The organism is Taylorella asinigenitalis MCE3, from assembly GCF_000226625.1.
Taxonomy (GTDB): Bacteria; Pseudomonadota; Gammaproteobacteria; order Burkholderiales; family Burkholderiaceae_B; genus Taylorella; species Taylorella asinigenitalis.
Window position 1 is genome coordinate 346,029 of sequence record NC_016043.1, and the last position, 461,373, is coordinate 807,401.

The following is a 461,373-nucleotide window of genomic DNA, read 5'->3' on the forward strand; positions in this document are numbered from 1 at the left end:
GGCTGGGCGACTTCCAACGCAAACTCATCTGATGGAGGAGCTTAAAAAAATTAAGCGCGTTATTGGGAAGGCCGATCCAACGGCTCCGCATGAAGTGCTGCTAGTTGTTGACGGAAACACTGGGCAGAATGCACTATCTCAGATTAAGGCTTTTGATGCGGCGATCGGGCTTACTGGTCTGCTTATTACTAAGCTTGATGGAACAGCTAAAGGCGGCGTTCTTGTGGCATTGGCTTCGGGAGTGCAAGGGGTGAGGCCGATTCCAGTGTATTGGATTGGAGTGGGTGAAGCTCTTGAGGATTTGCAGCCATTTGTGGCTGAGGAATTTGCTCAGGCTCTGGTTGGATAGTGAGCTTTTGGGGGCTGTTGGTCTATCGTTTTATTGACCGCGAACACGGGGCCTGTGCGAATCACGCAAACCTCGCACAAGTCCACACACACGCAACCCACGCAAGCCCACCCCCAATATTTATCGCACAAATTTTATGCGCTTAGGAAGCCTGCGATGAGCCTCATCAGCCTCGCAACGTAAAATTTCAGTATGTGCAGCCAGCCAACCCACAGCAAACCATGCTTGCTTATGAGTTCGCACTAAATTTGAAAAATATTCATGTGCCGTAGCGTAATCGTTAAGCTGACCGAACACCTCCTGAGCATCGATTAATCGACGACTCACGCGTCCCAAACGACTAGCTCCTTCCATATTTTCATACACATTTAGTGCATATCGAATTTTCTTAATTTTCTTGCGCAGGTCGTGGTAGTTTTCAATTTCCGCTTTGCTTCTTGATTTCCAATGATTAACAATTGACTTATACCATTTGGCAATGCGTTTTTCGATCTTATAAATCAGTAATGAATCGCCCGCAACTCCTGGAGAGAGTGGAATAATATCTAAAAGCTCATTACGTATTAAATCCTGAGCCTCTTCGAACGATGTCTCTGGCTGTGAATCTCCTGCACGTGCAGCACCCGAAGCAGCCGCAACAGCCTGAGAGAGTAATCGTCTCGTCGATGCTTGCTTAGGTGCATCCTCGTCCCTTGCCTCATCTTTTACCTCTTCCACCGCATCAGCCTCAACTTCCGCCGCTTCAGAAGAAGACTCTTGCACAACATCGTCCGTATCCTTGATTTCGAACGCTTCTTCCTTTTCTGGTGGCAATGGATCCGTATTCGGCACCGTAGCCATCCACTGCATCAATCTAATCAATAGTATCTGAAACTCTCGTTCTTTTGCGATTTCCGTAGCAGGCTTCCCATCGTAGTGATTGACTTTAATCTCAGGCATACCTGCCTCTTCTAAAACAGGCATTATGGTTTCAAGCATAACGTCTTTATCACGAGTTTCACCGAACCGTTTGAAATACCCTTTTAATTCTTGTTGTAGGGCCTCTTCAGGCATATGAGCAATACCATCAAACAATCGCCAATTTGAAACTAGTCTTCTAATTCCTACGCGTAATTGATGAACATGTTCGCTTTTAGCTGTTTTTGCGACCCCAGCTGTATCCACTTCAGCCAATAATGCTGCATTTGAAGATATCTGGTCTATACACTCTTCTGTTAATTTGCTTAATGCTTTTGTAGCGGTTAAATATTTTTGAATATATGTTGTTTGAGCTTTTTTCTCGGCCCAAAATTTTTGCGTTTCAGCTAGTTCGATTGCTGCTTGATGTTGAGGGTCGGCGGTTGTGATTTTATTATTTATATTTGCTAATGCATCCCCGCGATGGGCTTTTGTGCGGTTATCCAGAATAAGACCATGTTCCTTAGTCCATCTTGCTGCCATATCAAAAATTGCACATACCTGCCCTGAAACTAGCTCAAACTCAATTTCATTAATAGGAAGTTCAAGCACTCCAGCCCTTACAAATCCCGTATCATAAGCAATCTCTACCGTCCCTCGTTTAACGCGCTGTTTTTTAACAAGCCTCTCAACATGTGTCTCAAATCGACATTCCAATTCTTCCGTTAATTTTGAGATTACAATTTCCGCTGCCGTTCCTGCATAAAGGCTTAAATCCAGAATAGGGGAGTGTCTAGAGTGATTTAATTCAAACCGATTGAATTGATTTTCTCCTGCCATCTTTAAGGTTTGAACCCACGTATCTCCCTCAAGCCTTAATCGAATCGATGTTTTAGATTTAGCAAGCTGACGGCTTGGAGTATCAAAATACATCGCTCGCAAATTTACTTTAGTCGCATTATTAAGAGAATTTCTTACAGATTCACGGGTGGCAATGGGTACGTGTAGTTTAATTTCTTGTTCAGACATGGCAGGAAGGAAATTGTTAAGATTTTATTTCAATCCAATAAAATACCATAAAAATTAATGATTTAGAAAAATTTTGTTGCTAAAAGCCCTAAATTAAATCGAATTTGGATCAATAATTTGTTTTAGTTCGCTTAGTGCTTTGAGTATCTTTTTAGAATCAGTCTCTTTTAAGTCACCCATTAATTCATATAGAGCATCATTTAACCCCTCATTCGCTTTTTTGAGGATTTTCTTACCCTTCGCGGTAAGATTAAGTGTTACTGTACGACCATCATCGATACTCTCTTTTTTGCGAATATATCCTTCTTCTTCAAGCACCTTCACAACATTAGTAATATTGCCGTCGGACACCATAAGTCGTTCAGAGATTTCGCCCATCTTCAATCCATATCGCGAGCTATTTATATGAGCAAGTATTTCAAAACGTGTAGGTGTAAGATTGTGTGCAATTCGCAAATACTCGCGCACATGGCTTTGAATAATATGATTGCATGCGTTTAGACGTAGCCAAATCTTTGCGTATGACGTATCGCTTGATGAGAGGCGGCTTTCAATGTCCATGTTCTCTTTTTTTGGTGGCAATGTTTACTTAGTATATCAAACGCTAAGTGTTAAAATCTTTGATTAACTCAAAAGTTGGTATCAGTATGAATGCTTCTACAAAAACTCAGAATCAGGTTAATACCGAATTAGATATTCGGGAAGAGGATTTTGGTATATCCCCAATTACTGAGATTATTGAAGATTTAAGATTAGGGAAGATGGTCATTATCGTTGATGAAGAAAATCGCGAAAACGAAGGCGATTTGATGATGGCTGCTGAATTCGTAACCCCAGAGGCTATTAATTTCATGATTACTCATGCTAGAGGTCTAGTCTGTTTAACCCTGACTCACGATCGTTGTGAGGAGCTTAATTTACCAATGATGACTAGTACAAACCGTTCTGGATTTGGAACTAATTTCACTACTTCAATTGAAGCGGCTGAAGGAGTAACTACTGGTATTTCGGCTGCAGATCGTGCTCATACTATTAAGGTAGCTATCTCTAAAAATTCAAAACCTACTGATATCGTGCAGCCAGGGCATATATTTCCAGTAAGGTCCGTTCCAGGGGGCGTATTAGTTAGAGCGGGACACACAGAGGCTGGGTGTGATTTAACTAAATTAGCTGGACTAACACCTGCATCAGTTATTTGTGAAATTATGAATGCAGACGGAACTATGTCTCGCCTTCCAAATCTTATTGAATTTGCAAAAGGCCATGGAATTAAGATAGGCACAATTGTAGATTTAATTCAATATCGCAGTGAACATGAATCTATGATTGAGTGCATTGGTTCCCGAGAAATTAAAACGTCATGGGGTACATTTAAGGCTTTTGCATATCGCGATAAATCTGCTGGAGCTCCACATATAGCTTTAGTAAAAGGCGAGATTAAAGAAGATTTAGATACCTTAGTAAGAGTTCACGAACCGACAACAGCACTTGATTTGCTCGATTTGGAAGGGCAGTCGCATAGCTGGTCATTGCCACAAGCATTAGAAAAAATTGCAAACTCTGAGCGCGGTGTTGTAGTTCTATTAAATGCACATGGCTACGAGGGTCGGATTTTTGATGCTATTTTAAATTGGGGGCAGGAAGCTAGGGAACCTAAACCACAAAAAAATGAGCGCTACGATTTGCGTACCTATGGTATCGGGGCTCAGATTCTTCGTGACTTAGGGGTGGGACGTATGAGACTTTTAAGTAATCCTCTTCGTATGCCCTCTATGGAAGGCTTCTCTCTTATAGTTACTGGAAACGAGCTACCCTAGAGGATTTTGAGGGGGTGGATGAATATGTCCGCCCTTCATCTCGGTGTCAAATCCAAATCTATATAATTCCTTTATAATCTTTACACCACTACTTAAATAGGAGCCTCTATGAAACCTTATACTATGGAACCAGATCGCAACGGTGAAGACCTTTATGTTGGAATTGTACTTAGCCGTTTTAATGAAGAAATTGCTTACGCAGAACTTGAAGCTTGCTTAGATGAGCTTGAAAGCCTTGGTGTTGATGAAAGCCAAGTTATGGTCGTTACTGTGCCAGGCTCGCTTGAACTAGGAATCGCATTGCAACAAATGGCTATGAGCTATGAGTTCGATGCTTTGATTGCTTTAGGTGCCGTTGTTCGCGGTGATACATATCATTTTGAAGTTGTCTCAAATGAAAGTGCCGCAGCTATTTCCAAAGTTGCCCTTGAGATGAATATCCCTATCGCAAATGGTGTGCTCACTGTAGAATCTGCTGATCAAGCACATGCACGTGCTGAAGAGAAGGGTCGTGATTGTGCTCTTGTAGCAGTGGAACTTGCTAATCTTATGGAAGCATTAGTACCTGAAACAGATGAAGATGAAGATCTCGACGATTTAGAATATTTCCTTGATGACGAAGATATGGATTACGACGATGAGGAAGAGTTCGAATTAGACGAGGACGAAGACGAAGACTTCGATGAAGATTCTGAGGATGAAGAATATTCAGAGGATGATGAGGATGAAGATGAGTACTTTGATGATGAAGATGATGAAGAGTACGAAGATGAAGACGATGAGGATAATCGTCGTTAATAACTAACTTAACATTAGGAGACTTATTTTAATGGGGCAAAAAGTCGGCATTAGTGCTAGACACTTAGCTAGGGAGTTTGTAGTAAAGGGCCTTTATTCGTGGCTTATATCAAACGAAACCCAAGATAGTGCGGATATAGATGCACATATGCGTGAACAAGAAAATTTCGATTTTGCGGATCTCGATTTATACAAAAATTCTCTATACGGTATCATCCGGGATGCCAGTATGCTCAGGGAACATTTTGCCCCATTTATAAGTCGCTCATATTCAGAGCTTTCACCAATAGAACACTCCATCATGCTTTTAGGGACCTATGAATTAATTAATTCATTAGATGTGCCTAAAAGAGTTGTTTTAAATGAAGCCATTGAACTTGCAAAAGACTTTGGTGGAACTGATGGGTTTAAATTTATCAATGGTGCCCTTGATAAATTAGCTGAGAAAATTAGAATCCATGAATAAAGAATTCGACATTATTGAAAACTATTTCAGTTTTTCAAAAGCAACGCGAGAAGTTCCTATAACGGTGGGAGATGATTGTGCAATTTTTACGCCACCGTTTGGCCATACGCATATTGCAACAAGTGCTGATCTATTGATTGAGGGTCAGCATTTTTTTTCTGATGTTAATCCTAAAAATTTGGGGCATAAGGCACTGGCTGTAAATCTATCGGATTTAGCGGCTATGGGAGCAGAACCAATTGGATGCCTGTTGTCGTTGGCATTGCCATCTATAGATCAGTCATGGATTGCTCAATTTACTGAAGGGTTTAGAAATTTATCAGAAAAATATATGTGCCCTTTGATTGGCGGAGATCTCTCCAAAAGCAAAATGGGCATCATTATAAATGTCACAGTTTTTGGCGGCCTAAATGTAAATTTTAGAAGAAGTGCTACTTCGGCGTTTATGACTCGTGCGGGGGCACGTGCAGGTGATGATATTTGGGTTTCAGGCAATCTTGGAAAAGCTCATCTCGCATATACCACTAAACGCGACAATCCAAATGATTTAGCTAAATATGCGATGATTTTTGAAGCTCTGGAATTACCGGAACCTCGTATAGATCTAGGCAAATCTCTAATTAGACGCGCTACTTCATGCATAGATATATCCGATGGGCTTGTTCAAGACCTAGGTCATATCATGAAAAGCAGCAAAAAAACCGCAGAAATTCATTTAGAAAAAATTCCATACGATAAGAATTTAGAAAAGCAATTTAGCAAAGAACAGATTCGTGAGGCTATTTTATCTGGGGGCGATTGCTATGAATTATGTTTCACTGCACCCCCAGAGAATCGTGCCATAATAGAGAGGCTTTCTGATTCTTTGCAACTAAAATTAACGAGAATAGGTGAAGTGAGCTGGCGTTTTAATATTGACAGAGAGAGAAGGGAACGAGTAAAGCGTAGACAGGAATTGAGAAATAAATTTGAAAAGAATAATTATTATGTTGATACTACGCCTTTCACACCTATTCCACACGCTCAAGGTAAACCACGCCCACCAGTGGAAGTTTATGAAAACGGGGAGTTAATTGAAGTTCCAAATGGTGGGTTTCAGCATTTTTGATTTATATTGATTGAGATGGAATCGGGAAACATTGCCACAAAAATATCTTTTGCATGGATGCTTCGAAAGCCTTTTAGAATCTTAGCCTTAGGTTTTGGGGCAGGACTCATAAAACCAGGGCCGGGGACTTGGGGCTCATTTGTGGGCCTATTAATATGGTGGCTTTTCGATTTGCTATCACTCTCTTTAATATGGCGATTTGTAATCATATGCGTGATGTTTATTGCGGGTTTGTGGATTTGTGGACAAACTTCAAAAGACATAGGTGAACATGATAGTGGCTCAATTGTGTGGGACGAAATAGTGGCCGTGCTGTTTTTGATTCTTTGTATCGCTCCTCAAGAATACGCATTTTATTTTATTGCAGTGATTATTTTTCGCATCTTTGATATATGGAAGCCATTTCCCATCGCATATTTCGATCGAAAATTGAGGTCTTCATTTGGAATAATGTTCGATGATTTATTAGCTGCTGTATATTCTTTTTTAACGTTCAAAATTTTGATTCTTATTTTAATATTATGGATTTACAAGTAGAAAAGGTAGCAAAGATTCTTGTAGATCGCTCGGCTCGAATTTGTTTAGTAGAGTCATGCACTGGTGGGCTTATTTCTAAAATGTTAACCGACATACCAGGGTCTAGTAAGTGGTTTGAGTGTGGCCTAGTTACTTATTCGAATGAATCTAAAATCGCTCTAGTAGGCGTTCCTAGCGAAGTTATTGCACAGTATGGTGCTGTAAGTGCAGAGACTGCAAAAGAGATGGCCATGGGCGCTTTGAAGCGATTTGATAGGTGCGATTACTCAATTTCTGTAACGGGCATTGCAGGTCCAGGTGGTGGTTCAGAGGCTAAGCCAGTGGGTACGGTGTTTTTTGGTTTAGGCGTGCGAGATGAACATGGGTCGATAAGTTCAAGCGTGCACGGGAAACATATAAAAGGGGAGAGTCGAGATCAGATTCGAAATGAAAGTGCTAAGTGTGCACTTTCCCTATTTTTAGAATTGTTTGATTGATTTTGTCCCGAGTTTTGCGAGCCACGTCTGATGCAGCTTGCAAGCAATCTTCAGCACCGCTAGCGTATAAAATCGCACGAGATGAGTTGATTAAGAGAGCATTGCCACCGAAAGAGAGGGCGGCAGTCACAGTAGCCTCCAAATCCCCGCCCTGAGCCCCTATGCCAGGAATCAGAAGCGGCATATCAGGCCCAACAATTTCTCGAACGCGTGCAATCTCATTCGGATAAGTCGCACCCACGACAAGCCCAAGCTGCCCGCTAGCGTTCCACTTTTTGCACGCAAGGGTGGCTATATGCTCGTAAAGTCTCATCCTGCCATATTCTCCCTCGACCTCAAGAAATTGAAGATCCGAACCACCCGCATTCGATGTACGACACAAAACGATAACACCGCGATCCTTCCACTCCAAATACGGCTCTATCGAATCAAAGCCCATATACGGATTCACGGTCACAGCATCCGCACCATAGCGCTCAAAAGCCTCAATCGCATACTGCTTCGCTGTCGTGCCAATGTCTCCGCGCTTTGCATCAAGAATAACCACAAGCGACGGATGCTCCCGACGTATATGCTCGCACAACCTCTCCAGCTCCCGCTCTGCACCTAATGCCGCAAAATACGCAATCTGCGGCTTAAATCCGCACACATAAGGAGCACAAGCATCCACCATATCGCGACAAAAATCGTACACCCCTTCCGTAGTGCATGCATAATGAGTGGGAATGCGGCTGATATCAGGATCAAGCCCAAGCATCAGTGCCGAATTTTGCTTATCCCACACCGCACGAAGTTTAGTGATGAAATCCATAACTACGACCAATCAGCGAAATAGCGAATTACAAAATAAAGCCATGTGAAAAATGAGAAGACAAGACATAGGAAAATAGCGGCACTTCCAAGATCCTTCGCTCTTTTGATCATCTCGTCGTAGTCATTTATTATGCGATCGCCCAAGGTCTCGAGTGCGGAATTAAGCAACTCTACGATAAGCACAAGAAATAAGGTGAATAAAAGCACAATCACTTCGATTGGCGTGCGTCCAAGAACAAATGCTAATGGGCACATAAAGCATGCGATTAAAAATTCCTGGCAGAAGGAGGCTTCAAATTTGAAGGCAGACCTGAACCCTTGGAATGAATATTTTGTGGCATTCCAGATACGGTTATATGTGAGCTTGCTTTTGTATGGACTTTCGTAGTCTTCTGACATTTTAGGTGGCAATGTTTTCGAATCCGAAAATTATAACTGATACCCGCAAAAATAAAGGCATAAACCCCGTGTGAAGTTTACGCCTTTCATTGTGTATGGTTATCTTAAAAATTAGAAGCCCATGCCACCCATACCGCCCATGCCGCCCATGTCAGGCATTGCAGGAGCAGGTTTGTCTTCAACAACTTCAGTTACTGCAGCTTCTGTAGTTAGAAGTAAGCTTGCAACTGATGCCGCATTTTGCAGTGCGTTACGAGTCACTTTAGTTGGATCAAGAACGCCTTGTTCCATCATATCGCCGTACTCACCTGTAGCTGCGTTGTATCCGTAGTTACCTTTACCGTTAAGAACGTTATTTAAAACTACGCTTGGCTCCTCACCAGCATTTGATACGATAGTGCGAAGTGGAGCTTCGATAGCACGTAAAACAAGTTTGATACCAGCATCTTGATCTGCATTTTCGCCTTTAACCGCAGAAATTGCTTCTTTAGTGCGAAGTAAAGCGACACCACCTCCAGGAACAATACCTTCTTCGACTGCAGCACGAGTTGCGTGTAGAGCATCTTCTACGCGAGCTTTTTTCTCTTTCATCTCAACTTCAGTCGCAGCACCAACACGAATAACAGCAACGCCACCAGCTAATTTAGCTACGCGCTCTTGAAGTTTTTCGCGATCGTAATCAGAAGTAGCTTCTTCGATTTGACGACGAATTAAATTAACGCGAGATTCAATTTTTTCTACAGCACCTGCACCGTCGATAATAGTTGTGCTTTCTTTAGCAACTTCTACACGTTTAGCTTGACCAAGATTCTCTAAAGTAGCTGTTTCTAAAGACATACCAGTTTCTTCAGAAATAACAACACCATTAGTTAGGATTGCGATATCTTCAAGCATAGCTTTACGACGATCACCAAAACCTGGAGCTTTAACTGCAACAGTTTTAAGAATGCCACGGATATTGTTTACTACTAATGTAGCTAGAGCTTCACCTTCCACGTCTTCAGCGATAATTAGTAGAGGGCGGCTAGTTTTAGCAACTTGCTCTAACACTGGCAATAAATCGCGGATATTTGAGATTTTTTTGTCGTAGATAAGTATAAATGGCTCATCTAGAGCAGCAATTTGTTTTTCGCCGTTATTAATGAAATATGGAGATAGGTAGCCACGGTCAAATTGCATACCTTCAACTACATCTAACTCATTTTCAAGTGATTTACCGTCTTCAACAGTAATAACACCTTCTTTACCTACTTTGTCCATAGCATTAGCGATAATTTCACCTACTGAAGTATCGCTATTTGCTGAGATAGAAGCAACTTGAGCGATTTCTTTTGAAGTCGAGCTTGGACGTGAAAGTTTTTGAAGCTCTTCTACAGAAGCCGCAACCGCTTTATCGATACCGCGTTTAAGATCCATTGGATTAATACCAGCCGCTACATATTTAAGTCCTTCTTCTACGATTGATTGAGCAAGGACTGTAGCTGTAGTGGTGCCGTCACCCGCATTATCCGCAGTTTTAGAGGCAACTTCACGAACTAGCTGTGCACCGATATTTTCGAATTTATCTTTAAGTTCAATTTCTTTGGCAACGCTTACGCCGTCCTTCGTTACTAATGGTGCACCAAATGAGCGCTCTAATACAACATTACGTCCTTTAGGGCCAAGTGTAGTTTTAACTGCGTTAGCTAGTACGTTTACGCCACGAACAATACGTGAGCGTGCGTCATCACCGAAAAATACTTGTTTTGCTGTCATTTTATAAATTCCTAAAATTTTTTAACTATATAAATGTGGGGTCAATATGCGATTATTCAACTACAGCAAGGATTTCTTCGTCACGAATAACTAAGAATTCTTCACCGTCCATTTTTACTGCTTGTCCAGCATATTTACCGAAAAGTACACGATCGCCTACTTTTAAATCTACAGAAATTAACTGACCGCTTTCTGATTTACGACCTGGGCCAACTGCTACAACTTCACCGATATCTTGTTTTTCTTCAGCACTTCCGGCAAGGATAATGCCAGACTCAGTAGTTTTTTTGTTATCTACTCGTTTGATAACCACTAAATTTTGTAATGGACGTAATGCCATGGATAAACTCCTAATACGTAATCAAAATAAAAAAATTAGCACTCAATGCTCATGAGTGCTAATTATATGGGCTAAATTGTAAATTTCAAGAGTGGATTGAAATCCTTCCCATTTTAGCGAACAGGTAAACCGTAGTGAAGTCCGCCTTCAGTGTATAGTTTATTGATTCCACGCGGAATTTTAAGAACACTGTCTTTTCCTACATTTCTCTCAAAGCTCTCACCATAGTTTCCAACTTGTTTGATAACTTGGTAAGCCCAGTCCTCACTAAGTCCTAAGTTTTTACCGCTTCCTTCAGTTACCCCAAGAAGTCTTTGTACGTTAGGGTTAGTAGATTTTTTCTGTTCATCTACGTTTTTACTAGTGATTCCAAGTTCTTCTGCATTCCATTGAGCATGCATAACCCATTTAACTATATTGAACCATTTATCATCGCTTTGACGTACAAAAGGTCCTAGAGGTTCTTTAGAAATAATTTCTGGCAATACCATATACTCATCTGGATTAGAAAGTTTTGAAATTCTGATTGATGCCAAGCCAGATGCATCAGTCGAGAATACATCGCATCGACCAGAAGCAAATGCATTAACTACTTCATTAAACTGATCAAATACTACTGGTTTATAAGTGATTTTGTTTGCACGAGCCCAGTCAGCCATAGTGTTTTCGTTAGAAGTACCAGTTTGCATACATACAGTAGCACCATCTAATTCTTTTGCACTTTTAACTCCAAGAGATTTTTTGATTAGAAATCCTTGACCATCGTAGAAATTAACGCCTGGAGACATAAGCCCGATAGCAGTATCTCTTTGCTGAGTTACTGTAGTGTTACGAGTAAGAATATCGATTTCCCCTGATTGAAGGGCAGTAAATCTTTGTTGAGAGTTCAAAGGTACAGTTTTAAATTTAGTAGCATCACCAAATACTGCCGCAGCAACAGATTTACATAGGTCCACATCAAGACCTTCCCATTCACCTTTATCGTTAGGAGCTGAGAAGCCAGCAAATCCAGTAGTGGTACCACATACTACGTGACCTCGACTTTTAACTGTGTCTAGAGTGTCCGCTTGAGCTTGAGCTGAAGCTAGTACAAGCCCAGCAAATAATAAAGATAATTTTTTCATGTAATCCCCTAAGAGAGTAATAGTTTGTTTAGAAAATATATCAAATTTAGGGTCAAAATGTGACAATGTAGCAAAAGGTAAAAAATCTTTTTCTTTATTTCAAAATGTATACACAAGGTATATACATGGTTAGAATAATTTCACTTTCTAATCCAAATGGAGATTTATTATGAAATCAACACTATTCTTAACAATGGGTTTGGCATTCAGTTCTGTAGCATTTGCTCAATCTGCTTCTACTATGGTTGATTCAGCTAAGGATGAGATGAAATCGGCTGTGGTTGAAAATACTGATGCAGATAGAAAACCTCTTCTTATCAAACCTAAAAATCAAGCTCAACCTAAATCAGTAACTAAAACTAATACTGATGAATCTATGGACGGCATGAAAGATGACCATGACCATGAGAAACATGATCATGACCATGACCATGACAAACATGACCATAAAAAACATGACCATGACCACAAGAAACATGATCATGACCATGACCATGACCATGACAAACATGACCATGACAAACATGATCATGATAAAGAGCACAAAAATGATGTTCTAAAAAAAAAGCACCAGTAAGTAATGTAAGCGAAAACGACATTGATGTGACTCAATGTTGGATTAGGCTTTTCCCTTCTGATAGGTTCTCTGCTTTATATTTTGATATAAAAAATAATAGTGAATCAGAAACTGCTTATGTAGTGGGTGTCAGTTCCGAAAAATTTGGGGTTGCTGACCTTCACGAAACATATACATCAGAAGATACATTAGTTGGTATGAGATCTGTTGATTGGGTTGAAGTTCCACCTCAATCAACAGTGAACTTCAAAAGTGGCGGATATCATGTAATGTTATCTAAACACGAAGTAAAAGTGGGTGATGAGATTGAGTTTAATGTCAAACTAAGTAACGACAAATCTAAATCGTTCTCTTGTAAGGCTAATGATGTAAAAGCCACAACTTACTAAGATGCGTAAAACTTAAAGGGCTAATTAACTTAGCCCTTTTTTTGTTTTTACTACACGATTTTGCTAGGATTTTTAACATTTAAATTTTGATTTCGCCTAAACCTTCTGCATTGATTCTATATGCTCGATAATAAGTTCATTAAATTTGTGTGGGACTGCTAAATTCATACCATGAGAAGAGGGCCCTATTATATGTAATTTAGAAGACGGCCACATATCATGTAAATCTCTAACAATTGTTGGGAAGGGTTTAGGACTATGCTCACCTCCTATAATCGTAATAGGAACTTCTTTATCTATATTTTCAAGATTTTCTTTCTCTATCAAAAATGGAGGTTCACTTTTTTGAACGTTTAGTGTGTGTATATTATCTAGAACCATTTCTTTAAACCATGGAACCATTTTCTTATAAGTCCCAGCCCCACTAACTAAGTCCACAAATTTTTCTGCACCTTTTTCAATTTCACCATCAAGAATAAATTGCAGGGCTTCACGTCGACCAGCTAGACCCTCCGTAAGTTGGGATTTGGTCCTAATCCCAGGGTCGGCAAGGATAATGGATTTAACTCTATCTTTGAAATCCAAGTACATTCGCATAGCTACCGCACCACCTCTAGAATGTCCAAGCACATGGAATTTATCAATTCCAAGATGATCCATAAGCAATATTAAATCTTTCGCATGCGCTTCATAATTAAAGTGCTCTGGGTGTGATTTGTGTGGCCAGTAGTGGGTCAAACTTGGAAGTATAAGACGCATATGTGAAGATAGGGGTTTCTCTTGTGCCTTCCAATATCTATAGTCGCACAAAGAGCCATGTATCATTAAAAGAGGAACCCCTTCACCTATATCCAAATAAGCAAAGGGGATATTATTTAAAACTAAATCGGAAACCATATTAATTCATATTTAGACGCTCTTTAGCTGTATCAGCCGCAGGTGTTCCAGGATACTCCTTAATAATACGATTTAAGGTGTTCTTATACTCATCTAAATTCTTAAGTTCATAATGATTACCTGCAATCACTAGCAAGGCATCACCAGCTTGAGGATTATTTGGATAAGTATTAACCATCTTAGTTAGTGTGTTTATAGAGCCTTTAAAGTCTTTAGTCGCATATCTGCTTCCCCCTTCATAAAAAAGGGCACTTGGGACTAGTACACTATTCGGATATGTAGCAGAGAAATTAGCTAACGCAGTAGCTGAAGCGTCATAATTTCCCTGTCTAAATAAATCTAAAGCTGTATCGTAAGCATTTTGTTCTACAGGGTCTCCTACCTGAGTAGGTGCGGTCACATCATTTGGCCCGCCTGAAGATATATTTTGTTTACGGACAGAATTTGATAGAACTTCAACTTGACCGCGTAACTTACGAATATCCTCTTGAAGTCTAACGATTTGATTAGATAACTCATTACGCATAGCTTCTGAATGCTTAAGCTGTGCACGCAATTCAAGAATGGCTCTGCGAGCCTGTTCATCCTCTGCAAAAGCTGGAGATGAAATAGCTACGAGAGCCACAGCCGATATTATAAATTTAGATATCGTAGATTTATTCATCTAACTCAAATCCTATTATTTCATGTACTGAATATCAGCCCTACGGTTTTGAGCGTGAGCTTCTTCAGAATTACCCATAGCTTGAGGTCTTTCTTTACCGAAACTTACAGCTTCAATTTGAGCAGAATTAACGCCATATTGATTTAACATACGTGCAACAGCAACAGAACGTCTTTGACCTAATGCAAGGTTATACTCCGAGCTTCCTCTTAAGTCAGTGTTACCTTCAATGCGAACAGAACGTTGAGCATTTGAAGTTAAGTATTTAGCATGAAGTTGTAACATTTCGTTATATTGAGGTTCAACATCATACCTGTCAAATGCAAAGTAAACAGATTTGTTTTGATAAAGAGGGCTTGCGGGGTTAAACGGATCCAAAATCACTTGAACAGGAGTACCATTTTGGTTAACTGTCGTAGTAGTTGCCCCTTCATTAGTCGTAGAAGTTTCAGTAGTAGAACAAGCAGCTAAGGCTAAAACTATAGAAGCAAGTGAAATTGATTTAATTATTCTTAGTGACATAATTTACTCCTTATTTAATAAACGGACCCCATGCAACAGCCGATACTGCACCCTTGCTTGGAATTACGGTAGAAAAGTTACTAACAATGTTAGATATCTTTATTTTACCCGATGAAACATGCATAACTTGCATTCCATTAGGCGAAAAGCTAGGAGAGAGGTCATCTGGGCCATTAGAAATAACTCTTTCCTCTCCTGTGGCTAGTTTCATTGTAACAATTACATAGTTACCATTTCTTAAACTAGTGTAAGCTAAATTTTCTGAGTCAGGTGAAATTCTAGGTGAAAGATTTTGAGATCCCTCAAAAGTAATCCTAGAAGAGGCACCATTACTTAAACCGGTACGATATACTTGAGGGCTACCACCTCTATCAGATACAAAGACAATACCTGAACCATTAGGAAAAAAGAAAGGCTCAGTCTCAATTTCAGGAGAAGAGGCTAGTAAACGTGGAGCTCTAGTTGACCCATCTCCCGAAACCATATAAATATCAGATAGGCCATCCATACTTAAAGCCACTGCCATTGAACGTCCATCAGGCGAGAAAGCTGGTGCACTATTATTTCCTTTAAAATTAGCCACTGGCACACGAACACCCGAAGATAGCTGTTGCACATAAACGGTTGGTTTTCCTGACTCAAAACTCACGTAGGCAATGCGACTGCCATCAGGAGACCATGTTGGTGAAATAATAGTAGCCCCAGAAACTAAAACCTTAGCATTAAACCCATCATAATCAGAGATATATAAAGTCTGTCCAGACACATATGCAATCTTCGTTGAAAATGCCCCTTTTAGCCCTATACTTTGCTCATAAGCCTTATCCGAAATATTATGAGCAATTGCCCTTTGAGATGGCTTGGAAATACGAGCTTCTTCACGTATGGTTTGCTGAATAGGGTCTACGTATCGATAATGTACATGATCCCCATTATCGAATCCAGAGATAATATTTGCCCCTTGCGTAATTTGAATTAACTTATCCCAGTTTAGTTTTTCCTTAGAATCCTTTGCAATGCTGGCAATGCGTGTGACATTAAATTGCCCCGAATTATTCAAATCTCTAGCGACAATATCCGCGATTTCCTTTCCTCGAGGTCCCTTGAAATCAGCTACAAAAATAGGTAGGCGATTATCAACAGTATTCACTCCAGACAAGGGCACCTCAATCTGTGCAAATGACTTCGCAGTAAAAATAAAGCCTAAAGAAGTAATTGCTAGAAACGCAACAATCTTAAGGAAACGTGTCAAGACCATACTTACTCCAAATAAATATCTATAAATAGTTTATCAACTCAAATTTCATAATTAAGGCCAATGCTCAATTCCATGTTACATTCATTTACAAACTATCGTGGAGAATAGTTGTAGGGACCCTGAACAACATTGCCCTTAGGCGGTTTCGGGAAAGGTTTACATTGATATATTGCCCTCAACACCGCCGTATCAAATGCCTTATTCCCCGAAGTTACAGCAATTGTAGCCGACTGAACCTTGTTATTAGACCCCAAAATAATTTTGTATCTAAGAGTCAATTTTTTCGGCCCATTGAATTTAAGATGCGGTTGCACACATGCTTGAACTTTACGGATATATTCAGAGTTTCCGCCTCCGCCACCTTGTTGATTCACACTATTTTGGCCGCCCTTAATACCAGCTCTGCTTAAGATATCACCCCTGATAGCATCGCGTTTTGCCTTCTCTTTGGCAATGCGCTCGGCTTCCGCCTTTTTCCGTGCTTCTTCAGCCTTGCGTTTTTCTTCTTCGGCTTTTTTCTTAGCCTCCTCAGCTTTACGTTTTTCTTCTTCTAGCTTGCGAGCTTCTTCAGCCTTACGTTTCTCTTCTTCAGCTTTTTTCTTAGCCTCCTCGGCTTTACGCTTTTCCTCTTCTAGTTTGCGTGCTTCTTCAGCCTTGCGTTTTTCTTCTTCGGCTTTTTTCCTAGCTTCCTCAGCGTTACGCTTTTCCTCTTCTAGTTTGCGTGCTTCTTCAGTCTTGCGTTTCTCTTCCTCGGCCTTTTTCTTAGCCTCCTCAGCTTTGCGTTTTTCTTCTTCGGCTTTTTTCCTAGCTTCCTCAGCTTTACGCTTTTCCTCTTCTTTTTTACGTTGTTCCGCTAAAGCAATCTCAGGGTCTGGTTGAGGTTCTGGTTCAATAACAGGTTCTGGTTTTGGTAATGGTGGAATAACTAAAGGCTTAGGAACAGGAACGGGTTCTGGTTCCACAACAGGCTCAGGCTCGACCACAGGTTCTGGCTCCACAACGGGCTCAGTTTCCTCAACGGGCTCAGGTTCCACAACAGGTTCAGTCTCAACAACAGGCTCAGGCTCGACCACAGGTTCTGGCTCCACAACGGGCTCAGTTTCCTCAACGGGCTCAGTTTCCACAACAGGCTCAGGCTCAACCGCATCAACCGCCTTTGGTGGCAATGGTGCCTTAATCTCTCCCTCAGCCCATAACTCTAGTTGAACAGGCCCACTCGCAGACTCCATTTTTTGTAGAAAATTTAGTCCTAAAACTACAAACAAAACTACATGCAGCACAATCGAAAACAAATAAAATTTGCCTTCGCCCTCATTCTTACTGAATTTTTCGTAGTTTCGTCTGGTCATCAGTTGCCTATCTAGCTTTAGAACCAGAGGCCCCTTCGCCTTTCTCCTGATTTACCATTAGACCAAGCCGACCTATACCACTTGCTCTAAGTCTATCCATAAGTCGCACAACCTCCTCATATGCAACTTGACCATCCGCAGAAATAACAACAGGAGTATTCTCGGTGTTCATCATAGTTTTAATTTTGCTAGCTAACACGGCCTCTGGAGTAACTTCAAACTCAGCTCCAGGCTGACGGAATCGCACACTTATAGTTCCATTTTGCTCTAATTGGACTTCGATAGGGGTAACAGGCACTTTGGATGCTTTACCGACGGTAGGTAAATTAATAAGCCCAGGTGTTATTAACGGTGCAGTGACCATAAAAATAACGAGCAAAACAAGCATAACGTCGATATATGGAACGACATTCATCTCATTTTTGAAACGTCTAGATTTAGACCTTCTGGAGGTTCGGCGAGACATGGTGCCTCCTATTAGGACTGTCTTTGAAGGATATTTAGAAATTCATCCATAAAACCTTCAGCGTTGGTAGAAACTTTATCTATAGATCGTGAAAATGAATTGTATGCAATAGATGCTGGAATAGCTGCAAACAAACCAATTGCGGTGGCAATGAGTGCCTCTGCGATCCCTGGTGCAACTGCCGCAAGTGTTGCTGTACTATCCGTGGTTAGCCCAAGAAATGAGTGCATAATTCCCCAAACTGTTCCAAGAAGACCAATATAAGGGCTTACAGACCCAACGGTAGCAAGAAAACTTAGTTTGCTATCTAGCCCATCCATCTCTCTAAAATAAGTGGCTTGCATAGCTCTATCAGCTGCTTGGGTTTGCAATTGAGGAGATAAATTTCTAGATCTTGCTTTTAAGAATTCACTCATACCAGCCTCAAAAACCCTTGCGGTGATACCGTATTTTCTCGGAGATTTTTGAACCTTAGCGTGAAGATCAGTTAAATCACCGCCCCTCCAAAATTCATTTAAAAAATTCTTATTATTTGATTTCGCACTAGATAGGAGAGTGTATTTAGAGAAAATAATCGCCCAAGAAGCTATAGATAAAATAAGCAAAATCAGCATAATTATCTGAACGGGCAAGCTCGCATCAGTAATTAAAGTCAGAATCGACATCTTATCGGGAGTATTTAAAACAACTTCATTCATTAGAAATCCTCGGGCTCATAACAGATTCAAAAGATAACCGAACACTCTCAGGAATAGCACTTGGTTTAAAGCCATCTCTTTTAATGCAGCAAACTGTTATTTTGCTTTTTACTAAAAGCTCATTTTCCCTATATATATCTTGAGAAAAAACTATAGAAGCTTTTCCCATAGATTCAACTTCCGTATGAATACTAAGGATATCATCAAGCTTTGCAGGCTTTTTATAAGTTAGGCTTGTTTCTGAAACAACAAAAATCAATCCTAACTCCGAGTCAAGTTTACTTTGATCAAAACCAAGTTTACGAAGCCACTCAGTTCTGGCTCTTTCGCAAAATTTCAGATAGTTTGCGTAAAAGACTACACCTCCCGCATCCGTATCTTCGTAGTAAACACGGATAGGGAATACGAATTTCAAATTATCTTTTCTTAAGTTCATTAAGTTAACTATACACGAATAGACAAATCTTCATAAACAGATTTAACGTAATTAGATACTTCAGTTAGTGACAGTTTTTTCGCTTCACTTTCTGTTCTTTTTTGAACTTCAATCACGCCTTCCTTAAGACCACGTTCACCGACAGTAACACGAATCGGAATACCGATAAGTTCCCATTCAGTGAACATAACACCTGGTCTCATGTCACGATCATCCAAAATTACGTCATATCCAGCGGCCTTAAATTGTTCATAAAGTTCAAGACATTTCGCTTTAACTTCCTCGCTCTTAGACCATCCGATAGGGCATATAACAATTTCATATGGTGCCATTGGCAATGGCCATATAATTCCGTTCTCATCATGATTTTGCTCGATAGCAGCTGCAACAATCCGGCTTACACCAATGCCATAACACCCCATTTGAATAACAGCTTCCTTACCGTTTTCATCTAAATAAACAGCACGAAGCTTAGATGAATACTTATCGCCTAAAAAGAATACATGGCCCACTTCAATGCCTCGGTCGATGGCAAGGGTGCCATTGCCATCGGCGGAAGGGTCACCTTCTACAACATTACGTATATCTTCAACTTGAGGTTCGGGCAAATCGCGGCCCCAGTTTACGCCAACGTAGTGCGTGCCATCCTTATTTCCGCCACAAATAAAATCAGACATATTTGCTACTGTTCTGTCGGCAATGACCACGACTTCCTTCAGTGGTTTTACTGGCCCCAAATAACCAGGGGTTGAGCCGAAGAACTCCATAATTTGGGCTTCTGTAGCCATGTCATAAGATTTAGCTTCTTTAAAAAATGGAAGTTTTGAGACTTTCACATCATTTAATTCATGGTCTGCACGAATCAAAAGCATGCATAAAACTTTTTCACCTGAATCTTTTTCAACACTAAATACTACGGATTTAACATTCGTTTCAAGAGGCACATTTAGATATTCAGCAACAAGCTCGCATTTTGTGCAGTTAGGAGTTTCAACCAACTCAAGATCACGAGTAGCAGGAGCTCGTTTATCAATAAGCGAAACGGCTTCCGCTAATTCAATATTAGCTGCATAGTCAGAATTAGGATTGTATACAATTAAATCCTCTCCAGTTTGGGCAATAACTTGGAATTCATGGCTTCGAGAGCCGCCAATAGAGCCCGTGTCCGCATTTACCGCACGGAACTTTAAGCCTAATCTAGTGAAGATACGAGTGTAAGCGTCATACATTTTTTGATAGCTTTTATTTGCCTCTTCTTCGTTTCTATCAAATGAGTATGCATCTTTCATAAGGAATTCTCGACCACGCATCAGGCCGAAACGAGGACGACGCTCATCTCGAAATTTTGTTTGAATGTGATAGAAATTAAGTGGCAGTTGACGCCAGCTATGCACTTCATTGGCAACGATATCGGTAATAACTTCTTCAGATGTCGGTTGAATAATGAAATCTCGCGAGTGTCTGTCCTTAAAACGTAAAAGTTCGGGGCCATATGCATTCCATCGCTCTGTCTTCATCCAAAGTTCTGCAGGTTGGACAACTGGCATAAGTAATTCAATTGCACCAGCATTATTCATTTCTTCGCGAACTATAGCTTCAACTTTTTTTAGGACCTTAAACCCCAAGGGCATATATGTATAAATACCAGCACCTAATTTTCTAATCATGCCAGCACGTAGCATGTATTTATGACTTATGACCTCAGCCTCAGCTGGAGCTTCTTTTGATGTATTGATGTGGTATTTGGAAGCCAGCAAGTTTTGTCTCCTTATGTAATTATTTCCTAATATAATTAGAGCAATTGTATTTTAAATTTAAGAGGTAGTGAATGCTTGACCGCGATGGCTACCGTCCTAATGTAGGTATTATTTTAGTTAATTCTAAAAATGAGGTTTTTTGGGGTAAGCGTATACGCGAAAGATCATGGCAGTTTCCTCAGGGTGGCATTAAGTACGGCGAAAAGCCGCTTCAAGCCATGTACAGAGAGCTATATGAAGAACTTGGACTTAGACCTAAACACGTACAAATATTAGGGCGCACTGGAGACTGGTTGCGCTATAACGTTCCTGAGAACTATATTCGCAGAGATTCTAGGGGACTTTATAAAGGGCAAAAACAAATTTGGTTTATGCTTAGACTTTTAGGCCGCGATAAAGACATAAATTTACGCAGTACGAATCATCCTGAATTTGATGCTTGGAGATGGAGTAATTATTTTGTTCCCCTACATCAGGTTATTGAATTTAAACGCGAAGTTTATGAAATAGCATTAACGGAGCTAGGCGGGCACATTGCCATCGAATATAAGTCTCAGATAATTAGTACAGACATAAAAATAACAAACTCAAACGAGCAATCTATTCAAACTTGATTATGCAATCAGATATTATTGCGGCAGTAGCCACGGCACCTGGTCGTGGAGGCATTGGTGTTGTGCGTGTATCGGGGCCGAAGTTGGGGGCATTTGCACAGGCCATAAGCAAAGGGCTCGAAATCAAACCGCGAACCGCTCAGTATACGGATTTTTACGATGCAGAAGGCCATGCCATAGATAATGGTCTATTGCTTTATTTTCCTGCACCTCATAGCTTTACTGGGGAAGATGTTATTGAATTACAAGGGCATGGTGGCCCAGTAATTTTAAATATGGTTTTAGGACGGTGTTTGGAATTGGGAGCTAGGCTTGCCGAGCCTGGGGAATTTTCAAAAAGAGCATTTCTAAACAATAAAATTGACTTGACACAAGCCGAGAGCATTGCCGATTTGATAGATGCTTCAAGCGAAAAGGCTGCGAGAATGGCTTTGCGAAGCCTCAAAGGCGCGTTTTCTGATTTGGTTTCAGATTTGGTAGCGAAGGTCATAAATCTGAGGATGTTGGTTGAGGCGACATTGGATTTTCCTGAGGAGGAGATCGATTTCTTAGAGGCGGCCGATGCTATGGGGCAGCTGCGGGTGATACAAGAGCAACTCGATCGTGTGATATCGCAGGCAAATCAGGGGACTATTATGCGGGAGGGTCTGCATGTGGCTCTTGTGGGTATGCCGAATGTGGGGAAATCATCGCTTTTGAATGCATTGTCAGGGGAGGAGATTGCGATCGTGACGGATATTGCGGGGACCACGCGCGATGTCGTTCGCAATTTTATTCATATCGACGGTGTGCCTGTGCATTTTATGGATACGGCGGGTCTGCGAGAAACCGAAGATATTGTGGAGCGCATTGGCATAGAGAGAAGCGAAAAATCATTGCAGGATGCGGATGTGGCTTTGATTTTGATGGACCCACGAGAGGAGAAAAATAGCAAGTTCATTGCCACCTTGCAAGAGATTCCTAAGGGCGTAAAACGACTTTATGTGCACAATAAAATCGATCTTTATGGTCAAAAGCCAATGCGTGATGGGGATGACATTTGTTTGTCTGCGAAAACGGGTGATGGGCTTGAATTACTAAAGACGGCATTGCTTGAGATTGCGGGATGGCAGGGCGAATCGGAGGGGTTATTTCTGGCACGCACGCGCCATATGAATGCTTTACGTGAGGCTAAGGGGCAACTTGAGCATGCTAGAGAGATTGCGTACGAGGGACTAGATTTATTTGCTGAACATTTGCGTCTTGCTCAAGAGCAACTCAATACAATTACGGGTGAATTTACTGCTGATGACTTACTGGGAGAAATCTTCAGTCGCTTTTGTATTGGTAAATAATTGGGCTTTATAAGATTATTTATTATAAACTTAAGTGTTATTTTAATTTCTTATAGTAAATTCTAAGATATCATGCTTTCAAATCTTGATCAGTTAATCGAAAAGGCTCACAAAGTTTCTCAGATAAATCGTTCATTATTTAATGAGAGAAACCGATTGCGTGAGCAAGTATCTACTTATGAGTCGCAACTTGAAGCGTCGCAGAAAAAATTAGATTCTAACGAGAAGAAAATTGAGGAATTAAATAAGAAAGTATCGGAACTTCAGGGTTTTTTAGAATCAACGCAATCTATCATGACTCAAGAGGTCAAAAACCTAAAAGATCAAAATAAAGTTCTGCAGACTGCTCACGATAAAGATAAGGCTATATTAAATACTTGGAAGGAAGATTTAACCTCCATTCGCTCACGTGTCGCACATGTTTTAGAAAACATTTCAAACGATGTTCAAGAAGAGTAATTTATGGAAAAAGTTGATATAAATATCCTTGACCGTGCAATTAGTTTGACTACGGATCCAAAAGATAAGGAAGCACTTATACTTTCTGCAAAAAGAGTGGATGATTTGTTGCGTTCAATTAAGCAATCTTCCCCAAATCTAGCAGTTGAAAGGGTAGCTATTTTAGGCTGTCTTAAATTGGCATTAGATCATCTTAAGATGCAATCTAATGAAGGTCCATTTAGTGGGGTGCCAGTTTATGAAGTCGATAAGCGAATTTCCGAATTAAATAGTCTTCTTGATCAGGCACTTACTTCTAATGATTAAACTACTTACATGGTCGTTTATTTATAGGAGAACATTATGACTAAATCTTTTTTCAAAATCCCACTTATTGCCATCGCATTGAGTACTGCTTTCATTGCACCGATACAAGCTCAAACTCAAGAACCTTCTGATACAGAGGCTAAAGAAGAAAAAACTCGCTTTAAACCAATTGATTCACCAAAATTTAATGTTTCAGCTAGTGTTCGTAAAAAAGTGACAGCAGACTATGTTGAACTTATCCTTCGTAAAGAGCTAAGCGGAAAAGACTTAGACTCTATGACTAAGGAAATAAATAAAGCTATGGACGAGGTTATCCAAAAAGCTAAAGAATTCCCCGACCTTGAAATCTCCACTAATAATTACAATTTTTGGAAGGAATATTCAGGAAGATATTCTTCAAGTGAATCATTTAAGCCAGAGAATATAATTTGGAATGTGCAAGGATCTGTAATTGTGGCTTCTAGTGATCATAAAAAAGTTGAGGAATTTATAAAATCTATTGGGACTACGATGATCCCAGATAATATCAATTTCTCATTAACCCCAGAAGCACGCAAAAAAGCTGAGTCAGAAATTCTTCAACAAGCAGCCGATGAATTTAAAGCTAAAGCTGATACAGTTACCAAGGCTTTTGGGTTTACTTCTTACACCATCGGTAAAGTGACTATGAATAAAAGCGAGCCAGGCTATTATAACTATGGCTACAGGGGTATGGCCGATAGTTCAAAAGCGATGGTTACATCAAATGGTGTTCCGTTAGCTCCTAACTCAATTGACGTACATGTGAGATTTTCGGGCGAGATATATCCTAAATAATTCCTAAGTTTTAGGTAAATTAATATTCGAATTGTCTTGGGTTCTTCTCTTCATAGGCATTACGAAGATTACGAAACCCAAGACTATCATAGGTACTGATAGCCACTGCCCCATGCTTAAGCCTAATGCGAGATAACCTAGTTGGCTATCAGGTTCTCTTGCGAACTCCGCTAAAAATCTGAATATTCCATAACCCAGAACAAACAACCCTGTGACTTTACCTAGTCGCCTAGGCTTGCTTGAATAAATCCATACAATTAAAAATAGAAGAAATCCTTCTCCCATCATTTGATAGAGTTGTGATGGGTGTCGTGGCTGATCATCGCTTCCTGGGAAAATCATGGCCCAAGGTACATCAGTAACTCGGCCCCACAATTCACCATTTATGAAATTACCTATTCTCCCAAAAGCAAGACCAAGCGGCACTAATGGAGATACAAAATCAGTTACTTCGAAGAAATGCTTTTTTTCCCTATACGCAAAGTAAAGCATGGCAGTGGTCACGCCTATTAGCCCTCCATGAAATGCCATTCCTCCATCCCAAAAGGCAAAAATCTTAAGCGGATTCCATAAGTAGTAACTTAAATTATAGAAAACCACATAACCAAGTCTTCCCCCTAAAACCACACCTAATATGCACCAAAATAACAAATCCTCAAATCGGTTTAGGGAAACATTAAAATATCCTTTTCTGATACGATATCTTCCCAAATACCAAGCGAAGAAAAATCCCACAAGGTACATAATTCCGTACCAGTGGATTTTTATAAAACCTAGGTCAATAGCTACGGGGTCAATTTGCGGAAATGTAAGCATACATGCGAATCAAGGCTATAAAAGTGTGAGTATATTAACACATGAAATAAGGGAATTATCTTATATATTTTTTATTTGATAATCATTAGAATTTTTAATGGAATTTCGATTTATTGAAGGAGTTTATCTTGAGTTCCACATCACCTGAAGTAAAGTCAGAAACTGCGACTAAACCATTTGAACAGTTTACAAATTCTGTTCTAGATCAATCAGATTTAAGAGCAGCGATTACATCTGCTTATAGAAGACCAGAAACCGAATGTTTACCCCCATTAATTGAATTAGCTGAACCAGGAGAGTTAAGGTCAGCTATTGCAGATACAGCAAGAATGCTTGTAACTAAATTAAGAGAGAAGCGAACGGGTGGTGGAGTAGATGGATTAATTCATGAATATTCATTATCAAGCGAAGAGGGTATTGCCTTAATGTGCTTAGCTGAAGCACTTCTTCGTATTCCAGATAACGCAACTAGAGACGCTTTAATTAGAGACAAAATTAGTAAAGGCGACTGGAGATCACACCTTGGCACAAACTCTATGTTCGTAAATGCAGTAACTTGGGGTTTGATGATTACAGGTAAATTAGTTAAACCACAAACTGAATCATCACTAGGTGCATCGCTTACAAAATTAATTGCACGTGGTGGTGAGCCACTTATCCGTAAAGGTGTAGACCAAGCTATGCATATAATGGGTGAGCATTTTGTTCGCGGTGAAACTATAGAAAAAGCCCTTTCAAATGGTCAATCCATGATTGAGAAGGGCTTTAATTATTCTTTTGATATGCTTGGTGAAGCTGCGATGAATGATGCGGATGCACTTCGATATTACAAATCATATGAAGAGTCAATTCATGCTATCGGTAAAGCGGCAACTGGTCGCGATATCTATGAGAAGTCAGGGATTTCTATCAAATTATCCGCACTGCATGCACGATACTCAAGAGCTCAATATGATCGCGTAATGGAAGAACTTTATCCTCGTTTACGCGATCTTACTTTATTGGCTCATAAATACGATATCGGAATTAATATCGATGCAGAAGAAGCCGACCGTTTAGAGATATCCCTAGATTTACTTGAAAAATTATGTCATGAGCCGCAACTAGCGGGATGGAAGGGAATAGGATTTGTAGTTCAAGCTTATTCAAAACGCACCCCATTTGTGATTGATTGGCTTATTGATTTAGCACGTCGCACTAATCGTAGACTTATGATTAGGTTAGTAAAAGGGGCTTATTGGGATACTGAAATAAAACGTGCCCAAGTCGACGGATTAGAAGGCTACCCTTTATACACTAGAAAATTCCACACTGACGTATCCTACCTCGCATGTGCAAGAAAACTACTTGCAGCCAAAGACGAAATCTTCCCACAATTTGCATCACATAATGCACAGACATTGGCATCAATCTACCATATGGCTGGACCTGATTTTTATCACGGTAAATTTGAATTCCAGTGCTTACACGGTATGGGTGAACCTCTATATGAAGAGGTTGTGGGCGACGAGAAGGACGGAAAATTAGGACGCCCTTGCCGTATATATGCACCAGTTGGAACACATGAAACATTGCTTGCATATCTAGTGCGTCGCTTACTTGAAAATGGTGCTAATTCATCATTTGTAAATCGCATTACAGACGAAAATGTCTCTGTAGATGATTTAATTGAAAATCCTGTTGATTTAGCGTTGCAGGTGAATCCAATCGGAAAACCGCATGACATGATTCCATTGCCACGCGAGTTATATAAAGCACAAGGACAAGATAGGCTAAATTCACGAGGTGTGGATTTATCTAATGAACTAACATTGAGTGAATTGGCTAAAGGCTTAAAAGGAGCGACTAGCAAAGAGTGGGTGTCTTCACCTACAGGAGTGGCTTCTGATGCGGCTCGCAGCACGGATGCGAAAAATCCATCTGATCATAGAGACATAATCGGTAAAGTAACTTTTGCTACTGAAACTGAAGCGAAAGATATGGTCGCTAAAGCAGAGGCAGCGTTTGCGGGATGGAGTGCATTGCCAGCGGGACAGAGGGCAGATATGCTTCGCAAAGCCGCTGATATTATTGAATCGCGTCAAGAGTTTTTCATCGCATTAGCTGTTCGTGAAGCAGGAAAAAGTTTCGCTAATGCAGTAGCAGAAATTCGTGAGGCCGTGGATTTCTTGCGTTATTACTCATATCGTGTGGATAAGAAATTATCTAGCCACGATAATAAACCGCTTGGCCCTATCGTTTGCATAAGCCCATGGAACTTCCCGATGGCCATATTTTTGGGGCAAATTTCTGCCGCTCTTTCAGTGGGAAATGTTGTTCTGGCTAAGCCTGCTGAACAAACACCAATCATCGCTTATTATGCGGTAGAGGCATTGCATGAAGCGGGTGTGCCTAAAGACGTGATTCAGCTTGTACCTGGTGCTGGTGATATTGGTGCGGCATTGGTAGCGGATGAACGCGTTAAGGGCGTGATGTTTACTGGGTCGACGGCGGTAGCACAGAGCATTGCCAAATCAATTTCTGGACGTGTTGGAGCGGACGGTCAGCCGATTCCATTAATCGCTGAGACAGGTGGTCTGAATGCGATGATAGTGGACTCTTCTGCTTTAGCTGAACAAGTCGTAGTCGATGTTGTGTCTTCAGCTTTTGACTCAGCTGGTCAAAGATGTTCTGCATTGCGTATTCTTTGCATTCAAAATGATGTGGCAGATTTTCTTCTTAATATGCTTAAGGGAAATATGGATGAGTTGCGTGTCGGAAATCCTGATCGTCTAACGACTGATGTTGGGCCAGTTATCGACGCAGAGGCTCAGAAAAATATCCTCGATCACATTGAAGATATGCGTGCAAAAGGATTCAAAATTCATCAAACTCCTATGGATGAACAAGTGCAAAATGGCACATTTGTCGCACCAACATTAATCGAGGTTAATGATATTACAGATGTTCAAAAAGAGGTGTTCGGCCCTGTGCTTCATGTAGTTCGTTTTGATCGCAAAAATCTTGATGATTTGATTCAGAAGATTAATTCAAGCGGTTATGGACTTACATTTGGTATGCATTCGCGCATTAATGAGTCAGTAGAAGATATCGCATCTCGAATTAGAGCAGGTAATCTCTATATCAATAGGAACATTATTGGTGCGGTCGTTGGCGTGCAGCCTTTTGGTGGTATGGGATTGTCAGGAACAGGTCCAAAAGCGGGCGGCCCGTTATATCAATATCGTTTGTTAGCTGAAGGTTCACACGCTGGTGTTGGTGATATTTTCTCTGATAATCCCTTGGCTGTGAAACATAAAATGCCTACCCCTACGGGCGAAGAGAATTTTTATTTCGTACGCCCCCGTGGCAATGTTCTCTGCATTGCTCAATCTGCCGCTGGCGCTCGTGCACAGTTAGAGGCATGCTCCATCACAGGTAATAATGCGATTTTCGCTGGATGGCCTGATTTGCAAAACGTTGTACCTGAAGTGGCTTCTGTTGTTGGGCAAACTAAGGCAGAGAACGGTCGCAGCATAAGAATTTATAAAAATACCAATCCGAATGTAGCCGTGAGCATTGCCACCTTGCTATCAAATCAGAGAATTGATGCGGTGCTTGTGGAAGGCGATACGGATATGTTGAAACAGATCGCTAAAGACTTCGCAGAAAATAGCTATATCGTTATTCAGCCTCAGGCATTAACGACAGCAGCTATTGAAGGCGGAGCAAAATATGATCTTGAGCGACTTTTAGTAGAGCAGTCATTAAGCGTAAATACCGCCGCTGCTGGGGGTAATGCAACGCTTATGGCAGTAGTTTAACCTTTAGGAGATTCTTATGAATTCTATCGTAAGCACCCCAGTAATAGTGACTTTTGCAGCTTATATTGTCCTGATGATTTATATCGGGTATCGGGGCTATAAATCGACTCAAAATCTCTCAGACTATATTCTGGGTGGTCGGCAGTTAACCGCATTTGTAGCGGCTCTTGCAGCAGGTGCCTCTGATATGAGTGGCTGGCTTTTGCTTGGCCTTCCTGGCGAGGTATATAGTACAGGTATCTCAGCTTCTTGGATTGCAATAGGCCTAATTATTGGAACCTATGTGAACTGGAAGTTTGTTGCAGCTCCATTGCGTACATATACAGAACATGCGAACAATGCGTTGACATTGCCAGATTTCTTTGCGAATCGGTTCAAAGATAGAACCAATATTCTTCGCATTGTGTCTGCGATTGTAATTCTTATTTTCTTCACATTATATTGTGCTTCTGGCGTGGTGGCGGGAGCTCGCCTTTTCGAGAGTATGTTTTCAATGAGCTATATGACAGCTCTTTGGATCGCCGCATTATGTACTATTGCGTATGTATTTATTGGGGGATTCTTGGCAGTGAGCTGGACTGATGCTGTGCAAGCATCGCTTATGTTTACGGCCTTAATTATCGTGCCTATCGCTGCGGTGTTTAGTGTTGGTGGCTTGGATAATGCCGTGCAAGTAGCTGAGAGCGTTAATCCTAATAGTGCCCATATGTTTGAAGGCGTGACTGTGATGGGCATTATTTCTTCCCTTGCGTGGGGGCTTGGATATGTGGGTCAACCGCATATTTTGGTGCGTTTTATGGCCATCGATTCAATTAAGTCAATCCCAAGTGCACGTCGCATTGGTATGATTTGGGTGATTCTATGTCTTGCAGGTGCTGTTGCAGTGGGCTTCTTCGGATTGGCTTACTTTAATACGCATACCGAATATTTAAATCGCGTTGCATCAAATCCAGAGCGTGTATTTATCGAGCTTTCAATCTTGATATTTAACCCATGGATTGCAGGTATTTTCTTGGCTGCAATTTTAGCTGCTGTGATGAGTACACTATCGGCTCAATTGCTTGTGTGCTCAAGTTCATTGACACAAGATATTTATAAGACTTTCTTGCATCGTGAAGCGAGCGAAAAGCAACTTGTGACTTTCGGTCGTATTATGGTTGTAGCTGTCGCTATTGTGGCAATATTCCTGGCTTGGGATCCAAATAGTGGTGTACTCGCAATGGTGAGTTATGCATGGGCGGGATTTGGTGCGGCATTTGGCCCTGTGGTGGTGTTCGCATTAACATGGAGACGCATGAATAAAATGGGAGCTCTCGCGGGTATGGTTGTTGGTGCAGCTACAGTGCTCGTGTGGAAGCAATTCGGGTGGTTCGGTTTGTACGAGATCGTGCCTGGCTTCATATTCGCAAGTATCGCGATTTACGTGGTGAGTCTTGCTACTGGTGAGCCTGAGAAAGAGGTGACTGATATTTACGACGCTGTTTATCACACTCACAAATCGAATGCTTAGTTGAGAAGGGTGGAGGGGTGCGGAGGCATTGCCACCCAAAATGAGCTCTTGCGGTCGAGAGGCTGCAGGAGCTTATTTTATTTTGAGGGACAGTGTGCGAAGCTAAAGTACACAATGCGGTTGTACACGATGTGTGTTAATGACTCTCATTTGCATTATACCAGATGTTGGGGTAATGCATTGAGGCGCTTCGGGTGCGTGATGCGGGGCGTTGAAATATGCATAAACGCAACATGATTTGGAGCTTAAATTAGGGTTAACGCTAAAAAGATTTGACAAAGACTTTAAGTTTTATGTATATTAATAATCTTTCACTTTTCCCACATTTTACGAATTTATTACATATGAATTTTGTGTGTGGGTGGTAGTGAAAAAAATGTTCTTTAAAAATTAATACAGCCGATAAGTGTGGGTACTTGATTTTGTTAAATGTTAGGTTTTAATACATCAAGTCTTACGCTTATAAATGTGAAGAGAAAAAGAGAGTAGATAAGAGCAAGAGAGATTTTTACTTATGACCAATAATAAAAAGAGAGTGGTTTATAGTTGAAGTCTTAATTGAGAAGTTAATTCTTTTTTTTGAAGTTTTAAGCAATAAAAGTAAGCGATAAATATAGATATAGCAGGAATTGAACTGAAGAGTTTGATCCTGGCTCAGATTGAACGCTAGCGGAATGCCTTACACATGCAAGTCGAACGGCAGCATAGGGAAGCTTGCTTTCCTGATGGCGAGTGGCGAACGGGTGAGTAAAGTATCGGAACGTGCCCAGTAGCGGGGGATAACTACGCGAAAGCGTAGCTAATACCGCATACGCCCTGAGGGGGAAAGAGGGGGATCAGCGATGACCTTTTACTATTGGAGCGGCCGATATCGGATTAGTTAGTTGGTGGGGTAAAGGCCTACCAAGGCATCGATCCGTAGCTGGTTTGAGAGGACGACCAGCCACACTGGGACTGAGACACGGCCCAGACTCCTACGGGAGGCAGCAGTGGGGAATTTTGGACAATGGGGGCAACCCTGATCCAGCCATTCCGCGTGTGCGATTGAAGGCCTTCGGGTTGTAAAGCACTTTTGTCAGGGAAGAAAAGTTTTAGGATAATACCCTAGGATGCTGACGGTACCTGAAGAATAAGCACCGGCAAACTACGTGCCAGCAGCCGCGGTAATACGTAGGGTGCGAGCGTTAATCGGAATTACTGGGCGTAAAGCGTGCGCAGGCGGTTCGGAAAGAGAGATGTGAAATCCCAGGGCTCAACCTTGGAACTGCATTTTTAACTGCCGAGCTAGAGTATGTTAGAGGGGGGTAGAATTCCACGTGTAGCAGTGAAATGCGTAGAGATGTGGAGGAATACCGATGGCGAAGGCAGCCCCCTGGGATAATACTGACGCTCATGCACGAAAGCGTGGGGAGCAAACAGGATTAGATACCCTGGTAGTCCACGCCCTAAACGATGTCAACTAGCTGTTGGGACCTTAAATGGTTTTGGTAGCGAAGCCAACGCGTGAAGTTGACCGCCTGGGGAGTACGGTCGCAAGATTAAAACTCAAAGGAATTGACGGGGACCCGCACAAGCGGTGGATGATGTGGATTAATTCGATGCAACGCGAAAAACCTTACCTACCCTTGACATGTTTGGAATCCTGAAGAGATTTAGGAGTGCTCGCAAGAGAACCGAAACACAGGTGCTGCATGGCTGTCGTCAGCTCGTGTCGTGAGATGTTGGGTTAAGTCCCGCAACGAGCGCAACCCTTGTCATTAGTTGCTACGTAAAAGGGCACTCTAATGAGACTGCCGGTGATAAACCGGAGGAAGGTGGGGATGACGTCAAGTCCTCATGGCCCTTATGGGTAGGGCTTCACACGTCATACAATGGTCAGGACAGAGGGATGCGAAGCCGCGAGGTGGAGCTAATCTCACAAACCTGGTCGTAGTCCGGATTGCAGGCTGCAACTCGCCTGCATGAAGTCGGAATCGCTAGTAATCGCGGATCAGCATGTCGCGGTGAATACGTTCCCGGGTCTTGTACACACCGCCCGTCACACCATGGGAGTGGGTTTTACCAGAAGTAGTTAGTCTAACCGCAAGGGGGGCGATTACCACGGTAGGATTCATGACTGGGGTGAAGTCGTAACAAGGTAGCCGTAGCGGAAGCTGTGGCTGGATCACCTCCTTTAAGAGAAAAAGAGAACCAAAAATTTGGCATATTTTTAAGTATCCACGCTTATCGGTTTTGTATGAAAATTTGAGAGATTAAACAGCTAAAAAGAGGTATTGGCTTTATAAAGAGAAAAGGGCCAACAAAAGAGATTAAAGGCTAATAATAAGAAGGAAAGAAGGGTCAGTAGCTCAGTCGGTTAGAGCACCGTCTTGATAAGGCGGGGGTCGCTGGTTCGATTCCAGCTTGACCCACCATAGAGATGCTCTATAAAGAAAGAGAGAGTATGAAAAAAAGAATGTGGGGGATTAGCTCAGTTGGGAGAGCGCCTGCTTTGCACGCAGGAGGTCGTCGGTTCGATCCCGTCATCCTCCACCACCCTAGATATTCTCTAAGCCGCTTTTGTGTATGTGTATGGATATTAGGGTATTTTATTAATAGCTCTTTTTTAAAAAGAAAGAAAGAGTGAATTAATAAAGTATCTTTTTTTAAAAAAGCAATAATTAACAAGAAAGAGAGATTACTTTAGGCTGTTCTTTAACAATTTGGAAGAAGCACAACAAGTAAAACAACAAAAGAATGGTTGTGTGAGTACGTATAAGCTTATAGAGAGTGATTTTAAGGAGTCACAGATATAAGGTGGTGCTTACATAGCTGTCTAAATTTTTTATGGGTTGTGATTGCAAAATTAAAAAAACACACAAAAAGAAATTTGAATGCGAAAGCTGTAAGTTTTTTTATAAGTTCTCAAAATAGAAATCAAGAATATTCTAAGATGAGCGGCTAGAAAAGAAAATTAACGCGATACTCAAAAAAAATGAAAAAAAGTTTTAAAAGGGCTTTTTTTTCAATAAGTGATATGGTTATAAGAGACTTATGACTGAAGTGTTAGTGTTAGTTATCATATAGAGATATATGATGAGAGATAGACACTGATGAAGTTATAGGATCAAGTGACTAAGTGCACATGGTGGATGCCTTGGCGATCACAGGCGAAGAAGGACGTAATAGCTTGCGAAAAGCTGCGGGGAGTTGGCAAATGAGCATTGATCCGCAGATATCCGAATGGGGAAACCCACCTCTTTTTAGGAGGTATCCTTATCTGAATACATAGGGTGAGGAGGCGAACCGAGTGAACTGAAACATCTAAGTAACTCGAGGAGAAGAAATCAACCGAGATTCTGAAAGTAGTGGCGAACGAAATTGGATGAGCCGCAACGAGATAGTAATTGTAGTAGTCGAACTTACTGGGAAGTGAGACCGTAGAGGGTGATAGTCCTGTAGACGAAACTATAGTTATGGTACTAGGCGTTGCAACAAGTAGGGCGGGACACGTGTAATCCTGTTCGAAGATGGGGGGACCATCCTCCAAGGCTAAATACTCGTGATCGACCGATAGTGAACCAGTACCGTGAGGGAAAGGCGAAAAGAACCCCGGGAGGGGAGTGAAATAGAACCTGAAACCGTGTGCATACAAACAGTCGGAGCCCTAGGGTGACGGCGTACCTTTTGTATAATGGGTCAGCGACTTACATTCAGTGGCAAGCTTAACCGGATAGGGTAGGCGTAGCGAAAGCGAGTCCGAATAGGGCGTTTATAGTCGCTGGGTGTAGACCCGAAACCAGATGATCTATCCATGGCCAGGTTGAAGGTGCCGTAACAGGTACTGGAGGACCCAACCCACTAATGTTGAAAAATTAGGGGATGAGCTGTGGATAGGGGTGAAAGGCTAAACAAATCTGGAAATAGCTGGTTCTCTCCGAAAACTATTTAGGTAGTGCCTCATGAATAACTGTTGGGGGTAGAGCACTGTTATGGCTAGGGGGTCATGGCGACTTACCAAACCATGGCAAACTCCGAATACTGACAAGTTCGATCATGGGAGACAGAGCACTGGGTGCTAACGTCCAGACTCAAGAGGGAAACAACCCAGACCGCCAGCTAAGGTCCCTAAAATTGGCTAAGTGGGAAACGAAGTGGGAAGGCATAGACAGTCAGGAGGTTGGCTTAGAAGCAGCCACCCTTTAAAGAAAGCGTAATAGCTCACTGATCGAGTCGTCCTGCGCGGAAGATGTAACGGGGCTAAGCCAGTTACCGAAGCTGCGGATGCATCCGCTCTTTTAATGTGTTTAATCGAGATACTTCATTGTGAGAGTTTTGAATGCAAATTCAAAACTCTCACTAACGTACTCCAAAAGGCTTGGACAGGAAAGAGTCCAAAAGGCTTGGACAGGAAAGAGTCCAAAAGGCTTGGACAGATTTGTGTCCAAAAGGCTTGGATAGATTTGTGTCCAAAAGGCTTGGACAGAGAGGGTCCAAAAGGCTTGGACAGGAAAGAGTCCAAAAGGCTTGGACAGGAAAGAGTCCAAAAGGCTTGGACAGAGAGGGTCCAAAGTACTTAAGGAGGTTTGAATCTTAAACTGTAAGTTTAAGATTTATGGATAATCGAACGAAGTGAGATTAGACATATTAAGAGAGCGGATGCGTGGTAGGAGAGCGTTCTGTAAGCCAGAGAAGGTGAATCGAGAGGTTTGCTGGAGGTATCAGAAGTGCGAATGCTGACATGAGTAGCGATAAAGGGAGTGAAAAGCTCCCTCGCCGTAAGTCCAAGGATTCCTGCGCAACGTTCATCGGCGCAGGGTTAGTCGGCCCCTAAGGTGAGGCAGAGATGCGTAGCTGATGGGAAGTGGGTTAATATTCCTACACCGGCTTGTGATGTGAAGGGGGGACGGATTGCGGAATGTGTACGGGCTGTTGGATATGCTCGGTATTGTAGCCAAGAAGTTGATTAGGCAAATCCGGTCAAAGGATTCAAGGCTATGATTCGCAGAAGACTTAAGGTCTTTGAAGTCACAGGAAGTGGTTCCAGGAAAAGCCTCTAAGCGTTAAATTACAAGTTGACCGTACCGCAAACCGACACAGGTGGACGGGATGAATATTCCAAGGCGCTTGAGAGAACTCAGGAGAAGGAACTCGGCAAATTGATACCGTAACTTCGGGAGAAGGTATGCCTTTGTATGGTGAGTAGCCAGAAGAGGCCGCAGAGAATAGGTGGCTGCGACTGTTTATTAAAAACATAGCACTCTGCAAACACGAAAGTGGAAGTATAGGGTGTGACGCCTGCCCGGTGCTGGAAGGTTAATTGATGTGGTGAGAGCTATTGATCGAAGCCCCAGTAAACGGCGGCCGTAACTATAACGGTCCTAAGGTAGCGAAATTCCTTGTCGGGTAAGTTCCGACCTGCACGAATGGCGTAACGATGGCCACACTGTCTCCTCCTGAGACTCAGCGAAGTTGAAGTGTTTGTGATGATGCAATCTCCCCGCGGCTAGACGGAAAGACCCCATGAACCTTTACTGTAGCTTTACATTGGATCGTGAACCGGCCTGTGTAGGATAGGTGGGAGGCGAAGAAGGAGGTACGCTAGTACTTTTGGAGCCGTCCTTGAAATACCACCCTGGTTTGTTTGTGGTTCTAACCTTGGCCCATGATCTGGGTTGGGGACAGTGTATGGTGGGCAGTTTGACTGGGGCGGTCTCCTCCCAAAGTGTAACGGAGGAGTTCGAAGGTACGCTAGGTACGGTCGGAAATCGTGCTGATAGTGCATTGGCAAAAGCGTGCTTGACTGTGAGACAGACAAGTCGAACAGGTGCGAAAGCAGGACAAAGTGATCCGGTGGTTCTGAATGGAAGGGCCATCGCTCAACGGATAAAAGGTACTCTGGGGATAACAGGCTGATACCGCCCAAGAGTTCATATCGACGGCGGTGTTTGGCACCTCGATGTCGGCTCATCTCATCCTGGGGCTGTAGCCGGTCCCAAGGGTATGGCTGTTCGCCATTTAAAGAGGTACGTGAGCTGGGTTTAAAACGTCGTGAGACAGTTTGGTCCCTATCTGCCGTGGGCGTTGGATACTTGACGGAGGCTGCTCCTAGTACGAGAGGACCGGAGTGGACGTACCGCTGGTGTATCGGTTGTCATGCCAATGGCATTGCCGAGTAGCTACGTACGGAAGAGATAACCGCTGAAGGCATCTAAGCGGGAAACTCGTCTGAAGATAAGGTATCCCTGAGCGTAAAGCTCCTTTTAAGGGTCGTTCGAGACTAGAACGTTGATAGGCTGGGTGTGAAAGTGCAGTAATGCATGTAGCTAACCAGTACTAATTGCCCGAGAGGCTTGATCCTATAACTTTATCAGTGTTATGGGTCGCTTTAATTAGAATATATATAGAGAAAAACAAAAGAGCAATCTAAGACTCTCAACCCCACCTTGTAGTGCTTCTTCCAAATGGCTAAAGATAAAAAAAGCCATAACCAGTTTGTAGCTTGACGACAATAGCAAGGTGGCCCCACTCCTTCCCATCCCGAACAGGACAGTGAAACACCTTAGCGCCGATGATAGTGGGTGGACACCTGTGAAAGTAGGTCATTGTCAGGCTCTTTTATTCATATACCCCTTATAAAAATAATAACAACCCTCCATATACTCAAAGCCCTCTAAGGTATCACCTCAGAGGGCTTTTTTGTTGCTTAAAGTTGCCTAAATGTAACAAAAAAAATAACAAATTGTATATATATTTCATTGAAATTTTTCCAAAGTATTGGATAGTTACAATAAAAATTTTTTGTAAGGGGGACACAAAATGTCGACAATTAATTTTAATAAATTCATCACCTGTAGCTGTTTATGCTTATCAGCTATCAGTTTTCAATCCGCTATAGCTGCACCCGATGCTGATGGGAATGAAGCTATAGGCTCTAATGCTATCGCAAAAGGTAAAAATAACAAAGCTGATGGTGTGAATTCCACTGCAATGGGTAACAATAATAACGCAAAAGGCCCTAACACCACTGCAATGGGTATAGGAAATAAAGCTGAAGGTCCGTATTCTACAGCTATTGGTTTGTCAAATAAAGCTAATAAAATGTCAGCGGCTGCCGTCGGATATCAAAATCTTGCTGATGGGCATTCATCAAATGCAATTGGTATCCAAAATGAAGCAAAACAAATATATTCTTCGGCAATTGGTCACACTAATAAAGCATTAGAAATGATGTCATCTGCTATTGGATATGGAAATACTGCTTCTGGAAAAAAATCGACTGCAGTAGGTGTAAATTCTACTGCTTCAGGCAAAAATTCAATGGCTGTAGGCTCTTCTGCCAAATCTATCGCTGATGATTCTTTGGCTTTAGGTTCAAACACAAAATCAACCTCAGCAGGAGGAATAGCTTTAGGTGCAGATTCCACTGCAGATCGCGAAGCAGCTCAAGCCAATGCCGTTTACCTAAGCGATAACGCAGACGTCAAAAATACAGTGAAAGGTGAGTTTGGTGCTCTTTCAGTTGGCAATGCCACCGCAACTCGTCAAATCATTAATGTTGCCGCAGGTACTGAAAACACAGACGCTGTAAACGTGGCTCAACTTAAGGCTCTTCAAGCTCAAACTGACTCAAAATTCAACAACCAATTAAATGGCTTAGACAATAAATTCTCACAACGCATCGAAAATTTAGACAATAAAGTAAACAAAGTAGATAAACGCACTAATGCTGTGGCTGCTCAAGCACTTGCTGCTGCATCACTAGTTCCAACTCAAACTCCAGGTAAAGGACAAGTATCTGTTGGTGTTGGTACTCACTATGGACAAACAGGATATGCATTAGGTGTTTCCTATAGAAATACTCGTGGTGATTGGACACTAAATGTTATCGGTGCAGGCAACTCACAAGGACGTTTTGGGGCTGCTGCTTCAGCAAATTTCCAATGGTAAACGGGGGCATTGCCAACTAAAGGGTGGTCACGTTGACCACTTTTTTTGCAAATTTTCCACAAATAATTGATCTATAAGTAAAAACCCTAGTAATTTGCTGAAACACAATTGATATCATAAACATTCGTTTTAATTTTTTTAATAAGAATATTTATGCATAAGAAACACAGTATATTTAGCACAAGATGGGGCTTTATCTTAGCCTGCGTAGGTTCCGCTGTTGGCATGGCCAATGTGTGGGGCTTTCCATATAAATTAGGTTCAAATGGCGGCGGTGCCTTCCTTCTAATCTATTTACTCTTTGTGGCTATCTTTTCTTATGCAGGATTATCGGCAGAGTATGCGATTGGACGTAGAGCACGCACGGGCACGCTAGGATCGTACGAATATGCGTGGAAATCTCGTAACCTTGCTCCAGTGGGAAGAGTGCTTGGATGGCTGCCGCTGGCGGGAAGCATGTGCATTGCCATAGGATATGCAGTCATTATCTCATACGTACTTAAGGCTCTATTTCAATCGATAGACGGCTCGCTAATGACCATCGATACGAATACTTGGTTTGAGTCATTTGCACTTACAGAGTACTCAGTCGTTCCATTTCACGCCATTATCGTTTTAGGCACAACAATCACGCTTTTATTAGGTGCTCATAGTATCGAGAAAACGAACAAAATTATGATGCCACTCTTCTTTATTTTGTTCGCCATTCTTGCGGTGCGCGTGATGTTTTTGGATGGGGCGATGCAAGGTTATAAATTTATGCTCACACCTGAGTGGGAATTCTTGAAGAATCCGATGGTTTGGGTCTCTGCGATGGGGCAGGCATTTTTCTCGCTATCCATCACAGGGTCTGGCATGCTCGTGTACGGCTCCTACCTTCCGAAGGATCAAGATATCGTTGATAGTGCAAAGAAAACTGCGATTTTCGATACTATTGCAGCGGTTGTAGCGGCATTGGTTATGATTCCTGCGGTGTTTGCGTTTGGTATGGATCAGGCAGGAGGGCCAGGGCTGCTTTTCGTGACATTGCCAAAGATACTTCAAGATATGGTTGGTGGTCAAATATTTGCGATAATCCTGTTTACGGCGGTTGTGTTCGGGGGCATTTCCTCCCTACAAAACATGCTTGAAGTGGTAGCTGAATCTATCTTATACAAATTCCCTTCATTGAAGCGCTCAGTCGTACTGATTGCGTTGTGCGTAATTTGCTTCGGATTTGGGGTCATTATGGAGCCTATCAGTTCATGGGGTCCATGGATGGATACCGTTTCGATTTACATTATCCCTATTGGTGCGGTGATTGGGGCCGTCTCATGGTTTTGGATTTTACGCAAGGATGAGCTTTTAGATGAAGTTAATACGGGGGCAATGCGCCCGCAAGGCTCCTTCTGGTATTCTATCGGCAGATTCGTGTATGTTCCGATGGCACTTATTCTTTGCATCATTGCATTGAGTATGAACATTGCGTTTTAGAGATAGGGACTAAGGTATATTGGGTCTATGGGGCGAAATGCTCCATAGGCCAAAATTTTGTTAAGTAAATATATAAATTGATTAATAGCTATAATGAAGTAATAATTTCAAGTGTTATAGCTTAGTTTGATAAACTGTGTATAGAATTATTACTAAAAGAATATTAGATATCATTGGAGCTTTAGTTCTTTTAATATTCACTTCACCCGTTATTCTATTTATAACCATATTATTATTTTTTGCCAATAATGGGAAACCATTTTTCATTCAGTCAAGACCCGGAAAAAATAAAAAAATTTTCAAAATTCTAAAATTCAAAACTATGAGAGATGATTTTGATGAGCGAGGCAACTTATTACCAGATCAGAAAAGACTAACTGTTATAGGAAAATTCGTTAGAAAAACATCTCTTGATGAATTGCCTCAGTTAATTAACGTATTAATCGGGGACATGAGCTTTGTAGGCCCCCGACCATTATTAATTGAATATATTCCTTTATATTCTGAATTTCAATCTAGAAGACATGAAGTTAGACCAGGGATAACTGGTTGGGCTCAAGTTAATGGTCGAAATGCAATATCTTGGGAAGAAAAATTTAAATTTGATGTTTGGTATGTCGATAACTATTCACTAAGTTTAGATATAAAAATTTTATATTTAACATTTTTGAAAGTATTAAAATCTGAAGGAATAAGTTCTCAAGGTCATGTCACAACTGAAAAGTTCCGAGGAACACCTGATGAATAGTATTGATAGCATTATTGGTATATATGGGGCTTCAGGTTTCGGAAGGGATATTCTCCCATTAGTTAAAAAACAATATTCTAATTCTCATATCTGTTTTATTGATGATCAAATTAACGGAGTTGTTGTGAATGGATTGAATTCTCTTAATTTTGATCACTTTATATCTCTAAATTATCCAGATAAAACCGCAGTTGTTGCGATAGCAAATAGTAAGATCAGAGAATCCATAACATCAAAATTGCTTTCTAATAACATTGATTTGATTTCTGTTAGGGGTGAATTTTCCCATATATCTGATGATGTTGAACTAGGATTATCTTATATACTGTGCCCTTTTACTTTTATAGGCCCTAACGTAAAGATTGGAAAGAGTTTTCATGCAAACATTTATAGCTATGTTGAACATGATTCAGTAATAGAAGATTTTGTAACTTTCGCTCCAGGTGCAAAGTGTAACGGTAATGTACACATAAAAAAACATGCATATATAGGTAGTGGAGCTGTAATTAAGCAAGGAAATTCTACAAAGCGTTTAACTATAGGTGAAGGTGCCATAGTAGGCATGGGAGCAATTGTTACTAAAGATGTACCAGATGGTGTAACTGTCGTAGGAAATCCAGCAAGAATATTGGAGAAATAAAGTGGTTGAATATAATTTTCCTCCTTGGCCTAATTTCACTGAAGAAGAGGGTGAGGCTGTTAAGAGAGTTCTTTTGTCCAATAAGGTAAATTATTGGACGGGTCAGGAGTGTAGAGAATTTGAAAAAGAATTTGCTGAATTTGTAGGCACTAAATACTCTGTTGCTGTAGCTAATGGCACGGTTGCACTTGATCTTGCGATGTTAGCTGTTGGTATAGGAAAAGGTGATGAAGTCATTGTTACATCAAGAACATTCATAGCAAGCGTCTCATCTATTATAAATTCTGGTGCCACCCCGATATTTGCCGATGTAGATTTAGATAGTCAGAATATTACTCCCGAAACTATTAAACCTTTAATAAATACTAAAACTAAAGCTATCGTGTGTGTACATTTGGCAGGCTGGCCCTGTGAAATGGACGGCATTATGGCACTTGCAAAAGATCATAATTTATTTGTTATAGAAGATTGTGCTCAAGCGCATGGTGCTAAATATAAGGGTAAGTCAGTTGGATCTATAGGTCATATTGGTGCTTGGTCATTCTGTCAGGATAAAATAATGTCAACAGGTGGTGAGGGAGGAATGGTAACCACCAATGATGTAGACCTTTGGAAGAAGATATGGTCATATAAAGACCACGGCAAGTCGTATGATGCAGTGTATAACAAAAAACATCCTCCGGGTTTTAGATGGCTACATGAAAGTTTTGGAACCAATTGGCGTATGACTGAGATTCAAGCTGTTCTCGGAAGAATTCAACTCAAACGTTTGCCTGACTGGCATAAACAAAGATTAGAAAATGCGATGTATATTTGGAATGAAGCAAAAAAAGTAAATTGGCTAAGAGTCCCTGATATACCAAATCATATTGAGCATGCAGCCTATAAAGCTTACGTTTTTATTAAAGATGAATCGAAAATAACTAGAGATTCAGTTTTGAATAGTTTTAATGACAATGGGATTCCTTGTTTTACTGGTTCATGTTCGGAAGTTTATTTAGAAAAAGCCTTCCAATTAACTAACTTTATACCTGCTACTAGATTAAAAAATGCTTTCAAACTGGGAGAATCAAGTTTAATGTTTTTGGTACATCCTGGGATTGGATACAAAGAATTAATTAAATTTTCCGATATTTTAAGAAGTATCACTTAACTAAATGGTTAAAAAAATTTCTCTGTAAATCCCATTTTTTGTTCAATCTTTTTTTTCTTATTATTCAACCAATATTTATATAATATTTTTTATATATAAAAATTTACTTGCACGTTTATGAATATGGTTTCTTAATTTATCATTATTAAACTAGAGATATTTGATTGCTCAATTTAAGAAAAATTTCAATAAAAATTAATTATTACTACTAACTTTATAGAATCTTATCAAGACATGTCAAAAAAAACACTTTGGATAATTAATCAGTATTCTTCTACACCAGAATTCGGTTATGGAGGTCGTAGTTATTATTTAGGTAAAGAATTGGTTAAATTAGGTTATACCGTTTATATCTTTGCGTCTAACAATCACCATTTACTAAAAAGAAAGCCAAATTTTCATGGAGACTATTACGTACAAAACGTAGAGGGTCTAAATTTTGTTTGGTTTAACATGCCTAAGTACAAAGATGCTAGATCTAAGAAGAGGGTCTACTTATGGTTTAAATTTGCTTATAAGATATCTAAATTAAATAAATATAAATTTCAAAAACCCGATATTATTTTACAAACTTCTCCATCTCCTATACCTTTTCTCGGTGCTTATTCATTATCAAAAAAATTAAATTCTAAATTAATATTTGAAGTTAGAGATATATGGCCATTAACTTTAATTGAGATTGGTGGAATTAGCAAAAATCACCCTTTTATCAAATTATTACAATGGGTTGAAGATTTTGCTTATAAGAAATCTGATTTGGTTTTCTCTAATCTAAAATTTTCTTGGAAACATATGGTTTCAAGGGGGATGGATAAATCTAAATTTAGATGGATACCAAATGGATTTGATAAAGAAGAATTTGATAATCCAGAACCATTAGATTCAAATTTCCTAAACAATATTCCAAAAAATAAATTTATAGTTGGTTATGCAGGTACCATCGGCATTTCTAATAATGTTGAATCAATTGTAGAAGTTGCTGACATGCTTAAAAATATAGAAGATATTCATTTTTTAGTTGTTGGGAGCGGACCAAGTAAGATAAATATAGAAGAAGATGCTAGAAAAAGAAAGCTAGAAAATATTACATTTTTGGATCCAGTTGAAAAATCTAAAGTACCGAGTTTGTATAAAACGTTTGATGTTTGTTTTCTTTGTATGTCAGATGTGCAATTAAATAAATTTGGTACATCTTTACAAAAGTACTTCGAATATTTGGCTTCTGGAAAACCTATGTTGTATGCAGTTAATTCTCCAGAATTTGATTACGTTGAGAAGTATGCTGCAGGTTATGAGGTTCCAAGTGTCAATAATCTTGATATATCAAATGCCATTTTTAAGTTATACAACCTTCCAGATAAGGATATCAAACAGATGGGAATCAACGCTAGAAAATTAGCTGAAAATGAATTTGAATATTCAATGTTAGCAAAGAAAATGGATCAGTATTTGAAAGATTTATAGTCTTTTTTATTATGTAAATGTGCTAATTATTTACTGTAAATCCTAAAATTTTTATTCAAAAATTTAAACCTAACTCAAATTAGATGTCTTTAAAGAAAAACATTTCCATACTTTTTTTTGGCAATGTAATATCACAATTATTACCACTATTTGCTACACCAGTTGTTGCTAGACTGTATACCCCTTCAGATTTTGGGCAATTTTCTGTTATTTTTACTTTGATATTAATCGGGACATCCGTTGCATCAAATAAATTCGAACAGGCAATACCTCTACCAAAGAATAATAAGAAGGCCTATTTGCTTTTTAGGTTATCAATAGTAGTATTGCTACTATCGTGTTTTACTCTTATTTCAGTAGGATATGCTCTACTATTGATTAGCCCTAATTTAATTAGTTCTGAACTTTATAGTATTAAAACTTTAACATTTATTCTTATAGGTATATTGTTTTTGTCTCTTAACCAAATTTATGCCTTTTGGTTAAACAGACATGAAAAATTTTGGGTATTATCTACAAATAAAATTTTAACTAATACAGTAAATGTTATAAGTATGGTGGGATTTGGCTTTCTAAATACAGGAAAAATTGGCTTAATATTCTCAGATTGTTTATCTAGATTCTCATCATATATTCATAGTTATATTTTTTGTAAATCAAGAATGGATTCGGGTAATAATTGGTTTTTATTATTACCCACTACCATTAAAGTTAAGTTACTTGTTAAAACTTTTCGTGAATATAAACTCTACCCACTATATGTTGTGCCAGCAAATTTTATAAATGTTATTGCTAACAATTTATACATATTTGCTTTTGCAATTATTTATGAATCTTATAATTTAGGTTTGGTGACAATGGCCACAAAACTAATTTTAGTTCCAATGGATGTATTGGTAACTTCTGTAAACAAATCATTAATGCAACCAATGGCCAATAAGTATAGAGAGTTTGGTGAATGTAGATCTATTTTTATAAATACATTTAAATTTTTGATACTTATTCCTCTGCCATTTATATTAATTGAAATCTTATTTTTAGATGAACTTACATTATTAGTACTCGGTGAAGAGTGGGCTGAATTATCTACAGTAATTTATATTATGACGCCTATGTTCTATAGTTATTTTGTAAGCGGTGTTCTTTCGGTTACTTTGATTTCCTTGGGAAAGCAAAAATTGAATTTTTTGTTACAATTCTTTTTGTTTTTTTTGTTAGTTATAGTTTTTTGTTTATCATACGTCTTTAATCTAAAATTCTTTGATGCACTTATTTTGTATTCCTTAACGGTAACTATATATAATGTTCTCAGTCTTTATAGCTTCTACAAAATAGCCAGTGGATTTAAATTTTTTTCTAATTAGTTAATTACTTTATGTGTGGCATATTCGGAATAATCTCGAGCAATTCAGTTAATACTAAATCTTTAAAAACACTTATTCAGCACTCTCGACAAAGAGGCAGGGATTCTAGTGGCTTAGTATACTTAGATTCAGCAAATAATTATATTATAGAGAGGGCCGATTTCGATATAGTTAAATTATTGAGAAAGTCTAATCTTACTAATTCAGAAATAGTTTTCGGTCATAGTAGATTAATAACCAATGGCTTAAATGATAATCAACCAATTATTAGAGACGATTTAATATTAATTCACAATGGCATTATAGTGAACCATGAAGAGATTTGGAATAACCTAGGTTTAACTAGACTATATAGAATTGACTCTGAAATCATATTGGCACTCTTCAATAAGTTTCTGGAAGAGAAAATTTCTTTAGAGAAAATACCCAAAAAAATATTCCAAATTTGTGATGGCACAATGTCCTGTGCTGTGGCAATCCCAAAACTAGGCAAGATGATAGTGTTCTCTAATTGTGGGAGCTTATACCACGGTATTAAAGATCAGTCTATTTATTTTGCTTCAGAACGGTATGCTTTAGATTTATTGCATGTAGATGATATAGAACAAATCAACGGTGTATGTAAGGTTTTTGACATTCCTGTCAGTGATCAAGAATTGATAATTCGTGATTATAATTTTCGCAAAGAAAATCTTATACCTGAATTTCGGCATGATTCACATGAAGAAGCACTTCTTGAATACGAAGAGCCTTACTTGAAGCGATGTACTCGATGCATTCTTCCGCATACAATGCCCTTCATCAAATTTGATGAAAATGGGGTTTGTAATTATTGTCATAGTTATAAACTCAGAAATGTTCCTAAACCCACATCTGAATTATTCGAACTTGTAGAACCTTATAGAAGACCTGGTAATGAGCTTGACTGTATTGTTCCTTTTTCAGGTGGGAGAGATAGTTGTTATGCACTGCATTTAATAGTTAAAGAATTAAAAATGAAGCCAGTCACATATACTTATGATTGGGGAATGGTAACTGATCTCGGTAGAAGGAATATTAGTAGGGTTTGTTCTAGATTGGGTGTGGAGAATATAATTGTAGCTGCGGATATATCTAAGAAAAGACAACATATTCGAACTAATCTGAAAGTTTGGTTGAAATCACCTCATTTGGGTTTGATCGCTTTGTTAACAGCTGGAGATAAACACTTCTTCAGGTACGTGGAAGTCATCAAAAAGCAAACTGGTATTAATTTAAATCTGTGGGGGTTTAATCCTCTTGAAGTAACACATTTCAAAACTGGATTCCTAGGAATTCCACCCGATTTTGAAGAAAAAAGGGTTTATAGTCATGGAATCCGAAAACAAATAAGATATCATAAGAAAAGATTTCTTGTAATGTCAAGAAATTTAGGTTATTTTAATTCTTCTTTATGGGATACATTATCTGGAGAATACTACAGAAGTTTTACAGAAAAAAAAGATTACTTTCATATATTTGATTATTGGAGATGGGAAGAAGAAAAAGTTAACGATACATTAATAAATGAATATGATTGGGAATTATCTGTAGATACTCCAACTACTTGGAGAATAGGGGATGGAACAGCAGCTTTCTATAACTATATTTATTTTACAGTTGCTGGATTTACTGAGCATGATACTTTTAGAAGCAATCAAATAAGAGAAGGTCAACTTTCAAGAGATGTTGCTCTAAAACTCGTCAAAGAAGAAAATAAACCTAGATATAAGAATATTCGCTGGTATCTCGATGCTCTAAATTTAGATTTTAAAGAAGTTATTAATGTAATTAACTCAATTCCAAAATTATATTAATTATGTAATTTTAAAGGCATTTTAAAAATTAATTTAAAATATATTGCTTGAGTTTTTCTATTTTCACGCGTTAATTATGACTGTTCCACTTTGTAATCTAATAGGCTTAATATGAATATATAGTATTTTGCAATTTGTGCTATGGTTCATTAAGTACACCAATTAAAAATTTTGCACCTGTACTGTAAATCTTAGTTTTTAATAGCTTATTACTTATCCTTTGTGATTAAAAGATTGGGGACATATATACATTTATTTATACCTTTAAACTATTAAATTAAATTGCTTAATTTAAGTTTAGGAATTTACCTTAACTTGATTACTAGCAGTATTAATCTACTAATTATGTACAAATATTTTACAAATAACAAATTATTATACATATCCTCTATTTGCGCCTCAATTAGCTACATTTTTGTGTTAAATCCCGTAAGCTTTTATTTTTCTGATTCATTTAGAATGGCTTTTACGGGTTTTCTTGGTTCAATAAGTCTGATAATTACTTCTTTCTTAATATTAAAAACTAAGGATAAGTTGTGGAGATTTTATGCATTATCGAATTATGGAAAGATATATTTATACATTTTTTCTCTATTTGTAATTTGGATGTTACTTAACGGTATTATCGATTTAAGAGAAAATTCCAATTTTTTTTATTCAGCATTTGGACTTGTTTTATGTTTTGTTTCTATTGTTTTGTCATTAAATGCTTTAAAAAAAATACAAGTTTTAATTCAAACTATCTATTTGTTTAGTTTACTAATATTAATATTACAACTAATTTATTTTTTCATAGATGGTAATACAAAACTATATATATTTGTATTTTTGAATTGCCTTGCTTTTTCGATAATATTTAACACTAATCACATTAAGAAATTTATTGTTTTACTACTTACATATTTTTTATTCATTTACCTAATTAAGGATAATTATTTTTTTGGAAAATTCTTAATCCATAACCCTAGCTTCGGTTTTCGATTTAATGAAGAAAATCAAATATACCTGCAAGTAAGTGCCTTTATAAGTTATTTAGTAATTTATTACTTTTCTAATATAGTATCGAACAATTCTAAAAACAAAATATTAAACAGTTTTATGTTTTTCCTCTCATTTGCAGTATTGTTGGATTCTCAGGGAAGAGCAAGTGTTTTATCTATATTAGTAATAGTTATAATCAACATATTTAAGCTAAGGGATTTCAAATCTATTATTAAGATAACTCTATCAATTTTGTCATTTATTCTTATAGAAGCTATTTTGTTTAGTCCAGTATCGATAGATAGGTATTCAAATATTAGAAAAGACCAAATTAGTCCTAAAATAACCCTTAGTAAAAATCAATCAAATCCAATAATTACTAGTAGAAATGATCAGATAACCCGCTTATATTCAGATAAAATTAATACTTTTGAAGATTTTATAGATACGTATCCGGTCAAGTTAACACCAGAAAATATAAATTTACTTAAACCTCTAGTTGATGTAAATAAATTGTATGAAGATTTTATTCAATTTGGGTCTCTAGAGTATCCTACCAAACTAGGTAGGTTCATATTACAAGATTCTTCTTATAGAGGCATTCTGTTTGTCTCATCAATTATGATTCCTCTAAAATCTTATCAACATTTTATATATGGAATAGGGTTAGGAAATTTTCCATTAGCCTTAGGTTATACAGACCCTCCAGAGAGTAAATTCCCTCCTCATAATTTAGTATTAGAATCTTTTGTCGAGGGAGGATTAGTCGGTGCAATACTCTATATTAGTTTGCTACTATTAGTTTTCCTAAGATATTTAAAAGTTAAACATAGCAACTTTGAAATGAATTTTTTAGGTACATTATCTATATTTTTAATTTCAAACCAGATGTTCTTGGGAGGTTTAGTTACTCTTTTTATGGGAATGTTTTTTATTTCATCCTTTGTATTTTGCAGAAACCTTCAAACTTGATCTTTTTGTATTAATAAGTATTTTGTCCCTATTTATAACTTTTTATTTAGATGTACTGTTTTGTCAACGACAATTCAAAATTATCCCAAATAATTAGTTAGACAATCGATTTTAGAGTTCTCTATTCAGGTTAGATTAAGAAAAGTTTTTATCATTAAAAACTTCTTTAATACATTCATTTAATTAAAAAGCCCACATTAGAGCTTGATTTATCTAGAATTACCTTACGTAAACACCTTAGGGGAGAAATGGTGTCCCCTAGCTAATGTACTAAAGTGAAGCTAGAGCTGTTAAATTTGATTCCTGTATCTCTTATATAAATGAGTATGTCTTGGGTCCACCTTGAATGGATGCCAGTAACTGTGTAATTTTAAGAATTAGCTGAGCTGGGATAGAGGATAAGTTTCGAAACATATTTTTAAAATTCATAAAATCAATTCATTAAACTTAAAATTATTATTATGAATCAAAATACCTACCAACCCTCCCACAATTTTAGAATTTGTAATTACGGTCTCTATTTCACTCCCTCCGCTCTCTTTGTGTAAATTCAAATCCATCACATGTAGCGGCCTAAGCCTCAAATTCAAAATCGCTCCACGCTCAAGCCCGAGTCCACGCCCACGATCATGCCCATGCCCTCGAACCGCATCATAAGCTGGATATTCAAAAGCAGTCCCGCATTTAAAACCCACGTGTCGTAAATAACCTAAAGAGGAATCATAATCCAATCCCGCTGACTCAATCTCACGTAAAGTTTCTGGTTGCTTCCATCGTAAATAGTGAGTACGCTCGCCCCAAATCTCCTGCGTAATGCCAAGTTCATCGCACACTGTACGAAGCTTCTGAAATTCGCACCCAATAGCACCATCAATATCTGTCGCTTTATAACTTGCGTGTAAGCCAATTTCATGGCCGCGATTATGAATATGTTTTAATAAAGTCTTTATTTTTGGATCATCAATTTTATATGTAGCATCATATAGGCTATGTCCACCACATATAAAATAAAAGGCACTTTTTGTACCAAGCTCCTCAGAACGGTCCATCAGATTATCAAAAGTATTAAATGGATCGCCCGCAGTTAATTTACAGCTTGAGCGAGGATTACGACGCAAAAATTCCCGAAATCTAAAGCCCCCATTCGCAGCTGCAATCGCATAAGATTTTGCAAAATTCCTCCAATTTATAAAATCATACTTACTTGGAAGATCTATATCATGCGAAATACAATATGAACTCTCGTGCCGCTTAAATTCAAGACCTGGCCACATTCGCAGCATGATTTGTCTTAATATATCAAGCCATTCATCTACTATAGGTCGCAGATAATAGTTATATCGTACTGCGTGACAATTCTCATCTTTAAATCGACCGTGCCTATCGCGTGGCACATCACCGAATTCCTCCAGCCTATTCATCATCCAATACGCAAGTCCCAGAATATCGAAGCTTACGTAAGCAATATTCCCTTCAATGCATACTAAAGGTCCCTTAAATCCCATTGAGGTTGGCAATGCTAACGCATCCTCCACCGCTCCCTCAAATCCCTCGCTGGAAGCGGACCACCAATCAAGTCCGATAGAATCATTTATGCCAAATTTTTTGAATGCAGGGTCTAGATGGGTAAAGATAATTTTCTTATCACTAGAGGGCAGACTTAATTCCAAAGAGTCCTTAACTTCATCGAGAATTACATCGAATCCATATCTCTCCTTAAGAATAAGCTCAAGCCATTTTGTCACTTTTTATCTCTAAAAATTTCTAGAATTTTATTCTCGATTACTTTCCCATATAAAGAGCTACCAAACTCATTGAGATGTTCGCCATCAAAGATAATAAGTTTATTTCCATAATGAGGAGCGTCTTTAAACATCTCATCATCGCTAAAATCAAGAACGTAAATGTTTTGTAAATTAGAATCTACTAAAGCTTTTAGCTTAGTATTAGCTACTTTGTGACTATTGTGAAAATCAGTTTTAGGATCGAGTTTAAGAGCAAAAAACCTATCGATTCTTTCTGTGTTTGAAGGGAAAAGAGGAGTCTGAGCGAGCAAAATCACCTTCTTTCCTGAATTATTAACTCTTTGCAAAAAATCTTTAAAGGTTTTTATAAAATCTTCGTCTAGCTGATAACTCCAAAAACCTGCTATTATAATTTGGTCAAATTGAGAGTTTATTTCTTCTTTAACAATATCAATTCTCTTGGAACACTCATCCTGGGAGTATTCAGGAATTTTTTCTATATCAAAACCCTCAATAGGTATACAGTTACTAGCTGTTAGTACTTTAAATGCTACTCCCTTACGCAAGCCTATCTCATCAAAAGCTTTATTTAGTTGAGCTGCGTGCGAATCACCTATAACTAATATTCGGTGAGATGAGTTTTGGTCACCTCTAATACAATCTCCAACAATAGCATCATGACATATCGTATCAGGATCCGCATAACGCCTTAATTCTATAGGAAGTGGTTTAACTAGAGTGTTATTAAAATTTTTACCGATTATGCTAAGAAGTGTAATCAAGATACCAAGCATTACAATCAAGTATGCAAGCAAAATCTTATTCGTTTTAAATTTTCTAAAAGGTTGCTCGATTATGTGATATGAAAGAATACTAAGCCCAACAGACAGACCAAAATACAACTGCACCAATCCGCTTGTTAGTTCATAATTTGAAGAAATATATCGTATAAATGCAAGCACCGCCCAGTGCCACAAATATAATGAGTAGGAAATATCACCCACATAACTCAGAGCCCTGACCAAAAGCCCACGACTTAAACCAATATCAGCCCATATAACAAGTGCCGTGGCCGCACATGGCAGCAGCATCCAAATCCCAGGAATTGAACTCTCTTTAATAAAAAAGAAAGACCAGAACACAATAACAATTCCTGCCAAAGCAAGCATCCATCGCAGCCCTCGATTCCATCTACAAGTGCCCACTATGGCAATGCCCACGCCTATCAAAAACTCTGGTATTCTCGAATATAAGTAATAGTATTTAGTATCCTCTTGATAAGAAATTAGAGCCATGAGTCCAACAAACACTAAACCTAAAACAAACGGACTCCATTTGCGTCCTGCTATCATAAAAACTAGTGGCAAAAGCAAATAGAATTTCATCTCTACAGCAAGAGACCAAGTATGCAGTAGTGGGAGTTCAGTTGATTGAGGTGCAAAATAATCACCAAAATTTTGAAAAAAGACATTGCTATTAAAATACAAAGCATCACGTAAGCTTCTGCGATAAAAGCCAAAGTCAGTTTCCGTAAATACGATTATTGCTGTGACCGTAACAACAAGCAATACAAAGTAGTAAGCGGGCAATATCCTCTTAGCCCTACTCACCATAAATCCCCAAAAAATTCGTAATTTGTCCTTCCAAGTAAATTGGGGATTTTCAGCCATTCCTTTCTTAATTCTATGTAACAGACTTTGCGTAACTACAAATCCTGAAATCGTAAAGAATATATCGACACCTAAGTAGCCAGCGGGCAGGAATTCGCGGTCCATATGAAAGAGCATAACGGCTACTACAGCCACAGCTCTTAGTAATTGAATGTCATAACGAATAGCTTTGCTCATGCGGATAGTAAACTATAAAACGTTTAATTATAAAATTAACTTTAGTAAAATCGTAATATTTTCTTACGTATCGGCTTAGATTCTCATGATTCTTAATTTAAAAACAAGGTCTATCGTAATCACAGCATTTGATTTATCAGCTGTTGTAGTAGCATGGATTCTGGCATATTCACTGAGATTTAATTTCGATTTAGAAATGATTCGTTTATATGAACCCATTTCTTATCCGCTTTTTATTCTCCTCTTTGTCCAACTGCTAGCCTGTAGGCTGCTTCGCTTGCATCGAGGAATATGGGTATTTGCAAGTCTAAATGATATTTATCGTACCATTCAAGTCGCTGCAATTTCTCTTATATCTCTTCTAACAATAAAAGCGTTTATTTTCCACAATTCAGCCGAGATTCCACGTAGCATCTTTGTACTATATCCACTATTGCTAGTTATTATTATGGGTGGAGCTCGTTTCGCTTGGCGAGCTATTAATGATAGACGTAAACATACCGTACACTCAAAAGCTAAGCCCGTAATCATTGTTGGAGCTGGAGAGGCAGGTATCATGCTTATGCGAGAACTCGATCGCTCAAGCGTTTGGCGTGTCGTGGCCTTGCTTGATGATGATGAACGCAAACTGGGACTAGAGTTGCTTGGCAGACGAGTCGTTGGAAGCACTAAGGATCTTGCCCAATCTCTGAAAGAGTATGGGGCGAAACACGTAATCATTGCCATCCCATCGGCGGCTCATGAGGTTATGCAAAATGTCACGAATATCGCTTTAAATGCGGGTGCTGCTGTGTTTACGGTCCCAAATCTTGAGGATTTGATGAGTGGGCGCGTTGCAATTAATGCGATGAGGCCCGTGAATATTGAGGACCTACTTGGCCGCGATGCTGTTGAGCTTGATACAGCGAATATTTCGGAGCTTATTTCTAATAAGTGTGTGCTCGTGTCGGGTGCGGGTGGGTCCATTGGCAGCGAGCTATGCCGTCAGATTGCTAAGTATAAGCCTCAAAAGCTAGTTCTAGTCGAGCTCTCGGAGTTTGCCCTTTACACGATTGAGCAGTGGTTTAGCGATAACTGCTGCGAGACGCAGATTATTCCTTTGACAGCGGATGTAAAAAATTATGCACGCATGAAGGCCATTTTTGAGCAGCATCGCCCAAGCCTTGTGTTCCATGCTGCAGCATATAAGCATGTGCCTCTTATGGAAGTTTCAAATGCTTTTGAAGCCATTCGCAATAACAGTTTCGGCACTTATAATTTAGCGAAGGTGTCGGTTGAGACGGGGGTTCGTCGGTTTGTGCTCATTTCCACCGATAAGGCCGTCAATCCTACTAATGTGATGGGTGCTACGAAACGCCTTGCTGAAAAGCTACTTGAACGCATGCAGACATTTCATGGCCAAACAACTACATTTAATATGGTCCGCTTTGGCAATGTTCTCGGGTCTACCGGTAGTGTTATTCCTAAGTTTCAAAAGCAAATCCAAAAAGGTGGGCCTATAACCGTCACGCATCCGGATATTAATCGGTACTTTATGTCTATTCCAGAAGCTGCACAACTAGTAATACAGGCGGCGACTATGGGGCAGGGCGGTGAAGTATTTGTGCTTGATATGGGTAAGCCTGTGCGGATTGTTGATTTAGCAAAAAATATGATTCGGCTATCTGGATTTACTGAGGATCAAATTGCTATTGAGTACACGGGCTTAAGGCCAGGCGAGAAACTTTACGAAGAGCTTATGGCAGATGAGGAAACTACATCAGCAACATCCCATGGGAAACTGCGCATTGCCAAAACAGTACCTACAGCAGAGGGATTGATTAAGCGGTTTGAGGAATGGATTTCTGAAAGTGATGCACGTACGGATGAGGAGGTGCGCAAGCAATTAAAAGAGTGGATTCCTGAATATAATCCGTCTACGAATTAAGGGCCGCACAAAGCACACTGCACAACGCAAACTGCACATCGCACACCGCACGGCCCCAAAACGCAAACTAAATTGCGTCGATAATTTGATTTAATGTCTCTGAAGGTCTCATCGCACGAGTAGTTTTTTCAGGATCAGGTTTATAGTAACCGCCGATGTCCTGAGCAGACCCTTGTGCACCGATTAATTCCTTATTTATCTGCTCTTCAGCAGAAGCCAATTTCGCAGCAATCTCAGAAAATTTAGAAGCTATTTCCGCATCTTCAGTTTGATCTGCCAAAGCTTGAGCCCAATACATCGCAAGATAATAATGCGAACCACGGTTATCTATAGTGCCTAATTTGCGTCCTGGGGAACGGTTGTTATCTAAAAACTGTGCATTAGCCTCGTCTAAAGCATCTGCCAAAATCTGAGCTTTTTTATTATCGCTTGTGTTCGCGATATGCTCTAACGATGCTTGCAAAGCAAGAAATTCCCCAAGCGAATCCCAACGCAAATAGCCTTCCTCAATAAATTGCTCGATATGTTTAGGAGCAGAGCCACCAGCACCAGTTTCAAAAAGTCCGCCACCGTTCATAAGCGGCACAATTGAAAGCATCTTAGCGGATGTACCAAGCTCAAGGATTGGGAATAAATCAGTTAGGTAGTCACGGAGAACATTGCCAGTGGCGGAGATGGTGTCCTCGCCCTTACGAATTCGCTCAAGAGAGAATTCCATAGCATTCACAGGACTCATAACCTCAATCTGCAAACCAGTCGTATCATGATCAGCCAAATATTTACGCACTTTCGCAATAATTTCACGATCGTGAGCTCGTGCATCATCTAACCAGAACACCACAGGTGTCTCAGAAAGTCGAGCACGATTTACCGCCAATTTTACCCAGTCCTTAATTGGTGCATCCTTAGTCTGACACATGCGATAAATATCGCCAGCGCGCACCTCTTGCTCGAGCAAAACACGACCGCTTGAGTCCACAGCCTGAATCACGCCATCAGCCGTAGCTTGGAATGTCTTATCGTGAGAGCCGTATTCTTCGGCCTTCTTCGCCATAAGTCCTACATTTGGAACAGAGCCCATCGTGGTTGGATCGAAGGCACCGTTGCGTTTGCAATCCTCAATTACGACGTTATATAACTCCGCATAACTTCTATCTGGTAGTAACGCAAAGGTATCTTGCAATTTTCCATCTTTGTTCCACATCTGGCCCGAGCTACGAATCATTGCAGGCATGGAAGCATCCACAATTACATCTGAGGGCACGTGTAAATTTGTAATTCCTTTATCTGAATTTACCATGGCAATGTCTGGGCCTTCGTCGATCGCCGCCTCGATAGCCGCTTTAATGACTGCCTCTTTTGCATGGCCTTCGATTTTCGCAAATAGTTCGCCTAAGCCGTTATTTGGATTTACTCCTAGCTCATCAAAAACATCCGCAAATTTTTCGAATACGTCCGCAAAATAAACTTCAACTATTGCACCGAAAATAATGGGATCTGAAACTTTCATCATGGTTGCTTTTAAGTGAGCAGAGAAAAGCACGTCTTCACGGGCCGCTTCTTCTTTAGCCTCACGCACAAATGCTTTCAGAGCTTCCATGCTCATAACTGAAGAATCCAAAACCTCCCCAGCTTCAAGCTTCGCACTAGGGCGTAGCTCAGTTTTTGTTCCATCGTGTGCAACGTGAACAATCGCAAAATCGCTTGGTTCCTCGAGGGTCAAAGATTTTTCGCTCGCGTAGAAGTCTCCCTCATTCATATGAAGAACTTTTGTCTTAGAATCCGCATTCCAAATACCCATAGAGTGAGGGTTTTTGCGTGCATAATTTTTTACCGCTTTAGGAGCACGACGATCAGAGTTGCCCTCACGAAGAACTGGATTCACGGCTGATCCCAATACCTTAGCATAAAGAGATTTAATTTTTTTCTCTTCATCATTTTTAGGCTCAGCTGGATAATCTGGCAATGCAAACCCTTGCTTTTGAAGTTCTGCTATTGCTTCATTTAATTGTGGAATGGAAGCCGAGATATTTGGAAGTTTAATAATATTTGCCTCAGGCTTGCCTGCAAGTTCGCCTAGTTCAGCTAATGCATCGGCCGTCTTTTGGTCGTCTTTTAAATAATCGCCCATAACCGCAAGAATACGGCCTGCCAATGAAATATCTTTTGTCTCAACTTTAATATCTGCAACTGATGTAAATGCTTTAACGATTGGAAGAAAAGAATGAGTGGCCAGCATCGGAGCTTCATCTGTGAATGTATATGAGATGGTAGTTGTCATTTTGGAAAGTATATTTGTGGAAATGAATACGCCTATTTTACACTCTCTCATAATCGGCGCATTTTGAGTAGGCATAAAAAAATCTCGAATCCAGAAGCAACCCAGATCCGAGATTCAGTAAGATAAATTTGTAATTATTTCAAGTGAGCGCTGATTAGCTTAGTCATCTCGAACATGTTTACTTGATCTTTACCGAAGATTGGGCGAAGTTTGTCGTCTGCATTGATATTGCGACGGTTCGCAGAATCTTGAAGATCTTTAGATTTGATGTATTCCCAAACTTTTTTAGTAACTTCTGTACGTGGAAGTGGTTTATCTCCAACTACTGCTGCAAGCTCTTTGCTAGGAGTAAGTGGTTTCATAAATGCAGAATTTACTTTTTTTGCTGAAGATTTTTCAGCAGTTTTCGCTTTGGTTTTAGTGCTCATAAAATTTTCCCTACTTAAAATAGTAATTAGATTTAACATTAATTCTATTTGAGTTTAATTTAAAAATGCAAGAAATAACTAAATCAATGAAAATTATTCGACCCGATGATTGGCATTTACACCTACGTGACGGGGCTATGCTTAGTGCGGTTTTGCCGCACACGGCCCGTCAATTTACTAGGGCAATAGTTATGCCAAATTTGCAACCACCAGTTACTACAGTTGATTTGGCACTTGCCTATAAAACTCGCATTCTAAAAGCGGCTGAAGAGTCTGGTCTTGAAGGCAGGTTCCAACCGCTAATGACACTATATCTTACAGACAACACTTCAGTTTCAGAAGTTATAAAAGCTAAAGAATCTGGTAAAGTATATGCATTTAAGCTCTATCCAGCTGGTGCGACTACTAATTCCGATGCGGGTGTGACAGATTTGCTAGCAAATTGCACGGAGGTACTTGAGAAAATGCAGCAGTTGGGCATGCCACTGCTTGTTCATGGAGAAGTGACCGACCCTGAAATCGATATTTTCGATCGCGAGGCTGTTTTTATTGACCGAGTACTGATACCGTTACGGAAAGCATTGCCAGCATTGAAGATTGTGATGGAACATATAACGACAAGTGAAGGAGCTCAATACGTGCGGGATTCAGAGGAGGGGATTGCTGCGACTATTACACCGCAACACCTTCTTTACAATCGAAATTCTATTTTTGTGGGAGGAGTGCGGCCGCATTATTATTGCCTTCCAATACTGAAGAGAGAGAAGCATCGCAAAGCCTTAATTGATGCCGCTATTAGTGGCAATGCTCGCTTTTTCCTCGGTACAGACAGTGCTCCACATGCGAAGGATCGCAAGGAATCTGCCTGTGGCTGTGCGGGCTGTTACTCTGCATACCATGCGATGGCTCTTTACGCTAAAGCATTTGAGGAGAATAATGCTCTAGATAAACTAGAGGGTTTTGCAAGCTTGCATGGGCCTGCTTTTTATGGGCTCTCACCAAATAATGATTATATTGTGCTCGAGAAGCTTACACAGAGCGACTCTGCAAACATTCCACAAGAACTAGACATTGATGGACAGAAACTTGTGCCATTAGGTGCGGGAGAGCAGCTATTGTGGAGGGTTGCCGACCATGCGTAGTCGTGTGCTTGAATCAGAGCTACCCGATCAAGTCGATAACCTAATTTTTGAGAAGCTTCATCAAAATGCTCAAGATAAGGTGATGGAAAAAGTGCTGGAGTTTCACAGAACATTGCCAATTCCTGCGATAAATGTCCCTCCAAATCACGGTAAATTTTTAAATTTTTTGGTGCGTATGTCGGGGGCTCGGAGAGTGTTGGAAATAGGGACTTTGGCGGGATACAGTACCGTATGGATGGCCATGGCATTGCCACCTCAAGGGCAGATTGTAACTCTTGACTTCGACCCTAAATTTATTGAAATTGCAAATAAGACTTTCGCCCTTGCTCAAGTGCAAGATAAGGTGCGGCTTGTAGAAGGGCGTGCACTTGAGACTCTTGATATTCTTTGTTCTGAAGGCGGAGAGCCCTTTGATCTTATATTTATCGATGCAGATAAGGAACATAATGCCGACTATCTTATGAAATGCATGCCCATGTGTCGCGAAGGCACAATAATCGTAGCAGATAATATGGTTCGCGATGGGAAGGTGGTCACGGAAACTGATCGCCCACCCAATATTCGAGGCATTAGGCGATATTTGCAGTTGCTGCACGATGACTCGAGATTTGACTCAACCCTTCTACAAACGATAGGGCATAAGGGCTGGGACGGCTTTGCGATTACAGTCGTGAAATCGCTATAATTAGGGCTTATTCAGGAGTTATTCATGTCCACAATTATTAAAGAAGCTGATTTAGTGCAGTCCATAGCGGATGCGATTCAGTTTATTAGTTATTATCATCCACAAGATTATCTTCAACATCTCGCACGTGCATACGAACGCGAGGAGAGCCCTGCAGCAAAGGATGCTATTGCTCAAATTCTCACAAATTCGCGTATGTGTGCGGAGGGCCACAGACCTATATGTCAGGACACAGGCATTGTAAATGTTTTTATGAAAGTCGGCATGGATGTGCGTTTTGAGCTCAAAGGCACATTGCAGGAGGCTTGCGATGAGGGAGTGCGTCGCGGTTATTTGAATCCAGAAAATAAACTGCGTATGTCAGTTCTAGACGATCCAATTTTTGAGCGTAAAAACACAAAAGATAATACGCCCTGTATTTTGCATGTGGAGCTAATTCCTGGATCGATTGTTGAAGTTGAGGTCGCAGCTAAAGGCGGCGGCTCTGAAAATAAATCCAAGTTTGCGATGTTAAATCCAAGTGATGATATCGTTGATTGGGTTTTGCGAACTGTTCCAACAATGGGTGCTGGCTGGTGTCCGCCTGGCATATTGGGTATTGGTGTTGGAGGTACGGCCGAAAAAGCTATGCTTATGGCCAAGCAATCTCTTATGGAAGATATTAACATGTACGAGTTGCTTTCTCGTGGCCCTAAGAACAAACTAGAGGAGCTTCGTATCGAGCTTTACGAGAAAGTGAATGCGCTTGGAATTGGAGCTCAGGGATTGGGCGGTCTGACTACTGTCCTAGATATTAAAATTCGCACATTCCCTACTCATGCCGCTTCCAAACCTGTGGCAATGATTCCGAACTGCGCCGCTACTCGTCACGCCCATTTTGTTTTAGATGGTTCAGGTGTTGCTGATTTACCAGCTCCCTCTATAGATTTATGGCCAGATGTAGAGTGGGCTCCAGACTATAACAAATCTAAACAAGTCAATCTTGATGAGTTAACTCGTGAGGAAGTTGCTAGCTGGAAGCCTGGTCAAACACTGCTTTTGTCGGGCAAAATGCTTACTGGACGCGATGCCGCACATAAGCGCATTCAAGAGATGCTTGCAAAAGGGGAAACATTGCCAGTAGATTTTACTAATCGCATAATTTATTATGTAGGCCCCGTTGACCCTGTAGGTGATGAGGCTGTAGGTCCTGCAGGTCCAACTACTTCGACTCGCATGGATAAATTTACTGACACTATGCTTAGCAAAACTGGTTTAATCGCAATGATTGGTAAGGCGGAGAGAGGCCCTGTTGCAATTGAGAGTATTAAAAATCATAAGTCTGCGTACTTGATTGCTGTGGGTGGAGCTGCGTATTTAGTATCTAAAGCCATTAGTAAAGCTAAGGTTGTGGGTTTTGAAGATTTAGGTATGGAAGCTATATATGAGTTTGAGGTCAAAGATATGCCTGTAACTGTAGCAGTGGATTCAAACGGTGAGTCTGTCCATACAACTGGTCCGAAAATGTGGTCTTTAAAGATAGAGGATCTTAAGAAATCATAAAGCTTAATAAACCTCTTAAGGGTTTTTCATAGTTGCACCACACCTCTCTTTCTATAAAATTAAATCACTAAGTTTATTAAATTTAGTGATTTTTTTTGTTTAACTTTTTTTAAAGAGAGGATTATTAATTGTATAAATTAAGTCAATTGTTTGTTTCTACTGTTATTGCATTGTGCAGTATTAATGCTCATGCAGCAGGAAAAACTTTGATTTATTGTTCCGAGGGTAGTCCTGCTGGTTTTGATGGGGCTCAGTACACAGCTGGTACTGATTTTGATGCATCTTCGCATAGTGTGATGAATGGCTTACTTATGTTTCCTCGCGGTGAAACAAAGGCTGTACCTGCATTGGCTGAAAGTTATGAAGTATCTGAAGATGGTCTAGTTATTACTTTTAAATTACGCAAAGGCGTTAAGTGGCACTCAAATAATTATTTCAAACCTACACGTGAGTTTAATGCAGATGATGTAGTGTTCACTTTTGAGAGATTAAGCAATAAAAACCATCCATTTAATAAAGCTTATCCAGCAGACTTCCCATACTACACGGATATGGCCTTAGATAAGATTATTAAATCGGTAGAAAAAGTAGACGACTATGCCGTAAAACTTACCGTTAATAAACCTGATGCTACACTGATTCAAACTCTTGCGATGCCTATTGCAAGTATTTACTCAAAAGAGTATGCAGATAAATTGTTAGCTGACGGTAAGGCTGAGATGATTAATCAAGCTCCAATTGGGACTGGTCCATTTATCTTCCAAAGATACGAAAAAGATTCTCAAATTCGTTATAAAGCTAATAAAGAGTATTGGAATAAGGATGATATGCCTTTAGTGGATAATTTGATTTTCTCCATTACCAAGGATCCATCTGTACGTGCACAGAAGTTGTTTGCAGGAGAGTGTCATATTATGGCACAACCATTGCCAGCTGATGTAAGCAAAATGAAGTCAAACGCCAATATAACTGTTTTATCACAACCTGGTTTTAATGTTGGATACCTCGCTTACAACGCAGAGAAAAAGCCACTTAATGATGTTCGTGTTCGTAAAGCCCTTGATATGGCTATTAATAAAGAAGAAATTCTTAAATCTGTATTCCAAGGACAAGGTGAGCTAGTTGCTAACTTGATGCCTGTTTCTCAGTGGAGCTATAACGATAAGATAAAAAATCGTCCATATGATGTGGAAGGAGCTAAAAAACTTCTTATGGAAGCTGGATATCCAAATGGATTTGATATTGAACTTTGGACATTGCCAGTATCAAGACCTTATAACCCTAATGGACGTCTTATGGGCGAACTTATTCAAGCAGATTGGTCTAAAATTGGCGTTAAAGTATCACTTAAAACTTACGAATGGGGCGAATACTTAAAACGAGCTCAAAAGGGTGATCACCAAATCGTGATGTCTGGATGGACAGGGGATAACGGTGACCCTGATAACTGGTTGGGCAATCTTTCTTCATGCTCAGCTATTGGTGGTAGTAATTATTCTCGACTTTGCGTCAAAGAATATCAAGACCTACTAGATCAAGCTCGTTCGGAAATCGATGTAGCTAAACGCACGGAGCTATATCAAAAAGCTCAGGAAATTTTCTTCGAAAATGTGATTACCACAAACATTGCCACCTCAATTATTAACGCACCTATGCGTAAAAATGTTGAGGGATTTAAAATAAGTCCATTCGGAGCTACTCAATTCACTGGCGTAAGCCTTAAATAATTTTTTTTTAACGGAGGATACATATGAAAAAAATATCTCAAAAAGCCCTTTTAACTTCTATCCTTATGGGATTTACGGGCATTGCCAGTGCAGCTGGTGGTACTTTAGTTTACTGTTCTGAGGGTAGCCCAGCTGGCTTTGATACACCTCAATACACTGCTGGTACAGATAACGATGCGAGTGGCCGTAACGTATTCGATAACCTTCTTTCTTTCCCACGTGGAGAATCTAAATCAGGTCCTGGTTTGGCTGAAAGCTATGAAGTTTCCGAAGATGGTCTTGTTTACACTTTCAAACTACGTAAAGGTGTGAAGTGGCATTCAAACAATTTCTTTAAACCAACTCGTGAATTTAACGCAGATGACGTAGTATTCACTTTTGATCGTCTAGCTAATAAAGACAATTTCTTTAATAAAGCATATCCAGCTACATTCCCTTATTACACAGATATGTCTTTAGATAAGATTATCAAAACTGTAGAAAAAGTTGATGACTACACAGTTAAGATGACTCTAACTAAACCTGATGCAACTCTTACTCAAACATTAGCCATGGCTTTTGCTGTAATCAATTCAAAAGAGTATGCAGAGCAATTAGTTAAACAAGGTAAACCTGAACTAATTAACCAAAACCCTATCGGTACTGGTCCGTTTGTTTTTGTTCGCTATCAAAAAGATGCACAAATTCGCTACAAAGCTAATAAAGACTATTGGGACAAAAATGATATGCCTCAAGTGGATAATCTTATCTTTGCTATCACAAAAGACCCATCAGTTCGTGCTCAAAAACTAAAAGCTGGTGAATGTCATATTATGTCTCAACCTCTACCAACAGATGTGGCTGAGTTTCAAAAGAATGATAAGCTTAAAGTTATGCAAAGCCCTGGATTTAACGTAGGTTATATTGCATACAACACTGAGAAAAAACCATTCACAGATCCAAAAGTTCGTATCGCATTGGATATGGCTTTAAACAAAAAATCTATCCTCGATGCAGTATATGCGGATCAAGGTCAGCCAGTTCCTAATCTTATGCCAGAGACTCAATGGTCATTTAATAAAGATGTTAAGGTTCGTGACTACGATGTAGAAGGGGCTAAAAAACTATTGGCAGAAGCTGGTTATCCTGATGGATTTGAAGTAGAACTTTGGACATTGCCAGTATCACGTCCTTATAACCCAAATGGTCGCTTAATGGGTGAATTAGTTCAATCCGACTGGGCTAAGATTGGAGTTAAAGTTAAACTTAAAACCTATGAATGGGGTGAGTATCTAAAACGAGCTAAAAACGGTGAACACCAAATCGTGATGGCTGGTTGGACAGGGGATAATGGTGACCCTGATAACTGGTTGGGTAACTTAGCATCATGCGATGCAGTAGGCGGCTCTAACTATGCACGTTTCTGCTTTGCTGATTTTGATAAGTTAATCAAAGAAGCTCGTTCTATTACAGATACAGCTAAACGTACTGAGTTGTACGAAAAAGCTCAAGTGATTTTCCATGAACAAACTCCAAGCTCAACAATTGCAACTTCAATCGTAAGTGTGCCTATGAGCAAAAATGTTGAAGGCTTTAAAATCAGCCCATTTGGTGCATTTGAGTTTAACGGTGTAAGTATTAAGAAATAAGAAATTATAGATTCTTTACTTATTTTTACACTTTTTTTATATAGGTAATTACACCTAATACGCCTCAAGGTAGTCTATATTTCTACTTTGAGGCGGTATACTTATCGGCGTTAGTTTTTTGGATTTACCTGATGTTTGCATTTCTAATCAGGAGGATTATTCTACTAATCCCCACATTTTTTGCTATTACACTTCTCACTTTTTTATTAATTCACGCAATTCCTGGAGACCCAGTACAAATCGCCTTAGGTGAACGTTCTGCGGATCCCGAAGTCTATCAAAGTATGATAGAGCGCCTAGGATTAGACAAACCCCTTTATGTTCAATATTTCAATTATCTAGGTGACTTATTTACAGGAAATTTCGGTAAGTCCTTTGTGACTAGTACTAGTGTATGGCAGGAATTTACTGCATTATTTCCAGCCACATTAGAACTTGGTTTTATGGCTCTTCTTTTTGGAACTTTTTTCGGTATTCTTTTAGGGGTGTTGGCTGCAGTAAAACGTGGATCAATCTTTGACCACGGTGTTATGGGATTATCTCTTACTGGTTATTCAATGCCTATTTTCTGGTGGGGCCTAATGCTTATTATGTTCTTCTCAAGTTATTTGGGATGGACACCTGTTTCTGGACGTATAGATTTGATATATGATGTGCCACCAGTGACTGGATTTATGTTAATCGACGCATTCTTGGCTGAGAGAGCAGATGAATTTAATGATGGTGCTTTTTGGGATGCCGTGCATCATTTAATTCTTCCCACAATTGTTTTAGGAACAATACCTCTTGCCGTAATTTCTCGTATGACACGATCATCTATGTTAGAAGTGATGGGCGAAGATTATGTACGCACAGCTAGAGCAAAAGGACTTTCACCACGTCGAGTAATTTTTGTTCATACGCTTAGAAATGCCCTAATTGCTGTGGTTACAGTTATTGGTCTTCAAATTGGTACCCTACTTGGTGGAGCTGTTCTAACAGAAACAATTTTCTCATGGCCAGGTATAGGTAAATGGCTTGTAGACTCAATATTCCGGAGGGACTATCCAGTAGTCCAAAATGGATTATTGATTGTAGCCATATTAATTATTATCGTAAATTTATTAATCGATGTGGTTTATAGAATAGTGAACCCACGCATGAGACACGCGAAGTAGGAGTTATAAGAATGTCAAATAATACTACGAGTGCAGAAGTAGCTGATATTAGAGCTGCAGTACAGGCGGATATCGATGAGAATCGTTCAAAGTTTGATTACCCTTCGCCATTGAAAGATTTTTTGCATCACTTTTTTAAAAATAAGGGTGCTGTTATTGGTCTTATATTTTTGTTACTTATGATTTTGTTGGCTATATTTGCTCCTTACGTAGCTCCCTATAGCCCAGTTGAACAATTTAGAGACCATATGCTTCAACCACCATTCTTCCAAGAAGGTGGGTCTATGAAGTTTATTCTTGGTACCGATGAAGCAGGTAGAGATATTCTCTCAAGAATTATTCATGGTGGGCGACTTTCATTATTTATTGGTATCAGTGCGGTAATCCTTACATTGATACCAGGTGTGATTTTAGGACTTCTTGCGGGATTTTATCCTAAATATCTCGGCAAACTAATTATGCGTTTTGCTGATATTATGATGGCTCTTCCATCTGTCCTTCTTGCAATTGCAATTATGGCCATTATGGGACCTGGTATCGTTAATGCCATGATAGCAATCGCTGTGGTGGGTCTGCCTGGATATATCAGACTTGTGAGAGGCTCAGTGATTAGTGAATTAAATAAAGACTACGTAACTGCAGCTAAACTTTCAGGTGCAAGCATCTTTAGATTAATGTTTGTAGCTGTCTTTCCAAACTGTATGGCACCAATTATTGTCCAAGCAACTCTAGGATTTTCCTCTGCGATACTTGATGTTGCGGCTCTTGGATTCTTAGGATTAGGTGTTCAACCACCGTCTCCAGAATGGGGGACTATGTTGGCTACAGCACGAGATTATATTTCTCGAGCTTGGTGGGTAGTCACATTTCCAGGTTTAACAATTTTATTAACTGTAATTGCCATAAATCTTATGGGTGATGGTTTGCGTGATGCACTTGATCCTAAATTAAAAGAAGCAGCATAAATTAGGAATTAGAGATGTCAGAAGAAAATTCAGTTTCAGACTTATCATCAGAATTATTGTTAGATATAGAAAATCTTTCTGTTCGCTTTGGTACCGAACAAAAGCCTTTTTTTGCTGTTGACGGACTAAGCATAAACATGAATCGGGGAGAGATTCTTGGGATTGTAGGTGAATCAGGTTCAGGTAAATCTGTCACTATGATGGCATTTATGGGTTTGCTTGGAAATCAGGGTCATATTACGGCCGATCGAATTAGGTTTGACGGTCACGATATGTTAAATATCAGTAATAAGGATCGCAGAAAAATTATCGGTAAAGATGTAGCCATGATTTTCCAAGATCCAATGACGGCCCTTAATCCATCATATACAGTAGGTTTTCAAATTAAAGAAGTACTCAAGCTGCATATGGGTCTCAAAGGCAAAGCTCTACATAATCGAGCGGTCGAACTTATGAAGATTGTAGAAATTCCAGAGCCTGAATCTCGTCTAGAAGCATATCCACATCAGCTCTCAGGTGGGATGTCTCAACGCGTGGCTATTGCCATGGCCATTGCTTGCGAACCTAAATTGCTTATTGCCGATGAGCCGACCACTGCCTTAGATGTAACGATTCAAGCTCAGATTATGGAGTTGCTCATTAATCTTCAAAAGAAAAATCATATGGGCCTAATTCTAATTACTCACGACCTTGCCGTAATCACTGAAATTGCTCATAGAGTCTGTGTTATGTATGCAGGGCAAGAGGTGGAATTAGGAGACGTTCCTGAGACCTTTTATCATCCAGCTCATCCTTACACGGAGGCACTTCTAGCTTCTATCCCAGAGGCGAGTCAGGGTGCTGCAAGGCTTAAAACATTGCCAGGTATTGTGCCTGGTCAATATGACCGCCCTAAGGGCTGCTTGCTCTCGCCGCGATGTCCGTATGTGGAAGAAAATTGCCTCCACCATAAAGTGCCGCTGACATACGGAGTTAATCGCGTTGTGCGATGTATCAAGCCTCTCATAGATGTGAGGAAAAATGAGTCAAGCGATACGCATTCAATTGATGCTATTTATAATGGGGTGAATCATGCAAAATAATAATACACAAGATACTCAAACCCCAGTTGTCCTTAAGGTTGAAAACCTAGCTAAATTTTATGAAGTTGGGCTTGGTCTTTTCCGTGGCAATGCTACCGTGAAAGCTCTAAATGGTGTTAGCTTCGAACTTAGAGCAGGAAAAACTCTTGCTGTAGTGGGTGAGTCAGGTTCGGGTAAATCGACTCTTGCACGTCAATTGACTATGATTGAACATCCTACAACTGGTGACATGTGGGTAGATAATGAAAAAATAGATTTTCAGAATGCATCCCAAATTAAGCGTATGCGTAAGAAAGTTCAAATGGTTTTTCAGAATCCATACGGTTCGTTAAATCCACGTCGCAAGATTGGAGAACAGCTTACTGAGCCGTTACTTATCAATACGGACATGAATTCAAAAGAAAGACGCGAGCGTGTAAATGAAATCATGAAGGTCGTAGGTCTTAGACCTGAGCACTACTATCGTTACCCACATATGTTCTCTGGTGGGCAGAGACAGCGCATTGCCATCGCTAGGGCAATGATATTAAATCCGAAAATTGTAATCGCAGACGAACCTACATCAGCTTTAGACGTATCGATTCAAGCTCAAGTTTTGAATCTATTTATGGATCTTCAGGAGCAATTGCATACAGCCTATATTTTTATTTCCCATAATCTTTCTGTTGTAGAACATATGGCTGATGATGTTCTTGTTATGTATTTGGGTAAGGCAGTAGAGATAGCTCCTAAAGAGAAAATATACTCAATTCCAAAACATCCATACACTAAGGCACTACTTTCTGCAACGCCTTCGGTGAATCCTGAAAAAAGATATGAGCAGATTAAGATTGTTGGTGAGCTTCCAAGCCCGATAAATCCACCTTCTGGCTGCTCGTTTCATAAGCGTTGTCCGCATGCACAGCCGATTTGCTCAAAAGAGGAGCCACAGTTGCGTGATGTAGAAGGTAGTATGGTTGCCTGTCACTTTGCTGGAGAAGTTTGATGAAAAAAGAGATGAGGGTTGTTGAAATAACTGAGCCTGGTGGTTCAGACGTACTAAGGATAGGGACGAGAGCATTGCCAACCTTGGATACGGGCGAGGTCCTCATCGAAGTGAAGGCAGCTGGCGTTAATAGGCCCGATATATTTCAAAGAAAAGGTATTTATCCGCCTCCTGAGGGTGCATCAGATTTGCTTGGCCTTGAGGTCGCAGGAGTTATTGTAGATGGAGATGTGTCAGGGACCGATTTTAAGATTGGCGACCATGTGTGTGCATTAACTCCAGGCGGTGGGTATGCGGAATATTGCAAGGTTGCTGCTTCGAATTGCTTGCCGCTTCCTGATGGTCTTGATTTTGTGCAGGCGGCTAGTTTGCCAGAAACTTATTTTACTGTGTGGTCCAATGTTTTTGATATCGGTAGGCTTAAAGAATCTGAGACTTTATTAGTGCATGGTGGTGCGTCTGGTATTGGAACTTCAGCTATTCAAATAGCGACTGCCTTAGGACATGATGTTTATGCCACCGTAGGCTCGGATGATAGAGTTAAAGCCGTTGAGGATATGGGTGCTGCCAAAGGGATCAACTATAAATGCGAAGATTTCGTCGAAGAAATTATGCAATTAACTGACGGCCGTGGTGTTGACGTAATTCTAGATATGGTTAGCGGCGAATATATTAATCGCGATATCAAATGTGCTGCTATGGATGGGCGAATAGTAATAATCGCACAGCTTGGCGGAAGTAGGGCGGAAATTAGCAGCGGCTCACTAATGCGCAAGCGCATCACTCTTACGGGCTCAACACTAAGGCCTCGAACCATAGAATATAAGGCGAAAATTGCTTCTGAGCTTCGGGAGCGTGTGTGGCCTTTGTTTGCGGACGGTAGCGTAAAATCTGTAGTGGATAAGGTTTTCCCCTTTGAAGAGGCTGCACAAGCTCATGCCTATATGGAATCAGGGGCACATATCGGTAAAATCGTTTTATTCTTCTGATGCTGCTTCGTAATGCTTCTCTAAAAGATATCGACGATATACTGGCTCTACAGCATATCGCTTATCCTGATTATTTGCACGAGAGTGCAGCGACTTTCGCATCCCGCATTGAGCATAGCCCAGATCATTGTTGGGTTATAGAGGATGATGCTTGCATAGTCGCTTACTTACTGGCGATTGTAGACTCAATTCCTAATCTTCCTAGTTTGGGAGAGCTTGTTACAAAGCCTCAGTCTTCAAATGGCCCAATGGTCTTGTTTTTGCATGATATGGTTGTGTCGCCTGATTACCGTGGTCGCGGAATTTCAACGCAACTATTGGATAATGAGGTAAGCATTGCCACCCAAATGGGGATACTTGATGCTTATCTTGTGGCTGTACATGGAGCTGACAAACTGTGGGAGCGCTATGGCTTCCGCCCTCTAGTTGGCAATGCCCCCGCTTTCAATCTCTCTTCCTACGGTCCAACAGCTGTTCTTATGCATATGCAAATTACCCCACAAATTTTATAAGTAATAAGGGCAAAATCTAGCTTTTTTTATACAAAGCTTTTAAAATAATAGATTAATTTTAAAAAACTTATTATGGAATCGGGTACTAAACTTACAATACCTCTTATAGTAGGAAACTGGAAGATGAATGGCAGCATTCAAGCTAACCATTCACTTATGCTTTCTATTTTAGATGGGATATCATTGTGGTCTTTACCTATAAAACAAGAGGTCGTAGTTTGCCCGCCGTTTCCATATCTTCAGCAAATTCGCGATATTTTAGCTTTAGAAGCGGAAGAGGCTTTTGATCCGATTTCTCTTGGTGCACAGGATTTAAGTGTTTACGAAAACGGTGCTCATACAGGTGATGTCTCAGCTCAGATGCTTACAGATTTAGGATGTAAGTGGGTTATAGTTGGTCATTCCGAGCGAAAAGCAACGCATTTTGAAACTGCTGCTTCAGTAGCCGATAAAGCCCGTATAGCTGTTGCTGCGGGACTAACTCCTATAGTATGTTTAGGTGAAAGTAAGGAAATGCGTGAAGCTGGTCAAGCATTACATAATATTGACATTCAGCTTCAGCCGATTCTTGAAGTAGGGCCTGATTTGATTAGGTCATGCGTTTTTGCTTATGAACCTATTTGGGCGATTGGATCGGGAAGCATTGCCACAAGCGAGCAGATTTTTGAGATGCACTCGCACATTAGACGTCAGATTCAATCTGTGACTGGGCAAGAGGGTTCACCCGTTCGCATTATTTATGGTGGTAGTGTAAAGGCGGATCAGGCTCGAGAGTTATTTAGTCTTGATTGTGTAGACGGAGCTTTAGTTGGTGGTGCTTCACTAGATGCTGAAGAATTTTTGAGCATTATAGATGCCGCATCTTAAAAGAGATTTTATATGTCAGATTATTTGTTTCCTATTCTAGTTGTTATTCAGGTCATAAGCTCAATTGCAATTATCGGATTAGTGCTTTTACAACAAGGTAAAGGTGCTGATATGGGTTCTTCTTTTGGTGGTGGCTCAGCTGGCAGTTTGTTTGGGGCAGCTGGATCTGCTAATTTCTTTTCTCGTATGACAAAATGGGCGGCTATTGTCTTCTTCACTTCAACTTTAGGTTTGGCTTGGGTTAGCTCAGGTGGTGGTGTCAGAGCACCAAAACCAACTGATAGCGGTAGTTTAATGGAAGGGTATTCAGCTACTCCTGTAATTCCTGGAGCTGCTACTGTGTCAGGTGATGGATCAGCAACTCCTAGTGTTCCTACTGTTCCGCAGGTTAAAACTGAGGATAGTGTGAAATCTAATGAAGATTCAAATTCTTCAAAAGATTCTAAGCCTGTTAGTGAATCTAAACCTGTTGAGGAAAATAAACCAACTCCTGCTCCAGCTGTCGAGAAACCAGTTATTGAAATTTCACCATCGGTTGAGCCTAAACCAGAACCTGCTTCTAAGCCTGAAGTAGCACCTCAACCACAAAATGGATCTCAAGAGAGTCCATCTTCAAATACCCAACAAGAATCAAACTCGGAAAATCCCCCAGCTTCTGTACAATAGTTTTATGCACCCGTGGTGGAATTGGTAGACACGCTATCTTGAGGGGGTAGTGACCACAGGTCGTGCGAGTTCAAGTCTCGCCGGGTGCATTCCCAAACTTTCTAGATTTTTCAATATAATCAAAAATTCTTAAAATTCAAGGCGTTATTTAATAGTCGATTTACGAATTTTTTCATATAAGTAAAAATATTTAAAATAATTTGCACACAAATCGCACACAAAACTGCACACAAAACTTATAATAATTTTTTAAAGTGGAGCAAAGCTGTGGCGAGCATATTCAAATATAGAGACGGTTATAGAATACAAGCCTTTATAGATGGGAAGCGTATATCTAAAACATTTCCTACTAAAAAAGAATGTAATGAGTGGTACTTAGAGGCTACCTTAAACCCTAAAAGAACTAAAAAGGTAACGCTTAATGAGGCTCTTGAGAGATACAAAAAGAGTATAGAAAATCTTAAAGCCTATAAGTCTAATAGCCTTAGAATAAATAGATTTATAAATCGTTTCCCTAATCTATCTAATAAGTATCTCTATGAGTTAACCGCAGAGGATTTTGCTAACTGGAGAGATATAAGATTAACTGAGGTTAAACCTGCATCTGTTAGGAGAGAGTGGGCAATATTATCGGGCATGTTTAAATTGGCTATAAATGAGTGGTTATTGATTTCTGATAATCCTATGTCCACAGTCAAACGTCCCCCTGAGACACCGCCTAGGGAGAGGATAGTTACTCAAAAAGAAATAGAGGCTATAAAATACGCACTTAACCAAGACAAGGATACCGATACAGTTAGTAATCGAATATCCTATATGGTGGATTTTGCTGTTGAAACTGGTATGCGTTGCGGCGAGATGTGCAATCTTTTATGGACCGATATTAAATATCCAACACTATCGATAAGAGAGGCTAAGACACGCTCAGGAGTAAGAAAAGTCCCTCTATCTAAAAGAGCTATAGATATATTAGATAGACTAAGAGAGCTACATAATTCAGATAAGGTTTTTGATGTTGCCCCTAATACAGTAGGAACGTTATTTAGGAGAGCTAGAATAGAGGCAGGATTAAGTGGATTTACCTTTCACGATTTACGTGCTACTGCATGTACAAGACTAGCTAAGAAAGTAAACGTTACGGATTTAGCTAGAATACTAGGGCATTCTGATTTATCTAAACTTATGATTTATTATAGAGAGAGTGCAGAGGATATAGCTAAGAAATTAGATTAAATTTACGTGCAGGTTATGAGTAAATTTTGCAGTAAGTATTTGAATTTTATTGATTAATTATGTGCATAAAGGAAAACCCGCACTATTTCTAGCACGGGTTTAAGGAACAAAACTGATAGAACATATCAGACACCTTTATTATATACTAATCTTTAGATAAATCAAAATCTTTTATCTTTTTACGAATGTCAAAGTAGTAATTTCCTATTATTGATTCAAATTCCCACTGATAATATTCAGGCACTAAACCTTTTCTAAATAGATTATCTTTAAGGTCGTTATGTTTTTTGAGATTATCTATTAACTGATTGCCATCGCTGTCATATATATCAATTAGGTTATTATAAAATTCTCTTAGAGTACTACAAAGCTCCCTTCCACGATACGATGCCTTATAGATATCTCTTATTGCAATACATTTGTCCTCGTTATCTTTTAGAAATTCTCTTAATGTTGGATTAGTCATTTTAAATACCTATCACGGTTTTACCTATTCTATATTTTATATTCACTTTATGCCTTTTCTTAGTTCTATTGACAGTTTAAAATTTTTAGAAACTATAGCTGTTAATTTTCTTTTTACCTCTATCATTGTTTCCTCATTGAGATTCTCACCCAGTATTCCTAATAGAGAGTCATATAAATTAATAGTCTCTTTATCTATTGCGTTAATCTCCTCTATAGTCATAGACGCTCCTTAGTAATTAGTGATAATTAATTCCCTGCTTTTCTTGTGTTCTTTCAAGGCTATGCTGTATTTGATTTCTACCTCTCTAAAATTTAGACCATCAAAAATTTCTCTAATTTTAGGTGTGTCATTAATAGTTATCATAATTTTTCCTTTCATAGTCTTAGCTAAAGTAGACATAAGCTCATACTGGTCTACACCGAATCCTACACCGTATCCAGTCAAATCAAGGTAGGGTGGGTCGCAAAAGAAAAAGGTTTTTTCTGTGTCATAAATTTCTATGCATTTTTCCCACGATTTATTCTCTATTACTGCTGTTCTTAATTTTTTTGTTGCCTGATTAATCTTTTCCTCAAACGTTTCAATAGGTCTAACAGCTCGTTCGCATTTGCTTGTGTTAAATGTTTGTGCGGGGATTCTTGCTCTATAACTCATATGCTGGACTAACATAAATATAGCGGCTCTTTGTATATCTGTTAAATGGCTTTTGTCCATACTAATAAATTCTTTAAACCTCTGGCGTGAGTACAGCTCAAAATCAAACTGTTTTAAAAGTTCATCTTTATGGTGTTTGACAATCTTATACAGATTTATAAGCTCACCATTTAGGTCATTAATTACGTTTACATTAGCCAATGGCTTTAGAAAGAATATACTTCCCCCCCCACAAAACACTCGACGTAACAATTGTGCTCAGGTATAAGTGGTAGGATATTATTTGCTAATTTAGTCTTACCGCCTGGGTAAGGAAAAATAGGCTTTGCTTTAAAGTCCTCACCCTGTTGTATAAGCTCAATCTGTGACATTATTTCCCTCAATATATTTAAGTAATTCTGCACCTGAGATGTAGCCATCTACAGTTTTAATCTTTCCTGCTTTTATACGTTTCATTAGAGTAGGTGTGCTGATATTTAGTAGCTCACATGCTTGTGATTTAGTAAATAGCTTTAAATTCTCTACTGCTTTTTTACCGCCCTCAAGTGCTGCTTCGCTAAGCAAAACTCTTAGCTCATCTTTATTCATAAATATCAAAACGGTATATCCTCAATATCAGGTTTAGAGACGTTATTGTTGCCAGCAGGCTCTTGCGGTTCCGCAGATTTGCTAGAAATAAATTGCATTTTGTCTGCGATAATATCTGTAGTTGGTATTTTTATACCCTCTTTATTTGTGTAACTAGAGTATTTAATCCTACCCTCTATGTAGACCATCGAGCCTTTCTTTAGATACTGCTTAGCTAGCTCTGCTTGTTTAGAAAATAAAACCACTCTGTGCCAGTCTGTATCCTCTTTATTCTGAGAATAATTAGTGGTAGCTAAGTTAAGATTAGCCACCGCCACATTATTATTAGAGACTCTGCACTCAGGGTCCTGTCCTAATCTGCCTATAAGAATAACTTTGTTAATCATTTAAGCCTCCACAAATCCCTCGTGCCTAAAGACCGACACTTTTTCAACAGTGCCATCCTCTTTTGTGATTTCTTTACTCTCTCTTTTTGAGAATGCAAAAAGCGGCTGGGCACCAATGCGTTTTAATTCGTCAACGAGTGGTGACATTAAGAATGGTGCACCGCCAATCATTGCAGCTTTAGCATCGTTTTCAAGACACAAATCGCATGCTAAAAAGACGGCTTTCTCGATATCACCTGCAATAGGCAATTCGTTAAACGTGATAGCTTTGCTCCAAGTTTCACGGTCTCTTTCATTCAAATCAACAACACCAGCTTTAATTTGTTCAGGTGTTGCTTTGTGTTGTGTCAAATTTAAAATTTTCATTTTTTTCTCCTTTAATAATTTAACTTTTGTTCTCAAAAAAATTGTTATTAAGAGTCTCAATTGTTTCATCGGTTATCGCCTGTAAATTCACAATTCTTGATGACACACTAGGACTCATCTTGAGACGTTGAATACTCTTTAAAGCCTTATTCATATAATTAAGATAATCAGCGATAAGTTCTATGTCCTCCTTATGAATCATCCTTAAAAATTCACTATCTACACTTTCTTTGATTCTTTCAAAATCAAAATAAAACGCATCGTACTCAGTCATCTAAATCCATCTCATCCTGCTCGTCATCCTCCTCTCTAGGACAACAAGCGTTTACAATATCAACCAGCTCGCTAAAGAATCTTTGCTGCTGGAAATTTAACTGCCAAAACTCATTAGCCTCAGGAAATACGCTCTTATATACTTCATATAGAGACGTATCTATGTATCGTCTGTCTAGTGGAATCATTTGATTATCACGCTTTGAGTTCTAATTAATCTTGCACCATCAACAGTTTTTCCTGATTGAAGTGCCTCTTTAATTGCTGTCTTACTTACTTCTTTTTTAATTTTGAAATAATCATCTGCTAATTTAGATTCATCTAAAACCTCAACACTCTCAGCGTTGTTTCTTACTGAGATTGTGAATAGCGGGTCCATAACTTTTTTCATATCGATTGCATTCATAGCCTCAAGCATTCTCTCTTTCATACTTGAGATATGATTTTCAAATGCTCTTTTACGTTTAGCCAAACGTTCCTGCTCTTGCTTAATGCTTTCAACGTCTGCGTTAATTGCTCTAATTACGTGCCCATAATTAATTAGCTTCTCATTAATCCCAGTCTCACCGTCTATAGTGTCATATACAGCTTGCTCGTCTATATCTAACTCTGTAAGATAGTCATAGATTTTTTTAGCCTCTTGTGTCATCTGAAAAAGATTCATACCATTGCTCCTAGTTTTTCCTCATAGTTTTTGTAAGCCGTTTCAATTAACGGCACGTCTTTAGGGTCGCATTTTTTCAATGCTCTCCTATATATTGCTTCTAGTCTTTCTGCGTTTTCTGCAGTTTCAAGACAATTCATAATCACATCGATACTTGCGTATTCGATGTTAGGTTTCTCCTCGCTCTCTTTTACTGGTTCGCTTCCAGCATTAAGCCAGTTAATAAGTCTCTTACCTGTTTCCTCTGTTATAGTTTCGAGGACACCGTTAAAGATTCCTGTCCTATCTTTGCTAGCCATAGCTAAACGTGTTGCATGGTCTATCTCAAGTACAGTGGTAAATTCAAATTCAAAACCGTCTCTCTGTTCGGTTTTAGTTCCTACTTTCTGTCCTCGTGCTTTGCCGCCGTCTTGTACAATTGCCACCTCAGATTTACTTCTTGCTGTAGCAATTATGTGCAAAGGGCTCTGAACCATCGCATCTAAGAATGCTCTATGACGCGGTGTAAGCTCGCCCCATGCAGCAAGGCTATTACCTCTATACTTAGCTTTTGCTATATCCTCTACTAGCTCTAATACGCCTCCTGCACCATTCCACTCGTGTGTGACAGAGTCAATAATTAACACGTCATAACCTGCTTTCTCTGCAGTCTTAATCGCCTCAATGTATCTCTCAGGAGAATAGGGAGGTGTTAATTCAAGCACATCAAAATCAAGTAAATGCGAGTAAAGAGATGCAGAGCCATTTTCTGTATCGATTACTGCGACTTTACCGCCAAGTCCTTTAGCTATAAGCAGTGCAGAGTAAGTTTTACCTGCACCGCTTGCACCGATAAGTGCAAGTCTTAACTTAGCTTTTTTTCTGGTCGCCTTATTAAATTGCATAAATATCTCCTAAGTCCACACTTTGCATAAACTGCTCATGTGTTTGTTTTGCTTTTTTAATCATCTCGTGCAGTTTTTCTGCATTTTCTCTTGTTAATGCACCCTCAAATTCTTTACTTTTGTTGAATTCTAAGAATGCATCAAACTCATATAAATTCTTGTAAGTCTCGTCTGAAAGTTTGTAAAACAGTTCCATTTTTTGCTCCTATAAAAAATCTTTAATATATTTCTCTATCTTTTCTTTTGTTTCTACTGGAACTTCTTTCATTAGTTCTTGTAGAAAATTCCTTGATTCCTTTTTTAGAATCTCCTCTCTCATTAGAAAAGAAACACCATATAAGTTAGAATCCAAAACATCCCTCCCATAATGATTGCTAGAATTAAATCTAAGAATCTCATAAATCACCTCCATCAAGGTATTCCACATATTTATTTGCACTAGCAGGACACTCGTTTGCCCTGCTGGCTAAAAAGTCCATCCAGTCTTTTTTGTATGTGCTTTTATTAATCACATCTAAGAATGCTTTTTCTGTGTATCTCTTACTAAATAGATACGCCTCATCCTCAGGTCTAACAAAGTTAAGAAACTCTGTATAGAAATCGTCTCTGGACATTTCTAAAAAATAGTTTCTTATCTTGTATTGCTTTCTTTTGTTTATGAATAAAAGAAAATCTGAGTAGATATCTTGTTCATTTACCCAGTACTCAGAGTCAGGGCAAATGCTCTGTATGGATTCTCTCCATTTAAAAGTATTGCGTAAATTCACTTTGCTTATCCTGTTAAGTTTATTTATGAATATAGTAAACGAAAAGTAAAGTGAAGTAAAGTTGTTTTTTAAAATTTTTTATTTATTTTCAATAAAGCGACGTTTTATAAATACAACACACAAAAAAACCCAGTCCTAATGACTGGGTTGATAGAGGTATTGGGATTTGAATTTTATGTTATTGGTCTACAATTCGGCATCTTTAGAAAAATTAATATTTTCCTGTGCTAGTCTATCAGAGACATCCTCATAGTATTTCATAATGGTATCGTATACGCTTTCACGTATCCCCGTGTATGCGTGAATATATAAGCAAGCTAAAATAGCTAGATTTCTTACACCTTGTTCTTTAGCAAAAAGCAGCGCTTCTACAGACGAAGCACTTTTTACATTTGCTATCTCAGTAAGCCCTAAAACTATTGTGTTATCAATGTTTTTTCCATTTTTATAATAGATATCCAGCACAAAATTTACTGCCGTTTTTTGTGCTTCATTATTAAGATAAAATAGAAAGACTCTAATTATATAAAGCAGAAACAAGACAACTAAAAAGAGTAATATAAAATTAATCTCCCCTCTTGCAATAAGCAAAATTAAACTAGATATTATGCTTGCAAGTATAAATAGCCGTAACATTTAAGCGCTCCTAAATTGGTTCTGTAAAAGTCATAATCTTTCTGACACGACCGCATATAGTAAGGCTTTCAATATTATTTTTATTAAATCGAGCCGTTTCATATTTAGCGTTTGTGTTATCTGAAACCACTAAATAATCGCCTGTTGTTATATCTCTAACTAAACGTTTAGTTAATAAGTCTCCGCCAATATCAATAACGTAAATTCCGTCGCCATCAAAAAAATTCTTTTTAATATCAACAAACAACAAGTCCCCATCTCTAATTGTTGGGTGCATAGATACGCCCTTGTTGTATATAACCTTAATACGATTGCGTGCATCATTTCCTAAATTCTCATTAGCCCATTCACGCAATACTTCTAACTGTTTAATCTCAGGTAAATGTTCGTTTTTAGCACCATAACCTGCAGAGGAATGAATATCGTAATGCTCTAGTGATATATAGTCAGAGTTTTCGTTGTTTTCATAATCAATATCAAGCCAGCCTTTATTAAGCCCTAAAGCGACTTCTATTTTACGAGCCGCCTCTTTTCCTATATTTCTATAAGAATTAGAGCTTTCATCATTTTTTTTATTAACTAATTGATTTATATACGCTTTAGAAACGCCTATAGAATCAGCTAAGGCTTTTTGTGAGCCTGCCTTTTTAATTAGCGATATTAAATTTTCACGCCTAATGTCATTAATGTCTTTCATATGCTCCATTTTAATTTATGCTCCTTTTAAAAGAATCTTAATTAACGCTTGACAATGTTAATAGTTACGCTTATCATTGTTAAGCAAATAAATATAGGATATATACATGAAATTACGTGATTATCTCAATAACAAAAAAGGCAGAAGCAAAAGATTAATAGAAGGTTTAGGTATTTCTAGAGTGTCATTGTGGCAATGGAAAAATGAGCATGTAAAGATTTCTATTGAAAGGTGTCTAGAAATAGAAAAATTTACTGCTGGTAAAGTAACGTGCGAGGAACTTAGACCTGAGCTGGACTGGGTTCTCATAAAAAACGATTATGCAACAGATATTTAACCTCTTAAATTCCGACATTAAACGCAATGCTTGCAATGCAATCATGCAAGCACCTGCGAGTTATCGGTGCGAGATAAAAGAGAGGACTAGAACTCTAGACCAAAATGCAAAGCTTTGGGCAATGCTCACTGAAGTCTCTAAACAATTACAGTGGCAAGTTAACGGTGAGCTTACATATCTAACACCGAGCGAATGGAAAGATATTTTTACCGCCTCTCTTAATCAAGAGACAAATAGAATCGCTAAGGGATTAAGAGGCGGATACGTAATGCTAGGATTGTCTACTTCTAAGATGACTAAGTCTCAAATGATTGAGCTTATAGAGTTTATCTCTGCTTTCTGTGCAGAGCAGGGAGTGAAAATTGATGTACAGGAATAAGAAACTTCTTAACGGTGCTAGAGATTGTCCTTATTGCATGCTCTGCAGTCGTCCAAACGATGGGACTATTGTTGCAGCACATTCTAATCAATTAAGAGACGGCAAAGGGAAATCCATAAAAGCACATGATTATCTATGTTATCAGTGCCACTACGAGATAGACCAAGGGGCAAACAGTAAAGAGCAAAAACTAAACGACTGGGAAACTGCACACAGAAAAACAGTCGGTTACATGATAGAAACGGGACTTTTAAAATGAGAGAATTTTTAACGCACGAATTATGTGAGATATTCCCAGTAATCGAGGGGGAGGAATTCTATAAATTAGTAGATGATATAAAGGTTAACGGTCTACTACAGCCAATTACGCTATATCACAACAAAATCTTAGACGGGCGTAATAGATATAGGGCTTGCGTTAAAGCAGGTGTTGAACCTAAATACATAACTTATGACGGCAATAATCCAGTAGCATTCGTGCTAAGTGCTAATCTGCATAGGAGGCACCTTAAGCCATCACAGACTGCTGTAATCGTATCTAAAGCTCAGGATTGGGCAACAGCACACAGTCATGGGGGTGATAGAAAAAGTATAGGGGCAAAAAAATCAAATACTATAAATAGTACTTGGTCGGAAAATGACAATGAAAAATCAAGTACTATAAATAGTACTTGGTCCGATGAAATAAAAACTGAAAGTATTAAAGACAGAGCCAATGCAGCAGGTGTTAGTAAATCAACACAACAAAAAGCCGATGCTGTTGTTAAAGCTAGTCCTGAGTTAGCAAATAAAGTTATTAGCGGTGAGATATCTCTAAATGAGGCAACGGAGCAGGTTGCACCACAATTAATTAACAAAAAGAGTCAGGAATACGAGGTTATCTCAAAAGATGAGCTAGAAAATCTAAAAGATACACTCTCAGAAACAATAAGCGTTAATGAACAGATTCTAAAAAAGAATACACAGCTAGAGTCAATTATTAACTCAGACGATAAATTAGCAGAGGCTAATAAAGAAATAGAAAAACTAACTACTGCTAATGAGAGTTATAAGCGATTAATAGCACAGCAGGATGTAAGAATTGCAGAGCTTACTATACACGCTAAAAATGTAACTGCAGTCCTCAAAAAGAAAGATGAGGAGATTAAAAAATTAAAAGCTCTGCTGGAGAGTTACAGTGTCTAATTTTCCAACGCCTCGCCCATTTCAAGAAAAAGCCCACAATCTGCTTAGGCGTGGATTTTCCGAGGGTCATATGAATCAGATTGTGATGGCTCCGACGGGTGCAGGTAAAACTTATCTCGGGTTAAGGGTGATATCTGAAGCACTTGCAAGAGGTAAACGTGCAATGTTCGTCTGTGATAGAACAACATTAATTGAGCAGACTTCAAGTACCGCAGAGAGTTACGGTCTAAGAGAACACGGAATAATACAAGCAAATCACTGGAGGTGGCAGCCGCATCAAAGGTTTCAAATTGCGAGTGCTCAGACTCTAGCTAGACGGGGATTCCCACCTGATGTTGATGTTGTAGTAGTAGATGAAGCACACACTCAGTTAAAAGCATGGGTTGATTACGCAAAGACAAAACAGTCTGCATTAATCGGGCTATCTGCGACTCCTTTTTCAAAAGGATTGGGAAGAATATTCTCTAATTTAATTAACGCAACAACGATGCAGGAGCTAACCCAATCGGGCGTTCTTGTTCCAATGAGAGCATATACGTGTACACGTGCAAATATGGACGGTGCAGAGACTAAGGGTGGTGAGTGGACGGAAAAAGCTGCAGAGGAAAGGGGCATGGAAATTATCGGCAACGTTGTTAAAGAATGGATAACGTATGCAGAGGGTCGCAAAACTATAGTGTTCGGCTCATCAATTGCTCACTGCAACGAGTTATGTAGACAATTTAACGAGGTAAATATCCCTGCCGCAGTATTTACATCTAAAACAACGGCTAAAGAAAGGCAGGAACTTCTTAATGAATATAGAAAAGAGGACTCTTTTATTCGGGTGCTTATCTCTGTAGAAGCACTAGCAAAAGGGTTCGACGTTAAGGATGTAGGTTGTGTTGTTGATTGTAGACCTATGCGTAAATCTATATCTACTGTAATTCAAATGTGGGGTAGAGGCTTAAGAGCAAGTAAAGAGACAGGCAAAGAGGACTGCATATTACTAGACCACTCGGGAAATATTACTAGATTTCTTAATGAGTATGAGGATATATATTTCAATGGACTTAATGCATTGGACTCAGGCGAGAAGCTAGACCAAAAGATAAGAAAAAAAGAGGATGAAAGAGAGCCTGCTAGCTGTCCTAAATGCGGACATAGTCCATTTTTTTCACGATGTATGTCTTGCGGACACGAGAAAATAAAAGAGAGCCTAGTAGTACATGAGCAAGGACAAATGCAGGCTGTAGTACTGGGAAAAAAACAATTAGCAGATAGTAAGTACCATCTCTGGTCTCAGTTATGTACATATGCAAGAGAGCATAGCAAACCTGAAAGCCAAGCTGGTCGTGCTTATCATTTATACCGAGCAATCACTAAAGAGAATCCACCTTGGAATTTTTACTCAACACAGCCTGCTAGCCTGACTCTTAATACATATAACAAGATAAGGCAGATGAATATTGCGTATTCAAAGGGTAGGAAGTATGCATAGTTTCTTAGAGTTCGCAAAAAGTCATGGGGTGTTAATAGACAAACTTAACGTTTCGGGAAATATAGCTAGATGCGGTACCGTAAAGAATCCCAATTCTAAAAACGGTGCTTATGTATATAGTGGAAACGGCGGCTGGGTGCAGGCTTGGGATGGCGATGGGAATGTACACGTATATAAGAGAGATAGACAGATATCTCAGTCTGAAAAATCGGCTCTTAAAAAAGAGCAGACAAAGAGAATACAAGAGCAAGAAAGAAAACACAAGGAAGCTAGAGAAAAAGCAAAAGAAATAATTAACTCTGCAAAATATGAAAGGCATGCGTATCTTGCTCAGAAAGGGTTTCCTGATGAGGTAGGGCTTGTGATAGATGAAATTCTTTACATTCCTATGCGAGACATTATTACATATGACTTAGTAGGATACCAGTCGATTAAATGGACGGGCGAGGGCTTTGAGAAAAAAATGCTATACGGTATGCGAGCTAAGGGAGCAGGACTTGTGTTAGGGGATAGAAAAGCCCGTAAAACGATTCTCTGCGAGGGCTATGCAACAGGATTAAGTATACATAGAGCTATAAAAAATGGGCGTTTAAATGCGTCTGTAACGGTCTGTTTTTCGGCTAATAACTTAGAGTACATAGCCAGTAAGTTAAGGGGAGTTTATATATTTGCTGATAACGATAAATCAGGAGTCGGAGAGGGTGTTGCAAAATCTACTGGATACCATTATGTGTTGAGCGATATCGAGGGCGAGGATGCAAATGACTTAATGGTGCGTGCAGGAATATTTGCAGTACAGAAAAAAGTATTAGAGTTATTAAGTAAGTAAGCATTTACTTAATAATTTTAAGCGATTTTAAAGCGTTAAATCATAAGGTGAGTGAACACCTATATCAAACTCAAACGATTAAATTTAAGGCTTTAGAAAGCGGTCAGTGAAGACTATAAAACACAAGTCAGTCTTAAGACTATAAAACGATTAAAAAGCAGTGCGTGTTGTCGGGGAAGCGATAACTAAGCGGTAACGGCGGGGCATGCATGAAGTATATCTACCGTGGGATAAGCAGCTGAGATAGATTAAGGGTGGCGAGGTTAGTGCCCGAGCTGTGAACGACTGACGAGTCACGTAGGCTCCGCAGAGGGTGACCCTAGTGTAAAGGACTCAGGATAGGGCTGAGTCCGTTCACCACAGAGGGTTTTATGTTTTTATCTTTAGATTAAATATATATAAATGGGATATTTGCGTTTTTTATCAATTCAATAGTTTTTATTTATTAAGGTTATAGAAATGGGATATAGGAAGTATAGGAATCAAAAGTGCGAGTGCGACGGATTCACGTTTGACTCTAAGCGTGAAATGTACCGATATCAAGAGTTAAAACTCTTAGAGAAAGCAGGTGAGATAGATGATGTACGACTGCAGGTATCTTTTGAGCTTATCCCCGCAAATGACGACTACAGAGCCATCAAATACGTAGCAGACTTCACGTATTGTGAAAACGGAAAGCGTATTGTTGAGGACGTTAAGGGTTTTAAAACTAAAGAGTACCAGTTAAAGAAAAAATTGATGCGGCACGTATACGGAATAAAGATAAGGGAAATACAATGAGCATGAGAAATAGACGTAATAGAGTAGTCCCTGAGAGCCGTAGAAGTGCCTTAAACGATTGGGAAACTGTAGAGATAGATGATGACCTTAAGAGCTTACTAATTCGATGGTATAGATGGGGGTGTAGAATACCTGCAATTGGGGCAATTGGACTAATGCCTGATGCTAGATTTGTGCGGTCCCGTGGACATCTTGAGATTGATGATGACGACTTAGAGAATGAGCTTATGACTATTGTAGATTTCGAAGTTTCAGAGCTTAGTCGTGATTTACAGACTGGGCTTAGTGCTTATGCGTGCTGCCTCGCCAAAGAGGAACCGCTATCTCATCCGCAATTCGCAAAGCAGCAGTTATATGGTATGTTCATAAAGGGTAGAGATAGCTTACGTTCTAAGTTAGAGATGAGGGGATTGTTGTCTACTCTAGATTAAGTTTTGAAAGTATATAAGCACTTACCGATTTCTTGGCTTCTTTTGCTTGTGCTTGAATAGCTTCTTTTTCATTTTTAGTAACTTTAACGTGAATATGTTCGGTTTTTTTAACCTCTTTGTATCCGTATTTATTCCCAAGCATATCTAGTCTAGGATTTGCTTTTTTGAATGCTTTCTCGGCGGACTCTTGCTGCTTATAGATTTCTTTTTGAGAAACAGGCGGATGAGTAATCACGCTTGATTTATATCCGCCTCTTTCTCTTTTAAAGAACACAAGCCATCCTTTTTTACTGGCTGTTTGATTCTGATTATCAATTTCCCACATATTAATTCCTAGTTTGATTTTTAAGCTCACTCATATATGCGTCACCTGCGGATTTAACAATCTGTAGAACATTGTCAATATCCGCATCATCAGGTATGACCGTAGAGTTACAGTCAATAGAGCCCTCATCGAGGTGTGTAGACTTCAAACTCCCAGCCATTTCCTTTGACTGTATTATTTAATAAGTCCACTTCCCACTTCATTTTTTCTCCTTAAAGCCGTCGGATTCATCTTTGAATGCATAACGATTCCCTTAAATTTTATCTGTATTCATCTCTTCCCATTCGTCATCGGTAATTTCAAAGACTCCAACAGGGAAATCCCATTTATTGTAGTAGTCGGCGATTTGTTCGCCTGTATTAAAATCTTTGATGGGCAAAGATTTTCTTACCGCCTCTCTTAGAATAAACTTATGTATCTCTGACTTATAGCATACGAATTCTGCATTATCGTAATACACATATTTCAAGTCAACGCGCTCACCGTTGCGAATATGCTCGAACCTTGGGGGTGTAAATGGGTCCCAGACTAATTTTACAAGCCATATCTCGCCAGTCATAGCTTCTATTAATCTGTATTTATCGTTTGTGCAGTCGTTTGTTACTTCTGCAAGAGTTTTAAAACTTTTGATGTTACTAATTCTCATTTTGTTCTCCAAGGCGGGCGGACCCGCCGTTAAAATCAAAGTACTTCTTTCGCAATTATTTTAGAGATTTTAAAATATATTCCTTGTAAGGTTTTCTCAATTTCGTGGCTTATTTCAATCTCTATATCAGCATCTATTTTTGCAAGGTCCCATGGTGGGATAGTGCTATCGAACCCCTCGACCCAAGAGAACTCGTCCCTAAATTTTCCGAAGTTTGTAAAGGCTTCTAAATCGATTCTTTTTGAGCCTTGCGGGTGTCTAGCTTCCCAAGTTTTGCTGTGCACCCATTCGATTATTTGCGGAATATCTAATTCGGCTTTTTCTATAGCCCAATATTCTTTAATGTTCAAGTTAAGGTTATCGCTGATAATTTTCTCTAATTTTTTATGTTCTGATTTGTAGTTCATTTTTTGCTCCTTAAGTATGGGGGGATTCCCCCCGTTGTTAATTCCTAATTTCTTTTGCTTTTTCTGCTGCTAACCTTAACAGCCTTAGCAAGACTTTAATTATTCTTCTTCGCACCACTAGATAAGCATCTTGTTCCTTAAAATGGAATGTTAAGTTGTCTTTTAGGTGATATGGTAGCGATTCTAAATCGACGTCGGGTTGGTGTATAGAATCATCAAATTTATAAAGTTCAGGCTGCCACGCTGGGACCCCATTGTTATAAGGGTCCTTAATTATTTCGTGTAGTTCTTTAGCGGTTTTGCTTTCTAGAAAATCCGCATAACGGCGCGCTAAATCGTTAAGAAATATATAACTTGATTCGGCAATTAATACGGTTCTCAAAAAGACCCTATCCTCAAATTTCATGTTTTCGCTCATGTGAGCGAAAAGTTTATTTTTGAAATCTATATTCATGCTTGTTCCTTTCGGGCTTTTAGTAATATATACAATTATAAGCCCATAACTAATTGTATATCTAGATTATAATTAATTAATAATGAATTGTCAACACTTTTTTAGTAAAAGTTTGTAAAAGTTTGCAACAAAATGTAACAAGCAAATAAAGTGATAAAAAACTACAACAAGAAAAAAATATAAAAAAATACTTGAACCGTAATCTGAAAAAAGCTATAATTAAAAACATAGGGAAGCTGTATTTAAAAAACGGCTTCGATTCAGACTAAGTCTATGTGTTTAAACAATTTGTAATTTACTTTAAAGCAGGGCGTCAATTTTGATGCCCTTTTTTGTTGCGTAAAAAGAGGAAAGGTTATGTACAGAAAAACTGGGGGATGTGGTGGTTGTAGTGGTATGCCAGTTCGCCGCCCGCAAAACAAAACGAATAAAAAGTTCCAAGAACAAAAGTATAAAGAAACGCTAAATACAAATGGACTGCTTAAAAAAAATAATAAATAAGATTAACCCATGCAAGTATTACCGACTTAATAGATTTTTTGAATGGTTTACTTTGGGTACGGACTGCAGGTGCTGCATAGGTGTAAGAATAGTTACGGCATTTGTAATTGGTATAGGAATTGGTAGATGGTTAAGTTAGCAGATACAGCTTATGCAGATAAGAATCTAAGACCATTACTAACTAATAAGCCTATTAATAAAACTAATAACAATAATAAAAATAAACTAACTGAAAAACAAGAAAAATTCTGCAGGTTGTATGTAGAAACAGGAAATGCAAGTGAGGCTTACAGGCAGGCTTATGAAACAAAAACAAAAAGTGCAAATGCACAATATGTAGAAGCCAATAAATTAATCTCAAACCCTAAAATTGCCCTAAGGGTAAATCAGCTAAAAGAAACACATCAGAAAAAACACAACATAACAGTAGATAGCTTACTTTATGAACTCGAGGAAGCTAGGCAAATGGCACTAGAAACAAACCAAGCGGGTGCTAGCATTTCTGCGACTTTAGGAAAAGCAAAATTACTTGGACTAGATAAGCAAGTAATAGAACATGCAGGTGTTATTGCTGGTGTAAATATAAGCGAACATATAACAGATAAACAAATAGCAAATATTGCTAAATCAATCTTAAGACGTAAAGAAAATGAATGAAAAGGAAGCGTTATTAAAATTCGCAAAAGATGACTTAATAACATATTCTTGCTTAGTCGATTCAACATATACACCGAATCGATTTCACGAATTTTTAGCCAGTCGCTTACAGGCTGCAATTGAACGTGGCAAAGGTCGCATTATGATTTTTGCACCGCCGCAACACGGAAAGTCTTACCTAGTTTCAAAATTATTTATTGCATGGGCTTTGGGCAAAATCCCTGACCTTAAAGTTATATCTGCTAGTTACGGGGATGATTTAGTACAGCAAAACGGTCAAGCGGTAAGAAATTTTGTTTCAGGTCCAATCCATCAGTCTATATTCGGTAATAGAATCGAACAGTCAACAAGGGCTAAGGATTACTTTTTAACGAATACGGGCGGGCAATATTTAGGCGTAACTATAAGGGGTGGTGGTACTGGTTTTCCATCACGACTATTTGTAATTGATGACCCGTTTAAATCAAGGGCTGAAGCGGAAAGTGAGGCGTTTAGAAATCACGTAAAAGACTGGTATAGGTCAGTATGTTACACCCGATTAGCTGAGGATTCTATATTGGTTATTATGCATACTAGGTGGCATGCTGATGATTTAGCTGGCTGGTTATTAAGTGAACATAAGCATGAGAACTGGGAACTTATAAGTCTACCTGCTATAGCCGAATCGGACGATATTATGAGTAGGCTTGAGGGTGAGGCTTTAGTACCTGAAAGGTTTTCTGTGGAATCCTTAAATCAAAAAAGATTAACAGTAGGTAGTCGGGATTGGGTAAGTCTATATCAACAACGACCTATAGAAGCAGGCGGGAATATATTTAAACAAGAATGGCTAAGGTTCTACGATGAGGCTTATATGCGTAAATCAGCCATGGCTATGAATCGATACATTATAGTGGACCCTGCTAGAACTCAGAAAAAAGAAAGCGACTATACAGCAATGGTGGTTATAGGACTTAATTTAGACGGAAACTACTATTTATTAGATGCCGTATACGACCGCCTAACCCTAAAACAACGAGCGGAAACATTAATAGACTTACATAGAAAATGGATGCCATTACAGGTAGGGTACAAAAAGACTGGGCATGAACAGGACATAGAATATATAAGCGAGGCTCAAAATAGACAGAACTATAGATTCGCAGTTATACCGTTATCGGAACATGGAGCTAAGAATGCCCGTATAGAACGACTAGCACCTGATTTTGAGAATTCTAAATGGTGGTTGCCTAGTACTATGTGGAAAACCAATTCTGAGGGTATAGCTAAGGACCTAATTGAACAGTTAATAAATGAGGAATATAAGGCTTTTCCAGCTGGTCGCCACGATGACTTTTTAGACTGTATAAGTGGAATAAAGGATATGAATACAAGATTCCCAATGCTTAATACTATAACTAGACCTAAGTCTAAATTCTTTTACGCATAGCTATGACCGAAAAAGAAACTATAAACGATTTAAAAATTAAAGCTGAGGAGGCACACTATGAATCTGTTAGGGAATCCTTGGATACAGATTATTATACTGAACTTGCTCAATATGTACGTGAGCGGTGGGTAGAAAATAGGGACTATAAATCAGACATAAGTACAATCATAAAAGAGTGTGATAATCAACGAAGTAGTAAATACGATGATGGCGATGTAGTTGATTGTGAGACTGATGTATTTTTAGGTATTACTGACCTTAAGTGTTCAGCTTGTGAAGATTGGCTAAAGGATGTGCTTGTAAATGCGGCAGATAAACCTTGGACCATAGAACCTACGCCTATACCTGATTTGAGTGATGTTCATAAAGAAAATATACGACATATTTTAAAGCGTGAAATATTAGCACGTGGGTATCCTCCTGATGTAGTAGCGGATAAAGCAAGGCTAGAGGAACTTAAGACTACAGTAGGGAAACTAGAACTAGAAAAAGCAAAAGAGTCCTGCGATGAAATGTCTAATCTTATAAGCGACCAGTTAACTGAAAGTTCATGGCGTAAAGTATTTGAACAATGGCAATCGGATATAGTCACTTATCCAGCTGGTATTTTAAAAGGACCAGTAGTTAAGAATGTTAAGACCCTAAAATGGAATGGGGCTGATTTAATAACAACGGTTGAACCATCGCTTACCGTTGAGAGGATAGCACCGCAGGATTTCTATCCTAGCCCTGAAGCAACAAATCCCCAAGACGCAAATAACATAATTGAAGTTATGCGTATGACAAAGAGTAAGTTATATGAGTGTATAGGGTTACCTAATTTTAACGATGAAGCTATACGTTTAGTTTTATTCGAATTTGGGCAGTCATTCTATGAATGGACTTCATTTGATAAACCACGTGATGAAGTATTACCGAATAGGTGGGGTGAGGCTCAGACTATAGATGTACTTGACTTTTGGGGACGTGTAACAGGACGTCTACTAGAGGAGTGGGGTATAGAGGTAGAGGATAGGGACGCTGAGTATGAATGTAACGTATGGCTAGTGGATAAATACGTAATACGTGCATTATTAAATCCTGAGCCTTTGGGTAGGCGACCTTACCATGTGGCACATTTTAGAAAAGAACCTGGGAAGTTTTGGGGGAAAGGTATCCCTCAGATATTAAGGGATTGTCAGAGGATAGCCAATGCATCTGCACGCTCACTAGTTAAGAATATGAGTATAAGTGCAGGACCTATAGTAGAACTAGACGTTAATAAGTTAGATAGAACCGAGGAGTCCCCTGAGCGTATAGAACCGTGGCGTGTATACCATGTGGATAGTGAGCTTAATCCCAATTCTGTTGGACCAGCTATAAGGTATAACTTAGCACCGTCTGTGGCTAATGAATTATTAGGGGTTATGAATAGATTCCTTTCTATGGCCGATGAGTTATCAGGAGTACCTGCATATACGTATGGGCAGATGGGCGGTATGGCTCATACATTAGGTGGTTTCTCACTTCAATACTCTAATGCACTCAAAGGAATAAAGGGTGTGCTAGCTAATATGGATAGGGACGGTATAGAGCCTTTGATAACTCAGTTTTGGACCTATAACATGTTATTTTCTGAGGATGATGGAATTAAGGCAGATGCTAAGGTGGTAGCTAAAGGCTCTCAAGGTATCCTACAAAGAGAGCAGGCTCAAGCAAGAAGCATTGAGACGCTACAGGTAATAAGTCCATTCTTACAAAGTGGACTAGTACCGCCTCAGGCAGCAAGAGACTTACTTGTTAAGTGGTCAGGGGAGAATGGATACGATATAAGTAAGTATTTCCCTGATATTCAAAGTGAAAATGAAATAGCCAGTGTGTACGGTGGAGTAACGCAGCCCACTATAGATGAGACTCAAGGCAGTCTAAATTATGGTGAGCCTAAGTTAGATAATCGCTCAGCACCTGCACTAGAGGTATTGCAGAATAGCCAATTAGGGGTATAGATATGAAGTTACAAGGGTTTGATGTAAACGAGGGTAATTCTGTATACGACTTAGTATTCGGATATGGACTAGTAAGAAATGTAACTGATGATGGGTTTGAGGTAAGGTTTAATGACACCCGCTCAATTACATATAACTCAGAGGGTTTAGGTCAATTTAAAAATCCTACACTCTTTTGGCACAATCCAATAGTATTAATCCCTGCTAAAGAGGATAAGACTTGGAGCTTACAGTCAGCAGTAGCTAAGGGCGTATCAGAGTTAATCGCAAAAGCTGGGGGTAAAGATGTACGTTAATACTTCCTTATCAACAGGCGAGACTACTCAATCTTATGACTGGCAGGAGTTATTTGGTGTAGATAGCACCTCTAACATATCCCCTGTAATAGCAGTAGATAATATGCCTATACAGATTAGAGCTTATGGTTTAAATGAAAACGACTTAATCTTAGTAGAGATGATACATAAGGGGTGGTATTCGCCTTATTGCCCTTTCAATGGACAGAGTTACTTAGATAAAAATAAGAACATATTATTAATCGGATTAAGTGGTAGGTATAGATTTATCTTAACTACTAAGGATGGGAGTAAGCCATCAGTAGGTCAAGTATTAGTTACACATAATAATGTAGAGATGAGCCAGCAGGTGTTTATGGCTTATATGTCTTGTTGTGGAGGAGAGAATGGCAATTAATGCTGGCAATTTTAGGGCATTGGCTACTGGGTACTTAAACTCAGATGGAGATAACGTATTATTTAGTGCGGAGAGTACCAGTAAGATATCGGCGGTATTTTACGTAGATGAAAGTCCTAGGATAATAAGGGGACATAATCTAGCAGAGGGCGAGGAGGCTATAGTCGAGCTAGTAGACGGAAATAAAGGGGGTGAGATTTTCACTCCCTTTTTACGTAATGGCAAACCAGTAAAGCTAAATAGCAAATGTAATGTAATTGTCCTATCAATCCCAGGGCGTTATAGAGTTGTATTAAACGGAGAGTTAGGAGCTAGTCATATAGTGACTTTCCTAAGCTCATCTACTCATGAGTATTTATTAGAGGCAGGGTATTGTTGTACCGATTGTGAACCACCTGCACCAAGCGTATGGGTAGATACAGGGATTAGGAGAGAAAAGGACGGTCGTATAGAGGCTCTAGAGGAGGACCAGTATGGAAATAAACGCTGGGTTGACTTAGAGGAAGTCAAATGGGTTGATACTGGTAAGAGGGATTATAGTGACGATAAGTCAATGATAATTAAAGAACAGAAAAACCAAGTAGGTCGTACCCGTTGGGTTGATGATGAGCCGAGGGCTTGGACTGATACAGGCAAACGTCGCTCAAAGGGTGATGCAATTGAAAAAGAGCAAATAGACCAATTAGGGGCTACTCATTGGGTAACAGATGAGGCTGTAGTATGGACTGATACAGGAGATACCCGTTGCAATAATCACAAAATAGAAAAAGAGCAGGCAGACCAGTTAGGTGCTTTGCGTTGGTATGTTACAGAGGAGACTTGTGGATACGATGCAAGTTATCCATTACCTGATGGCGGATATGGATATGTAGAGGGTGATGAGATAGACCCTGAGGCCTCTGTAGAGATGAACGATTGTGATGGTGTGTTCTTATTTAGGCTTTATCCGACACCAAGAAAAGGGGCTACTGTAAAAGTACTCGCTTGTGATGGTGAGGTATTAGGCTATGCAAGAAATAGAAGCGATACAGCACCAATTGTTAATAATACATTTAAGTGTCCTGATGTAATTATCAATCAAGGCTCTTGTGAGTGTAATTTAGTAGATACGTTTAATAGAAAGATAAGGTAGGCGATATGGGATTAGTAACTTGTGAAAATGCCGCTAAAGCGTTTGTAAATTCAATTGATAATGACGAGGACTCAAAGCAAAAACTTTGCGAAATCGTACACGAATGTCTAGAGGCTGATTTAGAGACTCTTAAAGAGAATCTAGAGAGTGCTATAGATGAATTGAACGCTAAACTTAAAGATTTAAAAGATACAGAGGTAGCGTTAAATGCTGCCAATATTGCAGGAAATCGCAAATTAATCGATGAGTTAAAAGATAGACTAGCTCAATTAGATAACGACTCTAAGGCAAGTCTTAAAAATCTAGCAGACAAGATTAACGACCTATTAGATAGTCAGTTAACAGAGGCTGATGTAAATAGGATGATTTCCGAGGCTATAGATAAATTAGGAACAGTAGTTAGTTCTGTAGAACTAAAAAACGGAAAGCTAATAGTTAAGACTTCTGACGGTAAGTCAAAAGAGTATGATTTATCAATTTTAAATGTTGGGGCAGGATTAACTGGTAATGGCGTTGACAAAACTCTAAATATTAAGCTATCTAAAGCTAGTGACAATATATTAGAGATAAGAGAGGACGGCTTATATGCAGGGATTACAGGAAATAGTTTGACTCTTTTTGTAGACTCAGCTAATGGAAGTGATAATAACACAGGTACTAAAGAGCACCCTCTAGCAACATTAGATAAGGCTTTTGATTTGGTAAATATGACTAGCAAAAATGGTTACTATGTAATCTATTTAAAAGCTGGTTTAATGTACCATTTCTCAAAAGATGTAATTCTATTAAATGCTACAGTTGTCTTATCAGCTTATGGGGATGAGAAATATAAAATTCCTAATGTTGATTCATATGAACCTGTAAAAAGCGAAAGATATCACCCTGTAGCGTTTAAAGATTATAACCGTCCAACAATTAAGTTTTTAAGAAGTGGATTTGATTCACATTTAGGACACGATGCTTTAGCGTATCTACATTGTAAAAAATTAAGTGTATTAGGTATTAAATTAACTAATGAGGGCAATAACCCTAATGCTAGACACGTACGTTCTCAGAGATACTTTGTAGCAGATTATGCTTATTTTGACGGTGTTTTATATCAGCCTGTAGTTGAGAAAGATATATTCTTTTTGGGTGATTTTGGAACATTTAGTTTCTCAGCGTTTAAGGTTGATTTCTCTAGATACTCTTACTCAAGCCCTTATTATAAAAAGGTACTAACTATAGCAGATAAACTTTACACTTCATCTGGATATAGACCTCAGTTTGATGTTGGTGGTGGTGGGCACTCTGATTATCCTGCAACACCCCAAGGGACATTAGAGACAAGTTTCTTTACCGATTTACGCATAGAGGATTGGGTATATTATTCCCAAGTTGATAGAGCAAATAAACAAGTTTGGGGCTGGACTGCTAACTGGAATCCGTTTAATTACGCACCTAATAACTCTTAAAATTGGAGCAATAAATGGCAAAAAAAGTAATCACTTTAGATAACTTGGGTGACGGTTTTAATATAGATACCTTAGGTAAAAAGATACACACATCAGGTGGCGATATATGCAGTGCCATAAATCAAATGTCTAAGAATCACGAGGACACTGACCATTACGTTGTATGTTTGGACAAAGACGGAAACTGTTTCTTAAAGCCTGAGTCAAGTAAATATTCAAGTTACATTGAGATTGAGTCATTAACCGACACTGAGCACGTTAAGTATGGTGATACTGTAACCATAACCCTTAGAATCAGAAACACTGGACTTAGTACTGTCTATGGTGCAATGCTAACGTTTGATGTTGAGGGCTTATACATTCTAGATGTATGGTCTGAGTACTTTGAGCATACGGGGAACGATGTCATTATGGCAGAGATAGAGCCTGATGTACCCTATGAAGTGGAAATTACTGTTGAGGTTACGAGCCAAAACCCAGTAGGAAAAGCTATATATACTCAAGCCTATGGTGTTCAACACACCGTAGTCCACGAATTCTTAAGAGGCACGTATGAAGAAGAACCGCCAAAACCTATGTTACTACATTTTCAGAATATGGATAGCCCCCGTAGTAAAGACATTACCTACATAGCTGAAAATCACCCTGACCCAGGGTTTATGGTATTTGGGGAGTCACCTTTAATAAAATTAAGTGAGCCATTGATTGTAGAAGTGCAATATAAAGCAGACGTACACATAAGCGACCCACACTACGTGTTAAACGTTTACTGTGTAACAAAAGCTCAAAACCAAGTGCCAAGCTCAATGATATACACACTCGAAACATCAGACCCTAACATATTTACATTTAAATTTAATGAAATCAATGAGACTGGTTTTAGGCTTACATTCTATAACGAGCAAGTTAGAAACGATATTGATTCTATTAGAGTGTACCAAGTAGTAGACGAAACCGCTAAAAGTACACATTTTGAGGGTGTTCGCATAGACCGTACATCTCGTGGATTTCTAGAACTCCTCCCTGACCCTAGCCCAGAGCCAGAGCCTGATGAGCACATAGAGATATGGAAACCACCAGTTTAATAATGCTGATTTATACACCATAGGAGATAAAAAATGGTTAAAAAAGTAGTAACCCCAAGTAATTTAAACCCTGAACACTTTAAGATTGACCGTGAAGCTAAGCTAATCGATGTCATTTTCCCAGCAGACGCTGGTATACGTGATATCGGCTTAGAGGGTACAAATCTTAATATCACCCAAGCAAACGGTGAGACTAAGCAAGTAGATTTATCACCTGCGATTATAGCTAAAGACTCTGCTGTACAAAGCGGTTCTTTAGAGGGTACAAATCTTAACTTAGTAGTTAACGACCCTAACGCAGACGGTGGCACTCGCACAGTAACAATCAATGTAGCTAATCTTATCAATGGACTATTAAAAAATGGTCAAGCTAAGATTACACTAAATGAGCAGTTAACAGACGCATTTGATGAGCCTTTAGGATTCATCTCTACTACAGCAGACGTAACAGTAGTAGCAAATGCTTAAGTTAACAGAGGAGTTAGAAAAGAGACTAAGAGGATATCTACTATCAAGTAGAGAGGGCTTAGAGTCTTTTTTAGAGTATTTAGAGGATAATTTAGAATCCCGATTAGTTTTTCTTAGTCGCTCACGAGACCCTATTGATATCCATATGGCTCAAGGGGAAGTGAAAATACTAAGGGAGCTAATAGGATTATTAAAACGAATGACTGGTTAAATAGCCAGTCATTTTTTTTGACTACTACATGGATTATTCCCTAGTAGATAAACATTTGATTTCCGTAATAAACGGCTCAAAGGAGATAAATAAATGGCAATACCTGACGAACTTCAAGAAAGATTAGATAATTATGCACAAGAGAATCAAGAGACTAAAACGGCTGCGGAGGATAGCATTTCCGTTGAAAGTCAAGATGATTACGTTGAGCATAAAGATACAGTTGATACTGTGGAGACTAATGAAGTAGATGAAAAGAAAAAGGCAGACGATAACTTCAAACGCATGGAGGGACGATATAAGGCTAGGATTAGACAGCTAGAGGAGGAGCGTGAAAATGCTCTAGCACTAGCAAACGCTAATACTTTACTTGCCCAAGAAGTTCCTACATTACGTGAGAGGATTAAAGAGCTTGAGTCTAACTCAACATTAGAGTCTGATGATACATTATTTACAGATGATGTATTAGAGACTTATGGGGATTTAGCTAATACAGTTCAGAGTGCCTTATCAAAACAGGAAGCCAAGCATAAAAAAGAGCTAGAGGTACTGCAGCAACAACAAAGGCAATTAAATGAGCAGATTCTCAAAAGAGATGAGGCTAATTTTAATGCTCAGCTTAGGGCTGCGATACCGCAAATAGATACCTTAACTAAAGATAACTTAGAGTGGCAAGATTATATCAATAGCACAATACCGTATACCTCTATATCGATTTATGAGGCGTTAAGTCACGCCCATCATAATCGAGATATAAAGACTATTCGAGAGATTGTAGGAGGGTTTAATCAAGTCAATAAGTCGTCTGAGAAAGGGGATTTATCAGCTCTTGTAACGCCTAATAAGGTGTCAGCTAATGCACCTAGTGGCAAAAGATATTTATTTAAAGAAAGCGATTACGAGACTAAGAAAAATCAGCTATTTAATAGAGAGATAAGCTCTCAAGAGTTTATGGCTTTTTCTAAAGAGTATGAGCAAGCCTTAAAAAATGGGCAAGTTGCACCTTAGAGATTTTCTAATCGAGTAGTCGTAAATTTTTTTTGACAATTTATTTACGGAGAAAGATTATGTCATTACCATCAGCAGCGGGTTATACCCAATATGATAGCTTGCTTCATCCGCATTATTCAGACATGATGTTGATGAGAGCATATTGTTCGTTTGTAACAGGTGATATCACTACAGTTAAATACACTGGTAAATTAAAAAACTGTGGAGACCAGATTAAGTTCCCAGTACAGCCACGTGTACAAATTAATGATTATCACAAAAACGCCACCCTAGTTCCACAAGAGCCTGAGATTACGCATAAAACTTTAGTAGTAGACCAAGGTAAATACTTTAATATCAAGATTGATGATGTAGATGCTAAACAAATTTGCGAATTTGAAGCGTTTAAGAATTCACTTCTTGAGTCAGCGGTGCTTTCTATGAAACAAGCACTAGATGAGGAAGTATTGATGAAAATGGCTATGGAGGCTCACCCACGCAATAAGGGTATGAATGCTGGTATTAAATCAGGTATCACAAACTTAGGCGAGGCAGGCAATCCAGTGCAGATTACTGCGGCTAATATCATCGATGTTATAGGTCGTTTACGTATCGTGTTACGTGAGTCATGCCGTTGGCAAGACGGTAAGATGTTCATTGTAATCCCTGATATCTTTGCAGGTGCATTATATGGCTCAGACCTTAAAGCCGCTTATCTAACAGGTGCTGCAAAATCACCTATTTTAAACGGTAAGATTGAAAGTCAAATTTTAGGGTTTGATGTGTACTTCTCTAATGAAGTTCCAACAGTTCACGATGAGGCAGCAAATAAAACTGCTTACTGGATTATTGCGGGCAACAGAGATGCTACAGGTTTTGCTCAACAAATCGATAAACAAGATATCGTACCAGTGCCTAATAGCTTTGGTAAGTTTTATCGTGGTTTATGGGTTTACGGTCACAAGCCATTAATCGATGATGGTATTGCGGCTTTATATGCAACAGTTTCAGTTTAAGGAGAGATAAATGACTTATCACTATTTACATCACGGCGGTAAACCGACTAACAACGATGGGAATATTTATCCGCAGGCTAAGATTAGTCGTAATGACAATTTAATGCAGGCGGCTCATAAATCACCAGTAGCTTTTGCTAATAGCCGTATGCTTGATTTTTCGCCTAATGGTACTCAAGAGGCACTTTTACAGTATGTAAAAGAGACTAAGATTGAAGTGGACGATAAAATCACGCTTTCAGCTATTCCTGCTAAATGTCTACTTATAGGCTTTGCATGGGAGGTTTTAGAGGCAGAGGATGGAATCCAATTTGACTTAGCAACAGAGTACTCTGGTCTATCTTTAGGCTCACTAGATGTGTCTACTGTAGGCTCAGGCTTTGTTGAAGTAGAGGATACTTGGATTAAAGAGGGGGATTATGTAACTGCTACAGTTAAGGCGTTCCCGTCTACAGTTCCTAGTAAAGCTAAATTTAGCGTATCGCCTATATTTTTTGTACCGTTTATTGGTAATTAATTATGGCTAACTATAGAGAGGGGGGATTAAGTTTCCCCCTCTTTTTTTAGAGGGATTATTATGGCTAAACAATTTGGCTATTTAGATGCACACGGACATTTTTATCCTGACCACCCAGCCCTAAGGTTTACAGCAGGACTGACACCAGGGCACTGGGATAAGGAGCAAAGAATATTTACTCCAACAGGAAATCCATTAATTAAAACAGGTAATGTGATTTTTGATACCAATGGAGAGGCTATCTCAGGTCTAGCTGAGGATAAGGGGGCAAATATGAAACCTTTCGAGGGTGTATATATAGCACCTAAAGAGCCTATCGAATCTACTGATGAAGTAGAGATGGTAGAGGAGATAGAGAAAACAGAGGTTAAATCTAAACGCTCAAGACGTAAAAATGATTAATCAAATATCACGCCTATTAAATGACTTTGAGAGTGGCTTTGAGAATATACGCTGGTCTAAAGAGGAGATAGCAGAGTATATCGATGAGGCTAAGTATGTGATTTTAGGAAGTCGCCCTGATGATTTTGTAGGTATACACGAGATTACTCTTAAAGCAGGTAGTGTTCAAGAGTTACCTAAGGGCTTAGAGCGATTAGTAGAGTTTAGAGGAATAAAAACTAAAGATGGGCTTATTAGGGTTTCAGAGGAGAAATCCAAAGAGTTAATAAGAGTAGCTAAGAGCTGGTTTCAAGATAACTGTAAAACCTCTAATCCTAATGAGTATAAGGTAGAGAGTGTAGAGTTTGATAAAAGCAATAAACGTATATTTTATGTATATCCCCCAGTGCCTGAGGGCAAAGAGGTTATAGCTGTAGTTAAGGCACTGTCAATAGGCGATGATATTGAGTTTGATACACGCTTTAAGCCTGCGATTATAGAGTGGGCTTTATATAGGGGATATGGAAAAGATAGTGAGAGCGGACACGCTCAAGGACTAAGTCAAGCTCACCTAACTCACTTTTATGCAATTCTTAAAAACATAGATATGGCAGATGAGGGTTTAGAGGAGAGAGTAGATGTCAAGAGTAAGCCTAGATGAGTTTTTGCCTTTTGTTATGGCTAATTGCCCTGACTTACCTATAGAGTTGGCAAGAGCTTATATACGCAGGAGCATTATAGAGTTTGCTAAAAAGAGTGGAATATTAAAAAGGGTATCCACTCAGCCTATACAGGCAGATGTAAGGGATTATTTTATTATCACAAATGATGATGAAAATGTAGTCTTTGTAAATGCAGTTTATGTTAATGGCTCTTTAGATAAGAGATTTTATAACCACTGTATATATGAAAAATGCGGAGGCTTAAGTGTAGGAGATGCACTAATACACTTAAGTGTTAATCCTGAGAGGACAAATAGTGATGGGTTACAGATTCACTATACAGCTTGTCCAACAAACAGTGCATGTGAGGTAGATAGTATATTTTTTGATGACTGGCGAGAAGCTATAGAGAATGGAGCTTTAGCTAGATTGTTTTTGCTACCTAACTATTCATTTACAGATTTTAGATTAGCCACTTATAAAGATAGAGCATTTTACGATGCAATTAAGTCTGCAAGAGTAATTACCTATAAGAACTATGGGAAAGGATTTACATTTGTTAAGACTAAGAGGTGGCTATGAGAATCCCTCAGATAGTAAAACTTAACCCTGATGTAGGAGCGGTTAAGTTTCTTTTCCCATCTAATGTAGAGATTAACTCAGTAAAAATAGGAAAGAAAAAATATCCCACTTATGGATTAGACGATGAGGGATATTATGAGTTTCAATTCAATTGTCTAGATATCGGTACACATGAGGCAATCTTTTTAAACTCTTGTAAAAGAGAAGTTGCCCGTGCATGGCTTTATGTATCAGATGATAAAGCTGACTTAAAGGACTACTACACATTACCACAGCAATGTATAGATGATTGCGATTGTATCCATGAAGATTGTCAAGAGCAAGAAGTCTATATCCCCCGTTATGAAATTAAATTAGGATGTTAAATATGTACACTTCTTTAGTAGGTTTTAATGTAGTACTAGATAGAGCGATAAAACAAGATGATACTTATTTACCAATTCATAAAAGAGATAAATATCGCTTAGAGCAATTATTAGGAGATAACTATACTTATCTAACATTTAGAAACAATATAAGTCATGAGATTGTAAAGGCTAAGGCTACAAGTGATGGCGAGATAATGATTGAAAGAGGGGTAGAGGGCACAACACCTATTAATGCTCCTTTTGGTACTTGTGTAACATTTACATGGGTTAAAAGTTCAATAGAGGATATTGTAGAGGAAAAATTAAGCTCTCTAAATAAATTAGTCTCAAGCATAAAGGGCGGGGATTGTTTTGAAGTCTTAAATAATGACGGTGAGTTTACGATAAACAAAAAGCCAAGCGATGAGCTTTCATTTATTGTAGGTGATAAAAAATATACTCAAAATAAATGCGGGTCCTTAACTCAAAGTGATGCAGAGAATGCACGCCCTCTAGAGGACGGTAAATATGAGAATGCAACAATAGTAGTAAGGGACGGTCGCATCTACTCAATAGAGGCAGGAAGTAATATTATTCACTCTCTATCAGGTGGTAGATGTTTATAAAGCTAGAGAGGTTTGGGGGGCTTGTACCTAGATATATCCCCTCTCTTATAAATGATACTCAAGCCTCTTTGGCTTATAACGTTAATCTAAAGGGTTCTATATTAGAGCCTTTTAGAGAGCCTAAAGAGGTAGAGGTTACAGATATTGACTGTATTAGGACTTTACATAGGCTTCCTAATTGTTGCTTTCTCTCATTTAAAGAGGATTGTGTATCTATAGCCCGTTGGCTTCCTACTTGTGAGAGAGTATATATTACTGGGCTAAAAGAGTATCCAGTTGTAGCCTCTGTAGGTGATAGTTGTAATCTTGAGTATAAAAGAGTAGGGCTTCCTAAACCTGAGCCTCTTAAGGTTACATATTCAGAAAACACACCTAAAGAGCAAACTTCAGTATTAAGAAGTTATGTGTATACCTATGTTGATAGCTTTGGGGGGGAGGGACAACCCTCAGAGGCAACAGAGGTAACACTAGTAGACCCTAAAACTATAGGTCATATAGACTTTCCAACACCGCCTAGTGGCTGGGATATAGACGGTATCAATCTTTATAGATTAACCCAAGAGTTTAACGATGGCTCTCAGGAGGGGTATTCAGAGTATCACCTTGTAGCTAGATTAAATTTAGTCTTTGATTTTGATGATGATGTAAGTGAGGATGAGTTAACAGAAACACTATCCTCTACTCAATACGCACCGCCACCTGATGGACTTGAGAATATAACCGCTTTGCCTAATGGGGTTTTATTTGGAAGTGTAGGAAATGAAATATGGTTTACTGCACCATATGAGCCTCAGGCGTGGTTAAAAAAATATACCCTTGTTTTAGATGATGAAGTTAGGGGGCTTAAATATTCAAATGGGAATATATACGCTCTTACAGACGGACACCCATATGTCATAGGTTTAGAGGTAGATAAGAACAATCAGAGAAGCGTATTAAGGATACCTTATCCTGCACCGATTATTAGCATAAAAAGTCTAGTTGAAGTGCCTAATGGGGTTATATATGCGACTACAAGTGGGCTTGTAAATGTAAGTCAAAGTAGAGTTAGCGTATTAACTAGTCCATGGTTTAGTAAAGATGATTGGGCTTCAATACATCCTAATACTTTAGCAGGGGCTATTGTAGAGGGTAAATATTTAGGTAGTACTGATAGGCTTTCATTTTTATTTGACCTAAGGCTTAATGCGGAAAATGACGGTATAGATAATAACGATTTTATGCCTATAACCCTCTCTTTTAATGCCCTCTATGCCTCTGATAGCGGAGAGCTTTATGTTGCCATGGGCAATGTTATAGGGCAGTGGGATGCAGGGGTTAACTACCTTAAGTATATGTGGAAAAGTAAAGACTTAGAGTTAGGCTCAGATGTGTGTCTATCAGGGGCTAAGGTTAATTTAGTTGATTACTCTTATCCTCTAAAAGCCTCTGATAGTCTAGAGGTTTCTCTAGAGGGTGATGATAGAGTGATTTTTCAAAGAGATATTAATAACTCTAAAGCCTTTAGATTGCCCTCTAATAGGCGATATCAAAAGATAAACATAAAGATAAGTGGAAAATTAAGGGTTAAAAGTTTAGAGATTGGAGCTTCATTTAAGGAGTTGAGATGAATATATTGGTAAACAAAGACATATCGTATAAACAAATGGAGCAAGCTCTAGGATTAATGCCTAATGCTATAGGAGAGGCTTTTGGTATGGATATAAGTTTTAATCCTCTAAAGACAGTCCATTTAGTAACAGGAGTTATAAGCGGACAATATCCTGCTAACTTTTTTGCTGTAGCTGTAGAAAACGATGAGGTTATTGGGTTTATGGGTGGGTATTTAGAGAGTTATGCATTTGCAGATTACTCTTTTGCCCAAGACATAATAGCTTATGTAGTACCTAATAAAAGGGATTCCCAAGCGTATTTAGAGTTAAGTAAAGCCTTTGAAGTATGGGCTAAGGGTATGGGAGCTAAGGCTATTAGAGGGCTTTTGACTAACTCTGATAACGCACAAAAAACTGCAGATGCGGCTATAAGGTATGGCTATAAAAAGGTAGGGATAATTATTACTAAAGACTTTGGAGAGCAGCTATGAGTGGTGGAGGGGGCGGAGGTAAGCCTGTAAGCGTTACTAATTTTGGTGCTGACACTTATAGAGAAGCTCACTATAAGGCAATAAATGAGCTATATAAAAACAATATGGCAAACGCTGATAAGTGGATGCAACACTTAGGTAAAGCTAATGAGTCCTATGAGAAAAACGAAGCAGAGTATATAAAACTTCAAGAGAAATATTTAGATTATTGGAAAATAGCCCAAGCAGCGTATGGTGCCGCCGCAACGCTTTTGGCTAAAAACATATACGAAGCATCTAAGCACGCAACAGACAAACAGTTTGATATAGCAGATAGACAAGAGCAAAGGGCTAAAGAGGCGTTTGATAGATATAACAGGATATATGCACCTTGCGAGGATAAGACTGTACAAAAAGAATGCTCACGCCCTGAGTACAAAGAGGATATAGATGAGCAAGTAAAAAGAGCAGGTATATCAATTTATAAGATAAAAGCTAAAAGTCTAGATAATCTAAAAGCAATAAGAAGTAGATATTGTGCAGGAGCTTTTTGCGATACCACTAAAGAGCTTGAGTTAGAAACACTAAAAGAGCTTGCTAAAAATCAAAATGCGATTAGGCGATTCTTGGAGGAGAGAGAGTTTAATCGAGACACCCATTACTTTAATAGGAAACTTCAGTTATTTAATGTTGGCAATAAGATTGAAGCAAATGCTCTTAATATTGAGTCTCAAAGTTTGGCAGTAAGAGCAAATGCAGAACAAATAAGAGACCAAGCTAGACAACAATTCTATGGCTCTATTCTCTCTAGTTTAGGGGGGGTATTAGGAGCTTTTGGTCCGACTGTTCCAACGCATGGAAGTATGGGGTATACGGGCGGTTTTGGAATATCTAATCAAGGGTTTGTAGGGGTATCGGCAACGCCTGGGATAAGTTCTCATGGTCCAAGACATGCGAGATAAGGGGAGAAATATGGCAAGTTTATTTGATTATGCACAAAGTTTAAATGCGGCTAGAGATGGCTCTTTGCTTTCAGGTTTCGAGGCAAACAAAAGGTGGAAAGACGATTATCTCTCAAGTTATAGAATGCCTGAGTACTTAAGACAAAGTGACTATAACTCAAAGATTTATGACTTAAATAATGCCTATTTAAACCTTGCTGGCGAGGATATAGTAGCTAGTAATTTATATGGAATAAAAAATCAAAGGCTACTTAATAATCTAGATAATGATTATCTAAAAGGAAACTATGACCGCCTGCTTAATACAAAAAGTAATAGGACTAAGGTAGCAAATGAGATTAGTCTAAAAGAGGTAGAAAAAGTTGATGCTGAAAATGTAATCAATAGATTAGAAAGAGATGCCATTAATAGGGGTATGAAATCTGAGGTAGAGATTTACGAGGATATGGTAAATCACTTAAAGGGAAGTGGGCACTTACAAAATCCTACCCTAGTAAGAACTCTAAATAATAGGGGCAGAGCTATCTATGGGAATCAGTTTCAGTTAGGAGTGGCTTTAGGCGGTACCGCAGGGCAAAATATCTCAAGCGAAGCAGCAGGCAATTCAGGGCTAAGTTTTGCTTATGACCAGCATGGGCAAGCGTATATGTTTGATAAAGAGGGCAATCCAACAAGTAGGATACCAGCAGATGAGTTGCCTTATTTAGTAAATGCTGCAAATGGAGACCCATCAGGTCTAATAAATTATAGAAATGCAAAAAATAAATTAATGTATGAAACCCAAGCTCAGCAACAGGCAGCACTAAATAAAAGTGCTTTAGATGCCATAAATAATACTAATCGCTTTATGCAGGGAGAAGTAGCAAGACAGAATGACTATCAAAACAAAAAGGATTTAATGTATTTGCAACAAGCCTATGAGCTTAAAAAAGAGGCAAATAAAAACTCTGCAGGAAACGGTGTACCAAGTCCTGTAACAGCAACAAGGAATACGCCTAGCTTTTTCTCAAATACACCTTTAAATCCAATTAATACAAACGCTATTAATACGCCTAATACAGTCACTCAATCTGCACCTCAGACCGTAGACAATACTACTTTAATTGAGAGTATTAATCAAAAAGAGAGAGAAAATAGCGAGCTTCAAAAAAGATATCAGCAGTTATTTAATATACCCAATCCAACAAAAGAACAGGATAGAGAAAGGGCCTTATTAGCTAAAGAGATTATTAAAAACAAAGAATTAATTAGGCAGTTAAAAAATGCTTTAAACAATCAAGCACCTAGTTATTTGGATAGAGGATATGGCACTTACTAAAGAGGAATTTGAAAGGCTAAGACAAAATGAGAATATGAGACAGTTTCTCGATTTTGTCTCTGCCTCAGAGTCTACTGAAAAATATGGCTATCAACACGGGTTTAATAATAATTTTATAAGTGACCTTAAGACACACCCTAGAGTGCTATATAGTTTTCCTCAAACAGATGGCACAAAGAATAAGACAGGAGCCGCAGGTAGATATCAAATAACCATAGGCACTTATGATGATATAAGAAAAAGATATGGTTTACCTGATGACTTCTCACCTCAAAATCAAGACTATATAGCAATAGCTAAGATAAACGATAAGGGTGCAATAGATGATGTGCTAAATCAGGACTGGGAGAGTGCAATAAAGAAAACAGGCTCTGTTTGGGCAAGTTTTCCAACAAGTCCTTATAAACAAAAACATAGAGATTGGGACTTTGTAAATAACTTTTTTAGCAAAAACTATAAGCCTGCTCAATACTTACAAAGAGAGTCAATAAAGCCACCGCCTGAGCCAAGTTATTTAGAGAGACAAAAATTTGCAGACGACTTTCTAAACAATGAAATAAAGAGAATCGATGAGCTTAAAAAGCAATACATTACACAAAAAAATCCCATGCAATTAAGCAATATGGGACTTAGTAATTTTGGGCTTAATAACCTTAAATTAGATATGCGTTTTGACTGGGTAGACGATTATTTAGATGAGTTAATGAAATGAAAAACGATTACACACTTCCTTATTTAGATTATAAAAATCCATATTTAACTAATCCGCAGGAGGAAGCGTTTGAGCTAAAAAAACAGCAATTATCACAATATAAGCCTGACGTATGGTTAAAAAATAATGGTTTTGATAATTTATCCACTAAGGGCAGGAGAGACCTATATGAGACTTATAAAAGCGAGGTAGTACAAAAAGTCCTAAGTCCTCAATTAGGTATCCCTTATGAAGCACTTCTTAATGATTTAGAGACAAATATTAACCCTGCTCTAGCAGAGGCTATGAAGCCAATAAAACGTACATGGGGACAGGCGGACTCAGACATTAACACCCAAATAAAGATGGGTATAGTAACAGCTGCAGATACATTGACTACAGGTGCAGAGAATGTTATAGAGGAGGCTTATAACGCTGATAGAAAGGAATTAATTTATAAGCTAAGCCCTATTGGTACAATAGATTCCTTATTTGGTGGTTCTTTATATGAAAGAATAAAACGCAATTCATCTGAACCTGAAAATAAAAAGAAAGCACCTAAAAAGATTTTATTTAATAAGGGTGCGAATTTTCCTGAGACTATGCAGGAATTACAGAATCAATTAAGTGCAAAAACTAAGGATATTCAAAAAACCCAACAAGAGAATATTCAAAAATACGGTGATACTTTTAGTACAACAGTTAAAAACTTTACATTAGCACCTATATCTACTATGTCAAATGCAGCAGGTCAGTTAGCTCCAGCAGCTATGGCAGCATTTGTTACTGGTCCTGCTGCACCCGCCGTACTTGGAGGATTCGGATATTTAACAAACTCAGGCGAGGCTATACAAGCAGTCCACGATGAAATAATGAACATGCCAGAGGAGCAATTAAGAAAGAGTCCACAATGGCAACAATTAGAATCTAAGGGTTTTACGCCACAAGAAATAAGATACTACTTAGCTAATACTACAGAGGGTAGAGAGGGATTATATGCACTAGCAGGTGCAACAGGTGTAGTAGGAGGTTTGTTTGGTGCAGAAAGTCTAGTAGGTAAACCGTTTATAAGACCTTTAGCTAAAAGTCTATTCACTGTAGGAGAGGAGGTTGCTGATAGTGCAATAGAGGTTAGTGGTAACACATTAGCTAAGAATATTCCATTACAAGATTTTGACCCTAATAGAAGTAACTGGGAGGGTTTTGGTTCTAATTTTGCAGGAGAGTTAATTCAAGGCGTGCCATTTGCTGCACCATCTGTTATTGGCTCAGCCCTTTATAGTCGCTCTAGCCCTCAAAAACCTAAAACGCCTAGAGACTTAACTAAAGAGGATGGTAGAAAGATAACTCGTCCTGTGCCTCATGTACCTGAGGAGGATAACTCAAGTCCATATTATGATGATATAAATGTAGACGAAGTTGAAGTGCCTATACAAGATTTAGAGGGTTTAGGGGAGGCTATATTAGCTCAGGCTCAACAGGATGGAAATAATGTATCAGAGGCAGAGGTTAGTCAAATTCAAGAGCCTGCGGTACCACCAGCAGTAGAGAGCGTGCCTGTAGAGAGTGTACCAGCGGAGTCTACTCAAGATACGCCTAATTACTTACAAAGAAACCCTGTAGATGAGAGTATACCGTCCCCAGTAGCTATACGACCTAAGAGACAAGTGTTATTTAGGGATAATGATGAAGCACTAATTAGTGCTATATCAGAGTATGTAGATGCCTCTGATGATAATGCTAACCAATGGTACAAGATATACGATACTATCAAAGAGTCTAGAAGTTTAGATAAAGTAGCTAAGGGCGATGATGTATTAAGTGCTGTAGTTAAGAAATATAAGCTAAATAAACGTTTTGTAGCACCTAAAGGGCATAAACCTAAAGATAATGAAGTATTAGAAACTATAGAGCCTATAGCACCTATTGAGCCTAAAGAGCCTATAGAGGGCAACAAAATAAATGAAAGCATTAAAGATAATCAAAGAGTAAGAATACAAAATAGGGATAGAACTACTAAACAATCTCAAGCTCAGGTAATAAATATATCTAAAAACTTAGACCCTGATAGAGTGGGTATATCTAAAACGTTTGCAGATGGCTCGCCTATTGTAGAGGAAAATCCTGCGATAAATATTAAAGAGGCAGCACTAGGAAATAGGGATATAGCTGTAGACGGGAATGGTGGGAAAATAGGCGTTCAGTATGCTGTAGTAGAAGCTAATGATTTACTACCAAGTCACGATTTTACAGGTGGTACTAATAAGGATTATGAGCTAGGAAACGATACTCAATTTAGGGTATTAGCAGGTAATGGTAGAGCGGCTGGTATACAGTTAGCCTATAAGAATAAACAAACTCAAAACTATAGTACTGGTATACAAAATCAATTATCAAGTGTAGGTATTGACCCTAAAGCGTGGAGTGAGTTTAAAAATCCTGTACTAGTTAGGATAACCTCTAAAGAAAATGTAACGGCTGATTTTGGAGATAGAAGTAATGTATCAAGTGCAGCTGCACTATCCTCTTATGAGCAGGCGGTTAATGACTCGCATAGAAGTGATTTAGATTATGTAGATTTTGATGCCAATGGAGAGCCCACTGCAGAGTCGGTTAATAAGTTTGTTCAAACAATGCCTGTATCTGAAAGAGTAGGTTTATATGACTCTAATAGTAAACTATCAAGACAATCTTATGATAGGTTGAAAAACGCCCTATTTTATAAAGCGTTTAAAGATGAGGATTTACTAAATATATTCTCTACTCAAGCGGACCCTGAGATTACCAATATCTTTAAGGCAATGAGTATGGCTTCTAAAGAGATACAGGCTCTAGAGGGTGCAGGAGACTTAGACTTTAGAGGTTATCTAACCAATGCAATGAGAGTGCTTGTAAACTCTAAGCGTGAAAACATTCCTCTTAAAGATGCCCATAAGCAATCTGAATTAGATGATAGTCAAAAAGATGACTCAGAGCTTGAGAGTCGCTTTGTATCTATGCTCGGAGTAGATGGCAGGGCTTATAAAAAATTAGGCAATAAGATAAAGGCACTTGCACAAAAAGCCATAGATGAGAATGATAGACCTAGTGAGGATATGTTTGGTGAGACCCCACCTAAGAAAACATTACACGAATTACTAGATGAAGTTGAAAACGATGAGTTACTTCAATCAAAAGGAATTGGCAAGGATGTAGAAAAGGGTAAATTAAAAGAGCTATTAAAAAACTATGAACCTAAATATAGAAATGCTGTTGTAACTCCTGTAAGAAGCTCAGGTAAGAACTTTGCAGAATTAAAGCAAATAGCTAAGGATAATTTTGTTGGCAAAGACTTGGTTAATAATAACGATTCACGAATAGCAGTAGTTAGTAACACAAATATTGACAAAATGGTTAGTGGTAAGGCTGTAAATAAGTCTTCTTCACCTAATGAGCATATGTTATCTGTTTCTAATCTTGATGCGTTATACGAAAATAGCTTAAGAGGCTGGTCTAAACTTGACAGAAGCAATGATGTTAATATTAAAAATATACATAGATATTTTACTATATTGCCATATGAAGACAAGTTAAGATTAGTTAAGTTAACTCTAAAAGAAATTAAAGAGGGAAATCGCCCCGATAGTTTATATACGGTTGAAGCAGTGGATACTAATGAAAAGTCCTCTGCGGTATCTTGGGTAACGACAGAGATTGAAAAAGAATTTCAAGGTCTGGAGCGCCCACCCCACACAGAGGACGTAAATATATTAGCAAAAATTGTAGATGATTTCAATAGCGATAAAGAAAAATACAACACTCAATATAAACTTATAAGAGACGCAGTAGATAGAGCAACAGGAAAACATAAAGATAAGGTTAACTTAATTAGTAGAGCGGATTTTGCTAGAGTATTGGCTAATCGTGGTAAGTCTGCAGATTATATAGAGACTAACTATGATACTGTTAACGCTTATTTTGATACAGCTTCTAAAGAGATAAATGTAGTTTATAACAAATCAAATATGACCCCTGAGCTTGCTGCATTTGCTGCATGGCACGAGCTAGGACATTATGGATTTAGATTACCACGCTCTCAAGAGTATAAGGTAGTACTAGATACAGCCAGTAAGCACCCTCTAATTAAAGAGCTATCTAAAAAGATGAGGGATAATTACGCAAATGATAACGTAATACTTAGCGATGAAAAGGCTATAGAGGAGGCAATAGTAGAGATTTTTGCTGCCTCTCAAACAGGGGATTTTGACCACTTAGCTAACCAATGGAACTTAAATATAAGCCCTGAGTTAAGAGGAAATAAAGATACTGTATTTAATAGAATAATCAATAAGATTAAAGAAATATTAAATGCAGTACTTGGTACGAAGTTAACTGACAAAGGGTTATTAGAAATTTTATCTAGCTTAAGACAAGACCTTGATAGCATAGATGTTAACGATTCAGATATCGTAGTTGATGATACTAGATATAGCAAAAAATCTAACAAATCCTCTTCTGATAAGACAGCCAATGACGACCTTTTTGATTTTGGTTTTCAAGATTCAAGAAAGGTTTTAGACTTTAAAAAACTAAAGAAAAACCTAAGTAAGGAGTCTATAGAGCAGTTAGATAAGATAGATAAATTAAGGAATGATAACGAATATGAAATAAGTGGCAATAAAGAAGTCTTGGATTATATAAAGCAAACAGATTTAACTAAAGAGATAATTGATATCCTTGTGAAATTTGGGGATGAAAATGTTAGGCTTAAGATGATTGACCAAAAAAATATATCAGATAAGTCTTTAGAAAAACTAGCTAATGACATGGATTTTAAAGTAAGAGAAAATGTGGCTGCACATGATAATACTAGTATTGAAACATTAAAGAAACTGGCTACTGATAAGAACTCGTATGTAAGAGAAAATGTATTAAATAATCCTAACATAAATTCAAAAATCCTTAATATATTGGCATCTGACCCTGAGAAAATCATAAGAAAAAAAGTCCTCAATAATTTATTAACATCAAAAGATATTTTAGATAAATTAGCAGATGATGAATATGATGAGATTAGGATTAAAGTTGCAGGAGGTTTTCTTACAAGCAAAAATACTTTAGATAAATTAGCCGATGATGAAAACTTAGATGTTATTAAAAACGTATCATTAAATGCTAATACTCCATCTACAGCTTTAGAAAAAATATCTAACCATAATGATGTAGTTATAAGAAAAAGAGTTGCACGTCACCATAATACCTCAGAGACGACTTTAGATAAGTTAGCAGAGAACAAAAATTCAGATGTTAGATTTGAAGTCGCTAAAAACTTTAATACTAATACTGAAACTTTAGATAAATTAGCTAAAGATGATAATGTTGATATAAGAGTGCAAGTAGCTAAACACAAAAAAACAAGCCCTAATACACTTGCTATATTAGCAGATGATGAGGGGGATGTTAGAATCGAAGTTGCTAGAAACTCTAATGCTAACAATGATACATTAAAAAAATTAGCTAAAGATATAAACGGAATTATAAGGGAAGCCCTTGCAGAATCACAACAAAAACTAGATGGGGATATTCTTAGAATATTATCAAAAGACAAAAGCGACTTTGTCCGACAGCGAGTTGCACAGCACAGCTCAACCCCTGTTGATGTTTTAGAAGAATTGTCTCATGATATCGATGCATATGTCAGAGAAAATGTTGCTAGAAATATAAACACCTCTCTTTCGGTATTAAAAGAACTTTCAAATGATAAGCATGCTATGGTTAGGAAAGAAGTTTCTAAAAACTCAAACATTCCAGCCGATATTTTAGAGCAACTATCTAAAGATAAAAACAAACCCGTCAGAGAAAATGTTGCGAGAAATATAAATACACCTGCTACTGCATTAAAAGAGCTATCAAATGATAAACATGTTAATGTTAGGGAAGCTGTTGCTCAAAACTCAACAACGCCTATAGATATTCTAAAAAAACTATCTAAAGATAGTGAACACAGCGTGCAATTTAAAGTGGCTGTAAATCCTAATACTCCAGTTGAGACTTTAAGGGAACTCTCAAATAGAAAAAATTTAGGCATTAAATTAAGAGTAGCAAGAAATAAAAACACTCCTTTGGACGTTTTAGAGAAATTTTTCAACTCTGACAATATTAATTTAAATGAAGTCGCTTCTTTTAACATAACTCTACCTAATAAATACTTTAGAGATGATATTAAATTTTCTTTAGACGCCATAAATAATGGTAGAGAAGATAAAGAACTAGCAGAGCATATATTAAAAGAACTGCAAAAAAACGAAAATTACGATTATGAAGCACTCAACATTTTAATTCGGTCAGGGTTAATAGATATAAACTCAATTAGAGATGTTGGCATTAAGACTGTAATGCGTAAACGCAAAGAGCTTAAAGATGCAACAAAAGCCGTAGAGGCAGGAGTGTTTAAATTCGAGGACGTATTTAAGGCTAGTAATATTCCTAATAAAGATAGATTTATTGGAGACCTTTCTCAAACATTCGGAAAAGAAGTCGTAAATAACTGGAGGGCTAAAAATCTAATAGAGCCTGAGGTATGGTTAAGCGTTATGGACTCTAGTCCTTATATGATGACTAGACCTCTAAAACGAGAAAGCATTATGCAGACTATAGGCGGATATGATTATGCCATTAACTTTTTCCATGAAAGAGGGGAGGATATTCCTAAAATTAGAGATTTCTATATGAAAATAGCACAAACTCCACATCCAAGCGGATTTGGGTTTGTGTTATTTAGGGATTTTGATAATAATGGGGAGAAAAGCGCAGTAATTACTGAAGTCCAATCAGACCTTATGAGCGTGCTTTATAGTAACGATAAAACAGAAATAGCTCATCATGTGTTTGGTGATGATTTAGAGGCGGTTAAACAATACTTAAAACCTGAGCAAAAAACATATCCTAGAGTGTTAGCTAGAAATACAATTAGGCAATTATTTAATAGTGGGTATAAAAAGATATATGCACTAACTCCTGATGGTATTAAGAAATTAGGAGCTAGCCCACCTGAATCAGTAGTTAAGGAGTGGCACGATGACTTTGATTTAGAAAACGAGACTATAGTAAAAATAGATGGTAAGAAAATCTTTGTATCAGCACCTATCGATGTGGATAGTGATTTTGCTCAAGGAGTTTTATTTAGTAAGTCTCCTAACAAAGACAGGAATTATCAAAGAGTAATTAGAAATACGTCTGATTCTACTAATGCAAATGACGATGCTCAATTTTCAAAAGATTCTGTTAACGACATAAGAGAAAGACCTAAGGCTAAATATAAACCTAATCTAATTCAAAAAGCTAAAGAGATTGACTATAAAACTGCTAAGGATACTATTAAATATGTATTTGCAGGAGGGGATACTGTTCAGCCTGAGTGGTCTGAGAAAATAACTACGCTTTTCTTTGACTCAAAAGCACCGTTTAGTAATCTACTTAAATCTTTAAAAGGAGAGGATACTAAAAATCTTGAGAGGATATTTAGGACTTATGAAGCAGCAGCTTCTCAAGAGTCAAGCGATATGATTAAGAATTTTTATGAGCCTCTGCAAGATAAGTTACAAGGCTTATGGAAAGAGAAGTATAAAGAGATATATTCTGATAATGGAGGCTGGAGACAATTCCTAGAGGACTTCTCAACAGTAGGTAACCTTATCTTACATGGTAAAGAGCGTAATAAAGAAATCTTAAGAAAAACAAAAGGTAAAGATAAGGCAGGCTCAGGTGCTACAGATGAGGAGATAAACGCATGGGCAACCGAGATAAATAGAATCGCACCTGACTTAATTGATGATTATAAAGATATATACTCTAGTATTATTAAGCCTATGCTTGAGTATAAAGATAATCTGTTACTTGAAGCAGGGTTATTGACCCAAGAGATGATAGATGCTAGACCTAAGTATGAATATTATGTGCCTCTTTATGGCGACCCTGCAGAGGAGGCGATATTTAATGTAGGGGATTTAGAGGGTTCTGAAAAGGTTAAGCTAAGAGATATTACCGATTTAAATGCTAAGGGCAGGAGCGGCACCTTAGCAGATAACGTAATACAGAATATTCTTACCACTACACAAAATGCAATAAATAGAAGTGGGCAACAAGTATTTAAGCGTGAACTCTTTAAGGTAGTAGAAAACAATAAGGGTTTAAAAGAGCTTATGGGTGCTAAATTAAATACCGTTGATTTCCAAGATGCATATAAAAAGAAATTAGGTAAAGACGGATACGTTTACTATCTACCTGATAATTCAGTATTTACCGATAAGAAAGTTAACTCTAAGGACAGAATGTTTGCGGATAAAAACGCAATAGTCCTAAGAGATGGGCGTGACGTTAAGATACTTCGTATAGGGGATGCTAAAGTAGCAGAGAGTATACAGCAGGTTAACCTTAAGGATACGGGACTTTTAGATACAGTTTTTGGGCGATTAACTAAAAGAGTAGGTAGTTTATTTACGATTTATAACCCAGTATTTGGACCTTTAAATAAGATAAGGGATATGCAATCTCAGTTTAGTTTGGTGTTAGCTAATGGGGATATCCCTTTAAATAAAGCAGTTCAAATAATAAGAAAAGCGTTTATAAACAATGTCGCCTTTATGGCTGATAGAAACACTGACCCTAATAGCAAATATCAACAGCGTAAACGTGAATATGAGAAATTAGGTGGTGTTACATTCTATAGCAAGCTATTTGGAAAAAATAAAATAGATACTGCTGCAGATGAATTTGCAAGAGCAATAGGGGCTAGTACTAAACATGAAATAGCTAAAGGTATCAAAACTTTAAGTAATTTCTTTGATGAATTTAATAACCATTTAGAGATGACCTCAAGGGTAGCAATATTTGATGCCATAATTGAAAGTGGAGTTATGAATAAAGAGGATGCTGCCTTATGGGTTAAAAATACCATGAACTTTGAAACTAAGGGTAAATTAGGTGATAGTCTAGGAGCGTTATGGTATTTTGCTAATCCTCAATTATTTGATGCTAGACGGGTATTACAGTCTCTAAGAACGCCTAGAGGGGCAGCAACACTAGTAGCATTAACTGCTATGGATATGGCTATAAGAAGTATGTTAATAGCTATGGGCGGTGTAGATGATGACGGGGAGTATAGATACTTTAAAGTGCCTCAAACTATAACTGGTAACTTTTGGACTCTCATAGAGGATAATGACGGTAACGGCTGGAGAGTCCCTGTTGGTTTTGGTTTTGGGCGTATCGCATCTAACATAGCGGATTCTCTTTTAAGATATCAATACGGCGTGGCAGATGAATCGACTACTATAGCTAACATAGCTAAGAACGCCTTTTTCTCTAATCTATCGCCTGTACAGCCTGTAGATATAGACCCTAGTAAAGACTTTGCAGGGTGGGCGTTGCAATCATTTATGCCGTCTCTAGTTAAGCCTATGGTACAGTTGGCTACAAATAAAAACGGTTTAGGTGGTAATATCCATAAGCCTAGTGAGTGGGTAGGTGAGAAAATGCACTTTACTCAAAGCTATCCTAAGACAGACCTCTTATGGCAGGATTTAGCTAAGGGTGTATATGAATATACAGGTATTGATGCTTATCCTGAGGTATATAGATTCTTAGTGCAAAACTATTTAGGCTCAGGAGCTATGGAGCTTATAAGAGGACTGCAGATTTTAAGCGGTGAGAAAGGAAGCCCATTATTAAAAGAGATTCCTTTAGTCCAAGGGTTTAGAAATAAATCATATAGTCAGGATAGCACTACATTTTTTAATAACAAGAGAGCTGTAGATAGTCTTGTTGCTAAGAAAAACTATGCTATAGAAAACGGTAATCTTTTAGAGTTTAATCGTGAAAATCCCAATGTTGAACTCTTAAAGCAGCTATATAAGAGTGCCAATAAAGAGCTAAGGGAACTTCAATCTAAGAGAAAGCAAATCCTAGCAGATAGGAGTGACTTAGAGTTAAGGCGACAGCGAGCCTTAGAAGTAGACAGAGAGATGAGGCATATCTATCAGATGACCAATAAACTATATAAAGATTTAACAGACCCAGCGAATAAGCTGGGTTTTTAATTAGGGGGACTTATGAACGATAAATATGTAGAGCCAGTCGCAGTAGGCGGTACCGCTATAGTAATGTGGGGTTTAACGCTTTCAGACTGGGTGGCAGTAATGACAATGATTTATCTAGGAATTCATATAGTTTTGTTAATTCCTAGACTTATCACTTACTTTAAAAAGAAAAATGATAAATAAACATATCCTACCTTATATAACCTCTGGAGCTGTAGTGCTTGCTACCTCTACAGTTTCTTACTATGAGGGTAGGAGGTATACGCCTTATTTAGATGTTGCAGGAGTGCTTACAGTCTGCGATGGAATCACAAAAGATATTGAGAATAAAGTATATACAGACAAAGAGTGTGATGAGCTCTTAAAAAAAGAGCTAGATAAATCGTTTGCCATAGTTAAGAAATATGTAAAAGTCCCTTTAAGTGAAACGCAAAAAGCCGCTCTTGCTTCATTTGTATATAACGTCGGGGAGGGTAGTTTTGCACGTTCCACTCTACTTAAAAAGTTAAATAAAGGGGATTACATAACCGCTTGTGCTGAGCTTGATAGATGGGTATTTGCAGGGGGCAAAAAGTGGAAAGGGCTTATAAATCGCAGGAATGCAGAGAAATACCTATGTCTATATAAGGAGGAGAAAAAATGATTAACTTTATAACTGGACGGTTGCCTTTAATTTTGTCTGCAGCTTTTGTAGTGGTTATAGCTTTCTTTTTATTGATTGCAAATATCAATCATTTAAATAAACAAATAGCTAGAGACAAAATCATAATAGAAAATTTAGAGCAGTATAAGACTCAAGTACTCTATGTATCTCAAGAGGCAAAGGCAGCTTTAGATAAACTAGATGAAATGGCTAAAGAGAATAAACGACTACTTAAGGAATATCATGAGCTTGCTAAGAAAAGACCTTTACCTGATGGCTGCGTGCTTGATAATGACAGGCTGCAGCTCATCAATAAAGCAATCCAATCCACCATTAGATAGTTTTATCGCTAAGCCATGTTTAGATATAGACCCTATAGAGTCTACCTCTTGGGATGACTTTGTAGATAGTTATATACGTTTAGTCTATAACTATAAAGAGTGTAAGACTAAGCATGAGACTTTACTTAAACTCTATAACGCCATAGACGATGACACGTAAACGCTTGCGTTGCACTTTTAAGTTTCATATGATACGCAAAATTGTGGTTAGATTTTTTTATTTATATTAGCTTGTTTTAGTATGGCATTAGCTGTGTGCCTAGATTTTAAATTATAGGGTACTGTGACTGTTTTGTTATCATTAGTCCATATTTGATGTGAACCCTTACCCTCTCTTAACTTATAAAACCCATAATTTAAGAATACTGATAGTGGACTCATATAAGTCTTTCATATAGATATAGATTTAGAGGGAAACATTATTTTAGGATTGGCTATAGTATGGGCTTTAGCAATAAACACTTCCAATAAATCCTCTATTACTAATTCGATTTCTTTTAATAAATTCTCAATGGTATCAGATTCAACGATTAAAGATTTTAAGTCAGGGCTAGTGGCATAATAAACATTAGCCTCTTCATCGTGCTTGATAATAATGCGTAAACTTAGAGGAATACCCAGCTTAGCAAAGGACTTCCAAAACGGCAATCCAATTCGATAACCTAACATATTAAGTTCCAGTAATTCAATAAAGTTTGTTTATTATAAACATTTGATTTTAGATTCAGAAATTAGATTGTTTTTTTATAACACTAGATTTTAAAAATTCTGCACCAATATTGCACACAAAATAAATAAGAGCAAGCTATATAGGGATTGTTAATTGCACGCCGGGTGCATTCCCTAACTTTCTAAATTTTTCAATATAATTAAAAATTCTTAAAATTCAAGGCGTTATTTAACAGTCGCTTTATGAATTTTTGTATATAAGCAAAAATATTTAAAACAAATTGCACCAAAACTGCACCAAAAACTGCACCAAAATTTATAATAAGTTTTTTAGTGGAGGAAAGTGCATGGCGAGCATATTCAAATATAGAGACGGCTATGGCGATTTAGAGATAATTAAACTGATAATGAAAATGAATAGTGAAATTATCTCAGAAGTTAAGTCTTTCATTTAAGCACTCTTAAATTGGTTCTGTAAATGTCATAATCTTTTTGACACGACCGCATATAGTAAGGCTTTCAATATTATTTCTGTTAAAGTGAACCGTTTCATATTTAGCATTAGTGTTATCTGAGACCACTAAATAATCGCCTGTTGTTATATCTTTTACTAGACGCTTTGATAATAAGTCTCCACCAATGTCAACAACGTAAATACCGTCGCCGTCATAATAGTTCTTTATGATATCTACGAATAACAAATCCCCATCTCTAATTGTTGGGTGCATAGATACACCCTTGTTATAGATGACTTTAATGCGATTCCGTGCATCCATTCCTAAATTCTCATTAGCCCATTCACGCAATACTTCAAGCTGTTTAATCTCAGGTAAATGTTCGTTTCTAGCATCATAACCTGCAGAGGAATGAATATCGTAATGTTCTAGTGATATATAGTCAGAGCTATCACTTAACTCTGATATATCAAAATAACGCTCAGGCAAATTTAGGACTGTTTCAATTTTACGAGCAGACCTTTCACTCATGTTTCTTGAGTGCCTCTCGTTGTTAGAAAGCCAATGACCAATTTGTGCGAGTGGTACTTTTGCTGCTTCTGCAAAAGCCGTTTTAGAACCTCCATACTTTTCGTTAATAAGCCTGAGAATATTAGCCTTTCTAGTTTCCTTTAAGTCTTTCATTTTCGCTCCTTATGTAGATTTTATAGAAAAATCATCAAATAACAATAAAAATCTAGTTGCACTTTTTAATATCATTTGATATAATTAAATCATCATTTGATAATGTTGATTTTTTATGAAACTAAACGAATTTATTAATAAAAGCGGGCTGTCTGCTAACCAATTAGCAAATCTCATATCTGTTTGCGGCACTCAGCTATGGAACTGGCGTCATGATAAGTTGAAAGTCCCCGTATGGTATTGCTTCAAATTAGAGGCTGTATCAGATGGGCTTGTTACTTGCGAGGAACTAAGACCAGACCTTAACTGGGATTACATAAGAAGTAATAAGGACAATTACAAGAAAAATGAGCCAAGTATTTAATCTCCTTAATACTGATATTAAACGCAATGCTTGCAATACAATCATGCAAGCACCTGCGAGTTATCGATGCGAGATAAAAGAGAGGACTAGAACTCTAGACCAAAATGCCAAGCTATGGGCAATGCTTACTGAAGTCTCTAAACAGCTGCAATGGCAGGTAAACGGTGAGCTTACATATCTAACACCGAGCGAATGGAAAGATATATTTACAGCTTCTCTTAATCAAAGAGTATTATTGGTAAATTAGTAAAATCCAAAATCACGTAATACTATAGATCAAAAAACGATCCATCAATCGCAATATAGTCGCATGCTGAGGAAGGCAAACTTATATATTCTCTAAGTGAAAATAATTTAGAAATAGAAAAAACACCTCAGGAATTGTTAGTCCAGGGTAACAGCGTGGATACCCGAGGTGTCTTTTATGAGTTAACCATATTCGATGATGAGCAAGAAGTCAAGCTATGTCCATTAAATTTGCTACATGACGTGGGTACTTCTTATATGAAGATATAAAAAAATGATAGTCGACAATCTACACACTGAGCGGCTTCAATTACCCTGGCCTCGACTCAAAACTCGACCCTATAAATAAGATCGGAACAACAGATAAAGATCTAAGTCAGTACTTAAAAGTAAAAAAGAACAAAAGAACCACAAACAAAACTTCATATGGCAATGATACATCAGTAGATGGATTCCATTAATCTAAAGGCAATAAAAAACCAGATTATCACACAGCCTGTAGACATAACCGCAGTTAACTACTCCAAAGTTAATAAAACCTGAGTCAGAAATCTCAAGAGATTTTATTTAGATTTACTAACTTTGTTTCCTAATTATCAAGAATATCAATAATAAAGGAGCCATAGTTGCACAGTCATTTTCAAATGATGAAACTCACAGTCATATAGCCGCACCAATATAAATGTTTGGTGAAAGAAAAATAGTAACGCTACTACTTAAAAGTGATGTTAATGTAAATAGACCGTACGCACAGTGGGTAGTATTAGAAAAGGTCTCTATCACCCCAGAATTAGAGGCCGCCCATGATATGGGAAGCACATCCAAGATAGGTGAAAGAGACCAAGTCATAGAGGCAAAAATTTCCTCTAATGACATAGACAATATAATCTCTGAACTCCTAAAAATCAAGCTAGATGAAACAATTAAATATTCAAAAGGTGAAGTAAGGGAAAGACCTAAGGCTTAATATAAACCTAATCTAATTCTAAGAGCTAAAGAGATTGTATATAAAACTGCTAAGGATACTATTAAATATGTATTTGCAGGAGGGGATACTGTACAGCCTATGTTATCCAACCATAAAAAACACAATATATATTCAATTGTATTTGATAAATCTGTAGATGATGGCTCTGCTTATGTTGTAGAAGAAGTAAGGACTGGTAAAAAACATCTAGCTTTAACAACTATGTACAAAAGAAAGCGTACGAGTACTGCCACTAAAACAAAAAGTTATAGCCTTGACTCCTACGTGCTAAACGATACGCTTTCTAATCAAAGTGTAATAGATAATCCTAAACCACGCAATAGTTTATATACGGTTGAAGCAGTAGATACAAATGAAAAGTCCTCTGCAGTAACTTGGGCAGCGACAGAGATTGAAAAAGAAATCCAAGGTCTGGAGCGCCTTCCCTCTACAGAGGACGTAAATATATTAGCAAAAAATTGTTGATGATTTCAATAGCAATTAAAGAGGCTAAGGAAAAAGGAAGCTTAAACTTAAATGGCTACTACCATACTATAGAATCTGATGGCTTAAGGCATACAAGAAGTAAGCATTTTAATGTCAATAAAGAAATTGCTTTTAAAACAAATACCGCTAATTAAGAATGATTTTCTTAACGTTCCGACGGATGTAAGCAGATCAGATAATGTATCATATGGCAGTAAAAATTAACGTAACATGGATGCCATTGTATAAGCTAAAGCCATGGATGATGGCTCTGCTTATGTAGTAGAAGAAGTCAGGACTGGTAAAAAAGATTTAACGTTTAATACTATGTGGAAATATCCTCGTGGGCTCCCTGCCACACAAGCAATACAGCTTGCCATGAGAGCTAACGTGCGAAACGACACGAGGGATATTGATGTTAGTATAGTAGAAAATCCAAAACCACGCAATAGTTTATATACGGTTGAAGCAGTAGATACGAATGAAAAGTCCTCTGCGGTATCTTGGGTAACGACAGAGATTGAAAAAGAATTTCAAGGTCTGGAGCGCCCACCCCACACAGAGGACGGAAATATATTAGCAAAAATTGTAGATGATTTCAATAGCAATAAAAGAGGCTAAGGAAAAAGGAAGCTTAAACTTAAATGGCTACTACCATACTATAGAATCTGATGGCATAAGGCATACAAGAAGTAAGCATTTTAATGTCAATAAAGAAATTGCTTTAAAAAAAATACCGCTAACTGAGAATGATTTTCTTAACGTTCCGACGGTTGTAAGCAGATTAGATAATGTATCTTATGGCAGTAAAAATAAACGCAAAATGGATGCTATTGAATATGATAAAGCTATGGACGACGGAACAGTACTAGTAGTAGAAGAAGTTAGGACTGGTAAAAAAGATTTAACTTTAAATACTATGTGGAAATATCCTCGTGGGCTCCCTGCAACACAAGCAATACAGCTTGCCATGAGAGCTAACGTGCGAAACGACACGAGGGATATTGATGTTAGTATAGTAGAAAATCCTAAACCACGCAATAGTTTATATACGGTTGAAGCAGTGGATACGAATGAAAAGTCCTCTGCAGTAACTTGGGCAGCGACAGAGATTGAAAAAGAATTTCAAGGTCTGGAGCGCCTTCCCTCTACAGAGGATGTTAATATATTAGCAAAAATTGTAGATGATTTCAATAGCGATAAAGAAAAATACAACACTCAATATAAACTTATAAGAGACGCAGTAGATAGAGCAACAGGAAAACATAAAGACAAGGTTAACTTAATTAGTAGAGCGGATTTTGCTAGAGTCTTGGCTAATCGTGGTAAGTCTGCAGATTATATAAAGGCTAATAACGATACTGTAAATGCTTATTTTGATACAGCCTCTAAAGAGATAAATGTAGTTTATAACAAATCAAATATGACCCCTGAGCTTGCTGCATTTGCTGTATGGTACGAGCTAGGACATTATGGATTTGGATTACCACGCTCTCAAGAGTATAAGGTAGTATTTGATACAGCCAGTAAGCATCCTATGATTAAAGAATTATTAAATAAGCATTGGGAAAAAATATGAAATTAGGGTGGGAAGCAAAACATAATAATATGCAAATTATTACCCCAGATGTAAAGTTGTAATCTCAAGTGGAATAACAATACGCAGGCAATGTTTAATTCTAATTTTACTTAGGATTCACTAGCTATACCTACAGAGTCGAAAGAAATAAACTCTAAATCGGGTAAAGAAAATAAATTTACAGTTGCTTTGCAAGCTAATAATAAAAAATTTGAGAAATCTCTAGAATTGAAAGAGATAAGGACCTAAATCAACCTAATTATGAAAAAGTTGCAAATAAGTAAGGCCCCTTTGGAGCCTCGCACCCCTTGGGGGCCTACCACCTATGGAGTGAGGGAATATTCAAATCCCCAAACCCCATCATTATGAAATCAAATTATGTAAAATCGCGTTTATCCAACTCTACACGATTCACGCGGCCCGCACGACCTCTAATCTGAAATTCATGCATAGCAATCATTAGCATAGTTATTGACCAAAATACAAGATACTCAACGCCACCGCCGTTCCATGACCATCCCCAGCCCTTAACTGTGATCAATGCCCATGTAGCCACACCTAAAATCGCAGCTCCCGCAATGCAAGCATATCTTGTGGCAATGCCCACCACCAACATCACCCCCACCAATAACTCCGACACCATAGCAATAGTCACAAAAGTAGCTGCTGGATCAAATCCCGCTTTTTCGAAAAATCCTATAGTCCCTGGATTCAACCCACCGTCAACCCATTTACTTAAAGCATGCGGTAAAAAGCTAAGTCCCGACCAAATACGCAAAATATTCCACGGATTACATAATTTAAAATATTCACCGCGAATTGAAAAATCACCTTTATAAAACATATATCCTCCTAAAGTTGACAATATAAGCTTAATCCTATGAAACCACTTAAGAAACAATCGTTACTAAGTGTTTATCCTAGAGAAGGAAACTTCAAGCAACATTTATCACCTACAATTTTTGTTGGTTTTTTTTAAAGCACCCTCATATATGTGGTAATATCATTTCATCAAGCCACATGGCTTTTCCGATTGGGTTTCGGCCCGTTTACTCAGAGGAGTTATATTATGTCTTTAAAAAAATTCGCTCTAGTTGCTGCATTATCTGCTTTTGCTGCTCCTGCTTTCGCAGCTGAGTGCTCTACAGTTCTTGAAGCAAACGATGCAATGCAATACAACAAAAAAGTTATCGAAATCAGCAAATCATGCAAAGATTTCACAGTTGAACTTAAGCACGTAGGTAAAATGCCTAAAGCGGCTATGGGTCATAACTTCGTTCTAGTTAAAAAAGCCGATACTAAAGGTGTTGCACTTGACGGCGGTAAAGCAGGTCCAGCTAAAGATTACATCCCAGAAGGAGATGCACGTGTTATTGCTCACACTAAAATGATTGGTGGTGGTGAATCAGACAAAGTTACTTTTGAAGTTTCTAAACTTGATCCAGCTACTGAGTACCAATACTTCTGCACATTCCCTGGACACCAAGCTATCATGATTGGTGATATCAAATTTGTAGACTAATTTTAAGTCTCATATTTTAAAGCCCGCCTCGTGCGGGTTTTTTTGTTTTTTTACAACATACTTCTTTGTGGCAATAATCCTGTATCTCATCAATTATTTAACTCACAAAAGTTAATGTATTTTCTTAAGTTTTTATATTTTAAGTTGCCAGCTTTGATCATATTTTGCAATTTATAAAGGTTGTATAAAACACACATATTTATGCTACTCAGCCCCCAACTTTGCATTAAAACCACATTTTTTTACGTTTTTTTGTATTAATACTAGCAAGAAGTCTTAAAATTTGTTTGAATATCATTAACTTCCCGAAAGGGGATAATTTTAGGGTTGTAGATATTTAAGTAATTAGATGTTTGCGGCTCGGTTTTTCAAATCTTACGGAGATTTATAAATGAAAAAGACATTATTAGTTGCTGCTCTACTTGCTGGCTTCGCTGGTGCTGTTGAAGCTAAAACTTCTGTAACTCTATATGGCCGTATCGATGCTGGTATCGGTTATTCTCAAAAAACAATTCGTTCAACTTCAGCTCAAGGTTCTGACACTGTAACAAAAATAGGTGCAATTGTTAATGGGCAATCTAGTTCACGTTGGGGTTTAAAAGGTTCTGAAGACTTAGGTAACGGTCTTTCAGCTATCTTCCAAATTGAATCTGGTTTTGATTCTGTATTAGGTAGTAACAAAGCTGGTCAATTATTTAATCGTAAAGCTATCTTAGGTCTTAAAGGTGGTTTTGGTACACTTACTGTAGGACTTCAAAATAATATTGCTGACGACCTAATTTCTCAAGGTATGGACTGGGGTAATGCAGATGCTGGTGATGCACACGGAGCTCTATCATATCGCCTAAAAGAACTACCTACTGTTAAATATCTTTCTAACGATAATAACGGTCTAGTTTTCGGAATTCAAGGTGGTTATAAACGTACTGGAACAAAAGTAGATTCTGGATCTTCTAATGGGGTAAATACGAACACTTACGATAGCTCTTCATATATGGGTATAGGTATCGGTTATAAGAAAAACAAATTGTCTTTCGGTATTACTTTCGATTCATTGCAAACTCGCGATAAGAAAGCTGTAGGTGCTGACGCTAATGGTAATGTTAAATATGATGTTGTAAAAACTAATGCTAAAGCATTAACAGTCGGCGGTGGTTATGACTTTGGTGCAGTTGAATTATTCTTAGGCTATGGACGTCAATGGGATGGCTTCTTCGGCGGAGATGCTTTAGGAGTTAAAGCTGCTGAACAGCAACCTGGTGGCAATGAAGTTGAACCTATTTCAAATATGTGGTTTGCTGGTATCTCTGCACCAGTAGGTGATGCTTCTAAAGTTCATTTCAAATACTGGGGCGGAAATGCTACTCCTGACGACAATGCTCAGAACAACTCTCAGAACGACTATACAATCATGGGCCATGGATTTGCTTTAGGCTTCGAGCATAAACTTTCTAAACGTACTAACGTATATGTCCAAGGCTCGTACATGTACACTAAATCTGATGCACAAGGTGCTCGTTCTGATTCAAATTCAGAATTCAAAGTTGGTCTACGTCACCGCTTCTAATCTAAATTATATCTAGTTAATTTAGTTCTACTACCCCCGATTATTCGGGGGTATTTTTATAAAAAAATTGATATATTTCCTTTCATATATACCTTCTAAAGTGGTAAAATCAAGCAGCTTAAAAAATATATAATCTAATATGACTGCAGAATATTTTCCCATTTTCCTCTTTATTCTCATAGCTACTGTATTTGGAGCTTTTCTAGTTTTTACTGGAGCTATGCTAGGCCCACATAAACCAGACTCCGAAAAAAATTCTCCTTACGAATGTGGATTCCAAGCGTTTGAAGATGCACGTATGAGATTTGATGTCAGATATTATCTCGTTGCCATCCTATTTATTCTTTTCGATTTAGAATTAGCGTTTCTTTTTCCATGGGCTATAGCAAATGATTATATCGGTCTTGTGGGATTCGGTACAGCCATGCTATTCCTTTTTATTCTTACTGTAGGTTTTATCTACGAGTGGAAAAAAGGTGCTTTGGATTGGGATTAATTCAAGGTTAATTTATGTCAGATTATTCAAATAACAAAGGTTTTTTAGTAACCTCAACAGATGCGGTTTTACATTGGTTGCGTACAGGCTCTATGTGGCCTGTTACATTCGGATTAGCCTGTTGTGCCGTCGAGATGATGCATGCAGGTGCTGCTAGATATGATCTCGACCAATTCGGAATTATTTTCCGACCTAGCCCTCGACAATCAGATATTATGATTGTTGCTGGCACACTCACTAATAAAATGGCACCAGCTTTACGCAAAGTTTATGACCAGATGGCAGAACCAAGATGGGTAGTATCTATGGGTTCCTGTGCAAATGGTGGGGGATATTATCACTACTCATACGCTGTTGTAAGGGGCTGCGATCGAATAGTACCAGTGGATATTTATGTGCCTGGTTGTCCACCTACAGCAGAAGCTTTAATTTATGGCATGCTTCAGCTTCAAAATAAAATGCGTCGCACTTTAACGATAGCAAGAGAGAAGTAGGAGCAAAGCATGAGATCAATTGATAACCTCAAATCCAGTATTACTCAAAATTTAGGGGATAAATTTCCTATAATTGATTGTGTTGGCGAACTTACAGTTGAAGTCCCTGCTTCCGATTGGGTTGATACATGTCGCACCCTACGTGATCATAAAGACTTGCGTTTTGATATTGCGGTTGATTTATGTGGTGTGGATTATTCAAAATACGGTCAACCAAGTTCAATTTCAAAAAAATCATTCTCTAATCGATTTGCTGTTGTTTTGCATCTTTTGAGCACTGTACATAATTCACGTATAAGAGTTCGTACATTTGCTGAGGATGATGAGCTTCCTATGGTCGATTCATTAACTGATATATGGGCAAACATTGGCTGGTTCGAGCGCGAAGCTTTTGATATGTATGGTATTGTTTTCGAGGGACATCCAGATCTTCGTAGAATTCTTACCGATTATGGGTTTATTGGACATCCTTTAAGAAAAGATTTCCCTGTATCTGGTTATGTTGAAATGATTTTTGATGAAGAACAAAATCGTGTCGTTTACCAACCAGTTACTATTGAGCCTCGTGAAATTACGCCTCGCATTATTCGCGAAGAAGGGTATGGAGGTTTAAAAAATGTCTGAATTACAAAACTACACACTTAATTTTGGACCTCAACACCCAGCGGCTCATGGTGTGTTACGCCTTATTCTTGAATTAAACGGAGAAGTTATTCAAAGAGCTGACCCACATATTGGCTTGCTTCATCGTGGTACTGAAAAATTAGCAGAATCTAAGACATTCTTACAAGCATTGCCATATATGGATCGTTTGGATTATGTGTCCATGATGTGTAATGAACATGCTTATGTGATGGGTATTGAGCGACTACTTGGAATTGAAGTGCCTATTCGAGCTCAGTATATTCGTGTGATGTTCGATGAAATTACACGTATTCTAAATCACCTTATGAGCTTAGGGTCTCACGCTTTGGACGTCGGTGCCATGGCTGGCATGCTTTATATGTTCCGTGAACGTGAAGATTTAATGGACTGCTATGAGGCTGTTTCAGGTGCACGTATGCATGCGGCTTATTACAGGGTGGGCGGTGTGTATCGTGACCTTCCAGACACTATGCCTAAGCATGAGATAGATTCAAAATATCGTAATGTTCGTGAGATGAAGCGACTTAATCAAGCTCGTGAAGGATCCTTACTAGATTTTATTGAAGACTTTACTCAAAGATTCCCTAAATGCGTAGATGAATATGAAACCTTGCTTACAGATAATCGTATTTGGAAGCAGCGCCTAGTAAACATTGGTATTGTTGAACCTGAAAGAGCTAAAGCTTTGGGATTTTCTGGAGTTATGCTCCGTGGATGTGGAATAGAGTGGGATTTGCGTCGTAAACAACCATATGAAGTTTACGATAAACTTGAGTTTATGACACCTGTTGGCGTAAATGGTGATTGCTACGATAGATATTTATGTAGAATTGCAGAATTGCGCGAAAGTAATAAGATTATTGCTCAGTGCGTTAAGTGGCTTAAAGAAAACCCAGGTCCTGTTATAGTAGACAATCATAAAATTGCACCTCCTAAACGAGAACTCATTAAATCGGGTATGGAGGATTTAATTCACCACTTTAAGTTCTTCACAGAAGGGTTTCCTGTTCCTGAGGGTGAAGTCTACTCATGCGTTGAACATCCTAAGGGCGAATTTGGAGTTTATATAATTTCTGATGGGGCTAATAAACCTTATCGCTTAAAAATCAGAGCCCCTGGATTTGTGCATTTGCAATCATTCGATGAAATGACACGAGGTCATATGATTGCGGATGCTGTTACCGTAATTGGTACGCAAGATATTGTATTTGGTGAAATTGATCGCTAGTATGTGCTAGCAAATTATTTGGTAGAACTGTATGTTGCTTTCAGAAAAAGCTTATGAATTAATTGACGCGGAACTCAAGAAATATCCTGAGGACCAGCGACAGTCAGCAGTTATGTCCGCATTGCGTATAGCCCAAACTGAGTTGAATTGGGTATCACCTGAAGTAGTGGAGGACATTGCCACCTATTTGGGTATGCCTGTAATGGCAGTTCAGGAAGTTGCTACTTTCTATAATATGTATGAACTTCAGCCAGTTGGAAAATATAAAATTACGGTCTGTACAAATTTGCCCTGTGCTCTAAGAGAGGGTGTTCAAACGATTAATTATTTACAAGAAAAACTTGGAATTGGTATCGACGAAACATCACAAGATGGCTTAATTACTATTAAGGCGGGTGAATGTATGGGTGCGTGCGGGGACTCTCCAGTGCTACTTATAAATAATCATCATATGTGTGTACGTATGGATAAAGCTCGTATAGATGAGCTTTTAGAAGATATTTATAAAGAAGAAGGTGTTGAGCCTAAATTTAAAAATGCTACTGTATCCGATGAAGAGCATGTTGATCCAAGTTCTATTGAGGCACCAAGTGGTTCTCCAAATATAGCAAAGGTAAATCCTTCTGAAACTATGACCTCTGGACTTAGACCTACTGATTCAGGAGAGTCTGCATGAATTTCTTAGAAAAATACTCTCAAGGTTTAGAACCAAATCCATCAGGGAATCATGAAGACAGCATGATTTTCCATGGGCGACATATCAAGCCTCAGATTTTGGCGGATTTAGATGGTTCAAACTGGCATCTTGAAGATTATGTAAAACGTGGTGGTTATGAAGCCGTAAAAAAAATCTTATCAGACGGCATGAAACCTGAGGATATTATTGCTGAACTTAAAGCTTCTGGTTTGCGTGGTCGTGGTGGGGCTGGTTTCCCAACAGGCCTAAAATGGAGTTTTATGCCTAGGGCATTTCCAGGGCAAAAGTATGTGGTTTGTAACTCTGATGAGGGTGAGCCTGGTACCTTCAAAGACCGCGATATATTGCGATTTAATCCACATTGTGTCATTGAAGGGATGATCATAGGTGGTTTTGCTATGGGGGTTACCCGTGGCTATAACTATATACACGGTGAGATTTTCGAGATTTACGAAAGGTTTCAAGAAGCAATTCATGAAGCAAGAGCTGCGGGATATTTAGGTAATAATATTTTGGGCACTGACTTTAGTTTTGATCTTGAGGCTCATCATGGATACGGTGCTTATATCTGCGGAGAAGAGACTGCTTTGCTTGAATCCTTAGAGGGTAAAAAAGGGCAACCGCGATTTAAGCCTCCATTTCCAGCTAGTTTTGGTTTGTACGGAAAACCTACGACTATTAATAATGCAGAGACATTTGCAGCAGTTCCATGGATTATAAGAAATGGTGGTCCTGCATATCTTGAAGTTGGCCTTCCAAATAATGGAGGAACTAAATTATTTTCAATTTCAGGAGATGTAGAAAGACCAGGTACTTATGAAATTCCTCTAGGTACATCTTTTGCTACATTATTAGAATTAGCTGGAGGCATGAGAGAGGGAAGACCGCTTAAAGCTGTGATACCAGGAGGATCGAGTTCTCCTGTACTTCCTGCAGAAATCATGATGCAAACTAATATGGATTACGACTCTATTTCTAAAGCGGGTTCTATGCTTGGATCTGGGGCAGTTATCGTTATGAATGATACTCGTTGTATGGTTAAATCCCTACTTCGACTTTCACATTTTTATCAAGATGAGAGTTGCGGACAGTGTACACCGTGTCGCGAAGGTACAGGATGGCTTTACAGATTAGTTCATCGTATCGAACATGGTCATGGGCGTATTGAAGATCTAGATCAATTAGATCGTGTAGCCGGAAACATTATGGGTCGCACAATTTGTGCTTTAGGTGATGCTGCAGCGATGCCAGTTCGTGCATTCTTAAAACATTATCGCGATGAATTCATCTACCATATAGAAAATAAAAAGTGCCTTGTAGCACCTTATAACTAGGACATTCATTAATTATGATTGAACTTACAATTGATGGCAGACCAGTACAAGTAGAAGACGGCAGTATGATTATCCAAGCCGCTAATAAGCTAGGAATCTATATACCTCACTTTTGCTATCACAAAAAATTATCGATCGCTGCAAGCTGTCGCATGTGTTTAGTAGAGGTAGAAAAAGTACCAAAAGCATTGCCAGCCTGTGCTACTCCTGTTACTAATGGCATGGTGGTTTATACTAAATCACCAAAAGCAAAAGCAGGGCAGGAAGCCGTTATGGAATTCTTGCTTATTAACCATCCACTTGATTGCCCTGTGTGTGACCAAGGTGGAGAATGTCAGTTACAAGACTTGGCTGTTGGCTATGGATATTCCACCTCTCGTTATGATGAAGAGAAACGAGTTATATTCCATAAAAACCTTGGGCCCTTGGTTTCAGCTGAGGAGATGTCTCGTTGCATTCACTGTACTCGTTGCGTCCGTTTTGGTCAGGAAATTGCTGGACAGATGGAATTGGGCATGGTTTACAGAAATGAACGTTCTGAAATCACCAACTTCCTCGGAAAAGCGATTGAGTCAGAATTATCAGGAAATATGATTGATGTATGTCCTGTTGGAGCACTTACATCTAAACCATTTAGATTCGAAGCACGTACATGGGAGCTAGCAAGACGTGAAACTATTAGTCCACATGACAGTGTTGGTTCAAATGTGATTGCTCAAATTAAGAACAATGAAGTTTTACGCGTATTGCCACAAGAAAACGAAGCCGTAAATGAATGCTGGATTTCAGATAAGGACAGATGGTCATACGAGGGACTTGTTACTGAAGACCGATTGACTACCCCAATGATTAAAACTACTAATAATGTTTGGAAGGAAGTAGACTGGTCAGAAGCTTTAAATTTCGTTGCGGATAATATCAGAGAAATTGTATCTAATGAATCAAACTCATTAGGTGTTCTGGCTTCAGAGAGTAGTACTCTTGAAGAACTTTATCTTCTTAAGAAAATCACAAAACATTTGGGCTCTCAAAATATTGATACAAATCTGCGCTCTAACGATCCATTGCTTGCAAAATCAATCGAAGGTGTTCCTACGCTTGGGGTGTCCATAGCCGATTTAAGCACTATTGATTCAGCGGTTGTTATTGGTTCGAATTTACGCAAGGACCATCCACTTTTTGCTCAGAGATTAAGACAGGCGGCGAAAAGAGGCGCAAGCATTGCCATCATAGATAGCTTTGCAGAAGACCCTAAAATTGAACTAGCTGCACGTGTTCATGTAAAACCATCTGAATTAGCTGCGAAAATTAATGAAATTTCGGATGTTCTCGCTAATCATAAGGAGGATGAAGATTACGATACGAGCGATGCAAATCAACTATTTGCATCACGCATTAGTGGCTTTGAAAATTCTGTTGTACTTGTAGGAAATGCTGTAACTAATGCTCCAAATGCTTCTGAGCTTTTATTGGCTGCACAAAAATTAGCTAAATCTATGGGAGCGAAGTTAGGATTTTTAACTTCAGGCGCAAACACTGTTGGATCATATACATTAGGTACTGTTGCACGAGATGGTTTAAGTGCAAAAGAGATGATTCAAGAAAAATTGAGTGTCTTTATTGTTCATAATGTAGAGCCTAAATTTGATATGGAAAATGGACTGCAAGCTCAAAAAGTGCTTGCGGATTCATTTGCAGTGGCTTTGACTCCTTATGTCTCTGCGGCTGTGGATTGGGCTAAAGTGATGCTGCCTATCGGTCCGTTTACTGAAACTTCTGGCACATATATAAATGCAGAAGGTAGGCGTCAATCTTTTAAAGGCGTTGTTTCAGGATTAGGAGAATCTCGTCCTGCTTGGAAGGTTCTGCGAGTGCTATGTAATTTGCTTGGTGTGCCTGATTCGAATTTTAATGATTCGGATGAAATCGCAAACATTGCCATCTCTGAATCAAGACAAAATCAAACCTCAAACAATATTCTTGAAGTGGGCGGTTTGAAATCGGCTGAGGGTACATCGGTTGCCGCTAGTGCTTCAGATGAAGGTAGTGCGGAAGATGCTTCTGGAGATGCTGCGAAGGGCTCCACAAAAGAAGAAGCACCAATTATGTTTGAAAGAATTTCCGAGGTCCCTATTTACAAAACTGATGCTATCGTAAGAAGAGCTCATTCATTACAACAAACTGAAATTAGCTTATCCCCTTGCGTTCAATTAAGTAAAATCGATTTAGAGAAGCTTGAGGTTTCATGCGGTGATAGCGTTAAGTTAACGAGCGATTCTGGATCTGGTGAATTTACTGTTAGGTGCAATGAGATATTGCCTGAAGGGGTGATTCGTATTTCGCAAGGATTTGAGGAGACCATTAAGTTGGGTAATTCATACTCTATGATTAAAGTGGAGCGTGTGTGATGAATATATGGTCATGGTTTACAGACGGAGTCGCACAACTTCATCTATGGGGAGCTGACTTCTTTGGTCCTACTCTATGGATGATAATTTGGTATGTATTGATGATTCTAGTAATCATCTTTCCAATTGTTATATTGGTTGCATTTTTAACATTGTGGGAGCGCAGACTCATTGCCTACATGCATGTGCGTCGAGGACCTAACCGAGTTGGGCCTGCAGGTTTGCTCCAACCGTTTGCGGACGTTCTGAAATTATTAACTAAGGAAGTCATTATTCCTGCTAAAGCTAATAAAGTTTTATATTTACTTGCTACTTTAATTACCTTAGTGCCTGCACTTGTGACATGGGCTGTAGTGCCTTTTGGCCCTGAAGCTATATTGGCTGATATTAATGCTGGTTTGCTCTTTGTTATGGCTGTTACATCAATCGGTGTATATGGTGTTATTTTAGGGGGTTGGGCCTCTAACTCTAAATATCCATTAATCGCGGCTATGCGTGCATCTGCTCAGATGATTTCTTATGAATTAGCTATGGGTTTTGTTCTATTAACTGTGCTCTTAGTGTCAGGCACTTTGAATATGAACGGAGTTGTACTTCAACAAACAGAAGGATGGTTTGCTGAGCATGGTATTACATTTATGTCTTGGAATTGGCTACCACTATTGCCACTATTTGTGATCTATGTAATTTCATCAGTTGCTGAAACTAATCGTCATCCATTTGACGTTGTTGAGGGTGAGTCAGAGATTGTTGCGGGGCATATGGTCGAATACTCAGGTATGGGCTTTGCGATGTTCTTCTTAGCAGAATACGCAAATATGATTTTGCTATCTTCTATGGCGTCTATCTTTTTCTTAGGCGGTTGGACAAGCCCACTTGATTTTGCACCGTTCACTTATATTCCAGGTTGGATATGGCTTGGTATAAAAGCATTTGTTATCGTTTCATTCTTTATCTGGTTTAGGGCGACATTTCCTAGATATCGTTACGACCAGATTATGCGTTTAGGTTGGAAAATTTTCATACCATTGACAGGTATATGGTTCTTAGTTATTGCCGTATGGAAAAATTCTCCACTTAGTATTTGGAATTAGGAGTAGTTGTGAGTTTTGCTAAATCATTTGCCGGACTTTTTCTAACTGAACTCTTAAAAGGGATGGCGGTTACTGGAAAGTACTTTTTTAAACCGAAATTTACTCTTCGATATCCTTACGAGAAAACTCCAATGTCTCCTCGTTTTCGCGGTCTACATGCTCAAAGACGTTACGAAAATGGAGAGGAGAGATGTATTGCTTGTAAATTGTGCGAGGCAGTCTGTCCTGCCATGGCCATAACTATTGAATCGCACGAGCGCGAAGATGGTGCACGTAAAACTACGCGATACGATATAGATTTAACTAAGTGTATATTCTGTGGATTTTGTGAGGAAAGCTGTCCTGTGGAGGCTATTGTTGAAACTCATATTCACGAGTATCACGGCGAAAAAGCAAGTGACTTGTATTTTACTAAAGACATGTTGCTTGCAATCGGTGACAAATATGAACCTGAGATTGCTGCTAGACGTGCAATTGACGGTAAATACCGATAGGTGTTTAAGATATGACTTTTACTGATATTTTATTTTACTTATTAGCAATCATATTGCTTTACGCAAGTGTGCGTGTGGTTCTTGCAAGACATCCTGTAGTTGGAGTTTTGCATTTGATACTTGCATTTTTTACCGCCTCAATGCTGTGGATTCTAATAGGTGCTGAATTTTTAGGGTTGCTCCTTATCATAATTTATGTCGGGGCAGTCATGGTCTTATTCTTGTTTGTGGTTATGATGGTTGATGTTTTGCCAGAGACATTAAGAAAAGACTTTCGTACCTATCTTCCAATTGGTTTAGTTGTAGGTGGCATCATGGTTGCTGAGATTGGGTTTATTCTTGGATCAGCATATTTTGATACTTCATCACCTATGACTTGGCCTGAAACATATAATAATGCTCTTGCACTAGGTATAGAGATGTACAGTAAATATTCCTATCCAATTCAAGTAGGTGCTCTAATCCTTTTAGTTGGAATGATTGCAGCTATCGCACTAACTTTGCGTGAGAGAAAAAATCGTAAATATGTATTGGTTAGTGATCAGCTCAAAGTACAAGCCAAGGATCGCGTACGTCTAGTTAGCTTAAAATCTGAGCCTCGTGTTGAGCCCTTAGCGGATAATGTCAGTGATATACCTGCTGATGCTACTATTGCTGGAGCTAAGCATACTTCAGCCGCAGAGAGGGACGCAAAAGAAGTAAAAAATGATAGAGATCTTAAAAATATCAAACCAGCAGCTGGCCAGCCGACACCTGTGAAGCCAGGAGAACCTGCAAAAGTGCAAGCCGCACAAAATGATAAAACTGCACCTGTGGAGTCCACTAAGGAAGTTAAGTCTGATGCAACAAAATCCGAAGCAAAATCAGCACCGAATAATGAGGAGGTAAAAAAATAATGACACTTACACTTGCTCATTACCTCATTCTTGCGGCCATACTTTTTGCACTAGGAGTATTTGGTATATTCTTTAATCGCAGAAATCTTATTGCACTGCTTATGTCATTGGAGCTCATTCTTCTTGCAGTTAATATTAACTTTGTAGCATTTTCATTTTGGAATCCAGTTGATGGTTTGCCAGACCCATCTGGTCAAATCTTCGTTTTCTTTATATTGACTGTAGCGGCTGCAGAGGCAGCAATCGGCCTTGCGATATTGGTATTATTGTTCCGCAAACTTAACTCGATTAACGTCGATGACGTATCGCAATTGAAGGGCTAAGGTTATGAATATGTCTACACTTTCACCAACTTTACTCATAGCAATTGCACTAGCTCCTCTACTAGGTGCGATACTTGCAGGTCTTTGTGGTACTAATTTTCTTTCTAATTTCGTTACTCGAAAAGGTGCACACCTAATCACTATTGCATTAGTAGCCTTTTCAGCAATTGCTTCAGGCTTTGTGCTTTATGAGGTAATCGTTAATGATGCCTATTTCAATGAGATGTTTTACACTTGGTCTGAAATTGGTTCTTCAACTGATGAATCTCACTTTGCAATTGAATTAGGTTTTCTGATTGACCCTTTAAGTGCCATGATGATGGTTGTGGTTACTTCAGTTTCTTTGATGGTTCATATTTATACCATCGGATACATGGCTGATGATCCTGGCTATAAAAGATTCTTTGCATATATTTCTCTGTTTACCTTCTCTATGCTTATTCTAGTCATGGGTAATAATATGTTATTACTCTTCTTTGGCTGGGAGGCTGTTGGCTTAGTTTCGTATTTGTTGATTGGTTTTTGGTATACAAAAGAGACTGCGATTTTCGCAAATATGAAAGCTTTCCTAGTTAATAGGGTGGGTGACTTCGGATTCTTGCTTGGAATAGGTCTATTGTTTGCATATTCGGGCTCACTAAATTATGCAGATGTATTTGCTCAGGCTGATAGACTTGATAAAATCACTGTTATGGGAGATTGGCATCTTCTTACTCTAGCATGTATCTGTCTTTTTGTTGGGGCAATGGGTAAGTCTGCTCAAGTTCCACTGCATGCATGGCTACCTGATTCAATGGAAGGCCCTACACCGATTTCTGCATTGATTCACGCAGCTACCATGGTAACAGCAGGTATATTTATGGTGGCTCGTTTTTCTCCATTGTATGAGCTTGCACCGAGTGCATTATCCTTGATTATTATTGTTGGTGCGATAGGGGCATTATTCCTTGGCTTACTAGGTCTTATACAAAACGATATCAAACGTGTAGTGGCTTATTCTACTTTATCGCAATTAGGATACATGACTGTTGCACTTGGTGCTTCCGCATATTCTGTTGCAGTCTTCCATTTAATGACACACGCATTCTTTAAAGCACTACTTTTCTTAGGTGCGGGTTCAGTCATAATTGGTATGCATCACAATCAAGATATCCGTTATATGGGTAATGTTCGCAAATATATGCCTATAACATGGATTACTTTCTTAATAGGTACACTATCCTTAGTTGGAACACCATTTTTCTCAGGTTTTTACTCCAAAGAGCATGTTATAGAAGCAGCTAAATATGCGGATGTGTGGGGTGCAGGATTTGCTTATTGGGCTACTTTAATTGGAGTCTTTGTCACATCACTTTATTCATTTAGACTCTACTTTATTGTGTTCCATGGAGAAGAGAGGTATCACTTGGCACCTGTGGATGATCATCATAATGATGGACATGTAGAACATGACCACGGTCATTCTAAACCACATGAATCGCCGTGGGTGGTTACATTGCCACTAATATTATTGGCTATTCCTTCCATATTTGTAGGTGCATGGGCAATCGATTATATGCTGTTTGGTGGCTTCTTTAAGGATGCAATATTTATAGATACCTCTGTACATAACGCGATTACCGAATTAGAGCATCATTTCCACGGATGGGTTGAATATGGCTTGCATGCCTTTACAACTGTACCATTCTGGCTTATGGTTGCAGGCTTTGTTGTTGCATTGTATTGTTACGTGATTGACAAGACATTGCCAACGAAAATTGCAAAATCGCTCTCAGGCCCTATACGCATCTTGGAAAACAAATATTATGTGGACTGGGTCTACGAAAACGTATTCGCTGCTGGAGCTAGATATATTGGTCGATTCCTTTGGAATGCAGGGGATAAAGGTATCATCGAGGGAGTGTTCATCGGTGGTGCTACTAGAATCGTAAACTTGCTTGCAGCAACAGGACGATTCTTCCAATCTGGATACATTTACCATTACGCATTTGTAATGATAGTTGGTCTCATGGTCTTAATAACATTATTTTTATTTATGAAATAAGGTAGGCATATGACTTCTTCAATTCCTTGGCTAACCTTATCGATATTTGTTCCTGTAATTGCAGGCTTGTTCGTGCTTTTCTTCGGAGGCGATGATAGAGCTGAGTATACTCGTCGCTTGGCTCTTATCGGGGCTATCGTAAGCTTCGTAGTAACTATCCCTTTGATTGCTGGATTCGATGCAAGCACAGCTGAGTTCCAATTTGTAGAGCATGTTGAGTGGATCTCTGCCTTTAACGCCTCTTATCACTTAGGGGTGGATGGTATCAGTGTCTGGTTTGTACTCCTTACTGCTGTTACTACTATTTTGGTTATTGTTGCTGGCTGGGAGGTTATTAAATCTCGCATCTCACAATATATGGCTGCATTTTTAATTCTATCGGGATTGATGATAGGCGTATTTGTTGCTCTTGACGGCTTATTATTTTATGTATTCTTCGAAGCGACTTTGATTCCGATGTATATCATTATCGGTGTGTGGGGTGGTCCAAATCGAGTGTATGCAGCATTTAAATTTTTCTTATATACGCTTTTAGGTTCATTGCTTACTTTGATTGCGTTTATATATTTATATAGCCAATCTGGGACATTTGAAATTTCTCAATGGCATAATCTGCAACTTGATATCACACCGCAGTTGTTTATATTCTTCGCCTTATTTGCGGCATTTGCAGTTAAAGTTCCGATGTGGCCCGTCCATACATGGTTGCCTGATGCCCACGTCGAAGCACCTACAGGTGGTTCAATGGTTCTAGCAGCCATTATGTTGAAACTTGGGGCCTATGGATTTTTAAGGTTTTCATTGCCAATTACACCAGACGCATCTCACGATATGGCTTGGCTTATGATAACTCTTTCTCTTGCTGCGATTATCTACATTAGCTTAGTTGCAATAGTTCAAGAGGATATGAAAAAACTTATTGCCTACTCTTCCGTTGCTCACATGGGTTTCGTAACTTTAGGTACATTCTTGTTTACTGCTATAGGTCTTGAGGGGGCCATCATTCAGATGATTTCTCATGGCTTTGTATCGGCTGCTATGTTCATGTGTATCGGCGTTATGTATGATCGTCTGCACACTCGTCAGATTAAGGACTATGGAGGCGTTATTAATGTGATGCCTAAGTTTGTGACCTTCTTCGTATTGTTCTCCATGGCTAATAGTGGCCTTCCTGGCACAAGTGGTTTTATCGGTGAATTTTATGTAATTCTTGCTGCGGTTCAACATAATTTCTGGATTGGTTTGTTAGCGGCTACTTCACTAATTCTTGGAGCAGCATATTCTTTGTGGATGGTTAAGCGAGTAGCTTACGGCCCAATCCGCAATTCACATGTTCGTGAGATGTTCGATATCGATAGTCGTGAGTTTGCAATTCTTGCGATACTTGCGGTGTTTACTATATTTATGGGTGTTTACCCACAAGCATTTACTGATGTGATGCATGTTTCAGTACAAAATTTACTTGAGCATGTATCTCATTCGAAACTATAGAGGCTAAGAGAATGGAAAATCAATTTAACTATATTCTTGCGCTTCCTGAGATCATTCTATGCATATTTGCAATTCTGATTCTCTTAGGTGATGCCTTTTTACGTTCAGTTGATAGTGTGACTAGTTATTTTCTATCATTGGGTACATTGGCTATAACTCTAATCATTACGCTTGTTCAGTGGACTCAAGGGGTTGTAGGGCATACCTTTTACGACACCTTTATCGTAGATTCATTCGCACATTTCCTTAAAGTTTGCTCGATTATCGCTGTAGCCGTTACTTTGGTATACGGCCGTAGATATCTGGTAGAGCGTCATATGGTCAAAGGTGGTGAGTTCTATTCTCTTGCCTTATTTGCACTTCTAGGTCAATTTGTGATGATTTCAGCTTCAAGCATGCTTACGATTTACCTAGGGCTTGAGCTTATGTCTTTATCTCTATATGCCTTGGTTGCCGTACGTCGTGATAGCTTATCGAGCATTGAATCTGCTATGAAATATTACGTGCTCGGTTCCCTTGCATCAGGTTTCATGCTTTATGGTATTTCGCTTATATATGGTGCTGTTCATGGTTTAGGCCTATCACAAATTGCATCCGTGCTTGCTAGTGGAGAATACCACCCTATGGCTTTTTATCTAGGACTAGTGTTCGTGGTTGCTGGTATTGCATTTAAACTTGGTGCAGTTCCGTTCCATATGTGGTTACCCGATGTGTATAGCGGGGCTCCTACCATTGTGACATTGACTATAGCATCTGCTCCTAAATTAGCTGCTTTCGCTATGGCAATGCGCCTGCTCATAGAGGGTATGCATTCTCTTCAGGAAGTATGGCAGCCTATGTTAGTTATTATGGCAGTTCTTTCACTGGTTGTCGGAAATCTCACGGCAATTATGCAGACTAACTTTAAGCGCATGCTTGCTTATTCAACTATTTCACATATTGGTTTTGTGTTGCTTGGCTTACTTTCAGGTGTTGCAGACGAACAATTAAATTCTGGTGCATATGGATCTGCTTTGTTCTATATCGTTATATATGTATTAACGACTTTAGCTACTTTCGGAGCTATTTTATTTATGAGCAATCGTGGATTTGAAGCAGATGAAATTAGCGATTTAGCTGGCTTGAATAAGCGTTGTCCTTTACTTGCGTTTGCAATTTTGCTTATGATGTTCTCGCTAGCTGGTATACCACCGTTAGTAGGATTTTATTCTAAATTAGTTGTACTACAAGCAGCTCTATCTGCTGGATATGTAACCTTAACAATAATTGCCGTTATATTCTCTTTAATAGGAGCATTCTATTATTTACGAGTTGTTAAGACTATGTATTTTGATGAGCCTCCAGCAACAGCCGTTCCTCTAGCTCCTGTGAGTACTGCAGGATATGGAATATTTGCAGTTAATTCCGCACTTATTGTGTTGCTTGGAATAATGCCTGGCTGGCTTGTTAGTTTATGCGTTCAAGTAATAGATCAATCCCTAAAGTTCGCTAATTAATAGATGTACCCAAGTTATACAATTTGGCTAATATTGGCCATAGCTCTAGTATGTGCAAATATGCCATTCTTTACAGAAAGGATGTTTATATTTTTGCCTATGAGGCTCTCTAATGAGCCTACATCAAAATCCGCAATATTTTATTTCTTAAGATTTATATTGTGGTTGCTTGCGTTTGGGGCAGGGGCTTATATGGCCTCAAACGTTCTTCTAGATAAGCCTTATAAATTAGCAGGTATTGCGATTATGGTTGCGTGCTTTGTAATACCAGGCATTGCCACCAGAAAACATATTCAATTTAAAAATATATTTTTAAATTTTTTTGAAATTATCTTTTTTATGCTTTTCGTGGGAGCAATTGGCTTTTTTATTGAGGGCTATTTTTCAAATCAAGTTAGTCAAAACTGGCAGTTTTACGCTGTAGGAGCTTGCATCTTTTTAGTTATGGCTTTTCCTGGATTTGTATGGCGTCATCTAATGAATCACCCACATCTACCTAAACATAAGTTGTACGAAGTGTAGGACATATTTGTCCACCCCTATCTAGATTAATAAAGTACAGAAAATTAATATTCTATTTTGAAATTAACAAAATTTAGAATATACTGTGAACAAACGATTACATCTAGACTTCCATGATAAACCTAATTTAGAAGTCATTCTTCATCCTCGATTTATAGAATGGATAAATTCTATTAGTGATAGAACTGTTCGTAATAGGTTGTTGTTCAGGATTGATAAAGTTAAAAGGGGGCTTATTGGAGACTATAAATATTTAGGTTGTGGTCTATATGAGCTGAGAGAATTTTTTGGGTCAGGTTGGAGGATATACTTTGTACTCATTGGTAATTTATCTCTTCTAATACTTCATGGAGGTAGAAAAAAAGCCAAAAAAAAGATATTGAATATTCCTTTAAATTATTAGAAATGGAGGGACTGCATAATGAGTAAATTTGCAAAATATAGACGTTTTGATATGTCGGATTTTATTGAAACCGAAGAAGATGTAGTGGATTATTTAAATAATGCACTTAATGAAAATGATGTAAGTTTTCTTGCCCATGCACTTGGTGTAATTGCTAAATCCAAAGGGATGACTGAAATATCTAAAAAATCAGGTCTATCTAGAGAAGCTTTATATAAGGCTCTAAGAGAAGGTGCTGAGCCAAGATTTTCTACAATAGCTAGTGTTTTATCTGCCTTAGGTTTTAAAATCTCATTAAATAGAGTTTCCTAAAAAATGATTCTTTGTCCACCCCTATCTTTCAACCCAATCCAACACAGCATCTAATCCGCCGAAATTTATGCAGCAATTTACATCATCAGATTGTTGCACTGCAGGTTTCGCATGAAATGCTACGGCATAGTAAGCTTCTCTCATCATAAGTAGATCATTTGACCCATCACCAATCGCAATGCATTGATTGCGAGAAGCTCCGAATTTTTCGCGTGCCTCGATAAAGTAACGAGCCTTAGCGTCTCCATCAACAATATCACCCAGAACCTCACCCGTCATATAACCGTCTGAATCGAACTCTAATTCATTGGAATGAACCTCTGACAACCCTAATCGCTCCTGTAGGGCAGAAGTAAAAAAAGTAAACCCACCTGAGACCAATAAAGTATGTACACCCGCGTCCTGAGCAGCTTTCAAGAGTTCCAATGCACCCACATTAAGCCTAAGCCGCTTATCAAGCACCTCTTGCAGCACATCACGATGCACCCCCTTGAGCATACTTACACGCCTACGTAAGCTCTCCTTAAAATCGCAAATCTCTCCTCGCATGGTCGCCTCAGTGATTTGAGCGATCGCATCTCCACGTCCAGCCACTGAAGCAATCTCATCGATACATTCAATATTAATAAGAGTGGAATCCATATCCATGGATAATAATTTAATATCCGTCCGTGACTGCTTTCCCTGGGGTAAATACGCAAAGTTCATAGATTCAGCCGCAGCCGCAGCCTTCGCCTCAGACAGAGACCCATATCCCTGCAAATCCTTCAAAATAAAGCTCTTCACGTAATCTCCTTCGGCGTTAAAAATAAAATCAGCTCTCGCACAGTTTGAATTCGTTTCTCGATTTCAAGCTCGCTCTCAAATTCGATGCGAAGCTTAGTCGGCCCTTGCAGCCTGATATTTCGATTTTTCTGAATCAGCTCGATAATCAGTGCTGGATCAATAATGTCCTGACTCACATCAAAGTGCAGGGTGGCAATGCCCTCGCCCACATCCATTTTCTTTATTGCAAGCCTCTCGGCCAATATCCTCAATCTATGCGAATGAATAAGCAGTTTTGCTGGCAAAGGTATTGGCCCAAATCTATCTACCAACTCCGCCTGCATATCGATAATATCGCCCTCGGTTTTCTGCAATGCAAGCCGTTTATAAATCTGTAGGCGCATATGCACATCGGGACAATAGTCTTCAGGCAACCGAGCCGAAGCATGCAAATTAATTTCAGTACCTAAATCAAACGGTGACTCAAGATCAGGTTCACGCCCATTTTTCAAAGCATCCATTGTTTTGTTCAACATATCAGCATAAAGCGTAAATCCCACTTCATGAATATTTCCAGATTGTTGTTCGCCCAAAACTTCACCCGTTCCACGAATCTCCAAATCGTGCATAGCCAAGAAAAATCCAGAGCCAAGATCTTCCATCGCCTGTATCGCTTCAAGTCGCATTCTTGCTTGCCGCGTAATAGCCTCATCTCCAGGGGTAAGCATATATGCGTAGGCTTGATGATGCGAACGCCCCACACGTCCACGCAGCTGATGCAGTTGAGCAAGCCCCAGTTTATCGGCTCGGTTGATAATGATCGTATTCGCCGTAGGCACATCGATACCCGTTTCTATAATCGTGGTGCATAGCAAAAGATTAATGCGCTGATGATAAAAATCCTTCATCACCGCCTCAAGTTCTCGCTCACTCATTTGCCCGTGAGCCACACCAATCCTAGCTTCTGGCAATAATTCCTCAAGCATCGCTTTTCGATTTGCAATCGTATCTACCTCATTGTGTAGAAAATAAAGTTGCCCGCCACGCTTTAATTCACGCAGCACTGCCTCGCGTATCGTGCCCTTATCTTCCCGTCGCACGAACGTTTTTATGGCCAAGCGTTTTTGCGGTGCGGTGGCAATGATAGATAAATCTCGTATCCCCTCAAGCGACATACTTAATGTTCGCGGAATAGGGGTAGCGGTTAGTGTCAATATATCAACTTCAGCCCTCAGAGCCTTGAGAGCCTCTTTTTGCCTGACTCCAAAGCGATGCTCTTCATCAATAATAATTAAACCGAGGCTTTTGAATTTAACCTTATTAGATAGAACTTTATGCGTTCCAATAACGATATCAACCGTACCATCTGCACAGCCTGCGATCGTTTGCGACAATTCCTTACCCGTCCTAAAGCGTGACAATAACGCCACTTTCACTGGCCAATCCGCAAATCTATCGATAAACGTTTGAGCATGCTGTTCTGCAAGCAATGTTGTGGGGCATAACAAAACGACTTGCTTTGAATTAGCGACCGCAACAAATGCTGCACGCAATGCAACTTCCGTCTTACCGAATCCTACATCACCGCAAACAAGCCTATCCATAGGCTTCTCACTAGCCATATCCTCAAGCACTGCCTCAATTGCTAGCTTTTGATCAGGCGTTTCTTCAAACCCAAAGCCATCTGCAAATTGCTGATATTCTTCCATCGGGATCTTAAATTTATAACCTTCGCGCATTGCACGCAAAGCATATAAATTTAATAACTCAGCTGCCGTATCGCGAACCTGCTTGGCAGCCTTTTTGCAAGCCTTCTCCCATTGACCCGAGCCAAGACGATGTAGTGGTGCGGATTCTGGATCGCTACCAGAATATCTTGATATCACATGCAGATGCGATACAGGCACATATAATTTCGTATCGCCCTCATAATTAATCTGCAGCATCTCGACCGTTTCATTATTTACCTCAAGATGCACAAGCCCCTGATAACGCCCTATACCGTGCTGAGCGTGCACAATCGGATCTCCCACCTGAATTTCAGATAGATCGCGCACCATCGCATCCACATCTGTATGCTTTTCACGTTTTCTCTTACTTCGTGGCAATGCCGCCGTATCTGGAAACAGGTCATTTTCCGTCAGTACATGTACACCTATCGACTGCAGTGTAAACCCTCGATTTAAAGGAGCAACCACAATCGCAAACTTCGCTTCACCCGCAGCGAACGCAGTGAGATTAATCTCTTCAAAAACCGCATCAACGGAAAGCCCAGACTCATACATGCGTTGCGTTAAAATTTCACGTCGTCCTGCCGAATCAACACATAACAGAACCTTGGCCCCATCTGCGTTTAATAATGACGAGAGTTCAGCAAATGGCTCCGCACTTCTTTTACGCACGGATATCTTTGGAGGCTCACTTATGGGCACATGTGGTGATTCAATCTCAGATAGATGAAGTCGTGGAAATTTGTTTAATGCTTTAAAAAATGCCTCGCTCGATAAAAACAAATCTTGCGGTGGCAATACAGGTCTCTCTCGATCCGACCAAATGAATTTATAACGTTTCTGCGTATCTGCATGAAACTCTTCTATTTGCTTATTGATATCGCCTTTAGTTATCGTAATTGTACCCTCAGGCAGATAATCAAATATTGTCGCAGTGGTATCAAAAAACAAAGGCAAATAATACTCGATACCCGAGAAATTAATGCCATTGCCTACATCGCGGTATGGTATAGCTTTTGTAGGGTCGCCCTCAAATTTTTCCCTAAATTTTGTGCGAAAATTATTGCGTGCTTGCTCATCGAATGGATATTCCCGACCAGGTAATAGCTCAATTGAAGTAACAGGTACCGTACTTCTTTGAGTATCCACATCAAAAATGCGTATGGCTTCAATTTCATCATCAAATAAATCAAGCCTATAGGGAATTTGCGAACCCATCGGAAAGATATCAATAATCCCGCCTCGTACCGAATATTCACCTGAAGCCGTAACCTGCGTTACGTGCTGGTAGTTAGCGTCAGCAAGTTGCGAAGTTAAAGCCTGCTCATTGACCTTATCCCCGCATTTAAATAAAAAAGAATGTGCACCTAAAAAACTTGCAGGTGCCAGCTTGTAAATGGCTGTAGTAGCCGGTATCAAAAGAACATCTACTTTCTTGTGATATAGCAAATTTAAAGTTTTAAGCCTCTCAGAAATCAAATCATGATGCGGCGAAAACGTATCATATGGCAATGTCTCCCAGTCCGGAAACTGCTGTACATTTAACTCTGGGTCAAATAATTTAATTTCATATCTAAGCCTATTTGCTTCAAGAGGATCTGCACAAAAGATGGCAATGCACACGCCTCTATCCCTCGCATACTCACTCACCCACAATGCATCACTAGATCCATAAAAGTGAGGTATGTCGAATCGAGTCCCGATTTTTAATTTTTCTGGAACTTTTATATTGCTTAATACAAGGGGATTTGAAAGGGCTGACACTGAAGAATTAAACTCTTAGAAAGCTTACTATTATAGCTTAGTATAATTATGGATTATTTATAACTACACATAGAATTATGGCTGTTTTTGCTATTATTCCTGCTGGTGGTGTTGGTCTTAGAGCCATTAAAAATCCTACTTCTACCACCATTGGAGAAAACATTCCAAAGCAATATCAGATGCTTGCTAGTTTACCCATGATAATGCATTCTATAGCCACATTACATGCAAATCGATTAATCAAAAGTATTCATATAGGTGTAGCAGAGAGTGATGAATGGGCAGAAGAATTAGAGTTGCCTGAGCATTGCCACCTATATAGAACGGGTGGGCCCAACAGGGCTGATACTGTCTTAAATACACTTGAGGCTATAGATTTTAATGATAGTGACTGGGTTCTAGTTCATGATGCCGCTAGGCCTGGATTGCAAGATGAGGATTTGCAGAGGCTTATAGATACTTGTCTTGATACAGGAATTGGTGGGATTTTGGCTTATCCAGTAGGCGATACGATAAAGTTATCGCAAGAGGATGTGTCCCTTGTAGCCTCAACTGTAGATCGGAAAAATTTATGGCAAGCTCAGACTCCACAGATGTTTAAGGCTAAGGAACTGAGAGATGCATTGCATACGCATTCTTCACTTGTGACGGATGAGGCATCGGCCATTGAGGCTTCAGGTGGTGCTGTGCAGTTGGTGAAAGGCAGTAGACTTAATTTTAAAGTGACATGGCCGGAAGATTTTGAGATGATGGAACACCTAATCATTGCCAAAGGGAAGGGGATGAGATGATAAATTCAATACGAATTGGGCAAGGTTTTGATGTGCATGCATTAGTTGAGGGTCGTCCATTAATCATTGGGGGTGTGACTATTCCTCATACGCATGGTCTTTTGGGTCATTCTGATGCGGATGTCCTGCTACATGCATTGACTGATGCACTGCTTGGAGCAGCTGCATTAGGTGACATTGGAACATTGTTTCCTGACACTGACCCACAATTTAAGGATGCGGACAGTCGTAAGCTTTTAAAAGAGGCCTACTCGAGAGTCGTTTCTGCTGGTTGGAGGGTTATTAATATCGACTCAACGATACATGCTCAAACTCCAAAAATGCGTCCTCATATCGCAGCTATGGCCGAAAATATTGCCGAAGACCTGAAGATAGAGATATCTCAGATTAATGTGAAAGCGAAGACAAATGAGGGCTTGGGATATTTAGGACGGAAAGAGGGCATAGCAGCAAACGTATGCGTGCTACTAGCCCACTTGTAGGGTAATTAGTCTGCTTGTGTTATAGCAAGTACTCCAGCAATAGCATTTACCACTGCTGTTATGCGGCCGATATCCTGAATTTGTTCAGTAGTGTATCCTGCTTCTTTAGCTCCATTAATATGAGCTTTAATGCAGTGGTCGCATTTACCGATTATTGAAGCAGCCAAACCATAAATTTCGAAGTGGCCTTTTTCGATGCCACCGCTATTTGCGTAAGCGTTCATGCGTAATTTAGCTGGTAAATTTGCAAGCTCGTCATTTAGATGAGCAAATGGATAATATGTGTTGTTCATACCCATTAGGGATGCAGAGGTAAGTACACCATTAAGTTCACTTTCCTCTAAACCTTCTTTGAATGTCTCAACCAAATATCTATTTTTCAAAGCATATGCAGCTGAAACAGCAACACCTTGAACCTCTACTGGTGATAGGCTTGAACGAGCCATTGTTCCATCGATATTTAAGCGAACATCTTTTGCCCAATCTGGGATTTTGTCCTTTAAAGTAGTTAAAAATTCCATACTGACTTCCTTTAAAAAAGCCCGACTTTTGGGTCGGGCTCTTAGTATCTTAAATTAAGATAATGTTGCACCGCCTGCTGCACGGTTACATCCGCATAGTTCTTCAGTTTGAAGAGCATCGAGAATACGTAGTGTTTCTTCTGGGCTACGACCAACATTTAAGTTGTTAACTGTAACGTGTTGAATAACGTTATCTGGGTCAACAATAAAAGTTGCACGAAGAGCAACACCAGCATTTTTCTCGCGGACGCCAAGCTGATCAAGTAAAGAGCCTGTTGTGTCAGAAAATGAGTAGTGACCTAGTTTGCTTAAGTCGCTGTGGTCACGACGCCAAGCAAGCTTAACGAATTCATTATCCACAGAACCGCCCATTAGAACAGCATCGCGATCTTCAAAATCTTTAGCTAAGTTGTTATAGCCAACAATCTCTGTAGGGCAAACGAATGTGAAATCCTTTGGATAAAAATAGATTACTTTCCATTTGCCTGGAAATGAACTTTCTGTGATTTCTTCGAAAGCAGAAACGCCGTCTTCATCTGGATTATTAAAACCAGGTTTTACACCCATTACTTTGAAAGGGTCTAATTTATCACCAACTGTCTTCATAAAAATCTCCTTTAATAAAAATGGATTGGTATGGTCAATAAAATATTAGCATATTTATCATTATATAAAAATTTTATTAAAAATACAAAATTAATATAAAAAATTTATTTAATGTTTTTTCCATCATACCTCTTCAAGATAACTCTACAAAGTATGCCATTAGGATAATTTTTAAGAATTTTGAATTTACCGTCTATAGATTTCGTTAATTTATCAACTATAGGCAAACCTAGTCCTGAACCCTCAACTCCAGTACGTGCTGGCTCGCCACGTACAAATGGTTTCATAAGTCGTGGGAGTTCTTCGAGATCAAAGCCAGGCCCATTATCTTTAATATCAATAAAAATATCATGGACCCTTCCGTAACACTTGAGATTAATTTCGAGGGTTCTATCATTGGATTTGCCGTATTTAAGAGCATTGCCAACTAAATTACTTAAGATACGATTTAAATCAAGAAGCGATATTCGGGCATATAGATTAGGTTCTACATCATATATAAACTTCGCTCCAAATGTGTTTATACGCACTTCCTCAGCCTGACAATACATCTTCACAGCATCAGTTACATTCAATGGAGAAATCTGATCAGCAGGTGCCGTCTGCGAAAACTCATGAATCTGATGCATGATATGATCGATTTGCTTTAAGTCTGTATCTATATTGTTTTTTGTAGCTTCGTCTATTTTAGCCATCTCTACTTCCAAACGAATTCTTGAAAGAGGGGTGCGAATGTCATGTGAGAGCCCCTTTAACATAATTTCTCTATCTTTATTTATGTTATTTAAGTGATCGAGTGTCTCATTAATTGTTCGATAAACATCTATCACTTCAGGCGATCCATGACTTGTATCAAGCTTAGGAGGGGTTTTATTTTTCTTAAGAATTTTGAAAATATTTAAAATTTCTTTAAGTGGTTTAAGAAAAATTTTTGTATGTAAATATGCCCCTATAGCCGAAATTAGTAGGGCTGTGACAAACCACAGAAACCAGTTAGAAAGAATATCATTTGAGAACACAAGCGTTTCTACAAATATCCAATAGTGGTGCATCTGACCTTTTATCGGAATACTCATACTTACCCATAGCCCCTTTTCTCCATTAACTGCGGAGGCAATGGTTATGTTTTCTTCTTCAATGATTTCTTCCAAATTCTCTTTTATAAGTCTCCACATTCTAGTCCTATAGGCAGGAGTCACTTCATCGTTAGGGAATCGTTCGTGAATTTCTGTGTCACCTAATCTATTAAATCTATCTATAAACTCACTTTGTAACTCTGGACTTATGTACTTAAGTGCTTTAGCCGATAGGTTGTAGGTGCTTATTATTCGATTACTTACGATTAGTGCTTTATGATTTTGCTGCCCATATAAAACAGCAAGAAGCCATATAATGAGCGAAATTAGAGCTGATAGGAAGAGAAATAGGAAGGCTCTTGTTGAAAACCCAAAAGAAAATCTAAATCCACTTTTGTGAGAGCCTTGTTCTATTTCATGAGGCATTATTTGAAACCATTTTCGGGATCAGGAACGAATACATACCCGAGACCCCAAACAGTTTGAATGTACTGAGGGTACGAAGGGTTAACTTCGATTAATTTGCGAACACGAGAAATTTGAACATCAAGACTTCTGTCAAAATTCTCATATTCTTTTCCTCTAGCTAACTCCATTAATTTATAACGTGAAAGTGGTTCGCGAGGATGACGTGCAAATACTTTTAAAATAGCAAATTCACCTGTAGTCATCGGGACGTTCTCGTCATTTTTTGTAAGAGTTCTTGTAGAGAGATTTAGCTTAAATGGACCGAAGGTCACAACTAAATCTTCTGTTGAAGGAGCTCCTGGATGTTCATGTTCTACAACATTCCTCCTTAAAACCGCATTAATACGAGCTAATAGTTCTCTCGGATTAAACGGTTTAACAATATAATCATCTGCCCCCATCTCAAGACCAATAATTCTATCTATGTCTTCGGATTTCGCAGTGAGCATTATGATTGGAGTTATATCGTTTGTTGCTCTAAGACGTCTACAAATTGATAGTCCGTCTTCTCCAGGAAGCATAATATCTAAAACAATGAGGTTAAAATTTTCCCTTTGACAAGCTTTAGACATTTCTTTTCCATCTTCCACAGTAGTTACAGTGTAACCCTGCTCGGATAGGTATTTTTTTAATAGTTCTCTAAGTCTTGGGTCATCATCGACCACAAGAATTTTTTTTGATGATGGGACATTTGCCTGCATGCAATTACCCTTTGTAGAATAGATGAAGGATATAAATAATTTACTAAAAAAAGTTTGACTATTTTAATATGATTTTGTTAGCAATTGAAAATTCAGCCCCTCTTGCATCTATATGTTTGTATAAAGATACGTTTTTGACTCATTCTGTTACTTTAAATCGTAATGTAAATATAGCGGAAGCTTTAATACCTATATTAGAAGCCCTCTTAGAAGAGGCTAAGATAGAAAAATCCCAGATTGAGGGGGTAGTTTTTTCTCAAGGTCCTGGTTCATTTACTGGATGCCGTGTAAGTGCTGGAATCGCTCAAGGAATCGCACAAGGTCTTAATATTCCGATATACGGTGTAAATATTTTTGAGTCCACTGTATCTCACATACGGGATGTAGAAGATAAATTGGTTTTCCTTGCTTTTGATGCTCGCATGGATGAAGTTTATCTTGGAGGATTCTATTACAGTAAAAATAGAGTTTTATACGAAGTAATTGATCCTTTACTCGTGCACAAAGACGATGTTATTCCATACTTGGAAGCAATCTATGATGGACTTTATCTTAAATATGGGCATACAGTAAAGTCATTTAATGAAAAGCAATCAAATGAAAAAAAGATTGAAAAGACTGATAAACAATCCAATCTTGATATTAAAAATTGCTATCAAGAACAACCATTTATTTTTGCGGGTAATGTAAAAAAGTTTTTCCCCCATCACAAATATTTATCCTATAGACCAAGAGCTTTTTTTATTGCACATTTTGTAGACGAAATGTATAACTCAGTGGGTAGATATTTTCCTAGAAATAAAATGGGGATTGATAGGGCAGATGGAGAGTCGGCATCGGTACCACTACCGCTTTATTTGAGAAAAAAGGTGGCATTTACTAGTTTAGAGAGAAAGAGTGGATTTGGGGGTAATCCTAAAAGTTCTCCACCAGAAATTCCTGAAGATCTAATTGACTATATAGATTTAGCAAAAAAATTTAGAAATGAAGGGCTGAATGTTGAACTTATGGACTTAGAAGATGTTGATAGAGTCTATCAATTAGATAGGAAAGTTCATGCTACACCTTGGAGTCGTGACTCATTTTCTTATGCATATTATGATAATAACTATATAAATTTAATGTTACTTAAAAACGGTGAATTAATAGGTACAGCTGTTCAACTTTTATATGAGACTGAGTCTCATCTTATGACTATAGGAATACTCGAAGAGTTTAGAAATAAGGGATATGCGAAACTTCTTATTGAGTTGATGCATTTATTAGCAAGAGATAAAAAAATTCAGAATAATTTGGATGATTATCAACAAATATTAGAGGTTCGTGTTTCAAATCATTCTGCAATAAATTTATATGAAAAATTTGGATATGAAAAAATTGGTGTTAGAAAGGGATATTACGATATGCCTTCAGGCAATAAAGAAGATGGTTTAGTTTATGCAAAGAAAATTTAGCCATAATCAAATTCAATGGCTTAAACAGCTAGGAGTAGAGGGGTTGTGGGGAGAAAAATTTAAATCCTCATTAATTAGCGACTCTAAAAAATTTGAAGAAAGTAAAGTTAGGCCTAGTGATTTAGTCAAAACTGAAGATTCATCATTAAGCAAAAAAGTTTTTGCTGCTAAGGATATTCCATCAATCGATGATATTTCCATATCTACTGAACCATCAGTTATTGATATAAACATTTTGAAAATTAAAGGCTTTACCGATTTAAAGACTTGGTATTTAGATACGTATCGTAAATGGAATGTTCCTATTGATACAGATACATTAGTGATGAGGGAGTGGAATGGTTCTGAGGATTTTCGTTTAATGATTTTTGAAGAAAGTCCTAATTTAGAAGATGTAATAGTTAGTACTCAATTTAACGGTGAACCTGGAGAGCTATTAGATAATATGATTGCTCAACTAGGTATTAAAAAGGAGCAAGTTTACATATCATCATTCTATAAAACAGATAATCCAAATTTCCTATCAAAAGATCAGAATAATCTGCTTTTTGAAGTCTTTAAAAGAGAGATAGAGTTAATAAACCCTAAGGTTTTATGGTGCTTTGATACATCACTTCTTGCAATTCTCACAGGAGCTCAAAAGGTTACACATAATCAGGTAACTTTTGAACTCACCATAAATAATAAATCTATTCCACTTATCTGCAGTTTCAATCCTAGAGTTGTAATTGAGAATTCAAATCTAAAAGCAAATGTTTGGAGAGATTTGAATAAGATTGAAATATTACTGCACTCTTAGATTCGAATTAGTGTCCTTTGTGGGCTAGCTTTCCGTGGCTTCTAGAGCCAATTTCAGCAAATGCCTCGGGATATTTGTTTTTATTACTTTTATATAAAAGAATAAGCAGATACATTAACGCTGACACAGTCAAGCCAAAGATAACTATGATTTTATTGATATGTAATCCAGAATGTACTAACCATCCATATAATGCTACAAAGAGCAGAATATTTAATTGCTCATTAAAATTTTGAACTGCAATTGAATGTCCAGCAGAGAGTAATACATGACCTCTATGTTGCAATATCGCATTCATTGGTACAACAAAAAATCCTGATAAACCCCCAATAAAAATTAGAACTATATATACCGCCCACATTTGTTTAACAAAGATTAGTAATATAGTCACTAATCCCATCAATACACCGACAGGAAGGACATTAAAAGCTTTTTTAAGAGGTACTCGTCCAGCAATAACTGCACCAACCACGGTTCCTATAGCGGCTATACCCATAAGGAAAGCAGATTCCGATACATCAAACCCTAGATGATCCTGCCCCCATTTCAAAACGACAAGCTGAACTACGGCACCTGCACCCCAAAATAAAGTTGTAACTGCCATGGAAACCTGACCAACTTTATCCTTCCATAATATAGCCACATAATTAGAAAATACTTTGATTAATGTGATTGGATTTTTAGGCTGTTTCGGATAAATATATTTTGTGCGAGGAATAAATAGATTACATATAGAAGCAGATATATAAATTAGCCCTATGAAAAGAATGGCTATCATGGCTGGATAATCTTTAAAGGACTCAAAAATTCCAAAACTAAGTACCCAGTTGACAAATTTATGATTGATTAAAAAGCCACCAAGCATAAATCCTAAAATAATTGAAATAACTGTTAACCCTTCCATCCAGCTATTTCCGCGAACTAGAAATTTTGGATGTAGTAATTCAGTTACCAGACCGTATTTAGCAGGAGAATATGCAGCGGCACCTACACCGACTAGGCCATAAGCTAAAGTGATCATAATAGGCTGTAGAAGCTCTGAGTCTGAATTCAAGAATCCAACAGCAAACATCATCATACATCCTATAATTTTTATACCATTAGTGACAAACATTACACGACCCTTTGGGTACGTATCAGCAATGGCACCTATATGAGCAGCCAAAACAACGTAGGCGGCAGCAAAAAACCATTTAAGAGCTGAGTCTAGCCACTGAGGACCTGAAATTTGGTGTAATAATTCAATAGCAGCGATAAACAGAGCATTATCTGCTAGAGATGATAATGCTTGAGCTATTAAAAGGGTGTAAAAGCCTTTTCTCACAAAAATATACCTACGGGATTCGAATGCAAATTATTATAGAAGTTTTAATTGCCTTTTTTTAAGTAAAATTCCATTAATAACAATTAGAAATCATTTGACACGTGAGATTAACACATATAAAACTTTCAGGATTTAAATCATTTGTTGAAACCATAGACATTGCCATCCCTAGTAATTTGGTAGGTATAGTTGGTCCAAATGGATGCGGTAAATCCAATATTATCGATGCAGTAAGATGGGTCCTTGGGGAAAGTAAAGCCTCTGAATTGCGTGGTGAATCCATGCAAGACGTTATTTTTAATGGGTCTACTAACCGTAAGCCAGCTGGTAGATGTTCTGTAGAGTTAGTGTTTGATAATTCAGAGGGTCGTCTACAGGGTCAATGGAGTTCATATACTGAAATCTCTATTAAGCGCGTATTAACTAGAGAAGGTAGCAGTAGCTACTACATAAATAACCAAAGTGTTAGGCGTAAAGACGTTTATGACGTATTTCTAGGGACAGGTCTTGGTTCACGAGGGTATGCAATTATTGGTCAGGGCATGATTAATCGCATAATCGAAGCTAAACCTGAGGAGATGCGAGTTTATTTGGAGGAAGTTGCAGGAGTTTCCCGTTATAAAGAGCGTAGAAGAGAGACGGAAAATCGCCTATCTGATACCCAAGAAAATCTGCAAAGGGTAAATGATATTGAATCGGAACTCGATAAGCAGATTGAAAAACTTAATGTTCAGTCTGAAGAGGCCTCTAAATATAACACCTTAGTTTCAGAAGCTCAGAAAATGGAGCACGTATTCTGGTATTTAAAAGAAGCTTCTGCACTAAAAGATCAAATATCAATAAAAGAAAAACTAGCCTCTAGTACAACCGAATTAGAAAAGCTTATGGCTGAGTTAAAAACTGCTGAGCTTGAAGTAGAAAATAAACGACAAGCCTATCAATCAGTTAGTGACAGTATGAGGGATGCTCAAGCAGGATTCTATGAGACAAATAATTCAGTTATTAAATTAGAGTCTGAAAGCAAGCATTTATCAGATGCAAAAACAAGACTTAATGAACAGAATAAGCAACTGTCGGAAAAACTGCTTCAATGGAAGGACCAGATAAAATTTTTGGATGAAGAATTATCTAAAAATGACGTAGATATAGCTTCAAAGAAAAATTTACTTGATGATTTGAAAACTCAAGAAATTGAATTATCTAAGGGGCTGCCTGAACTCGAGAGCATTGCCCACCAATCATCAAGACAAAAAGATGAAAGAAGGTCTGAAATAGGTAAATTAGAACAAGCCATCGCACTACTTAGACAGAAAGTTCAGGATTACGAAAGAAATAAATCTAGACTTTCATCCAAAATGGAGTCACTTAACAAGGAAAAGAGCTCGATTGATATCCCCAAGACTGATGGTACTGAGATGCTTGTTAAACAAATGACATCATTGACAGATAAACAAGCGGTTCATGAAGAAGAATTCTTTAAATTAGAAGAATCCTTGGGTGTAACTTCGAAGGCTTTAAATAAAGCTAGAGAAATTGCGGATGAGGATTTAAAAAATTATTCTCAAAGCAATGCAAAACTTACAGCTCTTCAGAATTTACAAAATGAAATTCAATCTAAAGGTGCTTTAGAAGCTTGGCTTAAAAAACATGATTTATCAAGTTCAAAGCGTTTATGGCAGCAAGTACATATTGAACCTGGGTGGGAGGTAGCCCTTGAATCTGTACTAAGAGAGAGATTGATGGGTGTTGAAATACAAAATATTCTAGATATCAAAGAATTTCTATCTTCTAAGCCGCCTGCTCGATTCAGTTTTTTTAAGAAAATAACTCAGTTTATAGAGCCACAAAGTTCAGACTTTAATTCTCTATTCTCAAAGCTTAAGGTTCATGATCAAGACTTAAAAAATTCTTTGCATAAGTGGCTTGGCGGCATTTTTGTATTAGAGAATCTTGAAGGGCTGGATGCGAAAATTCAGACATTAAAAGCTGGTGAATGTTTTGTAAGCAAAGAAGGCCATATTATCGATGAGACGGGAGTTTTATTATATGCACCCGAGAATGAACAGGCTGGAATTCTTGCTAGACAGCAGGAGATAGAAAATCTCGAAAAATTAACTAAGGCTCAGAAACTTCAATCAAATGAATCAAATGAAAAATTAAATAATTTAATAAGTGAATCTAATCGTTTACAACAACAGCTAGAAACTTCACGAGTTAATTTATCAAACATTACTAAACAAATTCATAATTTAGAAATTGAGCAGAACCGTCAGAAAAGTAAACTCGAGCAAGCATTAGTTTTAAGCGAAAGACTAGATAAAGACCTTGCTGAGACAAAAACTCAATTAAATGAAGTAGAAAAAGCAATTGTAGGCTTTGAAGAAGATTTGCATACAGAAGAAGCAAATCTTAAGGTTTATAAAGATAAGTTTAGAGAACTTCAAAATGAGAGTGCTCAAAAATACGATAATTACAATGCATTACTCAATAAAGTGCAGTCCATAAGGGCTGATATTCGAGAGGCTAAACTTTTATTTGAATCGCTCGGTTCAAGAAAAAGTGAGCTGGAGAGAAACAAGGGCATTGCCACCAAGCAAATTGAAACTTTAACTCTTGAACAAGAGAGATTAAATAATGATTTGTTAGGTTTTGATGAAGCGGCATGTAATACTGCATTGCAAGAGGCTTTAAATTTAAGAGAAGCTAAATCACAGGCATTAAACGATATAAAAATTTCTCTAGATAATGTTGCATTTGAACTTAAGAAAATTGACGAGAATCGTCTCACAATTTCGCATAATATTGATCCATTGAGGGATGCAATTACTAAGCTTCAACTCGATGAGCAGGCGGCACGCATTCAAGCAGAACAATATTCTGAAAAATTAAATGAGGCTCAAATCTCTAGAGCTCACATAAAAGACGAGTTAGTTGAGCTGCCTTCAGAGTGGTCAAAAGTCACGTGGTTACAGTCTCAAATTGCCAATAGGCACAGACAAGTTGAAGCTATGGGTGCCGTCAATTTAGCGGCTCTTGAGGAATTAGAACAAGCCAATGAGAGAAAGCTGTTTCTTGTAAAACAAATAGATGACTTAGAGGAGGCCATTGTCACATTAGAAGATGCAATATATAAAATCGATAAAGAGACTAGCGAGCTTTTATCGAACACTTTTAACGAAGCGAACAAGCATTTTGCAGATATGTTCCCGAAACTATTTGGTGGCGGTGAGGCAAAACTTCGATTGATAGGGGATGAGATTTTAAGCTCTGGAGTCGAGGTCATGGCTCACCCTCCTGGAAAAAGAAATACTTCAATTCATTTACTTTCTGGGGGCGAGAAAGCATTGACAGCAATAGCTTTGGTATTTGCTTTATTTAAATTGAACCCTGCGCCATTTTGTTTGCTCGATGAAGTTGATGCACCTTTAGATGATGCGAATACTGAACGGTACGCCAAGCTTGTATCTGAAATGAGTAAAGATATTCAATTTATATTTATTTCTCACAATAAAATTGCTATGCAAATGGCTCATCAGTTAATTGGTGTAACACAGCAAGAACAAGGCGTATCAAGAATTGTGGCTGTAGATATTGAATCTGCTGTAAAATTGGTTGATAGTTAATTTCAAAAACCAAGGCTTACATTATATGTCTAATATGCAAATTGGTATTCTATTGCTCGGAGCCTTTGCGGTTCTAATAGTTTTAGTCTATAACTGGTGGCAGGAAAAAAAGATTGAAAAACGCATCGGCGAGCAGTTTCCACATACCGATCAGGATCCCTTACTAGGTCCAGATCATAATCTCGGCTTGCATAATTCCATCAATCCAGTAGTTGATGAATCCTCGGTCTCATCCAAATCTATTTTGGCTTCTCGTCAAGAGCATGATGCAGAATCTATAGATCATATAAGTGAAGCGGTATTTGATATAAATTTTCCTGAAGCTATAAACGGAAATAAGCTTTTACATCATATTCGTGATATGAAACTCGTTTTTAGTAAGCCTATTCGTTTTTTTGCTCAGACGCACGATAACTATCATAGAGCTTCTATAAAATCTGATGAATCTTATAGCTCATTGCAACTTGCTGTTGTATTAGCTAATCGTAGTGGTCCACTTTCATCAGAAGAATGGGATGCAGCCTATTCATATGCGGATAACGTGGCGAATGCGTTTGACGGAAGTGTTGAATATAAACCTAAAGAACAAGTTTTAAAACAAGCTCAAGAATTCGATCTCTTATGCATGGAACTAGATGCAAGAGTTGGCGTTAAGCTTATATTAAATGGTCCGCAACCCGTTAAGGCTGTTATAGAAATTGCTGAAAGACTTGGTTATAGCGAATATGGTCTTGGGCATGTCATGCTTGACGAAAATAATAATGTGCTTTTTCATCTTTTGCTCGATGGTGAATATAGCACTCAGGTTAGATCCGCTGGAGTTGAGTTTGTAGAACTAATTATTGATGTTCCAAATAGTAAGCCAATTGAAAATCCTTTTTCAAATTTATGCGATCATGCTTTCAAACTAGCTTCTGCACTCGATGCAAGTGTAGTAGACGATAACGATAAACCGCTAACTTCTACCGATCCTGTGATTCCAGAAATTGATTCGCAGCTACTGCAGGTTTATCAGGAATTAGCTCAAAATGGCTTCCCAGCTGGTTCTGAGCGTGCTAGAAGGGTATATCACTAATATGTCTGAAGAGGACTTTTCAGATTACGAATCCCTTAAAACCCAAATTGCTGAACACGATAGGGCTTACTATATCGAAGACAATCCTAAGATTTCTGATGCCGAGTATGACGGTCTGATGAGAAGATTGCTCGAATATGAATCATTACATCCAGAATGGGTTACTCCTGATTCTCCATCACAAAGAGTAGGCGGTGAAGCACTAAAAATATTTAACTCAGTGCGTCACACTGTTCCTATGCTTTCTTTGGGGAATGTATTTAACACTGAAGAACTGACTGCTTTTTATAATCGCATGGTTGAGGCCTGCGGCACTAGAGACATTGAATTTAATTGCGAACCGAAATTTGATGGTCTAGCCATTACTTTGCGATACGAACAAGGTTTGCTTAAGTATGCGGCTACAAGGGGCGATGGGCAAACTGGAGAGGATGTAACGGCTCAAGTAAAAACTATCCGTACAGTGCCTATAAAATTAAATAGACCAAATGAGGGAACATTGCCAGAGGTCATTGAGGTTAGGGGCGAGGCCTTAATGTTCAAACGCGATTTTGAGAAATTAGTTAAATTTCAAAAAGAGCAGGGCGTGCAAACCTTTGCGAACCCTAGAAATGCCGCCGCAGGAAGTCTTCGGCAACTTGACCCTAAGGTTACCTCAAAAAGAAATCTACGTTTTTATGCTTATGGCTTAGGAGAGTTTAAATCCTCTAATTCTAAGGGCATTTTTAAGAATCAGAGTGAACTTTTGGATTATTTTTTGTCTCTTGGTTTTAATGTTACAGAGCATAGAGAAGTGGTCTATGGAATGGAAGGGCTACTTGGATTTTTTGAAACTATGAAGGAGAAAAGGGAAGCATTGCCATTTGATATCGATGGAGTGGTCTATAAGGTGAACGACTTCTCACTTCAAGAAAAAATTGGCTATATCTCAAAGGCTCCTCGATTTGCCATTGCTCATAAATTCGCAGCCGAACAAATGCAAACAAAACTTCTCGATATAGAAGTTCAAGTTGGCAGAACTGGGGCTCTCACACCAGTAGCAAAATTAGAGCCCGTATTTGTGGGTGGGGTAACGGTACAAAAAGCTACTCTTCATAATGAGGATGAAATTGCTCGCAAAAACCTAATGATAGGTGATACAGTTATTGTGCGAAGGGCAGGAGATGTAATCCCAGAGGTAATGGAGTCATTGCCAGAATTGCGGCCTGCAGATGCACGCAAATTTATAATGCCTACGAGCTGCCCAGTATGCGGATCTGCTGTAGAAAAGCCTGAAGGTGAAGCAGTTGCACGTTGCACGGGCGGGCTATTTTGTGCGGCGCAAGTTACACAAAGCATAATTCATGCGGTATCTAGAAAAGCCCTAAATATCGATGGTTTAGGCGATAAGCATATTCAAAAATTAGTCAGCAGTGGAAAGATTAATCATTTAGATGATTTATATCGTTTAAGCGTCTCAGATTTAAATGTTTTAGGCCGTAATGCCGAGGAATCAAAATTAGAAGTCTTAGCTCCAACTCTGCACGCACGCATTCAATCTAGTAAATCAACTACTCTAAGCCGTTTTCTTTTTGCATTAGGAATTCGTCATGTTGGAGAAACTACAGCTAGGGATCTAGCTAAGCATTTTGGAGATCTGCAATCTATCATGACAGCTGATACTTCAAAATTAATTGAGGTCCCAAATGTTGGAGAAGTTATGGCAGACTCTATCCATAACTTCTTTAAAGAGCCACACAATAGAGAAGTTATAGAGAATTTATTGACTCTTGGGTTTGAACTAAAAGCTGAAGAGGAGAATATTTCTATAAATCCTGCAATTGCTGGACATAGCTTTGTAGTTACAGGCACACTTGAGAGTTGGAAAAGAGATGAAATTTCTCAAGTAATAATCTCCGCAGGGGGACGCATAAGTTCTTCTGTTTCAAAGAAAACTGATTATTTATTAATTGGCTCAGAGCCCGGTGATAGTAAACTTAAAAAGGCTCAGGAGCTAGGTACCAAAATTCTTACAGAGAGCGAATTTAAGGCTTTACTTCAAAAAAAATAATGGCCCAACTTGTGGGCCATAAAATTAAATCAAAGCAAATTACTTAAGATTAGTTTTGATTTTTGCTTTCTTTTTAAGCTCTTCAGTGTATTTGTTCACTTTCTCTAAAGATAGTGCACTAACAATTTCACGTTTAGACGCTTCATAAGATGGCAATGGAGTTGGACGCACATCATCCACCATAATTAAGTGATAGCCAAAATCTGATTTAACAGGTTGAGTTAGAACGCCGATTTTCGCCTCTTCCACAGCTTTACCGAATTGAGGTACGAAATTACTAGCAGGATGCCATCCTAAAACACCGCCACCACTAGCTGTACCGTGGTCAATAGATTCTTTTTTTGCTGTTTCAGCAAAATCGATTTTCTTTTCGTTTAATTGTTCGTAAATTTCTTTGGCACGAGCTTCATCTTTGACTAGGATATGACGAACGTTGTACTGTTTAATATTTCCTAGAGCTTTAATTTGTGAGTCGTAAAGTTTTTTGATATCTTCTTCTTTTACTGGATTTTTTTCAATATATTTTGAAAGCAAAGCAGTAGTTAGAATTTGATCGCGACTAAATTCGATTTGTTTAGCTACAGCTGGATCTTGATCAATCTTTTGTTTTTTAGCTTCTTGAATTAAAACTTCTCTAGTCACCAAATCTTCAAGAATGCCTTTTTTCTGCTCTTCAGTAAGTTTATTACCCTTAGCGATAACATTTGTAATTTCTTCAAACTCTTTGTTTGTAATGTTCACTCCGTTAACGGTAGCTACATTTTGTGCGTAAACTGGTAGAGCTAATAAAGATGCGACCAGTAAAATTTTTTTCATTAATAGTTCCTTTATTCAAATGTTAGATGGAAACTTCAGTCTTTATAGCTAAAGCGTGAATAGGATTTGGAATTATATCCTTAACTGCGTCTAAAACTACCCTTTGTTGTTCGACGCGACTTAATCCAGCAAATACTGGACTTGCTATAAAAACCCTAAAATGGCTTAATCCATTATTATAAGCGTTATGCCCTTTATGTAGATGAGATTCATTAAAAATTTTTAATTCTGTAGGCTTCAGCTTTGAAAGCCTCTCTCTTAGCAGTTCTTCGTGTTGTTTAAAATTTGGGCTCATCCGATTTTTTCTCATTTTGAATAACTGTCATATATTTTCCAAGCCATAAACTTTGTGAAATTGCGAATAAAAATGTAAGAATTGTGATTCCAAAGACCTTAAAGCTGGCCCACTGATCAGTCGTAAATCCCCCCCAAAAAGCCACATATAAGTTGGCAACGCCCACGATCACAAAAAATGATATCCATGCAACAGCCATTTTATTCCATGCATGTTTGGGCATAGAAATTTGCTTTCCCATTAATGACCTTATAAAGTTTTTCTTAAATAACAAACCAATTAACAATATGCCAGCAAAACACCATGTCAAAACCGTTGGTTTCCACTTAATAAATGTTTCATCATGAAGTAGAATTGTAGCCCCACCAAATACGACAATTATTGAGAGATTTACCCAATGGATTGCTTCGATAGGTTTTTTAGAAATGTAAAGATAGAGAATTAGTGCGATTGATGCAGCTATTGCTACCGCAGTAGCTACGTAAATGTCATAAATTTTTAAAGCGATGAAAAATAAAAGTAGTGGAAGAAAGTCAGAAAATATTTTTTTCATAAATAGGTAATATCCCTAATGACTAATAGTGGTTTATAAATATACTAAATAAAGAGTATAGATTAAATCTAGTACTCTTTATTTTTATAACCATCTTTTTTTCTCATTTTATTTTCGGAGATTAATTATGAAAAGATTTGCATTATTTGCATTAAACGCAGTTCCTATGATGGCCTTAGTTAGCGCAGTTTGGGCTCAGCAGCAGATTCGCATCGGTGTTTCCGTATCTGCCACAGGTCCTGCAGCTTCGTTGGGGATACCGGAGAAAAACACCGTCGAAGTACTGGATAAAAATTTTAACGGTATTCCAGTCGAGTATTTTGTGTACGATGACACTGGAGATACTGCAACTGCAGTGCGCAATATGCGTAAGTTAATCTCCGAAAACAAAATAGACGCAATGATAGGAAGTTCAATTACAGCCCCAACATTAGCTATGATTGACGTTGCTGCGGAAACAAAGACTCCCTTAGTGAGTATGGTAGGGAATAATGTTGTAGTTGTTCCTGTAGAAGGTCCAAAAAAGTGGTCTTTTAAAACATCTCCAAATGATGCCTCTATGGCTACAGCTTTGCTTTCAGCTATGAAAAAGCAAGGAGTCAAAACTTTAGGCGTAATTGGATTCGCTGATGCTTACGGGCAAGGATGGCTAGAACAAATTAAGATTGTTCTTAAGGACTCTGAAATAAAAATCGTTGCTGAAGAAAGTTATGCCAGAAATGACACCAGTGTAACTGGACAAGTTCTCAAAATAGTGGGTAAGAAACCTGATGCGGTTTTAGTTGCAACGGCTGGAACGCCAGGAGCATTGCCAACAAGAGAATTAAAAAGCCGTGGTTTTAAGGGACAGATTTACCATACTCATGGTTCTGCTAATATCGATTTTCTTCGCGTATGCGGAAAAGCTTGCGATGGCGTGATATTGCCAGCAGGTCCTGTTTTAGTGGGTGATCAGTTAGAAGACTCTCATCCATCTAAAAAAATTAGCCAAGAGTACAAAACCTTATACGAAAACAAATTCGGACAAGGGTCTATGAGTACTTTTGGTGCACATATGTTTGATGCCGATTTAGTCATCAAAACTTCAATGAAAAAAGTTCTCGATTCTGGATTAAAACCTGGAACCGAGGAATTTAGAGTAGCACTTCGAGATGCGATGGAAACTTCGAAAGAGGTGATTGGTACCCAAGGTGTGTACAACATGACAAAAGACGACCACACAGGTCTTGATGAAAGATCTCGTGTGTTAGTAAAAATAGAAAATAATAATTGGGTATACAAGCCCGAACTACTTAAATAATTGGGGAATTTAATGAACTTAAAAAATTCAATTTCTGCCATTGCTTTGATGGCAGCTTCTGCGTCATTATTAGCACAAGAAGTAATTAATATTGGTGTAACTGTTCCAGCTACTGGTCCAGCTGCATCTTTAGGCATACCACAAAAGAATACTCTTGAAGTGTTATATAAAGAGATAGAAGGTGTGCCTGTGAAGTTTACGTTTTTGGATGACGGCGGTGAGACTGCGACCGCAGTGAAAAATATGAGAAAACTAATCTCCGAAAACAAAATCGATATTATGTTTGGTAGTTTAGTTACTGCACCTACACTTGCTATGTCTGAAGTGGCTCACGAAACTAAAACTCCATTGATTGGATTTACAGGAAATAAAAACACTGTAGTACCTATGGATGAAGACAAAAAATGGGTATTTGAAGCAGCTCAAACCGATGAAATTATGGCTAAAGCTATTTACGATGCGATTAAAAAACAAAACGTAAAAAAATTAGCCATCATTGGATTTAACGATGCATATGGTCAATTATGGGCTCGAGAAATGCAAGGTGTTCTAAAAGATAGTGACGTTGAAATAGTCGCAAACGAGAGCTTCGCACGTAAAGACACTAGTGTTTCTGGTCAAGTATTAAAGATTCTATCTAAAAAACCAGATGCAGTTTTAGTAGCAACTTCTGGAACGCCAGGAGCATTGCCAACTAGAGAGCTAAGAACTCGCGGCTTCAAGGGCATAATCTACCACACTCATGGATCGGCAAATGGAGATTTGTTAAGAGTATGTTCTACATCATGTGAAGGTGTGATTCTTCCAATTGGTCCAGTTGTAATTGCAGATCAAATTGAAGATTCTAATCCAACAAAAGCAGTTGCATTATCTTATATTGAGCCCTATGAGCAAAAATTCGGTAAAGGTTCGGCAAATGCTTTCGGGGCATATATCTATGATGCAGCAATTCTAGCTAAGGCCGGTATTAGCGAAGTGTTGAAAAAAGGCATTAAACCTAGCAGCGAGGAATTCAGAGTCGCATTAAGAGATGCACTAGAGAACGTTACAGAAGTCGTTACGACTCAAAGTGTGTTCAATATGACTCCTGAAAATCACTCAGGCATTGATGATAGATCTAGAGTACTTGTTGAAATTAAAGACAACAAGTGGGTTTATAGACCCGACCTACTAAAGTAAGGAATCTTGATGATATTAAAAAAAGTCATTCTAAATAACTTGCTGGCTTCCTCTGCTCTTATGTTATCAACATCTTTGATGGCACAAAATGCCATTAATATTGGGGTAACTGTATCTGCGACTGGACCAGCTGCATCTCTTGGTATTCCACAAAAAAATACTGTGGAAATTTTGAATAAAGAGATTAATGGAATACCTGTGAACTATATTGTTTACGATGATGCGGGTGATACAGCTACTGCAGTGAAAAATATGCGTAAGCTTATCTCTGAAAATCATATCGACGCTATCATTGGTAGCTCGGTTACAGCAGCATCATTGGCTATGGTTGAGGTAGCAGCAGAGACTAAAACCCCTATGGTTAGCATGAACGGTAATATCATAGTTGTAACTCCGCAAGAAGGTGCAAAAAAATGGGCTTTTAAAACAGCTCAAAATGATGCACTAATGGCTCAAGCTCTTAAAACAGCTATGCAAAAACTTAAAGTAAAAAATCTTGCAATTATCGGATTTGCAGATGCTTATGGTGAAAGCTGGGCTAAGGAGATGAAAGCCGCACTTGAAGGAACTGATATTAATGTCGTGGCTAACGAGAGTTTTGCTCGCAAGGATACAAGTGTCACTGGGCAGGTACTTAAAATTCTAGGAAAGAAACCTGATGCGGTGTTAGTAGCTACATCGGGGACACCTGGGGCATTGCCAAATAGAGAACTTCGATCTAGGGGCTTTAAGGGACTTATATTCCACACTCATGGATCTGGAAATGGAGATTTTCTAAGAGTTTGCCCTTCTGCATGTGAAGATGTAATCCTACCTATTGGTCCAGTGGTCGTTTCTGAACAGCTTAACGATGATCACCCTTCCAAAAAAATAGGATTAGAATATAGAAAACTCTATGATGCGAAGTTTGGAGAAGGTTCTACTAATGCTTTTGGGGCTTTTTTATTTGATGCTGCAACTTTGGTTGAATCAGCTACTAAAAAAGTGCTCGAATCAGGTGTAAAACCTGGCAGTGAAGAGTTTAGAGTGGCTTTGCGTGATGCTATCGAACAATCTAAAAATGTTGTAGCTTCTCAAGGAGTATTTGATATGTCTCCAGAGGATCACACAGGCTTAGATGAGCGATCTCGCGTTATCGTTAAAGTTAAAGATGGGAAGTGGGTTTTACAACCTGATCTTCTCGAATAAATTGATATGTAAGAGTAATTAAAATAGGCCTGACTTGTTAAAATAAAAAGTTATACAAAAAATTGAGAGATATCCATGGATTGGATGATAGCCAAAGTACTACTCCAAGATGGTCTTGTTACGGGTGTGATATATGCATTGATGGCTGTGTCGTTGGTGCTTGTATTTGCAGTAACCAGAGTCATTTTAATTTGTCAGGGTGAGTTTGTTTCCTACGGTGCACTGAGTTTTGCACTCATGGCACATGGACATACCCCTGGCACCATCTATCTATTGCCAGTTTTAGGCACCATCATATTTATCAAAGAATTAATCAATCGTTTTCGAGGACGGCATGTGATGTCGTTACTTTGGGCCTTTATATACTTTATTTTGCTACCTTTTGCAGTCATGTTTGGAGTGCCTCTTGTCCTTGAAACGCAACCAAATTTATGGGTAAAAGCTTTACTAGCACTAATTATTGTTGTGCCTTTAGGCCCTATGATTTATAGATTAGTTTTCGAACCTGTAGCTTCTTATAGCGTTTTGAATTTGTTGATCATTTCAATTGCTCTTCATTTTGCTATGGTTGGCACTGGCTTAATCGTGTTTGGAGCTGAAGGGTGGTTGGTTCAAGAACCTTTCTTTGATGGCGAAATTGAATTATTCGGTCTTCCTTGGTCATACCAAAAATTATTAGTAATAGGTTTGACATTCCTTACGATATTAGGATTATGGCTGCTCTTTGGTTATACGCTTATCGGTAAGGCTCTAAGAGCAACAGCTGTAAATAGAAGAGGTGCTCAATTAGTTGGGATAAGTACTTCTATTTCTGGTCACTTAACATTCTTGCTAACCGCATTTGTCGGTGCGTTGGCAGGAATTATGCTTGTGTCATTTATTCAAATTACATATGAGACAGGATTTATCATTGGTCTGAAAGGGTTTGTGGGTGCCATTATTGGAGGACTTGTTAGCTATCCAATAGCCGCATTTAGTGCAATTGGTGTTGCGATAATCGAGTCATTTACAACATTTTGGGCTTCCGATTACAAAGAAGTGATAGTGTTTACGTTAATATTGCCAGTTTTACTGATTCGCTCATTAACGACTACACATCATGAGGAGGACGAATAATGTATAAGATATTCGTCGCTATATTTGGAGCTATCCTTATATCGCTTCCACTTATACCAGCAACTCCTGAATTCTGGATTAATCAGCTAAATACAATTGGTATTGCATCTCTAGTGGCTTTGGGCCTTATTATTCTCACGGGCATAGGGGGCATGACCTCATTTGGTCAGGCTGCATTTGTAGGAATTGGTGCTTATACGTCTGCTTATTTAAGTACAGCTTTGGGGTTTTCACCTTGGGTAGGCTTAGTTTGCGGGCTTCTACTTTCTTGCGTAATTGCTTTTATTTTAGGGCAACTTACTTTAAGGCTCTCAGGTCACTTTTTAGGATTAAGTACGATTGCTTTAAGCTTGGTTTTCTTCTACCTCTTTGGCAATATGGAGTTTCTAGGCCGTCATGATGGTATCCCAGGCATACAGCCTATATCATTGTTTGGTTTTAGTTTCCTCAAAGCAAGAGATATGTTTTATCTAATATGGTTTTGCGTATTTGCAGGAATTTTACTGAGCATTAATTTACTTAATTCTAGAAACGGTAGGGCTATATGTTCGCTTAAGCATGGTGCATCCATGGCTGAGTCATTTGGTATTAACACTCAGTCATATCGCATGGTTGCTTTTGTGTATGCGGCATTCTTTGCAGCGCTTGCAGGTTGGTTATATGCACATGAACAGAGGGCAATAAGTCCGAGTGCATTTAGCTTAAATTATGGTATCGAATATTTATTTATGGCTGTTATTGGCGGCTCAGTAAGTATTTGGGGTGCTGTAGTCGGTGCGGCTTTAGTTATTATCTTACGCGATCAAATACAGGCTTATGCACCTTTGTTTGTGGATGAGCGAGTAAACGTTGAGATTATTGTATTTGGCATAATGATGATATTGATTTTGCATTATGCACGCGGTGGATTGTGGCCAATCATGCTTGAGAAATTTTATCGTTTACTTGGGCAAAAAACTGTACCTTCACATGAATTAGAAATTAAGGATGGTACTGAAGATTTATCGAAAAGACCTAAACCACCTGTTGGTGAAGTAATTTTAGAAGCTCAAAATCTTCGTAAAACTTTCGGTGGCTTAGTTGCTGTAAATGATGTTAGTTTTAAGGTTGGTTCTGGTGAAATTATTGGTTTGATAGGACCAAATGGAGCTGGGAAAAGTACGACATTTAATTTGATTACGGGAGTATTGCCACTTACATCAGGAAAAGTGATTTTCCGCGGTAAGGATATAACAGGAGCTTCGGCACGCAAAATTGCAACTCTTGGAATTGGACGTACTTTCCAACATGTGCAGCTTTTGCCTGGTATGTCGGTGCTAGAAAACGTAGCTCTGGGAGCCCATCTGCGAGCACCTTCCTCAATTATTAGCAGTATTTTCCATTTAGAACGCGGTAAGGAATCTCAGCTTCTCAAAGAGGCTAAATACCAATGCGAACGCGTTGGTTTAGGCGATTACCTACACGAGCAAGCAGGCAGTCTTCCATTGGGTAAGCAGCGCATTGTGGAAATTGCACGTGCTCTTGCTCTTGACCCATCATTGCTGCTTTTAGATGAAGTGGCGGCAGGTTTGCGTTATATGGAAAAACAGCAGCTCTCTAAAGTACTGTCAGATTTGCGAGATGAAGGCGTGAGTATTCTTCTCGTTGAACACGATATGGATTTTGTGATGAATTTAACTACGAATTTGGTTGTTATGGATTTTGGCACGAAAATTGCTGAAGGAACACCAGAGGAAATTCAATCTAATCCAGCCGTGATTCAAGCTTATCTTGGGGTGTCAGACGATGAATAAATTATTAGAAATAAAAAATCTCTCTACATCCTACGGTAAAGTTAGTGCTCTTAATAATATCGATTTAAGTCTTGATAAAGGGCAGGTCGTTTCAGTGATTGGGGCAAATGGTGCGGGTAAATCTACATTGCTAAATTCGATTATGGGCTTATTGCCTAATAATGGAAAAAGTGAGGGACAGATTTTTTATAAAGGTGAGGATATATCTCATGATAAAACCGAGCACCGCATGCTTGCTGGTATCAGTTTGGTTCCTGAAAAGCGTGAGCTTTTTGCAAGCATGGAAGTAGAAGATAATCTTTTGCTTGGTGGATTTAGAAGGTTTTTAAATAGAGATCCTGAATTTAGAAAATCACTTGAGAGAGTGTATGAACTTTTTCCTCGCCTAAAAGAGAGACGAAAACAATTGGCTGGAACATTGTCAGGTGGAGAGCGTCAAATGCTCGCCGTGGGACGGGCCCTCATGTCGAATCCTACTTTGCTTATGTTGGATGAACCATCTTTGGGCCTCGCACCTTTAGTGGTTCGTGAGGTTTTTGAAATCGTTAAGCGATTAAAAGCAATGGGGGTTTCTATTTTGTTGGTTGAACAAAATGCTCGATCTGCTTTGAAAGTTTCCGATTATGCTTATGTGTTGGAGATGGGTGAGGTAAGTCATCATGGACCAAGCAGTGAGCTATTAAATGATCCTAAGGTAATTGAAAGCTATCTTGGATTTGGAAAAAAATCTTAAAAAAGAGTCACCCGTTGGGGTGGCTTTTTTTATCCTCGTATTCACTACTTAAACTTTATGAATTATCATTAATTTGATTTTAAATAGAGGACCAAAAATGACCAAAACCCCAAAAAGTTATCTTACGGAAGAAGAAAGGCAAAACTACTTGAAACAGGATCCTAGGGGTAAAATTTTAAATTTATCTGAATCCTTTGAAGCTTGCATGGCGGGGGATATTGATTCTGCATGGTTGTGGTTAGCCAAAGTTGATTTGTGTGAGAATACAAAAAGGAATTTGAGAAATTCTATGCCCAAAGAATTAATTGATGAATATGGTTTGAAAGTCGATTAAACCTTAAATTTATATGGGACTTATTTTCTAGTTGTTGCGGAAATTTTATCCTCGTATTCACATAAATCCGCTATCATACATTGCTCACACCTAGGTCTACGGGCCTGACACACATATCTCCCATGCAGGATTAGCCAATGATGCGAGTCTCGTGCAAATCTTCGCGGCACATGTCGCATTAAAGCCTTCTCCACCTCCAACACATTTTTCCCTTTGGCTATGCCCGTGCGATTCGCCACTCTAAATATATGCGTATCTACAGCCATCGTACTCTGTCCAAATCCCACATTCAGCACAACATTCGCTGTTTTGCGACCAACACCGGCTAATGATTCAAGAGCCTCTCGAGACGAGGGAACATTGCCACCGAACTTAAGTACTAAATCCTCGCATGTACGAAATACATTTTTCGCCTTAGTCTTATAAAGCCCTATGCTTTTAATCTTCTGCTCAAACTGCTCATATCCTAGGTCAAGCAGCTGTTGTGGTGTGAAAATATGATTCCAAAGATCGGCCGTCGCATAGTTCACAGAGCGGTCCGTTGCCTGTGCTGACAATATCACAGATATCAAGAGCTGAAAATTGTTCGTGTAGTGAAGTTCGGTTTGCGGATATGGATTCGCTTCATAAAAGCGCTCGAAAATTTGCTCACGTTTATGTTTATTCATTTTCTTGCCCGACGCTCCCGAGCTTTATTCAAAGCATCCATAATAGATGCTTTGCTATCTGAAGAATGGCTCTCTGACAAAGCCTCAAGCCGCTTTTGTTCTAAAATTTTATCGTCCTCGAGTCTTGCATTTCGTGCATGAAATCTCTCTCTGGCAATGCTCGCGTCGCTCTCACTCCATGGCTCTGGACTCAATTTCATCTCGATGCAATCTACGGGACAAGCCAAAACGCACAACTCGCATCCTGTGCAAAAATCGCTAATGACGGTATGCATCCATTTATTTGCACCAAGAATCGCATCCACAGGGCACACTTGTATGCATTTTGTGCAACCAATGCAATGCTCTTCGATAATACATGCTTTGTGCAGAGGCTTAGTTTCACCACACCCTGGGTCCACTGGTTTGACGACACTACCTGCCACTAAATTCGCAAGTTTCGCTACTACAGCATCACCCCCAGGCGGACAGCGATTAATATCCGCACCTTCGTAAACAATAGCTTTTGAGTATGCAAGACAGCCCGCATAGCCGCATTGCGTGCATTGTGTTTGTGGCAATGCCCCGTCAATCGCCTCTACAAGCCTTTCTTCAGAAAGTGTGTTCATCCACTTCTACCAATATTTTTCAACCGCAAGATTACCGATTGCACCTCTGCGGCCAGTCGCAAATCCTCGCTCTTTAAGCAACGCACGGGCCTCGCTTAGCATTTCAGGATTTCCGCAAAGCATAATGCAAGAGTCTTCCGAATTAATATCCAATCCTGAAAGTCGCACCAAATCACCGTCTTCGATTAATTTAGTAATTCTCGAAGAAGGCATCACAGCCCCTGACCATGGATGTACAAACTCAGATTCACGCGTAGGAAGTGGCAAATATGTAAAGCGATGCAAATACTTTTGCGATAATCCAAGCAATAAGTCCTCATAGCTTAGTTCCGCAGCAGTCCGCACTCCATGGCACAGAACAACATTTGAAAATAATTCCCACGTTTTTTGAGTTTGCAATATAGACAAAAATGCGGATAAGCCCGTGCCTGTCGCAAAAAGCCATAAGGTTTTACCGCCGTTTGGAAAATTATCTAAAGTCAAAAATCCAAAAGGAACTTTGTGTATGGCAATGCTCTCGCCTTCATCCAGTGCAAATAATTTCGGACTAAATTCTCCTGTAGGCACCAGTGTTGCGTAGAACTCTAAATAATCGGCTTCCTCTGGGTTAACCATTGAAAAGCCTCTCCAGATAGTGGGCTCTACTCCATGTCCAACTGGTAAACCTAATCGAGCAAATTGTCCTGCTTTAAATTCAAATTCACTAGGTCTATTTGTGATGAATGAATGCAGCTTTCCATCCACCCACTTAGTTACTTTGTTAATTGTTACTTTATGGTAATTGCTTTCTGAGGAGCTCATATTAAAGACTAGGGCTTAATAAGGTACTCAAGCTTATTAGGTTTGCCATTCCACTCCTCAGCATCAGGAAGAGGGTCAACAGATCTGCTGATTGGCTCAAAAAGAGGTGTCAATTCAGCATTAATTTTTATAAAGTGCTGCTGATCACTAGGCAAGTCTTCCTCAGCAAAAATAGCATCAGCTGGACATTCTGGTACACAGACAGCACAGTCGATACATTCATCAGGGTCAATTACTAAGAAATTAGGACCTGCTTTAAAACAGTCTACAGGGCATACGTCAACGCAATCGGTATATTTGCAACGGATGCAGTTGTCGCTAACTACGTGAGTCATGGTTAATCCAAATAAAAATTCTAATTATTTTGATGTAATATATAAATTTACATTTGATTTTAACCCATTTAAATCAAAGCCCTAGAAAGGCAATTGGATTGATAGGGTTTATAAAAGATTAATTGAAGAGCAATCATGATTATTAAATCACTTCTTGATACAGACCTATATAAATTTAGTATGATGCAAGCCGTTTTGCACCAATTTCCTAGTGCACAAGCGGAGTATCACTTTAAGTGCAGAACTGAAGGAGTAGATTTACAGCCTCTAATTCCAAAAATTCAAGAAGAGGTTGATTATCTTTGCTCTCTACAATTTACTGAAGAAGAACTTCAGTATATGGGAAGTTTTAGGTTTATAAAACCAGACTTTATCGAATTTCTTGGTCTATTCCATATGCCTAGAAATCGAATACATATTCAGGCTAGCGACGACGATAACGGAGGAATACAAATCATTGCCAAAGGGTCGTGGTTGCATACTATTTTATTTGAGGTGCCTGTCCTATCTATAGTTAATGAGCTATATTTCAGCCATAACTATCCAGATTTATATAAAACTGAAGGTAGAAAACGTCTTCACGCAAAAATTAATCAAGTGAAGACTGCTACAGAATTGCCTGATTTTGTATTTGCTGACTATGGCAGCAGACGCAGATTTTCAGCTGAATGGCATGATGAGGTCGTTAAAACTTTGGTTGAACAGCTTCCAAAACAATTTGTTGGTACTAGTAATGTTTTATTGGCTAAAAAACATAAAACTAAACCTTTGGGTACGATGGCTCATGAATTCTTGCAAGCATGTCAGGCTCTAGGACCACGCCTTAGAGACTCACAGGTATTTGCTCTTGAGACATGGGCTAAAGAGTACCGGGGAGACTTAGGTATTGCATTGTCTGACGTATATGGGTTAAATGCATTTTTGCGTGACTTTGATATGTATTTCTGCAAGCTATTTGATGGAGCTCGTCATGATTCTGGAGATCCTTATGAATGGGGCGAAAGGATGATTGAGCACTATAAGAAAAATCGTGTTGACCCTAGGACTAAAACTCTTGTGTTTTCGGATAGTCTTACATTTGATTTAGCCTTAAACATTGCCAGAAGGTTTGTTGGACGCGTTAAAACATCATTTGGTATTGGTACAAATTTAACAAATGATATGGGAGTCAAACCTCTTCAAATTGTTATGAAGATGGTCAGATGTAATGGTCAGCCCGTAGTTAAAGTTAGCGATGAACCGAATAAAACTATGAGTGTGGATCCAGAGTATTTAAATTATTTAAGATATGTTTTCGATTTGCCTAGAAATCAAGAACTAGAGGCAGGAGATCATCTTCTTAAAAGCAAGGCTCCTACTCAATTTGAAATTAAGGATTAATGATTAATGAAACATCCCATAATTGGTGGTGATGATTTATTTAATGAAGCATGGCAGAAAACTGTATTTGAGGATTTCACAAACAATGAGTGTGATTTTCTAAATGAGGTTTTTAATTTCGCATTACCTTATTTACAAGATAGAAAATTAAGAAGTCAGGAAGGTAGTTTGCATCACGCAAAGGGGATGATTGATATTCTATCTCTCCTTCAGCTTGACGTACACACATTAGCTTCCAGTGTTTTAGTTGTTGCAGCTCCCGACTCAGACCATATTACTGAACAAGCCAAATTTAAAACCAAAATAATGGATAAATTTGGTGAGGAAATTTTTGATCTTGTTGAGGGTGCTCAAACTCTTAAACGCGTCGGAATCGTCGCTCATCAAGCGAGCTTGCCTACTGCTCAACAAGAGTTATATCAGCAGGAATTGCTACGCAAGATGCTTTTAGCGATGGCTACGGATTTGCGTATTGTTTTGATTAGATTAGCTTCACGATTACAAACATTGCGTTGGTTTGTTGATTCTAAGTTAGTATGTCCACCAGAGTTTTTGCAGCAAAATCGTACTCTTTATGCACCATTAGCTAATCGTCTAGGTATATGGCAGATTAAGTGGGAGCTAGAAGATCTTTCATTTAGATTTGAAAACCCTGAAACCTATAGAGAAATTGCAAATAGACTTGAGGCTACTAGGGCTGAAAGAGAGCAGCTTATTAGAGACTTTATCTCAAAGATTAAAAATTCCTTAGATGCTCAGGGCATTCAATCTGATGTTTCGGGTAGGGCAAAACATATTTTTAGCATCTATAACAAGATGAAAAATAAGTCTCTTAAATTTGAAGACTTATATGACTTGCTTGCTATTAGAGTTATTGTTCAAAATGAACGAGATTGCTATACCACTTTGTCATATGTACATTCGAACTATCATCCAGTAATGGAGCAATTTGACGACTACATTGCCAGACCAAAACCTAACGGATATAGGTCCTTGCATACTGTTGTGCGCGACGATAATGGAGCTGTATTTGAAGTACAAATTCGCACTCAAAAAATGCATGAATTTGCAGAATATGGGATGGCAGCACATTGGCGTTATAAGGAGGCGGGTGCGAAAGGCGGTACTGTTAGTGCTTCGAGTTTGTATGATCGTCAGATATCTTGGATGCGTCAACTTCTTGCATGGCGTAAAGAAGTAGGGATTGAGGAGGCCTCAGCTACTGCTTCTGCAGCTTCTTCTGTACCTACTGCACCAAAAAAAGAAGATAAGGCCGATGGCATAGATCAAAAACGCATCTATGTTATGACACCTCAATCGAAATTGCTTGAATTGCCAGAGGGAAGCACTCCAGTTGATTTTGCATATTTACTTCACACTGATTTAGGTCACAGATGTAGGGGTGCACGTGTTGATGGGCAGCTTGTATCTCTGAACACACCTCTTCAAACTGGACAAACAGTTGAAATCATTACGGCTAAGTCTGGAGGGCCTTCTCGAGACTGGTTAAATCCTGAGCTAGGGTATTTAAAAAGTCCTCGTGCAAGAGCAAAAGTTCGTTTATGGTTTAATGCGATTGCATTGCAAGAGAAAATCAATAACGGTCAGGCTTTAGTAGAAAAAGAGCTTCAAAGATTAGGTAAGACAGCGGTTAATTTAGAAACGCTCGCTCAAAGCCTCGGATTCTCACGTCCAGATGATTTATTTTTAGCAATAGGCAAGGATGAATTTAGTGTAAAAGCATTGGCAAATGCATTTCAGGAAAACGTTGAAACTAAGGACTCTGTAGAGGATGAGGTAGAATCAGTCACTAAAAGATCACGCAGTAATAGTACTACGGTTACTGGAAAGAGTGGTGTATTAGTTGTGGGTGTGGATTCACTTATGACTCAGCTTGCAAGATGTTGTCATCCTGCACCACCTGATGATATAGGGGGCTATGTAACTCGAGGCAGAGGGGTAACCATTCATAGATTATCCTGTTCGGCTTTTGATGAACTTCGTGCAAAACACCCAGAGCGAGTGATTGACGTTAGTTGGGGTGATACTCAAAATTCTGTTTATCCTGTGGATATTCAGGTGCATGCAATGGATCGCACGGGACTTATTCGCGATATTTCTGATGTATTAGCTAAACAAAAGGTTAATGTTATTGCTGTAAATTCTAGAAATAGAGAATCGTATGCATATATCACATTGACTCTTGAAATTATGACGGGCGATCAATTGAATAAAGCACTCGCAAATTTAACAAACAATGTACCAGGTGTTCTGTCTGCTAAGAGAATCTAAAATAAGTTAAAATTTGAGATTACCTATTAATTAGGACTTAAATATGAGTTGGATTGACAAAATATTGCCACCAAGGATTAATTCCTCTGAAGCCTCTGCAAAGCGTGTACCTGAGGGGGTATGGGTAAAGTGCCCAGCATGTAACACAACACTCTACAGGGATGATTTAGTTCGTAATCTTAATGTATGCCCTAGTTGTGACCACCACTTAAGATTAACAGCTCAAGAGAGGATTGACTCATTACTGGATACAGAAAATAGGGTTCTAATCGGTGATGCTGTACGTTCAACTGACCCACTAAAGTTTAAGGACACAAAAAAATACACAGATCGCTTGGCCGATGCTCTAAAAAAAACAGACGCAACTGATGCAATCGTAATCGTAAAAGGTACATTATCATCTGTACCTGTAGTTGTTGCCGCTTTCGATTTTGGCTTTATGGGCGGATCTATGGGCTCTGCGGTAGGTGAACGATTTGTTAGAGGAGTGAATGCCGCTATAGAGGATAAAATTCCTTTTATTTGCGTATCTGCATCCGGTGGTGCTCGTATGCAAGAGAGCTTATTCTCTTTATTTCAGATGACTAAAACTACGGCCGCATTAACTTTATTATCTAAAGAAAAATTGCCTTTTATTAGCGTTTTGACTGATCCCACTATGGGTGGTGTATCTGCGAGTTTTGCGTTTATGGGCGATATTGTTATTGCCGAGCCAAACGCTTTGATTGGTTTTGCTGGTCCACGTGTGATTGAACAAACTGTGAGAGAGCAACTTCCAGAGGGTTTTCAAAGGGCTGAGTTCTTGCAGGATAAGGGTGCAGTGGATATGGTCGTGAATCGCAAAGATCTTAAACACGAGATTGCTTATTTACTGGCTCTTTTGACTAATCAATCTTACGAAGTAGTCGAAAGGTTGTAGAAGTTTCTATAAAGCGTAATTAAGGTTCCATGCGGAGAGTAGAATAATAAGGCCCCATGCGGGGGCGAAGAAGAATAAGGTCAGCTAAAATTTCTCTTAGCTGACCGTTTTCTTTTAAAGATTTAGGCGAGTCTCTACTTGCTCTAGTGGCTCGGTTGGTAGTGGTTCTAAAGGCTTGCGTTCGCGACCTAGTTTGATTTCTACGACAGGAATTTCGACGACTTTCTCTGGGTCTGTTTCGATCCAAATCATGCCAATTTTCTCGCATGTAGCAATCAATGTTTCTTTATCGAAAACAAAGGTCTGTTCAGCTACAGCCGCCCGAACCGCCGCACCTGTTGCTGCATCCGAAGATCCCCCAACGCCTGCATCCGAAGATCCCCCAACGCCCGCATCCGTATCATTACTAGACTCAGCCGGTCTACGCCCCTGACTTCGTGGCAATGGCTTAGGAGCCACCTCCAGCCCAAGCGATTGCGGATCCAATTGAGCTATAGTCTCACTTAAAGACGGAGCTTCCACGTTTTGCTTTAAATCCTTGTCATGAGGCACATCTTCTCTAGCCACAGACGAAGGTTTTGCTCTTTTATTCAATGGCTCAGCTATAGCATTTGGAGTCGCTTGAGAAAGTTCAATCGATTTCGAACCTTCATTTATAGATTCGCTTGAAAGAATATCTTGTTGCTCAAGAATAACCTCATTTGGTACAAACGCTTGATTGTTGTTGTTGCGATTTCTGCCGCGACCACGTCTGCTTCTATGATGTTTGTTTGAAGGCTTAGTCTCTTGATTAGCTTGAGTCGCTTGAATACTGTCAGTCGCTTCAGTTGCATTAGAGATTAGCTCGACTTCTTCTTTTAAAGTTTCATTAGCCTCTTGAATTTCAAGTTTGTTTTGTGCATAGCGATCGCCTCTGGATTTTCCTTTGCGACGTTTGTTTTTAGATTTTTTCTCTTGGATATCATTAGTATCTCTAGCTACTTCAGTAAAGCCCATAATTTGTTGAGTTTCACTTTTTTGCTCCGCTTTAGATTTGCGATTTTTATTTTTATTTGATTCAGAGCTTGCCTTGGTTTTGGTGGCAATGTCCTCCGCACCTTCTCCATCGCTTGGTTTTCTTGCATCAAATTGCTTTTGACCCTTACGCACCTGTTGTTTTCTCTGAGTTGCTTTTGGAGCACGTCCTTTAGCTTTTGGTCGAGCCGATTTTTCAGTAGTAGGGGCCTCTTTTATAAACCCAAAGAATGATAGAATTCTCTGCCAGAAAGTCATCTCTGACTTAGCTTTTGTAGACGCTTTTGGCGATGGAGTAGGGGCTGGAGTAGTTCTACGAATACCCTTCACCACAGCTTCTGGAGTCTTAGGTCTGTCCTTTTTCTCCTGCCATATAGGAGTGGTCTCCTCTGGCTCATCAACCAAATCATAACTTACTGGTTGCTCATCCATACGCGAATCATCATGCTTGATGCGCTCAATATTATGGTGAGGCGTTTCTAGAGTTTTGTTTGGAATTAGATAGATGCGTATCTGGTTTTTCGCTTCCATCTTAACAATATCTTGACGTTTCTCGTTAAGTAAATAGGTGGCAACGTCCACAGGAACCTGTGCATTCAGTACTGCAGTATTCTCCTTAAGAGCTTCCTCTTGCAATAAACGAAGCACATTTAGTGCACTTGATTCAATATCTCGAATAACTCCTGTACCATTACATCGCGGACAAATAATATGCGACCCTTCATTCAATGATGGACGTAGCCTTTGACGAGATAATTCCATAAGTCCAAATTTTGAGATTTTTCCCATTTGAACTCGGGCTCTATCAAATTGAAGAGATTCACGCAATTTCGCTTCGACAGCTTTTTGGTTTTTGCTATCTTCCATATCAATAAAGTCGATAACAATAAGCCCGCCTAAATCTCGCAACCTTAGTTGACGAGCTACTTCCTCAGCAGCTTCAATATTAGTGCGCATTGCAGTTTCTTCAATATCACCGCCTCTAGTCGATTTAGCTGAGTTAACGTCTACTGCAACCAGTGCTTCTGTATGGTCAATGACTACAGAGCCACCAGATGGTAGTTGAACATGCCTCGAATATGCAGTTTCAATTTGGTGTTCAACCTGGAATCTTGAAAATAGTGGAACTGCGTGGCGATAACGTTTAACTTTTGCGACATTATCTGGCATAACGTCATGCATAAAAGCATGGACTTGATCATAGATTTCATCTGTATCAATTAATATTTCAGAAATGTCATGAGAAAAATAATCTCTTAGAGCCCTAATAACTAATGATGATTCTTGATATATAAGAATAGGGGCACTGTAGTGGTTTGCAGCATCTTCAATAGCTTTCCAAAGCTGCATAAGATAGGTAAGGTCCCAGTTTAGCTCTTCAGTTGTGCGTCCAATACCTGCAGTTCTGGCAATAAGACTCATACCTTCAGGCAAGTCCAAATGCGACATAGCTTCTCGCAACTCCTGCCTGTCCTCCCATTCAATACGACGAGAAATCCCACCGCCTTTAGGGTTATTAGGCATAAGCACCAAATAACGACCAGCTAATGATACATATGTAGTAAGAGCAGCCCCTTTATTTCCTCGCTCCTCTTTTTCGACTTGAATTATTAATTCCTGTCCAACCTCTAATGCCTCAGAGATACGACTAAAGTCCGCACCCTTTTTAAAATAATTTTTAGATACCTCTTTAAAAGGGAGAAAACCATGCCTCTCTTGACCATAATCTACAAAGCATGCTTCGAGAGAGGGTTCAATGCGGGTTATAACGCCTTTATAAATATTTCCTTTTCGCTGTTCGCGTCCCGCAGTTTCAATATCGATGTCCAATAACTTTTGACCATCAACGATTGCAACACGTAATTCTTCTTGGTGTGTTGCATTAAATAACATTCGTTTCATATAAATACTCAGAAAAAAACTAATACTTCGGATTAAGCATTAACCTAGTTCGAGAGGATGATTGAATGAGTATAGGGTGGCAATATAGAAGCGTCCTGCTCCTATATAAAAGACTTATAAATTATTATGATTAACGTAAAAATTCATCAATTCAGCAATTTACAATACTATCTGCAGAACTCATATCTGCAAACAAAAAATTCTATACAAATTCTAATCGCAGTCTGTGGGTAGGGATATCAAACTACCGCATAAAAACAGAAAGCTTATACAACACAATCGAAATAGACCTGCTAAAGTTCAAACAATATGTACAATTTTTATTATTATTTTACAAATTTAAATACGTTGTAACTTAAGCCGTCATTAGGCGTTGTGATTGTAGCATTATTACAATGTTTTAGCTACAATTAACTTCCTTTTCTACCTATTCTTTTTATTATGAACTCCCCAAAACCATCAGTTAGATATATCCAAGTGGATGATTCTTCAGATGGTCAACGCATAGATAACTTCATGTTGAAATATTGCAAGGGAGTCCCGAAAAGCCATATATACAAAGCAATTCGATCTGGTCAGGTGAGAGTTAATAAGGGGCGGGTTAGTAGCGAATCTCGAGTTAAGGAAGGAGATGAAGTTCGTATTCCTCCATTTAGAGTCTCAGAAGAAACTCCTAAGAACTTTATACCAAGTCGAGAATTTGAAGTAGTTTTTGAAGATTCTTATTTTTTGATTATTAATAAACCAGCTGGTCTTGCAGTTCATGGAGGAAGTGGAGTATCTTTTGGGGTTATTGAACAAATCAGATCAAGTCGACCTGAGCACACCTATTTTGAATTAGTTCATAGACTCGATAAAGAAACCTCGGGTTTACTAATCATAGCCAAAAAAAGAATTGGACTTGTAAAGCTTCAAGAGATGATGCGGCAGAAGCATTTCCACAAGGCCTATTATGCTTTAGTTAAAGGTACTTGGCCAGCCAATTTAAAAGACATAAAGCTACCTTTATATAAATATCTCACTCCTCAGGGAGAGAGAAGGGTAAGGGTGGACATGGAAAATGGAAAATACGCTCATTCAATTGTAAAAAAAGTAAAAAAATACAACGATTTTGAACTTTTAAGTGTTCAGATTTTAACTGGACGCACTCATCAGATCCGCGTTCATTTACGTGCATCTGGATTTGGTATTGTGGGTGATGAAAAATATGGAGATGATACTCTCACAAAATATGTAAGTAGCTTGGGATTTAATAGAATGTTCCTACATGCATATAAATTGTCGTTTGTTCACCCTATCACCGATGAAAGACTTAATTTTGAAATAGATTTGCCCGATGATTGCAAAACATTACTAAAAAAACTTGGACCATGAAATATTCCTTAGTTATTTTTGATTGGGACGGGACATTGATGGACTCGACACATAATATTGTGGTTGCCATTCAAAAAACATGTGCCGACCTTAATTTACCCATTCCCTCAGCTCAACAAGCAAGTTGGGTTATAGGATTATCTATCTACGAAGCGGCTCAAAAAATAGTCCCAGAAATTACTCCCGAACAAATCTCTGAATTTGCAGAGCGTTATAAATTTCACTACTTTAGTATTGGGCCTGATATTAAATTATTTACTGGTATACCCGAGCTTTTAGAGAATCTTAAAAATAGAGGTGTATTGACGGCGGTAGCTACGGGAAAAAGTCGTTACGGATTAGATATCGCATTAAAACAATTCGGTTTAGAGTCTAATTTCGATACCACTAGAACTGCCGATCAAACAGCTGGAAAGCCCGATCCTCTTATGTTGTATGAAATTATGGAAGAGCTTCTCGTCAAACCAGAGCAAGCTATCATGATTGGTGATACATCTCATGACTTACTAATGGCCCGAAATGCTGGGATTCATGCTATTGGCGTATCTTATGGGGCTCATAACCGCCGTGAATTAGATGAGTTGCAACCTAATCATGTTGCCGAGTCCGTATCTGAACTCTCTCGTCTATTATCTATATATACGCAAAAACACGTTTATTAAGCTAAGAATAGGAATATCGTAGGCACTTTATGAAAATCAGGGGTCTTCGATTTTTTCCATTCAGCGATTGTTTTTGTTGAAATTATCTGCTTCCTAGTATGAATACCTATGCCCACACAAAGTTTAGTCTGTGGGTTTAATGTTTCAAGAAGGCTGGCAAATACGGACTCATTTCTGTAGGGCGTTTCAATAAAAATTTGCGTTTGAGAAAATTTTTTAGAATTCGCCTCCCACGCTTTAAATGATTGTTTTTTGGTGGCAATGTCCAAGGGAGCGTATCCATGAAAAGTAAAACGTTGCCCATCTAAGCCACTCCCCATTAACCCAAGCAAAATTGAGGAAGGTCCAGTCCAAGGCACAATTTCAATTCCATTTTTGTGTGCGTATTGGACAACCTTAGCCCCAGGGTCTGCAACAGCAGGACAACCAGCTTCTGATACTAGTCCTATAATCCCTTCGTTTGATTCTTCTGAAAACCATGAATCGTAATCTTTATTTGAATCCTTATCGCTTAATGTGAATATTTTTATTTCTTGTATAGGCTTATTTGGACCAATTAACTTTAAAAATGCTCTCGCAGTTTTAGCATTTTCTGCTATGAATACATCAATTTTCTTAGTAATTTCAATTGCTTCGTTAGGAAGCCAGTATTCAATTTCTAAATCACCTAAACCTACAGGAATCAAATGCAGTTTTTTGTTACTCATTTTGCAGGGAAAAAACCAAGTTTTCTTAAAAATTCTGAAGTTCTTATTAAAGGAAGGCCAATTATAGCTGTGGGGTCATCACTAGTAATAGATTCCATAAGCGTTATGCCAAGTGACTCAGCTTTTGCACTACCAGCTGTATCTATAGCAGGTTCAATTGAGAGGTAATTTGAGATTTCTTGCTCAGTTAAATTTCTAAATACGCATTTAGTCAATACGGTATCTCTCATGATGCCACCTGCATGCATCACGCATATAGATGTATTGAAATCAACTGTTTTTCCGCTTAATTCTTTAAGCTGTAATTTCGCCTTTTCTATGCTGCCAGCTTTTCCAACTGTTTTCCCATCAAATGTAGCAACCTGATCAGATCCAATAACTACTGAATTGGGATATTGGTCAAAGACAGCCTGTGCTTTTTCTTTGGCTAGTCTAATTGACAATGCCACAGGAGTCTCAGAGGGGTGTTGTGTTTCATCAATATTTGGTGAAATGCATTCAAATGGTATATGCAAACGTTCTAACAATTCTTTTCGGTATTTTGATGATGACGCTAATATAAGTTTTGGGTCAGAATTTGGCATGAATTATTGACTTAAAGTATTAAGAAATATAAAATAATCGATTACTTTAAAATAGTTTAAGATTTAGCTTTATAGAGATTATTTTACTATATGAGCTTATTTAATAGGTGCTTAGCTTAGTAACTTAAAATATGGCTTATGTGTTTTAAGGGACAATTTATGGATTTTTATGAATTGATTAGAAACCAAAAAACTGTCCGAGACACTTTTCCTATTACTAATCTAAACCGTTTATTAGAAGATTATCCAGATCAGCATACGAATTCTTTTGTTGATTGGTCAGTGACTGGCATTCCTGATAGGGTGGGTATATCTGAGGCACATAAGTTAATTAATCTTTCAATAAAAGTTACTCCTAGACTTATTTGTCAGCGTTGTAATAAATATTTTGATTTCCCTTTAGAAATTGAATCTACCCTTGAAGTTGTCTCAAGTCTTTCAGATTTAGAGGCTGATGTAGATACATCTGGAGAAATATCCGATTACGAGCATGATAAAATACTGGCCTCTCAAGCTCAAGATATGGTTTCATTTATAGAAGACGAAATCCTTCTTAATATTCCGTATATTCCTAAGCACGAGACATGTCCTGATGGGATGGGTGTATTATCTAATTTAACTGAAAGTAATCTTTCTTCTAAAGAATCACCCTTTGCTATTTTAAAGAAGCTTAAAAAAAATTAACTACTGGAGTCATAAATGGCTGTTCAACAAAATAAGAAAACACCTTCAAAAAGAGGGATGCACCGTTCACACGATTATTTAACTAATCCTCCAACAGCGGTTGATCCAACTTCAGGTGAAGTTCATTTGCGCCATCATATCAGCCCTAATGGCATGTATCGTGGCCGTAAAGTATTAAAAACTAAAAACGACGAGTAATTTATTCCGCTCATTGTAGGTTTGCAGTGATTAGGATCGCTATTGACTGTATGGGCGGGGATAATGGTATCTCCGTTACAGTTCCAGCAGCAGTGAGGTTTGCACATCGCATAGCTGATGTGCACTTTTTGCTAGTGGGCGATGAAACAAAAATAAAAAAATCCTTAAATCACAGTAAACCTCGTGACCCAAATCAATTTGAGATTATCCCCTGTAATGAAGTAATTACAGGAGAAGATGCTGTCGAATCAGCCCTTAGACATAAGAAGGGTTCGACTATGCATGTGGCCATAAAATTGGTTAGTGAACAAAAAGCCGATGCTTGTATTTCTGCCGGAAATACTGGAGCACTTATGGCTATATCTCGTTTGATATTAAAAACATTAGATGGTATAAAAAGACCAGCCATTGCCTCAGCAATTCCTAATATTTCTGGGGGTGGCACATATGTGCTTGATCTTGGGGCAAATGTGGATTGTACCCCTCAGCATCTGCAGCAATTTGCAATTATGGGCACCGCACTTGTTCAAGCTATTGAAGAAATAGATAATCCTACACTAGGTCTTTTAAATATAGGTCACGAAACACATAAAGGAAACGATGTGGTTCGAAAAACTTATTCTCTATTGCAAGAGTCTGGGCTTAACTTTATCGGGAACGTTGAGGGCGATGACATTTTCAAAAGTAAATGTAATGTTGTTGTTTGTGATGGATTTGTGGGTAATGTTATGCTTAAGACATCTGAAGGTTTGGCTAAGATGATTAGCCAAAAATTAAAAAAACGTTTCCTCCATTCCTTTTTCACTAAATTAATCGCATTTATAGCTAAACCTGTTTTATCTAAGTTTAAAGAAGAAGTAGATAATCGCAGATATAACGGGGCAGTTTTCTTAGGACTAAAAGGTGTTGTAGTCAAAAGCCATGGCTCAGCTGATTCTTTAGCTTTTAAACATGCGATATATAAAGCATATTCAGCCATAAAATTCGATATCCTTAATAAAATTAGCGTTAAGGTTGGCGAGTTGCAGTCCACAGAAGTTAGTGAACAAATTTCAAATAATACTGAACACGCTTAATTGGTATCAGGTTTTGGAGATATAAACTTATGGTTTATTCAAAAATTCTTGGTTCTGGAAGTGCATTGCCAGAACTAATAGTGTCCAATGATGACTTAGCTGAAAAATTAGCTAAAGATGGCATTGAAACATCTGACGAGTGGATAAATTCACGAACTGGTATTTCTCAACGATATATTGCATCAGAGTCTGAAACTACCTCAAGCTTGGCTACTAAAGCCGCTAAATTAGCTCTTGAGGATTCGAACATAAATCCAGAAGAAATCGATCTTATAGTTTTAGGAACCTCGACCCCAGATTTTATTTTCCCAAGTACAGCTTGTCTTATTCAAGCGAATTTAGGTATTGAACACGGAGCTGCTTTTGATGTTCAAGCGGTTTGTAGCGGCTTTTTATATGCCCTTACAGTCGCGGATAATTTTATAAAAGCTGGTTCCTCTAAAACGGCCCTTGTTATTGGGGCAGACACATTAACAAAAATTCTTGATTGGAAGGACCGCAGGACTTGTGTCTTATTTGGTGATGGGGCAGGTGCTGTAGTTTTAAAAGCTTCGGATGAACCGGGGATCATTGCCACCCAATTAAATGCTATGGGCTCACTTAATAATATTTTAAATACTCCAGGAAATATTCGGCATGGAGAGATTGTAGGTGACCCGTTTTTAAGAATGGATGGACAGGCTGTATTTAAACAAGCGGTTACAAAATTAGAAAAGTCTGCTTTAGAAGTCTGCGAGAAGGCTGGTGTAAAACCTAGTGAAATCGATTGGTTTATACCTCATCAGGCAAATGCTCGAATTATTTCTAGTTTAGCCCGTAAGTTAGAATTGCCTGAAGAGAGAGTTGTTATGACTGTTTCGGAGCATGCAAATACATCTGCAGCTAGTGTGCCATTAGCATTAGATTATGCGAGAAAGCAAGGTCTAATAAAACCTGGACATCTTGCAATGCTTCAAGGTGTAGGTGGTGGGTTCACATGGGGCTCTGCCCTAGTTAAGTTTTAAAGGATTATTATGAAAATTGCGATTGTATTCCCAGGGCAGGGTTCTCAAGCTATAGGTATGTTGGATTCATGGTCAGATACTGGTGTCGTTCAAGAAGTTCTTAAAACCGCTAGTGAGGCCCTAGGACAGGACATTGCCACCCTAATACATGAAGGTCCTGAACACGATTTGAATTTAACAACAAATACTCAACCAGTTATGCTTGCTTCATCATATGCTTTATATAAGGCATATGTGGAGGCGGGATTGCCATTGCCAGAAGTTATGGCAGGGCATAGTTTAGGCGAATATACGGCATTGGCAGCGGCGGATGTTTTTAAATTAGAAGATGCTGTAAAAATTGTTAGAGTTAGGGCGGATTCTATGCAAGCTGTTGTACCTGTAGGTGCTGGGGGTATGGCTGCGATAATTGGACTATCAGACGAAAAAGTTGTTGATATTTGTAGGCGTGTGTCAGAGCAATCAGGAGAGATTGTTGAGGCCGTAAATTTTAATGCTCCATCGCAAGTAGTGATTGCTGGACATAAAGTAGCTGTTGTGACTGCATGCGAAATTTGTAAACAAGAAGGGGCAAAAAGGGCCGTGGTATTGCCAGTGTCTGCACCATTTCATTCATCTTTGCTAGAACCTGCAGCCATGAAACTTTCAGAAGAATTAAGTAAGTACAAATTAAATGTACCGAAGATACCAGTTATTAATAATGTGGACGTATCTATTAAAGAATCTGAAAAAGACATAGTTGATGCCCTTGTCAGACAAGCATGGCATCCTGTGCGTTGGGTTGAAACTATGCAAAAAATGTCTGATTTGGGGGTCACTCATGTTATAGAATGTGGTCCTGGAAAAGTATTAACTAATCTGGCTAAACGTATATTGCCAGAGGTTGAGGTATTCACATTGAATACACCAAGTGATTTAGAAAATTTGAAAAATGTTTTATCTTAAGGTGCTTAAATGAATAATGAATTAAAAGACAAAATTGCACTTGTAACTGGAGCTAGTCGCGGAATAGGTGAAGCTATCGCATTGGAATTAGCTAGTAGAGGAGCTAGAGTTATTGGAACAGCTACAAGTGAATCAGGAGCTAAGCAAATTACTGAAAAACTTTCAGAATTCGGTGGTGAAGGAAAGGTATTAAATGTAACCGATGCGGCTGCTAGTGAAGAATTAGTTAAAGAAATCGTCGAAATGGGCGGTCCACATATTCTTGTTAATAATGCTGGTATCACTCGAGATAATCTTATTATGCGTATGAAAGATGAGGAGTGGGACGATATTGTTCAGACCAATTTGACTGCAGTTTTTAGATTATCTCGTGCTGTTGTCAGACCTATGATGAAAGCTAGAGATGGCAGAATCATTAATATCACTTCAGTTGTTGGTATGACAGGAAATATTGGTCAGGCAAATTATGCTGCAGCTAAAGCTGGTGTGGCTGGTATGACTAGATCTTTAGCTCGAGAATTAGGTAGTAGAAATATAACAGTTAATTGTGTAGCTCCAGGGTTTATCGACACAGCTATGACTAGAGCTTTGGGTGATGAAGCGGCTCAAAAATTAATCAGTCAGATTCCTCTTGGTCGTCTTGGGTCAGTTAAGGATATAGCTTATGCTGTTGCCTTCTTAGCTAGTCCTTATGCAGGATATATTACGGGTGAAACAATTAACGTAAATGGCGGTATGTTTATAGGGTAGTTTTATTTTTAAATTAAACCTTTTTTTCATATAATACACTTTAATTTTGTAAAATTAGTTATTTTTATTTGGGACTTCCCACTTTGGAGATTTAAATGAGCATTGAACAACGTGTTAAAAAAATCGTTGCGAAACAACTAGGTTTAAACGAAGATGAAATCAAAAACGAGTCTTCTTTTTTGGATGATCTAGGAGCTGACTCACTTGATATGGTTGAATTGGTTATGGCTTTCGAAGACGAATTCGAAAACACAATTACTGATGAGCAAGCTGAAACTATTACTACAGTTCAGAACGCTATCGACTTTATCGAGAATAACTCTAAACAGTAATTACTGTTGGGTGGAATAGTTCTGACAAATTGAGAAATTCTTAGAAAATTTCTTAAAGCGTTTTTGTAAAGTAGCTTTTCATGTTGCTTTACAAGACGCTTTTTTTATATAAGGAGCATATGTGAAAAAACGCGTAGTAATAACAGGTCTCGGTTTAGTAACTCCTGTGGGAAATGATGTTAAGTCCTCATGGGAAAATATTGTTGCAGGTAAATCTGGCGTAACAAAAATTACTCGTTTTGATGCAAGTGCATTCAGCTCTCAAATTGCAGCTGAAGTAAAAGATTTTGATCCATCTCTATATATTCCAGCTAAGGAAATAAAGCAGATGGATACATTTATTCATTATGGTCTTGCAGCTTCTTTTGAAGCATGGAAAGATTCAGGGCTAGAAGTTACAGAGCAAAACGCTCATCGCATTGGTGCAATCGTGAGTTCTGGTATTGGAGGTCTTCAAAGAATTGAGGCTACTCAAACAGAATATCTTGAAAAAGGTCCACGAAGAATTTCACCATTTTTCGTTCCTGCTTCTTTGATTAATTTGGTTTCTGGGCATTTAACTATAAAACTTGGAATAACTGGCCCTAGCTATGCAATTGTCTCTGCATGTGCGACAGGTGTTCATTCAATCGGTGACGCAGCAAGATTGATTGAATACGGTGATGCGGACGTTATGATTGCTGGTGGTGCAGAATCTACTGTTTCCCCATTAGGTATTGGTGGGTTTGCGGCTATGAGGGCATTGTCAACAAGAAATGATGACCCTGCTACTGCTTCTCGTCCGTGGGATGTGGATCGAGATGGTTTTGTGTTAGGCGAAGGGGCTGGTGTCGTTGTTCTTGAAGAATACGAACATGCGGTTGCACGCGGTGCAAAAATATATGCGGAATTTGCTGGATATGGCATGAGTTCTGATGCTCATCATATAACTGCTCCAAGTATGGAAGGTCCTGCACTTGGGGTTAGAAATGCATTGAAGAATGCTCATATTAATCCTGAACAAATTAACTACGTTAATGCTCATGGAACTTCAACTCCTCTTGGAGATAAAAATGAAACTGAAGCACTTAAACTTGCTTTAGGTGATCATGCATATAATACAGTAGTTAATTCAACTAAGTCTATGACTGGTCATTTGCTAGGTGCTGCAGGTGGTATTGAGACAGTATTTGCTACTCTTGCTGTAAAAAATCAAGTTTCACCACCAACTATAAATATATTCAATCAAGACCCTGCATGTGATCTTGATTACTGTCCAAATGAAGCACGTGATCTTAGTATTGATTATGCATTATCAAATTCGTTTGGTTTTGGTGGTACTAATTGTTCTGTTGTTATTAAAAAATTCTAATGAATGGGGAAGCTATAAATTACGGTGTTTTGCAAGATAACTGGGAAGTTAATTGCTCAGTCGGATTAAAGCCAATTCACCATTATTTTTTAGCCTCTCTAATTTTTCTTACTCTATTAGGATTTGTGGGGTTAGTCTACTCTCTATGTATAGCACTGCTTTATGTAAAAAGTATCCATAATTCATTCAGACTAAGTCCACTAAAATTTCAAATTCGTCCCTCTCATATTTCTCAAATTTGCCCACCTAATGGTGTGGTAGATATTGTAAAAGTGGATTTTTATCAAATATGCTTTCATATCCAATATAAGTTTAGAAATAGGATGCAAAGTTTTTATCTATTTCATTGGGATATTGATAGGAATTCATGGAGAAGGCTTAGAGTACTTTTAATAAATAAAAATAATTACCTTTGATTTCAAATTAAAAATTTTTTAACTTTCCAACATTAGACTATTAGCAACAGACAATTTTTAAAAACAAGGATAATTATGAAATTCCAAAAATTACCAATATATGCATTATTACTTGGTGCTTTGGTTTCAGCACCTGCTATTTCACAGAATTCTTCATCCTCTACTAGTTCATGGGGTACACCTGCACAAACTGAAACAGATGCTCTTACCAAATTCCCTGCACAATCTACTAATTTAGGACTTCCCGACTTTACTAAAGTTGTAGAAAAAACCGAAAATAGTGTGGTTAACATACGTACCATGGAAACTATTAGCACACGAGGTAGAGGCCGTTCGGGTCCAGGTTGGTCTTTCCAAGGTGATCCAGACGCAGAAGAGTTTTTCGAATTTTTCTTCGGGCCTGATTTCTTTCCTGAACCATTTTCAAAACGATTTGGTCCAGGACCAAATGACAGAGATTCTGATAAATCAAGACCTAAAAAAGGTGATCGTCAGGTTCCGAGCGGAGTAGGTTCTGGATTTATTATTTCTAAAGACGGCTATATCATTACAAATGACCATGTAGTTGATAGAGCAGATAAAGTTATAGTTACATTAAATAACGGTAAAGAATACGATGCAGAAGTTGTTGGTACAGATAAACGTACTGACCTTGCTCTTATTAAAATTGACGCAAAAGATCTAGAGCCTATTGAGATAGGTAATTCAGATGCACTTAAAAAAGGTCAATGGGTTTTGGCTATTGGATCTCCATATGATTTGGAGTCCACTGTTACTTCAGGCATAGTTAGTGCCATAAATCGTGATACGGGCGATTACCTACCATTTATCCAAACTGACGTTGCGATAAACCCAGGTAATTCAGGTGGCCCTTTAATTGATTTAGAAGGAAAAGTTGTAGGGGTCAATAGTCAAATCTACACCAGAAGTGGCGGTTCTATGGGTATTTCCTTTTCTATACCTATTAATGAAGCTATTAATGTAATCAACCAATTGAAGGATACAGGGACAGTTGAAAGAAGCCGAATTGGTGTTGCAATAGGACCTCTTCAAGAAGATGTTTATAAAGCTTTAGGTCTACCTAATGATAAAGGTGCATTAGTAAGTAGTGTTGAGCGTGATGGTCCAGCGGATAAAGCTGGTATTCGTGCGGGTGATGTTATTTTAAAATTTGATGGTAAAACTATAAATAAATGGACTGATTTGCCTCGTATGGTTGGACAAACTAAATCAGGCAAAAAAACAGACATTGAAATTTTCCGTCGAGGTAAAAATGAGACCTTGTCTGTGACCGTAGAAGCCATTGAATCTAAAGGCATCAAATCTAAAAAAACAAAAAAACCTGAAGTTAATCAAGAAAATAAACTGGGGTTATCAGTTGAATCTTTAGATAAAAAACAACGTGAAAATTTAAATATTAATGGTGGTGTCTTAGTTTATGACCTTACAGATGAAGCTAAAGAAGCCGGTTTTATGAAAAACGATATTATTTTGACAGTTAATAATGTTGATATTTCTACTGTAGAAGGTTTTAACGAAGTAGCTAAAGACCTACCTAAAGATAAAGTTGTTGCTGTATTGGTGCTTCGTGATAAAATGACACAGTGGATAACTACTAAACCAAACAAGTAGTCTTTCCCTAACTTAAACTGTTTGACCTCGATTAAGTTCACTTAGTCGAGGTTTTAAATTTTTATTTATCCGCACAAATTGCATGCAAAATATACGAAACTTCTCAATTATTGCCCATATTGACCACGGAAAATCAACACTTGCAGATAGGCTTATTCAAAAAACTGGGGGCCTTGCTGATCGTGAAATGTCTGCTCAAGTTCTAGATTCTATGGATATCGAGAGGGAGAGAGGTATTACTATTAAAGCTCAAACGGCCACATTAAACTATAAGGCCAAAGACGGCAAAGACTATATCCTAAATATTATTGATACTCCTGGTCACGTGGATTTCTCTTATGAAGTAAGTCGTTCATTATCAGCCTGTGAAGGGGCTTTGCTAGTTGTTGATGCTACCCAAGGTGTTGAGGCTCAAACGGTTGCTAATTGTTATACGGCTATTGATTTAGGTGTTGAAGTTATACCAGTCTTAAATAAAATGGACCTTCCTTCAGCTCAACCCGAAGAAGCTAGAGCTGAAATCGAAGATGTTATTGGTATAGATGCTTCTGACGCAGTGTTAGCTAGTGCTAAAACAGGACTGGGTATAGATGAAATACTTGAAGTTATCGTAAATAAAGTACCACCCCCAAAAGGCAATACAGAAGCACCTCTTCAAGCATTAATAATAGACTCATGGTTTGATAACTATGTGGGAGTAGTTATGCTTATACGCATAGTTAATGGCACTATCAAACCAAAAGAAAAGATTACTTTTATGGCTACACAAGCCAATCATCTTGTAGAGCAATTAGGCGTTTTTACACCTAAATCACAACCTAGAAATTCTCTTTCTGCTGGTGAGGTGGGATTCTTAATTACGGGAATTAAGGATTTAGCTCACGCAAAAGTGGGTGATACTATCACTCATACACAAAATCCAGCAGCGGAATCATTGCCAGGGTTTAAAGAAGTTAAGCCACAGGTTTTTGCAGGTCTTTACCCTGTAGAGAGTAGTGAATATGATCAGCTTAGAGACTCTTTAGAGAAATTAAAACTTAACGATGCATCTCTACAATTTGAACCAGAGGTCTCACAAGCTCTAGGTTTTGGTTTTAGATGCGGCTTTCTTGGGCTTTTGCATATGGAAATTGTCCAAGAGAGGCTTGAGCGCGAATTTGATATGGATCTTATTACTACAGCACCGTCTGTAGTTTATGAGGTCGTTAAAAATAACGGTGAAGTTCTCTATATTGATAGCCCTTCTCGTATGCCTGATCAGGGTACTATACAGGAGATTCGCGAACCTATAGTTAATGTTACTTTGTTTATGCCACAAGACTATGTTGGTCCAGTAATGACTCTTTGCAATAATAAACGCGGTATTCAAAGAGATATGAATTATCACGGACGACAAGTGCATTTGCATTATGAAATTCCATTAGCAGAGATTGTGTTAGATTTCTTCGATAAATTAAAATCCATCTCTAGAGGCTATGCTTCTATGGATTATGAATTTTTAGAGTATCGCTCAGCAGATGTGGTTCGTGTGGATTTGCTTATAAATGGCGATAAAGTTGATGCACTATCTATGATTGTTCATAGAGCTTCAGCTCGTTTTAAAGGGCGTGAAGTGGTCTCTAAACTGCGAGGATTGATTCCCCGTCAGATGTATGATGTAGCAGTACAAGCGGCGATTGGGGCGGAGATCATTGCCAGAGAAAATGTAAAAGCATTAAGAAAAAATGTGCTTGCTAAATGTTATGGCGGGGACATTACAAGGAAGAAAAAGTTACTTGAGAAACAAAAGGCAGGAAAAAAACGCATGAAACAAGTGGGCAGTGTTGAGATTCCACAGGAGGCGTTTTTGGCCATTCTTCAAGTTGAGGATAAATAATGGATTTGATTTTTTTAATTTTAGTTATTGTAACTTTTACTGCTAAGGCATTAGAAAAATATGTTTTAAGGCCTAGACGTGTGAAATTGTATGGAGCCGAAGCAGATAAATATTCAAATGGGTTGCTCAACTATGTGGGTAGTTTATTTGGATTGGTATTTTTCATATTTATATTGCGGGCATTTGTAGTTGAACCGTTTAGAATTCCTTCGGGGTCTATGCTTCCAACCTTACAAAGTGGAGATTTTATTCTCGTTAATAAATTTAAGTATGGCTTGAGACTGCCTATAATTCACCAAAAAATTATTCCTATAGGTAGTCCAGAAAGAGGGGATATTGTAGTTTTTAGATATCCATTAAATACAAAACAAGACTATATCAAAAGAATTATAGGATTGCCTGGAGATACAGTTAGATACGAAAACAAGCAACTTTATGTTAACGGAGAGGCTATTGCCACAGAAGCAATTGGTCCTTATATAAATCCTGAGCAGCAATCTGGAAATCCTGAGAGACATAAGGAGAAGCTATTTGGTGTAGAACATGATATTTTGCAGATGCCTGGTCTATATTCGATACAGCCTATAGAGCAATTCGAAAATTTTAGTTCCTGCAAATATTTTGGACAAGCAGCTGTAGAATGTGAGGTACCAAAAGGTTACTATTTTGTTATGGGCGATAATCGCGATAATAGCTTAGATAGTAGATTCTGGGGGTTTGTTCCTGATAAATATCTTGCCGGTGAAGCATTTTATATTTGGTTGAATTTAGGGGATTTTGACCGCATTGGCTCAATAAAATAGCATGAAATTAACTAAACTTCAGAAAAAGTTAAATTACTCATTTAAGGATGTGCAACTTCTAAATAGAGCTTTGACTCATAGAAGCTACAGTTCTACACATAATGAGCGACTGGAATTTTTGGGAGACTCAATTCTTAACTTTTCTGTAGCTTCAATATTATTTAAAAAACTCAAGGATCAGGCTGAGGGTGATCTCACACGTATTAGAGCAAGTTACGTTAATCAAGATACTTTAGCTAAAATCGCTCAAAACTTGGAATTACCAGACCTAATTCATCTAGGAGAGGGTGAGCTAAAAAGTGGTGGTTTTAGAAGGCCATCTATTCTTGCTGATGCAGTTGAGGCTATATTTGGAGCTATTTATATAGACAGCGGAATACTTGAGGCTCAAAAGGTGGTAGAGAGTATTTATGAGCCACTTATGAAGGATGTTGATTTTTCAACTTTAGGTAGAGATTCTAAGACACTTTTGCAAGAGTTTGTGCAGGCGAAAAAGGTACCATTGCCAACATATAAAGTTTTGAACATTTCTGGTGCTGCACATGATCAAGAATTTGAAGTTGAGTGTTCGGTTGAACTTTACGATATTTCTGCTCAAGCTGTTGGATCAAGCAGAAGGTCAGCCGAGCAAGCGGCTGCGACTATTGTTTTAGAGAAACTAAAAAAAATAAAATCATTTTCAAAAAAATCCTCCAGTAAACTTAGAAAAGTCACTCAACTTACATTGCCAGTGGCAGTTGAACAAGATGCAAAATAGCAGCAAAAAAACGGGATTTATTGCAGTTGTTGGTCGCCCAAATGTAGGTAAATCTACATTAATGAATGCACTGATCGACAGTAAAATTTCTATTGTTTCAAGAAAAGCTCAAACCACGAGACATCGTATTCATGGGGTTCTTACAAAGGATGAGATTCAATATATATTTGTAGATACACCTGGTTTTCAGACCCGTCATGGAGGAACTATGAACAATATGATGAATCGTGTGGTTTTGACTACTCTTAATGATGTGGATGTAGTATTGCATGTGGTTGAAGCGGGAAAATGGAATGATGGAGATGCACAAATATTGCCACTGTTACCTAAGGGTAAACCTACGATTCTAGTTCTAAGCAAAGTGGATTTAGTAAAGGATAAAAATTCGCTTTTTACATTCACTTCAGATATTTTAAAAAATCACGATTATGATGCGGTGGTGCCTGTGAGCTCAGAAAAAGGTATTCAGCTTGATGCTTTGCTTGATGAGATAAAAGAGCGACTTCCTCATGGAGAACATCTTTTTGATGAAGAGGCGATAACCGATAGAAGCATAAAATTTATAGCTTCTGAAATCATACGCGAGAAAATTTTTCGACTTGTAGGGGATGAGCTGCCGTACGAGTGTACAGTGGTTATAGAAAAATGGGATGAGAGTTCAAGTGGTGTAACGATAAACGCTTGTATACTTGTTGAGCGAGAAAATCACAAGCCTATTTTATTAGGGTCTAAAGGGATGCATATGAAACGCATTGCCACAGAATCTAGGCAGGATATTTCAAAGCTTATTGAAAAGCCCGTATTTCTTGAAATTTTTATTAAGGTGCGAAAAGGTTGGTCTAATAAAGAGGCTCAACTTCGGAACCTTGGGTATGAGTAATGTTTATGCCTGAGGAAATCGCCAAACCCGAGGCTGATAGTAAGCCTAAGGAAATCGCCAAACCCGAGGCTTATGCTTCGTCCTTCGCAGCACACACGCCCCTCACGCCTTCCTCATCTCTTGCATCCACCGCTCCCCACACACATACTCATAAAAAACGCGTTTCCGATGCGCAGGCCTTTTCACTCCAATGCATTTCATGGAGCGAGCATTCTCTTATCGTAACCTTGTTTTCGCGAGAATATGGGCTTATCGCAGGCGTTGCCAAAAGTGCTAAGCGCCCTTATTCTGTGCTTAGGCCCATAAGTGCTCATTTTCAGCCTCTCCGCGTTTCATGGAGTGGAACGGGTGAAATTAAAACTATTACTCGCGTTGAGACAGACGGTTTTATTAATTTGTCATCTGAGAATTTGATGTCGGCTTGGTATTTGAATGAGCTGATATTAAGGGGCATTGCCAAAGAGGATCCGCATGAGAGGCTTTATGATTATTATGTGCAGGCTCTTAATGATTTAGCGGCACATGTAGATGCACGTACTGTTTTAAGGCGTTTTGAGTGGCAATGGCTCTGCGAAACAGGTTACGGCTTTGATACGCCTGAACCAGATTTTTCTGACTTAGAAAAAGAGCCTGAATTGCGTAAACAACTCAGGCTCAAAATTGCTATTGTTTTGAATCGAACCTCACTAAATGTGCGAGAGAATCAAAACCATCTATCCCGATTAATCACTACTAGAAGTAAAACCGAAGATACTCAATAAGTTTGCGAAGATATTATATAGGCTAATAAATATACTTAGAGTAGCCATAATATAGTTAGTCTCTCCGCCGTTAATTATTCTTTGAACATCAATTAGTAGATATAAAGAACAAATCACAACTACTAATGTAGATAAAGCCAAAGCCAAAGCTGGAATCATAAAGAAAATGTTTGCGACAGCTGCGATAATACATGCAATCAAGCCTATAAACAGAAACTTAGCCATAAAGGTCAAGTCTTTTTTAATCACTGATGCAAGAGCTGCCATAACAAAGAATATGCCTGCAGTAGAAGCAAATGCATATAGCATAAGTGTAGGGCCATTAGATAGTTGCAATATGGTGCTTACTAGATTGCTTAAAGTCAATCCCATAAAGAATGTGAAACCCAATAAGAAAGCTACACCTACAGCGGAATTACGGTTTTTAATGACCAAAAACATAAGACCATATGCACCGATCATAAAGATGGCAAATTGCATAAAGGCACCCATTCCTTGGAATAGGTTAAGTTGCATCCCTAAAAGTGTACCAAGAGCAGCAACACCAATAGAAATTGCAAGCAAAACATAAGTTTGGCTTAGAACTTTGTTCTTAACTGAAGCAGAAACAGTACCGCCATTTCCGCGGAAAGTATCCTGAGAAAGTGTATCAGAAGGCCTTTCAAAAGAAGGTCTACCAAAATTTTTCATGTGATCTCCAAATTATTGATTTGATTAAGTTTACTATAAAATTTTTATAATTTTTATTATGGTAATCGAACGTTAATTTTTCTTATATTTGAACTCGTGAAATTTAATTACATGGCCCGCAGCTTTATATTTTTGTAAACGTGCTCTACCCATTTCCTTAGATTTGGAGTCATTTAGAACAAATTCAAGAACCATGGGAAATAGAGATATATCCTCAATAAAATCCTCGCTTAGATTTATGAGCAAGTTTGGCTTCGGATTAAGCTTAGAGGCCCATTTAGCGATATCCTCGTCGCATATTACGATGCGTGCGGGGATAATCATCTCATCCCCTGCGAAATAGTGGGGGATAAATGTGGTCTTATCAATACCCCACAATCCCTCACTAAATTTTGTGGCAATATTTACGTCTCTGCAAAATACCAATATGCTTTGACCCTTTTGGTGTTGCTTACTCACGGAGTTTACAGACATAATAAGAGTGTCTTCTATGCTCCTTGCCCCGTGAGCAACAAAAATTTCAGCCACTAGTTTTGGCCTAATAAATATGCCATCAATAGAGAAACTGGACGTCCAGTGGCACCTTTGTTTTTGCCGCGATTCCATGCAACTCCAGCAATATCAATATGTGCCCATTTATAATCGCCGATAAATTTCTCTAAAAATGCTGCAGCCACAGCAGATCCTGCAGTGCCATCTCCGATATTTGCACAATCTGCAAAATTGCTTTTTAAATTTTCTGCAAATTGACAATCCAAAGGCATTTTCCATGCACTATCGTTTGCGATATCACCCGCATCAATCAACGCATCTGCAAGATCTTCATCATTTGAGAACACGCCTGCATGAACATGACCTAAAGCTTGAATGATAGCACTTGTTAGGGTGGCAATGTCTATGACTACTTCAGGTTTAAATTTATCTGCATATGTCAATGCATCTGCTAACAATAAACGTCCCTCAGCATCGGTATTCAGAATTTCAATAGTTTTTCCAGACATGCTAGTTACTACATCGCCTGGTTTTGTAGCATAACTACTAGGCATATTTTCAGTAGCTGCAATCACGCCTACAATTTCTCGGTCAAATCCGATTTCGGATACAGCCTTCATAACACCTAATACTGAAGCGGCACCGCACATATCGAACTTCATCTCATCCATATTTGCTTTATTTTTTAGAGAAATACCACCAGTGTCAAATGTCACACCTTTACCTACAAAGACGATAGGTTTTTTATTTGATTTTTTAGTAGGCGAATATTTGAGAACAATAAGGGCAGGCTCCTCACTAGCACCAGCAGCTACTGATAGGAAAGCACCCATTTTAAGAGTTTCAATTTGTTTGCGTCCCAAAACTTCAACTTTAAGCTCTTTATATTCTTTAGCTAAATCTTTAGCACAATTTCCTAAATAAGTAGGTGTGCAGATATTGCTAGGCAAATCGCCTAATTGCATAGTAAGGTGCATCCCATCAGCAATTGCTTTTCCTGTGGCTATGGCCTCCCTTACATCTTTTGTATATTTTTTAGAAATCGTAAATCCGAATTTTTTAAGGACATTATGGTCTGGTGTCTCTTCAAATGTAGTTGTATATTTGTAATTTGAATAATGAACTTTACGTGCAGCTAAAATGGTTGCATCTTTAAGAGTAACTTCTTCGTGGTTTTTAAATAAAGCCTCTTCTTCAAGTAAAGTACTAACTCCTTCTTTAATGCTGTACTCTTCCATAAAGCAAGTTACGGCACAGTGTGCATCCTCAAGTGCTTTTATATCGAATTTGTCTTCTTCGCCCATACCTATAAGCACTAGCTTCTCAGCGGCAAACCCTGGCACATCACGCATCATATACGCATCGCCGATTCCGCAACGAAACTCTTTTCTAATTATGTTTTTAATTTCGGCATTATTAGGAAGATCCTTAGAAATAACACCATGTTTTCCATCTTTAAAAACACCAACAAACAATGCTGGAGTTTTGATTTTTAAAATATCTGCTGTATCATGAACGGTGAATTGCATTTCACTCCCCTTTAAAAAAATATATCCTCTATTATTACTCAATTCGTTTCATGTTTCTATTTAAACGTTCAGTTGTATCCGAAATATTAAGTAATGCCGGAGTGGTATTTTCAACTCTCCTTATTGTTTGGCTTAGCGTTCTTTTAGCTAGACTTCTGGCACAAGCGGCCTCAGGTGCAATTGGAGCTGATTTGGTTTTGGGGATATCAGCTTTTTCAAGCATCACGGCTCTACCGATAATTCTTATAGTGTCACTATTTATTTCTGTTATTACAACGGTGTCTCGAAATTATCGTGAACAGGAGATGTTCGTATGGTTTACTTCAGGAGTTTCGTTGGTAGATTGGATAAAACCAGTGTTACGGATTGCGGTGCCTGTAAGCGTGCTCATTGCCATCTTAACTATTGTTACCTCACCATGGGCTTATTTGCAAATAGAAGAATACAAACAGCGATATGCTCAAAGATCGGATTTTTCCAAGGTGGTTGAGGGACAATTTTTAGAAACAGATGGGGGAAATCGTGTTTTTTTTATTGAGCCCTCCACTAATAATAAACATCAATTTGGAAGGATATTTGCTAGAGAAGTAAAAGAGGAATGGATTGGCATTTTAAATGCAGACTATGGGGATTTTGTCACGAATTATGAAACAGGTGAAAGATTTATAGAGCTTGGGCCTGGAACTAGATATGATATTAGAATTGGAACGCCTGAATTTAGGGCTTCTAAGTTTAATTCTGTAACTATGAATATAAATAGAAAGAGTGCTTATACTGATGAACAAATAAGAAATCAAGCACTCGATAAGATTAAGGCTAGACCATTTACAAAACTGATTGAGGATAATAATCCTAGAAGCGATTCGCAAATTTTATGGAAACTATCACTTCCTATAGCGGCACTAAATCTTGCTTTGCTTGCTATTCCATTAGGTTCAGTAAATCCTCGCATGGGAAAATCTGCAGATGTTTTTATGGCTGCTCTTGTGGGCATGCTTTATATGAATTTGCTTAACGTTATGCGCGGTTGGGTCGCTTCTGAGCAGATTAATTTATGGCTTGGTATTATTTCAGTAAATGGTTTGTTCACAGCATTAGCTGTTTTCCTTTTTTGGTATAAAGTTAGAATAAGAAAACCTAAAAAATCACATGAACATTCAACAGTTTAAATATATTCTTGAGACGGTTAGTAATAACTTTAATCTTTCTGATGCAGCAAAGAAGTTGCACACATCGCAACCTGGTATCTCCAAAGCAATAATCGAATTTGAGGAGGAACTAGGATTTCAAATTTTTGAGAGAAACGGCAAACGACTCAGGGGTCTTACCAAACCAGGTAAAGCTGTTGTTGCGGTTATTAGAAGATTGCTCTTAGAGGTTGAAAATTTAAAAAGAATAAGTGATGAGTATGTCAATCACGATGAGGGAGTTTTAGTCATTGGATGCACTCATACACAAGCTAGATATTTTTTGCCACAGATAATTTTGGATTTTAAGCAAAGATATCCTGGTGTACAGGTATCTTTAATTGAGAGTAGTCCTCCTCAACTAGCTAATATGTTATTAAATGATGAGTTGGATATTGCGTTTGCAACTGAGACACTTGCTCAAGTTCCTGGGGTGGTTATTTTTCCTTGCTATGATTGGGAGCATTATTTGGTTATGAGGGAGGATCATGAACTCTCTAATATGACCTCAACACAAGCTAAGAATTTATCTCTACAAGATATTGCCTGCTATCCATTAATTACATATTCAAGACAGTTCACAGGAAGACCAGCTATTGATGCTTCTTTTGAAGCGGCGGACATTAAGCATAATATAGTTCTTGAAGCTATTGATGCGGATGTAATAAAGACTTATGTGGATGTTGGTCTAGGATTAGGAATAATTGCAAGTATGGCTTATGATCCACGTCGTGATAGGGGGCTTATAGGTTTACCTGTGGGTCATTTATTTGGGTATCACACTTCAAAAATTGGTCTTAGAAAAGGTGTTTTTGCAAGAGACTATGTATTTGAATTTATTCAGATGTGTGCACCAGGCGAAAATAAGAAATCAATTCTAGAAAAATTGCACGAGAATTTATTTTAGTCTTGATTGGTTTCTCTAAATTTCGGTAAAGGTGCATAGAGACCGCCAAGCAAAAAACTTAAAAGGCGCTTTCTAAGACGTTTGTCGCTAAGATTAATTTTAGAGGTATCTATGTTTTCTGTATGCTCAAGAAGTGCTTGGATACCTGAAATTGCATAAGATGTGGCACCTAACATAAATTGAAAGCGCCATAGAATTTCCTCCTCGGGCACATCGGGCATAGCTTTAAAAAAAGCTTTTCTGTATCTCTCAAAAACCAATGCGTTTTCCTGAGCAACAACGGATGTAACAAAGTCACTTGGGCTAAGCATGGTTTGTTCTAGTATCTTCAAATAAATATTTCCGTCGTGGTCATCTTCTCCAGCATGTGCCACTAGACTTCCAAAAAAGGCATATATCAGTTGAGAAGGGCGCACAGGCTTACCAGCAGCTCTAGCTTCTAGGGCATCTAATTTTTCAAGACGCTCTTTATTAATTGCTCCAAGTCTTCTTTTTAAAACTGCAGCAATAAGGGCATCTTTGCTACCAAAATGATAGTTAACCGCAGCTAAATTGACTCCGGCTAATTGCGTAATATCACGCATAGAAGCACTCTCGTAGCCTTTCTCTACAATAAGTTTTTCTGCAGCATTAAGAATTTGCCTTCTAGTTATAACGGCTTTAGAGAGTTTATCTTCGCTCATTAAAATACTTGTATAAAACAAACGATTGTTTAAAAATCAAATTATACAAAAAATACAATTAACTTCAAATATAAAAAAATGTTGAAATGAGAATCATTCTAATTTAGAATTAAGGTTAATGAGAATCATTATCAATTAAAGAGCTTATATGGAATTAATTCAAATGAATGCTGTGATAGTCGGAGCGGACAAATTAGGCAAGCTTCCCGATATCCTCAAAGCACATAATATAAAAATTAATAAACACATAACTGGTCGAGATCCAGCACATCAGAAGAAAGTTCTGTCATTGCCATCAGGAACGGATATTGTGGTTTTATTAACAGATTTTTTAGGACACAATGTCATGAAATCTTTTAGAAGCGTTGCAGAAAAACAAAATATACCAATTGTTGCATGTAAGAGATCGGTTTGTAGTTTACAGACGGCTCTTGAGCAATGTCCACATTTATGTGAGCGCTGTCCAAATAGGAGAAAGTTATGAAAGCACTAAATAATTTTCTTATGCTGCTTGTGGCCTTGGTGGTTTTTTGTTCTTTGTTTGGAATAAAAATAGGGGAGCAGGGACATAGTCTAAGCGTTTTTATTAAAGAAGAGCCCACCCTAAAAATGCTCTACTTCAAATAATAAGGGAGGTTCAGTACCTCCCTTAATCAAATTTGCTATCCCTTTAGGACATAGCATCCTATAGAAAATTTAAATTAATTTATTCTTCTAGCACCGTTGAATCTTTTTGACCAGTAAGTAGAAATATTTTCGATTCTAACCTTAGCCCCTGTTCTTGGTGCGTGTAAAAATTTATTATCCCCCACGTAGATGCCCACATGAGAGTTTCTGCGTCCACGCGTATTGAAGAATACTAAATCGCCTGGTCTCATATTATCGCGTGAAACTTCCGTGCCTACCTTAGCCATATTAGATGCGACTCGTGGAAGCTTAATGCCCATGTATTTATCTGCTGTGTAGTAAATTAGTCCAGAGCAATCGAATCCACTCGGAGTAGTGCCGCCATAGCGATATTTAACTCCGATATAGTTTAAAGCTCCCTGTACTAGCTTGCTAGGTTGCTCTTTTGATTCAGATGGCAATGCTTCCGATTCCAAATCTACGTGTATATCCGACAAATTTTCGTGTTCTATCAAGCTTTGAATAGGGTCAGGGTTTAAAGCATCCACTATTTCTTTAGTCTCAGTTAATTCTTCTTCAGTTAACGAAGCTTGACCAGGAACAGAAGAGAGACTACTAGGAGTCGAATCCGAAAGTGGCAGTGATACGTTTGAAATAATGTTTGAAATTTGATCTTCTGATTGAGGTACCGTTAAGTCCATAGATTGGTCAAGTTGGCCAATAGTTTGTGCTTGAACAGATAGAGGAATTAGACCAAAAGAAGATGCCATCCCTAAAATACAACAAATATTTTTTAGTTGAAAATTAGGCTTGGCATCTTTTAAATTCAAAAAAACAAAAGATTTCAAAGACTTAGGCGGATTCATAAATTTAAATTATAGCTAGCAGAAATACACGTACATTTTGTAGGATTTTATGAAAATTTCGTTAAGTTTACAAGCACTTTACTTGAAATTTAAAAAATTACATCCCGTTATAAACTGGGCCCTCGCCGCCTTGTGGGGCAGTCCACACAATATTCTGCTTAGGATCCTTGATATCACAAGTTTTACAGTGAATACAATTCTGAGAATTTATCCTTAATTTTTGTTCTCCACCCACATCTAAAAATTCATAAACAGCCGCAGGACAATACCTTTGTTCTGGTCCCGCATAAATTTTTAAATTGACTGAAACAGGAATTTCCTTATCCTTAAGTTTAAGGTGACAAGGTTGGTTTTCCTCATGATTCGTATTTGTGAGAAATACTGAGCTAAGTCTATCAAAGCTTAAGACACCGTCAGGCTTAGGGTAGTCGATTTTTTTGCATTCGCTTGAAGGCTTAAGCGACTCATGATCCGTTTTTTTATTATGTATAGTCCAAGGAATCGCATTCTGCAAAAATTTTTGCTCTAAGCCTGTCATTAATGTACCAACAAACAAGCCTTTCTTAAACCACTGCTTAAAGTTACGTGATTGCTTAAGTTCCTTATAAAGCCACGAATCTTTAAACTTCACTTCATAATCCGTAATAACATTCGATTCCGATCCAGAACTTAAGTTTGTGGCAATGGCCTCCGCCGCCATCATCCCAGTCTTTATCGCCGCATGGCTACCTTTTATCCGAGAAGCGTTTAAGAAGCCAGCTTCACAACCTACCAATGCACCGCCTGGGAATACAAATTTAGGCAAGCTTAATAATCCACCTGCAGTAATAGCCCGAGCTCCATAAGATAATCGTTTTCCGCCCTCAAACGTTTTTCTAATTACAGGATGTGTTTTAAATCTCTGAAATTCCTCGAATGGTGACATATATGGATTGGAATAATTAAGTCCAATCGCATAACCAACAGCAACCAAATTATTATCTAAATGATATATAAAAGAGCCACCGTATGTGTCCGTAGGCATAGGCCAACCACCAGTGTGTACAACAAGTCCTGGCCTAAAGTTCTCGGGCTTAACTTCCCATAATTCCTTAAAGCCAATGTTGTAAGTTTGTGGGTCAGAATTCGCATCCAATGCAAATTTGCCGATAAGCTCGCGTCCTAGCTGACCTCGCGAACCTTCAGCAAATATAGTGAATTTCGCATGTAGTTCCATGCCTTGTTGATAATTAGCTGAAGGAGACCCATCCTCGTTAAGGCCCATATCACCTGTAGCCACACCCTTAACCGAACCATCTTCATGATATAAAACTTCAGCGGCGGCAAATCCAGGAAATATCTCTACTCCTAAAGACTCTGCTTGTTGGCCAAGCCATTTAACTACATCTCCTAATCGAACAATATAGTTACCCTCGTTTTTAAAACAGGGTGGAAGCAAAAAAGCAGGAACTTTATAAGACTTAGTCTCTGTTAAAAAAAAGAATTCATCTTCTTTAACTTCAACCTTTAGAGGAGCAGATAATTCCTTCCAATTTGGAAATAATTCATTTATGGCAATGGGATCCATTATCGCTCCAGACATGATATGAGCCCCAACCTCACTTCCTTTCTCTAAAACGCAAACAGAAATATCTGGGTTTATTTGTTTTAACCGAATAGCAGTAGCTAAACCTGCAGGCCCAGCACCAACAACGACCACATCATATTCCATAGACTCGCGTGAAGACATCTATTACCTCTTGTAATTTGTGTAAATTATTAAACTTTTGATTTTACAAAAATTACTTCTAACTATAATAGTAGATTACCCTAAATAACGGAAATATCCATGAATTTACCTACAGATCGCATTAAAGCATTACGCAGTTCTATGAAAGCTAAAGGTATAGATGCTTGGATTGTGCACTCTGCAGATCCTCATCTATCCGAATATCTACCTGCTTACTGGCAGCAAAGAGTATGGTTAAGTGGTTTTACGGGCTCGGTAGGCACAGTTCTAGTAACAGATGATTTTGCAGGCTTGTGGGTGGATAGTCGCTACTGGGAGCAAGCATCTAAACAATTGAACGGCTCAGGCATTGAATTGATGAGAGCTGGTGAGGCTGGTGTTCCTACTTTGACTGAATATCTATCTTTATCCCTTAAACCATCTGCTGTTTTAGGATTTAACCCCGATATGGTTTCCCTCAAAACAGCCAATATATACCGCGATGAATTGGAGAGTAAGGGCATTAATATAAATACTGAAGAGGACCTATTACAGCCTCTATGGACAGATCGATCTAAATTGCCGTCTCAAAAAATATTTAAGCACGATAAAAATTATTATGACCTCGATGCTTCACAAAAAATTAAATTGGTTCGAGATGAACTAAAACTTGATGATGGTGGTTGGCATTTAGTTTCGTCCTTGGATGATATTGCTTGGATTCTTAATTTACGTGGCAATGATGTCGCATACAATCCAGTGTTTCTTGCTCATCTAGCTATATTCAAAGATAAGGTGGTGTTATTTATAGATTTGGAGAAAGTGGACGAGAACATTGCCACCTATTTGGAAGGGCATGGAGTTCAAACTGCTAATTATGATGATCTTAAGGAATTTATAAGCTCTATGGATATCTCTAAGCTTATGGTGGATCCTGATCGTGTTGCACTTGGTTCTGTTAGTGCTTATAAAGGTGGGATAGTTGAGATAATTAATCCATCGCGGCTATTAAAATCACGCAAAACAGACCATGAATTAAGCCATATTCGATTGACCATGGAAGAGGATGGAGCTGCATTGTGTGAATTTTTTGCATGGTTTGAAGCGGCCTTCAGCAAAGGTGAAGAAATTTCAGAACTTACAATTAACGAAAAACTTTTAGAGTATCGTTCAAAACGCAAAGGATATGTAAGTCCTAGCTTTGCGACAATTGCGGGATTTAATGCAAATGGTGCGATGCCACACTATAGGGCTACAGAAGAATCATTCTCACTTATTAATGGCGATGGCTTTTTGCTTATTGATTCTGGGGCTCAATATCTTGGCGGTACCACGGATATCACTCGTGTAGTACCTGTGGGTGTTGTCTCTGAGGAGCAAGTTAAAGACTATACTTACGTTCTTAAGGCACATATTCAATTAGCGATGGCCGAATTTCCAGTAGGATATCCATCGCCGCTACTCGATAGCATTGCCAGATTGCCACTATGGAAAGCTGGGCTTGAATACGGGCACGGCACTGGTCATGGTGTTGGATATTTTTTAAATGTGCATGAGGGGCCGCAGGTCATTGCCTACAAGGCATACAAAATGAACCATACGGAAATGTACGGCGGCATGATTACATCAAATGAGCCAGGTGTATATAGGCCAGGAAAATGGGGGGTGCGCATAGAAAATTTAGTTGCAAACATTCCTGCACAAAAGACTGAATTTGTTGAGACTTTAAAATTTGAGACGCTAACATTGTGTCCGATAGAGACTTCATGCGTTGATATTGGTCTTCTTGATTGTGCTGAAAGAGAGTGGCTTAATAAATATCATGAGCAAGTTCGAGAACGACTCTCTAGGCATCTTTCGGGGCAGGCACTAGATTGGCTCAATAGAAAAACTAAAGCTATATAGTTTATGCTTAAATTTTTTAATCTTTTCATTTTTTTCGTTACGGCTGTGGGTGGGGTTTATGCACAGCCCATGGTGTCAGGTAATTTAAATACTATTGAAGCACAAAACGCAGCACAGGTGCATGTAGGCCCAGGACACAATCATCTAAAGCAGCTTATAAATAGCTTTGGAGAGGTGACTCCAGTTAAAGTGCTCACCAATTATGCGAACACGGCTTATCGATATTATGAAAATAGTTTAAATGCTCTAAATGATCTTGAGTATGCCATAACCAGTGCTCAAATCAATGATATCGAGGCAGTTAGATCGTCTTTTGATACTGCTTTTGATGCTTTTGGACTGACGGCTATATTTGAAAACATGGGTGGTCCGATAGATGCATCTTCGGGTTGGGTTTATGAGAAGTATGGTAATCCAAAGAAGCGGATTTATGAGGATTTTGAAAAGTTGGAAGACGTTATTAAGTCTGATGACTTTTTTGAAAAGCGGGATAGGGCCTTAAGCATTGCCACCGAGCTAAAGGGGAAGCTTACTTTAATCTCAGATGCATGGAGTGCAAGTATTATTGGAGATAAGGGGCTCTACAGAGCGGCTTTTTTGGGAAAACTACATAACGACGCAAGAAATTTAAATACGAAAAATAATTTATTGGCTATACGTAACGGCCTTGCAAACTATATCAATAAAAATATAGTAAAGATTGATGATATGGATCGCTCTGCATACAACAGTTTTTTAGATATATTGTTTGGACAAAGATTTGGCCGCAAAACGGGGCACGGCATATATGATTTGCTTTCTAAATCTGAGAGACGGAAAATATCTAAGGCTCTTTCGGCCATAAACTCTCGCTTTCGTAGGATGGACCTTCTTACCTCGAAAGTTGGAGAGGAAGGTGGGGGTATGAGCACATCGGAGCAGAAGCGTCTTCATAAAAACAATCAGTATTTAATTTCGCAAGCTAAGAAAATCGCAGGTATTTTGAGCAAAGGAAACTGACAGCAATGAAAACTTATTCACTTTATGAATCTTCATTCAATAGTAACGATGAAAAGGAAAAATTACAAATAGCAGCATTGGCAGCTAACGATGAAAAAATTCAGAAGTGGTTAAAGCTCAATGAAAATCAGTTGTTATATATAGAGTATAGGGATTTCAAAAATGTTGGAACTGTTCAAAGGAAACCTGAGAATCAAAGTCTTCTCACAAATTTAGCATGTTTTATATTGAAGAAGGATTCAAATGAGTCCAAGGGATATAGGGTTATAAATTCTTATCCTATTATGGGTAATGAGTTTGAACTTTTTTCTTCTGGCTCATTCTTTAAAAAGTCTTTAAATGAACAAGTGGATGGATTAGAGGATATTTATAGTCAAGATTTTCCATATCTATATAATTTGCTTAAAAGCTATTTAAATAAAAACTACAAACAACTTACTAATTCGGATGAATTAGAGGATTTAATAGGGAAGTATTTAGATAATATTTCCGAAAGTGAAAAACAAAAGCTTAATAACGAAATTGAAGAATTCCAGAAAAAATATAAAGGTATTGAAGATGCTAAATTTTTGGAATTATTTAATCCAGAAATCTACATAGAAAGTCCCAAGGATTTTCTAGAGATGTTACATAGAACAATAAATAACTTGGGGTCTAAAGTTGATGGAATTGTGAATACTATCTCTGATAGGCTCAAAGATATGGATATCGCTTTAAGCTCTGATGGTATATCAATAGGTAAAACTAGGGAGATATCTAAGAGTAAATCTATGGGTTTTTCGAAGACATTTACTCTAACTGATATTATTAATTTTTTTAGAGGTAAGAATAAAAAAAATTAATTTTTTTTGTTTTTTGAAAATGAAGAACTCACCGTCTCAGGTGGGCTTAATCATATGCAAAAAAATTATTTGCAGTTCTTGCTTACGCTTTTATTCAAAGAGCCACCATCTAAATACACATCGTTAATTTCGCAAGCTCCAGAACTTAAGCAATTCACATCCCAGATCACAACCTCAGATTCTCCGATTTTAGCGAGCAAAATATTTTTGTGATTTCACTAAATGTGATTGATTGATTGAAATCGGGCTTATCCGCATTCCACATAATATTTTCTTTTACACCGCAAGAATTACCGTTGCGTGTTGATTTCTCAAGTTTCAACAAAGAATCTTTTAATCGACTTGAGGCCGCTCCATAAACAACATCCGTAGATTTAGCTTTGCCGTCGCTTTCAAGAACAGCTACATACAATTTTGCAAGAAAATCGGACTGCAAATTTGTGGTGTTTTCTTGAGCTGTAACTGACGAGACACTTTTGCTTGGAGCCTTAGTCGGTAATATCTTTCCCCGCATTCTCAATCTTGTAGTTTTAAGCGGCGTTTACGCAAAGTGTACGAGAGAGGCTCTTCGTCTAGGAATCATATTGTATGGTTTTAGGATAACGCTTGATCAAATAATGCTTGTGGGATACGAGGGCATTGCCTACGCATTTATTTTCGTATTTAGTACTTTTTTTGTTGGCTTCTTCGCTTCGCGAGCAATGGGTCTGGATAGGCAATCTGCTTCGCTCATTAGCTCAGGAAGTGCCCACTCTTCAGGGCAAAGCGAATATTACTGTTGCTGAAGGTACGCAATCAGGTAAGGTATTCCGCTTAAAAGGTAAGGGTATTCAAGGTGTACGCTCTTCTGTGCCTGGTGATCTTTACTGTCATGTTCATATCGAAACGCCTGTTAATTTAAGCGATGAGCAGAAAGATTTGCTACGTCAGTTTGATGCGACAATTGAGAAGAATTCGGGAAAAAATTCACCTCAAAATAAGCATTGGACAAACAAAGTAAAAGATTTTTTTAGTAGTCTATAAGTTAGAATTTTCATTATGACCCACCGAAACGGTGGGTTTATTTTTGTTACACATAGATAAGTTCTATATAGAACCTATTAAAAAATCTTACAATGTTTCAATATTTGTAATTTTAATTTCCTAAAATTACGGGGTTTGATTTTTAAATAATAATTTCTAATTGAGGGTTGTATGAACAAAATTTTCAAGGTTGTATATAACAAAACACTTGGTTCATGGGTTGCAGTAAATGAATTTGCCCGAGGTTACTGTAAGAATGTAAGCACTAAAAAATTAATCGCTTCTTTAGCCCTCAGTGGGATGGCAATGGGTGTGCTTGCACAGACAACTACTGTGGATTTGACAACTTTGAGATTTGATCCAGCTGCTGACGGAGTACCTACAGATTCTAATGGACCTTGGGGTGATAATGCGGGCGAAGGACCTATTGTTGCGGGGGCAGGGGAAAGTAAAATCTTAACAGGTAAACTTTCTGGTATGATTCAACCTACAGGGGGGGGGTGCATATCTTGGATGGTGGCTAAGTGCTAAAAATTTTAATGCTGCTAAAGAAATAATTAAAACAATCTACGAACCAACTAGTGAACAATTGGCTAATGATAATAAATTATTAACGCCTGATCAATTCAAAAATTATCTAGCCCAAGAAGGAAATGTTTTTTTAGAAGCATCACAATCTCTTACAAGATCCGCTAGAAAGTTAATTGAGTACAAAGACAAAATTACAAACCTACCAACGACATTATCTGTTTATGATACTAATAAATTAAGTTATTGTTTCAACGCTTATAGAGATTGTTATGGTTATAGACTCGATTTATATAATCCTAATCCTACATTAAACCCATACACATCTACTAGGGTAGCAACAGCTAAAGATGGTGGGGTGCTCGATATTGAACTTGATGGTGGTAACGTAGGAAATAACCAAAATACTTTATCGATAGCTCTAAAAAACTCTTCATTATTTGTAGCTAAAGGTAATGGAAGTACTATCAAATTAGGTACTAACAGCAAAACTTTATATCTTAATTTTAGAGATTCTTATGCTTTATCTAGGGGGCAAGACGTTCCAATAAAAACAGAGCCAGAAAAGAGATGGTACGAATACTACAAACCCAGAGGAGAGTTTGTCCCTAAAATTGATAATATAGTATTAGATTCTCAGAATGTTCAAAACTTAGAAGACTATAAGGCTTATAACGATTATCTAATTTCAAAAGTTAAAGACGGAACAATAAAAAATGAAAATCAATACAATATTTTAATGGATCAGGCATTGAGAACTGAAAAAATAAGTGTCTTAATTAAACCTGAATATTTGTACAACTCAAATGAAGAATTAAAACAGCCAGTTGGTGATAGATCATTGCTACTCGCAGATAATGGTGGAATTATTGAAATTAAGCCTAATGCAAAACTTCAGTCAACTGCTATCAATGGTGGAGATGTAACTAAACAAAAATATACAGCTGTAGGTATTGCTAGGGGTGAAGGCAGTTTAATAAAAAATCAAGGAACTATTACACATATTAGAGGAGATAACGGTGCAGGTGAAGGTTTAATCGCTATAGACGGAGCTAAAGTTATTAACGAAGGCTCCATTATTAACCATTCGTATTGGGGGGCTTGGGGTGAGTATTCATTAGTAGCTACAGGAAAAAATTCCGAAGCCATTAATAAAGGAATTATCAAATCTAACGGAGATTTTGTTAAAAATATGGCTGCCTTCGCAGGTGGTAGAATTCTCAATGATGTAAATGCAAATATATACCTTCAGAGTAACCCAAGGAGTCGTGGTAGCGTCATAGATTATTTCTTTGCTGGCATGTATATGGAATCTAGTACTGCAACTTCAGAAAATAAAGGTTCTATACATATAGGATTATCTTCAGATAACCAATTATTAAAACTTCATAACTTAAAACTAAATGGTGTTTTGTTAAGGGGTGATGGTAAGGGTACTGGTGAATTTGTAAATAATGGTTTAATAAAAATTTATGAAAATGTTGATCTAGCTAAAGGAATTTTCCTAGATGGCAAAAACTATACTGTTACTAATAATAGAGACATAGAAATTCTTGGGCATAATCCAGAACTATCCTATTCCAATATAGGGATTGCATACACAGGGGCTCCAGGAAATCGCTTAACAAATAACGCTAATATTATAGTTAAGGGATCTAACAATATTGGAGCAAAGTCATACGCTTATAATAATGCTGCAAACTATGATAATGAATTTATTAACGCTGCTAATTCCAAAATAATTGTTTTTGAAGCTATAGAAGGCGGGTTGCCTAACTATGGTGTTTGGGCCGAAGGAGGAGTTATCAGGGTTGAAGGTAATGTTGAGTTACATGGTAGTAAAACTATTGCCATTCATGCAAGAAATAAAGGGAGAGTAATTCTTGGTGAAACTGCTTCTGTTTTAATTGAAGGTGATGGCGTTGGACAAGTGTCTTACTTTATACATGGCAAAGATGCAAGTATTATTAACAATAGCACTCAGTCACTTATCGCCAAGGGTGCTAGTTCAACACTATTCAGGATTGATGGCGGTGCAGTTTACAACGGAACTGCTGAAGAGGGTAAAGCCCCACCTACTTTAGAGGCTAAAGGTAATGGATCAGTTGCATTATTGATTACAGATAAGGATCAAGCATCTAAAAAATCATCTAACGTTATTACAGGTAATGCCACAATAAATGCTACTGGTGAAGACTCTATTGCACTTAAAGTTGCGGGTGGTGCAACTGGCTTACTTAGTAGAGAAACAACCTTAAATTTATCTGGGCTTAGAGCTAAAGCAGCTGTTGTAGATGGCATGTTAACTTCAGTGGCTGGAGATGAGGTAGGAGTTAAAGAAAATACTAAACTAGTTTCAGAATCAAATATAACTTCTTCAACTTCTGCTCAAGATTCAAGAGCTTACACAGTTACCAACTTAGGCGAACTTGAGAATCGTGGAGACGTTAATCTTCAAGGTAAGGATGAAATTGCTGTTGAATTAACCAAAGGCGGTAAATTAGTTAATCACGGAAATATAGTAGTCGCAGGTGCTCATAAAGATGGATCTACTCAAGCAGTTGCAGCCGTGGACGTATCAGGTGCCTCTGACTCAGGCGTTCAATCAAAATTTGAACATAAAGCAGGCAATATACAGCTCACTAATGGTAAAGCCACTGACGCAGCTATTCGTTTAGGTGAAGGTGCATCACTTGATATGTCGGGTGAAGGTTCTACTGAGGCGACAATCAAAGCTGGTGGTGCTGCGAGTGTAGTTCTTGTAGATACAGGTGCAACAGGGCTTACTCTTGGAGCAAATACACTATCCTTATTAGCAGGTGGTACTGGTGCTATTGTAGAGAATAAGGCTGAAATAGAGGGCATTGCCACAAAAGAGACTACTTTTGAAGTGACAGATGGCATTGCTATTCGATCAGGGACTGCATTAGCTAATGAATCTAGCGGTACCATTAATATTACTGGATCAGGTACGGGTATTGTTTTTGCGAACAGGAAAGCAGATGCAAGTCTTAGTGGAGATGACCGTTGGGAAGAAACAGATGAAAATCTAACTGTTGGCGGAATCGATATTAATGTTAAGGACGGGGCTACTGGTAGAGCACTGTATATCAATACTTCAGGTTCATTTAGCAGTGCAGCAAATATCAATCTTGAATCTACTGATGCTGGAGCTGCTTGGGATATAGATAATGCGGGACCAAGCCTTACTAATAGTGGAAATCTGACATCAAATTCCACTAATGCTATTATCGACCTAAAAGAGTGGGTTAAGAAACATCCGCAAGATAACGTATTCACAAACAATGGAAATATCACGTCTCCAGACGGTGGGGTAGCTATCGACTACTCTGCAACAGCTGATTCCATTATTAGTTTTAAAAACCTTAAAGCTGATCCTTCTTCAACTGAAGCTGGACCAACAATTACGGGAGAAATTAAATTTGGTGAAGCTCAAGTTAATCTTGAAAATAGCGGAGTATTAGAAAATAAGGTTGTTACTAAGGCTAAAGATGATGAATTCCATATTTTTGGAGCAAATGCTGATGTAAAAGGTGGTATTGATGCTGGAGAGGGAAATAATACAATTTTCATACAGTCTGATACTCCTAACAATAATTCATCAGCCAAACAAACTGGTCATATAACTGCAGGTGCAGGCGATGATACATTCAGAATGGCTAATGGCTCCAGTATGTCTGGAAATCTATCTCTAGGTGATGGAACAAATACAATCACAATAAAAGATGAAGATACCACATTTACAGGTGAAATTAATACTGGTTCGGGCATCGATACATTAAACATTCAGGGATCATCAAGTGTTGATTCCTCACTTGTAAATTTACGTGATGGTAATAATGATATTAAAGTTTTGGATTCTACAGCATCCATAGACAATCTTATAACTGGAGCTGGCGAGGATGAACTTTTAGTTGATGCATCAGGCAATTTAGAAGCCAATATCAACCTAGGAGAAGGAACTAATTCCATCACAAACGGTGGAACACTTAATTCAACTGTTTTATTAACTGGATCTGGCGATGACTCTTTAATTAACTCAGGCACACTAAAAGGAGATGTAAATCTTGGTGAAGGAGAAAACTCTTACATAAATAGTGGAACCTCAACAGCCGCTATTAAATCTGGCTCTGGATCTGATACTTACGATTTGCAAGATGGCAGCATCAATGACGGTAGTATCAAAACAGGTGAGGGTGCGGACACAGTAAATATTAATGATGTCAAATCAGCTAAGTCTATTGAAACTCAAGAGGGCGATGATAAGGTTAATGTAACTGGATTAACTGATGCAAATAAAGCGGCTTTAGGCATTCTTGATGGTGGTGATGGTACGGATACATTGACATTTAATAGTTCTAAAGCATTGTTCTCAACGGATGAGCAACAGATAAGTAATTTCGAGAGCATTGTTTTAAATCAAAACTCTGATATAGAGATTAAATCATTAGGCTCAGGTGCATCTGCAGCCAAAGTTACTATCAACGATTCATCACGTTGGTATCATAATCAGTCAGATGCAAGCTCAGATGTTGCTCTAGCTTATAGTGTAAGTTCTGCTGCTACAGGTGTTCTTGAGGTAAATACAAATAATCAAAATCTTAACTTCACAGGTTCTGATTACACTCAACATTTAGGTACTACAAAATTAACTAACGCTAAACTTGAACTTAATGAGGCTAATATAAAAGCTGTTAAGGCTGGTACTTTAGAACTTTCTTCCGAAGCAGAAGCTTCTGTTGTCATACAAAATCCTGACATAACTGAGGAAATAGGTAACCTAAGTCTCACTGGTGGCTCTCTAATTATTGATAAACCACTATTAGCCCTTAAGCCAGGTTCTGAAACTGCTGCTCTTAAAGTAAAAGATTTAAATGCTGATAGCGGGACTGTAAAACTTACTTCAGGTGAGTTCCTAAATGACTTTGACCAAAATGGTGCATTATCAGATATCTCACAACTTGGACTTCTTGCTCAAGATGATGGGGAAATTATCGCCAATATCGTTAAGGCAACAGGAACAGTAACAGAAGGCAATTTAGAACTTACAATCGATAACCAAGCGGCGCAGCAAAGCGACAAAAGCATTGCCATCAAACAAGGAGGCGAAAAAGTTGCCGATGCTAAGTATGGAATCGGAGCTCAGGTTGCTGCTAGCGGCGATAACAAAGGTATTAATGCCATTTATGCACTTAAAGAGCTAAATATTTTAGCGGGCAAGATGCTAGATCTTCGAAAAGCAGGCGAGGGTGATGCGGCAGTGCTTTCTGCAAAAGTGACAGGCGAAGGCGGTATCAAAGTTAATGCTCAGGATGAAATTTCGCTCAAAAACGAAGCAAATGCTTATAAAGGTGCAACGCATGTAGAGTCTGGCAAACTTACTCTCGCTTCAGATAATGCGACTGGTACTGCAGAATCGCATACAAGCAAAATCATTTTAGAGAATGGTACTGAAGTTGCGACCGATTCGAATAAGGTGGCTCACTCAGATGCACTTGATGCGAAGGAAGGCTCTAAAGTTACGCTTAACGATGGCACTTTGAATCTACACCACTCGAATGCTTCTGAAGCCTCTAGTAGCATAGCAGGCGAAGGGGCTTTGAGCGGCTCTGCTAAATCGAAAATTGTTCTTAATACTGCAGAACACGCTTCTAGCCTAGTTATCAAGAAAGCAAATAGTGCATTCTCAGGCACTGTTGAAGCTCAAGATAACACATCGCTTGTACTTGAAAATCTTGATTCAATTGGCAATGGTAAAGTGACCGTCTCAGGATCAGGAAATGCTACGCTTAAAGCATTAAGCGGTGTATTTGATAATGTTGTAAGCGGAGATGGATCTCTTGTAGTAGATGGTGGAGATGTTGAATTAGCGGCTGATAATTCTGCTCTCACTGGCACTGTTGATATCAAAGATAATTCGATTGCAAAAGCTAAGAATCAAAATGCACTTGGTACTGGAGTAGTAAATACAAACGACACTGGTAAGCTTGAACTAAGCACCATGACTGGTGATGCTGGCAAGCTTAAGGTTGCTATTAAAGGCTCTGGTAGCGTTGAGACTTCTGAAGGTGCACAAGTTGAACTCACTAAAGATAGTACTGAGTTTGATGGAATTTGGAATGTGCTTGAGGGAACTAAATTAATTGCCACAAAACTCTCTCAATTTGGTACAGGTGAGGCTGTAGCTGAAGGTACAGTTGAACTTAAAGGCATTAAGGGTGAATCAGGCAAACCTGAAATACTCTCTACACCTACAATCTCTGGAGCAGGTGAAGTTGCATTAACAAATGCCTCTTACATCTCTTTAACTAAAGACTCTAAAGTAGATGAGTTCACAGGAAACTGGAATTTAGCTAAAGGTACTAAGCTTCTCAGAGATAACTCAGAGGCATCAGCTGAGGTCTCATTAACCGATAAGGTTAAAGGAGACGGTACATACGCAGTAGATGCAAACAATCAGTCAGTTGCATTTAACGGTAAGTATGATGAGTTTAATGGCTCTTATGAGATAAATAACGCGAAAGTTGAACTTAATCCTCAAAACGTTAAGGCTACTCACTCTGGAACTACATTAGTTCTAAATAAAGGGGCGGTTGCTGATGTACCTAAATTCGGTAATCCAGCTGCACCTGTTGAGATTGGCTCATTAACGCTTAATGGTGGCGAAGTTAAATTAAATAACGCAATCATCGCATTTAAAGAGAATGTTCCTGCTTCGCTTAAAGTTGAGAACTTAAATGTTCAAGCGGTTGTTGATCCAGTTCTTGGAGCTACAGGCGATAAATCTAAGGTATCAGTAATCGCTGATGAGTTTGTATCTAATCCTCTAGCAGAAAATGAGAAAGCACTTCTTACTCAGGATGATGCAGAGAATAAAGTACTTCTAATCGAAGCAACAGGTAAAGTAGAAGGAGAAGAATCAAATGTAGAGGTTGTATTTACCGATAAAGACGGCAATAACATCTCTAATCCAGCTAAACTTGATATTGTTCAACACAATGAAGCTGTAGCTAAAGGTGAATACGACCTTGCATCGCATCTGCAAAAAGGGCAAGATGGTGAAACTAAGAAAGGTCTTTATGCTTCCTATATTCTTAAATCACTTGAACTTCTAAAAGATAAGCAACTCTCTTTGGTAGCAGACCCTGCAAATACAGCTGAAGGTGCAAATACACTTTCAGCTAAGCTTACAGGAGAAGGCGGTTTAGATATCGGCACTGGCAATGATGACCCTAACACTCACAAAGTTGAAATAGCAAACTCTGCTAATGAGTTTACAGGCGATACTAATGTTTTAGGTGGCACACTTATCGCAGGCTCAGAAAATGCTCTAGGTTCTGCTGATAAACACACAGCTAATTTAAATGTTGATCCTAATGCAGTGTTTGAAATCAAAGAAGGATTAGATACGACTAAACCTGTTCATATTGGATGCTTAAACGCTCAGAAAGACTCTACCGTAGACCTTAAAACAGGCAAACTTGTGGTTCATGGTGATTGTGCAGATGGTCTAAGCACTGCCAAAGAAGGCACTCTTAAAGGGCTTGATGGTAGTGAGCTTGAAGTCGTAGGCACGGAGGCTATGAAATCTCATCTTAAATCTGAAGGTGCTCAAGATGAATTAAATAGCAAAATCACTGTCAGTGAGCATGGCATCTATGAGATAGGTCATGAAGATGGTGCAGGCCATGGTCCAGTGGCAGTTGCTCAAAACGGTAATTTTGTAATCAATACAGACGGTAATATCGATAATGATCTCTCTGGAGATGGTTTGGTATCAGTTAAAGCTGATAAAACTGTAGAACTCTCAGGCGATAACTCTGGTTTAACAGCCACTTCAGAGCTTGATATTGAAGATGGTGCAGACGTTACAGCTAAAGAGAAGAAAAACCTTGGCTCAACAACAGTTGATACCAATAACTCAGGTACTATCAATTTAACAGCCAATGGCACAATCGATGCAAAAGTTAAAGGTAATGGTACTCTTAATTTTGATGGTCGCTTAGAGTTAACACCAGAGACATTACCGAACTTTGGTGGAGATTTGGTTGGAGCCGATGGCAGTACGCTTATTGCAGGCTCAAATGACACACCTATTGACCTTAAGGTTAAGAAACTTGCTATAGGTACAGGTTCTACTTTTGCGGGTGTCGGCTCTATAGCAGGTGATATCGAAAACAATGGCTCATTTATCGTAGGAGATGAAGACAAAGGACTTGCAGCTGATCAAGCACAAGGACCTGGCTCTAAATCTGATTATATTGTGGGAGGTAATTTCACTAATAAAGCAGATGGAACAATATTCCTTGGTGGTGAAAAAGACGATCTAGATAATGTAGGTTCAACTCTAAGAGTTGAAGGAGACTATGTTGGAGAAGAGGGCTCTAAGTTAAAAGTAAACACTATCTGGAATAATCCAAATGAATCGGTAACTGATGCTCTTCATGTTAAAGGTAAAGCCTCTGGTTCTACTAAAGTAGAAGTAGGTAATAACGGCGTAGTACGTGGTGATGTTATTCCTTATGAGGACGATAAATACTCTGAAGACGTAGTAACCGTAGACCAAGATCATGAGGGTAATGTGTTTACTGGTTCAGCAGAGACTGAGGGAGCAGAACAGATACAGCTTGTTAAAGTGGGTAATAACTATAAGTGGAAACTTAAAGGTACGTTCTCACAATCAGTTCCTGGATATTTGCAAGGGCCTACGATTAATTTAAGTACAGGGTTTGCAGACCTTGGGACCTTAAATGAGAGGATTGGAGCTCAGTCTCAATCTACAAATGCTGGTGGTAAGGTTTGGGGTCGAATCAGAGGCACAGATCTAGAATTAACAGGCTCTAAGCAGTTCTCCTCTAAGTCTACATCTACCTCATGGCAGTTTGGCTTTGACCTTGCGACTAAGTACAAGGGTCTAAATGCAAGAAGTGAGACTGGGGTGATGTTTGGCTACACAAACACAGATGTGGATACGTTTGATAAAGAGAGAAAAGTAAACGGCATAGTAGTGGATGATAAGTTAGCAGGTGGTATCACAACAGATGCCCTAAGCCTAGGAGTCTATCACACTAACTATAACCCTAATGGTTCGTACTTAGATTTAGTAGGACAAGTGAGTAAACTTAAAAACAAATACAATGCACGCAATGGTATTAAGGTTGATCAAAGCGGCTGGAGTGCGTTGCTATCGGCAGAGATTGGACATAAGTTTGCACTTGGTACTGCAGGTGGATTTATCGAACCACAAGCACAGCTTGCCTACCAACATCTAAGCCTAGATGACTTTAAAGACAAAGCTCGTGAAGTCAAGGGAGTGGATGCAAATGCCCTAAGAGGCAGAGTTGGTGTAAGGATGGGATATGACTTAGCCCCTAAAGCATCTGCAGTAGGCAGCTCGGTGTATATGACAGCTAACTTAATCACAGATTTAGCATCAAATCCGAAAGTGAAAATCGGTAAGGATAATGTGGAAGAGAAATTCAACCGCACATTCTTAGAGATTGGCTTAGGAGGACAAGCATCTATGAGTAAGTCTTTGAACCTATATGGTGATATAAGAGTACAGACTAATGTAGGCAGCAAAGATCGCTCTGGAATCAAAGGTCAGATTGGTCTTAAGTATAGCTGGTAGTAGTAAGGGTCCTTTGGACCCTTGCGATAAGCCCAAAATACAAAAAAGCCCACCGTCACAGGTGGGCTTAATCATATGAGCATTCTTATTATTTAAGCTTAGTTTCTTTGTATTCTACATGTTTACGAGCAACAGGATCATATTTTTTGATAATCATTTTATCTGGCATGCTACGTTTATTTTTTGTAGTAGTGTAGAAGTGACCTGTGCCTGCTGAAGACTCAAGTTTAATTTTTTCGCGAATACCTTTAGCCATATCTATCTCCTATGCTATTAAACTGATTGACCGTTTTTACGCATATCAGCTAAAACGGCATCAATACCTTTTTTATCGATAGTACGTAAAGCATTAGAAGAGATGCGTAGACGAACCCAACGGTTCTCACTTTCAACCCAAAATCTATGAGTTTGAAGATTTGGAAGGAAACGTCTTTTAGTTTTGTTATGTGCGTGTGACACATTATTTCCGGACATTGGGCGCTTGCCGGTTACTTGGCATACTTTAGCCATGATTATTTACCTCGTTAAGTTAAAAGATCTGTATTTTTGGCTCAGACCAACCTTATGTGATTTCCAAATAGGAAAACGTTAATTTTATTCTAAAAATATTTTATATGCAAATAACTTATTGAAATTTATGACTTTTTGCGATTTAGTAGCTCTTTTTTGTAGTAAAAAGGCATATTATTTTTTCTAGATTTAGGAAGTAGAGTACGTATTACAAAAATATACCAAGAGCCCAAAATAATAGTACATACATAAAGAGAAATAGTAATCATAGTCCACATGGAAGAGATACCAACGGGAGCACCAGGCACAATAAAGTCAGTTAAAAACGTAACTCCGCCTTTGCCAGAACCGAATCCAAAATAAAAACCTCCTATCATCCCTATACCCAATAAGATAATCGATTGAGTCACAAATGGTACTGTAGCAATTTTGTGAGCTCTCAATATATATGGAACATAACATTGCAAAGCATCAGCTAAATGGAAGAATGGAATTATCGAAATCATAATTAAGGTGATTTCTGCTACATTTGCATCGTTTGTGTATAGAGAGACTAACGGCTCTTTAAATACTATTACAAGCACAGCTAATATGGCATATCCAGCCAAAACTAAATAAGTGCCAATTTTTACGGTGTTATAGGAGAGAATATATTTTCTTGCACCAATAGCTTGAGCCGCTAAAGCTGAAGTTGCAATGCTTATCGATTGAGGAATCATATACATCACTGCGACTAAATTAGTCATAATCTGATGGGCCCCAGAAACGAATTTGCCTTCTCTAGCAACGAATAAAGCCATAAATGTGAATATACTTATTTCTACTAGATATGAACCCCCCATAGGGATACCAAGTTTCAATATTTGCTTTATATATTTAAATGTTGGGCGACCTAAGTGAAGCTTATATTTTTTATATACGGGGTTACCGAATAAAATCCATAAACCTATACCATAGGTTATCCAGCTTACAATCAAGGTAGAGAGACCAGCTCCAGCACTTCCAAGCTCAGGAAACCCAAATTTTCCAAATATCAATATCCAATTTAATATCGCCTTTGATGCAGTTCCCACGATACTTATGTACATGATATGTCGTGGATGCTGAGAAGATGTGCTCACTGCATATACAGCCCTATACATAAGCATAGCTGGCAATGCCAAGTAACTTATCCGCAGATAAATTGTAATTTCATCACGTACCTCTTTTGAGACATCCCCTGACATCGAAAGCCACAAATCTGGAAATAGCATAAGTAGCCCTGCAACTAGAGATAAAATCAAGGCTAGCCATGTCCCTTGGCCCCAAAAAATCCCAACTTCAGAATTTTTACGAGCACCGATTAGCTGAGAAATTATCGGGATAATCGCATGCACAACCCCCATCAAACTAATGCTTATAGTAACGAATATGGCAGAAGCTAAACTCATAGCTTGCAAGCTAGTTGAGCTGTAATTTCCAAGCATCATTGTGTCTAAAACTGCATATGATATACCAGCTAGCTGACCTATTAATATAGGCCAGATCATTGAAATTAGCTTTTTAAATATCGCATTACTGTACGTAGACATGTTTACCTATTTTTTAGAAGAATGAAATATTCTCCGTGGCGCTCGCTAGGCCTATTTCCTTCCCATAACACTGAGTTTGTGGCCAGTGGAGAGATTTTACTTAAAGAAATTGGATTGTTTTTGTTTGTTTGAAGAAAAGCGAACTGACACTCGTTTTTACTAAATTTTAAATTGGAAAAAATATGAAAAACAGCTAATTGCCCAAGCCCTGTATTTATAGGTTCTACGCATGCATTAGGTGGCAATGCCCCCGCAACTTCCCTCGCTAAATCTTCACCAGCAATTCTATAAGATCGGCTGTAATTAATTAGAGGTAGCCAAAGCAAAGAGAGTAAAAACCAAACGCAAGTAAGCCCCCCTGCAGTCACAATCAGTCCTCGCCATAGGCCCTGAGGTTGTTTTCGTAAGCGCCAGTTTAAAAGCATAATCCATAAAATGCAGACCACAACACCAACAAATACTTCAATCCAATTGATGGTAATTCCGTAACCAGTAATTAATCTCATTATGTTGAAATTAATTTTGCTTGGCCATCCAGTTTGAAGTGCAATCCATCCAAACCACACTGTCAACAGAGCAATAGACACAGTCATAATGCTAAACCAATCGAGAATATTGATAGCATTACGTTTTAGAGTAGGAATACACATAGCGGCCAAGGCAACATTGCCAAACATAATGGGTCCATAATAAAGGTCATATGCAGGGCTGAAGAAAAATATAACAATTAGATTCGATGCGTAAAATAAAAAGGGAATCAAAATATGAAACTCTTTAATCCATCGAGCCCATTTATAAATTGCTATTAAGGCAAATGGCCAGCTAGGCCAGAGGTACCAACTTAAATCGCGAATCTTAATTAATGTATCCTCAGTTTTAAGCTCAAAAGCCATCTTCAAATTATGCAGGTACCACCCGTCTAGCCAGTAAGGATTGCTTTGACGCACATACCAGTCCCACAAGAAGAAAGCAACACTCGTGATAATCAACGGAATAAGCAAATTTAATTTTGTACGTGCATCATAGGCAGGAAGAATCAGAAGAACAAAACTGACTAAAAGTAATGGAAACAAACCAATAAATCCAAAAGAAGCCAATGACCCTATAAAAGCGAGACTTAAAGCTATAACGCCTTGAGGTTTTTTATCTATAATTCGCACAAAACCGTAGAAAGCAATAGAATGCAAAGCCATAAGAAGAGGGAAATAGCTTGTTTCATGAACCCGAATAATAATTCCTACAGTAGCTATACCAAAGAAGTACGCAACATCAGCAAGCATTCTCCCATAGTCCTTTGGCCTAGGCTCCCCTCCAAATGAAAGTGGCAATGGCTGTGCCTCCTTTCTCCTAGCTAGCAAATATGTCCCATACCAAATGCCCCATAGAATTAAGAAATAGTAAAAAACATTAGGTATGCGTGCGGCATTGATTTGAGCGTCTAAGGGATTAAGAAAAAGTTCTAAAAATGGGGCAAAGATTAGAATAGAAATAGCCCCAATAATAGAATTCAAAGGCCCCTCACCATAAAAGGGAATTTCAGATATATGTGTAGTTAGCCAAGCACTTAAGTCAAATCCGTTAGAGAGATCTCTTACTAAAGTGAGCATACTGGCAAAGCCTGCTGCATCCTCAGTTTTCCATGGATCACGCCCAAAAAGCCCTGCGAAAATGAACGCAAACATAACCCAGTAGAGTATTCTTCTAGGTAGTTTGGAAGCCGCAGGACTGGCTAATCGGGCAGGAGTTTTACGGATTGAATTCATAATAAAAAAGGCAAACCCAAAACTAGATGCGTTTGCCTTATATTTTAGTACTTTGAATTTGTACTAAATCTTTTATTTTTTGATAGTACCTTGAGTACGTGCGAAACGAGCACGGAATTTCTCCACGCGACCAGTTTCAACGATACGAGTTTGAGCACCAGTATAAAAAGGGTGAGACTCAGAGGTCACGTCACACTTAAATAGCGGATATGTTTTACCGTCAATATCAATAGTTTCGCGAGAATTCAAAGTAGAGCGAGTAATGAATTGTTTTCCTGATTGCATATCTTGGAAAACAACTTCTCTGTATTCTGGGTGAATGCCTTCTTTCATGATTATCCTTATGTGTACGGGTCGCCAAATCAAATATAATTTAATTCACGTATCCTAAAAGTAATCTATTATTGTATCAAAGATTAAAAACAATTCCACATATTAGAACCAAAAATTAATAAATCCGTATGAATTTTTTAACAAAATCATAGGTTTAATAGGCCATTGCATTATTAGTCATTAATTAGACCCATCTCGGCCATTGATTTAGCTTCTAATCTAGTGCAGACTATGTGGTCTATTAATTTTATATTTACTAAATCCAAAGCATCACGCAATTTTCTAGTTATTTCTATGTCGGGTTTACTTGGTTGGGGCTCACCAGAAGGGTGGTTATGAGCCAAAACTATATAAGCGGCATGATGTTTAAGAGCACTTTTTACAATTTCTCTAGGATAAATTGGGGCATGGTCAATTGTCCCTTTAATCGCAATTTCCGAATGAGTAAGTTTAAAAGAATGATTGAGAAATAAAAGCAGGCAGTTTTCCTCGGTTTTATTGCCAATTGTATGAATGCAATATCTTTTCACTGCACTTGCTTGTTGTAGTACAGGATATTCTTTTAGGGGCTCTTCTAAAACTCTCTTTGCTATTTCATGTAAAGCCATAAGTTGCGTAACTTTAGCTAGGCCTAAACCGTGAATATCATATAACTCTTCTGAATGGGCATTTAAAAGTTGTCTTAAACCTCCAAACTTTGTGAGCAATTTTTGACTAAATTCAACTACAGGCTGCCCCTTAGGGCCACTTCCTAATATCAGAGCAAGTAATTCTGCAGTCGATAAAACCTCTGGCCCATGCTTAATGAGACGCTCTCTTGGTTTTTCAGTTGGTGTATCTAAACTTAAAATTGACATAGTGATTAAAATAAATAACTTTAAAACCAGATTTTGATGGAAATTAATCCTTATGACTAGTCGGGATGATAAAACTATCCATAATGATTCATACTTAACTCTCCACTACAAAATACTCTTAAAAACAGGAGCATTGCCAGCGGAAGAATTTATAAATACCTTCAATGGTCCACCAGCAACACTTCATATGGGTTTAGGGCAGTGGGCAGAAACTATGGAAGCACCACTAATTGGTCATAAAGAGGGCGATCAATTTAGTTTTGAACTTTCCGCAGCTGAAGCTTTCGGAGAAAGAAATCCAGAACTAGTTCAAACTATATTGGAGGATGCCGTAATCAATGGATCAGATGATATTCCAGTTTTTGAAATCAATGATCGAATAGAATTTACTGCTCCAAATGGCTCTCGTTATTCTGGTCTATTTAAGGGTAGGGACGGAGAGAATGTTATTATCGACTTTAATCATCCACTGGCGGGACAAGCACTTCATATAGAAGTAAAAATTATTGGAGTTATGTAATGACAGATAATTCAAATGCAGAGATTCTCCTTTCTGAACCACGTGGCTTTTGTGCAGGCGTAGACAGAGCGATAGATATAGTTGAGCGTGCACTTGAGCTACATGGGGCACCCATCTATGTTCGTCATGAGATTGTTCATAATCGTTTTGTTGTGCAGTCATTAAGAGAAAAGGGAGCCATTTTTGTCGACGAACTCGATGAAGTGCCCGAAGGTTCTATTGTAATTTTTTCTGCTCACGGGGTTTCTCTAAAAGTGAGGCAGGAAGCCGAAGCACGAGGATTGCGTGTTTTTGATGCAACCTGTCCCCTAGTTACAAAAGTGCATATTGAAGTAAAAAAAATGCATGAAGCGGGTAGGTCAGTGATTATGATTGGACATAAAGGACACCCTGAAGTTGAGGGTACACTTGGTCAAGCCCGAGGCAATATGTACCTTGTCGAAACTGTTGAGGATGTTCACAATTTAGATATACCAAATACAGATAATTTGGCCTATGTTACTCAAACTACATTATCAGTTGATGATACAGCATTGATCACAAAAGCCTTACATGAGAAATTTCCCAATATCATTGCCCCCAAAAAAGCCGATATCTGTTATGCAACTCAAAATCGTCAGGATGCAGTCAAAATCATTGCCCCCCAATGCGATGTGTTTTTCGTTGTAGGAAGTACAAATAGTTCTAACTCAAATAGGCTTCGAGAGTTGGCTGAACGCCTTAATTGCCCTTCATATCTTATTGATGACCCTGATATGATTAAGCCAGAGTGGATCGAAGGAAAAAAATCTATAGGCATTACGGCAGGTGCGTCTGCCCCAGAAGTGCTTGTGCAAAATGTAATTAATAGACTACGCGAAATGGGTGCGATTTCTGTAAGAAAAGTTGCTGGAATCGAGGAGAACGTGTCATTTCCGCTCCCAAGAGATCTATCTAGGAAGCTTTAAGTCGCAAGCCACAAAGCAGTTGATATGTTTCAAACAAAGGCAGCCCCATCACACCCGTATAGCTGCCTTCTATTTTTTCAATAAAAATTGAGGCCATGCCCTGAATGCCGTAGGCACCAGCTTTTCCGAAAGGCTCTCCACTTTCTATATATTTAGAGACATCATCCATCGAAAGCCTTTTGAAATAAACATTCGTGCGAGAAACTGCCAATGTCCTATCGCCCCTAACATTTATCACCACAGCTGTATGCACCTGATGCATTTTTCCAGAAAGCTTAAGCAAAATCTGAGCCGCATCAATCTCATCTTTTGGCTTACCTAAAACATAGCCATCCATCATAACGCATGTGTCAGCCGTCAGAATGGGCCTATAGTAAAGCTTATCATTGAGTACATAATCCCAAGCTAAATCTGACTTCTCATATGCAGTGCGAATCACATAGTCCTCTGGTCTCTCGTTTTCGAGCATTGGTTCATCCTCGCCCTCAGGCTTTGGTACACGCAATATTTCATGACGAATTCCAATATGCTTGAGTAGTTGATGTCTGCGTGGACTCTCAGAAGCAAGATATATTATTGGAAACTTGTTTGATATAGGTGTCTCTTTAAAATCATCGACCATACTAAGCTCTGTGATAAGGGTGATTGTTTAATATGCTCCATGCCCTGTATAACTGTTCAATTAGCAACACACGGACCATTGGATGTGGCAATGTCAACGACGACAACCTCAATTTTTCATTACTCTTTGATTTGAGTACTTCATCCAAACCATCTGGCCCTCCAATCAATAGAACCACTTCAGGTTTTTCATTCATCCACTCACTAAGCCTTTTAGAGAGAGAAACGGTGGTCAAATCCCTTCCATGTTCATCGAGTGCAACTACCCACGCATCGCTTGAAATCGCAGACTCAATTCTGATAGCTTCTGCGGCCATCATTTGTTTTGCTGTTTTGCCCGACGTTCTAGGTTCAGGTTTTACTTCATGCAAAGAGACTTGTATTTCTGGGGGCATGCGTTTTTCATACTCAGCATATGCCTCTTCAACCCATTTAGGCATCTTCTGACCAACAGCGATAATTTTTAATTTCATACTAATCCAAATCTGGATCGTAAGTATGAGAAGGCGGTGTTTCAATGGTGGATTGAGGAAGAAGTTTCATGCGTACTGGACGTCCACCCCACACAGCTTCCAAATCATAATATGCACGAATATGTGGTTGCATACAATGGATAATAATATCTCCAATATCCACTAATACCCACTCGCCACTATCTTCGCCTTCAAGTGCAATAATTTCAATATCATGCTTACGAACCGCATCAATAACACTTTTAGCCAAAGAACGAGTTTGTCGATTCGAGGAACCGCTTGCAATAATCATGCGGTCGAACAAACTTGTTAAATGGGTAGTGTTGAAAATTTTGATATTTTGAGCTTTAACGTCTTCTAGTGCATCGACTACGATTCTTTGAAGTTTTTGAATATTCATTCTTTATAAAGATTGTGAGTATTAATGTATTTTATAACCTCTGGGTGGACAAGCCCCTCAATAGATTGCGAATTTTTAATTTTTTCTCTAATTTGAGTTGAAGATAAATTTTGATCTTCCATTTGCAGAAAATGTATCTCTTTATTTAATTTTTTGAGTTCTTCGCTTATCTCAGAAGGAATCTCAAGAGGGTAGGATGGTCTATGAGCCACTAGCAGATCAACATGTCTAAGTATATCCTGCCATCTATGCCAGGTCGTAAAATTTTGAAGCTGATCACTGCCCATAATCCAATAATATTTATGCTCCGGTGGCAATGCCTCAACTGTATCTATCGTATATGTAAGCCCATCTCTTTCTAATTCACTTGTGTTAATGCATATGTTTGATTGTCCTGCAATCGAAAGCTTAATCATAGCAATTCTATGAGCGGCTTCCAGCATCTGAGATGGTTTCTGCCACGGTTTTTTTGCTGGCAGTAATTGCACTTGCTTAATTTCTCCAAAATTTAGTGCACTTAGAGCAAGTGAGAGATGAGCTTTGTGAAATGGATTAAAACTCCCACCCAATAAGGCTATATGCATTAATTTCCTTTTAAGGCTCTCCAGCCTATATCTGTACGATATTGCATACCGTCAAAATTTATTTTCTTAATTTTCTCGTAGGCAATGTCCCTGGCTCTTTTCAATTCTTCACCAACAGCACATACGCAAAGTACACGGCCACCTGAAGTTACTAAATCTCCATCTGCGTTAATTTTTGTGCCTGCATGGAAGATCTTAAAATTATTAGATTCACTCAAATCACCACTAATTGCATCGCCTTTTCTAGGATTAGTCGGATATCCATCTGAAGCAAGTACTACTCCAAACGCAAATCCTGAATCCCATTCAATCTCTGCCTCGTTAAGATGCCCATCTATAGCAGCACCTACAATATCGGAGAAATCAGATTTAATACGCATCATTATAGGCTGCGTTTCAGGGTCACCCATGCGGCAATTAAATTCCAAAACCTTAATAGAACGTGTTTCATCTGAACCATCATCAATCATTAGCCCTGCATATAAAAATCCTGTGTATTTAATACCGTCAGCTTTCATACCTTCAATAGTTGGGCGAATAATCTCATTCATAACCCGATTATGAATTACATCGCTTACGATAGGAGCAGGTGAATAAGCTCCCATACCACCTGTATTTGGCCCCTTATCGCCATCTAATTGACGTTTGTGGTCTTGACTGCTTGCTAGAGGAAGTATATGTTCACCATCAACCATAACAATAAAACTAGCTTCCTCGCCCTTTAAAAAATCCTCAATCACAATGCGAGAACCCGCTACGCCCATAGTAGCTCCTGCAAGAAAATCATCCACAGTCGCATGAGCGGTGTCCATATCCATCGCAACTACCACACCTTTCCCCGCCGCTAAGCCGTCCGCTTTTATAACAATCGGTGCCTGCTTTGAGTTCAAGTATTCATGAGCCTCTTGAGTCGATGTAAATGTCCTATAATCCGCAGTTGGAATCGAATGACGCATCATAAAATTTTTCGCAAAATCTTTGGAACTTTCAAGCTGTGCAGCAGCCTTTGTAGGGCCAAAAATCCTTAAACCATGTTTGCGAAATAAATCTACGACACCCTGAGCAAGTGGAGCTTCAGGACCTACAACAGTAAATTCAATTCCGTTTTCTTGAGCAAATTTTAAAAGCCCCTCATTATCTGAGATGGCAATGTTCTCGAGTTTCGCTTCTTGATCTGTCCCGCCATTTCCTGGGGCAATATACACTTTAGTGACTTTATTGGATTTAGCCAATCTCCATGCAATTGCATGTTCGCGTCCACCAGAGCCAATTACAAGCAAGTTCATCTATTCGGCCTCATCAAAAACGGCTGTAGTATGTACTTCTTGAACATCATCTAGACTTTCTAGTTGATCGAGAATTTTTTGCATTTTAACGGCATCATCTCCTTCAAGAACTGTCTCGTTTAATGGTTTCATAATGATGGCATCTACTTCTGGAGTTAACCCCGCATCTAAAAATGCTTTCTTCACGGCCATGTAATCAGAAGGCTCACATGTCACTTCAATAAGTCCTTCTTCGTCTGTAATAACATCATCTGCCCCTGCCTCTAATCCTATGTCCATTATTTGTGATTCGTCACTACCTGGAGCAAATAGGAATTGTCCACAATGTTTAAACATAAAGGCTACGCTTCCGTCTTGACCTAAATTACCCCCATGTTTAGTAAAAGCGTGACGAACATCGGAAACTGTTCTTGTGCGGTTATCAGTCATACATTCAACAATCACGGCTGCACCAGCAGGGCCATAGCCTTCATAGCGAATTTTTTCGTAGTTTTCACCATCTGCACCGCCAGCTCCGCGTTGAATCGCACGCATTATATTATCTTTAGGCATATTCGCGGCAGTAGCCTTATCCCATGCAAGACGTAATGATGGATTTGCATCGGGGTCAGGACCTCCAGCTCTTGCGGCAACTTGAATCTCTCTAATTATTTTCGTCCAGATTTTTCCACGTTTAGCGTCTTGACGTCCTTTACGGTGTTGAATATTAGCCCACTTACTATGTCCAGCCATTTAATTTCTCTATTTGTTAAATATAAAATGACTAATTTTAACAAGACTAGGGTTAATTTATAATTAGCTAGTTAAATTTACTTGTATGAGGTAATCATGGCTGAGCCTATTCTTTTTGCTAAAGGAAGTGAAGATTTTGTATATATGTTGCCAAAACTAGCCAATCGGCATGGTTGCATAACAGGTGCAACAGGTACTGGTAAGACTGTGTCTCTTCAAGTTCTTGCTCAGTCATTCTCAAAATTAGGTGTACCAGTTTTTATGGCTGACGTTAAAGGTGACTTAACAGGTATTTCTCAAGCTGGTGAAGCCTCTCCAAAATTGGTGGCTCGTTTAGAAAAATATGGTATTCCAACACCAAATTTTGCTGCTTGTCCTGTTACTTTATGGGATTTATACGGGGAGCAGGGACATCCAATTAGAGCAACTATTAGTGATATGGGACCTCTGTTACTGTCACGTATTTTAGATTTAAATGATACTCAGTCTGGTGTACTAAGCTTGATATTCAAACTTGCAGATGATGAGGGTCAGTTAATCCTTGATATGAAAGATTTACGTGCCATGTTGCAGCATGTCTCAGATCGTAGAGCTGAAATACAAGGTACTTACGGAAACGTATCGCCTGCTACAGTTGGGGCCATTCAAAGAAAACTTCTAGAATTGGAAGCTCAAGGAGCAGACAAATTCTTTGCAGAACCTATGCTCGATATATTCGATTTAATGCGAGTAGATCATAACGGAAATGGCATGGTTAATATCTTGGCTGCAGATAAATTGATGAATTCGCCTAAACTATATGGAGTGTTTTTATTGTGGTTACTAGCCGAGATCTACGAAGCATTGCCAGAAGTAGGGGATTTAGAGAAGCCAAAATTTGTTTTCTTTTTTGATGAGGCACATTTGGTTTTTGAAGATGCACCAGATGCATTATTAGAAAGAATTGAGCTTATTGTTCGCCTTAGCCGTTCAAAAGGAATTGGTGTTTATTTTGTAACTCAAAATCCATTAGATATTCCTGATAGTGTTTTAGGTCAGTTAGGGAATCGTGTTCAACACGCTTTACGTGCTTATACACCACGCGATCAAAAAGCGGTTAGAACTGCAGCTGAAACCATGCGCCCAAACCCTAAACTTAATATCGAACAGGCTATAACTGAACTTGGTGTGGGTGAGGCCTTAATCTCTTTCTTAGATGAAAAAGGTGCTCCTACAATAACAGAGAGAGCTTGGGTTGTTGCACCTGCTTCTAGAATTGGCCCCATCACTGACCTTGAGAGAAATCAACTTAAAAATTCTTCACATGTGTACGGTAAATACGATCGTACTGTCGATCGAGAATCCGCTTATGAAATACTCCAAAAGCGTGCTGCAGAAGTTCAAGCGCTACAACAAGAAGAATCTGCACAAGCACAAGGAAGTGGAGGTGTAGTTGGAATTTTTAAAGACTTTATGATCGGCAGTACTGGTCCTCGTGGGGGACGTCGTGATGGCATAATACAAAGAGCAGTTAAAAATGAGGCTTCACGTATGACACGCTCTTTAATTCGTGGAGTTTTAGGATCTTTGTTAGGTGGTAGACGAAGATAATTATTTTTATTTGTGATTTTTGGGCCTATGAATACCAACGATATTAATAAAAAAAGTTTAGAAAACGCCAAGAATCTTTTTTTAAGCGGAAAAATAAATCAAATTGAAGTAGGTACACTTCTAGGCCTTAAAGAAATTCACAGAGAATTATTCTCTGGTTTATATGAATTTGCTGGTGAGATAAGGACAAAAAATATCTCAAAGGGAAATTTTCGATTTGCAAACTCTCTTTATCTCAAGGAAGCTCTATCTGCTATTGAAAAGATGCCAGAATTTAGTTTTGAAGAAATTGTGGCTAAATACGTTGAAATGAATATAGCCCATCCTTTTATGGAAGGTAATGGGAGAAGTACAAGAATTTGGCTTGATATGATTTTAAAAAAACGAATTAGAAAAGTTGTGGATTGGGAAAAGATTAATAAATTTGATTATCTCCAAGCTATGGAGAGAAGCCCGATAAACGATTTAGAACTTCGTACATTATTAGGAAATAATCTCACAGATAGAATAGAAGATATAGAGGTAATTTTTAAAGGTATTGAACAATCTTATTTTTATGAAGGATACGATGCACGAAAATAGTTGAAAGCCTCGTATTTGAGGCTTTCTTTTTATTTGAAGTAGGATTTGAAAGTTTCTACTTCATTTTTTGAACCCAAGACCACACTCACTCTTTGATGAAGGTCTTTAGGTTCAATATCTAAAATAGGATTTACTGTATCCACAGCCAAACCGCCAGCTTGTTCAATGATTAAAGACATGGGATTTGCTTCATAAAGAAGACGCAATTTACCTGGCTTTTCAGGATTACGTTTATCCCATGGATACATAAAAATACCACCTCTTTGCAAGATTCTATGCACCTCTGCAACCATTGAAGCCACCCATCGCATATTAAAATCTTTTCCTCTAGGACCTGTAGTGCCTGCCAAACAATCATTTATATAATTTTGTACAGGCTCATCCCAATGCCTCATATTAGACATATTTATGGCAAATTCCTTGGTATCTTCAGGTATTTGTATATTCTCTTTAGTAAGAATCCAACTACCAAGCTCCGTATCTAGAGTGAAAGCCACAACACCATTTCCCACCGTAAAAACTAGTTGCGTTTGTGGGCCATATAAAGCATAACCTGCGGCAACTTGTTGACGTCCAGTGTTATAAAAAATATCTTTAGAAATTTTTGGGTTTTCTAGTTTTTTACTGTCAGCTTTAACTATTGAGAAAATTGTGCCTATAGAAATATTTACATCAATATTCGATGAGCCATCAAGCGGATCAAATAGAAGAAGATATTCGCCCTTAGGATATTTTTCAGGAATTTTATGAATATCTTCCATCTCTTCAGAAGCCATCGCAAGCAGATGCCCGCCCCATACATTCGCCTCGAGCAAAACATCATTGGAAATTACATCTAATTTTTTCTGAACCTCTCCTTGAACATTTTCCTGAGAAGTTTCACCTAAAACATCATTTAGATCACCTTTACCCGTTAGGTTGGCAATGGTCCTGCATGCCCTTGCTACTGACTCTATAATCAATCTGACTTCTGGAGCGAGTTTGCTTTCATTACGTTGTTGTTCAACGAGATATTGAAACAAGGTTTTTCTAGTCTTCATGTTTTACTCAATGGATGATGCTTTTGAAATGATTTCTATCACATTAGGAGATAGTTTATCCTGTGCGGAAATTTTATCTAATTGTGCTTTCATAAGTCCACGGTAAGGCTCATCATATTTAGACCAATTATCCATAATACGTGCATACCGAGCTGCAACTTCAGGATTTTTCGAATCGATTTCAAGTAAATATTTGGTGAAAAATTCGTATCCTAATCCATCTTTACTATGGAACAACTCCATATTATTCATACTAAATTGGAAAATTAAAGATCGTGCACGATTAGGGTTCGATAAATTAAATTGCGGGTGGGCAATAAGAGCATTTATAGCATCCATATTACTTGCATACATAGCTTGAAGTGCAAACCATTTATCGATAACTAATTGATCATTTTCAAATTGATGGTAGAAGTGATTTAAGAAAGTTTTAGTCAATTCATGGTCAGGGTGGTATTTAACAAGGCTTGATAAGGCCGCATATCTGTCGGTCATATTATTTGCATTTAAATACTGATCATTAGCTAAATTCAAATGTTTATCTGACTCTTGATTAAGCAGAAAATTTAGACATGTATTTTTAAGTGCACGAACTCCATAATTTTTTGCATCTAAAACGTATGTCAGATTTTCGTTTAATTTGGAGTACAAAGCAAAAAATAAGCCTTCTAATATAGTTGCAAGTTCACGTGAGAATTTTTTCGAAGCTCTAACAAGATTTTGTGGATTTATAGGTGATTGCATTTGAGAGAGCAACTTCAATCCAGGCACCTGCAATAGCAATGCCTTATATGCATCACTAATATTCGTATCAGATATATTTAACTGCCACACACGAATAACATCAGCATCCACTATTTTTTCAGGAGATATAGTAATTGCAAGTATTTCATTTATCGCTAGAGTTTGAGCGGATTCCCAACGAACAAATGGATTTGTATCCTTAGTGGCTAGAGTAATTAGCTCATTTTTAGTATAAGAATATTTCACTTTTACAGGAGCTGAAAAATCCCTTAATAAAGATGGAATTGGTTTAGAGCTCACATTTGTAAATGACCAGGTTTGAGTTTCTTGATGCAAGTCGAGAATAAAACTATTTGGTTCATATTCCGTAATCGCAGAATTATAGTCGTTGCTAATTGGTTCAGCTTTAATAGTGGCCCCATACTCATTTATGAATCCAATCTTAAATGGTATGTGGAATGGTTCTTTTTTGTAGTCCGCTTTCATTTTTTCGACCCCAACATTTGGGCATGATTGAGAAAGGGTAACTTGAGCCACATTAGTCTCTGGCGAGTAGGCAATGCTCACGTCTACTGTCGGTGTGCCCGCTTGTGAATACCATCTTCTAAAAATATCAAGATTGCGTCCTGGATTTTTAAGGCTATAAATTGATTCCATAGCATTTACAAAATCATCGCATGTTACGGCCTGCCCATCATGACGTCTGAAATACTCACGCATACCAGCCTGAAAATCCTCTTCACCTAAAAGAGTATGCTGCATGCGTATTACTTCTGCACCTTTTTCATATACAGTTGATGTGTAAAAATTTGCTATCTCTTGATAAGACTGCGGTCGAATTGGGTGTGCCATTGGCCCTTCATCTTCAGCAAATTGAATGGCACGTAAATTAATTACATCTTGAATTCTATTTACTGCTCGAGCACTTTCAGCTTCTTCATTTTCAAGTCCTTTAGCCATCATATCTGCAGAGAATTCTTGATCTCTAAATACTGTTAGTCCTTCTTTAAGACTTAATTGAAACCAGTCTCTACATGTGACGCGGTTACCAGTCCAGTTATGAAAATACTCATGTCCAACAACACCTTCAATGCCTTGATAATTTGCGTCGGTAGCTGTCTCAGGTGAGGCTAATACATACATTGCATTAAAAATGTTAAGTCCTTTGTTTTCCATAGCACCCATATTGAAGTCGCGAGCTGCGACTATCATAAAACGCTCTAAATCAAGTTCAAGTCCAAATCTTTCTTCGTCCCACTTGATTGCATTTTTTAAACTCTCCATAGCCCATTTAGTTTGGCTTTTGCTTCCAGGGTCACTATAGATTTGAAGTAGTACTTTTCTACCTGATTTAGTTTCTATATGATCTTCAAGTAAATCAAACTGACCGCCTACTAAAGCAAATAAATAGCAAGGTTTTAGGAATGGGTCATGCCATATAGCTCTATGCATTCCATCTTCTAAATCTAGTGACTCAATTAAATTACCATTAGAGAGGATATGTGGGTATTTCTCTTTAGAGGCATCAATAGTAACTCTAAACTCAGACATAACATCGGGACGGTCTGGATAAAAGGTTATTCTTCTAAATCCTTCTGCCTCGCATTGAGTGAAAAAACTTTCTCCTGAAATATATAAACCCATTAATGCACTGTTATCCTTTGGGTTACAAGAGTTAACTATCTCAATAGTGAACTCTTTTGCTGGAGGAATTAGAGTTAAAAGTTCATGTTCATATTTATAGTCATTAAACTCTACATGATTAATTTTTAATGACTTAATGTCCAAATCAACACCATTTAAAACTAGCGGAACAATTGAGTCGTTCTCATCTTTAAGTTTTACCTGCATCGTATTAGTAACAGTGGTGCATTTAGGGTCTAATTTGAAATATAAACTAACGTTCTGTATTGAATAAGGGTAAGGAAGGTAATCTTCTCTATAAACTGTTTTTTGAGAATTCATTAATAGTACCTTATAGGGTAAAAATTCAGATTATGTATTATAGTCCCGAGCATGTTTGAACTATAATGATATGTTTAAAAAAATAAAGTTCAATTTTATAACTTATGACCTCTATTTCCTCTAGCGAATCTCCAATCGTACACGCAAAAAAAATTCTCCTAGACGACAATGGAATCACCATTGAACATATAGCAAAAGCATTGGGTGTTATTCACAGCCATAAAACGAATTATGCGGATCTCTACTTTCAGTACAACAGTTCAGAGAACTGGAGTTTAGAAGAGGGGATTGTGAAAACTGGTGGTTTTTCTATTTCTCAAGGTGTAGGTGTTAGAGCTGTGGCTGGAGAGAAAACTGCATTTTCCTATTCGGATGAATTATCTTCATCGATTCTTTTAAAGAATGCGGAGACCGTCAAAAGCATTGCCACCCAAGGGGAGGCTAAGGTATACACATCTCCAAAAGGTTTAGTTAAAAGTGAAAGCCTTTACGCACCTATTGACCCTATCAATACTATGACTTCAGAAGAGAAGCTAGAGATTCTTCATAAGGTCGAAAAATATGCGAGAGCTATGAGTCCTGAGATTAAGCAAGTTATGGCTGGTCTCGGGGCTGAATATGAAGTTGTTTTAGTTGTTAGTAGTGGTGGTCGTTTGGAGGCTGATATTAGGCCTCTTGTTAGACTTTCACTAACCGTAATTGCTGAGAGAAATGGTCGTCGTGAAAGGGGAAATGCTGGAGGCGGCGGAAGATTTGGACTTAATTATTTTACGGTTGAGCTAATAAAAGAATACGTTAAAAAAGCCGTAGATGAAGCTCTAATTAATTTAGAAGCTAAGCCAGCACCTGCAGGAGAAATGACTGTTGTTCTAGGTTCTGGCTGGCCTGGTATTCTTCTTCATGAGGCTGTAGGACACGGCCTTGAGGGCGATTTTAATCGCAAAGGAACTAGTGTATTTTCTGGACGTATTGGTGAAAGAGTGGCTTCCAAAGGTGTGACCGTTATAGATGATGGAACAATTAAAGATCGTCGCGGCTCTTTAAATATTGATGATGAAGGAAATCCAACTCAAAGAAATGTCCTTATAGAAGACGGAGTTTTATGCGGATATCTACAGGACACTTTAAACGCAAATTTAATGAACATGCCTTTAACTGGAAATGCACGTCGCGAATCATATGCACATCTTCCTATGCCACGTATGACTAATACTTATATGTTAGGCGGAGAGCATAAACACGAAGAGATTATCGAATCAGTTAAAAAAGGAATTTATGCGGCAAATTTCTCAGGTGGTCAGGTTGATATAACAAGCGGAAAATTTGTCTTTAGTGCTTCAGAAGCATATTTAATCGAAGATGGAAAAATCACCTCTCCAATTGTTGGTGCTACTTTGATTGGTAGTGGTCTAGATACTATGAATAAGGTTAGTATGATTGGGGATAATATGTCTCTTGATAGTGGTGTCGGGACTTGCGGAAAAGATGGTCAAAGTGTGCCTGTCGGTGTAGGTATGCCTACTATAAGAGTTGACGGTATAACTGTAGGTGGTACCCATCAAGGCAGTTAATATGTCTAAACCTAAAGTTGTTGTTGGTTTGTCTGGAGGAGTAGATTCATCAGTTACCGCTCATATTCTAAAAGAGCAAGGGTACGAAGTACTGGGCATCTTTATGAAGAATTGGGAGGACGATGATGATTCCGAATTTTGTTCTTCTCGCCAAGACTGGATTGATGTTGTTAGTGTCGCAGATACTCTAGGGATTGAAGTGGATGCCGTAAATTTTGCGGCAGAATACAAAGATAGAGTTTTTTCAGATTTCCTTCGAGAATACTCTGCGGGCCGTACACCGAATCCTGATGTTTTATGTAATGCAGAAATAAAATTTAAAGCATTTTTAGACCATGCGATGAGTACAGGGGCGGAGTACATTGCCACAGGGCATTATGCTAGGGTTAGGGCTGTGGATGGTCCTAAGGGCAAGTCCTATCAGCTTCTTAAGGGTCTTGATCCGCAAAAAGATCAGAGCTATTTTTTGCATCGACTCAATCAAGAGCAACTCTCTAAAGTTATGTTTCCATTGGGGGAACTTCATAAAACTCAAGTGCGTGAGATTGCCGCTAAATTAGGTTTATCTAATGCCACAAAAAAAGATTCAACAGGAATTTGTTTTATTGGAGAGCGCCCATTTAGGGAATTTTTAAATCGATATTTACCTTCAAAACCTGGCCCTATACTGACTGATTCGGGTGAGCAAATTGGGGAGCATGTAGGTCTTTCCTTCTACACTATTGGTCAGCGAAAGGGTATTGGAATAGGAGGGGTTAAATCGCATATGTCATCTGATGGAGTTTCTGATGCTTGGTATGTGGCTCGCAAAGATATGAAATCCAATACTCTTTATGTCGTTAATGGTCATGACCATCCATGGCTTTTATCAAATGAATTGGTGGCACTTGATGCCTCATGGGTTTCAGGAGAGAGTCCAAATTTAGGTGCTTATGCCGCTAAAACACGTTATCGTCAGTCAGATGCAGAGTGTGAATTAGTTCATTCTGAGGGACAGGAATTTAAATTACATTTTCGTGAGAATCAATGGGCCGTTACGCCTGGGCAATCAGCCGTGATTTATGACGGTGAAATTTGCCTAGGAGGTGGAATAATAGAAGTTTCACGCGACTCAAATTAAAAAGGTCAATTATGAAATTAGACGATCAAACTTCAATGCAAGATTTTGTATTAACTGCTTTATCTCCTATAGATGGTAGATATGCATCTAAGAGTACCGATCTAAGGACCTATTTATCGGAAGCTGGGTTTATGGCTCATAGAGTTGAAGTAGAGATAAACTGGATGATTGCATTGTCAGAGGCTGGATTAGATGAAATTAAGCCATTTTCCGACGATTCTAAAAAAGAGCTACTTAAAATAGTTTCTGATTTTTCTTTGGTCGATGCTGCTCGTATTAAAGAGATTGAAAAAACTACCAACCACGACGTTAAGGCGGTTGAATATTTTCTTAAAGAGAAAATAACTTCAAATGAAGAATTATCAAAAGCCTCAGAATTTATTCATTTTGCATGCACATCTGAAGATATAAATAATACATCTCACGCTTTGATGCTTAAAAGAGTGAGGGCAACGGTGTTATTGCCAAAAGCGAAAGAGATTATTAATTTAGTAAAAAACTATGCTCTTCAATTTGCTGAAGTTCCCATGCTTTCACGTACACATGGACAAACTGCTAGCCCTACGACACTAGGAAAAGAATTTTCAAATGTCCTAATTAGATTGGAGAGGGCTTATATGGCCATTGAATCGGTCGAGCCACTTGCTAAATTAAATGGTGCCACAGGTAACTATAATGCCCATGTTTCGGCATATCCAGAAATTAATTGGCCTGAATTTAGTAAAAAGATTATTGAGTCATTAGGTCTTATTCAAAACACACATACGATTCAAATTGAACCACACGACTGGATGGCAGCCTTATTTGATGCGGTTGCTAGGTTTAATACAATTTTGATTGATTTTAATCGTGATATTTGGGGATATATCTCTTTAGGATATTTCAAACAAAAGCTTAAAGAAGGCGAGGTAGGTTCATCGACTATGCCTCATAAAGTAAATCCGATTGACTTTGAGAATTCAGAAGGCAATCTTGGTCTGGCTAATGCGGTGCTTAGACATTTATCAGAGAAGCTACCTATATCGCGATGGCAGAGAGACCTAACCGACTCTACTGTTCTAAGAAACCTTGGTGTTGCCTTTGGATATTGCATGATTGCTTGGGATTCACATATAAAAGGACTAAATAAGCTTGAGGTTAACGAGGGCAGGATAAAAGAGGATATTGAAAATTGTTGGGAGGTTCTTGCTGAGCCTGTGCAAACAGTGATGCGTAGGTATGCATTGCCACAACCATATGAGCAACTAAAAAAACTCACTCGTGGACAGGGTATTACAAAAGAGGCATTAAGAAATTTTATTTCAGAACTCGATTTACCTGAAGCGGCTAAAAATGAGCTTTTAGAGTTGACACCTGAGAAATATACTGGTCTTGCTGCTAAATTAGCAAAGATTGTTTAAAATTCTTTTAATGTCCAAACTTTAACTTTTACTAGATTTGGACTTTTTTAAGGAGAATATTATGAAATTTCTAAAATCATTATTTATTGCTACCTGTATGATCTCTGCAGTAGTAGCTCAAGCAGAAGAGAAAAAAGAACCAACTGCTGCGGAAAAAGCAATTAAATATCGTCAGTCAGCTAAAACTGTTATGGCTACTCATTTTGGTATGTTAGGCGGTATCTTAAAAGCTGAAAAATTCGATGAAGATGCAGCTGAAAAACAAGCTGAAATTCTAGACGTTGTTGCTCGCTTGCCTTGGTCTAAATTCGGTCCTGGTACTGAGGGCGGGAACGCAAAACCTGAACTTTGGTCAAACACTGCTAAATTCGAAGAATATCGTGATCTTCTATTAAAATCAGTAGATGACCTAGAAGAAGCTGAAGAACTTGATGAGTTTAAAAAAGCTTTTGCGGGCATGGGTGATGCTTGTAAAAAATGTCACACAGAATTTAGAGTTAAAAAATAATAATGGAGGATGCTATTAGTGAAGGAAAAATCTAGATATTTTAAATTTAAGAAACTTTCATCTTTTAGCATCTGGGCATTTATTATCACGGCTTTGGCTGCTTGTTCGACTCCCTTTATAAAGCAGCCGATTAAGCCACTTCCGAATGAACTTATAAAATCATCATCAGCCTTGAAAGCGAGAGAGGGGTTAGATGGCGGGAGCATTGCCATAGCAAATAATTCGCCTCTAGCTCAAGTAGTTGGCAGAATATATCTTAGTAATCAAAATGATTCATCAGAGCGTACAGGAAAGTACGTCGAAGTTGCATTAAATCCTGTATCAAATGCAAGTAATCAATGGTATAGGGATGTTTGTTTAGGCGGATTTGAATTGGCAGGGGATATTGGGCCAGCATATAGGAATATGATTAGAACTTCAGTTTCTAATGAGTTGGGGCAGTTTGCATTTCCAAATGTTCCTGAAGGGGAATATTATCTTTCAGCTAGACTTTATTGGTTCGATGAAAAGCCAATGAGCGGTCCTGAGATGTATGGGGGTCTCTTAGCTAAGAAAATTCGCGTAGGGCAGTTAGCTATTTCAGAGCAACTTACACAAGAAAATGCGTGCAGTGGAAATTATCGTGAATATAGATTGATTAATATTTTCAATTAGTACCAAATTTTTAATTTTTGTGTCATTTCTGTGATATATATTAGACGGATTATATTTTTTCATCCCCTCAATTTATAAATTATGAAACTCTCACATATTTTTCTATCTGCCGCTCTTGCTTGTGGTTTAATAGCCTGTGAATCTACTGGTACAGGTCCAAACGGTCCAAAAGGATCACTAAGAGTAAATCCATATAAAGACGGTAAAACTCTGGCTTTGTACGTTGTATCAACAAAGAAAGGCACTGTAAGAAAACGTGTCAGAAACAAAAAAAATCGCTTGGTTTGGGTTAACGAAAAACAAGATACTCAGCTTAATGCTGACGGTAAAACTTACTTTACTACTGGTAGAGTGATTGGATTGGATGATGTTTCTTATGCTCTTGCAGCTAAAACTATTAATGATGAACCTGCACTAGGTCTACGTTTAACTCCAGATGCAGCTTTAAGACTTGCAACTGAGCTGCAATCCTCAAAAGGTGGGACAGTTTTAGCCAGTATAGATAATAAATTTTTCTCGCGTTTAAATAATGCGGGAGCTAAGCTAGAAGACGGTGTAATCCTATTCCCGGTATCATCATTAGTTGATGCAAGAGACTTAGCTGTAACTTTACGTGATGGAAAGAAAGGCAAGTAAGTTATAAAATTTTCTTAAAATTTACTTTCAGGAAAATTTATGAATCTACTTAAAAAACTACTACTTCTTTTTATACCTATTCTATTAGCTGCGTGTCAGAGCCCGAATCAACCGGGCGACACCGCTAATCCTTCTGAAATTGACTCTATTGTTGAGGTTTATCATGGATCTAATGATCCAGTTGAAAACTTTCAATCACTTAAAGTTAATGAAAAAATTAGAATCTATGTTTCTAAGTTTCCAATTATCAATAGATCTTATATAAATCAGGTCCAAAATATTGTGGACGACAAGGGTAATGCATATGTGCGACTAGGATTGACAGCCGAAGGCGTTGCCATCATGTCAAAAACTCCTCAAAACTATGGATATGTAACGGTCGTTAAAGGAAATTTAGTTTCTATAGATGGGTTTGTTCAAAAGAGTAACTTCTTTTTCTTAGTTCCTAACCAAGAAACCGCTCAATCTCTAAGCAAAATTATTTCAAGTTCAATTCCTAAATAATTAGGTCTAATCATGGCTAAATTTTTATATTCTCGGTACACAGTCTTCGTACTTGTTATTTTGGGTAGCATTATCGGTTTATTGTTAGCCATGATATTCGACTCAAATTGGTTGTGGCTTGCTATTCCCTGTATTTTCTTAACTGCTATAGGTATTCGTGATCTTACTCAGACTAAGCATGCAGTCACTAGAAACTACCCAGTTATAGGAAATATGCGTTATATTCTTGAGTCAATTCGTCCAGAAATAAGGCAGTATTTTCTTGAGCAGGATAATGAAATATTGCCATTTTCAAGAAATCAGAGGGCTGTAGTTTATCAACGTGCAAAACAGCAAATCGATAAGCGGCCTTTTGGGACAATTAAGGATGTATATGAACAAGAGTACGAATGGATTAACCATTCTATGCATCCTACTACTATTGAGAATCACGATTTTAGAACTACGGTAGGCGGTCCTCAGTGTACTAAACCATATTCGATTTCAGTATTCAATATTTCGGCTATGAGCTTTGGGGCATTGTCTAAAAATGCGATTCTTGCCTTGAATAGAGGGGCTAAACAAGGTGGATTTGCACATGATACGGGTGAGGGTGGTATCAGTAAATATCATATGCAAGGCGGAGACTTAATTTGGAATATCGGCTCAGGTTACTTTGGTTGTCGCAATGAGGATGGTTCTTTTAACGATGAGGAATTCGCTAAAAAAGCCACTCAACATAATGTCAAGATGATTGAACTAAAAGTTTCACAAGGGGCTAAACCAGGGCATGGGGGTATATTGCCAGGGGCTAAAGTAACTCCTGAAATAGCAGAAGCTCGTGGTGTTCCTGTAGGTGAAGATTGTAATTCTCCAGCCTTCCATCCAGAGTTTGACAATCCAATTGGTATGATGAAATTCATCAAGAGATTGCGAGATCTTTCAGGGGGCAAACCTGTAGGGTTTAAGATTTGTATTGGTCACCCATGGGAGTTTTTCTCCATAGCTAAGGCTTTTTTAGAAACTGGTATCTACCCAGATTTTATAGTGGTGGATGGAGCTGAGGGTGGTACTGGTGCGGCTCCTATAGAATTTGCTGACCATGTCGGTACGCCTCTACGTGAGGGCCTACGATTAGTACATAATACATTAGTTGGTATAGGTTTAAGAAAACATATCAAAATTGGTGCTGCAGGTAAAGTAATTACTGCGTTTGATATTGCTCGTGCACTATCACTTGGGGCAGATTGGTGTAATGCTGGTCGTGGGTTTATGTTTGCTGTGGGATGTATTCAGGCTCAAGCCTGTCACACTGATAAATGCCCTACAGGTGTTGCTACTCAGGATCCACTAAGAGCGAAAGCTCTTGTTGTGGAAGATAAGGCCTATAGAGTCTACAACTACCACAAAAATACACTGCATGCTTTAGCAGAACTTTTAGGTGCAGCGGGCCTTCACCATCCAAGCGAACTTAGAGCACACCATATTGCTAGACGCGTATCTCCAACTGAAATTAGATTGCTCTCTGCACTATATCCCGAATTGGTAGAGAATGAATTAATTGAAGGGAAATATAGTACGAGATTATTTGAAGTCGCGTGGCCTGTAGCTAATGCTCAAAGCTTCCATTTAGAAGCTTCTGCTCAAAATATGGTGGAGTCATTCCATAAAGCATATGGAATGAACAATTAATTAAGCTTAGAGCAAGACTTAATAAATTTATCTACGACTTTTTCTTCTGGTTCAAGTTTGTCTTTAGGGGTATTCCAGAGGCCTTCAGCAAAAGCTTTAAAGTCAGTTGGGATATCAGGATTCTCTGAAATATAAGTCATTGCTTCAGATATAGGTTTATCCTCAAGCCTTAAAGAATAAAGATTATGAATAATTGGTTCAGCCATATCGCATGTAAAACCGCTTTCCTCCACAGGAGATGCTTCATTTGAAGTGTTCTCGAAAGCGTCTTTGGTACTCAATATTTCAGGATTAGTTGCGGGAGTGTTTTCGGGACTTACTACTACTGGTGCTTCTGGATTAACTGGATCATCCTGTAATAAAACATCTTTAAACGAGTTGAATAAAAGATAAGCAATACCCACTAAAATTAAAACAAAGATTAGTACTTTAAATAAATTCTTCATTAAAAACCTTATGCAACTACCCAAAATCAGAAAGAATCATTTCGTTTATTTTACATTAATAATAATTCTTCTCATTAGTATATGGGCTTATTTAAAACCTTCTAAATCACAAGCTGAGGCCACTATACAGAATCTTCAGGATCAAAACTCCTGTGAAATAGTGATTCCCAAATGGATTAAAGATAATCTTAAAAACAATTTAAATTCTAATCAAGTTTTTGAAATTGTGCGTAATCTTGAGAAAGAGGGGGCATTGCCACCTTATTATGTGACAAAAAGAGAAGCACGCGAGATGGGATGGTCTCCTGGTAAGCCATTTAATGAAATCCAAGGTTTAAAAGGTAAATCCATAGGAGGCGATAAATTTCGTAATTTCGAAAAGAGGCTACCCCGCGGACGATGGAAGGAAGCGGACCTTGACTACAATGGAGAGCGTCGCAATGCAAAAAGATTTTTATATAGTGAATCTGGACGCAAATACATAACATTAGATCATTACGAGACTTTTGTGGAGGTGCCTGCATGCAAATAAAAATTTGTGATTTGACTGGTGTGAAAAGCAAAAGCAAATTTTACGATCGCATTTATTATGAATTAGATGTGGCAGATTATGCGGCCAATAATTTAGATGCTTTACACGATATATTGACTACGGATATCGAGGGTCCAATTGAAATTGTTTGGAGTGATCTCGATGGCAGTGCAAGTGAGATGACTTGGGATGAGGTAAATAAAATCTTAAGTGTGTTTCGTAGTGTAGAAAGCGACAGAGAAGACTTTATTTTGCGAATTTCAGACTAAAATCTTGTTTTTTTTATGGTGGCAATGTAGAATAATTTTCTTTACTTTATGTAATTGGCGACTTGCTTTTTGCATAACAGATCAAAATCCCTCATAAAGGCTCTTTAGCTCAGTCGGTTAGAGCGACGGAATCATAATCCGCAGGTCCCCCGTTCGAATCGGGGAAGAGCCACCAAATTTTCCTTCTTTTTTGAATTTAGTTTTTGGCGGAGTTGTTTGCACACATTTGTTTCAAAATGCTATTTCTTTTACTGTTTGCCTCAAACAACTCATGAAATCTATAGAGATCATAGAAAAGTAATGTTTAAAAGTTGCAACATTATTTCATAAAAGTTTTAGTAATTGTTAGAAATTTTCTTTTTTTGTATATAAAATCATAGCAAATTAATTCAAAACGATTTTAACTGTTTCAGTCAAATTCAGGTTGTAGTCACTCTGCAACCTATTTTTTTATTTATCAAAATTTGGGGTATTTATGAACAAAATATACAAATCTCTGTTTAATTCTCTAACTCGAACCTGGGTAGCAGTACCTGAAATTAGTAAAAACCATGCGAGTGGTAAATCCTGTAAATCAAGAAAATTGGTTACAGCTGCGGTTGGTGTTGCTATTACTGTTGGTTCTTTAGTTGGTCAATTTGCCTTAATGGATGAGGCTGAAGCTATTAATTGGACTCACTGGCGTTGTGGTGCATTAATAGGTGGGGACGGTAAACTTTCAACTGCATATTTATGTGGAGGCGACCACGATGAAAGTGGTAATTCCATCCCTATGATTATTAATACCGCCGTTGGATTTAATCACAATGGAACAAATACTACTGCACACCATATAACAGGATTTGGATATGCCAATAGATTTTATCAACATATTGGTGTAGGAATTGGTGGCAGAAATGAAATTCATTCTCTTGGTTCTGTAGCTCTAGGTTATCAATCTGTAGCTGACAGAGATTATTTAGGTCCTGACAATGGAAACACATTTAACCCTGCTAGTAAAGTCTATCTTTATAATTCACCTATGGTTCGTCAGACTATCCGCGGAAAAATGGGTGCTTTCTCAGTTGGTCTAAGAGACATTATTAGAAAAGGCCCAGACGGAAGACTTTACAGATATAGTGGAGTTACTAGACAGATTATTAATGTAGCCCCAGGTCGACAATGGTCTGACGCAGTAAACGTTGCTCAATTATTGGCTGTAGAAAATGCATTAAAAAAATATGTTGACGATAACGTTACAGAAATCGAAAAACAACTTGATAATCCAATAGACAAGCCTGACTATACTGGTAATGAAAATCACAACGGCTCAACTGGAGACGATAAACCAGATAGTAATGGAGTAGTTGGAGGAGAAATACCTGGTCCAAATGATCAACCAGTACTTATAGACCCATCTGATAATCCTGGACACGACAATCCAGGCGGAAATACAGCTGGTCCAGATAATCCTGACGACCCTAATAATCCAGATAGCCCATTTAATCCAAATAATCCTAGTGGTCCTGGCGACAATCCAAACTCAGGTGTAACTGTTGCTGGTGGTGGTGTTGCTTTCAAATTTAAAGGAAACACAGGTCTAGATGCTACTAGCCCTAAAGCAAATAGTGTGGTTCATATCAAAGGGGCAGACGCTAAAGACGGTGAAACGTTAAAAGAAGAAGATTTTGATGATGGTGAAAATATCCTAACTAAACTTGAGAAGTTTAATAATGATCTTATACTTAGAATCAAGCTTCGCAAGAATTTTAACCCTCAAAGCATTACAGTAGGTAAAGGTGTCCCAGGTACTCCAGGTGCTGATGGTGTAAACGGCGAGATCAAAGTTATCAATAAAATCGACAAGGAAACTGTTGTAGTTAAAGGTGATGAAAAAAACGGAGGTGTTATAGAGATCTATGGTCCTAACGGCAAAGATGGTCGTGATGGAACTAATGGAAAAGATGTAGAATCTGGACTAACTTTAGCTAACGATGGAATAACCTTCAATAATATTCCTGGTACTAAATCTGATCCAAATGGTGAGGTAGACGGTAAAGGAGACTCTAGTTTATCTATGACAGCAGATACCTCAGATGAAAATAATAAAACTCCTGGTACACTAGATAACGGAGAAGGGAAACCTGTAACTCCACGTCTTGTTTATACTGATCCAAACAATAACAATGAAAAAGTCTTCGTAGCAACTATGAATGACGGTTTCAGATTTGGCGCGAATACTGGTGAAACTGACAAAAACCCACTTGCAACTAAGCTTAATTCCACTGTTGAAATTAAAGGTAAAGACTTAGCTGAAGGTGCAGATACCGAAACATTGTGGAATGATGAATTCGATCAAGGCGAAAATATCATGACACGAGTTGAGGAAGAAGATGGCAAAACCATTATACGAGTAGCTATGCGTAAAGAAATCGCTACAAACACTGTTAATTCAACTACTGTTAATACCAATACTATTGTAGTTGGTAAAGGTGATCCAGGTACTCCAGGTGCTGATGGCCAACCAGGAGAACCAGGTAAAAATGGTGTCAACGGCGAAATCAAAGTTATTAATAAAATCGATAAGGAAACTGTTGTAGTTAAAGGTGACGAAGAAAATGGAGGTGTTATAGAACTCTATGGCCCTAACGGCAAAGATGGTCGTGATGGCAAAGATGGAAAACCAGGCGAACCAGGTCTTACTTTAACAAGTAAAGATATCACATTCCATAATATTCCTGGTACAAAAGGTAAAGATGGAAAAGATGGAACTGGTTCATCAAGTCTTTCTATGGATGCAAAAGACACTACACCAACTTTAAATGATAAGGAAGGCGAACCAAAAACACCTCGCATTGTTTATACAGACCCTAACAATCCTGATGAAAAAGTTGAAGTTGCAACAATGAAGGATGGTTTGATTTTCTCAGGCGATAACGGTGACACTAAACTTAAAAACAAACTCAATACAGAGTTAAAACTTGTGGGTGGAGCTGATATCAATAATGTTTCTGAGAATAATATTTCAGTAGCTGCAGTTCCTGCGACGGATGAAAATCCAACTAACGAAATCAAAGTTCGCCTATCGAAAGATCTTAAAGGCTTGAACTCTGCTCAATTCGTAAATGGAACTCATGAAACTATTATCAAGCCAGAAGGTATCGTAATCAGCAAAGTCGTTCCTGCTGAAAATGACTCAAATGGTTCTAACGGCGGTTCTGATAGTGGCTCTGATGGCGGCGATTCAACTGGTTCTGGAAATGGTGCTACTGTTACTAAACCTGTTGTTGAAATCAATGAAAACGGCTTAGATCTTAAAGGTGAAGGCTCAATCACTGGCTTAAAACCTAGTTCTGACCCAAATTCAGCTACAACTCTAGGTCAAGTTCAAGGAATTGTATCTAACTCAGAGGTCAAACAATGGAGAAACACGCGTGAAAGTACGGCAACTGCTGTAGCTATGGCGAACTTACCGCAAGCATATGTGCCTGGTAAGAGCATGGTTGCAATTGCTGGCGGAAATCATGAAGGTAAAGCCGCTGTAGCAGTAGGTATTTCTACGATTTCCTCTAGTGGTAAATGGGTACTTAAAGGCTCTATGGCCAAATCCAAATCTAAATTTAGTGCTGGAGTAGGCGTAGGATATCAATGGTAATCTAGCCCTCAAATAGAAAGCCCCGATTCGCAAGATTTCGGGGCTTTTTTATATCTTCGCTTCAAGTTTTTGCCACTTATCAAAAAGCAGCTCCAACTCCTTTTCTAAATTGGCAATGTTCCCGTGAATCTCCGCCGCTGCCTCTGGCCCATCCGTATAAATCTCTGGGTCTGAAAGCTTAGCTGTCAAATTTTCAATTTCTTCTTCAACTTTAGATATTCTCTCAGGAAGCTCTTGTAGCTCTTTAAGTTCATATGAGCTGAGTTTAGATTTATTTTTAGACTTAGTTTCTTTTGGAATTTCTTTTCGAACTTCATCCTCTATAGGATTATTTTTTGGTTCTTTTTGGGGCCTTTGCCTTATGTAATCTTCATATCCACCAAAATAATTATTCCATGTTGCATCACCATCATAGGCAATGGTTTGCGTAATAACATTATCCAAGAACACACGATCGTGACTCACAAGTAAAACCGTTCCAGAATATGTTTGCAGCAACTCCTCTAATAATTCTAGAGTTTCAATATCTAAATCATTTGTGGGTTCATCAAGTACTAGAACATTTGCAGGGCGAGCAAATAATCGAGCCAGCAATAGCCTAGCTCGTTCACCGCCTGACAGGCTGCTAACAGGAGAATGAGCACGTGCAGGCTCAAACAGAAAATCCCCTAAGTACCCCATAATATGCTTTTTGGTACCACCAATCTCCACCCATTCACTACCAGGACTAATCACATCCGCCAAGTTAGCACCTTCATCAAGTTGATTACGCATCTGATCAAAATAAGCGACTTCTAGACTAGTCCCTAATTTCACAGAACCAGATGTAGGGGTTAGTTGGCCAAGGATTAAACGTAAGAGGGTGGTTTTACCCGCCGCATTAGGACCTATGATGCCAATGCGATCCCCACGCAATATCTTTGTTGAAAACCCTCGTACGATCTCTTTCGAGCCATAGCTGAAACTCACATTATCCAATTCAGCCACTAGTTTCCCAGATCTTTCACCGCTTGAGAGTTGAAAGTTAACATTTCCCACTCTATCTCTTCTTTCGGAACGTTCCCGACGCAAAGCTTCAAGTCTTCGAACACGTCCTTCATTCCTAGTTCTTCGAGCCTCAATACCCTTTCGAATCCAAACTTCCTCTTGAGCGAGAAATTTATCGAACTTCGCATTTTGAATTTCTTCGGCCTTTAAAGCAGCCTCCTTTTGAGTCTGCCATTTAGAAAAATTACCAGGAAAGCTATATAACTTTCCGCGATCTAATTCAACAATCCTTGTGGTAACCTCATCCAAGAACCGCCTATCATGCGTAATCACAAGCAGTGCAAATGTAGCTTTTTTTAATTTTTCCTCAAGCCAAATAATGCTCTCAAAATCTAGATGATTAGTAGGCTCATCTAAGAGCAAAAGTTGCGGGTTTTTTAATATAGCAGCTGCCAATGCAATCTTTTTATTCGTACCACCTGACAGCCCAACCGCTTGTATAGCCCCATCTAAGCCAAGTTCATCCAGTATTTGCTCAGCCCTTGAACTGCGCTCCCAGTCCTCGACCTCTAAATAATCAGATAATAAATTTTCGAGAATAGTTTTACTCTCATCTAATTTTGGCTCCTGCTCAACGGTCACGATCCTAATGCCATTTAAGAATGAAATTTCCCCATCATCCGCATGAATTCGTCCGTCTATAATTTTTAGCATTGAAGATTTGCCTGCACCGTTCCTTCCGATAAGTCCAATGCGCTCACCTTCAGAGATAGAAAAATCGGCATGGTCAAGTAAAGCATGATGCCCAAACGCAAGCTGAGCATCTGTAAAAGTTACAAGAGAATTTGACGCCATCAGAATTTTTCTTTTCGTAGCGTATTTAAAATAGATTTATCTGGAATTCCTGTCGCTGGCAATGCCAACCTTTGCTGCTCAAATCGTATAGCATCCTGAGTCTTAGATCCTGCAATGCCGTCAGGTTCTCCTATTTGATGCCCACGTGCGAGCAAAATGCTTTGTAGTTCGCGCGTTTCAGCCCTAGATAAGCTCTCGTCCTTCGTTGGCCAAGGTGTCACAAATGGCCCCTTACCGCGCAATCGATCCGATAAATGTGCAATTGCTAATGCATAGCTCTCCGCCGCATTATAGCTATAGATAGCATCGAAATTTTTAAACGTAATGAATGCTGGTCCCTTAATCCCCGCTGGCAATAACAACGCCGCCTTCGTGTTTGGTTGTGCGATTGAGCTCAAACTCTGACCATCTATAGTTTTGATACCCTTGTTCATCCAATATTGAACAGTTCTTTTATGCTTTCTGCCCGACACATCTAAATTAATATTAGGTGGCAATGCTACTTCAACCCCCCACGGTCTCCCTGTTTGCCATCCACTTTTGACCATATAGTTTGCTGTAGACCCCAATGCATCCGCCACATTATCCACTAAATCCCGACGCCCATCTTTATCGAAATCAACGGCAATTCTCTCAAATGTTGATGGCATAAATTGAGTCTGCCCAAAAGCTCCAGCCCATGACCCTTTCAGTTTCTCACGAGATATATCTCCTGACTGCAAAATACGTAAAGCAGAAAATAATTCACCCCTAAAATATGGTTGCCTACGCCCCTTACATGCCAATGTCCCTAATGAGCGCACTAAATCATACTTACCAAGATTCGTCCCAAAATTACTCTCAACCCCCCATATAGCAACTACAGTCGCAGGATCAACGCCCATCTGCTCCTCAACACGCTTTAAAATATCGAAGTGTTTATTCATAAGAGCACGCCCTTGATCAATGCGTTCCTGATCCACAAGATTGGCCATATAACGCCATATTGGAGTCACAAACTCAGGCTGGTAATTTAGTTTTTGAATTAATGAATTATCTGGCTTAATCGGTAGTAAATACTTTTCGTAAGTCGCATAGTCTACATTCGATTTCATAGCTGGACTTCTTAAATTGGCAATGCAGTTCTCAAACGCATTCGTAGCAGCAATACTAAATTGAGAATAAGTCAGTCCTAATGTGGCAATGATTACCGATTTCATCAACTTTTTTGAGCTCATATAAGGTAATGTAGTGAAATAAAATTAAAAGGGATTTTACCGATTTTACAATGCTTTGGTTAAGTATAATCAAACATAAACAATTAATAGATTACGTTAAGTTTTATGAATTTAAATCGAGTTTTCAAAAGCACGCTCATTGCCATAAGTTTAATTTCTGGATCTGTATCCTTAAATGCAGTCACAAACGATGCTCAAACTAACGAGGCATCATTGTATAAGCCAGCTAAATTTAAAGATTTGGAATTTAAAGACAATTATGCTCGTGCAACGGTATTATCAGCTTTAATTCTGAATAGATTCCAATTCGAAAAAAAACCTTTCGATGATAAATTACAGTCGCTTGTCTTCGAGAACCTATTTAAGTCGCTCGATGTAAACAAAATGATTTTTACTAAAGAGGATATAAATTCATTTAAAAAATATGAATCGAAAATTCTCTCTTACTACAGGAAGGGTCAGCTCCAAATAGGATTTGAGATTTTTAATCTATATAAGCACAGATTGGTTGAGAGATATGATTACGCAATCTCGCTATTAGATAAAGGTTTTGATTTCAAAAAAAATGAGGAGTTTGTTCTTGATCGTGATGAACTCGATTGGCCTTTGACTCATCAGGAAGCTAACGATTTATGGCGCAAGAGAATCAAAAATGATTTTCTTCGCTTAAAACTAGCTAATGTTGATGAGGACAAAATCAAAAACACTCTTCGTAAACGCTATATCAACCGCAGAAACACTGTTGCACGCATGGATGGAGAGCAGGCCGCAGAATACTTTATAAATGCTTTAGGTGACAGCTTAGATCCTCATACTACATACTATAGTCCCTCATCAGCGAAAAACTTTGATGTGTCTATTAGCTTGTCTGTTGAGGGTATTGGTGCCGTATTGCAAAAGCATTTTGAATACGGTCAAATTCGTGAAGTGGTTGCTGGCGGTCCTGCCGCTAAAAGTAAGCAAATTAATCCTGGTGATTTAATTGTGGGAGTTGCTCAGGGAGAAACTGGTCAGTTTGAGGATGTTATCGACTGGGAACTTGACGACATAGTTAAGAAAATTCGCGGCAAAAGAGGAAGTGTTGTTAGACTTCAATTAATCCCTGCTGGTACTGGTATGGACGGTAAACCTAAAGAGGTTAAGATTGTTCGCGAAAAGGTTTCTATGGAAGAGCAAGCTGCAAGATCTAAAGTGATAGAAACTAAATCAGATGGAAAATCTCATAAGGTAGGTGTTATTACAATTCCATCGTTTTATGAAGATTTCGATGCTAGAAAAGCCTTGGAGAAAAACTACAACTCATTATCTAAGGACATTACTAAATTTCTTAATGAATATAAAAAGTCAGGGGTTGAGGCTGTTGTTTTAGATTTAAGAAATAATGGTGGTGGTTCTTTAAATGAGGCCGCTAAAGTAAGTGGACTTTTTATAGGCAATTATGAGAAGGTTGTGCAAGTAAGCTCACAAAACGGCGATATTAATGTAGTCCAATCTCGCGGTGTCAAACAAGAGTGGGATAAACCTGTTGTTGTTATTATTAATAGGTTTTCTGCTTCAGCATCTGAAATACTTGCAGCAGCCATTAAAGATTATGGCCGTGGAGTAGTCGTAGGTTCTCAAACATGGGGAAAGGGTACTGTTCAAACCTTTAGAGATTTAACTGACTTTTTACAAAAAGACGTTGAGTATAAGGATCTAGGTGCTATCAAATGGACCATTCAAAAATTCTTCCGAGTTAACGGTAGTTCAACTCAACTAAAAGGCGTAGAGCCGGATATTGAGTTTCCATCAAGCGTTGACAACGAGAAACTTGGTGAATCTAGTTATGATAATCCATTGCCATGGACTATTTTGAGACCAGCTGAATATAAACCTTTTGCAGATTTGAAGGGAAGCATTGCCAAACTAAATACCTTACATAAAGATCGTATTGCAAATTCTGGAAGCTGGAATCTACTCAAAAAGGAAAATGCATATCGTTTGAAATTATCTCAACGTAAATCGTACTCTCTTAATTATGAGACACGCGTTAAAGAACGAGAAGAGATGGATGCACAAATCAAGGCCTTCGATAAAGAAAGAAAAGAACTTGGAGAAATTAACTTTAATGATCTTAAGTTAGATGATGGACTTGCTAGAGGAGAGGGCGATTTAAAAGAGGAGCTAGAAAACGAGAAAAAACGCAAGGAGAATCTTGATGTTGTGGCTCGTGAAAGTGCAAATATTGCCTCTGATATGATTTCTGTTACTTCAGGGTTAAATTTTAGCCGATAGATATGGCAGCGGCTCTTAAAGCCCCTCCTTACAAATTCGCCGTAATAGTTGGCGACTCTGGACAGTTGGGGCTTACATTTAAATATTCCAGACATATATATAGTATTTGCACGAGATATGAATTTTTTCCTAGCTCATCCTTAGATGCACACGAAAATTTTCGAGCTCTCAAGCGATTTCTAGATGCTTACAAACCTGATTTAGTAATTAATACAATTGCTTATACTTCAGTAGATGAGGCCGAAAATAATAAAGAAGTCTCCTATGTTATTAATGCTGTGCTACCTAGGACTTTAGCTCTATGGTGCTTCTACAACAAGGCGGCAATTGTTCATTTCTCTACTGACTATGTCTATGATGGAACCTCTAAGGAACCCTATCCTGAGACTACACTACCTTGCCCAATTAATCAGTATGGTCTTGATAAATTAACTGGTGAACTCTATATAATGAAGGAAACCCCTGATTTTTATATCTTTAGGACTAGTGCTTTATATAGTCCCTTTAGGGTGAACTTTGTTAAGAAAATTTTTTCTAAATTAACTAACCCTAAAAAGCAAGGCCCATATAGATTTAATGTAGTAAGAGATCAATTTACTGTACCCACATCTAGTGAATTTTTGCTTGAATACATGTTTAAGATTATCAGTAAGAAAGCATTAGGGGTTTTTCATGTAGTTCCATCTGGATACAGTAGTTGGTATGAATTTGCCTTAATGATTCGTTCTGAAGGTATTAAATGGAGTAATTTGAGCCCTAGAGCTCCATTAATTTCTCCAACTAAAACTAGGAAAGATCATAAGGGTGCTAATCGCCCAGAGTTTTCCGTATTAGATAACTCTAAGATGGCGAAACTTTTAAGAACTACTATTCCCGAATGGGATGAGGTTTTTCGTGATTGTTCTGATGAACTACTATCTGTCCTTAGGGATAGGTGACATTAGTCATTGATTTTGTTAAAATTAACTTTAAGCTGTATATCTGATAGACTGAATTATTTTTGGACGCGGGTTCGACTCCCGCCGTCTCCACCACTAGGGCATTTATCAGAGTGTTTTATTGGAGGGGACGTATTGGCTTCGACAGGGATAACTAGGAATATTGGCAGTCGGTAGGCGATGACCGTAAATCAAGCACATCTATAAATGCTAACGATGATAAATTTGCATTGGCAGCTTAATTAAACAAGCTCCAGGAGTGTGATTCACTTGGCAACAGAACGAATCAAGGCAGCTTCGGCTGCCTTTTTTATTTAAATAATTTATCTATTCCAACAGTAATTTCAGCTGGTGTATGGGCTATGAAATCTGCACCCCATTCGGGAATCATTTCAGGTTCAGGACAATATCCATATGTCAGGATTATTGTTTTCATGCCCGCAGCCTTACCAGCTTCAATATCTCTTTGATCATCTCCAACATATATGCAATTGCTAGGATTTACACTAGCTTGATCACATGCTAAGAATATAGTATCTGGGTGAGGCTTACTTTTGGGAGCTGAATCTCCATAAGTAGATGAAATAACCCGATGAGTTAAATTAAGAAAATTTAGCAATGGAATGGTTAGATTAGATGGTTTATTTGTGACAATGCCCCAAGGAATCCTCTTATTATCTAAGTCTTCCAACATTTCAGGTATCCCATCAAAGAAACGAATATTTTGAGTCAATCTTTCCCTATAATCTGTAAGATATTCTTCTCTGATTAAATCGTAGTCTGGGTCCTCCTTTAAAAGACCTATAGCTTCTTTTAACATAGCTGGAGTACCACGAGAAACGAAGTTTTTTAGATATTCAAAGGGGAGAGGCTCTTTATTTCGTTTTAATCTTTGCAAATTTGCACATTCCACCAAATCTTTAGCAGAATCAACAAGAGTACCGTCAAAATCAAAAAAAACCGCTCTAGAGACCTTAAATTCCATGCTTTTTAACTGCCAACATATAATTTATATCAAGCGATCCACTCAATTCATAATTACCCGTAAGTGGTTTATATTCAAAACCAGTGGAGTTCAATAAATCAAGATTGTACATTCTAGCAAAACGCATAATTTCACTAGGTTTTAGAAACATACTATGATTATGGGTGCCTTTAGGAACCATACCAAGAATATATTCAGCAGCAACAATGGCTAAAGCGTATGATTTAAAGTTTCTGTTAATAGTGGAAAAAAATGCAATGCCACCAGGTTTTAGTAGGGTAGAAATTGCTTCAATTAAACTTTGAGGATTTGGTACATGTTCAAGAAGTTCCATGCACGTAACAACATCATAAGTTTGTTTATGAGATATTGCATGATCTTCAGCAGATTCCACTAAATAATTTATTTTAAGACCACTCTCAAGGCTATGAAGTTTAGCTACGGTTATAGATTCTTTTGCTAAATCTATACCAGTTACATCTGTAATGCCTGAGCTAACTAGGCTTTCAGTTAGGATACCACCTCCGCACCCAATATCTATTAACTTAATATCTTTTAGAGGTTTATCAATATTGGATAAAATCCAATTCAATCTAATTGGGTTAATATCATGAAGTGTTTTAAATTCACTAGATTTATCCCACCATTTTGAGGCAATGGATGAGAATTTTTCAATCTCTGTGTCGCTTACATTTGTCATAGTTTTAAAGAAATGAAAATGGCCCCTAACTGGAGCCATATTCATTTTTAAATAATATCTAGTTTAGAAATTATTTAGGTGTACCAACCATCTCGATATCTACGCGACGGTTTTGAGCACGACCTTCACGAGTGCGGTTATCTGCTACAGGTTGAAGTTCACCGCGACCAGAAGCGATGATTTGTTCAGCTGGGATACCTTTGTTTACAAGGTAGTTTTTAACTGTAGCTGCACGGCGTTCAGAAAGTTTTTGGTTATATGCTTGAGTACCGATAGAGTCAGTGTGACCAACAGTAATCAATGATTCAAGAGTTAAATGAGTTACTTGTTCAGCGATTTGATCTAGAACAGCACGACCTTCAGGTTTAAGATTTGATTTGTCGAAATCAAAGAAAGTATCTGCATTGAAAGTAACTTTGTTTGCTGTAATAGGAAGTGGAGTACCGTCAGCAGCTACTGCTACTGTGCCACCACACTCAGGAAGTGCAGTTGCAGGAGTCCAGAAGTCATTCTGCCAGCAATCACCGAAGTCATTTACTACAGGGTCACCGAAGTCACTAACCCAGTTATCTACTGTTTGAGCTGATGCAACGCCAGCTGAGAAAGCAAAAGCAATTGCTAGAGCGAATTTAGAGGTCATTTATATTTCTCCTCGAAGAGCTAAATGTGCTAAAAAAAGATTCGCAGCGCGTGACGCCACATAATTAAAATTCAGGGATAGTATACCAATCATTACGGTCATATTCAAAACCTTTTGACGGTTTTTCCCTTATTTCCGTAGTTAATATTACGTTATTTAGGCAAATATTGTTATTTTTGTAGGTCAAAATAAGGATACAATGCAAAAAAGTGTCGTTTTTTTTGAACAATAGTTGCATATTTCATACATTTTTGTGACTGAATTATCGATCAAAACAAGTGAATTCCGCTTAAAAATTTACGTTTAGAAACACAAGTTAAAGCAATTTCTTAAGTTTATTTGTAACTTGAAACGAAACTGTATTGAAACACCCCTCAAATGCTAAAATTCCAAGTTAAGCAAAATAAATAAAAAAGTGAAATAAATGGATTCTTTCGCAAAGGAAACCCTACCTGTATCTCTTGAAGAGGAGATGCGTCGTAGTTACCTAAGTTATTCAATGAGTGTAATAGTAGGCAGAGCATTGCCAGATGTTAGGGACGGTTTAAAACCTGTTCACCGTCGTGTTCTTTATGCTATGCACGAACTATCTAATAGTTGGAATAAGCCCTATAAAAAATCAGCCCGTATTGTGGGTGATGTGATTGGTAAATACCATCCTCACGGTGATTCTGCTGTCTATGACACTATAGTTAGAATGGCTCAAGATTTCTCTATGAGATATATGCTTGTTGATGGACAGGGTAATTTTGGGTCAATTGACGGTGATGGTGCGGCTGCCATGCGTTATACAGAAATTCGCCTCGAGAAGATCGCCCATGAGATGCTATCAGATCTGGAAAAAGAAACTGTTGATTTTGGGCCAAACTATGATGGTAGTGAGTTCGAACCGAAAATATTGCCAACTAGGATACCAAACCTACTTATTAATGGCAGTTCTGGGATTGCAGTCGGGATGGCTACTAACATTCCTCCACATAATCTATCTGAAGTAATTGAAGGATGTCTATATTGTCTTAAAAATCCTGATTGCTCAATTGACGAATTAATTGAATATATTCCAGCCCCTGATTTTCCTACGGGCGGAATTATTTATGGGTACAGTGGTGTCCGTGAAGGCTATCGTACAGGACGTGGTCGTGTAGTCATGAGAGCCAAAACTCATATAGAGAATTTTGAAAAAGGTAATAGACAAGCCATTGTTGTAGATGAAATTCCTTATCAAGTAAACAAAAAAACTCTCCAAGAGAAAATAGCCGAACTAGTTAATGGAAAGAAAATTGAAGGCATCTCCGATATTAGAGATGAGTCAGATAAAGATGGAATGAGACTAGTTATTGAGCTTAAACGTGGAGAGGTGGCTGATGTCATCCTCAATAACCTGTTTAAGTTAACTCAGCTACAAGATACTTTTGGTATGAACTTGGTAGCTTTGGTTAATGGTCAACCTAAACTTCTAAATCTTAAAGAACTTGTAGTCTATTTCTTGCAGCATCGTCGTGAAGTTATCACCCGAAGAACTGTTTATGAATTAAGAAAGGCTAGAGAAGAGGGACATAAGTTAGAAGGCTTAGCTGTTGCACTGGCTAATATAGATGAATTTATCCAAACAATTAAATCATCTGCTTCTCCAGACGAGGCCCTTGAGCGCTTAATGAGTAAAGGGTGGGATTCGTCTTTAGTCAAAAGCTTGCTATCTAGAGTGGATGAAGATCAAACATTGGGTGGCTTTAAAGCCTATAGACCAGAGGGGTTGCCTGAAGAATATGGTTTGCGAGAAGACGGATTGTATTATTTAAGTTATGAGCAAACACGTGAGATTCTTAATATGAACTTGCGTCGACTTACAGGCTTAGAGCAAGAGAAAATTATTTCTAGCTATGAGGCTGCGATGGAGGCTATTACGGATCTTTTAGATATTCTAGCTAAGCCTGAGAGGATAACTACAATTATCGGAGAGGAACTCATTGCCATCAAAAATGAGTACACTCTAAAGGATACTCGTCGCTCTCAAATCGAATATCAAGCTGCTGAATTTGAAACTGAAGATTTAATTACTCCTATGGATATGGTTGTTACTCTATCCAAGGAAGGTTATATAAAGAGCCAACCATTATCTGAGTATCAAGCACAAAATCGGGGTGGTCGCGGCAAAAAAGCCACCGAGATGAAAGATGATGATTATATCCAACAGCTGTTTATCGCTAACACACACGATTATGTTTTATGTTTTTCAAGTTTAGGTCGTTTACATAGGCTTAAAGTATGGGAGGTACCTCAAGGGACGCGTACGTCCAAGGGGAAACCTATCGTTAATCTTTTTGATTTACAGGAAAATGAAAGGATAACGGTAGTATTGCCAATTAAACAATTCTCAGATGATCAATTTATTTTCTTAGCTACAGCTAAGGGCATAGTTAAGAAAACCGCTCTGTCTCAATATTCAAGCACTCGTAAGATGGCTGTTATAGCTGTCACTTTGGATGATGATGACTACTTAGTTGGGGCTGAATTAACAGATGGTAATAGTGACATTATGTTGTTCTCTGATGCGGGCAAAGCTGTGCGTTTTGATGAATCGTCTGTTAGGGCTACGGGCAGGTCATCGCGAGGTGTGCTTGGCATGAGATTGGAAGAGGGACAAAAAATTATTTCACTTATTGTCTCGAAAGATGAACAGGCAAGTGTCTTAACTGCCACTGAAAATGGATATGGTAAAAGGACAGCTGTTACAGATTATACGCGTCATGGTCGTGGAACTAAAGGTATGATTGCGATTCAGACCAGTGATAGAAACGGTAAAGTTGTAGCTGCTGTATTAGTTCATCCTGAAGATGAGATAATGCTGATTACCACTGATGGTATAGTGGTTAGAACTAAGGTTGAGCAGATTCGTGAAATGGGCAGGGCTACTCAAGGTGTGACTTTAATTAGAGTGGATCAAGGTACGAAACTTTCTGGAGTTCAGAGAGTTGTAGAAACTGTAACGGAAGGCGATTTAGGACAACAGGAGACTGAGGATGAGGAAGCATTGCCACAGTCATCTGAAGTGGAAGCTGATTCGCAAGATAGTGAGAATCCAGCTAGTAATTCTGAGGGAGATGAATAATGAGTGTTTGGAATTTTTCTGCTGGTCCAGCAAAACTTCCACGTCCAGTATTAGAACAAGCTGCATCTGAAATGCTCGATTGGAATTCTAGTGGTATCTCTGTTATGGAGATGAGCCACAGATCTCCAGAATACGAGCAAATTTTGTCAGATGCATTGACAGATTTTAGGGATTTGTTTGCTGTTCCCGATGGATATTCGATTTTATTTATGCATGGAGGAGCTACGGCTCAAAATGCATTGGTGCCTATTAATTTAATAGCTAGTCGTGATGCCCAAAAGGCCGATTATGTGCTCACTGGTACTTGGTCTATAAAATCTCATAAAGAAGCACAAAGATTTGCAGATGTTCAGGTAGCCGCAAGCAATCAAGTGGAAAAAGAAATAGACGGCGTTTTGTATAAATCAGGAATGTGGATGCCAGAAGTTTCTGACTGGAAAATTAATCCAGACTCATCATATGTTCATTTTTGTTCTAATGAAACTATAAGTGGTTTAGAGATGAAAGATTTGCCGAATATGGCCAATCTAGGGGCTCCTGACGTACCTATGGTTATTGATATGTCCTCTCATATTCTATCTAGACCTATAAATTTTGATGGTGTAGGCTTGATATATGCAGGAGCTCAAAAAAATCTCGGCCCTGCGGGTGTAACTGTTGTTATTGTTAGAGATGATTTGATTGGGTTTACTAAAGATATTTGTCCTTCCGTATTTAATTACGAAAACGTAAAAGGAGGAAATTCTGGCTTTAATACCCCTCCTGCTTATAACGTATATATTTGCGGTTTAGTACTTAAATGGTTGCGTTCAAAAGGTGGTCTAATGCCTATTCACGAGCAAAATCTAGCTAAGGCCCGATCCTTATATGAATTAATCGATAAATCTCAAGGGTTTTATAAAAACGAGATTCAGCCTAAATATAGATCTGATATGAATGTGACATTTACATTGCCATCAGAAGAGCTTCACAATTTATTTTTAAAAGAAACTAAAGCGAATGGTCTTTTAGGATTGAAAGGGCATAAATCGGTAGGTGGAATTAGGGCTTCAATTTATAACGCAATGCCTATTGAAGGTGTTCGCGAACTGGCTGAATTTATGGACAGCTTTGTAGCTCAACATGGATAAACAAGATGAACTAGCTCTCCGCTTAGAGCCGCTTCGTCAGCAAATCGACGAAGTTGATTGTGCTATTTTGGAGTTGCTTGATAGGCGTGCTAGTTTAGCTATCGAAGTAGGGGAATTTAAGAAAACTCACGGCTCTGATACGGATGTACTTAAACCTGAACGTGAGGCTAAGATTTTTAAGTCTTTATCGGAGAAAGCAAAGGTTTTTCCTTCTATAGCGGTGCAAAGTGTATGGACTGAGATAATTTCTGCTTGTCGTGGTTTAGAAAAAAAATTGACCGTTGCATATCTCGGCCCCAGCGGCTCATTTTCTGAAGAAGCGGCTTACAAACTTTATGGCCACTATATCGACAAAAAGCCATGCACTACATTTGAGGAAGTTTTTAAAGCAGTAGAATCAAAAGAGGCAGATGTTGGAGTCGTACCAGTTGAAAATTCTACCGAGGGAATGGTAAATACCACACAAGATTTGTTTTTGACTTCTAAATTAAAAATTCATAGTGAATGTAATGTGGAAGTAAAACATTGTTTACTGCATAAAAATGGCCAAATGAGTGATGCAAAAAAACTTTATGTTCATCCTCAGACTCGCGGGCAATGTCATAAATGGCTAATACAGAACTTGCCTAATATTGAGATAATTACGGCAAAAAGCAATTCAGAAGCGGCCATGCAGGCATCGGCAGATTCTGCGGCACTAGCAATTGCTAGTGAGAGTGCTGCGGAAATTTATGGACTCAAGTGCATTGCCACAGGAATACAAGATTCTTCAAGCAATAAAACTAGGTTTGTAGGCATAGGGCATATTGCACCCAAACCAAGTAATAATGATAAAACAAGCTTAATTTTTGCGGCCTCAAATGAAGCAGGAAGCGTATATAACCTGCTATTTCCGTTTGCCCAATATGGCCTATCTATGAGTAGATTAGAATCTCGCCCATTTAAAAATGGAGAATGGGAATATTATTTTTATGTCGATCTTTTAGGGCATGCACAAGAGGCAAATGTCTCTCAAGCATTAGATCTTCTTAAGAGCAAAGCACCATTTGTGAAAGTGCTGGGCTCGTATCCAAAGGCTAGTTCATGATATGACTATGATTAAGAACTTAGGATTAATTGGTGTGGGGCTGATTGGTACCTCAGTTCTTTTGGGTCTATCAAAGAAAAATTTAGTCTCTCGTGTGTATGTTTACGACACTAATAGTGAGAATATTGACTATGCCATCAAAGAAGGATGGGTGGATGAAAAATCTACTATAGATGAAATAGCTAAGAAGTGCGATTTCGTAATCATTGCCACTCCGACAAAGGCGATTATTAATGTTCTTAAGCAGCTAGCATATAATTTGAACCCAAATGCGACGGTCATAGATGTAGGAAGTACAAAGGCAGAAATTATCACTTATACGCTTCAGAATTTTCCCCATCTTAAATCATGCTTTGTGCCATGTCATCCAATAGCTGGATGGCATACGAATGGCCCTCATTCTGCGAATCCTAATTTATTTGTGAACCGCAATATAGTGATTACGCCTTTTAATGAGACTCCCTCTGAACGCCTAGAGTTTGTTAAAAAATTGTGGGATTTGCTTGGGGCAAAAGTAAATTTAATGACTAGCTTCGAGCAGCACGATAAAATATTTTCTGCCCTTAGCCATCTGCCTCATTTTATTGCCTCTTCATATATGGAATATTTAATGAAGAATGTGCATTTTCGCGACAATATCGATTTGGGCGGAACGGGGTTTCGTGATTTTTCCCGCATTGCAGGCGGATCGGCTCAAGTTTGGACCGATATTTTTCTTAGTAATCGTGATGTGCTTTTGGAGCAAATTAGTAACTTTGAAACTCATTTAAATATGATGCGAGAGTTTATTGATTCTGGGGATAAACTGAAGATTATGGATTGGCTTGAGAGAACATCAAAGTTGCGTAATTCTTGGAAGGGAATTATCGAGTGAAATTAATAACTATTGATGGGCCAAGTGCTTCTGGAAAAGGCACTGTTAGTCAAAGAGTTGCTGAAATTTTGGGCTGGGATGTGTTGGATTCTGGTGCACTTTATAGGCTCTCAGCCCTTGCATGCCTCAATTTAAGTACAGATTTAAAGAATATTCAGGATGTAGTCTCAGTAATAAAAAATATGCAGATTAATTTCTGTGATGGTCTTGTGTTTCTTAATTCCAATAATGTGACTGATGCCATTCGTACAGAACATGTTGGCAATGTTGCCGCTCAACTCGCCACAATCCCAGAAGTTAGGAAGGCGTTAGTAAATCTCCAACACAGTTTTTTAAAGGAAAAGGGGCTTGTTGCTGATGGTCGAGATATGGGGACAGTTATATTTCCACAGGCACCCCTAAAGATATTTTTAATTTCTGACTTAGAAACTAGAGCACTTCGAAGATTCAATCAAATAAAAGACAAAAACCCGAATATCACTCTTGATGCTATTAGGAATGATATGAGAAAGCGAGATGAACAGGATAGAAACAGAAGCATTGCCCCATTAGTGGCTGCAAAAGATGCCATTACCATTGATACTACTTCAATGAGTATTGATGAAGTTGTTAATTTCATAATACAAAAATGGAAAATCTTAGAAAAATTCTCCTAATTATTTGATTATCAAGAAATTTTTAATTAAAATATCAATCTTTTTTTAGTGCCCTATTTATAGGGTTTTTTTAACTCCACTGGTTACTTAGTAATTGGTGTGCATATTTGGGATTAGGCAAACTGTTTAATCTCTTGGATTTATTAATGTCTCAAAATCTTAACTTACAAGAAGCCCTCGGGGGCGAAAGCTTTGCTGATCTGTTCGCTAACGCTAATCAGCAAGAAGTCAAATCAGGTGAGGTAATCACCGCAGAAGTTGTTCGAATCGAACACAATCATGTAGTGGTAAACACTGGACTTAAATCTGAGTCTATGGTGCCACGTGAAGAATTCCTTAACGATCAGGGTGAACTTGAAGTAGAAGTAGGCGACTTCGTTTCAGTTGCAGTTGACTCTCCAGAAAATGGTTTTGGTGAAACTGTTGTTTCTCGTGATCGTGCTAAACGTTTGGCTGCATGGCTCAAACTGGAGGAAGCACTTAACTCTGGTGAGCTTATTACTGGTACCATCACAGGTAAAGTTAAAGGCGGCTTAACTGTTATGACTAACGGTATCCGTGCTTTCCTTCCTGGCTCACTTGTTGATGTACGTCCAGTTAAAGACACAACTCCTTTTGAAGGTAAAACTATGGAGTTTAAGGTCATTAAACTTGACCGCAAACGTAATAACGTAGTTCTATCACGCCGTTCTGTTCTTGAATCTAATATGGGTGAAGAACTTCAAAAACTTCTTGAAAATCTTCAAGAAGGTTCTGTGGTTAAAGGAACTGTTAAAAATATCACTGAATACGGTGCATTCGTAGACTTAGGTGGTATCGATGGTCTTTTACATATCACTGATATGGCATGGCGTCGTGTTCGTCATCCATCAGAAGTATTAACCGTTGGCCAAGAAGTAGAAGCTAAAGTTCTTAAATTCGATAAAGATAAAAATCGCGTTTCTCTCGGTATTAAACAACTTGGCGAAGATCCATGGGTTGGCTTAGCTACTCGTTATCCGAAAGATTCTAAACTAACTGGTAAAGTTACAAATATCACAGAATACGGTGCTTTCGTTGAAGTTGAAACTGGTATTGAGGGTCTTGTTCACGTATCTGAGATGGATTGGACAAACAAAAATGTCGATCCTCGTAAAGTAGTTTCTCAAGGTCAAGAGATTGAAGTATGCGTTCTTGAAATTGATGAAGACCGTCGTCGTATCTCTCTTGGTATGAAACAAGTTCAACCAAATCCATGGGAAGAATTCGCTAATAAACATAAACGCGGTGACCGTATTAAAGGTGCTATTAAATCTATAACAGATTTTGGTGTATTCATTGGTCTTGAAGGTGGCATAGATGGTCTAATTCACCTATCTGATCTATCTTGGAATGAGCCAGGTGAAGTTTATGTACGTAAACTAAGCAAGGGCGACGAGATTGAAGCCGTTGTTATTGCCATCGATACTGAAAAAGAACGTATCTCATTAGGTCACAAGCAACTTGAAGGTGATCCGTTCACTATGTATACCTCGACTCATGAGAAATCTGCTCTAGTTAAGGGTGTAGTGAAATCTGTAGAACCTAAAGGTGCTACTGTTACCTTGGATTCTGATGTTGAAGGATACCTTCGTGCATCTGAAATTTCAAATGGCCGCATCGAGGACGCGACTACTGTTCTGAAAGAAGGTGATGAAGTTGAAGCTATGATTATTAATATTGATCGTAAAGCTCGTTCAATCCAACTTTCTATTAAAGCTCGCGAAAATGCTCAAACAGCTGAGAAGCTTGAATCACTTAAAGATTCATCTTCTGGAACTACAAGCCTTGGTGCACTTCTTAAAGCAAAAATAGATCAAGCTAAAGATAATAAATAGTGACAAAATCTGAACTTATTGATGCACTGGTTGCTACTTACCCACAATTTGCAACCCGTGACATGGATATAGCCGTTAAAACTATTCTTGATGCGATGACTAATTCCTTAGCGGATGGTCAAAGGATCGAGATACGAGGGTTCGGTAGTTTTTCATTGTCACAACGTGCTCCGCGTGTGGGCCGCAATCCTAAGACTGGAGAAGTCGTTGAGGTCGTCGGTAAACGAGTACCTCACTTCAAAGCTGGTAAAGAGTTGCGAGAAAAGGTAGATGAGGTCTTTAAGAAAGAGTTAAATCCAATAATTACAGAGGATAGCTTTCTTTCTTAATATTTCTTTTACTAGTAGCCTGAACATTAAGTTCAGGCTTTTTTTTACTCTAATTTTTGTCTTACAATATGGAAAAATGAAATTTTGAGGTCTATATGAAAATAGTTGTCTGGGCTATACGCATTATTCTTTTTGTTTTAGTTATATTGTTAGCCATAAAAAACACCGCTCCTGTAGACATAAATTTCTATGGAAATCTATCGCTTAAACAGGTTCCATTGATTGTTGTAATCCTTACAAGTTTTCTACTTGGTGGTGTTTTAATTTATTTACTTACATTGCCAACTAAATTAAGCAGAGGCGTAGAATTAAGTCGCCTGCGTAAAGAAAATCAGATTTTGAAATCTGACCTTGAGCACACTCATAGAAAAGAACAAATTGTGCCTGTTTCATCTCCAGACGGCTTTGTAGTAACGGAAAAAGTTCGCTAATAGGTGAAATTTGAATTTTGAATTCTGGTTTTTAATATTTATACCTATATTCTTTTTGCTTGGTTGGTATGCCTCACGTATAGATGCCAAGCAAATGATGGACGAATCTAGCAATCTCCCAAATTCATACTTTAAAGGTTTGAATTTCCTTTTGAAAGAGGATTACGACAGGGCTATAGATTCATTTGTAGAGGTTGCAAAACTAGATACTGAAACAACCGAATTACATTTAGCTTTGGGTAGTCTATTTAGAAGAAGAGGCGAAATTGACCGTTCAATTAGAGTTCACCAAAGTCTATTAAATAGACCAGATTTACCAGCTCATGAAGTTGCACATGCACGATTTGAGCTTGCTCAGGATTACTTTAAAGCTGGGTTGTTGGATAGAGCAGAAAGAGAGTTTAAAAACTCCCTAACGCATAGTAAGTATGCATTGCCATCGTATGCAAATTTATTGAGAGTCTATGAGATTACTCATGACTGGGACAATGCTATCAAAACTTTAAAAGAACTTCAGAACCGTCTCAATAAACCACTTCCTGAAATTGTTCACTATTATTGCGAAATTATTGAAGATGAGCTTAGAAAGGAAAAGCCTGATATTCAGGAAATTGAACAAATCCTTATGCACGCAAGGGATGAGTTTGAAAATCTAGGAGAATCATCGAATCCTTCAGTTAGTGCAAGGCTAAGTATTGTTAGAGCTAAAATTGCGGGACTTAATAAAGATATAGGTTTACAAAAAAAACATTTGCTCAGTGTTTTATATGAGGCTCCTGAATTTGGTGGATTGGTAGCTAGAAATTTAATGGATCTTATGAACAGTTCTTCAGAGGGTTCGGAAGGTTTTGAGTTATTAAAATCCCATTATGCAAAATATCCTTCTATTGAAATCTTTAGTGTACTTTTTGATTATCTAGTGCAGAAATCCCCAAAAGAAGCAATTGAATTTGCAAAATCATCTTTAAGCACTAATCCTTCTATTTTGGGGCTTAGTAAGGCTCTATCTAGTTACTTGAAATTTGGCACTTCTGAGGGGGTGGATAATTTAGTCATACTGCAGAATTTGATATCTTCTCAAAGTGATAAACTTGAAAAATACACGTGTAACCATTGCGGATTTCAAGCTAAATCTTTTTATTGGCAGTGTCCTGGTTGCAATAATTGGAATACATTTGATCATAAAAGAGTTGAGGACCGATAGTGTCACATAACTATCCAATAGAAAATATAAAGAAACGCAAAATATTAGTGGTTGGTGATCTTATGGTAGATCGCTATTGGTTTGGTAGGGTGGATAGAATCTCTCCTGAAGCACCTGTGCCTGTGGTCCACGTTAAGAAAAATGAAAATAGGCTTGGTGGTGCGGCAAACGTTGCTAGTAATGTTGTTAGCTTAGGAGCTCAAGTATCATTAGTTGGAATTGTTGGGGATGATGAACCTGCGAAAATTTTAAAGAATTTATGTGAAGAGCACTCAATAAGTCATCATTTTATCTCAGATAATACTTCAGAAACTACCATCAAGATGAGGGTTTTAGGCGGTCAGCAGCAACTTATAAGGATAGATTTCGAAAAATTTCCAAGTGACCAAAAAGCCCAAGAGTTAAATCAGAAAACTAAAGAATTAATTAAGGCTCATGACCTAGTGGTATTTTCAGACTATAGAAAAGGTGCACTTAAATATATCGAAGATATGATTGTTTTTGCTAAAGCAAATTGCATTCAAGTTTTAGTGGATCCAAAAGGGGCTGATTATTCTAAATATTCAGGAGCCTCTTTAATTACTCCAAATAGAGCTGAGATGGAATTAGCTGTAGGACATTGGGATTCAGAAGAATCTTTGCTTTTGAAGGCAAATGCTTTGAGAGAGGCCCATGATATTGATGCAATTTTAGTTACTAGATCAGAACTAGGTATGACTCTATTTGATAGAAATGGTCGCACACATCAAAATGCTCAGGCTAAGGAAGTTTTTGATGTGTCGGGAGCTGGAGATACGGTTTTAGCTACCTTGGCGGTAACAAGGGCGGCTGGCCTAGAGTGGAGCGAAGCTATTAACTGGGCAAATAAAGCTGGTGGCATAGTTGTCGGTAAACTTGGTACCTCAACTGTTAGTTCAGAAGAAATAATGCATTATCATGATTAGTAAATTCAGTAGATTTTTTGTATATATTTTAGTTTCTTTTTTTGCTATCAATGCTTTATATGCTAGCTCGATTGACGTAAATACGGCATCAATAGAAGCACTCGATTCTATAAAGGGAATCGGCCCCAAAATGGCCAAATCTATAATTGAAGCTAGAAAATCAGGTGGCCCCTTTGAGTCTTATAGTGATTTAGCTGATAGGGTTAAAGGCTTAGGGGAGAAAAAAGTAAAATCTCTTCGAAAAGCAGGATTGTTTATAAAAAATGCAAAAGACGAGAATGCGAAAACATTGCCAAAGAGCAAAATAAAAACTAAGAAAAAATCTAAATCTAAAAAAGAGAAGGTTAAGGAAACAGCCGTGCCTTTTGATACATTTCCAAAATTAGTTAGACCTCCTAAATCATAATGGCATCAAATAAATCAATTTTTTCTATACCAGATAATTTACCGCAAGAGGAACGTTCTAAACGAAGAGCATTGCTATCAAGGCTTGGTATATCTTGGCTTGTAATGATGCAAATTATGATGTTTGCGGTGCCAGGTTATGTGAAACCAAGCTACGAAAATACAGATAGCTATGAAATTCTGATGAAGGTGATAGTCATGATGAATTGGATTAGTCTTGCATTGACCATTCCAATTATTTTGTACTGTGCAACGCCGATTTGGAATGGACTATTTAGAGACGAGAATCGCAATCATATAAACATGAATTGGCCCGTAGCAATTGGGATAATTGTTGCTTTTGTGCCATCAATGTTAGTGACCATTACTCATAGAGGAGAGGTCTATTATGACTCAATTTCTATGTTCGTGGCTTTTTTACTAACTGCAAGATATCTAGAGCTTGCTGCTGAACAATCAACCTTTAACAAGGCTAGTACACTTGATTTGCGGACTCTTCACCAGAGCCTTAAGAATAGAGCCGATAGACTGGCTTATGTATTTGTGATTCTACAAATAGTACTAGCTGTTGTTACTTCGGCCGTGTGGTATTTTTGGATCGACAAAGCACATGCATTGCCAGTTTTAGTGTCCTTATTTGTTATGAGCTGTCCATGTGCTATGGCTATGTCTGTGCCCACAGCATTTTCAGCGGCTCGAGCAGGGTTGAGTGAAGAATATGTTACAAGAGATACTCAAAACCTGTATTCTAAGATTAAAATCTGTACTTACCAAAATCTGTATGGTTCTTTGATTTGGCACTTACTAATGACTCCATTAGCCATGACAGGTATAGTAGAGCCTTGGCTTGCTGCCATTACTATGCTTATTTCATCTTTAGGAGTAGCTTGGAATTCATACAGATTGTTTAAATATTTGAAGTCCCATAGCTAGAAAATGTTTGCACTTTTTATACTTTTGGCACTGTCATTTTTCTTTGTAGTTATCGTAGGACTGTTCCTATATTGGGCTACAAGCTCAGGACAATTTGATGATGTTCAAAAGCACTCTACATCTATCTTAGAGGACGACGATACACAAAATCTTGATGTATCTCAATCTTTAGATGAATAGAGTACAAATGCTTCTAGATTTTTTGACTTACTTCAAAATATTTAAGTAAAATGTTAAAGTCCGATGAAATCGATTGAAATTATTCGGGCTTTAATTATAAATTTAATAGACTTGTTTTATTAAGAGGAAAACCTATGCGTACATTAAGCGCTGATACTCCTGAAACCTTCAACTATAAGGTAGTAAGGCAATTTGCGATTATGACTGTGATATGGGGTGTTGTGGGTATGTTGGTTGGCGTTATTATTGCCGCTCAACTAGTATTCCCAGAGCTTAACCTAGCAGATATTCTCGGTTATGGTCGTTTACGTCCACTTCACACTAATGCAGTTATCTTTGCGTTTGGAGGTAGTGCTCTTTTCGCTACATCATACTATGTAGTACAAAGAACCTGTCACACACGCCTATTCTCAGATGCACTTGCTGCATTTACATTCTGGGGGTGGCAGTTAATTATCGTTTTAGCGGCAGTTACATTGCCAGCTGGTTTCACTAGCTCTAAAGAATATGCAGAGCTTGAGTGGCCAATCGATATTCTTATTACTCTAGTTTGGGTTGCTTACGCAGTGGTTTTCTTCGGAACCATCTTAAAACGTAGAGTTAAACATATCTATGTTGCAAACTGGTTCTACGGAAGCTTTATCTTAACCATTGCCATCTTACATATTTTCAATAATATTGAATTCCCTGTAAGCGGTGAGTTATTTAAATCTTACTCATTCTACGCGGGTGTACAAGATGCTATGGTTCAGTGGTGGTATGGCCATAACGCTGTAGGCTTCTTCTTAACAACCAGCTTCCTAGGAATGATGTATTACTATGTTCCTAAACAAGCACAAAGACCAATCTTCTCATACCGCTTATCAATCGTTCACTTCTGGGCTTTAGCATTCACTTACATGTGGGCAGGTCCTCACCACTTACTTTGGACTTCATTGCCAGACTGGACTCAAAGCTTAGGTATGACATTCTCTCTTATCCTTCTTGCGCCATCTTGGGGTGGTATGGTTAACGGTATCATGACTATGTCAGGTGCTTGGCATAAACTTCGCCAAGATCCTATTCTTAAATTCATGGTTACAGCATTATCCTTCTACGGTATGTCTACATTCGAAGGTTCAATGATGTCTATCCGTACCGTAAATGCTCTATCTCACTACACTGAATGGACTGTTGCACACGTTCACTCTGGTGCGTTGGGATGGGTTGCTATGATTACCTTCGGTAGTATGTATTACACAATCCCACGTCTATGGGGTCGCAGTGAAATGGCTTCTAAAGGTCTAGTCGAACTGCACTTCTGGATTGCAACTATCGGTGTGGTTCTATACATCGCTTCTATGTGGGTAGCTGGTGTTATGGAAGGCTTAATGTGGCGTTCTGTAGAAGCTGACGGTACTATGACTTACTCATTTGTACAAGCTCTTGATGCTAAGAAACCACTTCTAATGATTCGTCTACTTGGTGGTACTTTATACCTAGTTGGTATTGTGATCATGCTTGTAAACGTATTCAATACTATTCGTGGTCATAAAGCAGTTAACCCTGCTGTTCCTGCACCTACTGAGCACGATGTTGCTCCTAACACAGTAACTGCTTAAGGGAGAAATAGTTTATGGCTACAAATAATAAAAAATTCTTCTCTCATGAGGTTATTGAGAGAAACATGGGTTTATTAATCATCTGCTCTATATTGGTGGTTATATTTGGTGGTTTGGTTCAAATCATTCCATTATTCTTCCAACACTCTACTACTCAAGCAGCACCAGGAGTTAAACCTCTTAATGCTCTCCAATTAGTAGGTCGCGACGTTTATATTAAAGAAGGTTGTTACGGTTGTCACAGCCAGCAAGTACGCGTTCTTGCTTCTGAAGTACAACGTTATGGTCCATATTCAGTCGCAGGTGAAAGTGTTTACGATTATCCATTCTTATGGGGTTCTCGCCGCATGGGTCCAGATCTTGCTCGTGTAGGTGGACGTTACTCTGATGACTGGCATCGTGCTCACCTTCGTAATCCTAGACAGTTTGTACCTGAATCTAATATGCCAGCATATAAATGGTTGCAAAATAAAGATGTTTCATCTGAAAACATTCAAAACCGTATGAAAACATTGAATTCTCTTCATACTACTCATACTGGTCAACCTATGTATTCAGAAGAAGAGATCGCAAAAGCACCTGAAATGCTTAAAGGTAAAACTGAAGAAGATGCAGTTATTGCATTCCTTCAAAACCTTGGTGTTGGTTACAGAGCTGCATTAGCTGAGCAAAATAAAGCTAATGCAACTACTGCTCAACCCGCAGCTAACTAATAGGAGTCCTAGATAATGGCACTTTTGAATGGTCTTCTAACTATTCTTTCGATGGCATTATTTTTTGGAATTATTTGGTGGGCTTGGTCAACTAGACGTAGTAAAGATAATGAAACTGCAGCTAATTTGCCCTTTAGCCTACCAGATGAAATTGAATCAGATCATAAAAATGGAGAGATAAAATCATGAGTGATTTTTTTAGTAGCGGTTGGAGTTACTGGATCACCATCATTACGATTTTGGGTATAGTTTTCTGTGTATGGTTACTATGGTCTCAACGTAAATGGCTAAAACGACAAACAGAAATTACCGACACTGGTCATGAATGGGACGGTATTACGGAGTTTAACTACCCAATCCCACGTTGGTGGATTTATATGTACCTTGGCCTTTGTGTTATAGGTGTATCTATTATTTTCCTATACCCAGCTTTAGGTGATTTCAAAGGGTTCTTAAACTTTACTTCTCAAGATAAGGTTGAACAAGAACTATCTGCTCACGCAGAACAAATGAAACCTATCTATGCGAAATTTGACGGTAAATCTGTTGAAGATTTATCTAAAGATCCAGAAGCATTAGCTTTAGGTGAACGTCTTTTCTTAAATAACTGTGCTCAATGTCACGGTTCAGATGCAAAAGGTTCTCCTAATTTCCCTAACTTAACAGATAACGATTGGAAGTGGGGTTCTCAAGAGGGTGATAAATTCGTTACTACACCTAATGATGTAATAGATATTATTACTAATGGTCGTATCGGCGTTATGGCTGCTTGGAATTCTGTTCTTACACCAGATGACGCAAACAACGTTGCACACTTTGTTCGTTCATTATCTGGTTTAAGCCATGATGCAACTTTAATCGCAAAAGGTAAAGAGAAATACGATCAAATTTGTATTGCATGCCATATGGCTGACGCTAAAGGTAATCGCCTTTTAGGTGCACCTAACCTTACTGATGATGTATGGTTTAATAGTTCGTCTCGAGACGTAATTGTTCACACAATTCTTAACGGACGTTCTGGTGAAATGCCTGCCCATGGTGCTTTACTAACTGAAGATCAAATCAAAATTTTAGCTAGTTATGTTTGGGGTCTTTCACACTCTGAAGCAGCTAATTAAGCTGAGATAGCGAAAGGGTATTTAAGTACCTGTTAATAACTAAGTTATAATGACCACTATCTAGTAGATAGTGGTTTTTTTTTAAAAGCTATGGAAAACGAAAGAAAAGATATCAATCCTGAAATTGAGGAAGAAGAAGTAACACCTGATTGGCAGCCCCAAAGAATTGCCATATCGGATGATGAATCCGAAAGGATTATGAAAGAAGCTACGGCAAAAGTTTATGCTCGTTCCGTAAAAGGTAGATTTGACCGTGCTCGTCAAGTAATGGTTTACCTAACTCAGTTTGTATTTTTAATACTTCCTTGGTTTAATTGGAATGGACGTCAAGCTTTTTGGCTAGATATCATTAATAGAAAATTCTATCTCGGCCCGATGGTTCTCTCATCCCAAGATGTCCTTTACCTAGCTATTATTCTTATTATTTCAGCTTATGGTTTATTCTTAGTAACTGCATTAGCTGGACGCGTATTCTGTGGCTACGCCTGTCCTCAGACAGTCTACACTGAAATTTTTATGTGGATCGAAAAACATATTGAAGGGGATCGTGTTAAGAGGATGAAATTGGATGAATCCCCTTGGACAGGCCGCAAAATATTATTGAGATACTCTAAGTATCTAGCTTGGGGTTTGTTTTCATTATGGTGTGGTTTGTCTCTTGTAGGTTGGTTCTTACCTATAAGAGAAGTTTTTCCAAGATTCTTCCAACTTGATTTAAGTTTCTGGCCCTATTTTTGGACTTTCTTCTACGGAACTATTATGTTCCTATTTGCTGGTCTACTTAGGGAAAACGTTTGTAAGTATATGTGCCCTTATGCACGTTTCCAAAGTGTAATGATCGACAAAGACACCATTATTGTGACTTATGATCAAAAACGTGGAGAGCCTAGGGGTAAACGCAAAAAAGGTGCGGACTATAAAGCTCAGGGACTAGGTGACTGTATCGACTGTACTATGTGTGTTCAAGTCTGTCCTACTGGTATTGATATTAGGAACGGTCTGCAGTATATGTGTATAGGATGCGGAGCCTGTATTGATGCCTGTGATGAAGTGATGGATAAGGTAAATTATCCGAGAGGATTAATTCGATACACTTCAGAATATGGCGTAAACAATGGTTTGAGCTTTAAAGAAGTTCGTCATAGATTTTATAGACCAAGAATCTATATTTATATGACTCTTCTTGCACTTCTTGTTGGAGGTCTTTTCTATTCACTTTACTCACACAATCCAATAAAAGTGGATATTGTTAGGGATCGTGGCTCTCTAGGTAGGGAGGTTAAGGGTGGTTTTATCGAAAACGTATATCGTATTCAGGTCTCAAATATGACCACAGAACCAAGGGTATTTACGGTTTCAGCTGATCAAGAAATTCTCCCAGGAGCTACAGTTTATCTTCAGCACAGAAGGGGTTTTGCTCATATAGGAAAAGACGACAAACTGACTGAAGCTCAAAAAAAACGTAATGAAAATCTTAATTCTGATAGCCGTGTAGTTGTTGAACCACTTGAATCTAAGTGGGTGCCTTTAGTTATACGTGTACCAGGAGAAAATTTAACACGTGGGCAATCTTATGATTTTGATGTTAAAGTAGAATCTTTATCTGAAGAACTGGGCGATTTAGAAGCCGACCATGAAACAAGCTTCTATGCCCCTAAATAAAATATGAGTAAAAAAACGTTTGAAGAATTAGATAAAAATCCTAATCCTTGGTATAAAGAGCCTTGGCCATGGATACTGATGGCAGGGCCTATCCTTGCCATTATTGGATGTATTATTACTATCAACTTAGCCCTTAAAAGCGATTACGACGATAAAAACAAAGTTCATGCCTACAAGCAGGGTAAATTTATTAGTCGTGACGGAAATGATCTCCCGAAAACTCTTCTCAAAAAGACGGATAAAAGTGACTTTGAAATTGGGGCCGATCAAGATATAAAAACTAAGGAAGATAGTAAAAAATAACCTTTTTCCTTATAAAAAGAGGGCTTAAAAGTTATCTTAAGCCCTTTTTTTTACGTGTACTTTTGTTTGATTTAAGATTTCTGGATCGCAAGTAATTTTTCTCGATTAAGGATATGGACATTCCTATTATTGATTGTCAAAATTCCTTCTTTTGAAAATTTAGAAAATAATCTACTTACAGTCTCTAAGGTTAGACCTAAATAATTTCCTATGTCTTCTCTGCGCATGCGTAGAATAAATTCATTAGGTGAGTAGCCCATAGTTTCTTGCTTTTGGGCGGTATCTTGTAAAAACATAGCAAGTTTTTGATCCGCATTAAGTGAGCCCAAAGTCAAAATCATATTATGTGATCTAGAGATCTCAGTTCCTACCAAACCAACCATAACCTCACGAATTTCTGTGAACTCTTCAAGCATATGTTCAATATCTTTTACGGCTAATAAACATACCTCTGAGTCTTCCATGGCAATGGCATAGGAAGCATGAGCCTTATTATTTAGAGCATCAAGTCCAAGAACTTCATCCCGATAAAAAAATCCAGTGATTTGACTTTGACCGTTGGAGTATTCAATTAATGTTTTAAAAGAACCTGAGCGGATAGCATATAAGCTAGAAAAGGGGTCCCCAGTTTTATAAAGAGCCTCCTTTTTTGGAATTCGTATTCTCTCTTTAACGATTATGTCCTCAGTAATTTTTAGATTGTTAGGCAGCTTACCATTAGGCAAACACAATCTTCCAACTTTGCATGAAATACAACTAGGAGATAACTCCTTTGCTATGACATGTTTAAGCAAATTTATCCCTTATAAAAATTATTGTTTTTCTGATTTTAACAATTTTTTGCATATCTAACATTTTGGTACCACGAGCCTGTTCTGATTAATGGGTGACTATGCATAGTAACCCGCACTCTCGTTTTAATTGGCAAGTATCCGTGTGAAAAAATTCTATCTTTATAAATATCTGAACTTGTTTTACCTAATAGAGTTGAGATTAGTATCTGAACGCCTGGCACTACTGGTTTATAAGGATAGATTAATTCTAAATCTAAAGTATTTGCGTCGTAAATACTTGTGTCGGATTTTAATTCAGCTTGCTCTTTTTGGTAGTTGTTATTTATAAGGGGTAAGGCAAATACTATGGAACTATCGTGCCATTTTTTTAAATCTTTACATGTAGGAGAATGCACAGTAATTTCCCATGGTCTTCCAAATAATTTCCAGTTTTTTGCGTATGTTTTTTTCTGAAGCTTTGTTGCAGATTTGCTTACAAAAAGTGGCAATGCTTCCGTATTAAATGTTTTTTCTAAAATTTCAAAATCTGCATTTTTAACCATAGCTTGTCTAGAAGCCTCAAGCAATGCGAGATTTAAAACCTGCTTGTATTGATACCAACGAGTAAATTCAAAACATATCAAAGAAAGAAGTAAGCAAGGAATTGCTGCTATCAGAAATTCTACGGCACTAAAGCCTTTATAGATGAATTTATTCATATCAAATCTCTTTAAAAAAGAAATTTGATTTTGAACTAAATTTAAGAGAATTTATATAAGTGTGGACGAAATTGTCCTAGTGTTCAGTTTTAGGATTATCTTGTATTTGAGATTGACTTGAATCGATGAATAACTGAGCCGAATCGACAGCATCGAAATTATATTTTTTACCGCAGAACTGGCAGCTAACTTCGATATTATCTCTTTCACTCAATATGCTTTCAACTTCTGATTTGCCGAGCATTCTAAGCATATCACCGACTTTTTCTTTAGAACATGGACAATACCAAATTACCGTATTACTAGGATATTCAAGAAGTTGAATTTCCCAAAATAATCTATCAATTAAAGTAGAGACAGAAACTTCAAGCATCTCTTCATAATCAATAGTAGATGCTAGGGCTTGAATATTACTCCAAGTCTCCTGAGCCTGTTCCTCACTAATTTCTAATCCTCCAGAATAGGGGAGTTTTTGTATTAAAAGGCCAGTTGATCTTTTTTTTTCTGAAGCTAAATATAGTAGAGTTTCTAACTGTTCCGACTGCTTCATATAAAGTCGCAATGCATCTGAAACAGAATCTGCTAGAAGTGGTACTATTCCTTGATATGGTTGCTGGCCCTTAGATTTGTCCTTAGGATCAAGAATAACAGCAAAACTACCTTTACCATTAAAATTAAGCAATGAACTAAAGGTATCTGTATCTTTAATTGCATATTCTTGATTTTGCTTTATTGTTGATCGAATTTTGAAATCAGAAGTACACTCTACTACTAATAAAGATACGGGTCCTTCGCTTTGAATTTGTAAAACTACAGAACCTTCAAACTTAATGTTTGCTGCTAAAAGCACACTTGCAGCCGTAAGTTCACCTAAAAGCTTAGCTAATAAAGGATGATAATTTTTCTCAAATTGTGAATCATCCCATGCATCTTCTAAGTTAACACTGATTATTCTTACGCTTTTATCTAATGTTATGAATTTCTGTACTAAATCGCTCATTAATCAATCCTTATTAATGATTCTATATACTTCTGACCTAATGAGACATATTTAAGAGTATTAGCTTTAAATCGCTCGTAGAGCTCTTCTGTGACAGTGCCTTTGATTTGATTGACTCCAATTACAAGAGAATTAGGAGGGATTTTTTTACCCTCAGTAACAATGGCCCCAGCGGCAATGATTGAGTTTTCTCCAATTTCAGCACCATCTAAAATGATGGAATTCATACCGATTAAGCAGCCATTACCGATACTGCACGCATGAACCATAGCCATATGACCTATAGTCACAAAATCACCAATTATTAAGGGATATTCCGAAGCCTCATGTAATACAGAACCTTCCTGTATATTTGTCCCGCAACCGATTACAACCTTATTTACGTCACCCCGAATCGTAACATTGGGCCAAATACTGCAATCCGCACCAATAGTCACATCACCTATAATCACTGCATTCTCGAAAATAAATGCAGATGAATCGATTTTTGGTTTTAAATCTTCTATTGCATATAGTGGCATCAGTTTCCTTTGTTCGAGTCTCTTAGCCAATAATATCCGTTTTTATCCACTTTGATTTCGATGCCAGTATTAAACCACTGGTCATTAATAATAGGCACTGGATGAAGAAAATTGGAATGCCAATAAAGCGTACAGACACCAGGGCTAGAATCATCGTTTTTATCGGTTTCTTTAACATGTAAAGTGCCAAAAGAATTAGTTTTGACTTTGTTTCCTTTAGGGTCCAAAACGGCTAATTCGTATCCAGGAACTGCTTTACCTACGCTTCCTGGAACTGACGGCCACTTGGCGTTTGATTCTGAGATGATTGAAGAGAAACCTTGAGGCATTAAAAGTTTATTGAATTTAAAATTAGTGGATTCGCGAAGCCAAAACTCTAGAGCTGGACTGCATCCTTGAGCAATAGTTGATACGCAACGAAGACCTGAGTCGCATTTAGATAAAACCCCTGAAAAAGCCCTTATACGTTCCAACTCCTCTGGTGAAGTAAAAAAATTGGTCACAGGGTAGTGCTCTATTAATGATAATAATCTAGGAACAGTCCGTCCCCCAGGGCATCCTACAATAGTTCTGCCAAAATATAAAGTTGGCAATAATCCCCCCATCAACCCGTAATAACTGCTCCAATCGTAAGTGGTAAAAAATATATCTTTATTTTGCGGAAACCAATCTTGTGAGCAGGTGAATCCAGGTAGACCACCAATTAAAGTTTCATGAGATATAACAGTAGCTTTAAGTTCTGAAACTTCAGATAGCGAGTCTGAAATTTTTTTCTTTCTTGAACTTTCAGCCTCAGTCCCAACATTTGGATAAAGAAGTATGGCCGTAGTATCTGGCCTAACTGGAATGACATTAAAATCCTTTGGTTGGCGAGCTAGCAATGCTTTCCAAGGTATCAATCGCTCATCTTCTGTATTAATACCAATTATCTGTTTAAGCGAATTTTTAAGTTGTGACGAATGATCGACAGCATGTAAAAACGGTGTGAAAGAATGCTTGTCTACAATAGCAATTCGAGCCCCGCAATCAATTAATCTATTTGCGTAATACTGAGAATCTTCACTTATACCTAATGGAACAGCTATTGCACCTACAGTTATAGCCGCCAAAATCGTAATTGCAGTTTCAGCCGAATGTTGAAGTGCTATGGCAATGCGATCCTGTGGATGAATTCCCATCCTTACAAAACCATTTGCTAATTTATTCACTTTCTCGGATAGTTGACCATAAGATAAACTAGTTAGTTGACCAACCTGATCTTCAAAATATATAGCCGCTAATCTAGCTTCATGCGGACTGGAGGCCCATCTATGACAGCAAGCAGAAGCAATATTGAAATTAGATGGGACATACCACTCATATTCTTTAAATAAAGTAGAGTGCATATCAGATTTTGTTTTTTCTTCCATGAGACCGCCCATAGACACTAGAGATAATTAATTGATTTAACTATTTATTATAAATTTTTGAGTCTTATTTGACTAGTGTGAGATATGTCCCAGATAGCCTATCTTGGAGAAATAAGCCCTTAGGATCAAGCCATGAGTAGACAAAATTAAGAAATGGAGTGAAAAATACGAAAACTGTGACCGAAGCCCATCCTAACATTTTTGATACTTGGTCAACCACAAAAGCCCCAATAAGAGGGATAATCCATGCAGAAATATATCTTATTATTAAACGTCCAGTACTTGGTTTTTGAGAATTAAAAGTTTTCACGCCTATATTCCATGTTTTCATTGGCAATGTTTGCCCTTTAGCTCTCCAAGAAAGTACAAAATATAAGCCAATTGCTATGAATATTAAGGCCTGACTTATCCAAAAGTATTTTTCCACTTCAGTTCTTTGTGTGAGACTGTCAAACGCATAAGAAGTTACAAAAATAACCGCCAGCAAAAGCATGCCCTCATACATGTAACAAGCGAAAATTTTCATTCTCGAGGGTCTTGCAAACTCTAAATTAGGCTTAGTCATTTCTATAGCTCTCTTCAACCATTTCAAAATTAAATAAGCGGCACTCCAAATTGCCATTAAAAACAGGAGTTTTGCGTCTAGGTTTAAGTCTCAATTTTGATGGTAAATCTCTATCGCTAGTAATAATATTTATATCCCATCCAGTAAATTGTTTTTTTAGAACAGATGACCACTCACGCCAGAAGGGGGTATCTTCCGAGTCTAATCGCTCTCCATATGGTGGATTGCATAGAATTACCCCAGGTTCTGAAGGTGGGGTACACTCTAGTGCATTAATATTTTTAAGCATTATTTCATCACTCTCTAAACCAGCTCGAAGAATATTTGCCCTTGCGGCTTTAAGTGCGAATGTGTCAATATCGGTTCCATATATATGCAATGGTTCACTAGCTTTGAGATTCTCCTTTGCTTCAGCTTTCATTTGACGCCATTGTTTGACAGGATGATTTCTAAATCTTTCAAATCCTAAAGGATGAAATAGCCCTGGCGGTATATTTTTTGCGATCCATGCAGCCTCTATTAAAATTGTTCCACTGCCGCAAAATGGGTCGTAAAGGGGCTTTTCAGGTGACCACCCCGTAAGAGCTAGCAGTCCAGCAGCTAAATTTTCTCGAATCGGTGCCAAACCTTTATCGAGTCTCCATCCACGTTTAAATAAAGATTCCCCTGATGTATCAAGATAAAAAGTAGCCGATGCACTATCTAAAAATAAATGGACCTTTGCACTTGGACGCACAGTGTCAATGCTCGGACGAGAACCCTCTTTGTCACGCAGCCTGTCTACAATCCCATCTTTTGCACGTAGATTACAGAATTGCAAACTCGTAAAAGCTGTCTTCATACCCGTAGTATCCACTCTTAAAGTATGCTCTGGCCCAAACCATCGCTCCCAAGGAACCTTATAAGCAAGTTCATATATATCGTTTTCTGTTTCTATTTTCTCGTGAGCAACTTGAACTAGTATTCTGGAGGCAATGCGTACGCTTAGGTTAGCCATCATTATTCCACTCCAATCAGCCTTAAAGCTACATCCAGATTTACCTATTTCAACATCTCGCAACCCTAAACTTTTAAGTTCATCTAACAACACACCTTCCAATCCAATGGGGCAGGGTGCAAAAACAGAGAACATCTCAGTTGTGTAATCTGAAGTGATTTTGGGAATAATTTTAGTTTTTGGTGCATTTAAAGCTCTTTGAGCAACTTTTCTTGCCCTGGCACCAGAACGCACAGTCTTACTTTCCGAATCCTTAGATAATGTGGATTTTTTTGAGGTCTTTTTTAGACTTAGAGTTTTACTATCTTTTTCCATATTTATAAAGAGATAGTTTTAAATACAGCTAGCCAAACAATACCAATAAGTAAGATTAAGGGCAGCTCATTAAAAATTCTATAGTATTTGTGAGATTTAGTATTTGTGCGGTTTTTAAAGGATTTATGAATTTTAAAACATAAATGATGATAATACATAACACCAAAAACTAATAACAACTTAACATGCATCCATGGGCCACTATTCCAATAATAATTAAGCCATAAAATTAAGCCTAGAATAACCCCAGGTACAGCTATCACAGTCATAAATCGTAAAAGTCTATGAGACATACCCAAAAGATATTCATAAACCTGAGGATTATCCCGATTGCTAGCAAGATTTACAAATATTCTTGGTAAATAAAAAATACCCACATACCAAGAAAGCACAAATACTATATGAAAAACTTTAAGCCATAAAAGCATACTAATTCCTTTTCCTACAATAGACCATTGCCAGCGGTTTTTATAATTAAACGCTCCATCTCAGAAATTGGACTCTTTAGTCGACCATCTATTGGATAGCCCTTTGAAGTCTGATCGATATCTGTTGCATGCTGAAGTAAACCCATTACTTTAGGCATATTAAAACGATTAACTGCACTCAAATATCTTTGATGAAAGCTAGGAAACACCCCCATAGAGCTCAATATAGATGGCAATGCCTCTGCATTCACCTTCCCTTGCATTACTCTATATAAAATTCTAATTTCTCGAGTCACCATAGCCAGAATTTGAATAATATTTGCCCCTTCCTGAATCAGACCATGAAATATCTTAAGACTTCTTGGAATATTACCTAGCATCATGGCTTCTGTCAGCTGAAAAACATCATATCTAGCTGAATCTGCCACACTCGATCGAACCATATCTAAAGTAAGATTTGTTTCACTTCCAGCTAAAAGAGCAAGTTTATTTATTTCTTGCTTTGCCGCAACAATATTTCCCTCTATCCTATCAATCAGAAGTGTCAATGCATCATCATCTATGGTTTGCCCATTTTGTTTTATAAGTTTGCGAGCCCATGCAGGCAAATCTTTGCGTTTTAAATTAGGAATATCTATTAAGGTGGCAATGTTAACGACACTTGTAAACCATTTTGTTTGTTGAGTTTTTTTATCTAGCTTAGGGCATGAAATTATTACACAAATATCCTCGGGATTTTGCTCCTTTATATACTCAGCTAATTTAGCTAAAGTAGGGCCACCTTTACGACCAAATTTTCCACTCGGAATAGATATTTCAAGAATTTTATTTTCTGCAAACAAAGTGTTTGTCTGTAAATGAGTAAGCACATCATCCCAAGGGCCGTTAGAATCAAGTACCATAGATATTCTTTCTGAATACTCATGTTTTCTACAGAATTCTCTTAATCTATCAACTGCATCGATGTTCAATAGAATCTCATCGCCCATTACTAGATAAAAATTTTTAGGGCCAGATTTTGACTCTTTTATATGCTTATCTAATGCGTCATAGCTAATCTTCATCTCAATTCTTCTTCAGAAAATTATTGCTTATATCAGATGCTGTTATTCTTCCGAATAATTTTGATGCGATTTCCCTCTCCATATCTTCGTACAAAAAATCAGATTCTTGATCACTAGCCGATGATTGCAATATGTCGTAGGGCATAATACGAGTCGAAGATATGATTGATTGGGGTAGGAGTATATTGTTGCTAGCATCAAATAAACTAAATTCCAATTCCAAATATAGTTCATATTCTTCAACTTTTCCTAAAGCATCAAGAGAAAAAGGCGTTCTCTCGCGTCTTAGCTCTGATGTTTTAAGAATTATATCTGCGTCTTTAGGATTATCCACGAATTTAAGATTAGGTGATCTAGTTTTAAGCATACGCATAAGCATGACACCAAACCTACTGTTCGAATCAAGATTCGTATACATCATATTAAATGGTAGATGCATCTCTGAGCGCATTTTAAAACCACAAGATACACTAAGACTTAAAGCAAAAAGCAAAAAGAGTCTGAAAATGATTTTTAGACCTAGGTTCACTTACTATCCCACAACATTCACTAACTTATTAGGTACCACAATAATTTTCTTAGGAGTTCTACCTTCCAGATGTCGTTCAATTTGTGGATGAGCAAGGGCTATCTGTTCTACTTGATCTTTAGATGAACCATTAGGAACTGTAATTTGTCCGCGTAATTTTCCGTTTATCTGTAATACCATCTCGATTTCATCAGATATTAAAGCTGACTCGTCTACCACTGGCCATGGGGCATCTAGAATTTCACCATATTTAGAGGCAAAACCAAGCTCCTGCCATAAAACATAGGTTATATGTGGCACAGCTGGATACAAAAGACGAAGCAATATGCTGACAGCTTCTCTAGTAGCAGGTAATTTGTATTCACTTTCTGCAAAATTCGCGTCTTCAAGTGCATTTAAAAGCTTCATATTTGCAGATACCACAGTGTTATATTGCATACGACTGTAGTCGTAGTCAGCTTGCTTAAGAATTTGATGTACGTTTAATCTAAATTGTTTTATGTCTTTAGGTGCATTTGTGAAATCAAAGTTATCAGAAACAGAAGAAATGCTGTCTTTTATTCCATAACAAAGATTCCAAAGTCTTCTAAGGAACCGATTTGAGCCATCAAGCCCTGTATTAGACCATTCAAGAGTTTGCTCTGGCGGACTAGCAAACATAACAAATAGGCGAGCTGTGTCAGCCCCCATGGTGTCGATTAGATATTGTGGGTCTACACCATTATTTTTTGATTTAGACATAGTGCCTATGCCCATATAATCAACAGCTTGACCATCTTCAATCGATGTTGCACCAATAATTTGCCCTTTTTCACCATAAATATTTTCTACCTTATCGGGCCAAAAATAATCTATTCCGCCGCGTTCGTTTTTACGGCTATAGATATGGTTTAGCACCATTCCTTGAGTCAATAAATTTTCGAAAGGCTCATCAAATTTAACAAGCCCTAGATCTCGACTTACTTTTGACCAAAAACGTGCGTAAAGCAAATGCATGACCGCATGTTCAATACCACCGATATACTGGTCCATAGGCATCCAATAATCGCATCTTTGATCGACCATAGCTTGATCATTATGGTGAGATGCGTATCGCATGTAATACCACGAAGAGTCCACAAATGTGTCCATGGTATCTGTTTCGCGTTTAGCATCTGAGCCACATTTCGGGCACTTGCAATTAAGGAACTCTTCAGATTTGTTTAGTGGGTTGCCACTTCCATCAGGTATTAAATTAGTTGGCAATACTACTGGTAAATCTTGGTAGGGAACAGGTACAGTCCCACAATGTGGGCAGTGAATAATTGGAATAGGGGTCCCCCAATATCTCTGTCTAGATATTCCCCAGTCACGCAGTCTCCATGTTTCTTGACGTGCCCCCAGACCTAATTCCTGCATAAAAATTTCGAWTTTTTTGAATGCATCTTCATAATCAAGTCCATCTAATAGATCTGAATTAACACAATAACCACGTGATTTATCTGCGTACCACTCTCTCCATTCTTTGTTACTGAACTCCTCTCCGTCTATGGCAATGACCTGTTTTATAGGTAACGAGTATTTAAGAGCAAAGGCAAAATCTCTTTCATCATGAGCTGGCACACCCATTACTGCACCGTCTCCATAAGACATAAGTACATAATTGCCCACCCAAATTTCGATTTTTTCTTTTGTTACTGGATGAGTGACGAAAAGACCAGTTGGAACACCCGATTTCTCCTTCGTAGCCATCTCCGCTTCAGTCGTACCTCCAAGTTTAGCTTCTTCAATAAATTTAGCTATCTCTGGATTATTTGAAGCTGCAAGGGTGGCAATGGGATGTTCTGGAGCCACTGCACAGAAGGTGACTCCCATAATGGTATCTGGCCGAGTAGTGAAAACATAAAGCCTTCCATCCTGAATTAAATTCCCTTTTTCATCTTTAATATCATGTGGAAATGCAAAACGTAAACCTTCACTTTTACCGAGCCAATTAACTTGCATTAGTTTTACACGTTCTGGCCAACCTTTAAGATCATTTTGAACAAAGTCTAATAATTCCTCTGCATAATCAGTGATTTTTAAATAGTATCCAGGGATTTCACGCTTTTCAACTAAAGCACCAGATCTCCAACCTCTACCATCTATAACTTGCTCATTTGCCAAGACTGTCTGATCAACAGGGTCCCAATTCACTACCTGAGTTTTTCTATAGGCAATGCCTTTTTCAAGCATCTTTAGGAACATCCATTGGTTCCATTTATAGTATTCAGGATCACATGCCGCTAACTCGCGAGACCAATCAATTGCAAAACCCATAGCTTGCAATTGTTTTTTCATATATTCGATATTTTTATAGGTCCATTCAGCAGGTGGCACCTTAGATTTAATTGCAGCATTTTCCGCAGGCATACCAAATGCATCCCATCCCATGGGCATGAGAACGTTATAACCTTTCATACGAAGCTGTCTGGTTAGCATATCGTTAATGGTGTAATTTCTAACATGTCCCATATGGAGTTTGCCACTAGGGTAGGGCAGCATAGAACATGCATAATACTTAGGTTTTTCAATACCTTCAGCGTTTGTCGCATGTTCAATTACTCGATAAACATCTGATTCATTCCATTCTTTTTGGGCTTGTTTTTCAACAAGTTGAGCTTGGTATTGGTCTAACATTTGACTCTATATATTTGTTATTTTTAAAGTTTATTATTATAAATCACTGACTAGATTGATATAGTAATATATGAGCATTAGACAACTTATGAGGCTTATATGAATTCTAATTCCATTACAGAACTAGAACCCAAAATCTTATGGAAATGGTTTGATGATTTTTGCGGCATTCCACATCCAAGTTTTCACGAAAAAGCTCTAAGTGACTTTATCTTAAATAAAGCAAAAGAAATTGGCCTTTATGTAGAACAAGACTCAAAAAACAATCTTTTAATACGCAAACCAGCAAGCAAAGGAATGGAGGATAAACCTGCTATTGCCATGCAAGCACATATTGATATGGTTCCTCAAAAAGGGGTGAATAGTAAACATGTGTTTGAACGCGATCCTATTGCCACCTACATTAGGGATGGATGGGTTTATGCGGACGATACTACTTTAGGAGCGGATAATGGTATAGGAGCTGCCATGGCTCTAGGTGTTATGTTTTCTGAGAATCTATCGCATCCTGCACTTGATTTAATTTTGACTACTGAAGAAGAGATTGGGATGGGTGGAGCTGAGGTTTTAAATCCTGCATGGCTCTCTGCACCATATTTACTTAATTTAGATTCAGAGGATGAAAGGGTAATAACAGTTGCATGTGCGGGAGGTCGCGATATTACAATTCATTTAGACTATGATCTAAAGGACATATCATCGGACTCCATAGTTTATGAGATTAAGCTGCATGGATTGAAAGGCGGTCATTCGGGAATAGATATTAATAATGGCAGGGTAAATGCAATTATTATGCTTTCTCAAATCTTAATATCAAGTGGCATAAATTTTGAATTAATAAGTTTGAATGCTGGAACTGTTAGAAATGCAATTCCACGAGAGGTCTCTGCTATCGTTGCCATTGAAGGGCAATCTATGGGTGATATTGAAGGCAAACTGCTTGAATTATTGCCTATTTATTCAGAAGAATTTAAACATACTGAAAATCCATTTCAATTAAGTGTTAGTTCTGTTGCTTCTGATACAGAAGTGAAAGCTGCTACATATGAGAACTCATTAAAAATTCTTAATTTGATTTGCAGTATTCCAAATGGAATGATTAAAAACACCCATTTTTCACATGATTTAGTTGAAATTTCTACAAGTTTAGGCGTTGCCAGAATTAGTGATGGAAATTGTGAGTTGCAGTGCTTAATGCGTTCATTGATTGATGCTTCTAAATTTGGCTTAGAGCAAAGATTTAAAAGCGTTGCAGACTTAGCTGGTGCACGGATGGAATCAGATGGGGATTATCCTGCTTGGCAGCCTGAAATGGAATCACCTTTGTTAGCAAGTTTAGTAAAAATTTTCACTGATTACTATGATGAGAAGCCAAGTATTAAGGCTATGCATGCGGGTCTTGAATGTGGAATTCTTAAAAAACATGCCCCAGATATGCAGATGGTTTCATTTGGACCAAATATACGTCAAGCTCATTCACCAAAAGAGTGCGTTGAGATTAAGTCTGTGCAAGAATGCTGGCAATTACTAGTTAACTTTCTAGCAAATCCTCCAGTAAATTGATTTATTAAAGCCGCTTACAAAAATTTTAAACAATCAGAGTAAGCGGCCAAACCAAACTAGCACGACGAGCAGGAGATATTCAATTAATCACAAATTAACCATCCATCATCAAGCCATCTATGCAATAACTCAAATGTAAGTTCATCACTTGTATTAGCTAGTTCAGCAGTGATTTTTCTATCATCTGCCAGTGTTTTGAGAATCTCATTTAACGGAGCTTCCACAACTTCACCGTTGATATATACCTCATTATTTCTATAAAGCATCTTAGATTTGATATCTAATCTAAGAATTGTTTCGGGGCTCATATCTTCAATATTTAGTTCTTCCTCATTAAATTCAAATTCAGCAACTTTATTTGGCTCAGTCAACCAACATCCCAAAAAACGGGAAGCCAGTTTATCGTTATATTTAATATTTTTTAGAGCCTCTAATGATTGTTCAATCATGCTTTCGGGAATTTGGGCTGGATTACTTACAGGTACTTGCTGCGGGTCTGAATATAAACCATCAACTTTATAGCCATCAATCAAGGGTTCAGAATATATACCAATACCTAAGCCTGACTGAACGCTAATTTGATCTATAGCAGCTTCCAAAACACCACGGGCCATATTAGCAAGTGATAGTGTTCTAAATCCAAATGAAATCGTTACACAATCATTTGTATCAGCAATGCCATCATGAGCACATTGCGGAGGCAAGTAAAGCATATCTCCAGGCTCAAGTACCCACTCATTTTCAGGTTTAAAGTTTTTAAGAATTCTACATGGTAAATCAGGAATAAGTTCTTGGTCTTCTTGTTGACTTATTCTCCATGTACGTGAGCCATTTCCCTGTAAAAGAAACACATCATATGTATCAAAATGAGGTCCAACTCCACCTCCAATAGAAGCGAGGCTTACCATTACATCATCAAAGCGAGCATCTGGAATAAAGCGAAAATTTTGTGCCATATCGTAGAAGGCTTGTTCGTGCAAATCCATACTTTGCACTAGCAAAGACCAATTAGGCATATCGTTAGTTGGAATCTCTTCGAGTGGACCACGATCTAGAAGCCATTCCTCACCATTGCGTCTGACCATTCTAGATTCAACGCCCTCGAAAGAGGCGAGAGTTCTAAGTCTCTCAAGTGGGATAGGCATTTTAAAATTTGGAAATGCTTGCTTGATTAATAGAGGTTTTTTTTGCCAATAATCCCTCATAAACTCTTCAGCACTCAATCCACCAAGCAGTTGCATGGGCTTGTTCATATCCATTTGCATATCATGTCCTCCCTATGTATTCGAAGAAAAATCCTTTAAGCGATATAGCGTCTCAAGAGCCTCGCGTGGACTCAATTCATCTGGATCAATATCCGAAATAAAATCCTGAAGATTTTTAAATTTATCTCGCGTTTCGGCTGGATCTTCAAAGCTCACATCTATATCAGAAACCTGCGTGTCAAATAAATCCATCTGTGAAGAATTCGATTGATTAAGCCGCTCTAGCACGTTTTGAGCTTGCTTGATTACAGCCATAGGCAAGCCCGCTTTCTGAGCCACTTGAATGCCATAGCTTTTATTCGCAGGTCCATCATGTACTTCGTGCATAAATACAAGCCCATCCGAGGTTTCAACTGCACTTAAATGCACATTGGCAATGCCCTTGTATTCATCCACTAGTCGTGTCAATTCAAAATAGTGCGTCGCAAAAAGTGTGAGCGATTTATTGTGATTTAACAGCCTGCATGCTATGGCCCAAGCCAATGATAAACCATCGTATGTCGATGTTCCACGACCAATTTCATCCATCAAAACAAGGCTCGCATTTGTGCTATTAGTAAGAATTGATGCAGCTTCAATCATCTCAACCATAAAGGTTGAACGCCCTCCAGCCAAATCATCCGATGCACCGATTCTAGTGAAAATGGCATCCACCTCACCAATGCTTGCACTTTCCGCAGGAACATAGGACCCCATTCTCGCAAGAAGTACAATAATGGCCGTTTGTCGCATATAGGTTGATTTTCCGCCCATATTTGGGCCAGTGATAATTTGCATCCTATTTTCAGAATTAAGAAAGCAATCGTTTGCCGTAAATTTCTCGATTGTTCTCTCCACGACTGGATGACGCCCTTGTTCTATGGCAATGCTTGTGCCTTCTACAAGCTCAGGTTTAATCCAATTATTATTGTATGCGTGATATGCTAGGGCCGAGTAAACATCAATACTTGCAACTAATTTAGCAATATCCTGAAGTAGGGAGACCCATATTTGAATATTTTGCAAAATTTCATCGTAGAGGTATTTTTCGCGTTTTAAAGCTCTCTCATCGGCAGATAAAATCTTATCTTCCCATTGTTTTAATTCAGGCGTAGTAAAGCGCTCCACATTTTTAAGGGTCTGTTTGCGACGAAACGTATCTGGTACATTTTCGGCCCGCGATTTTGGTATCTCAATAAAAAATCCCTGAACACGATTGTATACAACACGAAGTAAACTAATGCCTGTAGCCTCTTTTAACTTCGTCTCATATTCAAGTAAAAAAGAACCATTATTACTACTAGTATTCCTTAGGTCGTCAAGTTCCGAATCAAAACCTTCAGCTATTACTCCGCCATCACGAATCTGAGTTGATGGCTCTGTGGCAATGGCCTTGCTTAAATACTCTTTCAGTTCTTCGGCTTTGGGAATACATTCTAAATTTATGCTTAAATTCCCATAATTTTCGAGCAAAAATTTTCGTACAACTTCCAAAGTATGCAAGCTATCACGCAGCTTAGCAAGCTCCTTGGGCTTGATTGTTAACATAGCCACTCTAGAACTTAATCTTTCTATATCAGTAATTGGTTTTAATTGATCCTTAAGATTTTTAAGAATTTGAGAGATACTGAACTCTTCGTTTGTTGGCTGCAGAAACTGAGAAACATTCGTTTGTCTTTCATTAATTTCAGAATTGTTTTTAAGTGGATTATGAATCCAATTTCTTAGAAGACGGCTTCCCATGCCCGTTTCGCAATTATCTAAAGTAGAGAAAAGTGTGGGACCTTTTGATGAACTTAATGATTCAGTGAGCTCTAAATTTTTTCTTGTAAATGGATCAAGACCTAGAAAACGAGATTCCGATTCGATATAAATTTTCTTGATATGTCCTAAGTTTTCATTCTGAGTTTTTACGATATATCGAAGCAAACAACCAGCTGATATGATATTTAATGATGTCTCGACACCAAGCCCAAATACACTTAAGTCATCAATCTTAAAAAATTCCTTTAATCTTAATGTGCATTCTTTTAGATCAAAATGCCAATCAGGAACTTTTGTTATTGTGCATTTATAGCTAAATTTGTAATTGCTACTCTCAGGAACAATAATTTCCGCTGGGCTTAGACGATATAGCTCCTGATCTAGTGATTTACTCAGAATTTCAGAAGAAGCAAAATCGCCGTTAGCTAAATTAAGCCATGTAATACCCGAGTGTGCACCTTTAGAGTATATGCATAATATTAGGCTATCAGATTTTTGAGGTAGAAGATTTTCGTCAGTAATTGTGCCTGGAGTAATAATCCGAACTAACTTACGTTCTACAGGCCCTTTGGATGAGGCAGGATCGCCTACTTGTTCACCAATGGCTACAGATAGACCGCTAGCAACTAAACGAGAGAGATATTGATCTAGTGATTGAACAGGAATGCCTGCCATTGGGATATCATTGCCACCTGTATGGCCGCGTTTTGTAAGCGTAAGATTTAATATCCTAGATGCTAATTGTGCATCATCGTAGAACATTTCATAAAAATCTCCCATCCGAAACATTAGTAATACATCGTCGCCAGCTTGCGATTTAAGATTGAAATACTGCTGCATCATAGGTGTCAATGATGCCGCATCTGGAGGGATAAATTTCTTGTTCATACTTATCAATTAAAATTATTAGATTCTATTTTAATATTTCTAGGTGATTTTCATGCAAACACAAGATTTATGGGCTCGTTGGGAGCCGTGGGTCATGTCATTTCTTGTTAACTTTGTATCAGCCGCAGTTATCCTGATCATTGGATGGATGATATCAAATCTTATAGGAAAAGGCCTTAAAAATATATTAACTAAAACTAGGGCGGTCGATAGAACAGCTATGCCTATGATTACAGCAATTGCTGTATGGGCCATTCGTATAGTAGTTATATTGATTGTTCTTACCCAATTTGGTGTTGAAACGGCATCATTAATTGCAGCCTTAGGTGCAGCAGGCTTAGCAATTGGTTTAGCTCTGCAAGGGACATTGCAAAATATCGCCTCTGGAATAATGTTAATTGCTCTTAGACCACTAAATACAGGGGATTACATCACAGTTCACTCTACTGATGTTTCAGGTACTGTTGTTGAAGTAGGTTTGTTTTTAACTAAACTGGTTAAGCTTGATGGAATGCAAGTAACCCTACCGAATAGTGTTGTTTGGGGCAGTCAGATTACGAATTTTAGCCGCTCTCAGCAAAGACGTATGGATTTGCAAGTACCTATAAGTTACGGAGATGATTTGGATAAAGCCATTCGTGTTTTAAACGATATGATAGAGTCCGACCCCGATGTATTAACATCCCCTAAACATGAGGTTCTTGTTACCGATTATAAAGATTCAGTGGTGATAGTGACTATGCGTGTTTGGGCACATGCAAGTGTTTTTTGGGATCTTCAGGCTAAGCTTATGAAGGATACACGAAAACACCTTGAACAAAATGGATTCAAACTTCCTGTTCCAATACAGCTACAAACATTTCAAAACCCTAAAGCTTTTAAAGAAGCCCTAATTGAAGCTGAGGGTGATAGTGAGGTGAAAAAGATTTCTAACAATTAGGATTTTGTGCTTTAAGGAACTTGACAATTCCGAGGAGCATTTGAACTTCCTCTTTAGAAATTTTGGCTCTAAGTAATATATGCGTAAGCTTGCGTTCTAGGGATGCAAGCTTTTCTTTTTCATAGCCCGATTCACTTAAAATCGATTCAACAGATTTAATTAAATGATTCATTTGCCCATGGGTGGCAATGTCCTCTCCCTCCATCATTTGTTCCTTAATTTCACCAGTTAATATGTACTCATATCTAAGTTCCCAAGCAGCCAACTGCAAAGCTTGTGCGACATTTAATGAGCTATATTCAGGATTTGCAGGAATATTTACTACGTAGTTGAAATCATATAAAGAAGCGTTATCTAAGCCATTTTGTTCATTCCCCATAACAACAGCAATTTTATGATTCTCAGTTTCTAGTAAATGCTTATGAGCAATTATTGCCATTTGTCTAATATCTACAGATTCAAAGTCCTTTCTTTTTCTTGCCGTCATAGCAAATGTTAAGGTCGCCTCTGACAATGCTTGTGATAAATTTTCTACAACTTTTATATTTGCCAATGTGTCCTGTGCATTTGATGCCATAGCAATTGCATCTGAATTTAAATGAATATCTTTTAGAGAGGAATTACAGAGCACTAAATTACTAAACTGCATAGTTTTTAAAGCTCGAGCAGCTGCTCCAACATTGCCACCATGAGATGTTTTATCTAAAACAAATATTGTGCGAAGGAATAAATTTATTGTCTTATTCATTTGAGGCTTAAAAAAGGTGTTTTTAATATAATAGTATTTTTTAAAATTTTATATTTAAACAGTATGCAACCTCAATTAGCTATCGCTATTAAAGCTGCAAGAAAAGCAGGTTCAATTATTAATCGAGCTAGTCTGGAACCTGAAAAAATTAAAGTTTCTAAAAAGGATTCGGGCGACTATGTAACTGATATAGATACTGCAGTTGAAGAGGCTATTATCGAAGTGCTACTCGAAGCTTATCCAGAACACAGTATCCTTGGAGAGGAGACAGGTGGTCAAAAGGGTCAAAATACAGACCACGTATGGATTATCGACCCTATTGACGGTACAAACAATTTTGTTCATGGCACTCCTAATTATGCTGTATCCATTGCACTTGCTCATAGGGGGCAGATTGTTCAAGCTTGCATTTATGATCCTTCTAGGAATGAGTTGTTTACTGCATCTCGAGGAAGTGGAGCATTTTTGAATGATAGGCGAATTCGTGTCAGTGGTGTTAAGTCTTTATCTGATGCTTTGGTTTCTGCACGTTTTCCACATTCTAAAAATGATTCTGTTGAAGACTACGCAAATAAGTCTAAAGATTTAATTATGCATTCTGGTGGGTTCAGAAGACTTGGGTCGACAGTACTTGAGTTGGCATATGTTGCCTGCGGTAGATTTGATGCATATTTCGGTGCTGGATTGCAAAATTGGGATATTGCTGCGGCCACATTATTAATTATTGAAGCAGGCGGACTCGTTGGAGATTTCCAAGGAGAGCAAACATGGAAGCAGACGGGAAATATGATTGCGTCGACTCCGAAGTTATTTCCACATTTAATAAATCACTTCAAATAACATGAGTAGTGATTTTATCTTTTTGTTAAAAGCTGCAATTTTGGGCGTTGTTGAGGGTGTTACTGAATTTTTACCCATCTCAAGCACTGCCCATTTATTAATCCTCGGTGATTGGCTTAATTTTGACGCTGGTCAAGATAAGGTCTACGAAATTGTTATTCAGCTAGGATCCATTCTTGCAATTGTTTGGCTATATAGAAGCGAGTTATTAAAAATAGCTGCAGGCTCTATGCGTGCTAGAAAGCCCGATCTTCTATTTGTACGAAATATTCTTTTAGCTTTTTTGCCAGCTGCTGTTATAGGCCTAATATTTATAAAACAAATAAAAAAGCTGCTTGATGATCAATTTATAGTCTATGCCATTACATTGGTTTTAGGCGGTTTAATTATGCTTTGGGTTGAGAGCAGGCCTGAGTTTTCAAAAAGGGTCAGAGACGATGAAAATATAATGGTTAAATCGAAGACTCTAAGTATAGAAGAGATATCTATCATGCAGGCATTGGCAGTTGGATTTGCTCAATGTTTAGCTATGATTCCTGGTACTTCACGATCAGGTGCATCTATTATTGCAGGTATGATGGCTGGGATTGAACGTAAAGTTGCCACTGAATTTTCTTTTTTCTTAGCAATTCCAACTATGATGGGAGCTACAGCCCTCAGTATTTATAAATACGGTCATCTATTAAGTGAAAGCAATATTATTGCTGTAGTTATAGGTTTTGTGACTGCGTTTTTCAGTGCTCTATTTGTTGTTAAGGGTTTGTTGCGATTCGTTGCTAAGCATTCTTACGTGCCATTTGCATGGTATCGCATTATATTTGGGGCTATTGTTGCTCTTTGGGTATGGAATATTTTGTAATTATTTGACCATCAGATGTAATTACTAAGTAACCACCTCTACTGTCATGATCGTAATCCCAATCTGGTAGAACATATCTAGTTATGAAACCATGCTCATGAATAGCGGGTCTATGTGTGTGACCATGAATAATGGTACTAACGTTAGGATTTTTAAAAAATATTTTATCTACCGCCCTTTGAGCAATATCTAAATAAAAATGACCACTTTTTTTGTTTAATTTACTTTTGCCTCTAATTTTATTTGCAATTGAAGTTCTTCGGTTAATGCTAAGGCTTAAAAAAATACGTTGAAGAAGTTTATTTCTAAATAATTTTCGTATCTTTATATAGCCTGGGTCATCTAAACAGAGCTGATCTCCGTGAGAAATGTGAATGTATTTTTCGTTTTGAGTTTTAATTATTACTTCTTCAGGCAAAAGCTTAATACCAGTTGTTTTTGAAAATTTTTTTCCAATTAAAAAATCACGATTACCATGAATAAAGTAGGTAGGAACTGCACTGGCAAAATTAGTTAATTTCTCGATGGCTCCCTTAAGCCAAGCAGGGGGATTTTTATATAAAAGATCATCTCCAATCCAAACTTCAAACAAATCGCCAATTATGAAAAGGGCGTTTGCCTCGGATTGAATGGAGAAAAGGAAATCGTAGAAATGAGAATTTGTTTGTGGAATATCTGGCCCCAGATGAATATCTGAGACCAAGAATGTAGAGCCGCTAATATTTAGTTTAATCAACTAAAGTTGCCTTTTGGATTATCACGTCTTCTTTAGGAACATCGTTATGGAAACCACGGCTACCAGTACTAACATTTTCGATTTCGTCTACAACTTCAGTACCGCCAACAACTTTACCGAAAACAGCATAACCCCAACCTTGTGCGTCTTTAGATTTAAAGTTTAAAAAATCATTATCCGCAGTATTAATAAAGAACTGAGCTGATGCTGAATGAGGATCATTGGTACGAGCCATTGCTACAGTGTATTTGTCGTTTTTAAGACCGTTATCTGCTTCATTTTGGATTGGTTCACGAGTAGATTTCTCAGACATGCCTGGTGCAAAGCCCCCACCTTGAATCATAAAACCTTTGATAACGCGATGAAAAATAACCCCATCGTAGTGACCAGCTTTTACGTATTCAATAAAATTTTGTGAAGTTTTAGGTGCTTTTTCTAAATCAAGTTCAAGTGTGATAACACCTTTATTAGTATCGAGAGTTACATTTTGTTTAGTCATTTTTTTCTCCTGTGTTTGTGCGTGTATGTTTAAAGACACGGGAATTATAGACGCAAATAATAAAGTATTAATTAATTTTTTCATATCCCTATTTTCATTTAATTAGATGATCAAGCTCTTTAGCTTTGTTGGACGCCCCCGAAACCCCAAGCCTCCCAGCCTTCTGAAAATGCTCTCGCGATTTAAGTGCATATACTATGCCGAGATTTTTTTGAGCGACACCATAGTTTGGATTGATGGAAATAGCTTGCTCTAACGATTGCTTTGCTTCTTCTAACAGCCCAAGCCGTAATTGTATAACGGCAATATTATTCCACGGTTCAGGAAGCTCTGGGTACGACTGCGTCATGTTACGGTAAGTTTCTAAAGATTTTTTAAGATTATTTTGTCTTTCATAAACCCGTCCCTCTAAAAATATAAGTTGAACATCAACTTGAGGTGCAATATGCTTTAAATCATCTGTTTGATTCTTCTTGATTTCTCGCAGAGCTTCATTAAGTTTGCCTTGGTTTATAAGACCGTTGATTCTGTTTGCTAAGTCAGTGCGACTTTCAGGAATGGATGTATCTACTGAGGGCGTAAAAATGTCTAGAAATCTAGCAACAGTAGTTGAGCCACCTTCATTGCTGTAATCCTTCTCCGCAGCTAAGGTTGGCAATGCTCCCGTAATCATCAAAATCGCTAATGCAATGTGTTTAATATTTTTCAAAATAGAATTTCTAAGGTTAAACTTATGGAAAATTTTATCCATTTTATACTTTTCAAATGCAAATATACGACTCTCTGACTCGTCAAAAACAAGATTTAAAGCCTGTTGAACCTAACAAAATTCGCATGTACGTTTGTGGAATCACTGTTTATGATTTTTGTCATCTTGGCCATGCCCGCATGCTTGTTAGTTTTGATGTTATCTGTAGGTGGTTAAGATTGAAGGGATACGAAGTTAAATATGTTAGAAACATTACTGATATAGACGACAAAATAATAAAAAAAGCTGTTGCCACTAATAAGAAATTAAGCGATGTGACAAAGTTTTACACGGACGCCATGCATGCAGATGAGCGGGCTTTGGGGGTATTGCCACCAGATTACGAACCTAGGGCAACTCAACATGTAAGTGGGATGTTAGAGATTATCAAAAAACTTGAATCTAAGGGCCTTGCGTACAAATCTGAGGATAACGATGTTAACTTTTCTGTACGTAAATTTGAACCCTACGGCAAGCTCTCTGGTAGGTCATTAGATGATATGAGATCTGGAGAGAGGGTGGCGGTTTCCGAAGCCAAACAAGACCCTCTTGATTTTGTCTTATGGAAAGCAGCTAAGGAGACTGAGCCTGAGGACTCAAAATGGGAGTCATCATATGGTTTGGGGCGTCCAGGATGGCACATAGAATGTTCTGCTATGAGTAAGGAATTGCTTGGTCTACCTTTGGATATACACGGAGGCGGACCAGATTTGAAATTTCCACATCACGAGAATGAAATTGCTCAATCTGAGGGTGCGTACGAGATAGATTTAGCTCGTATATGGATGCATTGCGGACCTTTGATGGTCGATAACGACAAAATGTCTAAATCTCTTGGAAATTTTAAGACAATTCGTCAGACGTTAGCTGTCGGTGATATTTCAGATGATGAATCTGAGTATAACTACAATGTTCGCGAAGCAGAAATGCTACGTTTTTTTATAGTTCGTAATCACTACAGAAGTGCTCAAAATTTTACGCCAGATAATTTAATTGATGCACAGGCCGCCCTTGATAGGTTCTACCAAACCTTAAGTAACTTTGATATTGAGGATGTACAAATTGATTGGTCTAACCAATTTGCCTCAAAATTTAAGCAAGCGATGGATGATGATTTCAATACTTCCTTAGCCATCTCTATCTTATTTGAATTAAATACTGAAATTAATAAAACAAAGTCTAAAGAATTATTAAACTTATTAGTCGCATTAGGTCGCGTTTTAGGTATTTTTGTTATTGAACCTAAGTTGTATTTTCGAACCTCTACAAGATATTCTAAAGTTCAAATTAGTAATTCAAATATTGATTCTTTGTCCGATTCTGAAATTGAACAATTGATTTTGGATCGTAAGTCAGCGAAAACCAACAAAAATTTCAAAGCTGCAGATGAAATTAGGGAAAAGCTTAAGAGGGCTGGTATTGAACTTGAAGATAAGCCAGGTGGAATTACAAATTGGCGAAGAACCTAAGTGACATTAAAATCAATGAATGATATTATTACTTATCTCAATTTACGCCTAAAATTATGAAAAACACATTTCTTGAGTTCGAAAAGCCGATTGAAGAATTAGAACAAAAAATCGAACAACTTCGTAATGTTTCTACAGAGGACGTGATTGATATATCTGAAGAGGTCTCTAAGCTTCAAGCAAAAAGTGAATCTCTTACTAAATCTATTTACGATAAGCTTACCCCTTGGCAAACGGCACTAGTTGCACGTCATCCTCAACGTCCTTACACCATGGACTACGTTAATAGTATATTTTCTGACTTTCACGAGCTACATGGTGATCGCATGTATGCTGATGACTTGTCGATTATAGGTGGGCTTGCACGTTTTAATGGTGAACCTTGTATGGTTATAGGCCATCAAAAGGGTCGCGATACCAAGGAAAGGGCTAAACGTAATTTTGGTATGCCCCGTCCAGAGGGATATCGCAAAGCTTTAAGATTGATGAAGCTTGCTGAAAAATTCAATATTCCTATTTTCACTTTTGTTGATACTCCAGGTGCATATCCTGGGGTGGGTGCTGAGGAAAGAGGTCAGTCTGAAGCTATAGGACATAATTTGTATGCAATGGCAGAGTTAAGCGTACCAATCATTGCCACCATAATAGGCGAGGGTGGTTCTGGAGGAGCTCTAGCAATTGCCGTAGGTGATTTTGTGCATATGTTGCAGTACTCTACATATGCAGTTATTTCTCCTGAAGGATGTGCTTCAATCTTATGGAGAAGTGCAGATAAAGCCTCTTTAGCAGCCGAAGCTTTAGGTATCACAGCCGATAAGATTCTAGAGTTCGGATTGATAGATAAAGTTGTTCCAGAACCAGTTGGAGGTGCTCATCGCAATCCAACTTTGACAGCAAAAAATTTAAAGCGAATTTTAAATGAGTCACTCAAACAATTAGAAGGCATAGCTCCAGAGCAACTTATTGAGCGACGCATACAGAGGTTGATGTCTTATGGACGAGTTGCAGAAAAAACGTGATAGTACTTACGACTTTAGAATTAAGACTACTGCACCAGATAGGGATTTAACTGAAAAAGAAAAAAAAGATATTGAATTTATTCAAGCTTTCCAACGTTTCAAAGACTATGACGTTGATAAATGTTTTAAGGAATTTTCAGAACTCGGTATAGATAAAGTCGCCTTAGGTTTTAGTGGTGGAGCTGATTCAATCACCCTTGCTTTGAAGGCACAAAATTCAGCTGATAGGTACAATATTGAACTTCACTTAATGCACGTTCACCACGGGCTTATTGCCACAGCTGATGAATGGGTTGAACACAATCTAAATTTTGCTCAGAAACATGGTTTTCTAATTCATATTCTTTATGTTGTTATTGAAAGCTCCAAAAAAGGAATTGAAGAAGCTGCTCGAACAGCGAGGTATAGAGCCATCATTGATAAATGCAGATCCTTAAACATATCAGATGTGCTTTTAGCTCATCATATTGTTGATCAAGCCGAAACGATTCTCTTTAGATTAATTCGAGGCACTGGAATTTTAGGAATGCAAGGTATGCCTTCTGTTTCTACCAAAGAAGGAATACGTTTTCATCGTCCACTATTACACAGAAGGATTGATAGAAAATTATTAGAAAATGCCAATATCAAATATATTGAGGACCCAAGTAATAATGATCCTAAATTTAGTCGTGGATCTATAAGAAACCATTTGTCAGAGGCATTTTCTGATATATTTTGGACTTGGCCAGAAAATGTGGGCAGGTTTGGTCAGTATTGTGAAGACGTTCAAGATCTTCTAGTAGAATTAGCAAAAATAGACGCACTTTACGTTAATTTGGAATTTGGTATTCATAGAAAAAAAGAGGCAGCTTCTTTTGATCTTCTACATTGGAGATATATATCAGAACTTCGGCAGAAAAATCTACTGCGTTATATATTGGGTGAGCTAAATCAATACAATCCAAATCATCGAAAAATGGCTGAAATAGTTAGGCAATTACAAAATGTCCATCAAATGGGTACAGATAGAGAAATAGCCATAAAGCACGAAAGCGTTCTTATAACTGTTGAAGAGGGAAGAGTGAAATTCTATCAGGGAAATCAGTGGTGAAGGGCTTACGAAGAATATTAATTCTTAAAAAGTAATGGCGCGCCCGGCAGGATTTGAACCCACGACCCCTTGGTTCGTAGCCAAGTACTCTAATCCAACTGAGCTACGGGCGCTAAAGGAAACTATAATTTTAATGTTGAGCGTATTCTAAATCAATAATTACTCTAAATTTAGCTCAGATTTGTTGTATTTTGCATTAAAAACTTCATCTCTCATACGGATTAACATAATTCCTTCATAAATAGAATATAAGGCAATCGCATACGGAACAGCGGCTAAAAACAAAAAGGCTTTATTTTCAGTTAATTGAACTAAAAGGCCAGTAGCGATAACAAAGATTAAACTAAGAATGGAATATAGCAGTCCTAGAGAGTTCTGGTTAAGGTAGAATTTATGCATCCCTATAACTCCACCAAAAATACCTAACATTCCAGCCATATATTTATTCTTTAATTCATTTTTCGTATAGTTATATTCAAAATCCTCTTCATTATCTTCTTGCTTACTCATAAGTGGATTTCCTAATAGTGGTTTTACTAGTTAAAGTTTTAAATTCAAATGTTACTATTAATTAAATATACTAGTGCAATTTATTTAGGAGTATTTTATGAAATTGTTTAAAACGACTAGCATTTTAGCCTTCGTATTAGTTGCCTTGGCAGCATGTGGAGAAAAAGAGGATACTAACAAAACAACCAGCAAAACTGAAACCACAACCACAGAAACTAAAACGGTAACACAAGAAACTAAAGCTCCTGAAACTTCATCTGATACAGCTAAATCAGAAGGTTTAGAAACCAAATTCGTAACGATTGCAACTGGTGGTGCATCAGGTCCATATAACATTATCGCAACTACTTTAGCTGACGAATATAACAAAGCTTATGGCGTAAATTCTAAAACTCAAACTACTGGTGCTTCAGTAGAAAATGCTAATTTAGTAGGTGGCGGAAAAGTTGAGATGGCATTCTTGATGTCAGATATCCTTTCTGATGCGGTTAAAGGGCAAAATAGCTTTAAACAGCCTGTAGAGACTATTCGTCAGATGGCTGTCCTATATCCTAACTTTGTGCAAGTTGTGACTTCTAAAGACTCTGGAATTAATACTTTGGCAGATATTAAAGGTAAACGTGTTTCTGTTGGTGCACCTGGCTCTGGTACAGAGGCAAATGCCAGAAATCTTATTGAAGGCTTTGGTATGACATATAACGATATTAAAGTTGATTATTTAGGATATGCAGAATCTGCAGACGCACTAAAAACTGGAAAAGTTGATGTTGCATTCTTAACTTCTGGTTTGCCTAATGCATCTTTATTAGAATTATCTAGAAGCTTTCCTATGAAATTAGTATCTGTTCCAGCGGAAAAACTTAAAGAAATCGCAGATAAAGCACCGTACTTTAGTTCTAAAGAGATTCCAGCTGGCACCTACGGTAATGATGAGCCTGTAACAACTGCAGTTATTAGGAATGCAATTATCGTTTCTAGTAAACTTAGCGACGATGATGTTTATAAATTAACTAAAACATTCATTGAAAAATTGCCTAATCTACAAAATTCGCATCAAGCAATTAAGGCTGTCGATTCGAAATCTGCTCAAGAAGGTATGGTTGCTCCTATTCACCCTGGAGCGAAAAAATACTACGACGAACTTAACGCTAAACAGTAATAGCTTAATTTTTTGTTAGTATGAGCAAAATCAGATTAATTCTGATTTGTGCATCTCTTTTAGTTTTGGCTCTGTTTTACCCTATAAATAGAGCCAAAATTTCATATCTCGATAAGTCATGTTTATTATCTGACGGTAAATTTTCCTTATCCTGGGTACATTCAGTTGAACATGAGACCTGGATAGAAAATTACGAAGCTAAATATGGATATATACTTTTAGAGAGCACGTATCTTAAAACTTTTGGTGCAGGTACTCCTTCTGATGGTGAAGTTATAGATGCACCTAAGGGTTTTATAGGTTATAAAGTAAATCGTAAAATACCAATGCTAAATTGGGTTGTATCACAAAATATGCAAGGCTCTATCATTGCTGATGGGCATGATTGGGTTATAAGTAAGGAAGTACCAAGGTTTACCGAGGTTCATATTGAATCTATAAGTAAACCTTTTATAAAGATGTTGTTTGGAGGTTTTTGTAATGACAAATAATTTAGATCAAAGCAATGATAGTCAAACTATTTTGGAAAAGTTTGATCGTGAGTCTGTCACTAGACATCCAGATAACAAATTTTTCAAATATTTAATTTCTGCAGTTGCAATTTTTTATTCGCTTTTTCATATATACACAACTTTCTATCCAGTACCTACACTAGTACTAAGATCTATTCACGTAGGTTTGGGTGTATTTTTAATTTTTTTGTTGTATCCACCTTTCAAATCTAGTAGTCGCAGAACTATTCCTTGGTATGAAATTGTTTTCTGTATCGGAGCATTAGCAAGTTTCATTTATATAGCTTTTGAATACGAGGCTCTATCTACTTCTAGAGGCGGCATGCCTAATCAGATGGATATTGTGATGTCCATAATTACTGTAATTATCGTTATTGAAGCAGGTAGAAGAATTACTGGTTGGATATTGCCTATTTTTGCTTTGATATTCTTGCTATATCCTTTTATTAGTCATATGGATTTTATGCCTGGTAGATTGATGACTAGGCCCTACGATATAGGAGATATATTTGGTCAGTTATATCTAAAGACTGAGGGTATTTATTCATCTGCAATTGGTGCATCAGTTAACTTTATATTCTTATTCATTTTGTTTGGTGCCTTTTTATCAAGATCATGCATGGGCCAATTGTTCAATGACTTAGCCCTAGCTCTTGCAGGTAGCCAAAAAGGCGGTCCAGCTAAGGTAGCCGTTATATCAAGTGGCTTTATGGGAAGTATTAATGGATCTGCAATTGCAAATGTTGTGGGTACAGGTGCATTCACCATACCATTGATGAAAAAAATTGGATATCACAAAAATTTTGCTGGAGCGGTGGAAGCTAGCGCCTCAGTAGGAGGTCAGATATTGCCACCAATCATGGGTGCCAGTGCCTTCATTATGTCAGAGACAACTGGTGTGTCTTATGGAACAATTGCGTTAGCGGGCTTATTGCCAGCATTGCTCTATTATTTTGGGGTGATTGCTCAAGTGCATTTCAGGGCAGGGAGCACTAATTTAAGCGGTGTTGCTAAAGCTGATTTACCTCGCTTAAAAGATGTTTTAATAGCACGTGGTCATATGCTATTACCTATTGTGTTTTTAATTGTGATGCTTGGAAAATCTGTACCAATTGGATATTCGGCGGCTTACACCATTGCATTCACAATAGTAATTTCCTGGCTTCGCAAGGAAACTCGTATGGGCCCTAAGCAAATTTTGGAGGCCTTAGAGGACGGTGCTAAACAATCCCTATCCGTAATGGCTGCGTGTGCGGTAGTAGGTATAGTTATTGGGGTAGTAAGTTTAACAAGTTTCGGATCAATTATGACCTCACTAATTGTTAGTTTAGGTCAAAATTCATTGTTTTTAACTCTATTCCTAACTATGATCGCCTCCATGATTTTGGGTATGGGCCTGCCATCAATTCCAGCTTATATTATCACTGCTACTATGGCTGCTCCAGCACTAGCTCATTTTGATGTACCAGTTTTAGTTGCACACTTTTTTGTATTCTATTTTGGTATCTTCGCTAATATTACTCCTCCTGTTGCCTTAGCTTCTTTCGCTGGGGCAGGTATTGCAGGGGGTAATCCAATGAAGACAGGATTTATATCCCTCAGGTTGGCTTTAGCTGGGTTTATCGTGCCATATATGTTTGTATATAACCCTGATATGTTATTGATTGATGTTGAAGGTATAACAGTGACTGCAAAAGAGTTTCCATTGCCAGGAGTAATAGAAATACTAGCTGTTATTGTGACCTCTTTTATGGGTGTTTTAAGCTTATCTGCAGCATTAGAAGGTTATTTATTTAAACACATTCCAACTTGGCAGCGAATAGTATTTGCAGTTGCTGGATTGATGCTTATATTCCCAGAATTGACCACTGACCTAGCAGGTATTGCGTTGTTTTTAGTTATGGCATTTATGAATAAAAATTCTAAGGGGCAGGGGGCTCTTGGAGTTTAGTAATCTGCGTTATATAAAAAAAGCTAGTATTAAATAAATACTAGCTTTTAAATTATTCATATGGCGGAAACGGAGGGATTCGAACCCTCGATACAGATTTAAGTCCGTATGCTTCCTTAGCAGGGAAGTGCCTTCAGCCTCTCGGCCACGTTTCCGTATAAAAAAGAATTAAAAATTTTAACCTTTAAGAGGGCCAAAATCAATTTTAAATTAAAGTTTAACTGGTTCTTTATCGAGTTCGAAAGCTTTATGTAGTGCTCTAACCGCAAGTTCCATATATTTATCCTCAATCGCAACTGAGGTTTTAATCTCACTAGTACTAATCATCATAATATTAATACCTTCTTGAGATAGGGCACGGAACATTTTCGCTGCGACACCACTATGAGATCTCATACCAATACCTACGATTGATACTTTTGCAATTTTATCGTCGGCAATCATCTCACGAGCACCAATAGTACTTACTATTTGCTCAATAACTTCACGAGCTCGTGCAAAATCACTTCTATTAATAGTGAAAGAAAAGTCTGTTGTGCCATCAACTGATGTATTTTGAATAATCATATCAACATCAATGTTAGCTTGAGCAATGGGATCTAGAATACTATGAGCAACACCTGGGTTATCTGGTACACCTAGAAGTGTTATCTTAGCTTCATCTCTACTAAATGCGATTCCTGAAACAACAGCTGCTTCCATATTTGTATTTTCCTCAAGTGTGATTAAAGTGCCCGAATTTTTTTCTACTTCTAAATCCATATCTGGATCAGTTAACGATGACAATACGCGTAATGGAACATGGTATTTCCCTGCAAATTCCACAGCACGAATTTGTAATACTTTTGAGCCTAATGAAGCCATCTCAAGCATCTCTTCGAAGGACACAAATGGCATGCGGCGAGCATCAGGTTCAATTCTAGGGTCTGTGGTATAAACACCATCTACATCAGTGAATATCAAACATTCTTCTGCTTTAATAGCAGCAGCAATTGCAACTGCAGATGTATCTGATCCACCTCTACCTAGGGTGGTAATGTTTCCGTCTTCATCAACCCCCTGAAATCCAGTCACTACTACTACTTTCCCTTTATTAAGGTCTTTAGTAATTCGATCACCGTTTATAGATTCAATGCGAGCTTTAGTATAAGATTTATCAGTACGAATCGGTAACTGCCAGCCAGCATAACTTCTAGCTGGAATTCCTTCATTCTGAAGTGCAATAACAAGTAAGGCACTACTTACTTGCTCACCTGTTGCGGCGAGCATATCCAATTCACGACGATCAGCTAATTCGTTTATGTCTTTAGCCATGCCCAATAATCTATTAGTTTCGCCAGCCATTGCAGAAGGAACTACAACGATTTTATGGCCTGCGGCATACCACTTAGCCACACGTTTAGCAACATTTTTAATACGCTCAAGGGAACCCATAGATGTTCCACCGTATTTATGAACAATCAAAGACATGTTAGGATTAAATTGTTATTATTAAAATCTTATATTTTAAACGTTTAAAGCTAAATATTGAATAGAGAAACCCTATATTTAGTTGAAAAATGTCTAAATAACCCCATATAAAGTAAAATACAGAATTAGCAATAAGTATAAATTTATGAGTTTAAAAGTATTTAATCTTAGCTGCGATCACGGTCACGAATTTGAAGGTTGGTTTGAATCTTCAGAAGCACTCGAAAAGCAAGCGAGTATGGAATTAATCGAATGCCCTTATTGCCAGTCTACAAATGTTTATAAGACTGCGTCGGTTCCTCATATTGCTACTTCATCAAGCAAAAAGAAATCTATTGAACCTGACTCTAAACCTGAATCTGAGAAAACTTCAGAAGCTTCCCTTCCAGAAGAGATGGTTACCGAAGTTTTTAAAGCTATCGAAAAAGCAATAACAGCTGCGGAAGATGTAGGTGATGGATTTACAGATGTAGTAATCAGAATCCATAAAGGAGAAGAGCCAGCTAGACCCGTTAGAGGAAAAGCTTCAATAAAACAACGCAAGATGCTGGAGGAAGAGGGCATTGCCACCCTTGCGGTGCCAGATTTTCTTGACCCTGATTTTAAAAAGAAACTTAATTAAGAGGATTCTTATATGCCTTCGTTTGATATTGTTAGTGAACCAGATACTATCGAAGTTAAAAACGCTATTGAGCAAGCAAATAAAGAAATTTCTACTCGCTTTGATTTCAAAGGTTCAGATGCACGCATAGAGCAAAAGGACCTAAGTCTATCCATTTTTGCGGATGATGAGTTTAAGCTTAATCAAGTAAAAGATGTTCTTCATAACAAAATGGCTAAACGCAATGTAGATTTACGTTTTTTAGATTATGGAAAACAAGAAAAAATCTCAGGCGATAAAATCAAGCAGCTCGCTTCTATAACTAAAGGCGTAAGTTCAGACCTAGCTAAAAAAATAGTTAAAACTATAAAAGATAGCAAACTCAAAGTGCAGGCTAGCATTCAAGGAGATGCTGTTCGAGTTACTGGTGCTAAGCGTGATACATTACAAGAGGCTATAGCTTTAGTTAAAAAAGAAATTTCTGACGCACCACTTAGTTTTAATAATTTCAGAGATTAAAAGAACACAAAATAAAAAATCCCAACATCGAGTTGGGATTTTTTTAAATACGAAGATTAAACGCGGCTTCTGTATTCATTTGTGCGAGTATCAATTTCGATTTTGTCCCCTATATTGCAAAATAAAGGTACTTGAAGTTCAAAACCAGTATTGATTTTTGCTGGTTTCATAACCTTACCTGAAGTATCGCCTTTTACCGCAGGCTCTGTATACACGATTTCACGAACAATAATTGTAGGCAGCTCTACAGAAATAGCACGTCCCTCGTAGAACACAACTTCAACAGTCATGCCTTCTTCTAAGAAATTTAAAGCATCTCCCATATTATCCGCTTCAACATCGTGTTGGTTGTACTCCTCGTCCATAAACACGTACATAGGGTCAGCAAAGTAAGAGTATGTGCACTCTTTTTTCTCAAGCATAACAACATCGAATTTTTCGTCCGCTTTATACACAGACTCAGATCCAGAAGATGTTAGAAGATTTTTGAATTTAAGTTTAACTACGGCAGCGTTGCGGCCTGATTTATTGTATTCAGCTTTTTGTACTACAAGTGGCTCGTTATTAACTAAAACAACGTTACCCACACGTAACTCTTGTGCAGTTTTCATGAAAAAAAGGGCTCCGATATGGAAAAAATCTAATCCGACTATTTTACAATTTTTTAGATTTACGTGCCAAAAATTCAATTAATTGGCCCGTTAAGTCTGGTATTTCCCTTTGGCAATGCTCCCTTAACCCATAAAACTCTTTCTTTAAATATCCTCCTAGAATATCTCCAATATTTTCGATTAACAATGCATTGCCTCGTCGTGGGTCATTTAATTGTAAGGAAGCTTCGAAATATTTATCTCCAAAACCAGCAATCTTAAGCCAAGCTTTAAGCTTTACTAAATGAGTGTCTTCCGTTTGTTTATAAATATTCCAGTAAAAGGGTTTTCCAGACCATATAGCTCTTACAAAACTATCTTCACCACGCACAAAATTCAAATCCCCCACTTGTAGCAAATAATCAAATTCCGAATGTGGGACAAAGTCACATATATTAATCTTGTGATTATTCGAAATTTTGAGATTTTTAATTTGGGGAAAGTTTTTATAAACGCTTATGGGGAATTGAAAGACTAGATTCTCATCCTTTGTCGTAGAATTCTGCAGGCCATTGATTATGGCCTCTATGGGGGCATGTGGATAGGTGAAAAAATTAATTACTTTATATCCATTTGAGATGAGAGGGGCGAGGGCATTGCCACAATATTTATTGATCCAGCTAGACTTAAATTCACCTTTAAACGAATTTAATCTATCGAGCGCATCAAGTTCACAAAGTAATCCTCCGCTCTTCTTTGTTAACCCAGGCATAAAGAAATATTTAGGAACGCCGTTGTTTTGAAACGAGGGGGTCAAATGATACGATTCAATCCAAGCCTCAGCACTTAAATACTCAAGATTAATCCATATATCGGTCTGGCCCCGCATCTTTGAAATATAGGACTGAGGCAGGTCGCAGCCAAAAGCCTCAATAACCGCATAAGCTGGTGTGATGCCATCGAAAAGGTCATCTTCTAGAGTCTGATACCCCATGACCTTAACCCTATATGATTGATAGGAGGGCTCAATTGTCTTGAGAGTATCAGGTTTATTTGTAAATAGCCGAATTTTAGATTCTGGAAGCCTCGCAGCTAAATCCTTGCATAATCTCCAGCTAACACCAATATCTCCGAAATTATCGATTACATTGCAGAAAACATCGATGCTAGCTGGAAGAGGCATTTATCGTTTAGCGTTTTTAATTGATTGAGCGAGCTGCTCTACGCCTTTGCGGATTTTGTCTTCTGCTACGGTAACGAAACTTAGGCGTAGTTCATTGTGTTTAACATGAACAGGGTCCGACGCTACATAGAAGGCTGAGCCTGGTACATAGGCAACTTTATAATCTCTAATCGTAGGCGTAAGAAGGTCTAAGGTATTGAATTCAGGTGGCAATGTCATCCAAATAAACATCCCGCCTTCTGGTTTCGTCCATTTTGCATCAATATCCTTAAAGTTTTCTTCCAAGGACTCAAGCATATAATTGCATTGGTTGCGATAAATCTCTCTTACTTTAGGAAGATGCTCATCAAGGAAATTATCCTTAATAGTTTCGTATACCGCCATCTGAGTGATTACTGACGTATGCAAGTCCGTAGCTTGTTTAAGTTCAACTAAAGCATTAATAATTTTCTCATCTGCAACGATATAACCTATACGCATCCCAGGTGATAATACTTTAGAGAAAGATCCTAATCTAATCACTGTCCCACCGTGTTTCTGAGATAGTGCATATAAACCTGGCAAACTTTCTCCATGATAGATAAGCTCTCCGTATGGATCATCTTCAATAATCGGCACATTTAGTGACTTACATTTTTCTAAAAGGGAGATTCTTCTTTCAACACTTAAAGTACGGCCAGTTGGATTGTGAAAATTTGGCAATGCATACAGGAATCTTGCATCTTTTGCGTTAGATTCTGTAATCGATTCAGGTATCAAACCGTGGTCATCAGTTTCAATAGTCTCGTATTTAGGGAAGTATTGATCAAAACATTGCAAAGCACCTAAATATGAGGGTGCTTCAACCAATATCTTAGAACCTTCATCTAAAAACACTTTAGACACTAAATCTAAAGCTTGTTGGGAACCAGAGACTATTAATACATTTGATGGCTTAATTTGGGCACCTTTAGATGCCATGTAATCAACAACCCACTCTCTAAGTTTAATATAACCGTCAGCAGAGTTGTACTGCAGAGCCATATATGGATTTTCAGAGAGAACTTTGTCGTAAGCTTCCTTGATTTTCTGTACTGGAAAGCCTGCTGGAGATGGAAGACCTCCAGCAAATGAAATTACATTTGGGTCAACGGTTAATCTAAGTATTTCTCTAATGATTGATACTTCACCATGGTTAACCCTTTTTGAAAATTTAATATTATTCATTAGATTTCTACAGTTTTGGCAATATCAACAAAGTCTTTAATTTGATCAAAATTCATATATTTATATACAGAACTACCGTTTTCATTAATCACATTAATATCTCGGTGATATTCTTCAGTAGTCGGAATGTGGCCAAGTTTTGAACATATTGCGGCTAACTCTGCAGAACCTAAGAATACATTAGAATTTCTACCTAGGCGGTGTGGGAAGTTACGAGTACTTGTAGACATTACAGTAGCTCCTTCGTGTACTTGTGCTTGGTTACCCATACACAATGAACATCCAGGAAGTTCTGTACGAGCACCAGCTGTACCAAATACGCCATAATGACCTTCATTCGTAAGCTGCTGCTCGTCCATTTTTGTAGGAGGAGCAACCCAAAGTCTAACTGGGATATCGCGTTTGCCTTCTAGTAATCTTGAAGCAGCTCTAAAGTGACCGATATTTGTCATGCAGCTACCGATAAATACTTCATCAATTTCAGTACCAGCTACATCGGATAATTTTTTGATATCGTCTGGATCATTAGGGCACGCAACCAATGGCTCAGTAATCTCGTCCATATTAATTTCAATAACTTCTGCATATTCAGCATTATCGTCTGCTTTGAGAAGTTGTGGATTTGCGAGCCATTCTTCCATAGCACGAATTCGACGTTTAATAGTCTCGGCGTTTTGATATCCATTAGCGAGCATCACTTTAAGAAGCGTGATATTGCTGTTTAGATATTCGATAATTGGCTCTTTATTAAGTGCAACTGTACATCCAGCAGCTGAACGTTCAGCAGAGGCATCAGTCAATTCAAAAGCTTGTTCAATTTTAAGGTCTGGGAGTCCTTCAATTTCAAGGATACGACCTGAAAATACGTTTTTCTTACCTTTTTTAGCGACTGTAAGTAAGCCACGTTGAATAGCAAAATATGGTATTGCATTAACTAAATCACGCAATGTAATTCCAGGCTGCATTTTTCCAGTAAATCGCACTAGAACTGACTCTGGCATATCTAAAGGCATAGTTCCAGTAGCAGCTGCAAATGCCACCAGTCCAGAACCAGCAGGGAAACTTATTCCGATAGGGAAGCGAGTATGTGAGTCGCCGCCTGTACCAACAGTGTCTGGCAATATCATCCTATTTAGCCATGAGTGAATTACTCCATCACCTACTTTTAAGGAAATCCCACCGCGAGAGCTCATAAAATCTGGCAACTCTTGATGAGTTTTAACGTCTATTGGTTTTGGATATGGTGCAGTGTGGCAGAATGACTGCATCACTAAGTCCGCTGCAAATGATAAACAGGCCAAGTCTTTTAGCTCATCGCGAGTCATAGGGCCAGTTGTATCTTGGCTTCCAACCGATGTCATCTTAGGTTCGCAATAAGTACCTGGGCGAATGCCTTGTCCTTCAGGCAAACCACAAGCGCGGCCTAGCATTTTTTGAGCTAAAGTAAATCCAGCATTGCTAGGTTTAGGTTCAGCTGGTTTGCGGAAAATATCCGAAGGCTCTAGTCCTAAAGCTTCTCTAGCTTTAGCTGTCAATGCACGTCCAATAATTAAATTTATGCGACCGCCAGCTCTTACTTCATCAAATAAAACATCGGACTTAACTTCAAAGTCAGCAATAATTTCTCCGTTTTTAAGAGCTTTTCCTTCATATGGGCGAAGTTCAATCTCATCTCCCATTTCCATTTGAGATACATCTAATTCAATTGGCAATGCCCCCGCATCTTCCATCGTGTTATAGAAAATTGGGGCAATCTTACCGCCTAAACATACGCCTCCAAAGCGTTTGTTTGGAATAAAAGGAATATCCTTTCCTGTAAACCATATTACTGAGTTAGTAGCAGATTTACGTGATGAACCTGTGCCCACAACATCACCAACATAAGCTACTAGATTACCTTTTTCTTTTAATTTTTCGATAAAAGCAACTGGACCTCGTTTACCTGGTTCTTCAGGTTGAAATTCGGCACCTTCACGTGCATTTTTAAGCATTGCTAATGCATGTAGAGGAATGTCAGGACGGGTGGTAGCATCTGGAGCAGGAGATAGGTCATCCGTATTAGTTTCTCCAGGTACTTTGAACACTGTAATCTTAAATGACTCAGGTAATTCTTCTCTTGAGGTAAACCATTCAGCATCAGCCCAACTCTGAATAACTTCTTCGGCAAATTTATTTCCGGATTTTCTGAGTTCGTCTATTTTGTTAAATGAATCAAAAACGAGCAGAGTTTTCTTTAAGGCATCTGCAGCTATCGGAGCTAATTTCTCGTCGGAAAGTGCTTTTATAAGTGGGTCCACATTGTATCCACCTAACATAGTACCAAGTAATTCCACAGCTAATTCAGGAGATATTAAATCTAATTTGATTTCTCCGAATGCAACTTTCGATAAAAATTCTGCTTTTACTTTAGCGGCGTCATCCACACCAGCAGGAATTCTATTTTTAAATAAATCTAATAAATACTCTTCTTCGCCAGAAGGAGGATTTTTTAATAATTCAATTAAATCAGTAGTTTGTGAAGCGCTTAGTGGTAATGCAGGAATACCTAGAGCTGCGCGTTCTGCCTCGTGTTTGCGATAAGAATCAAGCATTTATAGTCCCTTATTTGATTTAAGTTTATCTCTTATTATAAATTGTTGTGAAAAAAATTTATTTATATGTCAAAACATATATTTTGTTTTAATATGAATTTTTTTAATTGAAAAGTAACAAAATCTTATTAAAGTTACAATTTTAGTTATTTCCGTGTAAAGGAACAGTGATGAACGACAATACTAAAAATCCACAAAATCCGCAAAACCCACAAAATCCACAACCTGTTCAACCAACAGGTGTTAATCCTAATAATCCTAACTATACTCAACAAGCTCCAGTTGTTGAGAGAAAAACAAATCCGCTTTATTTCATTATCCCTTTAGCAATAATTATTATTGCTGCTTTGGCATATTTTCTTTTCTTTAAATCTGATAAGAAAGTTGAAGATACAGGAAGTACACAGCAAAGCACTCAAAGCATTGTTCAAAGCGAAGAAGGTAAACAACCAGAAACTCCTACGACCACAACTACTACAACTCAAGAAGCTCCTAAGCCTACTGAAACTAAATCAAATGAGAAATTTGAAAATTTCAAGTCATATGTAAGTAGTCAGTTCGCAGAAGATGAAATCGTATGGGGAGATAAAACAGATTTAGATAACGATGGATTTAGATTAAATGATTTCAAAATTATCAATAAAGATGATAAATCTGAACTTACAGTTGAAAGTGTAGATGTATTGGATTTCACTAAAGTTGAAGGTGGTTACAACTACGAATTTAAGGCTAAAAATATTCTAATTGATGGAAAACACCCATTTATGGCTGATGATGAAGCTAAGAATGAATTAGCTAAAGCTGGAATCTCAAATTTGGAACCTCTTGAAGTTTATCAGAAAGTAGTTCGAGATGTTGGAGCAGATAAGGCAGATTTTACTGGTGACTTTATTCAGCCGGGACTTATGAAAATTAATACTTCAGGTGTATTTCATAATGTGAACACTCTATATAAAGAACTTGAATCAGACCCTAGTGTAGCTGAAGACTCAACCCGTATGATGGCTTTGCTAGTTCCTGTTTCTATAGAGAAAATGGATATGACTTTTAAAGATGAAGGTGCCTTGAAATTAGCAGGTGACTCATTAGGCCAATATAATGCAAAAACGTGTTCTGAAATGCTTGTGATGTTTCAAGTGAACCTAGATAATGAACAACTTTGTGGGCCATTAAGTAATTTTCTTACCGGAGCTAATAAAGAATTTCATATAGAAATGAATCCAAATTCTCCTTACCAAATATCTAAACTGCTTTCTGTATTTCAATCTCCAACTCCTCCAGACTTTAAAGCATTGTTTAATGAAATGGGATTAAATATTCACAACTAATATGAAATCAAAAAAAACCTTTGTGATTTACGGTGTCATTGCCATCCTAGTACTTTTAGTGCTAGGGTGGTTTGGTGCTAATTATTATCTAAGTTACAGAGTAGATGCTCAAGCAAGAGAAATTGTAGACTCGATGGGGCTCTCAGAGAAAATTAAATGGAAGTCCATCTCAGCAAGCTTCGGAAAAACCGCCAAAGTCCAGGAAGTGGAATTAAATTTTCCAGAAATTTTACCTAAGCCTATACAAATTAAAGAGTTAGCTTTAACAAATTTTGAACGTGTTAGAAAAACATTTGAGCTAGATTTAGTTGCAAGTGACATTACCGATAATACTGATAAATCTTATTTCTACACGCTTAAGGATATGTACAAAGAGCTCAAGGGGTTTCATCTACGAGACATTCCTCCTATGAATGCTAGTTTGCATATTGAGAATAGTTATATCGATGATTTAATTTCTGTTCAGATTGACTTAGAGCAAGAGGGAGGTCTTAATTTTGATTTCAATACAAATCTTAAAAATATCAATCCCTTTTTAGAGCAAGTCGATAAAGTATTAGAACCAAGCTCTGATGAAGATACTAAAAAACTAAGTGATGCTGAACTTCAGATTTTATTAGGGTCACAATTAGCAATTGTGCAGGTAGTTAATAGCGAAATCTATATTGAGGATTCTGGCTTAATTAAAAACAACCGCAATGATGCTAGAAATTATATGCATAGAGTTCACTGCCCAAATATTTTGAATAGTTTGGAATATAGACGCCCTGAACAGTTATGTGAACCATTTCATAATTTTCTCTTAGCTCGAGAAAAAGATGTTAACTTTTCTATTTCGCCAGGAGGCGGATTCTATTTATCAAAATTACTCGAATACTACCCGTTTGATAATTTTGATAATCATACAACTGGACAGCTTCTTCGTGCATTGCAATTTAAAATAAGCAATACTACGGAAATTTTTAATAAATACATTAATAGATGAATAACAATAAAAAAAGAGTTCTCACTGGTATTACTACCACAGGAACACCTCATTTAGGAAATTACGCTGGTGCACTAAGACCTGCGATTGAAGCAAGTAAAAATCCAGAAATTGAAGCCTTTTATTTTTTAGCTGATTATCATGCATTGATTAAATGCGATGACCCTAAGAGAGTTTCTAAGTCAAGACTCGAAATAGCAGCTACATGGCTTGCGGCTGGTTTAGATCCAAACTCAACTGTTTTTTATAGGCAATCTGATGTCCCATTTACAACAGAACTCTCATGGATATTGACTTGTATGACACCTAAGGGGCTTATGAATCGTGCACATGCTTATAAGGCAGTGTATGACCTAAATCTTGAGAGAAATATCGATGTAGATGATGGTGTAAGCATGGGACTATATTCTTACCCCATCCTTATGGCTGCTGATATTCTTTTATTTAATGCTCACGAGGTGCCTGTCGGAAAAGATCAAGTACAACATTTAGAGATGACTCGATTTATAGCTCAGAGATTTAACCATCACTATTCTAAGGGTGAGGATATATTTGTATTGCCAGAAGCTAAAGTGGATGAGGAAGTAGCTACATTGCCAGGGCTTGATGGTAGAAAGATGTCTAAAAGCTATAACAATACGATTCCTCTTTTTGATGGTGGCTCTATGGCTTTGCAAAATGCAATCAAACAGATTCAAACTGACTCCAAATTGCCAGGTGAAGCCAAGGATGCTGAAAATTCTCATTTATTCATGATTTACAAAGCTTTTGCTTCTGCTGACGAGTGTTCTGATTTTAAAAATCAGTTAGAAGGGGGGCTCTCATGGGGAGAGGCTAAGGATAAGTTGTATATTTTGCTAAATGAAATTCTTTCGCCTATGAGAGAGCGTTATGAAAGCTATATTTCTAAGCCTGATGATATAGAAGACGTGTTAAAAATGGGTGTTCAAAAAGCAATTGAATACGCACGACCTCTAATGGAGAGAGTCAGAGATGCTGTGGGGCTTGCATCTTTTAAATCAACTCAAATTTACACTTCAAAAGATGAGAAGAAGAAGTCTAAAAAATCTGCGAAATTTTTAAGTTATAAAGATGTAGACGGTAGTTTTAAGTGGAAGCTTATATCAGAAGAATCCCAAGAATTATTGATTTCTGAAGCTTTTGCTGACCCTAAATCAGCGGCTATTGCCACTAGAGAGCTTTTAAATTTAGAGCATTTTGAGATTGTAGATGGTGTTTTAATGGTTGAAGGCAGGGGCATTGCCACCGTAAATAAAAATATATTGAAATCTGATATGGATATTCATAAATTAATTGAATTATCCCTTTCACAAATCAAAAATAAATAACGGAAGGCGGATGGTACAAAGTAAGAGATACACAAAATGAAATTTCCAAATCCAGAAACAACAGCACTGGAGTTACGTTTTTTCTTTTGGTTGCTCTCTTTAAATAAATACAAAGGCGTCACATACATAAGCCGTCAAATATCTAAACTTGGAGATGGACCATTTTACGTGCTCTGCGGGATATTGTTTATTTTGTTTGGCGGCTCGTTAGGTGAGAGGATGTTTGTTATCGGATGCATTGCCTACTCGATTGAGCTTCCTTTATATTGGAGTATTAAAAATAGTATTAAACGGGATCGACCATTTAGGACATACGAGAATGTTTCTGCTGTGGTCGTGCCAAACGATACGTTTAGCTTTCCATCAGGGCATACTGCAGCGGCATTTGTATTTGCAACTATGGTCAGCAATTTTTTTCCAGCATTTACGATTCCCGTCTATTTGTTGGCGTGTTTGATTGGTTTATCTAGGGTGTTGCTTGGAGTGCATTATCCTTCAGATATATTGGCAGGAGGACTGCTTGGAAAAATATCTGCTTGGATTGCTTTATCGGTGGGTCTATGAAAATTTTATATGGTGTACAAGCCACGGGAAATGGCCATATAACTAGAGCTAGAAAGATGCTACCCCATTTGCTTTCACATGGCTTTGATGTAGATTTTGTGTTTAGTGGCCGTCCCAAAGATGCCTATTTCGATATGGCTCAATTTGGGGATTTTCAGACTAAGCATGGCTTTACGTTTGTATATAACGGTTCTGAGGTATCGATTCCTAAAACTGTTATTAATTCTAGACCTATAGAATTTATTAAGGATTATCTTAAGTTAGCTAAATCGCTTGATAAATATGATTTGGTTTTGAATGATTTTGAACCAGTTTCTGCTTGGGCTGCACGTCGGGCAGGCGTGCCTTCAGTGGGCCTTTCGCATCAATATGCATTGTCATATCCAATTGCTGATTATGATTTTCCTATTGGATTTCGTGCGGGCTTAAAGTTTTTTGCTCCAGCTAAATACCGACTTGGTGTGCATTGGGATAGTTTTGGATATCCTATTTTGCCGCCTCTTATAGAAATAAATTCAAAAACTGAGACTGTTGTTGGTGATTTTTCGCTAGTTTATTTGCCTATCGACCCTCTTGAAGCTCTTTTAGAAATTTTTCATAAAATCCCTGACCATAAATTTATACTTTATACAAAAACAGATAAACCCTCTTTAAGTGGCAATGTTCTCGTTAAACCTCTTAGTCGTGAAACATTCCCCATCGATTTCGCTTCATGCGATGGAGTTATTTCTAATTCTGGTTTTGGGCTCTGTAGTGAAGCAATGGTGCTTGGCAAGAAAATTCTTACTATTCCTCTTAAGTCTCATACTGAACAGCAATCTAATGCAGCTGTTTTAAAAATATTAAATCGTGCAACAGTAGTAGACGCACTTCGAATCGATACATTGAAAGATTGGATTTCGCAGCCAAATCCTCCTAAAGCAATCTTTCCTGACGTCGCTGAGGAAGTTTCTAAGTGGTTGAAGAAAGGTGATTTTTCATCTATTTACAATTTATCCGAAGATCTTTGGGCCCTTACATCAAATGTAAAAATATAGTATCTAGCTCTATGTCCTATAGGGGTTAAGAATGGCGAAAAACAATGAAATGAATCTCAAGAACTTGAATCTATAGTTAATGAAAAAGGCCCCAAATACTGGGGCCTTAGCTTTCAATTGGTGGTCCTCCCGGCTGGACTTGAACCAGCGACCAAAGGATTATGAGTCCTCTGCTCTAACCAACTGAGCTACAGGAGGAAAAAAGAGATAAATTATACAGTCATTTTTTAATTTTGTCTTATTTTTTCATTAATTCGTAAAATTCATCGTTAGTTTTCGTTGCACGAATCTTATCTAAGATGAATTCCATTGCTTCTACTTCATCCATATCATGAATAAATTTACGTAGAACCCAAGTTTTCTGTAAATCTTCAGGACGCATAAGCAACTCTTCTCTACGTGTACCGCTCTTATTAAGATTGATAGCTGGATAGACACGTTTTTCTGCAAGACGCCTTTCTAGGTGAATTTCACAGTTACCAGTACCTTTAAATTCCTCGTAAATAACCTCATCCATACGGCTACCAGTTTCAATCAATGCAGTACCAATAATAGTTAGAGATCCACCTTCCTCAATATTACGAGCTGCACCGAAAAAGCGTTTAGGACGCTGCAATGCATTTGCGTCAACCCCTCCTGTTAATACTTTTCCTGAGGATGGAACTACAGTGTTATAGGCTCTAGCTAGACGCGTGATAGAATCAAGCAAAATTACAACATCTTTTTTAAGTTCAACTAAGCGTTTTGCTTTCTCTATAACCATCTCGGCAACTTGTACGTGTCGTGTTGCAGGTTCATCGAATGTGGATGCCACAACTTCACCCCTAACAGTGCGTTGCATTTCTGTCACTTCTTCTGGGCGCTCATCAACAAGCAAAACTATAAGAGTAGCTTCTGGATAATTTGCGGTTATCGAATGAGCGATATGTTGCATCATTACTGTTTTACCTGATTTCGGGCTAGCAACGATTAAAGCCCTTTGACCTTTACCGATAGGAGCAAAGATATCGAGAATTCGGCCAGTATAATTTTCCTCACTTCTAATATCTCTTTCTAGCTTAAGAGGCTCATCAGGGTGAAGAGGAGTCAGGTTTTCGAACATAATCCTGTGTTGAACTTTTTCAGGATCAAGTCCGTTAACTTTTTCAACTTTAACAAGGGCGAAATAACGCTCTCCATCTTTTGGAACCCTGACCTGGCCCTCAATATGGTCTCCTGTATGTAAATTAAATTTTCGCATTTGTGAAGGAGAAATATAGATATCATCAGTACTTGCTAAGTAAGATGAATATGGTGATCTTAGAAAGCCAAAGCCATCTGGCAATACTTCCAAAACTCCGTCACCAAAGATTTGTTCACCGTTTTTAGCTCTTTTTTTCATTATTTGGAACATAAGTTCCTGCTTGCGGAAACGGTTTGCGTTTTCTATTTCTAGGCCAAGGGCCATATCAAGTAATTGAGATACGTGAAGATTTTTGAGTTCGTTAAGATGCATTTTAGATAATGAAGTTTGAAAGTGGCTTAAGGGGAGACAGGAGTAAATTCCTTAGGTTTAAGCCACTTGTAAAAATTAAATGTTAGTGTTTATGAAATTAGTTAAATCAGTTTTGTTTACGGCACCAACTTTTACAGCTGATTGCTTACCGTCTTTAAATAACATAAGAGTAGGTATGCTACGAATTCCAAACTGAGCAGCTAGGTCTTGGTTATCGTCTACGTTAACTTTAACGATTGAAACCTTTTCGCTAAGTTCAGAGTCGATCTCCTCAAGAATAGGTGCAACCATTTTGCATGGGCCGCACCAAGGAGCCCAAAAATCAACTAAAACAGGTTTAGTAGAATCTAATACTTCAGCTTTAAAGCTATCTAAATTTGCTTGTTTAATCATATTATTCTCTCTTGGGATGAAGAAATTTGTAGGAAGTTATATATTCTTATTTTTATAACTAGATAGGATTCGATAATTATAATAGTAAGCTAAATAATACCATTAGCTTTTAGCAAATTTTATATTTTTTCCTTAAAATAGTCGAATTTTGCACAATCTAAAATACATTAAGTTACAAACTAGAGCCCATAGTGAGTAGTAAAAATTACGATAAATATGATGAGGGTTCAATTAGAGTCCTCAAAGGTCTGGAGCCAGTTAAAGAGCGTCCAGGCATGTATACCAGAACAGAAAATCCATTACACATAATTCAGGAAGTTATAGATAATTCAGCCGATGAAGCATTGGCAGGGTTTGCGAAAAAAATATCTGTTACTTTGCATGAAGATTCAAGTGTCACTGTTGAAGACGATGGTCGTGGCATTCCAGTGGGCATGCATCCAGAAGAAAATGTGCCTGTCGTGGAGATTGTCTTTTCACGACTACATGCTGGAGGCAAGTTCAATAAAAAAGATGGGGGTGCTTACGCATTTTCAGGTGGTCTGCATGGGGTAGGCGTTTCGGTTACGAATGCATTGTCAACAAGATTAGTGGTTAATGTTACCCGCGATATGGGTGTGTACCAATTAATTTTTTCTAATGGTGGTGAAGTAGAGCAGCCGTTAGAGAAAATATCGGACGCCCCTAAACGCAAATCAGGTACAGTGGTTAAGGTTTGGCCAGATACTAAATATTTCGATAGTGCCTCAATTCCGATAAATGATTTAATTCATCTACTGCGAAGTAAAGCGGTTTTATTGCCAGGTATTGAGGTCAATCTAAAAATAGAAAAAACTGGAGATAAATATAGATGGTTATATGAGTCGGGGCTTATAAGTTATTTATCAGAGGAGCTCGATGGATCTGAATTGCTTATTCCATTGTTTAGTGGTCAAGATTATGCTCAAGAAGGCCATGAATCTTTTGAACAGGGTGAGGGTGCTAGTTGGGCCGTTGCATGGTCAATGGAAGGTCCTTTAGTTCGCGAATCATACGTTAATCTTATCCCTACTATAAACGGTGGTACTCATGAATCTGGTTTAAGAGAAGGACTTTTTCAAGCTTTAAAATCCTTTGCAGAAATGCATAGCCTTATACCTAAAGGTGTAAAACTATTGCCAGAGGATTTGTTTTCTAGAGCGAGCTTTGTTTTATCTGCAAAAGTTCTCGACCCACAGTTTCAAGGACAAGTTAAAGAGCGTCTAAATAGTCGTGATGCCCTTAGATTAGTGAGTAATTTTGTAAAAACTTCATTTGAATTGTGGCTTAATTCAAATGTTGATGAGGGCAAAAAATTATCTGAATTCACAATCAAGCAAGCTCAAGCACGTTCGAAATCGGCTCAGAAAATCGAGAAGAGAAAAAGTTCTGGTGTTGCGGTATTGCCAGGTAAGCTTACTGATTGCGAGTCCAACGACGCAACTAGGACTGAAGTATTTTTAGTTGAGGGTGATTCTGCAGGAGGTTCTGCTAAAAAAGGTCGAGATAAGGAATATCAAGCAGTACTGCCACTTCGCGGTAAGGTTTTAAATTCTTGGGAGGTAGATCGTGATCAACTTTTTTCAAATAAAGAAATTCATGATATCTCTGTAGCGATAGGTGTAGATCCACACGGTCCTAATGATAGGCCAGATTTATCCAATATTCGATACCGTAGAATTTGCATTCTTTCTGATGCTGACGTAGATGGTTCACATATTCAAGTGTTGCTATTGACTTTATTTTTTAAGCATTTTCCAAGTTTGGTTGAAAATGGTTTTGTTTTTATATCTCAACCTCCTCTATTTAGAATTGATGTTCCAGCTCAAGGTAAGAGACCAGCTAGGAAGTTTTATTGTCTCGATTCTGAAGAACTACAAAGCATTAAAGATAAGTTAATAAATAAAGAAAATATTAAGGAATCTTCTTTAACTATAAGTCGCTTTAAAGGTTTAGGTGAGATGAGTGCAGAGCAGCTTTGGGAAACAACGATGAATCCAGACACTCGCCGACTAATGCAAGTGACTTATGGATCTAGTTCCATAGAAGAAATCAATAAAATTTTCGATACCCTAATGGGTAAAAGTGAATCATCAGCCCGGAGAGCATTAATTGAAGAGAAGGGTAATCTAGCAGAATTGGATGTGTGATGGAAGATACAGAATTAGAATTAGATTTCGGAAATAACGATCAGGAACGAGTTGACTTAGGCTCATATGCAAGTAAAGCTTACCTAGATTATGCATTTTCAGTAGTGAAGGGAAGGGCATTGCCAGATGTAGGTGATGGTCAAAAACCAGTGCAAAGACGCATTTTATATGCTATGGACCGGATGGGTCTTAGAGCTGGGGTTAAGCCAGTTAAGTCCGCACGTGTGGTGGGTGATGTTTTAGGTAAATATCACCCTCATGGCGATCAAGCAGCCTATGAAGCTATGGTTCGGATGGCTCAGGAGTTTTCTTTACGCTATCCTCTTATAGACGGACAAGGAAATTTTGGTTCTCGCGACGGAGATGGAGCAGCTGCCATGCGCTACACGGAGGCTAGACTTGCTCCAATTGCTGAGTTGTTACTTGACGAACTAGGCGAAAAAACTGTTGATTTTATTCCTAACTATGATGGTCAGGAATTAGAGCCTGCAATGCTCCCTGCTAGATTGCCTTTTATTTTATTAAATGGTGCTTCGGGTATTGCGGTCGGTATGGCTACAGAGATACCGTCGCATAATTTGGTAGAGGTTGCAAACGCATGCATTGCCACCATAAAAAATCCAAAAATAACTACAGATGAATTGTTCGAAATTATTCCAGGACCTGACTATCATTCTGGCGCTCAAATAATCACTCACCAAGATCAATTAAAGCAAATATATGAGACTGGAAAAGGCTCAGTTAAAGTAAGGGCTAGATGGGAATTTGAGGAGCTTGCTCGTGGTCAATGGCAGCTAGTCGTAACAGAGCTTCCACCAAATACCTCATGCCAAAAGGTTCTTGAAGAAATCGAAGAGCTTACAAATCCAAAAGTTAAGCAAGGCAAAAAATCTTTAAACGCTGAGCAGCAGAATACAAAATCGCTAATGCTTGGATTGCTTGATACTGTAAGAGATGAATCAGGTCGTGAGGATTCCGTAAGATTAGTGTTTGAGCCTAAGACTTCTCGGATTGACAGAGATGAATTTGTAAACGCTTTGTTATCGCATACCAGTATGGAGAGCAATTCATCCATAAATTTGGTCTGTATTGGTATTAACGGAAAACCTCGTCAACGTAATTTAAAAGAGATATTAAGTGAGTGGGTTGAGTTTAGAACCCAAACGGTTTTATCACGCACTAAATATAGACTAGATCGCGTGATTGATAGAATTCATGTACTTGAAGGGCGAGAGCTTGTACTGCTTAATATTGATGAGGTTATAAGCACAATTCGAAATTCGGATGAACCAAAACCTGCACTAATGCAAAAATTTGAACTCAGTGAGCGTCAAGCGGAAGATATATTGGAGATGAAGCTTCGCCAATTAGCTAAGCTTGAAGCCATAAAAATCGAGCAGGAGTTGGCAGATAAAAGAGCCGAACAGAAAAAACTTGAATCACTTTTAAACAGTAATAGTTCTCTTAAAAAACAAATAATAAAAGAGATTGAAGCGGATGCTAAAAAATATGGAGACGAAAGAAGAACTCTAATTAAAGAGGCTGAAAAAGCGGCGATTGAAATTAAGGTAGTTGATGAACCAGTAACTATCATAGTTTCAAACAAAGGTTGGGTGAGAGCCCGCCAAGGGCATGGTGTAGAGGCGTCTTCCCTTAACTTTAAGTCAGGGGACTCCTTATATGCCACTTATGAGGCACGTACTGTCGATAATCTTGTGGGCATTGGCTCTAATGGAAGAGTATATACGGTGCCGGTGTCGTCATTGCCATCTGCAAGAGGAGATGGTCAGCCATTTACTGCGATGATTGACCTTGAATCTAAAACGCAAATTACTCACTATATAAATGGAAAAGATGATTCTGAATGGCTGCTTCTTCAAAATAACGGAGTCGGCTTTATAACGCATTTCAAAGATATGGTTTCGCGAATTAAAGCTGGTAAATCCTTTGTTAGTATGGATGAGGGAAGCGAACTTCTTAGACCAGTTCCGATAACTAATAACACAAAATTTATCGGCTTTTTGTCTAAAAATGATAGATTTTTAATCATATCTTTAGATGAAATTAAAAAGCTATCATCTGGTGGACGTGGTACTATTTTGATGGGTCTTGATCCTAAAGACTCTATATCTCAGGTCGTTGCTGTTTCGGAGTCAGGTATTCAAGCAACTGGTATATATCGAAATAAAGAAGTTGAACAATTAATTGCTTTGGGGGACTTACATGAATATATCGGTAAAAGAGCCCGCAAAGGCAAAACTTTAAAATTAAAATTGAAGCAAGCTACATTATTGCCACTGGATTGAGGAGCGTATGGCACACAAAGTCGTAATTGAATCTACTGGAGATGAATTTTTAGTTAATGAGGGTAATAATATTATCGATGCTGCTCTCGAAAATAAGATAGTTATGCCCTATAGCTGTAGAACTGGGTCATGTGGTACTTGTAAGGGTCGAGTGGTATCAGGAAACTATAAACTTGCTGACTCTGCTGAGGATTTAATTACTGACGAAGAAGCGACACAAGGGTATGCTTTACTATGTTCCGTTATACCATTATCTGACATGGTCATTCACCCAACAGACGTTAAAAAAGCAGGTGATATCGAAATAAAAAAAGTACCAGTACGTGTAGCTGAATTAAACAAGCTAGCAGATGATGTTATGCAAATTAAATTGCAGACACCTGCTACGGAACCATTTCGATACTTGCCTGGTCAATATATAGATATTCTTTTGAAAAATAATGTGAGACGCTCTTATTCATTGGCATCAAAAGAACCTATGGATTCAAAAATAGAACTTCATATACGTCATATGAGTGGAGGGCTTTTTACAGATCATGTTTTTGCTGAAGACGGAACTGGAATGAAGGTTCGAGAAATCCTTAGAATAGAGGGACCCCTCGGAACTTTCTATTTACGCAAGGATTCAAATAAACCCATAGTCTTTATTGCAACGGGTACTGGCTTTGCACCAATCAAGGCTATTATTGAAGATATGATTGAATCAGGAATTCAAAGAGAGGCAACCCTATATTGGGGCGGAAGAAGACCACATGATATTTATATGATGGACTTTTGCAATGATATTGCCTCTAAGCATGAGTGGCTAAAATTTATTCCTGTAGTATCTCAACCTGAAAGTTCCGACGGTTGGACTGGAAGAACAGGAAATGTTAGTGATGCAGTTTTAGAAGATTTTTCGGACCTAAGTGGATTTGAGGTATATGCTTGTGGTTCGCCATTTGTTCTAGAAATTACACGAGATGCACTTGTAGAGAAAACTAATCTTCCCGAAAGCAAATTCTTTGCTGATTTATTTATTTCTCAAGCTGATACTGAAGATAATGATGGATAAAAATATCCGTACGTCTCTTTACGGATTTTAAAATATAGTTAAATTTCGCATTATATAGACTCTTTTATTTGAGCTATATAGTTATGAAATTGATTCCGAGTTTTTTTATTTGTGCCTTATCTTTATCATTAGCAGCGTGTGGTAGCCAACCTAGTTGGCTTATGAAGAAAAGGTTTTTCCCAGGTTGGCAGCATTCACCTAGATATGTGAATTCATATGATTTTGATTGGCATATGAAAGGCACTCAACATATTCTTCCTAAACAAGTTTTTAGTACAGAGAATGAAGTTTGGTTTGAATTTCCAGATTTGAACGTAATTGATGGGCTACCAATGATTTTTTCTCTAGACCCATATAGAGGTAAAGAGAAAATTATGAAAATTTATCAAAATCCTCCATATTTAGTCATCAAGGGTAGGCATTCACAAATAAGAATTAGACATAAAAATGCTGATGCAGTTGTTTGGAGAGAGTTAAAGTAAGCTAAAATTAAAAGTTTTAATTCCTTAGCATTTGTTTACATGAAAGCTTCTGAAATTCGCCATAATTTTCTTAAATTTTTTGAATCTAAAAATCATACGATTGTCACTTCATCGCCTTTAATACCAGCTAACGATCCAACACTTTTATTTACAAATGCTGGTATGGTTCAGTTTAAGGATGTTTTTTTAGGTAAAGAGAAAAGAGCCTATAAACGAGCTACGACTTCTCAAAAGTGTGTACGTGCGGGTGGTAAACATAATGATCTAGAAAATGTTGGATACACAGCAAGACATCACACTTTTTTTGAGATGCTTGGAAACTTTAGTTTTGGTGATTATTTCAAAGAAGATGCTATTACTTTTGCTTGGGAACTTTTGACTACAGTATTTAGTTTGCCTAAAGAAAAACTACTAGTCACTGTTTATGCTGAGGATGATGAGGCATTTTCAATTTGGAAGGACAAGGTTGGAGTTCCAGAGGAAAAAATTATTCGCATAGGGGATAACAAAGGCTCTCGTTATGCATCGGATAATTTCTGGCAGATGGGTGACACAGGTCCTTGTGGTCCATGTACAGAAATATTTTATGACCATGGTCCAGAAATTTGGGGTGGACCTCCTGGTTCTCCTGAAGAAGATGGTGATAGATTTATTGAGATTTGGAATCTAGTATTTATGCAGTTTGACAGGGATAGCGACGGAGTTTTGCATCCATTGCCAAAACCCTGCGTAGATACAGGTATGGGCTTAGAGCGTATAGCTGCAGTTCTTCAAGGCGTTCATTCAAATTATGAGATAGATTTATTTCAAAATTTAATCAAAGCAGCTGCTGAAGCTACAAACACAAAAGACTTAAATAATAATTCACTTAAAGTTATTGCAGATCATATTAGGGCCTGTAGTTTTCTAATTACTGACGGAGTTATCCCGGGTAATGAAGGTCGTGGTTATGTATTACGTAGAATCATAAGAAGAGCTCTTAGACATGGACATAAGCTTGGTCAGGACAAAGCATTTTTCTATACATTGGTTCCAGCTTTAGCAAAAGAGATGGGTGAAGCATTTCCTGAATTAATTGAGTGGAATGAAAGAATAAGCTCTATTCTTAGGCAGGAAGAGGAACGATTCCAAGAAACATTAGATCATGGCATGAAAATTTTGGAGTCTAGTCTTTCGTCTCTTAAAGAAGGGGAGAACCTTGACGGTCAAACTCTCTTTACACTTTATGATACTTATGGTTTTCCAGTTGATTTAACTGCTGATATTGCTAGGGAAAAAGGTGTAACTGTTGATCTTGATGGCTTTAATAAAGCTATGGACAAACAGAAAGAAACAGCACGTGCCAGCGGAAAATTTAAGGTTCTCGAGAATATTTCATATTCGGGTGGGGACACTCAATTCACAGGATACGATTTATGTAGAGAGATAGATTCTGAAGTTCAAGCTATTTATGTTGAAGGAACATCGGTCGATCAGGCTGTTGCTGGAGAGGAAGTGTGTATAGTTTTAGATAAAACACCTTTTTATGCAGAATCTGGTGGACAGGTCGGGGATATTGGTGTTTTGTTAAATGCAAATACTAATCTAAATATCAATATCACTGACACTAGAAAAATAACTCCAACCGTATATGGTCATTATGGCTCAGTAGAGAAAGGTATTATTAAAGTTGGGGAAAAAGTAGAAGCTTTTGTAAATCCTGAACATAGAGTTCTTGTGACGGCTCATCATTCAGTGACTCATTTACTTCATATGGCCTTGCGTGAAGTACTTGGAGATCATGTTCAGCAAAAAGGGTCATTAGTAGATTCTGAAAAAACTAGATTCGATTTTTCTCATACTGGTCCTATGACAGCTGAGGAAATCAAAAAGGTTGAGTTGATTGTAAATTCACAGATTTTGAGTGGTAGAAAAACTCAATCAGAAATTATGAATTATGAGGATGCCCTTAAATCTGGTGCAATTGGGCTTTTCGGTGAAAAATACGGTGATGTAGTTAGAGTTATGCAAATCGGTGATTCTAGAGAGTTATGTGGCGGTACGCACGTAGACAACACTGGTGAGATCGGATTATTTAAGATAGTTAGTGAAACGGGTGTTGCTTCTGGAATTAGAAGGATTGAGGCCATTGCGGGTTATAGATCTGTAGAGTGGGCACAAAATTCTTCAAGTAATCTTGCAGAAATTGCCTTTTTACTTAAAACTAATCCTATTGATTTGGCTCAGAAAGTAAAAGCTCAGCTTGATCAGATGAGCCTATTAGAAAAAGAAATTTCTCATCTAAAACAAAAACTAGTGTCATTATCTAGTGGAGACCTCTTAAGTCATATGCAGGAGATTTCTGGTGTAAAAGTTTTGGCTTGTGAAGTGCATGATGTAGAAAGTAAAGCCTTAAGAGATTTAGTCGACCAATTAAAAGGAAAAATTGGATCTGGTGTTGTTGCAATTTTCTTAAAAAATGAAGAAAAGGTGTCCATTGCCACAGGAGTGAGTAAGGATTTAACAGATAGATTTAAGGCTGGTGAACTAGTTTCACACTTATCTCAGATTTTAGGAGGAAAAGGTGGTGGCCGCCCTGATATGGCTATGGGTGGTGGTACAGACGTATCCTCCTTAGCTAAAGCCTTAGAAGAAGTTAAGACATGGGTTGAATCTAAGGTTTAAATATGGAATACGATAGTTTTTTGGATGCTTCAGGTTTGTTATGTCCATTGCCTTTACTTAAAACCAAAAAAGGACTTGCTGAACTTAATTCTGGTCAAATTCTATGTATAAAAACAACCGATCCGCATGCATCACAGGATTTTGAATTGTTTTGTAAACAGACTGGAAATCATCTGCTTAAGCAAGAAGTTGGACAAGAGTTCACTTTGCATTGGATTTCCAGAAAGTAGTATTCTATTTTTGCTACATAATAGATTCAAAGGCTTGATAAATATTAAGAATCTTACTAAAATAATTAGCTTTACTAAATTTAATTTAATAATAGAGAGGATAATTTCCTATGGTCGTGATTAGACTATCACGTGGTGGCTCTAAAAAGCGCCCTTTTTATAATATTGTTGCAGCTGATTCACGCAATCGTCGTGATGGTCGCTTTATTGAGCGTTTAGGTTTTTATAATCCAGTAGGTAACCCTGAAGTTGAAAATCTTCGCATCAACTACGATCGTATCGACTATTGGGTTTCAGTTGGTGCTCAGGTTTCTGATGCTGTAAAACGTATCATTAAGGATAGCAAAAGCGATAAAGCTGAAGCTTCAAATGAAGACATTAAAGCTAAAGAGGCTTCTAAAGCTACAAAAGCAAAAAAATCTGATGAAGCTCCTAAAGAAGAACCTAAGACTGAAGATGCTCCTAAGGTTGAAGAACCAAAAACAGAGGAAGCACCTAAAGTAGAAGAGCCTAAAACGGAAGAGTAATTTTAAGGAATTTCCTCTATCAAACCGCCTAATTGAGTGGCGGTTTTTGCATTTTATGAATATTAAAAATACTGAGTTCGATTCAAATGAAAAACTGATACCACAAGATTTGGTTATCGTTGGACGTATTTCCGATGCAAATGGTGTTAGAGGAAAAGTAAAAATATTTCCGCATTCTAAAGAGAATACTCAGCTCGTAAAAATCAAAAACTGGTATCTTCAGAAATTTGACGAAGATGAACATCCTATAACGCCAATTAAGTCTATCAATGTTTTGCAAAAAACTTTAATAGGCAGCCATATTGTGGCTAGTTTTGAAGGAATTACCGATAGGGATCAGGCATTGCTATTAAAAGGATATTCAATTCTTGCATCTAGATCTGAATTTCCTTTGCCTGACTCAGATGAGTTTTATTGGATTGATTTGATTGGATGCTTTGTTTATTCAAATAATTCAAGTGAACCAAGTCTTATCGGCATTGTGAAGAATCTTTCAGAAAGTGGGGCACACACACTTTTACATATTTATCAGATTCATTCTGAAGACGATTTATCGCCTAGACTCAATTCTAAGGGTAGACCAATCGAAATCTTAATTCCTTTTGTAAAAGATATAGTGCCAGTGGTTGACATAAAAAATAAAAAAATCTTAGCTAATTGGTCTATGGAGTAGACATTGCGTATTGACGTAATCACTCTGTTTCCTGAGATTATTGAATTTGTCTCTAAGCTTGGTGTGACAGGTCGAGCTTTAAATAAGGACATATGGCAAATAAAAACTTGGAACCCCAGAGATTACACTAGCGATATTCACCATACAGTTGATGATCGCCCCTATGGTGGAGGTCCAGGTATGGTCATGATGGCTGAACCCTTAAAATTGGCTTTAGAGGCAGTTAGAGAAGATAGAGCGAAAGATACTGAATGTGAAGTTCCTAAAGTAGTTTATCTTTCTCCATCTGGTGTTAAATTTAATCAATCTTTAGCTAATTCGTATGCAAGTTCGTCTGGCTTTATATTAATTTGTGGACGTTATGAAGGAGTTGATCAAAGATTTATTGATAAGTATGTTGATCAACAAATTTCAATTGGTGATTATGTGATGTCAGGTGGAGAGCTACCAGCTTTAGTTATGATAGATTGTATAGTTAGGCTCATCCCTGGAGTTCTTAACTCATCTGAATCTCATTCTATGGATTCATTTCAAAAATCCCTTGATGGATTATTAGATCACCCTCATTACACAAGACCAGAAGTTTTCGAAGGAATGGAAGTTCCTAAGATTTTATTGTCGGGTAATCACAAGGAAATTGAGTCCTGGCGTCTAAAAGAATCTAAAAGAATTACAGCTTTGTATAGGCCTGACTTAATTTCCGACGAATAATACTTGATTTATAAAGGAATTTCATTCAAACTTACGGTTATGAAAACGAGTGTACTTTTTGTCTGTATGGGAAATATATGCCGCTCACCTAGTGCTGAGGGCATTTTACGCAATCTTGTTAAAGAGGCTGGCTTACAAGATAGCATATCAATTGATTCTGTTGCGACCCATGATTATCATATTGGTGAGCCCCCTGATGGTAGGGCTCAGTACGTATGTAGAAAACGAGGAATTGATATTTCTAATATTAGAGCTAGGAAAGTTACCCTAGATGATATTAGAAATAACGATTTGGTTTTAGCCATGGATTGGGAGTGCCTCACATTCCTTCAACAACTATCACCTAAAAGTCAACACTATAAACTAATGCTTCTTATGCGTTACGCTAACGACTATGAGGAAGCAACTGTTCCTGATCCATTTTACGGTGGTATCGACTCTTTTAATAAAATGATGGATTACTTAGACGATGCCTGTTTAGGTGTCTTTGAGGTAGTGAGTAAAAGAGTAGGTCTCTATCAGTCCTCTGAATTCTAATTCGTATTAATATCCTAGTAATTTAGTAGGATATTTAGTATAATTACATATATACATAAATTACGGATTGGATATGAGATTAACTACCAAGGGGCGATTTGCAGTTACAGCCATGATTGATCTTGGATTAAGAAATCACTCTGGCCCAGTAACTCTTTCAGCTATTAGTGCACGTCAAAATATTTCCCTCTCTTATTTAGAACAATTATTTAGCAAATTGCGTCGTCATGAGCTCGTTGAGAGTGTTAGAGGTCCGGGAGGAGGGTATATGCTTGCTCGTAATCCCCGAGAAATCACAGTAGCTGATATAGTATTTGCGGTTGATGAGCCCTTAGACGCAACTGGTTGCGGAAATAAAGTACCCTGTACTACAGGTCGGGACGGTCGTGATCATGGTACCTGTATGACTCATGACCTTTGGAGTAGCCTGAATGCTCATATGGTCGACTATTTAGATTCTGTTTCCCTTCAAGATCTAGTGGATCATCAGCGATTGGGTCCTAGCGAAAAATCTAAATTGGAAGAAAGAAATATTCAATTTAGATCCAAGTTTGACTCTAACAGAAATTTAGATACACCATTAATTTTTAAAGGGTTTGGCGGTTAGTATGTCATCACCAAATTTAAAATTCCCAATTTATTTAGATAATTCTTCAACTACCCCAGTAGATCCAAGGGTTGTGGATGCTATGGTTCCTTGGCTCTATGAAAAGTTTGGAAATCCTGCTTCTCGTACTCATGCTTTAGGGTGGGAGGCAGAAGAAGCAGTAGAAAATGCTCGCAAACAAGTAGCCGAATTAGTAGGAGCTGATCCAAGAGAAATTATTTGGACCTCGGGAGCCACCGAATCAAACAATCTAGCGATTAAAGGTGCTGCTCATTTTTATAAAGACAAGGGTAAGCATTTAATTACAGTTAAAACTGAGCATAAAGCTGTTCTTGACACTATGCGAGAACTCGAAAGACAAGGTTATGAAGTAACTTATTTAGACGTTCAGGAAAATGGGCTTATTGATCTTGAACAATTAAAGAATTCTATACGTCCAGATACTATTCTTATCTCTGTTATGTTCGTAAATAATGAAATAGGAGTTATTCAGCCTATAGAACAGATAGGTGAGATTACGAGAGAGAAAGGAATTATTTTCCATGTTGATTCAGCCCAAGCAGCTGGAAAAGTAGATATAGATCTACAGAAACTTAAAGTTGATTTGATGTCTTTCTCCGCTCATAAATGTTATGGACCTAAAGGAGTGGGGGCTCTTTACATACGACGTAAGCCCAGAGTTCGTATTGAAGCTCAGATGCATGGTGGAGGTCATGAAAGAGGATTTAGATCGGGAACATTGCCAACTCATCAAATTGTAGGTATGGGGGAAGCATTTGCGATTATGAAAGCTGAAATGCATGAAGAAATTCCACGTATCAGAGCTATGCGAGATAGGCTTCTTGAAGGTCTAAGTGAGATTCCTGATGTGTATATAAATGGAGATATGCAGTCTAGAATCGCTCATAATTTGAATATTAGTTTTAATTATGTTGAGGGTGAATCTCTAATTATGGCTATAAGAGATGTGGCGGTTTCAAGCGGATCGGCTTGTACATCTGCTAGTTTAGAGCCTTCATATGTACTTCGGGCTCTTGGGCGGGATGATGAATTGGCTCATAGTTCTATTAGGTTTACTTTGGGACGATTTAATACCATTGAAGAGATTGAATATACGATTCAATTAGTGAAATCTAAAATCGATAAATTCCGAGAAATGTCTCCACTTTGGGAGATGGTACAAGAGGGTATTGATCTCTCTACTGTGCAATGGACGGAACATTAATTTAAGGAAATTTAAATGGCTTATAGCGAAAAAGTTTTAGATCATTATGAGAACCCTAGAAACGTGGGGTCTTTTGATAAATCAGATGAATCTGTAGGTACTGGTATGGTAGGTGCTCCAGCTTGTGGTGATGTCATGAAACTTCAAATTAAAGTTAATGATGCAGGTATTATTGAAGATGCTAGATTTAAAACATATGGCTGTGGATCCGCTATTGCTTCTAGCTCCTTAGTGACTGAATGGGTAAAAGGGAAATCCTTAGACCAAGCAATGGATATAAAAAATACTGATATAGCAGAAGAGTTGGCATTGCCACCAGTAAAAATTCACTGCTCAATTTTAGCTGAAGATGCTATTAAAGCTGCTATCAATGACTATCGTCATAAAAAGGAAGGTAAATCTTAAGATGGCTGTTACGCTTACAGAGAGGGCCGCTCAGCATGTCAAAAGCTTTATTGAAAAGCGAGGCAAAGGTTTAGGTCTGAGGGTTGGTGTTAAGACTTCGGGTTGTTCAGGTATGGCCTACAAACTCGAATATGCAGACTCTCAAGATGTTGCCGATAGTGTGTTTAAAAGTTTCGGTGTCCGTATATTTGTTGACTCTAAAAGTCTTCCATTTATTGATGGAACTGAATTAGATTTTGTAAAAGAGGGGCTTAATGAGGGGTTTAAATTTAAAAACCCAAATGAAAAAGCTTCTTGTGGATGTGGTGAGTCCTTTACGGTATGAATTACTTCGAGCTTTTGAAAGTTCCGCAAAAATTTGAAATCGATGAAGTTGAACTTGAAAATGCATGGAGGGAAGCCACATCAAAAGTTCACCCTGATAGATTTGCAACTGCCTCTGCTTCAGAAAAAAAAGTTGCCCTAAGCTGGGCTTCATTAATAAATGAAGCTTATAGCAAGCTTAAAAATGATGCTACTAGGGGCTTTTACTTGTGCGAACTCAACGATATAAATCTTAATACTCCAGTAAGTGGAGAGTTTCTTGCAACTCAGATGCTTTGGCATGAACAGCTTGAGGAATACTCAAACGATAAACCTAAGCTAAGAACTCTTGCAAATGAAATAAACGAAAAAAAATCCGATCTTATTGCCTGCATTACAGAGCTTATTGATCATAAAGCTGATTACGAAAAAGCATTTTCTAAACTTCAGCAACTACAATATATTCAAAAGATATTAAGCTTAATTGAATCTAGATTATGACCTTATTTCAGATTTCAGATCCCGATGAAAAACCAATAAAACATGCGGTGGGGATTGACCTAGGCACTACACACTCATTGATTGCAACTGTACTAGATGGCGAAATTACTGTTATTCCTTCATCGGATGGAAAAAAATTATTTCCATCTGCTGTCCGTTATTTGAAGGATGGTACTGTACACACTGGAAGTGAAGCAGTTAAGGCTAAAAATCGAGATCCTTTTAACACACTTTTATCTACAAAAAGATTACTTGGCCGCTCTTATGATGAGGCGATGGCGGAAGCATTGCCATATAGGCTATCTCAAAATGAAGGCACGGTAAGTGTTATTACAAACCAAGGAGATATTTCTCCTATACAAGTTTCAGCAGAGATTTTAAAAGCTTTGCGCAGTCAAGCTAAGGACTTTCTTGGTCATGATGTGCAGGATGCAGTTATTACGGTTCCTGCTTATTTTGATGATGCTCAAAGGCAAGCCACTCGCGACGCTGCTAGAATTGCGGGATTTAATGTGCTGCGTCTTTTAAATGAACCTACAGCAGCAGCTATTGCGTATGGACTGGAGAAGGCCGTTGAGGGCGTATATGCCGTTTATGATCTAGGCGGTGGGACATTTGACTTTTCCATTTTGCGATTGCAGAAGGGGATATTCGAGGTTATTGCCACAGGTGGTGATACGCAGTTAGGAGGCGATGATTTCGATAAGCTTATTGTTAAGGATGTACTCACTCACCATGATACTGACCAACTTACTGCTCAAGATCATAGACAGCTTCTATCTATTGCTAAAACTGTTCGCGAGCGCCTTACAAAACAGCAGAGGGCTTATTTTCAGGTTAAGCTTTCAGATGGCTTGCATATCGATTTGAATTATCCACGATCGCATTTCGAGAACATTGCCTATGGGCTTGTGAATCGCACGTTGGATAAAGTTAATTTTGTGCTTAAGGATGCGGGGCTAGAGCCTGATGAAATTAGCGGTGTTGTAATGGTAGGTGGGGCCACACGTATGCCTATTGTTCAAAAAATGGTGGGTGATTATTTTCAAATGGAGCCGTTGACGAATATCGATCCCGATCAAGTTGTGGCAATGGGTGCGTCACTTCAAGCTGATAAGCTTGTGGGTAGTCGATCTGGGGATGATTGGCTGTTGCTGGATGTAATTCCTTTGTCTTTGGGGATTGAGACGATGGGTGGTTTAACAGAACGCATTATTCCAAGAAACAGTACGATACCTGTCGCTCGTTCGCAAGAATTTACCACATTTAAAGATGGTCAAACAGCTATGAAAATCCATGTGGTGCAAGGTGAACGCGAGTTAGTTGACGATAATCGCTCCTTGGCTCATTTTGAATTGCGTGGCATTCCTCCTATGGTTGCTGGGGCTGCACGTATTCGCGTTGATTTTCAAGTGGATGCTGATGGACTATTGAGTGTGACAGCTAGAGAAATGAGCTCAGGTGTAGAGCAAAGTATTATCGTGAAGCCAAGTTATGGGTTAAGCGACGAGGTCATTGCCACCATGCTTCAAGATAGTATTCAAAGCTCAACAATCGATGCAAATATAAGGGTAGAGCGTGAAGAGGTATTGGGAGCTTCTCAACTATTCGAGGCCACTAACTCTGCATTGCAAGCAGACTCCGATCTGCTAAGCGAGGAGGAGAGCATGAAGCTTCAGTCTCTTTTAGCAAAGCTTAAAGGTGGCATAGACTCTTCAAATTTAGAGGCTATTCGTAAGATACAATCCGAAATTGCCCCTCTATCCGATGATTTCGCTGCTAGACGTATGGATAGGTCGATACGGAAAGCGTTGGCAGGGAAATCTATTGATTCTGTAAGTTAAGTGAAATCTAGTATGGCTAAAATAACAGTTTTACCGCATGAGACTTTATTGCCAGAAGGGCTTGTAATCGAAAATGCTCAAAAGGGTGTTTCGCTATGCAAAAATCTTCTTAATAATGGCGTTGATATCGAACATGCATGTGAGATGGTTTGTGCATGCACCACTTGTCATGTTTATGTAGTAGAAGGGTTCGATAATTTAAACGAATCTACCGACGACGAGGAAGACATGCTCGATAAAGCATGGGGGCTTAAGCCTAACTCGCGACTATCGTGTCAGGTGGTTGTGGGTGATGAAGATCTAGTGGTAGAGATTCCTAAATACACCATTAATCACGCGAGAGAATAAAATGAGACTTTTATCCGCAATTCTAACTTTAACTTTAGGTACTTTTATGATTTGCGGATCTGTCTCCGCCCAAGCTCAAACTTCTGCAGCTGAATCAAATGAGCATGTTAAAAAAATCACCCCAGATTTTAGAAAAGGGCTTGATTTGTTTCTTGGTTACAATGGGCCACAAGATTTTGTGAAAGCACGTGAAATTATGGAGCCTTTCACTCCTAAGCATAATACTACCGCTCAATTATTTGTTGCAGATATTTATTTAGCTGGACTTGGCGTAAATAGAAACGTGAAAAAAGGTTTAGACCTTTTGCTTGCTTCCGCTACAAGATTTAATGATTTAGCATCATATAAGTTTACGGAAACTCTTGTATATGGCGTTGGTGTTGAAACGCCTAAGGATTTCTCTCCTTTAGGAGTCATAAGAGATTATCGAAAAGAATTTATAAAATCTCAATTTCCTAAAGGCTATTACATTGGAAAGAAAACCAATGAAAAATTGCCACATACATTTTTAGCTGAAGGTCCTGCTGTTTTTAATTATATTAAAGAAGCTGCTGACTCAGGAAATGCATTTGCTCAAAATATTCTTGGTGATATGTATTATTTAGGTGCTGCTGTTAAAAAAGATTATGCAGCAGCATATAAACTTTACGATGCTTCAGCTGCCCAAGGAAATCCAAATGGCAAGATGAATAAAGCCCATATGCTTATGTGTGGTTATGGTGTAGAACAGAATCGCTCTCAAGCCGCAAAATTAATGTTAGATGTTGCTCAAAACCATACTGTTCCTTATGTCTACTATCAAGTTGGAAATCTATATTTGTATGGTGAAGGCGTAGAACAAAATTATGATGAGGCTAAAGCTTGGTTTAAGAAGGCTGCGGATTTAGGAGATGAGATTGCTGCTCGCGATGTTAGAATGATTGAGAAAATCAATACACCTCAAGTACAAACTGAATTAAAATTAGCTAAAAAATGGAGAGGGGATGATGGGGCTTGCAGACCTAAGTTTCCTCATATCATTAAATAGTTTGTAACCAAGAGAGCATAACTTGAGGCATTGTTATCAAATTTTAAAATCAATATTTAGTTTGATCATTTTATGTCTTTTGGTTTTATCCAACACATCTGAAGCAAAACTAAAACCTACTGATCCAGAACTTAATTTAGAACAAATTCATCCTGATTTATTAAAAGGGATGAATTTATTTTTTGGGTTTAATGAAAATCAAGATTTTACTAAGGCTTGGGAATTGCTAATTCCGTACTCTACAGAAAATAATTCTTTTGCTCATATGCTTTTGGCTGATATGTTTCTTTCAGGATTAGGCGTACAAAAGGATTTAAAAAAGGGTGTAATGCTTCTATATTTATCAAGTTATAGACTAAATAAAATTGCAACTAACAAACTTCGTTATTTAAGCAGTTTGGTCAGGAGTGAAAATCGAAAATTTTACTTAGAAAATGAAAGGTTTTTTTCTGTAAATGATAGTATTATTGATGATAATCGAACTGCATACTATAAACAGAACAGACATATACCTCATATCTTTGAAGACGAAAAAATTTGGGTAATTGAATATCTAGCTAAGGCATCAAGTAAAGGAAATGCGATTGCCCAAAACATGCTAGGTGATATGTATTTCAATAAAATTATGGGTATCGATTCATATAAAGAAATTGCTTACGAATTCTATGATTTAGCAGCATCCAAGGGAAACCCCAACGCGATTTTAAATAAAGCTCATATGCTTGTGTGTGGATATGGTGTAAAAAAAGACATTTCTTTAGCGATTAAGCTGACAAACGACATTGCTGAAAAGTACAAGATTCCTTACCTATTTTTAGAAATTGCGGATTTGTACATATATGGGGAAGAAGGTGTTGAGCAAAGCAATGAAGAAGCTTTAGTTTGGCTAAAAAAAGCTGCAGATATGGGCTCAGAGTTGGGCCAATACACATATGATTTAGTAAAAAACGCAGATAATCCTCGTAATGCAGGTGAGCTAGATCGATCTAAAATGTGGCGTGATCTTGCAAATTCATGTTTATTTATGAAGTATCCTTTGTTTCTTAAATGAGTTTGCAATGATTAAATGAATTTTTCTCTTATCTAAAAGGGAAATATTTTTCTAAAAAGCACAAAAAATATCCCCCCATCCTACAGCGATTTCTAAAATTATTTAAGATTTTTGAGACTTTCGCATGCCTGTTTAAACCCGATATCGCATGACTTTGAGAACATCTCCTTAGCTTTTCCTAAATCTTGCGGCATGCCTTCGCCTCTTTTATACATAATGCCTAAATTATAAAGAGACCCAGGATGGCCTTTAGAAGCAGATTTTTGCATCCATTCAGCTGCTTTCTTAATATCCTGAGGTTTGCCTTGGCCCATTAGATACATAGATCCTAAATCGTGTTGTGCTTTTACATTACCTTGGTTGGCAGATTTTTCGAATAAGTCTCCAGCTTTTTTAAGGTCTTGTTTAACTACATCACCTCTAAAATAAAAACTTGCTAAATTGTACTGAGCTTGATCATCACCCGCCTCTACAGCTTTCTCTGTATATTTCAAACCTTCTTGTATATTTTGATCAACTCCTAAACCTTTGATTAACATGATACCTACATTTGTCTGAGCAACAGTATGGTTTTGATCAGCTGCGGTTTTAAAATATTTAAAAGCCTCTGCATAATTTTTTTGTTCATAAAAAGAGCCACCTTTATTGAACAATTCATCAGGTGAAGGATTTTGAGCTAAAGCAACAGACCCAAATAGAGTAATAGAAGCTAAAAGTGTGGCAATGCTTTTGTTTTTCAGTTTCATATTTGTATCTCCTTAATATAAAACGTTAATTGTATCCATTAATATACAAATAAATATGAATAGAATTAAATACTTATTTCAATTTAGTTCGTAACTCTAGGTATTGAGAACATCCAGTCTTATCGCCTTTTTCGCAAGATTTCTGTAGTAATTCCATGGCCTTATTAAAGTCTTGTGGTCCACCTTCACCTTTAATATACATAAGTGCTAAATTTGTCTGTGCCAATGCATTATTTTGTTCAGCTGATTTTTCGTACCATTCTCTAGCTTTAACTAAATCAATATCAACACCATGACCGTTGTAATACAAGGTGCCCAGGTTAAATTGAGCAATTGCCAGACCCTTCTTGGCAGCATTTTCATTCCAATATTTTGTTTTGGATAAGTCTTTATCTACACCATCACCAACAAAATATATGGAAGCCAAATACAACATTGCCTCTGTATTACCTTGATTTGCTGCTTTTTCAAACCAATATACGGCCTTATTCATATTTCTAGGGATATCTTTTCCATTGAAATAATTTTTTCCTAGTGCGAACTGTGCATTATCGAATCCTTGATTAGCTAATATCTCGAGATAACTAATTCCCTTTTGAGTATCCCTTGGTATATCTGTTCCTAGCATATAAGCATCGTAGAGAGTCTCCATAGCAGGATAAAAATTTTGTTCAGCTGATTTTGTTAACCATTTAATAGCTTCTTGAGGATTTTTTTCTATATGTTTAATGCCATGTAAATAAAAAATTCCGACAGCAAATTGACCTCTTGGATTGTTATATTTCTCAGCTAATAATTTATAGGCTTTAAAAATATCTTCTAAAGTTTGCTTTCTGCTAACAAATATCAGTAATTCTTTTTCTGATAATGAATTTATATGAGTATCGATATTCTCTGAATTTGTTTGAGCCCAAATTACAGAGCTAGTAAATATAAAAATATTTAGTAAAAGGGCGGTAATCAAGTTTTTCATAAGGCGAAGAAAAGATTTATGTTGTAAATTCAGAATCATCATAAAGAGATTAAATTTACTTCATGTGACAAAAAACAGCTTATGACATAAAAAAGGGTGGAACCTAAGTCCACCCTTATTAAACATTAATCTTCTTTTCTTAAATGAGGGAAAAGTAATACATCCCTGATTGAACTACTATCAGTCAAAAGCATTATTAATCTATCTATACCAATCCCGCATCCCCCAGCATATGGCATGCCATATTCCAAAGCACGAATATAATCTGAGTCGTAGTACATAGCTTCCTCATCGCCCGCATCCTTGGCCTTAACTTGCTCCATAAAGCGTGCCGATTGATCCTCAGGGTCATTTAATTCCGAAAATCCGTTTGCAATTTCGCGACCAGTTATGAATAGCTCAAAGCGCTCAGTAATTTCACTATCAGTATCCGATGCACGTGCAAGAGGCGATACTTCTACAGGATAATCGATAATAAATGTTGGATTCCACAGTTGGCTCTCTGTAGTCTCTTCAAATAAAGCCAATTGCAGAGCCCCTAATTTTAAGCCCTCAGCCGCTGGTGCTTTCAGAGCAATAAGTTCAGAGCGAATAAAATCAGGATCCTTTAATTGTTCTTCTGTATATTGGTGGCAATATTTAAGTATCGCTTCCACCATAGTTAATCTCTCAAAAGGCTCATCAAAATTCAACGGACGGCCTTGATGCATAATTTGAGCTGAACCCAAAGTTCTAACAGCAACTTCACGCAAGATTTTTTCAGTAAAATCCATCATCCATTCATAGTCTGTGTATGCTGCATAAAACTCCATCATTGTGAATTCAGGATTATGACGTGGACTAACTCCCTCGTTTCTGAAATTGCGATTAATCTCAAATACACGTTCGAATCCGCCAACAACCAATCGTTTTAAATAAAGCTCTGGTGCAACGCGTAAATACATATCCATATCTAAAGCATTATGGTGAGTTACGAATGGCTTAGCTGTAGCACCGCCTGGAATAGGGTGGAGCATAGGAGTTTCAACTTCCAAAAAGCCATTTTCAGTCATAATTTGTCTTAGGTGAGACATAGCCTTAGACCTAACAATAAAAGTCTCACGTGTAGATTCGTTCATTATTAAATCTACATATCGCTGTCTATAACGTAATTCTTGATCTGATAGGCCATGAAATTTATCAGGCAATGGGCGTAATGATTTACTAATAAGTTCAACAGATTGAGCATGAACAGAGAGTTCGCCCTTCATTGTTTTAAATACACGTCCTGAAACACCGATAATATCTCCGATATCCCATGATTTAAATTCATCATAAGCTTCGTCGCCTAGATGTTTTTTATCTAAATAAACTTGGATACGTCCGCTAGAATCCTGTAGAGTTGCAAAACTTGCTTTACCCATAACGCGTTTTAACATCATACGTCCAGCTACGATTGCTGGAGTCTCTAAAGGATCAAGCTCTTCTTTGGAGAGTTCATCAAACTTTTTATGTAAATCAGCAGCTTTATCGATTGGTTTAAATTTATTTGGAAATGACCACCCCTTAGTCTCACGTAAACCTTTTAATTTCTCTCGTCTTTCAGCGATTAAACGATTTTCATCTATCGAAACTTCGCTTGATTCATCTGCGTTTTTTACTTTATCTGACATTCCTTAAACTCCCTGTTTGAGGCTGGCTTCAATAAACATATCCAAATCCCCATCTAAAACTTTTTGCGTATTCGAAACTTCGACGTTGGTTCTTAAATCCTTAATTCGACTTTGATCTAATACATAAGAGCGAATTTGATGTCCCCAACCAACATCCGATTTTGATTCCTCTAACTTTTGTTGGTCTGCCATACGCTTTCGTAATTCAAGCTCATATAACTTAGATTTAAGCATAGACATAGCCTCAGCCTTATTTCTGTGCTGAGATCTATCGTTCTGACATTGAACAACAATACCTGTGGGTTCATGCGTTATGCGCACAGCTGAGTCAGTCTTATTAATATGCTGACCACCAGCTCCACTAGCTCGATAAGTATCAATCCTAAGGTCTGCAGGATTAATTTCTACCTCAATCAAATCATCAATTTCAGGATATACATATAAACTTGCAAACGAAGTATGTCTGCCATTAGCCGAATCAAAAGGGCTTTTACGAACAAGTCTATGTACACCGCTCTCAGTACGCAAAAAACCAAAAGCGTAGTCACCTTCAACCTTAAGAGTTGCAGATTTAATGCCCGCAACATCCCCTGCAGATTCTTCAAGCAACTCAGTTTTAAAACCCTTACGCTCGCAGTATCGCAGATACTGTCTCAAAAGCATGGAAGCCCAGTCTTGAGCTTCAGTACCCCCAGCTCCCGATTGAATATCAATAAAACAGTTCAAAGGGTCGGCAGGTTGAGAAAACATACGCCTAAATTCAAGACCCTCGATAGCCTCTAAATATCGCTTAGAATCTTCTTCTATGGCAATGAGTGTGGAATCATCGCTATCTTCCACTGCCAATTCATATAAATCCTTACTATCTCGAATAGATTGCTCTAACTCAGATAAAACAAGAACTACATCTTCAAGAGATTTTTTTTCTTTTGATAAAGATTGAGCCTTTTCTGGGTCATTCCAAATATTTGGATCTTCAAGTTCCAAATTGACTACTTGCAGGCGTTCTGCCTTAGTGTCAAAGTCAAAGATACCCCCTGAGGGATTCCACGCGTGATAAATAATCACTCAGATTATTTGCGATTTGATTACTACGTTCAGCTTCCATTTCTAATTATTCTTGGTGAGGTAAAGGGAATTTTACTATATAAGATGCTCTTGAACCATAAGTTGCAGGTTCTCTAGACCATTGAATTGATTTACATTTAAAGTAAAAATAAGCTCTACTTCCGGTGGCAATGCTTCCGTAAAATTAAAGTAAATTGCTTTAAATTCCACTCCATCTTTTTCTATACGTAGACGAGAATGTTTTTCTTTTAATATGGTTTGATCCAAAACTTTAAAGCTGTCATTAAATAGAGGTTTAGGAAACCCAGCTCCCCAAACTATATTATCGAGTTCTTTTGCTGTATCAAGTTGAGCCCATACAACATCTATCGGTCCATCGGTATCTACCACGCGATTAAATTCAGTGATACCTGAGATATCGACTACAGCTTGATTAAATGCCGGTTTAAACTCCTCAAGATATCGCTCATGCATAGTCAAACCTGCGGCCATCGCATGCCCTCCAAATTTAGTGATAAATTCGGGATATCGCTTTGAAACTAAATCAATCACATCACGTAAATGTACGCCTGGTATTGATCTACCTGAACCTTGAATTAAACCATCTCCAGCACTAGCAAAAACTATAGAGGGCACCCAAAATTTTTCTTTTAATCGAGAAGCCACAATCCCAATAACACCAGGATTCCAATCCTTGTTAAAAGCTACCAGAGACTGTTTCGATATGCTTGTTGAGTCACTTCCATTTAAGGCCTCTAACTTTATTTCATCTTCTATAGATTTTCTTTTTTTATTAAATTCGTCAAGTTCAGTTGCGTAGATATATGCTTCGTTAGGATCGTCAGTTAGCAGGCATTTGATACCTAATGACATATCTGCAAGCCTTCCAGCAGCATTGATTCTTGGACCGATTCTGAAACCTAAGTCAGTACTAATAGCACTTTGATAAGGAGTAGACGCAACATTAAAGAGGGCCAATATTCCTGCTTTTGTTTTTCCGCTTCTAATTAGCGATAAACCTTTTTCTACAAGCAATCGGTTATTCGAATCTAGCTTTACAACATCTGCCACCGTTCCAACAGCAACTAAATCAACTAATGAAGCCACTAATGGCTCTTGAGATCTATCTGCCCATCTTCCACGTTTTCGAAACTCAGCTCTTAAAGCGATTAACAAATAAAACATCACCCCAACACCTGCCAATGCCTTCGAAGGAAATGAGCATCCTTTTTGATTAGGGTTGATAATGCTCAAGGCTTCTGGTTTTTCATCTCCTGGCAAATGATGGTCGGTAACGATTACATCAATACCAAGCGAATTTGCATAACTTACTCCATCGACGCTTGCTATTCCATTATCCACAGTGATTATCAACTCAGGCTTATGTCTTTGCTTAAGTAGTAAATCAATTAGTTCAGGCGATAGTCCATATCCAGTCTCCGCTCTATTTGGCACAAAAAAATCTGCGTCATGTCCAAACATGCGAATACCCCTAATAGCAACAGCACATGCGGTTGCGCCATCGCAGTCATAGTCGGCCACAATCACAATATCTTTTTTCTGCTCAATAGCATCAGCTAACAATGAAGCCGTCATCTCCATATTAAGCATTAATTTTGGGTCGAGCATATGATGCCAGTCTGTAGACATTTGCTCAATATCAGTGACACCTCGTGCCGCCAGAATCCTTGCGATTAATGGGTTATAACCCTGTTCTTCGAGCTTTCTAGCAATGTTCTTATCGAATTCTCTGATTTTTATTTGACTTGCGTCCACACTTTCTTCCAGTTTGGTTTAAACCACTTATCTAAAAATTTCGCTTCTTTTAAATGTAAAATTTTGTCGGTAGAGGTTAAAAATATATTTTTATAATCTGCTATCGATTGATCAATTTCGAGAAGCTGATTAAACCATGATTCCCAATCGTTTTTGATATACGCTTCTCTTAATCCATCTACGAAAACTATATCCTTTTTCTGTGGCAATGCCCCCGCATCCTCCCCGTAAATCCATATCCCGTTTATATATTCATCCTCAGCAATTTGATGCATGGTCATCAATATATGATTATAGATTTTACGAAAATATTTAGTTTCCTCTGTATCAGGCCACCACTGTGTAATTGATGTCTCTTCTATAAGAGAGGTACTTGGTAATCTACCCAAAGAAATTGGACTTAATAGAATAAATTTATCTTTTTCTCTTTTTAAATCTATATCATATTCAGTCAATTCTTTTCGTATTGTTTGAAGAACATTTTTAAATTTATCGCTTAGAAGCAAGTTTTCTGAGACTTTGTGAAAATTCACTTCATGATTCCTCACAGAGTTATGACCAAAATCTAAAACATAATGAAATTCTTTAATTTCGTTTAAATAACCCGCAGAATTCAAATCTTCGATATCATTATGCATTAAGTACTCATCAGCTGTACATAAATATTTTTCGCATTCGAAGTCATAAAAAGAGATTTTAGAATTTCGAATCAACTTATGAATATTGGGTAGCGATTTTTCAATATATTCCGCAAATTTATTAATTAAAGGTTTAGGCGGGATAAATGAACTAATAATTAAATCCATTATTACGTTATGGGCAGCTGTTAAAATTTCAATTTTAACTGGATATCAATAGTGACATTACCATATGAACTGTGGATCGGTACTCGATACGCAGGACTTACTAAATCCAAAGGCAGAGGATCAAAGAGAGATAAATTTGTCTCTTTTGTAGCTGCAAGTTCAATGGCTGGCATAGCTTTAGGCGTGGCGGCTCTAATTATTGTTTTATCTGTTATGAGTGGCTTTCAAGTGAAAGTGCGAGATCGCATGTTATCGGTGATACCTCATATCCAGGTCTATTCTACAAATGCAACAGCTGTCGAAGGTTTGAAAAATTGGAAGTTCATTCGAGATGAAGTACTCAAATACGATGATGTTACGGGTGCTTCACCATTTGTATCTGCAGGTGGAATGCTTGTTAGAGATCAAGTTCTTAAAGGGGCGCAATTTCGAGGGATAATTCCGTCAGAAGAGGGAAATGTATCTGACCTTCCCTCACAAATTGTAGAAGGTTCTTTAGATAATCTAAAGGCTAAGGAGTTTGGTTTGGTTCTTGGTTTAAGAGCCGCTAATCAACTTGGTGTTGGAGTAGGTGACACTCTATTAGTTATGAGCCCTCAAGGCTCAATTAATCCATCAGGTTTCTCCCCAAGAATGCGTCAAGTCACAATTGTTGCTTTATTCGATTCTGGGCATGCAGAATATGACACAAACTTAGCTTTTATGCATGCAGATGACGCAGCTGTACTCTTTAGAAATACTGCTATATCAGGGGTGCGTGTTAGAGTTAAGGATATGTTAGAGGCACCTGATATCGCTATCAATATGTCAAATACGCTCCCATATGGATATGTAGCTCATGATTGGACATACGATAATAGAACTTGGTTTGCAGCTGTTAAGGTCGAAAAAAGAATGATGTTTATGATTCTAACCTTAATTGTTGCGGTAGCTGCTTTTAATCTACTATCTTCTTTAGTTATGTCCGTAAAAGATAAACAGTCTGACATTGCCATATTAAGAACTTTAGGGGCCAGTCCTAGATCTATTGGTTTGATTTTTCTGATTCAAGGTGCACTGATAGGTATTATCGGAAGTATTCTAGGGGTTGTTTTTGGTTGCTTAATTGCCTATAACATTGAGACTATTATTCCATTTATAGAAAATCTTTTGGGATTGCAATTTATAAATCCAGAAGTTTATTTTATTTCTCAACTACCATCTCAAGTTAATTTAAATGAAGTATTCATAATCGCAGCTACATCAATTATTCTTTCTCTATTAGCAACTATATATCCTAGTTGGAGAGCCTCTAGACTTCAACCTGCGGAGGTTTTAAGGCATGAATAACTACGCACTTGAAACCCGATCAGTTTTTAAATCATATTCAGACGGAACCTCAACTCTTGAGATTCTAAAAGGGATAGATTTAGCGATTCCTAAAGGTGAAATGTTAGCCATAATTGGGGCTTCTGGGTCTGGTAAATCTACTTTATTGCATATTATGGGTTTGCTTGATAAACCAACTAGTGGTGAAATTTTTATTGATGGGGTGGATACTAGCAATCTTTCCGAAGTCCAAAAAAGCAAAGTAAGAAATGAGAAGCTTGGGTTTGTATATCAATTTCACCATTTACTCCCTGAATTTACGGCATTAGATAATGTTGCGATGCCTCTAATTTTAAGAAGACTCAGTTTTGATAGAGCCAGGGATGAAGCTCAAGAATTTTTAAGAAAAGTTGGGCTTTCTAATCGAGAACTACATCGTCCTGGTCAGCTCTCAGGAGGAGAGCGTCAACGTGTAGCCTTGGCTAGAGCTTTAGTTACTAAGCCAGTTTTAGTCCTTGCAGATGAACCTACAGGCAATCTTGATACAGAGACTGCATCATCCATGTTTAGCTTACTTAAAGAGATGAACTCTGAACTTAAAACTGCTTTTGCAATCGTTACGCACGATAATAAACTAGCAGCACTAGCAGATAGAAAGCTTAGAATGGAGAAGGGTGTACTGAATCCTACTCAGACTTAGTAAGCATATTTGTAATAAATTTCTTAAATGGCGGTAAGTTATTACTAATTCTAAGAATAGCGGTACGAACTAATTTGGCTGGTTCGCTATCATTAGTGAATATACCAACTACGGTATTAGTTCCATGATATAAGAAGCGAGTTTTAAGCATATGTTTTTGTTCGTAAGCACCGAGCACCGCTTGAGAAGCAAAGTCTTGACCACGTCTTTCTGCTTTTAAAATTTCAGATCCGAGGATTACAGCCGATGAAAGCCCAAGGTTATAACCGTGGGCCGTAACTGGGTGCATACCTACTGCAGCATCTCCAATAACAGCACAAGAAGGACCTATAAATCTTTTCGCATGAACTCCGACAAGTGGGTATGAAACCATTTCACTATCTACAGATACATCGCCCAATTTTCCATCCAAAAGTTTATACACTTCAGCAGCACGTTCGGTTGGAGATTTTTCTAAAATTTCATGTGCACGATTTGAATCTATAGTAAATACCGCACTACTTAAGTGCTCTTCAAGAGGAAGGATAGCCAGAGTTTTTCCATAACGGAAACACTCCATAGCAGTGTGATTATTTGAATTTGTGTGTCTAACTCTAAAAGTGACTACAGTGCGGCCATAATCGTTAGAGTCGGCCCCTATACCCATTTTTCTACGGGTACTTGAGAATCTACTATCTGCAGCAACTAAAAGTCTAGCCGTAAGTTTTGTGCCATCTTCAAGAATAACGCTCGCTTTATCGTAGTCAACTTTAACGTCAGCTACACCTAAACCAAAACGCATCTCTACATTATCTTGCTCTAAGACGGCTTCATATGAAGCTTTGCGAATATGATGATTAGAAATGAAAAATCCTAGACCTTCATCAGGATTTTTAGGATTATCTTCAGAGAAATGAAGATTATAGTCAGAGTCTCCGTTAAAAACTCTCGCATCGTAAAGAGGATATATATCTTCAGGTTTAACGCGACCCCAAATACCAAGTTTTTTCATTGAATTTCGTGAGGCATGCGTTAGTGCAATTTCACGTGCATCAAATTTTGGGTTGGCAATGTTCTCTTGTGTGTTCTTCTCGATGAGTAGTATTTTTAAGTTACTTGAATTGAGTGATCTACAGAAAGCGAGTCCAGCTGGGCCAGCTCCCACAACAATAATATCTGCATCCAATGGCATAACTTACTCCGCGAGATGAATAATGTTAAATTTAATAGGTTCATCACATTGTAACAAAAGAGCATTTATGTTGATAGACACGCATTGCCATCTTGATGCCTGTGATTTCAAAAAAGATTTGGATGAGGTTGTTGAGCGCGCAAGAAACTCAGACGTAACTAAAATTATTATTCCAGCCATTAACACTAGCAATTATGAGGCTGTCGAGGGAATTGCTAATCGTTTTGAGGGTGGATTTTTTTGTCTAGGGTTGCATCCAATGTATCTTGAAAGTGCTAGTATTGAAGACCTGCAAATAATTGAAAGCATATTGAAAGAGAAGAACAATCCTAAACTTATTGGTGTAGGAGAGATTGGACTAGACTTTTTTGTTGATTCTTTGCAAAGTCCAGAACAAATTGAAAAGCAGGAATATTTTTTTCTGGAACAGTTAAAACTAGCTAAAAAATATGATTTAGCAGTGGTTTTACATGTAAGAAAATCCGTGGATAGAGTCTATAAGTATTTAAATCAAGTCGGCGGTTTGCGTGGCATAGCACATGCATTTAACGGAAGTGAGCAACAAGCTCAAAAGTTTGTAGAGATGGGGTTTTGTCTTGGTTTTGGTGGAAATATTACTTATGACAGAGCCCTACAAATACGAAGATTAGCGAAAACATTGCCACTTCAAAATATTGTTCTTGAAACTGATTCTCCAGATATAGCACCATCATGGATTTATAAGCAAAGAAATGAACCGTACCATTTGAGGAAAATAGCTGAAGTACTTGCAGATATTCGTGAAATAACTTTGGAAGAGCTTGCTGAAGCGACTTCCGCGAACGCTGCGAGAGTTTTCAATTGCCCTCAACTACGACACTATGTTCATTAGCTACGATATTTGCCTTTGCGATAGTGCAGCAATTAGGTGCATTGCCACCAAGTAAGTGGTATTTTGTATTAGCCCTAATTCCTATAATTTGGCCACTTAAGGGTAGATATCGCATCATATATTTATGCTTTTATTTAGGTGCTGTATATAGTTCTTATCTTGCGTATGAGAGGCTTAATATTCGCCTTCCAACTTTCTTTGAGAACAAGACCATTGTCACAAAAATTCTAGTAACTAGCATTGCTAGTGAAACAGAATCGACTATTCAGTTTGACGCAAAAATTTTACATGATGGATATTCGCAAATTCCTTCTAAGATTCGTGTATTTTGGAATATTACACGGGGGTTTAATCTTTATAAATATGGACCAAAAGTAGAGCCATTGCCAGATGTGGTTCCAGGGCAAGTATGGGCTGTAAATCTAAAGATTAAGTCGCCTTCTGGACTTATGAATCCTGGCGGATTTGATAGCGAAGCAAATATGTTTCGAAAAGGATATCGACTAATTGGGGCTATAAAGGGGCATCCTCGTTTAGAGAGTGAACATAATTTTGATTTCCCAATTAGAGTTGAATACATAAGGCATAAAGTTAGAGAGCGGCTAAAAGCGTATTTAGAAAATAAAAAATATGGCGGAATAATATTGGCATTGGTTATGGGTGATCAATCGTCCATACCGCAGGAATATTGGGAACTTTTTAATAAAACTGGAATCACGCATTTAGTTTCTATTAGTGGCTCCCATATAACAATGCTCTCTACGATGGCCACATTACTAGTTCTTATTCTTTCACGTCGACTTTTCCGTAAGGGAAAGCTGGTGCTTGATTCCTTTAATGCCCATACACTATCGCTTTTCATAGGATTAATCGTTGCTTTTGCATACTGTCAGTTAGCGGGGTGGGGCGTTCCAGCTCAGAGAACATTTTTGATGCTACTGATGATATTTCTAATGAAGCTTCTTAAATTAAAAGCATCATTTCTACAAAACTATTTATTGGTGGCAATATTTATATTAATTCTTGATCCCTGGGCAATTTTAAACGTCGGATTTTATTTGTCCTTTGCTGCTGTAGCCATTCTTCAATATATTTTGCATTTTTATAAGACGCTTGAAGCAAGTGATGTTTCTCGATGGAAAAAGATTCGAATAATGGTTTTAGAATGGGCTAAGTTGCAGTTTGGAATTAGTTTTGCAATAAGCCCATTTTTAATATTATTTTTCAATCAAATCTCTATCGTTTCACCTCTTGTAAATGCATATGCGATCTTTCTAATAGGATCAATAATCACACCAGCATGCCTTTTGTTGGCAATGCTTGTGTTCATCAACCCATACGTTTTCATAAATCAATATTTAGCAGATACCATACATTTTTTATTGTTTAAGACAATGCAGCTTACAGAATATATAGCTCGTATGAGTTGGGCGAGTATTGATATTCCGCACACTAGTACCTTGTTTTTTGCTTTGTCCTTAATTGGGGTTGCAATCGTTATTGTGTTTAAACATAGGTTTATTAAATTACTTGGATTTTTGATTATCGTGCCATCGATGTATGGCACGAGGGCATTGCCACAATATGGGAATTGGGAGCTTATTGCTTTTGATGTTGGGCAAGGAGGAGGTGTTTTAATTAAAACTAAAAATAAGCGTCTTTTATTTGACACTGGCGTTAGAACCTCCCCAAAAAACGATGGATTTAGCAGTGTGTTAGCATCGAGTTTTCGATATTTAGGTGTAGATAAACTTGATTATTTAGTTGTGTCACACGCTGATATTGACCATACGGGTGGTATGGCTGAACTAATTCAAAATATTTATGTCGATAAGGTGTATGCTTCATTTAAAGTAGATGAATTTATTGATTTTGAAGAAGAGGCTTCAGGGAAGCACTATAGAAGCAAAAATTCATTGCTTCTATATGATACGTGCAAAGCTGGAACCTCTTTTAGTGCCGACGGTGTCAAATTTACTTTTTTGCATCCAAAGAATAAAAGGGTATGGCCCGTGAAATCTAAAAATGATGAAAGTTGCGTGCTTTTGATAGAGGGCATGCGACATAAAGTACTTTTAACGGGGGATATACTCTGTGAGCAGGAGGCGGGGTTATTGCCACAAGTAAAAGATATTGATTTAGTTTTAGCGGCTCATCATGGATCGAAGTCTTCATCGCAACAAATGTTCGTAAATTCAACTAAGCCTAAAATTGTCATTGCTCAAGCTGGATATATGAATCGATATGGTCATCCGCATGAAGCCGTGCGTCAGAGATGGACTCAAGCAGGAAGCGAATTTTTGGTGACTTCTGAATTAGGAGCTATATACGTAAGATCCGATATGTATGGATTAAAATGGGAATCATACAGAAAAGAAAAACGAAAGTATTGGCATCGATAATAATTATTAAATGGAGTGATTATGCTAAATGTCGACTTGCATTGCCACTCAACAGCTTCAGATGGTGCTCTAAGCCCCGAAGAGATGGCAACTATAGCGAAAACTAATAATGTAGATATTTGGAGTCTTACAGATCACGATGTGCTATCTGGGCAAGAGGCTGCGATGTCAAAGGCTAAGGAATACGGGATAAATTTTATAACTGGCGTAGAAATTTCTACGGTATGGGGTGGTAGGACTCTGCATATTGTTGGTTTGAATTTTGACCATAATAATGAATTAATTCTTAAAGGTTTAGAGGGCATACGAAAAGGTCGTGCTATAAGGGCAAGAGACATTGCCTCACGGTTTGATTCGATTGGTATCAGTGGAACATTTGAGGGTGCCATGAGATATGCGGATAAAGAAGAGAATCTATCTAGAACTCATTTTGCGAGACATTTAGTTGATACAGGTGTATGTTCGCAGATGCAAGAGGTTTTTGACCGATATTTAACTGTCGGAAAGCCCGCATATGTTGCTGGGAATTGGGCTACTTTGGAAGAAGCTGTTACTTGGATTACAGAATCAGGGGGAATTGCGGTTATTGCTCATCCTGGAAGATATAAATACACAACTGAGGAGTATGTAAATCTTTTTAATGAATTTAAGGATTTAGGTGGCCGAGCAATTGAGGTGGTTACAGGCTCTCATTTTCCTTCTCAATATGAAGAATATGCATTTGTAGCTAAGAAATATGGTTTTCTTGCTTCATGTGGGTCTGACTATCATGGTCTTGAAAAAAATTCTATGATGTTAGGAGAGGTGCCACCATTGCCAAAAGGGCTTGACCCAGTATGGGAGCATTTTTAAATATGAGTAGAGCTTTCGTAAAAGAAGATTCAAACGAGGACGAAGAGCTTGAGCATGAGCCAGATATGCCTAAAGGCTTAAAAAATTATATGACTCTTACTGGCTATCAAACTCTTAGAAAGGAGCTTTCCGATTTAGTGACTGTTGAGCGGCCTGAAGTAGTTCAAGTAGTGTCATGGGCGGCATCAAATGGCGATCGTTCAGAAAATGGGGACTATATCTACGGAAAAAAACGTTTGCGTGAAATTGATCGTCGTATTCGTTTTCTCACAAAGCGATTAGAGATTGCAGAAGTTATAGACCCATCAACTCAGCCTAACAAGGATCAAGTATATTTTGGGGCTACTGTAACCTATCTAAATCCTGAAGATCAAGAAGTGACAGTAACTATCGTGGGAATAGATGAGGCGGACCCACTTAAGGGCAAAATTAGTTGGATCTCACCTGTAGCTAAAGCATTGATTAAAGCTGAAGAGGGACAAGTTGTTATTCTTAAGACTCCGACTGGAAAGCAAGAAATTGAGGTTCTTGAAATAACATATCCCGATTAAAGATTAGCTGAGTGCTCAACTTTATATGAAGATTCACCCTTAATTCCAAGATGTTCCACTAAAGCGGGCATATTTTCTTTTAATGAATCAATTAGTGTATAAGGCGGATTAATAATAAACATACCACTCCCAAACAATCCATAGCCAGATTTGGGAGCTTTAGAGATAGTAAGTTCAAAATTCAGCCACTTGATACCATCCAGAGCTTTTAAGTGCTTAATCATTTTGCTCACCTCAAGTCTCTGAACTAAGGGATACCAAACAACATAACATCCGGTACTAAATCTTTTTAAAGATTCCTTAATACAAAGAAGAACCGATTTGTAATCAGCCTTATCTTCATATGAGGGGTCGATAAGGACAATAGCACGCTTAGTTGATGGTGGAAGTAGCCCAATCATACCCTTGAATCCGTCTGAAAAATTGATTTGAATCTGCTTGCTATATGGCTGGTCCTCGAAGAACATATTTTTTCTGAGTACCTCAATTTCAGTTGGGTGCAATTCAAATAATTTTAATTTGTCGCACTCCCTCATAAATTCTAGGGCTATCCATGGAGACCCTGGGTAAGCTGCGATTGTTTCTTCCTCGGAATTAGGCCCAATTTCGTTGAAATCCTTTATATATTGCACGTATTCACTTAGATCTTGTGGCAATGTTTTCGTTAACAAAGCCTGTATTCCTCCAACATATTCAGATTTAGTATTCGCCCACTCGCCCATCAAATCATAGACGCCTGCGCCTGCATGTGTATCTATAACCCAGTATGGAGCTTCCTTACGGTTGAAGTAATTAATAATATGGATAAGCACAAAATGTTTGAGCACATCTGCATGGTTTCCCGCATGAAATGCATGTCTGTAGCTAAACATTAAAGATCCCTCATGTATAAAATGACTATTATAAATCTGTTAAAATTTCCCCCTTATTTAATTTAAACGTTTAGAGTTGTAGTATGTTGGAGTTTTTACGCAAACATTCGAAGTGGGTTTTATTTTTCATTATTCTGCTTATAGTGCCTTCATTCGTGTTTTTCGGGTTGTCTGATTACTCGGGTATGAATGTAAATGAAAAACCCTTAGTGCAAGTAAACGACGACAAAATTACTGAAAGTCAATTCAATCAGTCATGGACAGAACGTTTGAATTCCTTACGCAATCAATTAGGTTCGAATTTTAAAGTATCTGAAGTTGATACTCCTGAATATCGTAAATTATGGTTAGAAAACCTAGTGGATAATTTAGTTATTACGAATACTGCAAGGGATAAAAAATTCTATGGTTCGGACTCTATGGTTAGATACTCTATTGCTCAGGACCCTAGATTTATGACTGACGGTAAGTTTTCTATGGAAAACTACAATGCTTTCTTAACTAGTGTCTCCACTAATTCCCAAGAATATGAGAACTTTCTAAGAGCTACTTTAGGAGTGAATGTTGTGGTAGACCCAGTTATCAACAGCACTATTGTGCCAGATTCCACCATAGAAGAGCTTAAAAAATATGTCACTAAAACTCGTCAAGTTCAAACAAAAGTATTTGCAAACGAAGATTTTGTGAAATCAGTGAATATTGATATGAAAGAGCTTGAAGAGTGGTTTAATAAAAATGCCGAATCAAAATTTCGTATTCCTGAATACTTAAATGTCGAGTACATCATTCTGAATGAAAAAACAGCTGTCGATCAAGTTCCAGAGCCTAATGAGGATGCACTTAGGAGTTATTTCGAAAACAATAAAAATAGATTCTCAACTGAGGAAAGAAGATTTGTTCGTCATATCCAAGTTGAAACTGAAGAAAAAGCCAATAATTTACTTGAGCAACTTAAAGCTGACCCTTCAAAGTTTGAAGAACTAGTTTTAAGCGAATCTAAAGACTTAGGTACCAAAAATAATAAAGGTGAGCTTGGCTATCTTAAAAAACAAGATATACCTGGTTTGGAAAATACTGTATTTGCACTTGAAAATCCTGGATTGACAGGTCCAGTTAAGTTAGGTGAAAACTTCCATATATTTGAAGTAGTAAATATTGAAAAATCTCAATCTAAATCTTTTGAAGAGTTAAAACCTACATTAGTTAATGAAGTGAAATTACAAATAGCTTCTGAAAAATTTGCCGAATTAGCTACTAATTTGACTAACTTAACTCATGAGAGAAGGGATGATTTAAAAACTATTGCTGATGATTTAATGCTACCTGTTGGTCAAGTTCACGGTATTACGAAATCTGGAATAATAAGTGATATTCCAGACAAAGTAATTCTTAACGAGGATATTAAAGCAATATTTAATACACCTCGTGTTATAGATATTGCTTTTAACAATGAAGTTTACAAACAGGGACAAAATTCTGGTGTAGTTGAAATTTCTCCTTCTGAATTTTTAGTTTTTAAATTAACAGATAAAAAAGAGTCAGCAGTACCTTCATTTAAATCAGTTAAAGCTAAAGCTGCACGTGAATTTCAATTAGAAAAAGCTTCTGAATTAGCTCAAAAGGCAGGAGAAGACTTTATTAAAACCCATAGTGCTTCAGCTTCTGTTGAACCTAAATCAGAAGATGGATCATCTCTATTGAGAGAAGGAGTAGATGTTAGCTTATTTGCGGGTAATCTTCCTGATGCCCTAATGGCTGATGTTATGGCTATCCCTAGCGATAAGCTTCCTGCATATGTTGGAAGCAAGACGAATGATGGTTATGTTGTTGCAAGAGTAGTAAAAGATTCAGTTCCTGATGAACGCATGGTTAGAGTCTTTGAGCAACAATTTCCTTTGATTGTCAAAAACGGGACTTCTGCACAAATCGGCGATGCATATAAATTTAGTCTACGCGATTTTCATAAAGTCCAATATACAGATGTTGTTCAAAAGACTATAGAAAATAAAGAAAATTAAAAAAGTGTAGACTTTTTAATAACTTATTTATAAAATATACGTTTTTAAAAACAAAATTTTAAATAAAAAATAATACAGATTAAGGGTTTTATAGAAGACACTAATTTTAGTGGCACCCGTATCTATAAAGGTAAAAATATGCCAAAAATGAAAACCAAAAAAAGTGCATCTAAGCGCTTTAAAGTCCGCGGTAGCGGCTCTATTAAGCGTGGTCAAGCTTTCAAGCGCCACATTCTAACTAAAAAAACAACCAAAAATAAACGTCAACTTCGCGGTTCTACTCAAGTTCATGAGTCTGATGTTGCATCAGTTCGCGCGATGATGCCATTTGCTTAATAGGAGAAATATATGCCACGCGTTAAACGCGGTGTAACCGCACGTGCTCGTCACAAAAAAATAATTAAATTAGCTAAAGGTTATCGTGGTCGTCGCGGAAATGTATTCCGTGTAGCTAAGCAAGCTGTAATGCGTGCTGGCCAATATGCATACCGTGACCGTCGTAATAAAAAACGTACCTTCCGCTCTCTTTGGATTGCTAGAATTAATGCGGCGGTTCGTGAGCAAGGTATGACTTATAGTGCCTTTATTGCTGGTTTGAAAAAAGCTGCTATTTCTCTAGATAGGAAAGTTCTTGCGGACATGGCAGTTAACGACAAACCAGGGTTTGCAGTCATCGTAAATCAAGCTAAAGTTGCTCTAGGCTCTTAGACTTAGTCTTAGTTACTAATTGCTTTAATTCATACGGGGCTCGCATATTGGGCTCCGTTTGTATTTAAACTTCTCGAAAAATCTCATGTCTATAAATTTAGAAGAACTTATTCAAAAAGCTTCTCAAGACTTTAGAGAAGCTAAAACTCCAGCTGCTCTTGAAGATGAAAAAGCGAAATATATCGGAAAGAACGGCACTATAACTCAACTTATGAAGGGGTTGGGAGCATTGCCACCTGAACAAAAAAAGACTGAAGGGGCAAGATTTTCTAAAGCAAAAAACGAAGTTGAGAGACTTCTAAATCTTAGAAGAGAGGAATTTGCTAATCAAGCATTACTAGAGAAGTTATCTGCAGAAAAAATTGATGTAACTCTTCCTGGAAGAGGTGGTCAAAGGGGTGGTCTCCATCCTGTTATAAAAACATGGAGAAGGGTTGAAGCCATATTTAAGTCTATTGGTTTTGATGTGGCAGATGGTCCTGAAATCGAGGATGATTGGACAAACTTTACTTCTCTAAATAACCCAGAAAATCATCCTGCTAGATCTATGCAGGATACCTTTTATATCGACAAAAAAGACTCTAATGGACTTCCATATTTACTAAGAACTCACACAAGTCCTATGCAAGTAAGATATGCTCGCTCGCATAAACCACCAATTAAAGTGATTGCTCCAGGAAGGACTTATAGAGTTGATTCAGATGCTACGCATTCTCCTATGTTTCATCAAGTTGAAGGTTTATGGATAGCGGAGAACATATCTTTTGCTCATTTAAAAGGTGTTTACACTAATTTTCTTCAAGAGTTTTTTGAAACTCATGATTTAACTGTAAGATTTCGTCCTTCATTTTTCCCATTTACTGAACCGTCGGCTGAGGTCGATATGATGTTTACTTCAGGACCTAACAAAGGTAAATGGTTAGAAATTAGTGGTTCAGGTCAAGTACATCCTGCAGTAGTTAGAAATTTCGGACTTGACCCTGAAAAATATATTGGATTTGCATTCGGATCTGGTCTTGAAAGATTAACTATGCTTAGGTATGGAGTCGATGATTTGAGGCTCTTTTACGAAGGGGATCTTAGATTCCTTAAACAATTTCAAGTTTAAGAGGGTTGAATATGCTAGTTTTAGATTCATGGTTACGCGAATTCGTCAATCCTCCTGTAGAACCTAATGTTCTTGCTGAAGCTTTGACTATGGCAGGGCTGGAAGTTGAAGAAATCATAAAAGTTTCTCCAGAGTTTACTGGAGTTGTGGTTGGAAAAATAGTAAGTATAAGCAAACACCCACAAGCTGATAAATTAAAAATTTGTACGGTTGATGCTGGACTAGAAGAAAATCTTCAAATTGTGTGTGGTGCTCCTAATGCAACTGAAGGGATTAAAGTGCCTCTTGCTACTGTTGGTGCTAGATTGCCGAATGGCTTAAAAATCTCTGTAGGAAAACTTAGAGGAGTCGATTCTTTTGGTATGCTTTGTTCGGCTTCGGAATTAGGAATTAGTTCCGATACAAGCGGCTTACTTATACTTGATGACGAGTTAGAGGTAGGCTCAAATTTATCAGATTTATTTTGTTCCGATGATGTAACTTATGAGATTAAGCTTACACCTAATCGCGCGGATTGCTTGTCGGTTTATGGAGTAGCACGTGAAGTAGCAGCATTATTTAAATTGCCGCTAAAAGAAGGGCCGATAGTAGGAAGCATTGCCACAAAAGAAAATATTGTATCTCCAAAAGTAAATGTGTTGGCTCCAGAATTGTGCGGAAGATTTACCTCTAGAGTTATTAGAGGCGTGGATGCTTCTGTATCTACACCACAGTGGATAGTTGACCGACTAGAAAAATCTGGTCAGAGGAGTGTTTCTGTACTTGTAGATATCTCAAATTACGTGATGTTGGAATATGGTAGACCAACCCATGTTTTCGATTTAGATAAAGTCAAAGGCGATTTAACTATTGATTGGGGTAAATCGGGAGAGCAATTAAAACTTCTTAATGAGGAGCTTATTGAATTAAGTTCTGAGTATGGTGTAATTTCATCAGATGCTGGCCCAGAGTGCTTGGCTGGGATTATGGGTGGCTTCGAAACTTCTGTTACTAAGGAAACAAAAAATATTTTTATCGAGGCTGCATTTTGGTATCCAATTGCAATTGCTGGCCGTGCACGAAAACTAAAACTTTCATCTGAAGCTAGTCATAGGTTTGAAAGAGGAGTCGATTTCAAAACTAATGTAGAACATATCGACTATATAACCAAACTTATCTTGGATATTTGTGGCGGTGAGGCTAGTGAGGTAAGTGATCAAATCATAAATTTACCTAGTCAGAATAAAGTTTCAATGCGTCTTAGTAGGTGTCAGAAGATTATAGGTATTCCTGTAAGTGCGACAGAAGTGGAACAGATATTTAATGGTCTTGGCTTTGAATATGAAATATCAAAGAGCACCGAAGATACTATTTTTGAAGTGATATCCCCGTCTTACAGATTTGACATTGAGATTGAAGAAGATTTGATTGAGGAAGTTGCACGAATTTTCGGATTCGACAATATCCCAGCCATTCCTCCTATTACTGAGAACATTATGGATAATCTCAGTGAACTTAAACTCAGTGCTCATGATATTCGTGACATTATGGTAGGTGAGGGGTATCAGGAGGTTATTAACTACAGTTTTGTTGACTCCAAATGGGAAGACTACATAGGAAATTCCAATTCAATTAAATTACTTAATCCTATTGCCTCTAATCTTTCTGTAATGCGGAGCAGTCTTGTATTAAGTTTGGTTAATAATATTTTCCAAAATTCAAAGAGAAAACAAGCTCATATTCAAATTTTTGAGATTGCAAGGGCATTTGAATACGACAATTCTGTACAAAATTCAGAACTTGAGGTGCATGGAGTTTCTCAAAATTCAAAATTAGCTGCCGCTGCATGGGGTACGGCTTACCCTCAACAGTGGGGTGAAAAATCACGTCTTATTGATTTTTATGACGTAAAAAAGGTTGTTGAAAACTTATTTTCCAATACTAACGAATTGTCATTCAAAGTATTTAATGAGAATACACAAAATCCATTGTTGCATCCTGGCAGAAGTGCTTTAATTCAGTTAAATAGTAAAGATATAGGTTTTATTGGTGAATTACATCCCCAAATTGCTCAGGATTTTTCACTAAATCAATCACCAATTGTGTTTGAAATTGATCTTGATGCTTTAATTAATAGATCTTTACCTGAATATAAAGCCATATCTAAAAAGCAATTCCTCGAGAGGGATTTAGCAATTTGGGTTTCTAAAGATTTGGAATATTCAGAAATCAAAAATGCAATTGAGAATATGATGATTCCAAATTCTCAAACAAGTTTAGTTAAAAGTTTTAACATTTTTGATGTTTGGTCTGATGCACAAAATGATAAAGAGAAGAGCATTGCCATCAAATTTACTCTTCAGGAAGATCAATTACCATTAGACGATAAAACTGTAGAGGCTATTATGAGCGAAATTTTAAATGAACTAAGTTCTAAATTTAATGCTCGTTTACGGTAAGAGGACAAAAATGAATAATAATGACTTAGATTTACAAGATGCTGACCTTAAAAGCAAAACTCTAACAAAAGCAGAGTTAGCTGAGATGCTATTTGAATCTGTTGGATTAAATAAAAGAGAAGCAAAAGAGGTGGTTGACCAGTTTTTCAACCAAATTCGAGATGCACTTGCAAACGGAGAGCCTGTAAAACTTTCAGGATTTGGGAATTTTCAGGTTAGAGATAAAGCTGCACGACCAGGAAGAAACCCAAAAACAGGAGAGGTTATCCCTATTGATGCGAGAAGGGTTGTAACTTTTCATGCTAGCCAAAAGCTTAAATCTGTGGTCAGTGAAGCACATAACTAAATTAGTGTAAAATTGCTTTTATTTGTCTTAAATTTGACATTGACACCTGTTAGCGGAACTCACGATGATACAGACAGAAATTTTACCTACAAGCTCATTGCCAGCTATACCAGCTAAGCGATATTTTGGTATAGGTGAAGTTTCTGAATTATGCAATGTTAAGCCCCACGTTATTCGCTATTGGGAAAAGGAATTTACACAGTTAAATCCCGTTAAACGAAGGGGAAATCGAAGATACTATCAGCACCACGAGGTTTTACTAATTCGTAGAATCCGTGAGCTGCTATATGACCAGGGGTTTACGATTAGCGGGGCACGTAATCGCCTAGCTGAAGGTAGAGATAATTCATTGATTCCTGGTTCCGATGCTGCGGTTCGCTTCAGCGCAAAGGAAATAGCGAATCTTAAATCTTCCTTAAAACAAATAATCAAAGATATTGATAAACTCCTGAAATAAGGTGCTGTATGGAAAATCTCAAAAAATTAGTTAAGCCTATCGCAGTTTTTGACGCTGGTATTGGAAGTTATGCATGGGCTAGGGCTATTAGAGAGAAGTTTCCTAAACAAGATATTATCTATTTCGCCGACAGAGCTAATTTTCCTTATGCTTGGAAAACTAAAGAAGAGTTAAAAGCTTGTATTAAAGGGGCGATTGAGCGTCTTGCTGAGATGGGAGCGTCTTTAGTTGTAGTTACATCAAATGCTCCTTCAATCACAGTAGTTAGTGATATCAAGGATGAGTGTTCTGTACCTGTTGTCGGAAGTATCCCTCCTATAGCTTCAGGTGTAGCTGCTTCTAAATCAGGAGAAATCATAAATCTAGGCGTTAAGATTTTATCTTCACTTCCTGAATTTAGATTTTTCGTTGAATCTATTTCTGATGGTGCTCAAATTCATCTCGTAAATGCAGAGGACTTAGTCACTACAGTGGAGAGTGGACAGTTCATTACAGAACCAGAAAAAACAGCTGAGCAAGTTAAAAAGTTTATGGACGATGTGCGTTCCAAATATCCAAATGCGGACGTATGTACACTTTCCTCTACCCATTTAACATGGATTGTGGATATATTCCAAAAAGTAGCACCTGATATGCTTTTCATAAATCCAGTTGATCGTACACTTAAAAAAATAGAGCCCTACACATCTGAGGGCTCTGGAATGACTTTAAGCTATGCTACTGCAAGTGAAGAATATCCGCTTATTGGCCTTCAACTTATGTTCGATAAGCTTGGTATTCCAATTAAGCTTGTCGAAGTTCCTGCCGTTTAAGCTAATTTCATATCTTCAGGGATATATAAAATATCGCTTGAAGCTTGCGATAAATCTGTAATACCGCAAAATCCCATAGTCACGCTTAGCTCTTTTTGCATGATATCGAGTGCTTTGCTTACTCCATCCTTACCGTATGCCCCTAATCCGTAGATATATGGTCGACCAATCATAACTCCGTCGGCTCCCATGGCATATGCCCGCAAGATATCTTGACCTGATCTGAAACCGCCATCAATCCAAACTTCGGTTGTACTTCCTATGCGATCTACCGCTTCTAATATAGGTGGCAATGCTTTAATAGTCGATAATGCTCCGTCTAATTGACGGCCTCCGTGATTTGACACAACAAATGCATCGGCCCCAGAATTACATGCCTCGATTGCATCACCTGGATCCATTATTCCTTTGAGAATAATTTTTCCGCCCCATTGATTTGCAATCCAATCCAAATCCTTCCAATTTAATGTCGCATCAAATTGACGGGCAGTCCATTCAGATAAAGCCGTAACATTGTCCATGCCTTTTACATGACCAACCAAATTTCCATAAAACCGTCTTTTAGTATGTAGCATTCTCCAGCACCAATCAGGTTTAGTAGCTAAATTTAAAAGATTTGGTAGTGTTGGTTTCGGCGGCACAGTCATGCCATTTTTAACCTCATTATGTCTCTGTCCTAGTACTTGTAAATCAAGAGTCACCACAAGGGCAGAGCAAGCTTGTTTTGCTCTTTGAATCAAATCAGCCATAAACCCGCGATCTTTCATCATATAAAGCTGAAACCAAAATGGTTTTTTTGTATTCGCTGCCACATCCTCAATTGATGCACAACTTACTGTTGAGAGCGTAAAAGGAACACCAAATTCTTCCGCAGCCTGAGCACTCAAAATTTCCCCGTCAGCTCTTTGCATACCACATATACCTACAGGTGCAAGAGCGACTGGCATAGCATATTCCTCGCCTAGTAATGAAGCTTTAGTAGATCGGTTGGCAATGTTCACGGCTACTTTCTGTCTGAACTTTATGCTACTTAAATCGCTTTCATTCGCTCGGTATGTTGATTCTGTGTAGGAGCCGTGGTCGGCATACTCAAAGAACATTTTTGGTACTTTAGTGGCTGCAATTTTCCGCAAATCTTCGATGCTAGTTATTTTTTTTAGATATTCCATTTCTAAATAATTTAATAATCGTAAGTTATAAATATATTATTGAATTTACAACTGTAAATGTTGTAGAGTTTTACATTAAATTTTTTATTTTTATACTGAGAGAACTTAATGTCAAGATATTTCGAAGATAATTCCCTTTCTATCGGGAATACACCGCTTATTAAGCTAAATCGTATTCTTAATGGTGCTCAAGCTGAAGTTTTAGTTAAAGTTGAAGGTCGAAATCCAGGCTATTCTGTTAAAGACAGAATTGCTTATTCTATGGTGAATACAGCTATAAAAGATGGTTCATTAGGAAAAAAAGGGTTCTATAAGGAAATAGTTGAACCTACAAGCGGTAATACAGGTATTGGTTTAGCGTTTGTAGCTGCATCTAAGGGCATAAAACTCACACTTGTTATGCCTGACACTATGAGTATAGAGCGTAGAAAACTCTTGGTAGCATATGGTGCAAAACTTGTACTGACCGAAGGCTCTAAAGGTATGAGAGGGGCGATTGCTAAAGCTCAAGAAATAGTTGACTCTAATCCAGATCAATATATTATGCTTCAGCAATTTGAAAACCCAGCAAATCCTGCGATTCATGAGCAAACTACAGGTCCTGAAATTTGGGATGCATCAAATGGAGAGATTGATATTTTTGTGGCTGGCGTAGGTACTGGTGGAACTATTACAGGCGTTAGTCGGTTTATAAAGAAATCTAAAGGAAAAGCAATTCTATCTGTAGCAGTTGAGCCATCATCAAGTCCTGTTATTACTCAAACTCTGACTGGTGCAGAAATTCAAACAGCTCCTCACAAAATTCAAGGTATTGGTCCTGGCTTTATTCCTAAAAACTTAGACCTAAGCCTTATTGATAGTGTTGCTCAAGTTTCAAATGAAGAGGCTATAGAATATGCTAGAAAATTAGCTAAAGAGGAAGGTATTCTTACTGGTATATCAGGTGGTGCAGCTGCAGCCGCTGCAGTAGCTTTAGCTTTTGACCCTAACAATAAAGGCAAAACAATCGTGGCTATACTTCCTGATTCAGGCGAAAGATATTTAAGCACAGTTTTATTTGAGGGATTATTCGATGAACAAGGATTGGCTATAGAATAATAATTTTTATAGCAAAATTTCTATTAATGAGAAAGCCTATACACTTTGTATAGGCCTATTTGTTATTTAACTATAGTTGATGATGCTTCTGATATAGGTGCAGCTGACGAGGGTCTGTTAGTAGTAGGAATAGGGGTCAAATGAGAGTTTGCACAAGTAAATGTCATAAAGTAGCCATCATCGGCTGAGCCATTTCCTATAGGGTTAAGTTGCTTAACATTAATAACTTGAGCTGGAGCACATATACGTTTAGCACTAACCATACATCCCTCCCAGTTTGGAGTCGATTTTGGTCCAGCAGAACATTTCAAACCGTAGTTGTCTTTATTGGTTAAATCAATCCCAGTACCAGTCTGGCATGCAGACAATAAACCAACAAATCCTAATATCCAAAAAATTCTCATAAGAATCCCCATATTGAAAGCCCAGTTTTCCTATTATAAGAGACATATTTGTCCACCCCACTATAAAACCTTTCATTTTGTGTTCACAATTACCTTAAACGGAGTATTCGATGAACATAAAAGACCTTAAATCTAAACTTACAAAAAAACAGTATGAAGCGGCAAGTACTTCTTCGCAAAATATGCTTTTGTTAGCAGGTGCTGGCACTGGCAAAACAAGCACAATTATAGGTAGAGTTATATATTTATGCGAATATTTAAAAGTCCCAGCAAGTGAAATTTTAATGCTTGCATTCGGTAAAGATGCCGCTTTAGAAATGCAAGAACGCTTATCGCAAATCGAATCTTTGCAGGATATTGAAGTTCGTACATTTCATAGCCTAGGATTAAGCATAGTAAGTTCGGTTGAGGGTTCGATGCCTAAGTTGACATCCCTAAGTGAAGACAAAAATCTCGAGAACTTTATTTCAAATCAAGTATTTTGTGACAAAGATCGCCTTATCGAATATTTCAATTTTTATGAGAATGATTTCAGTGATTATGATTTTAAGAATGCAAAAAAAATTTGGCGTTCTTTAAATGATGACTTTTTCGATGACCCAGTTAGACTAATAGTCGCTAATATCCTTTATCTGAGGGGAATACGATATATATCCAATTGCTTGTTTGAAAAAGATATATATTTAAACAAAAAATACAATCCTTATGAAATTGCGTTTTTTCTTCCTGATTTCAATACATATTTGGGATATCAGGACAGTCCACAAGAAAAACAATTGCATATCAAATATGGTACTCATTACATAGATTTAGAATTTTGTGGCAATGCTTCCTCCCCTTATCATTTTGCCAATGAAATCAAAAATCTTTGCAAAAATAATGGTTGGGGAGAAGAAGAAAAATTTCGAATCAACAGTATTGGTCGAGTTAAAACTTTGTCCAAATTACTTATCGATGTATTTTTATTTGTTAAGTCTAATCCTAATGAGAGCTTTGAAAACTGGGGAGCTAAGAAAAAATTTCTTGGACTTTGGGCTAAAGAAATATACAAAAAATATCTATACCTACTTGAAAGTTCCAATGAAATTGACTTTGACAAGATGATTGTAAAATCAAGCGAGTATGTAAAGAGCAAAAAATATGTGCATAGTTGGAAGTACATTCTTGTCGATGAATTTCAAGATATATCAAAATCAAGATTTAATCTTTTAAAAGGCTTAATCGATCAAGATAAAGATATAAGTTTATTTTGCGTAGGTGATGATTGGCAAACTATATATCAGTTTGCTGGCAGTGAACTTAAATATATCCGAAATTTGGATCAATATTTGTCTAATTTAAATATTCTTGCCTTGGATAGAACTTTTCGTTTTCATACGGCATTAGCAAATTTAAGCTCTAAATTCGTTCAGCAAAATCCTAATCAATATAAAAAGAATATTGAGAGTCACAAATCATTTAACGGACATTGTGTAACTTTGTTGGAATATGACATAGACCTTTGGATTTTATTGAATCATATTAATAGGAATGCAACTAGTTCTAAAACATGCTTAATACTAAGTAGATTTAATTATCAGTTACCATTGCCACCTAAAATTGAGTGCTTAAATAATCAATTTGATAAGTTAATAATAAAGACGGCAACTATTCATAAATCGAAGGGAAGGGAAGCCGATTATGTGATTTTGCTTAATGTAGAAAGTGGAGAGATGGGTTTGCCATCGGAAAAAGAAAGTGAAATCGAATTATATTGCTCCGATGAGAAATACCCGCATGCTCAGGAGCGTAGAGTATTCTATGTTGCCATAACGAGGGCTAAAGAACATGTGTTTATCTATTACTCAAATGAAAAAAAATCTCCATTTATAGAGGAGATTTTAAAAGAGGAGCAGTATGTGAAGTTATGGAATAAAACAGAAACGTCACAAAATTTTATTGCATCTGTAAATGATTAGGTGGAGGAAGATCTTTTGGTACAGCAGGTCTTTCGTCTTTCATAGCACATGCCGCAATTCCTAGTATTAAAACTAATAGACTAATTTTTTTAAGCATAAATCACCCTTGATTTAACTTATCTTTAATAATGCCTGAAACTTTAGACATGTCTGCACGACCAGCTAATTTAGGTTTAATTAAACCCATAGCTTTACCCATAGCAGGGTTACCTGTTACACCTTCAGACTTTAATTGTTCTATAGCATCAGTAACTATTTGATTAATCTCTTCATCAGAAGCTTGCTCAGGCAAGAATTCCATCAGAACTTCAAGCTCAGCTTTTTCAGCAGCTGCCGAATCTGCACGCCCCGCCTGTTCAAAAGCAGCAATAGATTCTCGTCTTTGCTTAATTTGCTTCTCGATAATAGCGACAATTGCTTCATCTGAAAGCTCAACTCTCTCATCGACTTCTTTTTGTTTAATAGCAGCAGAAAGAAAGCGTAATGTAGATAGTCTTTCAGATTGTTTTGATAGCATAGCCTCCTTAATACTGCTGGAGATGCGTGATTTTAGGGACATGATTTTGACCTAATATGTGAGTAAAATAGTATTTTATCAAAAACAAAATTTCCGATGTTTCCTCACAAAAACCTCACTCAAAACCCGAATCAAGCATCTGACGCATCTCAATTATTTATTCTTTGTTTTCCAAGTCTAGATAATCTAAGAATGCTTGATGTAGTATCAAAAGCATATCAGGACATATTTCCAATGGCGAATGTCTATGGCATTGCCATAGAAAGTGAAGAGCAGATAGAGGAACCAAAAAAAATTGAGGAGTTTGTTGGAATAAATAAGATTAAGTTAATTGAAACGATTCGACATATCCAAAAGAATACATTCAGTAGTGCGGAATATACGGCTTTAGTAGGGAGTGGTCCGATTGGATCTGCGATACTTTCTCTCTTAGGTTTAAGTACGGCAATTGCAGGGCGTGTGATTACATTTAACTCATTTATACCGTCATTATCAATTGGAACGGAAGTAAGTTTAGATTACACTACGCACCTACTTTATACGCAAACAGAATGCGAGTTTGCTGATACTAGAATACGAGACGATTTTGAGGCGATAAAAACTATAGGTGCAGATATAACATTAGATATCTTGGGGGCACATCAAGACCCTATAGATGTCTCTATAAATCGTTTAAAAACGTGTATTCCACTAAAGATAATTAAACAAATTCAGCAGTAACTAAAAGATTGACGGGAAGTCATTCTGAACAATATGCTTAATTCTTATAGCGTCTGAAAACCTAGTTACACCGCCATTTGCGTTCATAAGAACAACAGCCATATCTTTTCCGTTCATCTTAGTAATCATTACTATGCAACGGCCAGCTTCTTTAATATAGCCAGTTTTGGATACATGAATATCCCATTTGTCATTACGAATTAGACGATTAGAGTTTTTATAATTTTGAATTTTTCCGCCATTGGTAGTGACAGTATATCCATCGCTTGTAGAAAATTGATGAATAAGCGGTTCTCTATATACGACAGCAAGAAGTTTAGCAAGGTCTTGAGCTGAAGCTACATTTTGAGGTGAAAGTCCCGTAGGCTCAACAAAACGAGTACGAGTCATTCCAATTTGACGTGCAGTTGCATTCATCTGTTTAACAAATGCTTCTAAACCACCAGGATAATGTCTTCCAAGAGCATTAGCCGCTCTATTTTCTGAGGACATTAATGCAAGAAGAAGAGCTTCACGTCTAGTTAGTTGAGTACCATATGTAAGTCTAGATCCTGTTCCTTTCAAACGGTCCATATCCTCTTCTGATATGGTAATTATTTCATCTAAAGATTGACCACCTTTAATAACTACATAAGCCGTCATAAGCTTAGTAATAGAGGCTATAGGCTGCACAGTATCGATATTTTTTTGATAATGAATCTGCCTGTCATCTAATGACATAACAAAAGCGATTTCAGAATTAATTACATCGCCGTTATCCGCAAAACCTACAATATTCACGTCAGTAAATGAGTTTTTAATATCTTCGCTATCATTCGCTAATCCAGCAGAGGAAGAGATTAAATTTGATTTTGTTTTTACAATCGATGATTTAGATTTAAGTTTACGTGCAGTTTTAGGTTTTACTTTTTTACTGGCAATGACTTTGCTATTTTTCTTATTTTTGGATGATTTTGCCTTGCTAGTAGTTTTTTTAGATTTAGATTTAGAGGAAATCTTAGTCTTAACCCTAGTCTTTGCTTTAGATGTAGTTTTAGAAGTTTTTTGTTTTGTAGCAGCATAAACCTCTTGATTAAAAGAGGTAGAGACAAAAAATATCAATGAAATACTAATTATTGCAGACTTTAATAATCTAAACACTATAACACCCGACTCGTTATTGTTTTAATAATTATACAAGAAAATTAATGAGTTACACGATTTTTGTATAAATAGCTTTAACTATTTCTTGAAGCATCTTTTAACATTACAAATTCTATAAATTATTTGAATTTAAAACTTGTAAAATATATGTTTTTAAGCCAAAACGTGGATTAAAGAAGTGTCAATTCATTACTACTTTCAAGGTGCATTAGCACTATCCCAGTTCCAATCAGAAAAAATTTTAGAAAAATTAAAAAAATTAAATGTACCAGTTTCTTCAGTTCAAGGACAGTATGAGCATTTTGTTTACTGTCATTCAGAATTAAATCCTGAGGAAATTTTTAAACTTAAGTCATTGCTAAGCTATGGAAAAGAGTTTCCCGAAAATATTGCTGATAGTGCGACTTTAATATTGCATGTTGTCCCTAGAATTGGGACTATTTCTCCGTGGGCTTCAAAGAGTACGGACATTGCCACTAATTGTGGTCTATCGAAGATTTTTAGGATAGAGAGGGGCATTAAGTATTATTTTGAGTCTGAACGTGGTTTGCTCGGATCAAAAAAATTAAATGAGCAGCAATTGGCCACCTTAGCTAGTGCTATTCATGATCGCATGACTGAAGAAGTTCTTCCTGATGAATTTGATCCTAAGCTCTTAATTAATGAATTAAGCACTAAAGATCTCACTTATATTGATGTGTTAGGTAAAGGCGAGATGGCTTTATATGAAGCGAATCAAAACTTGGGCCTTGCATTAAGTAGTGTTGAAATTGATTATTTACTTAATTCATATACAAAACTTGAGCGAAACCCCACTGATGTTGAGCTTATGATGTTCGCACAGGCTAATAGTGAACACTGCAGACATAAGATATTTAATGCTTCTTGGACTATTGACGGGGTACCACAAGAAAAATCCCTTTTTGGCATGATTAGGGACACATATAATGCTCATCCAGAAGGTTGCGTTGTTGCTTATTCGGATAATGCAGCTATTTTTTCAGGAAGGGAAATTTCTAGGTTTTATCCTTTGTCAGATTCTGAGTTTCAGTACAAATCAACTCAAAGGCTTACACATACATTAATAAAAGTTGAGACACATAATCATCCAACTGCGATTGCACCTTTTCAAGGGGCTTCCACTGGTGCAGGTGGAGAAATAAGAGATGAAGGGGCAACTGGTCGAGGAGGTAAGCCTAAGGCAGGTCTTGCGGGATTTACAGTTTCTAATCTACATTTACCTGAGTTAACCGAAAAATGGGAAGAAAATGACTCACATATAATGCCCGAGCGCATTGCCACTCCAAGAGAAATAATGACTCAAGGGCCTATTGGGGCTGCAAATTTTAATAACGAGTTTGGTCGTCCAAATCTATCGGGATACTTTAGAGTCTATGAACAAACTGTCGACGGTGTTAGATGGGGATATCACAAGCCAATTATGATTGCAGGTGGCTTGGGTTCAATTGACGATGCATTAACAAAGAAAAATGCCCTTAAGGATGGAACGCTTTTAATTCAACTTGGGGGGCCTGGTTTTAGAATCGGTATGGGCGGCGGAGCTGCTTCTAGTATGGGCGTGGGCTCTAATGCAGAAAGTCTTGATTTTGATTCTGTTCAACGAGGGAATCCAGAGATTCAAAGGCGTGCTCAAGAGGTTTTGGATACGTGCTGGAGAATGTTAGAGAAAAATCCAATTCTCTCTTTGCATGATGTAGGTGCAGGGGGACTATCGAACGCATTTCCAGAGATGGTGCATGATGCGGATATGGGGGCAGTGTTTGATTTAAATAAAGTTAATCTTGAAGAATCAGGTATGTCACCAGCTGAGATTTGGTGCAATGAATCTCAAGAGAGATATGTGCTTGCTATCGATCCCGAGAGTTTGCCTTTATTTGAGGAAATTTGTGCTCGAGAGAGATGTCCGTTTAGTGTCGTGGGCATAGCCAAAGAAGAGAAAATGCTGGTCGTTAAAAATGAGCCTAAAGAAGATGCAGTAAATCTGCCTATGGATGTGATTTTAGGATCATTGCCAAAGCTTAAAAAGGATATACAAACGCAAAATTTCTCTTCTGAGAAACTTGATTTTGTCGAAGCGGATTTAAGCGATATTGCTTTAAAAGTTATTCGTCATCCTACTGTTGCGAGCAAGTCTTTCCTAGTGACTATTGGTGATCGCAGTGTTGGGGCATTGACATCGCGTGATCAAATGGTAGGTCCATGGCAAGTGCCAGTTGCTGATTGTGCTGTTACGCTTGATGATTATGAGGGGTTCACTGGTCAAGCCATGTCTATGGGCGAGCGTTCTCCTATTGCTATCGCAAATCCAGCTGCTGCTTCGAGAATGGCTATTGCAGAGGCTATAACTAATATTGCCAGTGCAGATATTGCGAGCATAAGCGATCTAAAATTATCGGCAAATTGGATGGCTTCTTCTGGCTCTGAGGGTCAAGACGGTGCACTATATGAGGCGGTTAAATCATGTAGTGAATTTTGTATAGACCTTGGTATCTCTATTCCTGTAGGTAAAGATTCTCTTTCAATGAAAACAAAAGCTCAGGAAGAAGATGAGGAGCAGACTATTATTTCACCTGTTTCCTTGATTGTAAGTGCATTTTCAAATGTTAGGGATATAAGAAAATCATTGACCCCGCAGCTTATGCACGATACGGATGAGTCATCAGTTCTTATTTTGATTGACTTAGGTGAAGGCAAGCAAAGGCTTGCAGGCTCTGTGCTATCACATGTTTTAAATCAGTATGGCAGTGAAACTCCTGATATGGAGAATGCAGATCTTCTTAAATCCTTTTTTGGTGCGATTCGTTCTCTTTCAGATAAGGGCCAAATCCTTAGCTATCACGATAGATCGGACGGTGGATTATTTGCTACTGTTGCAGAAATGGCTTTTGCTGGGCATATCGGTGTTTCCATTAATGTTGATATGCTTGTTTTTGATGAACAAAATAGTGATTTTGGTGATTTCAAAATTAAGCCAGAGCAGGTTGAAAACCTTAGAAATGAAAGCACTATCAGAGCTTTATTTAATGAGGAAGCTGGTGCGGTGATTCAGGTTCGTAGATCTGATAGAGATGCTGTACTGCACACTCTAAGTGAAGTAGGTTTGTCTAAAGTCTCTCATGTTATTGGGTCATTAAATAAAACAGACTCTATCGATATATTGCGAGACGCAAAAGTTGTAGCTTCATTTTCACGCTCCGAACTTGGAAAAGAGTGGACAAAGGTTAGCTATAACATTTCTAAAAACAGAGATAATCCAAAAACATCTCTCGCAGAATTTAAACGTTGGGACGATATTTCTGACCCTGGCATGCAAGCAAAAGTTCATTTCAATCCACAAGAAAATTTAATTGCTACATTTATTGGAAAAGGCTCCAAACCAAGCATAGCAATTTTGCGTGAGCAAGGATGCAATAGTCAATTAGAGATGGCTTGGGCTTTTGATAAAGCGGGTTTCCAAGCTTACGATGTGCATATGACAGATTTGCTTTCTGGTCGTAAGAAATTAGCGGACTTTCAAGCCCTTGTAGCAGTTGGCGGCTTTAGTTATGGTGACGTTTTAGGTGCAGGACAGGGATGGGCTAAGACCATTTTGTTTAATGAAATTTTAAGCACGCAATTTACGGAATTCTTTGATCGAGAAGATACTCTCGCACTAGGTGTATGTAATGGGTGTCAAATGATGGCTCATTTGGCTGGATCAGGAATGATTAAAGGGGCACAGGATTGGCCCGCATTTACATCAAACGTTTCTTCAAAATATGAAGCTCGATTATGCATGGTAGAAATTATGGATTCACCTTCTATTTTCTTCATAGGCATGCAGGGGATGCAAGCACCAATAGTCGTGTCACATGGTGAAGGGTACGCAAACTTTAGTGTTCAGGGCAACAAAGGCCAAGTACACAGGGCTTTACGTTATGTAAATAATGTTGGTCAGCCTACTGAATCCTATCCATTTAATCCGAATGGTAGCTTAGATGGTATTACGGGAGTAACAAGTACTGATGGGAGGTATATGATTATGATGCCGCATCCAGAACGTGTTACTAGAAATGCCATGCTCTCATGGTCTCCTAAACTTTGGGGGCAGAATGATAGTGGGGGAGACTTTTCACCTTGGATGCGTATGTTTATGAACGCACGTGTATTTTTTAATTAAAAATTTTATAATCTATCTTTGTGTAGGAGTAATTCATGCGATTAACCAAAAAAGCACTCACTTTTGATGATGTACTATTGGTGCCTGCTTATTCAAATATCCTTCCCAAGGATACTAGTCTTAAAACCAAATTAACTCGTAATATAAATCTAAATATTCCAATTGTCTCTGCGGCTATGGATACCGTAACAGAATCAAGCCTAGCCATTGCTATGGCTCAAGAGGGCGGTATCGGTATTATTCATAAAAATATGTCCGCAGATAAACAAGCTCAGGAAGTCTCACGCGTTAAACGTCACGAATTCGGTATTGTTATTGATCCTGTTACGGTATCACCGAAAACTACTGTTCGTGAAGCAATTGAACTTCAGAAGTCCCATGGGTTTTCAGGATTGCCAGTAGTTGAAAATGGAAAACTAGTCGGCATTGTAACGAACCGCGATTTGCGTTTTGAAGAAAGATATTCAGAACTAATTGCAAATGTAATGACTCCAAAAGAGCGTCTAGTCACTATGAAGGAGACGCAAACTTTGGACGATGCACAAGCATTGATGCATAAACATAGATTGGAACGCGTCCTTATCGTTAACGATAATTTTGAGTTACGTGGGCTAGCTACAGTTAAAGATATTCTTAAAAATCATGAACATCCAGTCGCAAATAAAGACTCTAAAGGACAGTTACGCGTAGGCGCGGCTGTTGGTGTAGGTGAAGGTACAGAAAACCGTATCGAGAAATTAGTAGCCGCTGGAGTGGATGTTGTAGTAGTAGATACGGCTCACGGGCATTCTCAAGGGGTGATTAACCGTGTGAAATGGGTTAAGCAGAATTTTCCGCAAGTGGATGTAATAGGCGGGAACATTGCCACCGCAGCAGCAGCTTTAGCTTTAGTTGAAGCGGGTGCAGATGGTGTGAAAGTAGGGATTGGACCAGGGTCTATTTGTACCACTCGCATTGTGGCAGGCGTTGGTGTTCCACAAATCACAGCAATCCACGATGTCTCAACAGCACTTGAGGGCACGGGTGTGCCTATGATCGCAGACGGCGGGATTCGTTATTCGGGAGATGTTTCGAAAGCGTTGGCAGCTGGGGCTCATTCATGCATGATGGGTAGTATGTTTGCGGGAACTGAGGAAGCTCCAGGTGAGGTGATTTTATTTCAAGGGCGCTCATATAAGTCATATCGCGGCATGGGTTCGCTTGGTGCTATGGAGAAAGGCTCCGCGGATAGGTACTTCCAAGAAACTGGTTCTGCTACAGATAAACTGGTGCCTGAAGGTATAGAGGGGCGCGTACCTTATAAAGGCAGTGTGCTTGCGATTATCTACCAACTTATTGGAGGCGTACGTGCATCTATGGGATACTGCGGTTGCCCGACGATTGAGGATATGCGTACTAAGGCTGAGTTCGTAGAGATTACATCAGCAGGTATGCGTGAGTCTCATGTACATGATGTACAAATTACGAAGGAATCTCCTAATTATCGTCAGGGATAAATAAGAAAGAGGGGTGGAGTGCGGGGGCATTGCCACCCTTAATTTTTGGAGCGAAATCTATCGGCACGCGGCTTAATTAAAAGAGGCGTGAAGCGATATAAAAAGAGACCAAAAGCAATAATCCAAAACAGAGCGGCCGCATGCCAAAAGGCCAAGATAATATTGCTCGGATATAGGCCAGCCATGCGGATTACAAAAGCTATAAGCACGCAAATATACATCCACACCATCCATCTATCGGCTTTAAGTGGCTGCCCAGTATGTCCAAGCGAAGTGCGAGTGAGCATCCCAATAATCATGACCGCAAAACCGCCCATCCCGATAATATGAAGATGGAATGCGGGTCTTGATAGCATAAACGCCAGATTGTTTTGCGTACCCCAAGCTTCTACAAGAGCCGCATATGAAGGCGAGAGCAGAAAATATATGCCCGAAAAAATAAGCCCGATACCTAAGAAAAAATACGAAATATAAAGCACCCAAAGCAGAGGTATGCGTACGACTTTGTGAGGTTTCCATTGTGATAGCTGAAAAATAGAAATAAGCCCTGTGGCAATAACCCCGCCTGCAGCCACTACATGTAATCCCAACACTGATGCTGCGAATGTAGCGACCATAAGCGATAACTGTAGGGAGCCTGATTTTTGATGATTTGGGATTTCGATATTAGCTCCACGCGATGCAAAAAATGGCAATACTCTTCTAGCGATCAGCAATGCGATATAGGCCATGCCGATAAAACCAAAGTCTAGATAACGCGAAACGCCAATATAATCTCCATTTAGAACGGAGTACAGATAGCCAAGATCAAGAAAAGCGAGCACTAGAAGGACAAAGGGCAGAATATAATTGCGTTTATTTTTTGTACTCCAGACAACCGACCAAAGTCTATAAGCTGACAAAGCAAAGAATGAGAATTCAGTGACCATTCCGATTTTAAAGGCAATGTCATTTGGAATTAGCAGCAGAAATCGAGAAACCCACCATAGCAAAACAATGACCATCAATGTGCGGCCCTGAGCAGGATTGCGACCTGTCCATGTGGCACTAGCAGTCAGAAGAAAGGCCACGGCAATAGTAATTACAAACCCCCACAACATCTCATGAGCGTGCCAATAGCTAGCTGTAATCGGCCCTTTAAGTGAAGCAGGAACATAAATCCAAAGAATGATGGAGATAATAGACCATAACGCAGCCGATAGATAAAGCGGACGAAAGCCTAAAGAGAAAAGGGCTTTTAAGCTAGGCTTATTCGATTGAGTGTCATTGGAGTTTTGAATATTTACTAACATATGCTGTAAGGTAACGTAAAGCAAGGCTATACGGTGGCAATAATAATTATTCTCAATAATATCAAAGCACAATTTGAATCCAAGCAAAAACACTAAATTTTGAGAGGTTAAATCTGCATGCTTACCGCATGCTTACTCAGTAATCTTTTATAATTTTGAAATATTTAATACTTAGGTTTTTTAAATGCATCAGAAAATACTTATTCTTGATTTTGGCTCTCAAGTAACGCAATTAATTGCAAGACGAGTTCGTGAGACTGGCGTATATTGTGAAATTCACGCAGGTGATGTGAGTGAGGAATTTCTACGCGAAGAGCAAGCAAAGGGTTTGAAAGGCGTTATTCTGTCGGGCAGCCACTCATCTGTATATGGTGAGGAATCGGATAAAGTTAGCAATGCCGTATTCAATTTAGGAGTTCCAGTTTTAGGTATTTGCTATGGCATGCAGCTTATGGCAATACAACTGGGTGGTCGCGTTTCATGGGCTAATCATCGTGAGTTTGGACATGCTGAAATTGAATTGCATGGTGACTCGAAATGGTTCAATGGCTTAAAAGATGGTGTTGTTGCAGGAGATGAATCTCGTCCTAACTTGCATGTCTGGATGAGTCATGGAGATCAAGTAGAAATCATGCCGGATGGATTCGTGTGCATTGCCTCCACAGGAAGTTGTCCAATAGCTGCTATGGCTGACGAGGGACGTGGATTTTATGCAGTGCAATTTCATCCAGAAGTAACTCACACAAAGCAAGGGGCTGAGCTTTTGCGTCGCTTTGTTCGCGATATTTGCGGATGTGAAGGTGACTGGAATATGCCCGATTATATCGATGAAGCTGTGGTATATATTAAAGATACTGTCGGCGAAGATGAAGTGCTTTTAGGCCTCTCAGGCGGGGTGGATTCTTCTGTTGCGGCAGCTTTAATTCATCGCGCAATAGGCGATAAGTTGACATGTGTGTTTGTGGATCATGGATTGCTTCGAGAAAATGAAGGCGATCAAGTTATGCAAGCTTTAAGCACAAATTTAGGCGTAAAAATTATCCGTGTAAATGCAGCTGATCAATTTTTAGGAAAGCTTGCAGGTGTGTCCGACCCAGAGCAAAAACGCAAAATCATAGGACGCGAATTTGTCGAAGTTTTCCAAGAGGAAGCCGCCAAGCTCCCTAATGCGAAATGGCTTGCTCAAGGAACAATTTATCCTGATGTGATTGAATCTGCGGGATCAAAAACTGGTAAGGCGGTAACCATTAAATCGCATCATAATGTGGGCGGATTGCCAGAAACACTGAATTTAAAATTGCTTGAGCCATTGCGAGAGTTGTTTAAGGATGAGGTGCGTAAACTCGGATTGGCCCTAGGTATTCCGCAATCATTGATTTTTAGACATCCGTTCCCTGGACCAGGGCTTGGAGTGCGGATATTGGGCGAAATTAAACCTGAATATGTTGGCTTGCTCCAAAAAGCCGATACTATTTTTATAGAAGAGCTTCATAATTTTATTGATGAAGAGACGGGCAAATCTTGGTATGACGTTACATCGCAGGCTTTTACTGTGTTTTTGCCAGTTAAAAGCGTTGGAGTGATGGGCGATGGCCGCACATATGACTACGTAGTTGCATTGCGTGCCGTGCAGACTTCAGACTTTATGACGGCGGATTGGGCACCATTGCCATATTCTTTGTTGGCAAGGGTTTCGTCGCGCATCATAAATGAAGTTCGTGGCATCAATCGTGTGACCTATGACATTAGCTCTAAACCCCCTGCTACGATAGAGTGGGAGTAGGTGGGCTACGTTCGTCTTCGGGACTGAAAATGTCCCTTCGCCTCACTCCGCTTGAGTACCAAGTGGTTACGATGATGGTGAGTAAACAGGAGGGGTTCTTAGTTCATCTGGTGGGATCTCGGTGTGGGTGGTTCTCCAGATTTTGTATAGTTTGGCACGGGTGCGGTGTGAGTTTTGCACCATTGGGGATGATGTAGGTGCTTAGTTAAACGCTCGGATATTCATAATTAAGTTTACTTAATGCTACAAAAGGGGCAAGTAATATTATCCACATCATAAGATACTAAGAAATAAAAATACTGCAAACTACACAAAAAGAATTAAATTTTCACCTAATTACATAGGTTAATTTTTATAATCATTTAATTTATCAGTGTATTCTTTGAATATTTTTTGAAGAAAATATTTTGAAAGCCAGAATGAGTGGTTAGAAACTCTACAACCATTAGGAAGTGCATTGGTAACACTTTTATTATTTATATATTTTCCCTTTCCATAAATGGATTTATTAGGAAACTCATAAACTGATTGGCTTGAATGAATTTTATAGAAAATGACATTACATTCTTTAGCCTTGGGAAATTTATGTTTAATTCTATAACCGTTTTCCCTTTTTACGACACTAAAGTTATTTTTTTGACCTAATATGGTTTTAACACTTTCCCAATCTCTTTTAAGTCCATCCTCTAAATTTTCAGGGAACCCCCAGAAAAATACATGCTTCAATAAATATTTATCTTGTTGACTATCATCCTCCACAAATAAAACGAACATTATTCGTTTTTGATATATTTCTGTATAAACCTGTGATTGCTTCCATTTCATTTCATTATGCAAAGTTTTAAAACGAAAAACTTTAAATGGTGAATCTTCTTTGGGCAATAAATTAGGTTTTACTCTAATAACTCTAAGTAACATATTGGATTTTTGGAACTCTTCTGAAAGTTCGATATTTTCATTAAGATTCAGAATTTTTCTAATTAAAAGATTAGCCTTATTTTTGGATTCTTTTTTTATATCAAATTTTTCAAGTAAGTATTCTAAACTTTTTCCAAAGTGAGGTTTAAATTTCTCTATTATTAAATCTTCAAAAGGCTTCGTTTTTTCTATATCATTTTTGGCTATAGATTCAAATTTTGGCGTAATTTTGGGAATTTTTGGTGTGTAACCATATAGCTTTTCTTCGTGCTGAAGGTTTTTAAACTTATTATTTAGTAAATAATTCAAGTATTTTGGTTTTAGTGACCAACATCTTGGCTTAGCTGGTATAACACCGAATCTTTGGTTTCTTAAATCTTTACCTTTTTTACCTTTTACTGAAGCTGCAAGATAGGCAGTGTCGCTTTCAGATATCGTATGAGCCTTACCCTCTAATATTTTATTAGAAATTGTTTCGTAATCCTTTTTGATTTGAGGCAAATCTTCATTAAGCCAATCATAAAAGCCTATGTACTTAATAGTGCTTTTCAGTATGTTTTCCTTTGAGACATGTTCATAAAATAGGATTATTATGTTTTTACATTTTTCATACAAAGGGGACTCTTCAAATTTTACTTTTTTATAGTTTTTATAATTAATCATACATAACGAGAGTCTCTCTTTAGCTTTTAAAGTTATTTCAGGGGTATTATTAGAACAACTTTTTTCTATTTTTGATTTTTTTTTAGTTGAAACGTAGGGGGTAACTTTAATCTCAAGAGGTATGTTCGTAAAATCAGCAGTTTTTTTATTGTTGAGATTATATCCATAAAAACATTTTTCTATTATTTGTCCAACTTTACCTTTGTTCTTCTCATCGAACTTTTGTTTAACCTCAGAAGAATTATTAACAATTTTTTTGTTTAGGTAATCGTCCCTGGATTTGTAGCAATTTTTGTCGTATTCAGATATTATTTGATCTAAACTTTTATTTAATATTCCTTTTGAATATTCGTACATGCTTTTTAAATCGCTATCATCGTAACTAAAAAGTTCTTGGGATTCTTTGGGTTGGGTGCTAGACATAACTAATCCGTATTTATACTTACTACAAACATTTTATGAAAAAAAATAAGTCGATGCTCAAAATATTGGAACTATTTGCTGGAGTAGGTGGTTTTAGAGTAGGACTTGAAAATTCTGATTCGTCATTTTTCCAAACTCATTGGTCAAATCAATTTGAACCCTTAAGAGTCTCACAAGATGCTTTTGAGGTTTATAACTATCATTTTCCAGATTCTGAGAATATAAATATTGATATTGCAAAAATTCCTGATAGTAAGTTCTTATCAATGGATGTTGACCTGATTGTGGGTGGTTTTCCATGCCAAGATTATTCAGTTGCAAGGAGCAAAAAAAATGAGTTAGGTATTGAGGGTAAGAAGGGGGTGTTATTTTGGCAAATTATTCGAGCAACCAAATTAACTAATCCTCAATATTTGATATTGGAGAACGTTGATAGACTTTTGAAAGCACCCTCAAAACAACGAGGAAGAGACTTTGCTATTATGATGTCAGCCTTTAATTCTCTTGGATATTCATTAGAATGGAGGGTTATAAACGCAGCCGATTATGGTAGAAGTCAAAAGAGAAGTAGAGTTTATATTTTTGTGTTTAGAAACGATTCTAAATATTTTAAAAAATTTACATTATTTAAAAATCTTAATCTTGAAGAGTCAAATCTAATTAAATTAGCAAAAATACACCTAAAGAAATTTGGACTATTTGCAAGACAGTTCCCAGTTAAAAATGAGTTGAATAAAAATAGAATATCGTACGGTAAGCTTTCCGACGATATATTAGATGTTTCCAATAATTTTGTAGGTAATTTCTGGAATTCAGGAATTATGACTCAGGGTAACTTTGTGTCTGTAGATTTAAATTCTAACTATGAAGGTAAACGTTTAACACTTAGAGACATAATTCAAAAAAATTGTGAAATACCAAAAAGGTTTTTCATAACAGATGATTTCACGATTCAAAAATTTAAATACCTTAGAGGGCCAAAGAAAATTGAAAGAACCTCTTCAGACGGCTTTAAATATATGTTTGCTGAGGGTGGAATGTCTGAAGTCGATGACCTTGATTCACCAGGAAGAACAATGTTAACTTCAGAAGGTTCAATAAACAGATCAACACATTTTCTTCAAGTAGATAACAAATATAGACTATTGACACCCATTGAAGCTGAGAGACTACAAGATTTCCCTGACGATTGGACTAAGTATAAAAAAACCTCTACTGGAGAGGTAGTTGAAGTTTCAGACAGAATGCGCATGTTTTTTATGGGTAATGCTCTAGTCACAGATATTGTCAAACTAATTGGTGATTATTTAAAGAAAATTTAATACCTTAAATTTGTATAGACATTAGGATTTTCCCTCTGATTTATCTTGTATTTCTTAACTTATGATGAAAGTTCCAACACTTTTTGAGGTTAAGAAATATGAAGTTCCCACTTAAATCATTAACAATTATTATTGCTTCACTTTTTGCTGCTCAAAGTAACTCTGCTCCTGTACTAAGTACGGATGATGTGAAGGTTAGTCAATTGTCAGAGTTCTCTGCTAATGCGTGGATAGAGGTTGATGTTCATGCCTTCGAAAACAATATTGCTGAACTCCAAAGATTACTAAATGGTAAATCTAAAGTTTGTGCAATTCTAAAAGCTGATGCATACGGACATGGTATTAATCTTATAATGCCGAGTATCATAAAAATGAATGTACCATGCATAGGCATTGCCAGCAATGAGGAAGCCAGAATTGCAAGAGCCCATAAATATGAAGGTACCATTATGCGTGTGAGGGCGGCTTCTATTAATGAAATCAAAGATGGTCTTAAATATGATATGGAAGAGCTTGTAGGTGATGTGACGCAGGCTCAGACCATTAATGATTTGGCTAAGGAAGCAGGTAAAGATGTGCGAATTCATATATCTTTAAATTCTGCTGGTATGGATAGAAACGGTATTGACATGACTACTGAAAAGGGCAGGTCAGAGGCACTGGAACTTACAAAGTTCTCTAATTTAAAGGTAGTTGGAATTATGACCCATTATCCAGAAGAGGATGAAGAAGTAATTCGTAAAGATTTGGCTCGATTTAATGAAGACACTAAATGGCTTATTGAAAATGCTGGTTTAAAACGTGACCAAATTGTCTTACACACCGCAAATTCTTATACTACTTTAACTGTACCTGAAGCTCATTTTGATATGGTGAGGCCTGGTGGCTTACTATATGGTGATTCTATACCTACGAGAACTGAATATAAACGCATTTTCTCGTTTAAATCGAGGGTCGCTAATATCAATCATTATCCAAAAGGCTCTACCGTTGGGTATGACAGAACATTCACTTTAGAAAGAGATTCTATGTTAGCAAATCTGCCGTTTGGGTATTCGGATGGTTATAGAAGGGTGTTTTCAAATAAGGGTTATGTATTAATTAATGGTCATAAGGTTCCAGTTGTGGGCAGAGTTTCTATGAATACAACTATGGTGGATGTCACAGATTTCCCTGATATTTTAGAGGGTGATGAGGTAGTGATATTTGGAACTCAAGGTGATGCGAAAGTTGAGCAATCCGATATAGAAGAGATGAATGGTGCTTTATTGGCAGACCTTTACACTGTGTGGGGGAATTCAAATCCAAGGATAGTGAAACCAACCAACTAAACCGCCCTCCTAACTATTTTACAAATGCTAATGATAATTATTATCATTAGCATTCAATTTATGATATCCTTGCATTCTGTTACTAATTTGAAACAAATTATGGGGATAGGATGCAAAAAGTTTTCACATATACTGCGGTAATGTTGCTTTGCGTGCAGGGTGCGGTTGCATTGCCACAAACAAATTCCACTGAAATCGAGGCTATTGATGTAATCTCTGATGCTCAAGAGTCGACTTCAAAGCAAAGTGTGTATATTGCTCCTAAGGCGGCGTCGGTGCGTGTGATAGAAAAAAATAACACTAAGTCTGTGGATGATATTATGCGGTCGGTGCCTGGGGCTTTTACGAATATCGATAAAACTTCAGGGGCCGTGAATGTAAATATTAGGGGTATGAGTGGCTTCGGTCGTGTCAATACGATGATAGACGGTGTGTCTCAGACGTTTTACGCTGCATCGTCAGACAATGGCTCTAAGGCAGGCGGTACGTCGACTTATGGCAGTCTTGTTGATCCGAATTTTATTCGAAGAATTGATATTGAGAGGGGCGGCTTCTCGGGGCGTGGTGGTGTTAATGCTCTTATGGGTTCTTCGAATTTTCGCACTGTGTCTGCAGATGACATTGTGCAAAATGGTCGCAATTTTGGTATTCAGTTAAGCGGTGCGAAAGGGAATAACGGTATCGGTCCTAATTTTGCGGCTATTGGGGCGTATAGGCGTAATGTTGGGGAGAGTGGATCGCTTTCGTTCTTGTATGGTGTTTCGCTTAGAAATACTTCTGAAGATTTTAAGGTAGGTGGAAATGTTCAGCCACGCGTCTACCAGAAGACGACTCGCAAAGGCTACAACACGGTTCTCCGAGTAATTGAAGTCGAAAATGAAAAGGGTCACTTAGAAAAGAAAACTGTTCAAGTAACTGTTCCATATGATGTATATGAAGATCAATATGGAAATTCTTACGATCATGACCCAAGTGCTTTGGATAAATCATTAAAGCAGACGCCACTCAGTCACATTGCCAAAATTCAATATAAAAATGATATGTTAAGCACAGCTTTGCAGTATCGAGATTACAAGACGGAACTCTCAGGCCGTGTCATAAGGCAAAACACATATCAATTCGATGCGAATATTCATCCAGAAGATAACAATTTAATTGATTTCAATATCTTGGCTGCACGCACTATAGGCAAACAGCACTTTGATAAGGCTGCAAGATTCCAGAGCTTTAAGTTATTTAAGGATTTGGATTTAAAAAATACTGCGGATACGATTGATTTAAACAACACGTTTAGAATGAAACTAGCTGACAATGCGAATCTACGCACAACAGTAGGTTTTAACATGCTTAAAAATAAGTATGAGAGAAATCGAAATCCGTATGAGATCAACTACATATCCAACTCAAATAATCTCCTATATGACACTGCTTTATTTGATGGTAACTATATGGTAGGCGGTCGTCTATCTAATACGGTTCAGCCTGAGGGTTCTCAAGAATTTCAATCTGTATATCTTGATAATACTCTAAACTGGGGTATCTTCAGTCTTGATGTAAATCTTAACTACACGAAAGCTGATCATAAGGGTAAGGTGTATATGTACAAGGGCTTGAATGGGCCTTCTCGACGTGCATGGCTTAAAGAGAAATATTCAAAAGATATATTTGCCGTAGGGGCAAATCCAAGCTTTACAAAAGACTCATATGCGGGTTCATTTGCAAATCCAGAATATGAAAAAATTATTTCGAATAACCTAATCTATGAATTCGATGAAACCTTGGACATTGCTGGAGGTACGGAAGAAAATGAAGATGGTGTTATGCCTGATGGGGTTATCGACAGAAAAGATTTCGATGCTCTTAAACAAAGAAATATGTATCCATTTGCTGAATTAGGAAAACTTAAAAAACGTCTAAAACGTGAGGGTTTATCGAACGAGGAAATTAATCAACGCATAGATCAAAGATGGAATGAAATGGTTCAAGATATGACGGAGGATCTTTTTAATACAGTATCCTCTGATCCAAAGGATTGGAACTATGAAGAGATTCAAAATGGTTGGAATCGATATCTAAACTACCACATAGGCTTGTCAGCAAATATAAGTGATTGGTTTACTCCTTTTGTCAATATTTCCAGAACGCATAGAGCTCCAAATGTGACGGAAATGTATTTCTCCGAATTGGCTGACTCAGGTGTGGATTCAAACATGAAACCAGAGATCGCAAAAACTACCCAAGTAGGGTTTAATACGTTTAAGGAGAATATTTTAAAAGAAGGTGATTTTCTAGGTCTTAAAGTCCTTGCTTATAGAACTGAAATCGAAAATTATATCTATAACATAAAAGGTAATAGACATATAGGAGAGGATGCTTACAACAAATATGGCTTTAACTGGTATATCTATCATAAAAATAGCCAAGTGCCTGTAAAAATTAGAGGTTTTGAGATTGAACTGAATTACGATTCGGGTAATTTCTTTGCAAATCTATCTTATGCGCGTCAAAAAACGAATCAGCCATTAAACTTTACGGATGCGAGTCCAGATATTGATTCTAAAGATGGGCGTGAGCGTTATTTTCAAGGTTATGGCCTTACAAAACTGACTATGCTTCCTCGTGATTACGCATCTATAGAGTTGGGAGGGAGATTCTTTAATAAGAAATTGGTACTCGGGGGCATTGCCAAATACTATGGGCCAAGCAAAATAAGCAAAGCGTATGATGCGATTCCGATGGATTGTAGCGGAGAGCCAGCTGTTCATGTGGTCTTGCCAGATGGAAGCTCATATTGGAAGACGAACCATCTCTGCGGTTTTACAAAAAGAGAGGGCACGCTTAAAAAACAACCTTGGATTTTTGATATATATGCTACTTATCAGCCAAACGATAATTTAAGTGTTAAGCTTGAAGTGCAAAACGTGTTTAATAAAGGATATATAAACCCTCTTGACGCTGGCAATGATTCTGCAAATCAATTTTTATTTCAATCTGGTGCAGGGGATTATGCACATATAGGCGATAATTATGCAAGAGGTCGTACGGCGATTTTAAGTATTGATTATAGATACTAGAACATTGCCATCTAGAGTATATAATCATATTGATTTTAGGGGATTTGAATGGATGAAATCGATAATTATTTGATTGTATGTCTTAGATTTAATTTGCATTTTTTGAATAAGAGGATTCAAAAAGTAGCAAAGAAACAGAATCTTGCATTGAATGAGTTTGACCTTTTGCATCTCTTATACTGCAATGGAGAAATAGGTGTAACCGAATTAAAAAAATGGATACCGATAGGTCCTAGTTATGTCGACATTATTCTAAAGAAACTCCTAGTACGTGGGTATGTAGATCGCCGAAGGAATCCTAATGATCGCAGAGAGGTTCTTTTTAAATTAAGTGAGCAAGGCATGTTTGTTATGGATAGTCTTATAGTGGATTATCAAAAAGTATAGCTAGGTCCTTTGCAATACTTACTGAAGACGACAAATATAATCTTGTCAATCTATTGAAGAAGTTAGGGAGGGGGTATGACCTGTAAGGTTACAAATATGCAAACTGGATTTGCTACTAAAGACGGTGCAGGTGTGAGTTTGATTCGTGTTTTGGGACATGATACGGTCAAAACCTATGACCCGATACTTATGCTTGACTCTTTCGATAGCACCAATCCAAACGACTACACTGCTGGATTTCCTATGCATCCACACAGAGGAATTGAAACTATATCTTATGTGTTCAGTGGTGACATGCAACATCGAGATAATCTTGGATTTGAAGACACAGTATCTAATGGTGAAGTTCAATGGATGACTGCTGGGTCTGGTATTCTTCATGAAGAAAAAGTACCAGCTGCAGATAGATTATTAGGTGTTCAACTTTGGTTGAATATGCCTGCGGCTAATAAGATGAATGACCCTGAGTATCATCCTATTAAGAACTCTGATATTAAAGAGATTGAACTAGATGGAGCCAAGCTACGTCTTCTTGCAGGTCGATTTCCAATAAAGAGCTTTGAAGAAGAGGAATTGAACGATCAGCAAGTCGCTAAAGGATTCATATCAAAGTATTCTCCATTTAATTATTATGATGTAAGTATGCAAGATGGTGCTGTGGTTGATATTCCTGTTCCGTCCGATGCTTCTGTAATGATTTTTACCCTGCTTGGTTCTGTAAAAGTAGGTGATACTGTAGTTAATCCTAAAACTGCCGCAAAAATTTTTTCTGATGGAATATTAAAGCTTGAGGCTACAGAAGGGGAGAATAAAGTCTTAGTAATTATTTCTAAAGCTTTAAATGAGCCAGTAGCTTGGGGTGGTCCTATTGTGATGAATAACCGAGATGAATTGGATCATGCCTTTCAAGAATTAAGAAACGGTACATTTATTAAATCTAAGATGGCTATAGAGAAATAACTTATCCATGATTCAAATAACCGAACCCCTACTTAAGGGTCTAACGTTTATTGACCTTTTTTCTGGAATAGGTGGCTTTAGAGTTGCCTTGCAAAGTCTCGGTGCCAAGTGCTTATTTTCTAGTGATTGGGATAGATACGCTAAAGAGACTTATTGGATAAATTTCAAAGAACTTCCTCACGATGATATTACTAAAATTGATATAAAGTTTATACCCGAACACGATATTTTGTGTGCGGGCTTCCCTTGTCAGGCCTTTTCAATCAGTGGGAAAAGATTGGGATTTGAAGATAGTAGAGGTACTTTATTTTTTGATGTTGTACGAATTGCTGAGTCAAGACGTCCTAAAGTTATATTTTTAGAAAACGTAAGGAATTTTGCTAAACATGATAGTGGACGAACTTTGAGGGTAGTTAAACAATCTCTTTTGAGACTTGGTTACAGTTTTGACTGGAAGGTTTTGAATTCTTCAGATTATGGAATTCCTCAAAGTAGAGCTAGAATTTTTATGGTTGCATTTCGTGAAGACCTTAAACATTTAGAGTTTAATTTTCCTTCACCAATAAAATTAAATAAGTATGTAGAGGATATTTTATTACCTGATTCTGAAACATCTCACTTAGTTCGAGAAAGAGAGGATATAAATTTATTTAGAGATGAGCCTGAATTAAACGTTGATGAAACTTATAGAATTGGTATAGTTGGTAAAGGTGGTCAGGGTGAGCGGATATATAGTCCAAAAGGCTTATCTGTTACTTTTTCTGCAAATGGTGGCGGGCTTTTTGCTCACACATGCGGCTATTTAATAAATGGTAAAACTAGAAGGTTGCATCCTAGAGAGTGTGCTCGTTTAATGGGTTTCCCAGACGACTTTAAACTGAACCCCAATGAAAAGCAGGCTTACAAGCAACTAGGAAATTCTGTAGTTGTAGATGTAGTTCAAAGTGTCGCTCAAGAGATAGGTAAAACCTTATCTCTTGAGTAGCTTACTCTATAAGCACCCCTGCCTAATTTTAGATTTTTATTAAGCATAAATCTTCTACTGTTTGCTTCTTAAAACCAATTCGTTATAGTTAGTATCTGAGTAATTAAAAAGTTTTTTATCTTTTATTTCTACATGCTTATTCATTATTCATGGCCTCAACCATGAACCTAGAAAATAAGTAATTCGGATTTCTATTTATTTCTGAGTAAACAAATTTTCCGTTCCTATCTTTTACTACAAATTGGCCACTTTGGGCCTGACCATTTTTTGCATACGATATAGAATGTACGTCTCTAAAAAGATATATCACTAACAGTTGAATTTGATCCGCCAACACATTTAAAGCTCTTGCCGCATTCGTAATTTTCATTTAGATATGACGCACAAGCCTCTTCAAGTTCACTCCAACTCATATTTCACTTAATTAAATATAAAATAGATGGAAATTAAATTAATTATCATTAGTTAAATTTGTGTTACTAGATAATAAATGTATTCAAATCAATTATTTATGAGAATCGCACTGCAAAATGCTAAGAAAGCTTTCGAACATGGTGAGGTTCCAGTCGGTGCGGTGATAGTGGGCCCAAATAATGAAATTGTGGGGCAAGGTTTTAATCAAGTTATAAGTAAAGCAGACTCTACTGCCCATGCGGAAATCATTGCTTTAAGAGAAGCTAATAAATTTTATAAGAATTACCGACTCCCTAAGGGTTCCTCCCTTTATGTAACCCTAGAGCCTTGTATAATGTGTCTCGGAGCTTTGTTGCATGCCCGACTTGAAAATTTAATCATTGGGACGCGAGACTATAAAACTGGTGCTTGCGGTGGAAAATTATCAATCCATTCATCAGATTTAAATCATCATATGAATACTAGTGTCGGTGTTATGGCTGAAGAATGCTCCGAAATTTTAAAAAAATTTTTTCGCGAAAGACGCATCGTAAAGGATATTTAGCATGATAGACTCCCTAAAAAAATCCGACGAACACGAATTAGAACAATTAGTTAATGATGCCCAAATACTCTTTGATGAAGCAGATGACGTACCGTTGCAAGTTAGAGAATATGAAAAAAAACTTGGCATTTACCTAATTTCACCTTCAAGCTATTTAGCAGACCCAAAAAGAATACAAGTTGCGAAAACAAATCTACAAAGCTTCGGCTTTAAAGTAAAAGTTGATAAATGTGCAACTGAAAAATATCTCAGATTTGCTGGTACCGATATACAAAGGGCGAAATCATTCACTCGTGCGATTAAGGAGTCGAAAGCACCCATAATTATGCCTACTCGTGGTGGGTATGGATTAACAAGAATATTGCCACTAATAGATTGGAAGCTGCTAGCAGAAAATCCTCGCACTTATTGCGGATACAGCGATTTCACGGCATTCAATCTTGCTTTACTCGCTAAGACAGGATTGCCTAGTTTTACAGGACCTAATGCTGTAAGCGATTTTGGTTCAGATAAACTCGATGAACTAACTACCGAAATCTTTGTCGAGATGATGCGTGGGGAACTTGAAATTCTTAGTTTTGTATCTGAAGAGTCCGATTCCGTGGATGAAACAGGTGTTTTATGGGGTGGTAATCTTGCATTGCTCACAGCATTACTTGGAACCCCATATTTTCCGAAAATCAAAAAGGGTATTTTGTTTTTAGAGGATGTAAGCGAACATCCATATCGAGTAGAGCGCTTACTTATTCAGCTGCACCAGGCGGGAGTTTTAAAGACACAAAAAGCAATCATTCTTGGAGATGTGTCTGACTATCAATTAGTGGATAACGATAATGGTTTTAGCATGATTTCAGTTATTGAATGGTTACACAAGACCGTTAAAGTGCCCGTTGTGACTGGACTTCCGTATGGACATGGGGAGGTGCGGGTAACATTGCCAATAGGGAAAAAAGTTGGACTTGCAACTGAAGATGGCATGGCACATTTAGTCATCGATAAGCATAATCACTCAAAAGATGACTCTGACCATCATACAAATTGTCTAAAACTTGAAAAATATAAGAGAAAAAATAAGTGATCCAAACTTCAAATCTAACTATTCAATTTGGTCCAAAGCCGCTCTTCGAGAATGTATCGGTTAAGTTTTCTGGGGGCAATAGATACGGACTTATCGGCGCTAATGGTTCGGGCAAATCAACATTAATGAAAATCCTTGGGGGAGAGCTTGAGCCTACTTCAGGGAATGTATCTTTAGACCCTGGCCTAAGATTGGGAAAGTTGCGTCAAGATCAGTTTGCATACGAAGATAAGCGGGTTTTGGATGTGGTCATTATGGGCCATAAGGAAATGTGGGATGCGATGACCCAAAGGGATGCGATTTATGCAAATCCCGAAGCCAGCGAAGATGATTATATGCGTGCTGCTGAACTTGAAGCCAAGTTTGCGGAATATGATGGTTATACGGCTGAAGCGAGAGCAGGTGAATTACTACTGGGTCTAGAAATTCCTATTGAAAAGCATAATGCTTTAATGAGCGAGATTCCTCCTGGATTGAAACTTCGTGTTTTACTTGCTCAAGCTTTATTCTCAAACCCTGATGTGTTGCTGCTTGATGAGCCTACGAACAACTTAGATATCAATACAATTCGTTGGTTGGAAAACGTGCTTAATCAATATGAGAGTACAATGATTATTATCAGTCACGATAGGCATTTTTTAAATCAGGTTTGTACTCACATGGCCGATCTCGATTATGGAGAATTGCGTATTTATCCTGGTAATTACGATGACTTTATGCTCGCTTCAACTCAGGCTCGTGAACGCATGCTTGCAAATAATGCAAAGGCTAAAGAGCGAGTTTCAGAGCTTCAAGACTTTGTTAGACGATTTGCGGCTAATAAATCGAAATCTCGTCAAGCAACTTCTCGTTTAAAGCAAATCGATAAGATTAAGGCCGAGCAAGTTGAGATTAAGCCATCCTCTAGACAAAATCCTTTTATTAGGTTTGAGCAGAAAAAACCTTTGCACAGACTTGCATTTGAGGCAGATAAAATTTCTAAGTCCTATGATTTGCCTGTAATTCGTGATTTCAGTGCCATGGTTGAGGCTGGACAAAAAATTGCCATTATCGGTGGCAATGGTGTCGGGAAAACTACTCTATTGCGTATGCTCGCACTCGATTTAAAACCTGATTCTGGTTCTCTTAAATGGTCAGAAAATGCAGATATTGGTTATATGGCTCAAGATGTATCCTATGCTTTTTCTAAATCCTCAAATTTATTTGATTGGATGTCTGAATTTAGGCAAGAGGGTGATGACGATCAACAAATTAGGTCTGTATTAGGCCGTTTGCTTTTTTCAGCAGATGATATTGTTAAAGATGTTAGTGTTTTATCGGGCGGTGAGAAAAATCGTATGTTTTTCGGCAGATTGATGCTTGGAAAACACAATGCTTTATTACTTGACGAGCCTACTAATCACCTAGATATGGAGTCAATAGAGTCTCTTCAAATGGCTTTAGAGAAATTCAAGGGAACTGTTGTCTTTGTTTCCCATGACCGAGAGTTTGTCAGTGGGATAGCCGATAGAATTATTGAAATATTTCCTGATGGACAAATAATTGACTATCAAGGAAACTATGACGATTATCTGCGTTCTAGACATATAGAAGAAGATTAATGTCTTCAAAAATCTATAGAATTCAATCATATCAGTATTTCGAAGAGCGAATTAAAAATAGTCTTTTTATTTGCCATTGTGCTCCTGTTTTTAGTGCAGAAGAGGCATTTGATTTCTTCAATAAATACAGCCAGTCTGATGCCACTCATAATTGTTGGGCCTTCAAATTAATTGATTCATATAGGTTTAATGATGATGGAGAACCTGGTGGAACAGCTGGAAGGCCTATGCTTCAGGCTATTGAGGGAAAAAATCTAATCAATATTGCTTCTTTAGTAATTCGATATTATGGAGGCATAAAGCTAGGTACTGGTGGACTAATGCGTGCTTATGGCGGTGTGACGGCTAAATGCTTGGACCTAGCAACATTGATTGAAGTCGTTCCAACTAAGAAAATAATTTGCAAAGTGCCATTCAGTGACATTGCCATAGTGAAGTCAAAATTCACTCAAGGTATAAGTGTTGTGGAAGAGAATTTCACTAACGAAGGTGTAGTTTGGCAGCTTGAAGTAGAGGAGAACTTAGTGTCAAATCTTGGTCAGACTGTAATAAATCTGACCAAGGGTAAAGGGGTATGGGATATCCTTGAAATTAAGCAATAGCAAATCTAAGTACAAACAGAGCGGCAATTAAGATTGTTGCTAGATGCAGCTCTTTAAATCGGAATGTGAATGCTTTAATAATTACATAACTGATAAAGCCAAATGCCATACCTTCAGCGATAGAGTAAGTGAAAGGCATAGCAATCAATGTAATTGCTGATGGCACGACCTCTGTCATATCATTCCAATCTATCTCAGTAATTTCTCTAAGCATTAAAAGTGCAACATAAATCAATGCGGGAGCAGTGGCATATGCAGGAATAACTCCAGCTAGTGGCGATAGGAATAACACTAACAAGAATAAAATTCCAATAACAAATGCTGTTAAACCAGTGCGACCACCTGCCTGAACACCAGACATACTTTCCACATATGCTGTAGTACTTGAAGTACCAATAAGAGAACCAGCTAATATGGCAGCAGAGTCGGCCATGAGTGCTTTACCTAAATTGTTTTTGCGATTAGGTCCAACATCTAGAAGATTTGCTCTTTTTGCTACACCTATCATAGTCCCAGTGGCATCAAAAACTTCGACCAATACAAACACAAGTAATACGCTAATTAAGCCTTTTTCCATAACACCAGGAATATCTAGTGCGAGAAATGTAGAGCTAATAGATGGAGGCGTTGAAATTATGCTTGCAGGTACAGGAGTAAAGCCGAGGATAATTGAAAGAGCTGAGACAGCTAAAATCCCAATAAGAATAGCACCACGTACTTTTAAGCAATCTAGAATTACTATTATGAAAAATCCAAGAATGGCTAATTGAACTTGGTGGGATCCGAAATCTCCGTGACCCGTGAGTGTAGCTGGGTTATCAATAACAATACCTGATGATTGGAATCCAATAAAAGCCAAAAATAGACCAATACCCGCAACAATCGCAGATCTTAAAGATTGAGGGATGCCATCAATTAACCATTTGCGAGCACCAGTTAGTGTAAGAATGAAAAATATCACACCAGAGAGGAAAACTGCGGCTAAAGCTTGCTGCCATGTATAACCCATAGCACCAACCACACCAAATGCGAAGAATGCATTAAGCCCCATTCCAGGAGCCATACCGATTGGCCAATTAGCAAGAAAGGCCATAATAAATGAACCTACGGCAGCAGCCAAGCAGGTGGCAACGAACACCGCACCTGAATCCATTCCTGTAGTTCCTAAAATATTAGGATTAACAAATATAATGTAGGACATGGTTAGGAATGTTGTGATTCCAGCAAGAATTTCAGTTCTTATATTTGAATTATGTTCAGAAAGTTTGAACATCCTCTCAAACATGATAAAACTCCAAATGGTTTAAGAATGCGTCATTTTAATTCCTAAATTATGGATTACATGAATTGTGAAAAGTCTTATATATTAAAATTTTATTTAAACCCTTTATTTACCTTAAATTTGTTTTCTTATAACAACAGATATGTTAGTACTCGGTATTGAAAGCTCATGTGATGAAACTGGATTAGCTCTTGTAGACACGCAAGATGGATTGCTTGGTCATACATTGCATTCTCAGATTAAATTGCATGAGGAATATGGTGGCGTAGTGCCAGAGCTAGCATCTAGGGATCATATAAAGAATTTATTGCCACTTTTACATGAGCTCCTTTTAAAAACCAATAAAAGTTTAAAAGATATTGACATTGTTGCTTATACTGCTGGCCCTGGTCTTCAAGGGGCTTTACTGGTGGCATCTTCATTTGCACATGGTTTTGCATGGAGTCAGGCTCTACCACTTATACCCATTCACCATCTTGAAGGGCACCTGCTTTCTCCGATGCTTTCTGAGCCAAAGCTGGAATTTCCATTTGTAGCTCTGTTGGTTAGTGGTGGGCATACTCAGATAATGCAAGTAAATGGGATAGGGGACTACAAACTCTTAGGTGAAACATTAGATGATGCGGCTGGTGAGGCCTTTGATAAAACCGCAAAAATTTTAGGTTTACCTTACCCTGGAGGAGCACATTTAGCAAGGTTAGCAAAAGAAGGGGATGCATCGGCGTTTGCATTGCCACGGCCAATGAAGCATAGTAAAGATTTAAACTTCAGTTTCAGCGGCTTAAAAACAGCTGTTATGAACCAATATAACAAACTAGCTGCTAGTGAAATTACTCAAAAAAATCTTGCTGATTTAGCTGCCGCAACCCAAGAGGCAATTGTTGATGTCTTAGTCCATAAAGTAATAGAAGCTCTAAAAATGACTGACTCTAAAAGGCTTGTTGTTGCAGGAGGTGTTGGAGCGAATCAAGAACTACGTAGCAGACTTAAAAGCGAAACTTCTAAGCTTGGGGTTGAAGTATATTTTCCTCCACTAGAATTTTGTACCGATAACGGAGCAATGATCGCAAATGCTGCTAGTGAAAGAATTAAGGCTGGAAAAGTAAAACTCAATAAAAACTACAACCAGCCTGTAAGAGCGAATTGGCCACTTGAGGATATCAATTCTTTTTATTAATAAGCTTATCAATATTGGATTTGTGCTTATATAAAAGGAGTGACGCCATAACAAGAATTGCAGCAAAGATTGGCCAAACTATATAAGAACTCATATGTATAAATAGGTAAATGAAGGGTGCTGCCAATGCGGTGATTACTGCGGCCAATGCAGACACTCTAAATAGCACAACAACAAGTATCCATATACTTAGCAATATCAAAGCAAAATTAAGATCTAATGCTAAAAATATACCGAAGGAAGTAGCCACACCTTTTCCGCCTTCAAAATTTAAAAATGGTGAAAACAAATGTCCTAGAAACGCAGCTACAGCTACTAAAGCAATGATTGTTGCCGATATATGCGGAAAAATCTCTAAGGTTAGTAATATGGCAATGGCTCCCTTAGCAGCATCTCCAATAAATGTTAATGCTGCGGCTACTTTATTTCCGCTTCTTAAAACGTTTGTGGCACCAGGATTTCCCGAGCCATATTGTCGCGGATCTTTTAAGCCGAATAATTTGCTTACAACTATAGCAAAGGGGATTGAGCCTATAAAATAAGCAATTGGGATAGCTAAATATTCGTACATTTGGTTCCTCTTTAAGTTTTTTTTATATATTAAAATAAATCACATTTAATTTCGAAGGTGTTCTATGACTACAAAAATCCTCTTGGCTAACGATGACGGCTATTATGCTCTTGGTTTAGAAAAACTTTATGATGAACTTTCTAAATGGGCAGAGGTAGTGGTATTCACTCCTGAGATCAATCATAGTGGAGCTTCAAATTCATTATCTATTAATAGACCTTTAAGCTTAAAAAAATCTTCTAAAGGTTTCAATATCATAAATGGTACTCCAAGTGATTGTGTCCATGTAGCGTTAACCAATTTTTTGGACTTTGTTCCTGATATTGTTGTGTCGGGTATAAATAATGGTGCAAACTTGGGTGAGGATACTCTATATTCAGGTACGGTTGCTGCAGCAACTGAAGGGTATTTATTTGGTTATCAGTCTATAGCTTTTTCTTTAACTCACTACAATTGGCCCAATATTGATGAAGCTGCAAGCATCGCTAATGAATTTGTGAAATTAATTGTTGCTAATCCCACTGAAACTAAAACATTACTAAGTATAAATATCCCACCTAAAGACTCCTATAGTATTAATGATTTTCGTGTTACTAGACTAGGTCGACGTCATCAATCTCAACCAGTTGAAAGGACCAAAAGTCCATTTGGACAGGAGCTATTCTGGATAGGTGCCTCTGGTGAAATCATGGATTTTGGCGAGGACACAGATTTTTATGCGGTGGATAATGGCTATATTTCTGTAACTCCTATTCAATTGGATATGACTCATTACAAAAAATTGGAATCTACAAAATCTTGGCTCAATAATGTTGTCAAAACTGTTTCGGAATAAATGATAAAAAAACAGATCATTTCCACAAATAGTAATACTCGATTATCTTCAGGGTCTAGGAATATAGGGATTAAAAGTCCTTCTCCTGAAGTTAAATTAAGGTTTCAAAAAGCCTTGGAACTGAATTCAGGCCTTAATTCTGATATTCACAGAATCAGAATGGTTGAGGCGTTGCGTGAATTCGGAATTACTTCAGATACCAGAGTTTTGGACGCAATGGTTAGAGTTCAAAGACATGTCTTTATGGATCCTGGTACAAGAAGTAGAGCTTATGTGGACGAAGCATTGCCAATAGGATATGGGCAAACAATCTCTAAGCCTTCAGTCGTTGCACGTATGATAACTTTGGCACTTCAAAATAATCGCCAAAATAATGTGCTTGAAATTGGTACGGGGTGCGGATATCAAGCTGCAGTTTTATCTTGTATCTATAAATCTGTGCATTCCATTGAGAGAATAACTGGTCTTTACAATTTAGCTTTAAGCAATATAAAGCGAATATCTGATTTGCCATCAATTGATATAGTTTTAGGGGATGGTATGTTAGGTTTAACTAAAGCAGCCCCCTATGATGCGATTATTCTAGCTGCAGCAGGTCTAGAAGTACCAAAAACATTATTAACCCAATTAGATATTGGAGGGATATTAGTTGCTCCAGTAGGTGGGGCTAATCAGAAGTTAGTAACATTTAGAAGGATTTCTAATAACAATTGGATTAACTCTGAGTATGAATCAACAAGGTTTGTGCCGTTGAAATCTGGAATACAAGTATAATAATTGGGAAATTTTAGGATAGGGTTTATGTTATTAAACAAGCAATCAAAGTTACTTACTGTTTTATTTGTATCATTACTAGCTGCGTGTACCACTTCTCAAAATGCACCAGTGGACGATTACAACCAAGGGTTTCCTCCTCACACTGTCCAAAGAGGAGAGACATTAAGCCTTATTGCTCGTAAATACAATACAACTGTTGAAGAGTTAGCTCGTTTAAATAATATTAATGATATAAGCCGAATCTTTCCTGGGCAGGTTTTACGTATTTCAGCTAAATCTCATATTAGAAAAACCGTCGGCGGAAAAGGAAGTTCGGGTTCAGATCCTGTCACAATTGGTAGAGCTTCAGATGCGGGCTTGATTGATTGGACTAAACCAACTGCTGGAAGGGTTATAGCAAACTATACGAATGAAACAAGAGGCATTGATTTTGGTGGTTCAATTGGTGACCCAATATTATCTGCCGCTGATGGTACTGTTTCATATACGGGTAATGGTATTCGTGGCATGGGCAATTTAATTCTTATTGCACATAAGAAATCATTTATTTCTGCGTATGCTCACACAGATAAAATTCTTGTAAAAGAAGGTCAAAAAGTTAAAAAAGGTCAACAAATTGCTACCTTAGGATCTTCAGATACGACTTCACCTAAACTTCATTTCGAAATTAGGCGAGACGGCAAACCAGTTAACCCTGCTGCCTACTTGCCTTAATAAAACTTTATTTTTATTTTTTTCTACTTACTTTAATTACTTCACTTACAGGGAGCAATCTATGTCAGTATTGAATAAATTTTTTGCAGCTTCAGTTTTGTCTTTAGGAATCGCTGGATGTGTTATAGCAGCTCCAGAAGAGTTTGATCACTATAAAAAAGGGAATCCTCATAAATCTGCACAACATAAGTCATTTCACCATAACTCTGTAGCATTTCAATTATTAAATCCAAAAGTAGTTAATAATGAAATCACTTTGAACAATGAACAAAAATTACTTTTCAAAGATGCATTAGATTTTCATAAATCCATGAATAAGTCTGTTAGAGACAGAGCAGAAGAAAATCATAATGCTCAATTGACTCTTATAACTACTAACACCCCAGATTTAGAAGCAGTCTTTAAAGCAGATAACCTAGCTATGGAAGATTTTCTTTTAAAGACAAAACAGTATCAAGCTAAATTATTAAGATTTTGGAATTCATTAGATAAGAAACAGAAGGATAAATTAGTTAAAGCTTATCAAGATAGACTTGATGGAAAAATTAGACGTAATGAATCTGAGAAAAAATCAAGTTTACGAGATCATGAATTTATGAAAGGTTATGTTGATATTATGGATGAGCATAAGAAAACTAGACATGATCAATTCTATTCAGATCAGAAAAATTCCATCGAGGCTCAAATGAATAAAATAGAGAATCAGATGAAAGAGATGGATAAAGCTTTTGATGATTTGGGAAAATCCAATTCTCAATTCTAAACTTGCATTCGTTATAATTGTTCACTTCATTTAAGGTGAGCAATGTCAGAAATTCTAAAGATTGATTCAATCGATAATAATGGTCGGGGAGTGGCACGCAGAGACGGTAAAGCAATTTTCGTTGATGGTGCCATTCTTAATGAAACAGTCGAAGCTAACATATATCAAAAAAAGGATTCTTTCGAGGTCGCAACAGCAACCCGAATTATTAAAGAATCTTCTGCAAGAGTAACTCCAAGATGCCCAAATTACGGCGTTTGTGGGGGATGCTCTATGCAACATATAGACCCATCTACGCAAGTTGCAGTTAAACAAAGAACACTTGAAGATAATTTGCGGCATATCGGCAAAGTTGAGAAAGCGAAAGTATTGCCACCAATACATGGGCCATATTGGGGGTATCGTTACCGTGCACGATTATCTGTACGATATGTAAGAAAGAAAAATGATGTATTAGTAGGCTTTCGTGAGAAAAAGGGCAGATTTGTAGTCGATATGGACACCTGTCCTGTACTAGCTAAAAGGGTCTCAGACTTGCTCCCGAGCTTGAGGGCTTGTTTGAACAATCTTGCGTGCCGTGAGGATATTCCTCAAATTGAGGTGTCTGTGGGAGATGAGACAGTCGTTTTAGCTTTGCGTCATATGGTTCCATTGACAGATGAGGATACGCAAAAACTGCTTGATTTTGCTAAAAAACACGATATTGTGTGGTGGACGCAATCAAAAGGATTGGATACTCTAAAACCATTGCTTACGGACTCTTCGGATAGTCATAAACTTTACTATGATTTACCTCAGTTTGGTTTAAGAATGTTTTATGAGCCAAGTGATTTTACTCAGGTAAATCCGTTTATAAATCGCACATTAATTCGCAGAGCCTTGAATTTGCTTGAGATTGAGAGTAGTGATAGGGTGGCAGATTTATTTTGTGGGCTAGGGAACTTTACATTGCCACTTGCTACGACGGCCAAAGAAGTTATGGGCTTTGAAGGAAGTGAAACTTTAACTGAACGTGCAATGCAAGGTGCAAAGATTCATGGCCTTGAAAATAAAGTTAGTTTTACTACTCTAAACCTATTTGATGTGGATAAAGAATGGCTGGAGAATTTAGGGTTTTTCGATAAGATGCTTTTGGATCCTCCACGAGACGGGGCATTTGCTGTGTGCAAGGCTCTCACAGAGATGAATCCGAGCCTAAGGCCTAAGCGAATCGTTTACGTCTCCTGTAATCCAAGTACTCTCGCACGAGACGTGGATGTTCTAGTAAATTCAGGAACATATAAGTTACTAAGCGCGGGCGTAATCAATATGTTCCCTCATACAGCTCATGTTGAATCCATAGCCGCTTTCGATTTGGTTGGCTAAGAATCGGCTTTTGTTATTCTTGAGATGCCTCGGAGAAAATCCTTTTTATCTTCAGTAAGCCTTGTAGAATCCTTGCATTTCAAAATTATATGGTTGTGGGTTAGTTTTGGAAGCCTTTTTTCAGTTAGGTATGGCAATGTTTCCTCCCACCTAAAAATTAATGCTGTTGCGAAAAACCAAGCAACTGCAGATCTCAAATAGAAGTCTTCCGATGCATTAACTGCTGCAATTGCATCAAGGTGTTTTACATCAAATCTATCTTCCAGATAATGTCGTAAAGTTGAGACTATGCCAAATCTAGTTGTGAAAAGATCATCACTATTTAGCCATTTTTGAATATGCTCTTGTAGAAATGCATCATGTGCGTCATCTAGTGGATGAGCAAGTCTAATGATATCGCAAGTCCACCAATTGTCTATTGTAGGCAGAAATATATCCAATTCTCTGTATTGAACTTCTATGTCTTCAATACAGTTAATAATGTATGAGTGCACATTCTCTTCTTCTATAAAGTAATGCGGTAAATCATCTAAGAAGAAACGTAATCCCTCTAAACCTCTCTCGTAGTACATATCATGTGCGGCTTCTTTTACATCATCCGATTTCACCCCAATAATTCTGTCAGAATCAACATCAGGAATGAGTTTCTCCATGTAATCTTTTTGTTTTTTTGTTGCGTAACTTCTTAAATATTTTGAAATGATTTCTTTGCTCATATTTTGTAACGACTCATCTTGCAAAAAAATTGTTTATGTTAACGGTGGTTAAAATAAAAATATATATTAAAAGGAGAATATTGTAATGGACTTGAATCTTAAAGATAAAGTAGTTTTAATTACTGGTTCGACAGGCGGAATTGGAGCGGCTGTTTCCAAAGCTTTTGCAAAGGAAGGAAGTAAATTAGCACTTTTTGCTTTTAAACAAGAGGAATTAGATGAATTTATACCTACACTTGGCTTAGATGACTCTCAAGTGCGTGGTTATGTAGCAGACGTTACTAATGAAGAACAAATGAAGGAACAAGTTGAAAAAGTTGTTTCTGATTTTGGAGGCATTGATGTTGTTGTACCTAACGCAGGTATTAATGGAGATTTTGCTGAAACAAAAGATGCCGACATCGAAAACTGGAAAAAAACATTCGAAGTAAATGTGTATGGTGTTTTATTTACTATGAAATACACTATTCCACATTTGCTTAAAAAAGGTAAGGGTTCCATAGTTACTCTTGCATCCGAAGGTGCTTATGTTGGTTCTGCTGGTATGGGTCACTATTGTGCTTCAAAACATGCAGTTGCAGGTCTAGTTAAGTCGGCTGCACATGAGTTGGGATCAAAAGGAATACACTGCAATTACATTGCCCCTAGTGCTGTAGATACTGATATGATGCGTCGTATCGAGAAAAATACTTTTGGGGATTCTAAAACTCCAGAAGAAGCAGAAAGATTTTTTGCAGATGCAACGCTAGATAAACGTTATGCTAAACCTGAAGAGGTTGCAGCTGCAGTGGTTTACCTTGCTAGTGATGTGGCTTCTCATATTATGGGTTGGGGAATTCGTATTGACGGCGGAAAACATATACAGTAACTTTTTTTTGTAGTTTCACTTAGCCCTTATTACTTTGTAATAGGGGCTTTTTTTTGTCATAGCAAATTCCCTAATTGTGTGATTTTTACAAATTGATAATCTATAAATTCTTTTAACTTATATTGGATTGATTATGAAGACCTTACTTAAATCGCTCTCCTTAATCACAGCTTTAAGTTTGCCAGCAATCTCTGTTCAAGCGGCTGTTAAGGATCCTATAAAAGATACTACTACTGGTATAGTTTTAAGCACACATGAATTAGCTAATGTTGTGGGTAAAAGCGTTCTCAATAAAGGAGGAAATGCTATTGATGCTGCTGTTGCAGTAGGATATATGCTTGCAGTTGTTCATCCAGCTGCTGGTAATATTGGAGGCGGGGGATTTGCACTCGTACACACAGCCGATGGTAAACAAATTGCTCTAGATTTTAGGGAAATGGCCCCCAAAGCTGCTACTCGTGATATGTATTTAGATGAACAAAAAAACGTTATAGACGGGCTAAGTGTTAGTGGTCATTTGTCGGCAGGTGTGCCAGGCACAGTTAGAGGGATGAGTGAATTATTGAGTAAGTACGGCACGATGTCATTGCCAGAATTAATTCAACCTGCTATTGATACAGCAAGAAAGGGCTTTAAATTGACTGCACGTCAAGCAGAATCCTTTGAAGAAGAGAAGGAGCGAATGCTTAAATATGCCGCAACGAAAAAATACTTTTTCAAGGAAGATGGCACAGCTTATAAAGAAGGAGAAATATTAGTTCAAGAGGATTTAGCTAGGACCCTAGAGCGAATTTCTAAAAATGGTCCAGATGAATTTTATAAAGGAGAGACTGCTGATTTAATTGTTAAAGATCAGGAGGCCAATAAGGGTCTAATAACTAAAGAAGACCTTGCAAATTACAAAGCTGTATGGAGAGAACCTGTCAAGGGCACATATAGGGGTTATGACATTATTTCAATGTCTCCTCCTTCATCTGGTGGAACGCATATTATTCAAATTTTGAATATTATGGAAAACGCAAATATTGGGGAGCTGGGTGCACTTTCAAGTTACACAATACATTTGATGGCAGAAGCCGAAAGACAAGCATTTGCAGATCGCTCTGAATATATGGGTGATCCTGATTTCGTAAAAGTTCCAGTCGAAAAGCTAATTGATAAGTCTTATGCTAAGAAAATCTATGAACGCATAATGGCACAAAAGGGTGAAGCAATTTCTAGCGATAGGGTTAAGCCAGCCCTTGATATGCCATATGAATCAAATCAAACAACTCATTACTCTGTGATTGATTCAAAAGGCAACGCTGTATCTGTGACCTATACGATAAACTGGTCCTTTGGTTCTGGGGCGGCTGTTGAAGGTGCAGGGTTTTTACTTAATGATGAAATGGATGATTTTTCCGCTAAACCAGGAGTACCTAATTTATTTGGAGCTGTTGGTTCGGATGCAAATGCAATAGAGGGAGGGAAACGTCCTTTATCTTCTATGTCACCAACTCTAGTTTTAAAAGACGGACAAATTTTTATGGTTGTTGGTTCGCCAGGTGGAACTCGAATTATAACTACAGTACTTCAAGTTATATCTAATGTAATTGACCATAAGATGGATATACAAAAAGCAGTGGCACACCCTCGTTTTCACATGCAATGGTTACCAGATGAACTTCGTGTGGAAGATCTAACTCTAGTTAAAGACGTTGAGATGAATCTTAAAAATAGAGGATATAAAATCACTGAAAAACCTGATATGGGTGATGTTAATGCCATTATTAAAGATCCAGAAACTGGAATTTTTTATGGAGGTAAGGACCCTAGAACAGAGTTTTAATTAGCAACTAAGCAAAACCCCAGTCTTTAGACTGGGGCTTTTTTATACAATGTAGAGTATTTTATTTTTTCTTTTAATTATGAATCGTAAACCAATCCACACTAGACGCTATGAAGTAAATTCTTTTCAAAGAGATGATGGATTATTTGATATTGAAGCTACTCTGTGGGATGAAAAGGCTTATGACTTTACAAAATTAAACAACGAAGTTCACAAAGCTGGCGTACCTATTCATCATATGACCTTAAAAATAACCACAGATATTGATGGATTAATTTATCATGCAAGTGTTGGACACGGTGCTGTACCCTATGGGCAAGAGTGTATGGATGTAGCTCCATTTTATAAAGGCTTGGAGGGTTTGCATTTATTACAAAAATTTATCCCAACGGTACGCGAAAAATTTGCAAATATAAAGGGCTGTACTCACATTACAGAGATGTGTTCTTTATTGCCAACTGTATTTGTACAAACAACCTCTGGCCTTAGAAACTATAGAGAATCGCAATCTGATAAGAGGCCATTTCAATTAAATAAATGCTATTCGTTAAGACTTGATTCTGAAGTAGTTAAGGAACATTACCCTCAATGGTATAAAAAAGATGAAATGTGAAAAATATGACAATGAAATAATTTCAAAATACGAAATCATATAAAATACCCATTTCAGTAACTAGTTCAATAAGGTTTTCAATGAAAATTCATGAATATCAAGGTAAAGAAATTCTGAGAAAATTTGGGGTTAATGTCCTAAGAGGCATTCCAGCATTTTCTGTAGAAGAGGCAGTAAAAGCTGCAGAAGAGCTTGGCGGAAACATTTGGGTAGTCAAAGCACAAATTCACGCTGGTGGTCGCGGTAAAGGTGGTGGCGTTAAACTAGCTAAATCTATTGATGAAGTTAGAGAAATAGCTTCAAAAATGCTAGGAATGCAATTAGTTACTCATCAAACCGGACCTCAAGGTCAAAAAGTAAACCGTCTTCTAATTGAAGAGGGTGCAGATATTAAAAAAGAATATTATTTAGGTATTGTGACTGACAGAGGTTCTCAAAGAAACTGCATTATGGCATCAAGTGAGGGTGGAGTAAATATTGAGGAAGTCGCTCAACAAACACCTGAAAAAATTATTAAAGTTTTCATTGACCCTGGTCATGATGTTTCTTATGAGCAAGCTTTACAACTAGTAAAAGGAATTGAAATTCCAGCTGAACTTCAGGATCAAGCAATTGATTTAATTCAAAAACTTTATAAAGCATATTGGGAAACAGACGCTACATTGGCTGAGATTAACCCGCTTATCTATACAGGCGACGGAAAAGTTATTGCACTTGATGCTAAATTTAATTTTGATTCAAATGCATTGCCACGCCATCCAGAAATTGTTGAATATCGCGATCTTGATGAAGAAGATCCAGCTGAAATTGAAGCAAGCAAATATGATTTAGCTTATATTCAACTTGACGGTAATATTGGTTGCCTAGTTAATGGTGCTGGCCTAGCAATGGCTACTATGGATACTATTAAGCTTTTCGGTGGTGAACCTGCTAACTTCCTAGATGTAGGCGGTGGTGCTACAGCTGAGAAAGTGACTGAAGCTTTCAAAATTATGCTTAAGAGCGATAACGTTAAAGCAATACTTGTGAACATTTTCGGCGGTATTATGCGTTGTGATGTGATTGCTGAAGGTGTTGTAGCGGCTTGCCGAGCTGTGGATCTAAAAGTGCCTTTAGTGGTTCGTATGAAAGGAACTAACGAAGATTTAGGTAAGAAAATTCTTGCCGAATCTGGTCTACCTATTATCAGTGCTGACACTATGGCTGAAGCTGCTACTAAAGTAGTTGAAGCTGCTAATTAAGAAGGAATTTGCAATGTCGATTTTAATTAATAAAGATACTAAGGTTATCACTCAAGGTATCACAGGAAACACTGGTGCTTTCCATACTCGTATGTGCCGTGATTATGCAAACGGTAAGGAATGTTTTGTAGCAGGTACTCACCCAAAGAGAGCTGGTGAAGATTTTGAAGGCATTCCTATTTTTGCTAAAGTAAAAGAAGCTAAGGAAGCTACTGGTGCAACTGTTTCAGTAATTTATGTTCCACCTATGGGTGCTGCTGGAGCTATTATCGAGGCTGTAGAAGCTGAATTGGATCTAGTAATTTGTATTACTGAAGGTATTCCAGTAAGAGATATGCTTATGGTTCGCCAACGCATGAAAGACTTAGGAAGTAAAACTCTTCTATTAGGACCTAATTGTCCTGGATTAATCACTCCTGATGAAATCAAAATTGGTATTATGCCAGGTCATATTCACCGTAAAGGAAAAGTTGGTATTGTTTCACGCTCTGGTACTCTTACTTATGAGGCGGTAGCTCAAGTTAGTGAATTAGGTATGGGTCAATCCTCTGCTGTGGGTATTGGTGGAGACCCAATCAATGGTCTTAAACATATTGATGTTTTAAAAATGTTTAATGAAGATCCAGATACTGAAGCAGTTATTATGATTGGTGAAATTGGTGGTCCTGATGAAGTAAATGCTGCTGAGTGGGCTAAAGATAACATGAAAAAACCAATCGTTGGCTTTATTGCTGGTGTAACTGCTCCTCCAGGAAAACGTATGGGTCATGCAGGTGCATTGATTTCTGGTGGTGCAGACACAGCTGATGCTAAATTGGAGATTATGGAAGCTTGCGGTATTAAGACTACTCGTAACCCATCTGAAATGGGGAAACTTCTTAAATCAATTCTTTAATTAATCAAATTTAGTATCAATAGATTAAAACCGCTAATGTAGACATATATTAGCGGTTTTTGTTATTATCGTAAGCTTAAGTATTACAAAGGCAAAAATTATGTTGGAATGGTTTGAGACTATTAACTGGGCTGCAGTTGGTAGCATTATTATGATTGATATCCTTTTAGGTGGGGATAATGCGGTAATTATTGCATTAGCATCTCGTAACTTACCTAAAACTAAGAGAATGCAGGGTATTATCTGGGGTACTGTCGGTGCGATTGTGATGCGTGTCGTGCTTATTTTCTTTGCCATGCAGCTCTTGGATATACCATTTTTAAAAGTTGTTGGTGGACTTTTACTTATATGGATTGGTATTAAATTAATCATTCCTCATGATGATGGTCACGACAACGTAAAAGGTGGAGAAACAGTATTATCGGTAGTTAAAACTATCTTGATTGCCGATTTAGTTATGAGTTTGGATAATGTGATTGCAATTGCTGGTGCTGCGGGCACAACAGACCCAGAACATCAGATGTTTTACGTTATCTTTGGTTTATTGCTTTCAGTTCCTATCATCATTTGGGGTTCAACTTTAGTTCTTAAATTAATTGATAAATTCCCAGTAATCGTTATTTTTGGTGCAGGTTTACTAGGATGGATTGCAGGACATATGATTATTACGGATGTCACCTTCGATAAATATATTCTTGACGGTCAACCACCTAGTACCACTCTTGATTGGAGTGCAAAAATTATCGGAGCACTTATTGTTATGGGTGTTGGCTTACTCCTTAAAAAGCAAAAAGATAAGAAAGATCTATTAAATAAAGACACTCAAATCTCAGGATAAGAATCTTAACTTATGGTATTGAGCATAAAAAATTTAAGAATAGCTACACGCGAAAGTAGGCTTGCTGTTTGGCAGGCCGAATACGTTAAACAAAGGTTAACTTCAGTGTTTCCTCACCTTAATGTCGAACTCGTTAAAATGACGACTAAAGGGGATAAGATTATTGATAGGTCACTATCCAAAATTGGAGGAAAGGGTTTATTTACTAAAGAGTTAGAAAATTCTCTTTTATCTGGAGAGTGCGATTTAGCCGTTCATAGCCTAAAGGATGTTCCAGTTGAAATGCAAGATCATTTTGAGATTGCTTGCATCATGAAAAGAGAAAATCCAATGGATGCCTTTGTATCAAATGTTTACAAATCATTGTATGACCTTCCAGCTGGATCAATTGTTGGAACTTCCAGTTTAAGACGTGAGTCTCAAATTAGGGCAAAATTTCCTAATCTTCAAGTAATGCCATTACGTGGAAATTTAGATACTAGGATTCGAAGACTAGATGAAGGCATGTATTCAGGAATTATTCTTGCTGCTGCGGGTCTAAAAAGACTTGGAATGATGAACCGAATAAAATCGTTTTTGTCGATTGACGAATCATTGCCAGCAGTAGGTCAAGGTGCATTAGCTATTGAAATTCTTAAAAATAAATATGCACTAAAAGAGATGCTTTCTTACTTGCATGATGATGAAACAAGTATGTGTGTCACTGCAGAGCGACTTGTATCGGAATCTTTGGGTGGGTCTTGTCAAGTGCCTCTGGCCGCTCATGCATGGATTGTTCATGATACGCTACATCTACGAGGCTTAGTTGCAAAAAGCGATGGATCTAAAGTTGCTTACACTGAATGCGAAGGGCCGCCTGAGGATTATAAGGTAATAGCTCAAAGAGTATCGATGGAATTGAAAAATCAAGGAGCACAGGAAATAATCAATGCTTCACTTGGTATTAACGAGTAATTCTGAGCGTAATTCTGAATTAATTTGCGCATTAAAACCTTTGATGAGTGCAACGTTTCATAATATGCCCGCACTCAAAATAATGCCGTTAATACCTCCTCAAGATATCCTATCATTGGATTTAATAAGTTCACTGCAATATATTTTTTTTGTAAGTAAAAACGCCGTAGCAATTTTTTTTAAAAATTTTGAGAAATATGCAAAGGCATTGCCAACTCAAATTAAATTTCTATGCGTAGGCCCTGGGACGGCAAGTGAAATAAGAAAATATTCTGCAGCAGATGCGGAAATTATTTTCCCTGAAAATGATGTTCATGATTCTTATTCATTATATTTAAAAATCCATAAACTTGTCAGACCCAATAGTAAGATTCTTATCGTAAAGGGAGAGGGTGGTCGTGAATTCTTTAAAACTGCTATGTCTAAAGACGGTCACGAAATCTATGAATTAGAAATTTATAAAAGACTTAGCAAGGACTATTCGGGGCAAGAGATGTTAATTTTTTCTAATTTGGACTCTCAAGATGATTTAGCTATTCTGTTTACGAGTCCTGATGGGATTAGGGGGCTGATGCCACAATTAGAGAAATACTGTGAGCCTGAATTGCTTAAAAGAACCCTATATCTTATTTTGCATGAAAATCATAGGGACTTATTGCCAAATAAAAAATGTGAAATTGTGAGTCTAGAAGCAAATATAATTCATGCAAAATTGGCCTCAATATTCGAACCTATGAAGTACAATATTAAACATTAAAATTCCTGAGAGTGCATCAATGAAAGATAAGTCATTTGAAGATGTTGAAGAGCTAACTCAAATTGAAACCAAAAAACGAGACATAGAGGATGTTGAGATTTTGGACTCGGAAATTGAGACTGAAAGCGAGTATGAGGATACGATTTCGCATCAGGAAAGCATTGACATGAGTGCATCGGCTGAAGAAATTGATGATTTGTCTGATACTCCTTATACAGAACCAGAAACTGAGGAAGTTACTGACTTTGAGGAAGATGTTGTTGAACCTGAATTTACAGAGTCTAAAACTAAGGGGGGGCCAAGCCCACTAATTTGGGTTCTTGTTCTGGCATTGTTTGGGGGCGGCGGTTATTTTATTTACGAAAATTATTTGAATAAACCTAATGCTGTTGTAAGTACTGAATTAAATGAACCGCAGAATCAATTGGAACAAAATAATGATTCTAATCTGTCTTCGATTTCCGAATCTTCAAATGCAAATTCTACTGAATCTGAGAGTACGGCTACTGAAAATTCTGTATCTGACACGGCCATTGTTGATTCAAATTCATCTGAATCAGTTACAGGGGATATTCAATCAGAGGCACCTACAAGCGACGTACCGTCTATAAGCACTGTTCCACCAACTGAAGATAAAAATGAGCCTATATTAGATGAAAGTAGCAATACTGAGAATTCTAAATCGTATAGTGATTTAACTGAGGCTGAACAAAAAGATTTAAATCAAAATCAAACACAAACACAAACTCTAACGCAAGAATCAGCTGAAAATATTAATCAAACTGACGGTGCTACAGAGCCTAAATCTGTAATTCCCAACGAAGAATTTAGCAAATTAGATCCAAATTTGTTTGGTCAAAATGAATTTCAAAATCCAGATGAAACTGATAGAAAACCTGATGTTGTAGAGGTGTTTGAAATTCCACCCGATCAGTACAAAAGTAATCAAAAAGATACTGATACTGAAACAGATTCGATATCGGAATCGGCATTGGAATCGAAACTGGAGGGTACCGACTCATCTGATACTATGCTAGGCGTTGTACCTTCAAATTCTGGAGGGTCGTCTAATGAACCCGACATTGCAGTATCAGAAAATATTCAACCAAGAGATCCAATTAAAGTTGAGGACCCTGTGAGTTCTCATGTAATGACTGGCGGTGAGCCAGAAAAACAAGCCCAATCCGAACCTGGATCGCAGCCAGAATCCAGAACACAGCCTGGGCCTGAATTTCAAAATAAGCCTATAGACATTGTTGAGCCTACTGGTCCTGCAGAGCCTTCTGAACTAGAGGTTCCAGTGATTGTGCCTGTTGAGCAAAAACCAGTTCAACCATCAACACCTGTGCAATCAGTAGATACGAAAGGGCCGACAGCATTGCCACCAGAACTAGATCCTATTTATAGACAGAAGGTTGCACAAATTAAATCAAGAATCGACCAAGTAAATAATTATTTGCTCGTATCTAAGGATAGACCAAAGGCTTTAAGTGTTATAGCTCTATTAAGCTCCGAGGATTTGGATCCGAAGCTCCAAGAAGCTATCGATAAAGACAGAAAGAATATTGAATCAGTTCAGGGTATGGATCAGGCACGCATTGCCAGCGTAACTAAGGACCTTCAGAAGCTTATCTATGATTTGCCATTTAATAGTGCAGATAAAAAATCTGACCTAAATTCTCTTGAGACTTCTAAAGCTATGAAGGCTGAGACTGTGCCGTCGGAACCTAAGGCTAAGGTAGATGAGAAGCCTAAAGGGAATTGGTTTGCCCGTCAGTGGAATTCTGTAAAAGAAATTCCATCCGATATATACAACGGTGTAAAAGAGGACATTCAGTCATTAGTTAAGGTGGAAAAATTTGACGACATAAGTTCGGCCACATTGTCTATTGAAGAGGTCAAAACGCTTAAACTATCTGCGATAAATCATTTGAATTTTGCTCAATCCGCCCTTAATAGTGGAGATGGGGAATATTGGAAATCTTCATTAAACGAGGTTAAAACTATTATCCAATCAAATACCAACCCTGAGTCGCCTAAAGCCGCTCACGTGATAGCTGTATTGGATAAGCTGATGGAAGAGCCTATTGCTACTAAATATCCAATAATGACAGAGACGCTCCGTGTGTATAAAGAGCTGTATCCAATTACATCTGAGATTAAACCGAACAATTAGGACCTAACAATGAAAGCTTTAATTAAATTAATAATTTTTTTAGGACTTGCGATAGGTCTAGTGCTATTGTTTAAAGATAGTAATGATGTTGTTATGATTGTCACTGGCAATGAACGCCGGACCGTCTCACTTCTTACTGCAGTCGTCGCTCTTTTAATTGCATTCATTGTCTTATATCTTCTATTCAGACTTATCGGTTGGATTCTCTCAAGACCTAAGGCTGTAGTAGATTGGTCTGAAGAACGTCATCACAAAAAAGATATTCGTTTGCTTGAAAGAGGGTGGGTTGATCTTCTTGAAGGCAAGCATTATGACGCTGAGAAAAATTTCACAAAGCTTACATATCACACTAAAAACGTCGATAGGCATATATTAGCTAATATCGGGGCGGCTAGAGCGGCTCATGCTATAGGAGATTATCCTAAAAGAGATCTTTTGCTTAAAGATGCTAGAAGACTTAGTGCGGATAATCCTAAATTAGATGCTGCTGTAGTGGCTGTTCAAGCGGATTTACTTATTGAACAGGGTCAAGCTCATAATGCTTTAATGTATTTGGAATATGCAGATTCTGTAGATAATAAGCAACTTCATATTAAACATCAATTACTAAGAGCTTATGAACAAACTGACCAAGAAGTTAAATTAATTGACACCGCTAAATTCTTATATAAAAGAAAATCTATTTCTAAAGAGGAATACTTAGGTTTAATGAGAGAATTTGGCCCTAAATTAATTTCAAGGGCCAAGTATGATGATGCTGTGAGTTTCTATAATTCTCTACCTAAAGAAGAGAAGCAGTTCCCTGAAATTGCTTTAGCTATATCTAGGAGATTTGATCAATTAGAAGAATATAGTAAATCCTCTCAAGCTTTAGAGACTTCAATTAATAATAAGCTAAATTCTGCTGTTTTGGCATATTACGCCAAAGCTCATGAATCTGTAGTGAATGACAGACTTCATAAAGCTCAAAAATGGCTTACAACAGACCCTAACAATCATGAGTTATTACTTGCCCTTGGCCAGTTATGTTTGGCAAATAGTTTGTGGGGTCAGGCTGAGAAATATTTAACTCAAAGTTTGAAAATTAAAGATAACGAAAGAGTTCATGCACTATTGGGCGTTCTTTATGATAAACAAGGAAATCATAACCAAGCATTAACTCATTGGAGAAAGGCTTCTTTAATTAATACTGATTTTACAAATCAGGATCATCTTATTTTTATAGAGCCAGCTGATTTGAGTAATGATCCAATTACTCCTCCAGATGTTAAAAATCTTGAAAAACCAGATGATCACTTTTTAGAAGATAATGTTCAATCCTACCAAGAAAAACCATTAAATTAGGAGATTATATGAGTCTTAAAGATGTTAAGGCAGGGGATAAGTTACCAGAGGAATTCAATGTAGTTATAGAAATTCCAATGAATTCAGATCCTGTTAAATATGAAGTCGATAAAGAAACAGGGGCTGTAGTCGTTGATAGATTTATGCTTACTGCTATGTACTATCCATATAACTATGGCTATATACCAAAAACCCTTTCTCCAGATGGTGATCCAGTAGACGTATTAGTAAAGACTCCATATCCAATTATTGCAGGGAGCGTTATCAAATGTAGACCTCTAGGTGTCTTAAAAATGGAAGATGAATCTGGTCTGGATGCTAAATTAATTGCTGTTCCAGTTACAAAGTTATATCCTCCATATGCTCAATTTAAGGATATTAATGATTTGCCTCAACAGGATTTAAATCAAATCAAACATTTCTTTGAGCACTATAAGGATTTAGAGGAAGGTAAATGGGTCAAAGTTACAGGTTTTGAAGGAATTGAATCGGCTAAAACGGATGTTCTAGAGGCTCAAAAATCTTACAAAGAGTAAATTTTGTTTGTTTCAGTTACTTAATTTGCTGAAATTAATTGGTTTTATAAAATTTGTAATAAAATATTAACATTGTGAATTTAATATTTCACAAAATAATCCAATAAATTTTAAAGGAGTTTGGATATTATGAAAAAATCATTAGTTCTTGCTACACTTTTCTCTGCAGTTGTGCTTGCAGCTTGCGGCGATAAAGAAGAAACTAAAGTTTCTGAAACAACAACAACTACTACTACAACTGCACCTGCTGAAACTACAGCTCCTGCAACAGAAACAACTACAACTACTACTGAAACAACTACAACAGCTGCTGACGGTAAATTACCTCAAGAATGTGAAGATTACTTCAAAAACATGAATGATTATTTAGCTAAATTGCCTTCAGATCCTGCAATTCAACAAATGAAGGATTCTTTCAAACAAGCTGAAGAGCAAACTCGTGCTTCTTTGAAAAACTATAACGATCAAGGTCAAATGGCTTCAGCTTGCAAACAAGCTAATGATCAATTTAATCAAATGAAAGAACAAATGAAAGGTATGCCAGGTATGCCTCAATAATTGATTGATTATTGTTTTATTAAGCCTCCATTTAGGAGGCTTTTTTATATAAATTTAGGATTTTTATGAAAAAGTCATTAGTTCTAGCTACACTTTTCTCTGTACTCGCTCTTGCAGCTTGCGGCGACAAAGAAGAATCGAAAGTTTCAAAAGACAGCAATAATACCAGCTCACAAAATGATACATCTTCATCTAGAGACCTTCCAAAAGAATGTGAAGCTTATTTTAAAGAGGTCGATAGGCTTTTAGTAAACCTTTCTGGTCCTATAAGAGAATCGGTCAAATCACAATCAGAGAGTTTACGCTCTACTTTTATGGCAGACAAAAATTTAAGTAAAAATGATTTAGCTCAAATTTGTTTGCAAGCTTCAGATTCTTTAAAACCGATTCGCAATTTAAAACAGTAATCAATTCAATAAAAAACCTCCATTTAGGAGGCTTTTTTTATTTTAATCTTGAGAGTTGTTCCTTGACCTTTATTAATAAATCAGTGAAATGTGCAACTCTAGATTTCTCTTGCTCTATTACTTGTTCTGGAGCTTTCTCTACAAAATTAGGATTATTTAGCTTATTTTGAGCTTTTTCGATTTCCTTAGTCATATTTGCAATCTCTTTATTTAATCTTGCCGTTTCCGCCTCAATATCAACCTTCACATTAAGCATAAGCGAACAGTGAGTAAGAATCTGGCTCGGTGCTCCTATATCTGGCAATGCATCTACTATCTCTATATTCTCTACCTTAGCCAAAGCCTTTATATATGGAAAATAATCAGCCATATCATAGGATTGAACTAAATAGAGATCTATTTTTTGAGCAGGTGAAATTTGCATCTCTCCTCGAAGTGCACGAATTGCTTCAATAGTGGCCTTAATTTCCTTAACCTCTACCATTGCATCTTCATCAATTAAATATTCTTTTGGCAATGGATACGCCTGATGACACAGGAATACGGGCTCAGTATTCTCGGTATTAAAATACGATCCTGAAACTTTAGACACTTTCTGCCATAGAGTTTCCGTAATAAAAGGAATAATCGGATGGGCAACCCTAAGTATTCCTTCCAAAATATCTATTAGTACACGTCTGGTGATAGGTTGTTCGTCCTCATCACCTGTGTTTAGTAATATTTTGGAGAGTTCAAGATACCAGTCGCAGAACTCATCCCACACAAACCTATATATATTATTTGCGATATTATCGAACCGATATTCCTCAAACCCTTTACGAATCTCAGAGACAAAGATTTGAAACTCACTAATAATCCATTGATCAACGATTCGAATATCTTTTGGATCAAAATCAGGTGAGAAAATTGATGTTTCATAAATGGGCTTGCCCTCAACATTCATAAGAACAAATCTCGTAGCATTCCATAGCTTATTGCAGAAATTTCTATAACCCTCGCAACGCTTTAAATCAAAATTCATATTACGACCAAGCGTAGCATATGTGGCCATCGTAAATCTTAATGCATCTGCCCCATAGCTGCTTATGCCATTTGGATAGTCTTTACGGGTATCTTTTTCAATTTTGCTTGCTTGTTTAGGGTTCATCAATCCCTGAGTGCGTTTTTTAACAAGTGTTTCAAGATCAACCCCGTCAATTAAATCCACTGGGTCTAGTGTATTTCCTTTGGATTTACTCATTTTTTGACCATGGGCATCTAAAATCAAACCATGTACATAAACTACTTTAAATGGAATTTGACCTGTTAAGTGCATGGACATCATGATCATTCTAGCTACCCAAAAGAAAATAATGTCAAACCCAGTAACCAAGACACTTGAAGGTAAATATTTTTCATAATCCTCACTAGGTTCGGGCCATCCCATAGTTGTAAATGGAACAAGGGCAGAAGAGAACCAGGTATCAAGTACATCTTCATCTCTTTTTAAACTACCAGAATATCCAGCACTAGTAGCTTTCTCTTTTGCTTCAGCCTCATTTCGTGCAACAAAAATTTCCCCATTTTCGCCGTACCATGCAGGAATTTGATGCCCCCACCATAATTGCCTTGAAATACACCAGTCTTGAATATTTTCAAGCCATTGATTGTAGGTTGTAGTCCAATTCTCAGGATAAAACTTAATATCGCCGTTTTTAACTACTTCTAGTGCAACATCAGAGATTGATTTGCCTGGATTAAATGTGCCGTCTGGAGCAGGCTTAGTCATGGCAACGTACCATTGATCCGTAAGCATTGGTTCAATGATAGTTTTGGTTCTATCGCCTCTTGGAACCATTAATTTATGTGGCTTAATTTCTTCTAAAAGCCCTTGTGCTTCAAGATCAGCAACGATTCTTTTTCGTGCTTCAAATCTATCAAGCCCAACGTACTGACTAGGGGCGTTTTCGTTTATTTTAGCGTCTAATGTCAAAACATTAATTTGCTCAAGTCCATGTCTTTGACCGACTGCATTGTCGTTAAAATCATGAGCTGGGGTGACTTTTACGACACCAGTACCAAATTCCATATCCACATATTCATCTGCGATTATTGGAATTTGCCTGTTTGTTAGTGGCAATGCTACCGCTTTCCCAATCAGCCCCTTAAATCTCTCATCTTCAGGATGCACCATTACTGCAACATCCCCAAGCATAGTCTCTGGACGTGTAGTTGCTACAACTAAATATTTACGCTCTTCTGTGGGTTCCACTAATGGATATCGTATGTACCACATAGAGCCATCTTCTTCAGTGCTCTCCACTTCCAAATCAGAAATTGCAGTACCTAAAACAGGATCCCAGTTGACAAGACGCTTTCCTCTATAAATTAGCCCTTGTTCATAAAGTTTAACGAATGCTTCAACTACTCCACAACTCATCTGATCATCCATAGTGAAATATTCTCTAGACCAGTCTGCAGAACTACCTAAACGTCTTACTTGCTTATGAATTGTGCCGCCCGAGAGATTTTTCCATTCCCAGACTTTTTCTAGAAATTTCTCTCTACCAAGATCATGGCGAGAAATGCCCTCTGCGTCTAACTGTCTTTCAACTACTATTTGGGTGGCAATGCCTGCGTGATCTGAACCAGGAATAAATACCGTATCACTTCCGTTCATACGATAGTACCTAGCCAAGCCGTCCATTATGGTGTTATTAAATGCATGCCCCATATGCAAAAAACCAGTAACGTTTGGGGGAGGGAATTGGATTGTAAATGTTTCACCAGATAGAGGTGAATCTGTTTGAACGTATTGGCCAGCAACAAATGCGTTATTGGATTCCCAAAGATGGTAAATATTGGATTCTAGAGAATATGGACTATAGGGTTTATTTAGATCGAATTTGTCTGTATCAAAATGGGACATTATTAAAAGCAAATTGGAAAATGATTATTTTAATATAGTAAGAGAATGAAGCCTTAGAATGTTAAAATAATCGACTAAATTATTTTCCTAAGGATTTATATGTCTATCGAACGTACTCTATCAATCATTAAACCAGATGCTGTTAAGAAAAATGTTATCGGCGAGATAATTACTCGCTTTGAAAAAGCTGGTTTAAAAATAGTTGAAGCAAAATTAACACAACTAACTCGTGAACAAGCTGAGGGCTTTTATGCTGTTCATAAAGAGCGTCCATTCTTTAATGATTTAGTTGAATTTATGATTTCTGGTCCTGTATTTGTCCAAGTTCTAGAAGGCGAAAATGCAATTGCAAAAAATCGCGAACTTATGGGCGCAACAGATCCTAAAAAGGCTGAGCCAGGTACTATTCGTGCAGATTTCGCTGAAAGTATTGACGCAAACGCAGTTCATGGCTCTGATGCTGCAGAAACAGCTAAAACTGAAATCGAATACTTTTTCGGTAAATAATAAATTTTCCCGTGACCAAATCTGAGAAAATTAATTTAATTGGTCTCGATAATGTGTCCCTCACTGAGCTAGTTGCAAAGTGGGGGCATAAGCCTTTTAGGGCTAAACAACTTATAAATTGGATTCACCAGAAGGGTAAATCTGATTTTTCGAATATGACAAACTTAGCAAATGATTTTCGTAGTCATTTGACAGAATACTCAGTCATTGCCACACCAAAAGTTATCACTAAGCAAGTTTCATCGGATGGGACAATTAAGTGGCTTTTTGATGTTCAAAATAATAATGCTATAGAAACAGTCTATATACCTGAAGATGATAGGGGTACATTATGTATTTCTAGTCAAGCTGGATGTACCGTAGCCTGTAGATTTTGTTCTACTGGGCATCAGGGCTTTAATAGAAATCTAAGCACCTCTGAAATCATTGGGCAAGTATGGTGGGCTCGAGATGAAATTAAAAAAAGTCTTAATACCGATAGCGGATTTGAAGCAGAAGATGATAGGGTTATAACAAATGTAGTTTTTATGGGTATGGGAGAGCCGCTACTTAACTATGATCAAGTATTGCCAGCAATAAAATTGCTTATTGATCAAAATGCATACGGTCTCTCAAAAAGAAGGGTGACTGTCTCCACTTCAGGTGTTATCCCTTTTATGGATAAACTATCTCAAGACTGTCCTGTTGCTCTTGCGGTATCACTGCATGCACCTAATGACGAATTACGAGACCAATTGATTCCATTAAATAAGAAATATCCTTTAAGGGAATTGATGGATGCTTGTAATCGATATATTGATTTTGCACCTAGGGATTTTATAACCTTTGAGTACATTATGCTCGATGGGGTTAATGATACAGACGCACATGCAAAGCAATTAATAGATATATGTCGCGAAGTAAAAAGTAAAGTTAATTTAATACCATTTAATCCGTTTCCTGAATCAGGCCTAAGGAGGTCAAGTCACGAAAGAGTTAGGGCATTTTCTGCTATTCTTAACGGTGCAGGGATTGTAGCAACAACTCGTAAAACTCGAGGAGACGATATTGATGCTGCATGTGGTCAACTTGCTGGAGATATTAAGGACAAAAGTAAAATATCCGAATTAATGAGGAAAAGGAAATCCATTCCTATCAAAAAGGAAACATTATGAATAATGAAATTAAACCTGAATTAAGAGAGTCTTCTAATTCAACATTATCTAGTGACTCTGTTGGTGCCTACCTGCATAAAATCAGGACTTCCAATGGAATTGACTTTAATGAGATCAGCGATAAAACTAAATTTAGTACTAGTCAGCTTAAAGCAGTTGAACAGGAGCAATGGTCAGCATTGCCAGATGGCTTTGTTTTGAGATCATTAGTTAAAAAATTTGCTTTAGCTATTGGAGCTGACGATAAGATAGCTCTTCAAAAATTAGGACAGGCCACAGGAAACATTGCACCTTCAACGGTGAAAAATTTAAGAACAGTTCCTACTTCTGAATTAAATGAATCTATGCCTGATACGGAAACTCCGAGACGTACTGGAGGTTCTTTATTGTGGATACTATTGATATTAATTGTTTTAGGAGTTGTTGCGTACTTGGCTTATAACCAAGGTATGTTCACTCTTGAAGATTTAGGTCTATGAATACAACCCTACCTGATACGCCATATCCTATAGGTCCGAGCCCTAAGAAAAATACTCACAAAGTTGAAATAAATTGGGGGCAGAGATCTGTTTTTGTGGGCGGAGATGCACCCGTAGTTGTTCAATCTATGACTAATACGGATACAGCGGAAACCATTGCCACAGCTATACAAGTTAAAGAGCTGGCATTGGCAGGATCTGAATTAGTGCGTATCACGGTAAATTCTCCAGAAGCCGCTGAGGCTGTACCTGCTATCAGAGATCAGCTTGATAAGATGGGTATAGATGTGCCTTTGGTAGGAGATTTCCATTTTAATGGGCATAAGTTATTAGCTGGATATCCTTCATGTGCACAGGCATTGTCTAAATACCGAATAAATCCAGGAAATGTTGGTGGCGGAAAGAAAAGGGCAGATAATTTTGCACAGATGATTGATGTGGCTGTGCGTAATAATAAACCAGTTCGTATTGGTGTAAATTGGGGTAGTCTTGACCATGACTTAATGGCTAGATTGATGGATATTAATAATTCTCAAACTAACCCTTGGTCTGCTCAGGATTTAATGCGAGAGGCTCTTGTAAAATCGGCCATAGATAACGCAAATTATGCAATAGAGCTTGGGATGAAACCAGAGCAAATCATACTATCTTGCAAAGTTAGTAATGTACAAGATTTGATTAGTGTTTATAGAAATCTTGCAAGTAGATGTGATTTTGCACTGCATTTAGGTTTGACTGAGGCTGGTATGGGTAGCAAAGGTATAGTTGCATCTACAGCTGCTCTTGCTGTATTGCTTCAAGAGGGTATTGGAGACACTATTCGTATATCCCTTACACCAGAGCCTGGCGGTGATCGAAGAAAAGAGGTTATTGTAGCTCAAGAGATTTTGCAAACTATGGGGCTTAGAGCGTTCACTCCGATGGTTGTGGCTTGTCCAGGATGCGGAAGAACATCGAGTACATTTTTTCAAACATTGGCCGATGATATTCAATCTTTTTTACGAACTCAAATGCCAGTATGGAAAGAAAAATATCCAGGTGTTGAAAATCTGAATGTAGCCGTGATGGGTTGTGTAGTAAATGGTCCAGGCGAAAGTAGGCACGCAGATATTGGAATAAGCTTGCCTGGAACAGGAGAGGTTCCTGCTGCCCCTGTATATGTAGACGGTGAAAGAACCGTCACATTAAAAGGCGAGAACATTGCCACAGAATTTCAACAAATCGTTCTAGATTATATACATCGCAGATTCAGCAAAGATAATGACTAATAATAAATTAGAAAAAATAAATGCCATTAGGGGGATGAATGACATTCTTCCTAAAGAATCATTTCAATGGCTTCGATTAGAAAACATTCTACATAATCTTATGGCTGCTTATGGATATCTCAATATCCGAACTCCTATACTAGAACAGACAAAACTCTTTGCTAGAGGTATAGGAGAGGTTACAGACATTGTAGAAAAAGAAATGTACACATTTTCTATGAGTCAGGACAAAACGGACATGCTTACGATGCGACCTGAATTTACAGCTGGTATAGTGCGTGCTGCGATCGAACATAGTTTGACATTTGATAGACCTCAAAGACTGTATACTATGGGGCCAGTTTTTAGGCATGAGCGTCCGCAAAAGGGTAGATACAGACAATTTCATCAAATATCTGTGGAAGCGATGGGTTTTGCTGGTCCTGATATTGATGCCGAACAAATTATTTTATTGAACAGATTATGGAAGGATCTTGGCCTTGAGGATATTCATCTTGAATTAAATTCTCTCGGTCAAGTCAGTGAAAGATTAGCCCATAGAGAGGCATTAATTAAGCATCTTGAAAAGCATCTTGATATTTTGGATGAAGATGCAAAGCGTCGCATGTATACTAACCCTTTGCGTGTTCTTGACACAAAAAATCCTGATTTACAGAAGATGGCTAATTCTGCACCAAAATTGTTTGATTTTCTTGGTGAAGATTCTTTAGGGCATTTCAATGAAATCAGAAAAAGGCTTGATGAGGCTGGTATAGAATACACAATAAATCCTCGTCTCGTAAGGGGACTTGACTACTATAATCTGACAGTATTTGAATGGGTGACAGGTAGTCTAGGAGCACAAGCAACTGTTTGTGGTGGTGGTCGTTATGACGGCTTATTTGAGCTTCTTGGTGGTAAACCAACTCCATGCGTGGGTTTTGCAATTGGGCTTGAAAGATTATTAAGTCTTGTGATTTCTGACTCTAAAAGCGAGACTATTAAAAATTTGTTCACTGAAATGGGGCCTGAAACTGATATTTATTTTATTTATCAAAATGTAGAAGCTTCTCGCAAATGCTCTCAACTAGCCGAACTTTGCAGAAATAATGGTTTTAAAGCCATTGTTCACGCAGGTTCTCAAAACTTTAAGAATCAATTCAAAAGAGCGGATTTCTCTGGTGCGATGTATGCAATAATTATTGGAGAGTCTGAACTAGAATCGAACACTGTTTCCATCAAGCAATTGCAACTGAATCCTGATGGTAGTTCGATAGAGCAAACTACAATCCCAACATGTGAACTTGTGGATTTTTTGACTAAGCTTACAAATAAAAAGGATGCATAAAAATGGCTTATGACTTAGAAGAACAAGAAAAGATAGACCAGATAAAGAACTGGTGGGCTAGATACGGTAATCTGGTTACGTCTATTCTTACAATTTTGGCAATTGCTTATTTGGCCTACCAAGGGTGGCAATGGTACGAGAACAGACAAGCTCGTAAAGCCCTAGGGTATTATGATATTGTCTATAGTGTTTCTCAAAATCCAAATCCTCAGCAATCAGATATTCAGAGATTAACAGAGGCTTTGAGCGTGCTTAAGGAAGATTTTAGTTCATCTGCTTATACTGACAGAGCTACTCTTATAGCTGGAGATATCTTCTATAAAACTAAGGACTTAAAAGCTTCAAGAGAGAATTTAGAATGGGCCATTTCAAATTCAAAAGATAAAGGAATAGTATCAAGTGCATCTTTAAATTTATCCGCTATATATCTTTCGGAGGGGGATAAAAATAAAGCTCGAGAATTATTGAAAAATCCAGCTGAAAGTTTTGTGCCTTTATTTAAGGATAGAGAGGCAGATATATTGATGGCTGAAGGTCAACGTGAGCAGGCCTTTACGATATGGAAGGAACTTGCAAAAAACAAAGATCTCAATCCAAGTTTTCTTGAAGTGATTAATATGAAATTAAAAGTATACGGAGCTGAGTGATGAAACTTACATTAAAAAGAAAATTTATAGCTGTATTAGCTTTAACTAGTCTTTTAGGTGCATGCAGCCTATTTAAAAATGAGAGAAGATTCGAGCCCGCTAAACTTGCTGATATTAAACAGTCTATTGTTGTGAATACCGTATGGCAAACAAGTATTGGTTCTGGTGGTTCAGCTGGATTTGCACCAGTTTACGCAGATAATTCAATTTTTGCAGCCACACCAGACGGCACTGTAGTCCGCGTGAATGCAGAAAACGGTAATATTGCTTGGTCGACTAAATTAGATACGAAACTCACTAGTGGTGTTGGGGTAGGTGATGGTTTAGTTATTGTGACTGATCGTAAAGCTAAAGCTTATGCTCTTAATGCTCAAACTGGGGAAAAGGTTTGGGATACTGAGTTATCTACCATATCAACCATGCCTCCTATCGCTGGTTTTGGAAAAGTAATAGTTAGGGCAGATGATTTCCGTGTACAAGCATTTGATTCTAAAGACGGGAAATTACATTGGAGTTTTGTTCGCACTAACCCTATCCTATCTCTTAAAACAAATTCTAGAATGGCTTTAATAAATAATGCCGTAATTGTTGCTGTTCCTACAGGTAAACTAGTATCTCTTAATTTAAATGATGGCACTGTTAATTGGGAAATCCATTCAGCTTCTGCTAAGGGACCTAGCGATATTGACAGCGTAACAGATGTGGTAGGGCAACCACTAGTATTTAATGACGGGGTTTGTACGTCTAGCTATCAAGGTAATATAACTTGCTATTCTATTAAAAATAGTAGATTGACACCTGTTTGGTTTGAACCGTTTTCATCTGCTGTAGGCCTAGGGTACGACAATAATATTATCTATGGTGCATCTATTGATGGAACCGTAGCTGCTTTCTCCTTAGCAAACGGACAAATTGCATGGTCTGATCAAACATTAATAAATAGAGGACTCACAAATCCAGTTGTTTATCAAAATTATTTATATGTGGGTGATTTAGATGGCCTCATCCATGTTTACGATACCAAATCGGGGTCTCTTGTTGGACGATTTTCTGTAGGTTCTAGCAAGGATATAGTATCTCCACTATTACCAACGGATAAAGGTGTAGTCGTTCAAAATGGTAGTGGAACCTTGATGTTAATTAGAGCAAATTAATGGTCTATAAACCCGTAGTGGCGTTGGTAGGACGTCCGAATGTCGGCAAATCAACTCTATTTAACAGGCTTACTAGAAGTAGAAATGCAATAGTGGCTGACTACTCTGGACTTACTCGTGATAGGCATTACGGAGAAGGTCGCGTAGGTGATAGACCATTTCTTGTTATTGATACTGGTGGTTTTGAGCCAAAAGTTAAAACGGGTATTATGAAAGAGATGGCCCGACAGACTGAGCTGGCTATATCTGAAAGTGACGTGGTCATTTTTTTGGTAGATGCTCGCTCGGGTATAAATGCACATGACCACGAAATTGCAGTAAAGCTTAGAAAGGTTGGTGTACCTGTTATTCTTGCTGTAAATAAGGCTGAAGGATTACAAGCTTCTCAGGCTTCAGCCGAATTCCACGAACTAGGTTTGGGTGAACCATTAGCCATATCTTCTGCTCATGGTGATGGGGTAGCTAATTTAATTGAAGTTGCCTTATCAAAAATACCCCAAGTCGAAGACGAAACTTCTATTTCTTCAGAAGATGAGGTGGATTCAGATTCAAATGAAACTGAATTCAAAGACCATAGAATTAAATTAGCTGTAGTCGGTCGTCCAAATGTTGGAAAATCTACTCTCATAAACTCTCTTTTAGGGGAGCAAAGAGTGATTGCTTTCGATATGCCAGGTACGACTAGAGATGCTATTGAAATTGATTTTGAGAGTAACGGCAAAAAGTACAAATTAATCGACACAGCTGGGTTGCGAAAAAGAGGGAAAGTTTTTGAATCTATTGAAAAGTTTTCGGTGATTAAAACTTTGCAAGCCATTGAAGCATGTAATGTTGTGGTTTTGATTTTAGACGCCCAAAGTGAAATATCTGAACAAGATGCTCACATTGCAGGATTTATTTTGGAATCTGGAAGAGCTTTAGTAGTAGCAATTAATAAATGGGATGGATTATCTGAAGATAAGCGTGAGTGGGTTATTAGAGAACTCGAACGAAAACTTCGTTTCCTTTCATTTGCGAAGGTGCATTATATTTCCGCTTTAAAGGCTTACGGAATAAAATCATTGCTTAAATCTGTAAATCAAGCACATGAAGCAGCATTTAGGAAATTAGCCACTCCTAAACTTACCCGTGAACTTCAATCGGCCGTTGAACAACAACCACCTCCAAGAAAAGGTATTTTTAGACCTAAGATGCGTTACGCACATCAAGGCGGTCAAAATCCACCATTAGTAATCATTCACGGAAACGCTCTCGATGCTATTCCCGACTCATATAGACGTTACTTGGAAGCTAGGTTTAGAAAGGTCTTTAAATTGGAAGGCACACCTTTGAGAATCGAATTTAAATCAACGACCAATCCATACTTAGAAAGAAATTGAACTGTAGTATTTTTACAAGATACCCATATTGTCTTGTTTGTTAAATTTATAATCGTTAATATGTTTGATGTGGATTCTTTATCTACAACTTGCTTTTATATAAAAACAACACGGAGCACCTCAAATGAGTTTTAAAGGACAATCACTACAAGATCCTTTCCTTAATGCCCTTAGAAAAGAGCATATCCCAGTTTCAATTTATCTAGTTAATGGCATAAAGTTACAAGGTCAAGTCGAGTCATTTGATCAGTATGTTATTTTGCTTAGGAATACGGTCACTCAAATGGTTTACAAGCATGCGATTTCTACTGTAGTTCCTGCAAGAGCAGTACCTTTTCCTAGTGAATTGTCAGAATTTACAGAAGAACAACAAATCTCATCAGCATCACTCGATACACAAGAGTAGTTATTTCTCCATAACTTTCCCGTCCTGGCTTCAGCGACGGGTTATCCTTATTTAATGAAAGCAATTGTTATCAGCGTAAACTTTAATGACCCTAATTTCGACTCTCATTTAAGCGAGTTTGAAATGTTGGCTACAGGTGCTGGAGCTGAAATTCTTGAAACAGTAGTTGCTAAACGGGATAAACCAGATGCGAAATATTTTATTGGAAGCGGGAAGGTTGAAGAAATAGTCGAACGCATTGCCACTTTAAAACCTGATATTATCCTTTTTGATCAGGCTTTAAGCCCAGCTCAGCAAAGAAATTTAGAGAGGGCTTTCAATCTTCGCGTTATAGATAGAGTTACGCTTATTTTAGATATATTTGCTCTTAGAGCAAAAAGCCACGAGGGTAAGCTTCAAGTAGAACTTGCTCAACTTCAACATTTGATTACACGACTAACTAGACTATGGACCCACTTGGAGCGACAAAGAGGGGGGATTGGTATGCGTGGACCAGGTGAATCTCAATTAGAGATGGACAGGCGAATGATTGGAGATAAGGTAAAGGCATTAAAAGAGAGACTATCTAAGCTAGACACTCAGAGGCTTACTCAACGGCGGGCTAGAGCCAGATCAAATATGCTCTCTGTATCTCTTGTGGGATATACGAATGCAGGAAAATCAACATTATTTAATGCATTGACACGTGCAGGTACGTATGAAGCCGATCAACTATTTGCGACTCTTGATACTACTACAAGAAGAATTTGGATAGAAGATGTGGGACAAGTTACAGTTTCGGATACTGTAGGATTTATCCGAGATTTACCTACTACGTTAATAGCCGCTTTTAAAGCGACTCTTGAAGAAACTATACATGCAGATTTATTATTTCATGTTGTGGATGCATCAAATCCACAAAGGGATGAACAAATTGCAGAAGTTAATAAGGTTTTGAAGGAAATAAATGCCGATGAGATTCCTACTTTTCTAATCTATAACAAAATTGATTTATTGAAACAAGAACCTAGAATAGAGAGAGATGAACAAGGTAAAATAAAACGAATTTTTGTTAGTTCTAAAACACGCGATGGCATTAATTTGCTACGCGATGCAATCGCTAAATTTAAAAATAATTTATAGGGAATATATCCATTGAAAGATAATAAAATCATGAATCTAAATGATCCTGATTGGGGCAAAGGACAGCCCTCCGACAATTCAAAAGATAGGCCTAAACAGCCACCTTCAAGTGATGATTCTCCACCAGAACTTGATCAGGTGTTTGGCGAATTAGCTAATAAACTAAGAGGAATTTTTGATAAGGATTCAAAAAATCGTAAGGGTTTTGGCCAGACTCCACCTCGTGGACCTAAAAAGCCGAACAGAATTTTTTCAAAAATTGGTCTTTTTGTAATTATTATTGGTTTACTTATAGCTTGGCTAATTAGTGGATTTTATATTGTTAGAGAGGGTCAAGTAGGGGTAGTTACTCAGTTTGGGAAGTATTCTAGAACTGTAGCTCCTGGTTTTCAATGGCATATTCCTACACCTATAGAATCTGTAGAGATAGTTGATATTTCACGTGTTAGATCCTTTTCAGTTGGATATAGGGATAATGCGAGAAATAAAGTATTGCCAGAAGCTTTAATGCTTACTGAGGACGAAAATATTGTGGATGTTCAATTTGATGTCCAATATCGTCTTAAAGCTGATATGCAAGGTTCGAATGGAAAAAATAGTCCAGCAGCTAACTATTTATTTGAGACTCGTGCACCAGATGAATCTGTAAGGCAAGCAGCAGAGACAGCTATGAGAGAGATTGTAGGTAAGCAATCTATGAATAAAATCCTTTACGAAAGTCGTACTCAGGCTGCGATTGATGTCAGAAAACTTATGCAACAAATTCTTGACCGCTATAAGACAGGTATTGAAGTCATAACTGTTGCCATCCAAAATGTACAACCTCCAGAACAAGTTCAGGCAGCATTTGAAGATGCGATTAAAGCTGGACAAGACTATGAGCGTCMAAAAAACGAAGGTTATGCTTATGCTAGTAAGGTAATTCCTGAAGCTCACGGTCGGGCATCTCGTATTCAGCAAGAAGCGGAAGGTTACAAAGCAGTAGTAACGCAAAAAGCTACTGGTGAAGCAGATCGCTTTTCTAAGATTGAAACTGAATATTCTAATGCTCCCGAAATTACTCGCGAGAGGATGTATTTGACTGCTATGGAAAGTCTACTTCAATCCACCCCTAAGATTTTTGTTGATTCAAAAAATAATTCTCCACTTCTGTATTTGCCTATTGATAAATTACCTAGCCCAAACACTATAAATAGCCAAACAAATAGGGAAGAGTATGTAGTCTCAGGGGATTCCATGCAAAATACAATTACTGATCAGGTACGCACCCAAAGTAATGAGCAATTACAAAACAATCGATCACGTGTTTTAAACCGTAATCGCCATCAGTAGAGGGGGGAAGTATGAATCGTTCTATATTAGGAATTATATTTTTAGCTGTTTTAGCTTGGTTTATCTCTTCTACCTTATTTATTGTGGGAGAGCGAGATTATGCACTTGTTTTTAAATTAGGTGAATGGCAAAGAACCATTAGTGAACCTGGTTTGCATTTTAAATGGCCATCACCATTTCAAAACGTTATATATCTAGATAAGCGAATTCAAACTATTGAATCTGGTGATACAGAGCGTATCCAAACTTCAGAGAAGAAAAATCTGATTATTGACTCTTATATTAAGTGGAAAATTAATGATCCTTTGAGATTTTATATTTCATTTGGACCAAATGCGGAAAATGCTCAATCACGTTTAGGTGCTCAGATTAGAGATGCCCTAAATGCTTCAGTTAACACTAGAACAGTTCGTGCAGTTATTTCACAAGAGCGTGATGTTGTGATGGCAGAAATTCTTAAGAATGTTGAGGAAAGAGCTAAACCTCTTGGAATACAAGTTGTAGATGTAAGGCTTAAAAGAATTGAGTTTTCTCAAGAAGTCTCTGATTCAGTTTATAACCGTATGCAAGCTGAACGTAAAGAAGAAGCCAATAGTCTTCGAGCAAATGGTTTTGCAGAATCTGAAAAAATCAGAGCTGACGCAGACCGACAAGTTAAGGAAATCATAGCTAAAGCACAGGCCGATGCCGAAATAACTAAAGGTACAGGGGATGCTATTGCAACTGAAATTTATGCAAAAGCTTATGGAAAAAACCCTGAATTCTATAGTTTCTATAACAGCTTAAATGCTTATAGAAACAGTTTTACATCCAATAAAGATTTGATGGTTATTGACCCAAGCTCAGATTTCTTCAAATATCTAAAACAACCTAGTCGAGGAAGTTCTAATTAAGGTGAGCATATGAAAAATATTGTTGTAATTGGAACTCAATGGGGTGATGAGGGAAAAGGTAAAATAGTCGACTGGCTCTCTGAAAACGTCTTTGGTGTTGTTAGATTCCAGGGCGGTCATAATGCGGGTCACACTCTATGGATAAACGGCAAAAAAACTATTTTGCGATTAATTCCATCTGGGATCATGCATCCTAAAACTCAATGTTTTATAGGAAATGGTGTAGTACTAAGCCCAGAAGCAGTATTGTCTGAAATAGCCGAATTAGAAGATGCGGGAGTTGAAGTTAGATCTCGATTACACATATCCGAGGCGGCTACGTTAGTATTGCCATATCATATTGCTATTGATCAAGCCAGGGAGCTAGCCAGGGGCGAAAACAAAATAGGCACAACAGGTAGGGGCATTGGCCCCGCTTATGAGGACAAAGTTGCCCGTAGAGCTCTTCGTGTTCAGGACTTATATGATGAAGAAGTACTTGAAAAGAAACTGAAATCTGTTCTAAGTCTACATAACTTTATTCTGAAAGAAAGATACCAGCTGGATGAAATTGTTTTTGAAGACCTTTCAGCTCAACTTAAGGAATGGGCAAAAGAACTTAAACCAATGGTTTCTGATGTTTCTTATGATTTATACAATCATCTTAAAGAAGGAAAAAATTTTCTTTTTGAAGGTGCTCAAGGTTCGCTTTTGGATATTGACCATGGAACTTATCCATTTGTCACTAGTAGTAATTGTGCCGCTGGTACGGCTTCCGCTGGGGCTGGTATAGGTCCCCAGCATCTGAATTATATTTTGGGTATCACCAAAGCGTATACCACTAGAGTTGGTTCAGGACCATTTCCAACAGAACTTACTGACGAATTAGGTTCTCATATTGCCTCTGTTGGACAGGAGTTTGGTTCGGTGACTGGAAGACCTCGACGTTGTGGTTGGTTTGATGCCGTTGCATTAAAAAGAAGTGCTATTTTTAATGGTATTTCAGGTCTATGCGTTACAAAGCTTGATGTATTAGATGGACTCAAGGAAGTAGGTATTTGCATTGGTTACGAATTTGAGGGTAAAACAATAGATGTTCTTCCTTATGGAGCTTCCAAAGTATCTAAAGTTAAACCTATTATTGAGATGTTACCTGGATGGAATGAATCAACTAAGGGCGTAACTAATTACGATGACTTACCTTCTAATGCAAAAAAATACCTCAAACGCATGGAAGAAGTTAGTGGAGTTCATATTGCTATGATTTCTACTGGTCCTGATCGAAAAGAAACTATTATGATTAAAAATCCCTTGGAATAGATATGAGTTCTAATCTTCCTGAAAGTACAGATACTGATTTATGGGTTTCTTGGGATGAATATAATCATCTTATAGAAAAATTAGCTTTTGAAGTTTACAAATCTGGCTGGAAATTTGACCAAATTATTTGTTTAGCACGTGGTGGGGTAAGAGTGGGCGATGTTTTGTCTAGAATTTTTGATGTTCCATTAGGAATATTAGCAACAAGCTCGTACCGTGAGGCTGCTGGCACTGTTCAAGGACAACTTGATATTGCGAAATTTATAACTATAACTAAGGGTACTTTACAAGGTAAGGTTTTGCTAGTAGATGATATGGTTGATACTGGACTCACTTTTAGTAAAGTTCAGGAACATTTGAAAAAGGAGTTTCCTAATATTGAGGAGATGAAATCTGCTGTATTATGGTTTAAGGGTCACTCTAGCATAACCCCTGATTACTACATAGATAAACTTCCTAACAATCCTTGGATTCATCAACCCTTTGAGGAATATGACTCTATTCGTCCTCATCAGTTAGAGGCATGGATTAGAAAAGGCAGTTCAGCTAAGTAGTTTTTAAGATACAACTTATCGTAAGCTATTGACTCTAAACAAGATTTGAAATTATAATAATAAACTTTATAAATTTTGAATTACCCAGCAATTTTAGGTGGTGAAATTTTTTTTGTTGGGATTTTTAGCTTTTGAATCAACTATTTATTAATTTAAGGAATTTTAATTTTATATGCCTAGTGTTCGCCTTAAGGAAAATGAACAATTCGAATCAGCTTTACGTCGTTTTAAACGCACCATCGAAAAAACTGGTTTATTAACAGATCTTCGTGCTAGAGAGTTTTACGAAAAACCAACAACAGAGCGTAAACGTAAACATGCTGCCGCAGTAAAACGTCATCACAAACGTATCCGTAGTCAGCAGCTACCTCCACGCTTGTACTAATTTGTTATCATATCGGTACACTTAGTACCTTATAAATTTCATATAGCAGCTAAGTTTTCTACTAGCTGCTTTTTTTGTCTTTATTATGTCGGATACTTTTACTAACGAGCTTATTGAAAAAACTGATATTGTTAGTGTTATTGGTGAGTATGTTCAGCTAAAAAAAGAAGGCTCGGGATACTCTGGTCTATGTCCATTTCATAATGAGAAATCACCCTCATTCAAAATAAGTACTACTGGTCAGTATTTCCATTGTTTTGGATGTCATGCAGGGGGAAACGTTATCTCATTTTTAATGAAACATAATCACATGACATTTAAAGAGGCTCAAGAATTCTTGGCTAAGCGATTAGGCATTCCAATTCCATCATATTCAAAATTAACGCCACAACAGGTACAAGAGAGAAATTCAGCCAAAACTAAACATGAGCTTATGCATGAATGTTTAAAGCAAGCACAAAGTTTTTATATAGATATGTTTGCGAAAAGTCATGAAGCTAAATCATATATAGAAAAAAGGGGATTGAGTGATGAAACTATTAAAAAATTCGGAATCGGATGGAGTGGCTCTGAATATAGAAACCTAGCCCATAAATTTCCAAACTACGACGATAAAATTTTGGTAGATGTGGGTTTGGTAATTCAAAAAGAAGATTCAAGTAAATATGATAGATTTAGAAATCGAGTCATGTTTCCTATACTTAATGATAGAGGGCAAATTATAGGTTTTGGCGGTCGCACATTAGGGGATGAGAAACCGAAATATCTTAATTCACCTGAGACTGAAGTTTTTCATAAAAGCGATGAACTATATGGCCTTTTTGAAAATAAAAAAGGTATAAACACAAGCAAAAAAGCACTTGTTGTAGAAGGGTATATGGATGTTATTTCCCTGAATCAACATGGAATAGACTTTGCCGTTGCCACCTTAGGTACAGCAACAAGTCAATCTCATCTACGTAAGTTATACAGATATACATCAAAAATTATTTTTTGTTTTGATGGAGATGAAGCGGGAAAGAATGCGGCATGGAAAGCATTAAACGAGTCTTTGCTGGTTTTAGATGAGAGGCATGAGCTTAGATTTTTATTTCTACCTAGTGATCATGACCCTGACTCGTATATACGAGAGTTTGGTAGAGCCAAGTTTACAAAATTTATTGAATCTTCATTATCGCTGACCAAATTTTGGTTAAATGAGCTCAAAAGTAGGTTTAGGCTAGATGAGGCCGAAGGTAGAGCTAGTTGTATTAACTTTGTGCGTCCTATGCTTAGAAATGTTCGCAAATCTGCTATGAAAACTCAGATTGAGAGGGAGATAGCTAGTCTTTTGCAGCTAACTCATGAGGAGTTTTTAAAAGATTTGGGCATTGATTTTGAGGGGGCAAAAAAAACTTTTCCTGCACAGATTTCTAAACGTTCATTTTCTCAACCTAAGGTTAGAAAACAAGTTGAATCTTTGGAGCGAAAATTTATTAAGTTGGTGGCAATGAAACCGTCTATCACCAACAAAATTTCCTCTAATGTACTTGTATTTTTAAATCTACTCCCCAAATATAGATTAGTCTATGAATTAATCACTTTGATTCGTAAGCACAATATTGAAGTTTTTAGTCAATTGTTCAATATAAATGAAATCAGCTCTGATTTAAAAATAGTTCTTGAGAGTATTATTTCTAATGAATTCGATGAAATCGAGGACGAAAATTCTGAAAGTTTGCTTCAAAGTATTCTAATCAAAGTTGAATTGGAATTACTGGATAGTCAAATACAGAAATTGGCTAGTAATAAAGATATGGATGACTCGAAAAAAACTCTGCTATTACAAGGCCTTAGTCAGCGATTTAATTTTCTTAAAAATCATTAATTTACGTTATAATAATTAGTTAATTTTTTAGTTAAGGGATAAGGTCTAAGCGTGAAAAAGCAAGTTAAAAAAGAGAGTTCTAAAGTTTCTACTAAAGCTACTAATACAAAGACTTCAGCGACTGCGACTAAGAAAACTGCACCTAAAGTAGCTGCAGTGAAGTCAGCATCTAAGGCCGTCCCTAAAACCACTAGTAAGCGAGTTAACACTAAAACTAAGGCGGTCACATCAAAGCCTGCTGTTAAAACTTCAACTAAAACCGTTGCTTCTAAATCAGCAAGTTCTAAAACGAAGGCTGTTGCCTCTAAGCCTGCAGCTAAATCTATGACTAAAGCCGCTACAAAGCCTGCTACTAAAGCTGCTACATCAAAATCAAGTACTAGATCAACTACTTCTAAAACTGCTGCTAAGAGCACGCCTAAAACAGTTGTTAAAGCAACATCTAAAACAGCAGCTTCAAAATCTGCTGCTAAAGCTAAAACTCGTACCGCTAAACAATCAAATAAAACATCGGCAGCTAAGACTAAATCTGAGGTTGTGAAATCAACTAAAAAGCAATCTACACCAAAACCGACACGTCAAACTGTAAGTAGTTCCGATATTGATGATTTATTAGCTATTACTAATGAAGACGACGATTTCATGCCTAAAATATCTCGTCGCGGTCGTAAGCCTGGTAGTAAAAATGCCCCTAAAGCTCAAGCAAAAAATGCTGACGATTTGGATATAGTAGATCCATCAGATGATGATTCAGAAAATATAGATGATATAGACGAGTCCGTTGCCAGAGGAGCTAAAGGCTCACGTAGTAGAGCAGAAAACAAAAAAGTACTAGACGAAGAAAGGCGTCAACTTATTCGTTCTTTAATTAAGCAAGGTAGAGATCAGGGCTATCTTACATATGCAGAAATTAACGATGTTCTATCTGATGATATCGTTGATACAGAACAGATGGAGTCTATGGTCACCACACTCGGTGATATGGGCATTCCTGTATATGAAGAAGCACCTAATGCTGAGGATCTCATTCTAGCCGAGCCGTCAAATATCAACGATGACGATGATGTGGACGATGAAGCTGAGGTTGCATTAACAACAGTGGACTCTGACTTTGGTCGTACTACAGACCCAGTACGTATGTATATGCGTGAGATGGGTTCAATCGAATTATTGAATAGATCTAAAGAGATTGAAATTGCGAAAATGATTGAAGAGGGCCTTAAACATATGGTTATGGCTATTGCATCTTCACCTACGACCATTCATGAAATTCTCGAACATATTCAAAAAGTTAAAGAGGGTAAGGCTCAGATTGAAGAAATTGTTGATGGTCTTATGACCGATGATGGCGAAGAGTATGCTGGCTCTGGTGCATCTGATGCAGATGAAGATACTGAAGAAGCTCAAACAGGAGGCATGAGTAGCGGTCAAATTGAAAAATTACGCGAAGAGTCATTATCTAAATTTGATCGAGTTCAAAAAGCCTACGATAAGATGATGAAGGAATACGAAAAAGGTCGTTTCCAATCACCTGCATACAACAAGGCGAATCAAGAAATTCACGATGAAATATCAGGTGTGAGATTTACCGCCAAAATGGTAGAAAAACTAGCCGAGAAACTTCGCAAGCAAATTGAAAGAGTACGCTCTTTAGAAAAAGATATGCTTAAAGTTTGCGTGGACAAGGTAGGTATGCCTCGTGAGCACTTTATTGACTCATTCCCTGGAAATGAAACGAATTTGGATTGGGTTAATTCTGAGCTTAAGAAAAAACCTAAATATGCTGAAAAACTTGAGAGATCTGTTCCTGATATTCATGAAATTCAGCAGAAGTTCATTGACCTAGAAAAAGAAGTTATCCTTCCGATTAAGGAGCTTAAAAATGTTAATAAACGCATGGTAAATGGCGAAGCTAAAGCGAAAAAAGCTAAACACGAAATGATTGAAGCAAACTTACGTTTGGTTATTTCAATTGCTAAGAAATATACTAATCGTGGGTTGCAATTCTTGGACTTAATCCAAGAAGGAAATATCGGCTTGATGAAAGCGGTGGATAAATTTGAATATCGTCGCGGTTATAAATTTTCAACATACGCAACATGGTGGATTCGTCAAGCTATTACCAGATCCATTGCCGACCAAGCGAGAATTATCCGTATTCCAGTTCATATGATTGAGACAATTAACAAAATCAATCGTATAACCCGTCAAATACTTCAAGAGACTGGTGTGGAGCCAGATTCAGCTATGCTTGCTGAAAAAATGGATATGCCAATTGAGAAAATTCGCAAAATTCTCAAAATATCTAAAGATCCTATTTCTATGGAAACTCCGATTGGAGATGATGATGATTCACATCTTGGAGACTTTATTGAAGATACATCGACCCTATCTCCAGAAGAGGCCGCTTTACAACGCTCTATGACAGAAGTATTTGATGAAGTAATTAACTCACTTACCCAGAGAGAAGGTAAAGTTCTTCGCATGCGCTTTGGTATTGGTATGAGTTCAGATCAAACCCTCGAAGAAGTAGGTAAGCAGTTTGATGTTACACGTGAAAGAATACGTCAAATCGAAGCTAAAGCGATACGCAAGCTAAAACATCCTAGCCGAGCAGATAAGCTTAGAAGCTTCTTGGAAAATAATTAATTTTTTGGGTCAGTCTTTCTGACCCTTTTTTATTTCTTCTAAAAGCATAGATGCGGGTTCATAGCCATTTTGACTCGATGCTTCTAAGTATTGTGTGGCAATGCTCACGTTTCTCTCCACTTTTTTCCCTTCATAGTGAAGAGTGCCCATCAAGTACTGTGCTTTAACAATGCCCTCATCTGCTGCTTGTTTTAAAAAATGTATGGCTTCTTTAGGTTTAGATTCAGTGCCAATGCCCTCTAAGAGCATATACCCCCATACTCCCTTTGCGCTGGAATCATAACGATAAGCAGCATTTTCGGCCCAATTTGCGATTTGTTCAGCTAATTCAGATTTGGGATGTTTTGCTGCATCTGACAATAGTATCTGAGAGAGTTTACTTTCAGCTGGAACATAGTATTGATTCGCTGAGAGGACCAACCACTTTAAACCAGTTTCTTCATCTTTGCGAAAATAATGCCCTGATAAATATGCTAGGCCAAGTGAATACTGAGCTTTAGGATCACCCTTAGTAGCTTGCTCACAAAGTTCCTCCATATTGTAGTCTAGGGCCTCTAAACCATGAGGCTCAGCCATAGCAAAATCAGTTATAACTTTTAAAAACTTTTTGAAGAATTTGGACATTTAATTGGTAGGCGATACTGGAATCGAACCAGCGACCTCTACGATGTCAACGTAGCGCTCTAACCAGCTGAGCTAACCGCCTGTAAAATAGATTGGTATTGTATTGTAAAACATCTATGAATATCAATAAAATCCATCCTAGTTGGCAAAGTTTTTTTTACGAAGAAATGACAAAACCTTATTTCAAGTCTCTTCTTCGCAACATCGAGCAAGCAAGACAGAAAAACATTGTCTATCCGCCCGAGGAGAGCGTGTTTTCAGCTTTCAAGCTAACTGCCCTCGATCAAATAAAAGTCGTTATTCTGGGGCAAGATCCATATTTTAATGAAGGCCAAGCACATGGATTAGCGTTTTCGGTGCAGAAAGGGGTAGCATTGCCACCTTCATTAAAAAATATTTTTCAAGAACTTCAGAAATCCATCCCAAACTTTGTCATACCTACTCACGGATGCCTTGAAAAATGGGCTTCTCAGGGCGTTATGCTTTTGAATGATGTGCTTACTGTAGAGCGGGGCAAACCAAATTCGCATAAAGGTTTTGGTTGGGAAATATTCACAAAAAATGCCATATTAAAAATTAATTCCGAATGCGAGAATGTAGTTTTTTTGCTTTGGGGTGGCAATGCCAAAGCTAAGTCTCCGCTTCTAGATAAACATAAGCACTTAATTCTTGAAAGCCCGCATCCATCGCCATTATCGGCTTATCGTGGTTTTCTTGGTAATATGCATTTTGCTAAGGCTAATACTTACCTTGAAGCACATAATAAGCAAGCCATTGACTGGTCTTTGGAGTAGGACATTTTTATCCATCATCATTGTTACGAATTGGCAGTGTTCAATAAATAATTCAAACTGTAGTCACCTTTTTAACAGGAGACTACTATGCAAATTGTTTTACAAAATCCACAAAAACCTCTCGTAAAAAAACAGAGTCTTAAGCGGCGTTTAGGTCAAGGTATGACCGAATACATTATTATCGTTGCTTTAGTATCTGTTGCAGCAATTGCAGTCTATCAGCTATTTGGTCAAGTAATTCGCTCTCAAACTGCTGCTATGGCTAAAGAGATTGCAGGAGAGGATGGTACTGCTCAATCGAAAAAAGCTCAAACTGCGGCGAAAAAGGCAGAATCTCAAACTTCTGCTAAGTCACTTAAAACTTTCACGGGTAATGCTAAGCAGGCTGGTGGCAGATAATGTTTGAATTGCCTTTGGGCAATCGCAAAGGTCAAGTCTTGGTGCTTGGCCTTGCATTGATTGCCATAGTTATTCTCAGTTTTCTTGGCATGTATAGAAATGGTCAGATCATTTCTGAGCGAACAAAATTAATACATGTTGTTGATCTTGCTTCATATTCAGGAGCTGTAGCCCATGCACGAGCTCTTAATATGCAAAGCTATATCAATCTTGCACAAACGGCAAATCAAATCGCTTTAGCTCACTTAATTACACAAGGCTCATGGGTACAGTGGGGCCAAAATATGGGTAAGCGAGTCACGAAACGAAACCCGCAATCTGAATTAATTAATCGTTTTTTTGGCTCTAAATATTCGCAAGCTTATATAGCAGGAAAAAAAGCCCAAGTCGGAGCTAGTGCCCAAATTCAGGATTTAAAAGCTCAATTTGAAAAACATCAAAAAGTTATTAATGAAGTTTTATATAAAACAAGCATTGCCATACACGAAACCCAATTAGATATGAGGCTTCAGGCAATTAAGGAAGTAATTGAGGCTAACTTTAGCCCTTCAGAATTAAAAAGTATTTCTTGGAAACTTGAAAATATAGAAAACGATGATATTTCAAGTGTTTTTAACCCTAAAGGGGAATATTTAAAATTCGTTCGCAATGTTAGTGAGAAATACAAATTTCTTAAACCTAGATATTTCTTAAAAAGTAGTCGGTTAACTCCAGTTTATAAGAAATGCCCAACCCTAAGACATCGACTAATTCGTCGAGGAGAAACAACTTTAAATAAAAATGGTGATTGGGAATCCATTGACACACAAAGCTTTCATTCATTGAGGAAGAGATTGAAACTCTCATGCTATTACCGCGAATATCCGATGGGATGGGGATATGCAGAGCATGACACCAGTCACATTGGTGATAATTTACCTCATGTTAAGGATCCTCCATCTGATTTTTCAGCAATAACCTTTATCAAATGGATTGATGAGAAAACTTCTGGATGGAATATTTTCGATACTTCAGAAAATGGTTTGGCAAATTCATATGCTTTAAAACAAGGCTTGAAATGGACTTCTGGAGGTTTAGTACCTTTTGTTGATATTACAAAAAAGAACAAAAAAAGTTCATCTTTTAGATTAAGCATTAGAGATAGTGATGTTTTGGGGCATTCGGTAGAAGCTATTTCAGCAGCTGAAGCGTATTTTGCTCAGTTTAGGAGAGATGATGAGTACCCAAATTTATGGCATCCGAATTGGCTAGCGAGGTTAAGGCAATGGAAATAAGAATGCGAAGGGGTCAGGCTTTAGTAGAAAGCTTTGTTTTTTTAATTGTTATGTCACTGTTTTTTATTGGAATTCCTTTCATAGGTAAGTTGGCAAATGATAAGCAAGCTCTTCAAAATGAGAGTAGATATTTGGCATTTCAATATGCCATTAGACTTGGAGAGGGAGCAAAAAGTTTTTATGACTCAAGCTATAGCAACATAAAAAAACTCACCTCAAATGCCCAGCCTGGACAAGATTTAGCTAAATCAGAAATATTAAGAAACGAGTGGCAAATCGAGGATAAAGGAATAATTAACTCCATAAGTCAGAAAAAAGTCGTTGATAAAGCGAAAAGAAAGTTTCTTATCTCAAGCTTGGTTTTAGAGGAAGAAGCAAAATTAATCTTTGATACTGAGTATGAAATCAATGCCAAATTAGCACATAACAGATCGTCTCAGAGTAATACTGCGTGGAAAAAAGAAAATTCAAAAACACAGTCATTAGCAAAAAAATCGAACTCTTTATTAAGTCCAGTTGATAAGCCACTTAAAAGAACTCTTCCTGGGTTTGATTCTTATAAAGAATGGATTGGAGATATACCAAGTAATCACAAAAAGGGGTTGTTAAATGTCTTTAATTAAACATTTTTTTATAACTCTTCTTTTGTCATTCATAAGCCTTATTTTGCTTATAAGTACGGCGTATTCCAGAACCATAGATGAAATCAAGTGGTTAGAGTCTAGTGTCACAAAGTCAGAACTAAAACTTAAATCGTCTCAAAATGGAATTGCTTTAAGTGTCTTTGAAATTGATTTAGATAAATCTTTAAACCAAATTCTAGATATTGTTTTAGATAAAGATATAGAAATTCATGCCATAGAGAGTGATTTATTTCTTATCTCATCAGAGAACTCACTTTCAGAAATACTTCTTATTACAGATTATGAAAAAGAGATTGATCAGAACAGCAATCTTAAAAGTGTTTATTTAAGTCGCATAACAAATCAAATTAGCAAATCAACTACAGAAAAAAGAGACTACTTACCAGACTTTGAAATTCTATTTAGCAATGTATCGAATCAATATGAAATTTATGTCTATGAAATTAATGGAGAGAAAAATATGAAAAATTACTTTGAATATCTGGCTTCAAGTGGATGGTTGGAGAAGTACAAGAAAACATTGCCACATAAAGACCTATCGGTTTGGCAAAGAAAGATTAATTCATCTAACGATACTTTATTTGTAGGAATGTTCAGAATTCGAGACCGAGAATATTTGTCGGTCGGAAAAATGACAAATTAGGTGCACCTATGATTCGGATAAAAAAGTCTTGGTATATCTTTGGATTTGCAGTAGGGGCGGGGCTACTGGCCACATTCTCTGCAAGTAAATATATGAAAGAGAAAATATCGCAAATTGAAGCAAATCATAGACAGGTCATGGTGCCGAGAATTGTTGCAGCTCATGATTTAAGTGTTGGTACTTCAATAGATTCTGCGGTATTAGCCGTACGAGAAATTCCTGAAACATGGATTAGTAGTGATAGTTTAAGTCCTGATGAATTTGAGAGAATTGAAGGGAAGGTTATAACAAGTCCATTGATGGCAGGTGATCCAGTTCTATGGGCTCATACGAGCACTATTAGCAAAAGGCCATTTTCTGAAAAGGTTGGGTTGGGACGAAGAGCAGTGACCATGCCAGTGGATACGATTAATTCGGTCTCTGGATTGATAGTGCCAGGAGATTTGATTGATCTATATGTATCTTTTAAATATAAGAATCGTGATATTACAGCTCCATTGCTGCAAGGGGTTTTGGTTTTAGCAACAGACAAAGAATCAAAGTTAACAAACGATGGAACCGAAAGAGAGTTTTCAACAGTTACTTTGGATACCTCGCCAGAAGAAGCAGCCAAATTAGTGGCTGCACGACAGGATGGCGTTATTACGGCTTTCTTAAGAAACCCAGATGATAAGGAAGCAAGCCAGAAAGGTGTAAAAGGTGATTTGGCGAGTATCTTGGGCATTGCCACCAGTGGGCCAATTGTTAGGAAGAAAGCCTCTGTTATTTACGGAGATCAGGGTACAAAGAAAATGAGCGAAATAGCTCAGGCTGATGAAGAGCAAACACCAACAAAAGAAGAACTCTTGCAACAGGCTTTGATTGAACTTCCAGGCCAAAAAGATATTGTGAGTGCATGGATTAGTGAAAACTCTAAAAAAACAGAGATAGCAACCCCTCAGGATCAAAATATCTCATCAAAAGAGGAGGATCTTGAAAATGAGGAGTAGATTTAAAAATGTACTTGTAGTCCTTTTATTTGGGGCTGTAAGTGTTGTACAGGCTCAAGTGTCACAGAAAGCAAAATCCATAAAAATGGAAATTGGGCAAATTGAGGTACTTAATTTTCAGAGTATTGGTAGAGTTGCAGTTGGGAACAGTAAGCTTTTAAACGCAACTACCAGTGACGATAAAGAACTCGTTTTATTTGGATTAAGCGAAGGGTTTACTACGCTTCAAGTGTGGGATAAAAATGGAACAAGCAATAGCTATAGAGTGCTTATCGAGTCTGCGAATCAAAACAAAATGCTTCAAGATATACAGAAGATTTTGCGAAAAATTCCAAATGTACGAACTTCGATAATAGCCGATAAGGTGATTGTTGAAGGCGATAAGCTTTCTGATTTTGACAGACAGAAGGTTGTGCAACTAACTAAGCACTATCCGCAAATTATCGATATGTCGAGCCAAGTTGGGTGGGATGAGATGCTTATGATAGATGTACAAATTGTCGAGCTTCCGCGACAGTTTGTGCAGCAACTGGGGCTTAAATGGGGCACTTCGGCTGAAGGTGGCGTGCAGTTAGGCCTTACCTTTGAGGGCTCTTCGGGTACTAAAGCATCAGCATATAGGAGTAACTTATTGGCTTCTTCTCTTTCTAACGCAAATGCCATTGTCAATCCAGCTTTATTTGGTGGGATTAATGCTTTCTTGAATGCAAGCATAAATGCGATGGCTGTTGAGGGGCAAGCAGTAGTTTTAGCACAACCGCAATTGACAGCAAGAAATGGTACTACTGCAGAATTTCTAGCTGGTGGTGAAGTACCTTATACGATGATTGATGATAAGGGGCAGACACAGACGGTTTTTAAACCTTATGGTGTTAGTTTAAATATCACACCAATTATTCAAAGAGATGGCACAATCAGGTCCAAAATAAATGTAGAAGTTAGTGCCGTAGATACTTCTATGAATCTAAATGGAGGTCCTGCTTTAAAAACTAGACGAACATCTACAGAATTTAATTCTAAGTCTGGTGAACCTATAGTTATCACTGGTTTTATATCAAGAGATCAGATGCAGAGTATGTCTAAACTTCCTGGTATTTCAGAAACTCCCATCCTAGGTGAATTATTTAAATCGAGGAATTTTCAAAATAATGAAACTGAGCTTGTAATTATTGTTAGGTCCTATGTAGTAAAACCAAACGACAAGACTATGCAAAGACGTGTTCATAGGACGAAGACTATTTTGGATTCATCATTTGAGCAAAAACCAATTTTAAATATTCCGATTGAGGCTGATGCAGAAAGACATTTCAAACCTAATACTAAAAAAATTAAATATATAAAAATGCAATCTAAAACGCATTATTTGCCACCAGTGGCACGAATACCCTTAACAAGACCATTTCCAGATAGATATATAGAAGGTCCAAAGGCCACAAAAATGAAATTTCCTAAAAAAACTAAACGAGTAAGCCGAAGAAAATTAAGGGGGCGACGCAGATGATTGAACTAGATGTTACGTATGAAAACGGGACGAAGAAAAAGGTTATATTGCCACCTCCAATAAAAATAGGAAAAGGAGAAGAAAACGATCTTGTAATTAAATCATGGAGGGTATCTAAACATCACGCCACCATAACAAGAGACGATGGATTTGCTTTTATCAGCGACAACTACTCGTTACTAGGCGTATTTTTAAATGGCAGAAAAATTCAAACGCAGCAGAAATTAAAAATTGGAGACGAAATAATAATTGGACCTACAAAAATGAAGGTCTTACAAGTTCCTAAGAAAGAGCAAATCTCTAGATTAGAGACAAATCCTAAAGTAGAACCGATAAGTACTGCGAGAGAACAAGTTCCAAATAATATTCTGCGAATCCTACATGGAGAATTAATTTCTGCGATGGATTTACGAAAGCTCAAATCTACTCACGGTTCCACAAATGAATTACGACAAAGAGCCGATGAAGTTTTAGACCAAATAATTGAAGAAGGAACTGAGAGATTTTCATCGTTTAATAAAGAGGAGCTTAAAAAACTTGTTATTGATGAGGCGTTTGGTTTGGGGCCTTTAGAGGATTTGCTCAAAGATGAAGAAGTAAGTGAGATTATGGTTAACTCTCATAAAGATATATATGTTGAGAGGAGTGGGAGATTACAAAGAACAGATGTGTCCTTTTCAGGAGAGTCTGCTGTTTTAAGTGTAATAGATAGGATCGTTTCACCTTTGGGTCGAAGAATCGATGAAAATTCGCCTATGGTAGATGCAAGACTTAAGGATGGTTCACGTGTAAATGCCGTAATACCGCCTATTGCCTTAAAAGGTGCAAGCATAAACATACGTAAATTTTCAAAGAAAATTCTTGGTGTAAAGGCTTTGATTGAAAAAGGAACATTGACTTCCGAGATGGCAAGTTTTTTGAATTTTGCTGTTCTCAATAAGATGAATATTCTAATTTCTGGTGGTACAGGCACTGGTAAAACCACTGTATTAAATATATTGACAGCGGCCATTCCTCACTCAGAGAGGCTTATTACGATTGAAGATGCAGCAGAACTTCAATTACAGCATCCTCACACAGTTAGTCTAGAAGCACGACCAGCTAATGCTGAGGGGCAGGGGCAGGTTACGATTCGAGATTTACTTCGAAATGCACTTAGAATGCGTCCCGATAGGATAGTTGTTGGAGAGTGTAGGGGGGCTGAGGCCTTTGATATGCTTTCTGCCATGAACACTGGACATGAGGGCAGTTTATCAACATTGCATGCAAACAGTCCACGAGAAGCTCTTAATAGACTTGAAACTATGATTCTTATGGCGTCTATGGAATTGCCATTAGCGGCGATACGAGAGCACATTGCCAGTAGTGTAGATTTTATTGTTCAACTCACGAGACTAAACGATGGACGCCGCATTGTTTCTAGCATTGTTGAAGTGGGTGGCGTGGATTCGGGCATTATTCAGCTTCAGGAGCTTTACACCTATAAGAAAGCCACTAATACATTTTCTTATTCAGGATTGATGCCTTCATCATTTGAAATTCTTCGTGAAAATGGTCAACCCATTCCTCAGACTATGTTTATATAAATATGGAATACTTTATTTTTATATTGACGATATCTCTTGTATTTCTGTTTGCAGTTCTATTTACAATCGGATCAAAATACTTAGAGAAATACAAAAAGACATTCGATGTATCGATAGGTCAGAGTCTTTGGGAAAGCTTCATACTAATTCCAAGTGGCAAAATTTGGACAATGGCTGCTGTCATGGCTGTAGCTTTAGGCTTAGTTCTAATTTTATTAAGCGGATCGTGGTTATTGGCGGCTATCGTTTCAGTCGCAGTGTTATTAATCCCACCATTTGCTGCCAAAATGCTAATTCGAAAAAGACAGAAAAAGCTAATTCACCAATTTCCAGATTTCCTGCTTTCCCTTTCAAATGCCTTGAGATCTGGTGCAGGCCTTCAACATTCGATTAAGTTAATAAATGAGACAAGCGAAAAACCTATTTCACAAGAATTTGGACTTTTTTTACATCAAATAAGATTAGGAAGCACCATAGAGGAAAGTCTGACAGACCTACAAATAAGAAACCCTTCAATGAATATGAGCCAGTTTGTCACCTTAGTCAAAATTTCGTATAAGACAGGCGGGAATTTAGCTTCTATGTTGGAACTTCTTTCAAATAATATGCGTGAAAATAATCTTTTATTAAAAAAGATAGATGCCCTGACTAGCCAAAGCAGAATGCAATCTTGGATTATGTCTTTGCTACCCATATTCCTTCTTTTGGTATTGACAGTTGTTGCCCCTGATTTAACGGACTACTTTTTCAAAAACAAATATGGTTACTTTGCTTTGTTTCTTATTTTTCTGATGGAAGTAGGCGGTGTTTTAACAATGCGTAAGCTCATGAAGATAAAGGTCGTATGATGTGGATGTCCTTAACTATTTTGATGGGCCTCTTTTGCTTAGCCGCATTATTCGTTGTTCTAATAGGAGATATGAGTCTTAGCGGTATTGGCTCTAAAGTTTTGAAATTACTGGGTTGGCAATTTGGGGCAGGATTAAATATATCTCTTGATCGCTCTGGACTAAGTTCGAAATGGTCTCCAGAAAAACTCGTTGGTATAGTTACGGTAGTGATTATGCTTGAATTACTCCTGGCTCTATGGGTGCTTTTGTCTGGATTGTCCTTGATATTTCTTTACTCGATTGCTATTTTGGTATTTGTCACCTTACTATGGCCAAAAGCTTATATAAAACGATATATATCAAGACGTAGAACAGAATTAGCTGAAATTTTTCCTTTCTTTTTGGACGTTTTAAGCGTAAGTTTATCTTCAGGACAAAACTTTACGATGAGCTTGCAGTATGCTTTAAATTCTATTCCTAATGGCGTGCTTAAAGATGAGTTGAATTTTACTATCCGAGAGATGCAGGCTGGGAAAGCAAGAATTGATGCTCTTGAGGATATGGCTGAAAGATCCGACCTACCAGTCGTACGTCAGTGGGTTAATAATATAAAGCAAGCAGATCAACTTGGCTTACAACTAGCTAGTGCATTTAGATCTCAAGCTACTTATATAAGAAAACAAAGATATCTAATGGCAGAAAAATTAGCTTTTGAAGCACCCGTAAAAATGCTTTTTCCTTTAGTGTTTTTTATATTTCCTTGTACATTTATTGTGCTTTTATTTCCTGTATTTATGCAGATTGCGGAAAGTTGGTAGTTTTATGAACTTTAAAAGAGTATATAGCTTTTGTTTAGGTGGCAATGTTTTCCGTATAGCTCTAGCCACTTCTTTTAAAGAAAGATTGGTCGGTATGATGGGTAGGTCAAAAGGAAGGAATTTTGATTTTCTTATATTTGAAAATTGCAATGCCATACATACTTTTGGAATGACAGAGTCTATTAGAGTAATTTTTTTAAATAAACAACTGAATATAGTTAAGGAAAAAAACAAACTAGCTCCATGGAGGACCCTGATTTGTACGTCTGCTAGTTATGCAATCGAGGGTCCCCCATATGCCAGTAAGCACACCCAAATGGAGTCGGATTTTGTGGGTGTTTGGGGTGCTGGGTTCTGCTTAGAGAATGCAGAAATCATTAATTTAGTAAGAGCAATATTAAAAACTAAGAGTTAATGTAGGCCAAAATACTTAGACATAATTTAGTTCCATAATGAATGCCTGGGATGACACAAGCCCACAAAGCTATAATCAAAAAATCTTCATATTTTTGTAGAAATCTACCAAAATTAGAAGTAGTTTTAAGCGATTTTTTCTTGTAATTTAAATCAGTCATTTTAAACCCTGTATGGATTAACAGTGTTTTAATACTGTACATCTTTACAGTATTAATATCAACTGATTTTTTTAAAACTGTTGTAAATATTTACAGTGTGCCGAGTGTGGTTATTTTGGGTATAAATTATTGAATTTAATATAAAAACTAATTAAAATATATGGTTTATCATCCTCTTTATGGGTTAAAAGATTACATGGGGTAATTTTAAAATTTTAGAAAAACATACCCATAAATGATGATTAAGGGATAAAAAATGAACTTATTACAAACTTTAGAGCAAGAAGAAATTGCTCGTCTTACAGGCGATAAGCCAGTAGTTGAATTTGCTCCAGGCGATACTGTAGTAGTAAATGTGAACGTAGTTGAGGGTAACCGCAAACGTGTTCAGGCCTATGAAGGTGTCGTAATCGCTAAAAGAAACCGTGGATTAAATTCAGCTTTTATTGTACGTAAAATTTCATCAGGTGAAGCTGTAGAGCGTACATTCCAACTATATTCTCCTCAAATTGCATCAATCGAAGTTAAACGTCGTGGTGCTGTGCGTCGTGCAAAACTTTACTACTTACGCAATCGTTCAGGTAAAGCTGCTCGTATTAAAGAGAAACTAGTAAGAAAAGCTACTGAAAGTAATTAATTAATATCTCTCAGGAGCTTTAATTTCAGCCAAGATGCGGGTATATAAATCATATCTCTCTTGGCTGATTTTCTTTGCATCTTTTGCCTCCAACAAAGAGCAGTTAGGCTCATTTAAGTGTTGGCAGTTATAAAACCTACAATTTCCAACAAATTCTTTAAATTCTGGAAATCCATCTAAAAGTTCATCTTGATTTAAGTGTTTAAGACCGAATGATTGAAATCCAGGTGAGTCTATAATTCGTCCTTCAAAATCCGAGATTTCATACATCTGAGTTGAGGTGGTAGTATGCTTACCGCTACCTAAAGCCTTCGAATGTTCTTGGGTAAAAGCTGAAGCCTCTTTTACAAGAATATTAAGTAAACTTGATTTGCCCATTCCACTTTGTCCAAACAATATAGATGTTTTTCCTTCAAAATAAGGCTTTAAAGATTCGATAACAGATTTAGGGGCTTTTTTTGATGTTTCTACAATATCAATTCCTAAGTTTTTATATAAAGATAGCTTCTCTCTAATGGTATCAACCCCATCTAGATCGATTTTATTTAGAATGATTAACGGTTGAATCCCTTCGCTAAATGCGGCAATTATTGAGCGGCCTAGTAAATCAGTACTAAATTCAGGCTCAACGCCTACTACGATTGCAAGTACATCTATATTGGATGCAAATAGTTTAGATCGCATATCATCCGAGCGATATAAAAGATTTCGTCTATCATGAATATTAGATATGAGCGCTTCCTCGGAATCAGCACCCTCAGGAAATTCAAGATCAACAAAATCACCTACACAAATTCCTGATTTTTTACCTTTAACATAGCAATGAAAAATTTTCTCAACACCTTCGAATTTGGCTTTAACTTTAAAGTTTTTACCAAATGCAGATATGACTTGAGCCTCAATGGCATTATCCATTTTCATCGCTTAAAATATTTTGAATTTAAAGAAAAGGTTATTTTAATGCCAAATAAATCAAATCGTATGGTATGGCTTGATATGGAGATGACAGGCCTAAATCCAGATATCGACAGGATATTAGAAGTTGCTGTAATAATAACGGAAGACGATTTATCTGTAGTAGCAGAAGCTCCAGTCTACGTTATTCATCAAGACGATGCTTTACTAAACTCTATGGATAACTGGAACACCTCCACTCATACGAAATCAGGGCTAGTAGCTAAGGTTAAGGATTCTAAATTAAATGAGGCTCAAGTAGAGGAAGCTTTACTTGATTTTTTTAAAAAGCATATTCCCGAGGGCACCGTGCCACTATGTGGCAATTCTGTGAATCAAGACAGACGTTTTATGTTCAAGTATATGCCACGTCTGGAAAAATATTTGCACTATAGAACTGTGGACGTATCAACTTTCAAGGAATTAGCAAAAAGATGGAAACCTGATGTTTACAAAGCCTTTAAAAAGAAAAGTAAACATGAGGCACTAGCAGATATCTACGAATCGATAGAAGAACTTAAACATTATCGTGAGCATTTTATAAAGGAATAGCATTGCCAACTAACATAAGTGCTATTGCGGGTATAGGAACCGATATTATTTACATGTCTCGCATCCAAAATACATTCGAGCGATTTGGTCAGAAATTCGTAAAGCGTATTTTAGGAAATCAAGAACAAGAGGTGTTCAAAAGTAGGTATTCAAGAGATCGTAAAAGAGGCATTCGATATATAGCAACTAGATTTGCGGCAAAAGAAGCATTTTCAAAAGCTATAGGTTTGGGTATACGTAGTCCAATGGCATGGACTCGGGTTCAAATTCTTAATGCATCAAGTGGAGAGCCTTCATTAACTTTTAGTGAACCGTTGAAATCCTGGTACGAAGAGCGTTTTGGGCTTGGTCATGTATCACTTACGGATGAAGCGGATATAGTAATGGCATTTGTAATTTTGGAGAGAAAGGTTTGATATGGCAGGTCCTGTAATTGTTGATATTGAGGGTTTTGAATTAAATGACCGTGAGAGAGTACGCCTGCAGCATCCCCTTGTTGGTGGGATGATTTTATTTTCAAGAAATTATAAAAATCCAGGCCAGTTACAAAAATTAACGGCTCAAATACGTGAAGCCAGGGCTGCAGCCAAAGATCCTAAAGTGGGTAGATCTAAGATTCTTATAACCGTTGATCATGAGGGTGGTAGGGTTCAACGATTCAAAACAGAAGGGTTTACACATATCCCAGCTATGGCTAGCCTAGGCTGTATCTATGATCAAGATCCTTTAAGGGCCATACGCATTGCCACAGAAACTGCATATGTAATGGCTATAGAGTTGTTATCATGTGGCGTCGATTTTTCCTATACTCCTGTATTGGATTTAAATTATGGAGTTAGTTCGGTAATAGGGGATAGGTCATTTCATAGAGATCCAAAAATTGTCTCGATATTATCGCGTGCATTTGTGCAAGGGCTAGCTAAAGCAGGAATGTCTTGCTGTGGGAAGCATTTTCCTGGGCATGGCTTTGTAGAAGCGGATTCACATATCGCCATACCTGAAGATAATCGCACACTTGATGAAATTTTGGGTGAAGACGTGAAGCCATATGAATGGCTGGGCGACTTGGTATTGCCATCAGTAATGCTTGCTCATGTAATTTATAAAAAGGTAGATAAGCACAATGCATGCTTCTCAAAAGTTTGGATTCAAGATATTTTACGCAGCAAGCTTGGATACGATGGTTTGATTTTTTCCGATGACTTAACTATGGAAGGTGCAAGTTATATAGGAGATATTACAGCTCGCGGTCAAGCAGCATTGGATGCAGGGTGTGATATGGTTATGGTATGTAATAAGCCTGACTTAGCCGATGAATTGCTTGCTAATTTGAGATATAACCCTAATCAAAATCCCCATTTAGAGCGAAGATTAGAAGAACTTTATCCCAAATATAAAGTTTGTAGTTGGGAAAACTTAGGGCAAAATGTAGCTTATAAAAATGCAAGATCCGCAACAGATAAAGTCTTTTCTTAAAGAACTTCCAGATTTGCCTGGTGTTTATAGGCATATCGATGCAAGTGATACAGTTCTATATGTAGGAAAGGCAAAAAATCTTAAGAAAAGAGTTAGTCAATATTACGCTAAAACCATTCAAAGTCCCCGCGTAGCCTTAATGATGGCTAAGGTGGTGCGTACTGAATATACTATTACGAATTCAGAATCAGAAGCACTAATTCTCGAAAATAATCTAATTAAAAGCTTGCATCCTCGATATAACATTCTATTTCGTGACGATAAGACTTATCCATTTTTAAAGTTTAGTGCCCATGAATTTCCTCAGATATCTTTTTATCGTGGTGCTACAAATAAACCAGGTAAATACTTTGGACCTTATCCTAATGGATATGCTGTAGGGCAAACGATTGAAGTACTCCAAAGAGTTTTTAGGCTAAGAACGTGTAACGACAGCGTTTTTCAGAATCGCTCACGACCTTGTATGCAATACCAAATAAAGCGCTGCTCAGCCCCTTGCACTGGATTTATAACTAAAGACGAATACGAAAATGATATAAAAAATGCGATCGATTTTTTAGATGGCAAGGCTCCCGAAGTTCTCAAAAATATTGAAAGCAAAATGATGATGGCTTCAGATATTATGAATTATGAGCTAGCCGCAATTTATAGGGACCAGATTAAAGCTCTAGGTACTGTTATGAATTCGCAATCTATGGAAGTTAATCCAAAGATTAATTGCGATATCATTGCCATCGAACAAATTGAAGGGAAGGTTTGTATAAATCTTGCCATGGTACGCAAAGGAAGGCATCTGGGAGACAAATCCATGTTTCCAACGCAAGTTAATGCAAATGAAGCATCGACCATACTTGAGGCGTTTATAAGCTCGCACTATCTTAGTCACGAAATTCCATCTATGCTTGTGTTGTCACATGAATTGAAGGATAGGGGTGTAATAGATATTTTTGAAGAAAAATATCATAAAAAAGTACGTGTTGTCGCAAGGCCAAATGCTTTGCAAAAATCGTGGCTTGAGCTGGCCATTAAAAATGCTCAGTTAGCATTGTCGCGTGAAATAAACGAATCGACCAAGGCTGAAAAGAGGACATTGGCACTGGCGGAGACTTTGGGGTATGCAACAGATCCAGACGCACTAAATTCACTATCGATTGAATGCTTCGACATAAGCCACACATCGGGTGAGGCGACGCAAGCCTCATGTGTTGTTTATCAATTTCATGATATGCAATCATCAAGATATCGTCGATACAATATTCACGGCATTACAGAGGGCGATGATTACGCGGCCATGGAGCAGGTTTTGACACGCAGGTATAGCAGTTTTTTAAAAGAGGGTGTTGATTTGCCTGATATTGTTCTTATCGATGGAGGTAAGGGGCAAATTGGTGTGGCTAAGCGAGTGTTTGAGGACTTGGGACTAGATTTAAGTAAAATTGTAGGGGTCGCAAAGGGAGAGGGGCGTAAAGTGGGCCTTGAGACACTTCATTTTGTTGATGGAAGAGCTCCGCTTGAACTTGGGGTACAATCGATGGCCTTGATGCTTATAGCCTCTATTCGTGATGAAGCACATCGCTTTGCGATTACGGGTATGCGTTCACGTCGTGCTAAGCAGCGCAATGTATCCAGACTTGAGGATATTGATGGGGTCGGTCCTAAGCGGCGTCAAAAGCTTCTTGCGAGATTTGGTGGGTTTACAGAGGTGTGTAATGCTAGTATTGCAGACTTACAGTCTGTGGATGGTATCTCTCGTGAGATAGCCGAAAAAATTTATTATGCTCTAAGGTAATTTATGAAAAATATACCAATGGCTCTCACGTGGATGCGAGTGTATTTTATCCCATTGTTTTTGCTTTGCTATGTCCTACCAATTGGTTGGTTTGGGACGAATCAATCCTCTTTTATGATCCGCGACTCAATTGCTACGGCTTTATTTGTCATTGCCTCTCTAACTGATTATCTTGATGGTTATCTTGCTCGCAAATGGAATCAAACTACATCTTTCGGAGCGTTTCTAGATCCAGTCGCAGATAAGCTTATGGTTTGTGCGGCATTGCTTATTTTGTTATTTTTAGGGAGAGTATCAGTACTGATCGTATTCGTGATCATTGCCAGAGAGATCATTGTATCGGCCCTAAGGGAGTGGATGGCCCAAAGAAATGCAAGAGATAAGGTTGCCGTGAATTCATTGGGTAAATGGAAGACTGCAACTCAAATGATGGCAATCCCTATGTTACTTTTAGACTCTTTTGGTTATCATTGGATTCATTATGTAGGGCAGGTTTTAATAATTTGTGCCACAATTTTAACTATTGTCTCCATGTGGGTTTATCTTAAAGCTGCATGGCCAATTATGAAAACTAACAATTAAATTTGCTAGGAGTATTAAATGAAAGTTTTAGTCCCTGTAAAAAGGGTAGTCGATTTCAATATTAAAGTTAGAGTTAAATCGGATAACTCTGCAGTTGATACAGAAAATTTAAAAATGTCTATGAACCCTTTTGACGAGATAGCTGTTGAAGAAGCTTCACGACTTAAAGAGGCGGGAAAAGTTTCCGAAATCGTTGCTGTTACTGTGGGTATCGCTCAAGCTCAGGATCAGCTTCGCTCAGCTATGGCCATGGGAGCAGATAGGGGCGTTTTAGTAGAAACAAACGAAGATGTTCAACCACTAGGAATCGCTAAACTTCTGAAGGAAGTTGCTACTAAAGAAGATGTAAAACTAATTTTATTAGGCAAACAGGCTATCGATGATGATTCAAATCAAACTGGTCAAATGTTAGCTGCTTTACTTGATTGGCCTCAAGCTACATTCGCAAGCAAAATAGAACTATCGGACGATAAGGCAGTAGTTACACGTGAAATAGATGGTGGGCTTGAAACATTAGAGATTGCTTTGCCAGCGGTAATTACTGTGGATTTACGCTTAAATGAACCACGGTTTGCTACTCTACCTAAAATTATGCAAGCTAAGAAAAAGCCGATCGATAAATTGACTCCTGCAGAATTATCTGTTGATGTTACGCCTAAAGTTAAAACAATTAAGGTTACTGAACCTGCTAATCGTTCGGGAGGAGAGATACTCCCAGACGTAGCCACTTTAGTTGACAAATTAAGAAATGAGAAAAAGGTGATTTAATGAAAGTATTAGTTGTAGCGGATTTCGAGCAAGGCACCCTTAAACCATCTACTTTATCTACCATCGCTGCCGCTCAAAAAATATCAAGCGAAATTGATTTGCTTATTGCAGGAAAGGGCGTTGAATCTGTATCTTCAGAAGCTTCGCAAATTCAAGGAATCTCTAAAGTTTTGATTGCAGATGGGGATTCATTAGCGAATTTGTTAGCGGAAAATTTAAGCAAACAAGTTATATCTATTGCTGATTCTTATTCTCATATTCTTTTTTCAGCTAGCTCTGTAGGAAAAAGCACTGCACCAAGAGTGGCTGCAAATCTTGATATTCCTCAGGTATCAGAAATTACGGCGGTGCTTGATGCCCAAACATTTGAGAGACCGATTTACGCCGGAAATGCTATAGCAACTGTTCAAACAACTGAGCCAAAAGTTGTATTAACTGTTCGTTCAACTGCATTTGATGCGGTACAAGCCACTGGAGGTTCTGCTTCTGTAGAAAGTTTGCAAGCAGTTGAGGCTGATGCTCGCGTAAAATTCATATCTCAAGAGATGACTAAAAGTGAACGTCCAGAACTCTCAGATGCAAAAATTGTTATCTCTGGCGGTAGAGCTTTAGGAAGTGCAGAAAACTTTCAGATGCTTTATGACCTTGCAGATAAGTTAGGTGCTGCAGTAGGTGCTTCACGTGCAGCCGTTGATATGGGATTTGCTCCTAATGACCTTCAAGTTGGTCAGACTGGGAAAATCGTGGCCCCACAACTTTATATAGCTGTCGGAATCTCAGGAGCTATCCAGCATCTTGCGGGCATGAAAGATTCAAAAGTGATCGTTGCTATAAATAAGGACCCTGAGGCACCAATCTTCAATATTGCTGATTATGGTCTAGTTGGGGATTTATTTGAAATTATCCCACAACTAAACGCTTCTCTTTAATTCTCCTTATTCCTATTAAGACCCATCTACTACGGAAGTAGTGATGGGTTTTTTCATAAATATATCTTTATAAGCTGCAAAGGATGCAACGTATACAAGAATATTTAAAAATAACATTAGGAAAAGAGCTGATAGTTCAATAATCCACGAATAGGGCGTATTAACTAGTACTATAGTCAATGTTATGTTGATACCAATAATCAACATAAACATTAATGTTAGAGGAAGAAAGTTTTGTAACGTCCCCTTAAACGAGAGTTTTAAAGCCTCTATAAAATCCATATCTTCCCAAGCTGTTAGAACAGGTATCCATAAAAAGAATACGAAAATCAAGTAAGCCATAAGAATTGGTGAAACCAATCTTGAGAGATTTCTTGTAAAAAAGTCCTTAGGTACATAGCCTTCAGACATTAGAGTATTTGCTTGAATGAAAATACTATCGTTCAAAATGCCTACTATATACAATGACCCTATATATAAAAGTCCAATAAATATGAATCCTTGAATGGCATTTTTCGTAGTTAGTTTCTTAAATAAATCAGCCCATACCATTTTTTTATTTTTGTATATGCTGTACGAGGCATTAAAGTAAATCATCTGAATTACTGCAATAAGAAATGATACAAACATTATTGTTCCGGAGAACATAAAGAATAGTAAAACAATGGTTATCAAAAAATTTAGAGCTATAAATGAAAATGGGTTAGTAGCAGCAATATAAAAGCCTTCAGCTAACCATTTGAATCCAGATTTAATACTATAAACATTAAAATTTTTGTTCATTTTTGATTAAAAGAGTGATAGTGAAATTTCCTTGTTAAATAGACGTTTTTTTAAAATTTTCTCAAAGTGAGTTGGGTCGTGAGGTTTGAGATTTTCTGCATCTCGAGGTAGAAATAAATCATAAAGTCTTGAAGTCCAAAATCTGAGGGCCGCTGCTTGAAGGGCATATGGCCAAAGATCCACTTCATCGCTTGTTATTGGTCTGATTGAAGCATATGAATCAATCCACTCCTTAGCCAATTCTGGAATTAAATCCCCCGTAGTCCTATCTATACACCAATCATTTATAGCCACGGCTAAATCAAAAATTAGGGCGTCATCCCCTGAAAAATAAAAATCGATAATGCCGCCGACAGTGCAAGTGTCTGAATCTGGATTAATAATTAGAACATTATCCCTAAACAAATCGCAGTGACATGCACTTCGCGGAATTACCTCTTTCCATTTATAAGAATTTTGAATCTCTTTTTGAATTGAAAGTGCTTGTTCATAAAGAGAAATTTGAGATTCATTTAAAAATGGTTTAATTGAGGGCCAAACTTCCTCCCACCAAGATAGGCCTCGCAGATTGTTCTGTTTGAATTTAAAATCCTTAGAAGCAATATGCATTTGAGCTTGAGCTTTAGCTACTATGTGGCAATGCCTCCGAGTAGGCTCGGTTATATGTTTTCCACCTTGCTTTGTGGCAATAATAGCTGGCTTCCCTTTTATATTTGAAATAAGTTCTCCAGCTTTAGTCCTTTGAGGTTTAGGCACAGCTACACCTTTGTTTGCTAAGTGGAGCATAAACTCAATATAGTAGGGCAGTTGAGTAAATTTAAGCACTTCAAATATGGTCAACACATAAGATCCTGTGCTCGTCTCAACAAAAAAATTTGAATTCTCAATTCCAGCAGATATACCTTCGAATTTATTTAAAATTCCAATTTCGTATTCGCTAATAAATTTTTCTAATTCTTTGCGTGTAATAGCGGTAAATACAGCCATAGATATAATATTGCTAGATTGCTAAAATAGGTTTCATTTTAGCAAAGTAAGTCTTAAACCCACTGAGTCAAAGTGCGATTCAAATTTAGTTATTCAAATTTATTTAATAAAGTTCAACTCTTCTCTGAACCTGCCATTATATTATGGGCAGCAATTTTAGGTGTAAGCGGCGGGCTTACAACTGTAGCATTTCATGAATGCGTGAAACTACTTCAAACACTGCATTCAAATGTATATGGTGATGTTGTACAAATTGCTTCAAATTGGAACATTTGGGAAAAATTATTAATACCTACATTAGGCGGTCTAATTGGTGGTTTGGGGCTATATTTTGCTTCGAAAATAAAAGTTGATGCTAACTCCGATTATATGGAAGCAGTTGCAATAGGAAATGGTCATTTATCAATAAGACAAGGCTTGTTGCGTATTGGTTCCGCTCTAAGCGTTTCAGCTACGGGTTGGTCATTAGGTCGTGAAGGTCCTATTATTCATCTTTCTTCAATGGTTGGATCGGCATTAGGTAGAGTGAATGAAATTGAAGGCAATTATTTACGAATGCTTGTTGCATGTGGTGCGGCAGCTGGTGTGTCTGCAGCATATTTTGCACCTATTGCTGGGGCCTTATTTATTGCAGAGATTGTTCTTGGAAGCATGGCCAGTCACGTACTTGCTCCATTACTTATAGCCTCATCTTCTGCTTATATAACAATCACCATCTTGGGTTACGAACCTTGGCTCTATCAGCTTCCACCTATATATCTGGTTGGTGAATTTGAGTTGTTACTATCAATAGTGATAGGAATATTCTCTGGTTTTGGTGCACCATTATTCTTAAAACTTTTATCTCTAACTCGTGACCTTTACGCAAAAACAGGCATGATTTTGCCTATACGTATGGCTTTAGCTGGTTTTCTATTAGGCTGTATATTTTTAATTGAGCCTTCAGCTGCAGGTAAGGGTGATACCTTAATTCACTCATTTATGTTAGATGATTCGTGGATTATCGAATCACTTATTTTGATTCTAATCATTAAATTGATTTCGACTAGTGTAAGTGTGGGCTCCGGTGCCGTAGGTGGTGTGATTACGCCAATTATGTTTATTGGTGCTAGTACGGCTATGATTCTTACTCATGCATTTGCATTAATAGAACCTAGTGTATTGCATTTCACTCCGGTTTTTGTTTTAGTTGGAATGGGGGCGTTTTTAACAGCTGGAACATCTGCACCTATAGTAGCTATAGTTTTACTAATGGAGATGACTAATAGCCTTCAGATTGCAGCCCCATTAATTTTTGCATCGGTAATCTCTTTTTATATCTCTAGGCTCTTTACTGGTACAGTAATGTTTGGCATTACAAGTAAACGTGAAAAACAAGACCTAGTAAGCTTAAGAATTTCACAACTAAAAGTTAGAAATCTTTTAAGCCCAGTAGATACAACAGTAAACCCAACACAAACTCTTAGAGAGGCCCTTGAAATATTCGCAAATACTGGGGTAAAAAATGTATTTGTTATCGGTGAAGATCAAGAATATTTAGGCATACTAACCAACAAAAATTTAACCCATGGAATCATGTCTAGTAGCCCATTAGATGAGCCTATACCAGCGGATTTTGTTCAAAGAAGTTTTGTAGACCCTTTGCAATTGGATATGAATCTTGATGAAGTACAAAACAGATTTTTCTCCTATAATGGCGAGCGTCTTCCAGTAGTAGACTATAGTGAGAAGCCTAAGTTAGTAGGCCTAGTATACAAATCTGATTTATTGAGAAAATTATCAGAAATTAAGAAAATTGAAGACAGACGTGGAAGTAAATCCGTAGATATCCGCAGATGAATAAAAATTCTAAATTATCTAAGGGCAGGCGTTTATCGGTCGCACCAATGCTTGACGTTACGAATAAACATTGCCGCTATTTTCATAGACTTTTAGCCCCACAAGCACTCCTATATACAGAAATGGTTACTACTGGTGCACTGATTTATGGGGATATACCAAGACACTTAGACTTTAATACAGTGGAGCATCCGGTTGCACTTCAGCTTGGAGGCAGCGTTCCTAAGGAATTGGCCCACTGCACTAAGCTTGCAGAAGAATGGGGTTATGACGAAGTAAATTTAAATTGTGGCTGCCCATCTGAACGTGTGCAAAAGGGGGCTTTCGGTGCATGTTTGATGCTTGAGCCTGAATTGGTAGCAGATTGTTGGGTGGCAATGTCTGAGTCATGCTCCTTGCCAATTAGTATTAAACACCGTTTAGGCGTAGACAATCATAATGACTATGGTTTTACTTTTAACTTTGTATCAAAGCTATATGATGTAGGTTGTAGGGAGTTTGTCACTCATGCAAGAAATGCAATCCTAAGTGGCTTAAGCCCTAAAGATAATCGAAAAATTCCTCCTCTAAAATATGATTACGTTAATAAGCTCAAAGCAGATTTTCCTGATGCAAATTTTGTTTTAAACGGCGGAATTTCAAATTTTGATGATGCGATACGGCTTGCTCATGAATTTGATGGGATCATGATTGGTAGACTGGCTTGGCATGAACCGAGGGTATTCGGAGACATTGCCACCCATATATTTGGAAATGATACTAGCTTAGATTTTAAATTTATTAGAGATTCACTTATTGAATATGCCTTACTAAATATCGGGAGAGGGGGTAACCTTAGAGAAGTGGTCAATCCTGTTTTAGGACTTATGAATGGATTGAAGGGAGCTAGAAGGTTTAGGCAACTTTTGTCTGACCCTAAAAATCTTAGGTCAAATGATATTTCTGTAATTTCAAAAGCTTTCGACCCATTTTGTTAATGTTTGTTACTTGTAATAAAGTGCTATTACATTTGAGTTTAATCAAAAAAACTACAAATTTTTATTCATAGTAGGTTTGCTAGGAAAGTAAGATATATCAAGGTCCTATTAAGGCGATCAAATTTTATCTTGACTTGAGAGATTTAATTTATTTAGATACTATATATTGTGCCTTGAGCACTTAAACAATACTAAATATAGATTTTACTAAGAGTCTATATTTAGTCCTGTAAAATCTTTGCTGGACTATTTATGAACACTAACACCATCTCCGTTATCAAGCGTGATGGGCGCTCTGAGCCTATCGACCTTGAGAAAATCCACCGCGTTATCGACTGGGCCGCAAAAGGTTTAGAAAATGTATCCACATCACAAGTTGAATTAAATTCTCAAATTCAATTTTATGATGGTATACAGACTCAAGATATACAAGAGACAATCATTAAAGCAGCTGCAGACTTAATTTCAACAGAAACGCCAGATTATCAGTTTTTAGCAGCTCGTCTTGCGATGATTCATATACGCAAAAAGGCTTATGGAGATCATGTGCCTCCTCACTTATATGACCATGTTTCCAAATTGGTCGAAAAAGGGGTATACGATAAAAACCTTCTCACAGATTACTCTAAAGAAGAGTTTGATGAGATGAATGGTTATCTTGTGCACGATAGGGATTGGGATTTTTCATATGTTGCTGTTATGCAGATGCAAGGTAAATACCTTGTTCAAAATCGAGTAAACGGGGATATCTACGAAACTCCACAATTTTTATATTTATTAGTGGCCGCTTGCTTATTTGCAAAATATCCAAAAGAAACTAGGCTTAAATATATAAAAGAGTTCTACGATGCTACATCGACTTATAAGATATCATTGCCAACCCCAATTATGGCTGGGGTTAGAACTCCAACAAGGCAATTTAGTTCATGCGTATTAATTGAGTGCGGGGATAGTCTAGATTCAATTAATGCTACAAGCTCTGCAATTGTTCGATATGTTTCTCAAAGAGCTGGAATAGGTATAAATGCAGGTCGAATTAGGGCTGAGGGAAGTCCTATTCGTGGCGGAGAGGCTAGACATACAGGGTGCATCCCATTTTATAAACATTTTCAAACTGCTGTTAAATGCTGCTCTCAAGGGGGTGTGCGCGGAGGTGCTGCTACTCTTTTTTATCCAATATGGCATCTTGAAGTTGAATCCTTATTAGTACTTAAAAATAATCGCGGTGTAGAAGCCAATCGTGTACGTCATATGGATTATGGTGTTCAGCTCAACAAACT

At 37.9% G+C, this 461,373-nt stretch carries 436 protein-coding genes, 8 tRNA genes, 3 rRNA genes, 1 other RNA gene and 5 pseudogenes (2 of these 453 running past the window's edge); 314 read left to right on the forward strand and 139 right to left on the reverse strand.

Annotated features, from left to right (window positions below):
• Nucleotides 1-349: the 3' portion of a signal recognition particle-docking protein FtsY gene (gene ftsY / locus TASI_RS01680; protein WP_014111024.1), read on the forward strand. 989 nt of this gene lie to the left of the window's left edge; the window shows 349 of its 1,338 coding nt (coding positions 990-1,338); its start codon lies beyond the left edge, outside the window; its stop codon occupies nucleotides 347-349.
• 120 nt (nucleotides 350-469) lie between these two features.
• On the opposite strand, the gene TASI_RS01685 is transcribed toward ftsY, so the two are convergent.
• Nucleotides 470-2,275, reverse strand: a complete 1,806-nt coding sequence (locus TASI_RS01685; protein WP_014111025.1) for a CYTH and CHAD domain-containing protein — start codon at nucleotides 2,273-2,275, stop codon at nucleotides 470-472.
• Nucleotides 2,276-2,368: 93 nt separating this feature from the next.
• Nucleotides 2,369-2,836, reverse strand: coding sequence for a MarR family winged helix-turn-helix transcriptional regulator (locus tag TASI_RS01690; RefSeq protein ID WP_044977922.1), 468 nt, complete (start codon nucleotides 2,834-2,836; stop codon nucleotides 2,369-2,371).
• An 86-nt stretch (nucleotides 2,837-2,922) separates the two neighbouring features.
• Between TASI_RS01690 and ribBA the strand changes: the two genes are divergently transcribed.
• From ribBA to TASI_RS01720, 6 genes and pseudogenes are all read left to right on the forward strand, one after another.
• On the forward strand, nucleotides 2,923-4,092 hold the full coding sequence (ribBA, locus tag TASI_RS01695) for a bifunctional 3,4-dihydroxy-2-butanone-4-phosphate synthase/GTP cyclohydrolase II (RefSeq protein WP_014111027.1): 1,170 nt from the start codon (nucleotides 2,923-2,925) through the stop codon (nucleotides 4,090-4,092).
• 108 nt (nucleotides 4,093-4,200) lie between these two features.
• Nucleotides 4,201-4,740: pseudogene (gene ribH / locus TASI_RS01700) on the forward strand (6,7-dimethyl-8-ribityllumazine synthase); the annotation flags it as partial.
• A 181-nt stretch (nucleotides 4,741-4,921) separates the two neighbouring features.
• Entirely contained in the window at nucleotides 4,922-5,356 is a 435-nt protein-coding gene (gene nusB, locus TASI_RS01705) for a transcription antitermination factor NusB (protein ID WP_014111029.1), read from the forward strand.
• Entirely contained in the window at nucleotides 5,349-6,464 is a 1,116-nt protein-coding gene (thiL, locus tag TASI_RS01710) for a thiamine-phosphate kinase (protein ID WP_014111030.1), read from the forward strand. Before nusB ends, thiL begins: the two co-directional genes overlap by 8 nt.
• 15 nt (nucleotides 6,465-6,479) lie before the next feature.
• Nucleotides 6,480-7,001, forward strand: coding sequence for a phosphatidylglycerophosphatase A family protein (locus TASI_RS01715; protein ID WP_044977926.1), 522 nt, complete (start codon nucleotides 6,480-6,482; stop codon nucleotides 6,999-7,001).
• The gene (locus TASI_RS01720) at nucleotides 6,986-7,477 is read left to right on the forward strand and encodes a CinA family protein (protein ID WP_014111032.1); all 492 of its coding nucleotides are present in this window, start codon (nucleotides 6,986-6,988) and stop codon (nucleotides 7,475-7,477) included. The genes TASI_RS01715 and TASI_RS01720 overlap by 16 nt, the downstream gene beginning before the upstream one ends.
• Here TASI_RS01720 and pyrF read toward each other — a convergent pair.
• The 5 genes from pyrF to TASI_RS01745 form a co-directional block, all read right to left on the reverse strand.
• Nucleotides 7,437-8,288, reverse strand: a complete 852-nt coding sequence (gene pyrF, locus TASI_RS01725; RefSeq protein WP_014111033.1) for an orotidine-5'-phosphate decarboxylase — start codon at nucleotides 8,286-8,288, stop codon at nucleotides 7,437-7,439. The two genes, TASI_RS01720 and pyrF, sit on opposite strands and share 41 nt — an antisense overlap.
• Before the next feature lie 2 nt (nucleotides 8,289-8,290).
• Entirely contained in the window at nucleotides 8,291-8,689 is a 399-nt protein-coding gene (locus TASI_RS01730; protein WP_044977929.1) for a diacylglycerol kinase, read from the reverse strand.
• Nucleotides 8,690-8,800: 111 nt separating this feature from the next.
• On the reverse strand, nucleotides 8,801-10,444 hold the full coding sequence (groL, locus tag TASI_RS01735) for a chaperonin GroEL (RefSeq protein WP_014111035.1): 1,644 nt from the start codon (nucleotides 10,442-10,444) through the stop codon (nucleotides 8,801-8,803).
• Nucleotides 10,445-10,496: 52 nt separating this feature from the next.
• Complete coding sequence (locus TASI_RS01740; protein WP_014111036.1) at nucleotides 10,497-10,784, reverse strand: co-chaperone GroES; 288 nt, start codon at nucleotides 10,782-10,784, stop codon at nucleotides 10,497-10,499.
• Between the two features lie 113 nt (nucleotides 10,785-10,897).
• Entirely contained in the window at nucleotides 10,898-11,908 is a 1,011-nt protein-coding gene (locus tag TASI_RS01745; protein ID WP_014111037.1) for an amino acid ABC transporter substrate-binding protein, read from the reverse strand.
• 169 nt (nucleotides 11,909-12,077) lie between these two features.
• Between TASI_RS01745 and TASI_RS07910 the strand changes: the two genes are divergently transcribed.
• Both TASI_RS07910 and TASI_RS01755 read left to right on the forward strand, forming a co-directional pair.
• Entirely contained in the window at nucleotides 12,078-12,485 is a 408-nt protein-coding gene (locus tag TASI_RS07910) for a hypothetical protein (RefSeq protein ID WP_014111038.1), read from the forward strand.
• 26 nt (nucleotides 12,486-12,511) lie between these two features.
• Complete coding sequence (locus tag TASI_RS01755) at nucleotides 12,512-12,874, forward strand: copper chaperone PCu(A)C (RefSeq protein ID WP_014111039.1); 363 nt, start codon at nucleotides 12,512-12,514, stop codon at nucleotides 12,872-12,874.
• Between the two features lie 96 nt (nucleotides 12,875-12,970).
• Here TASI_RS01755 and TASI_RS01760 read toward each other — a convergent pair whose 3' ends face one another.
• The 9 genes from TASI_RS01760 to TASI_RS01800 all read right to left on the reverse strand — a co-directional run bounded on the left by TASI_RS01760 (nucleotide 12,971) and on the right by TASI_RS01800 (nucleotide 20,921).
• The gene (locus tag TASI_RS01760; protein ID WP_044977932.1) at nucleotides 12,971-13,771 is read right to left on the reverse strand and encodes an alpha/beta fold hydrolase; all 801 of its coding nucleotides are present in this window, start codon (nucleotides 13,769-13,771) and stop codon (nucleotides 12,971-12,973) included.
• Nucleotide 13,772: 1 nt separating this feature from the next.
• Complete coding sequence (ybgF, locus tag TASI_RS01765) at nucleotides 13,773-14,435, reverse strand: tol-pal system protein YbgF (protein ID WP_014111041.1); 663 nt, start codon at nucleotides 14,433-14,435, stop codon at nucleotides 13,773-13,775.
• Between the two features lie 15 nt (nucleotides 14,436-14,450).
• Complete coding sequence (gene pal, locus TASI_RS01770; protein ID WP_014111042.1) at nucleotides 14,451-14,957, reverse strand: peptidoglycan-associated lipoprotein Pal; 507 nt, start codon at nucleotides 14,955-14,957, stop codon at nucleotides 14,451-14,453.
• Nucleotides 14,958-14,967: 10 nt separating this feature from the next.
• On the reverse strand, nucleotides 14,968-16,215 hold the full coding sequence (locus TASI_RS01775; protein ID WP_014111043.1) for a PD40 domain-containing protein: 1,248 nt from the start codon (nucleotides 16,213-16,215) through the stop codon (nucleotides 14,968-14,970).
• 92 nt (nucleotides 16,216-16,307) lie between these two features.
• Complete coding sequence (gene tolA / locus TASI_RS01780; protein WP_014111044.1) at nucleotides 16,308-17,564, reverse strand: cell envelope integrity protein TolA; 1,257 nt, start codon at nucleotides 17,562-17,564, stop codon at nucleotides 16,308-16,310.
• Nucleotides 17,565-17,571: 7 nt separating this feature from the next.
• Nucleotides 17,572-18,030 (reverse strand): ExbD/TolR family protein, encoded by a 459-nt coding sequence (locus TASI_RS01785; protein WP_014111045.1) that lies wholly within the window; start codon nucleotides 18,028-18,030, stop codon nucleotides 17,572-17,574.
• 11 nt (nucleotides 18,031-18,041) lie between these two features.
• Nucleotides 18,042-18,728, reverse strand: coding sequence for a protein TolQ (gene tolQ / locus TASI_RS01790; RefSeq protein WP_014111046.1), 687 nt, complete (start codon nucleotides 18,726-18,728; stop codon nucleotides 18,042-18,044).
• Nucleotides 18,721-19,164, reverse strand: a complete 444-nt coding sequence (gene ybgC, locus TASI_RS01795; protein ID WP_014111047.1) for a tol-pal system-associated acyl-CoA thioesterase — start codon at nucleotides 19,162-19,164, stop codon at nucleotides 18,721-18,723. Before ybgC ends, tolQ begins: the two co-directional genes overlap by 8 nt.
• Nucleotides 19,165-19,172: 8 nt before the next feature.
• The gene (locus tag TASI_RS01800; RefSeq protein ID WP_014111048.1) at nucleotides 19,173-20,921 is read right to left on the reverse strand and encodes a proline--tRNA ligase; all 1,749 of its coding nucleotides are present in this window, start codon (nucleotides 20,919-20,921) and stop codon (nucleotides 19,173-19,175) included.
• A gap of 71 nt (nucleotides 20,922-20,992) precedes the next feature.
• Here TASI_RS01800 and TASI_RS01805 point away from each other — a divergent pair, with 71 nt between their 5' ends.
• From TASI_RS01805 to TASI_RS01825, 5 genes are all read left to right on the forward strand, one after another.
• On the forward strand, nucleotides 20,993-21,535 hold the full coding sequence (locus tag TASI_RS01805) for an RNA pyrophosphohydrolase (protein ID WP_014111049.1): 543 nt from the start codon (nucleotides 20,993-20,995) through the stop codon (nucleotides 21,533-21,535).
• A gap of 2 nt (nucleotides 21,536-21,537) precedes the next feature.
• The gene (gene mnmE, locus TASI_RS01810) at nucleotides 21,538-22,869 is read left to right on the forward strand and encodes a tRNA uridine-5-carboxymethylaminomethyl(34) synthesis GTPase MnmE (protein ID WP_044977934.1); all 1,332 of its coding nucleotides are present in this window, start codon (nucleotides 21,538-21,540) and stop codon (nucleotides 22,867-22,869) included.
• Nucleotides 22,870-22,941: 72 nt separating this feature from the next.
• Complete coding sequence (locus TASI_RS01815) at nucleotides 22,942-23,328, forward strand: hypothetical protein (protein WP_014111051.1); 387 nt, start codon at nucleotides 22,942-22,944, stop codon at nucleotides 23,326-23,328.
• A gap of 3 nt (nucleotides 23,329-23,331) precedes the next feature.
• Nucleotides 23,332-23,634: a cell division protein ZapA gene (locus TASI_RS01820; RefSeq protein WP_014111052.1), complete on the forward strand. Its 303-nt coding sequence runs from the start codon at nucleotides 23,332-23,334 to the stop codon at nucleotides 23,632-23,634.
• Nucleotides 23,635-23,670: 36 nt separating this feature from the next.
• On the forward strand, nucleotides 23,671-24,450 hold the full coding sequence (locus tag TASI_RS01825) for an SIMPL domain-containing protein (RefSeq protein WP_014111053.1): 780 nt from the start codon (nucleotides 23,671-23,673) through the stop codon (nucleotides 24,448-24,450).
• 3 nt (nucleotides 24,451-24,453) lie between these two features.
• Here TASI_RS01825 and lgt read toward each other — a convergent pair whose 3' ends face one another.
• Nucleotides 24,454-25,266: a prolipoprotein diacylglyceryl transferase gene (gene lgt, locus TASI_RS01830; protein ID WP_014111054.1), complete on the reverse strand. Its 813-nt coding sequence runs from the start codon at nucleotides 25,264-25,266 to the stop codon at nucleotides 24,454-24,456.
• Nucleotides 25,267-25,394: 128 nt separating this feature from the next.
• Here lgt and putA point away from each other — a divergent pair, with 128 nt between their 5' ends.
• The 16 genes from putA to TASI_RS01910 all read left to right on the forward strand — a co-directional run bounded on the left by putA (nucleotide 25,395) and on the right by TASI_RS01910 (nucleotide 49,138).
• Nucleotides 25,395-29,069 (forward strand): bifunctional proline dehydrogenase/L-glutamate gamma-semialdehyde dehydrogenase PutA, encoded by a 3,675-nt coding sequence (gene putA / locus TASI_RS01835; RefSeq protein WP_014111055.1) that lies wholly within the window; start codon nucleotides 25,395-25,397, stop codon nucleotides 29,067-29,069.
• 16 nt (nucleotides 29,070-29,085) lie between these two features.
• On the forward strand, nucleotides 29,086-30,579 hold the full coding sequence (gene putP, locus TASI_RS01840) for a sodium/proline symporter PutP (protein ID WP_014111056.1): 1,494 nt from the start codon (nucleotides 29,086-29,088) through the stop codon (nucleotides 30,577-30,579).
• A 631-nt stretch (nucleotides 30,580-31,210) separates the two neighbouring features.
• Nucleotides 31,211-32,754 (forward strand): 16S ribosomal RNA (locus tag TASI_RS01845).
• A gap of 162 nt (nucleotides 32,755-32,916) precedes the next feature.
• Nucleotides 32,917-32,993 (forward strand) — tRNA-Ile (locus tag TASI_RS01850).
• Between the two features lie 45 nt (nucleotides 32,994-33,038).
• Nucleotides 33,039-33,114: transfer RNA gene (locus TASI_RS01855), tRNA-Ala, on the forward strand.
• 569 nt (nucleotides 33,115-33,683) lie between these two features.
• A 23S ribosomal RNA gene (locus tag TASI_RS01860) occupies nucleotides 33,684-36,919 on the forward strand.
• A gap of 140 nt (nucleotides 36,920-37,059) precedes the next feature.
• Nucleotides 37,060-37,172: ribosomal RNA gene (gene rrf / locus TASI_RS01865) — 5S ribosomal RNA — on the forward strand.
• Together the 16S, 23S and 5S rRNA genes with 2 tRNA genes alongside form the textbook arrangement of a ribosomal RNA operon.
• Before the next feature lie 205 nt (nucleotides 37,173-37,377).
• Complete coding sequence (locus TASI_RS01870; protein ID WP_014111057.1) at nucleotides 37,378-38,508, forward strand: YadA-like family protein; 1,131 nt, start codon at nucleotides 37,378-37,380, stop codon at nucleotides 38,506-38,508.
• Nucleotides 38,509-38,661: 153 nt separating this feature from the next.
• Nucleotides 38,662-39,981 (forward strand): sodium-dependent transporter, encoded by a 1,320-nt coding sequence (locus TASI_RS01875; protein ID WP_044977936.1) that lies wholly within the window; start codon nucleotides 38,662-38,664, stop codon nucleotides 39,979-39,981.
• A gap of 136 nt (nucleotides 39,982-40,117) precedes the next feature.
• Nucleotides 40,118-40,729 carry a sugar transferase gene (locus TASI_RS01880; RefSeq protein WP_044977939.1) on the forward strand — a complete coding sequence of 204 codons (612 nt, stop codon included), beginning with the start codon at nucleotides 40,118-40,120 and terminating at the stop codon, nucleotides 40,727-40,729.
• Nucleotides 40,722-41,369 carry a NeuD/PglB/VioB family sugar acetyltransferase gene (locus tag TASI_RS01885; RefSeq protein WP_014111061.1) on the forward strand — a complete coding sequence of 216 codons (648 nt, stop codon included), beginning with the start codon at nucleotides 40,722-40,724 and terminating at the stop codon, nucleotides 41,367-41,369. The genes TASI_RS01880 and TASI_RS01885 overlap by 8 nt, the downstream gene beginning before the upstream one ends.
• A 1-nt stretch (nucleotide 41,370) precedes the next feature.
• Entirely contained in the window at nucleotides 41,371-42,522 is a 1,152-nt protein-coding gene (locus TASI_RS01890) for a DegT/DnrJ/EryC1/StrS aminotransferase family protein (protein ID WP_014111062.1), read from the forward strand.
• Nucleotides 42,523-42,756: 234 nt separating this feature from the next.
• Nucleotides 42,757-43,986, forward strand: coding sequence for a glycosyltransferase family 4 protein (locus tag TASI_RS01895; protein ID WP_014111063.1), 1,230 nt, complete (start codon nucleotides 42,757-42,759; stop codon nucleotides 43,984-43,986).
• An 83-nt stretch (nucleotides 43,987-44,069) separates the two neighbouring features.
• Nucleotides 44,070-45,350, forward strand: a complete 1,281-nt coding sequence (locus tag TASI_RS01900) for a lipopolysaccharide biosynthesis protein (RefSeq protein WP_014111064.1) — start codon at nucleotides 44,070-44,072, stop codon at nucleotides 45,348-45,350.
• Between the two features lie 179 nt (nucleotides 45,351-45,529).
• Nucleotides 45,530-47,185, forward strand: a complete 1,656-nt coding sequence (locus TASI_RS01905; protein WP_228359749.1) for a glucosamine 6-phosphate synthetase — start codon at nucleotides 45,530-45,532, stop codon at nucleotides 47,183-47,185.
• A gap of 459 nt (nucleotides 47,186-47,644) precedes the next feature.
• Complete coding sequence (locus TASI_RS01910) at nucleotides 47,645-49,138, forward strand: O-antigen ligase family protein (protein WP_228359750.1); 1,494 nt, start codon at nucleotides 47,645-47,647, stop codon at nucleotides 49,136-49,138.
• 425 nt (nucleotides 49,139-49,563) lie between these two features.
• On the opposite strand, the gene TASI_RS01915 is transcribed toward TASI_RS01910, so the two are convergent.
• Together TASI_RS01915 and TASI_RS01920 are read right to left on the reverse strand one after the other, a co-directional pair.
• A complete protein-coding gene (locus TASI_RS01915; RefSeq protein ID WP_014111067.1) occupies nucleotides 49,564-50,883 on the reverse strand; it encodes a polysaccharide deacetylase family protein in 1,320 nt (439 codons plus the stop codon).
• On the reverse strand, nucleotides 50,880-52,730 hold the full coding sequence (locus TASI_RS01920; protein WP_044977941.1) for an acyltransferase family protein: 1,851 nt from the start codon (nucleotides 52,728-52,730) through the stop codon (nucleotides 50,880-50,882). Before TASI_RS01920 ends, TASI_RS01915 begins: the two co-directional genes overlap by 4 nt.
• A gap of 85 nt (nucleotides 52,731-52,815) precedes the next feature.
• Here TASI_RS01920 and TASI_RS01925 point away from each other — a divergent pair, with 85 nt between their 5' ends.
• Entirely contained in the window at nucleotides 52,816-54,657 is a 1,842-nt protein-coding gene (locus tag TASI_RS01925; protein ID WP_044977944.1) for a polysaccharide biosynthesis protein, read from the forward strand.
• Nucleotides 54,658-54,724: 67 nt separating this feature from the next.
• On the opposite strand, the gene TASI_RS01930 is transcribed toward TASI_RS01925, so the two are convergent.
• Together TASI_RS01930 and TASI_RS01935 are read right to left on the reverse strand one after the other, a co-directional pair.
• Nucleotides 54,725-56,938: an NADP-dependent isocitrate dehydrogenase gene (locus TASI_RS01930; protein ID WP_014111070.1), complete on the reverse strand. Its 2,214-nt coding sequence runs from the start codon at nucleotides 56,936-56,938 to the stop codon at nucleotides 54,725-54,727.
• Nucleotides 56,939-57,072: 134 nt separating this feature from the next.
• On the reverse strand, nucleotides 57,073-57,366 hold the full coding sequence (locus TASI_RS01935) for an SWIB/MDM2 domain-containing protein (protein WP_014111071.1): 294 nt from the start codon (nucleotides 57,364-57,366) through the stop codon (nucleotides 57,073-57,075).
• A 65-nt stretch (nucleotides 57,367-57,431) separates the two neighbouring features.
• Between TASI_RS01935 and pyrC the strand changes: the two genes are divergently transcribed.
• The 15 genes from pyrC to TASI_RS02010 all read left to right on the forward strand — a co-directional run bounded on the left by pyrC (nucleotide 57,432) and on the right by TASI_RS02010 (nucleotide 72,546).
• Nucleotides 57,432-58,508, forward strand: coding sequence for a dihydroorotase (gene pyrC / locus TASI_RS01940; protein ID WP_014111072.1), 1,077 nt, complete (start codon nucleotides 57,432-57,434; stop codon nucleotides 58,506-58,508).
• Nucleotides 58,501-59,193, forward strand: coding sequence for an O-methyltransferase (locus tag TASI_RS01945; RefSeq protein WP_014111073.1), 693 nt, complete (start codon nucleotides 58,501-58,503; stop codon nucleotides 59,191-59,193). Before pyrC ends, TASI_RS01945 begins: the two co-directional genes overlap by 8 nt.
• Nucleotides 59,194-59,217: 24 nt before the next feature.
• On the forward strand, nucleotides 59,218-60,735 hold the full coding sequence (locus tag TASI_RS01950; protein ID WP_014111074.1) for a fumarate hydratase: 1,518 nt from the start codon (nucleotides 59,218-59,220) through the stop codon (nucleotides 60,733-60,735).
• Nucleotides 60,736-60,863: 128 nt separating this feature from the next.
• Nucleotides 60,864-62,462 (forward strand): ABC transporter substrate-binding protein, encoded by a 1,599-nt coding sequence (locus TASI_RS01955; RefSeq protein ID WP_014111075.1) that lies wholly within the window; start codon nucleotides 60,864-60,866, stop codon nucleotides 62,460-62,462.
• Between the two features lie 23 nt (nucleotides 62,463-62,485).
• On the forward strand, nucleotides 62,486-64,090 hold the full coding sequence (locus tag TASI_RS01960; RefSeq protein ID WP_014111076.1) for an ABC transporter substrate-binding protein: 1,605 nt from the start codon (nucleotides 62,486-62,488) through the stop codon (nucleotides 64,088-64,090).
• A 131-nt stretch (nucleotides 64,091-64,221) separates the two neighbouring features.
• The gene (locus tag TASI_RS01965) at nucleotides 64,222-65,247 is read left to right on the forward strand and encodes an ABC transporter permease subunit (protein WP_014111077.1); all 1,026 of its coding nucleotides are present in this window, start codon (nucleotides 64,222-64,224) and stop codon (nucleotides 65,245-65,247) included.
• A gap of 11 nt (nucleotides 65,248-65,258) precedes the next feature.
• Nucleotides 65,259-66,212 (forward strand): ABC transporter permease subunit, encoded by a 954-nt coding sequence (locus tag TASI_RS01970; protein ID WP_014111078.1) that lies wholly within the window; start codon nucleotides 65,259-65,261, stop codon nucleotides 66,210-66,212.
• Nucleotides 66,213-66,226: 14 nt separating this feature from the next.
• Complete coding sequence (locus tag TASI_RS01975; RefSeq protein ID WP_014111079.1) at nucleotides 66,227-67,294, forward strand: ABC transporter ATP-binding protein; 1,068 nt, start codon at nucleotides 66,227-66,229, stop codon at nucleotides 67,292-67,294.
• Nucleotides 67,284-68,279, forward strand: coding sequence for a peptide ABC transporter ATP-binding protein (locus tag TASI_RS01980; RefSeq protein WP_014111080.1), 996 nt, complete (start codon nucleotides 67,284-67,286; stop codon nucleotides 68,277-68,279). The genes TASI_RS01975 and TASI_RS01980 overlap by 11 nt, the downstream gene beginning before the upstream one ends.
• 11 nt (nucleotides 68,280-68,290) lie before the next feature.
• Complete coding sequence (locus tag TASI_RS01985; protein WP_044978227.1) at nucleotides 68,291-69,268, forward strand: NAD(P)H-quinone oxidoreductase; 978 nt, start codon at nucleotides 68,291-68,293, stop codon at nucleotides 69,266-69,268.
• Complete coding sequence (locus TASI_RS01990) at nucleotides 69,268-69,780, forward strand: GNAT family N-acetyltransferase (protein ID WP_014111082.1); 513 nt, start codon at nucleotides 69,268-69,270, stop codon at nucleotides 69,778-69,780. The genes TASI_RS01985 and TASI_RS01990 overlap by 1 nt, the downstream gene beginning before the upstream one ends.
• Before the next feature lie 72 nt (nucleotides 69,781-69,852).
• Nucleotides 69,853-70,647 (forward strand): triose-phosphate isomerase, encoded by a 795-nt coding sequence (gene tpiA / locus TASI_RS01995; RefSeq protein ID WP_028884169.1) that lies wholly within the window; start codon nucleotides 69,853-69,855, stop codon nucleotides 70,645-70,647.
• A gap of 12 nt (nucleotides 70,648-70,659) precedes the next feature.
• Nucleotides 70,660-71,313 (forward strand): preprotein translocase subunit SecG, encoded by a 654-nt coding sequence (gene secG / locus TASI_RS08085; protein ID WP_014111084.1) that lies wholly within the window; start codon nucleotides 70,660-70,662, stop codon nucleotides 71,311-71,313.
• 6 nt (nucleotides 71,314-71,319) lie between these two features.
• Nucleotides 71,320-71,402, forward strand: a tRNA-Leu gene (locus TASI_RS02005).
• Nucleotides 71,403-71,580: 178 nt separating this feature from the next.
• Nucleotides 71,581-72,546, forward strand: a complete 966-nt coding sequence (locus TASI_RS02010; protein ID WP_014111085.1) for a tyrosine-type recombinase/integrase — start codon at nucleotides 71,581-71,583, stop codon at nucleotides 72,544-72,546.
• 145 nt (nucleotides 72,547-72,691) lie between these two features.
• Here the strand turns inward: TASI_RS02010 and TASI_RS02015 are convergent, their stop codons facing one another.
• The 14 genes and pseudogenes from TASI_RS02015 to TASI_RS07750 all read right to left on the reverse strand — a co-directional run bounded on the left by TASI_RS02015 (nucleotide 72,692) and on the right by TASI_RS07750 (nucleotide 78,930).
• On the reverse strand, nucleotides 72,692-73,012 hold the full coding sequence (locus TASI_RS02015; protein WP_014111086.1) for a hypothetical protein: 321 nt from the start codon (nucleotides 73,010-73,012) through the stop codon (nucleotides 72,692-72,694).
• A gap of 42 nt (nucleotides 73,013-73,054) precedes the next feature.
• Nucleotides 73,055-73,234, reverse strand: a complete 180-nt coding sequence (locus TASI_RS02020; protein ID WP_044977946.1) for a hypothetical protein — start codon at nucleotides 73,232-73,234, stop codon at nucleotides 73,055-73,057.
• Nucleotides 73,235-73,243: 9 nt separating this feature from the next.
• Nucleotides 73,244-74,088 (reverse strand): annotated as a pseudogene (locus TASI_RS02025) (DNA adenine methylase).
• Entirely contained in the window at nucleotides 74,027-74,257 is a 231-nt protein-coding gene (locus TASI_RS02030; protein ID WP_044977950.1) for a helix-turn-helix domain-containing protein, read from the reverse strand. Before TASI_RS02030 ends, TASI_RS02025 begins: the two are co-directional and overlap by 62 nt.
• A 5-nt stretch (nucleotides 74,258-74,262) precedes the next feature.
• Nucleotides 74,263-74,643, reverse strand: a complete 381-nt coding sequence (locus tag TASI_RS02035) for a single-stranded DNA-binding protein (RefSeq protein ID WP_014111090.1) — start codon at nucleotides 74,641-74,643, stop codon at nucleotides 74,263-74,265.
• The gene (locus TASI_RS02040) at nucleotides 74,644-75,009 is read right to left on the reverse strand and encodes a hypothetical protein (RefSeq protein WP_014111091.1); all 366 of its coding nucleotides are present in this window, start codon (nucleotides 75,007-75,009) and stop codon (nucleotides 74,644-74,646) included.
• A gap of 19 nt (nucleotides 75,010-75,028) precedes the next feature.
• Complete coding sequence (locus tag TASI_RS02045; RefSeq protein ID WP_014111092.1) at nucleotides 75,029-75,283, reverse strand: phage protein; 255 nt, start codon at nucleotides 75,281-75,283, stop codon at nucleotides 75,029-75,031.
• Complete coding sequence (locus tag TASI_RS02050; RefSeq protein ID WP_044977953.1) at nucleotides 75,276-75,470, reverse strand: hypothetical protein; 195 nt, start codon at nucleotides 75,468-75,470, stop codon at nucleotides 75,276-75,278. Before TASI_RS02050 ends, TASI_RS02045 begins: the two co-directional genes overlap by 8 nt.
• A complete protein-coding gene (locus TASI_RS02055) occupies nucleotides 75,467-75,946 on the reverse strand; it encodes a siphovirus Gp157 family protein (RefSeq protein ID WP_014111093.1) in 480 nt (159 codons plus the stop codon). The genes TASI_RS02050 and TASI_RS02055 overlap by 4 nt, the downstream gene beginning before the upstream one ends.
• On the reverse strand, nucleotides 75,943-76,830 hold the full coding sequence (locus TASI_RS02060) for an ATP-binding protein (protein WP_014111094.1): 888 nt from the start codon (nucleotides 76,828-76,830) through the stop codon (nucleotides 75,943-75,945). The genes TASI_RS02055 and TASI_RS02060 overlap by 4 nt, the downstream gene beginning before the upstream one ends.
• Nucleotides 76,820-77,026, reverse strand: a complete 207-nt coding sequence (locus TASI_RS02065) for a hypothetical protein (RefSeq protein WP_014111095.1) — start codon at nucleotides 77,024-77,026, stop codon at nucleotides 76,820-76,822. The genes TASI_RS02060 and TASI_RS02065 overlap by 11 nt, the downstream gene beginning before the upstream one ends.
• A 199-nt stretch (nucleotides 77,027-77,225) precedes the next feature.
• Nucleotides 77,226-77,444 (reverse strand): hypothetical protein, encoded by a 219-nt coding sequence (locus TASI_RS07855; RefSeq protein ID WP_144312775.1) that lies wholly within the window; start codon nucleotides 77,442-77,444, stop codon nucleotides 77,226-77,228.
• 339 nt (nucleotides 77,445-77,783) lie between these two features.
• Nucleotides 77,784-78,233: a hypothetical protein gene (locus TASI_RS02080; RefSeq protein ID WP_014111098.1), complete on the reverse strand. Its 450-nt coding sequence runs from the start codon at nucleotides 78,231-78,233 to the stop codon at nucleotides 77,784-77,786.
• A gap of 10 nt (nucleotides 78,234-78,243) precedes the next feature.
• A complete protein-coding gene (locus TASI_RS07750; RefSeq protein WP_144312777.1) occupies nucleotides 78,244-78,930 on the reverse strand; it encodes a S24 family peptidase in 687 nt (228 codons plus the stop codon).
• Nucleotides 78,931-79,036: 106 nt separating this feature from the next.
• Here TASI_RS07750 and TASI_RS02090 point away from each other — a divergent pair, with 106 nt between their 5' ends.
• The 8 genes from TASI_RS02090 (at nucleotide 79,037) to TASI_RS02125 (ending at nucleotide 84,351) form a co-directional block, all read left to right on the forward strand.
• Nucleotides 79,037-79,267 carry a transcriptional regulator gene (locus TASI_RS02090; RefSeq protein WP_014111100.1) on the forward strand — a complete coding sequence of 77 codons (231 nt, stop codon included), beginning with the start codon at nucleotides 79,037-79,039 and terminating at the stop codon, nucleotides 79,265-79,267.
• Nucleotides 79,251-79,646, forward strand: a complete 396-nt coding sequence (locus tag TASI_RS02095; protein ID WP_049885993.1) for a recombination protein NinB — start codon at nucleotides 79,251-79,253, stop codon at nucleotides 79,644-79,646. Before TASI_RS02090 ends, TASI_RS02095 begins: the two co-directional genes overlap by 17 nt.
• Complete coding sequence (locus TASI_RS02100) at nucleotides 79,633-79,905, forward strand: hypothetical protein (RefSeq protein ID WP_014111102.1); 273 nt, start codon at nucleotides 79,633-79,635, stop codon at nucleotides 79,903-79,905. The genes TASI_RS02095 and TASI_RS02100 overlap by 14 nt, the downstream gene beginning before the upstream one ends.
• Nucleotides 79,902-80,831 carry a ParB N-terminal domain-containing protein gene (locus tag TASI_RS02105; protein WP_014111103.1) on the forward strand — a complete coding sequence of 310 codons (930 nt, stop codon included), beginning with the start codon at nucleotides 79,902-79,904 and terminating at the stop codon, nucleotides 80,829-80,831. Before TASI_RS02100 ends, TASI_RS02105 begins: the two co-directional genes overlap by 4 nt.
• Entirely contained in the window at nucleotides 80,824-82,311 is a 1,488-nt protein-coding gene (locus tag TASI_RS02110) for a DEAD/DEAH box helicase (RefSeq protein ID WP_014111104.1), read from the forward strand. The genes TASI_RS02105 and TASI_RS02110 overlap by 8 nt, the downstream gene beginning before the upstream one ends.
• Nucleotides 82,304-83,140, forward strand: coding sequence for a toprim domain-containing protein (locus tag TASI_RS02115; RefSeq protein ID WP_044977958.1), 837 nt, complete (start codon nucleotides 82,304-82,306; stop codon nucleotides 83,138-83,140). Before TASI_RS02110 ends, TASI_RS02115 begins: the two co-directional genes overlap by 8 nt.
• 459 nt (nucleotides 83,141-83,599) lie before the next feature.
• Complete coding sequence (locus TASI_RS02120; RefSeq protein WP_044977961.1) at nucleotides 83,600-83,920, forward strand: DUF1064 domain-containing protein; 321 nt, start codon at nucleotides 83,600-83,602, stop codon at nucleotides 83,918-83,920.
• A complete protein-coding gene (locus tag TASI_RS02125; RefSeq protein WP_014111106.1) occupies nucleotides 83,917-84,351 on the forward strand; it encodes a hypothetical protein in 435 nt (144 codons plus the stop codon). The genes TASI_RS02120 and TASI_RS02125 overlap by 4 nt, the downstream gene beginning before the upstream one ends.
• Here TASI_RS02125 and TASI_RS02130 read toward each other — a convergent pair.
• From TASI_RS02130 to TASI_RS02145, 5 genes are all read right to left on the reverse strand, one after another.
• The gene (locus TASI_RS02130) at nucleotides 84,338-84,676 is read right to left on the reverse strand and encodes a plasmid mobilization protein (protein ID WP_014111107.1); all 339 of its coding nucleotides are present in this window, start codon (nucleotides 84,674-84,676) and stop codon (nucleotides 84,338-84,340) included. The two genes, TASI_RS02125 and TASI_RS02130, sit on opposite strands and share 14 nt — an antisense overlap.
• Nucleotide 84,677: 1 nt before the next feature.
• On the reverse strand, nucleotides 84,678-84,824 hold the full coding sequence (locus TASI_RS07915; RefSeq protein WP_187286158.1) for a hypothetical protein: 147 nt from the start codon (nucleotides 84,822-84,824) through the stop codon (nucleotides 84,678-84,680).
• 105 nt (nucleotides 84,825-84,929) lie between these two features.
• Nucleotides 84,930-85,322: a hypothetical protein gene (locus TASI_RS02135; RefSeq protein ID WP_014111109.1), complete on the reverse strand. Its 393-nt coding sequence runs from the start codon at nucleotides 85,320-85,322 to the stop codon at nucleotides 84,930-84,932.
• A 35-nt stretch (nucleotides 85,323-85,357) separates the two neighbouring features.
• On the reverse strand, nucleotides 85,358-85,729 hold the full coding sequence (locus tag TASI_RS02140; RefSeq protein WP_014111110.1) for a hypothetical protein: 372 nt from the start codon (nucleotides 85,727-85,729) through the stop codon (nucleotides 85,358-85,360).
• Nucleotides 85,730-85,766: 37 nt separating this feature from the next.
• Complete coding sequence (locus tag TASI_RS02145) at nucleotides 85,767-86,183, reverse strand: hypothetical protein (RefSeq protein WP_044977963.1); 417 nt, start codon at nucleotides 86,181-86,183, stop codon at nucleotides 85,767-85,769.
• Nucleotides 86,184-86,540: 357 nt separating this feature from the next.
• Here TASI_RS02145 and TASI_RS07920 point away from each other — a divergent pair, with 357 nt between their 5' ends.
• The 28 genes from TASI_RS07920 (at nucleotide 86,541) to TASI_RS02275 (ending at nucleotide 117,012) form a co-directional block, all read left to right on the forward strand.
• Nucleotides 86,541-86,684: a hypothetical protein gene (locus TASI_RS07920; protein ID WP_014111111.1), complete on the forward strand. Its 144-nt coding sequence runs from the start codon at nucleotides 86,541-86,543 to the stop codon at nucleotides 86,682-86,684.
• Between the two features lie 126 nt (nucleotides 86,685-86,810).
• On the forward strand, nucleotides 86,811-87,341 hold the full coding sequence (locus TASI_RS02150) for a terminase small subunit (RefSeq protein WP_014111112.1): 531 nt from the start codon (nucleotides 86,811-86,813) through the stop codon (nucleotides 87,339-87,341).
• Entirely contained in the window at nucleotides 87,334-88,770 is a 1,437-nt protein-coding gene (locus tag TASI_RS02155; protein WP_044977966.1) for a terminase large subunit domain-containing protein, read from the forward strand. The genes TASI_RS02150 and TASI_RS02155 overlap by 8 nt, the downstream gene beginning before the upstream one ends.
• 2 nt (nucleotides 88,771-88,772) lie before the next feature.
• Nucleotides 88,773-90,755 carry a portal protein gene (locus tag TASI_RS02160; protein ID WP_014111114.1) on the forward strand — a complete coding sequence of 661 codons (1,983 nt, stop codon included), beginning with the start codon at nucleotides 88,773-88,775 and terminating at the stop codon, nucleotides 90,753-90,755.
• A gap of 2 nt (nucleotides 90,756-90,757) precedes the next feature.
• Nucleotides 90,758-91,051: a hypothetical protein gene (locus TASI_RS02165; protein ID WP_014111115.1), complete on the forward strand. Its 294-nt coding sequence runs from the start codon at nucleotides 90,758-90,760 to the stop codon at nucleotides 91,049-91,051.
• A complete protein-coding gene (locus TASI_RS02170; protein ID WP_044977968.1) occupies nucleotides 91,041-91,448 on the forward strand; it encodes a hypothetical protein in 408 nt (135 codons plus the stop codon). Before TASI_RS02165 ends, TASI_RS02170 begins: the two co-directional genes overlap by 11 nt.
• Nucleotides 91,438-92,580 carry a hypothetical protein gene (locus TASI_RS02175; protein ID WP_014111117.1) on the forward strand — a complete coding sequence of 381 codons (1,143 nt, stop codon included), beginning with the start codon at nucleotides 91,438-91,440 and terminating at the stop codon, nucleotides 92,578-92,580. The genes TASI_RS02170 and TASI_RS02175 overlap by 11 nt, the downstream gene beginning before the upstream one ends.
• Before the next feature lie 5 nt (nucleotides 92,581-92,585).
• The gene (locus tag TASI_RS02180; RefSeq protein ID WP_014111118.1) at nucleotides 92,586-94,034 is read left to right on the forward strand and encodes a coiled-coil domain-containing protein; all 1,449 of its coding nucleotides are present in this window, start codon (nucleotides 92,586-92,588) and stop codon (nucleotides 94,032-94,034) included.
• 14 nt (nucleotides 94,035-94,048) lie between these two features.
• Nucleotides 94,049-95,119, forward strand: a complete 1,071-nt coding sequence (locus TASI_RS02185; RefSeq protein ID WP_014111119.1) for a COG1361 family protein — start codon at nucleotides 94,049-94,051, stop codon at nucleotides 95,117-95,119.
• 33 nt (nucleotides 95,120-95,152) lie between these two features.
• Nucleotides 95,153-95,587: a hypothetical protein gene (locus TASI_RS02190; RefSeq protein WP_014111120.1), complete on the forward strand. Its 435-nt coding sequence runs from the start codon at nucleotides 95,153-95,155 to the stop codon at nucleotides 95,585-95,587.
• Complete coding sequence (locus TASI_RS02195; protein WP_014111121.1) at nucleotides 95,580-95,798, forward strand: hypothetical protein; 219 nt, start codon at nucleotides 95,580-95,582, stop codon at nucleotides 95,796-95,798. Before TASI_RS02190 ends, TASI_RS02195 begins: the two co-directional genes overlap by 8 nt.
• Before the next feature lie 93 nt (nucleotides 95,799-95,891).
• Entirely contained in the window at nucleotides 95,892-96,806 is a 915-nt protein-coding gene (locus TASI_RS02200; RefSeq protein WP_014111122.1) for a hypothetical protein, read from the forward strand.
• 59 nt (nucleotides 96,807-96,865) lie between these two features.
• Nucleotides 96,866-97,804 carry a hypothetical protein gene (locus tag TASI_RS02205; RefSeq protein WP_044977972.1) on the forward strand — a complete coding sequence of 313 codons (939 nt, stop codon included), beginning with the start codon at nucleotides 96,866-96,868 and terminating at the stop codon, nucleotides 97,802-97,804.
• 10 nt (nucleotides 97,805-97,814) lie between these two features.
• Complete coding sequence (locus TASI_RS02210; protein WP_014111124.1) at nucleotides 97,815-98,321, forward strand: hypothetical protein; 507 nt, start codon at nucleotides 97,815-97,817, stop codon at nucleotides 98,319-98,321.
• A gap of 60 nt (nucleotides 98,322-98,381) precedes the next feature.
• Nucleotides 98,382-98,723: a hypothetical protein gene (locus tag TASI_RS02215; RefSeq protein WP_014111125.1), complete on the forward strand. Its 342-nt coding sequence runs from the start codon at nucleotides 98,382-98,384 to the stop codon at nucleotides 98,721-98,723.
• A complete protein-coding gene (locus tag TASI_RS02220; protein WP_014111126.1) occupies nucleotides 98,716-99,363 on the forward strand; it encodes a phage adaptor protein in 648 nt (215 codons plus the stop codon). The genes TASI_RS02215 and TASI_RS02220 overlap by 8 nt, the downstream gene beginning before the upstream one ends.
• On the forward strand, nucleotides 99,341-99,946 hold the full coding sequence (locus tag TASI_RS02225) for a hypothetical protein (RefSeq protein WP_014111127.1): 606 nt from the start codon (nucleotides 99,341-99,343) through the stop codon (nucleotides 99,944-99,946). The genes TASI_RS02220 and TASI_RS02225 overlap by 23 nt, the downstream gene beginning before the upstream one ends.
• Complete coding sequence (locus tag TASI_RS02230) at nucleotides 99,943-100,311, forward strand: hypothetical protein (RefSeq protein WP_014111128.1); 369 nt, start codon at nucleotides 99,943-99,945, stop codon at nucleotides 100,309-100,311. Before TASI_RS02225 ends, TASI_RS02230 begins: the two co-directional genes overlap by 4 nt.
• Before the next feature lie 2 nt (nucleotides 100,312-100,313).
• Complete coding sequence (locus TASI_RS02235) at nucleotides 100,314-100,919, forward strand: hypothetical protein (protein ID WP_014111129.1); 606 nt, start codon at nucleotides 100,314-100,316, stop codon at nucleotides 100,917-100,919.
• Complete coding sequence (locus TASI_RS02240) at nucleotides 100,910-102,529, forward strand: hypothetical protein (protein WP_014111130.1); 1,620 nt, start codon at nucleotides 100,910-100,912, stop codon at nucleotides 102,527-102,529. Before TASI_RS02235 ends, TASI_RS02240 begins: the two co-directional genes overlap by 10 nt.
• Nucleotides 102,526-103,002 carry a hypothetical protein gene (locus tag TASI_RS02245; RefSeq protein WP_014111131.1) on the forward strand — a complete coding sequence of 159 codons (477 nt, stop codon included), beginning with the start codon at nucleotides 102,526-102,528 and terminating at the stop codon, nucleotides 103,000-103,002. The genes TASI_RS02240 and TASI_RS02245 overlap by 4 nt, the downstream gene beginning before the upstream one ends.
• Entirely contained in the window at nucleotides 102,999-103,943 is a 945-nt protein-coding gene (locus TASI_RS02250; RefSeq protein ID WP_014111132.1) for a hypothetical protein, read from the forward strand. Before TASI_RS02245 ends, TASI_RS02250 begins: the two co-directional genes overlap by 4 nt.
• 10 nt (nucleotides 103,944-103,953) lie before the next feature.
• Entirely contained in the window at nucleotides 103,954-105,261 is a 1,308-nt protein-coding gene (locus TASI_RS02255; RefSeq protein WP_014111133.1) for a hypothetical protein, read from the forward strand.
• Nucleotides 105,248-105,973 (forward strand): glycoside hydrolase family 24 protein, encoded by a 726-nt coding sequence (locus tag TASI_RS07755; RefSeq protein ID WP_049885994.1) that lies wholly within the window; start codon nucleotides 105,248-105,250, stop codon nucleotides 105,971-105,973. Before TASI_RS02255 ends, TASI_RS07755 begins: the two co-directional genes overlap by 14 nt.
• A complete protein-coding gene (locus tag TASI_RS02265; protein ID WP_014111135.1) occupies nucleotides 105,970-116,028 on the forward strand; it encodes an LPD38 domain-containing protein in 10,059 nt (3,352 codons plus the stop codon). Before TASI_RS07755 ends, TASI_RS02265 begins: the two co-directional genes overlap by 4 nt.
• A 12-nt stretch (nucleotides 116,029-116,040) precedes the next feature.
• Nucleotides 116,041-116,211 carry a phage holin family protein gene (locus TASI_RS07860; protein ID WP_014111136.1) on the forward strand — a complete coding sequence of 57 codons (171 nt, stop codon included), beginning with the start codon at nucleotides 116,041-116,043 and terminating at the stop codon, nucleotides 116,209-116,211.
• Entirely contained in the window at nucleotides 116,201-116,671 is a 471-nt protein-coding gene (locus TASI_RS02270) for a lysozyme (protein ID WP_014111137.1), read from the forward strand. Before TASI_RS07860 ends, TASI_RS02270 begins: the two co-directional genes overlap by 11 nt.
• Nucleotides 116,668-117,012 carry a hypothetical protein gene (locus TASI_RS02275; RefSeq protein ID WP_014111138.1) on the forward strand — a complete coding sequence of 115 codons (345 nt, stop codon included), beginning with the start codon at nucleotides 116,668-116,670 and terminating at the stop codon, nucleotides 117,010-117,012. Before TASI_RS02270 ends, TASI_RS02275 begins: the two co-directional genes overlap by 4 nt.
• Nucleotides 117,013-117,219: 207 nt before the next feature.
• Here TASI_RS02275 and TASI_RS08110 read toward each other — a convergent pair whose 3' ends face one another.
• From TASI_RS08110 to TASI_RS02285, 3 genes are all read right to left on the reverse strand, one after another.
• Nucleotides 117,220-117,393: a type II toxin-antitoxin system HicA family toxin gene (locus TASI_RS08110; RefSeq protein WP_014111139.1), complete on the reverse strand. Its 174-nt coding sequence runs from the start codon at nucleotides 117,391-117,393 to the stop codon at nucleotides 117,220-117,222.
• 9 nt (nucleotides 117,394-117,402) lie between these two features.
• Entirely contained in the window at nucleotides 117,403-117,681 is a 279-nt protein-coding gene (locus TASI_RS02280) for a DUF1902 domain-containing protein (RefSeq protein ID WP_014111140.1), read from the reverse strand.
• A 461-nt stretch (nucleotides 117,682-118,142) separates the two neighbouring features.
• The gene (locus tag TASI_RS02285; protein ID WP_014111141.1) at nucleotides 118,143-118,820 is read right to left on the reverse strand and encodes a S24 family peptidase; all 678 of its coding nucleotides are present in this window, start codon (nucleotides 118,818-118,820) and stop codon (nucleotides 118,143-118,145) included.
• Nucleotides 118,821-118,935: 115 nt separating this feature from the next.
• Between TASI_RS02285 and TASI_RS02290 the strand changes: the two genes are divergently transcribed.
• The 7 genes from TASI_RS02290 (at nucleotide 118,936) to TASI_RS07930 (ending at nucleotide 122,462) form a co-directional block, all read left to right on the forward strand.
• Nucleotides 118,936-119,184: a transcriptional regulator gene (locus TASI_RS02290; protein WP_014111142.1), complete on the forward strand. Its 249-nt coding sequence runs from the start codon at nucleotides 118,936-118,938 to the stop codon at nucleotides 119,182-119,184.
• Nucleotides 119,168-119,431 carry a recombination protein NinB gene (locus TASI_RS02295; protein ID WP_081462448.1) on the forward strand — a complete coding sequence of 88 codons (264 nt, stop codon included), beginning with the start codon at nucleotides 119,168-119,170 and terminating at the stop codon, nucleotides 119,429-119,431. The genes TASI_RS02290 and TASI_RS02295 overlap by 17 nt, the downstream gene beginning before the upstream one ends.
• Before the next feature lie 681 nt (nucleotides 119,432-120,112).
• Entirely contained in the window at nucleotides 120,113-120,397 is a 285-nt protein-coding gene (locus tag TASI_RS02300; protein WP_044977976.1) for a hypothetical protein, read from the forward strand.
• Nucleotides 120,398-120,496: 99 nt separating this feature from the next.
• Nucleotides 120,497-120,883: a hypothetical protein gene (locus TASI_RS02305; protein WP_014111146.1), complete on the forward strand. Its 387-nt coding sequence runs from the start codon at nucleotides 120,497-120,499 to the stop codon at nucleotides 120,881-120,883.
• Nucleotides 120,883-121,038 (forward strand): hypothetical protein, encoded by a 156-nt coding sequence (locus TASI_RS07925; protein ID WP_014111147.1) that lies wholly within the window; start codon nucleotides 120,883-120,885, stop codon nucleotides 121,036-121,038. The genes TASI_RS02305 and TASI_RS07925 overlap by 1 nt, the downstream gene beginning before the upstream one ends.
• 103 nt (nucleotides 121,039-121,141) lie before the next feature.
• Nucleotides 121,142-121,504 carry a hypothetical protein gene (locus TASI_RS02310; RefSeq protein WP_014111148.1) on the forward strand — a complete coding sequence of 121 codons (363 nt, stop codon included), beginning with the start codon at nucleotides 121,142-121,144 and terminating at the stop codon, nucleotides 121,502-121,504.
• Nucleotides 121,476-122,462 (forward strand): PBECR3 domain-containing polyvalent protein, encoded by a 987-nt coding sequence (locus tag TASI_RS07930; RefSeq protein WP_014111149.1) that lies wholly within the window; start codon nucleotides 121,476-121,478, stop codon nucleotides 122,460-122,462. Before TASI_RS02310 ends, TASI_RS07930 begins: the two co-directional genes overlap by 29 nt.
• A 376-nt stretch (nucleotides 122,463-122,838) precedes the next feature.
• On the opposite strand, the gene TASI_RS02320 is transcribed toward TASI_RS07930, so the two are convergent.
• Nucleotides 122,839-123,306 carry a DoxX family protein gene (locus TASI_RS02320; protein ID WP_014111150.1) on the reverse strand — a complete coding sequence of 156 codons (468 nt, stop codon included), beginning with the start codon at nucleotides 123,304-123,306 and terminating at the stop codon, nucleotides 122,839-122,841.
• 225 nt (nucleotides 123,307-123,531) lie between these two features.
• On the opposite strand from TASI_RS02320, the gene azu reads away from it, so the two are divergent.
• From azu to TASI_RS02415, 19 genes and pseudogenes are all read left to right on the forward strand, one after another.
• Entirely contained in the window at nucleotides 123,532-123,984 is a 453-nt protein-coding gene (azu, locus tag TASI_RS02325; RefSeq protein ID WP_014111151.1) for an azurin, read from the forward strand.
• A 391-nt stretch (nucleotides 123,985-124,375) separates the two neighbouring features.
• The gene (locus TASI_RS02330; RefSeq protein ID WP_014111152.1) at nucleotides 124,376-125,551 is read left to right on the forward strand and encodes a porin; all 1,176 of its coding nucleotides are present in this window, start codon (nucleotides 124,376-124,378) and stop codon (nucleotides 125,549-125,551) included.
• A 139-nt stretch (nucleotides 125,552-125,690) separates the two neighbouring features.
• A complete protein-coding gene (locus tag TASI_RS02335; RefSeq protein ID WP_014111153.1) occupies nucleotides 125,691-126,047 on the forward strand; it encodes an NADH-quinone oxidoreductase subunit A in 357 nt (118 codons plus the stop codon).
• A 14-nt stretch (nucleotides 126,048-126,061) separates the two neighbouring features.
• The gene (locus tag TASI_RS02340; RefSeq protein WP_014111154.1) at nucleotides 126,062-126,541 is read left to right on the forward strand and encodes a NuoB/complex I 20 kDa subunit family protein; all 480 of its coding nucleotides are present in this window, start codon (nucleotides 126,062-126,064) and stop codon (nucleotides 126,539-126,541) included.
• Between the two features lie 9 nt (nucleotides 126,542-126,550).
• Nucleotides 126,551-127,165, forward strand: a complete 615-nt coding sequence (locus TASI_RS02345; protein ID WP_014111155.1) for an NADH-quinone oxidoreductase subunit C — start codon at nucleotides 126,551-126,553, stop codon at nucleotides 127,163-127,165.
• Nucleotides 127,158-128,414, forward strand: coding sequence for an NADH-quinone oxidoreductase subunit D (locus TASI_RS02350; RefSeq protein ID WP_014111156.1), 1,257 nt, complete (start codon nucleotides 127,158-127,160; stop codon nucleotides 128,412-128,414). The genes TASI_RS02345 and TASI_RS02350 overlap by 8 nt, the downstream gene beginning before the upstream one ends.
• Before the next feature lie 31 nt (nucleotides 128,415-128,445).
• Nucleotides 128,446-128,931 (forward strand): annotated as a pseudogene (gene nuoE, locus TASI_RS02355) (NADH-quinone oxidoreductase subunit NuoE); the annotation flags it as partial.
• A gap of 155 nt (nucleotides 128,932-129,086) precedes the next feature.
• Entirely contained in the window at nucleotides 129,087-130,445 is a 1,359-nt protein-coding gene (gene nuoF / locus TASI_RS02360) for an NADH-quinone oxidoreductase subunit NuoF (protein WP_014111158.1), read from the forward strand.
• 14 nt (nucleotides 130,446-130,459) lie between these two features.
• A complete protein-coding gene (gene nuoG, locus TASI_RS02365) occupies nucleotides 130,460-132,853 on the forward strand; it encodes an NADH-quinone oxidoreductase subunit NuoG (RefSeq protein ID WP_014111159.1) in 2,394 nt (797 codons plus the stop codon).
• Entirely contained in the window at nucleotides 132,853-133,947 is a 1,095-nt protein-coding gene (gene nuoH, locus TASI_RS02370) for an NADH-quinone oxidoreductase subunit NuoH (RefSeq protein WP_014111160.1), read from the forward strand. Before nuoG ends, nuoH begins: the two co-directional genes overlap by 1 nt.
• A gap of 62 nt (nucleotides 133,948-134,009) precedes the next feature.
• The gene (gene nuoI / locus TASI_RS02375) at nucleotides 134,010-134,441 is read left to right on the forward strand and encodes an NADH-quinone oxidoreductase subunit NuoI (RefSeq protein WP_241685397.1); all 432 of its coding nucleotides are present in this window, start codon (nucleotides 134,010-134,012) and stop codon (nucleotides 134,439-134,441) included.
• A gap of 11 nt (nucleotides 134,442-134,452) precedes the next feature.
• A complete protein-coding gene (locus TASI_RS02380; protein WP_014111162.1) occupies nucleotides 134,453-135,337 on the forward strand; it encodes an NADH-quinone oxidoreductase subunit J in 885 nt (294 codons plus the stop codon).
• Nucleotides 135,337-135,660, forward strand: a complete 324-nt coding sequence (nuoK, locus tag TASI_RS02385) for an NADH-quinone oxidoreductase subunit NuoK (RefSeq protein WP_014111163.1) — start codon at nucleotides 135,337-135,339, stop codon at nucleotides 135,658-135,660. Before TASI_RS02380 ends, nuoK begins: the two co-directional genes overlap by 1 nt.
• 4 nt (nucleotides 135,661-135,664) lie before the next feature.
• The gene (gene nuoL, locus TASI_RS02390; protein ID WP_044977977.1) at nucleotides 135,665-137,704 is read left to right on the forward strand and encodes an NADH-quinone oxidoreductase subunit L; all 2,040 of its coding nucleotides are present in this window, start codon (nucleotides 135,665-135,667) and stop codon (nucleotides 137,702-137,704) included.
• 9 nt (nucleotides 137,705-137,713) lie between these two features.
• Entirely contained in the window at nucleotides 137,714-139,195 is a 1,482-nt protein-coding gene (locus tag TASI_RS02395) for an NADH-quinone oxidoreductase subunit M (protein ID WP_014111165.1), read from the forward strand.
• Between the two features lie 11 nt (nucleotides 139,196-139,206).
• A complete protein-coding gene (gene nuoN / locus TASI_RS02400) occupies nucleotides 139,207-140,691 on the forward strand; it encodes an NADH-quinone oxidoreductase subunit NuoN (protein WP_014111166.1) in 1,485 nt (494 codons plus the stop codon).
• A 3-nt stretch (nucleotides 140,692-140,694) separates the two neighbouring features.
• On the forward strand, nucleotides 140,695-141,213 hold the full coding sequence (locus TASI_RS02405) for a DUF2818 family protein (protein WP_044977978.1): 519 nt from the start codon (nucleotides 140,695-140,697) through the stop codon (nucleotides 141,211-141,213).
• Between the two features lie 85 nt (nucleotides 141,214-141,298).
• Nucleotides 141,299-141,616, forward strand: coding sequence for a type II toxin-antitoxin system RelE/ParE family toxin (locus TASI_RS08115; protein ID WP_014111168.1), 318 nt, complete (start codon nucleotides 141,299-141,301; stop codon nucleotides 141,614-141,616).
• 18 nt (nucleotides 141,617-141,634) lie between these two features.
• The gene (locus TASI_RS02415) at nucleotides 141,635-141,928 is read left to right on the forward strand and encodes an addiction module antidote protein (protein ID WP_014111169.1); all 294 of its coding nucleotides are present in this window, start codon (nucleotides 141,635-141,637) and stop codon (nucleotides 141,926-141,928) included.
• Between the two features lie 21 nt (nucleotides 141,929-141,949).
• Here TASI_RS02415 and serB read toward each other — a convergent pair whose 3' ends face one another.
• Together serB and mfd are read right to left on the reverse strand one after the other, a co-directional pair.
• Entirely contained in the window at nucleotides 141,950-142,714 is a 765-nt protein-coding gene (gene serB, locus TASI_RS02420; protein ID WP_014111170.1) for a phosphoserine phosphatase SerB, read from the reverse strand.
• The gene (mfd, locus tag TASI_RS02425) at nucleotides 142,711-146,187 is read right to left on the reverse strand and encodes a transcription-repair coupling factor (protein WP_014111171.1); all 3,477 of its coding nucleotides are present in this window, start codon (nucleotides 146,185-146,187) and stop codon (nucleotides 142,711-142,713) included. Before mfd ends, serB begins: the two co-directional genes overlap by 4 nt.
• Nucleotides 146,188-146,264: 77 nt before the next feature.
• On the opposite strand from mfd, the gene ispD reads away from it, so the two are divergent.
• Both ispD and ispF read left to right on the forward strand, forming a co-directional pair.
• Nucleotides 146,265-146,978 carry a 2-C-methyl-D-erythritol 4-phosphate cytidylyltransferase gene (gene ispD / locus TASI_RS02430; RefSeq protein WP_014111172.1) on the forward strand — a complete coding sequence of 238 codons (714 nt, stop codon included), beginning with the start codon at nucleotides 146,265-146,267 and terminating at the stop codon, nucleotides 146,976-146,978.
• A complete protein-coding gene (gene ispF, locus TASI_RS02435) occupies nucleotides 146,975-147,460 on the forward strand; it encodes a 2-C-methyl-D-erythritol 2,4-cyclodiphosphate synthase (protein ID WP_014111173.1) in 486 nt (161 codons plus the stop codon). The genes ispD and ispF overlap by 4 nt, the downstream gene beginning before the upstream one ends.
• Nucleotides 147,461-147,465: 5 nt before the next feature.
• Here ispF and TASI_RS02440 read toward each other — a convergent pair whose 3' ends face one another.
• The 4 genes from TASI_RS02440 to ompR all read right to left on the reverse strand — a co-directional run bounded on the left by TASI_RS02440 (nucleotide 147,466) and on the right by ompR (nucleotide 150,832).
• The gene (locus TASI_RS02440) at nucleotides 147,466-147,981 is read right to left on the reverse strand and encodes a carboxymuconolactone decarboxylase family protein (protein WP_014111174.1); all 516 of its coding nucleotides are present in this window, start codon (nucleotides 147,979-147,981) and stop codon (nucleotides 147,466-147,468) included.
• 54 nt (nucleotides 147,982-148,035) lie between these two features.
• Nucleotides 148,036-148,587, reverse strand: coding sequence for a peroxiredoxin (locus TASI_RS02445; protein WP_014111175.1), 552 nt, complete (start codon nucleotides 148,585-148,587; stop codon nucleotides 148,036-148,038).
• Nucleotides 148,588-148,691: 104 nt separating this feature from the next.
• The gene (locus TASI_RS02450) at nucleotides 148,692-150,089 is read right to left on the reverse strand and encodes an ATP-binding protein (RefSeq protein WP_044977979.1); all 1,398 of its coding nucleotides are present in this window, start codon (nucleotides 150,087-150,089) and stop codon (nucleotides 148,692-148,694) included.
• Nucleotides 150,089-150,832 (reverse strand): osmolarity response regulator transcription factor OmpR, encoded by a 744-nt coding sequence (ompR, locus tag TASI_RS02455; protein ID WP_014111177.1) that lies wholly within the window; start codon nucleotides 150,830-150,832, stop codon nucleotides 150,089-150,091. Before ompR ends, TASI_RS02450 begins: the two co-directional genes overlap by 1 nt.
• 68 nt (nucleotides 150,833-150,900) lie before the next feature.
• On the opposite strand from ompR, the gene TASI_RS02460 reads away from it, so the two are divergent.
• Both TASI_RS02460 and TASI_RS02465 read left to right on the forward strand, forming a co-directional pair.
• The gene (locus TASI_RS02460) at nucleotides 150,901-152,286 is read left to right on the forward strand and encodes a bifunctional tRNA (adenosine(37)-N6)-threonylcarbamoyltransferase complex dimerization subunit type 1 TsaB/ribosomal protein alanine acetyltransferase RimI (protein WP_014111178.1); all 1,386 of its coding nucleotides are present in this window, start codon (nucleotides 150,901-150,903) and stop codon (nucleotides 152,284-152,286) included.
• Nucleotides 152,270-153,085, forward strand: coding sequence for a uracil-DNA glycosylase family protein (locus tag TASI_RS02465; protein ID WP_014111179.1), 816 nt, complete (start codon nucleotides 152,270-152,272; stop codon nucleotides 153,083-153,085). Before TASI_RS02460 ends, TASI_RS02465 begins: the two co-directional genes overlap by 17 nt.
• Nucleotides 153,086-153,092: 7 nt before the next feature.
• Here TASI_RS02465 and lplT read toward each other — a convergent pair whose 3' ends face one another.
• Nucleotides 153,093-154,409: a lysophospholipid transporter LplT gene (gene lplT, locus TASI_RS02470; RefSeq protein ID WP_014111180.1), complete on the reverse strand. Its 1,317-nt coding sequence runs from the start codon at nucleotides 154,407-154,409 to the stop codon at nucleotides 153,093-153,095.
• 101 nt (nucleotides 154,410-154,510) lie between these two features.
• Between lplT and smc the strand changes: the two genes are divergently transcribed.
• From smc to ligA, 3 genes are read left to right on the forward strand one after another with little or no spacing between them, the layout of a single operon-like run.
• The gene (smc, locus tag TASI_RS02475; protein ID WP_014111181.1) at nucleotides 154,511-158,032 is read left to right on the forward strand and encodes a chromosome segregation protein SMC; all 3,522 of its coding nucleotides are present in this window, start codon (nucleotides 154,511-154,513) and stop codon (nucleotides 158,030-158,032) included.
• A 25-nt stretch (nucleotides 158,033-158,057) separates the two neighbouring features.
• Complete coding sequence (locus tag TASI_RS02480) at nucleotides 158,058-159,107, forward strand: cell division protein ZipA C-terminal FtsZ-binding domain-containing protein (RefSeq protein ID WP_014111182.1); 1,050 nt, start codon at nucleotides 158,058-158,060, stop codon at nucleotides 159,105-159,107.
• Nucleotide 159,108: 1 nt separating this feature from the next.
• Nucleotides 159,109-161,157, forward strand: coding sequence for an NAD-dependent DNA ligase LigA (gene ligA, locus TASI_RS02485; RefSeq protein WP_014111183.1), 2,049 nt, complete (start codon nucleotides 159,109-159,111; stop codon nucleotides 161,155-161,157).
• Between the two features lie 39 nt (nucleotides 161,158-161,196).
• On the opposite strand, the gene TASI_RS02490 is transcribed toward ligA, so the two are convergent.
• From TASI_RS02490 to TASI_RS02500, 3 genes are read right to left on the reverse strand one after another with little or no spacing between them, the layout of a single operon-like run.
• Nucleotides 161,197-161,973, reverse strand: a complete 777-nt coding sequence (locus TASI_RS02490) for a peptidylprolyl isomerase (RefSeq protein WP_014111184.1) — start codon at nucleotides 161,971-161,973, stop codon at nucleotides 161,197-161,199.
• Between the two features lie 22 nt (nucleotides 161,974-161,995).
• On the reverse strand, nucleotides 161,996-162,268 hold the full coding sequence (locus tag TASI_RS02495; RefSeq protein ID WP_014111185.1) for a BolA family protein: 273 nt from the start codon (nucleotides 162,266-162,268) through the stop codon (nucleotides 161,996-161,998).
• The gene (locus tag TASI_RS02500; RefSeq protein ID WP_014111186.1) at nucleotides 162,252-162,821 is read right to left on the reverse strand and encodes a septation protein A; all 570 of its coding nucleotides are present in this window, start codon (nucleotides 162,819-162,821) and stop codon (nucleotides 162,252-162,254) included. Before TASI_RS02500 ends, TASI_RS02495 begins: the two co-directional genes overlap by 17 nt.
• Nucleotides 162,822-162,948: 127 nt before the next feature.
• Here TASI_RS02500 and TASI_RS02505 point away from each other — a divergent pair, with 127 nt between their 5' ends.
• The 7 genes from TASI_RS02505 to TASI_RS02535 all read left to right on the forward strand — a co-directional run bounded on the left by TASI_RS02505 (nucleotide 162,949) and on the right by TASI_RS02535 (nucleotide 170,464).
• Nucleotides 162,949-164,121 carry an ABC transporter substrate-binding protein gene (locus TASI_RS02505; protein ID WP_014111187.1) on the forward strand — a complete coding sequence of 391 codons (1,173 nt, stop codon included), beginning with the start codon at nucleotides 162,949-162,951 and terminating at the stop codon, nucleotides 164,119-164,121.
• Nucleotides 164,122-164,133: 12 nt separating this feature from the next.
• Complete coding sequence (locus tag TASI_RS02510; protein ID WP_014111188.1) at nucleotides 164,134-165,300, forward strand: ABC transporter substrate-binding protein; 1,167 nt, start codon at nucleotides 164,134-164,136, stop codon at nucleotides 165,298-165,300.
• Nucleotides 165,301-165,360: 60 nt separating this feature from the next.
• Nucleotides 165,361-166,488: an ABC transporter substrate-binding protein gene (locus TASI_RS02515; RefSeq protein WP_420804477.1), complete on the forward strand. Its 1,128-nt coding sequence runs from the start codon at nucleotides 165,361-165,363 to the stop codon at nucleotides 166,486-166,488.
• 75 nt (nucleotides 166,489-166,563) lie between these two features.
• Complete coding sequence (locus tag TASI_RS02520; RefSeq protein ID WP_014111190.1) at nucleotides 166,564-167,604, forward strand: branched-chain amino acid ABC transporter permease; 1,041 nt, start codon at nucleotides 166,564-166,566, stop codon at nucleotides 167,602-167,604.
• Nucleotides 167,604-169,397 (forward strand): branched-chain amino acid ABC transporter ATP-binding protein/permease, encoded by a 1,794-nt coding sequence (locus tag TASI_RS02525; RefSeq protein ID WP_014111191.1) that lies wholly within the window; start codon nucleotides 167,604-167,606, stop codon nucleotides 169,395-169,397. Before TASI_RS02520 ends, TASI_RS02525 begins: the two co-directional genes overlap by 1 nt.
• Entirely contained in the window at nucleotides 169,390-170,130 is a 741-nt protein-coding gene (locus tag TASI_RS02530; protein WP_014111192.1) for an ABC transporter ATP-binding protein, read from the forward strand. Before TASI_RS02525 ends, TASI_RS02530 begins: the two co-directional genes overlap by 8 nt.
• Nucleotides 170,131-170,227: 97 nt before the next feature.
• Nucleotides 170,228-170,464: a hypothetical protein gene (locus TASI_RS02535; RefSeq protein WP_014111193.1), complete on the forward strand. Its 237-nt coding sequence runs from the start codon at nucleotides 170,228-170,230 to the stop codon at nucleotides 170,462-170,464.
• Nucleotides 170,465-170,484: 20 nt separating this feature from the next.
• Here the strand turns inward: TASI_RS02535 and nth are convergent, their stop codons facing one another.
• The 4 genes from nth to fdxA are packed head-to-tail and all read right to left on the reverse strand — an operon-like array spanning nucleotide 170,485 to nucleotide 172,876.
• Nucleotides 170,485-171,132: an endonuclease III gene (gene nth, locus TASI_RS02540; protein WP_014111194.1), complete on the reverse strand. Its 648-nt coding sequence runs from the start codon at nucleotides 171,130-171,132 to the stop codon at nucleotides 170,485-170,487.
• Nucleotides 171,129-171,740: an RnfABCDGE type electron transport complex subunit B gene (locus TASI_RS02545; protein ID WP_014111195.1), complete on the reverse strand. Its 612-nt coding sequence runs from the start codon at nucleotides 171,738-171,740 to the stop codon at nucleotides 171,129-171,131. Before TASI_RS02545 ends, nth begins: the two co-directional genes overlap by 4 nt.
• Before the next feature lie 6 nt (nucleotides 171,741-171,746).
• Entirely contained in the window at nucleotides 171,747-172,541 is a 795-nt protein-coding gene (locus tag TASI_RS02550) for a ferredoxin--NADP reductase (protein ID WP_014111196.1), read from the reverse strand.
• An 8-nt stretch (nucleotides 172,542-172,549) separates the two neighbouring features.
• Nucleotides 172,550-172,876: a ferredoxin FdxA gene (fdxA, locus tag TASI_RS02555; RefSeq protein ID WP_014111197.1), complete on the reverse strand. Its 327-nt coding sequence runs from the start codon at nucleotides 172,874-172,876 to the stop codon at nucleotides 172,550-172,552.
• A 135-nt stretch (nucleotides 172,877-173,011) separates the two neighbouring features.
• Between fdxA and pncB the strand changes: the two genes are divergently transcribed.
• The 3 genes from pncB to accD are packed head-to-tail and all read left to right on the forward strand — an operon-like array spanning nucleotide 173,012 to nucleotide 177,467.
• A complete protein-coding gene (gene pncB, locus TASI_RS02560) occupies nucleotides 173,012-174,256 on the forward strand; it encodes a nicotinate phosphoribosyltransferase (protein ID WP_014111198.1) in 1,245 nt (414 codons plus the stop codon).
• Between the two features lie 6 nt (nucleotides 174,257-174,262).
• The gene (locus tag TASI_RS02565) at nucleotides 174,263-176,548 is read left to right on the forward strand and encodes a RelA/SpoT family protein (protein WP_014111199.1); all 2,286 of its coding nucleotides are present in this window, start codon (nucleotides 174,263-174,265) and stop codon (nucleotides 176,546-176,548) included.
• 43 nt (nucleotides 176,549-176,591) lie between these two features.
• Complete coding sequence (gene accD, locus TASI_RS02570; RefSeq protein ID WP_014111200.1) at nucleotides 176,592-177,467, forward strand: acetyl-CoA carboxylase, carboxyltransferase subunit beta; 876 nt, start codon at nucleotides 176,592-176,594, stop codon at nucleotides 177,465-177,467.
• A 114-nt stretch (nucleotides 177,468-177,581) separates the two neighbouring features.
• Here accD and TASI_RS02575 read toward each other — a convergent pair whose 3' ends face one another.
• Nucleotides 177,582-180,383, reverse strand: coding sequence for an Rne/Rng family ribonuclease (locus tag TASI_RS02575; protein ID WP_014111201.1), 2,802 nt, complete (start codon nucleotides 180,381-180,383; stop codon nucleotides 177,582-177,584).
• A 441-nt stretch (nucleotides 180,384-180,824) separates the two neighbouring features.
• On the opposite strand from TASI_RS02575, the gene TASI_RS02580 reads away from it, so the two are divergent.
• Together TASI_RS02580 and TASI_RS02585 are read left to right on the forward strand one after the other, a co-directional pair.
• On the forward strand, nucleotides 180,825-181,757 hold the full coding sequence (locus TASI_RS02580; RefSeq protein ID WP_044977982.1) for an RluA family pseudouridine synthase: 933 nt from the start codon (nucleotides 180,825-180,827) through the stop codon (nucleotides 181,755-181,757).
• Nucleotides 181,754-182,419: an HAD-IA family hydrolase gene (locus TASI_RS02585; protein WP_014111203.1), complete on the forward strand. Its 666-nt coding sequence runs from the start codon at nucleotides 181,754-181,756 to the stop codon at nucleotides 182,417-182,419. The genes TASI_RS02580 and TASI_RS02585 overlap by 4 nt, the downstream gene beginning before the upstream one ends.
• On the opposite strand, the gene TASI_RS02590 is transcribed toward TASI_RS02585, so the two are convergent.
• Together TASI_RS02590 and TASI_RS02595 are read right to left on the reverse strand one after the other, a co-directional pair.
• Nucleotides 182,416-183,126 carry an SAM-dependent methyltransferase gene (locus TASI_RS02590; RefSeq protein ID WP_014111204.1) on the reverse strand — a complete coding sequence of 237 codons (711 nt, stop codon included), beginning with the start codon at nucleotides 183,124-183,126 and terminating at the stop codon, nucleotides 182,416-182,418. The genes TASI_RS02585 and TASI_RS02590 overlap by 4 nt on opposite strands.
• Nucleotides 183,123-183,710, reverse strand: a complete 588-nt coding sequence (locus tag TASI_RS02595) for a Maf family nucleotide pyrophosphatase (RefSeq protein WP_014111205.1) — start codon at nucleotides 183,708-183,710, stop codon at nucleotides 183,123-183,125. Before TASI_RS02595 ends, TASI_RS02590 begins: the two co-directional genes overlap by 4 nt.
• Nucleotides 183,711-183,869: 159 nt before the next feature.
• Between TASI_RS02595 and TASI_RS02600 the strand changes: the two genes are divergently transcribed.
• From TASI_RS02600 to recO, 14 genes are all read left to right on the forward strand, one after another.
• A complete protein-coding gene (locus TASI_RS02600; protein WP_014111206.1) occupies nucleotides 183,870-184,394 on the forward strand; it encodes a YceD family protein in 525 nt (174 codons plus the stop codon).
• A gap of 15 nt (nucleotides 184,395-184,409) precedes the next feature.
• Entirely contained in the window at nucleotides 184,410-184,592 is a 183-nt protein-coding gene (gene rpmF / locus TASI_RS02605; RefSeq protein ID WP_013522254.1) for a 50S ribosomal protein L32, read from the forward strand.
• Nucleotides 184,593-184,618: 26 nt separating this feature from the next.
• A complete protein-coding gene (gene plsX, locus TASI_RS02610) occupies nucleotides 184,619-185,668 on the forward strand; it encodes a phosphate acyltransferase PlsX (protein ID WP_044977984.1) in 1,050 nt (349 codons plus the stop codon).
• A gap of 29 nt (nucleotides 185,669-185,697) precedes the next feature.
• Nucleotides 185,698-186,672 (forward strand): beta-ketoacyl-ACP synthase III, encoded by a 975-nt coding sequence (locus TASI_RS02615; protein ID WP_014111208.1) that lies wholly within the window; start codon nucleotides 185,698-185,700, stop codon nucleotides 186,670-186,672.
• Nucleotides 186,673-186,681: 9 nt separating this feature from the next.
• Nucleotides 186,682-187,617, forward strand: a complete 936-nt coding sequence (gene fabD, locus TASI_RS02620) for an ACP S-malonyltransferase (RefSeq protein ID WP_014111209.1) — start codon at nucleotides 186,682-186,684, stop codon at nucleotides 187,615-187,617.
• A 9-nt stretch (nucleotides 187,618-187,626) separates the two neighbouring features.
• Nucleotides 187,627-188,367 carry a 3-oxoacyl-ACP reductase FabG gene (fabG, locus tag TASI_RS02625; protein WP_014111210.1) on the forward strand — a complete coding sequence of 247 codons (741 nt, stop codon included), beginning with the start codon at nucleotides 187,627-187,629 and terminating at the stop codon, nucleotides 188,365-188,367.
• A gap of 95 nt (nucleotides 188,368-188,462) precedes the next feature.
• Nucleotides 188,463-188,699 (forward strand): acyl carrier protein, encoded by a 237-nt coding sequence (gene acpP / locus TASI_RS02630; protein WP_014111211.1) that lies wholly within the window; start codon nucleotides 188,463-188,465, stop codon nucleotides 188,697-188,699.
• A gap of 121 nt (nucleotides 188,700-188,820) precedes the next feature.
• Nucleotides 188,821-190,050 (forward strand): beta-ketoacyl-ACP synthase II, encoded by a 1,230-nt coding sequence (gene fabF, locus TASI_RS02635; protein ID WP_014111212.1) that lies wholly within the window; start codon nucleotides 188,821-188,823, stop codon nucleotides 190,048-190,050.
• A 491-nt stretch (nucleotides 190,051-190,541) separates the two neighbouring features.
• Nucleotides 190,542-192,098 carry a Do family serine endopeptidase gene (locus tag TASI_RS02645; protein WP_014111213.1) on the forward strand — a complete coding sequence of 519 codons (1,557 nt, stop codon included), beginning with the start codon at nucleotides 190,542-190,544 and terminating at the stop codon, nucleotides 192,096-192,098.
• Between the two features lie 82 nt (nucleotides 192,099-192,180).
• Complete coding sequence (gene lepA / locus TASI_RS02650; protein WP_014111214.1) at nucleotides 192,181-193,974, forward strand: translation elongation factor 4; 1,794 nt, start codon at nucleotides 192,181-192,183, stop codon at nucleotides 193,972-193,974.
• Complete coding sequence (gene lepB, locus TASI_RS02655; protein ID WP_014111215.1) at nucleotides 193,974-194,777, forward strand: signal peptidase I; 804 nt, start codon at nucleotides 193,974-193,976, stop codon at nucleotides 194,775-194,777. Before lepA ends, lepB begins: the two co-directional genes overlap by 1 nt.
• 1 nt (nucleotide 194,778) lies before the next feature.
• On the forward strand, nucleotides 194,779-195,534 hold the full coding sequence (gene rnc, locus TASI_RS02660; protein WP_014111216.1) for a ribonuclease III: 756 nt from the start codon (nucleotides 194,779-194,781) through the stop codon (nucleotides 195,532-195,534).
• Complete coding sequence (gene era, locus TASI_RS02665; protein ID WP_014111217.1) at nucleotides 195,524-196,414, forward strand: GTPase Era; 891 nt, start codon at nucleotides 195,524-195,526, stop codon at nucleotides 196,412-196,414. The genes rnc and era overlap by 11 nt, the downstream gene beginning before the upstream one ends.
• Nucleotides 196,414-197,175 (forward strand): DNA repair protein RecO, encoded by a 762-nt coding sequence (recO, locus tag TASI_RS02670; RefSeq protein WP_014111218.1) that lies wholly within the window; start codon nucleotides 196,414-196,416, stop codon nucleotides 197,173-197,175. The genes era and recO overlap by 1 nt, the downstream gene beginning before the upstream one ends.
• Here the strand turns inward: recO and TASI_RS02675 are convergent.
• The 3 genes from TASI_RS02675 to TASI_RS02685 all read right to left on the reverse strand — a co-directional run bounded on the left by TASI_RS02675 (nucleotide 197,137) and on the right by TASI_RS02685 (nucleotide 199,886).
• Nucleotides 197,137-197,865: a Bax inhibitor-1 family protein gene (locus TASI_RS02675; RefSeq protein ID WP_014111219.1), complete on the reverse strand. Its 729-nt coding sequence runs from the start codon at nucleotides 197,863-197,865 to the stop codon at nucleotides 197,137-197,139. The two genes, recO and TASI_RS02675, sit on opposite strands and share 39 nt — an antisense overlap.
• Nucleotides 197,866-197,937: 72 nt before the next feature.
• Nucleotides 197,938-198,393 (reverse strand): DNA polymerase III subunit chi, encoded by a 456-nt coding sequence (locus TASI_RS02680; RefSeq protein ID WP_014111220.1) that lies wholly within the window; start codon nucleotides 198,391-198,393, stop codon nucleotides 197,938-197,940.
• A complete protein-coding gene (locus TASI_RS02685) occupies nucleotides 198,393-199,886 on the reverse strand; it encodes a leucyl aminopeptidase (RefSeq protein ID WP_014111221.1) in 1,494 nt (497 codons plus the stop codon). The genes TASI_RS02680 and TASI_RS02685 overlap by 1 nt, the downstream gene beginning before the upstream one ends.
• Before the next feature lie 50 nt (nucleotides 199,887-199,936).
• Here TASI_RS02685 and lptF point away from each other — a divergent pair, with 50 nt between their 5' ends.
• Both lptF and TASI_RS02695 read left to right on the forward strand, forming a co-directional pair.
• The gene (gene lptF / locus TASI_RS02690) at nucleotides 199,937-201,055 is read left to right on the forward strand and encodes an LPS export ABC transporter permease LptF (protein ID WP_044977988.1); all 1,119 of its coding nucleotides are present in this window, start codon (nucleotides 199,937-199,939) and stop codon (nucleotides 201,053-201,055) included.
• Nucleotides 201,036-201,980: a CysB family HTH-type transcriptional regulator gene (locus TASI_RS02695; protein ID WP_014111224.1), complete on the forward strand. Its 945-nt coding sequence runs from the start codon at nucleotides 201,036-201,038 to the stop codon at nucleotides 201,978-201,980. The genes lptF and TASI_RS02695 overlap by 20 nt, the downstream gene beginning before the upstream one ends.
• Here TASI_RS02695 and TASI_RS02700 read toward each other — a convergent pair.
• Nucleotides 201,977-202,663, reverse strand: a complete 687-nt coding sequence (locus TASI_RS02700; RefSeq protein ID WP_014111225.1) for a TetR/AcrR family transcriptional regulator — start codon at nucleotides 202,661-202,663, stop codon at nucleotides 201,977-201,979. The genes TASI_RS02695 and TASI_RS02700 overlap by 4 nt on opposite strands.
• A gap of 148 nt (nucleotides 202,664-202,811) precedes the next feature.
• On the opposite strand from TASI_RS02700, the gene TASI_RS02705 reads away from it, so the two are divergent.
• Both TASI_RS02705 and TASI_RS07935 read left to right on the forward strand, forming a co-directional pair.
• Nucleotides 202,812-203,147 (forward strand): DUF2325 domain-containing protein, encoded by a 336-nt coding sequence (locus TASI_RS02705; protein ID WP_014111226.1) that lies wholly within the window; start codon nucleotides 202,812-202,814, stop codon nucleotides 203,145-203,147.
• Nucleotides 203,144-203,290, forward strand: a complete 147-nt coding sequence (locus TASI_RS07935; protein WP_014111227.1) for a hypothetical protein — start codon at nucleotides 203,144-203,146, stop codon at nucleotides 203,288-203,290. Before TASI_RS02705 ends, TASI_RS07935 begins: the two co-directional genes overlap by 4 nt.
• Before the next feature lie 74 nt (nucleotides 203,291-203,364).
• On the opposite strand, the gene TASI_RS02715 is transcribed toward TASI_RS07935, so the two are convergent.
• Nucleotides 203,365-204,060, reverse strand: a complete 696-nt coding sequence (locus TASI_RS02715) for a C40 family peptidase (RefSeq protein WP_420804476.1) — start codon at nucleotides 204,058-204,060, stop codon at nucleotides 203,365-203,367.
• 193 nt (nucleotides 204,061-204,253) lie between these two features.
• Nucleotides 204,254-205,885 (reverse strand): electron transfer flavoprotein-ubiquinone oxidoreductase, encoded by a 1,632-nt coding sequence (locus TASI_RS02720; protein WP_014111229.1) that lies wholly within the window; start codon nucleotides 205,883-205,885, stop codon nucleotides 204,254-204,256.
• 99 nt (nucleotides 205,886-205,984) lie between these two features.
• Here TASI_RS02720 and TASI_RS02725 point away from each other — a divergent pair, with 99 nt between their 5' ends.
• From TASI_RS02725 to TASI_RS02735, 3 genes are read left to right on the forward strand one after another with little or no spacing between them, the layout of a single operon-like run.
• Nucleotides 205,985-207,769, forward strand: coding sequence for an aminopeptidase P family protein (locus tag TASI_RS02725; RefSeq protein WP_014111230.1), 1,785 nt, complete (start codon nucleotides 205,985-205,987; stop codon nucleotides 207,767-207,769).
• Nucleotides 207,770-207,772: 3 nt separating this feature from the next.
• A complete protein-coding gene (locus tag TASI_RS02730; protein WP_014111231.1) occupies nucleotides 207,773-208,768 on the forward strand; it encodes a hypothetical protein in 996 nt (331 codons plus the stop codon).
• Between the two features lie 5 nt (nucleotides 208,769-208,773).
• The gene (locus TASI_RS02735) at nucleotides 208,774-209,610 is read left to right on the forward strand and encodes an RNase A-like domain-containing protein (RefSeq protein ID WP_014111232.1); all 837 of its coding nucleotides are present in this window, start codon (nucleotides 208,774-208,776) and stop codon (nucleotides 209,608-209,610) included.
• A gap of 166 nt (nucleotides 209,611-209,776) precedes the next feature.
• On the opposite strand, the gene TASI_RS02740 is transcribed toward TASI_RS02735, so the two are convergent.
• Entirely contained in the window at nucleotides 209,777-210,124 is a 348-nt protein-coding gene (locus tag TASI_RS02740; protein WP_228359762.1) for a hypothetical protein, read from the reverse strand.
• Between TASI_RS02740 and TASI_RS07780 the strand changes: the two genes are divergently transcribed.
• The 4 genes and pseudogenes from TASI_RS07780 (at nucleotide 210,087) to TASI_RS02755 (ending at nucleotide 220,813) form a co-directional block, all read left to right on the forward strand.
• Nucleotides 210,087-210,395 carry a putative sulfate exporter family transporter gene (locus TASI_RS07780; RefSeq protein WP_081462449.1) on the forward strand — a complete coding sequence of 103 codons (309 nt, stop codon included), beginning with the start codon at nucleotides 210,087-210,089 and terminating at the stop codon, nucleotides 210,393-210,395. The two genes, TASI_RS02740 and TASI_RS07780, sit on opposite strands and share 38 nt — an antisense overlap.
• Nucleotides 210,352-210,633, forward strand: a pseudogene (locus tag TASI_RS02745) (DnaJ C-terminal domain-containing protein); the annotation flags it as partial. The gene TASI_RS07780 and the pseudogene TASI_RS02745, both read left to right, overlap by 44 nt.
• Nucleotides 210,634-210,804: 171 nt before the next feature.
• Nucleotides 210,805-211,164 carry an ESPR domain-containing protein gene (locus TASI_RS02750; RefSeq protein WP_014111236.1) on the forward strand — a complete coding sequence of 120 codons (360 nt, stop codon included), beginning with the start codon at nucleotides 210,805-210,807 and terminating at the stop codon, nucleotides 211,162-211,164.
• A 58-nt stretch (nucleotides 211,165-211,222) separates the two neighbouring features.
• Nucleotides 211,223-220,813, forward strand: coding sequence for an autotransporter outer membrane beta-barrel domain-containing protein (locus TASI_RS02755; RefSeq protein WP_014111237.1), 9,591 nt, complete (start codon nucleotides 211,223-211,225; stop codon nucleotides 220,811-220,813).
• A gap of 88 nt (nucleotides 220,814-220,901) precedes the next feature.
• Here the strand turns inward: TASI_RS02755 and rpmG are convergent, their stop codons facing one another.
• The 6 genes from rpmG to radC form a co-directional block, all read right to left on the reverse strand.
• Nucleotides 220,902-221,069: a 50S ribosomal protein L33 gene (gene rpmG, locus TASI_RS02760; protein ID WP_014111238.1), complete on the reverse strand. Its 168-nt coding sequence runs from the start codon at nucleotides 221,067-221,069 to the stop codon at nucleotides 220,902-220,904.
• A gap of 17 nt (nucleotides 221,070-221,086) precedes the next feature.
• A complete protein-coding gene (gene rpmB, locus TASI_RS02765) occupies nucleotides 221,087-221,323 on the reverse strand; it encodes a 50S ribosomal protein L28 (protein ID WP_015551972.1) in 237 nt (78 codons plus the stop codon).
• A gap of 125 nt (nucleotides 221,324-221,448) precedes the next feature.
• On the reverse strand, nucleotides 221,449-222,852 hold the full coding sequence (locus tag TASI_RS02770; protein WP_014111240.1) for an MATE family efflux transporter: 1,404 nt from the start codon (nucleotides 222,850-222,852) through the stop codon (nucleotides 221,449-221,451).
• Between the two features lie 44 nt (nucleotides 222,853-222,896).
• A complete protein-coding gene (locus TASI_RS02775; RefSeq protein WP_044977992.1) occupies nucleotides 222,897-224,657 on the reverse strand; it encodes a hypothetical protein in 1,761 nt (586 codons plus the stop codon).
• A 72-nt stretch (nucleotides 224,658-224,729) separates the two neighbouring features.
• Nucleotides 224,730-224,990 carry a type B 50S ribosomal protein L31 gene (locus TASI_RS02780; RefSeq protein WP_014111242.1) on the reverse strand — a complete coding sequence of 87 codons (261 nt, stop codon included), beginning with the start codon at nucleotides 224,988-224,990 and terminating at the stop codon, nucleotides 224,730-224,732.
• Between the two features lie 173 nt (nucleotides 224,991-225,163).
• A complete protein-coding gene (gene radC / locus TASI_RS02785; protein WP_014111243.1) occupies nucleotides 225,164-225,847 on the reverse strand; it encodes a RadC family protein in 684 nt (227 codons plus the stop codon).
• A 52-nt stretch (nucleotides 225,848-225,899) separates the two neighbouring features.
• Here radC and TASI_RS02790 point away from each other — a divergent pair, with 52 nt between their 5' ends.
• Nucleotides 225,900-226,367 (forward strand): FKBP-type peptidyl-prolyl cis-trans isomerase, encoded by a 468-nt coding sequence (locus TASI_RS02790; RefSeq protein ID WP_014111244.1) that lies wholly within the window; start codon nucleotides 225,900-225,902, stop codon nucleotides 226,365-226,367.
• Nucleotides 226,367-227,314 carry a 4-hydroxy-3-methylbut-2-enyl diphosphate reductase gene (ispH, locus tag TASI_RS02795; RefSeq protein ID WP_014111245.1) on the forward strand — a complete coding sequence of 316 codons (948 nt, stop codon included), beginning with the start codon at nucleotides 226,367-226,369 and terminating at the stop codon, nucleotides 227,312-227,314. The genes TASI_RS02790 and ispH overlap by 1 nt, the downstream gene beginning before the upstream one ends.
• Here the strand turns inward: ispH and TASI_RS02800 are convergent.
• Genes TASI_RS02800 through TASI_RS02825 form a run of 6 tightly spaced genes read right to left on the reverse strand, consistent with a single transcriptional unit; the run spans nucleotide 227,301 to nucleotide 231,410 of the window.
• Nucleotides 227,301-227,936: a Maf family protein gene (locus TASI_RS02800; protein ID WP_014111246.1), complete on the reverse strand. Its 636-nt coding sequence runs from the start codon at nucleotides 227,934-227,936 to the stop codon at nucleotides 227,301-227,303. The two genes, ispH and TASI_RS02800, sit on opposite strands and share 14 nt — an antisense overlap.
• Nucleotide 227,937: 1 nt before the next feature.
• Entirely contained in the window at nucleotides 227,938-228,408 is a 471-nt protein-coding gene (gene rlmH, locus TASI_RS02805) for a 23S rRNA (pseudouridine(1915)-N(3))-methyltransferase RlmH (protein WP_014111247.1), read from the reverse strand.
• 1 nt (nucleotide 228,409) lies between these two features.
• Nucleotides 228,410-228,808, reverse strand: coding sequence for a ribosome silencing factor (gene rsfS / locus TASI_RS02810; RefSeq protein WP_014111248.1), 399 nt, complete (start codon nucleotides 228,806-228,808; stop codon nucleotides 228,410-228,412).
• The gene (nadD, locus tag TASI_RS02815) at nucleotides 228,805-229,392 is read right to left on the reverse strand and encodes a nicotinate (nicotinamide) nucleotide adenylyltransferase (RefSeq protein ID WP_014111249.1); all 588 of its coding nucleotides are present in this window, start codon (nucleotides 229,390-229,392) and stop codon (nucleotides 228,805-228,807) included. The genes rsfS and nadD overlap by 4 nt, the downstream gene beginning before the upstream one ends.
• Complete coding sequence (gene purD, locus TASI_RS02820; protein ID WP_014111250.1) at nucleotides 229,392-230,678, reverse strand: phosphoribosylamine--glycine ligase; 1,287 nt, start codon at nucleotides 230,676-230,678, stop codon at nucleotides 229,392-229,394. Before purD ends, nadD begins: the two co-directional genes overlap by 1 nt.
• The gene (locus TASI_RS02825) at nucleotides 230,679-231,410 is read right to left on the reverse strand and encodes a YebC/PmpR family DNA-binding transcriptional regulator (protein ID WP_014111251.1); all 732 of its coding nucleotides are present in this window, start codon (nucleotides 231,408-231,410) and stop codon (nucleotides 230,679-230,681) included.
• Between the two features lie 96 nt (nucleotides 231,411-231,506).
• Here TASI_RS02825 and TASI_RS02830 point away from each other — a divergent pair, with 96 nt between their 5' ends.
• Together TASI_RS02830 and fic are read left to right on the forward strand one after the other, a co-directional pair.
• Complete coding sequence (locus TASI_RS02830; protein WP_014111252.1) at nucleotides 231,507-233,000, forward strand: helicase HerA-like C-terminal domain-containing protein; 1,494 nt, start codon at nucleotides 231,507-231,509, stop codon at nucleotides 232,998-233,000.
• A gap of 27 nt (nucleotides 233,001-233,027) precedes the next feature.
• Nucleotides 233,028-233,582 carry a protein adenylyltransferase Fic gene (gene fic, locus TASI_RS02835; protein ID WP_014111253.1) on the forward strand — a complete coding sequence of 185 codons (555 nt, stop codon included), beginning with the start codon at nucleotides 233,028-233,030 and terminating at the stop codon, nucleotides 233,580-233,582.
• A 29-nt stretch (nucleotides 233,583-233,611) separates the two neighbouring features.
• On the opposite strand, the gene TASI_RS02840 is transcribed toward fic, so the two are convergent.
• Nucleotides 233,612-234,622, reverse strand: a complete 1,011-nt coding sequence (locus TASI_RS02840; RefSeq protein WP_014111254.1) for a class 1 fructose-bisphosphatase — start codon at nucleotides 234,620-234,622, stop codon at nucleotides 233,612-233,614.
• Nucleotides 234,623-234,625: 3 nt separating this feature from the next.
• Nucleotides 234,626-237,331: an aminopeptidase N gene (gene pepN, locus TASI_RS02845; protein WP_014111255.1), complete on the reverse strand. Its 2,706-nt coding sequence runs from the start codon at nucleotides 237,329-237,331 to the stop codon at nucleotides 234,626-234,628.
• A gap of 104 nt (nucleotides 237,332-237,435) precedes the next feature.
• On the opposite strand from pepN, the gene tldD reads away from it, so the two are divergent.
• The 8 genes from tldD (at nucleotide 237,436) to TASI_RS02885 (ending at nucleotide 245,395) form a co-directional block, all read left to right on the forward strand.
• Nucleotides 237,436-238,902, forward strand: coding sequence for a metalloprotease TldD (tldD, locus tag TASI_RS02850; RefSeq protein ID WP_014111256.1), 1,467 nt, complete (start codon nucleotides 237,436-237,438; stop codon nucleotides 238,900-238,902).
• Between the two features lies 1 nt (nucleotide 238,903).
• Nucleotides 238,904-240,022 (forward strand): tRNA 2-thiouridine(34) synthase MnmA, encoded by a 1,119-nt coding sequence (gene mnmA, locus TASI_RS02855; RefSeq protein ID WP_014111257.1) that lies wholly within the window; start codon nucleotides 238,904-238,906, stop codon nucleotides 240,020-240,022.
• An 11-nt stretch (nucleotides 240,023-240,033) separates the two neighbouring features.
• Complete coding sequence (purB, locus tag TASI_RS02860) at nucleotides 240,034-241,422, forward strand: adenylosuccinate lyase (RefSeq protein WP_014111258.1); 1,389 nt, start codon at nucleotides 240,034-240,036, stop codon at nucleotides 241,420-241,422.
• Between the two features lie 61 nt (nucleotides 241,423-241,483).
• Complete coding sequence (locus TASI_RS02865; RefSeq protein ID WP_014111259.1) at nucleotides 241,484-241,930, forward strand: c-type cytochrome; 447 nt, start codon at nucleotides 241,484-241,486, stop codon at nucleotides 241,928-241,930.
• 9 nt (nucleotides 241,931-241,939) lie between these two features.
• Nucleotides 241,940-242,584: a carboxypeptidase regulatory-like domain-containing protein gene (locus TASI_RS02870; protein ID WP_044977997.1), complete on the forward strand. Its 645-nt coding sequence runs from the start codon at nucleotides 241,940-241,942 to the stop codon at nucleotides 242,582-242,584.
• Nucleotides 242,585-242,665: 81 nt separating this feature from the next.
• On the forward strand, nucleotides 242,666-243,220 hold the full coding sequence (locus TASI_RS02875; RefSeq protein ID WP_014111261.1) for a hypothetical protein: 555 nt from the start codon (nucleotides 242,666-242,668) through the stop codon (nucleotides 243,218-243,220).
• A 39-nt stretch (nucleotides 243,221-243,259) separates the two neighbouring features.
• A complete protein-coding gene (locus TASI_RS02880) occupies nucleotides 243,260-243,724 on the forward strand; it encodes a hypothetical protein (protein WP_014111262.1) in 465 nt (154 codons plus the stop codon).
• Nucleotides 243,725-243,736: 12 nt separating this feature from the next.
• Nucleotides 243,737-245,395 (forward strand): FMN-binding glutamate synthase family protein, encoded by a 1,659-nt coding sequence (locus TASI_RS02885; protein WP_014111263.1) that lies wholly within the window; start codon nucleotides 243,737-243,739, stop codon nucleotides 245,393-245,395.
• Here the strand turns inward: TASI_RS02885 and TASI_RS02890 are convergent.
• Entirely contained in the window at nucleotides 245,392-245,841 is a 450-nt protein-coding gene (locus TASI_RS02890; RefSeq protein WP_014111264.1) for a hypothetical protein, read from the reverse strand. The genes TASI_RS02885 and TASI_RS02890 overlap by 4 nt on opposite strands.
• A gap of 10 nt (nucleotides 245,842-245,851) precedes the next feature.
• Here TASI_RS02890 and TASI_RS02895 point away from each other — a divergent pair, with 10 nt between their 5' ends.
• The 4 genes from TASI_RS02895 (at nucleotide 245,852) to TASI_RS08045 (ending at nucleotide 250,276) form a co-directional block, all read left to right on the forward strand.
• Nucleotides 245,852-246,373, forward strand: coding sequence for a ribonuclease domain-containing protein (locus tag TASI_RS02895; RefSeq protein ID WP_044977999.1), 522 nt, complete (start codon nucleotides 245,852-245,854; stop codon nucleotides 246,371-246,373).
• Nucleotides 246,364-246,642, forward strand: coding sequence for a barstar family protein (locus TASI_RS02900; protein ID WP_014111266.1), 279 nt, complete (start codon nucleotides 246,364-246,366; stop codon nucleotides 246,640-246,642). Before TASI_RS02895 ends, TASI_RS02900 begins: the two co-directional genes overlap by 10 nt.
• A gap of 98 nt (nucleotides 246,643-246,740) precedes the next feature.
• Nucleotides 246,741-246,817 (forward strand) — tRNA-Met (locus TASI_RS02905).
• A 300-nt stretch (nucleotides 246,818-247,117) separates the two neighbouring features.
• Nucleotides 247,118-250,276, forward strand: coding sequence for a YadA-like family protein (locus TASI_RS08045; RefSeq protein WP_014111267.1), 3,159 nt, complete (start codon nucleotides 247,118-247,120; stop codon nucleotides 250,274-250,276).
• Between the two features lie 48 nt (nucleotides 250,277-250,324).
• On the opposite strand, the gene TASI_RS02915 is transcribed toward TASI_RS08045, so the two are convergent.
• Nucleotides 250,325-252,118 (reverse strand): ATP-binding cassette domain-containing protein, encoded by a 1,794-nt coding sequence (locus tag TASI_RS02915; RefSeq protein ID WP_014111268.1) that lies wholly within the window; start codon nucleotides 252,116-252,118, stop codon nucleotides 250,325-250,327.
• A complete protein-coding gene (locus TASI_RS02920) occupies nucleotides 252,118-253,335 on the reverse strand; it encodes a lytic murein transglycosylase (protein WP_044978001.1) in 1,218 nt (405 codons plus the stop codon). The genes TASI_RS02915 and TASI_RS02920 overlap by 1 nt, the downstream gene beginning before the upstream one ends.
• Before the next feature lie 105 nt (nucleotides 253,336-253,440).
• Here TASI_RS02920 and TASI_RS02925 point away from each other — a divergent pair, with 105 nt between their 5' ends.
• The 3 genes from TASI_RS02925 to ssrA all read left to right on the forward strand — a co-directional run bounded on the left by TASI_RS02925 (nucleotide 253,441) and on the right by ssrA (nucleotide 256,860).
• Nucleotides 253,441-255,609 (forward strand): carboxy terminal-processing peptidase, encoded by a 2,169-nt coding sequence (locus TASI_RS02925; protein WP_014111270.1) that lies wholly within the window; start codon nucleotides 253,441-253,443, stop codon nucleotides 255,607-255,609.
• Between the two features lie 2 nt (nucleotides 255,610-255,611).
• Nucleotides 255,612-256,547, forward strand: a complete 936-nt coding sequence (locus TASI_RS02930) for an SDR family oxidoreductase (RefSeq protein ID WP_014111271.1) — start codon at nucleotides 255,612-255,614, stop codon at nucleotides 256,545-256,547.
• Nucleotides 256,543-256,860, forward strand: a transfer-messenger RNA (tmRNA) gene (ssrA, locus tag TASI_RS07785). The genes TASI_RS02930 and ssrA overlap by 5 nt, the downstream gene beginning before the upstream one ends.
• Here the strand turns inward: ssrA and TASI_RS02935 are convergent.
• The 3 genes from TASI_RS02935 to ompA form a co-directional block, all read right to left on the reverse strand.
• Nucleotides 256,858-257,532 carry an HAD family hydrolase gene (locus TASI_RS02935; RefSeq protein WP_014111272.1) on the reverse strand — a complete coding sequence of 225 codons (675 nt, stop codon included), beginning with the start codon at nucleotides 257,530-257,532 and terminating at the stop codon, nucleotides 256,858-256,860. The genes ssrA and TASI_RS02935 overlap by 3 nt on opposite strands.
• A complete protein-coding gene (gene ubiG, locus TASI_RS02940; protein WP_044978003.1) occupies nucleotides 257,522-258,232 on the reverse strand; it encodes a bifunctional 2-polyprenyl-6-hydroxyphenol methylase/3-demethylubiquinol 3-O-methyltransferase UbiG in 711 nt (236 codons plus the stop codon). Before ubiG ends, TASI_RS02935 begins: the two co-directional genes overlap by 11 nt.
• A gap of 70 nt (nucleotides 258,233-258,302) precedes the next feature.
• Nucleotides 258,303-258,872 carry an outer membrane protein OmpA gene (gene ompA / locus TASI_RS02945; RefSeq protein WP_014111274.1) on the reverse strand — a complete coding sequence of 190 codons (570 nt, stop codon included), beginning with the start codon at nucleotides 258,870-258,872 and terminating at the stop codon, nucleotides 258,303-258,305.
• Nucleotides 258,873-259,296: 424 nt separating this feature from the next.
• Between ompA and gyrA the strand changes: the two genes are divergently transcribed.
• From gyrA to TASI_RS03040, 19 genes are all read left to right on the forward strand, one after another.
• The gene (gene gyrA / locus TASI_RS02950) at nucleotides 259,297-261,981 is read left to right on the forward strand and encodes a DNA gyrase subunit A (protein ID WP_014111275.1); all 2,685 of its coding nucleotides are present in this window, start codon (nucleotides 259,297-259,299) and stop codon (nucleotides 261,979-261,981) included.
• Entirely contained in the window at nucleotides 261,981-263,111 is a 1,131-nt protein-coding gene (gene serC / locus TASI_RS02955) for a 3-phosphoserine/phosphohydroxythreonine transaminase (RefSeq protein WP_014111276.1), read from the forward strand. Before gyrA ends, serC begins: the two co-directional genes overlap by 1 nt.
• The gene (pheA, locus tag TASI_RS02960; RefSeq protein WP_014111277.1) at nucleotides 263,104-264,198 is read left to right on the forward strand and encodes a prephenate dehydratase; all 1,095 of its coding nucleotides are present in this window, start codon (nucleotides 263,104-263,106) and stop codon (nucleotides 264,196-264,198) included. Before serC ends, pheA begins: the two co-directional genes overlap by 8 nt.
• A 1-nt stretch (nucleotide 264,199) precedes the next feature.
• Nucleotides 264,200-265,072 (forward strand): prephenate dehydrogenase, encoded by an 873-nt coding sequence (locus TASI_RS02965; RefSeq protein ID WP_014111278.1) that lies wholly within the window; start codon nucleotides 264,200-264,202, stop codon nucleotides 265,070-265,072.
• Entirely contained in the window at nucleotides 265,069-265,728 is a 660-nt protein-coding gene (cmk, locus tag TASI_RS02970) for a (d)CMP kinase (RefSeq protein WP_014111279.1), read from the forward strand. The genes TASI_RS02965 and cmk overlap by 4 nt, the downstream gene beginning before the upstream one ends.
• 146 nt (nucleotides 265,729-265,874) lie before the next feature.
• Nucleotides 265,875-267,584 carry a 30S ribosomal protein S1 gene (rpsA, locus tag TASI_RS02975; protein WP_014111280.1) on the forward strand — a complete coding sequence of 570 codons (1,710 nt, stop codon included), beginning with the start codon at nucleotides 265,875-265,877 and terminating at the stop codon, nucleotides 267,582-267,584.
• Nucleotides 267,584-267,913, forward strand: a complete 330-nt coding sequence (locus TASI_RS02980; protein ID WP_014111281.1) for an integration host factor subunit beta — start codon at nucleotides 267,584-267,586, stop codon at nucleotides 267,911-267,913. Before rpsA ends, TASI_RS02980 begins: the two co-directional genes overlap by 1 nt.
• A gap of 95 nt (nucleotides 267,914-268,008) precedes the next feature.
• Complete coding sequence (locus tag TASI_RS02985; RefSeq protein ID WP_014111282.1) at nucleotides 268,009-268,344, forward strand: LapA family protein; 336 nt, start codon at nucleotides 268,009-268,011, stop codon at nucleotides 268,342-268,344.
• Nucleotides 268,345-268,354: 10 nt separating this feature from the next.
• Entirely contained in the window at nucleotides 268,355-269,548 is a 1,194-nt protein-coding gene (locus tag TASI_RS02990) for a lipopolysaccharide assembly protein LapB (protein ID WP_014111283.1), read from the forward strand.
• Nucleotides 269,548-270,492 (forward strand): D-glycero-beta-D-manno-heptose-7-phosphate kinase, encoded by a 945-nt coding sequence (gene rfaE1 / locus TASI_RS02995; protein WP_014111284.1) that lies wholly within the window; start codon nucleotides 269,548-269,550, stop codon nucleotides 270,490-270,492. The genes TASI_RS02990 and rfaE1 overlap by 1 nt, the downstream gene beginning before the upstream one ends.
• Nucleotides 270,485-270,898: a ComEA family DNA-binding protein gene (locus tag TASI_RS03000; RefSeq protein WP_044978005.1), complete on the forward strand. Its 414-nt coding sequence runs from the start codon at nucleotides 270,485-270,487 to the stop codon at nucleotides 270,896-270,898. The genes rfaE1 and TASI_RS03000 overlap by 8 nt, the downstream gene beginning before the upstream one ends.
• Nucleotides 270,898-271,830 (forward strand): P-type ATPase actuator domain-containing protein, encoded by a 933-nt coding sequence (locus TASI_RS03005; protein ID WP_014111286.1) that lies wholly within the window; start codon nucleotides 270,898-270,900, stop codon nucleotides 271,828-271,830. Before TASI_RS03000 ends, TASI_RS03005 begins: the two co-directional genes overlap by 1 nt.
• A gap of 24 nt (nucleotides 271,831-271,854) precedes the next feature.
• A complete protein-coding gene (gene ccoS / locus TASI_RS07790) occupies nucleotides 271,855-272,010 on the forward strand; it encodes a cbb3-type cytochrome oxidase assembly protein CcoS (RefSeq protein WP_266105241.1) in 156 nt (51 codons plus the stop codon).
• A 134-nt stretch (nucleotides 272,011-272,144) separates the two neighbouring features.
• Nucleotides 272,145-273,611: a cytochrome-c oxidase, cbb3-type subunit I gene (ccoN, locus tag TASI_RS03015; protein WP_014111288.1), complete on the forward strand. Its 1,467-nt coding sequence runs from the start codon at nucleotides 272,145-272,147 to the stop codon at nucleotides 273,609-273,611.
• 14 nt (nucleotides 273,612-273,625) lie between these two features.
• Complete coding sequence (gene ccoO / locus TASI_RS03020; RefSeq protein ID WP_014111289.1) at nucleotides 273,626-274,324, forward strand: cytochrome-c oxidase, cbb3-type subunit II; 699 nt, start codon at nucleotides 273,626-273,628, stop codon at nucleotides 274,322-274,324.
• Nucleotides 274,325-274,339: 15 nt separating this feature from the next.
• Nucleotides 274,340-274,513, forward strand: coding sequence for a cbb3-type cytochrome oxidase subunit 3 (locus TASI_RS03025; protein WP_014111290.1), 174 nt, complete (start codon nucleotides 274,340-274,342; stop codon nucleotides 274,511-274,513).
• Entirely contained in the window at nucleotides 274,510-275,442 is a 933-nt protein-coding gene (gene ccoP, locus TASI_RS03030) for a cytochrome-c oxidase, cbb3-type subunit III (RefSeq protein WP_014111291.1), read from the forward strand. Before TASI_RS03025 ends, ccoP begins: the two co-directional genes overlap by 4 nt.
• 90 nt (nucleotides 275,443-275,532) lie before the next feature.
• Complete coding sequence (gene ccoG / locus TASI_RS03035) at nucleotides 275,533-277,104, forward strand: cytochrome c oxidase accessory protein CcoG (RefSeq protein ID WP_014111292.1); 1,572 nt, start codon at nucleotides 275,533-275,535, stop codon at nucleotides 277,102-277,104.
• A 3-nt stretch (nucleotides 277,105-277,107) separates the two neighbouring features.
• Nucleotides 277,108-277,407 (forward strand): FixH family protein, encoded by a 300-nt coding sequence (locus TASI_RS03040; protein WP_014111293.1) that lies wholly within the window; start codon nucleotides 277,108-277,110, stop codon nucleotides 277,405-277,407.
• A gap of 71 nt (nucleotides 277,408-277,478) precedes the next feature.
• Here the strand turns inward: TASI_RS03040 and TASI_RS03045 are convergent, their stop codons facing one another.
• The 11 genes from TASI_RS03045 to leuS form a co-directional block, all read right to left on the reverse strand.
• Nucleotides 277,479-278,201 (reverse strand): helix-turn-helix domain-containing protein, encoded by a 723-nt coding sequence (locus tag TASI_RS03045; RefSeq protein ID WP_044971002.1) that lies wholly within the window; start codon nucleotides 278,199-278,201, stop codon nucleotides 277,479-277,481.
• A 35-nt stretch (nucleotides 278,202-278,236) separates the two neighbouring features.
• Nucleotides 278,237-278,899, reverse strand: coding sequence for a TadE/TadG family type IV pilus assembly protein (locus TASI_RS03050; RefSeq protein ID WP_014111295.1), 663 nt, complete (start codon nucleotides 278,897-278,899; stop codon nucleotides 278,237-278,239).
• A 76-nt stretch (nucleotides 278,900-278,975) separates the two neighbouring features.
• On the reverse strand, nucleotides 278,976-279,899 hold the full coding sequence (gene hslO, locus TASI_RS03055; RefSeq protein ID WP_014111296.1) for an Hsp33 family molecular chaperone HslO: 924 nt from the start codon (nucleotides 279,897-279,899) through the stop codon (nucleotides 278,976-278,978).
• Entirely contained in the window at nucleotides 279,899-280,420 is a 522-nt protein-coding gene (locus TASI_RS03060; RefSeq protein WP_014111297.1) for a gamma carbonic anhydrase family protein, read from the reverse strand. The genes hslO and TASI_RS03060 overlap by 1 nt, the downstream gene beginning before the upstream one ends.
• Nucleotides 280,420-281,829 (reverse strand): AMP-binding protein, encoded by a 1,410-nt coding sequence (locus TASI_RS03065; RefSeq protein ID WP_014111298.1) that lies wholly within the window; start codon nucleotides 281,827-281,829, stop codon nucleotides 280,420-280,422. Before TASI_RS03065 ends, TASI_RS03060 begins: the two co-directional genes overlap by 1 nt.
• A gap of 64 nt (nucleotides 281,830-281,893) precedes the next feature.
• On the reverse strand, nucleotides 281,894-282,394 hold the full coding sequence (locus TASI_RS03070) for an RDD family protein (RefSeq protein ID WP_014111299.1): 501 nt from the start codon (nucleotides 282,392-282,394) through the stop codon (nucleotides 281,894-281,896).
• The gene (locus TASI_RS03075; RefSeq protein ID WP_014111300.1) at nucleotides 282,387-283,706 is read right to left on the reverse strand and encodes a THUMP domain-containing class I SAM-dependent RNA methyltransferase; all 1,320 of its coding nucleotides are present in this window, start codon (nucleotides 283,704-283,706) and stop codon (nucleotides 282,387-282,389) included. The genes TASI_RS03070 and TASI_RS03075 overlap by 8 nt, the downstream gene beginning before the upstream one ends.
• Nucleotides 283,707-283,708: 2 nt before the next feature.
• Entirely contained in the window at nucleotides 283,709-284,134 is a 426-nt protein-coding gene (locus TASI_RS03080; protein ID WP_014111301.1) for a CopD family protein, read from the reverse strand.
• 14 nt (nucleotides 284,135-284,148) lie between these two features.
• Entirely contained in the window at nucleotides 284,149-285,198 is a 1,050-nt protein-coding gene (gene holA / locus TASI_RS03085) for a DNA polymerase III subunit delta (RefSeq protein WP_014111302.1), read from the reverse strand.
• A 1-nt stretch (nucleotide 285,199) separates the two neighbouring features.
• Nucleotides 285,200-285,637, reverse strand: a complete 438-nt coding sequence (locus tag TASI_RS03090; protein ID WP_228359751.1) for an LPS-assembly lipoprotein LptE — start codon at nucleotides 285,635-285,637, stop codon at nucleotides 285,200-285,202.
• Nucleotides 285,638-285,730: 93 nt separating this feature from the next.
• Nucleotides 285,731-288,385, reverse strand: coding sequence for a leucine--tRNA ligase (leuS, locus tag TASI_RS03095; protein ID WP_014111304.1), 2,655 nt, complete (start codon nucleotides 288,383-288,385; stop codon nucleotides 285,731-285,733).
• A gap of 99 nt (nucleotides 288,386-288,484) precedes the next feature.
• On the opposite strand from leuS, the gene TASI_RS03100 reads away from it, so the two are divergent.
• The gene (locus TASI_RS03100; RefSeq protein WP_014111305.1) at nucleotides 288,485-289,948 is read left to right on the forward strand and encodes an aminoacyl-histidine dipeptidase; all 1,464 of its coding nucleotides are present in this window, start codon (nucleotides 288,485-288,487) and stop codon (nucleotides 289,946-289,948) included.
• 83 nt (nucleotides 289,949-290,031) lie between these two features.
• On the opposite strand, the gene TASI_RS03105 is transcribed toward TASI_RS03100, so the two are convergent.
• Nucleotides 290,032-291,207 (reverse strand): JmjC domain-containing protein, encoded by a 1,176-nt coding sequence (locus TASI_RS03105; RefSeq protein WP_044978252.1) that lies wholly within the window; start codon nucleotides 291,205-291,207, stop codon nucleotides 290,032-290,034.
• Nucleotides 291,208-291,225: 18 nt separating this feature from the next.
• Nucleotides 291,226-293,844: a DNA mismatch repair protein MutS gene (gene mutS / locus TASI_RS03110; protein WP_014111307.1), complete on the reverse strand. Its 2,619-nt coding sequence runs from the start codon at nucleotides 293,842-293,844 to the stop codon at nucleotides 291,226-291,228.
• A gap of 52 nt (nucleotides 293,845-293,896) precedes the next feature.
• Between mutS and TASI_RS03115 the strand changes: the two genes are divergently transcribed.
• Entirely contained in the window at nucleotides 293,897-294,784 is an 888-nt protein-coding gene (locus TASI_RS03115; RefSeq protein ID WP_014111308.1) for a mechanosensitive ion channel family protein, read from the forward strand.
• Here the strand turns inward: TASI_RS03115 and TASI_RS03120 are convergent.
• A complete protein-coding gene (locus tag TASI_RS03120; protein WP_014111309.1) occupies nucleotides 294,774-295,532 on the reverse strand; it encodes an RNA methyltransferase in 759 nt (252 codons plus the stop codon). The two genes, TASI_RS03115 and TASI_RS03120, sit on opposite strands and share 11 nt — an antisense overlap.
• 63 nt (nucleotides 295,533-295,595) lie before the next feature.
• Between TASI_RS03120 and TASI_RS03125 the strand changes: the two genes are divergently transcribed.
• Entirely contained in the window at nucleotides 295,596-296,372 is a 777-nt protein-coding gene (locus tag TASI_RS03125; protein ID WP_014111310.1) for an inositol monophosphatase family protein, read from the forward strand.
• Between the two features lies 1 nt (nucleotide 296,373).
• Nucleotides 296,374-297,231 carry an undecaprenyl-diphosphate phosphatase gene (locus tag TASI_RS03130; protein WP_014111311.1) on the forward strand — a complete coding sequence of 286 codons (858 nt, stop codon included), beginning with the start codon at nucleotides 296,374-296,376 and terminating at the stop codon, nucleotides 297,229-297,231.
• Here TASI_RS03130 and TASI_RS03135 read toward each other — a convergent pair.
• The 3 genes from TASI_RS03135 to TASI_RS03145 form a co-directional block, all read right to left on the reverse strand.
• On the reverse strand, nucleotides 297,197-297,967 hold the full coding sequence (locus TASI_RS03135) for a UDP-2,3-diacylglucosamine diphosphatase (RefSeq protein WP_014111312.1): 771 nt from the start codon (nucleotides 297,965-297,967) through the stop codon (nucleotides 297,197-297,199). The genes TASI_RS03130 and TASI_RS03135 overlap by 35 nt on opposite strands.
• A complete protein-coding gene (locus tag TASI_RS03140) occupies nucleotides 297,960-298,466 on the reverse strand; it encodes a peptidylprolyl isomerase (RefSeq protein ID WP_014111313.1) in 507 nt (168 codons plus the stop codon). Before TASI_RS03140 ends, TASI_RS03135 begins: the two co-directional genes overlap by 8 nt.
• 94 nt (nucleotides 298,467-298,560) lie before the next feature.
• On the reverse strand, nucleotides 298,561-299,217 hold the full coding sequence (locus TASI_RS03145) for a tetratricopeptide repeat protein (protein ID WP_014111314.1): 657 nt from the start codon (nucleotides 299,215-299,217) through the stop codon (nucleotides 298,561-298,563).
• 14 nt (nucleotides 299,218-299,231) lie between these two features.
• On the opposite strand from TASI_RS03145, the gene cysS reads away from it, so the two are divergent.
• From cysS to tilS, 3 genes are read left to right on the forward strand one after another with little or no spacing between them, the layout of a single operon-like run.
• Complete coding sequence (gene cysS, locus TASI_RS03150) at nucleotides 299,232-300,683, forward strand: cysteine--tRNA ligase (RefSeq protein ID WP_014111315.1); 1,452 nt, start codon at nucleotides 299,232-299,234, stop codon at nucleotides 300,681-300,683.
• A gap of 56 nt (nucleotides 300,684-300,739) precedes the next feature.
• The gene (locus tag TASI_RS03155; protein ID WP_014111316.1) at nucleotides 300,740-301,702 is read left to right on the forward strand and encodes an acetyl-CoA carboxylase carboxyltransferase subunit alpha; all 963 of its coding nucleotides are present in this window, start codon (nucleotides 300,740-300,742) and stop codon (nucleotides 301,700-301,702) included.
• A complete protein-coding gene (gene tilS, locus TASI_RS03160) occupies nucleotides 301,677-302,795 on the forward strand; it encodes a tRNA lysidine(34) synthetase TilS (RefSeq protein ID WP_014111317.1) in 1,119 nt (372 codons plus the stop codon). The genes TASI_RS03155 and tilS overlap by 26 nt, the downstream gene beginning before the upstream one ends.
• A gap of 35 nt (nucleotides 302,796-302,830) precedes the next feature.
• Here tilS and TASI_RS03165 read toward each other — a convergent pair.
• A tRNA-Arg gene (locus TASI_RS03165) sits at nucleotides 302,831-302,908 on the reverse strand.
• A 46-nt stretch (nucleotides 302,909-302,954) separates the two neighbouring features.
• Nucleotides 302,955-303,305: a TM2 domain-containing protein gene (locus TASI_RS03170; RefSeq protein WP_014111318.1), complete on the reverse strand. Its 351-nt coding sequence runs from the start codon at nucleotides 303,303-303,305 to the stop codon at nucleotides 302,955-302,957.
• A gap of 97 nt (nucleotides 303,306-303,402) precedes the next feature.
• Here TASI_RS03170 and TASI_RS03175 point away from each other — a divergent pair, with 97 nt between their 5' ends.
• The 3 genes from TASI_RS03175 to TASI_RS03185 are packed head-to-tail and all read left to right on the forward strand — an operon-like array spanning nucleotide 303,403 to nucleotide 306,927.
• On the forward strand, nucleotides 303,403-304,464 hold the full coding sequence (locus TASI_RS03175; RefSeq protein WP_014111319.1) for a TAXI family TRAP transporter solute-binding subunit: 1,062 nt from the start codon (nucleotides 303,403-303,405) through the stop codon (nucleotides 304,462-304,464).
• 20 nt (nucleotides 304,465-304,484) lie between these two features.
• The gene (locus TASI_RS03180) at nucleotides 304,485-304,955 is read left to right on the forward strand and encodes a DUF1850 domain-containing protein (RefSeq protein WP_014111320.1); all 471 of its coding nucleotides are present in this window, start codon (nucleotides 304,485-304,487) and stop codon (nucleotides 304,953-304,955) included.
• Nucleotides 304,945-306,927, forward strand: a complete 1,983-nt coding sequence (locus TASI_RS03185) for a TRAP transporter permease (protein ID WP_014111321.1) — start codon at nucleotides 304,945-304,947, stop codon at nucleotides 306,925-306,927. Before TASI_RS03180 ends, TASI_RS03185 begins: the two co-directional genes overlap by 11 nt.
• Before the next feature lie 61 nt (nucleotides 306,928-306,988).
• Here the strand turns inward: TASI_RS03185 and TASI_RS03190 are convergent.
• Both TASI_RS03190 and TASI_RS03195 read right to left on the reverse strand, forming a co-directional pair.
• A tRNA-Ser gene (locus tag TASI_RS03190) sits at nucleotides 306,989-307,082 on the reverse strand.
• 55 nt (nucleotides 307,083-307,137) lie between these two features.
• Nucleotides 307,138-308,397: an aspartate kinase gene (locus TASI_RS03195; protein ID WP_014111322.1), complete on the reverse strand. Its 1,260-nt coding sequence runs from the start codon at nucleotides 308,395-308,397 to the stop codon at nucleotides 307,138-307,140.
• A gap of 145 nt (nucleotides 308,398-308,542) precedes the next feature.
• On the opposite strand from TASI_RS03195, the gene TASI_RS03200 reads away from it, so the two are divergent.
• Together TASI_RS03200 and TASI_RS03205 are read left to right on the forward strand one after the other, a co-directional pair.
• Nucleotides 308,543-309,019 (forward strand): DUF1178 family protein, encoded by a 477-nt coding sequence (locus TASI_RS03200; protein WP_014111323.1) that lies wholly within the window; start codon nucleotides 308,543-308,545, stop codon nucleotides 309,017-309,019.
• A 12-nt stretch (nucleotides 309,020-309,031) separates the two neighbouring features.
• Nucleotides 309,032-309,517 carry a YajQ family cyclic di-GMP-binding protein gene (locus TASI_RS03205; protein WP_014111324.1) on the forward strand — a complete coding sequence of 162 codons (486 nt, stop codon included), beginning with the start codon at nucleotides 309,032-309,034 and terminating at the stop codon, nucleotides 309,515-309,517.
• A 56-nt stretch (nucleotides 309,518-309,573) separates the two neighbouring features.
• Here the strand turns inward: TASI_RS03205 and efp are convergent, their stop codons facing one another.
• From efp to acnB, 4 genes are read right to left on the reverse strand one after another with little or no spacing between them, the layout of a single operon-like run.
• Complete coding sequence (gene efp, locus TASI_RS03210) at nucleotides 309,574-310,128, reverse strand: elongation factor P (RefSeq protein ID WP_014111325.1); 555 nt, start codon at nucleotides 310,126-310,128, stop codon at nucleotides 309,574-309,576.
• 43 nt (nucleotides 310,129-310,171) lie between these two features.
• Nucleotides 310,172-311,290 (reverse strand): elongation factor P maturation arginine rhamnosyltransferase EarP, encoded by a 1,119-nt coding sequence (gene earP, locus TASI_RS03215; RefSeq protein WP_014111326.1) that lies wholly within the window; start codon nucleotides 311,288-311,290, stop codon nucleotides 310,172-310,174.
• Nucleotides 311,291-312,496, reverse strand: coding sequence for an aminotransferase-like domain-containing protein (locus TASI_RS03220; protein ID WP_014111327.1), 1,206 nt, complete (start codon nucleotides 312,494-312,496; stop codon nucleotides 311,291-311,293). It abuts the gene before it with no gap.
• Nucleotides 312,496-315,087 carry a bifunctional aconitate hydratase 2/2-methylisocitrate dehydratase gene (acnB, locus tag TASI_RS03225; RefSeq protein ID WP_014111328.1) on the reverse strand — a complete coding sequence of 864 codons (2,592 nt, stop codon included), beginning with the start codon at nucleotides 315,085-315,087 and terminating at the stop codon, nucleotides 312,496-312,498. Before acnB ends, TASI_RS03220 begins: the two co-directional genes overlap by 1 nt.
• Nucleotides 315,088-315,257: 170 nt before the next feature.
• Between acnB and TASI_RS03230 the strand changes: the two genes are divergently transcribed.
• From TASI_RS03230 to TASI_RS03250, 5 genes are read left to right on the forward strand one after another with little or no spacing between them, the layout of a single operon-like run.
• Nucleotides 315,258-316,415: a hypothetical protein gene (locus TASI_RS03230; RefSeq protein WP_014111329.1), complete on the forward strand. Its 1,158-nt coding sequence runs from the start codon at nucleotides 315,258-315,260 to the stop codon at nucleotides 316,413-316,415.
• A 1-nt stretch (nucleotide 316,416) separates the two neighbouring features.
• Nucleotides 316,417-317,400 carry a hypothetical protein gene (locus tag TASI_RS03235; RefSeq protein ID WP_014111330.1) on the forward strand — a complete coding sequence of 328 codons (984 nt, stop codon included), beginning with the start codon at nucleotides 316,417-316,419 and terminating at the stop codon, nucleotides 317,398-317,400.
• A complete protein-coding gene (locus TASI_RS03240) occupies nucleotides 317,397-318,749 on the forward strand; it encodes a tryptophan--tRNA ligase (RefSeq protein ID WP_014111331.1) in 1,353 nt (450 codons plus the stop codon). Before TASI_RS03235 ends, TASI_RS03240 begins: the two co-directional genes overlap by 4 nt.
• Before the next feature lie 36 nt (nucleotides 318,750-318,785).
• Complete coding sequence (locus TASI_RS03245; RefSeq protein ID WP_014111332.1) at nucleotides 318,786-319,313, forward strand: phosphatase PAP2 family protein; 528 nt, start codon at nucleotides 318,786-318,788, stop codon at nucleotides 319,311-319,313.
• Nucleotides 319,310-320,350: a glycosyltransferase family protein gene (locus TASI_RS03250; RefSeq protein ID WP_014111333.1), complete on the forward strand. Its 1,041-nt coding sequence runs from the start codon at nucleotides 319,310-319,312 to the stop codon at nucleotides 320,348-320,350. The genes TASI_RS03245 and TASI_RS03250 overlap by 4 nt, the downstream gene beginning before the upstream one ends.
• A 121-nt stretch (nucleotides 320,351-320,471) precedes the next feature.
• Here TASI_RS03250 and TASI_RS03255 read toward each other — a convergent pair.
• From TASI_RS03255 to trxA, 3 genes are all read right to left on the reverse strand, one after another.
• A tRNA-Ile gene (locus TASI_RS03255) sits at nucleotides 320,472-320,548 on the reverse strand.
• Nucleotides 320,549-320,588: 40 nt separating this feature from the next.
• On the reverse strand, nucleotides 320,589-321,845 hold the full coding sequence (gene rho, locus TASI_RS03260) for a transcription termination factor Rho (RefSeq protein WP_014111334.1): 1,257 nt from the start codon (nucleotides 321,843-321,845) through the stop codon (nucleotides 320,589-320,591).
• 75 nt (nucleotides 321,846-321,920) lie between these two features.
• Nucleotides 321,921-322,238, reverse strand: a complete 318-nt coding sequence (trxA, locus tag TASI_RS03265; RefSeq protein WP_014111335.1) for a thioredoxin — start codon at nucleotides 322,236-322,238, stop codon at nucleotides 321,921-321,923.
• A gap of 191 nt (nucleotides 322,239-322,429) precedes the next feature.
• Here trxA and parE point away from each other — a divergent pair, with 191 nt between their 5' ends.
• From parE to TASI_RS03360, 19 genes and pseudogenes are all read left to right on the forward strand, one after another.
• A complete protein-coding gene (parE, locus tag TASI_RS03270) occupies nucleotides 322,430-324,406 on the forward strand; it encodes a DNA topoisomerase IV subunit B (RefSeq protein WP_014111336.1) in 1,977 nt (658 codons plus the stop codon).
• Nucleotides 324,406-326,712 (forward strand): DNA topoisomerase IV subunit A, encoded by a 2,307-nt coding sequence (gene parC, locus TASI_RS03275; protein WP_014111337.1) that lies wholly within the window; start codon nucleotides 324,406-324,408, stop codon nucleotides 326,710-326,712. The genes parE and parC overlap by 1 nt, the downstream gene beginning before the upstream one ends.
• Nucleotides 326,713-326,719: 7 nt before the next feature.
• Nucleotides 326,720-327,766 (forward strand): CDP-6-deoxy-delta-3,4-glucoseen reductase, encoded by a 1,047-nt coding sequence (locus tag TASI_RS03280; RefSeq protein WP_014111338.1) that lies wholly within the window; start codon nucleotides 326,720-326,722, stop codon nucleotides 327,764-327,766.
• Between the two features lie 83 nt (nucleotides 327,767-327,849).
• Complete coding sequence (locus tag TASI_RS03285; protein WP_044978011.1) at nucleotides 327,850-328,248, forward strand: TrbG/VirB9 family P-type conjugative transfer protein; 399 nt, start codon at nucleotides 327,850-327,852, stop codon at nucleotides 328,246-328,248.
• A 39-nt stretch (nucleotides 328,249-328,287) separates the two neighbouring features.
• Nucleotides 328,288-330,912 carry an alanine--tRNA ligase gene (gene alaS / locus TASI_RS03290; RefSeq protein ID WP_014111340.1) on the forward strand — a complete coding sequence of 875 codons (2,625 nt, stop codon included), beginning with the start codon at nucleotides 328,288-328,290 and terminating at the stop codon, nucleotides 330,910-330,912.
• Between the two features lie 2 nt (nucleotides 330,913-330,914).
• A complete protein-coding gene (locus TASI_RS03295; RefSeq protein WP_014111341.1) occupies nucleotides 330,915-331,142 on the forward strand; it encodes a sulfurtransferase TusA family protein in 228 nt (75 codons plus the stop codon).
• 110 nt (nucleotides 331,143-331,252) lie between these two features.
• A pseudogene (rpsP, locus tag TASI_RS07990) lies at nucleotides 331,253-331,510 on the forward strand (30S ribosomal protein S16); the annotation flags it as partial.
• A 214-nt stretch (nucleotides 331,511-331,724) separates the two neighbouring features.
• Nucleotides 331,725-332,342: a ribosome maturation factor RimM gene (gene rimM / locus TASI_RS03305; RefSeq protein ID WP_014111343.1), complete on the forward strand. Its 618-nt coding sequence runs from the start codon at nucleotides 331,725-331,727 to the stop codon at nucleotides 332,340-332,342.
• A 3-nt stretch (nucleotides 332,343-332,345) separates the two neighbouring features.
• On the forward strand, nucleotides 332,346-333,053 hold the full coding sequence (gene trmD / locus TASI_RS03310; RefSeq protein ID WP_014111344.1) for a tRNA (guanosine(37)-N1)-methyltransferase TrmD: 708 nt from the start codon (nucleotides 332,346-332,348) through the stop codon (nucleotides 333,051-333,053).
• Between the two features lie 39 nt (nucleotides 333,054-333,092).
• Nucleotides 333,093-333,590 carry a low molecular weight protein-tyrosine-phosphatase gene (locus tag TASI_RS03315; RefSeq protein ID WP_028883867.1) on the forward strand — a complete coding sequence of 166 codons (498 nt, stop codon included), beginning with the start codon at nucleotides 333,093-333,095 and terminating at the stop codon, nucleotides 333,588-333,590.
• 73 nt (nucleotides 333,591-333,663) lie between these two features.
• A complete protein-coding gene (locus TASI_RS03320) occupies nucleotides 333,664-334,197 on the forward strand; it encodes an Rrf2 family transcriptional regulator (RefSeq protein WP_044978013.1) in 534 nt (177 codons plus the stop codon).
• Nucleotide 334,198: 1 nt separating this feature from the next.
• Nucleotides 334,199-335,422, forward strand: coding sequence for an IscS subfamily cysteine desulfurase (locus TASI_RS03325; protein ID WP_014111347.1), 1,224 nt, complete (start codon nucleotides 334,199-334,201; stop codon nucleotides 335,420-335,422).
• A gap of 15 nt (nucleotides 335,423-335,437) precedes the next feature.
• Nucleotides 335,438-335,827, forward strand: a complete 390-nt coding sequence (iscU, locus tag TASI_RS03330; protein WP_014111348.1) for a Fe-S cluster assembly scaffold IscU — start codon at nucleotides 335,438-335,440, stop codon at nucleotides 335,825-335,827.
• A gap of 1 nt (nucleotide 335,828) precedes the next feature.
• Nucleotides 335,829-336,152, forward strand: coding sequence for an iron-sulfur cluster assembly protein IscA (gene iscA, locus TASI_RS03335; protein WP_014111349.1), 324 nt, complete (start codon nucleotides 335,829-335,831; stop codon nucleotides 336,150-336,152).
• Nucleotides 336,149-336,631, forward strand: a complete 483-nt coding sequence (gene hscB, locus TASI_RS03340) for a Fe-S protein assembly co-chaperone HscB (RefSeq protein ID WP_014111350.1) — start codon at nucleotides 336,149-336,151, stop codon at nucleotides 336,629-336,631. The genes iscA and hscB overlap by 4 nt, the downstream gene beginning before the upstream one ends.
• Nucleotides 336,628-338,475, forward strand: coding sequence for a Fe-S protein assembly chaperone HscA (gene hscA / locus TASI_RS03345; protein ID WP_014111351.1), 1,848 nt, complete (start codon nucleotides 336,628-336,630; stop codon nucleotides 338,473-338,475). The genes hscB and hscA overlap by 4 nt, the downstream gene beginning before the upstream one ends.
• Before the next feature lie 12 nt (nucleotides 338,476-338,487).
• Nucleotides 338,488-338,823, forward strand: coding sequence for an ISC system 2Fe-2S type ferredoxin (fdx, locus tag TASI_RS03350; protein ID WP_014111352.1), 336 nt, complete (start codon nucleotides 338,488-338,490; stop codon nucleotides 338,821-338,823).
• Between the two features lies 1 nt (nucleotide 338,824).
• Nucleotides 338,825-339,850 (forward strand): tetratricopeptide repeat protein, encoded by a 1,026-nt coding sequence (locus TASI_RS03355; RefSeq protein ID WP_044978015.1) that lies wholly within the window; start codon nucleotides 338,825-338,827, stop codon nucleotides 339,848-339,850.
• 61 nt (nucleotides 339,851-339,911) lie between these two features.
• Entirely contained in the window at nucleotides 339,912-340,901 is a 990-nt protein-coding gene (locus TASI_RS03360) for a tetratricopeptide repeat protein (RefSeq protein ID WP_228359752.1), read from the forward strand.
• A 98-nt stretch (nucleotides 340,902-340,999) separates the two neighbouring features.
• Here TASI_RS03360 and TASI_RS03365 read toward each other — a convergent pair whose 3' ends face one another.
• From TASI_RS03365 to TASI_RS03390, 6 genes are all read right to left on the reverse strand, one after another.
• Complete coding sequence (locus TASI_RS03365) at nucleotides 341,000-341,647, reverse strand: tetratricopeptide repeat protein (protein ID WP_014111355.1); 648 nt, start codon at nucleotides 341,645-341,647, stop codon at nucleotides 341,000-341,002.
• 73 nt (nucleotides 341,648-341,720) lie between these two features.
• A complete protein-coding gene (locus TASI_RS03370; protein ID WP_044978261.1) occupies nucleotides 341,721-342,620 on the reverse strand; it encodes a tetratricopeptide repeat protein in 900 nt (299 codons plus the stop codon).
• Nucleotides 342,621-342,745: 125 nt separating this feature from the next.
• Nucleotides 342,746-344,272: a lysine--tRNA ligase gene (lysS, locus tag TASI_RS03375; RefSeq protein WP_014111357.1), complete on the reverse strand. Its 1,527-nt coding sequence runs from the start codon at nucleotides 344,270-344,272 to the stop codon at nucleotides 342,746-342,748.
• A gap of 3 nt (nucleotides 344,273-344,275) precedes the next feature.
• Nucleotides 344,276-345,380 (reverse strand): peptide chain release factor 2 gene (gene prfB / locus TASI_RS03380; RefSeq protein WP_144312778.1). Its coding sequence is split into 2 segments (ribosomal slippage): nucleotides 344,276-345,298 and nucleotides 345,300-345,380, totalling 1,104 coding nucleotides; the frame shifts between segments, so codons are not numbered across the junction.
• A gap of 35 nt (nucleotides 345,381-345,415) precedes the next feature.
• A complete protein-coding gene (recJ, locus tag TASI_RS03385; RefSeq protein ID WP_014111359.1) occupies nucleotides 345,416-347,116 on the reverse strand; it encodes a single-stranded-DNA-specific exonuclease RecJ in 1,701 nt (566 codons plus the stop codon).
• Nucleotides 347,098-347,922 carry a hypothetical protein gene (locus tag TASI_RS03390; protein ID WP_014111360.1) on the reverse strand — a complete coding sequence of 275 codons (825 nt, stop codon included), beginning with the start codon at nucleotides 347,920-347,922 and terminating at the stop codon, nucleotides 347,098-347,100. The genes recJ and TASI_RS03390 overlap by 19 nt, the downstream gene beginning before the upstream one ends.
• 48 nt (nucleotides 347,923-347,970) lie before the next feature.
• On the opposite strand from TASI_RS03390, the gene TASI_RS03395 reads away from it, so the two are divergent.
• Both TASI_RS03395 and TASI_RS03400 read left to right on the forward strand, forming a co-directional pair.
• Nucleotides 347,971-349,251 carry a lipoprotein-releasing ABC transporter permease subunit gene (locus TASI_RS03395; RefSeq protein ID WP_044978018.1) on the forward strand — a complete coding sequence of 427 codons (1,281 nt, stop codon included), beginning with the start codon at nucleotides 347,971-347,973 and terminating at the stop codon, nucleotides 349,249-349,251.
• A complete protein-coding gene (locus TASI_RS03400; protein ID WP_014111362.1) occupies nucleotides 349,244-349,930 on the forward strand; it encodes an ABC transporter ATP-binding protein in 687 nt (228 codons plus the stop codon). The genes TASI_RS03395 and TASI_RS03400 overlap by 8 nt, the downstream gene beginning before the upstream one ends.
• Here TASI_RS03400 and ubiM read toward each other — a convergent pair.
• Nucleotides 349,917-351,101, reverse strand: a complete 1,185-nt coding sequence (ubiM, locus tag TASI_RS03405) for a 5-demethoxyubiquinol-8 5-hydroxylase UbiM (RefSeq protein WP_014111363.1) — start codon at nucleotides 351,099-351,101, stop codon at nucleotides 349,917-349,919. The two genes, TASI_RS03400 and ubiM, sit on opposite strands and share 14 nt — an antisense overlap.
• A gap of 67 nt (nucleotides 351,102-351,168) precedes the next feature.
• On the opposite strand from ubiM, the gene TASI_RS03410 reads away from it, so the two are divergent.
• Genes TASI_RS03410 through greB form a run of 4 tightly spaced genes read left to right on the forward strand, consistent with a single transcriptional unit; the run spans nucleotide 351,169 to nucleotide 355,777 of the window.
• Nucleotides 351,169-351,972 carry a TatD family hydrolase gene (locus TASI_RS03410; RefSeq protein ID WP_014111364.1) on the forward strand — a complete coding sequence of 268 codons (804 nt, stop codon included), beginning with the start codon at nucleotides 351,169-351,171 and terminating at the stop codon, nucleotides 351,970-351,972.
• The gene (locus TASI_RS03415; RefSeq protein ID WP_014111365.1) at nucleotides 351,942-354,374 is read left to right on the forward strand and encodes a DNA internalization-related competence protein ComEC/Rec2; all 2,433 of its coding nucleotides are present in this window, start codon (nucleotides 351,942-351,944) and stop codon (nucleotides 354,372-354,374) included. The genes TASI_RS03410 and TASI_RS03415 overlap by 31 nt, the downstream gene beginning before the upstream one ends.
• Nucleotides 354,375-354,395: 21 nt before the next feature.
• Nucleotides 354,396-355,226 carry a PHP domain-containing protein gene (locus TASI_RS03420; protein ID WP_014111366.1) on the forward strand — a complete coding sequence of 277 codons (831 nt, stop codon included), beginning with the start codon at nucleotides 354,396-354,398 and terminating at the stop codon, nucleotides 355,224-355,226.
• 2 nt (nucleotides 355,227-355,228) lie between these two features.
• On the forward strand, nucleotides 355,229-355,777 hold the full coding sequence (greB, locus tag TASI_RS03425; RefSeq protein WP_044978263.1) for a transcription elongation factor GreB: 549 nt from the start codon (nucleotides 355,229-355,231) through the stop codon (nucleotides 355,775-355,777).
• Here greB and TASI_RS03430 read toward each other — a convergent pair.
• The gene (locus tag TASI_RS03430; protein ID WP_014111368.1) at nucleotides 355,774-356,649 is read right to left on the reverse strand and encodes a 23S rRNA (adenine(2030)-N(6))-methyltransferase RlmJ; all 876 of its coding nucleotides are present in this window, start codon (nucleotides 356,647-356,649) and stop codon (nucleotides 355,774-355,776) included. The two genes, greB and TASI_RS03430, sit on opposite strands and share 4 nt — an antisense overlap.
• A gap of 83 nt (nucleotides 356,650-356,732) precedes the next feature.
• Here TASI_RS03430 and TASI_RS03435 point away from each other — a divergent pair, with 83 nt between their 5' ends.
• The 8 genes from TASI_RS03435 to TASI_RS03470 all read left to right on the forward strand — a co-directional run bounded on the left by TASI_RS03435 (nucleotide 356,733) and on the right by TASI_RS03470 (nucleotide 364,536).
• Nucleotides 356,733-358,667: a SurA N-terminal domain-containing protein gene (locus tag TASI_RS03435; RefSeq protein WP_044978020.1), complete on the forward strand. Its 1,935-nt coding sequence runs from the start codon at nucleotides 356,733-356,735 to the stop codon at nucleotides 358,665-358,667.
• A gap of 138 nt (nucleotides 358,668-358,805) precedes the next feature.
• Nucleotides 358,806-359,003, forward strand: coding sequence for a 50S ribosomal protein L35 (rpmI, locus tag TASI_RS03440; protein ID WP_014111370.1), 198 nt, complete (start codon nucleotides 358,806-358,808; stop codon nucleotides 359,001-359,003).
• A gap of 12 nt (nucleotides 359,004-359,015) precedes the next feature.
• Complete coding sequence (rplT, locus tag TASI_RS03445; RefSeq protein WP_014111371.1) at nucleotides 359,016-359,375, forward strand: 50S ribosomal protein L20; 360 nt, start codon at nucleotides 359,016-359,018, stop codon at nucleotides 359,373-359,375.
• 85 nt (nucleotides 359,376-359,460) lie between these two features.
• Nucleotides 359,461-360,483 (forward strand): phenylalanine--tRNA ligase subunit alpha, encoded by a 1,023-nt coding sequence (gene pheS, locus TASI_RS03450; protein WP_014111372.1) that lies wholly within the window; start codon nucleotides 359,461-359,463, stop codon nucleotides 360,481-360,483.
• 11 nt (nucleotides 360,484-360,494) lie between these two features.
• Nucleotides 360,495-362,921: a phenylalanine--tRNA ligase subunit beta gene (gene pheT, locus TASI_RS03455; protein WP_014111373.1), complete on the forward strand. Its 2,427-nt coding sequence runs from the start codon at nucleotides 360,495-360,497 to the stop codon at nucleotides 362,919-362,921.
• A gap of 10 nt (nucleotides 362,922-362,931) precedes the next feature.
• Nucleotides 362,932-363,267: an integration host factor subunit alpha gene (locus tag TASI_RS03460; protein WP_014111374.1), complete on the forward strand. Its 336-nt coding sequence runs from the start codon at nucleotides 362,932-362,934 to the stop codon at nucleotides 363,265-363,267.
• A gap of 64 nt (nucleotides 363,268-363,331) precedes the next feature.
• Entirely contained in the window at nucleotides 363,332-363,724 is a 393-nt protein-coding gene (locus TASI_RS03465) for a MerR family transcriptional regulator (protein ID WP_014111375.1), read from the forward strand.
• An 8-nt stretch (nucleotides 363,725-363,732) separates the two neighbouring features.
• Nucleotides 363,733-364,536: a glutamate racemase gene (locus TASI_RS03470; RefSeq protein WP_014111376.1), complete on the forward strand. Its 804-nt coding sequence runs from the start codon at nucleotides 363,733-363,735 to the stop codon at nucleotides 364,534-364,536.
• On the opposite strand, the gene TASI_RS03475 is transcribed toward TASI_RS03470, so the two are convergent.
• Complete coding sequence (locus TASI_RS03475; RefSeq protein WP_014111377.1) at nucleotides 364,533-365,705, reverse strand: alpha-hydroxy acid oxidase; 1,173 nt, start codon at nucleotides 365,703-365,705, stop codon at nucleotides 364,533-364,535. The two genes, TASI_RS03470 and TASI_RS03475, sit on opposite strands and share 4 nt — an antisense overlap.
• 108 nt (nucleotides 365,706-365,813) lie before the next feature.
• Here TASI_RS03475 and cysK point away from each other — a divergent pair, with 108 nt between their 5' ends.
• Entirely contained in the window at nucleotides 365,814-366,803 is a 990-nt protein-coding gene (cysK, locus tag TASI_RS03480; protein WP_014111378.1) for a cysteine synthase A, read from the forward strand.
• A gap of 62 nt (nucleotides 366,804-366,865) precedes the next feature.
• Here cysK and TASI_RS03485 read toward each other — a convergent pair whose 3' ends face one another.
• Complete coding sequence (locus tag TASI_RS03485; RefSeq protein ID WP_014111379.1) at nucleotides 366,866-367,207, reverse strand: hypothetical protein; 342 nt, start codon at nucleotides 367,205-367,207, stop codon at nucleotides 366,866-366,868.
• Nucleotides 367,208-367,317: 110 nt separating this feature from the next.
• Between TASI_RS03485 and TASI_RS03490 the strand changes: the two genes are divergently transcribed.
• Nucleotides 367,318-369,165: a UvrD-helicase domain-containing protein gene (locus tag TASI_RS03490; RefSeq protein ID WP_014111380.1), complete on the forward strand. Its 1,848-nt coding sequence runs from the start codon at nucleotides 367,318-367,320 to the stop codon at nucleotides 369,163-369,165.
• 100 nt (nucleotides 369,166-369,265) lie between these two features.
• Here the strand turns inward: TASI_RS03490 and TASI_RS03495 are convergent, their stop codons facing one another.
• Nucleotides 369,266-369,724: a GatB/YqeY domain-containing protein gene (locus tag TASI_RS03495; protein WP_028883838.1), complete on the reverse strand. Its 459-nt coding sequence runs from the start codon at nucleotides 369,722-369,724 to the stop codon at nucleotides 369,266-369,268.
• A gap of 54 nt (nucleotides 369,725-369,778) precedes the next feature.
• Between TASI_RS03495 and TASI_RS03500 the strand changes: the two genes are divergently transcribed.
• A complete protein-coding gene (locus TASI_RS03500) occupies nucleotides 369,779-370,402 on the forward strand; it encodes an alpha/beta hydrolase family protein (protein WP_014111383.1) in 624 nt (207 codons plus the stop codon).
• On the opposite strand, the gene TASI_RS03505 is transcribed toward TASI_RS03500, so the two are convergent.
• A complete protein-coding gene (locus TASI_RS03505) occupies nucleotides 370,403-371,542 on the reverse strand; it encodes a serine hydrolase (RefSeq protein ID WP_044978022.1) in 1,140 nt (379 codons plus the stop codon).
• 181 nt (nucleotides 371,543-371,723) lie between these two features.
• Here TASI_RS03505 and purL point away from each other — a divergent pair, with 181 nt between their 5' ends.
• Together purL and guaB are read left to right on the forward strand one after the other, a co-directional pair.
• Complete coding sequence (gene purL, locus TASI_RS03510; protein WP_014111385.1) at nucleotides 371,724-375,725, forward strand: phosphoribosylformylglycinamidine synthase; 4,002 nt, start codon at nucleotides 371,724-371,726, stop codon at nucleotides 375,723-375,725.
• A gap of 35 nt (nucleotides 375,726-375,760) precedes the next feature.
• Nucleotides 375,761-377,221 (forward strand): IMP dehydrogenase, encoded by a 1,461-nt coding sequence (guaB, locus tag TASI_RS03515; protein WP_014111386.1) that lies wholly within the window; start codon nucleotides 375,761-375,763, stop codon nucleotides 377,219-377,221.
• Between the two features lie 38 nt (nucleotides 377,222-377,259).
• Here guaB and TASI_RS03520 read toward each other — a convergent pair whose 3' ends face one another.
• Nucleotides 377,260-378,513 carry an NnrS family protein gene (locus tag TASI_RS03520; RefSeq protein WP_014111387.1) on the reverse strand — a complete coding sequence of 418 codons (1,254 nt, stop codon included), beginning with the start codon at nucleotides 378,511-378,513 and terminating at the stop codon, nucleotides 377,260-377,262.
• Between the two features lie 184 nt (nucleotides 378,514-378,697).
• Here TASI_RS03520 and guaA point away from each other — a divergent pair, with 184 nt between their 5' ends.
• Nucleotides 378,698-380,296 carry a glutamine-hydrolyzing GMP synthase gene (gene guaA / locus TASI_RS03525; RefSeq protein WP_014111388.1) on the forward strand — a complete coding sequence of 533 codons (1,599 nt, stop codon included), beginning with the start codon at nucleotides 378,698-378,700 and terminating at the stop codon, nucleotides 380,294-380,296.
• 345 nt (nucleotides 380,297-380,641) lie between these two features.
• Here the strand turns inward: guaA and TASI_RS03530 are convergent, their stop codons facing one another.
• The gene (locus TASI_RS03530) at nucleotides 380,642-382,300 is read right to left on the reverse strand and encodes a Sau3AI family type II restriction endonuclease (RefSeq protein WP_014111389.1); all 1,659 of its coding nucleotides are present in this window, start codon (nucleotides 382,298-382,300) and stop codon (nucleotides 380,642-380,644) included.
• Nucleotides 382,301-382,335: 35 nt separating this feature from the next.
• Between TASI_RS03530 and dcm (TASI_RS03535) the strand changes: the two genes are divergently transcribed.
• From dcm (TASI_RS03535) to TASI_RS03585, 10 genes are all read left to right on the forward strand, one after another.
• The gene (gene dcm, locus TASI_RS03535) at nucleotides 382,336-383,622 is read left to right on the forward strand and encodes a DNA (cytosine-5-)-methyltransferase (RefSeq protein ID WP_014111390.1); all 1,287 of its coding nucleotides are present in this window, start codon (nucleotides 382,336-382,338) and stop codon (nucleotides 383,620-383,622) included.
• Between the two features lie 98 nt (nucleotides 383,623-383,720).
• Nucleotides 383,721-384,953, forward strand: coding sequence for an alanine racemase (gene alr, locus TASI_RS03540; RefSeq protein ID WP_014111391.1), 1,233 nt, complete (start codon nucleotides 383,721-383,723; stop codon nucleotides 384,951-384,953).
• A 110-nt stretch (nucleotides 384,954-385,063) separates the two neighbouring features.
• Complete coding sequence (locus TASI_RS03545) at nucleotides 385,064-388,027, forward strand: TonB-dependent receptor domain-containing protein (RefSeq protein ID WP_014111392.1); 2,964 nt, start codon at nucleotides 385,064-385,066, stop codon at nucleotides 388,025-388,027.
• Between the two features lie 48 nt (nucleotides 388,028-388,075).
• Nucleotides 388,076-388,414 carry a MarR family winged helix-turn-helix transcriptional regulator gene (locus tag TASI_RS03550; RefSeq protein WP_014111393.1) on the forward strand — a complete coding sequence of 113 codons (339 nt, stop codon included), beginning with the start codon at nucleotides 388,076-388,078 and terminating at the stop codon, nucleotides 388,412-388,414.
• Between the two features lie 75 nt (nucleotides 388,415-388,489).
• Complete coding sequence (locus TASI_RS03555) at nucleotides 388,490-389,374, forward strand: pirin family protein (RefSeq protein ID WP_014111394.1); 885 nt, start codon at nucleotides 388,490-388,492, stop codon at nucleotides 389,372-389,374.
• A gap of 7 nt (nucleotides 389,375-389,381) precedes the next feature.
• Nucleotides 389,382-390,359, forward strand: coding sequence for a DNA (cytosine-5-)-methyltransferase (gene dcm, locus TASI_RS03560; protein WP_014111395.1), 978 nt, complete (start codon nucleotides 389,382-389,384; stop codon nucleotides 390,357-390,359).
• A 490-nt stretch (nucleotides 390,360-390,849) separates the two neighbouring features.
• A complete protein-coding gene (tadA, locus tag TASI_RS03570; RefSeq protein WP_014111397.1) occupies nucleotides 390,850-391,317 on the forward strand; it encodes a tRNA adenosine(34) deaminase TadA in 468 nt (155 codons plus the stop codon).
• A 1-nt stretch (nucleotide 391,318) separates the two neighbouring features.
• Nucleotides 391,319-392,395 carry an LD-carboxypeptidase gene (locus tag TASI_RS03575; RefSeq protein WP_014111398.1) on the forward strand — a complete coding sequence of 359 codons (1,077 nt, stop codon included), beginning with the start codon at nucleotides 391,319-391,321 and terminating at the stop codon, nucleotides 392,393-392,395.
• Nucleotides 392,392-393,996: an ABC-F family ATPase gene (locus tag TASI_RS03580; RefSeq protein WP_014111399.1), complete on the forward strand. Its 1,605-nt coding sequence runs from the start codon at nucleotides 392,392-392,394 to the stop codon at nucleotides 393,994-393,996. The genes TASI_RS03575 and TASI_RS03580 overlap by 4 nt, the downstream gene beginning before the upstream one ends.
• Nucleotides 393,996-394,598 (forward strand): IMPACT family protein, encoded by a 603-nt coding sequence (locus TASI_RS03585; RefSeq protein ID WP_014111400.1) that lies wholly within the window; start codon nucleotides 393,996-393,998, stop codon nucleotides 394,596-394,598. The genes TASI_RS03580 and TASI_RS03585 overlap by 1 nt, the downstream gene beginning before the upstream one ends.
• Here the strand turns inward: TASI_RS03585 and TASI_RS03590 are convergent.
• Nucleotides 394,588-395,883, reverse strand: coding sequence for an NCS2 family permease (locus TASI_RS03590; protein ID WP_014111401.1), 1,296 nt, complete (start codon nucleotides 395,881-395,883; stop codon nucleotides 394,588-394,590). The two genes, TASI_RS03585 and TASI_RS03590, sit on opposite strands and share 11 nt — an antisense overlap.
• A 139-nt stretch (nucleotides 395,884-396,022) precedes the next feature.
• Here TASI_RS03590 and tsaD point away from each other — a divergent pair, with 139 nt between their 5' ends.
• A complete protein-coding gene (tsaD, locus tag TASI_RS03595; protein WP_014111402.1) occupies nucleotides 396,023-397,057 on the forward strand; it encodes a tRNA (adenosine(37)-N6)-threonylcarbamoyltransferase complex transferase subunit TsaD in 1,035 nt (344 codons plus the stop codon).
• Here tsaD and plsY read toward each other — a convergent pair.
• The gene (gene plsY, locus TASI_RS03600; RefSeq protein ID WP_014111403.1) at nucleotides 397,041-397,628 is read right to left on the reverse strand and encodes a glycerol-3-phosphate 1-O-acyltransferase PlsY; all 588 of its coding nucleotides are present in this window, start codon (nucleotides 397,626-397,628) and stop codon (nucleotides 397,041-397,043) included. The genes tsaD and plsY overlap by 17 nt on opposite strands.
• Nucleotides 397,629-397,692: 64 nt before the next feature.
• Here plsY and surE point away from each other — a divergent pair, with 64 nt between their 5' ends.
• The 5 genes from surE to rlmD all read left to right on the forward strand — a co-directional run bounded on the left by surE (nucleotide 397,693) and on the right by rlmD (nucleotide 402,082).
• On the forward strand, nucleotides 397,693-398,463 hold the full coding sequence (gene surE, locus TASI_RS03605; protein WP_014111404.1) for a 5'/3'-nucleotidase SurE: 771 nt from the start codon (nucleotides 397,693-397,695) through the stop codon (nucleotides 398,461-398,463).
• Entirely contained in the window at nucleotides 398,464-399,237 is a 774-nt protein-coding gene (locus TASI_RS03610) for a protein-L-isoaspartate(D-aspartate) O-methyltransferase (RefSeq protein WP_014111405.1), read from the forward strand.
• 27 nt (nucleotides 399,238-399,264) lie between these two features.
• Nucleotides 399,265-399,954: a LysM peptidoglycan-binding domain-containing M23 family metallopeptidase gene (locus TASI_RS03615; RefSeq protein WP_014111406.1), complete on the forward strand. Its 690-nt coding sequence runs from the start codon at nucleotides 399,265-399,267 to the stop codon at nucleotides 399,952-399,954.
• Nucleotides 399,955-400,015: 61 nt separating this feature from the next.
• Nucleotides 400,016-400,717 (forward strand): hypothetical protein, encoded by a 702-nt coding sequence (locus tag TASI_RS03620; RefSeq protein ID WP_014111407.1) that lies wholly within the window; start codon nucleotides 400,016-400,018, stop codon nucleotides 400,715-400,717.
• A 42-nt stretch (nucleotides 400,718-400,759) separates the two neighbouring features.
• The gene (rlmD, locus tag TASI_RS03625; protein WP_014111408.1) at nucleotides 400,760-402,082 is read left to right on the forward strand and encodes a 23S rRNA (uracil(1939)-C(5))-methyltransferase RlmD; all 1,323 of its coding nucleotides are present in this window, start codon (nucleotides 400,760-400,762) and stop codon (nucleotides 402,080-402,082) included.
• On the opposite strand, the gene TASI_RS03630 is transcribed toward rlmD, so the two are convergent.
• On the reverse strand, nucleotides 402,079-402,798 hold the full coding sequence (locus TASI_RS03630; protein ID WP_014111409.1) for a DNA alkylation repair protein: 720 nt from the start codon (nucleotides 402,796-402,798) through the stop codon (nucleotides 402,079-402,081). The genes rlmD and TASI_RS03630 overlap by 4 nt on opposite strands.
• 85 nt (nucleotides 402,799-402,883) lie before the next feature.
• Between TASI_RS03630 and TASI_RS03635 the strand changes: the two genes are divergently transcribed.
• The 13 genes from TASI_RS03635 to TASI_RS03695 all read left to right on the forward strand — a co-directional run bounded on the left by TASI_RS03635 (nucleotide 402,884) and on the right by TASI_RS03695 (nucleotide 415,813).
• Complete coding sequence (locus TASI_RS03635; RefSeq protein ID WP_014111410.1) at nucleotides 402,884-403,666, forward strand: SDR family NAD(P)-dependent oxidoreductase; 783 nt, start codon at nucleotides 402,884-402,886, stop codon at nucleotides 403,664-403,666.
• A 133-nt stretch (nucleotides 403,667-403,799) separates the two neighbouring features.
• Nucleotides 403,800-405,494 carry a gamma-glutamyltransferase gene (ggt, locus tag TASI_RS03640; RefSeq protein WP_014111411.1) on the forward strand — a complete coding sequence of 565 codons (1,695 nt, stop codon included), beginning with the start codon at nucleotides 403,800-403,802 and terminating at the stop codon, nucleotides 405,492-405,494.
• A 79-nt stretch (nucleotides 405,495-405,573) separates the two neighbouring features.
• Entirely contained in the window at nucleotides 405,574-406,107 is a 534-nt protein-coding gene (locus TASI_RS03645; protein ID WP_014111412.1) for a DUF2889 domain-containing protein, read from the forward strand.
• A gap of 80 nt (nucleotides 406,108-406,187) precedes the next feature.
• A complete protein-coding gene (gene sucC, locus TASI_RS03650) occupies nucleotides 406,188-407,348 on the forward strand; it encodes an ADP-forming succinate--CoA ligase subunit beta (RefSeq protein WP_014111413.1) in 1,161 nt (386 codons plus the stop codon).
• Between the two features lie 13 nt (nucleotides 407,349-407,361).
• Nucleotides 407,362-408,243, forward strand: a complete 882-nt coding sequence (gene sucD / locus TASI_RS03655) for a succinate--CoA ligase subunit alpha (RefSeq protein ID WP_014111414.1) — start codon at nucleotides 407,362-407,364, stop codon at nucleotides 408,241-408,243.
• A 100-nt stretch (nucleotides 408,244-408,343) separates the two neighbouring features.
• Nucleotides 408,344-409,081: a TerC family protein gene (locus TASI_RS03660; protein WP_014111415.1), complete on the forward strand. Its 738-nt coding sequence runs from the start codon at nucleotides 408,344-408,346 to the stop codon at nucleotides 409,079-409,081.
• 12 nt (nucleotides 409,082-409,093) lie between these two features.
• A complete protein-coding gene (gene hemC / locus TASI_RS03665; protein WP_014111416.1) occupies nucleotides 409,094-410,035 on the forward strand; it encodes a hydroxymethylbilane synthase in 942 nt (313 codons plus the stop codon).
• 43 nt (nucleotides 410,036-410,078) lie between these two features.
• Nucleotides 410,079-410,792 (forward strand): uroporphyrinogen-III synthase, encoded by a 714-nt coding sequence (locus TASI_RS03670; RefSeq protein WP_228359753.1) that lies wholly within the window; start codon nucleotides 410,079-410,081, stop codon nucleotides 410,790-410,792.
• Between the two features lie 19 nt (nucleotides 410,793-410,811).
• Nucleotides 410,812-412,968 carry a uroporphyrinogen-III C-methyltransferase gene (locus TASI_RS03675; protein WP_014111418.1) on the forward strand — a complete coding sequence of 719 codons (2,157 nt, stop codon included), beginning with the start codon at nucleotides 410,812-410,814 and terminating at the stop codon, nucleotides 412,966-412,968.
• A gap of 9 nt (nucleotides 412,969-412,977) precedes the next feature.
• Nucleotides 412,978-414,312, forward strand: a complete 1,335-nt coding sequence (locus TASI_RS03680; protein ID WP_014111419.1) for a heme biosynthesis HemY N-terminal domain-containing protein — start codon at nucleotides 412,978-412,980, stop codon at nucleotides 414,310-414,312.
• Nucleotides 414,313-414,320: 8 nt separating this feature from the next.
• Nucleotides 414,321-414,848: an inorganic diphosphatase gene (ppa, locus tag TASI_RS03685; RefSeq protein ID WP_014111420.1), complete on the forward strand. Its 528-nt coding sequence runs from the start codon at nucleotides 414,321-414,323 to the stop codon at nucleotides 414,846-414,848.
• A 129-nt stretch (nucleotides 414,849-414,977) separates the two neighbouring features.
• Nucleotides 414,978-415,406: a DUF5339 family protein gene (locus TASI_RS03690; RefSeq protein WP_014111421.1), complete on the forward strand. Its 429-nt coding sequence runs from the start codon at nucleotides 414,978-414,980 to the stop codon at nucleotides 415,404-415,406.
• Nucleotides 415,407-415,471: 65 nt separating this feature from the next.
• The gene (locus TASI_RS03695) at nucleotides 415,472-415,813 is read left to right on the forward strand and encodes a hypothetical protein (protein WP_014111422.1); all 342 of its coding nucleotides are present in this window, start codon (nucleotides 415,472-415,474) and stop codon (nucleotides 415,811-415,813) included.
• A 37-nt stretch (nucleotides 415,814-415,850) separates the two neighbouring features.
• Here TASI_RS03695 and TASI_RS03700 read toward each other — a convergent pair whose 3' ends face one another.
• Nucleotides 415,851-418,721 (reverse strand): valine--tRNA ligase, encoded by a 2,871-nt coding sequence (locus TASI_RS03700; protein ID WP_014111423.1) that lies wholly within the window; start codon nucleotides 418,719-418,721, stop codon nucleotides 415,851-415,853.
• Nucleotides 418,722-418,820: 99 nt separating this feature from the next.
• Here TASI_RS03700 and ndk point away from each other — a divergent pair, with 99 nt between their 5' ends.
• The 17 genes from ndk to rpoD all read left to right on the forward strand — a co-directional run bounded on the left by ndk (nucleotide 418,821) and on the right by rpoD (nucleotide 437,143).
• Entirely contained in the window at nucleotides 418,821-419,228 is a 408-nt protein-coding gene (gene ndk, locus TASI_RS03705; RefSeq protein ID WP_014111424.1) for a nucleoside-diphosphate kinase, read from the forward strand.
• 11 nt (nucleotides 419,229-419,239) lie between these two features.
• Nucleotides 419,240-420,382, forward strand: a complete 1,143-nt coding sequence (gene rlmN / locus TASI_RS03710; protein ID WP_014111425.1) for a dual-specificity RNA methyltransferase RlmN — start codon at nucleotides 419,240-419,242, stop codon at nucleotides 420,380-420,382.
• Complete coding sequence (locus tag TASI_RS03715; RefSeq protein ID WP_014111426.1) at nucleotides 420,379-420,861, forward strand: helix-turn-helix domain-containing protein; 483 nt, start codon at nucleotides 420,379-420,381, stop codon at nucleotides 420,859-420,861. The genes rlmN and TASI_RS03715 overlap by 4 nt, the downstream gene beginning before the upstream one ends.
• Nucleotides 420,858-422,129 carry a flavodoxin-dependent (E)-4-hydroxy-3-methylbut-2-enyl-diphosphate synthase gene (gene ispG / locus TASI_RS03720; protein WP_014111427.1) on the forward strand — a complete coding sequence of 424 codons (1,272 nt, stop codon included), beginning with the start codon at nucleotides 420,858-420,860 and terminating at the stop codon, nucleotides 422,127-422,129. Before TASI_RS03715 ends, ispG begins: the two co-directional genes overlap by 4 nt.
• Nucleotides 422,122-423,456 carry a histidine--tRNA ligase gene (gene hisS / locus TASI_RS03725; protein WP_014111428.1) on the forward strand — a complete coding sequence of 445 codons (1,335 nt, stop codon included), beginning with the start codon at nucleotides 422,122-422,124 and terminating at the stop codon, nucleotides 423,454-423,456. The genes ispG and hisS overlap by 8 nt, the downstream gene beginning before the upstream one ends.
• 2 nt (nucleotides 423,457-423,458) lie before the next feature.
• Nucleotides 423,459-424,103 carry a YfgM family protein gene (locus TASI_RS03730; RefSeq protein ID WP_014111429.1) on the forward strand — a complete coding sequence of 215 codons (645 nt, stop codon included), beginning with the start codon at nucleotides 423,459-423,461 and terminating at the stop codon, nucleotides 424,101-424,103.
• On the forward strand, nucleotides 424,103-425,257 hold the full coding sequence (bamB, locus tag TASI_RS03735; RefSeq protein ID WP_014111430.1) for an outer membrane protein assembly factor BamB: 1,155 nt from the start codon (nucleotides 424,103-424,105) through the stop codon (nucleotides 425,255-425,257). Before TASI_RS03730 ends, bamB begins: the two co-directional genes overlap by 1 nt.
• Nucleotides 425,257-426,636 carry a ribosome biogenesis GTPase Der gene (der, locus tag TASI_RS03740; protein ID WP_014111431.1) on the forward strand — a complete coding sequence of 460 codons (1,380 nt, stop codon included), beginning with the start codon at nucleotides 425,257-425,259 and terminating at the stop codon, nucleotides 426,634-426,636. Before bamB ends, der begins: the two co-directional genes overlap by 1 nt.
• A 124-nt stretch (nucleotides 426,637-426,760) precedes the next feature.
• The gene (hfq, locus tag TASI_RS03745; RefSeq protein ID WP_014111432.1) at nucleotides 426,761-427,042 is read left to right on the forward strand and encodes an RNA chaperone Hfq; all 282 of its coding nucleotides are present in this window, start codon (nucleotides 426,761-426,763) and stop codon (nucleotides 427,040-427,042) included.
• A 54-nt stretch (nucleotides 427,043-427,096) separates the two neighbouring features.
• On the forward strand, nucleotides 427,097-428,164 hold the full coding sequence (gene hflX / locus TASI_RS03750) for a GTPase HflX (RefSeq protein WP_014111433.1): 1,068 nt from the start codon (nucleotides 427,097-427,099) through the stop codon (nucleotides 428,162-428,164).
• A gap of 12 nt (nucleotides 428,165-428,176) precedes the next feature.
• Nucleotides 428,177-429,496 (forward strand): FtsH protease activity modulator HflK, encoded by a 1,320-nt coding sequence (gene hflK, locus TASI_RS03755; RefSeq protein ID WP_044978032.1) that lies wholly within the window; start codon nucleotides 428,177-428,179, stop codon nucleotides 429,494-429,496.
• Nucleotides 429,497-429,507: 11 nt separating this feature from the next.
• A complete protein-coding gene (gene hflC, locus TASI_RS03760; protein WP_014111435.1) occupies nucleotides 429,508-430,389 on the forward strand; it encodes a protease modulator HflC in 882 nt (293 codons plus the stop codon).
• Nucleotides 430,390-430,398: 9 nt separating this feature from the next.
• Nucleotides 430,399-431,688, forward strand: a complete 1,290-nt coding sequence (locus TASI_RS03765) for an adenylosuccinate synthase (protein ID WP_014111436.1) — start codon at nucleotides 430,399-430,401, stop codon at nucleotides 431,686-431,688.
• Nucleotides 431,689-431,690: 2 nt separating this feature from the next.
• On the forward strand, nucleotides 431,691-432,242 hold the full coding sequence (locus TASI_RS03770) for a phosphoribosyltransferase (protein WP_014111437.1): 552 nt from the start codon (nucleotides 431,691-431,693) through the stop codon (nucleotides 432,240-432,242).
• 172 nt (nucleotides 432,243-432,414) lie between these two features.
• On the forward strand, nucleotides 432,415-432,627 hold the full coding sequence (gene rpsU, locus TASI_RS03775) for a 30S ribosomal protein S21 (protein ID WP_013522669.1): 213 nt from the start codon (nucleotides 432,415-432,417) through the stop codon (nucleotides 432,625-432,627).
• An 85-nt stretch (nucleotides 432,628-432,712) separates the two neighbouring features.
• A complete protein-coding gene (dnaG, locus tag TASI_RS03780; RefSeq protein WP_014111438.1) occupies nucleotides 432,713-434,494 on the forward strand; it encodes a DNA primase in 1,782 nt (593 codons plus the stop codon).
• Nucleotides 434,495-434,545: 51 nt separating this feature from the next.
• The gene (gene rpoD, locus TASI_RS03785; protein ID WP_014111439.1) at nucleotides 434,546-437,143 is read left to right on the forward strand and encodes an RNA polymerase sigma factor RpoD; all 2,598 of its coding nucleotides are present in this window, start codon (nucleotides 434,546-434,548) and stop codon (nucleotides 437,141-437,143) included.
• A gap of 9 nt (nucleotides 437,144-437,152) precedes the next feature.
• On the opposite strand, the gene TASI_RS03790 is transcribed toward rpoD, so the two are convergent.
• On the reverse strand, nucleotides 437,153-437,767 hold the full coding sequence (locus tag TASI_RS03790; RefSeq protein WP_014111440.1) for a tetratricopeptide repeat protein: 615 nt from the start codon (nucleotides 437,765-437,767) through the stop codon (nucleotides 437,153-437,155).
• Nucleotides 437,768-437,772: 5 nt separating this feature from the next.
• A tRNA-Val gene (locus tag TASI_RS03795) sits at nucleotides 437,773-437,849 on the reverse strand.
• Nucleotides 437,850-437,883: 34 nt separating this feature from the next.
• On the opposite strand from TASI_RS03795, the gene ung reads away from it, so the two are divergent.
• The 12 genes from ung (at nucleotide 437,884) to rplS (ending at nucleotide 448,457) form a co-directional block, all read left to right on the forward strand.
• Nucleotides 437,884-438,561, forward strand: coding sequence for a uracil-DNA glycosylase (gene ung / locus TASI_RS03800; protein ID WP_014111441.1), 678 nt, complete (start codon nucleotides 437,884-437,886; stop codon nucleotides 438,559-438,561).
• A gap of 87 nt (nucleotides 438,562-438,648) precedes the next feature.
• Nucleotides 438,649-438,960 carry a Flp family type IVb pilin gene (locus tag TASI_RS03805; protein ID WP_014111442.1) on the forward strand — a complete coding sequence of 104 codons (312 nt, stop codon included), beginning with the start codon at nucleotides 438,649-438,651 and terminating at the stop codon, nucleotides 438,958-438,960.
• A complete protein-coding gene (locus tag TASI_RS03810; RefSeq protein WP_014111443.1) occupies nucleotides 438,960-440,234 on the forward strand; it encodes a Tad domain-containing protein in 1,275 nt (424 codons plus the stop codon). The genes TASI_RS03805 and TASI_RS03810 overlap by 1 nt, the downstream gene beginning before the upstream one ends.
• 50 nt (nucleotides 440,235-440,284) lie before the next feature.
• Nucleotides 440,285-440,857: a hypothetical protein gene (locus tag TASI_RS03815; RefSeq protein WP_228359754.1), complete on the forward strand. Its 573-nt coding sequence runs from the start codon at nucleotides 440,285-440,287 to the stop codon at nucleotides 440,855-440,857.
• On the forward strand, nucleotides 440,844-441,521 hold the full coding sequence (locus TASI_RS03820; RefSeq protein WP_014111445.1) for a hypothetical protein: 678 nt from the start codon (nucleotides 440,844-440,846) through the stop codon (nucleotides 441,519-441,521). Before TASI_RS03815 ends, TASI_RS03820 begins: the two co-directional genes overlap by 14 nt.
• Nucleotides 441,522-441,529: 8 nt before the next feature.
• Nucleotides 441,530-442,510 carry a Flp pilus assembly protein CpaB gene (gene cpaB / locus TASI_RS03825; RefSeq protein ID WP_014111446.1) on the forward strand — a complete coding sequence of 327 codons (981 nt, stop codon included), beginning with the start codon at nucleotides 441,530-441,532 and terminating at the stop codon, nucleotides 442,508-442,510.
• Nucleotides 442,500-444,011, forward strand: coding sequence for a type II and III secretion system protein family protein (locus TASI_RS03830; protein ID WP_014111447.1), 1,512 nt, complete (start codon nucleotides 442,500-442,502; stop codon nucleotides 444,009-444,011). The genes cpaB and TASI_RS03830 overlap by 11 nt, the downstream gene beginning before the upstream one ends.
• The gene (locus tag TASI_RS03835; protein ID WP_014111448.1) at nucleotides 444,008-445,597 is read left to right on the forward strand and encodes a TadA family conjugal transfer-associated ATPase; all 1,590 of its coding nucleotides are present in this window, start codon (nucleotides 444,008-444,010) and stop codon (nucleotides 445,595-445,597) included. Before TASI_RS03830 ends, TASI_RS03835 begins: the two co-directional genes overlap by 4 nt.
• A 2-nt stretch (nucleotides 445,598-445,599) precedes the next feature.
• The gene (locus TASI_RS03840; RefSeq protein WP_014111449.1) at nucleotides 445,600-446,445 is read left to right on the forward strand and encodes a type II secretion system F family protein; all 846 of its coding nucleotides are present in this window, start codon (nucleotides 445,600-445,602) and stop codon (nucleotides 446,443-446,445) included.
• Nucleotides 446,446-446,516: 71 nt separating this feature from the next.
• The gene (locus tag TASI_RS03845; protein WP_228359755.1) at nucleotides 446,517-447,245 is read left to right on the forward strand and encodes a type II secretion system F family protein; all 729 of its coding nucleotides are present in this window, start codon (nucleotides 446,517-446,519) and stop codon (nucleotides 447,243-447,245) included.
• A gap of 4 nt (nucleotides 447,246-447,249) precedes the next feature.
• Nucleotides 447,250-447,660: a DUF192 domain-containing protein gene (locus tag TASI_RS03850; protein ID WP_044978038.1), complete on the forward strand. Its 411-nt coding sequence runs from the start codon at nucleotides 447,250-447,252 to the stop codon at nucleotides 447,658-447,660.
• Between the two features lie 416 nt (nucleotides 447,661-448,076).
• Nucleotides 448,077-448,457 carry a 50S ribosomal protein L19 gene (gene rplS, locus TASI_RS03860; RefSeq protein ID WP_014111454.1) on the forward strand — a complete coding sequence of 127 codons (381 nt, stop codon included), beginning with the start codon at nucleotides 448,077-448,079 and terminating at the stop codon, nucleotides 448,455-448,457.
• Here rplS and rsgA read toward each other — a convergent pair whose 3' ends face one another.
• A complete protein-coding gene (rsgA, locus tag TASI_RS03865) occupies nucleotides 448,458-449,378 on the reverse strand; it encodes a ribosome small subunit-dependent GTPase A (protein ID WP_044978041.1) in 921 nt (306 codons plus the stop codon).
• A gap of 39 nt (nucleotides 449,379-449,417) precedes the next feature.
• On the opposite strand from rsgA, the gene orn reads away from it, so the two are divergent.
• From orn to TASI_RS03900, 7 genes are read left to right on the forward strand one after another with little or no spacing between them, the layout of a single operon-like run.
• The gene (gene orn, locus TASI_RS03870; RefSeq protein WP_014111456.1) at nucleotides 449,418-449,963 is read left to right on the forward strand and encodes an oligoribonuclease; all 546 of its coding nucleotides are present in this window, start codon (nucleotides 449,418-449,420) and stop codon (nucleotides 449,961-449,963) included.
• Between the two features lie 2 nt (nucleotides 449,964-449,965).
• Nucleotides 449,966-450,379 carry a holo-ACP synthase gene (gene acpS / locus TASI_RS03875; protein WP_014111457.1) on the forward strand — a complete coding sequence of 138 codons (414 nt, stop codon included), beginning with the start codon at nucleotides 449,966-449,968 and terminating at the stop codon, nucleotides 450,377-450,379.
• Nucleotide 450,380: 1 nt separating this feature from the next.
• Nucleotides 450,381-451,439 carry a beta-N-acetylhexosaminidase gene (gene nagZ, locus TASI_RS03880; protein WP_014111458.1) on the forward strand — a complete coding sequence of 353 codons (1,059 nt, stop codon included), beginning with the start codon at nucleotides 450,381-450,383 and terminating at the stop codon, nucleotides 451,437-451,439.
• Entirely contained in the window at nucleotides 451,405-453,228 is a 1,824-nt protein-coding gene (gene uvrC, locus TASI_RS03885) for an excinuclease ABC subunit UvrC (protein ID WP_014111459.1), read from the forward strand. Before nagZ ends, uvrC begins: the two co-directional genes overlap by 35 nt.
• A 3-nt stretch (nucleotides 453,229-453,231) precedes the next feature.
• Nucleotides 453,232-453,810: a CDP-diacylglycerol--glycerol-3-phosphate 3-phosphatidyltransferase gene (gene pgsA / locus TASI_RS03890; RefSeq protein WP_014111460.1), complete on the forward strand. Its 579-nt coding sequence runs from the start codon at nucleotides 453,232-453,234 to the stop codon at nucleotides 453,808-453,810.
• 18 nt (nucleotides 453,811-453,828) lie between these two features.
• The gene (locus TASI_RS03895; RefSeq protein WP_014111461.1) at nucleotides 453,829-454,578 is read left to right on the forward strand and encodes an electron transfer flavoprotein subunit beta/FixA family protein; all 750 of its coding nucleotides are present in this window, start codon (nucleotides 453,829-453,831) and stop codon (nucleotides 454,576-454,578) included.
• Complete coding sequence (locus tag TASI_RS03900) at nucleotides 454,578-455,507, forward strand: electron transfer flavoprotein subunit alpha/FixB family protein (RefSeq protein ID WP_014111462.1); 930 nt, start codon at nucleotides 454,578-454,580, stop codon at nucleotides 455,505-455,507. The genes TASI_RS03895 and TASI_RS03900 overlap by 1 nt, the downstream gene beginning before the upstream one ends.
• 15 nt (nucleotides 455,508-455,522) lie before the next feature.
• Here TASI_RS03900 and TASI_RS03905 read toward each other — a convergent pair whose 3' ends face one another.
• Together TASI_RS03905 and TASI_RS03910 are read right to left on the reverse strand one after the other, a co-directional pair.
• Nucleotides 455,523-456,290 (reverse strand): BPSS1780 family membrane protein, encoded by a 768-nt coding sequence (locus TASI_RS03905; protein ID WP_014111463.1) that lies wholly within the window; start codon nucleotides 456,288-456,290, stop codon nucleotides 455,523-455,525.
• Nucleotides 456,291-456,296: 6 nt separating this feature from the next.
• On the reverse strand, nucleotides 456,297-457,277 hold the full coding sequence (locus tag TASI_RS03910; protein WP_014111464.1) for a homoserine kinase: 981 nt from the start codon (nucleotides 457,275-457,277) through the stop codon (nucleotides 456,297-456,299).
• A 72-nt stretch (nucleotides 457,278-457,349) separates the two neighbouring features.
• Here TASI_RS03910 and TASI_RS03915 point away from each other — a divergent pair, with 72 nt between their 5' ends.
• The 3 genes from TASI_RS03915 to nrdA form a co-directional block, all read left to right on the forward strand.
• On the forward strand, nucleotides 457,350-459,116 hold the full coding sequence (locus TASI_RS03915) for a chloride channel protein (RefSeq protein WP_014111465.1): 1,767 nt from the start codon (nucleotides 457,350-457,352) through the stop codon (nucleotides 459,114-459,116).
• On the forward strand, nucleotides 459,113-460,093 hold the full coding sequence (dusA, locus tag TASI_RS03920; RefSeq protein ID WP_014111466.1) for a tRNA dihydrouridine(20/20a) synthase DusA: 981 nt from the start codon (nucleotides 459,113-459,115) through the stop codon (nucleotides 460,091-460,093). Before TASI_RS03915 ends, dusA begins: the two co-directional genes overlap by 4 nt.
• A gap of 252 nt (nucleotides 460,094-460,345) precedes the next feature.
• Nucleotides 460,346-461,373: the beginning of a class 1a ribonucleoside-diphosphate reductase subunit alpha gene (gene nrdA / locus TASI_RS03925; protein ID WP_014111467.1), read on the forward strand. The gene runs 1,249 nt beyond the window's last position; the window shows 1,028 of its 2,277 coding nt (coding positions 1-1,028); the start codon lies at nucleotides 460,346-460,348; the stop codon falls past the right edge of the window.

What these genes read in the sequence shown, in the direction of transcription:
- TASI_RS01685 (WP_014111025.1), bottom strand. Translation starts at nt 2,275, where the DNA reads ATGTCTGAACAAGAAATTAAACTACACGTACCCATTGCCACCCGTGAA.
- TASI_RS01690 (WP_044977922.1), bottom strand. Translation starts at nt 2,836, where the DNA reads ATGGACATTGAAAGCCGCCTCTCATCAAGCGATACGTCATACGCAAAG.
- ribBA (WP_014111027.1), top strand. Translation starts at nt 2,923, where the DNA reads ATGAATGCTTCTACAAAAACTCAGAATCAGGTTAATACCGAATTAGAT.
- nusB (WP_014111029.1), top strand. Translation starts at nt 4,922, where the DNA reads ATGGGGCAAAAAGTCGGCATTAGTGCTAGACACTTAGCTAGGGAGTTT.
- thiL (WP_014111030.1), top strand. Translation starts at nt 5,349, where the DNA reads ATGAATAAAGAATTCGACATTATTGAAAACTATTTCAGTTTTTCAAAA.
- TASI_RS01715 (WP_044977926.1), top strand. Translation starts at nt 6,480, where the DNA reads ATGGAATCGGGAAACATTGCCACAAAAATATCTTTTGCATGGATGCTT.
- TASI_RS01720 (WP_014111032.1), top strand. Translation starts at nt 6,986, where the DNA reads ATGGATTTACAAGTAGAAAAGGTAGCAAAGATTCTTGTAGATCGCTCG.
- pyrF (WP_014111033.1), bottom strand. Translation starts at nt 8,288, where the DNA reads ATGGATTTCATCACTAAACTTCGTGCGGTGTGGGATAAGCAAAATTCG.
- TASI_RS01730 (WP_044977929.1), bottom strand. Translation starts at nt 8,689, where the DNA reads ATGTCAGAAGACTACGAAAGTCCATACAAAAGCAAGCTCACATATAAC.
- groL (WP_014111035.1), bottom strand. Translation starts at nt 10,444, where the DNA reads ATGACAGCAAAACAAGTATTTTTCGGTGATGACGCACGCTCACGTATT.
- TASI_RS01740 (WP_014111036.1), bottom strand. Translation starts at nt 10,784, where the DNA reads ATGGCATTACGTCCATTACAAAATTTAGTGGTTATCAAACGAGTAGAT.
- TASI_RS01745 (WP_014111037.1), bottom strand. Translation starts at nt 11,908, where the DNA reads ATGAAAAAATTATCTTTATTATTTGCTGGGCTTGTACTAGCTTCAGCT.
- TASI_RS07910 (WP_014111038.1), top strand. Translation starts at nt 12,078, where the DNA reads ATGAAATCAACACTATTCTTAACAATGGGTTTGGCATTCAGTTCTGTA.
- TASI_RS01760 (WP_044977932.1), bottom strand. Translation starts at nt 13,771, where the DNA reads ATGGTTTCCGATTTAGTTTTAAATAATATCCCCTTTGCTTATTTGGAT.
- ybgF (WP_014111041.1), bottom strand. Translation starts at nt 14,435, where the DNA reads ATGAATAAATCTACGATATCTAAATTTATAATATCGGCTGTGGCTCTC.
- pal (WP_014111042.1), bottom strand. Translation starts at nt 14,957, where the DNA reads ATGTCACTAAGAATAATTAAATCAATTTCACTTGCTTCTATAGTTTTA.
- TASI_RS01775 (WP_014111043.1), bottom strand. Translation starts at nt 16,215, where the DNA reads ATGGTCTTGACACGTTTCCTTAAGATTGTTGCGTTTCTAGCAATTACT.
- tolA (WP_014111044.1), bottom strand. Translation starts at nt 17,564, where the DNA reads ATGACCAGACGAAACTACGAAAAATTCAGTAAGAATGAGGGCGAAGGC.
- TASI_RS01785 (WP_014111045.1), bottom strand. Translation starts at nt 18,030, where the DNA reads ATGTCTCGCCGAACCTCCAGAAGGTCTAAATCTAGACGTTTCAAAAAT.
- tolQ (WP_014111046.1), bottom strand. Translation starts at nt 18,728, where the DNA reads ATGAATGAAGTTGTTTTAAATACTCCCGATAAGATGTCGATTCTGACT.
- ybgC (WP_014111047.1), bottom strand. Translation starts at nt 19,164, where the DNA reads ATGAACTTAAGAAAAGATAATTTGAAATTCGTATTCCCTATCCGTGTT.
- TASI_RS01805 (WP_014111049.1), top strand. Translation starts at nt 20,993, where the DNA reads ATGCTTGACCGCGATGGCTACCGTCCTAATGTAGGTATTATTTTAGTT.
- mnmE (WP_044977934.1), top strand. Translation starts at nt 21,538, where the DNA reads ATGCAATCAGATATTATTGCGGCAGTAGCCACGGCACCTGGTCGTGGA.
- TASI_RS01815 (WP_014111051.1), top strand. Translation starts at nt 22,942, where the DNA reads ATGCTTTCAAATCTTGATCAGTTAATCGAAAAGGCTCACAAAGTTTCT.
- TASI_RS01820 (WP_014111052.1), top strand. Translation starts at nt 23,332, where the DNA reads ATGGAAAAAGTTGATATAAATATCCTTGACCGTGCAATTAGTTTGACT.
- TASI_RS01825 (WP_014111053.1), top strand. Translation starts at nt 23,671, where the DNA reads ATGACTAAATCTTTTTTCAAAATCCCACTTATTGCCATCGCATTGAGT.
- lgt (WP_014111054.1), bottom strand. Translation starts at nt 25,266, where the DNA reads ATGCTTACATTTCCGCAAATTGACCCCGTAGCTATTGACCTAGGTTTT.
- putP (WP_014111056.1), top strand. Translation starts at nt 29,086, where the DNA reads ATGAATTCTATCGTAAGCACCCCAGTAATAGTGACTTTTGCAGCTTAT.
- TASI_RS01870 (WP_014111057.1), top strand. Translation starts at nt 37,378, where the DNA reads ATGTCGACAATTAATTTTAATAAATTCATCACCTGTAGCTGTTTATGC.
- TASI_RS01875 (WP_044977936.1), top strand. Translation starts at nt 38,662, where the DNA reads ATGCATAAGAAACACAGTATATTTAGCACAAGATGGGGCTTTATCTTA.
- TASI_RS01885 (WP_014111061.1), top strand. Translation starts at nt 40,722, where the DNA reads ATGAATAGTATTGATAGCATTATTGGTATATATGGGGCTTCAGGTTTC.
- TASI_RS01895 (WP_014111063.1), top strand. Translation starts at nt 42,757, where the DNA reads ATGTCAAAAAAAACACTTTGGATAATTAATCAGTATTCTTCTACACCA.
- TASI_RS01900 (WP_014111064.1), top strand. Translation starts at nt 44,070, where the DNA reads ATGTCTTTAAAGAAAAACATTTCCATACTTTTTTTTGGCAATGTAATA.
- TASI_RS01910 (WP_228359750.1), top strand. Translation starts at nt 47,645, where the DNA reads ATGGCTTTTACGGGTTTTCTTGGTTCAATAAGTCTGATAATTACTTCT.
- TASI_RS01920 (WP_044977941.1), bottom strand. Translation starts at nt 52,730, where the DNA reads ATGAGCAAAGCTATTCGTTATGACATTCAATTACTAAGAGCTGTGGCT.
- TASI_RS01925 (WP_044977944.1), top strand. Translation starts at nt 52,816, where the DNA reads ATGATTCTTAATTTAAAAACAAGGTCTATCGTAATCACAGCATTTGAT.
- TASI_RS01930 (WP_014111070.1), bottom strand. Translation starts at nt 56,938, where the DNA reads ATGACAACTACCATCTCATATACATTCACAGATGAAGCTCCGATGCTG.
- TASI_RS01935 (WP_014111071.1), bottom strand. Translation starts at nt 57,366, where the DNA reads ATGAGCACTAAAACCAAAGCGAAAACTGCTGAAAAATCTTCAGCAAAA.
- pyrC (WP_014111072.1), top strand. Translation starts at nt 57,432, where the DNA reads ATGCAAGAAATAACTAAATCAATGAAAATTATTCGACCCGATGATTGG.
- TASI_RS01945 (WP_014111073.1), top strand. Translation starts at nt 58,501, where the DNA reads ATGCGTAGTCGTGTGCTTGAATCAGAGCTACCCGATCAAGTCGATAAC.
- TASI_RS01950 (WP_014111074.1), top strand. Translation starts at nt 59,218, where the DNA reads ATGTCCACAATTATTAAAGAAGCTGATTTAGTGCAGTCCATAGCGGAT.
- TASI_RS01960 (WP_014111076.1), top strand. Translation starts at nt 62,486, where the DNA reads ATGAAAAAAATATCTCAAAAAGCCCTTTTAACTTCTATCCTTATGGGA.
- TASI_RS01965 (WP_014111077.1), top strand. Translation starts at nt 64,222, where the DNA reads ATGTTTGCATTTCTAATCAGGAGGATTATTCTACTAATCCCCACATTT.
- TASI_RS01970 (WP_014111078.1), top strand. Translation starts at nt 65,259, where the DNA reads ATGTCAAATAATACTACGAGTGCAGAAGTAGCTGATATTAGAGCTGCA.
- TASI_RS01975 (WP_014111079.1), top strand. Translation starts at nt 66,227, where the DNA reads ATGTCAGAAGAAAATTCAGTTTCAGACTTATCATCAGAATTATTGTTA.
- TASI_RS01980 (WP_014111080.1), top strand. Translation starts at nt 67,284, where the DNA reads ATGCAAAATAATAATACACAAGATACTCAAACCCCAGTTGTCCTTAAG.
- TASI_RS01985 (WP_044978227.1), top strand. Translation starts at nt 68,291, where the DNA reads ATGAGGGTTGTTGAAATAACTGAGCCTGGTGGTTCAGACGTACTAAGG.
- TASI_RS01990 (WP_014111082.1), top strand. Translation starts at nt 69,268, where the DNA reads ATGCTGCTTCGTAATGCTTCTCTAAAAGATATCGACGATATACTGGCT.
- tpiA (WP_028884169.1), top strand. Translation starts at nt 69,853, where the DNA reads ATGGAATCGGGTACTAAACTTACAATACCTCTTATAGTAGGAAACTGG.
- secG (WP_014111084.1), top strand. Translation starts at nt 70,660, where the DNA reads ATGTCAGATTATTTGTTTCCTATTCTAGTTGTTATTCAGGTCATAAGC.
- TASI_RS02015 (WP_014111086.1), bottom strand. Translation starts at nt 73,012, where the DNA reads ATGACTAATCCAACATTAAGAGAATTTCTAAAAGATAACGAGGACAAA.
- TASI_RS02020 (WP_044977946.1), bottom strand. Translation starts at nt 73,234, where the DNA reads ATGACTATAGAGGAGATTAACGCAATAGATAAAGAGACTATTAATTTA.
- TASI_RS02030 (WP_044977950.1), bottom strand. Translation starts at nt 74,257, where the DNA reads ATGAATAAAGATGAGCTAAGAGTTTTGCTTAGCGAAGCAGCACTTGAG.
- TASI_RS02035 (WP_014111090.1), bottom strand. Translation starts at nt 74,643, where the DNA reads ATGATTAACAAAGTTATTCTTATAGGCAGATTAGGACAGGACCCTGAG.
- TASI_RS02040 (WP_014111091.1), bottom strand. Translation starts at nt 75,009, where the DNA reads ATGAAAATTTTAAATTTGACACAACACAAAGCAACACCTGAACAAATT.
- TASI_RS02045 (WP_014111092.1), bottom strand. Translation starts at nt 75,283, where the DNA reads ATGACTGAGTACGATGCGTTTTATTTTGATTTTGAAAGAATCAAAGAA.
- TASI_RS02050 (WP_044977953.1), bottom strand. Translation starts at nt 75,470, where the DNA reads ATGATTCCACTAGACAGACGATACATAGATACGTCTCTATATGAAGTA.
- TASI_RS02055 (WP_014111093.1), bottom strand. Translation starts at nt 75,946, where the DNA reads ATGAATCTTTTTCAGATGACACAAGAGGCTAAAAAAATCTATGACTAT.
- TASI_RS02060 (WP_014111094.1), bottom strand. Translation starts at nt 76,830, where the DNA reads ATGCAATTTAATAAGGCGACCAGAAAAAAAGCTAAGTTAAGACTTGCA.
- TASI_RS02065 (WP_014111095.1), bottom strand. Translation starts at nt 77,026, where the DNA reads ATGGAACTGTTTTACAAACTTTCAGACGAGACTTACAAGAATTTATAT.
- TASI_RS07855 (WP_144312775.1), bottom strand. Translation starts at nt 77,444, where the DNA reads ATGTCCAGAGACGATTTCTATACAGAGTTTCTTAACTTTGTTAGACCT.
- TASI_RS02080 (WP_014111098.1), bottom strand. Translation starts at nt 78,233, where the DNA reads ATGTTACGGCTATTTATACTTGCAAGCATAATATCTAGTTTAATTTTG.
- TASI_RS07750 (WP_144312777.1), bottom strand. Translation starts at nt 78,930, where the DNA reads ATGAAAGACATTAATGACATTAGGCGTGAAAATTTAATATCGCTAATT.
- TASI_RS02090 (WP_014111100.1), top strand. Translation starts at nt 79,037, where the DNA reads ATGAAATTACGTGATTATCTCAATAACAAAAAAGGCAGAAGCAAAAGA.
- TASI_RS02095 (WP_049885993.1), top strand. Translation starts at nt 79,251, where the DNA reads ATGCAACAGATATTTAACCTCTTAAATTCCGACATTAAACGCAATGCT.
- TASI_RS02100 (WP_014111102.1), top strand. Translation starts at nt 79,633, where the DNA reads ATGTACAGGAATAAGAAACTTCTTAACGGTGCTAGAGATTGTCCTTAT.
- TASI_RS02105 (WP_014111103.1), top strand. Translation starts at nt 79,902, where the DNA reads ATGAGAGAATTTTTAACGCACGAATTATGTGAGATATTCCCAGTAATC.
- TASI_RS02115 (WP_044977958.1), top strand. Translation starts at nt 82,304, where the DNA reads ATGCATAGTTTCTTAGAGTTCGCAAAAAGTCATGGGGTGTTAATAGAC.
- TASI_RS02120 (WP_044977961.1), top strand. Translation starts at nt 83,600, where the DNA reads ATGGGATATAGGAAGTATAGGAATCAAAAGTGCGAGTGCGACGGATTC.
- TASI_RS02125 (WP_014111106.1), top strand. Translation starts at nt 83,917, where the DNA reads ATGAGCATGAGAAATAGACGTAATAGAGTAGTCCCTGAGAGCCGTAGA.
- TASI_RS02130 (WP_014111107.1), bottom strand. Translation starts at nt 84,676, where the DNA reads ATGTGGGAAATTGATAATCAGAATCAAACAGCCAGTAAAAAAGGATGG.
- TASI_RS02135 (WP_014111109.1), bottom strand. Translation starts at nt 85,322, where the DNA reads ATGAGAATTAGTAACATCAAAAGTTTTAAAACTCTTGCAGAAGTAACA.
- TASI_RS02140 (WP_014111110.1), bottom strand. Translation starts at nt 85,729, where the DNA reads ATGAACTACAAATCAGAACATAAAAAATTAGAGAAAATTATCAGCGAT.
- TASI_RS02145 (WP_044977963.1), bottom strand. Translation starts at nt 86,183, where the DNA reads ATGAATATAGATTTCAAAAATAAACTTTTCGCTCACATGAGCGAAAAC.
- TASI_RS07920 (WP_014111111.1), top strand. Translation starts at nt 86,541, where the DNA reads ATGTACAGAAAAACTGGGGGATGTGGTGGTTGTAGTGGTATGCCAGTT.
- TASI_RS02150 (WP_014111112.1), top strand. Translation starts at nt 86,811, where the DNA reads ATGGTTAAGTTAGCAGATACAGCTTATGCAGATAAGAATCTAAGACCA.
- TASI_RS02155 (WP_044977966.1), top strand. Translation starts at nt 87,334, where the DNA reads ATGAATGAAAAGGAAGCGTTATTAAAATTCGCAAAAGATGACTTAATA.
- TASI_RS02160 (WP_014111114.1), top strand. Translation starts at nt 88,773, where the DNA reads ATGACCGAAAAAGAAACTATAAACGATTTAAAAATTAAAGCTGAGGAG.
- TASI_RS02165 (WP_014111115.1), top strand. Translation starts at nt 90,758, where the DNA reads ATGAAGTTACAAGGGTTTGATGTAAACGAGGGTAATTCTGTATACGAC.
- TASI_RS02170 (WP_044977968.1), top strand. Translation starts at nt 91,041, where the DNA reads ATGTACGTTAATACTTCCTTATCAACAGGCGAGACTACTCAATCTTAT.
- TASI_RS02175 (WP_014111117.1), top strand. Translation starts at nt 91,438, where the DNA reads ATGGCAATTAATGCTGGCAATTTTAGGGCATTGGCTACTGGGTACTTA.
- TASI_RS02180 (WP_014111118.1), top strand. Translation starts at nt 92,586, where the DNA reads ATGGGATTAGTAACTTGTGAAAATGCCGCTAAAGCGTTTGTAAATTCA.
- TASI_RS02185 (WP_014111119.1), top strand. Translation starts at nt 94,049, where the DNA reads ATGGCAAAAAAAGTAATCACTTTAGATAACTTGGGTGACGGTTTTAAT.
- TASI_RS02190 (WP_014111120.1), top strand. Translation starts at nt 95,153, where the DNA reads ATGGTTAAAAAAGTAGTAACCCCAAGTAATTTAAACCCTGAACACTTT.
- TASI_RS02195 (WP_014111121.1), top strand. Translation starts at nt 95,580, where the DNA reads ATGCTTAAGTTAACAGAGGAGTTAGAAAAGAGACTAAGAGGATATCTA.
- TASI_RS02200 (WP_014111122.1), top strand. Translation starts at nt 95,892, where the DNA reads ATGGCAATACCTGACGAACTTCAAGAAAGATTAGATAATTATGCACAA.
- TASI_RS02205 (WP_044977972.1), top strand. Translation starts at nt 96,866, where the DNA reads ATGTCATTACCATCAGCAGCGGGTTATACCCAATATGATAGCTTGCTT.
- TASI_RS02210 (WP_014111124.1), top strand. Translation starts at nt 97,815, where the DNA reads ATGACTTATCACTATTTACATCACGGCGGTAAACCGACTAACAACGAT.
- TASI_RS02215 (WP_014111125.1), top strand. Translation starts at nt 98,382, where the DNA reads ATGGCTAAACAATTTGGCTATTTAGATGCACACGGACATTTTTATCCT.
- TASI_RS02220 (WP_014111126.1), top strand. Translation starts at nt 98,716, where the DNA reads ATGATTAATCAAATATCACGCCTATTAAATGACTTTGAGAGTGGCTTT.
- TASI_RS02225 (WP_014111127.1), top strand. Translation starts at nt 99,341, where the DNA reads ATGTCAAGAGTAAGCCTAGATGAGTTTTTGCCTTTTGTTATGGCTAAT.
- TASI_RS02230 (WP_014111128.1), top strand. Translation starts at nt 99,943, where the DNA reads ATGAGAATCCCTCAGATAGTAAAACTTAACCCTGATGTAGGAGCGGTT.
- TASI_RS02235 (WP_014111129.1), top strand. Translation starts at nt 100,314, where the DNA reads ATGTACACTTCTTTAGTAGGTTTTAATGTAGTACTAGATAGAGCGATA.
- TASI_RS02240 (WP_014111130.1), top strand. Translation starts at nt 100,910, where the DNA reads ATGTTTATAAAGCTAGAGAGGTTTGGGGGGCTTGTACCTAGATATATC.
- TASI_RS02245 (WP_014111131.1), top strand. Translation starts at nt 102,526, where the DNA reads ATGAATATATTGGTAAACAAAGACATATCGTATAAACAAATGGAGCAA.
- TASI_RS02250 (WP_014111132.1), top strand. Translation starts at nt 102,999, where the DNA reads ATGAGTGGTGGAGGGGGCGGAGGTAAGCCTGTAAGCGTTACTAATTTT.
- TASI_RS02255 (WP_014111133.1), top strand. Translation starts at nt 103,954, where the DNA reads ATGGCAAGTTTATTTGATTATGCACAAAGTTTAAATGCGGCTAGAGAT.
- TASI_RS07755 (WP_049885994.1), top strand. Translation starts at nt 105,248, where the DNA reads ATGGCACTTACTAAAGAGGAATTTGAAAGGCTAAGACAAAATGAGAAT.
- TASI_RS02265 (WP_014111135.1), top strand. Translation starts at nt 105,970, where the DNA reads ATGAAAAACGATTACACACTTCCTTATTTAGATTATAAAAATCCATAT.
- TASI_RS07860 (WP_014111136.1), top strand. Translation starts at nt 116,041, where the DNA reads ATGAACGATAAATATGTAGAGCCAGTCGCAGTAGGCGGTACCGCTATA.
- TASI_RS02270 (WP_014111137.1), top strand. Translation starts at nt 116,201, where the DNA reads ATGATAAATAAACATATCCTACCTTATATAACCTCTGGAGCTGTAGTG.
- TASI_RS02275 (WP_014111138.1), top strand. Translation starts at nt 116,668, where the DNA reads ATGATTAACTTTATAACTGGACGGTTGCCTTTAATTTTGTCTGCAGCT.
- TASI_RS08110 (WP_014111139.1), bottom strand. Translation starts at nt 117,393, where the DNA reads ATGAGTCCACTATCAGTATTCTTAAATTATGGGTTTTATAAGTTAAGA.
- TASI_RS02280 (WP_014111140.1), bottom strand. Translation starts at nt 117,681, where the DNA reads ATGTTAGGTTATCGAATTGGATTGCCGTTTTGGAAGTCCTTTGCTAAG.
- TASI_RS02285 (WP_014111141.1), bottom strand. Translation starts at nt 118,820, where the DNA reads ATGAAAGACTTAAAGGAAACTAGAAAGGCTAATATTCTCAGGCTTATT.
- TASI_RS02290 (WP_014111142.1), top strand. Translation starts at nt 118,936, where the DNA reads ATGAAACTAAACGAATTTATTAATAAAAGCGGGCTGTCTGCTAACCAA.
- TASI_RS02295 (WP_081462448.1), top strand. Translation starts at nt 119,168, where the DNA reads ATGAGCCAAGTATTTAATCTCCTTAATACTGATATTAAACGCAATGCT.
- TASI_RS02300 (WP_044977976.1), top strand. Translation starts at nt 120,113, where the DNA reads ATGTTTGGTGAAAGAAAAATAGTAACGCTACTACTTAAAAGTGATGTT.
- TASI_RS02305 (WP_014111146.1), top strand. Translation starts at nt 120,497, where the DNA reads ATGTTATCCAACCATAAAAAACACAATATATATTCAATTGTATTTGAT.
- TASI_RS07925 (WP_014111147.1), top strand. Translation starts at nt 120,883, where the DNA reads ATGATTTCAATAGCAATTAAAGAGGCTAAGGAAAAAGGAAGCTTAAAC.
- TASI_RS02310 (WP_014111148.1), top strand. Translation starts at nt 121,142, where the DNA reads ATGGATGATGGCTCTGCTTATGTAGTAGAAGAAGTCAGGACTGGTAAA.
- TASI_RS07930 (WP_014111149.1), top strand. Translation starts at nt 121,476, where the DNA reads ATGATTTCAATAGCAATAAAAGAGGCTAAGGAAAAAGGAAGCTTAAAC.
- TASI_RS02320 (WP_014111150.1), bottom strand. Translation starts at nt 123,306, where the DNA reads ATGTTTTATAAAGGTGATTTTTCAATTCGCGGTGAATATTTTAAATTA.
- azu (WP_014111151.1), top strand. Translation starts at nt 123,532, where the DNA reads ATGTCTTTAAAAAAATTCGCTCTAGTTGCTGCATTATCTGCTTTTGCT.
- TASI_RS02330 (WP_014111152.1), top strand. Translation starts at nt 124,376, where the DNA reads ATGAAAAAGACATTATTAGTTGCTGCTCTACTTGCTGGCTTCGCTGGT.
- TASI_RS02335 (WP_014111153.1), top strand. Translation starts at nt 125,691, where the DNA reads ATGACTGCAGAATATTTTCCCATTTTCCTCTTTATTCTCATAGCTACT.
- TASI_RS02340 (WP_014111154.1), top strand. Translation starts at nt 126,062, where the DNA reads ATGTCAGATTATTCAAATAACAAAGGTTTTTTAGTAACCTCAACAGAT.
- TASI_RS02345 (WP_014111155.1), top strand. Translation starts at nt 126,551, where the DNA reads ATGAGATCAATTGATAACCTCAAATCCAGTATTACTCAAAATTTAGGG.
- TASI_RS02350 (WP_014111156.1), top strand. Translation starts at nt 127,158, where the DNA reads ATGTCTGAATTACAAAACTACACACTTAATTTTGGACCTCAACACCCA.
- nuoF (WP_014111158.1), top strand. Translation starts at nt 129,087, where the DNA reads ATGAATTTCTTAGAAAAATACTCTCAAGGTTTAGAACCAAATCCATCA.
- nuoG (WP_014111159.1), top strand. Translation starts at nt 130,460, where the DNA reads ATGATTGAACTTACAATTGATGGCAGACCAGTACAAGTAGAAGACGGC.
- nuoH (WP_014111160.1), top strand. Translation starts at nt 132,853, where the DNA reads ATGAATATATGGTCATGGTTTACAGACGGAGTCGCACAACTTCATCTA.
- nuoI (WP_241685397.1), top strand. Translation starts at nt 134,010, where the DNA reads ATGGCGGTTACTGGAAAGTACTTTTTTAAACCGAAATTTACTCTTCGA.
- TASI_RS02380 (WP_014111162.1), top strand. Translation starts at nt 134,453, where the DNA reads ATGACTTTTACTGATATTTTATTTTACTTATTAGCAATCATATTGCTT.
- nuoK (WP_014111163.1), top strand. Translation starts at nt 135,337, where the DNA reads ATGACACTTACACTTGCTCATTACCTCATTCTTGCGGCCATACTTTTT.
- nuoL (WP_044977977.1), top strand. Translation starts at nt 135,665, where the DNA reads ATGAATATGTCTACACTTTCACCAACTTTACTCATAGCAATTGCACTA.
- TASI_RS02395 (WP_014111165.1), top strand. Translation starts at nt 137,714, where the DNA reads ATGACTTCTTCAATTCCTTGGCTAACCTTATCGATATTTGTTCCTGTA.
- nuoN (WP_014111166.1), top strand. Translation starts at nt 139,207, where the DNA reads ATGGAAAATCAATTTAACTATATTCTTGCGCTTCCTGAGATCATTCTA.
- TASI_RS02405 (WP_044977978.1), top strand. Translation starts at nt 140,695, where the DNA reads ATGTACCCAAGTTATACAATTTGGCTAATATTGGCCATAGCTCTAGTA.
- TASI_RS02415 (WP_014111169.1), top strand. Translation starts at nt 141,635, where the DNA reads ATGAGTAAATTTGCAAAATATAGACGTTTTGATATGTCGGATTTTATT.
- ispD (WP_014111172.1), top strand. Translation starts at nt 146,265, where the DNA reads ATGGCTGTTTTTGCTATTATTCCTGCTGGTGGTGTTGGTCTTAGAGCC.
- ispF (WP_014111173.1), top strand. Translation starts at nt 146,975, where the DNA reads ATGATAAATTCAATACGAATTGGGCAAGGTTTTGATGTGCATGCATTA.
- TASI_RS02440 (WP_014111174.1), bottom strand. Translation starts at nt 147,981, where the DNA reads ATGGAATTTTTAACTACTTTAAAGGACAAAATCCCAGATTGGGCAAAA.
- TASI_RS02445 (WP_014111175.1), bottom strand. Translation starts at nt 148,587, where the DNA reads ATGAAGACAGTTGGTGATAAATTAGACCCTTTCAAAGTAATGGGTGTA.
- TASI_RS02450 (WP_044977979.1), bottom strand. Translation starts at nt 150,089, where the DNA reads ATGCCTCATGAAATAGAACAAGGCTCTCACAAAAGTGGATTTAGATTT.
- ompR (WP_014111177.1), bottom strand. Translation starts at nt 150,832, where the DNA reads ATGCAGGCAAATGTCCCATCATCAAAAAAAATTCTTGTGGTCGATGAT.
- TASI_RS02460 (WP_014111178.1), top strand. Translation starts at nt 150,901, where the DNA reads ATGATTTTGTTAGCAATTGAAAATTCAGCCCCTCTTGCATCTATATGT.
- TASI_RS02465 (WP_014111179.1), top strand. Translation starts at nt 152,270, where the DNA reads ATGCAAAGAAAATTTAGCCATAATCAAATTCAATGGCTTAAACAGCTA.
- TASI_RS02480 (WP_014111182.1), top strand. Translation starts at nt 158,058, where the DNA reads ATGTCTAATATGCAAATTGGTATTCTATTGCTCGGAGCCTTTGCGGTT.
- ligA (WP_014111183.1), top strand. Translation starts at nt 159,109, where the DNA reads ATGTCTGAAGAGGACTTTTCAGATTACGAATCCCTTAAAACCCAAATT.
- TASI_RS02490 (WP_014111184.1), bottom strand. Translation starts at nt 161,973, where the DNA reads ATGAAAAAAATTTTACTGGTCGCATCTTTATTAGCTCTACCAGTTTAC.
- TASI_RS02495 (WP_014111185.1), bottom strand. Translation starts at nt 162,268, where the DNA reads ATGAGCCCAAATTTTAAACAACACGAAGAACTGCTAAGAGAGAGGCTT.
- TASI_RS02500 (WP_014111186.1), bottom strand. Translation starts at nt 162,821, where the DNA reads ATGAAAAAAATATTTTCTGACTTTCTTCCACTACTTTTATTTTTCATC.
- TASI_RS02505 (WP_014111187.1), top strand. Translation starts at nt 162,949, where the DNA reads ATGAAAAGATTTGCATTATTTGCATTAAACGCAGTTCCTATGATGGCC.
- TASI_RS02510 (WP_014111188.1), top strand. Translation starts at nt 164,134, where the DNA reads ATGAACTTAAAAAATTCAATTTCTGCCATTGCTTTGATGGCAGCTTCT.
- TASI_RS02515 (WP_420804477.1), top strand. Translation starts at nt 165,361, where the DNA reads ATGTTATCAACATCTTTGATGGCACAAAATGCCATTAATATTGGGGTA.
- TASI_RS02520 (WP_014111190.1), top strand. Translation starts at nt 166,564, where the DNA reads ATGGATTGGATGATAGCCAAAGTACTACTCCAAGATGGTCTTGTTACG.
- TASI_RS02525 (WP_014111191.1), top strand. Translation starts at nt 167,604, where the DNA reads ATGTATAAGATATTCGTCGCTATATTTGGAGCTATCCTTATATCGCTT.
- TASI_RS02530 (WP_014111192.1), top strand. Translation starts at nt 169,390, where the DNA reads ATGAATAAATTATTAGAAATAAAAAATCTCTCTACATCCTACGGTAAA.
- TASI_RS02535 (WP_014111193.1), top strand. Translation starts at nt 170,228, where the DNA reads ATGACCAAAACCCCAAAAAGTTATCTTACGGAAGAAGAAAGGCAAAAC.
- nth (WP_014111194.1), bottom strand. Translation starts at nt 171,132, where the DNA reads ATGAATAAACATAAACGTGAGCAAATTTTCGAGCGCTTTTATGAAGCG.
- TASI_RS02545 (WP_014111195.1), bottom strand. Translation starts at nt 171,740, where the DNA reads ATGAACACACTTTCTGAAGAAAGGCTTGTAGAGGCGATTGACGGGGCA.
- TASI_RS02550 (WP_014111196.1), bottom strand. Translation starts at nt 172,541, where the DNA reads ATGAGCTCCTCAGAAAGCAATTACCATAAAGTAACAATTAACAAAGTA.
- fdxA (WP_014111197.1), bottom strand. Translation starts at nt 172,876, where the DNA reads ATGACTCACGTAGTTAGCGACAACTGCATCCGTTGCAAATATACCGAT.
- pncB (WP_014111198.1), top strand. Translation starts at nt 173,012, where the DNA reads ATGATTATTAAATCACTTCTTGATACAGACCTATATAAATTTAGTATG.
- TASI_RS02565 (WP_014111199.1), top strand. Translation starts at nt 174,263, where the DNA reads ATGAAACATCCCATAATTGGTGGTGATGATTTATTTAATGAAGCATGG.
- accD (WP_014111200.1), top strand. Translation starts at nt 176,592, where the DNA reads ATGAGTTGGATTGACAAAATATTGCCACCAAGGATTAATTCCTCTGAA.
- TASI_RS02575 (WP_014111201.1), bottom strand. Translation starts at nt 180,383, where the DNA reads ATGAAACGAATGTTATTTAATGCAACACACCAAGAAGAATTACGTGTT.
- TASI_RS02580 (WP_044977982.1), top strand. Translation starts at nt 180,825, where the DNA reads ATGAACTCCCCAAAACCATCAGTTAGATATATCCAAGTGGATGATTCT.
- TASI_RS02585 (WP_014111203.1), top strand. Translation starts at nt 181,754, where the DNA reads ATGAAATATTCCTTAGTTATTTTTGATTGGGACGGGACATTGATGGAC.
- TASI_RS02590 (WP_014111204.1), bottom strand. Translation starts at nt 183,126, where the DNA reads ATGAGTAACAAAAAACTGCATTTGATTCCTGTAGGTTTAGGTGATTTA.
- TASI_RS02595 (WP_014111205.1), bottom strand. Translation starts at nt 183,710, where the DNA reads ATGCCAAATTCTGACCCAAAACTTATATTAGCGTCATCATCAAAATAC.
- TASI_RS02600 (WP_014111206.1), top strand. Translation starts at nt 183,870, where the DNA reads ATGGATTTTTATGAATTGATTAGAAACCAAAAAACTGTCCGAGACACT.
- rpmF (WP_013522254.1), top strand. Translation starts at nt 184,410, where the DNA reads ATGGCTGTTCAACAAAATAAGAAAACACCTTCAAAAAGAGGGATGCAC.
- TASI_RS02615 (WP_014111208.1), top strand. Translation starts at nt 185,698, where the DNA reads ATGGTTTATTCAAAAATTCTTGGTTCTGGAAGTGCATTGCCAGAACTA.
- fabD (WP_014111209.1), top strand. Translation starts at nt 186,682, where the DNA reads ATGAAAATTGCGATTGTATTCCCAGGGCAGGGTTCTCAAGCTATAGGT.
- fabG (WP_014111210.1), top strand. Translation starts at nt 187,627, where the DNA reads ATGAATAATGAATTAAAAGACAAAATTGCACTTGTAACTGGAGCTAGT.
- acpP (WP_014111211.1), top strand. Translation starts at nt 188,463, where the DNA reads ATGAGCATTGAACAACGTGTTAAAAAAATCGTTGCGAAACAACTAGGT.
- TASI_RS02645 (WP_014111213.1), top strand. Translation starts at nt 190,542, where the DNA reads ATGAAATTCCAAAAATTACCAATATATGCATTATTACTTGGTGCTTTG.
- lepA (WP_014111214.1), top strand. Translation starts at nt 192,181, where the DNA reads ATGCAAAATATACGAAACTTCTCAATTATTGCCCATATTGACCACGGA.
- lepB (WP_014111215.1), top strand. Translation starts at nt 193,974, where the DNA reads ATGGATTTGATTTTTTTAATTTTAGTTATTGTAACTTTTACTGCTAAG.
- rnc (WP_014111216.1), top strand. Translation starts at nt 194,779, where the DNA reads ATGAAATTAACTAAACTTCAGAAAAAGTTAAATTACTCATTTAAGGAT.
- era (WP_014111217.1), top strand. Translation starts at nt 195,524, where the DNA reads ATGCAAAATAGCAGCAAAAAAACGGGATTTATTGCAGTTGTTGGTCGC.
- recO (WP_014111218.1), top strand. Translation starts at nt 196,414, where the DNA reads ATGTTTATGCCTGAGGAAATCGCCAAACCCGAGGCTGATAGTAAGCCT.
- TASI_RS02675 (WP_014111219.1), bottom strand. Translation starts at nt 197,865, where the DNA reads ATGAAAAATTTTGGTAGACCTTCTTTTGAAAGGCCTTCTGATACACTT.
- TASI_RS02685 (WP_014111221.1), bottom strand. Translation starts at nt 199,886, where the DNA reads ATGCAATTCACCGTTCATGATACAGCAGATATTTTAAAAATCAAAACT.
- lptF (WP_044977988.1), top strand. Translation starts at nt 199,937, where the DNA reads ATGTTTCTATTTAAACGTTCAGTTGTATCCGAAATATTAAGTAATGCC.
- TASI_RS02695 (WP_014111224.1), top strand. Translation starts at nt 201,036, where the DNA reads ATGAACATTCAACAGTTTAAATATATTCTTGAGACGGTTAGTAATAAC.
- TASI_RS02700 (WP_014111225.1), bottom strand. Translation starts at nt 202,663, where the DNA reads ATGAGCGAAGATAAACTCTCTAAAGCCGTTATAACTAGAAGGCAAATT.
- TASI_RS02705 (WP_014111226.1), top strand. Translation starts at nt 202,812, where the DNA reads ATGGAATTAATTCAAATGAATGCTGTGATAGTCGGAGCGGACAAATTA.
- TASI_RS07935 (WP_014111227.1), top strand. Translation starts at nt 203,144, where the DNA reads ATGAAAGCACTAAATAATTTTCTTATGCTGCTTGTGGCCTTGGTGGTT.
- TASI_RS02715 (WP_420804476.1), bottom strand. Translation starts at nt 204,060, where the DNA reads ATGGCATCTTCTTTTGGTCTAATTCCTCTATCTGTTCAAGCACAAACT.
- TASI_RS02720 (WP_014111229.1), bottom strand. Translation starts at nt 205,885, where the DNA reads ATGTCTTCACGCGAGTCTATGGAATATGATGTGGTCGTTGTTGGTGCT.
- TASI_RS02725 (WP_014111230.1), top strand. Translation starts at nt 205,985, where the DNA reads ATGAATTTACCTACAGATCGCATTAAAGCATTACGCAGTTCTATGAAA.
- TASI_RS02730 (WP_014111231.1), top strand. Translation starts at nt 207,773, where the DNA reads ATGCTTAAATTTTTTAATCTTTTCATTTTTTTCGTTACGGCTGTGGGT.
- TASI_RS02735 (WP_014111232.1), top strand. Translation starts at nt 208,774, where the DNA reads ATGAAAACTTATTCACTTTATGAATCTTCATTCAATAGTAACGATGAA.
- TASI_RS02740 (WP_228359762.1), bottom strand. Translation starts at nt 210,124, where the DNA reads ATGCGGGGAAAGATATTACCGACTAAGGCTCCAAGCAAAAGTGTCTCG.
- TASI_RS02750 (WP_014111236.1), top strand. Translation starts at nt 210,805, where the DNA reads ATGAACAAAATTTTCAAGGTTGTATATAACAAAACACTTGGTTCATGG.
- rpmG (WP_014111238.1), bottom strand. Translation starts at nt 221,069, where the DNA reads ATGGCTAAAGGTATTCGCGAAAAAATTAAACTTGAGTCTTCAGCAGGC.
- rpmB (WP_015551972.1), bottom strand. Translation starts at nt 221,323, where the DNA reads ATGGCTAAAGTATGCCAAGTAACCGGCAAGCGCCCAATGTCCGGAAAT.
- TASI_RS02770 (WP_014111240.1), bottom strand. Translation starts at nt 222,852, where the DNA reads ATGATCTGGCCTATATTAATAGGTCAGCTAGCTGGTATATCATATGCA.
- TASI_RS02775 (WP_044977992.1), bottom strand. Translation starts at nt 224,657, where the DNA reads ATGAATTCAATCCGTAAAACTCCTGCCCGATTAGCCAGTCCTGCGGCT.
- TASI_RS02780 (WP_014111242.1), bottom strand. Translation starts at nt 224,990, where the DNA reads ATGAAAGAAGGCATTCACCCAGAATACAGAGAAGTTGTTTTCCAAGAT.
- radC (WP_014111243.1), bottom strand. Translation starts at nt 225,847, where the DNA reads ATGTCAATTTTAAGTTTAGATACACCAACTGAAAAACCAAGAGAGCGT.
- TASI_RS02790 (WP_014111244.1), top strand. Translation starts at nt 225,900, where the DNA reads ATGACTAGTCGGGATGATAAAACTATCCATAATGATTCATACTTAACT.
- ispH (WP_014111245.1), top strand. Translation starts at nt 226,367, where the DNA reads ATGACAGATAATTCAAATGCAGAGATTCTCCTTTCTGAACCACGTGGC.
- TASI_RS02800 (WP_014111246.1), bottom strand. Translation starts at nt 227,936, where the DNA reads ATGGTCGATGATTTTAAAGAGACACCTATATCAAACAAGTTTCCAATA.
- rlmH (WP_014111247.1), bottom strand. Translation starts at nt 228,408, where the DNA reads ATGAAATTAAAAATTATCGCTGTTGGTCAGAAGATGCCTAAATGGGTT.
- rsfS (WP_014111248.1), bottom strand. Translation starts at nt 228,808, where the DNA reads ATGAATATTCAAAAACTTCAAAGAATCGTAGTCGATGCACTAGAAGAC.
- nadD (WP_014111249.1), bottom strand. Translation starts at nt 229,392, where the DNA reads ATGCATATAGCCTTATTGGGTGGGAGTTTTAATCCATTTCACAAAGCT.
- purD (WP_014111250.1), bottom strand. Translation starts at nt 230,678, where the DNA reads ATGAACTTGCTTGTAATTGGCTCTGGTGGACGCGAACATGCAATTGCA.
- TASI_RS02825 (WP_014111251.1), bottom strand. Translation starts at nt 231,410, where the DNA reads ATGGCTGGACATAGTAAGTGGGCTAATATTCAACACCGTAAAGGACGT.
- TASI_RS02830 (WP_014111252.1), top strand. Translation starts at nt 231,507, where the DNA reads ATGGCTGAGCCTATTCTTTTTGCTAAAGGAAGTGAAGATTTTGTATAT.
- fic (WP_014111253.1), top strand. Translation starts at nt 233,028, where the DNA reads ATGAATACCAACGATATTAATAAAAAAAGTTTAGAAAACGCCAAGAAT.
- TASI_RS02840 (WP_014111254.1), bottom strand. Translation starts at nt 234,622, where the DNA reads ATGAAGACTAGAAAAACCTTGTTTCAATATCTCGTTGAACAACAACGT.
- pepN (WP_014111255.1), bottom strand. Translation starts at nt 237,331, where the DNA reads ATGAATTCTCAAAAAACAGTTTATAGAGAAGATTACCTTCCTTACCCT.
- tldD (WP_014111256.1), top strand. Translation starts at nt 237,436, where the DNA reads ATGACCTCTATTTCCTCTAGCGAATCTCCAATCGTACACGCAAAAAAA.
- mnmA (WP_014111257.1), top strand. Translation starts at nt 238,904, where the DNA reads ATGTCTAAACCTAAAGTTGTTGTTGGTTTGTCTGGAGGAGTAGATTCA.
- purB (WP_014111258.1), top strand. Translation starts at nt 240,034, where the DNA reads ATGAAATTAGACGATCAAACTTCAATGCAAGATTTTGTATTAACTGCT.
- TASI_RS02865 (WP_014111259.1), top strand. Translation starts at nt 241,484, where the DNA reads ATGAAATTTCTAAAATCATTATTTATTGCTACCTGTATGATCTCTGCA.
- TASI_RS02870 (WP_044977997.1), top strand. Translation starts at nt 241,940, where the DNA reads ATGCTATTAGTGAAGGAAAAATCTAGATATTTTAAATTTAAGAAACTT.
- TASI_RS02875 (WP_014111261.1), top strand. Translation starts at nt 242,666, where the DNA reads ATGAAACTCTCACATATTTTTCTATCTGCCGCTCTTGCTTGTGGTTTA.
- TASI_RS02880 (WP_014111262.1), top strand. Translation starts at nt 243,260, where the DNA reads ATGAATCTACTTAAAAAACTACTACTTCTTTTTATACCTATTCTATTA.
- TASI_RS02885 (WP_014111263.1), top strand. Translation starts at nt 243,737, where the DNA reads ATGGCTAAATTTTTATATTCTCGGTACACAGTCTTCGTACTTGTTATT.
- TASI_RS02890 (WP_014111264.1), bottom strand. Translation starts at nt 245,841, where the DNA reads ATGAAGAATTTATTTAAAGTACTAATCTTTGTTTTAATTTTAGTGGGT.
- TASI_RS02895 (WP_044977999.1), top strand. Translation starts at nt 245,852, where the DNA reads ATGCAACTACCCAAAATCAGAAAGAATCATTTCGTTTATTTTACATTA.
- TASI_RS02900 (WP_014111266.1), top strand. Translation starts at nt 246,364, where the DNA reads ATGCAAATAAAAATTTGTGATTTGACTGGTGTGAAAAGCAAAAGCAAA.
- TASI_RS08045 (WP_014111267.1), top strand. Translation starts at nt 247,118, where the DNA reads ATGAACAAAATATACAAATCTCTGTTTAATTCTCTAACTCGAACCTGG.
- TASI_RS02915 (WP_014111268.1), bottom strand. Translation starts at nt 252,118, where the DNA reads ATGGCGTCAAATTCTCTTGTAACTTTTACAGATGCTCAGCTTGCGTTT.
- TASI_RS02920 (WP_044978001.1), bottom strand. Translation starts at nt 253,335, where the DNA reads ATGAGCTCAAAAAAGTTGATGAAATCGGTAATCATTGCCACATTAGGA.
- TASI_RS02925 (WP_014111270.1), top strand. Translation starts at nt 253,441, where the DNA reads ATGAATTTAAATCGAGTTTTCAAAAGCACGCTCATTGCCATAAGTTTA.
- TASI_RS02930 (WP_014111271.1), top strand. Translation starts at nt 255,612, where the DNA reads ATGGCAGCGGCTCTTAAAGCCCCTCCTTACAAATTCGCCGTAATAGTT.
- TASI_RS02935 (WP_014111272.1), bottom strand. Translation starts at nt 257,532, where the DNA reads ATGGAATTTAAGGTCTCTAGAGCGGTTTTTTTTGATTTTGACGGTACT.
- ubiG (WP_044978003.1), bottom strand. Translation starts at nt 258,232, where the DNA reads ATGACAAATGTAAGCGACACAGAGATTGAAAAATTCTCATCCATTGCC.
- ompA (WP_014111274.1), bottom strand. Translation starts at nt 258,872, where the DNA reads ATGACCTCTAAATTCGCTCTAGCAATTGCTTTTGCTTTCTCAGCTGGC.
- gyrA (WP_014111275.1), top strand. Translation starts at nt 259,297, where the DNA reads ATGGATTCTTTCGCAAAGGAAACCCTACCTGTATCTCTTGAAGAGGAG.
- serC (WP_014111276.1), top strand. Translation starts at nt 261,981, where the DNA reads ATGAGTGTTTGGAATTTTTCTGCTGGTCCAGCAAAACTTCCACGTCCA.
- pheA (WP_014111277.1), top strand. Translation starts at nt 263,104, where the DNA reads ATGGATAAACAAGATGAACTAGCTCTCCGCTTAGAGCCGCTTCGTCAG.
- TASI_RS02965 (WP_014111278.1), top strand. Translation starts at nt 264,200, where the DNA reads ATGACTATGATTAAGAACTTAGGATTAATTGGTGTGGGGCTGATTGGT.
- rpsA (WP_014111280.1), top strand. Translation starts at nt 265,875, where the DNA reads ATGTCTCAAAATCTTAACTTACAAGAAGCCCTCGGGGGCGAAAGCTTT.
- TASI_RS02985 (WP_014111282.1), top strand. Translation starts at nt 268,009, where the DNA reads ATGAAAATAGTTGTCTGGGCTATACGCATTATTCTTTTTGTTTTAGTT.
- TASI_RS03000 (WP_044978005.1), top strand. Translation starts at nt 270,485, where the DNA reads ATGATTAGTAAATTCAGTAGATTTTTTGTATATATTTTAGTTTCTTTT.
- TASI_RS03005 (WP_014111286.1), top strand. Translation starts at nt 270,898, where the DNA reads ATGGCATCAAATAAATCAATTTTTTCTATACCAGATAATTTACCGCAA.
- ccoN (WP_014111288.1), top strand. Translation starts at nt 272,145, where the DNA reads ATGCGTACATTAAGCGCTGATACTCCTGAAACCTTCAACTATAAGGTA.
- ccoO (WP_014111289.1), top strand. Translation starts at nt 273,626, where the DNA reads ATGGCTACAAATAATAAAAAATTCTTCTCTCATGAGGTTATTGAGAGA.
- TASI_RS03025 (WP_014111290.1), top strand. Translation starts at nt 274,340, where the DNA reads ATGGCACTTTTGAATGGTCTTCTAACTATTCTTTCGATGGCATTATTT.
- ccoP (WP_014111291.1), top strand. Translation starts at nt 274,510, where the DNA reads ATGAGTGATTTTTTTAGTAGCGGTTGGAGTTACTGGATCACCATCATT.
- ccoG (WP_014111292.1), top strand. Translation starts at nt 275,533, where the DNA reads ATGGAAAACGAAAGAAAAGATATCAATCCTGAAATTGAGGAAGAAGAA.
- TASI_RS03040 (WP_014111293.1), top strand. Translation starts at nt 277,108, where the DNA reads ATGAGTAAAAAAACGTTTGAAGAATTAGATAAAAATCCTAATCCTTGG.
- TASI_RS03050 (WP_014111295.1), bottom strand. Translation starts at nt 278,899, where the DNA reads ATGAATAAATTCATCTATAAAGGCTTTAGTGCCGTAGAATTTCTGATA.
- hslO (WP_014111296.1), bottom strand. Translation starts at nt 279,899, where the DNA reads ATGAGCGATTTAGTACAGAAATTCATAACATTAGATAAAAGCGTAAGA.
- TASI_RS03060 (WP_014111297.1), bottom strand. Translation starts at nt 280,420, where the DNA reads ATGCCACTATATGCAATAGAAGATTTAAAACCAAAAATCGATTCATCT.
- TASI_RS03065 (WP_014111298.1), bottom strand. Translation starts at nt 281,829, where the DNA reads ATGGAAGAAAAAACAAAATCTGATATGCACTCTACTTTATTTAAAGAA.
- TASI_RS03070 (WP_014111299.1), bottom strand. Translation starts at nt 282,394, where the DNA reads ATGACTAAGCCTAATTTAGAGTTTGCAAGACCCTCGAGAATGAAAATT.
- TASI_RS03075 (WP_014111300.1), bottom strand. Translation starts at nt 283,706, where the DNA reads ATGGAAAAAGATAGTAAAACTCTAAGTCTAAAAAAGACCTCAAAAAAA.
- TASI_RS03080 (WP_014111301.1), bottom strand. Translation starts at nt 284,134, where the DNA reads ATGCTTTTATGGCTTAAAGTTTTTCATATAGTATTTGTGCTTTCTTGG.
- holA (WP_014111302.1), bottom strand. Translation starts at nt 285,198, where the DNA reads ATGAAGATTAGCTATGACGCATTAGATAAGCATATAAAAGAGTCAAAA.
- TASI_RS03090 (WP_228359751.1), bottom strand. Translation starts at nt 285,637, where the DNA reads ATGCATCTACCATTTAATATGATGTATACGAATCTTGATTCGAACAGT.
- TASI_RS03100 (WP_014111305.1), top strand. Translation starts at nt 288,485, where the DNA reads ATGAATTCTAATTCCATTACAGAACTAGAACCCAAAATCTTATGGAAA.
- TASI_RS03105 (WP_044978252.1), bottom strand. Translation starts at nt 291,207, where the DNA reads ATGGATATGAACAAGCCCATGCAACTGCTTGGTGGATTGAGTGCTGAA.
- mutS (WP_014111307.1), bottom strand. Translation starts at nt 293,844, where the DNA reads ATGAACAAGAAATTTATCCCTCCAGATGCGGCATCATTGACACCTATG.
- TASI_RS03115 (WP_014111308.1), top strand. Translation starts at nt 293,897, where the DNA reads ATGCAAACACAAGATTTATGGGCTCGTTGGGAGCCGTGGGTCATGTCA.
- TASI_RS03120 (WP_014111309.1), bottom strand. Translation starts at nt 295,532, where the DNA reads ATGAATAAGACAATAAATTTATTCCTTCGCACAATATTTGTTTTAGAT.
- TASI_RS03125 (WP_014111310.1), top strand. Translation starts at nt 295,596, where the DNA reads ATGCAACCTCAATTAGCTATCGCTATTAAAGCTGCAAGAAAAGCAGGT.
- TASI_RS03130 (WP_014111311.1), top strand. Translation starts at nt 296,374, where the DNA reads ATGAGTAGTGATTTTATCTTTTTGTTAAAAGCTGCAATTTTGGGCGTT.
- TASI_RS03140 (WP_014111313.1), bottom strand. Translation starts at nt 298,466, where the DNA reads ATGACTAAACAAAATGTAACTCTCGATACTAATAAAGGTGTTATCACA.
- TASI_RS03145 (WP_014111314.1), bottom strand. Translation starts at nt 299,217, where the DNA reads ATGGATAAAATTTTCCATAAGTTTAACCTTAGAAATTCTATTTTGAAA.
- cysS (WP_014111315.1), top strand. Translation starts at nt 299,232, where the DNA reads ATGCAAATATACGACTCTCTGACTCGTCAAAAACAAGATTTAAAGCCT.
- TASI_RS03155 (WP_014111316.1), top strand. Translation starts at nt 300,740, where the DNA reads ATGAAAAACACATTTCTTGAGTTCGAAAAGCCGATTGAAGAATTAGAA.
- tilS (WP_014111317.1), top strand. Translation starts at nt 301,677, where the DNA reads ATGGACGAGTTGCAGAAAAAACGTGATAGTACTTACGACTTTAGAATT.
- TASI_RS03170 (WP_014111318.1), bottom strand. Translation starts at nt 303,305, where the DNA reads ATGAGTAAGCAAGAAGATAATGAAGAGGATTTTGAATATAACTATACG.
- TASI_RS03175 (WP_014111319.1), top strand. Translation starts at nt 303,403, where the DNA reads ATGAAATTGTTTAAAACGACTAGCATTTTAGCCTTCGTATTAGTTGCC.
- TASI_RS03180 (WP_014111320.1), top strand. Translation starts at nt 304,485, where the DNA reads ATGAGCAAAATCAGATTAATTCTGATTTGTGCATCTCTTTTAGTTTTG.
- TASI_RS03185 (WP_014111321.1), top strand. Translation starts at nt 304,945, where the DNA reads ATGACAAATAATTTAGATCAAAGCAATGATAGTCAAACTATTTTGGAA.
- TASI_RS03195 (WP_014111322.1), bottom strand. Translation starts at nt 308,397, where the DNA reads ATGTCTTTGATTGTTCATAAATACGGTGGAACATCTATGGGTTCCCTT.
- TASI_RS03200 (WP_014111323.1), top strand. Translation starts at nt 308,543, where the DNA reads ATGAGTTTAAAAGTATTTAATCTTAGCTGCGATCACGGTCACGAATTT.
- TASI_RS03205 (WP_014111324.1), top strand. Translation starts at nt 309,032, where the DNA reads ATGCCTTCGTTTGATATTGTTAGTGAACCAGATACTATCGAAGTTAAA.
- efp (WP_014111325.1), bottom strand. Translation starts at nt 310,128, where the DNA reads ATGAAAACTGCACAAGAGTTACGTGTGGGTAACGTTGTTTTAGTTAAT.
- earP (WP_014111326.1), bottom strand. Translation starts at nt 311,290, where the DNA reads ATGCCTCTTCCAGCTAGCATCGATGTTTTCTGCAATGTAATCGATAAT.
- TASI_RS03220 (WP_014111327.1), bottom strand. Translation starts at nt 312,496, where the DNA reads ATGAATAATATTAAATTTTCAAAAAGGGTTAACCATGGTGAAGTATCA.
- acnB (WP_014111328.1), bottom strand. Translation starts at nt 315,087, where the DNA reads ATGCTTGATTCTTATCGCAAACACGAGGCAGAACGCGCAGCTCTAGGT.
- TASI_RS03230 (WP_014111329.1), top strand. Translation starts at nt 315,258, where the DNA reads ATGAACGACAATACTAAAAATCCACAAAATCCGCAAAACCCACAAAAT.
- TASI_RS03235 (WP_014111330.1), top strand. Translation starts at nt 316,417, where the DNA reads ATGAAATCAAAAAAAACCTTTGTGATTTACGGTGTCATTGCCATCCTA.
- TASI_RS03240 (WP_014111331.1), top strand. Translation starts at nt 317,397, where the DNA reads ATGAATAACAATAAAAAAAGAGTTCTCACTGGTATTACTACCACAGGA.
- TASI_RS03245 (WP_014111332.1), top strand. Translation starts at nt 318,786, where the DNA reads ATGAAATTTCCAAATCCAGAAACAACAGCACTGGAGTTACGTTTTTTC.
- TASI_RS03250 (WP_014111333.1), top strand. Translation starts at nt 319,310, where the DNA reads ATGAAAATTTTATATGGTGTACAAGCCACGGGAAATGGCCATATAACT.
- rho (WP_014111334.1), bottom strand. Translation starts at nt 321,845, where the DNA reads ATGCATCTTAACGAACTCAAAAATCTTCACGTATCTCAATTACTTGAT.
- trxA (WP_014111335.1), bottom strand. Translation starts at nt 322,238, where the DNA reads ATGATTAAACAAGCAAATTTAGATAGCTTTAAAGCTGAAGTATTAGAT.
- parC (WP_014111337.1), top strand. Translation starts at nt 324,406, where the DNA reads ATGGAAGATACAGAATTAGAATTAGATTTCGGAAATAACGATCAGGAA.
- TASI_RS03280 (WP_014111338.1), top strand. Translation starts at nt 326,720, where the DNA reads ATGGCACACAAAGTCGTAATTGAATCTACTGGAGATGAATTTTTAGTT.
- TASI_RS03285 (WP_044978011.1), top strand. Translation starts at nt 327,850, where the DNA reads ATGAAATTGATTCCGAGTTTTTTTATTTGTGCCTTATCTTTATCATTA.
- alaS (WP_014111340.1), top strand. Translation starts at nt 328,288, where the DNA reads ATGAAAGCTTCTGAAATTCGCCATAATTTTCTTAAATTTTTTGAATCT.
- TASI_RS03295 (WP_014111341.1), top strand. Translation starts at nt 330,915, where the DNA reads ATGGAATACGATAGTTTTTTGGATGCTTCAGGTTTGTTATGTCCATTG.
- rimM (WP_014111343.1), top strand. Translation starts at nt 331,725, where the DNA reads ATGAATATTAAAAATACTGAGTTCGATTCAAATGAAAAACTGATACCA.
- TASI_RS03315 (WP_028883867.1), top strand. Translation starts at nt 333,093, where the DNA reads ATGAAAACGAGTGTACTTTTTGTCTGTATGGGAAATATATGCCGCTCA.
- TASI_RS03320 (WP_044978013.1), top strand. Translation starts at nt 333,664, where the DNA reads ATGAGATTAACTACCAAGGGGCGATTTGCAGTTACAGCCATGATTGAT.
- TASI_RS03325 (WP_014111347.1), top strand. Translation starts at nt 334,199, where the DNA reads ATGTCATCACCAAATTTAAAATTCCCAATTTATTTAGATAATTCTTCA.
- iscU (WP_014111348.1), top strand. Translation starts at nt 335,438, where the DNA reads ATGGCTTATAGCGAAAAAGTTTTAGATCATTATGAGAACCCTAGAAAC.
- iscA (WP_014111349.1), top strand. Translation starts at nt 335,829, where the DNA reads ATGGCTGTTACGCTTACAGAGAGGGCCGCTCAGCATGTCAAAAGCTTT.
- hscB (WP_014111350.1), top strand. Translation starts at nt 336,149, where the DNA reads ATGAATTACTTCGAGCTTTTGAAAGTTCCGCAAAAATTTGAAATCGAT.
- hscA (WP_014111351.1), top strand. Translation starts at nt 336,628, where the DNA reads ATGACCTTATTTCAGATTTCAGATCCCGATGAAAAACCAATAAAACAT.
- fdx (WP_014111352.1), top strand. Translation starts at nt 338,488, where the DNA reads ATGGCTAAAATAACAGTTTTACCGCATGAGACTTTATTGCCAGAAGGG.
- TASI_RS03355 (WP_044978015.1), top strand. Translation starts at nt 338,825, where the DNA reads ATGAGACTTTTATCCGCAATTCTAACTTTAACTTTAGGTACTTTTATG.
- TASI_RS03365 (WP_014111355.1), bottom strand. Translation starts at nt 341,647, where the DNA reads ATGAAACTGAAAAACAAAAGCATTGCCACACTTTTAGCTTCTATTACT.
- TASI_RS03370 (WP_044978261.1), bottom strand. Translation starts at nt 342,620, where the DNA reads ATGAAAAACTTGATTACCGCCCTTTTACTAAATATTTTTATATTTACT.
- lysS (WP_014111357.1), bottom strand. Translation starts at nt 344,272, where the DNA reads ATGTCAGATAAAGTAAAAAACGCAGATGAATCAAGCGAAGTTTCGATA.
- TASI_RS03390 (WP_014111360.1), bottom strand. Translation starts at nt 347,922, where the DNA reads ATGGATTTAATTATTAGTTCATTTATCCCGCCTAAACCTTTAATTAAT.
- TASI_RS03400 (WP_014111362.1), top strand. Translation starts at nt 349,244, where the DNA reads ATGAATAACTACGCACTTGAAACCCGATCAGTTTTTAAATCATATTCA.
- ubiM (WP_014111363.1), bottom strand. Translation starts at nt 351,101, where the DNA reads ATGCCATTGGATGCAGATATTATTGTTGTGGGAGCTGGCCCAGCTGGA.
- TASI_RS03410 (WP_014111364.1), top strand. Translation starts at nt 351,169, where the DNA reads ATGTTGATAGACACGCATTGCCATCTTGATGCCTGTGATTTCAAAAAA.
- TASI_RS03420 (WP_014111366.1), top strand. Translation starts at nt 354,396, where the DNA reads ATGCTAAATGTCGACTTGCATTGCCACTCAACAGCTTCAGATGGTGCT.
- greB (WP_044978263.1), top strand. Translation starts at nt 355,229, where the DNA reads ATGAGTAGAGCTTTCGTAAAAGAAGATTCAAACGAGGACGAAGAGCTT.
- TASI_RS03430 (WP_014111368.1), bottom strand. Translation starts at nt 356,649, where the DNA reads ATGTTTAGCTACAGACATGCATTTCATGCGGGAAACCATGCAGATGTG.
- TASI_RS03435 (WP_044978020.1), top strand. Translation starts at nt 356,733, where the DNA reads ATGTTGGAGTTTTTACGCAAACATTCGAAGTGGGTTTTATTTTTCATT.
- rpmI (WP_014111370.1), top strand. Translation starts at nt 358,806, where the DNA reads ATGCCAAAAATGAAAACCAAAAAAAGTGCATCTAAGCGCTTTAAAGTC.
- rplT (WP_014111371.1), top strand. Translation starts at nt 359,016, where the DNA reads ATGCCACGCGTTAAACGCGGTGTAACCGCACGTGCTCGTCACAAAAAA.
- pheS (WP_014111372.1), top strand. Translation starts at nt 359,461, where the DNA reads ATGTCTATAAATTTAGAAGAACTTATTCAAAAAGCTTCTCAAGACTTT.
- pheT (WP_014111373.1), top strand. Translation starts at nt 360,495, where the DNA reads ATGCTAGTTTTAGATTCATGGTTACGCGAATTCGTCAATCCTCCTGTA.
- TASI_RS03460 (WP_014111374.1), top strand. Translation starts at nt 362,932, where the DNA reads ATGAATAATAATGACTTAGATTTACAAGATGCTGACCTTAAAAGCAAA.
- TASI_RS03465 (WP_014111375.1), top strand. Translation starts at nt 363,332, where the DNA reads ATGATACAGACAGAAATTTTACCTACAAGCTCATTGCCAGCTATACCA.
- TASI_RS03470 (WP_014111376.1), top strand. Translation starts at nt 363,733, where the DNA reads ATGGAAAATCTCAAAAAATTAGTTAAGCCTATCGCAGTTTTTGACGCT.
- TASI_RS03475 (WP_014111377.1), bottom strand. Translation starts at nt 365,705, where the DNA reads ATGGAATATCTAAAAAAAATAACTAGCATCGAAGATTTGCGGAAAATT.
- cysK (WP_014111378.1), top strand. Translation starts at nt 365,814, where the DNA reads ATGTCAAGATATTTCGAAGATAATTCCCTTTCTATCGGGAATACACCG.
- TASI_RS03485 (WP_014111379.1), bottom strand. Translation starts at nt 367,207, where the DNA reads ATGAGAATTTTTTGGATATTAGGATTTGTTGGTTTATTGTCTGCATGC.
- TASI_RS03490 (WP_014111380.1), top strand. Translation starts at nt 367,318, where the DNA reads ATGAACATAAAAGACCTTAAATCTAAACTTACAAAAAAACAGTATGAA.
- TASI_RS03495 (WP_028883838.1), bottom strand. Translation starts at nt 369,724, where the DNA reads ATGTCCCTAAAATCACGCATCTCCAGCAGTATTAAGGAGGCTATGCTA.
- TASI_RS03500 (WP_014111383.1), top strand. Translation starts at nt 369,779, where the DNA reads ATGTTTCCTCACAAAAACCTCACTCAAAACCCGAATCAAGCATCTGAC.
- guaB (WP_014111386.1), top strand. Translation starts at nt 375,761, where the DNA reads ATGCGATTAACCAAAAAAGCACTCACTTTTGATGATGTACTATTGGTG.
- TASI_RS03520 (WP_014111387.1), bottom strand. Translation starts at nt 378,513, where the DNA reads ATGTTAGTAAATATTCAAAACTCCAATGACACTCAATCGAATAAGCCT.
- guaA (WP_014111388.1), top strand. Translation starts at nt 378,698, where the DNA reads ATGCATCAGAAAATACTTATTCTTGATTTTGGCTCTCAAGTAACGCAA.
- TASI_RS03530 (WP_014111389.1), bottom strand. Translation starts at nt 382,300, where the DNA reads ATGTCTAGCACCCAACCCAAAGAATCCCAAGAACTTTTTAGTTACGAT.
- dcm (WP_014111390.1), top strand. Translation starts at nt 382,336, where the DNA reads ATGAAAAAAAATAAGTCGATGCTCAAAATATTGGAACTATTTGCTGGA.
- alr (WP_014111391.1), top strand. Translation starts at nt 383,721, where the DNA reads ATGAAGTTCCCACTTAAATCATTAACAATTATTATTGCTTCACTTTTT.
- TASI_RS03545 (WP_014111392.1), top strand. Translation starts at nt 385,064, where the DNA reads ATGCAAAAAGTTTTCACATATACTGCGGTAATGTTGCTTTGCGTGCAG.
- TASI_RS03550 (WP_014111393.1), top strand. Translation starts at nt 388,076, where the DNA reads ATGGATGAAATCGATAATTATTTGATTGTATGTCTTAGATTTAATTTG.
- TASI_RS03555 (WP_014111394.1), top strand. Translation starts at nt 388,490, where the DNA reads ATGACCTGTAAGGTTACAAATATGCAAACTGGATTTGCTACTAAAGAC.
- dcm (WP_014111395.1), top strand. Translation starts at nt 389,382, where the DNA reads ATGATTCAAATAACCGAACCCCTACTTAAGGGTCTAACGTTTATTGAC.
- tadA (WP_014111397.1), top strand. Translation starts at nt 390,850, where the DNA reads ATGTATTCAAATCAATTATTTATGAGAATCGCACTGCAAAATGCTAAG.
- TASI_RS03575 (WP_014111398.1), top strand. Translation starts at nt 391,319, where the DNA reads ATGATAGACTCCCTAAAAAAATCCGACGAACACGAATTAGAACAATTA.
- TASI_RS03585 (WP_014111400.1), top strand. Translation starts at nt 393,996, where the DNA reads ATGTCTTCAAAAATCTATAGAATTCAATCATATCAGTATTTCGAAGAG.
- TASI_RS03590 (WP_014111401.1), bottom strand. Translation starts at nt 395,883, where the DNA reads ATGTTTGAGAGGATGTTCAAACTTTCTGAACATAATTCAAATATAAGA.
- tsaD (WP_014111402.1), top strand. Translation starts at nt 396,023, where the DNA reads ATGTTAGTACTCGGTATTGAAAGCTCATGTGATGAAACTGGATTAGCT.
- plsY (WP_014111403.1), bottom strand. Translation starts at nt 397,628, where the DNA reads ATGTACGAATATTTAGCTATCCCAATTGCTTATTTTATAGGCTCAATC.
- surE (WP_014111404.1), top strand. Translation starts at nt 397,693, where the DNA reads ATGACTACAAAAATCCTCTTGGCTAACGATGACGGCTATTATGCTCTT.
- TASI_RS03610 (WP_014111405.1), top strand. Translation starts at nt 398,464, where the DNA reads ATGATAAAAAAACAGATCATTTCCACAAATAGTAATACTCGATTATCT.
- TASI_RS03615 (WP_014111406.1), top strand. Translation starts at nt 399,265, where the DNA reads ATGTTATTAAACAAGCAATCAAAGTTACTTACTGTTTTATTTGTATCA.
- TASI_RS03620 (WP_014111407.1), top strand. Translation starts at nt 400,016, where the DNA reads ATGTCAGTATTGAATAAATTTTTTGCAGCTTCAGTTTTGTCTTTAGGA.
- rlmD (WP_014111408.1), top strand. Translation starts at nt 400,760, where the DNA reads ATGTCAGAAATTCTAAAGATTGATTCAATCGATAATAATGGTCGGGGA.
- TASI_RS03630 (WP_014111409.1), bottom strand. Translation starts at nt 402,798, where the DNA reads ATGAGCAAAGAAATCATTTCAAAATATTTAAGAAGTTACGCAACAAAA.
- TASI_RS03635 (WP_014111410.1), top strand. Translation starts at nt 402,884, where the DNA reads ATGGACTTGAATCTTAAAGATAAAGTAGTTTTAATTACTGGTTCGACA.
- ggt (WP_014111411.1), top strand. Translation starts at nt 403,800, where the DNA reads ATGAAGACCTTACTTAAATCGCTCTCCTTAATCACAGCTTTAAGTTTG.
- TASI_RS03645 (WP_014111412.1), top strand. Translation starts at nt 405,574, where the DNA reads ATGAATCGTAAACCAATCCACACTAGACGCTATGAAGTAAATTCTTTT.
- sucC (WP_014111413.1), top strand. Translation starts at nt 406,188, where the DNA reads ATGAAAATTCATGAATATCAAGGTAAAGAAATTCTGAGAAAATTTGGG.
- sucD (WP_014111414.1), top strand. Translation starts at nt 407,362, where the DNA reads ATGTCGATTTTAATTAATAAAGATACTAAGGTTATCACTCAAGGTATC.
- TASI_RS03660 (WP_014111415.1), top strand. Translation starts at nt 408,344, where the DNA reads ATGTTGGAATGGTTTGAGACTATTAACTGGGCTGCAGTTGGTAGCATT.
- hemC (WP_014111416.1), top strand. Translation starts at nt 409,094, where the DNA reads ATGGTATTGAGCATAAAAAATTTAAGAATAGCTACACGCGAAAGTAGG.
- TASI_RS03670 (WP_228359753.1), top strand. Translation starts at nt 410,079, where the DNA reads ATGAGTGCAACGTTTCATAATATGCCCGCACTCAAAATAATGCCGTTA.
- TASI_RS03675 (WP_014111418.1), top strand. Translation starts at nt 410,812, where the DNA reads ATGAAAGATAAGTCATTTGAAGATGTTGAAGAGCTAACTCAAATTGAA.
- TASI_RS03680 (WP_014111419.1), top strand. Translation starts at nt 412,978, where the DNA reads ATGAAAGCTTTAATTAAATTAATAATTTTTTTAGGACTTGCGATAGGT.
- ppa (WP_014111420.1), top strand. Translation starts at nt 414,321, where the DNA reads ATGAGTCTTAAAGATGTTAAGGCAGGGGATAAGTTACCAGAGGAATTC.
- TASI_RS03690 (WP_014111421.1), top strand. Translation starts at nt 414,978, where the DNA reads ATGAAAAAATCATTAGTTCTTGCTACACTTTTCTCTGCAGTTGTGCTT.
- TASI_RS03695 (WP_014111422.1), top strand. Translation starts at nt 415,472, where the DNA reads ATGAAAAAGTCATTAGTTCTAGCTACACTTTTCTCTGTACTCGCTCTT.
- TASI_RS03700 (WP_014111423.1), bottom strand. Translation starts at nt 418,721, where the DNA reads ATGTCCCATTTTGATACAGACAAATTCGATCTAAATAAACCCTATAGT.
- ndk (WP_014111424.1), top strand. Translation starts at nt 418,821, where the DNA reads ATGTCTATCGAACGTACTCTATCAATCATTAAACCAGATGCTGTTAAG.
- TASI_RS03715 (WP_014111426.1), top strand. Translation starts at nt 420,379, where the DNA reads ATGAATAATGAAATTAAACCTGAATTAAGAGAGTCTTCTAATTCAACA.
- ispG (WP_014111427.1), top strand. Translation starts at nt 420,858, where the DNA reads ATGAATACAACCCTACCTGATACGCCATATCCTATAGGTCCGAGCCCT.
- hisS (WP_014111428.1), top strand. Translation starts at nt 422,122, where the DNA reads ATGACTAATAATAAATTAGAAAAAATAAATGCCATTAGGGGGATGAAT.
- TASI_RS03730 (WP_014111429.1), top strand. Translation starts at nt 423,459, where the DNA reads ATGGCTTATGACTTAGAAGAACAAGAAAAGATAGACCAGATAAAGAAC.
- bamB (WP_014111430.1), top strand. Translation starts at nt 424,103, where the DNA reads ATGAAACTTACATTAAAAAGAAAATTTATAGCTGTATTAGCTTTAACT.
- der (WP_014111431.1), top strand. Translation starts at nt 425,257, where the DNA reads ATGGTCTATAAACCCGTAGTGGCGTTGGTAGGACGTCCGAATGTCGGC.
- hfq (WP_014111432.1), top strand. Translation starts at nt 426,761, where the DNA reads ATGAGTTTTAAAGGACAATCACTACAAGATCCTTTCCTTAATGCCCTT.
- hflX (WP_014111433.1), top strand. Translation starts at nt 427,097, where the DNA reads ATGAAAGCAATTGTTATCAGCGTAAACTTTAATGACCCTAATTTCGAC.
- hflC (WP_014111435.1), top strand. Translation starts at nt 429,508, where the DNA reads ATGAATCGTTCTATATTAGGAATTATATTTTTAGCTGTTTTAGCTTGG.
- TASI_RS03765 (WP_014111436.1), top strand. Translation starts at nt 430,399, where the DNA reads ATGAAAAATATTGTTGTAATTGGAACTCAATGGGGTGATGAGGGAAAA.
- TASI_RS03770 (WP_014111437.1), top strand. Translation starts at nt 431,691, where the DNA reads ATGAGTTCTAATCTTCCTGAAAGTACAGATACTGATTTATGGGTTTCT.
- rpsU (WP_013522669.1), top strand. Translation starts at nt 432,415, where the DNA reads ATGCCTAGTGTTCGCCTTAAGGAAAATGAACAATTCGAATCAGCTTTA.
- dnaG (WP_014111438.1), top strand. Translation starts at nt 432,713, where the DNA reads ATGTCGGATACTTTTACTAACGAGCTTATTGAAAAAACTGATATTGTT.
- TASI_RS03790 (WP_014111440.1), bottom strand. Translation starts at nt 437,767, where the DNA reads ATGTCCAAATTCTTCAAAAAGTTTTTAAAAGTTATAACTGATTTTGCT.
- ung (WP_014111441.1), top strand. Translation starts at nt 437,884, where the DNA reads ATGAATATCAATAAAATCCATCCTAGTTGGCAAAGTTTTTTTTACGAA.
- TASI_RS03805 (WP_014111442.1), top strand. Translation starts at nt 438,649, where the DNA reads ATGCAAATTGTTTTACAAAATCCACAAAAACCTCTCGTAAAAAAACAG.
- TASI_RS03810 (WP_014111443.1), top strand. Translation starts at nt 438,960, where the DNA reads ATGTTTGAATTGCCTTTGGGCAATCGCAAAGGTCAAGTCTTGGTGCTT.
- TASI_RS03815 (WP_228359754.1), top strand. Translation starts at nt 440,285, where the DNA reads ATGTCACTGTTTTTTATTGGAATTCCTTTCATAGGTAAGTTGGCAAAT.
- TASI_RS03820 (WP_014111445.1), top strand. Translation starts at nt 440,844, where the DNA reads ATGTCTTTAATTAAACATTTTTTTATAACTCTTCTTTTGTCATTCATA.
- cpaB (WP_014111446.1), top strand. Translation starts at nt 441,530, where the DNA reads ATGATTCGGATAAAAAAGTCTTGGTATATCTTTGGATTTGCAGTAGGG.
- TASI_RS03830 (WP_014111447.1), top strand. Translation starts at nt 442,500, where the DNA reads ATGAGGAGTAGATTTAAAAATGTACTTGTAGTCCTTTTATTTGGGGCT.
- TASI_RS03835 (WP_014111448.1), top strand. Translation starts at nt 444,008, where the DNA reads ATGATTGAACTAGATGTTACGTATGAAAACGGGACGAAGAAAAAGGTT.
- TASI_RS03840 (WP_014111449.1), top strand. Translation starts at nt 445,600, where the DNA reads ATGGAATACTTTATTTTTATATTGACGATATCTCTTGTATTTCTGTTT.
- TASI_RS03845 (WP_228359755.1), top strand. Translation starts at nt 446,517, where the DNA reads ATGAGTCTTAGCGGTATTGGCTCTAAAGTTTTGAAATTACTGGGTTGG.
- TASI_RS03850 (WP_044978038.1), top strand. Translation starts at nt 447,250, where the DNA reads ATGAACTTTAAAAGAGTATATAGCTTTTGTTTAGGTGGCAATGTTTTC.
- rplS (WP_014111454.1), top strand. Translation starts at nt 448,077, where the DNA reads ATGAACTTATTACAAACTTTAGAGCAAGAAGAAATTGCTCGTCTTACA.
- rsgA (WP_044978041.1), bottom strand. Translation starts at nt 449,378, where the DNA reads ATGAAAATGGATAATGCCATTGAGGCTCAAGTCATATCTGCATTTGGT.
- orn (WP_014111456.1), top strand. Translation starts at nt 449,418, where the DNA reads ATGCCAAATAAATCAAATCGTATGGTATGGCTTGATATGGAGATGACA.
- nagZ (WP_014111458.1), top strand. Translation starts at nt 450,381, where the DNA reads ATGGCAGGTCCTGTAATTGTTGATATTGAGGGTTTTGAATTAAATGAC.
- uvrC (WP_014111459.1), top strand. Translation starts at nt 451,405, where the DNA reads ATGCAAGATCCGCAACAGATAAAGTCTTTTCTTAAAGAACTTCCAGAT.
- pgsA (WP_014111460.1), top strand. Translation starts at nt 453,232, where the DNA reads ATGAAAAATATACCAATGGCTCTCACGTGGATGCGAGTGTATTTTATC.
- TASI_RS03895 (WP_014111461.1), top strand. Translation starts at nt 453,829, where the DNA reads ATGAAAGTTTTAGTCCCTGTAAAAAGGGTAGTCGATTTCAATATTAAA.
- TASI_RS03900 (WP_014111462.1), top strand. Translation starts at nt 454,578, where the DNA reads ATGAAAGTATTAGTTGTAGCGGATTTCGAGCAAGGCACCCTTAAACCA.
- TASI_RS03905 (WP_014111463.1), bottom strand. Translation starts at nt 456,290, where the DNA reads ATGAACAAAAATTTTAATGTTTATAGTATTAAATCTGGATTCAAATGG.
- TASI_RS03910 (WP_014111464.1), bottom strand. Translation starts at nt 457,277, where the DNA reads ATGGCTGTATTTACCGCTATTACACGCAAAGAATTAGAAAAATTTATT.
- dusA (WP_014111466.1), top strand. Translation starts at nt 459,113, where the DNA reads ATGAATAAAAATTCTAAATTATCTAAGGGCAGGCGTTTATCGGTCGCA.